General features: G+C 71.1%; 459 protein-coding genes, 8 tRNA genes, 1 other RNA gene, 4 pseudogenes and 3 riboswitches (2 of these 475 running past the window's edge). Of the genes and pseudogenes, 237 read left to right on the top strand and 235 right to left on the bottom strand.

Features of this window, described 5'->3' with window-relative positions:
• The 3 genes and pseudogenes from ACWDXC_RS27450 to ACWDXC_RS27440 form a co-directional block, all read left to right on the top strand.
• Positions 1-861 carry the 3' portion of a sensor histidine kinase gene (locus tag ACWDXC_RS27450; protein WP_449986463.1) on the top strand. It extends 342 nt beyond the left edge of the window, so the window shows 861 of its 1203 coding nt (coding positions 343-1203); the start codon falls outside the window, past its left edge; it ends in the stop codon at positions 859-861.
• A 34-nt stretch (positions 862-895) separates the two neighbouring features.
• Positions 896-1093: pseudogene (locus ACWDXC_RS27445) on the top strand (response regulator); the annotation flags it as partial.
• A gap of 15 nt (positions 1094-1108) precedes the next feature.
• Positions 1109-1363 (top strand): response regulator transcription factor, encoded by a 255-nt coding sequence (locus ACWDXC_RS27440; protein WP_449986609.1) that lies wholly within the window; start codon positions 1109-1111, stop codon positions 1361-1363.
• A 3-nt stretch (positions 1364-1366) separates the two neighbouring features.
• On the opposite strand, the gene ACWDXC_RS27435 is transcribed toward ACWDXC_RS27440, so the two are convergent.
• The 6 genes from ACWDXC_RS27435 to ACWDXC_RS27410 all read right to left on the bottom strand — a co-directional run bounded on the left by ACWDXC_RS27435 (position 1367) and on the right by ACWDXC_RS27410 (position 6783).
• Positions 1367-2245 (bottom strand): CU044_5270 family protein, encoded by an 879-nt coding sequence (locus ACWDXC_RS27435; protein ID WP_449986607.1) that lies wholly within the window; start codon positions 2243-2245, stop codon positions 1367-1369.
• A gap of 1 nt (position 2246) precedes the next feature.
• Positions 2247-2858, bottom strand: coding sequence for an RNA polymerase sigma factor (locus ACWDXC_RS27430; protein ID WP_219504320.1), 612 nt, complete (start codon positions 2856-2858; stop codon positions 2247-2249).
• A 71-nt stretch (positions 2859-2929) separates the two neighbouring features.
• Positions 2930-3745: a sugar phosphate isomerase/epimerase family protein gene (locus tag ACWDXC_RS27425; protein ID WP_449986461.1), complete on the bottom strand. Its 816-nt coding sequence runs from the start codon at positions 3743-3745 to the stop codon at positions 2930-2932.
• A 1-nt stretch (position 3746) separates the two neighbouring features.
• The gene (locus tag ACWDXC_RS27420) at positions 3747-4580 is read right to left on the bottom strand and encodes a carbohydrate ABC transporter permease (protein WP_308125720.1); all 834 of its coding nucleotides are present in this window, start codon (positions 4578-4580) and stop codon (positions 3747-3749) included.
• Complete coding sequence (locus ACWDXC_RS27415; protein ID WP_357582883.1) at positions 4577-5452, bottom strand: carbohydrate ABC transporter permease; 876 nt, start codon at positions 5450-5452, stop codon at positions 4577-4579. Before ACWDXC_RS27415 ends, ACWDXC_RS27420 begins: the two co-directional genes overlap by 4 nt.
• Positions 5453-5460: 8 nt before the next feature.
• Positions 5461-6783 carry an ABC transporter substrate-binding protein gene (locus tag ACWDXC_RS27410; RefSeq protein ID WP_219504324.1) on the bottom strand — a complete coding sequence of 441 codons (1323 nt, stop codon included), beginning with the start codon at positions 6781-6783 and terminating at the stop codon, positions 5461-5463.
• A 169-nt stretch (positions 6784-6952) separates the two neighbouring features.
• On the opposite strand from ACWDXC_RS27410, the gene ACWDXC_RS27405 reads away from it, so the two are divergent.
• From ACWDXC_RS27405 to ACWDXC_RS27365, 9 genes are all read left to right on the top strand, one after another.
• Positions 6953-7954 carry an SIS domain-containing protein gene (locus ACWDXC_RS27405; RefSeq protein ID WP_219504325.1) on the top strand — a complete coding sequence of 334 codons (1002 nt, stop codon included), beginning with the start codon at positions 6953-6955 and terminating at the stop codon, positions 7952-7954.
• Positions 7954-8802: a PfkB family carbohydrate kinase gene (locus ACWDXC_RS27400; protein ID WP_449986458.1), complete on the top strand. Its 849-nt coding sequence runs from the start codon at positions 7954-7956 to the stop codon at positions 8800-8802. The genes ACWDXC_RS27405 and ACWDXC_RS27400 overlap by 1 nt, the downstream gene beginning before the upstream one ends.
• A gap of 12 nt (positions 8803-8814) precedes the next feature.
• The gene (locus tag ACWDXC_RS27395) at positions 8815-9891 is read left to right on the top strand and encodes a LacI family DNA-binding transcriptional regulator (RefSeq protein WP_357582875.1); all 1077 of its coding nucleotides are present in this window, start codon (positions 8815-8817) and stop codon (positions 9889-9891) included.
• Positions 9892-9931: 40 nt separating this feature from the next.
• Positions 9932-10480: a CGNR zinc finger domain-containing protein gene (locus ACWDXC_RS27390; RefSeq protein ID WP_449986456.1), complete on the top strand. Its 549-nt coding sequence runs from the start codon at positions 9932-9934 to the stop codon at positions 10478-10480.
• On the top strand, positions 10477-10911 hold the full coding sequence (locus tag ACWDXC_RS27385; protein ID WP_449986454.1) for a protein-tyrosine phosphatase family protein: 435 nt from the start codon (positions 10477-10479) through the stop codon (positions 10909-10911). The genes ACWDXC_RS27390 and ACWDXC_RS27385 overlap by 4 nt, the downstream gene beginning before the upstream one ends.
• 62 nt (positions 10912-10973) lie before the next feature.
• Positions 10974-11366 (top strand): hypothetical protein, encoded by a 393-nt coding sequence (locus ACWDXC_RS27380; protein ID WP_219504333.1) that lies wholly within the window; start codon positions 10974-10976, stop codon positions 11364-11366.
• Between the two features lie 168 nt (positions 11367-11534).
• A complete protein-coding gene (locus ACWDXC_RS27375; protein ID WP_449986453.1) occupies positions 11535-11762 on the top strand; it encodes a hypothetical protein in 228 nt (75 codons plus the stop codon).
• On the top strand, positions 11759-12196 hold the full coding sequence (locus tag ACWDXC_RS27370) for a GNAT family N-acetyltransferase (protein ID WP_449986452.1): 438 nt from the start codon (positions 11759-11761) through the stop codon (positions 12194-12196). Before ACWDXC_RS27375 ends, ACWDXC_RS27370 begins: the two co-directional genes overlap by 4 nt.
• A 105-nt stretch (positions 12197-12301) precedes the next feature.
• Entirely contained in the window at positions 12302-13864 is a 1563-nt protein-coding gene (locus ACWDXC_RS27365; protein ID WP_449986450.1) for an oleate hydratase, read from the top strand.
• A gap of 72 nt (positions 13865-13936) precedes the next feature.
• On the opposite strand, the gene ACWDXC_RS27360 is transcribed toward ACWDXC_RS27365, so the two are convergent.
• From ACWDXC_RS27360 to dnaA, 9 genes are all read right to left on the bottom strand, one after another.
• Positions 13937-14010 (bottom strand) — tRNA-Ile (locus ACWDXC_RS27360).
• A gap of 124 nt (positions 14011-14134) precedes the next feature.
• Positions 14135-14905 carry a DUF3566 domain-containing protein gene (locus ACWDXC_RS27355; RefSeq protein WP_449986448.1) on the bottom strand — a complete coding sequence of 257 codons (771 nt, stop codon included), beginning with the start codon at positions 14903-14905 and terminating at the stop codon, positions 14135-14137.
• A gap of 3 nt (positions 14906-14908) precedes the next feature.
• A complete protein-coding gene (gene gyrA / locus ACWDXC_RS27350) occupies positions 14909-17422 on the bottom strand; it encodes a DNA gyrase subunit A (protein WP_449986446.1) in 2514 nt (837 codons plus the stop codon).
• Positions 17423-17443: 21 nt separating this feature from the next.
• Positions 17444-19366: a DNA topoisomerase (ATP-hydrolyzing) subunit B gene (gyrB, locus tag ACWDXC_RS27345; RefSeq protein WP_372455353.1), complete on the bottom strand. Its 1923-nt coding sequence runs from the start codon at positions 19364-19366 to the stop codon at positions 17444-17446.
• A gap of 320 nt (positions 19367-19686) precedes the next feature.
• Entirely contained in the window at positions 19687-20187 is a 501-nt protein-coding gene (locus ACWDXC_RS27340; RefSeq protein ID WP_231618619.1) for a DUF721 domain-containing protein, read from the bottom strand.
• Positions 20177-21409 (bottom strand): DNA replication/repair protein RecF, encoded by a 1233-nt coding sequence (recF, locus tag ACWDXC_RS27335; protein ID WP_449986445.1) that lies wholly within the window; start codon positions 21407-21409, stop codon positions 20177-20179. The genes ACWDXC_RS27340 and recF overlap by 11 nt, the downstream gene beginning before the upstream one ends.
• 78 nt (positions 21410-21487) lie before the next feature.
• Complete coding sequence (gene gnd, locus ACWDXC_RS27330; protein ID WP_219504353.1) at positions 21488-22429, bottom strand: phosphogluconate dehydrogenase (NAD(+)-dependent, decarboxylating); 942 nt, start codon at positions 22427-22429, stop codon at positions 21488-21490.
• 49 nt (positions 22430-22478) lie between these two features.
• On the bottom strand, positions 22479-23618 hold the full coding sequence (gene dnaN / locus ACWDXC_RS27325; protein WP_449986443.1) for a DNA polymerase III subunit beta: 1140 nt from the start codon (positions 23616-23618) through the stop codon (positions 22479-22481).
• Positions 23619-24142: 524 nt separating this feature from the next.
• A complete protein-coding gene (gene dnaA / locus ACWDXC_RS27320; protein ID WP_219504358.1) occupies positions 24143-25714 on the bottom strand; it encodes a chromosomal replication initiator protein DnaA in 1572 nt (523 codons plus the stop codon).
• A 476-nt stretch (positions 25715-26190) separates the two neighbouring features.
• Here dnaA and rpmH point away from each other — a divergent pair, with 476 nt between their 5' ends.
• From rpmH to ACWDXC_RS27280, 8 genes are all read left to right on the top strand, one after another.
• Positions 26191-26328 (top strand): 50S ribosomal protein L34, encoded by a 138-nt coding sequence (gene rpmH, locus ACWDXC_RS27315; protein WP_043614899.1) that lies wholly within the window; start codon positions 26191-26193, stop codon positions 26326-26328.
• A 62-nt stretch (positions 26329-26390) separates the two neighbouring features.
• On the top strand, positions 26391-26753 hold the full coding sequence (rnpA, locus tag ACWDXC_RS27310) for a ribonuclease P protein component (protein WP_219504361.1): 363 nt from the start codon (positions 26391-26393) through the stop codon (positions 26751-26753).
• Entirely contained in the window at positions 26750-27028 is a 279-nt protein-coding gene (gene yidD / locus ACWDXC_RS27305; protein ID WP_219504364.1) for a membrane protein insertion efficiency factor YidD, read from the top strand. Before rnpA ends, yidD begins: the two co-directional genes overlap by 4 nt.
• Before the next feature lie 4 nt (positions 27029-27032).
• Entirely contained in the window at positions 27033-27980 is a 948-nt protein-coding gene (gene yidC / locus ACWDXC_RS27300; protein WP_449986440.1) for a membrane protein insertase YidC, read from the top strand.
• A gap of 20 nt (positions 27981-28000) precedes the next feature.
• Positions 28001-28489, top strand: a complete 489-nt coding sequence (locus tag ACWDXC_RS27295) for a Jag family protein (protein ID WP_219504368.1) — start codon at positions 28001-28003, stop codon at positions 28487-28489.
• A gap of 195 nt (positions 28490-28684) precedes the next feature.
• Positions 28685-29356, top strand: a complete 672-nt coding sequence (gene rsmG, locus ACWDXC_RS27290; protein WP_219504370.1) for a 16S rRNA (guanine(527)-N(7))-methyltransferase RsmG — start codon at positions 28685-28687, stop codon at positions 29354-29356.
• Between the two features lie 137 nt (positions 29357-29493).
• Positions 29494-30414, top strand: coding sequence for a ParA family protein (locus ACWDXC_RS27285; RefSeq protein ID WP_219504372.1), 921 nt, complete (start codon positions 29494-29496; stop codon positions 30412-30414).
• A 412-nt stretch (positions 30415-30826) separates the two neighbouring features.
• Positions 30827-31789 (top strand): ParB/RepB/Spo0J family partition protein, encoded by a 963-nt coding sequence (locus ACWDXC_RS27280; protein WP_219504374.1) that lies wholly within the window; start codon positions 30827-30829, stop codon positions 31787-31789.
• Between the two features lie 500 nt (positions 31790-32289).
• On the opposite strand, the gene ACWDXC_RS27275 is transcribed toward ACWDXC_RS27280, so the two are convergent.
• From ACWDXC_RS27275 to ACWDXC_RS27265, 3 genes are all read right to left on the bottom strand, one after another.
• The gene (locus ACWDXC_RS27275; RefSeq protein WP_449986437.1) at positions 32290-33330 is read right to left on the bottom strand and encodes a threonine aldolase family protein; all 1041 of its coding nucleotides are present in this window, start codon (positions 33328-33330) and stop codon (positions 32290-32292) included.
• A gap of 800 nt (positions 33331-34130) precedes the next feature.
• Positions 34131-35087 (bottom strand): D-alanine--D-alanine ligase family protein, encoded by a 957-nt coding sequence (locus tag ACWDXC_RS27270; protein ID WP_219504378.1) that lies wholly within the window; start codon positions 35085-35087, stop codon positions 34131-34133.
• A 208-nt stretch (positions 35088-35295) separates the two neighbouring features.
• Positions 35296-36528 (bottom strand): aminotransferase-like domain-containing protein, encoded by a 1233-nt coding sequence (locus ACWDXC_RS27265; protein ID WP_246644667.1) that lies wholly within the window; start codon positions 36526-36528, stop codon positions 35296-35298.
• 356 nt (positions 36529-36884) lie between these two features.
• Here ACWDXC_RS27265 and ACWDXC_RS27260 point away from each other — a divergent pair, with 356 nt between their 5' ends.
• Positions 36885-37412 (top strand): GNAT family N-acetyltransferase, encoded by a 528-nt coding sequence (locus ACWDXC_RS27260; protein ID WP_449986435.1) that lies wholly within the window; start codon positions 36885-36887, stop codon positions 37410-37412.
• An 87-nt stretch (positions 37413-37499) separates the two neighbouring features.
• On the opposite strand, the gene trxA is transcribed toward ACWDXC_RS27260, so the two are convergent.
• From trxA to ACWDXC_RS27215, 9 genes and pseudogenes are all read right to left on the bottom strand, one after another.
• Complete coding sequence (gene trxA, locus ACWDXC_RS27255; RefSeq protein WP_219504385.1) at positions 37500-37814, bottom strand: thioredoxin; 315 nt, start codon at positions 37812-37814, stop codon at positions 37500-37502.
• Between the two features lie 12 nt (positions 37815-37826).
• Positions 37827-38759, bottom strand: coding sequence for a thioredoxin-disulfide reductase (gene trxB, locus ACWDXC_RS27250; RefSeq protein ID WP_219504387.1), 933 nt, complete (start codon positions 38757-38759; stop codon positions 37827-37829).
• 128 nt (positions 38760-38887) lie between these two features.
• On the bottom strand, positions 38888-39601 hold the full coding sequence (locus ACWDXC_RS27245; RefSeq protein WP_449986617.1) for a hypothetical protein: 714 nt from the start codon (positions 39599-39601) through the stop codon (positions 38888-38890).
• An 81-nt stretch (positions 39602-39682) separates the two neighbouring features.
• Positions 39683-39784 (bottom strand): annotated as a pseudogene (locus ACWDXC_RS27240) (hypothetical protein); the annotation flags it as partial.
• Entirely contained in the window at positions 39774-40409 is a 636-nt protein-coding gene (gene sigM, locus ACWDXC_RS27235; RefSeq protein ID WP_219504391.1) for an RNA polymerase sigma factor SigM, read from the bottom strand. The gene sigM and the pseudogene ACWDXC_RS27240, both read right to left, overlap by 11 nt.
• Before the next feature lie 15 nt (positions 40410-40424).
• Positions 40425-41942, bottom strand: a complete 1518-nt coding sequence (locus ACWDXC_RS27230) for a protein kinase family protein (protein ID WP_449986432.1) — start codon at positions 41940-41942, stop codon at positions 40425-40427.
• A gap of 164 nt (positions 41943-42106) precedes the next feature.
• Positions 42107-43711 (bottom strand): murein biosynthesis integral membrane protein MurJ, encoded by a 1605-nt coding sequence (gene murJ / locus ACWDXC_RS27225; protein WP_449986430.1) that lies wholly within the window; start codon positions 43709-43711, stop codon positions 42107-42109.
• Entirely contained in the window at positions 43708-45810 is a 2103-nt protein-coding gene (locus tag ACWDXC_RS27220; protein WP_449986429.1) for a hypothetical protein, read from the bottom strand. Before ACWDXC_RS27220 ends, murJ begins: the two co-directional genes overlap by 4 nt.
• 47 nt (positions 45811-45857) lie before the next feature.
• Positions 45858-46373: an aminoacyl-tRNA deacylase gene (locus ACWDXC_RS27215; protein ID WP_449986427.1), complete on the bottom strand. Its 516-nt coding sequence runs from the start codon at positions 46371-46373 to the stop codon at positions 45858-45860.
• A 147-nt stretch (positions 46374-46520) separates the two neighbouring features.
• Here ACWDXC_RS27215 and ACWDXC_RS27210 point away from each other — a divergent pair, with 147 nt between their 5' ends.
• Positions 46521-47918 (top strand): CCA tRNA nucleotidyltransferase, encoded by a 1398-nt coding sequence (locus ACWDXC_RS27210; RefSeq protein WP_449986425.1) that lies wholly within the window; start codon positions 46521-46523, stop codon positions 47916-47918.
• Here ACWDXC_RS27210 and ACWDXC_RS27205 read toward each other — a convergent pair.
• A complete protein-coding gene (locus ACWDXC_RS27205; protein WP_449986424.1) occupies positions 47908-49194 on the bottom strand; it encodes an MFS transporter in 1287 nt (428 codons plus the stop codon). The two genes, ACWDXC_RS27210 and ACWDXC_RS27205, sit on opposite strands and share 11 nt — an antisense overlap.
• Positions 49195-49280: 86 nt before the next feature.
• Here ACWDXC_RS27205 and idi point away from each other — a divergent pair, with 86 nt between their 5' ends.
• The gene (idi, locus tag ACWDXC_RS27200) at positions 49281-49874 is read left to right on the top strand and encodes an isopentenyl-diphosphate Delta-isomerase (RefSeq protein ID WP_219504402.1); all 594 of its coding nucleotides are present in this window, start codon (positions 49281-49283) and stop codon (positions 49872-49874) included.
• Between the two features lie 22 nt (positions 49875-49896).
• Here the strand turns inward: idi and ACWDXC_RS27195 are convergent, their stop codons facing one another.
• Both ACWDXC_RS27195 and ACWDXC_RS27190 read right to left on the bottom strand, forming a co-directional pair.
• Positions 49897-50976: an inositol-3-phosphate synthase gene (locus ACWDXC_RS27195; protein ID WP_449986422.1), complete on the bottom strand. Its 1080-nt coding sequence runs from the start codon at positions 50974-50976 to the stop codon at positions 49897-49899.
• A 13-nt stretch (positions 50977-50989) separates the two neighbouring features.
• On the bottom strand, positions 50990-51574 hold the full coding sequence (locus ACWDXC_RS27190) for a PadR family transcriptional regulator (protein ID WP_219504419.1): 585 nt from the start codon (positions 51572-51574) through the stop codon (positions 50990-50992).
• A 79-nt stretch (positions 51575-51653) separates the two neighbouring features.
• Here ACWDXC_RS27190 and ACWDXC_RS27185 point away from each other — a divergent pair, with 79 nt between their 5' ends.
• The 4 genes from ACWDXC_RS27185 (at position 51654) to ACWDXC_RS27170 (ending at position 57295) form a co-directional block, all read left to right on the top strand.
• Entirely contained in the window at positions 51654-52100 is a 447-nt protein-coding gene (locus tag ACWDXC_RS27185; protein ID WP_364168494.1) for a DUF5318 family protein, read from the top strand.
• Positions 52101-52241: 141 nt separating this feature from the next.
• A complete protein-coding gene (locus ACWDXC_RS27180) occupies positions 52242-54908 on the top strand; it encodes a transglycosylase domain-containing protein (RefSeq protein WP_449986420.1) in 2667 nt (888 codons plus the stop codon).
• A complete protein-coding gene (locus ACWDXC_RS27175) occupies positions 54902-56227 on the top strand; it encodes a glycosyltransferase family 87 protein (protein ID WP_449986418.1) in 1326 nt (441 codons plus the stop codon). Before ACWDXC_RS27180 ends, ACWDXC_RS27175 begins: the two co-directional genes overlap by 7 nt.
• Positions 56228-56230: 3 nt before the next feature.
• Positions 56231-57295 (top strand): mannosyltransferase family protein, encoded by a 1065-nt coding sequence (locus ACWDXC_RS27170; protein WP_449986416.1) that lies wholly within the window; start codon positions 56231-56233, stop codon positions 57293-57295.
• 63 nt (positions 57296-57358) lie between these two features.
• Here ACWDXC_RS27170 and ACWDXC_RS27165 read toward each other — a convergent pair whose 3' ends face one another.
• Positions 57359-58102 carry a deoxyribonuclease IV gene (locus tag ACWDXC_RS27165; RefSeq protein ID WP_449986414.1) on the bottom strand — a complete coding sequence of 248 codons (744 nt, stop codon included), beginning with the start codon at positions 58100-58102 and terminating at the stop codon, positions 57359-57361.
• Positions 58103-58148: 46 nt separating this feature from the next.
• Here ACWDXC_RS27165 and ACWDXC_RS27160 point away from each other — a divergent pair, with 46 nt between their 5' ends.
• On the top strand, positions 58149-58358 hold the full coding sequence (locus tag ACWDXC_RS27160; RefSeq protein ID WP_449986412.1) for a hypothetical protein: 210 nt from the start codon (positions 58149-58151) through the stop codon (positions 58356-58358).
• 27 nt (positions 58359-58385) lie between these two features.
• Here ACWDXC_RS27160 and ACWDXC_RS27155 read toward each other — a convergent pair whose 3' ends face one another.
• Positions 58386-58697 carry a hypothetical protein gene (locus ACWDXC_RS27155; RefSeq protein WP_449986411.1) on the bottom strand — a complete coding sequence of 104 codons (312 nt, stop codon included), beginning with the start codon at positions 58695-58697 and terminating at the stop codon, positions 58386-58388.
• Between the two features lie 187 nt (positions 58698-58884).
• Here ACWDXC_RS27155 and rpsF point away from each other — a divergent pair, with 187 nt between their 5' ends.
• The 7 genes from rpsF (at position 58885) to ACWDXC_RS27120 (ending at position 63177) form a co-directional block, all read left to right on the top strand.
• Positions 58885-59175 carry a 30S ribosomal protein S6 gene (gene rpsF / locus ACWDXC_RS27150; RefSeq protein WP_026214314.1) on the top strand — a complete coding sequence of 97 codons (291 nt, stop codon included), beginning with the start codon at positions 58885-58887 and terminating at the stop codon, positions 59173-59175.
• Between the two features lie 78 nt (positions 59176-59253).
• Positions 59254-59817 carry a single-stranded DNA-binding protein gene (locus ACWDXC_RS27145; RefSeq protein WP_449986409.1) on the top strand — a complete coding sequence of 188 codons (564 nt, stop codon included), beginning with the start codon at positions 59254-59256 and terminating at the stop codon, positions 59815-59817.
• 62 nt (positions 59818-59879) lie between these two features.
• Complete coding sequence (gene rpsR / locus ACWDXC_RS27140; protein WP_020543048.1) at positions 59880-60116, top strand: 30S ribosomal protein S18; 237 nt, start codon at positions 59880-59882, stop codon at positions 60114-60116.
• Positions 60117-60130: 14 nt separating this feature from the next.
• Positions 60131-60577 (top strand): 50S ribosomal protein L9, encoded by a 447-nt coding sequence (rplI, locus tag ACWDXC_RS27135; protein ID WP_219519971.1) that lies wholly within the window; start codon positions 60131-60133, stop codon positions 60575-60577.
• Between the two features lie 148 nt (positions 60578-60725).
• Entirely contained in the window at positions 60726-61592 is an 867-nt protein-coding gene (locus ACWDXC_RS27130; RefSeq protein ID WP_449986407.1) for an ABC transporter substrate-binding protein, read from the top strand.
• On the top strand, positions 61553-62437 hold the full coding sequence (locus ACWDXC_RS27125; RefSeq protein WP_449986405.1) for an amino acid ABC transporter permease: 885 nt from the start codon (positions 61553-61555) through the stop codon (positions 62435-62437). The genes ACWDXC_RS27130 and ACWDXC_RS27125 overlap by 40 nt, the downstream gene beginning before the upstream one ends.
• Positions 62434-63177 carry an amino acid ABC transporter ATP-binding protein gene (locus tag ACWDXC_RS27120; protein ID WP_449986403.1) on the top strand — a complete coding sequence of 248 codons (744 nt, stop codon included), beginning with the start codon at positions 62434-62436 and terminating at the stop codon, positions 63175-63177. The genes ACWDXC_RS27125 and ACWDXC_RS27120 overlap by 4 nt, the downstream gene beginning before the upstream one ends.
• Here ACWDXC_RS27120 and ACWDXC_RS27115 read toward each other — a convergent pair.
• Both ACWDXC_RS27115 and ACWDXC_RS27110 read right to left on the bottom strand, forming a co-directional pair.
• A complete protein-coding gene (locus ACWDXC_RS27115) occupies positions 63174-64655 on the bottom strand; it encodes an APC family permease (protein ID WP_246645505.1) in 1482 nt (493 codons plus the stop codon). The genes ACWDXC_RS27120 and ACWDXC_RS27115 overlap by 4 nt on opposite strands.
• Before the next feature lie 67 nt (positions 64656-64722).
• Positions 64723-66024, bottom strand: coding sequence for an MATE family efflux transporter (locus ACWDXC_RS27110; protein WP_449986400.1), 1302 nt, complete (start codon positions 66022-66024; stop codon positions 64723-64725).
• 281 nt (positions 66025-66305) lie between these two features.
• On the opposite strand from ACWDXC_RS27110, the gene dnaB reads away from it, so the two are divergent.
• A complete protein-coding gene (dnaB, locus tag ACWDXC_RS27105) occupies positions 66306-68510 on the top strand; it encodes a replicative DNA helicase (RefSeq protein ID WP_449986399.1) in 2205 nt (734 codons plus the stop codon).
• A 59-nt stretch (positions 68511-68569) separates the two neighbouring features.
• Here dnaB and soxR read toward each other — a convergent pair whose 3' ends face one another.
• Genes soxR through ACWDXC_RS27090 form a run of 3 tightly spaced genes read right to left on the bottom strand, consistent with a single transcriptional unit; the run spans position 68570 to position 70226 of the window.
• The gene (gene soxR / locus ACWDXC_RS27100) at positions 68570-69049 is read right to left on the bottom strand and encodes a redox-sensitive transcriptional activator SoxR (protein ID WP_219508161.1); all 480 of its coding nucleotides are present in this window, start codon (positions 69047-69049) and stop codon (positions 68570-68572) included.
• 10 nt (positions 69050-69059) lie between these two features.
• Positions 69060-69779, bottom strand: a complete 720-nt coding sequence (locus ACWDXC_RS27095) for a metallophosphoesterase (RefSeq protein ID WP_449986397.1) — start codon at positions 69777-69779, stop codon at positions 69060-69062.
• A gap of 9 nt (positions 69780-69788) precedes the next feature.
• Entirely contained in the window at positions 69789-70226 is a 438-nt protein-coding gene (locus ACWDXC_RS27090; protein WP_219508163.1) for an Lrp/AsnC family transcriptional regulator, read from the bottom strand.
• 49 nt (positions 70227-70275) lie between these two features.
• Here ACWDXC_RS27090 and ACWDXC_RS27085 point away from each other — a divergent pair, with 49 nt between their 5' ends.
• Positions 70276-71169 (top strand): SMP-30/gluconolactonase/LRE family protein, encoded by an 894-nt coding sequence (locus ACWDXC_RS27085; protein WP_449986395.1) that lies wholly within the window; start codon positions 70276-70278, stop codon positions 71167-71169.
• Positions 71170-71171: 2 nt separating this feature from the next.
• Here the strand turns inward: ACWDXC_RS27085 and ACWDXC_RS27080 are convergent, their stop codons facing one another.
• Both ACWDXC_RS27080 and ACWDXC_RS27075 read right to left on the bottom strand, forming a co-directional pair.
• A complete protein-coding gene (locus ACWDXC_RS27080; protein WP_449986393.1) occupies positions 71172-71906 on the bottom strand; it encodes an ABC transporter permease in 735 nt (244 codons plus the stop codon).
• The gene (locus ACWDXC_RS27075; RefSeq protein ID WP_219508166.1) at positions 71903-72808 is read right to left on the bottom strand and encodes an ABC transporter ATP-binding protein; all 906 of its coding nucleotides are present in this window, start codon (positions 72806-72808) and stop codon (positions 71903-71905) included. The genes ACWDXC_RS27080 and ACWDXC_RS27075 overlap by 4 nt, the downstream gene beginning before the upstream one ends.
• Before the next feature lie 109 nt (positions 72809-72917).
• Here ACWDXC_RS27075 and ACWDXC_RS27070 point away from each other — a divergent pair, with 109 nt between their 5' ends.
• The 3 genes from ACWDXC_RS27070 to dnaN (ACWDXC_RS27060) all read left to right on the top strand — a co-directional run bounded on the left by ACWDXC_RS27070 (position 72918) and on the right by dnaN (ACWDXC_RS27060) (position 76163).
• The gene (locus ACWDXC_RS27070) at positions 72918-74345 is read left to right on the top strand and encodes a sensor histidine kinase (RefSeq protein ID WP_449986391.1); all 1428 of its coding nucleotides are present in this window, start codon (positions 72918-72920) and stop codon (positions 74343-74345) included.
• Positions 74346-74348: 3 nt separating this feature from the next.
• Entirely contained in the window at positions 74349-74999 is a 651-nt protein-coding gene (locus ACWDXC_RS27065; protein WP_449986390.1) for a response regulator transcription factor, read from the top strand.
• Between the two features lie 66 nt (positions 75000-75065).
• Complete coding sequence (gene dnaN, locus ACWDXC_RS27060) at positions 75066-76163, top strand: DNA polymerase III subunit beta (protein ID WP_219508169.1); 1098 nt, start codon at positions 75066-75068, stop codon at positions 76161-76163.
• Here the strand turns inward: dnaN (ACWDXC_RS27060) and ACWDXC_RS27055 are convergent.
• Positions 76149-76589, bottom strand: a complete 441-nt coding sequence (locus tag ACWDXC_RS27055) for a MarR family winged helix-turn-helix transcriptional regulator (protein WP_357592587.1) — start codon at positions 76587-76589, stop codon at positions 76149-76151. The genes dnaN (ACWDXC_RS27060) and ACWDXC_RS27055 overlap by 15 nt on opposite strands.
• Before the next feature lie 106 nt (positions 76590-76695).
• Here ACWDXC_RS27055 and ACWDXC_RS27050 point away from each other — a divergent pair, with 106 nt between their 5' ends.
• On the top strand, positions 76696-77532 hold the full coding sequence (locus ACWDXC_RS27050) for an SDR family oxidoreductase (protein WP_364168460.1): 837 nt from the start codon (positions 76696-76698) through the stop codon (positions 77530-77532).
• A gap of 4 nt (positions 77533-77536) precedes the next feature.
• On the opposite strand, the gene ACWDXC_RS27045 is transcribed toward ACWDXC_RS27050, so the two are convergent.
• The 5 genes from ACWDXC_RS27045 to upp all read right to left on the bottom strand — a co-directional run bounded on the left by ACWDXC_RS27045 (position 77537) and on the right by upp (position 81529).
• On the bottom strand, positions 77537-78217 hold the full coding sequence (locus tag ACWDXC_RS27045; RefSeq protein WP_219508172.1) for a FadR/GntR family transcriptional regulator: 681 nt from the start codon (positions 78215-78217) through the stop codon (positions 77537-77539).
• Between the two features lie 101 nt (positions 78218-78318).
• Complete coding sequence (locus ACWDXC_RS27040) at positions 78319-79662, bottom strand: helix-turn-helix domain-containing protein (RefSeq protein WP_449986387.1); 1344 nt, start codon at positions 79660-79662, stop codon at positions 78319-78321.
• Positions 79663-79758: 96 nt separating this feature from the next.
• Positions 79759-80292 (bottom strand): PH domain-containing protein, encoded by a 534-nt coding sequence (locus tag ACWDXC_RS27035; protein ID WP_219508174.1) that lies wholly within the window; start codon positions 80290-80292, stop codon positions 79759-79761.
• A 253-nt stretch (positions 80293-80545) separates the two neighbouring features.
• Complete coding sequence (locus ACWDXC_RS27030; RefSeq protein ID WP_219508175.1) at positions 80546-80764, bottom strand: hypothetical protein; 219 nt, start codon at positions 80762-80764, stop codon at positions 80546-80548.
• Between the two features lie 126 nt (positions 80765-80890).
• The gene (upp, locus tag ACWDXC_RS27025; RefSeq protein WP_449986385.1) at positions 80891-81529 is read right to left on the bottom strand and encodes a uracil phosphoribosyltransferase; all 639 of its coding nucleotides are present in this window, start codon (positions 81527-81529) and stop codon (positions 80891-80893) included.
• A 158-nt stretch (positions 81530-81687) separates the two neighbouring features.
• On the opposite strand from upp, the gene ACWDXC_RS27020 reads away from it, so the two are divergent.
• The 4 genes from ACWDXC_RS27020 to ACWDXC_RS27005 all read left to right on the top strand — a co-directional run bounded on the left by ACWDXC_RS27020 (position 81688) and on the right by ACWDXC_RS27005 (position 83244).
• Complete coding sequence (locus tag ACWDXC_RS27020) at positions 81688-82203, top strand: tRNA adenosine deaminase-associated protein (protein WP_219508177.1); 516 nt, start codon at positions 81688-81690, stop codon at positions 82201-82203.
• Between the two features lie 15 nt (positions 82204-82218).
• Complete coding sequence (locus tag ACWDXC_RS27015) at positions 82219-82695, top strand: tRNA adenosine deaminase-associated protein (RefSeq protein ID WP_219508178.1); 477 nt, start codon at positions 82219-82221, stop codon at positions 82693-82695.
• Positions 82692-83147 (top strand): tRNA adenosine(34) deaminase TadA, encoded by a 456-nt coding sequence (gene tadA / locus ACWDXC_RS27010; protein WP_449986382.1) that lies wholly within the window; start codon positions 82692-82694, stop codon positions 83145-83147. Before ACWDXC_RS27015 ends, tadA begins: the two co-directional genes overlap by 4 nt.
• Positions 83148-83157: 10 nt before the next feature.
• A tRNA-Ser gene (locus ACWDXC_RS27005) sits at positions 83158-83244 on the top strand.
• Positions 83245-83323: 79 nt separating this feature from the next.
• On the opposite strand, the gene ACWDXC_RS27000 is transcribed toward ACWDXC_RS27005, so the two are convergent.
• Together ACWDXC_RS27000 and ypfJ are read right to left on the bottom strand one after the other, a co-directional pair.
• Positions 83324-83620, bottom strand: coding sequence for a type II toxin-antitoxin system VapB family antitoxin (locus ACWDXC_RS27000; RefSeq protein ID WP_219508180.1), 297 nt, complete (start codon positions 83618-83620; stop codon positions 83324-83326).
• 48 nt (positions 83621-83668) lie between these two features.
• The gene (ypfJ, locus tag ACWDXC_RS26995; RefSeq protein ID WP_449986380.1) at positions 83669-84505 is read right to left on the bottom strand and encodes a KPN_02809 family neutral zinc metallopeptidase; all 837 of its coding nucleotides are present in this window, start codon (positions 84503-84505) and stop codon (positions 83669-83671) included.
• A gap of 61 nt (positions 84506-84566) precedes the next feature.
• Here ypfJ and ACWDXC_RS26990 point away from each other — a divergent pair, with 61 nt between their 5' ends.
• Positions 84567-85208 (top strand): LysE family translocator, encoded by a 642-nt coding sequence (locus tag ACWDXC_RS26990; protein WP_375074783.1) that lies wholly within the window; start codon positions 84567-84569, stop codon positions 85206-85208.
• 69 nt (positions 85209-85277) lie between these two features.
• Positions 85278-85976 (top strand): DUF4097 family beta strand repeat-containing protein, encoded by a 699-nt coding sequence (locus ACWDXC_RS26985; protein ID WP_449986378.1) that lies wholly within the window; start codon positions 85278-85280, stop codon positions 85974-85976.
• A gap of 4 nt (positions 85977-85980) precedes the next feature.
• Here ACWDXC_RS26985 and ACWDXC_RS26980 read toward each other — a convergent pair whose 3' ends face one another.
• The 3 genes from ACWDXC_RS26980 to ACWDXC_RS26970 all read right to left on the bottom strand — a co-directional run bounded on the left by ACWDXC_RS26980 (position 85981) and on the right by ACWDXC_RS26970 (position 87058).
• Positions 85981-86262: a hypothetical protein gene (locus tag ACWDXC_RS26980; RefSeq protein ID WP_449986376.1), complete on the bottom strand. Its 282-nt coding sequence runs from the start codon at positions 86260-86262 to the stop codon at positions 85981-85983.
• Positions 86259-86396 (bottom strand): hypothetical protein, encoded by a 138-nt coding sequence (locus tag ACWDXC_RS26975; protein ID WP_449986374.1) that lies wholly within the window; start codon positions 86394-86396, stop codon positions 86259-86261. The genes ACWDXC_RS26980 and ACWDXC_RS26975 overlap by 4 nt, the downstream gene beginning before the upstream one ends.
• Before the next feature lie 125 nt (positions 86397-86521).
• Positions 86522-87058 (bottom strand): helix-turn-helix transcriptional regulator, encoded by a 537-nt coding sequence (locus tag ACWDXC_RS26970; protein WP_449986372.1) that lies wholly within the window; start codon positions 87056-87058, stop codon positions 86522-86524.
• A gap of 88 nt (positions 87059-87146) precedes the next feature.
• On the opposite strand from ACWDXC_RS26970, the gene ACWDXC_RS26965 reads away from it, so the two are divergent.
• Positions 87147-88193: a serine hydrolase domain-containing protein gene (locus tag ACWDXC_RS26965; RefSeq protein ID WP_449986371.1), complete on the top strand. Its 1047-nt coding sequence runs from the start codon at positions 87147-87149 to the stop codon at positions 88191-88193.
• 72 nt (positions 88194-88265) lie between these two features.
• Here the strand turns inward: ACWDXC_RS26965 and ACWDXC_RS26960 are convergent, their stop codons facing one another.
• Together ACWDXC_RS26960 and ACWDXC_RS26955 are read right to left on the bottom strand one after the other, a co-directional pair.
• The gene (locus tag ACWDXC_RS26960; protein ID WP_449986370.1) at positions 88266-88649 is read right to left on the bottom strand and encodes a DoxX family protein; all 384 of its coding nucleotides are present in this window, start codon (positions 88647-88649) and stop codon (positions 88266-88268) included.
• A gap of 44 nt (positions 88650-88693) precedes the next feature.
• A complete protein-coding gene (locus tag ACWDXC_RS26955; protein ID WP_449986369.1) occupies positions 88694-88903 on the bottom strand; it encodes a carboxymuconolactone decarboxylase family protein in 210 nt (69 codons plus the stop codon).
• Positions 88904-89106: 203 nt separating this feature from the next.
• Between ACWDXC_RS26955 and sigJ the strand changes: the two genes are divergently transcribed.
• Complete coding sequence (gene sigJ / locus ACWDXC_RS26950; protein ID WP_449986368.1) at positions 89107-90030, top strand: RNA polymerase sigma factor SigJ; 924 nt, start codon at positions 89107-89109, stop codon at positions 90028-90030.
• 211 nt (positions 90031-90241) lie between these two features.
• Here sigJ and ACWDXC_RS26945 read toward each other — a convergent pair.
• Positions 90242-90329 (bottom strand) — tRNA-Ser (locus tag ACWDXC_RS26945).
• 94 nt (positions 90330-90423) lie between these two features.
• On the opposite strand from ACWDXC_RS26945, the gene ffs reads away from it, so the two are divergent.
• Together ffs and ACWDXC_RS26935 are read left to right on the top strand one after the other, a co-directional pair.
• Positions 90424-90519, top strand: an RNA gene (gene ffs / locus ACWDXC_RS26940) — signal recognition particle sRNA small type.
• Positions 90520-90550: 31 nt separating this feature from the next.
• Positions 90551-93220, top strand: coding sequence for a DNA polymerase III subunit gamma and tau (locus ACWDXC_RS26935; protein ID WP_449986367.1), 2670 nt, complete (start codon positions 90551-90553; stop codon positions 93218-93220).
• Positions 93221-93296: 76 nt separating this feature from the next.
• Here ACWDXC_RS26935 and ACWDXC_RS26930 read toward each other — a convergent pair whose 3' ends face one another.
• A complete protein-coding gene (locus ACWDXC_RS26930; protein ID WP_449986365.1) occupies positions 93297-94727 on the bottom strand; it encodes a GAF domain-containing protein in 1431 nt (476 codons plus the stop codon).
• 326 nt (positions 94728-95053) lie between these two features.
• On the opposite strand from ACWDXC_RS26930, the gene ACWDXC_RS26925 reads away from it, so the two are divergent.
• From ACWDXC_RS26925 to ACWDXC_RS26905, 5 genes are all read left to right on the top strand, one after another.
• Positions 95054-95404, top strand: a complete 351-nt coding sequence (locus ACWDXC_RS26925; protein ID WP_219508191.1) for a YbaB/EbfC family nucleoid-associated protein — start codon at positions 95054-95056, stop codon at positions 95402-95404.
• Between the two features lie 3 nt (positions 95405-95407).
• Positions 95408-96007, top strand: coding sequence for a recombination mediator RecR (gene recR, locus ACWDXC_RS26920; protein WP_219508192.1), 600 nt, complete (start codon positions 95408-95410; stop codon positions 96005-96007).
• Complete coding sequence (locus ACWDXC_RS26915) at positions 96000-96530, top strand: DUF5063 domain-containing protein (protein WP_219508193.1); 531 nt, start codon at positions 96000-96002, stop codon at positions 96528-96530. The genes recR and ACWDXC_RS26915 overlap by 8 nt, the downstream gene beginning before the upstream one ends.
• Positions 96531-96616: 86 nt before the next feature.
• Complete coding sequence (locus ACWDXC_RS26910) at positions 96617-97891, top strand: aspartate kinase (RefSeq protein ID WP_219508194.1); 1275 nt, start codon at positions 96617-96619, stop codon at positions 97889-97891.
• On the top strand, positions 97888-98946 hold the full coding sequence (locus ACWDXC_RS26905; RefSeq protein WP_219508195.1) for an aspartate-semialdehyde dehydrogenase: 1059 nt from the start codon (positions 97888-97890) through the stop codon (positions 98944-98946). The genes ACWDXC_RS26910 and ACWDXC_RS26905 overlap by 4 nt, the downstream gene beginning before the upstream one ends.
• A gap of 54 nt (positions 98947-99000) precedes the next feature.
• Here the strand turns inward: ACWDXC_RS26905 and ACWDXC_RS26900 are convergent, their stop codons facing one another.
• Positions 99001-100062, bottom strand: a complete 1062-nt coding sequence (locus ACWDXC_RS26900; RefSeq protein ID WP_449986362.1) for a hypothetical protein — start codon at positions 100060-100062, stop codon at positions 99001-99003.
• Positions 100063-100286: 224 nt separating this feature from the next.
• On the opposite strand from ACWDXC_RS26900, the gene ACWDXC_RS26895 reads away from it, so the two are divergent.
• Genes ACWDXC_RS26895 through ACWDXC_RS26880 form a run of 4 tightly spaced genes read left to right on the top strand, consistent with a single transcriptional unit; the run spans position 100287 to position 103811 of the window.
• Positions 100287-100955 carry a TetR family transcriptional regulator gene (locus ACWDXC_RS26895; RefSeq protein ID WP_449986360.1) on the top strand — a complete coding sequence of 223 codons (669 nt, stop codon included), beginning with the start codon at positions 100287-100289 and terminating at the stop codon, positions 100953-100955.
• A 57-nt stretch (positions 100956-101012) separates the two neighbouring features.
• Entirely contained in the window at positions 101013-101972 is a 960-nt protein-coding gene (locus tag ACWDXC_RS26890) for an LLM class F420-dependent oxidoreductase (protein ID WP_449986358.1), read from the top strand.
• A 5-nt stretch (positions 101973-101977) separates the two neighbouring features.
• Complete coding sequence (locus ACWDXC_RS26885; protein WP_449986357.1) at positions 101978-103393, top strand: amidase; 1416 nt, start codon at positions 101978-101980, stop codon at positions 103391-103393.
• 58 nt (positions 103394-103451) lie between these two features.
• Complete coding sequence (locus ACWDXC_RS26880; RefSeq protein WP_246645511.1) at positions 103452-103811, top strand: YkvA family protein; 360 nt, start codon at positions 103452-103454, stop codon at positions 103809-103811.
• Here ACWDXC_RS26880 and ACWDXC_RS26875 read toward each other — a convergent pair.
• The 4 genes from ACWDXC_RS26875 to ACWDXC_RS26860 all read right to left on the bottom strand — a co-directional run bounded on the left by ACWDXC_RS26875 (position 103808) and on the right by ACWDXC_RS26860 (position 107166).
• Positions 103808-105004: an amidohydrolase family protein gene (locus ACWDXC_RS26875; RefSeq protein WP_219508199.1), complete on the bottom strand. Its 1197-nt coding sequence runs from the start codon at positions 105002-105004 to the stop codon at positions 103808-103810. The two genes, ACWDXC_RS26880 and ACWDXC_RS26875, sit on opposite strands and share 4 nt — an antisense overlap.
• 134 nt (positions 105005-105138) lie before the next feature.
• The gene (locus ACWDXC_RS26870) at positions 105139-105882 is read right to left on the bottom strand and encodes a tyrosine-protein phosphatase (protein ID WP_449986354.1); all 744 of its coding nucleotides are present in this window, start codon (positions 105880-105882) and stop codon (positions 105139-105141) included.
• A 10-nt stretch (positions 105883-105892) separates the two neighbouring features.
• The gene (locus ACWDXC_RS26865; RefSeq protein ID WP_449986352.1) at positions 105893-106690 is read right to left on the bottom strand and encodes an SURF1 family cytochrome oxidase biogenesis protein; all 798 of its coding nucleotides are present in this window, start codon (positions 106688-106690) and stop codon (positions 105893-105895) included.
• A 29-nt stretch (positions 106691-106719) separates the two neighbouring features.
• Positions 106720-107166, bottom strand: coding sequence for a winged helix-turn-helix transcriptional regulator (locus ACWDXC_RS26860; protein ID WP_449986350.1), 447 nt, complete (start codon positions 107164-107166; stop codon positions 106720-106722).
• Between the two features lie 60 nt (positions 107167-107226).
• On the opposite strand from ACWDXC_RS26860, the gene ACWDXC_RS26855 reads away from it, so the two are divergent.
• A complete protein-coding gene (locus tag ACWDXC_RS26855) occupies positions 107227-107748 on the top strand; it encodes an N-acetyltransferase family protein (protein WP_449986349.1) in 522 nt (173 codons plus the stop codon).
• A complete protein-coding gene (locus ACWDXC_RS26850) occupies positions 107745-108335 on the top strand; it encodes a TetR/AcrR family transcriptional regulator (protein ID WP_219508204.1) in 591 nt (196 codons plus the stop codon). The genes ACWDXC_RS26855 and ACWDXC_RS26850 overlap by 4 nt, the downstream gene beginning before the upstream one ends.
• On the opposite strand, the gene ACWDXC_RS26845 is transcribed toward ACWDXC_RS26850, so the two are convergent.
• Positions 108289-108633, bottom strand: a complete 345-nt coding sequence (locus ACWDXC_RS26845) for a hypothetical protein (protein ID WP_308125894.1) — start codon at positions 108631-108633, stop codon at positions 108289-108291. The genes ACWDXC_RS26850 and ACWDXC_RS26845 overlap by 47 nt on opposite strands.
• 152 nt (positions 108634-108785) lie before the next feature.
• Here ACWDXC_RS26845 and ACWDXC_RS26840 point away from each other — a divergent pair, with 152 nt between their 5' ends.
• Positions 108786-110183: a DUF7059 domain-containing protein gene (locus ACWDXC_RS26840; protein WP_449986346.1), complete on the top strand. Its 1398-nt coding sequence runs from the start codon at positions 108786-108788 to the stop codon at positions 110181-110183.
• A gap of 351 nt (positions 110184-110534) precedes the next feature.
• On the opposite strand, the gene ACWDXC_RS26835 is transcribed toward ACWDXC_RS26840, so the two are convergent.
• From ACWDXC_RS26835 to ACWDXC_RS26825, 3 genes are all read right to left on the bottom strand, one after another.
• Positions 110535-113504 carry an AfsR/SARP family transcriptional regulator gene (locus ACWDXC_RS26835; protein ID WP_449986345.1) on the bottom strand — a complete coding sequence of 990 codons (2970 nt, stop codon included), beginning with the start codon at positions 113502-113504 and terminating at the stop codon, positions 110535-110537.
• 172 nt (positions 113505-113676) lie between these two features.
• Positions 113677-114333, bottom strand: coding sequence for a GNAT family N-acetyltransferase (locus tag ACWDXC_RS26830; protein WP_449986343.1), 657 nt, complete (start codon positions 114331-114333; stop codon positions 113677-113679).
• A gap of 131 nt (positions 114334-114464) precedes the next feature.
• Positions 114465-115739: a pyridoxal phosphate-dependent aminotransferase gene (locus ACWDXC_RS26825; RefSeq protein ID WP_449986341.1), complete on the bottom strand. Its 1275-nt coding sequence runs from the start codon at positions 115737-115739 to the stop codon at positions 114465-114467.
• 79 nt (positions 115740-115818) lie between these two features.
• Here ACWDXC_RS26825 and ACWDXC_RS26820 point away from each other — a divergent pair, with 79 nt between their 5' ends.
• Genes ACWDXC_RS26820 through ACWDXC_RS26810 form a run of 3 tightly spaced genes read left to right on the top strand, consistent with a single transcriptional unit; the run spans position 115819 to position 118511 of the window.
• On the top strand, positions 115819-116754 hold the full coding sequence (locus ACWDXC_RS26820; protein WP_219508209.1) for a LysR family transcriptional regulator: 936 nt from the start codon (positions 115819-115821) through the stop codon (positions 116752-116754).
• Positions 116755-116765: 11 nt separating this feature from the next.
• Positions 116766-117437 carry a ribonuclease HII gene (locus ACWDXC_RS26815; RefSeq protein ID WP_449986339.1) on the top strand — a complete coding sequence of 224 codons (672 nt, stop codon included), beginning with the start codon at positions 116766-116768 and terminating at the stop codon, positions 117435-117437.
• A gap of 33 nt (positions 117438-117470) precedes the next feature.
• Positions 117471-118511 carry an LLM class flavin-dependent oxidoreductase gene (locus ACWDXC_RS26810; RefSeq protein WP_449986338.1) on the top strand — a complete coding sequence of 347 codons (1041 nt, stop codon included), beginning with the start codon at positions 117471-117473 and terminating at the stop codon, positions 118509-118511.
• A gap of 5 nt (positions 118512-118516) precedes the next feature.
• On the opposite strand, the gene ACWDXC_RS26805 is transcribed toward ACWDXC_RS26810, so the two are convergent.
• Both ACWDXC_RS26805 and ACWDXC_RS26800 read right to left on the bottom strand, forming a co-directional pair.
• Positions 118517-118903 carry an SCO5389 family protein gene (locus ACWDXC_RS26805; protein WP_219508212.1) on the bottom strand — a complete coding sequence of 129 codons (387 nt, stop codon included), beginning with the start codon at positions 118901-118903 and terminating at the stop codon, positions 118517-118519.
• 86 nt (positions 118904-118989) lie between these two features.
• Positions 118990-119928: an ATP-binding protein gene (locus ACWDXC_RS26800; RefSeq protein WP_219508213.1), complete on the bottom strand. Its 939-nt coding sequence runs from the start codon at positions 119926-119928 to the stop codon at positions 118990-118992.
• A gap of 71 nt (positions 119929-119999) precedes the next feature.
• Here ACWDXC_RS26800 and ACWDXC_RS26795 point away from each other — a divergent pair, with 71 nt between their 5' ends.
• The 4 genes from ACWDXC_RS26795 to ACWDXC_RS26780 all read left to right on the top strand — a co-directional run bounded on the left by ACWDXC_RS26795 (position 120000) and on the right by ACWDXC_RS26780 (position 123205).
• Entirely contained in the window at positions 120000-120479 is a 480-nt protein-coding gene (locus ACWDXC_RS26795) for a tetratricopeptide repeat protein (protein ID WP_449986335.1), read from the top strand.
• 112 nt (positions 120480-120591) lie between these two features.
• The gene (locus tag ACWDXC_RS26790; protein ID WP_449986333.1) at positions 120592-121266 is read left to right on the top strand and encodes a VC0807 family protein; all 675 of its coding nucleotides are present in this window, start codon (positions 120592-120594) and stop codon (positions 121264-121266) included.
• A 10-nt stretch (positions 121267-121276) separates the two neighbouring features.
• Positions 121277-122395, top strand: coding sequence for an aromatic ring-hydroxylating oxygenase subunit alpha (locus tag ACWDXC_RS26785; protein ID WP_449986331.1), 1119 nt, complete (start codon positions 121277-121279; stop codon positions 122393-122395).
• 87 nt (positions 122396-122482) lie between these two features.
• Positions 122483-123205, top strand: coding sequence for an SAM-dependent methyltransferase (locus ACWDXC_RS26780; protein WP_449986329.1), 723 nt, complete (start codon positions 122483-122485; stop codon positions 123203-123205).
• On the opposite strand, the gene ACWDXC_RS26775 is transcribed toward ACWDXC_RS26780, so the two are convergent.
• Positions 123202-124527: an LCP family protein gene (locus tag ACWDXC_RS26775; protein WP_449986327.1), complete on the bottom strand. Its 1326-nt coding sequence runs from the start codon at positions 124525-124527 to the stop codon at positions 123202-123204. The genes ACWDXC_RS26780 and ACWDXC_RS26775 overlap by 4 nt on opposite strands.
• Positions 124528-124733: 206 nt before the next feature.
• Between ACWDXC_RS26775 and ACWDXC_RS26770 the strand changes: the two genes are divergently transcribed.
• Together ACWDXC_RS26770 and ACWDXC_RS26765 are read left to right on the top strand one after the other, a co-directional pair.
• A complete protein-coding gene (locus ACWDXC_RS26770; RefSeq protein ID WP_449986325.1) occupies positions 124734-125411 on the top strand; it encodes a class I SAM-dependent methyltransferase in 678 nt (225 codons plus the stop codon).
• 43 nt (positions 125412-125454) lie between these two features.
• Positions 125455-126894, top strand: coding sequence for an MFS transporter (locus ACWDXC_RS26765; RefSeq protein WP_219508219.1), 1440 nt, complete (start codon positions 125455-125457; stop codon positions 126892-126894).
• Here the strand turns inward: ACWDXC_RS26765 and ACWDXC_RS26760 are convergent.
• Together ACWDXC_RS26760 and ACWDXC_RS26755 are read right to left on the bottom strand one after the other, a co-directional pair.
• Positions 126821-127429 (bottom strand): thymidylate synthase family protein, encoded by a 609-nt coding sequence (locus tag ACWDXC_RS26760; RefSeq protein ID WP_219508220.1) that lies wholly within the window; start codon positions 127427-127429, stop codon positions 126821-126823. The two genes, ACWDXC_RS26765 and ACWDXC_RS26760, sit on opposite strands and share 74 nt — an antisense overlap.
• 51 nt (positions 127430-127480) lie before the next feature.
• Complete coding sequence (locus ACWDXC_RS26755; RefSeq protein WP_219508221.1) at positions 127481-128140, bottom strand: hypothetical protein; 660 nt, start codon at positions 128138-128140, stop codon at positions 127481-127483.
• Between the two features lie 373 nt (positions 128141-128513).
• Here ACWDXC_RS26755 and ACWDXC_RS26750 point away from each other — a divergent pair, with 373 nt between their 5' ends.
• On the top strand, positions 128514-128678 hold the full coding sequence (locus tag ACWDXC_RS26750; RefSeq protein WP_449986323.1) for a hypothetical protein: 165 nt from the start codon (positions 128514-128516) through the stop codon (positions 128676-128678).
• Between the two features lie 81 nt (positions 128679-128759).
• Positions 128760-129716: a serine hydrolase domain-containing protein gene (locus ACWDXC_RS26745; protein WP_449986321.1), complete on the top strand. Its 957-nt coding sequence runs from the start codon at positions 128760-128762 to the stop codon at positions 129714-129716.
• A gap of 127 nt (positions 129717-129843) precedes the next feature.
• Here ACWDXC_RS26745 and ACWDXC_RS26740 read toward each other — a convergent pair whose 3' ends face one another.
• Complete coding sequence (locus ACWDXC_RS26740) at positions 129844-131283, bottom strand: ATP-binding protein (RefSeq protein ID WP_449986319.1); 1440 nt, start codon at positions 131281-131283, stop codon at positions 129844-129846.
• 43 nt (positions 131284-131326) lie between these two features.
• Entirely contained in the window at positions 131327-132208 is an 882-nt protein-coding gene (locus tag ACWDXC_RS26735; RefSeq protein ID WP_449986317.1) for a LysR substrate-binding domain-containing protein, read from the bottom strand.
• A 70-nt stretch (positions 132209-132278) separates the two neighbouring features.
• On the opposite strand from ACWDXC_RS26735, the gene dapA reads away from it, so the two are divergent.
• Positions 132279-133157 (top strand): 4-hydroxy-tetrahydrodipicolinate synthase, encoded by an 879-nt coding sequence (gene dapA / locus ACWDXC_RS26730; protein WP_449986315.1) that lies wholly within the window; start codon positions 132279-132281, stop codon positions 133155-133157.
• Here the strand turns inward: dapA and ACWDXC_RS26725 are convergent.
• On the bottom strand, positions 133119-134264 hold the full coding sequence (locus tag ACWDXC_RS26725) for an FAD-dependent oxidoreductase (RefSeq protein WP_449986313.1): 1146 nt from the start codon (positions 134262-134264) through the stop codon (positions 133119-133121). The genes dapA and ACWDXC_RS26725 overlap by 39 nt on opposite strands.
• Before the next feature lie 84 nt (positions 134265-134348).
• Here ACWDXC_RS26725 and ACWDXC_RS26720 point away from each other — a divergent pair, with 84 nt between their 5' ends.
• Positions 134349-134798, top strand: coding sequence for a MarR family winged helix-turn-helix transcriptional regulator (locus ACWDXC_RS26720; protein ID WP_449986311.1), 450 nt, complete (start codon positions 134349-134351; stop codon positions 134796-134798).
• A 117-nt stretch (positions 134799-134915) separates the two neighbouring features.
• A complete protein-coding gene (locus tag ACWDXC_RS26715; protein ID WP_449986309.1) occupies positions 134916-137150 on the top strand; it encodes an ATP-binding cassette domain-containing protein in 2235 nt (744 codons plus the stop codon).
• Here ACWDXC_RS26715 and ACWDXC_RS26710 read toward each other — a convergent pair.
• The 3 genes from ACWDXC_RS26710 to ACWDXC_RS26700 are packed head-to-tail and all read right to left on the bottom strand — an operon-like array spanning position 137137 to position 144584.
• Positions 137137-141939, bottom strand: a complete 4803-nt coding sequence (locus tag ACWDXC_RS26710; protein ID WP_449986307.1) for a DNA repair ATPase — start codon at positions 141937-141939, stop codon at positions 137137-137139. The two genes, ACWDXC_RS26715 and ACWDXC_RS26710, sit on opposite strands and share 14 nt — an antisense overlap.
• A 3-nt stretch (positions 141940-141942) precedes the next feature.
• Positions 141943-144039, bottom strand: coding sequence for a flotillin family protein (locus ACWDXC_RS26705; protein WP_449986306.1), 2097 nt, complete (start codon positions 144037-144039; stop codon positions 141943-141945).
• On the bottom strand, positions 144039-144584 hold the full coding sequence (locus ACWDXC_RS26700; RefSeq protein WP_449986304.1) for a hypothetical protein: 546 nt from the start codon (positions 144582-144584) through the stop codon (positions 144039-144041). The genes ACWDXC_RS26705 and ACWDXC_RS26700 overlap by 1 nt, the downstream gene beginning before the upstream one ends.
• Before the next feature lie 147 nt (positions 144585-144731).
• Here ACWDXC_RS26700 and ACWDXC_RS26695 point away from each other — a divergent pair, with 147 nt between their 5' ends.
• Positions 144732-145652, top strand: a complete 921-nt coding sequence (locus tag ACWDXC_RS26695) for an NADP-dependent oxidoreductase (RefSeq protein ID WP_449986605.1) — start codon at positions 144732-144734, stop codon at positions 145650-145652.
• Here the strand turns inward: ACWDXC_RS26695 and ACWDXC_RS26690 are convergent.
• Positions 145630-146145 (bottom strand): CGNR zinc finger domain-containing protein, encoded by a 516-nt coding sequence (locus ACWDXC_RS26690; protein ID WP_449986303.1) that lies wholly within the window; start codon positions 146143-146145, stop codon positions 145630-145632. The two genes, ACWDXC_RS26695 and ACWDXC_RS26690, sit on opposite strands and share 23 nt — an antisense overlap.
• An 88-nt stretch (positions 146146-146233) precedes the next feature.
• Between ACWDXC_RS26690 and ACWDXC_RS26685 the strand changes: the two genes are divergently transcribed.
• Entirely contained in the window at positions 146234-147097 is an 864-nt protein-coding gene (locus ACWDXC_RS26685) for an alpha/beta fold hydrolase (RefSeq protein ID WP_449986302.1), read from the top strand.
• A 6-nt stretch (positions 147098-147103) separates the two neighbouring features.
• Here ACWDXC_RS26685 and ACWDXC_RS26680 read toward each other — a convergent pair whose 3' ends face one another.
• A complete protein-coding gene (locus ACWDXC_RS26680) occupies positions 147104-147298 on the bottom strand; it encodes a dihydrofolate reductase family protein (protein ID WP_449986301.1) in 195 nt (64 codons plus the stop codon).
• 283 nt (positions 147299-147581) lie between these two features.
• Here ACWDXC_RS26680 and ACWDXC_RS26675 point away from each other — a divergent pair, with 283 nt between their 5' ends.
• The gene (locus ACWDXC_RS26675) at positions 147582-148367 is read left to right on the top strand and encodes an aminotransferase class IV family protein (RefSeq protein ID WP_449986300.1); all 786 of its coding nucleotides are present in this window, start codon (positions 147582-147584) and stop codon (positions 148365-148367) included.
• Here ACWDXC_RS26675 and ACWDXC_RS26670 read toward each other — a convergent pair.
• From ACWDXC_RS26670 to ACWDXC_RS26660, 3 genes are read right to left on the bottom strand one after another with little or no spacing between them, the layout of a single operon-like run.
• Positions 148354-149274 carry an aminoglycoside phosphotransferase family protein gene (locus ACWDXC_RS26670; protein ID WP_449986603.1) on the bottom strand — a complete coding sequence of 307 codons (921 nt, stop codon included), beginning with the start codon at positions 149272-149274 and terminating at the stop codon, positions 148354-148356. The two genes, ACWDXC_RS26675 and ACWDXC_RS26670, sit on opposite strands and share 14 nt — an antisense overlap.
• Positions 149271-150149 (bottom strand): 1,4-dihydroxy-2-naphthoyl-CoA synthase, encoded by an 879-nt coding sequence (locus tag ACWDXC_RS26665; protein WP_357591183.1) that lies wholly within the window; start codon positions 150147-150149, stop codon positions 149271-149273. The genes ACWDXC_RS26670 and ACWDXC_RS26665 overlap by 4 nt, the downstream gene beginning before the upstream one ends.
• Positions 150150-150171: 22 nt before the next feature.
• The gene (locus tag ACWDXC_RS26660; RefSeq protein WP_049574618.1) at positions 150172-150504 is read right to left on the bottom strand and encodes an ArsR/SmtB family transcription factor; all 333 of its coding nucleotides are present in this window, start codon (positions 150502-150504) and stop codon (positions 150172-150174) included.
• 86 nt (positions 150505-150590) lie between these two features.
• Here ACWDXC_RS26660 and ACWDXC_RS26655 point away from each other — a divergent pair, with 86 nt between their 5' ends.
• Positions 150591-150761: a DUF3073 family protein gene (locus ACWDXC_RS26655; protein WP_219519304.1), complete on the top strand. Its 171-nt coding sequence runs from the start codon at positions 150591-150593 to the stop codon at positions 150759-150761.
• On the opposite strand, the gene ACWDXC_RS26650 is transcribed toward ACWDXC_RS26655, so the two are convergent.
• Entirely contained in the window at positions 150724-152010 is a 1287-nt protein-coding gene (locus tag ACWDXC_RS26650) for a cytochrome P450 (protein WP_449986298.1), read from the bottom strand. The two genes, ACWDXC_RS26655 and ACWDXC_RS26650, sit on opposite strands and share 38 nt — an antisense overlap.
• 61 nt (positions 152011-152071) lie before the next feature.
• Between ACWDXC_RS26650 and ACWDXC_RS26645 the strand changes: the two genes are divergently transcribed.
• The gene (locus tag ACWDXC_RS26645; protein ID WP_364168358.1) at positions 152072-152674 is read left to right on the top strand and encodes a TetR/AcrR family transcriptional regulator; all 603 of its coding nucleotides are present in this window, start codon (positions 152072-152074) and stop codon (positions 152672-152674) included.
• Here the strand turns inward: ACWDXC_RS26645 and ACWDXC_RS26640 are convergent.
• The 3 genes from ACWDXC_RS26640 to ACWDXC_RS26630 all read right to left on the bottom strand — a co-directional run bounded on the left by ACWDXC_RS26640 (position 152655) and on the right by ACWDXC_RS26630 (position 157142).
• Positions 152655-153554, bottom strand: coding sequence for an alpha/beta fold hydrolase (locus ACWDXC_RS26640; protein WP_449986297.1), 900 nt, complete (start codon positions 153552-153554; stop codon positions 152655-152657). The genes ACWDXC_RS26645 and ACWDXC_RS26640 overlap by 20 nt on opposite strands.
• 55 nt (positions 153555-153609) lie before the next feature.
• On the bottom strand, positions 153610-156567 hold the full coding sequence (locus ACWDXC_RS26635) for a LuxR C-terminal-related transcriptional regulator (protein ID WP_449986295.1): 2958 nt from the start codon (positions 156565-156567) through the stop codon (positions 153610-153612).
• Between the two features lie 74 nt (positions 156568-156641).
• Entirely contained in the window at positions 156642-157142 is a 501-nt protein-coding gene (locus ACWDXC_RS26630) for a hypothetical protein (RefSeq protein ID WP_449986293.1), read from the bottom strand.
• 158 nt (positions 157143-157300) lie between these two features.
• Here ACWDXC_RS26630 and ACWDXC_RS26625 point away from each other — a divergent pair, with 158 nt between their 5' ends.
• Together ACWDXC_RS26625 and ACWDXC_RS26620 are read left to right on the top strand one after the other, a co-directional pair.
• A complete protein-coding gene (locus ACWDXC_RS26625; protein WP_449986291.1) occupies positions 157301-157840 on the top strand; it encodes a peptidylprolyl isomerase in 540 nt (179 codons plus the stop codon).
• 74 nt (positions 157841-157914) lie between these two features.
• Positions 157915-158775, top strand: a complete 861-nt coding sequence (locus tag ACWDXC_RS26620; RefSeq protein ID WP_449986289.1) for a rhomboid family intramembrane serine protease — start codon at positions 157915-157917, stop codon at positions 158773-158775.
• A 37-nt stretch (positions 158776-158812) separates the two neighbouring features.
• Here the strand turns inward: ACWDXC_RS26620 and ACWDXC_RS26615 are convergent, their stop codons facing one another.
• Complete coding sequence (locus ACWDXC_RS26615; RefSeq protein WP_219498459.1) at positions 158813-159058, bottom strand: cell division protein CrgA; 246 nt, start codon at positions 159056-159058, stop codon at positions 158813-158815.
• Between the two features lie 139 nt (positions 159059-159197).
• Here ACWDXC_RS26615 and ACWDXC_RS26610 point away from each other — a divergent pair, with 139 nt between their 5' ends.
• Genes ACWDXC_RS26610 through ACWDXC_RS26600 form a run of 3 tightly spaced genes read left to right on the top strand, consistent with a single transcriptional unit; the run spans position 159198 to position 160538 of the window.
• Positions 159198-159809, top strand: coding sequence for a class E sortase (locus ACWDXC_RS26610; RefSeq protein WP_449986288.1), 612 nt, complete (start codon positions 159198-159200; stop codon positions 159807-159809).
• Position 159810: 1 nt separating this feature from the next.
• Positions 159811-159969: a hypothetical protein gene (locus ACWDXC_RS26605; RefSeq protein WP_449986286.1), complete on the top strand. Its 159-nt coding sequence runs from the start codon at positions 159811-159813 to the stop codon at positions 159967-159969.
• Positions 159966-160538: an anthranilate synthase component II gene (locus ACWDXC_RS26600; protein ID WP_449986284.1), complete on the top strand. Its 573-nt coding sequence runs from the start codon at positions 159966-159968 to the stop codon at positions 160536-160538. The genes ACWDXC_RS26605 and ACWDXC_RS26600 overlap by 4 nt, the downstream gene beginning before the upstream one ends.
• Positions 160539-160664: 126 nt before the next feature.
• Here ACWDXC_RS26600 and pknB read toward each other — a convergent pair whose 3' ends face one another.
• The 7 genes from pknB to ACWDXC_RS26565 form a co-directional block, all read right to left on the bottom strand.
• Positions 160665-162536, bottom strand: a complete 1872-nt coding sequence (gene pknB / locus ACWDXC_RS26595) for a Stk1 family PASTA domain-containing Ser/Thr kinase (RefSeq protein WP_449986282.1) — start codon at positions 162534-162536, stop codon at positions 160665-160667.
• An 85-nt stretch (positions 162537-162621) separates the two neighbouring features.
• Positions 162622-163980, bottom strand: coding sequence for a serine/threonine-protein kinase (locus tag ACWDXC_RS26590; RefSeq protein ID WP_449986280.1), 1359 nt, complete (start codon positions 163978-163980; stop codon positions 162622-162624).
• A 24-nt stretch (positions 163981-164004) separates the two neighbouring features.
• A complete protein-coding gene (locus ACWDXC_RS26585; protein WP_449986278.1) occupies positions 164005-165465 on the bottom strand; it encodes a peptidoglycan D,D-transpeptidase FtsI family protein in 1461 nt (486 codons plus the stop codon).
• A complete protein-coding gene (locus ACWDXC_RS26580; RefSeq protein ID WP_219498476.1) occupies positions 165462-166856 on the bottom strand; it encodes an FtsW/RodA/SpoVE family cell cycle protein in 1395 nt (464 codons plus the stop codon). The genes ACWDXC_RS26585 and ACWDXC_RS26580 overlap by 4 nt, the downstream gene beginning before the upstream one ends.
• Complete coding sequence (locus tag ACWDXC_RS26575) at positions 166857-168131, bottom strand: Stp1/IreP family PP2C-type Ser/Thr phosphatase (protein WP_449986277.1); 1275 nt, start codon at positions 168129-168131, stop codon at positions 166857-166859. It lies immediately after the preceding gene.
• Positions 168128-168598 carry an FHA domain-containing protein FhaB/FipA gene (locus ACWDXC_RS26570; protein ID WP_219498481.1) on the bottom strand — a complete coding sequence of 157 codons (471 nt, stop codon included), beginning with the start codon at positions 168596-168598 and terminating at the stop codon, positions 168128-168130. The genes ACWDXC_RS26575 and ACWDXC_RS26570 overlap by 4 nt, the downstream gene beginning before the upstream one ends.
• 17 nt (positions 168599-168615) lie before the next feature.
• Positions 168616-169356: an FhaA domain-containing protein gene (locus tag ACWDXC_RS26565; protein ID WP_219498484.1), complete on the bottom strand. Its 741-nt coding sequence runs from the start codon at positions 169354-169356 to the stop codon at positions 168616-168618.
• 199 nt (positions 169357-169555) lie between these two features.
• Here ACWDXC_RS26565 and ACWDXC_RS26560 point away from each other — a divergent pair.
• Positions 169556-169638, top strand: a tRNA-Leu gene (locus ACWDXC_RS26560).
• 231 nt (positions 169639-169869) lie between these two features.
• Here ACWDXC_RS26560 and ACWDXC_RS26555 read toward each other — a convergent pair.
• The gene (locus ACWDXC_RS26555; protein WP_449986276.1) at positions 169870-170886 is read right to left on the bottom strand and encodes a hemolysin family protein; all 1017 of its coding nucleotides are present in this window, start codon (positions 170884-170886) and stop codon (positions 169870-169872) included.
• Entirely contained in the window at positions 170883-172217 is a 1335-nt protein-coding gene (locus tag ACWDXC_RS26550; protein WP_449986274.1) for a hemolysin family protein, read from the bottom strand. The genes ACWDXC_RS26555 and ACWDXC_RS26550 overlap by 4 nt, the downstream gene beginning before the upstream one ends.
• A gap of 258 nt (positions 172218-172475) precedes the next feature.
• Between ACWDXC_RS26550 and ACWDXC_RS26545 the strand changes: the two genes are divergently transcribed.
• Positions 172476-173747, top strand: coding sequence for an LCP family protein (locus ACWDXC_RS26545; RefSeq protein WP_449986272.1), 1272 nt, complete (start codon positions 172476-172478; stop codon positions 173745-173747).
• A gap of 29 nt (positions 173748-173776) precedes the next feature.
• Positions 173777-174079, top strand: coding sequence for a hypothetical protein (locus tag ACWDXC_RS26540; protein WP_449986271.1), 303 nt, complete (start codon positions 173777-173779; stop codon positions 174077-174079).
• Positions 174080-174083: 4 nt separating this feature from the next.
• Here ACWDXC_RS26540 and ACWDXC_RS26535 read toward each other — a convergent pair whose 3' ends face one another.
• Entirely contained in the window at positions 174084-174725 is a 642-nt protein-coding gene (locus ACWDXC_RS26535; protein ID WP_449986269.1) for a GOLPH3/VPS74 family protein, read from the bottom strand.
• A gap of 23 nt (positions 174726-174748) precedes the next feature.
• On the opposite strand from ACWDXC_RS26535, the gene ACWDXC_RS26530 reads away from it, so the two are divergent.
• Positions 174749-175354: a TenA family protein gene (locus ACWDXC_RS26530; RefSeq protein WP_219498498.1), complete on the top strand. Its 606-nt coding sequence runs from the start codon at positions 174749-174751 to the stop codon at positions 175352-175354.
• Between the two features lie 39 nt (positions 175355-175393).
• Positions 175394-176272 (top strand): Fpg/Nei family DNA glycosylase, encoded by an 879-nt coding sequence (locus ACWDXC_RS26525; protein ID WP_364168334.1) that lies wholly within the window; start codon positions 175394-175396, stop codon positions 176270-176272.
• Between the two features lies 1 nt (position 176273).
• Here ACWDXC_RS26525 and ACWDXC_RS26520 read toward each other — a convergent pair whose 3' ends face one another.
• On the bottom strand, positions 176274-177671 hold the full coding sequence (locus ACWDXC_RS26520; RefSeq protein ID WP_449986266.1) for an MFS transporter: 1398 nt from the start codon (positions 177669-177671) through the stop codon (positions 176274-176276).
• An 82-nt stretch (positions 177672-177753) separates the two neighbouring features.
• On the opposite strand from ACWDXC_RS26520, the gene ACWDXC_RS26515 reads away from it, so the two are divergent.
• The 3 genes from ACWDXC_RS26515 to ACWDXC_RS26505 all read left to right on the top strand — a co-directional run bounded on the left by ACWDXC_RS26515 (position 177754) and on the right by ACWDXC_RS26505 (position 179985).
• Positions 177754-178191, top strand: coding sequence for a winged helix-turn-helix transcriptional regulator (locus tag ACWDXC_RS26515; protein ID WP_449986265.1), 438 nt, complete (start codon positions 177754-177756; stop codon positions 178189-178191).
• Positions 178188-178511: a rhodanese-like domain-containing protein gene (locus ACWDXC_RS26510; protein ID WP_219498509.1), complete on the top strand. Its 324-nt coding sequence runs from the start codon at positions 178188-178190 to the stop codon at positions 178509-178511. Before ACWDXC_RS26515 ends, ACWDXC_RS26510 begins: the two co-directional genes overlap by 4 nt.
• A gap of 25 nt (positions 178512-178536) precedes the next feature.
• Positions 178537-178650: riboswitch (TPP riboswitch) on the top strand.
• A complete protein-coding gene (locus ACWDXC_RS26505; protein WP_449986263.1) occupies positions 178642-179985 on the top strand; it encodes a purine-cytosine permease family protein in 1344 nt (447 codons plus the stop codon). Its footprint overlaps the riboswitch before it by 9 nt.
• Here the strand turns inward: ACWDXC_RS26505 and ACWDXC_RS26500 are convergent.
• Entirely contained in the window at positions 179960-180520 is a 561-nt protein-coding gene (locus tag ACWDXC_RS26500; protein WP_219498599.1) for a methylated-DNA--[protein]-cysteine S-methyltransferase, read from the bottom strand. The two genes, ACWDXC_RS26505 and ACWDXC_RS26500, sit on opposite strands and share 26 nt — an antisense overlap.
• A gap of 133 nt (positions 180521-180653) precedes the next feature.
• On the opposite strand from ACWDXC_RS26500, the gene ACWDXC_RS26495 reads away from it, so the two are divergent.
• Together ACWDXC_RS26495 and ACWDXC_RS26490 are read left to right on the top strand one after the other, a co-directional pair.
• Positions 180654-182477 (top strand): ATP-binding protein, encoded by a 1824-nt coding sequence (locus tag ACWDXC_RS26495; protein WP_449986261.1) that lies wholly within the window; start codon positions 180654-180656, stop codon positions 182475-182477.
• Between the two features lie 142 nt (positions 182478-182619).
• Positions 182620-183054 carry an ATP-binding protein gene (locus ACWDXC_RS26490; RefSeq protein WP_308125557.1) on the top strand — a complete coding sequence of 145 codons (435 nt, stop codon included), beginning with the start codon at positions 182620-182622 and terminating at the stop codon, positions 183052-183054.
• On the opposite strand, the gene ACWDXC_RS26485 is transcribed toward ACWDXC_RS26490, so the two are convergent.
• From ACWDXC_RS26485 to ACWDXC_RS26475, 3 genes are read right to left on the bottom strand one after another with little or no spacing between them, the layout of a single operon-like run.
• Entirely contained in the window at positions 183038-183685 is a 648-nt protein-coding gene (locus ACWDXC_RS26485) for a YidC/Oxa1 family membrane protein insertase (protein WP_357591205.1), read from the bottom strand. The genes ACWDXC_RS26490 and ACWDXC_RS26485 overlap by 17 nt on opposite strands.
• A gap of 47 nt (positions 183686-183732) precedes the next feature.
• Positions 183733-183954: a DUF6412 domain-containing protein gene (locus ACWDXC_RS26480; protein WP_219498612.1), complete on the bottom strand. Its 222-nt coding sequence runs from the start codon at positions 183952-183954 to the stop codon at positions 183733-183735.
• The gene (locus ACWDXC_RS26475) at positions 183951-184109 is read right to left on the bottom strand and encodes a hypothetical protein (protein WP_219498614.1); all 159 of its coding nucleotides are present in this window, start codon (positions 184107-184109) and stop codon (positions 183951-183953) included. The genes ACWDXC_RS26480 and ACWDXC_RS26475 overlap by 4 nt, the downstream gene beginning before the upstream one ends.
• 109 nt (positions 184110-184218) lie before the next feature.
• On the opposite strand from ACWDXC_RS26475, the gene ACWDXC_RS26470 reads away from it, so the two are divergent.
• Positions 184219-184908 carry a response regulator transcription factor gene (locus ACWDXC_RS26470; protein WP_219498615.1) on the top strand — a complete coding sequence of 230 codons (690 nt, stop codon included), beginning with the start codon at positions 184219-184221 and terminating at the stop codon, positions 184906-184908.
• A complete protein-coding gene (locus ACWDXC_RS26465; protein WP_449986258.1) occupies positions 184905-186077 on the top strand; it encodes a sensor histidine kinase in 1173 nt (390 codons plus the stop codon). The genes ACWDXC_RS26470 and ACWDXC_RS26465 overlap by 4 nt, the downstream gene beginning before the upstream one ends.
• A 19-nt stretch (positions 186078-186096) precedes the next feature.
• Here the strand turns inward: ACWDXC_RS26465 and ACWDXC_RS26460 are convergent, their stop codons facing one another.
• The gene (locus ACWDXC_RS26460) at positions 186097-186498 is read right to left on the bottom strand and encodes a hypothetical protein (RefSeq protein ID WP_219498620.1); all 402 of its coding nucleotides are present in this window, start codon (positions 186496-186498) and stop codon (positions 186097-186099) included.
• Between the two features lie 273 nt (positions 186499-186771).
• On the opposite strand from ACWDXC_RS26460, the gene ACWDXC_RS26455 reads away from it, so the two are divergent.
• From ACWDXC_RS26455 to ACWDXC_RS26445, 3 genes are all read left to right on the top strand, one after another.
• Positions 186772-187119 (top strand): STAS domain-containing protein, encoded by a 348-nt coding sequence (locus ACWDXC_RS26455; protein ID WP_082309855.1) that lies wholly within the window; start codon positions 186772-186774, stop codon positions 187117-187119.
• Positions 187116-187835 (top strand): glycosyltransferase family 2 protein, encoded by a 720-nt coding sequence (locus ACWDXC_RS26450; protein ID WP_449986256.1) that lies wholly within the window; start codon positions 187116-187118, stop codon positions 187833-187835. Before ACWDXC_RS26455 ends, ACWDXC_RS26450 begins: the two co-directional genes overlap by 4 nt.
• Before the next feature lie 74 nt (positions 187836-187909).
• The gene (locus ACWDXC_RS26445; RefSeq protein WP_449986254.1) at positions 187910-189409 is read left to right on the top strand and encodes a polyprenol phosphomannose-dependent alpha 1,6 mannosyltransferase MptB; all 1500 of its coding nucleotides are present in this window, start codon (positions 187910-187912) and stop codon (positions 189407-189409) included.
• On the opposite strand, the gene ACWDXC_RS26440 is transcribed toward ACWDXC_RS26445, so the two are convergent.
• Positions 189297-192107: a hypothetical protein gene (locus ACWDXC_RS26440; RefSeq protein ID WP_449986252.1), complete on the bottom strand. Its 2811-nt coding sequence runs from the start codon at positions 192105-192107 to the stop codon at positions 189297-189299. The genes ACWDXC_RS26445 and ACWDXC_RS26440 overlap by 113 nt on opposite strands.
• A gap of 60 nt (positions 192108-192167) precedes the next feature.
• Between ACWDXC_RS26440 and ACWDXC_RS26435 the strand changes: the two genes are divergently transcribed.
• The 3 genes from ACWDXC_RS26435 to serS are packed head-to-tail and all read left to right on the top strand — an operon-like array spanning position 192168 to position 195618.
• Positions 192168-193391, top strand: coding sequence for a glycosyltransferase 87 family protein (locus ACWDXC_RS26435; RefSeq protein WP_364168316.1), 1224 nt, complete (start codon positions 192168-192170; stop codon positions 193389-193391).
• A 2-nt stretch (positions 193392-193393) separates the two neighbouring features.
• Complete coding sequence (gene pheA / locus ACWDXC_RS26430) at positions 193394-194314, top strand: prephenate dehydratase (protein ID WP_219498644.1); 921 nt, start codon at positions 193394-193396, stop codon at positions 194312-194314.
• 41 nt (positions 194315-194355) lie between these two features.
• Positions 194356-195618: a serine--tRNA ligase gene (gene serS / locus ACWDXC_RS26425; RefSeq protein ID WP_449986250.1), complete on the top strand. Its 1263-nt coding sequence runs from the start codon at positions 194356-194358 to the stop codon at positions 195616-195618.
• 33 nt (positions 195619-195651) lie between these two features.
• On the opposite strand, the gene ACWDXC_RS26420 is transcribed toward serS, so the two are convergent.
• Both ACWDXC_RS26420 and ACWDXC_RS26415 read right to left on the bottom strand, forming a co-directional pair.
• Positions 195652-197130 (bottom strand): hypothetical protein, encoded by a 1479-nt coding sequence (locus ACWDXC_RS26420; protein WP_449986249.1) that lies wholly within the window; start codon positions 197128-197130, stop codon positions 195652-195654.
• A 186-nt stretch (positions 197131-197316) separates the two neighbouring features.
• Positions 197317-197520 (bottom strand): cold-shock protein, encoded by a 204-nt coding sequence (locus ACWDXC_RS26415; protein WP_043619750.1) that lies wholly within the window; start codon positions 197518-197520, stop codon positions 197317-197319.
• Positions 197521-197743: 223 nt separating this feature from the next.
• Here ACWDXC_RS26415 and ACWDXC_RS26410 point away from each other — a divergent pair, with 223 nt between their 5' ends.
• The gene (locus ACWDXC_RS26410; protein WP_219498652.1) at positions 197744-198550 is read left to right on the top strand and encodes an HAD family hydrolase; all 807 of its coding nucleotides are present in this window, start codon (positions 197744-197746) and stop codon (positions 198548-198550) included.
• Here the strand turns inward: ACWDXC_RS26410 and ACWDXC_RS26405 are convergent.
• A complete protein-coding gene (locus ACWDXC_RS26405) occupies positions 198541-199053 on the bottom strand; it encodes a bacterial proteasome activator family protein (protein ID WP_364168312.1) in 513 nt (170 codons plus the stop codon). The genes ACWDXC_RS26410 and ACWDXC_RS26405 overlap by 10 nt on opposite strands.
• A gap of 5 nt (positions 199054-199058) precedes the next feature.
• Positions 199059-200015, bottom strand: coding sequence for an NAD(P)H-quinone oxidoreductase (locus ACWDXC_RS26400; protein ID WP_219498657.1), 957 nt, complete (start codon positions 200013-200015; stop codon positions 199059-199061).
• A 111-nt stretch (positions 200016-200126) separates the two neighbouring features.
• Between ACWDXC_RS26400 and ACWDXC_RS26395 the strand changes: the two genes are divergently transcribed.
• On the top strand, positions 200127-202232 hold the full coding sequence (locus tag ACWDXC_RS26395; protein WP_449986248.1) for a nucleotide-binding protein: 2106 nt from the start codon (positions 200127-200129) through the stop codon (positions 202230-202232).
• Position 202233: 1 nt separating this feature from the next.
• Here the strand turns inward: ACWDXC_RS26395 and ACWDXC_RS26390 are convergent.
• Positions 202234-202320 (bottom strand) — tRNA-Ser (locus tag ACWDXC_RS26390).
• Between the two features lie 51 nt (positions 202321-202371).
• Here ACWDXC_RS26390 and ACWDXC_RS26385 point away from each other — a divergent pair.
• Positions 202372-202698 (top strand): STAS domain-containing protein, encoded by a 327-nt coding sequence (locus ACWDXC_RS26385; protein WP_449986247.1) that lies wholly within the window; start codon positions 202372-202374, stop codon positions 202696-202698.
• Here ACWDXC_RS26385 and ACWDXC_RS26380 read toward each other — a convergent pair.
• The 5 genes from ACWDXC_RS26380 to ACWDXC_RS26360 form a co-directional block, all read right to left on the bottom strand.
• The gene (locus ACWDXC_RS26380; protein WP_449986246.1) at positions 202681-203526 is read right to left on the bottom strand and encodes an NUDIX hydrolase; all 846 of its coding nucleotides are present in this window, start codon (positions 203524-203526) and stop codon (positions 202681-202683) included. The genes ACWDXC_RS26385 and ACWDXC_RS26380 overlap by 18 nt on opposite strands.
• Before the next feature lie 112 nt (positions 203527-203638).
• Positions 203639-204352: a M15 family metallopeptidase gene (locus ACWDXC_RS26375; protein ID WP_449986245.1), complete on the bottom strand. Its 714-nt coding sequence runs from the start codon at positions 204350-204352 to the stop codon at positions 203639-203641.
• A gap of 29 nt (positions 204353-204381) precedes the next feature.
• Positions 204382-204636: a hypothetical protein gene (locus ACWDXC_RS26370; protein ID WP_357591222.1), complete on the bottom strand. Its 255-nt coding sequence runs from the start codon at positions 204634-204636 to the stop codon at positions 204382-204384.
• Entirely contained in the window at positions 204633-205049 is a 417-nt protein-coding gene (locus tag ACWDXC_RS26365) for a hypothetical protein (RefSeq protein ID WP_449986243.1), read from the bottom strand. Before ACWDXC_RS26365 ends, ACWDXC_RS26370 begins: the two co-directional genes overlap by 4 nt.
• Entirely contained in the window at positions 205046-206782 is a 1737-nt protein-coding gene (locus tag ACWDXC_RS26360; RefSeq protein WP_449986241.1) for an MDR family MFS transporter, read from the bottom strand. The genes ACWDXC_RS26365 and ACWDXC_RS26360 overlap by 4 nt, the downstream gene beginning before the upstream one ends.
• A gap of 268 nt (positions 206783-207050) precedes the next feature.
• Here ACWDXC_RS26360 and ACWDXC_RS26355 point away from each other — a divergent pair, with 268 nt between their 5' ends.
• From ACWDXC_RS26355 to ACWDXC_RS26330, 6 genes are all read left to right on the top strand, one after another.
• Positions 207051-208181 carry a S1 family peptidase gene (locus ACWDXC_RS26355; protein WP_449986239.1) on the top strand — a complete coding sequence of 377 codons (1131 nt, stop codon included), beginning with the start codon at positions 207051-207053 and terminating at the stop codon, positions 208179-208181.
• Between the two features lie 102 nt (positions 208182-208283).
• Positions 208284-208661, top strand: a complete 378-nt coding sequence (locus tag ACWDXC_RS26350) for a VOC family protein (protein WP_449986237.1) — start codon at positions 208284-208286, stop codon at positions 208659-208661.
• The gene (locus tag ACWDXC_RS26345; RefSeq protein ID WP_449986235.1) at positions 208661-209029 is read left to right on the top strand and encodes a VOC family protein; all 369 of its coding nucleotides are present in this window, start codon (positions 208661-208663) and stop codon (positions 209027-209029) included. The genes ACWDXC_RS26350 and ACWDXC_RS26345 overlap by 1 nt, the downstream gene beginning before the upstream one ends.
• A 33-nt stretch (positions 209030-209062) precedes the next feature.
• The gene (locus ACWDXC_RS26340) at positions 209063-209500 is read left to right on the top strand and encodes a GNAT family N-acetyltransferase (protein ID WP_449986234.1); all 438 of its coding nucleotides are present in this window, start codon (positions 209063-209065) and stop codon (positions 209498-209500) included.
• A 20-nt stretch (positions 209501-209520) separates the two neighbouring features.
• Positions 209521-210624: a MacS family sensor histidine kinase gene (gene macS / locus ACWDXC_RS26335; protein ID WP_449986233.1), complete on the top strand. Its 1104-nt coding sequence runs from the start codon at positions 209521-209523 to the stop codon at positions 210622-210624.
• Positions 210621-211271 (top strand): response regulator transcription factor, encoded by a 651-nt coding sequence (locus tag ACWDXC_RS26330; RefSeq protein WP_357591229.1) that lies wholly within the window; start codon positions 210621-210623, stop codon positions 211269-211271. Before macS ends, ACWDXC_RS26330 begins: the two co-directional genes overlap by 4 nt.
• A 3-nt stretch (positions 211272-211274) precedes the next feature.
• Here the strand turns inward: ACWDXC_RS26330 and ACWDXC_RS26325 are convergent, their stop codons facing one another.
• From ACWDXC_RS26325 to ACWDXC_RS26315, 3 genes are all read right to left on the bottom strand, one after another.
• On the bottom strand, positions 211275-211565 hold the full coding sequence (locus tag ACWDXC_RS26325) for a YiaA/YiaB family inner membrane protein (RefSeq protein WP_219498689.1): 291 nt from the start codon (positions 211563-211565) through the stop codon (positions 211275-211277).
• A 67-nt stretch (positions 211566-211632) separates the two neighbouring features.
• Entirely contained in the window at positions 211633-212043 is a 411-nt protein-coding gene (locus ACWDXC_RS26320) for a TIGR03668 family PPOX class F420-dependent oxidoreductase (protein WP_449986232.1), read from the bottom strand.
• Between the two features lie 13 nt (positions 212044-212056).
• Positions 212057-212284, bottom strand: a complete 228-nt coding sequence (locus ACWDXC_RS26315) for a hypothetical protein (protein WP_219498691.1) — start codon at positions 212282-212284, stop codon at positions 212057-212059.
• A gap of 367 nt (positions 212285-212651) precedes the next feature.
• Here ACWDXC_RS26315 and ACWDXC_RS26310 point away from each other — a divergent pair, with 367 nt between their 5' ends.
• From ACWDXC_RS26310 to ACWDXC_RS26290, 5 genes are all read left to right on the top strand, one after another.
• Positions 212652-213233 carry a YdeI/OmpD-associated family protein gene (locus tag ACWDXC_RS26310; protein ID WP_219498699.1) on the top strand — a complete coding sequence of 194 codons (582 nt, stop codon included), beginning with the start codon at positions 212652-212654 and terminating at the stop codon, positions 213231-213233.
• A 117-nt stretch (positions 213234-213350) separates the two neighbouring features.
• Positions 213351-213839, top strand: coding sequence for a hypothetical protein (locus tag ACWDXC_RS26305; protein WP_364168290.1), 489 nt, complete (start codon positions 213351-213353; stop codon positions 213837-213839).
• 13 nt (positions 213840-213852) lie between these two features.
• Complete coding sequence (locus ACWDXC_RS26300) at positions 213853-214743, top strand: hypothetical protein (protein ID WP_449986231.1); 891 nt, start codon at positions 213853-213855, stop codon at positions 214741-214743.
• Positions 214744-214748: 5 nt separating this feature from the next.
• The gene (locus ACWDXC_RS26295; protein WP_449986230.1) at positions 214749-215126 is read left to right on the top strand and encodes a YbaB/EbfC family nucleoid-associated protein; all 378 of its coding nucleotides are present in this window, start codon (positions 214749-214751) and stop codon (positions 215124-215126) included.
• Positions 215127-215130: 4 nt separating this feature from the next.
• Entirely contained in the window at positions 215131-215436 is a 306-nt protein-coding gene (locus ACWDXC_RS26290; protein WP_449986229.1) for a YbaB/EbfC family nucleoid-associated protein, read from the top strand.
• Between the two features lie 31 nt (positions 215437-215467).
• On the opposite strand, the gene ACWDXC_RS26285 is transcribed toward ACWDXC_RS26290, so the two are convergent.
• Both ACWDXC_RS26285 and ACWDXC_RS26280 read right to left on the bottom strand, forming a co-directional pair.
• On the bottom strand, positions 215468-216607 hold the full coding sequence (locus tag ACWDXC_RS26285) for a glycosyltransferase family 4 protein (RefSeq protein WP_449986228.1): 1140 nt from the start codon (positions 216605-216607) through the stop codon (positions 215468-215470).
• A 30-nt stretch (positions 216608-216637) separates the two neighbouring features.
• Positions 216638-217240 (bottom strand): hypothetical protein, encoded by a 603-nt coding sequence (locus ACWDXC_RS26280; RefSeq protein ID WP_449986227.1) that lies wholly within the window; start codon positions 217238-217240, stop codon positions 216638-216640.
• An 87-nt stretch (positions 217241-217327) separates the two neighbouring features.
• Between ACWDXC_RS26280 and ACWDXC_RS26275 the strand changes: the two genes are divergently transcribed.
• The 3 genes from ACWDXC_RS26275 (at position 217328) to ACWDXC_RS26265 (ending at position 219652) form a co-directional block, all read left to right on the top strand.
• Positions 217328-217930, top strand: coding sequence for a hypothetical protein (locus tag ACWDXC_RS26275; RefSeq protein ID WP_449986226.1), 603 nt, complete (start codon positions 217328-217330; stop codon positions 217928-217930).
• A 39-nt stretch (positions 217931-217969) separates the two neighbouring features.
• Positions 217970-218515 (top strand): SMI1/KNR4 family protein, encoded by a 546-nt coding sequence (locus ACWDXC_RS26270; RefSeq protein ID WP_449986225.1) that lies wholly within the window; start codon positions 217970-217972, stop codon positions 218513-218515.
• 114 nt (positions 218516-218629) lie between these two features.
• Positions 218630-219652 carry a DUF418 domain-containing protein gene (locus ACWDXC_RS26265; RefSeq protein WP_449986224.1) on the top strand — a complete coding sequence of 341 codons (1023 nt, stop codon included), beginning with the start codon at positions 218630-218632 and terminating at the stop codon, positions 219650-219652.
• Between the two features lie 42 nt (positions 219653-219694).
• Here ACWDXC_RS26265 and ACWDXC_RS26260 read toward each other — a convergent pair.
• Together ACWDXC_RS26260 and ACWDXC_RS26255 are read right to left on the bottom strand one after the other, a co-directional pair.
• Positions 219695-219783, bottom strand: a tRNA-Ser gene (locus ACWDXC_RS26260).
• A gap of 208 nt (positions 219784-219991) precedes the next feature.
• Entirely contained in the window at positions 219992-220561 is a 570-nt protein-coding gene (locus tag ACWDXC_RS26255) for a YceI family protein (RefSeq protein WP_449986223.1), read from the bottom strand.
• A 95-nt stretch (positions 220562-220656) separates the two neighbouring features.
• Between ACWDXC_RS26255 and ACWDXC_RS26250 the strand changes: the two genes are divergently transcribed.
• Positions 220657-221139 (top strand): MarR family winged helix-turn-helix transcriptional regulator, encoded by a 483-nt coding sequence (locus ACWDXC_RS26250; protein ID WP_449986222.1) that lies wholly within the window; start codon positions 220657-220659, stop codon positions 221137-221139.
• Here ACWDXC_RS26250 and ACWDXC_RS26245 read toward each other — a convergent pair.
• The gene (locus ACWDXC_RS26245) at positions 221108-221596 is read right to left on the bottom strand and encodes a SigE family RNA polymerase sigma factor (RefSeq protein ID WP_449986221.1); all 489 of its coding nucleotides are present in this window, start codon (positions 221594-221596) and stop codon (positions 221108-221110) included. The two genes, ACWDXC_RS26250 and ACWDXC_RS26245, sit on opposite strands and share 32 nt — an antisense overlap.
• Positions 221597-221814: 218 nt before the next feature.
• Here ACWDXC_RS26245 and ACWDXC_RS26240 point away from each other — a divergent pair, with 218 nt between their 5' ends.
• Together ACWDXC_RS26240 and ACWDXC_RS26235 are read left to right on the top strand one after the other, a co-directional pair.
• Positions 221815-222762, top strand: coding sequence for a hypothetical protein (locus ACWDXC_RS26240; RefSeq protein ID WP_449986220.1), 948 nt, complete (start codon positions 221815-221817; stop codon positions 222760-222762).
• Positions 222763-222767: 5 nt separating this feature from the next.
• Positions 222768-223553, top strand: a complete 786-nt coding sequence (locus tag ACWDXC_RS26235; RefSeq protein WP_449986219.1) for a MauE/DoxX family redox-associated membrane protein — start codon at positions 222768-222770, stop codon at positions 223551-223553.
• A 91-nt stretch (positions 223554-223644) separates the two neighbouring features.
• Here the strand turns inward: ACWDXC_RS26235 and ACWDXC_RS26230 are convergent, their stop codons facing one another.
• Entirely contained in the window at positions 223645-224826 is a 1182-nt protein-coding gene (locus ACWDXC_RS26230; protein WP_219498763.1) for an ATP-binding protein, read from the bottom strand.
• A gap of 235 nt (positions 224827-225061) precedes the next feature.
• Here ACWDXC_RS26230 and ACWDXC_RS26225 point away from each other — a divergent pair, with 235 nt between their 5' ends.
• The 6 genes from ACWDXC_RS26225 to ACWDXC_RS26200 all read left to right on the top strand — a co-directional run bounded on the left by ACWDXC_RS26225 (position 225062) and on the right by ACWDXC_RS26200 (position 230010).
• On the top strand, positions 225062-225532 hold the full coding sequence (locus tag ACWDXC_RS26225; RefSeq protein WP_449986217.1) for a SigE family RNA polymerase sigma factor: 471 nt from the start codon (positions 225062-225064) through the stop codon (positions 225530-225532).
• Complete coding sequence (locus ACWDXC_RS26220; RefSeq protein WP_449986215.1) at positions 225529-226743, top strand: hypothetical protein; 1215 nt, start codon at positions 225529-225531, stop codon at positions 226741-226743. The genes ACWDXC_RS26225 and ACWDXC_RS26220 overlap by 4 nt, the downstream gene beginning before the upstream one ends.
• Before the next feature lie 11 nt (positions 226744-226754).
• Positions 226755-227213 carry a MaoC family dehydratase gene (locus ACWDXC_RS26215; protein WP_364168259.1) on the top strand — a complete coding sequence of 153 codons (459 nt, stop codon included), beginning with the start codon at positions 226755-226757 and terminating at the stop codon, positions 227211-227213.
• A 149-nt stretch (positions 227214-227362) separates the two neighbouring features.
• Positions 227363-227504: riboswitch (cyclic di-AMP (ydaO/yuaA leader) on the top strand.
• 10 nt (positions 227505-227514) lie between these two features.
• The gene (locus ACWDXC_RS26210) at positions 227515-228186 is read left to right on the top strand and encodes a CHAP domain-containing protein (protein ID WP_449986214.1); all 672 of its coding nucleotides are present in this window, start codon (positions 227515-227517) and stop codon (positions 228184-228186) included.
• A gap of 94 nt (positions 228187-228280) precedes the next feature.
• A complete protein-coding gene (locus ACWDXC_RS26205) occupies positions 228281-228757 on the top strand; it encodes a SigE family RNA polymerase sigma factor (protein ID WP_219498776.1) in 477 nt (158 codons plus the stop codon).
• Positions 228754-230010 carry a hypothetical protein gene (locus ACWDXC_RS26200; RefSeq protein WP_449986212.1) on the top strand — a complete coding sequence of 419 codons (1257 nt, stop codon included), beginning with the start codon at positions 228754-228756 and terminating at the stop codon, positions 230008-230010. The genes ACWDXC_RS26205 and ACWDXC_RS26200 overlap by 4 nt, the downstream gene beginning before the upstream one ends.
• On the opposite strand, the gene ACWDXC_RS26195 is transcribed toward ACWDXC_RS26200, so the two are convergent.
• The 6 genes from ACWDXC_RS26195 to ACWDXC_RS26170 all read right to left on the bottom strand — a co-directional run bounded on the left by ACWDXC_RS26195 (position 229997) and on the right by ACWDXC_RS26170 (position 234953).
• Positions 229997-230236 (bottom strand): hypothetical protein, encoded by a 240-nt coding sequence (locus ACWDXC_RS26195; RefSeq protein ID WP_219498780.1) that lies wholly within the window; start codon positions 230234-230236, stop codon positions 229997-229999. The two genes, ACWDXC_RS26200 and ACWDXC_RS26195, sit on opposite strands and share 14 nt — an antisense overlap.
• The gene (locus ACWDXC_RS26190; protein ID WP_449986210.1) at positions 230233-231786 is read right to left on the bottom strand and encodes a radical SAM protein; all 1554 of its coding nucleotides are present in this window, start codon (positions 231784-231786) and stop codon (positions 230233-230235) included. Before ACWDXC_RS26190 ends, ACWDXC_RS26195 begins: the two co-directional genes overlap by 4 nt.
• Positions 231783-232514, bottom strand: coding sequence for a prolipoprotein diacylglyceryl transferase (locus tag ACWDXC_RS26185; RefSeq protein ID WP_364168252.1), 732 nt, complete (start codon positions 232512-232514; stop codon positions 231783-231785). The genes ACWDXC_RS26190 and ACWDXC_RS26185 overlap by 4 nt, the downstream gene beginning before the upstream one ends.
• Position 232515: 1 nt before the next feature.
• Positions 232516-233034, bottom strand: coding sequence for a hypothetical protein (locus ACWDXC_RS26180; RefSeq protein WP_449986209.1), 519 nt, complete (start codon positions 233032-233034; stop codon positions 232516-232518).
• Between the two features lie 132 nt (positions 233035-233166).
• Positions 233167-233799, bottom strand: coding sequence for a response regulator (locus ACWDXC_RS26175; RefSeq protein ID WP_449986207.1), 633 nt, complete (start codon positions 233797-233799; stop codon positions 233167-233169).
• Complete coding sequence (locus tag ACWDXC_RS26170; RefSeq protein ID WP_246643591.1) at positions 233796-234953, bottom strand: sensor histidine kinase; 1158 nt, start codon at positions 234951-234953, stop codon at positions 233796-233798. Before ACWDXC_RS26170 ends, ACWDXC_RS26175 begins: the two co-directional genes overlap by 4 nt.
• 134 nt (positions 234954-235087) lie before the next feature.
• Between ACWDXC_RS26170 and ACWDXC_RS26165 the strand changes: the two genes are divergently transcribed.
• Positions 235088-235642 (top strand): hypothetical protein, encoded by a 555-nt coding sequence (locus ACWDXC_RS26165; RefSeq protein WP_449986206.1) that lies wholly within the window; start codon positions 235088-235090, stop codon positions 235640-235642.
• Positions 235643-235690: 48 nt separating this feature from the next.
• A tRNA-Arg gene (locus ACWDXC_RS26160) sits at positions 235691-235763 on the top strand.
• A gap of 900 nt (positions 235764-236663) precedes the next feature.
• Here the strand turns inward: ACWDXC_RS26160 and ACWDXC_RS26155 are convergent.
• Positions 236664-237359, bottom strand: coding sequence for a poly-gamma-glutamate hydrolase family protein (locus tag ACWDXC_RS26155; RefSeq protein WP_449986204.1), 696 nt, complete (start codon positions 237357-237359; stop codon positions 236664-236666).
• A gap of 160 nt (positions 237360-237519) precedes the next feature.
• Between ACWDXC_RS26155 and ACWDXC_RS26150 the strand changes: the two genes are divergently transcribed.
• Positions 237520-237930, top strand: a complete 411-nt coding sequence (locus ACWDXC_RS26150) for a hypothetical protein (RefSeq protein WP_449986203.1) — start codon at positions 237520-237522, stop codon at positions 237928-237930.
• Positions 237931-238011: 81 nt separating this feature from the next.
• Here ACWDXC_RS26150 and ACWDXC_RS26145 read toward each other — a convergent pair whose 3' ends face one another.
• The 4 genes from ACWDXC_RS26145 to ACWDXC_RS26130 all read right to left on the bottom strand — a co-directional run bounded on the left by ACWDXC_RS26145 (position 238012) and on the right by ACWDXC_RS26130 (position 239974).
• Positions 238012-238659, bottom strand: a complete 648-nt coding sequence (locus ACWDXC_RS26145) for a DNA alkylation repair protein (protein WP_449986602.1) — start codon at positions 238657-238659, stop codon at positions 238012-238014.
• 82 nt (positions 238660-238741) lie between these two features.
• Positions 238742-238960 carry a hypothetical protein gene (locus ACWDXC_RS26140; RefSeq protein ID WP_449986201.1) on the bottom strand — a complete coding sequence of 73 codons (219 nt, stop codon included), beginning with the start codon at positions 238958-238960 and terminating at the stop codon, positions 238742-238744.
• Positions 238957-239097 carry a hypothetical protein gene (locus ACWDXC_RS26135; RefSeq protein WP_449986200.1) on the bottom strand — a complete coding sequence of 47 codons (141 nt, stop codon included), beginning with the start codon at positions 239095-239097 and terminating at the stop codon, positions 238957-238959. Before ACWDXC_RS26135 ends, ACWDXC_RS26140 begins: the two co-directional genes overlap by 4 nt.
• Positions 239098-239119: 22 nt before the next feature.
• Positions 239120-239974, bottom strand: coding sequence for a hypothetical protein (locus ACWDXC_RS26130; RefSeq protein ID WP_449986199.1), 855 nt, complete (start codon positions 239972-239974; stop codon positions 239120-239122).
• A gap of 218 nt (positions 239975-240192) precedes the next feature.
• Here ACWDXC_RS26130 and ACWDXC_RS26125 point away from each other — a divergent pair, with 218 nt between their 5' ends.
• Genes ACWDXC_RS26125 through katG form a run of 3 tightly spaced genes read left to right on the top strand, consistent with a single transcriptional unit; the run spans position 240193 to position 244269 of the window.
• Positions 240193-241542: an FAD-dependent oxidoreductase gene (locus ACWDXC_RS26125; protein WP_449986197.1), complete on the top strand. Its 1350-nt coding sequence runs from the start codon at positions 240193-240195 to the stop codon at positions 241540-241542.
• A gap of 51 nt (positions 241543-241593) precedes the next feature.
• Positions 241594-242013 carry a Fur family transcriptional regulator gene (locus ACWDXC_RS26120; RefSeq protein WP_357591772.1) on the top strand — a complete coding sequence of 140 codons (420 nt, stop codon included), beginning with the start codon at positions 241594-241596 and terminating at the stop codon, positions 242011-242013.
• 24 nt (positions 242014-242037) lie between these two features.
• Positions 242038-244269, top strand: a complete 2232-nt coding sequence (katG, locus tag ACWDXC_RS26115) for a catalase/peroxidase HPI (protein WP_449986194.1) — start codon at positions 242038-242040, stop codon at positions 244267-244269.
• A 43-nt stretch (positions 244270-244312) separates the two neighbouring features.
• Here the strand turns inward: katG and ACWDXC_RS26110 are convergent, their stop codons facing one another.
• The gene (locus tag ACWDXC_RS26110) at positions 244313-245569 is read right to left on the bottom strand and encodes a vanadium-dependent haloperoxidase (protein WP_449986192.1); all 1257 of its coding nucleotides are present in this window, start codon (positions 245567-245569) and stop codon (positions 244313-244315) included.
• Positions 245570-245712: 143 nt separating this feature from the next.
• Here ACWDXC_RS26110 and ACWDXC_RS26105 point away from each other — a divergent pair, with 143 nt between their 5' ends.
• From ACWDXC_RS26105 to ACWDXC_RS26095, 3 genes are all read left to right on the top strand, one after another.
• Entirely contained in the window at positions 245713-247119 is a 1407-nt protein-coding gene (locus tag ACWDXC_RS26105; protein WP_449986190.1) for an MFS transporter, read from the top strand.
• A 10-nt stretch (positions 247120-247129) separates the two neighbouring features.
• Entirely contained in the window at positions 247130-247981 is an 852-nt protein-coding gene (locus ACWDXC_RS26100) for a DUF72 domain-containing protein (RefSeq protein ID WP_364168229.1), read from the top strand.
• 67 nt (positions 247982-248048) lie between these two features.
• A complete protein-coding gene (locus tag ACWDXC_RS26095) occupies positions 248049-249080 on the top strand; it encodes an NAD(P)-dependent alcohol dehydrogenase (protein ID WP_219498822.1) in 1032 nt (343 codons plus the stop codon).
• On the opposite strand, the gene thiC is transcribed toward ACWDXC_RS26095, so the two are convergent.
• Together thiC and ACWDXC_RS26085 are read right to left on the bottom strand one after the other, a co-directional pair.
• Positions 249067-250557: a phosphomethylpyrimidine synthase ThiC gene (thiC, locus tag ACWDXC_RS26090; protein ID WP_449986189.1), complete on the bottom strand. Its 1491-nt coding sequence runs from the start codon at positions 250555-250557 to the stop codon at positions 249067-249069. The two genes, ACWDXC_RS26095 and thiC, sit on opposite strands and share 14 nt — an antisense overlap.
• Positions 250549-250661: riboswitch (TPP riboswitch) on the bottom strand. Its footprint overlaps the gene before it by 9 nt.
• A 64-nt stretch (positions 250662-250725) precedes the next feature.
• Positions 250726-251688, bottom strand: a complete 963-nt coding sequence (locus tag ACWDXC_RS26085; RefSeq protein ID WP_449986187.1) for a hypothetical protein — start codon at positions 251686-251688, stop codon at positions 250726-250728.
• Positions 251689-252088: 400 nt separating this feature from the next.
• Between ACWDXC_RS26085 and ACWDXC_RS26080 the strand changes: the two genes are divergently transcribed.
• From ACWDXC_RS26080 to ACWDXC_RS26065, 4 genes are all read left to right on the top strand, one after another.
• Positions 252089-252262 carry a hypothetical protein gene (locus ACWDXC_RS26080; RefSeq protein ID WP_364168224.1) on the top strand — a complete coding sequence of 58 codons (174 nt, stop codon included), beginning with the start codon at positions 252089-252091 and terminating at the stop codon, positions 252260-252262.
• Between the two features lie 51 nt (positions 252263-252313).
• On the top strand, positions 252314-253282 hold the full coding sequence (locus ACWDXC_RS26075; RefSeq protein WP_449986185.1) for an AraC family transcriptional regulator: 969 nt from the start codon (positions 252314-252316) through the stop codon (positions 253280-253282).
• A 73-nt stretch (positions 253283-253355) separates the two neighbouring features.
• Complete coding sequence (locus ACWDXC_RS26070) at positions 253356-254576, top strand: styrene monooxygenase/indole monooxygenase family protein (protein ID WP_449986183.1); 1221 nt, start codon at positions 253356-253358, stop codon at positions 254574-254576.
• Complete coding sequence (locus tag ACWDXC_RS26065) at positions 254573-255064, top strand: flavin reductase family protein (protein ID WP_357591750.1); 492 nt, start codon at positions 254573-254575, stop codon at positions 255062-255064. The genes ACWDXC_RS26070 and ACWDXC_RS26065 overlap by 4 nt, the downstream gene beginning before the upstream one ends.
• A gap of 4 nt (positions 255065-255068) precedes the next feature.
• Here ACWDXC_RS26065 and ACWDXC_RS26060 read toward each other — a convergent pair whose 3' ends face one another.
• Together ACWDXC_RS26060 and ACWDXC_RS26055 are read right to left on the bottom strand one after the other, a co-directional pair.
• Positions 255069-255251 carry a hypothetical protein gene (locus ACWDXC_RS26060; protein WP_219498838.1) on the bottom strand — a complete coding sequence of 61 codons (183 nt, stop codon included), beginning with the start codon at positions 255249-255251 and terminating at the stop codon, positions 255069-255071.
• Between the two features lie 31 nt (positions 255252-255282).
• Positions 255283-255747 (bottom strand): MarR family winged helix-turn-helix transcriptional regulator, encoded by a 465-nt coding sequence (locus tag ACWDXC_RS26055; RefSeq protein ID WP_364168220.1) that lies wholly within the window; start codon positions 255745-255747, stop codon positions 255283-255285.
• 54 nt (positions 255748-255801) lie between these two features.
• On the opposite strand from ACWDXC_RS26055, the gene pip reads away from it, so the two are divergent.
• Positions 255802-256749: a prolyl aminopeptidase gene (gene pip / locus ACWDXC_RS26050; RefSeq protein WP_449986182.1), complete on the top strand. Its 948-nt coding sequence runs from the start codon at positions 255802-255804 to the stop codon at positions 256747-256749.
• Here the strand turns inward: pip and ACWDXC_RS26045 are convergent.
• Both ACWDXC_RS26045 and ACWDXC_RS26040 read right to left on the bottom strand, forming a co-directional pair.
• Positions 256746-256985, bottom strand: coding sequence for a hypothetical protein (locus tag ACWDXC_RS26045; RefSeq protein WP_219498861.1), 240 nt, complete (start codon positions 256983-256985; stop codon positions 256746-256748). The genes pip and ACWDXC_RS26045 overlap by 4 nt on opposite strands.
• 44 nt (positions 256986-257029) lie before the next feature.
• Entirely contained in the window at positions 257030-257539 is a 510-nt protein-coding gene (locus ACWDXC_RS26040; RefSeq protein WP_375074762.1) for a VOC family protein, read from the bottom strand.
• A 126-nt stretch (positions 257540-257665) separates the two neighbouring features.
• Here ACWDXC_RS26040 and ACWDXC_RS26035 point away from each other — a divergent pair, with 126 nt between their 5' ends.
• Positions 257666-257854, top strand: coding sequence for a hypothetical protein (locus ACWDXC_RS26035; protein WP_219498867.1), 189 nt, complete (start codon positions 257666-257668; stop codon positions 257852-257854).
• Here the strand turns inward: ACWDXC_RS26035 and ACWDXC_RS26030 are convergent.
• Positions 257843-259072 carry a saccharopine dehydrogenase family protein gene (locus ACWDXC_RS26030; protein WP_449986181.1) on the bottom strand — a complete coding sequence of 410 codons (1230 nt, stop codon included), beginning with the start codon at positions 259070-259072 and terminating at the stop codon, positions 257843-257845. The two genes, ACWDXC_RS26035 and ACWDXC_RS26030, sit on opposite strands and share 12 nt — an antisense overlap.
• Positions 259073-259153: 81 nt before the next feature.
• Between ACWDXC_RS26030 and ACWDXC_RS26025 the strand changes: the two genes are divergently transcribed.
• The 4 genes from ACWDXC_RS26025 (at position 259154) to ACWDXC_RS26010 (ending at position 263212) form a co-directional block, all read left to right on the top strand.
• A complete protein-coding gene (locus ACWDXC_RS26025; RefSeq protein ID WP_219498887.1) occupies positions 259154-259855 on the top strand; it encodes a TetR/AcrR family transcriptional regulator in 702 nt (233 codons plus the stop codon).
• Positions 259856-259926: 71 nt separating this feature from the next.
• The gene (locus tag ACWDXC_RS26020) at positions 259927-260592 is read left to right on the top strand and encodes a DUF998 domain-containing protein (protein WP_449986179.1); all 666 of its coding nucleotides are present in this window, start codon (positions 259927-259929) and stop codon (positions 260590-260592) included.
• A 56-nt stretch (positions 260593-260648) separates the two neighbouring features.
• Complete coding sequence (locus tag ACWDXC_RS26015) at positions 260649-262838, top strand: sensor histidine kinase (RefSeq protein WP_449986178.1); 2190 nt, start codon at positions 260649-260651, stop codon at positions 262836-262838.
• A 2-nt stretch (positions 262839-262840) separates the two neighbouring features.
• Positions 262841-263212: a DUF742 domain-containing protein gene (locus ACWDXC_RS26010; protein WP_449986176.1), complete on the top strand. Its 372-nt coding sequence runs from the start codon at positions 262841-262843 to the stop codon at positions 263210-263212.
• Here the strand turns inward: ACWDXC_RS26010 and ACWDXC_RS26005 are convergent.
• The 5 genes from ACWDXC_RS26005 to ACWDXC_RS25985 all read right to left on the bottom strand — a co-directional run bounded on the left by ACWDXC_RS26005 (position 263209) and on the right by ACWDXC_RS25985 (position 268466).
• A complete protein-coding gene (locus tag ACWDXC_RS26005) occupies positions 263209-263781 on the bottom strand; it encodes a GTP-binding protein (protein ID WP_219498900.1) in 573 nt (190 codons plus the stop codon). The two genes, ACWDXC_RS26010 and ACWDXC_RS26005, sit on opposite strands and share 4 nt — an antisense overlap.
• Positions 263762-264124 (bottom strand): DUF742 domain-containing protein, encoded by a 363-nt coding sequence (locus ACWDXC_RS26000; RefSeq protein ID WP_219498903.1) that lies wholly within the window; start codon positions 264122-264124, stop codon positions 263762-263764. The genes ACWDXC_RS26005 and ACWDXC_RS26000 overlap by 20 nt, the downstream gene beginning before the upstream one ends.
• Positions 264121-264525 carry a roadblock/LC7 domain-containing protein gene (locus ACWDXC_RS25995; protein ID WP_049557807.1) on the bottom strand — a complete coding sequence of 135 codons (405 nt, stop codon included), beginning with the start codon at positions 264523-264525 and terminating at the stop codon, positions 264121-264123. Before ACWDXC_RS25995 ends, ACWDXC_RS26000 begins: the two co-directional genes overlap by 4 nt.
• Positions 264522-266591: a sensor histidine kinase gene (locus ACWDXC_RS25990; protein ID WP_449986175.1), complete on the bottom strand. Its 2070-nt coding sequence runs from the start codon at positions 266589-266591 to the stop codon at positions 264522-264524. Before ACWDXC_RS25990 ends, ACWDXC_RS25995 begins: the two co-directional genes overlap by 4 nt.
• Before the next feature lie 189 nt (positions 266592-266780).
• Positions 266781-268466, bottom strand: coding sequence for an FAD-dependent oxidoreductase (locus ACWDXC_RS25985; protein WP_449986173.1), 1686 nt, complete (start codon positions 268464-268466; stop codon positions 266781-266783).
• Positions 268467-268721: 255 nt separating this feature from the next.
• Between ACWDXC_RS25985 and ACWDXC_RS25980 the strand changes: the two genes are divergently transcribed.
• Entirely contained in the window at positions 268722-269378 is a 657-nt protein-coding gene (locus ACWDXC_RS25980) for a hypothetical protein (protein WP_449986171.1), read from the top strand.
• Between the two features lie 48 nt (positions 269379-269426).
• On the opposite strand, the gene ACWDXC_RS25975 is transcribed toward ACWDXC_RS25980, so the two are convergent.
• Complete coding sequence (locus tag ACWDXC_RS25975; RefSeq protein WP_364168206.1) at positions 269427-270032, bottom strand: TetR/AcrR family transcriptional regulator; 606 nt, start codon at positions 270030-270032, stop codon at positions 269427-269429.
• A gap of 62 nt (positions 270033-270094) precedes the next feature.
• On the opposite strand from ACWDXC_RS25975, the gene ACWDXC_RS25970 reads away from it, so the two are divergent.
• Entirely contained in the window at positions 270095-270502 is a 408-nt protein-coding gene (locus ACWDXC_RS25970) for a RidA family protein (protein WP_219498917.1), read from the top strand.
• A gap of 25 nt (positions 270503-270527) precedes the next feature.
• Here the strand turns inward: ACWDXC_RS25970 and ACWDXC_RS25965 are convergent, their stop codons facing one another.
• The 3 genes from ACWDXC_RS25965 to wecB all read right to left on the bottom strand — a co-directional run bounded on the left by ACWDXC_RS25965 (position 270528) and on the right by wecB (position 274374).
• Positions 270528-271097 carry a TOPRIM nucleotidyl transferase/hydrolase domain-containing protein gene (locus tag ACWDXC_RS25965; protein ID WP_449986169.1) on the bottom strand — a complete coding sequence of 190 codons (570 nt, stop codon included), beginning with the start codon at positions 271095-271097 and terminating at the stop codon, positions 270528-270530.
• Between the two features lie 43 nt (positions 271098-271140).
• A complete protein-coding gene (locus ACWDXC_RS25960) occupies positions 271141-273177 on the bottom strand; it encodes a glycosyltransferase family protein (RefSeq protein WP_449986168.1) in 2037 nt (678 codons plus the stop codon).
• A 66-nt stretch (positions 273178-273243) separates the two neighbouring features.
• Complete coding sequence (wecB, locus tag ACWDXC_RS25955) at positions 273244-274374, bottom strand: non-hydrolyzing UDP-N-acetylglucosamine 2-epimerase (RefSeq protein WP_449986166.1); 1131 nt, start codon at positions 274372-274374, stop codon at positions 273244-273246.
• Between the two features lie 173 nt (positions 274375-274547).
• Here wecB and ACWDXC_RS25950 point away from each other — a divergent pair, with 173 nt between their 5' ends.
• The 6 genes from ACWDXC_RS25950 (at position 274548) to hisC (ending at position 282232) form a co-directional block, all read left to right on the top strand.
• Complete coding sequence (locus ACWDXC_RS25950) at positions 274548-276113, top strand: glycosyltransferase (protein ID WP_449986164.1); 1566 nt, start codon at positions 274548-274550, stop codon at positions 276111-276113.
• 118 nt (positions 276114-276231) lie between these two features.
• On the top strand, positions 276232-277494 hold the full coding sequence (locus tag ACWDXC_RS25945) for a nucleotide sugar dehydrogenase (protein WP_219498932.1): 1263 nt from the start codon (positions 276232-276234) through the stop codon (positions 277492-277494).
• A gap of 19 nt (positions 277495-277513) precedes the next feature.
• Positions 277514-278602 (top strand): glycosyltransferase, encoded by a 1089-nt coding sequence (locus tag ACWDXC_RS25940; RefSeq protein ID WP_449986162.1) that lies wholly within the window; start codon positions 277514-277516, stop codon positions 278600-278602.
• Between the two features lie 43 nt (positions 278603-278645).
• Complete coding sequence (locus tag ACWDXC_RS25935) at positions 278646-280436, top strand: DUF4434 domain-containing protein (RefSeq protein ID WP_449986160.1); 1791 nt, start codon at positions 278646-278648, stop codon at positions 280434-280436.
• 30 nt (positions 280437-280466) lie between these two features.
• Positions 280467-281132, top strand: coding sequence for an NUDIX hydrolase (locus ACWDXC_RS25930; protein ID WP_449986158.1), 666 nt, complete (start codon positions 280467-280469; stop codon positions 281130-281132).
• Positions 281133-281170: 38 nt separating this feature from the next.
• The gene (hisC, locus tag ACWDXC_RS25925; protein ID WP_449986156.1) at positions 281171-282232 is read left to right on the top strand and encodes a histidinol-phosphate transaminase; all 1062 of its coding nucleotides are present in this window, start codon (positions 281171-281173) and stop codon (positions 282230-282232) included.
• Between the two features lie 16 nt (positions 282233-282248).
• Here hisC and ACWDXC_RS25920 read toward each other — a convergent pair whose 3' ends face one another.
• Positions 282249-283187 (bottom strand): EamA family transporter, encoded by a 939-nt coding sequence (locus tag ACWDXC_RS25920; protein WP_449986154.1) that lies wholly within the window; start codon positions 283185-283187, stop codon positions 282249-282251.
• A 162-nt stretch (positions 283188-283349) separates the two neighbouring features.
• On the opposite strand from ACWDXC_RS25920, the gene ACWDXC_RS25915 reads away from it, so the two are divergent.
• Positions 283350-283796, top strand: a complete 447-nt coding sequence (locus ACWDXC_RS25915) for a rhodanese-like domain-containing protein (protein ID WP_449986152.1) — start codon at positions 283350-283352, stop codon at positions 283794-283796.
• Positions 283797-284063: 267 nt separating this feature from the next.
• Here the strand turns inward: ACWDXC_RS25915 and ACWDXC_RS25910 are convergent, their stop codons facing one another.
• From ACWDXC_RS25910 to purD, 4 genes are all read right to left on the bottom strand, one after another.
• A complete protein-coding gene (locus tag ACWDXC_RS25910; RefSeq protein WP_219498955.1) occupies positions 284064-285353 on the bottom strand; it encodes a GTP cyclohydrolase IIa in 1290 nt (429 codons plus the stop codon).
• Positions 285354-285554: 201 nt separating this feature from the next.
• Positions 285555-286820 (bottom strand): UDP-N-acetylglucosamine 1-carboxyvinyltransferase, encoded by a 1266-nt coding sequence (gene murA, locus ACWDXC_RS25905; protein ID WP_219498957.1) that lies wholly within the window; start codon positions 286818-286820, stop codon positions 285555-285557.
• A 78-nt stretch (positions 286821-286898) separates the two neighbouring features.
• A complete protein-coding gene (locus ACWDXC_RS25900; protein ID WP_449986149.1) occupies positions 286899-287735 on the bottom strand; it encodes a phosphoribosylaminoimidazolesuccinocarboxamide synthase in 837 nt (278 codons plus the stop codon).
• A complete protein-coding gene (purD, locus tag ACWDXC_RS25895; protein WP_449986147.1) occupies positions 287732-288949 on the bottom strand; it encodes a phosphoribosylamine--glycine ligase in 1218 nt (405 codons plus the stop codon). The genes ACWDXC_RS25900 and purD overlap by 4 nt, the downstream gene beginning before the upstream one ends.
• 325 nt (positions 288950-289274) lie before the next feature.
• Here purD and corA point away from each other — a divergent pair, with 325 nt between their 5' ends.
• Positions 289275-290387, top strand: a complete 1113-nt coding sequence (gene corA, locus ACWDXC_RS25890) for a magnesium/cobalt transporter CorA (RefSeq protein WP_449986146.1) — start codon at positions 289275-289277, stop codon at positions 290385-290387.
• On the opposite strand, the gene ACWDXC_RS25885 is transcribed toward corA, so the two are convergent.
• Together ACWDXC_RS25885 and ACWDXC_RS25880 are read right to left on the bottom strand one after the other, a co-directional pair.
• The gene (locus ACWDXC_RS25885; protein ID WP_449986144.1) at positions 290388-291293 is read right to left on the bottom strand and encodes a glycerophosphodiester phosphodiesterase family protein; all 906 of its coding nucleotides are present in this window, start codon (positions 291291-291293) and stop codon (positions 290388-290390) included.
• Between the two features lie 64 nt (positions 291294-291357).
• Complete coding sequence (locus tag ACWDXC_RS25880) at positions 291358-291777, bottom strand: GNAT family N-acetyltransferase (RefSeq protein ID WP_219498966.1); 420 nt, start codon at positions 291775-291777, stop codon at positions 291358-291360.
• Between the two features lie 173 nt (positions 291778-291950).
• Here ACWDXC_RS25880 and ACWDXC_RS25875 point away from each other — a divergent pair, with 173 nt between their 5' ends.
• Entirely contained in the window at positions 291951-292520 is a 570-nt protein-coding gene (locus tag ACWDXC_RS25875) for a GNAT family N-acetyltransferase (RefSeq protein ID WP_449986142.1), read from the top strand.
• Here ACWDXC_RS25875 and ACWDXC_RS25870 read toward each other — a convergent pair.
• The 3 genes from ACWDXC_RS25870 to fbaA form a co-directional block, all read right to left on the bottom strand.
• Positions 292501-293784, bottom strand: a complete 1284-nt coding sequence (locus tag ACWDXC_RS25870; RefSeq protein WP_219498968.1) for an adenylosuccinate synthase — start codon at positions 293782-293784, stop codon at positions 292501-292503. The genes ACWDXC_RS25875 and ACWDXC_RS25870 overlap by 20 nt on opposite strands.
• 98 nt (positions 293785-293882) lie before the next feature.
• Positions 293883-294293 carry a DUF3151 domain-containing protein gene (locus ACWDXC_RS25865; protein WP_219498970.1) on the bottom strand — a complete coding sequence of 137 codons (411 nt, stop codon included), beginning with the start codon at positions 294291-294293 and terminating at the stop codon, positions 293883-293885.
• Between the two features lie 34 nt (positions 294294-294327).
• Entirely contained in the window at positions 294328-295350 is a 1023-nt protein-coding gene (gene fbaA, locus ACWDXC_RS25860; RefSeq protein ID WP_219498972.1) for a class II fructose-bisphosphate aldolase, read from the bottom strand.
• 135 nt (positions 295351-295485) lie between these two features.
• Here fbaA and ACWDXC_RS25855 point away from each other — a divergent pair, with 135 nt between their 5' ends.
• Complete coding sequence (locus ACWDXC_RS25855) at positions 295486-295908, top strand: hypothetical protein (protein WP_219498974.1); 423 nt, start codon at positions 295486-295488, stop codon at positions 295906-295908.
• A gap of 1 nt (position 295909) precedes the next feature.
• Here the strand turns inward: ACWDXC_RS25855 and pyrE are convergent, their stop codons facing one another.
• On the bottom strand, positions 295910-296443 hold the full coding sequence (gene pyrE, locus ACWDXC_RS25850; RefSeq protein WP_219498976.1) for an orotate phosphoribosyltransferase: 534 nt from the start codon (positions 296441-296443) through the stop codon (positions 295910-295912).
• Between the two features lie 121 nt (positions 296444-296564).
• Here pyrE and ACWDXC_RS25845 point away from each other — a divergent pair, with 121 nt between their 5' ends.
• Positions 296565-298892, top strand: a complete 2328-nt coding sequence (locus ACWDXC_RS25845) for a sigma factor (protein ID WP_449986139.1) — start codon at positions 296565-296567, stop codon at positions 298890-298892.
• Positions 298893-299076: 184 nt separating this feature from the next.
• Entirely contained in the window at positions 299077-300339 is a 1263-nt protein-coding gene (locus tag ACWDXC_RS25840) for an NYN domain-containing protein (protein WP_449986600.1), read from the top strand.
• A 204-nt stretch (positions 300340-300543) separates the two neighbouring features.
• On the opposite strand, the gene ACWDXC_RS25835 is transcribed toward ACWDXC_RS25840, so the two are convergent.
• Together ACWDXC_RS25835 and ACWDXC_RS25830 are read right to left on the bottom strand one after the other, a co-directional pair.
• Positions 300544-301170, bottom strand: coding sequence for a response regulator (locus ACWDXC_RS25835; protein ID WP_219498983.1), 627 nt, complete (start codon positions 301168-301170; stop codon positions 300544-300546).
• A 3-nt stretch (positions 301171-301173) separates the two neighbouring features.
• Positions 301174-305349 (bottom strand): HAMP domain-containing protein, encoded by a 4176-nt coding sequence (locus tag ACWDXC_RS25830; protein ID WP_219498985.1) that lies wholly within the window; start codon positions 305347-305349, stop codon positions 301174-301176.
• Between the two features lie 120 nt (positions 305350-305469).
• Here ACWDXC_RS25830 and ACWDXC_RS25825 point away from each other — a divergent pair, with 120 nt between their 5' ends.
• Positions 305470-307014, top strand: a complete 1545-nt coding sequence (locus ACWDXC_RS25825) for a PP2C family protein-serine/threonine phosphatase (protein WP_246643607.1) — start codon at positions 305470-305472, stop codon at positions 307012-307014.
• A 259-nt stretch (positions 307015-307273) separates the two neighbouring features.
• Here the strand turns inward: ACWDXC_RS25825 and ACWDXC_RS25820 are convergent, their stop codons facing one another.
• From ACWDXC_RS25820 to rho, 3 genes are all read right to left on the bottom strand, one after another.
• A complete protein-coding gene (locus tag ACWDXC_RS25820) occupies positions 307274-309040 on the bottom strand; it encodes a S9 family peptidase (RefSeq protein WP_449986136.1) in 1767 nt (588 codons plus the stop codon).
• 144 nt (positions 309041-309184) lie between these two features.
• Positions 309185-310150: a putative RNA methyltransferase gene (locus ACWDXC_RS25815; RefSeq protein ID WP_219498989.1), complete on the bottom strand. Its 966-nt coding sequence runs from the start codon at positions 310148-310150 to the stop codon at positions 309185-309187.
• Positions 310150-311214, bottom strand: coding sequence for a transcription termination factor Rho (rho, locus tag ACWDXC_RS25810; RefSeq protein WP_449986134.1), 1065 nt, complete (start codon positions 311212-311214; stop codon positions 310150-310152). The genes ACWDXC_RS25815 and rho overlap by 1 nt, the downstream gene beginning before the upstream one ends.
• Before the next feature lie 316 nt (positions 311215-311530).
• Between rho and ACWDXC_RS25805 the strand changes: the two genes are divergently transcribed.
• A complete protein-coding gene (locus ACWDXC_RS25805; protein ID WP_219498993.1) occupies positions 311531-311671 on the top strand; it encodes a hypothetical protein in 141 nt (46 codons plus the stop codon).
• A gap of 9 nt (positions 311672-311680) precedes the next feature.
• Complete coding sequence (locus ACWDXC_RS25800; RefSeq protein WP_449986133.1) at positions 311681-312424, top strand: MBL fold metallo-hydrolase; 744 nt, start codon at positions 311681-311683, stop codon at positions 312422-312424.
• Positions 312425-312491: 67 nt separating this feature from the next.
• On the opposite strand, the gene ACWDXC_RS25795 is transcribed toward ACWDXC_RS25800, so the two are convergent.
• Positions 312492-314393, bottom strand: coding sequence for a sensor histidine kinase (locus ACWDXC_RS25795; protein WP_449986131.1), 1902 nt, complete (start codon positions 314391-314393; stop codon positions 312492-312494).
• Between the two features lie 108 nt (positions 314394-314501).
• Positions 314502-314930: a hypothetical protein gene (locus tag ACWDXC_RS25790; RefSeq protein WP_449986129.1), complete on the bottom strand. Its 429-nt coding sequence runs from the start codon at positions 314928-314930 to the stop codon at positions 314502-314504.
• Between the two features lie 96 nt (positions 314931-315026).
• On the opposite strand from ACWDXC_RS25790, the gene ACWDXC_RS25785 reads away from it, so the two are divergent.
• Positions 315027-315554 carry a DUF6886 family protein gene (locus ACWDXC_RS25785; protein WP_449986128.1) on the top strand — a complete coding sequence of 176 codons (528 nt, stop codon included), beginning with the start codon at positions 315027-315029 and terminating at the stop codon, positions 315552-315554.
• Here the strand turns inward: ACWDXC_RS25785 and ACWDXC_RS25780 are convergent.
• From ACWDXC_RS25780 to ACWDXC_RS25740, 9 genes are all read right to left on the bottom strand, one after another.
• Complete coding sequence (locus tag ACWDXC_RS25780; protein WP_449986126.1) at positions 315520-316491, bottom strand: ketopantoate reductase family protein; 972 nt, start codon at positions 316489-316491, stop codon at positions 315520-315522. The two genes, ACWDXC_RS25785 and ACWDXC_RS25780, sit on opposite strands and share 35 nt — an antisense overlap.
• A gap of 60 nt (positions 316492-316551) precedes the next feature.
• Positions 316552-317073, bottom strand: a complete 522-nt coding sequence (locus tag ACWDXC_RS25775; protein ID WP_449986124.1) for an AAA family ATPase — start codon at positions 317071-317073, stop codon at positions 316552-316554.
• Positions 317070-318680, bottom strand: coding sequence for a lysine--tRNA ligase (lysS, locus tag ACWDXC_RS25770; RefSeq protein WP_449986122.1), 1611 nt, complete (start codon positions 318678-318680; stop codon positions 317070-317072). Before lysS ends, ACWDXC_RS25775 begins: the two co-directional genes overlap by 4 nt.
• Positions 318681-318730: 50 nt before the next feature.
• Entirely contained in the window at positions 318731-319357 is a 627-nt protein-coding gene (locus tag ACWDXC_RS25765; RefSeq protein WP_449986120.1) for a VOC family protein, read from the bottom strand.
• Between the two features lie 70 nt (positions 319358-319427).
• Positions 319428-319934 (bottom strand): DinB family protein, encoded by a 507-nt coding sequence (locus ACWDXC_RS25760; RefSeq protein WP_219499007.1) that lies wholly within the window; start codon positions 319932-319934, stop codon positions 319428-319430.
• Positions 319935-319945: 11 nt separating this feature from the next.
• Positions 319946-321958: a protein kinase domain-containing protein gene (locus ACWDXC_RS25755; RefSeq protein WP_449986598.1), complete on the bottom strand. Its 2013-nt coding sequence runs from the start codon at positions 321956-321958 to the stop codon at positions 319946-319948.
• A 134-nt stretch (positions 321959-322092) separates the two neighbouring features.
• Positions 322093-322569 carry an iron chaperone gene (locus ACWDXC_RS25750; protein ID WP_449986118.1) on the bottom strand — a complete coding sequence of 159 codons (477 nt, stop codon included), beginning with the start codon at positions 322567-322569 and terminating at the stop codon, positions 322093-322095.
• A gap of 113 nt (positions 322570-322682) precedes the next feature.
• Positions 322683-322916: a lipopolysaccharide assembly protein LapA domain-containing protein gene (locus ACWDXC_RS25745; RefSeq protein WP_219499012.1), complete on the bottom strand. Its 234-nt coding sequence runs from the start codon at positions 322914-322916 to the stop codon at positions 322683-322685.
• A gap of 78 nt (positions 322917-322994) precedes the next feature.
• On the bottom strand, positions 322995-323444 hold the full coding sequence (locus tag ACWDXC_RS25740; protein ID WP_219499016.1) for a GbsR/MarR family transcriptional regulator: 450 nt from the start codon (positions 323442-323444) through the stop codon (positions 322995-322997).
• Positions 323445-323495: 51 nt separating this feature from the next.
• On the opposite strand from ACWDXC_RS25740, the gene ACWDXC_RS25735 reads away from it, so the two are divergent.
• Entirely contained in the window at positions 323496-324437 is a 942-nt protein-coding gene (locus tag ACWDXC_RS25735) for an SDR family NAD(P)-dependent oxidoreductase (RefSeq protein WP_449986116.1), read from the top strand.
• A gap of 45 nt (positions 324438-324482) precedes the next feature.
• Here the strand turns inward: ACWDXC_RS25735 and ACWDXC_RS25730 are convergent, their stop codons facing one another.
• The 7 genes from ACWDXC_RS25730 to ACWDXC_RS25700 form a co-directional block, all read right to left on the bottom strand.
• Positions 324483-326009, bottom strand: coding sequence for a family 20 glycosylhydrolase (locus ACWDXC_RS25730; RefSeq protein ID WP_449986114.1), 1527 nt, complete (start codon positions 326007-326009; stop codon positions 324483-324485).
• Positions 326006-327142, bottom strand: a complete 1137-nt coding sequence (locus tag ACWDXC_RS25725) for an SGNH/GDSL hydrolase family protein (RefSeq protein WP_449986112.1) — start codon at positions 327140-327142, stop codon at positions 326006-326008. The genes ACWDXC_RS25730 and ACWDXC_RS25725 overlap by 4 nt, the downstream gene beginning before the upstream one ends.
• A complete protein-coding gene (locus tag ACWDXC_RS25720) occupies positions 327139-328344 on the bottom strand; it encodes a glycoside hydrolase family 1 protein (protein ID WP_449986111.1) in 1206 nt (401 codons plus the stop codon). Before ACWDXC_RS25720 ends, ACWDXC_RS25725 begins: the two co-directional genes overlap by 4 nt.
• Before the next feature lie 23 nt (positions 328345-328367).
• Positions 328368-329192 (bottom strand): carbohydrate ABC transporter permease, encoded by an 825-nt coding sequence (locus tag ACWDXC_RS25715; RefSeq protein WP_219499031.1) that lies wholly within the window; start codon positions 329190-329192, stop codon positions 328368-328370.
• A complete protein-coding gene (locus ACWDXC_RS25710) occupies positions 329189-330115 on the bottom strand; it encodes a carbohydrate ABC transporter permease (protein WP_449986109.1) in 927 nt (308 codons plus the stop codon). Before ACWDXC_RS25710 ends, ACWDXC_RS25715 begins: the two co-directional genes overlap by 4 nt.
• Before the next feature lie 39 nt (positions 330116-330154).
• Positions 330155-331420 (bottom strand): extracellular solute-binding protein, encoded by a 1266-nt coding sequence (locus tag ACWDXC_RS25705; protein ID WP_375072660.1) that lies wholly within the window; start codon positions 331418-331420, stop codon positions 330155-330157.
• Positions 331421-331526: 106 nt separating this feature from the next.
• On the bottom strand, positions 331527-332600 hold the full coding sequence (locus tag ACWDXC_RS25700) for a LacI family DNA-binding transcriptional regulator (RefSeq protein ID WP_375072659.1): 1074 nt from the start codon (positions 332598-332600) through the stop codon (positions 331527-331529).
• 150 nt (positions 332601-332750) lie between these two features.
• Here ACWDXC_RS25700 and ACWDXC_RS25695 point away from each other — a divergent pair, with 150 nt between their 5' ends.
• Entirely contained in the window at positions 332751-333647 is an 897-nt protein-coding gene (locus ACWDXC_RS25695) for an SGNH/GDSL hydrolase family protein (RefSeq protein WP_449986107.1), read from the top strand.
• A gap of 4 nt (positions 333648-333651) precedes the next feature.
• Here ACWDXC_RS25695 and ACWDXC_RS25690 read toward each other — a convergent pair whose 3' ends face one another.
• On the bottom strand, positions 333652-334866 hold the full coding sequence (locus ACWDXC_RS25690; protein WP_449986105.1) for a CynX/NimT family MFS transporter: 1215 nt from the start codon (positions 334864-334866) through the stop codon (positions 333652-333654).
• 76 nt (positions 334867-334942) lie between these two features.
• Between ACWDXC_RS25690 and ACWDXC_RS25685 the strand changes: the two genes are divergently transcribed.
• Both ACWDXC_RS25685 and ACWDXC_RS25680 read left to right on the top strand, forming a co-directional pair.
• The gene (locus ACWDXC_RS25685) at positions 334943-335500 is read left to right on the top strand and encodes a TetR/AcrR family transcriptional regulator (RefSeq protein WP_449986104.1); all 558 of its coding nucleotides are present in this window, start codon (positions 334943-334945) and stop codon (positions 335498-335500) included.
• Positions 335501-335564: 64 nt separating this feature from the next.
• Positions 335565-336719, top strand: coding sequence for an agmatinase family protein (locus ACWDXC_RS25680; RefSeq protein WP_219499054.1), 1155 nt, complete (start codon positions 335565-335567; stop codon positions 336717-336719).
• 7 nt (positions 336720-336726) lie between these two features.
• Here ACWDXC_RS25680 and ACWDXC_RS25675 read toward each other — a convergent pair whose 3' ends face one another.
• The 4 genes from ACWDXC_RS25675 to ACWDXC_RS25660 are packed head-to-tail and all read right to left on the bottom strand — an operon-like array spanning position 336727 to position 340448.
• On the bottom strand, positions 336727-338517 hold the full coding sequence (locus ACWDXC_RS25675) for an FtsX-like permease family protein (protein WP_449986102.1): 1791 nt from the start codon (positions 338515-338517) through the stop codon (positions 336727-336729).
• 4 nt (positions 338518-338521) lie between these two features.
• On the bottom strand, positions 338522-339262 hold the full coding sequence (locus ACWDXC_RS25670; RefSeq protein ID WP_449986100.1) for an ABC transporter ATP-binding protein: 741 nt from the start codon (positions 339260-339262) through the stop codon (positions 338522-338524).
• On the bottom strand, positions 339259-339792 hold the full coding sequence (locus ACWDXC_RS25665; protein WP_449986596.1) for a PadR family transcriptional regulator: 534 nt from the start codon (positions 339790-339792) through the stop codon (positions 339259-339261). The genes ACWDXC_RS25670 and ACWDXC_RS25665 overlap by 4 nt, the downstream gene beginning before the upstream one ends.
• Before the next feature lie 50 nt (positions 339793-339842).
• Positions 339843-340448, bottom strand: coding sequence for a TetR/AcrR family transcriptional regulator (locus ACWDXC_RS25660; RefSeq protein ID WP_449986099.1), 606 nt, complete (start codon positions 340446-340448; stop codon positions 339843-339845).
• A gap of 88 nt (positions 340449-340536) precedes the next feature.
• On the opposite strand from ACWDXC_RS25660, the gene ACWDXC_RS25655 reads away from it, so the two are divergent.
• The 4 genes from ACWDXC_RS25655 to ACWDXC_RS25640 are packed head-to-tail and all read left to right on the top strand — an operon-like array spanning position 340537 to position 342739.
• Positions 340537-341184: an FMN-dependent NADH-azoreductase gene (locus ACWDXC_RS25655; RefSeq protein WP_449986097.1), complete on the top strand. Its 648-nt coding sequence runs from the start codon at positions 340537-340539 to the stop codon at positions 341182-341184.
• A 3-nt stretch (positions 341185-341187) separates the two neighbouring features.
• A complete protein-coding gene (locus ACWDXC_RS25650) occupies positions 341188-341508 on the top strand; it encodes a DMT family transporter (RefSeq protein WP_449986096.1) in 321 nt (106 codons plus the stop codon).
• A 14-nt stretch (positions 341509-341522) separates the two neighbouring features.
• The gene (locus ACWDXC_RS25645; protein WP_449986095.1) at positions 341523-342095 is read left to right on the top strand and encodes a helix-turn-helix domain-containing protein; all 573 of its coding nucleotides are present in this window, start codon (positions 341523-341525) and stop codon (positions 342093-342095) included.
• On the top strand, positions 342092-342739 hold the full coding sequence (locus ACWDXC_RS25640; RefSeq protein WP_449986093.1) for a class I SAM-dependent DNA methyltransferase: 648 nt from the start codon (positions 342092-342094) through the stop codon (positions 342737-342739). The genes ACWDXC_RS25645 and ACWDXC_RS25640 overlap by 4 nt, the downstream gene beginning before the upstream one ends.
• Here the strand turns inward: ACWDXC_RS25640 and ACWDXC_RS25635 are convergent.
• Positions 342730-343614 carry an alpha/beta fold hydrolase gene (locus ACWDXC_RS25635; RefSeq protein ID WP_449986092.1) on the bottom strand — a complete coding sequence of 295 codons (885 nt, stop codon included), beginning with the start codon at positions 343612-343614 and terminating at the stop codon, positions 342730-342732. The genes ACWDXC_RS25640 and ACWDXC_RS25635 overlap by 10 nt on opposite strands.
• A 178-nt stretch (positions 343615-343792) precedes the next feature.
• On the opposite strand from ACWDXC_RS25635, the gene ACWDXC_RS25630 reads away from it, so the two are divergent.
• From ACWDXC_RS25630 to ACWDXC_RS25620, 3 genes are all read left to right on the top strand, one after another.
• Positions 343793-344944, top strand: a complete 1152-nt coding sequence (locus tag ACWDXC_RS25630; protein ID WP_449986090.1) for a sensor histidine kinase — start codon at positions 343793-343795, stop codon at positions 344942-344944.
• Positions 344941-345600, top strand: a complete 660-nt coding sequence (locus tag ACWDXC_RS25625) for a response regulator (protein ID WP_219499082.1) — start codon at positions 344941-344943, stop codon at positions 345598-345600. Before ACWDXC_RS25630 ends, ACWDXC_RS25625 begins: the two co-directional genes overlap by 4 nt.
• Before the next feature lie 80 nt (positions 345601-345680).
• Positions 345681-346607 carry a quinone oxidoreductase family protein gene (locus ACWDXC_RS25620; protein ID WP_449986088.1) on the top strand — a complete coding sequence of 309 codons (927 nt, stop codon included), beginning with the start codon at positions 345681-345683 and terminating at the stop codon, positions 346605-346607.
• A 9-nt stretch (positions 346608-346616) separates the two neighbouring features.
• Here the strand turns inward: ACWDXC_RS25620 and ACWDXC_RS25615 are convergent, their stop codons facing one another.
• The 4 genes from ACWDXC_RS25615 to ACWDXC_RS25600 all read right to left on the bottom strand — a co-directional run bounded on the left by ACWDXC_RS25615 (position 346617) and on the right by ACWDXC_RS25600 (position 350892).
• Positions 346617-348386, bottom strand: a complete 1770-nt coding sequence (locus ACWDXC_RS25615; RefSeq protein WP_449986086.1) for a hypothetical protein — start codon at positions 348384-348386, stop codon at positions 346617-346619.
• A gap of 24 nt (positions 348387-348410) precedes the next feature.
• Positions 348411-349013, bottom strand: a complete 603-nt coding sequence (locus tag ACWDXC_RS25610; protein WP_357584910.1) for an isochorismatase family protein — start codon at positions 349011-349013, stop codon at positions 348411-348413.
• Between the two features lie 67 nt (positions 349014-349080).
• Positions 349081-350067, bottom strand: coding sequence for a GlxA family transcriptional regulator (locus ACWDXC_RS25605; protein WP_364168108.1), 987 nt, complete (start codon positions 350065-350067; stop codon positions 349081-349083).
• Between the two features lie 72 nt (positions 350068-350139).
• Entirely contained in the window at positions 350140-350892 is a 753-nt protein-coding gene (locus ACWDXC_RS25600) for a TetR/AcrR family transcriptional regulator (protein ID WP_449986084.1), read from the bottom strand.
• Between the two features lie 73 nt (positions 350893-350965).
• Between ACWDXC_RS25600 and ACWDXC_RS25595 the strand changes: the two genes are divergently transcribed.
• Positions 350966-351823, top strand: a complete 858-nt coding sequence (locus ACWDXC_RS25595; protein ID WP_449986082.1) for an SDR family oxidoreductase — start codon at positions 350966-350968, stop codon at positions 351821-351823.
• Positions 351824-351881: 58 nt separating this feature from the next.
• On the opposite strand, the gene ACWDXC_RS25590 is transcribed toward ACWDXC_RS25595, so the two are convergent.
• Positions 351882-353105, bottom strand: coding sequence for a cytochrome P450 (locus ACWDXC_RS25590; RefSeq protein ID WP_449986080.1), 1224 nt, complete (start codon positions 353103-353105; stop codon positions 351882-351884).
• A 217-nt stretch (positions 353106-353322) separates the two neighbouring features.
• Here ACWDXC_RS25590 and ACWDXC_RS25585 point away from each other — a divergent pair, with 217 nt between their 5' ends.
• Entirely contained in the window at positions 353323-354513 is a 1191-nt protein-coding gene (locus tag ACWDXC_RS25585) for an NAD(P)/FAD-dependent oxidoreductase (protein WP_449986078.1), read from the top strand.
• A gap of 71 nt (positions 354514-354584) precedes the next feature.
• Here the strand turns inward: ACWDXC_RS25585 and ACWDXC_RS25580 are convergent, their stop codons facing one another.
• Positions 354585-354866 carry an ArsR/SmtB family transcription factor gene (locus ACWDXC_RS25580; RefSeq protein ID WP_308125567.1) on the bottom strand — a complete coding sequence of 94 codons (282 nt, stop codon included), beginning with the start codon at positions 354864-354866 and terminating at the stop codon, positions 354585-354587.
• A 208-nt stretch (positions 354867-355074) separates the two neighbouring features.
• Between ACWDXC_RS25580 and ACWDXC_RS25575 the strand changes: the two genes are divergently transcribed.
• On the top strand, positions 355075-356043 hold the full coding sequence (locus ACWDXC_RS25575; RefSeq protein WP_449986076.1) for a cation diffusion facilitator family transporter: 969 nt from the start codon (positions 355075-355077) through the stop codon (positions 356041-356043).
• A gap of 7 nt (positions 356044-356050) precedes the next feature.
• Here the strand turns inward: ACWDXC_RS25575 and ACWDXC_RS25570 are convergent, their stop codons facing one another.
• The gene (locus ACWDXC_RS25570; RefSeq protein ID WP_449986075.1) at positions 356051-356641 is read right to left on the bottom strand and encodes a TetR/AcrR family transcriptional regulator; all 591 of its coding nucleotides are present in this window, start codon (positions 356639-356641) and stop codon (positions 356051-356053) included.
• Between the two features lie 90 nt (positions 356642-356731).
• Between ACWDXC_RS25570 and ACWDXC_RS25565 the strand changes: the two genes are divergently transcribed.
• The gene (locus ACWDXC_RS25565; protein WP_449986073.1) at positions 356732-357319 is read left to right on the top strand and encodes a hypothetical protein; all 588 of its coding nucleotides are present in this window, start codon (positions 356732-356734) and stop codon (positions 357317-357319) included.
• Here the strand turns inward: ACWDXC_RS25565 and ACWDXC_RS25560 are convergent.
• Complete coding sequence (locus ACWDXC_RS25560) at positions 357316-357969, bottom strand: TetR/AcrR family transcriptional regulator (RefSeq protein WP_449986072.1); 654 nt, start codon at positions 357967-357969, stop codon at positions 357316-357318. The two genes, ACWDXC_RS25565 and ACWDXC_RS25560, sit on opposite strands and share 4 nt — an antisense overlap.
• Before the next feature lie 74 nt (positions 357970-358043).
• Here ACWDXC_RS25560 and ACWDXC_RS25555 point away from each other — a divergent pair, with 74 nt between their 5' ends.
• A complete protein-coding gene (locus ACWDXC_RS25555; protein WP_449986070.1) occupies positions 358044-358742 on the top strand; it encodes a hypothetical protein in 699 nt (232 codons plus the stop codon).
• Between the two features lie 67 nt (positions 358743-358809).
• Here ACWDXC_RS25555 and ACWDXC_RS25550 read toward each other — a convergent pair whose 3' ends face one another.
• From ACWDXC_RS25550 to ACWDXC_RS25540, 3 genes are all read right to left on the bottom strand, one after another.
• Positions 358810-360576 (bottom strand): ABC transporter ATP-binding protein, encoded by a 1767-nt coding sequence (locus tag ACWDXC_RS25550; protein ID WP_449986069.1) that lies wholly within the window; start codon positions 360574-360576, stop codon positions 358810-358812.
• Complete coding sequence (locus ACWDXC_RS25545; RefSeq protein WP_449986067.1) at positions 360573-362294, bottom strand: ABC transporter ATP-binding protein; 1722 nt, start codon at positions 362292-362294, stop codon at positions 360573-360575. The genes ACWDXC_RS25550 and ACWDXC_RS25545 overlap by 4 nt, the downstream gene beginning before the upstream one ends.
• Before the next feature lie 96 nt (positions 362295-362390).
• Positions 362391-362930, bottom strand: coding sequence for a hypothetical protein (locus ACWDXC_RS25540; protein ID WP_449986066.1), 540 nt, complete (start codon positions 362928-362930; stop codon positions 362391-362393).
• Between the two features lie 118 nt (positions 362931-363048).
• Here ACWDXC_RS25540 and ACWDXC_RS25535 point away from each other — a divergent pair, with 118 nt between their 5' ends.
• Genes ACWDXC_RS25535 through ACWDXC_RS25525 form a run of 3 tightly spaced genes read left to right on the top strand, consistent with a single transcriptional unit; the run spans position 363049 to position 365187 of the window.
• A complete protein-coding gene (locus ACWDXC_RS25535) occupies positions 363049-364185 on the top strand; it encodes a sensor histidine kinase (protein ID WP_449986064.1) in 1137 nt (378 codons plus the stop codon).
• On the top strand, positions 364182-364862 hold the full coding sequence (locus tag ACWDXC_RS25530; protein WP_449986063.1) for a response regulator: 681 nt from the start codon (positions 364182-364184) through the stop codon (positions 364860-364862). The genes ACWDXC_RS25535 and ACWDXC_RS25530 overlap by 4 nt, the downstream gene beginning before the upstream one ends.
• On the top strand, positions 364852-365187 hold the full coding sequence (locus ACWDXC_RS25525; protein ID WP_449986061.1) for an MmcQ/YjbR family DNA-binding protein: 336 nt from the start codon (positions 364852-364854) through the stop codon (positions 365185-365187). Before ACWDXC_RS25530 ends, ACWDXC_RS25525 begins: the two co-directional genes overlap by 11 nt.
• A gap of 5 nt (positions 365188-365192) precedes the next feature.
• Here ACWDXC_RS25525 and ACWDXC_RS25520 read toward each other — a convergent pair whose 3' ends face one another.
• The gene (locus ACWDXC_RS25520; protein WP_449986059.1) at positions 365193-365825 is read right to left on the bottom strand and encodes a TetR/AcrR family transcriptional regulator; all 633 of its coding nucleotides are present in this window, start codon (positions 365823-365825) and stop codon (positions 365193-365195) included.
• A gap of 89 nt (positions 365826-365914) precedes the next feature.
• Here ACWDXC_RS25520 and ACWDXC_RS25515 point away from each other — a divergent pair, with 89 nt between their 5' ends.
• Both ACWDXC_RS25515 and ACWDXC_RS25510 read left to right on the top strand, forming a co-directional pair.
• Positions 365915-366109, top strand: a complete 195-nt coding sequence (locus tag ACWDXC_RS25515) for a hypothetical protein (RefSeq protein ID WP_449986057.1) — start codon at positions 365915-365917, stop codon at positions 366107-366109.
• Entirely contained in the window at positions 366106-367665 is a 1560-nt protein-coding gene (locus ACWDXC_RS25510) for a carboxylesterase/lipase family protein (RefSeq protein ID WP_449986055.1), read from the top strand. Before ACWDXC_RS25515 ends, ACWDXC_RS25510 begins: the two co-directional genes overlap by 4 nt.
• 9 nt (positions 367666-367674) lie before the next feature.
• On the opposite strand, the gene ACWDXC_RS25505 is transcribed toward ACWDXC_RS25510, so the two are convergent.
• Both ACWDXC_RS25505 and ACWDXC_RS25500 read right to left on the bottom strand, forming a co-directional pair.
• Positions 367675-368340, bottom strand: coding sequence for a phosphonatase-like hydrolase (locus ACWDXC_RS25505; RefSeq protein ID WP_449986053.1), 666 nt, complete (start codon positions 368338-368340; stop codon positions 367675-367677).
• A complete protein-coding gene (locus tag ACWDXC_RS25500) occupies positions 368337-369089 on the bottom strand; it encodes a GntR family transcriptional regulator (protein WP_219499170.1) in 753 nt (250 codons plus the stop codon). The genes ACWDXC_RS25505 and ACWDXC_RS25500 overlap by 4 nt, the downstream gene beginning before the upstream one ends.
• Positions 369090-369234: 145 nt before the next feature.
• Between ACWDXC_RS25500 and ACWDXC_RS25495 the strand changes: the two genes are divergently transcribed.
• From ACWDXC_RS25495 to phnE, 4 genes are read left to right on the top strand one after another with little or no spacing between them, the layout of a single operon-like run.
• Positions 369235-370350: a TIGR03364 family FAD-dependent oxidoreductase gene (locus ACWDXC_RS25495; RefSeq protein WP_449986051.1), complete on the top strand. Its 1116-nt coding sequence runs from the start codon at positions 369235-369237 to the stop codon at positions 370348-370350.
• 44 nt (positions 370351-370394) lie between these two features.
• Positions 370395-371303 (top strand): phosphate/phosphite/phosphonate ABC transporter substrate-binding protein, encoded by a 909-nt coding sequence (locus ACWDXC_RS25490; protein WP_449986049.1) that lies wholly within the window; start codon positions 370395-370397, stop codon positions 371301-371303.
• Between the two features lie 2 nt (positions 371304-371305).
• Positions 371306-372136, top strand: a complete 831-nt coding sequence (locus ACWDXC_RS25485) for a phosphonate ABC transporter ATP-binding protein (RefSeq protein ID WP_449986047.1) — start codon at positions 371306-371308, stop codon at positions 372134-372136.
• Positions 372133-372942, top strand: coding sequence for a phosphonate ABC transporter, permease protein PhnE (gene phnE, locus ACWDXC_RS25480; RefSeq protein WP_449986045.1), 810 nt, complete (start codon positions 372133-372135; stop codon positions 372940-372942). The genes ACWDXC_RS25485 and phnE overlap by 4 nt, the downstream gene beginning before the upstream one ends.
• Positions 372943-372959: 17 nt before the next feature.
• On the opposite strand, the gene ACWDXC_RS25475 is transcribed toward phnE, so the two are convergent.
• The 4 genes from ACWDXC_RS25475 to ACWDXC_RS25460 all read right to left on the bottom strand — a co-directional run bounded on the left by ACWDXC_RS25475 (position 372960) and on the right by ACWDXC_RS25460 (position 376301).
• On the bottom strand, positions 372960-373508 hold the full coding sequence (locus ACWDXC_RS25475; protein ID WP_449986044.1) for a hypothetical protein: 549 nt from the start codon (positions 373506-373508) through the stop codon (positions 372960-372962).
• A 24-nt stretch (positions 373509-373532) separates the two neighbouring features.
• Positions 373533-374519 carry an ArsR/SmtB family transcription factor gene (locus tag ACWDXC_RS25470; RefSeq protein WP_449986043.1) on the bottom strand — a complete coding sequence of 329 codons (987 nt, stop codon included), beginning with the start codon at positions 374517-374519 and terminating at the stop codon, positions 373533-373535.
• A 75-nt stretch (positions 374520-374594) separates the two neighbouring features.
• Positions 374595-375431, bottom strand: a complete 837-nt coding sequence (locus ACWDXC_RS25465; RefSeq protein WP_449986042.1) for an EamA family transporter — start codon at positions 375429-375431, stop codon at positions 374595-374597.
• Positions 375432-375443: 12 nt separating this feature from the next.
• Positions 375444-376301: an alpha/beta fold hydrolase gene (locus ACWDXC_RS25460; protein ID WP_449986041.1), complete on the bottom strand. Its 858-nt coding sequence runs from the start codon at positions 376299-376301 to the stop codon at positions 375444-375446.
• 90 nt (positions 376302-376391) lie between these two features.
• Between ACWDXC_RS25460 and ACWDXC_RS25455 the strand changes: the two genes are divergently transcribed.
• From ACWDXC_RS25455 to ACWDXC_RS25445, 3 genes are all read left to right on the top strand, one after another.
• On the top strand, positions 376392-376847 hold the full coding sequence (locus ACWDXC_RS25455; RefSeq protein WP_449986039.1) for a MarR family winged helix-turn-helix transcriptional regulator: 456 nt from the start codon (positions 376392-376394) through the stop codon (positions 376845-376847).
• Positions 376848-376987: 140 nt separating this feature from the next.
• The gene (locus tag ACWDXC_RS25450; protein WP_449986038.1) at positions 376988-378823 is read left to right on the top strand and encodes a BTAD domain-containing putative transcriptional regulator; all 1836 of its coding nucleotides are present in this window, start codon (positions 376988-376990) and stop codon (positions 378821-378823) included.
• Between the two features lie 78 nt (positions 378824-378901).
• The gene (locus ACWDXC_RS25445; RefSeq protein ID WP_449986036.1) at positions 378902-379204 is read left to right on the top strand and encodes a hypothetical protein; all 303 of its coding nucleotides are present in this window, start codon (positions 378902-378904) and stop codon (positions 379202-379204) included.
• Positions 379205-379306: 102 nt separating this feature from the next.
• Here the strand turns inward: ACWDXC_RS25445 and ACWDXC_RS25440 are convergent, their stop codons facing one another.
• Both ACWDXC_RS25440 and ACWDXC_RS25435 read right to left on the bottom strand, forming a co-directional pair.
• Positions 379307-379732, bottom strand: coding sequence for a hypothetical protein (locus ACWDXC_RS25440; RefSeq protein ID WP_449986035.1), 426 nt, complete (start codon positions 379730-379732; stop codon positions 379307-379309).
• Positions 379733-379838: 106 nt separating this feature from the next.
• A complete protein-coding gene (locus ACWDXC_RS25435) occupies positions 379839-380327 on the bottom strand; it encodes a hypothetical protein (RefSeq protein ID WP_449986033.1) in 489 nt (162 codons plus the stop codon).
• 182 nt (positions 380328-380509) lie between these two features.
• Here ACWDXC_RS25435 and ACWDXC_RS25430 point away from each other — a divergent pair, with 182 nt between their 5' ends.
• The 4 genes from ACWDXC_RS25430 (at position 380510) to ACWDXC_RS25415 (ending at position 382136) form a co-directional block, all read left to right on the top strand.
• Positions 380510-380821, top strand: a complete 312-nt coding sequence (locus ACWDXC_RS25430; RefSeq protein ID WP_449986031.1) for a hypothetical protein — start codon at positions 380510-380512, stop codon at positions 380819-380821.
• 178 nt (positions 380822-380999) lie between these two features.
• Positions 381000-381227 carry a hypothetical protein gene (locus ACWDXC_RS25425; RefSeq protein ID WP_449986030.1) on the top strand — a complete coding sequence of 76 codons (228 nt, stop codon included), beginning with the start codon at positions 381000-381002 and terminating at the stop codon, positions 381225-381227.
• A gap of 70 nt (positions 381228-381297) precedes the next feature.
• Positions 381298-381693 carry a DUF1330 domain-containing protein gene (locus ACWDXC_RS25420; protein WP_449986028.1) on the top strand — a complete coding sequence of 132 codons (396 nt, stop codon included), beginning with the start codon at positions 381298-381300 and terminating at the stop codon, positions 381691-381693.
• Positions 381694-381725: 32 nt separating this feature from the next.
• The gene (locus ACWDXC_RS25415; protein ID WP_449986026.1) at positions 381726-382136 is read left to right on the top strand and encodes a VOC family protein; all 411 of its coding nucleotides are present in this window, start codon (positions 381726-381728) and stop codon (positions 382134-382136) included.
• 34 nt (positions 382137-382170) lie between these two features.
• Here ACWDXC_RS25415 and ACWDXC_RS25410 read toward each other — a convergent pair whose 3' ends face one another.
• Both ACWDXC_RS25410 and ACWDXC_RS25405 read right to left on the bottom strand, forming a co-directional pair.
• A complete protein-coding gene (locus ACWDXC_RS25410) occupies positions 382171-383193 on the bottom strand; it encodes a hemolysin family protein (protein WP_449986025.1) in 1023 nt (340 codons plus the stop codon).
• Entirely contained in the window at positions 383190-384542 is a 1353-nt protein-coding gene (locus tag ACWDXC_RS25405) for a hemolysin family protein (RefSeq protein WP_449986023.1), read from the bottom strand. The genes ACWDXC_RS25410 and ACWDXC_RS25405 overlap by 4 nt, the downstream gene beginning before the upstream one ends.
• Before the next feature lie 298 nt (positions 384543-384840).
• On the opposite strand from ACWDXC_RS25405, the gene ACWDXC_RS25400 reads away from it, so the two are divergent.
• Complete coding sequence (locus ACWDXC_RS25400) at positions 384841-385617, top strand: ion transporter (RefSeq protein WP_449986022.1); 777 nt, start codon at positions 384841-384843, stop codon at positions 385615-385617.
• Positions 385618-385643: 26 nt separating this feature from the next.
• Here ACWDXC_RS25400 and ACWDXC_RS25395 read toward each other — a convergent pair whose 3' ends face one another.
• Positions 385644-386552: an NmrA family NAD(P)-binding protein gene (locus ACWDXC_RS25395; protein WP_449986021.1), complete on the bottom strand. Its 909-nt coding sequence runs from the start codon at positions 386550-386552 to the stop codon at positions 385644-385646.
• A gap of 95 nt (positions 386553-386647) precedes the next feature.
• Here ACWDXC_RS25395 and ACWDXC_RS25390 point away from each other — a divergent pair, with 95 nt between their 5' ends.
• Entirely contained in the window at positions 386648-387220 is a 573-nt protein-coding gene (locus tag ACWDXC_RS25390; protein ID WP_449986020.1) for a TetR/AcrR family transcriptional regulator, read from the top strand.
• A 72-nt stretch (positions 387221-387292) separates the two neighbouring features.
• Here the strand turns inward: ACWDXC_RS25390 and ACWDXC_RS25385 are convergent, their stop codons facing one another.
• On the bottom strand, positions 387293-387925 hold the full coding sequence (locus ACWDXC_RS25385; RefSeq protein WP_449986018.1) for a TetR/AcrR family transcriptional regulator: 633 nt from the start codon (positions 387923-387925) through the stop codon (positions 387293-387295).
• Positions 387926-388126: 201 nt separating this feature from the next.
• Between ACWDXC_RS25385 and ACWDXC_RS25380 the strand changes: the two genes are divergently transcribed.
• Both ACWDXC_RS25380 and ACWDXC_RS25375 read left to right on the top strand, forming a co-directional pair.
• Complete coding sequence (locus tag ACWDXC_RS25380) at positions 388127-389254, top strand: flavin-containing monooxygenase (RefSeq protein WP_449986017.1); 1128 nt, start codon at positions 388127-388129, stop codon at positions 389252-389254.
• Between the two features lie 39 nt (positions 389255-389293).
• A complete protein-coding gene (locus tag ACWDXC_RS25375) occupies positions 389294-390280 on the top strand; it encodes a carboxymuconolactone decarboxylase family protein (RefSeq protein ID WP_449986015.1) in 987 nt (328 codons plus the stop codon).
• Positions 390281-390324: 44 nt separating this feature from the next.
• On the opposite strand, the gene ACWDXC_RS25370 is transcribed toward ACWDXC_RS25375, so the two are convergent.
• The gene (locus tag ACWDXC_RS25370) at positions 390325-390816 is read right to left on the bottom strand and encodes a GNAT family N-acetyltransferase (protein WP_449986594.1); all 492 of its coding nucleotides are present in this window, start codon (positions 390814-390816) and stop codon (positions 390325-390327) included.
• Between the two features lie 324 nt (positions 390817-391140).
• On the opposite strand from ACWDXC_RS25370, the gene ACWDXC_RS25365 reads away from it, so the two are divergent.
• Positions 391141-391272: a hypothetical protein gene (locus ACWDXC_RS25365; protein ID WP_449986615.1), complete on the top strand. Its 132-nt coding sequence runs from the start codon at positions 391141-391143 to the stop codon at positions 391270-391272.
• A 26-nt stretch (positions 391273-391298) separates the two neighbouring features.
• Positions 391299-391748, top strand: a pseudogene (locus ACWDXC_RS25360) (IS5 family transposase); the annotation flags it as partial.
• Between the two features lie 208 nt (positions 391749-391956).
• Here ACWDXC_RS25360 and ACWDXC_RS25355 read toward each other — a convergent pair.
• Positions 391957-392271 (bottom strand): hypothetical protein, encoded by a 315-nt coding sequence (locus ACWDXC_RS25355; RefSeq protein WP_449986013.1) that lies wholly within the window; start codon positions 392269-392271, stop codon positions 391957-391959.
• Between the two features lie 600 nt (positions 392272-392871).
• Between ACWDXC_RS25355 and ACWDXC_RS25350 the strand changes: the two genes are divergently transcribed.
• Together ACWDXC_RS25350 and ACWDXC_RS25345 are read left to right on the top strand one after the other, a co-directional pair.
• Positions 392872-393846 (top strand): ArsR/SmtB family transcription factor, encoded by a 975-nt coding sequence (locus tag ACWDXC_RS25350; RefSeq protein WP_449986012.1) that lies wholly within the window; start codon positions 392872-392874, stop codon positions 393844-393846.
• A gap of 156 nt (positions 393847-394002) precedes the next feature.
• Positions 394003-394784 (top strand): annotated as a pseudogene (locus ACWDXC_RS25345) (transposase).
• Here ACWDXC_RS25345 and ACWDXC_RS25340 read toward each other — a convergent pair.
• The 4 genes from ACWDXC_RS25340 to ACWDXC_RS25325 all read right to left on the bottom strand — a co-directional run bounded on the left by ACWDXC_RS25340 (position 394688) and on the right by ACWDXC_RS25325 (position 398763).
• A complete protein-coding gene (locus ACWDXC_RS25340; protein ID WP_449986592.1) occupies positions 394688-395224 on the bottom strand; it encodes a transposase in 537 nt (178 codons plus the stop codon). The pseudogene ACWDXC_RS25345 and the gene ACWDXC_RS25340 overlap by 97 nt on opposite strands.
• Positions 395225-395561: 337 nt before the next feature.
• Positions 395562-396074 (bottom strand): hypothetical protein, encoded by a 513-nt coding sequence (locus tag ACWDXC_RS25335; RefSeq protein ID WP_449986010.1) that lies wholly within the window; start codon positions 396072-396074, stop codon positions 395562-395564.
• 46 nt (positions 396075-396120) lie between these two features.
• A complete protein-coding gene (locus ACWDXC_RS25330) occupies positions 396121-397047 on the bottom strand; it encodes a hypothetical protein (RefSeq protein ID WP_449986009.1) in 927 nt (308 codons plus the stop codon).
• A 492-nt stretch (positions 397048-397539) separates the two neighbouring features.
• On the bottom strand, positions 397540-398763 hold the full coding sequence (locus tag ACWDXC_RS25325) for an XRE family transcriptional regulator (protein ID WP_449986008.1): 1224 nt from the start codon (positions 398761-398763) through the stop codon (positions 397540-397542).
• A gap of 105 nt (positions 398764-398868) precedes the next feature.
• Here ACWDXC_RS25325 and ACWDXC_RS25320 point away from each other — a divergent pair, with 105 nt between their 5' ends.
• Together ACWDXC_RS25320 and ACWDXC_RS25315 are read left to right on the top strand one after the other, a co-directional pair.
• Positions 398869-399129 carry a hypothetical protein gene (locus ACWDXC_RS25320; protein ID WP_449986005.1) on the top strand — a complete coding sequence of 87 codons (261 nt, stop codon included), beginning with the start codon at positions 398869-398871 and terminating at the stop codon, positions 399127-399129.
• 6 nt (positions 399130-399135) lie between these two features.
• Positions 399136-399354 carry a hypothetical protein gene (locus ACWDXC_RS25315; RefSeq protein ID WP_449986003.1) on the top strand — a complete coding sequence of 73 codons (219 nt, stop codon included), beginning with the start codon at positions 399136-399138 and terminating at the stop codon, positions 399352-399354.
• Here ACWDXC_RS25315 and ACWDXC_RS25310 read toward each other — a convergent pair.
• The 3 genes from ACWDXC_RS25310 to ACWDXC_RS25300 form a co-directional block, all read right to left on the bottom strand.
• Entirely contained in the window at positions 399351-400130 is a 780-nt protein-coding gene (locus ACWDXC_RS25310; protein WP_449986000.1) for a hypothetical protein, read from the bottom strand. The genes ACWDXC_RS25315 and ACWDXC_RS25310 overlap by 4 nt on opposite strands.
• 108 nt (positions 400131-400238) lie before the next feature.
• Positions 400239-400312: transfer RNA gene (locus tag ACWDXC_RS25305), tRNA-Pro, on the bottom strand.
• Between the two features lie 61 nt (positions 400313-400373).
• The gene (locus ACWDXC_RS25300) at positions 400374-401267 is read right to left on the bottom strand and encodes a metallophosphoesterase (protein WP_219499360.1); all 894 of its coding nucleotides are present in this window, start codon (positions 401265-401267) and stop codon (positions 400374-400376) included.
• Positions 401268-401326: 59 nt separating this feature from the next.
• Between ACWDXC_RS25300 and ACWDXC_RS25295 the strand changes: the two genes are divergently transcribed.
• The gene (locus ACWDXC_RS25295; RefSeq protein WP_449985997.1) at positions 401327-401782 is read left to right on the top strand and encodes a GatB/YqeY domain-containing protein; all 456 of its coding nucleotides are present in this window, start codon (positions 401327-401329) and stop codon (positions 401780-401782) included.
• A gap of 40 nt (positions 401783-401822) precedes the next feature.
• Here ACWDXC_RS25295 and ACWDXC_RS25290 read toward each other — a convergent pair whose 3' ends face one another.
• Positions 401823-404090: a transglycosylase domain-containing protein gene (locus ACWDXC_RS25290; protein ID WP_449985994.1), complete on the bottom strand. Its 2268-nt coding sequence runs from the start codon at positions 404088-404090 to the stop codon at positions 401823-401825.
• Between the two features lie 241 nt (positions 404091-404331).
• On the opposite strand from ACWDXC_RS25290, the gene ACWDXC_RS25285 reads away from it, so the two are divergent.
• Positions 404332-404628 carry a WhiB family transcriptional regulator gene (locus ACWDXC_RS25285; protein WP_020542548.1) on the top strand — a complete coding sequence of 99 codons (297 nt, stop codon included), beginning with the start codon at positions 404332-404334 and terminating at the stop codon, positions 404626-404628.
• Positions 404629-404664: 36 nt separating this feature from the next.
• Here ACWDXC_RS25285 and ACWDXC_RS25280 read toward each other — a convergent pair whose 3' ends face one another.
• Entirely contained in the window at positions 404665-405792 is a 1128-nt protein-coding gene (locus tag ACWDXC_RS25280) for an ArsA family ATPase (protein ID WP_357584767.1), read from the bottom strand.
• A complete protein-coding gene (locus ACWDXC_RS25275; protein ID WP_364167983.1) occupies positions 405789-406790 on the bottom strand; it encodes an ArsA-related P-loop ATPase in 1002 nt (333 codons plus the stop codon). Before ACWDXC_RS25275 ends, ACWDXC_RS25280 begins: the two co-directional genes overlap by 4 nt.
• Before the next feature lie 78 nt (positions 406791-406868).
• Between ACWDXC_RS25275 and ACWDXC_RS25270 the strand changes: the two genes are divergently transcribed.
• Genes ACWDXC_RS25270 through ACWDXC_RS25255 form a run of 4 tightly spaced genes read left to right on the top strand, consistent with a single transcriptional unit; the run spans position 406869 to position 409131 of the window.
• On the top strand, positions 406869-407024 hold the full coding sequence (locus tag ACWDXC_RS25270) for a DUF4177 domain-containing protein (RefSeq protein ID WP_156325316.1): 156 nt from the start codon (positions 406869-406871) through the stop codon (positions 407022-407024).
• A complete protein-coding gene (locus ACWDXC_RS25265; protein ID WP_219499383.1) occupies positions 407021-407479 on the top strand; it encodes a RidA family protein in 459 nt (152 codons plus the stop codon). The genes ACWDXC_RS25270 and ACWDXC_RS25265 overlap by 4 nt, the downstream gene beginning before the upstream one ends.
• A gap of 48 nt (positions 407480-407527) precedes the next feature.
• On the top strand, positions 407528-408343 hold the full coding sequence (locus tag ACWDXC_RS25260) for an NUDIX hydrolase (RefSeq protein ID WP_449985988.1): 816 nt from the start codon (positions 407528-407530) through the stop codon (positions 408341-408343).
• Positions 408340-409131, top strand: coding sequence for an MBL fold metallo-hydrolase (locus ACWDXC_RS25255; protein ID WP_357584761.1), 792 nt, complete (start codon positions 408340-408342; stop codon positions 409129-409131). Before ACWDXC_RS25260 ends, ACWDXC_RS25255 begins: the two co-directional genes overlap by 4 nt.
• Here the strand turns inward: ACWDXC_RS25255 and ACWDXC_RS25250 are convergent.
• Complete coding sequence (locus ACWDXC_RS25250) at positions 409113-409844, bottom strand: Crp/Fnr family transcriptional regulator (RefSeq protein ID WP_219499392.1); 732 nt, start codon at positions 409842-409844, stop codon at positions 409113-409115. The genes ACWDXC_RS25255 and ACWDXC_RS25250 overlap by 19 nt on opposite strands.
• A 161-nt stretch (positions 409845-410005) precedes the next feature.
• Between ACWDXC_RS25250 and nth the strand changes: the two genes are divergently transcribed.
• Together nth and ACWDXC_RS25240 are read left to right on the top strand one after the other, a co-directional pair.
• Positions 410006-410761, top strand: a complete 756-nt coding sequence (gene nth / locus ACWDXC_RS25245) for an endonuclease III (RefSeq protein ID WP_375072602.1) — start codon at positions 410006-410008, stop codon at positions 410759-410761.
• Between the two features lie 38 nt (positions 410762-410799).
• Positions 410800-411447, top strand: coding sequence for an NUDIX hydrolase (locus ACWDXC_RS25240; protein WP_449985984.1), 648 nt, complete (start codon positions 410800-410802; stop codon positions 411445-411447).
• Here the strand turns inward: ACWDXC_RS25240 and ACWDXC_RS25235 are convergent.
• Entirely contained in the window at positions 411424-411930 is a 507-nt protein-coding gene (locus tag ACWDXC_RS25235; RefSeq protein WP_219499397.1) for a HEAT repeat domain-containing protein, read from the bottom strand. The genes ACWDXC_RS25240 and ACWDXC_RS25235 overlap by 24 nt on opposite strands.
• 82 nt (positions 411931-412012) lie before the next feature.
• Between ACWDXC_RS25235 and ACWDXC_RS25230 the strand changes: the two genes are divergently transcribed.
• Entirely contained in the window at positions 412013-413203 is a 1191-nt protein-coding gene (locus ACWDXC_RS25230) for a MarP family serine protease (RefSeq protein WP_219499400.1), read from the top strand.
• A 57-nt stretch (positions 413204-413260) separates the two neighbouring features.
• Here ACWDXC_RS25230 and ACWDXC_RS25225 read toward each other — a convergent pair whose 3' ends face one another.
• The 5 genes from ACWDXC_RS25225 to acs form a co-directional block, all read right to left on the bottom strand.
• Complete coding sequence (locus ACWDXC_RS25225) at positions 413261-413707, bottom strand: DUF309 domain-containing protein (protein WP_219499406.1); 447 nt, start codon at positions 413705-413707, stop codon at positions 413261-413263.
• Complete coding sequence (locus tag ACWDXC_RS25220; protein ID WP_219499407.1) at positions 413704-414621, bottom strand: alpha/beta fold hydrolase; 918 nt, start codon at positions 414619-414621, stop codon at positions 413704-413706. The genes ACWDXC_RS25225 and ACWDXC_RS25220 overlap by 4 nt, the downstream gene beginning before the upstream one ends.
• Complete coding sequence (locus ACWDXC_RS25215) at positions 414611-415024, bottom strand: phage holin family protein (protein ID WP_219499409.1); 414 nt, start codon at positions 415022-415024, stop codon at positions 414611-414613. The genes ACWDXC_RS25220 and ACWDXC_RS25215 overlap by 11 nt, the downstream gene beginning before the upstream one ends.
• Positions 415025-415055: 31 nt before the next feature.
• Positions 415056-416246: a Na+/H+ antiporter NhaA gene (nhaA, locus tag ACWDXC_RS25210; RefSeq protein WP_449985979.1), complete on the bottom strand. Its 1191-nt coding sequence runs from the start codon at positions 416244-416246 to the stop codon at positions 415056-415058.
• Between the two features lie 151 nt (positions 416247-416397).
• Positions 416398-418371: an acetate--CoA ligase gene (gene acs, locus ACWDXC_RS25205; protein ID WP_449985976.1), complete on the bottom strand. Its 1974-nt coding sequence runs from the start codon at positions 418369-418371 to the stop codon at positions 416398-416400.
• Positions 418372-418613: 242 nt separating this feature from the next.
• Here acs and ACWDXC_RS25200 point away from each other — a divergent pair, with 242 nt between their 5' ends.
• A complete protein-coding gene (locus ACWDXC_RS25200; protein ID WP_449985974.1) occupies positions 418614-419390 on the top strand; it encodes an oxidoreductase in 777 nt (258 codons plus the stop codon).
• A 1452-nt stretch (positions 419391-420842) separates the two neighbouring features.
• Here ACWDXC_RS25200 and ACWDXC_RS25195 read toward each other — a convergent pair.
• Entirely contained in the window at positions 420843-421073 is a 231-nt protein-coding gene (locus ACWDXC_RS25195) for a DUF397 domain-containing protein (RefSeq protein ID WP_449985971.1), read from the bottom strand.
• Positions 421055-421891: a helix-turn-helix domain-containing protein gene (locus tag ACWDXC_RS25190; RefSeq protein ID WP_449985968.1), complete on the bottom strand. Its 837-nt coding sequence runs from the start codon at positions 421889-421891 to the stop codon at positions 421055-421057. The genes ACWDXC_RS25195 and ACWDXC_RS25190 overlap by 19 nt, the downstream gene beginning before the upstream one ends.
• Positions 421892-422104: 213 nt before the next feature.
• On the opposite strand from ACWDXC_RS25190, the gene ACWDXC_RS25185 reads away from it, so the two are divergent.
• The 11 genes from ACWDXC_RS25185 to ACWDXC_RS25135 all read left to right on the top strand — a co-directional run bounded on the left by ACWDXC_RS25185 (position 422105) and on the right by ACWDXC_RS25135 (position 432241).
• Positions 422105-422665, top strand: coding sequence for an ATP-binding protein (locus ACWDXC_RS25185; RefSeq protein WP_449985966.1), 561 nt, complete (start codon positions 422105-422107; stop codon positions 422663-422665).
• On the top strand, positions 422662-423015 hold the full coding sequence (locus tag ACWDXC_RS25180; RefSeq protein ID WP_449985963.1) for a hypothetical protein: 354 nt from the start codon (positions 422662-422664) through the stop codon (positions 423013-423015). The genes ACWDXC_RS25185 and ACWDXC_RS25180 overlap by 4 nt, the downstream gene beginning before the upstream one ends.
• Complete coding sequence (locus tag ACWDXC_RS25175; RefSeq protein ID WP_449985960.1) at positions 423012-423314, top strand: hypothetical protein; 303 nt, start codon at positions 423012-423014, stop codon at positions 423312-423314. Before ACWDXC_RS25180 ends, ACWDXC_RS25175 begins: the two co-directional genes overlap by 4 nt.
• Entirely contained in the window at positions 423307-423564 is a 258-nt protein-coding gene (locus ACWDXC_RS25170) for a hypothetical protein (protein ID WP_449985957.1), read from the top strand. The genes ACWDXC_RS25175 and ACWDXC_RS25170 overlap by 8 nt, the downstream gene beginning before the upstream one ends.
• 769 nt (positions 423565-424333) lie before the next feature.
• Positions 424334-425938 carry a replication initiator gene (locus ACWDXC_RS25165; RefSeq protein ID WP_449985954.1) on the top strand — a complete coding sequence of 535 codons (1605 nt, stop codon included), beginning with the start codon at positions 424334-424336 and terminating at the stop codon, positions 425936-425938.
• 395 nt (positions 425939-426333) lie between these two features.
• Complete coding sequence (locus ACWDXC_RS25160; RefSeq protein ID WP_449985952.1) at positions 426334-426528, top strand: helix-turn-helix transcriptional regulator; 195 nt, start codon at positions 426334-426336, stop codon at positions 426526-426528.
• A gap of 1 nt (position 426529) precedes the next feature.
• The gene (locus ACWDXC_RS25155) at positions 426530-428002 is read left to right on the top strand and encodes a site-specific integrase (protein ID WP_449985949.1); all 1473 of its coding nucleotides are present in this window, start codon (positions 426530-426532) and stop codon (positions 428000-428002) included.
• Between the two features lie 128 nt (positions 428003-428130).
• Entirely contained in the window at positions 428131-429192 is a 1062-nt protein-coding gene (gene ssd, locus ACWDXC_RS25150) for a septum site-determining protein Ssd (RefSeq protein WP_449985947.1), read from the top strand.
• Entirely contained in the window at positions 429189-430409 is a 1221-nt protein-coding gene (locus tag ACWDXC_RS25145; RefSeq protein ID WP_449985944.1) for a TadA family conjugal transfer-associated ATPase, read from the top strand. The genes ssd and ACWDXC_RS25145 overlap by 4 nt, the downstream gene beginning before the upstream one ends.
• 316 nt (positions 430410-430725) lie before the next feature.
• Positions 430726-431436: a type II secretion system F family protein gene (locus tag ACWDXC_RS25140; RefSeq protein ID WP_449985941.1), complete on the top strand. Its 711-nt coding sequence runs from the start codon at positions 430726-430728 to the stop codon at positions 431434-431436.
• A 22-nt stretch (positions 431437-431458) separates the two neighbouring features.
• Positions 431459-432241, top strand: a complete 783-nt coding sequence (locus tag ACWDXC_RS25135; protein WP_449985938.1) for a type II secretion system F family protein — start codon at positions 431459-431461, stop codon at positions 432239-432241.
• Positions 432242-432423: 182 nt separating this feature from the next.
• Here the strand turns inward: ACWDXC_RS25135 and ACWDXC_RS25130 are convergent, their stop codons facing one another.
• Entirely contained in the window at positions 432424-433038 is a 615-nt protein-coding gene (locus ACWDXC_RS25130; RefSeq protein WP_449985936.1) for a DUF1707 SHOCT-like domain-containing protein, read from the bottom strand.
• 414 nt (positions 433039-433452) lie between these two features.
• Between ACWDXC_RS25130 and ACWDXC_RS25125 the strand changes: the two genes are divergently transcribed.
• From ACWDXC_RS25125 to ACWDXC_RS25115, 3 genes are read left to right on the top strand one after another with little or no spacing between them, the layout of a single operon-like run.
• On the top strand, positions 433453-433590 hold the full coding sequence (locus tag ACWDXC_RS25125; RefSeq protein WP_219499474.1) for a DUF4244 domain-containing protein: 138 nt from the start codon (positions 433453-433455) through the stop codon (positions 433588-433590).
• Entirely contained in the window at positions 433587-433958 is a 372-nt protein-coding gene (locus ACWDXC_RS25120; protein ID WP_449985933.1) for a TadE family type IV pilus minor pilin, read from the top strand. Before ACWDXC_RS25125 ends, ACWDXC_RS25120 begins: the two co-directional genes overlap by 4 nt.
• A 36-nt stretch (positions 433959-433994) precedes the next feature.
• Positions 433995-434348: an Rv3654c family TadE-like protein gene (locus ACWDXC_RS25115; RefSeq protein WP_219499429.1), complete on the top strand. Its 354-nt coding sequence runs from the start codon at positions 433995-433997 to the stop codon at positions 434346-434348.
• A 319-nt stretch (positions 434349-434667) separates the two neighbouring features.
• Here the strand turns inward: ACWDXC_RS25115 and ACWDXC_RS25110 are convergent, their stop codons facing one another.
• Positions 434668-437217, bottom strand: a complete 2550-nt coding sequence (locus tag ACWDXC_RS25110) for a DEAD/DEAH box helicase (RefSeq protein WP_449985930.1) — start codon at positions 437215-437217, stop codon at positions 434668-434670.
• Positions 437218-437625: 408 nt separating this feature from the next.
• On the opposite strand from ACWDXC_RS25110, the gene ACWDXC_RS25105 reads away from it, so the two are divergent.
• The 3 genes from ACWDXC_RS25105 to ACWDXC_RS25095 form a co-directional block, all read left to right on the top strand.
• The gene (locus ACWDXC_RS25105; protein WP_020542579.1) at positions 437626-437976 is read left to right on the top strand and encodes an STAS domain-containing protein; all 351 of its coding nucleotides are present in this window, start codon (positions 437626-437628) and stop codon (positions 437974-437976) included.
• A complete protein-coding gene (locus ACWDXC_RS25100; RefSeq protein WP_219509553.1) occupies positions 437977-438405 on the top strand; it encodes an ATP-binding protein in 429 nt (142 codons plus the stop codon). It abuts the gene before it with no gap.
• A 1454-nt stretch (positions 438406-439859) separates the two neighbouring features.
• Positions 439860-440262, top strand: partial view of a sodium-translocating pyrophosphatase gene (locus ACWDXC_RS25095; RefSeq protein ID WP_449985925.1) — the start only. Its footprint extends 1883 nt past the window's final position; the window shows 403 of its 2286 coding nt (coding positions 1-403); the start codon lies at positions 439860-439862; its stop codon lies beyond the right edge, outside the window.

Genomic DNA, 440262 nt, shown 5'->3' with positions numbered 1-440262 from the left:
CGGGTGCTGGCGCCGCTGCACCGGGTGACCGCGACCGCCCGGCAGATCGCCGCCGCCCCGATCGCCGACCGGGGCCTGGCCGCGCGGATCGCCCTGGACGGGCCCCGGGACGAGGTCAAGGAGCTGGCCGACACCTTCGACACGATGGTGGAGCGGCTGGCCCACTCCTTCGACGGGCAGCGCCGGTTCGTCGCCAACGCCTCGCACGAGCTGCGCACCCCGCTCACGCTGAACCGGGCGCTGGTGGAGCTGGCCATGCACCGGCGTACGGCCTCCGCGGACGTCAAGCAGCTCGGCGAGAGCCTGCTGGAGATCAACGCCAGGCACGAGCGGCTCATCTCGGGCCTGCTGCTGCTGGCCCGCGCCGAGCACGAGATCGCCGACCGCTCGCCGGTCGACCTGGCCGACGTGGTGTCGCACGTGGTGGGGCAGACGGCGCCGGAGGCCGCGCAGGAGAAGGTGACGGTGCACGAGGAGGCGTTCCCCGCGCCCACCAGCGGTGACGCGCTGCTCCTCGAACGCCTGGTGACGAACCTGGTGGAGAACGGCATCCGGCACAACACACACGACGGCACCGGCTGGGTCAGGGTGTCGAGCCGGAGCGCGTCGGGCGGGCAGGTCACGGTGACCGTGGTCAACACCGGGCCGGTCGTGCCGCCGTACGACATCCCGGAGCTGTTCAAGCCGTTCCGCAAGCTGGGCGGGGACCGGCTGGTGACGGGGCGGAGCGCGGGGCTGGGCCTGTCGATCGTCCGGTCGGTGGCGCGCGCGCACGGCGGCGACGTGACGGCGCGCCCGCGCGAGGGCGGCGGGCTGATCATCACGGCGACGCTGCCCAGAGCGGCGACCTGGGTGGCGTGACGCGGGCCGGACGCGGCCCCTAGCCGCGGCCGGCCGGCTGCGCCCCGACGTGGTGCTGCTCGACATCCAAATGCCCGGCAGGGACGGCCTGACCATGGTCGCCGGGCTGACGGAGCTCGGCTGCCGGGTGATCATGCTGACGACGTTCGGCAGGCCGGGCTACCTGAGCAGGGCGATGGCGTCGGGCGCGGCCGGGTTCGTGGTCAAGGACGTCTCCCCCGAGGCGCTCGTCGAGACGATCAGGAAGGTGCACGCCGGGCTGCGCGTGGTGGACCCGGTGCTGGCCGCCGAGTCGCTGGCCGGCGGTCCCTGCCCGCTGACCTGGCGGGAGCGGGAGATCCTGCTGGCCGCCGCCGACGGCGGGACCGTCGCCGACCTGGCCCGCCGGTTCAGCCTGTCGGAGGGCACGGTGCGCAACCATCTGTCGGCCGCGATCGGCAAGACGGGGGCGCGCACCCGGGCCGAGGCGGTCCGGATCGCCGACGAGCGCGGCTGGCTGTGAGCCTCAGGGCACCTGACCGGCCTCGTCCACCAGGGCCGTGGCCAGCACCGGCATCGCGAAATCCGTGCCGTCGCGCACGACCTTCCAGCCCAGGTAGTCGTAGTCGACGGGGTCCAGGATCGTGTAGCCCTTCCCCGCCTCCCCCAGGTCGAGCACGACGCCGAGGCCCTTGCGGCCGAAGCCGGCGTCGACGTTCTCCTCGATCCGGACGTTCGGGATCCTGCCCAGGGCCCGGAACATGGCCCCGGCCTTCTCCCGCGGGATGATCGGCCCGAACTTCAGGTACCACTGGATCGTGCCGAAGGCGTTCACGTCGTCCTCGGTGCCGGGCGGGCAGTTCGGCTGGCAGATGGAGCCGGCCCGGGGGGAGAGCGTGCGGATGTGCGCCAGCAGCCGGTCGGGGTCATTGGGCAGGCCCTCCAGCTCGGCCTGTGTCTTGCCGGGGTTCGCCGGGCCCTTCTCGGCCTTGCTGATCTTGATCTTGCCGCCGGGCTTGCGGATGGCCGCCAGCTTGCCGTCCATCCGGGTCCAGGACTCGTACACGGGCAGCTCGGGGATCGGCTGGCCCTCCTTCATGTAGATCCACTGGTCAGGCCGGATGTCCGGCATGTCGGACTTCTCGGCGACGAGTGCGGCGTCCTCCAGCACGGCGGCGGCGGTGAGCGGCGGCGGCTTCGCCGCGGGCTCGTCGTCACGCAGCACCGCGAACCCCGCCGCCGCCAGCCCGAACGCCCCCACCAGGGCCACCCCCAGCCGCCAGCGGGGAAGCCGGCGCGCGCCGCCGCCGGCCGCGGCCGTCATGGCCGACCGCAGCCGGGCCTCCTCGGCGCGTACGTCCAGGTCGCGCGGAACCTCGTCCCGCAGCCGGGTGAGCAGCTCCATCTCATCCACGTCCGTACTCCTCGCTCGTAGCGGTGGGATCGACCTCGCCCAGTGCCCGGCGCAGCTTCTTCCTGGCCCGGAAGACCCGCGAGCGCACCGTCCCCACGGCCACGCCGAGCGACCTGGCCGCGTCCTCGTAGCTGAACTCGCCCCACGCCACCAGCAGCAGCGCGTCCCGGTGCCCGGCGGGCAGGCCCGCGAGCGCGGCGGCCAGCCGGCCGCGCACCTCGGCGGCGGCCACCCGGCCCTCGACGCGATCGGTGAACGGCTCCACGACCGGGTCCGCCCCCGTACGACTCAGGGCCCGGTAGAGGGAGATCTCGCTGCGGCGGTGCCTGCCGATGAGGTTGGTGGCGATCCCGTACAGCCAGGGCCGCGCGTCGGCACGGGTCAGGTCGTACGTGCCGCGCTGCCGGAAGGCGGCGGTGAACGTCTCCGCCACGACGTCCTCGGCCGCCTCGACGCCCAGCCGGCGGACCACGTACCGCTTGAGCGCGGGCGCGTGCCGGGTGAACAGGGCGGCGAACGCCTCGGGATCGTGCCGGGAGCGCGCGATCACCTCGGCGTCACCGGCCGTCCCGGGCTCGGCGAGCGGCGAGCGCTGTTGTCGCATCTCAAGGACCTTTCGGGGTGGGCACTGACATGAGTGATTGCCACCCCGTGCGGTCACGGTTCCCGCTTTTTTCACGAAAAAGTACGGACGGCCTCCAGGCAGCGCTCCACCACCGGACGCGGATCGAAGGCGTAGGACCCGTCGCCGAACAGCTCGAACGTCATCGCCCCGCCGTACCCCCGGCGGCCCAGCGCCTCCAGGTAGTCGCCCAGCGGCAGCTCCCCGTCACCCCAGGCCAGGTGCCCGGCGGGGCTTCCGTCGATCAGGTGCACATGACGGACCCGGTCGCCGAGCGCGTCGAAGTAGTCGTCCACGTTCTCCCCCGCCGTCGCCATGCCGACGGTGTCGAGCACCGCCCCCAGGTTCGGCGCGCCGATCTCGTCCAGCATCCTGGCCAGCGTGCGGGAGTCGTTGACCAGGTTGGACTCCACCCGCTGGAGCGGTTCGAGCACGCACGTGACGCCCAGCGCGCCCGCGTAGGCGGCGATCTCGCCGACGGCGTCGACCGAGCGCCGCCAGGCGGCCTCGACCGGCTCGTCCTCGAACCCGCGCCCCGGCGTGAGCAGCAGCAGCTCGGCCCCGAGCTCCACGCACAGCTCGGCGGCGCGGCGGAACATCGCGACACTCTCGGCCCGCAGCCAGGTCACCGGCGAGGCCACGTTGACCGGGTACATCACCTGCTCGGGAGTCAGGCAGCGCACCCGCAGCCCGCGCGATCCGGCCTGCCGCCGGATCGCCCGCGCCTCGGCGTCGCTCGCCCGGGGCACGTGCAGGTGCGGCGCGATCCCCCACAGCTCCAGCTCGGTCCGGCCGAGGTCGGCCGCGTCGTCGAGGAACCGCTCGAACGGCAGGTGCTGGTAGGAGAAGTTCGATCCGGTGATGTTCACGCTATTTCCCAATCCCGTCCGCCAGTCCTTTGACGATGTAACGCTGGCCGAAAAGGAACAAGAGCACCACCGGCACCGCCGCGATGACCATCCCGGCGAACACGACGGGGAACTCCGTCCCGTGCTTGCTCATCAGGCTGGTCAGCCCGACGGGCAGCGTCTGCACGCCGCTGCCGCTGGTGAACACCATCGCGAACAGGTACTCGTTCCAGGTGAACAGGATCTGCAGCAGCACGACCGAGGTGATGATCGGCTTGCACATCGGCAGGATGATCCGCCAGAACGCGGTCCACCTCCCGGCCCCGTCCATCTCCGCCGCCTCGTCCACCTCGCGCGGCAGGTCGATCATGTACGCGCGGATGAGGAACGTCGTGAACGGGATCCGGAACGCCGTGTAGAGGATCAGCAGCGCCCAGAAGCTGTTGTAGAGCCCCATCGACTGGAACATCTTGACCAGCGGCACCAGCGCCACGGTCGGGGCCAGCATCAGCCCGCCCAGGATCAGCCCGGTGAACACCTTGTTGAGCGGGATGTCCACCCGCGTCAGCCCGTAGGCGGCCCACGCGCTGACGAACACGGTGGCGACCGTCGAGGTCACGGTCACCAGCACGCTCGTGGTGAGGTAGCCGCTCACCCCCCGGTTCCACGCCTTGGCGTAGTTGGCGAAGCTCCAGTCCACCGGCAGCGCGAACGGGTCGCCGAACAGCTCGGCGTTGGTCTTGAACCCGTTGAGCACCATCCACAGCAGGGGATAGACCACGACCACCACGAGCGCGAGCAGGAACGCCCACATGAAGACGCGCGCGAGCGCGCCCGCGAAGCTCAGCCGGCTCACCACTCCACCCTTCTCCTGCTGGTCACCCAGAGCTGCGCCAGCGCCACCGCGAGCGTGATCACGAACAGCACGGTCGCGATCGCCGCCGCGTAGCCGAAGTCGTTGCGCACGAACCCGCTGCGGTACAGCCACGTCCCCAGCACCTGGGTGGAGTTGTCCGGCCCGCCGCCGGTCATCACCATGACCTCGTTGAACACCTGGAACGCGCCCGAGATCGTGACCATGGTCATCAGCCCGGTCATCTCCCGCACCAGCGGCAGCGTCACGCTGAAGAAGCGGCGCACCGGCCCGGTCCCGTCGATGGCGGCGGCCCCGTAGATCTCCGACGGGATGCGCTGGATCGCCACCGCGAACAGCAGCGTCGAGTAGCCGAACCCCTGCCACTGGCTCATCGCGATGACGGCGAGCATGGCGGTGTCCTCCTGGCCGAGCCACGCCTGGGCCAGGTGGCCGAGCCCGGCGGCCTCCAGCGCGTGGTTGAGCACGCCGAGGTTGGGCTCGTACAGGAAGTAGAACAGCAGGCCCGCGACCGTCAGGGAGATCGCCGACGGGATGAAGTAGACCACCCGCAGGCCGCGCCGCCACCGCTCGGAGCGGACGCTCTCGATGAGCGCGGCCAGCACGAGCGCGCCGAACACCTGGACGGCGACGGAGATCGCCGCGTAGAGCAGGTTGTTGCCGAAGGAGGACCAGAAGACCGGGTCGCCGACGAGCTTGCGGTAGTTGTCCAGGCCGACGTATTCGCGGCTGCCGCTGTAGATGTCCCATTCCAGCGTGCTGAAGCCGAAGTTCTGCACCAGCGGCAGGTAGACGAACACGCCGACGAGGACGAGCGCGGGGACGACCCAGGTCAGGCGGATGATGGCGCGCACCGGCTCGCCTACCTGGCGGACGCCGAGGCCTGGCGCACGCTGTCGAGCACCTGCTCGGGCGTCTTGCCGCCGCTGATGAGCGCCTCGCCGCCGGACAGCCACGCGTCGGCGACCTCGGGCACGGTGACGGTGTCGAGCCAGATGGCCAGGCCGGACGCCTTGTTGACCAGGTCGATGCCCTCGTACACGGCCTTGCTGGAGGTCTCGGGGGTGACGGCTCCGACGACCGTGCTCGGCTGTCCGTACGGGGGCGCGGACAGGGTCTTGGCGTTGTCCGGGTTCGTCACGAACTTCATGAAGTCGACGGCCAGCGCGGCGCGCGGCGAGGCGGCGTTGATCAGGTAGCCCTCGGGCGCGCCCTCGATCACCTTCGGGTCGCCGGCCGCGCCCTGGGGGACCGGCAGCGGGAAGATGCCGAAGTCGTCCGGCTTGACGACCTTGCCGGAGGTGGCGTTGTCGAACTCCAGGATCTCCTGGTAGTACATGGCCGCCTTGCCGTTGGAGAACGCCTCCTGCGCCGAGCTGTAGAGCACGCCGTTGGTGCCCTCGCGGGTGTCGGTGCACTGGTCGACCAGCGTCTTGAACTGCTTGAGCGAGGCCACGTAGCCGGGGTGGTCGAGCTTGGCCGTCGCCGGGGCGAAGTCGGCGCGCAGCGTGTCGGGCGGCACGTTGTAGGCGAAGAGCTGCTGGAGGTAGTGCAGCGCGGGCCAGCCGTCCTTGTTGCCGAACGTGATCGGCTCGTAGCCGGCCTTCCGCAGCGTGGCGCAGCTCCCGATCAGTTCCTCGAACGTCTTCGGCACCTCGATGCCGGCCTTGGCGAAGGCGTCCTTGTTGTAGCCCATGAACTTGCCGTTGTTGTAGAGCGGGATGCCGTAGAACTTGCCGTCGTAGGCGAAGGCCGACAGTGACGCCTGGCTGAACGTCCTGCCCCAGGGGGTGTCGGGGCCGATCACCTTGGTGAGGTCGGCGGCCCGGCCGCCGCGCACGTAGTTCTCCGCCCAGTTGCCGGTCCAGGTGAAGAAGACGTCCGGCAGCGCGTTCGAGGCGGTGAGGGTCTTGAGCTTGTCCTTGATGCTCTGGTCGGTCTCCTGGATGAGCTCGACCTTCACCTCGGGGTGCGCGCGCTGATACTCGGCGGCGAGCTTCTCGAAGTAGGGGCTGAGCGGCTCCCCGGCGAACTTGGTGAGGACGCTCAGGGTGCCGGAGAACTCGGGCGTGGCGGCGACGTCGGCTGCCGGGGGAGCCTGGGCCGGCTCTCCTGCGCAGCCTGCGAGGGTGAGCACCGAGGTCCCGACGAGTGCCGCGAGCGTCGTCAGAGCGCGAGAGCGCATGGGCTTCCTTTCTCTCGGAGCTGGTGCCGAGCGACATTACAGCGATTCTGATACCGGTACCAGACCTGATTTCAAGATCTTCTGTTTGCCGACGTGTTGACGGGTTCCGCCGAGATATGCCACCGTGACCACCGCGTGATACCGGTATCAGGCTGAAAGGACGCGCAACATGCTCAAGTTCGATGAGCCGGAATTCGTCAAGCAGGCCGCCAGCGCCGTGGCCCTGCGCCCCAAGATCGAGGAGCTTGTCGATCGGCTGGTGGACGAGGGGTTCGACAACCTGCTGCTGGTCGGCGCCGGCGGCACCTACGCCCAGATGTGGCCGTACGAGCACCTGGCCCGGCGCACCTCGACGCTGGACGTGCGCTCGGCCATCGCGGCCGAGCTCGTCGTGACCGGCGACGCCAGACTCGGCGAGCGCACCGTGGCCGTCTTCACCTCGGTCACCGGCACCACCGACGACGTGGTGCGGGCCATCGAGTTCTGCCGCGCCCAGGGCGCCCGCACGATCGGCTTCACCGGCTACGCCGACTCCCCCGTCGCCCAGCAGGTCGACGAGGCGCTGATCAGCGAGCCGAAGACGTGGCCGTTCGACTTCCAGATGCTGCTGTTCATGGGCCGCCTGCTGGAGCGCCGCGGCGAGTTCGACGGCTACGCCAAGCTCGCCGGCGAGCTGGCCGACATCCCGCGCGTCCTCGTCGAGGTGGCCAAGCAGGCCGAGCCCGTGGCCGCCGCCTTCGCCGAGGCGCACCGCGACACCGACTACCACTTCCTCATCGGCGGCGGGAACCTGTGGGGGTTCACGTACCTGTACTCGATGTGCATCCTGGAGGAGATGCAGTGGCTGCGCACCACCCGCGTGCACAGCGCCGAGTTCTTCCACGGCTCGCTGGAGCTGCTCGAAGCCGGCACCAGCGTGCTGATCTTCCAGGGCGAGGACGAGTCGCGCCCGCTCACCGACCGGGCCATCGCCTTCGCCCGCCGCGTGTCGCAGGACGTCACCGTCTTCGACACCCGCGACTACCCGCTCGACGGCATCAGCCCCGAGTTCCGCGGCCTGCTCGGGCCGCTCGTCCTCGACACCGTGCTGAGCCGCGTCAGCAAGCACCTGGAGCGGGTCCGTGACCATTCGCTCGACCTGCGCCGCTATTACCGGGTGATGGACTACTGATGAAGGTGCTCGGCTTCGGCGACAACATCGTCGACCGGTTCCTCGACCGCGGCATCGACTATCCGGGCGGCAACAGCGTGAACGTGGCGGTGTTCGCCCGCCGCCGCCTCGGCGTCGAAGCCGCGTACCTGGGAGTGTTCGGCGATGACGAGCTCGGGCCGTTCCTGCGCGAGTCGATCGCCGCCCAGGGCGTCGCCGTCGACCGGTGCGTGGTGCGGCCCGGCGAGACCGGCGTGTCACACCTGCGGGTCGACGACGGCGACCGCGTCTTCCTGGGCTGGAACGGCGGGGGAGTCACCGTGCGCGAACCGCTCGTCCTCGACGCCGGGCTCGTCGCGTACGCCTCCTCCTTCGACCTGGTCCACTCCAGCGTCTACTCGCGCAGCGAGAGCGAGCTGCCCAAGCTGCGCACCCGGGTCAGCTACGACCTGTCCAGCGAGGACGAGTTCCGCACCCCCGCCTACCTGGACCGGGTCTGCCCGCACGCCGACCTGGTGCTGCTGTCCTGCTCCCACCTGGACGTGCCCGCCACCGAGGCGCTGCTGGCGGAGGTCGTACGGCGCGGCGCCGGGATCGCGCTGGCCACCCGCGGCGTCGAGGGCGCGATCGCGCACGACGGCGAGGTGACCGTGTCGGCCGGGGCGCTGCCCGTGGCCGAGCCGGTCGACACGATGGGCTGCGGCGACGCGTTCCTGGCCGGGTTCGCGGTCTCGCTGCTGCGCGCCGGCTGGCAGCGGGCGGCGCTGGAGCGGGCGCTGCGCGACGGCGCGACGGCCGCCTACGAGCAGTGCCTGGTCGAGGGCGCGTTCGGCGGCGGGCGGCCGATCTTGTCTAGAATCGAGAAATGAGGGACGGCATCCATGCCTGCTGATCGGGGGCAGGCGGCGGGCCAGCCGACGATCTCCGAGGTGGCCGCCGAGGCCGGCGTCGGCCGCGCCACGGCGGCGCGCACGCTCGGCGGTTATGGATATGTCAGCCCCGAGCTGCGCGAGCGGGTGCTCGCCGCCGCCGAGAAGCTGGGCTACCGCGCCAACAAGCTCGCGCGCAGCATGTCGACCGGGGTCAGCCACACGCTCGGCGTGATCGTCGCCGACATCGGCAACCCGTTCTTCGCCGGCGTGGTGCGCGGCATCTGCGACACCTCGCGGGCCCGGGGCTTCGACACGATCGTGCTGAGCACGTACGAGAAGCTCGAAGAGGAGGTCGCGGCCGTCAACGTGCTGCTCGACAAGCGGGTCGACGGCGTCATCCTGTCGTCGGCGGCGGTCGGCAAGGACGAGGTCGCGCACATCAGGGCGGCGACGCAGCGGGTGCCGGTCGTGCTGGTCGACCGCGCGGTGGCCGCGCTCGACCTCGACACCGTCGTCATCGACAACCGCGACGCCGCCCGGGAGGCCGTCGAGACCATCATCGCGGCGGGGCACCGGCGGATCGGGTTCGTGTGGGGGCCGCCGATGGCCCGGCCGCCCGCCACCCGGCGCGAGCTGCTGGCCGAGGCCGCGCGCAACCTGTGGACGGACGGCGAGCGGCTGCGCGGCTATCTCGACGCGCTCGACGACGCGCGCATCCCGTTCGATCCGGAGCTGGTGATGGTCGGGCGCAAGACCGAGGAGCAGGCGACCGAGGAGGTCGGCCGGATGCTCGCGATGCCCGACCGGCCCACCGCGCTGTTCTGCACGGAGACCGACGCGGTGACCGGCGCGCTGCGGGCGCTGCGCGCGGCCGGGCTGGCCTATCCGCGTGACGTGGCGCTGGTCGGGTTCGACGACAGCGCGTGGGCGGCGGTGATGGAGCCACCGCTGACGATGATCGAGCAGCCGGTGCACGAGCTGGGGGCCAAGGCCGCCCAGGTGCTGCTCGACGCGCTGGAGGGCGCCGAACCGGCCCGCGAGACCCATACGTTGCGCTCTCGGCTGATCGCCCGCGCGTCCGTGTAAGGGTTATAGTCTCCCTATAACAGTTACAGGGAGGCGTTTCTTGCTGATACCCATCGCCGACTACGCCCACGGCGCAGCGGTGGCCAACGACCTCGTGTCGACCTCGCCCACCGTACGGGGCTCCGAGGGCCTGCCCACCACGGAGGCGCTGGCCGAGTTCCTGGCCCGCCACGAGCTGCCGCTGTCCGGTGACGACCTGTTCGCGATCCACCTCTTCCGCCGGGAGGCGCGCGGCGTCCTGGAGACCGAGACCGAGGAGCACGCGGTCATGGGCGCCACCGTGCTGGCCCGCCGCGCCGGCCTCACCCCCGTGCTCGACCGCGACCCCGCCGGCCGCTGGCAGTGGTACGTGCCCACCGCCCCCGACGCCTCGCTCGCCGACACGCTGGCCACGGTGGTCGGCGTCGCGCTGCTCGGCGTCGTGCGGGCCCTGGGCCACGAGCGCTTCCGCGCCTGCCTCGCACCGGGCTGCCGGGGCGTGTTCGCCGACGTCAGCCGGGCCGGGCGACGCCGCTACTGCACGCCCGAGCTGTGCGGCAACCGGCTCAACGTCGCCAACCACCGCGAGCGTCAGCGAGTCGGCTCGTGACCCGGCTGGAAGGGGCGTTCCAACTGCCCGACGGCTCCTGGGTCCGGGGCCGCGGCCTGCGCAACCCGCTGCCGCCAGGCCCCGTGCCCGCCTACGGCCTCTACCTGGGCTCGCCCCGGATGCGCCGCGAGCACGACGCCGGCCTGACGTGGGCGCACGACTGGCTGGAATGGCCCGACTTCCTGCTGCCGCGCGACCGTGACGCGGCCGTCGAGCACATCCGCGCCCTGCACGGCCGGGCCCGCGCGGGCGAGGCCGTCGAGGTCGCCTGCGGAGGCGGCGTCGGCCGCACCGGCACCGTCCTGGCCTGCCTCGCGGTGCTGTCCGGCCTCACCCCGCCCGAGGCCGTGCGCTGGACCCGCGAGCACCATCACCGGCGGGCGGTCGAGACGCCGTGGCAACGCCGCTGGATAGCCCGCTTCCCGCGCTGACGTTGACAATCAACGAGGTAAGCCTAACCTAATCTCCTGCCCCTTCTGCTGTAGGAGACCACGTGAGCAACCTCGTAGACCTGACCGCCTGGCCCCTCGTCAACGCCGGCCAGAACGGCAGGCTCACCGTCCAGGACGCCACCGAACTGGCCGACGCCCTGCGCACCACCCTCGACCGCGCCAAAGCCGAGAACCGGCAGTTCGCCATCGTGATGGACCAGCGCGAGCGCAGCGCCCCCGAGAAGGGCGCCACGGAGATCCTGCACGGCTTCTGGGCCCAGCACGCCGAGGAGATCGCCGCCTGGTGCGCGGGCATGGCCAGCATCGTCGCCACCCCCTCGCTGGCCGACCTCGTCCAGAACCCCGGCCCGGGCGGCCTGGCCGTCCTCGGCACCGTCGACCCCGACGCCGCGGCCGCCTGGGCCCGGGACCGGCTCGCCCTCGCCGAAGCCTGAGCCCCGTCCCGTGGGCGGCATGGGCGGTATGTACGGCATGGACGCATTCCAAGATCGCCCTCTACACTGACGCTTGATCTGCAGCCACCGGCGTCCTCACCTTTCCCATGCAGGTCTCGGAGGCTTTCCGCGCCTCCGACGCCACGTCCTCGCAGGAAGGTGCCCCGCGTGCCCAGCGATGTCTCCCCGGGGCTCAGCCCGTGCGCGCACACGCCGCAGTGTCCTCCCCCGGCCTGCCTGCCGGCGAGCCTGTGGGCCCAGCCCGTGTCGGCCGACCCCGAGGCCCGAGGCGGCACGGGCGAGCTGAACACCGCCACCGGCGAGCGCCTCGGCGCCCTCCTGGACGACGCCCGCCGCGCCTTCCACGACCGGGCCGGCCCCCGGCCGCCCGCATGAGGATCTGCCCCCGCACCCCCGCCGACCTCGATGCCTGCGTCGAGGCGCTCGCCCAGGTCCAGGCCGCCGACCGCTACCCCGTCGACTGGCCCGACGACCCCGGCGCCTGGCTCACCCCGGCCGGCCTGACGTCCGCCTGGATCGCCGTCGACCCCGGCGGCGCGGTGCACGGGCACGTCGGCCTGGGCGCGGACGCCGAGATCACCCGCCTGTTCGTCACCCCGGCGGCACGCGGCCAGGGCCTGGCCGCCCGGCTCCTCGACACCGTGCGCGCCGCCGTACGGACGCCGCTGAAGCTGGAGGTCTCGGCCGAAGGGCAGGCCGCGATCGCCTTCTACGAGCGCACCGGCTGGCGCCGCGTCGCCACCACCCGCGCCGACTGGCTCGACAGCACCGGCGAGCCCGCCGTCCTCCACCACTACGTCACCCCGTAGCTGTTTGCCGGGGTTTGGCCGCCGACGGGACCTGACTCGACCGCCCACCGGGAAGATCCTCCCCGAAGCGGGGGCGGCCCCGCCTGATCCGGGGACGGTCAGCCAATGGCGCAGGTGTACATCGTGGGCGGCGGCATCGCCGGGCTGGCCGCCGCCGCCTTCCTCGTCCGGGACGCCGGCGTGCCCGGCGACTCCATCCGCATCCTCGAACAGCTCCCCATCACCGGCGGCTCCATGGACGGCGCCAAGGCCCCCACCGCCGAAGGCGGCTACGTCACGCGCGGCGGCCGCATGTTCGAAGAAGAGCACTACGTCTGCCTGTGGAACCTGCTGGAAACCATCCCCACCCTCGACGACCCGGCCATCTCCGTCCGCCAGGAGATGAAGGCGTTCAACATCGAACACCCCACCAACGCCAAGGCCCGCATCATCCTGCGCGACCGCTCCATCCCCGACGCCTCCCGCCTCGGCCTCGACAACCGCGCCCGCCTGGACCTGACCCGCCTGCTCGCCCTGCCCGAACACGTCATCGGCGGCCGCCGCATCGACGACTTCTTCCAGCCGGAGTTCTTCGACAGCAACTTCTGGTGCATGTGGCGTACGACGTTCGCCTTCCAGAACTGGCACTCGGCGATCGAGCTCAAACGCTACTTCCTGGCCTTCGTCCAGGAATTCGACCGCATCCACACCCTCTCCGGCGTACGACGAAGCCGCTACAACCAGTACGACTCGGTCATCCTGCCGATCCAACGCCGGCTGGAGACCCACGGCGTGACGACCGAGTTCGGCGTCACCGTCGACGACGCGCACTTCACCGACCCCGCCTGCCGCACCCTCGCCTCCCTCGACACCAGCGCCGGGCCGATCGACGTCGGCCCCGGCGACCGCGTGTTCATCACCCTGGGCTCCATGACCGCCGACACCACGTACGGCGACCGCGACACCGTCCCCGAGCTGATCCGCGACAAACGCGACGGCTCCTGGCGGCTGTGGCAGTCGATCGCCCGAAAAGCCCCCGACTTCGGCCGCCCCGCCGTCTTCTGCGGCTCCATCCCCGAGACCAAATGGGAGTCCTTCACCCTCACCATGCACAGCCCCGCCCTGCTGGACCGCATCACCCAGTACACCGGCAACGTCCCCGGCGAAGGCGCCCTCATGACCTGGAAGGACTCCCGCTGGCTGCTGTCGATCGTCGTCCCGGCCCAGCCGCACTTCCGCCACCAGGACCCCGACACCTTCACCCTCTGGGGCTACGCGCTGTTCGGCGACGTGCCGGGCGACTACGTGGACAAGCCCATGGACGACTGCACCGGCGCCGAGATCCTCGACGAGCTCCTCGGCCACCTCGGCTTCGACGACATCGCCGACCACGTCCGTGAGACCACGCAGATCACGACCGTGCAGATGCCCTACATCGACGCCCAGTTCCAGCGCCGCGCCCCCGGCGACCGCCCCCGCGTCATTCCCAAGGGCGCCACGAACTACGCCTTCCTCGGCCAGTTCGTCGAGATCCCCGAGGACGTCGTCTTCACCGTGGAATACTCGGTGCGCTCCGCCATGATCGCCGTCTACCGGCACTACGGCGTCGAGAAGAAGATCCCGCCGATGTACCACGGCATGAACGACCCCCGCATCGCCGCCTCCGCCCTCCGCACCGCCCTGGGCTGACCCGTGGCGCCCGACCTGCTCCGACAACGACAAAGGCCCGTCCGGATGATTCCGACGGGCCTTCTAGCTGGGTGGGGCTACCAGGACTTGAACCTGGGACCTCTTCCTTATCAGGGAAGCGCTCTAACCGTCTGAGCTATAGCCCCGCGCACTCGAACCGTACCGCATCCTCGTGAGAGAGGCGAACCGGTTTGTTCGGACGGGAAAAGCTTACCGCCTCCCGGAAGCTGCTCGCGCCGCACCCGCGGTGCGAGCAGCGACCGGAGAGGACTACTCGGCCTCGCTGAAGGTGACCTCGACGCCGCCCACGAGGTCGGAGGCGACGTTGTAGATGACCGCGCCCAGCGTCGCCAGGGCGGTGATCAGAACGACGTTCACGGCGCCGATGAGGGCCGTGTAGCCGAGGATGCGCACCGGCTCGAACCAGGACGCGATGTCGATCGGGATCGCGCTCTGCCCCTGCTCCCCCTGGCCGAGCTGGTTGACCAGGTCGACGAGCGAGTCGAAGACGCCCAGGGCCGACAGCACCCCGTAGAGCACGGCCACCGCGACGAACAGCACCACGAAGCAGACCAGGGAGACCACGAAGCTGAACTTCATGGCCGACCACGGCTCGATCCGGCGCAGCACCAGGTGGGCCTTGCGCGGCATGCGGGCCGAGGAGCCCGACGACTTCTTCTTCTTGCCGGGCAGCTCGACCGACGGCGGCGCCTCGGTGGTCAGCGCCGACGGGCGTACCCGCAGCGTGTCGTTGGCGCCGTCGCCGGTCTGCGGCGGCCCGGTCGGCGGGCGACCGGCGGGCGGCGGGCCGTCAGGACGGCCCGGCGGGCCACCCGGCGGCCCGGACGGCCCCGAAGGCCCGGGCGGTCCGGACGGCTGCTGCTGCGGCCCCGGCTTGGGGCCGGGCTGGGTCGCTGGTCTGGTGGAGCCTTCCTCCTCGTCAACCTGCTGGAAGATCTCGGGCTCCGAGGACTTCTTGGGCTGTTGCCGGCCGTTCTCCCCGGACGCTTTGGTCCTGGCGGGGCCACCTTGGGCGCTCATGACTTACTCTCCTCCCCCGTCAGCCTCGGTATCCGCCGAAGTGTCCATGGAGTTGACCACGGACTCGGCGTTACGGGCGAGGGCCACCACGCTGTCGCCTTCGGCGAGGTTCATCAATCGCACTCCCATGGTCTGACGGCCGGACTGCTTGATCTCTCCGGCGCTCGTCCGGATCACCCCGCCGGCGGATGTGATCGCGAAGACCTCATCCTCGGGGTTCACCATGACGGCTCCGACCAGCTTGCCACGGGCACTTACGATCTTCGCAGTCAGCACGCCCTTGCCGCCACGTCCTTGCACCGGATAATGGTCGATTGGTGTCCGCTTTGCGTACCCAGCCTTGGTGGCGATAAGCACATCTTGACCGTCGCCGATCCGATTCATGGCGAGAAGTTCGTCGCCTTCCAGGAACCGCATCCCGATGACGCCGCTGGTCGCGCGGCCCATGGGGCGCAGTGCCTCGTCCGAGGCGGTGAAGCGGACCGACTGGGCGCCCTTGGAGACGAGCAGCAGGTCGTCCTCCTCGGAGACGAGCCGGGCCCCGATCACCTCGTCGTCCTCGCGCAGGTTGATCGCGATGAGGCCGCCGGTCCTGGGGGAGTCGTACTCGGACAGGCGGGTCTTCTTGACCAGGCCGCTGCGCGTGGCGAGCACCAGGTAGGGGGCCACGTCGTAGTCACGCAGGTAGAGGACCTCCATGACCGTCTCGTCGGGCTGCATGGCCAGCAGGTTGGCCAGGTGCATGCCGCGCGCGTCACGCCCGGCGTCGGGCAGCTCGTACGCCTTGACCCGGTAGACGCGGCCCTTGTTGGTGAAGAACAGGAGCCAGTGGTGGGTCGTGGTGACGAAGAAGTGGTCGACGATGTCGTCCTGGCGCAGTTGCGCGCCGCGCACGCCCTTGCCGCCGCGCTTCTGCGCCCGGTAGAGGTCGGTCTTGGTGCGCTTGGCGTAGCCGCCGCGGGTGATGGTGACGACGATCTCTTCCTCGGCGATGAGGTCCTCGATCGACATGTCGCCGTCGTGCGCGATGATCTCGGTACGCCGGTCGTCGCCGTACTTGGCGGCGATCTCGCCCAGCTCCTCGTTGACGATCTCCCGCTGGCGGGCCTCGCTGGCCAGGATCGCGTTGTACTCGGCGATCTGCGCCATGAGGTTCTCGTACTCGTCCTGGATCGCCTGGCGCTCCAGGGCGGCGAGCTTGCGCAGCTGCATGTCGAGGATGGCCTGCGCCTGGATCTCGTCGATCTCCAGCAGGCCCATCAGGCCCTGCTGCGCGTGCGAGGCGGACTCGGAGGCCCGGATCAGCGCGATGACCTCGTCGAGCCGGTCGAGGGCCTTGAGCAGCGCGCGCAGGATGTGGGCGCGCTCCTCGGCCTTGCGCAGCAGGTAGCGCGTCCGGCGGACGATGACCTCGATCTGGTGGGCCACGTAGTGCCGGATGAACTGGTCGAGCCGGAGCGTACGCGGCACGCCGTCGACCAGCGCCAGCATGTTGGCCCCGAAGGTGTCCTGCAGCTGGGTGTGCTTGTAGAGGTTGTTGAGCACGACCTTGGCCACGGCGTCGCGCTTGAGCACGATCACCAGGCGCTGGCCGACCCGGGAGGAGCTCTCGTCACGCACGTCGGCGATGCCGGTGAGCTTGCCCTCGCGGACCAGCTCGGCGATCTTGAGTGCCAGGTTGTCCGGGTTGACCTGGTAGGGCAGTTCGGTGACGACGAGCGCCTGGCGGCCCTTGCCGTCCTCCTCGACCTCGACCACGGCCCGCATGGTGATCGAGCCCCGGCCGGTGCGGTAGGCGTCCTCGATGCCCCGGCGGCCGACGATCAGCGCCCTGGTGGGGAAGTCCGGGCCCTTGACGAGCCGGATCGACGCCTCCAGCAGCTCCTCGTCGCTCGCCTCCGGGTTCTCCAGGCACCACTTGACGGCGGCGGCGACCTCGCGCAGGTTGTGCGGCGGGATGTTGGTGGCCATGCCGACCGCGATGCCGCCCGACCCGTTGACGAGCAGTTGCGGGAAGCGGGCCGGCAGCACGTCCGGCTCCTGCGACTTGCCGTCGTAGTTGGGCCGGAAGTCGACGGTGTCCTTGTCGATGTCGCGCAGCATCTCCATGGCGATGGGCGCGAGCTTGCACTCGGTGTAGCGCATCGCCGCCGCCGGGTCGTTGCCCGGCGAGCCGAAGTTGCCCTGCCCGTCGACCAGCGGGTAGCGCAGCGACCAGTGCTGCGCCAGGCGCACCAGCGCGTCGTAGATCGAGGTGTCGCCGTGCGGGTGGTAGGTGCCCATGACGTCGCCGACGACGCGGGCGCACTTGAAGTAGCCCCGGTCCGGCCGGTAGCCGCCGTCGTACATCGCGTACAGGACGCGGCGGTGCACCGGCTTGAGCCCGTCGCGCACGTCCGGCAGCGCCCTGGACACGATGACGGACATCGCGTAGTCCATGTAGCTGCGCTGCATCTCGGACTGGATGTCCACGGGCTCGATGCGGTCAGCCGGGGGAGTGGTGTTCACTTCCGTCACTGGTGAAGGTCCTTAGTGTGGCTAGACGTCGAGGAAGCGGACGTCGCGGGCGTTGCGGATGATGAAGTCGCGCCGGGCCTCCACGTCTTCGCCCATGAGCACGCTGAACAGGTCGTCGGCCTGCGCCGCGTCGTCGAGCGTGACCAGGCGCAGCAGCCGCGTCGCCGGGTTCATGGTGGTCTCCCAGAGCTGGCCGGCGTTCATCTCGCCCAGACCCTTGAAGCGCTGGACGTTGTCGCGCGGCCGCGGGTCGGGCTTGCCGGCGGCGATGCCCGCCTGGATGACGGCGTCGCGCTCGGCGTCGGAGTAGGCGTAGGAGGCGTCCTCGCCCTTGCGGTCCCACTTGATCTTGTAGAGCGGCGGGCAGGACAGGTAGACGTGCCCGGCCTCGATCAGCGGCCGCATGAACCGGAACAGCAGCGTCAGCAGCAGCGTGTTGATGTGCTGGCCGTCGACGTCGGCGTCGGCCATGAGGATGACCTTGTGGTAGCGCAGCTTGGCGATGTCGAACTCGTCGTGCACGCCGGTGCCGAGCGCCGTGATCAGCGCCTGGACCTCGTTGTTCTTCAGGACCTTGTCGATCCGCGCCTTCTCGACGTTGAGGATCTTGCCGCGGATGGGCAGGATCGCCTGGAAGCGCGAGTCGCGGCCGCCCTTGGCCGAGCCGCCCGCCGAGTCGCCCTCGACGATGAACAGCTCGCACTTCTCCGGGTCGTTCCACTGGCAGTCGGCCAGCTTGCCGGGCAGGCCGCTGCCCGACTCCAGCAGCGACTTGCGCCGCGTCAGGTCACGGGCCTGACGCGCCGCCATGCGGGCGCGGGAGGCCTGCAGCGACTTGTTGATGATGTCCTTGGCCTCGCCGGGGTTGCGCTCGAACCAGTCGCGCAGGTGGTCGTTGCACGCCTTCTGCACGAACGACTTGGCCTCGGTGTTGCCCAGCTTGGTCTTCGTCTGGCCCTCGAACTGCGGGTCGGACAGCTTGACCGAGATGATCGCGGTCAGGCCCTCGCGGACGTCCTCGCCGCTGAGGTTGTCGTCCTTGCCCTCCTTGAGGAACTTCTGCTCGCGCGCGTAGCGGTTGACGATGGACGTCAGCGCGGCGCGGAAGCCTTCCTCGTGGGTGCCGCCCTCGACCGTGTTGATCGTGTTGGCGAAGGTGTAGACGGACTCCGAGTAGGAGTTGTTCCACTGCAGCGCGATCTCCACCGCGATGCCGTCGCCCTCCTCCTCGAAGGCGACGATCGACGCGTGCGCCGGCTCCTTCTTGGCGTTGAGGTGCTGGACGAAGTCGGCCAGGCCGCCCTCGTAGTGGTATTCGTCGCGGTGGACCTCGCCGTTGATGTGGTCGGGCCGCTCGTCCGTGATCGTGATGGTCAGGCCCTTGTTGAGGAAGGCCATCTCCTGGAAGCGGCGCGAGAGCGTCTCGTAGTTCCACGTCGTGGTCTCGAAGACCTCGGGGTCGGGCCAGAACGTGATGGTGGTGCCGGTCTCGTCGGTCTCCTCACCCCGCTCCAGCGGCGCCCTCGGCTTGGAGTGGTCGAGGAACAGCCGCCAGTAGTAGCCGTTCTGCTTGACCTCGACCTCCATGGCCGTCGACAGCGCGTTGACGACGGCCGAGCCGACGCCGTGCAGGCCGCCGGAGACGGCGTAGGCCTGGCTGTCGAACTTGCCGCCCGCGTGCAGCGTGGTGAGCACGACCTCGACGGCCGAGCGCTTCTCGACGGGGTGGATGCCGGTCGGGATGCCCCGGCCGTTGTCGACCACCCGGACGCCGTTGTCTGCCAGGAGCGTGACGTCGATGCGGTCGGCGTAGCCGGCGAGGGCCTCGTCCACGGCGTTGTCGACGATCTCCTGGACGAGGTGGTGCAGGCCGCGTTCACCGGTCGACCCGATATACATACCCGGGCGCTTGCGGACGGCCTCAAGCCCCTCGAGTACGGTGATTGAGCTAGCGTCGTAGGACAACTGCGAAATCCTCCTGCCGCGGACACGCGGCGGGGGAGGCGTTTGCTCAAAGCTGCCCCTGCCGTGCCCGTCACCGTCGTGAGTGCCCCGTGCGCGGTCACCCAGGGGAGTCGGCATGCTGCCGGGGTGACACGCAACCGGACGTGTCCGGAATCCGCTTTCATTCTACCGGTTCCGAGGGCCGAAGGTGGCAACGAACGCGCCTGTGATGCTCTCTAGCTCGTTTTGCCCCCGCTCAAGCATCCCCCCTCCGGGTTGGGGGGTCAACGCCTCTGCGGCTCTCTGATCGCCTGCCGCGCCTAACCGTAGGTGTCGCCGGGGCCCTTGCTTCCGGTCACCCGCAATCCCCCCGCCGGTCGCGGCGCGTTCTGCGGGCCCCTGACCTTGACCTTCGTCACCGTGCCGTCGCCGAGCTCCTCGTTGAGCCTGCGTACGAGGGTGCGCGCGAGCAGCCTGACCTGCGTCGCCCACGCCGTGGAATCGGCCACCACGAGCACCTCGCCGTCGTCGAACGACTCGGGCTTGGTGTGCGCGGCCAGGTCGGGGCCGACGATGTCGATCCACCGCCCGAACACCGCGCCGACCGCCGCCGAGCGCTCCCAGCCCCGGTCGGACAGCAGGTCGCGGATCGCCCGCCCGAACAGCTGCGGGTCGCCGCCCTCACGGCGCGGGCCGGCCGCCTTGCGCCTCGGCTCGCGCCGGGGGAGCTGGCCTCGCCTGGCGGCGTCGGCCTTGGCCTGGGCCAGCTTCTCCCGCGCCATCGCGGCGCCCCTGGCCGTCGGATTGTCGTCATCGGACACGTCGTACGCTCCCCTCGGCGACGTCGAATCGGGCACCGGCCAGCTCGGCCGGCACGTCGTCGTCCACAGCCGCGGTGATGAGCACCTGCTCGGCCGGGGCGACGATCTCGGCAAGGCGGCGGCGGCGCTGCGAGTCGAGCTCGGCGAAGACGTCGTCGAGGATCAGCACCGGATCGCCGCCGTCGGCGCGCAGCAGGTCGTAGGCGGCCAGCCGCAGCGCCAGCGCGAACGACCAGGACTCGCCGTGGCTGGCGTAGCCGCGCGCGGGCAGCTCGCCGAGGCCGAGGATCAGGTCGTCGCGGTGCGGGCCGATGAGCGTGACGCCGCGTTCGAGCTCGGCCTGGCGGACCTCCAGCAGCCGCTCGCGAAGCCGCTCTTCAAGGGTTATCCCCAGGTCTGTGGATAACGTCTGCGCATCGGAAGATCCGCGCTCACCGGGGACTTCGTCCTCACCGCCGTCCCCACCTGTGGACAACGTGCTGCGATAGGCGAGGGTCGCGGGGGCGCTCGTCGGGGCCAGCGCGGCGTAGGCTCCGGCGACCAGCGGGCGCAGCGCGTCGATCAGATCGAGCCGGGCGCGCAACAGCTCGGCGCCGTGCCGGGCGAGGTGGGCGTCCCACACCTCCAGCGTGCTCAGGACGTCGCCTGCGCCCGCCGCGGCGAACCCAGTGTCACTCTCGGCCCGCCTGCCGCTCCTGGCCCCTCTGCGGGCCTGTGAGGCCGTGCGGAGCAACGCGCCGCGCTGCTTGAGCACCCGGTCGTAGTCGGCCCGCACGGCGGCGAACCGCGGCGCCCGCGACACCAGCAGGTCGTCGAGGAAGCGGCGCCGCTCCGACGGGTCGCCCTTGACCAGCGCCAGGTCCTCGGGCGCGAACAGCACCGTGCGCAGCAGCCCGATGACGTCGCGCGGCCTGGACACGGGGGAGCGGTTGAGCCTGGCGCGGTTGGCCCGGCCCGGGTTGATCTCCAGCTCGACCAGCGCGCGCCGGTCGTCCCTGTGGACGGCGCAGCGCACGATCGCCCGGCTCGCCCCCTGACGCACCAGCGGGCCGTCACTGGCGACCCGGTGGCTGGAGTGCGTCGCGACATAGCCGAGGGCCTCGACCAGGTTGGTCTTGCCCTGGCCGTTGGGCCCCACGAAGGCCGTGACGCCCGGCTCCAGGCCGAGCTCCACGGACGCGTAGGACCGGAAGTCGGTCAGCGAGAGGTGGGCGACGTGCACCCCATGAAGGTTAGTGCGCCCCACAGGCCACTGGGGTCACCGGCGCACACCCTGTGGAAAACTCCGGGAACCTTCGGGTCACTCCGCTTCGCGCGGCGGCGTGACGTCGGCGCCGGGCGAGTCGGCGCCCTTCTCGGTCGAGCCCTCGACCGCCGTGGTCGCGTGGCCGCCGAACTGGTTGCGCAGCGCCGCCACCACCTTCATCGCCGGCGAGTCGTCCTGGCGGGAGGCGAACCTGGCGTAGAGCGCGGCGGTGATCACGGGCAGCGGGACCGCGTGGTCCACGGCCGCCTGGACCGTCCAGCGGCCCTCGCCGGAGTCCTGGGCGTAGCCGCGCAGCTGCTCCAGCTTCTCGTCGTCGTCCAGCGCCCGCACCAGCAGGTCGAGCAGCCACGAGCGGATCACCGTGCCGGTGCGCCAGCTGCTGAAGGAGCCACGGACGTCCTTGACGACGTCGGACGCCTCCAGGAGCTCCCAGCCCTCGGCGAACGCCTGCATCATGCCGTACTCGATGCCGTTGTGGACCATCTTCGCGAAGTGCCCCGCGCCGACGTCGCCGGCGTGGACGAAGCCGTCCTCGCCCTCGGGCTTGAGCGTCTCGAAGATCGGCATCAGCCGCTCGACGTGGGCCTTGTCGCCGCCGCACATCAGCGCGTAGCCGTTCTCCAGGCCCCACACGCCGCCGCTCACGCCGCAGTCGACGAAGCCGATGCCGCGGGTGGCCAGCTCGGCGGCGTGCTTCTGGTCGTCGACGTAGTGGGAGTTGCCGCCGTCGATGACGATGTCGCCCTCGGACAGCAGATCGCCGAGCTCGTCCACGGTCTGCTGGGTGGGCTTGCCGGCCGGCACCATGACCCAGACGACCCGGGGGGCGCTGAGCCGCTCGGTCAGCTCCTTGAGGCTGCCGACGTCGCTGATCGCGGGATCGCGGTCGTAGCCGACGACGTCGTGACCGCCGCGGCGCAGCCGCTCGGCCATGTTGCCGCCCATCTTGCCCAGTCCAACCAAGCCGATCTGCATGGTGCCCTACTACCCCCTTGTGAGGCTTCCATCATCCCCGACGCGGATTTCAGCCTGACAGGCGGATGGGCATGATCAGGTAACGGTAGTCGGGGGCCCCGTCACCTTCCACAGGCTTGCCCCCGGTGAGGATAGCGGGCTTGGTGGACGTGGTCATCTGGAGCCTGGCGATGTCGGAGTCGATCGCGCCGAGACCCTCCAGCAGGAACTGGTGGTTGAAGGCGATGTTCATCTCGTCGCCGTCGTAGTCGACCGGCAGCGCCTCGACGGCCTGCGCCTCGTCGCCGCTGCCCGCCTCCAGGACGACCTCGCCGCTCCTGAACGCCAGCCGCACCGGGGTGTTGCGCTCGGCCACCAGGGCAACGCGCTTGACCGCCTCGACGAACGGGCCTGTGGACAGGTCGGCGCGGGCGGAGAACTCGGTCGGCAGCAGCGAGCGGTACTTGGGGAACTCGGGGTCGAGCAGGCGCGTGGTGGTGCGGCGGCCGGCGCTGGAGAAGCCGATCATGCCTTCGCCGGTGCCTCCGGCGGAGCTGAGCGCGACCTCGACCTCGGCGCCGGTGCCGCCGAGCGCCTTGGCGATGTCGGCGAGCGTCTTGCCGGGGATCATCGCGATGGCCGAGAAGTCGGGCTGGCCCGGCTGCCACTTGAGCTCGCGCACGGCCAGCCTGTAGCGGTCGGTGGCGGCCAGGGTGACCGTGTCGCCCTCGATCTCCATCCGCACTCCGGTGAGCATGGGCAGCGTGTCGTCACGACCGGCGGCGACGGCGACCTGGCTGACGGCGGAGGCGAACACGTCGCTGCCGACACGGCCGGCGGCGGGCGGCATGGCCGGAAGCGACGGGTAGTCCTCCACAGGCATGGTGAGCAGGGTGAAGCGGGCGCTGCCGCACGTGACGACCGCCTTGGCGCCGTCGACGACGAAATCCACAGGCTGTGCGGGAAGCGCGCGGGTGATCTCGGCGAGCAGCTTGCCGGAGACCAGGACCACGCCGGGCTCACCGGTGTGGAGCTCCAGCGTGACCTCGGCGGAGACCTCGTAGTCGAAGCCGGACAGTTTGAGCTTCTGTTCCTCGGTGACCTCGAGGCGCATGCCGGCGAGGACGGGGACCGACGGCCGTGCGGGAAGGCTGCGTGCCGTCCATGCCACCGCCTCAGCGAGGACGTCTCGCTCGATTCGGAACATCACGGTGATCAGCCTCCTGGGTCGTCGATGAATCTTGAGTGTCTCGTCTCCCGCACCTGAGATCCGGGAGAACCCCTCTATGGGTCTTGAGTTTCTTCTTAAGAGATAAGTGAAGTCATCACACTAGGGGCGGTGGATAGTGTGGATAACCCGCGTCTTCCCTGCTCAGCGCCCCTGTTTTCATCCACCGGGGCTGTGGGTGACGCCTGGGGGTAACTTTCGCGGCTGTGGACGGGGATTCTTCGCCCACAGGCCGTCCCCAGATCTTGGTGCCTTCATCCACCGGTTATCCACGAGGTTTCCACAGGTTATCCACGGGGTAGAGACCCCTCTTTTGGAGCCCCAGATCGACTGTGCACAGGGCGTCCACAGGTCATCCACATGTTGTCCCCAAGTTGTCCTCAGGATGTCCCCAGGGTTATCCCCAGCCGTTGTGCGGAATTTTTCTGGGCAATATGGGGCGTACGACGGGCCTCTTCCGACGTTTTCCCAGATCCACAGTGTTTTCCACAGGCTGTGCATAACAACTAGGCCCCGGGCGATGTCTGCTTGATACGCATTGTCAGCTCGTTGACCTGGTTGTACATCGACCTTCGCTCCGCGATGAGCGACCGGATCTTGCGCTCGGCGTGCATCACGGTGGTGTGGTCACGGCCGCCGAACTGCTGGCCGATCTTGGGCAGCGACAGCTCCGTCAGCTCCCGGATCAGGTACATGGCGATCTGCCGGGCGTTCACCAGCGCCCTGCTGCGCGAGCTGCCGCACAGGTCGTCGATGCTGATGCCGAAGTACTCGGCGGTCTTCGCCATGATCGTGGCGACCGTGATCTCCGGCCCGGAGTCGGAGGTGATCAGGTCCTTCAGCACGACCTCGGCGAGCTGGAGGTCGACGCCCTGCCTGTTGAGGCTGGCGAACGCGGTGACCCTGATCAGCGCGCCCTCCAGCTCACGGATGTTGGTGGAGATCCGGCTGGCGATGTACTCGAGCACCTCGGGCGGCGCGGCCAGGCCCTCCTGTATGGCCTTCTTCCTCAGGATGGCGATCCGCGTCTCCAGCTCGGGCGGCTGGACGTCGGTGATCAGGCCCCACTCGAACCGGTTGCGCAGCCGGTCCTCCAGCGTGATGAGCTGCTTGGGCGCCCGGTCGCTGGAGATGACGATCTGCTTGTTGGCGTTGTGCAGCGTGTTGAAGGTGTGGAAGAACTCCTCCTGCGTCTGCTCCTTGCCCTCCAGGAACTGGATGTCGTCCACCAACAGGATGTCGATCGCCCGGTAGCGTCCGCGGAAGCCGTCGGCCTTGTGGTCGCGGATGCTGTTGATGAAGTCGTTGGTGAACTCCTCGGAGCTCACGTATCTCACCCGCGCGCCGTCGTACAGGCTCTGCGCGTAATGCCCGATCGCGTGCAGCAGGTGGGTCTTCCCCAGCCCCGAGTCGCCGTAAATGAAGAGCGGGTTGTACGCCTTCGCGGGGGATTCGGCGACGGCCACGGCCGCGGCGTGGGCGAAACGGTTGCTGGCGCCGATGACGAATGTCTCGAATGTGTACTTTTGGTTGAGTCTGGCCGGTTCGCTGGGCTTGTTGCTCTTGGCCTCCCATCTGTTCTGGGTGGGCTCCGGCGCCTTTTGCACAGCGGGCTGTGCCTGTTCAAAAGTGAAGGCAGGCTGTGGATATTCGGTGGACGACTGCGCCGGCTCGGGCTGTGGAGAATAGAACTGCGGAGGCTCGGAAGCCTGGTAGTGCTGGGACGACGGCCCCTGGGGATAGCGCGGCTGGGGGTCCGGGCTCTGGGGATAATTCTGAACCACAGGCTGTGGATGAAGGTCCTGCATCGGCTGCTCGGGAGCCGTCGTGTCGATCATCACGGCCAGCCGCATCGCCCGGCCGAGCTCCTGGGAGAGCGCGTGCGCCACGAGCGGCCGCAGCTTGCCCTCGATGAGGTCCTTCAGGAAGTCGTTGGGGACGCCCAGCACGATCGTGTCGTCCGCCAGGGCGATCGGGCGGACCATGGAGAGCCACGTGCGCTGCTGGACCGGCACGTTCTCATTGAGAAAGTTGCCCAGCGCCCTCTTCCATACCGTGTCGAGGTCGACACCGTTCATGGTGCGGCTCCCCCTCCTCCCTGTCGCGGCCCCCCGCGATCGTTCATCCACCCGCGTGGCCGTCCACACGCGTGTTTATCCACATCGGGGACTCGCCGCGGCGGCGGCCGGCCCCTGTCGTCCACAGCGCCGCGCCCGGGCTGGATGCCCAGGATCTCCACAGGTGATCCACAGGTTGTGCACAGCCTGAAGTGGCTCCGAAAGGCCCGACAGTATCTTCGTGCACAGCTGTGTTCAAGACGTTGTCCACAGCCTAGCGGTGCCTGGGTGCACATACTGTGGACGTCCCGGGGGCGGTGGAAAAGTCGCCTGTGGATACGTGGATAACCAGTTCCGGTTTGACCTGGGCCGCTCCGCCCCGTACCGTACGGAGGTCGGTCTGTCGCGCGACGGCTATTTCGCGTGCCTCGCTAACTCGGCAGGCCAGCCATGTGTGTTCAGCGCCTCGTGCGCACCTTCAAGCCTGGAGCCCACTCGTGAGCAAGCGTACTTTCCAGCCGAACAACCGTCGCCGCGCGAAGACCCACGGCTTCCGGCTGCGGATGCGCACCCGGGCCGGTCGCGCCATCCTCGCCGCTCGCCGCCGCAAGGGTCGCGAGAAGCTGTCGGCCTGACCGTCCTGCGCGTGATCGTCCGCCCGCCGGTGCACTCCGCCGGCGGGCGATAGGCGTATACGGTGCTTTCCCGACAGTCCCGCATGCGGCGCGGGGAGGAGTTCAAGGCGGCCATCAAGCGCGGTAAACGCGCGGGTCGCCCCACCCTGGTGGTGCATCTCACCATTTCAGGGGAAGGGACACCTCTGGTGGGTTTTGTAGTGAGCCGGGCCGTCGGAGGCGCGGTCGTCCGCAACAAGGTCAAGCGTCGGCTTCGACACCTGATGCGAGACCGTCTCCACCGGCTTCCGAGAGGTAGCCTGCTTGTGGTACGCGCCAACCCCCCGGCCGCGTCAGCGCGATCCGAGCACCTAGCCGCCGAGCTCGACCTCGCGCTCGACCGTTTGCTCAGGCGGCGCGAGTCCTCGACGGATGGACGGAGATGACGGAGCAACCGCTAGGGACAGCGAGCCTCCCCGCTCGGGTGCTGCTCGTGCCCATTCGGTTCTACCGGGCGTTCATCAGCCCGATGCTCGGTCCACGCTGCCGTTTCTACCCGTCCTGCAGCGCGTACGGGCTCGAGGCGATAGCCGTTCACGGAGCATTGCGCGGCACATGGTTGACTGTCCGGCGCATCGGGCGGTGCCACCCATTCCATCCCGGAGGTATAGACCCGGTGCCCCCACGCCCGGTTCGGTCCCACGAAACGCAAGGGAGATAGCTCGGTGGAGCTGTCCTGGCTGAGCTGGCTCTATGAAGCCGTAGCCTTCGTCATCACCTGGATCCATACGGGTTACAGCACCTTCCTGAACCCGGATAGCGGCCTGACGTGGTTGCTGACCATCGTCACGCTCACCGTGCTCATGCGGATCCTCATCTTCCCGCTCTTCCTCAAGCAGATGCGGTCCTCCAAGAAGATGCAGGAGCTCGCCCCCAAGGTGGCGGAGCTGCGCAAGCGCTACAAGAACGACAAGCAGCGCATGAACCAGGAGGTCATGGCGCTCTACCAGGGCGCCGGGGCCAACCCGCTCGGCGGCTGTCTGCCCATCCTGGCCCAGTTCCCCATCTTCATCTCGATGTTCACCGTGCTGCAGGCCATGGCCAACGGCCGCGCGGTGTACGGGATGTCGCCGGAGCTCGTCGCCAGCGCCCGGGCCGCGCACGTGTTCGGCGCGCCGGTGCCGGCCACCTTCTTCATGTCCGACCAGGACATCATCGCGCTCGACGCCGTGCCGCTCCAGACGAAGATCGTCCTGGGCATCTTCGTGGCCGTCAGCTCGCTGACCACGTTCCTCACCGTCCGGCAGAGCGTCACCCGGTCCATGGCGCAGATGCCCGACAACCCCATGGCGCAGCAGCAGAAGCTGCTCATGTACATCTCGCCGCTGTTCGCCTTCTTCAGCCTGAACTTCCCGCTCGGTCTGATCATGTACTGGGTGACCACCAACGTGTGGACGCTCGGTCAGCAGCACTGGTTCTACAGCCGCAACCCGATGCCCCAGTTCGACGCCAAGGGCAACGTGATCCCGGTCAAGACGAAGCCCGGCCTCATGGCCAAGCTTCGCAAGACTCCCGAAGAGGAGCCCCCACCTCCGCCTCCTGCGCCTAAGATCGTCAGGAACCAGCCCAGCCGCCAGTCCCGTAGCAAGCGCACCGGCAGCAAGAAGTCGTGATTACGAAGGAGAGGCCGGCCATGACCGAGGCCGAGCAGGAGAAGGCTCCTGACATCAGCGCGCTCGAGCAGGAGGGCGAGATCGCGGCTGACTACGTCGAAGGCCTCCTCGACATCGCCGACATCGACGGTGACATCGACATGGACGTCGAGGGCGACCGCGCGATGGTCTCCGTCGTCGGGCTCAAGGGCACCGAGTTGATCGGCCCCTCCGGCGAGGTGCTGGAAGCGCTCCAGGAGCTGACGCGGCTGGCCGTCCACCGCCAGACGGGGGAGCGGTCCCGCCTGATGCTCGACGTCGGCGGCTACCGCGAGCGGCGCCGGGCCGAGCTCACCAAGCTCGGCACCGAGATGGCCAACCAGGTCAAGGACCGGGGCGAGCCCAAGCCGCTGCAGCCGATGACGCCGTTCGAGCGCAAGATCGTCCACGACGCGGTGGCCGCCGCCGGGCTCCGCAGCGAGTCCGAGGGTGAGGAGCCCAACCGTTACGTGGTGGTCCTGCCCGCCTGACCGGCCCACGACCCGCTCGGCCGCCAGCCGCCTCGTGCGCCTGGCGGCCGTTCGCGTTTAGAACACCTTTTCGATGCCCGTGAGGCGGCGCGCTCCAAGGCTCCGTTCAGGGCATCCCGCTAGTCTTCGACAGTGCGATCTCCCGCCTAGCCTGGGGGGAGCATCCCGAATCCTTACGAAAGGGCCATCACAGCAGTGAGCGACGAGCTGCCGCCCCCGCCGGACATCGCGCGGGACGTCTTCACCGGCGACGCCTGGGACCGGGCGGAGGCGTTCGCGGAGCTGCTGGCCGGCCCCGGCGTCGTACGCGGGCTGCTCGGTCCCCGCGAGATCCCGCGCATCTGGGACCGCCACCTGCTCAACTGCGCCGTCGTCGCCGAGGCCATCCCGCCGGACGTGCGCCTGGTCGACATCGGCTCGGGCGCCGGACTGCCGGGGCTCGTGCTGGCGATCGTCCGGCAGGACATCACGGTCACCCTTCTCGAACCGCTGCTGCGCCGCACCGTCTTTCTCCAGGAGTGCGTCGAGACCCTCAAGCTGGACAACGTCGAGGTGCTGCGCGGCCGGGCCGAAGAGCTGGCGGGCAAGCGCGTTTTCGACGTGGCCAGCGCCCGCGCCGTGGCGCCGCTCGACCGGCTCCTGAAGTGGGCCATGCCCCTGCTGCGCGAGGGCGGCGAGCTCATCGCCATGAAGGGGGAGCGCGCCGCCGAAGAACTCGCCGAGGCGGAGCCGCAATTGCGCGCCAGCGGGGCGACAACGGCCGAGCTTGTGACCGTCGGGCACGGTAAGGTCGAGCCGCCTGCAACATTGGTTCGGGTGATAGCGGGTCGCCAGCCGGAGCACAGCAGGCGGCGACGAAGGAGGTGACGGTCGTGCCGGTCGCTCAGAGCGGTCTTGGCTGGCCGGACAGCCGTCTGTCCGAGAGCCCCCGAGGGGTCGGCTGGCCCGGATCGGGCGTTTCGCGACAGCAGATTCCCGGCTCCGATAAGCCACGGGTTGAAAGGATGGCGACCGTGACCAAGACCCCCCTGAACCCAGGTGATTCTCCGTTGGTACGAGAGGCGCTCAACTCAGTGGTTTCACGTGAAACACCTACCGCTCAGCTGCCCACCCAGACGGACACCGGCCAGGACTCGTGGCCCAAACCCGCCAAGTGCCGCGTGATCGCCGTTGCCAACCAGAAGGGTGGTGTCGGCAAGACCACGACGTCCGTCAACATCGCCGCCGCCCTGTCGATGAACGGCGAACGCGTCCTGGTCGTCGACCTCGACCCCCAGGGCAACGCCTCCACCGCCCTGGCCACCGAACATCGTGGCGACATCCCCGACGTCTACCAGGTGCTCGTGGACGACCTGCCCATGGCGGACATCGTCAAGCAGGTCCCCGACATGCCCAACCTCTACTGCGCCCCGGCGACCATCGACCTGGCCGGCGCCGAGATCGAGCTCGTCTCCCTGGTCGCCCGCGAAGCCCGCCTCCGGCGTGCCCTCACCGCCTACGACGCGCTCGACCTCGACTACATCATCATCGACTGCCCGCCGTCGCTCGGCCTCCTCACGGTGAACGCGCTCGTGGCCGCGGACGAGGTCATGATCCCCATCCAGTGCGAGTACTACGCGCTGGAGGGCCTCGGGCAGCTCCTGCGCAACGTCGACCTCATCAAGGCGCACCTCAACCCCACGCTGCGGCTGTCCACGATCGTCCTGACCATGTACGACGGCCGCACCCGGCTGGCCTCCCAGGTGGCGGACGAGGTTCGGGCACACTTCGGGGACACGGTGCTCAACACGGTCATCCCGCGCAGCGTCCGCCTGTCCGAGGCGCCCAGCTATGGGCAGTCGGTCATGACGTACGACCCGGGCTCCAGCGGTGCGATGGCCTACATGGACGCCGCCCGCGAGATCGCCCACCGCGCCCTGGTCTAACCCCGACCGGGGCTTCCCTTGAGAACCCCAGCCCCTGTCTTCGGTCTCCGGTCTCGGCGTTCCGTTCCGGCCTCCTCGCCTTCGTCGTCCGCCGTTCTCCGCCTGCTGCCTGTCGCGTCCGACGCGTCTGTTCCCGTCCTCCGCGTACCGTCCCGGCACCCGCCCTCCCGCACGCGTATCCCCATGGGGGAGCGAGCCCCGCGTGAGGGCCGAGTGCCGCCCTTCGCCGGGACGGGCGGCCGGGACGCCACGTACGGCCGGTGGAGGGGCGCCGGTGCGGTGCTTTGTCTCATTGACGGCATGACGGTGCAAATCCGGTGGGACTGCGTGTGGCGAGGAGACACCCGGTCGGGTGGTCAACGGTAACCTCTCCTGGAGTGAACGGGTTCGGCCGGGTGAATGAGGAGACGCAGTGAGCCAGCAGCGGCGGGGATTGGGCAAGGGGCTCGGAGCGCTCATTCCGACGGGCCCCATCGTCGACGGCACGGGAACGGTGGCCCCCACGAACGGTGCGGCAACCGACGCGGGCCCGAAGCCGGTGGCGGGCGCGTACTTCCACGAGGTGCCCCTGGACGCCATCGTCCCCAACCCGCGCCAGCCCCGTGAGGTCTTCGACGAGGAGCGGCTCAAGGAACTGCAGGCGTCGATCAGCGAGGTCGGCCTCCTGCAGCCGATCGTCGTACGTCCGGTGGGCGGCGGGCAGTACGAGCTGATCATGGGGGAGCGGCGACTCCGGGCCTGCAAGCTGGCCGGCCTGGAGCAGATCCCCGCCATCGTCCGCAACACGCAGGACGACGACCTCCTGCGTGATGCCCTCATCGAGAACCTTCAGCGCGAACAGCTCAACCCCCTGGAGGAAGCCGCCGCCTACCAGCAGTTGCTGGACGACTTCCAGGCCACCCACGACCAGCTCGCCACGAAGGTCGGCCGCTCCCGTTCACACATCACCAACACGCTGCGCCTGCTCAAGCTCCCACCGGAAGTCCAGCTGAAGGTGGCCGCCAACACGATCTCCGCCGGCCACGCGCGGGCGCTGCTCGGCCTGGAGAACCCCGAGGACCAGATCCGGCTCGCCACCCGCATCGTCGCCGAACTGCTCTCCGTACGAGCGGTCGAGGAGATCGTCGCGCTCGGCAGCGCGCAGGCCGCCCCCGAGAAGCCCACCCGGGAGCGCAAGACCGCCAAGCCCACCGCCCCCGGCCTCACCCACCTCGCCGACCGCCTCTCGGACCACTTCGAGACCAAGGTCAAGGTAGACCTGGGGCGCCGTAAGGGCCGCATCGTTGTGGAGTTCGCCACGATCGACGACCTTGAGCGCATCATCGGCACCATGGCCCCCGAAGCTGCCCGCGCCATGCGCGAAGCCGAGAGCTGACCCTGTTAGCCGGTGTTTCACGTGAAACACCGGCAGCCGGCTTCTCGCCAGGGGCGCCGTCACGGTTTCATGTGAAACACGGCCGCCGTCACGCTACCCGCCTCAAGGGGCTCGGTTTCACGTGAAACATCGCGGCGCTCGGACTGTGGTTGCCCCGCTGAGTGCCCGCCACGATCCACGCCCTGCGATCAGGATCCACGCCTTGCCTCCACGGTCCTTGCCGTGCGGCCACGCTCCGCGCCTTGTCGTCACGGTCCTCGCCGCCACCGTCGCGACTCGCGCCCTGGCGTCACGTCTGCCTTAGCGGCGAACTTCCGTCAGCCGTGTTGTGCGACCTAGCTCCGCTTGCGCGTGGGGGCATCGTATTTCTTCGCAGAGTTGGCCCTTGCATGTAGGTGGCGGGGACCTGAACGCGCCTACCCCCTCCGCCTGAGTTGGGCAGCGGCTGGTTTCACGTGAAACGCGGGGGACGTGGTTTCACGTGAAACCGTGGAGGCGTGTCAGGAGGCGGCCTTGCGGAGGGCGTCCAGGAAGGCGTCCACATCGGCGGGGGTGGTGTCGTAGGAAGTCATCCAGCGGGCGATGCCGGTGGACTCGTCCGGTGGGAGGAGCAGGAAGTGCTCCTGGAGGGCGGCGGCGACGGCAGGGGGGACGGTGGCGAAGACGGCGTTGGACTCGACCGGGTACGCCAGCGTGATCTGCGGGATGGAGGCGAGGCCGTCGGCGAGGCGGGCGGCCATGGCGTTGGCGTGGGAGGCGTTCCGGTGCCACAGGTCGTCGGTGAGGAGAGCGGAGAGCTGGGCGGAGACGAAGCGCATCTTCGACGCCAGCTGGAGGGACTGCCGACGGAGGTAGGGGACGGCTTCCGTGAGCGTGGGGTCGAGGATGATGGCCGCTTCCGCCGCCAGGGCGCCGTTCTTGGTCCCGCCGAAGCTGAAGACGTCGACGCCTACGTCCGTGGTGATCGCGGACAGGGAGCAGTCGAGGTAGGCGGCGGCGTTGGCCAGGCGGGCGCCGTCGACGTGGAGGCGCATGCCTGCCGCGTGGGCGGCGTCGGCCAGGGCGGCTAGTTCGGCGGGGGAGTAGCAGGTGCCGAGTTCGGTGACTTGGGAGATGGAGACTACGCGTGGCTGCGGGTCGTGGTGGTTGCCGAGCGTGGAACGGGGGCCGGCCAGGTCGTCGGGGCGGAGTTTGCCGTCCGGGGTGGGGATGGTGATGAGCTTCGTGCCGAGGAGGCGTTCTGCGGCGCCGGTCTCGTGGCTGGCGATGTGGGCGGTGGCCGGGCAGACGACCGCGTCGTAGCGGCCGAGCATGAGGGCGAGGCCGACCATATTGGCGCCCGCGCCGTTGAGGACCGGGAAGCCTTCCGCGCGGGGGCCGAACACGTCCTTGATGTGACGGCCGAAGGCGGCGGTCAAGGCGTCGTCGCCGTACGCGGGGGCGTCGCCGTGGTTGACGGCGGTGATGGCGTCGAGGATGGCGGGGTGCACGCCGGCGTGGTTGTCGCTGGCGAAGCTCTTGGGGTAGGTGGGCTCGATCACCCCGCCAGGTTACGCACCGCCGCGTGAGCCACCACGCCGCCGCCCCGGTGCCGAGGGCCCCGTAGGGCTGCGGGTTGCGGAGGGCCCTTATGAAGCTTTGGGTCTCCGGTGCCTGCGAGCCCGCCGCTGTCCACGGCGCCGGACTTCCCGCGCTGGGCCTACCTCGCGCTGGGTCTACCCCGCGCTGGGCGCCCCATGACCCGTGAGGCACGGGCCGGACGGGCTCTGAGGCCGCGATAAGCCCGCGCGCCCCGCTACCCCCAGGCCGGGCTGTCGCCGCGCCCACCGTCCCGGGTTGCGCTATCCCCGGCGCCGTGTGGCCCGGCCCGTGAGGTGCCCGGACCGCGCGGCGACTGGCCGTGAGGTGCCCGGACCGCGCGGCGACTGGCCGTGAGGTGCCCGGACCGCGCGGCGACTGGCGGTGAGGTGGCGGGCCCGTGAGGTGGCTGGCCCGTGAGGTGGCTGGGCCGCACGACGCTTGCCTGCGATGCGGCTGGCCTGTGAGGCGGGTGGGTCGCGCCATCCCTGGACCCTGAGGCAGCCGGGCCGCGCTGTCCCCGGGCCGCGTGGTCCCTGGTCCGTGTGGCGGCTGGGTCGTGCGGCGCTTGGGCTTCCACGGCCCCTGCGTGTCGGTCGTCGGGTGCTGCGGTTCTGGGTTCGGGGCAGCTCTGCGGAGGTGTCGGCTGGGACAGTGGGGCGGAGGGAAGGGCTGTAGGAGCGGCTGGGGGATGGTGGGGCGGCCAGAGTATGGGGCTGCCCGGACGTGGGGCAGCCCGGGCGTTAGGCGGTGGGCGGTTCGGTTAGCGGGGGGTGCGGGTGGCGGCGTTTTGGAGGAGGATGCGGCAGAGTTCGCCGAGGTCCTGGCCCGCGGCTTCGGCTGCCATCGGCAGGAGCGAGGTCTCCGTCATGCCGGGGGCCACGTTGACTTCCAGGAAGTGCGGGCGGCCGGCGGCGTCCACGATGAGGTCGGTGCGGGAGATGTCACGCAGGCCGAGCGCCGTGTGGGCGGTCACGGCGGTCTCGGCGCAGGCCGACGCCGCTTCGGAGGAGAGCCGGGCAGGGGCGAAGAACTCGGTGTGCCCGGCGGTGTAGCGGGCTGCGTAGTCGTACACGCCCTCGTCGGGCACGATCTCCACGGCGGGGAGCGCGACGGGGCCGTCACCGAAGTCGACGACCGAGACCGCGACCTCGATGCCCTCGATGTAGCACTCGATGAGCGCCGTGTCGCCGTAGGCGAAGCAGCCGACCATGGCGGCGGGCAGTTCCTCGGCGGTGCGGACGATGGACGCGCCGAGCGCGGAGCCGCCGCGGGCGGGCTTGACGAACAGGGGGAGGCCCAGGTGCTCGACGATGCGGCCCAGGACGGCCGTGGCGCCGAGGTCGTGGAAGGTCTCCTTCGGCAGCGTGACCGAGTCGGGGGTGCGCAGGCCGACGGAGCGTACGACGGCCTTGGCGGTGGGCTTGTCGAAGGCGACGCGGCAGGCGTCGGGGTCGGCGCCGACGTACGGGACGTTGAGGAGCTCCAGGACGGAGCGGATGGCGCCGTCCTCGCCCGCGCCGCCGTGGAGGGTGACGAAGACGGCCTCGGGCGGGTCGGCGAGGATGGACGGGACGAGCGACGCGTCGGTGTCGCGGGCCTCGACGTCGATGCCGGCCGCCCGGAGCACCTCGCTCACGCGGCGGCCCGAGCGCAGGGAGACCTCCCGCTCGTAGGAGAGACCTCCTGCCAGCACCAGCACGTGGCCCAGTTCGCTCATCACTTCTCCTCCGCTGACGGCACGCTGTCCAACCGTACCGGGGTGGGACGTGAGGGCGGCACGCAGTCCAACCGTACAGAGGGGGTGAGGGCGGCACGCCGTTCGACCGTACACAGGAGGTAAGAGGGCGGCGCGCCGTTCGACCGTGCCGGGGACGTGGTGCTTCCAGAAGGAAGGAGGGGAGCCGGGTCGGGCTCCCCTCCAGAGGTCAGGCGAGGTCGGGGCCCGGGGTGTCGACGCCGGCGTGGCCGCGGGCGGAGCCGGTGCCGAACGTGTCGCGGAGCTGCATCTCCTGCTCGATCACCCCGGCGAGGCGGCGGACGCCTTCGCGGATGCGGTCGGGCTCCGGGTAGCAGAACGACAGCCGCATGTGGCGCGCCCCGCTCCCGTCGGAGAAGAACCCGGTGCCGGGCACGAACGCCACCCGCTCGGCGACGGCGCGCGGCAGGATGGCCTTGGAGTCGAGGCCCTCCGGCAGCGTCGCCCAGACGAAGAAGCCGCCGGCCGGCCGGGTCCAGGTGACCTCGGGCGGCATGAGCGATTCGAGCGCGCCGAGCATGGCGTCGCGGCGTTCGCGGTAGAGCTCCTTGAACGTCTTGATCTGCTCCTGCCACGGCTGCGTGGCCAGGTACTGGCCGACGGCGAGCTGGGTGAACGAGGAGTGTGACAGCACGGCCGACTCCATCGCCAGCACGAGCTTGTCGCGGATGGCGTGGGGCGCGAGCGCCCAGCCGACGCGGAACCCGGGGGCGAGGGTCTTGGAGAACGAGCCGAGGTAGACGACCCCGTCGGCGTTGTCGGCGCGCAGCGCGCGCATGGGCTCGGCGTCGAAGCCGAGGAGTCCGTACGGGTTGTCCTCGACGATGAGCACGCCGGCCCGCTGGCAGATGTCGAGCACCTGCTGCCGCCGGGCCATGTTGAGCGTGACGCCGCCGGGGTTGTGGAAGGTCGGGATCGTGTAGAGGAACTTGATCGGCGCCCCGGCGGTCTCCAGCGCGTAGATGGTCTGCGCCAGCGATTCGGGCACGATGCCCTGATCGTCCATGGCGATGTGCACGACCTTGGCCTGATAGGCGGCGAACGTACCCAGGGCGCCCACGTACGAGGGGCCTTCGGCCAGCACGACGTCACCCGGGTCGATGAAGATGCGGGTGATCAGGTCGAGGGCCTGCTGGGAGCCCACGGTGACGACGACGTCGTTCGCCCCGGCGTGGATCCCCTCGAGGCGCATGACGTCGCAGATCTGCTCGCGCAGATGCGGGTCGCCCTGGCCGGAGCCGTACTGCAGCGCGACCGGGCCGCGCCGCGTGACGAGCTCGGAGACGAGCTCGCCGACCATGTCGAGGGGAAGGGCCGTGACGTACGGCATGCCGCCCGCGAGCGAGACCACCTCGGGCCTCGACGCGACGGCGAAAAGAGCTCGGATCTCGGAGGCGACCATCCCGGTAGCTCGCGCGGCGTACCGATCGACATAGGCGTCGATGCGCGACCCTTGGGTCGCGGGCGTCTGACCGTGATCCTGCTCTGCTGTCACGGCCCACCTCCTAGGTGAGTGCTATCCGAGATACCAGATTACGCCAGCCGGACATGTCGCCCGTGACCGGGCTGACCGTCGTGGTACCCGCTGGCGTGACCGTCACTGGGCTACGATGCCAGCTGGGGACGCGGTTTTCGCGCGCTTTTCCGGGTCAACGATTGGGGCCGTAGTTGTCGCGTCGGCTGGTCAACATCACCCTGGACAATGTGGAAGATCTCCCTCGCCGCTGCCGCCGGTGCGTTTTCTGGGAGCTGGATCCCATGAGCGGGGAGCGGGCGGTGGAGTCGGGGGACCCTGGCCTGGAGAAGGAGGCCTGGATCTCCGGCACGCTGCTGGAGTGGGGGAGCTGCGGCAAGATCGTCTATGTGGACGGCGTGCCGGCGGGGTTCGTGCTCTACAGCCCGCCGCTCTACACGCCGCGTTCGGTCGCCTTTCCCACGTCGCCGGTGAGCGCCGACGCGGTGCTGCTGATGACGGCGCACATCATCCCGGAGTTCTCGGGCGGCGGGCTGGGCCGGATGCTCATCCAGGGCGTGGCCAAGGATCTGACGAGGCGCGGTGTGAAGGCCATCGAGGCGTTCGGCGACCTGAAGTGGGAAGAGCCTAGTTGCGTGGTTCCGGCGGAATACTTGCTCTCTGTGGGTTTTAAGACGGTTCGTCCGCATTTGCGGTTTCCGCGGCTGCGGCTGGAGCTGAAGTCCGCCGTCTCCTGGCGGGAGGACGTCGAGGTGGCCCTGGAACGCCTCCTGGGCTCCATGAGCCCCGAGCGTGCCCTCCGACCCGTCTGACCCGCCACGAGCCCCGCAGAAGGCCGTACAAACGCATGCGAAAGCCCCCTGCGACCGCAGGGGGCTTTCGCATGGAGCGAGAAGGACCTAGATGATGCCCTCGAGCTCGCGCAGCAGCATGGCCTTCGGCTTGGCGCCGATGATCTGCTTGACGAGCTCGCCGCCCTTGTAGACGTTCATCGTCGGGATCTGGAGCACCCCGGCCTCGCGCGGCACGTTGGGGTTCTCGTCGATGTTGAGCTTGACGATCTCGAGCTTGTCACCGTGCTCGTTGGCGATCTCCTGGAGGATGGGCGCCACCTGACGGCACGGGCCGCACCATTCGGCCCAGAAGTCCACCAGCACGGGCTTGTCGCTCTTGAGGACGTCCGCCTCGAACGAGGCGTCGGTTACTGCCTTCACGGATGGGCTCCCTTACTTCTCGTTGTTGGCCAGCCAGCGCTCGGAGTCGAGAGACGCCGAGCAGCCGGTGCCGGCCGCGGTGATCGCCTGGCGATAGATGTGGTCGACGACGTCGCCCGCGGCGAACACGCCGTCGATGTTGGTGGCGGTCGTGGGGGAGGCGACCTTCACGTAGCCGTCCTCGTCGAGGTCGATCTGCCCCTTGACCAGGTCGGTGCGCGGGTCGTGGCCGATGGCCAGGAACAGCGCGTCGGTGGCCAGCTCGGACTCCTCGCCGGTCTTGACGTTGCGCAGCTTGACGGCCTCGACCCGGTTCTCGCCCAGGACGTCGATGACCTCGGTGTCCCAGATGAAGCGGATCTTGTCGTTCGCGAACGCCCGATCCTGCATGATCTTGCTGGCGCGCAGCTCGTCACGGCGGTGCACGACGGTCACCATGCGGCCGAACCGGGTCAGGAACGTGGCCTCCTCCATCGCGGTGTCGCCACCGCCCACGACCACGATGTCCTTGTTGCGGAAGAAGAAGCCGTCGCAGGTGGCACACCAGGAGACGCCCCGGCCGGACAGGCGCTTCTCGTTCTCCAGGCCGAGCTCGCGGTAGCCGGAGCCCATCGCCAGGATGACCGACTTGGCGTAGTAGGTCTTGTCGTACGTCTTGATGACCTTGGGGTTGGCCTCCAGGTCGACCTCGACCACGTCGTCGGCCACGAGCTCGGCGCCGAACCGCTCGGCCTGCTTGCGCAGGTTGTCCATCAGGTCGGGGCCCATGATGCCGTCGGGGAACCCGGGGAAGTTCTCCACGTCGGTGGTGTTCATGAGGGCGCCGCCCGCGGTCACCGAGCCCTCGAAGACCAGCGGGTTCAGCTCGGCGCGTGCGGAGTAGACGGCCGCGGTGTAGCCCGCCGGGCCCGATCCAATGATGATCACGTTACGAACGTCGCTCAACGCTCCCACGCCTTCCTCTTCTGCTGTTGCCAGTCGCGTCAACAGATCCTAGGCCGCGGTGATTCCCGCCCCCCACCCGCAACACGAAAGAGCCCGCCGAAGCGGGCTCTGACGTGGGAAGAAGGCTGCTACCAGCGGCCCATGGCGGGCTTGCGCAGGTTCTTGCAACTGAACGGGTCGACGACGTCGATGCGGATCCGCTTGGCGGCCTTCGACTTCCTCGACGCCATGACGATGGCTTCCTGGCCGTTGTACTGGCCCTGGTCCACGGCGAAGACGCTGAACTTGGTGCGGCTGGTCAGCTTGCCGACGCACTTGTCGGCCTGCTCGGCCTCGGACGGCCCCTGGATGATCGGGGCCGGCGCGAGGAACTTGCCCAGTGGCAGCGCCAGGTTCTCGTCACTGTAGTTGTGCTGGCTGTCGGTCAGCGCGTATGCCCTGGCCCGCACCGGCACCTCGGTCGGCGTCGTCACCGCGGGGGCGGCCGAGCTGGCGGCGATCACCGGTGGAGCGACCGTGCCTCCTCCCGAGGCGAGCAGCCCGGTCGAGACGACCGCCGTGCCCACGACCGCCGCCGCCGCGGCAGCCGCCACGGCCGGCATCGCCCACCGTGGGCGTCGCGCGCTGCGCCGCCTGGCCGGGACGATCGTGCCGTCGTCGGCGACCACCCCCAGCCGCACCGGCTCGGGGGCCGGCTCGTCGGAGGCCGCGACCGCGGTCTTCTCCCAGGGGGAGTCGCGCATGAGCTCGTCCCAGTCGGGCGCCTGCGTGAGGCCGACGCCTCCGCGGGACGACCCGGCCTCGGCGGCCAGCGCCTTGTCGATGCGCAGTGCGACACCCATCGGCATGGCCGGTGTTGGGGTCGCCGCGAGCACCTCTCGAACCGCCGCGAGGTCTGCCAGTAGCTCCCCACAGGGGTCGCAGACCGCGAGATGCTCGCGGACCTGGCGGGCCTGGCCGGCGTCTAGGAGACCCTCGGCCAAATCGGCCAGGGTATCCAGATCGTAGTGCGTATCACCCGTCACGAAGTTCTGCTCCCTTCGCGGATGAGACGCGACTGAGGTCCGATCGGTTCCGCAGATGCGAAAGAATCGGGGCAAGTTTCGCGCGTCCTCTCGCACACCTGCTTTTCACCGTACCGCTGGGCACTTCGAGCACCTGAGCCGCGTCTTCGACGGAGTAGCCCATCATGTCCACCAGGACGAGGGCGGCTCGCTGGTCGGCGGGCAGCAGCTTGAGCGCGGCCGAGACCTCCATGGAGACCTCGCGCTCAAGGGTCTGATCGGGCCCCGGCGTCTCGCGTTCGGCGGCCTCGATGAGCTCGTCGTCGGCCACCGGGCGCACCGACTTGCGGCGCATCCGGTCGAGGCAGGCGTTGACGACGATGCGGTGCAGCCAGGTGGTGACGGCGGCCTCGCCGCGGAACGTGGCGGCCTTGCGGTAGGCGGAGACGAAGGCGTCCTGGACGGCGTCGGCGGCCTCGTCGGGGTCGCCGAGCGTGCGCAGGGCGACCGCCCACATGCGATCACGGTGCCGCTTGACGATCTCGCTGAAGGCGTGTGGATCCCCGTTGATGTGCGCGGTCAGCAGCTCGGCGTCGCTGACCGCGGGCCGATCCGCTGCTGAAGGTGTCTCGGGTGGGGAGTTCACAAGAGGGATTCCTGATTATGCCGATCCTGGAGAATGCACCACTACTTCATAGATGGTGCCATGAAACTTGCCTGCATCCGCCGGAAGACGCGTAAACCAGATCAAAACGTACCGACCGCTTGCGGCCTGATCAGGCTTGAACGTCACCTTTCCGGAGGCGTTCTCCTCGCGGGCGACGGTCTTGAGCGACGACAGGTCGGGACTGTCGCCGACCTTGAGCTCGACCTCGGCCCCCGAGGCGTCGGCCAGCGTAGCGACCACGTCGCTGATCTGCCGGGACTTGCCCAGGTCGAGAAGAAGCCCGACACCGTCCTTGAGATTGCCCAGCTCGGCGCTGTTGTAGTTGTCGGTCTTCCAGAACGTGCTCGGCTTGCCGTCGATGGTCAGCGCGGCGAGCTCGGCCTTCTCCTCCTTGTCGCCCAGCGGGTCGAAACCGGTCGCCTTCTCCGGCTTGACCGCCTGGACCCGCGCCGGCGCGGACGCCTTGGAACTGGGCGAGGGGTCGGCCTCACGGGTGCCGGGACTGCCCAGGCTCCGGCCAATCGTCCAGGCGCCGACGCCCACGGCCACGATCACCAGCAGCACCACGACCGTCATGAGCACCCGGCCGAGCACGCTGGGGCCCCCTCGCGGGGGCATGGTGCTGTGGACGACCTGCGGGCGCTGCATGGTGGCGGGCCCCTGCTGCCCGGTGTCGGGGCCCTCCGAGCGGGAGGCCGTCGTCACCACCGACGGCGGCGACGAGTCGTACGGGATCGGGATCGGCATGGGCCTGGCCACGCCCGACAGCGACTCGGCGAGCTCCGCCGGGCTGGCGAGCGCGCCCTGGCCCCGGCGCGACTCGGGCAGGCAGGCCCGGACCGTCACCGTGTCGAGATAGCTGGGCACCCCGGCGGTGACCTGGCGCGGGGTGCAGAAGTGCCCGTCGTTCATCGGGGCGGCGGGCAGGCCGCCCTCCTCCTCGTCGCCGGGCCAGTGGCCGGTCAGCCCGGCGTAGAGCAGCCGGCCCAGCCCTTCCGCGTCGTCGAGCGCCGGCTGGTCGGTGGTCAGGCCGGACAGCGCGGCGTCCACCGCCACGCCCAGCACCTTGACCGTGTTGCCGGTGGTCCACACCAGGTGCTCGGGCCGCAGGCACAGGTGGTAGAGGCCGGCCTCGTGGGCATGGGTCAGCGCCTCGGCCGCCTCGGCGACCAGCCCGGCGGCCCGCTCGGGGTCCAGCGGCCCTCCGGACAGCAGGTCGGCCAGCGTGTCACCGGTGACCCACTCGCTGACCACGTAGGAGCGCCCGTCGTCCTCGGCGGCGTCGAACACCTGGGTGAGACGCGGGTCGGTGAGCCGGCTCGCGGCGCGGGCGGCGGTGACCACCTCGTGCACACGCGGGAACTCGGGGGCGAAGGTGAGAACCCCGACAGGACGGGCAAGGATCTCGTCGATGGCCTTCCAGAATGTGGCGCCTTCGGACTCGCTGACCCGGTCCTCAAGCCGGAAGCGCGAGGCAAGGCGCGTGCCCGGCTCGACGGCAGATGTGCTCACTGGCTCTCTCCGCTCGGCCGTACAGGCGTGCGCATGACTCGGCTCGCCTGCGTGCTGTCCCACGTAGGCACGCTATGCCGGGTGGATCCGCCCACGCCCCTCCTGCTTCCATTCGCGCGTGTCGGTCACCATGCTAGTGCCAGCGCCTCCGCCGCCCGCGTCCTTTATCGGCGTACCCTCCCCGCGACCATCCCAACGATGGAGCTGACCTCCGGAATCCGCATCCGGTGCGCCACGGCCAGATAGAGCAGCATCCCCAGGCCACCGCCCACGGCGAGAGTGATCACCGAGTTGAGGAAGTCGGGCCTGCCGAAGATCTCCTGCATGCTCCAGACGGCGGCCAGGGCGAGCACGGCGGTGGGCAGCGAGGCCAGGTACATCCTGGTCATCGCCATGCCGACCTGCCAGCCGCCCAGCCCTCTGACCCGGCGGCTGGCCAGGACCCACGCCACGACCGTGCCCAGCGCGTAGGCGACGGCGTAGGCGAAGGCGAGCCCCATGACGGAGTAGGCGGGCGGCAGCAGCGCGTGGAAGAGCAGCATCAGCACCGCGTTGAGCGCCGTCGCGCCGGCTCCGACGAAGACAGGAGTACGGGTGTCGCCGAAGCTGTAGAAGACCCGCAGCAGGAGCTGGAAGAGCGAGAACGGCACCAGCGCCAGCCCGTAGACCTGCAGCACGTTGCCGATGTAGACGGCGTTGGCCACCGTGTTGGAGCCGTGGCCGAACAGCGGCACCGTGATCGCCGGCCCGAGCACCATGAGCAGCAGCGACACCGGCACCATGATCGAGCAGACCAGCCGCACGCTCGACCCGAACTCCGAGCGCACCTCGTCGAACCGCCCGTCGGCGACGGCCCGGCTCATCCTGGGCAGCATCGCGGTGATCACCGAGACGCCGATGATCCCGTACGGGAGCTGGAAGAGCTGGAACGCCACCGTGTAGGCCGAGATGCCGTGGCTGGGGAAGGCCGCGGCGGCGGAGCTGGCGAGGTTCAGCGTGAGCACGAGCCCGAGCTGGGTGACGATCACGTAGCCGATCGTCCAGATGCCGGCCTTGGCCATCTCGCCGAGCCTGGCGTTGCGCACGTCGAAGCGGGCCACGAAGCGGAAGCCGGCCCGCTTGAGCGCCAGGACCAGCACGGTGGCCTGGGCCACGATGCCGGCGGTGGTGCCGAGGCCGAGCAGGGCCAGCTCGCCGTTGGTGACGTTGCCGACGCCCTTGTCGCCCACGATCACCAGGTAGGCGACCAGCACGCCGATGACGACCAGGTTGTTGACGACCGGCGCCCACATCGGCGCGGCGAACCGGTCGCGAGTGTTGAGGATGGCCCCGGCCACCGCGCCGATGCCGAAGAAGGCGAGCTGCGGCAGGATGAACTGGGCCAGCCGGACCGCGACCTTGTACTCGTCGGAGCGGTGGTCCCAGACGGTGTAGAGGTCGATGAGCAGCGGCGCGGCGAGCACGGCGGCCGCCGCGACGACGATGAGCGCGACCGTCGACAGCGTCAGCAGCCGCTGCTCGTAGGCGCGTCCGCCGTCGGGGTCGCTCTGCTGGGCGCGGACGATCATCGGCACCACGACGCTGCTCAGCACGCCGAGCAGCAGCAGGTCGAGGATGCTGTAGGGGATCGCGTAGGCGGTGTTGTAGGCGTCGCCCAGGAGCGAGGTGCCGATCGCGGTGGTCAGCACGACGGTCCGGATGAATCCGGTGGCCCTCGACACCATCGTGCCCGCGGCCATGATGGCGCTGGCACGGAGCATGCGGCTCATCGGCTCTCACTTTCGCGTGACTTGGCGGCCCGCGCCGTGCGCCGCTCGGACCGGCGCCTGAGCACCCGGGTCGCCACCGCGGCCAGCATGACCGTCAGCGCGGCCCCCACGATGACCAGCGCGATCCCGGTGTAGCCGGTGGTGCGCACGATCAGCTTGACCGGCTCCCCGTAGGGAGTGCCGTCGGCGGTCAGCAGCCGGACGGTCACCGTGGCGTCGCCGCCGCCCCCGGAGGTGTTGACGGTCATCGGCACCTGCACAGTGCCGCTCTGGTCCGCGCCGATCGTCAGCGGCTCGCGGTGCTCGACCTGCAGCAGCTTGCGGTCGTTGGAGGTGACCTCGACGAACAGGGAGATCTGGGCGGTCAGCGAGTTCTTCACGCTGATGGGCACCTCGCCGTCGCGCCCGGCCAGCGTGCGCGGCCGGTCGGGGCCGACGCCGGTGATCTCGACCTTGTCGATGCGCTTCTCGACCTCGGCGCTCACGTCCTTGACGACGGCGCGGCCGGTCTTCTGGCGGCCCCGCCAGGCCGAGGAGGCGAGCCGGAGCACGGCGGCGTCGAAGTCGGAGCCGGCGCTCGCGGTGACGAGCCCGGTGACCCTCGCCTGGTCGGCGACCTCCTTGACGGCGGCCAGGTATTTGGCGCCGAGCTCCTGCTTGCGGTCCTGATGGGTGTAGGTGAGGCCGGCGCGGGGCACCTGGGTGCGGGTCGCCTTGATCGAGTCGAGCGGGGCGAGCGACAGCCAGGGCAGCTTGCCCGCGGTCCTGAGCAGGGTGGTGACGAGCGTCGGGCTGGGGTTCCAGCGCCGGGACGGGGCCACGACCAGCGACCTGGGCTGCGTCTGGCCGGGCTCGGCGGAGATCGTCGCGGTCTCGGCGACCAGGCGCTGCTTGCTCAGCACCGTCGAGCCGCCGGCGTCCGGCTCGAAGACGCGGCTCAGCTCGGCGTCGGCGGTCAGCGCGGTGACCGGCCCCATGACGCTGTAGAGGGTGCTCGCCGCGTCGGGCGTGACCGGCACGGCGGCCTGGGGCGGCAGGTTGGCGGCGTCGAGCAGGACCCGGTCGATCCGGGCCACGTTCGGCTCGCCGACGGCCAGCAGGTCGAGCGCGTCGGCGTCGAGCCGGCCGTTGGCCGGCCAGTAGGTGGACGTCTTCACGTCGCGCTTGACGAGCCGGGCGGCCTCCTTGGCGCCCAGCGCCAGCGCCCGTCCGGTGAGGTCGTCGAGGCCCTGATGGGCCAGCGCCGTCACGTCGGGATCCGCGTACGGGGTCGCGACGACGGGGTTGTCGGCCAGCGCGGCGCGCATGGAGGTCAGCCAGGCGGCGGCGGCCGGGTCGGCGGCCCGCTCCTGGGACTCGCCCTTGACCCGGAACTTCCTGGTCATCGCGTCGGCGTCGGCGAACAGCGCGGGGTCGACGACCCAGGTGACGGACGCGGGCGCGGCCTCGGCGATGCGCGCCAGGTCGGACAGCCGGCCCTTTTCGGTCATCGCGGCGGTCAGCTTGTCGTCGACGAACGTGCCGTCGTCGGCCCGGTGCGGCTGGTCGACGACCGGCAGGACCACGGACAGCCGGTTGCGCACGGGCTTGGCCGGGGTCGGCGGCGCGTAGGTGAGGAACGTGCGCTGCGAGGAGAGCTGCACGGTGTCCCACTGCACGACCTCGACGGCCAGCGGGTAGGCGCCGAACTGCGTGAGCTGGAACTGGGCGGGCGTCATCGTCAGCTCGAACGTCTGCGAGGCGTTGGCGGCCAGCTCCGGGATGACCATGCTGGACTGCGAGGAGACGTTGGGCGGCTGGGTCAGCGTCGTCTGGTCGGCCTGGTAGGCGCTCATGCTCGCGCGGTCGGTGAAGCGCTGGCTGGAGTAGCGGACGCGCACCCGCAGCCCGGGCAGCGCGGTGCCGCCGGCGTTGTGCACCCGCCCGGTGACCTTGATCTCGGTCGCCCGCTCGGTGGCGTAGTCGGGCGTGATGGAGGTCAGGGTCAGCTCGACCCCCTGCCTGCTCGAAATCGCGGCAGCCGCGCCGGGCGCCACCGCCACCGAGGGGGCGAGCAGCGCGGCGGAGAGCACGGCGAGCAGCGCGGCCTTACGGATCACGCGTCTGCCCGAGCTGGATTACGACGCACGCCCGCAATGGTACGGGCTCAGTGCCGCGGCGCGACCGCCTCCAGGGCTCCGCGGCCCCGTAGATCCACGGTCTTGCCCGCCACGAGCGCGAGCAGGTCCAGCGCGCGCAGGGTGAGCGCGGTGTGGCGGTCCCCGGTCGCCGTGTGGACGGGTTCGGTGTCGGCGTCCAGCCGGTCGTCGACGAGCACCGGCAGGTCCTCGGGCAGCAGCAGCGGGCTGACCAGCCCGGCCGCGTAGTCGGTCGCCGCGTTGACGAGGTGCGCCGGGGCGGGACGCACGTTGCGGACGCCGAGCAGGTCCCCCACCGCGCCGGAGGGCGGCGGCGTGGCGACCGTGGAGACGACCGCCACGACGAACTCGCGCCCAACCCTCGGGGCGACCTCGAACACCGTGACCGCCACGCACCGTTCAGGCGCGGCCGGGATCGCGCCGGGTAGTTCCTCCGCGCGAGTCATGGGGCGCGGAAGGCGTACGATCTCATGGTGGACCTGGTGTGTGAGGAGCCAGCGGTGGATCGCGAGGGCGTCCTTCATAAGACCTCCTTGCCTCGTTCCATGGCGCCGTCGGTCCCCTGACCGAAGGTAACCCGGACCCGATGTGGCTCGGGGGATATGTTCCGGAATCCGAAGGACCTACTGAGTTTGTCCGAGTCAACTCTGACCGAAAGCCAGCAGCGCGCCATGGGCGATCTGTTCCGCAAGATCGCGCCCGTGGCCGACGAGCTCGGCCGCCTGTTCGCGGCCAAGGGCCACGAGCTCGCCCTCGTCGGCGGGCCCGTGCGCGACCTGCTGCTGGGCCGCATCGGCAACGACCTCGACCTGACCACCGACGCCCATCCCGAGCGCGTGCTGGAGATCGTGCGCGACTGGGCCGACTCGGTGTGGACGATCGGCATCGACTTCGGCACCGTCGGGGTCCGCAAGGGCGACAAGCTCCTGGAGATCACCACTTACCGGAGCGAGTCGTACGACCCCAAGTCCCGTAAGCCGGACGTCATGTACGGCGAGACGCTGGAAGCCGACCTGGAGCGCCGCGACTTCGCCGTCAACGCGATGGCGGTGCGGCTGCCTGGGCACGAGTTCGCCGACCCCTACGGCGGCCTGGCCGACCTGCGCGCCAAGGTGCTGCGCACGCCGGGCACGCCCGAGCAGTCGTTCGGCGACGACCCGCTGCGGATGCTGCGCGCCGCCAGGTTCGCCTCGCAGCTCGGGTTCCAGGTCGACGAGGCCGCGGTCGCGGCGATGACCGCGATGGCCGAGCGGATCGAGATCGTCTCGGCCGAGCGCATCCGCGACGAGCTCGACAAGCTGATCTGCGGCCGCCACCCGCGCGAGGGCCTGCGCCTGCTCGTCGAGACCGGGCTGGCCGCCCACGTGCTGCCCGAGCTGCCCAAGCTGCGCCTGGAGATCGACGAGCACCACCGGCACAAGGACGTCTACGAGCACACGCTGACCGTGCTCGACCAGGCCATCGCCCAGGAGGAGGACGGCAAGCCCGACCGCATCCTGCGCTGGGCCGCGCTCATGCACGACGTGGGCAAGCCCAAGACCCGCCGCCACGAGCCCGGCGGCCGCGTCTCCTTCCACCACCACGAGGTGGTCGGCGCGCAGATGACGAAGAAGCGGATGGCGGAGCTGCGCTTCCCCAAGGACGTGGTGTCCGACGTGTCGCGGCTGGTCGAGCTGCACCTGCGCTTCCACGGCTACGGCACCGGCGAGTGGACCGACAGCGCGGTGCGCCGCTACGTGCGCGACGGCGGTCACCTGCTCTCCAGGCTGCACAAGCTGACCAGGGCCGACTGCACCACGCGCAACAAGCGCAAGGCCGCCGCCCTGTCGCGCACCTACGACCAGCTCGAGGAGCGCATCGAGCGGCTGGCCGAGGAGGAGGAGCTGGCCAAGATCCGCCCCGAGCTCGACGGCAACGAGATCCAGCGGGTGCTCGGCGTCGGGCCGGGCCCGGTGGTGGGCCGGGCCTACAAGTTCCTGCTGGAGCTGCGCCTGGACAAGGGCGTGATCGGCGCCGAGGCGGCCACCGAGGCGCTGCTGGAGTGGGCGCGCGACAACGTCACGGGGTGACCGGCTGGCGCGGCTGGGTGATCGCCCGGTAGGCCAGCGCGCTCAGCAGGTAGCCGGCCACGATGATGGCCACGGCGAGATAGGACTTGCCGTTGGCCGGCAGGATGGCCGCCGACAGCGCCGCCGCCAGCACGTACATGCCGTTGAAGAGCATGTCGTAGACGGAGAAGGCGCGGCCGAGATAGACGTCCTCGACGTCGCGCTGCACGGTCGTGTCGGCGCAGATCTTGACGCTCTGCCCGGCGATGCCGAGCACGAACCCGGCCACCGGCAGCCCCCATTCCTGGAACGGGACGACCAGCACGCCTGCCAGCACCCCGGCCGTGACGAGCGCGATCGGCACCCAGCGGGTGATCGTGAACCGCTCGGTGGCGTACGGGGTGATGATCACGGCGAGGAAGTAGCCGACGCCGGAGGTGGCCACGACCAGGCTGGCGCCGCTCAGCGCCGCGTCGGGGTCGCCGTCGGTGAAGTAGTAGCGGTAGAGGATGATGCCGAGCGCGGTCGCGATGCCGTAGAAGAACCGGTGCGCGGCCATCGCGCCCATCGTGGCGGCGGCCGTGCGGTGGCTGAGCAGGTGCCTGGCGCCGTCGGCGAGCCCGGCGACCACGTTGCGCAGCGCCTCGCGCGTCTGCGGGCGGCCGGGGTCGTGGGCGGGGCCGAGCAGCGAGCGCTCCATCGTGCGCGCGACCAGCGCGCTGAGCACGGACACCACGCCGGACGTGGTCAGCAGCAGCGCCACCCCGACGTCGCCGCCGCCGAACAGCCCGCGCAGCAGGAACCCGGCGCCCACGCCGACGAACGTCAGCACGGTGCCGGAGGTCGGCGTGACCGCGTTGGCCGCCATCAGCCGGTCCTGCGGCACCACGTGCGGCAGGGAGGCGCCCAGCGCCGCCAGGAAGAACCGGTTGACGCCCAGCACGGCCAGCGCCGCCGCGTAGAACACCGGATCGGGCACGTCGGCCGCCACCAGCGCGGCGGCGCCGCCCAGCAGCACACCGCGCACGATCGGCGCGATCATCAGGATCTGCCGCCGCGACCAGCGGTCGATGAACACCCCGACGAACGGCCCCAGCACGCTGTAGGGCAGCAGGAGCACCGCCAGGCCCGCCGCGACGCCCAGGGCGGTGGTCTGGTTTTCGGGGCTGAAGAAGGCGAATCCGAGAACGCCGAACTGGAAGATCCCGTCGGAGAACTGGGAGACCAGCCGCGTGCCGAACAGCCGTCTGTAATCCCGCCCCTGGAGAACGACGCGGAGATCGGCGACGAAAGACACGGCCTCAGCCTAGCCCGCGAAGAGGTTGGCGCAGCAGGTTCGCATTCCGGTCCTGCACCTGCTCATGATCACGTACGCTTCATAGCGTGACGACTGTGGAACACGTGGTACTCGTTGACGGCTCCGGCCACGCGCTCGGCACCGCCCCCAAGCTCTCGGTGCACACCGAGCACACTCCGCTGCACCTGGCCTTCTCCAGCTACGTCTTCGACCGGGAGGGCCGGGTGATGCTCAGCCGGCGGGCCTCGCACAAGCTGACCTGGCCCGGCGTGTGGACCAACAGCTGCTGCGGTCACCCGATGCCCGGCGAGCCGCTCGACCACGCCGTGCTCCGCAGGCTGTCGTTCGAGCTCGGCCTCAAGGTCGAGCGCGCCGACCTGGTGCTGCCCCGCTTCTCCTACCGGGCCGTCATGGACAACGGGGTCGTCGAGCACGAGCTGTGCCCGGTCTACCGGGTGGTGGCCGACAACGCCGAGTCGCCCAATCCGGACGAGGTGGACGAGACGCGGTGGATGCCGTGGCCGGTGTTCGCCGACGGCGTGCTCAACGGCCTGCTCGCGATCTCGCCGTGGTGCCGCGAGCAGGTGCCGCTGCTGGCCGCGCTCGGCCCCGACCCGCTGGCCTGGCCGGCCGCGCCGGACGACGAGCTGCCACCGGCAGCCCGCGTCCGGCTCGACTGAGCTTCGGCCGTGACGCGGAGGATCAGCGCTCGACCTCGCCGCGGATGAACTTCTCCACGTAGTCGCGGGCCTGGTCGTCGGAGTACTGCTCCGGCGGCGACTTCATGAAGTACGAGGACGCGCTGAGGATCGGGCCGCCGATGCCGCGGTCGAGCGCGATCTTGGCGGCGCGGACGGCGTCGATGATGATGCCGGCGGAGTTGGGGGAGTCCCACACCTCCAGCTTGTACTCCAGGTTGAGCGGGGTGTCGCCGAACGAGCGGCCCTCGAGGCGCACGTAGGCGAGCTTGCGGTCGTCGAGCCACGGCACGTGGTCCGACGGGCCGATGTGCACGTCGGCCTTGGCCATCTCGTGCGGGATCTGCGAGGTGACCGCCTGCGTCTTGGAGATCTTCTTCGACTGGAGGCGCTTGCGCTCCAGCATGTTCATGAAGTCCATGTTGCCGCCGACGTTGAGCTGGTAGGTGCGCAGCAGCTCGACACCGCGGTCCTCGAACAGCTTGGCCATCACCCGGTGCGTGATGGTGGCGCCGACCTGCGACTTGATGTCGTCGCCGACGATCGGCACGCCTGCCTCGGTGAACTTCTCGGCCCACTCGGGGTCGGAGGCGATGAAGACCGGCAGCGCGTTGACGAAGGCGACCTTGGCGTCGATCGCGCACTGCGCGTAGAAGCGGTCGGCCTCCTCCGAGCCCACGGGCAGGTAGGACACCAGCACGTCGACCTGGGCGTCACGCAGCGCCTGGACGACGTCGACCGGGGCCTCGTCGGACTCCTCGATGATCTCGCGGTAGTACTCGCCCAGGCCGTCGAAGGTGTGGCCGCGCTGGACGGTCACCCCGGACGGCGGCACGTCCGTGATCTTGATGGTGTTGTTCTCGCTGGCGACGATCGCCTCGGACAGGTCGCGGCCGACCTTCTTGGCGTCCACGTCGAACGCGGCGACGAACTCGACGTCGCCCACGTGGTAGTCGCCGAACTTCACGTGCATCAGGCCCGGCACCCGTGTGGCCGGGTCCGCGTCCTTGTAATAGTGAACGCCCTGGACCAGCGACGCCGCGCAGTTGCCGACACCGACAATGGCAACGCGAACCGAACCCATCGCAATCGCTCCCTTACTCATCACTTGACGTGGTATCCCTCTCAGGCCTCTCGGAGGCCCGTCTCTCCGTTGCGATCAGCTCGTTGAGCCAGCGCACCTCCCGCTCGACCGACTCCAGCCCGTGCCGTTGCAGCTCGAGCGTGTAGCTGTCGAGCCGTTCGCGGGTGCGTGCCAGAGCGGTGCGGACGCTGTCGAGTCGCTCTTCGAGCCGGCTACGGCGGCCTTCGAGAATGCGCAGGCGCACTTCGGCCTCGGTGTGCCGGAAGAACGCGAAATGGACGCCGAAGCTCTCGTCCTCCCAGGCCGAGGGGCCGGCCTGGGTGAGCATGTCCTGCAGGCGTTCCTTGCCCTCCGCGGTCAGCTTGTAGACGATCTTCGACCGGCCGCCCACGATCGTCGAGGGAGCGGGCTGCTCCTCGGCGATGAGTCCTTGCGCCAGCAGGGAACGCAGGCAGGGGTAGAGCGAGCCGTAGGAGAACGCGCGGAACATGCCGAGCAGAGCGTTGAGCCGTTTGCGCAGCTCATAGCCGTGTAGCGGCGTCTCGTGCAGCGACCCGAGCACGGCGAGTTCCAGCACCCTGCCTTGTCCGGCGGCCACGGGAATCGCCCCCTCTCGCGTCGATGTATCGAGCCGATACATCCCGAGGATACGTCGCTCCGCTATATGCCCGCAATCAATGAGTTCACCAAGGCGTTGGGATGAATCAGTAAAAAGCCGTAGTCTGGCGCTCATGTGGTCACAGAGAAGGGTGGTGGATTGCGGCCTTGCCAGACGGGCGGTCGTCCACTCCCCGCGTTCCGGGCGTGCCGCGTCCGGCGATCTCTGTGACGCACAGCCCAACCTCCTCCGGGCACGGGCAATTCGCCGCTTCGGCGAGCCGACCGAACGCCTCTGCCCGGTGTGCGAGAGGGAGAACGTCACCAACGTGACCTATGTCTACGGGGACTCCCGGAGCCGCCATGCCGGTCGGGCAAAGGTCACGTCAGAGCTCGCCGCAATGGCCCATGATTACGACGAGTTCCGGGTGTACGTGGTCGAGGTCTGCCAAGGTTGTTCCTGGAATCACCTGACGGTCTCGTTCGTCCTCGGGAACGGGCCGCCAGACGTGGCCGCACGACAGTAGAAGATCTAGACCGAGGACGGCGAGGAGCCACGCCCTGAAACGCCGTGCTATCCGACGACGATGCGAGGACGTGTGAGTTACAGCAGCAACGAGGGGACGGCCCGCCCTGGTAGGCGCCGTCGTTCCGGCTCGTCCCGTTCCGTGCCCCAGGATCCCGCGCCGCAAACCGGCGATTCCGGCTGGGGCTCCACGCCGCCCGCGCGTCGTCCCGAGGCGGCCTACGAGCAGACCGGGGCGATGGCCGCGCAGCCGTACAACGAGCCGCCGGGACGCGAGAACCCGCGCCCGCAGCAGCCTCGGCCGGACCTGCGGCCCCCCTCACAGCCTGTGACGCCTCCCCACCCCGGCGCGCCCGCGCACCCCGGGACGCCCTCGCCGTCCGAGGCCCCGGAGCCGCGCCGTCGCGCGGCCGGGTCCCGCAGGCGCTCCGAGCAGGCGCCGGCCCGCTCCCACGCCGACCAGGAGACCATGATCAGCGAGTCGCCCCCGAGGCGCTCGCGCAGGAGCGGCGGCGGCCCCGGCGGGCCGACCGAGCCGCCCGGCCCGCCCAAGGGCGGCGACAGGCCCGGCTGGCGGCGCTTCATCCCGAGCTGGAAGCTCGTCGTGGCCAGCTTCGTGGTGCTCTCCGCAGGCGTCTTCGGCATGATCGCGGTCGCGTACGCCAACACCCCGGTGCCCCGCGAGGACCAGGTGCAGGACGGCGTCTTCGACCAGGAAAGCATCATCTACGACGTCCACAAGAAGGAGCTGGCCCGCCTCGGCACCAAGCGCCTCCCGCTCGAGTTCGAGCAGATCCCGCGGCACGTACAGGACGCGGTGATCGCCGCCGAGAACAGCTCGTTCCGTGAGGACTCCGGCATCTCGTTCTCCGGCATGGTCCGCTCGCTGTGGAGCACCGTCTCCGGCCAGCAGGTGCAGGGCGCGTCCACCATCACCCAGCAGATGGCGCGCGGCTACTACGACGGCCTCTCCAAGGAGGTCACGATCCAGCGCAAGGTCAAGGAGATCTTCGTCGCGGTCAAGCTGAACAAGGTGCTGTCCAAGGACACCATCCTCAAGCAGTACCTCAACACCATCTACTTCGGCCGTGGCGCCTACGGCATCGGCGCCGCAGCCGACGCGTTCTTCAACAAGAAGGTCGGCCAGCTCACCCCCGAGGAAGCCGCCTACCTCGCGGGCCGCATCCAGAACCCGAGCGCCTTCGACTCCGCCGAGAAGTCCGGCAACCTCGCCCCCACCGAGGAGCGCTACGTCTACGCGCTCGGACAGATGGCCAAGCTCGACCCCAAGGCGTACGGTCACCTGCCTGCCAAGTCGCCCAAGTCGCCCAAGCGCATCAAGGACAAGCCCCAGCAGATCTTCGCCGGCCTCAAGGGCTACATGGTGCAGACGGTGCTCAACGAGCTGGAGAGCACCCTCAAGATCGACCGCGAGGAGGTGGAGAAGGGCGGCTACCGCATCTACACCTCGCTCGACCCCAAGCTCATGCGCGCCGCCCGCGACGCCGTCAGGCAGCACACCAAGGGCCTCTCGGACGAGATCGGCACCACGATGGCCGCCGTCGACCCGCGCAACGGCCGGATCATCGCCTTCTACGGCGGAGAGGACTACACCAAGGACGCCTGGAACGACGCCTTCCTCTCGCAGAAGCAGGCGGCCTCGGCGTTCAAGCCGTACGTGCTCGCGGCCTGGCTCGACGCCGGCTACAGCCTGCGCAGCTACGTGCCGACCAAGGGCCCGGTCAAGCTGCCCGGCACCACCCCGATCGACAACGACCACGGCTTCAGGACCTCGGCCGTCGACGTCGTCACCGCCACGGCCAGCTCCGTCAACACCGCCTACGCGAAGATGGGGGAAAAGGTCGGGCTCGACAAGGTCATCGAGATCGCCGCGAAGGCGGGGCACAGCCGCACCCGGCTGGAGGACGCCGAGTCCCGCCACCACTACCTGCTCACGATCGGCAGTAACCAGGTCACCGCCGTCGAGCAGGCCGGCGGCTACTCGATCTTCGCCAACGCCGGCAAGCACTACGACAACCACGTGATCATCCAGGTCAAGGACCGCAACAAGCAGGTCATCTGGAACGAGAAGAAGAGCTTCACCCAGGTCATCACGCCGGAGGCCGCCGCCGACGCCACCGCCGCGCTGCAGGCCGTCGTCAAGTCCGGCACCGGCACCAGCGCCGCGCTCTACGACCGGCCGGTGGCCGGCAAGACCGGCACCAACAACGAGAACAAGGACGTCTGGTTCGTCGGCTTCACCCCGCAGGTGTCGACCGCGGTCGGGCTGTTCAGGCAGGAGTGCCGCACCAAGAGCGGCAAGGTCGTGCGGCCGGTGAACGACAACTGCCCGTGGTATCGGGGCAAGAATCCCGACCGCGAGAAGAAGTACACCATGCAGAACCCGTACAGCACCGCTGCCGAGGTGCCGCTGCCGAGCAACTTCCAGGGAGCGACCTACCCGGCGGCGATCTGGAAGACCTTCATGACCGAGGCCATGAAGGGCAAGGAGGTCATCCAGTTCCCGGCCCGGGTCGACGCCGGCATCTCCGAGGACCTGGTGCCCAAGCCGGAGCCCACCCCGACGCCCAGCGACACGCCCGACCCGGACGCCGAGTTCCCCGGCGAGGACTGCGGCTTCGACAGCCCGTGCGACGAGGACTCCGACGTCTCCAACGAGACGACCGAGAACCCGTTCCCCGAGGATGAGGAGGACGGCGGCTTCCTTGGCGACAGCGGCGGCGACGGCGGCGGTGGCGGCGCGGCCGTGCCGGGGCCGACGCCCGGCAACCGCCAGTTCCCATGGTGAAGTCCGACACGCCGGTGCGCCGGCCGTTCGTCGCGCGCGCCGTCCCGTACCTGCCCCTGGGGCTGTTCGCGGCCCTGGGGGCGACGCTGGCCTACCTGGTGCGGCTGCCCTGCCGCTCCGGGGGCTGGAACGACCAGGTCACCGTCTACACCAACTTCTGCTACACCGACATCTACCCGCTCTACTTCGACCGGCAGCTCGCCACCGAGAACCCGTACTTCGCCGACGTCATCGCCGAGAAGCACGTCGAGTACCCGGTGGTGCTCGGCGAGGTGATGCAGGTCATCGCCTGGCTCGTGCGCCGCTTCGAGCAGGACGTGACCGGCCAGGCGGTGTTGTTCTACGACCTCACCGTCATCCTCATGGGGATCTCGCTGGTGGTCGGCGTCCTGCTGATGGCCGCCGTCGCCGGCCCCACCCGCCGCTGGGACGCCCTCTGGTACGCGCTCGCGCCCGCCGTGGTGCTGGCCGCCTACATCAACTGGGACCTGGTCGCCGGGGCGCTGTCGATGGGCATGCTGCTGGCCTGGGCGCGCAAGCGGCAGGTGCTGGCCGGGGTGCTGCTCGGGCTGGCGATCGCCACCAAGTTCTACCCGCTGATGTTCCTCGGCGCGCTGTTCCTGCTCACGCTGCGCACCGCCCGGTGGCGGCCGTTCCTGGTCACGCTGGCCTCGACGGCGGTGGCGTGGCTGGTGGTCAACCTGCCGTTCATGGTGCTCGCCTGGGACGGCTGGCAGCGCTTCTACGTCTTCTCGCAGGAGCGCGGCGTCGACTGGGGATCGCCGTGGCTGTTCTTCCAGCGCAAGGGCTGGCCGGTGCTCGGCACCCTGGACGTGAGCGTGCTCGGCATGGCGTCGCTGGCGCTGTGCTGCCTGGCCATCGCGGTGCTGACGCTGACCGCGCCGCAGCGGCCGAGGCTGGCGCAGATCTGCTTCCTGGCGCTGGCCGCGTTCATGATGACGAACAAGGTGTGGTCGCCGCAGTTCGTCCTCTGGCTGGTGCCGCTGGCCGTGCTCGCCAGGCCCAACTACCGGCCGCTGGTGCTGTGGCAGCTGGCCGAGGTCTGGTACTTCTTCGCCATCTGGCTCTACCTGCTCAACCAGGCGCCGCTCAGCCGGACCGATCTCGGCATCGGGGACGACACGTACTTCACCGCCGTGTGGGGACGGGTCATCACGATCGGGATCATGATGGCGTTCGTGGTGCGTGACATCCTGCGGCCGGCCAAGGACGTGGTCCGGCAGGCGGGGGTGGACGACCAGGTGGGCGGGGTGTTCGACGGAGCTCCCGACCGGTTCACGCTGCGAGCTGCCGGCTAGTTCATGATCACCCGCTCCACCGGCAGGGACGCGCTGCTGATCTGGTTCGCCACGCGTGCCGGGCTGCTGGTGACGACGCTGCTCGGCGTCACACTGCACGAGTACGTGGACCGGTGGCGGCAGTGGGACGCCGGGCTGTTCGTCACCATCGCCGAGCACGGCTACGACGGCGACCCCGGGCAGCCGCGCGACGAGGGGCTGCCGGCCTTCTTCCCGGGGATGCCGCTGGCGCTGCGCGCGGTCCATCTGGTGGTGCCCGACTGGTCGGCCGCCGGGCTGATCGTGTCGCTGGCGGCCGGCGCGGTGGCGATGGTGGCGCTGGCCCGGCTGGCCGAGTTCGAGGGGGCCAGCGGGTGGGTGGCGGTGCTGGCGCTGGTGCTGTTCCCGCCCGCGGTGTTCCTGGCCGCCGGCTACAGCGAGTCGCTGTTCCTGGCGTTCGCGATCCCTGCCTGGCTGGCGGCGCGGCAGGGGCGCTGGCCGGCCGCCGTGCTGCTGGCGGCGGGGGCGTCGTGCGTGCGCATCACCGGGCTGTTCCTGGCCGCCGCGCTCGTCGTGGAGTTCGCGGCGAGCCGGGAGCCGGTGCGGAGGGCGGGCTGGCTGCTGGTGCCGTTCCTGCCGCCGGCCGCGTACTCCGCCTTCCACTACGCCCGCTCGGGCGACTGGCTGGCCTGGAAGCACGCGCAGGAGGCCGGCTGGGGGCGCGAGCTGGTGTGGCCGTGGGAGTCGTGGGCGGTGACCTGGGACTCCGCGATGGGCGACGGCGACATGGCGGCGGCCTTCCGGATGGAGATCGCCGGGGCCGTGGCGGCCGTGGCCGTGCTGGCATGGCTGCTGGCGCTGCGCCGCTGGAGCGAGGCGGTCTACGTGGGGTTGCAGGCCGGGGCGCTGATGACCTCGGCCTACTACCTGTCGCTGCCGCGCTCGCTGCTGCTGTGGTTTCCGCTCTGGGTGGCGATCGCCCGGGTCGCCACCAGGAGGCAGTGGGTGATCGTGGCCTACGCGCTGGTGTCGGGGCCGCTCATGGTGCTCAACACCGCCCGGTTCCTCACGGGCGCCTGGGCGGGCTGAACTCCTTACCCACTTTGCCGCGTCGGCAATCCAGGGAAGTTATCCACAGGCTGTGTGTTTCCGCTAGAGATTCTTCCTCAGGAAGGCGATGTCCTCGGCTTGACCTTCGGCTGGGGTCTCCACCACGATCGGCGCGCCGGCCGCCCGGCACACCTCCAGGATCAGCTCCGGGTCGATCTTGCCCTTGCCGAGGTTGGTGTGACGGTCGGCGCCCGAGCCGAAGTCGTCACGCGAGTCGTTGCAGTGCACCAGGTCGATCCGGCCGGTGATCGCCTTGACCCGGTCGACCAGGCCGGCCAGCTCCTCGCCGCCCGCGTGCGCGTGGCAGGTGTCGAGGCAGAAGCCCACGTCGAAGCCGTCGAGCGCGTCCCACAGCCGGGCCAGCCGGTCCAGGCTGCGCGCCATCGCGTTGTCGCCGCCCGCCGTGTTCTCGATCAGCACCGGGATCGGGCACTCCAGGCGCTCGAACACCTTGCGCCAGTTGTCGAAGCCCGCCTGCGGGTCGTCGTCCTTGTTGAGGTGGCCGCCGTGCACGATCAGGCCCTTGGCGCCGATGCTCGCCGCCGCCTCCAGGTGCTGCGACAGCAGCTTGCGGCTCGGGATCCTGATGCGGTTGTTGGTCGAGGCCACGTTCACCAGGTAGGGGGCGTGGATGAAGATGTCGACGCCCTCGACCGGCCGGTCCGGCAGCTCCGGCTTCTTGTAGCCCTGCGGGTTGCCGAGGAAGAACTGCACCACGTCGGCGCCGATGGCCGCGGCGTGGGCGGCTGGGTCGTCCTGGCCGACGTGAGCTCCGATGCGCACCATGTCAGCGAGCCTATCCGTTTGGACGGCGTGCCCAGGGGAAGTCGCCATGCACCCCCTGACCCCCGAGGAGCACGGCATGAGCCGCTGGCGCTGGCGATCCCTGATATTCCTGATCTACGTCGTGATCGGCATCTACGTGGCGTGGGTCTACGACTACATCACCCCCGCCGTACTCAGGGACGTCGCCGAGGCGCTGCTGGCGATCTTCCTGTGGTTCCTGATCCTGCTCGGCGTCGACCTGCACATCGGCGGCTGAGGGCGCCGCGCGGACTTACGGGCGGACTTACGGCAGGAAACCGCCTCTGGCGATGCCCAGCGCGGCGCCGACGAACGAGGCCACCAGGCCCACGATGTTCAGCGAGCGCTGCGGCGTGGTCGCCGAGACGTACTGCGAGTAGAGGCCGATGCCGAAGCCGAGCGTCCCGGCCCAGGAGGCGATGACGTGGCCGCCCGGGAAGAACGTGGCGATGAAGGCCACGAGGCCGCACACGAGCGTGGCGACCGCGAAGGCGTTCTCGACCGGATGGGCGCGGCCGTCGGTGTTGAGCGTGAGCCGGACGCGTTCGCGCTGCGTGGGCTGGAGGACGTGTGGCATTGCGAACCACCCCCTTGTTTATCTGTGCCTTCCCATCCGCGGGCTGCTGGTAACCTGAACGACGCTGCGTTGTGATGGGTGACCCGTCACCCCCGGGCGCCGAAAGGGGCGGCCAGGGCCCGCGCAGCGTCCTCCTGTCACGGCAGAGTGTCGTGACCGCAGAGTCCAGAGGAGGTTGGAGTCCCGCATGCGTCGTTACGAAGTAATGGTCATTCTGGACCCTTCGCTCGATGAGCGCACCGTGGCGCCGTCCCTCGACCAGTTCCTCACCGTGGTCCGCAACGACGGCGGCACCGTGGAGAAGGTCGACGTCTGGGGCCGTCGCCGTCTTGCCTACGACATCGACAAGAAGTCCGAAGGCATCTACGCCGTCATCGACCTGTCCGCGGAGCCCGCGACGGTCAAGGAGCTCGACCGGCAGATGAACCTCAACGAGGGCATCCTGCGCACCAAGGTCCTGCGTCCCGACGTGCACTAAGCACCGGCTTTTGTCGGAGCAGCCCCCTACTCTGGGCCGTAACCAAAGCGAAGGCGTGCAGGAAGGCGAGCGCTGGCCATGGCAGCAGGCGACACCGTAATCACCATCGTCGGCAACCTTGTCGACGACCCGGAGCTGCGCTTCACCCCGACGGGGCAAGCGGTGGCTCGATTCCGCATCGCGTCCACTCCGCGGTTCATGGATCGTCAGACCAACGAGTGGAAAGATGGCGAAAGCCTCTTCCTGACCTGCAACGTGTGGCGGCAGGCGGCGGAGAACGCCGCCGAAAGCCTCCAGCGCGGCATGCGGGTCATCGTTCAGGGGCGGCTCAAGCAGCGGTCTTACGAGACCAAGGAAGGCGAGAAGCGCACCGTCTACGAGGTCGAGGTCGACGAGGTCGGCCCGTCCCTGCGCAACGCCACCGCCAAGGTCAACCGCACCTCCCGTCAGGGTGGCGGCGGTGGCGGCTTCGGCGGCGGTCCGGCCGATGACCCCTGGGCCTCTGCCTCGCCCGCTCCGCCTCAGGGCGGCGGCGGTTTCGGTGGCGGCGGCGGTTACCAGGGCGGCGGCCAGCAGCAGGGCGGCGGCAACTCCGGCGGCTTCGGCGGCGGCGGCGATTTCAGCGACGAACCGCCTTTCTAGACCCAGTCCACCAGCCCGAGTCCATTCCCGCCTGACGGCGGGGCTCTGAAAGGAGCACCACGATGGCAAAGCCGGCACTGCGCAAGCCCAAGAAGAAGGTTTGCCTGTTCTGCCACGACAAGATCTCCTACGTCGACTACAAGGACACGGCCCTGCTGCGGAAGTTCATTTCCGACCGCGGCAAGATCCGTGCGCGCCGGGTGACGGGCAACTGCACCCAGCACCAGCGCGACGTGGCGACGGCGATCAAGAACGCCCGTGAGGTGGCCCTGCTGCCTTACACGAGCACCGCGCGCTAAGGAGGCCTGTCGAAATGAAGCTCATCCTCACGAACGAGGTCTCCGGCCTCGGCGCCCCCGGCGACGTTGTCGAGGTCAAGGACGGCTACGGCCGTAACTACCTCATCCCCCGCGGCTACGCCATGCGCTGGACGCGTGGCGCCGAGCGGCAGATCGAGTCCATCAAGAAGGCTCGTGACGCCCGCGAGATCCGCGACCTGGGCACGGCCAAGGAGGTCGCCGGTCAGATCGGCGCCCTGCGTGTCCGGCTCACCACCCGCGCGGGCGACTCCGGCCGCCTGTTCGGCTCGATCACCACGGGCGACATCGCCGACGCCGTCAAGGCTGCCGGTGGCCCGGTGCTCGACCGCCGCCGCATCGAGATCGTCAACCCGATCAAGAGCGTCGGCTCCCACAAGGTGACCGTCAAGCTGCACCCCGAGGTCTCGGCGTCCGTCGACGTCGAGGTCGTCGCAGGCTGACGCTCTCCCGCTTCGCCGGCGGCCCCCTCCCGTTCCCGGGAGGGGGCCGTCGCCGTCTCGCCAGCCGGACCGCAGGTGGGGGCGGCTGGCGCGCAGCGTAGAATCCCTTTTCGTTCTTTTCTTCGCGTTTCCCCCTGGAGGCTCCGCCATGGCCCGTCCCTCGATGCTGCTCGCGCTCGGCGCGCTCGCGGCGGCGGCCGTAGCCTGTGCGCCCGTCGACAACACCGCCGACACGGCCGCCCCGGCCCCGACGGTGTCCACCGCGTGCACCAAGGACCAGCTCAAGCTCGTCAACGCCGGCAAGCTGACGATCGGGACCGACAAGCCCGCCTTCGAGCCGTGGTTCAAGGACGACGACCCGAGCAACGGCCAGGGCTTCGAGAGCGCGGTCGCGTTCGCGGTGGCCGGCGAGCTCGGCTTCGACCGGGACGAGGTGCAGTGGACCACGGTCAAGTTCGACTCGGCGTTCGCCCCGGGGGCCAAGCAGTTCGACTTCGACATCAACCAGGTGTCGATCAGCCCGGAGCGCGCCCAGGCGGTCGACTTCAGCAAGGGCTACTACACGGTCAAGCAGGCGGTCGTCACCGCGGGCGACGGCAAGTACGCCGGGGCCAAGACGCTGGCCGAGCTCAAGGACGCCAAGTTCGGCGTCCAGGTCGGCACCACCTCGCTGTCGGCGGTGCAGGACGTCATCAAGCCGTCCAAGGAGCCCAGCGTCTACAACGACCAGGGCGACGCCGTCAGCGCGCTCAAGAACGAGCAGGTCGACGCCATCGTGGTGGACCTGCCCACGGCTTTCTACGTGACGGCCGCGCAGGTCGAGGGCTCCAAGATCGTGGGCCAGTTCAGCTCGACGGGCGGCGCGCCCGAGGAGTTCGGCCTGGTCATGGAGAAGGGCAGCGCGATCAAGTCGTGCGTCGACAAGGCCGTCGAGACGCTCAAGTCCAAGGGTGAGCTGGCCAAGATCGAGCAGGAGTGGCTGAGCTCGGCGGCGGGCGCGCCGGAGCTGAAGTGACCGCCGGCCCCGCCTGGGTCAAGAGCGAACGGCAGCAGGAGCGCGAGCGGATCCGCCGGTCACAGGGCCGGCGGAACGCCTCGATCGCCACCGCCTCGGTGCTCGTGTTCGTCGTGCTGCTGGCAACGATCGTCACCAACGCGCCCGGCTGGACGAGGGTGCAGGCGGCGTTCTTCAACGCCGACAGGTTCCGCGAGTCGCTCCCGGACGTGGCCGAGGGGTTCCTGCTCAACATCAAGATGTTCCTGATCACCGAGCCGCTGGTCCTGGTGGTGGGCCTGCTGGTGGCGCTGGCCAGGAACGTCAAGTCGCCGGCGTTCCTCCCGATCCGCGCGCTGGCCACGCTCTACGTGGACGTGTTCAGGGGCGTGCCGACGCTGCTGGTCATCTACCTGGTCGGGTTCGGGCTGCCCGCGCTCCGGTTGCAGGGCATCCCGAACGACCCCGCGACGCTGGGCATCATCGCCCTGACGCTGTCCTACGGCGCGTACGTGGCGGAGGTGTTCCGGGCCGGCATCGACTCGGTCCACCCCAGCCAGATGGCCGCGGCCAGGTCGCTGGGCCTGAGCCAGGCCAAGGCGATGCGGTTCGTCGTGCTGCCGCAGGCGACCCGCACGGTCGTGCCGCCGCTGCTGAACGACTTCATCTCGCTGCAGAAGGACACCGCGCTGGTGGCGACGGTCGGCGCGCTGGAGGCGCTGCGGCAGGCGCAGATCCACACGTTGGACAACTTCAACTACACCCCCTACCTGGTGGCGGCGCTGCTGTTCATCCTGCTGACGATCCCGATGGCGCGGTTCACCGACCATCTGGCCGAGCGGACACGAAGGAGGCGGGGCGCGTGAGCCTGCTCAGCATCGAAGGGGTGTGGAAGCACTTCGGCGACCACAGCGTGCTGCGCGGCGTCGATCTGGAGGTGCACGCGCACGAGGTGGTGACGCTGATCGGGGCGTCCGGGTCGGGCAAGTCGACGCTGTTGCGCTGCGCGAACCTGCTGGAGACGGTCGACGACGGCGTGATCCGGCTGGACGGTACGGAGATCACCGATCCGCGCGTGGACGTCGACGGGGTGCGCAAGCAGCTCGGCATCGTGTTCCAGGCGTACAACCTGTTCCCGCACATGACGGTGCTGGCGAACATCACGCTGGCGCCGCGTCAGGTGCACGGGGTGCCGAAGGAGCGGGCCGAGGAGGAGGCGCGTGACCTGCTGTCCAGGTTCGGCCTGGCGGACAAGGCGGGCGCGTACCCTGACCAGCTCTCGGGAGGGCAGCAGCAGCGGGTGGCGGTGGTGCGGGCGTTGGCGACGCGGCCGAAGCTGATCCTGCTGGACGAGGTGACGTCGGCGCTGGACCCGGAGCTGGTGCGGGAGGTGCTCGGCATCATCCGTGAGCTGAAGGAGTCGGGCATGACGATGCTGCTGACGACGCACGAGATGTCGTTCTGCCGGGAGATCTCCGACACGGTGTGCTTCCTGGACGGCGGCGTGCTGCTGGAGAAGGGGCCGCCGGAGCAGTTGTTCGACGATCCGCACCACGAGCGCACCCGGGCCTTCCTCCAGGGTGTGCGGGAGTCGGGGCGGCTCTAGCGCCGGTGCCGGCCGCGCCCGTGGGGCAGGGGCGGGGGTGGCCGCTCGCCGCCTGCCAGCAGGCTGTGGCGGCGGCCGTACGCGAGGTAGACGAGCAGCCCGAAGGCCATCCACAGGGCGAACCACGCCCAGGTCTGCACTCTGAGGTTCACCATGAGCCAGAGGGTGGCCAGCAGCGACAGGACGGGCAGCAGCGGGGAGAGCGGCACCCGGAAGCCGCGTTCGAGCTCCGGCATGCCGCGCCGCATGGTGATCACCCCGGCCGCGACGAACAGGAACGCGAACAGCGTCCCCATCACGACCAGCTCCTGCATGGTGAGCACGGGCACGAACTCGGCCAGCAGGATCGCGGTGGCGCCGATGACGAGGGTGACGCGGGAGGGCGTGTGGTAGGCGCGGCTGATGACGGCGAGCCGGCGGGGGATGAGCCCGTCGCGGGCCATGGAGAACAGCACCCGCGTCTGCCCGACGATCAGCACGAGGATCACCGTGGTCAGCCCGAGCACGGCTCCGGCGTCGATGACGTGGACCATCCAGTCGATCCCGGCGGCCTGGAAGGCGCTGGTGAGGGGCGCGGCGACGGCGATGCCGGTGTGCGGCACCATGCCGACCATGACGGCGGCCACGGCGATGTAGATGACGGTGGCGACGACGAGGCCGCGGATCATGCCCTTGGGCACGACGGTGCGCGGGTTGACGGTCTCCTCGGCGGCGGTGGCGACGATGTCGAAGCCGATGTAGGCGAAGGCGATGGCGGGCGCCGCGGCGAACACCCCGAACCAGCCGAACACCTGCCCCTGCCCGGTGAACAGCTCCAGCACGGTCGCCGACGGCGTGGCGGCGGGCTGCGGCTCGGCGTAGAAGCCGGCGTAGTTGGCGGGGTCGACGTGGAGGACGCCCACGACGACGACGGCGCCGATGGCCAGCAGCTTGGCCGACACCATGATCCACAGGGCGCGCAGCCCGATCCGGGCGCCCATCGCGACGACGGCGGTGAGCAGCACCAGGATGAGCAGCACGAGCCCGTCCTCGACCAGCTCCGGGTACGGGACGCGTACCCCGGTGTTGGCGATGGCGCCGACGGCGATCCGGCCCCACGCGCGGGCCACCACGGCGGCGGCGAGCTGCAGCTCCAGGATCAGCGCGCAGCCGATGACCCACGCCCACACCTCGCCGAAGATGACGTACGTGAACGTGTAGGCGCTGCCGGAGGCCGGCATGGTGGACGACAGTTCGGCGTAGCAGAGGCAGGCCAGCAGGCAGGCGATGCCCGCGATCATGAAGGAGAGGATGACGCCGGGCCCGGCCACGGTGGCGGCCTGCTGGCCGGCGATGCTGAAGATGCCGGCGCCGATCATCACGCCGAGGCCGAGCACGACGAGGTCGCCGGTCCGGTAGACCTGGGCCAGCCGGTGCCGGGCGCCGGTGCGTAACCCGGTGGCCTCGGCCGGTGGCAGACGTCGTGTGATTGTGGACAAGACACACCCCGCTCGTGTGACTCGCCCACAGTGCATCACCACTCAGGCAACAGCAAGCACGGTACGGTCACGCCCCGGTCACCAGCCAGGCGGTGCCGGAGGCCCGGAGGGTCAGCGTGATCAAACGTGCAATCATCCACAGCCCGAGCGCGCACCAAAGTGCAACGATGCCGAATCCGGCGGCGAGGAAGGCGGCGGGCAGGTACGCCAGCGTCGTCCACACGCCCGCCCAGGCGAGGTAGCGCTGGTCGCCCGCGCCGATGAGGACGCCGTCGAGGACGAACACCACGCCGCAGATCGGCTGGAACAGCGCGACCGGCCAGAGCACGGCCAGCAGTTCGGCGGTGACCTGTGGATCGGCGTCGAACAGGCCGGGCAGCAGCGGCCGTGCCGCGACGACGACCAGGGCGAGGGCCGCGCCGGACCAGACGCCCCACACCACCATGCGCCGGGTGGCGGCCCTGGTGGCGGCCACGTCGCCGGCGCCGAGCGCCCGTCCGGTGATGGCCTGCCCGGCGATGGCGATGGCGTCGAGCGCGAAGGCCAGCATCGTCCACACCTGTGTGGCGATGGCGTACGCGGCGAGCTCGGCCTGGCCCATCCGGGTGGCGATGACGGTGGCGACCAGGAGCACGATGCGCAGGCAGACGGTCCTGATGAGCAGGGCGAATCCGGCGGTGCCCGCCTGCCCGATCCCGGCCGGGTCGGGGCGCAGCGGCGTGCCCAGCCGCCGCGCGCCCTTGACGACGACGGTCACGTACACGACGGCGCCGAGCGTCTGCGCGAGCACGGTGCCCCAGGCGGAGCCGGCGATGCCCCAGTCGAGGCCGAGCACGAACCAGGCGTTCAGGATCGCGTTGAGCGCGAACGAGCCGATGGCCACCACGAGCGGCGTGACGGTGTCCTGGAGGCCGCGCAGCACGCCGGTGCCCGCGAGCACGACGAGCATGCCGGGGGCGCCCAGGAGGCTGATGCGCAGGTACGTGACGGCTTCCTGGGACTGGTCGGGGCTTGCGCCGAACAGGTCGACGATGGCCGGGGCGAGCGGCCAGCAGGTGACGATGAGCGCCGCGCCGATGGCCAGCGCGAGCCAGATGCCGTCGACGCCGCTGCGCATGGCCCGGTCGTGGTTGCCGGCGCCGGTCTGCCGCGCGACGGACGCGGTGGTGCCGTAGGCGAGGAAGACGCACAGGTTGACGAGTGTCGTCAGGACGGCGCCGGCGACGCCCAGCGCGCCGACCGCCTGGGTGCCCAGCCCGTGGCCCACGATGGCGTAGTCGGCGAGCAGGAAGAGCGGCTCGGCGACCAGCGCGCCGAACGCGGGCACGGCAAGCCGGAGGATTTCCCGGTCCTGACGGGTAATGGGCATCTGAACAGTATGCCCCTTACTCCGCGTGTCGGGCCAACTTTCTTTCCTCCACAGCCAGTGGATACTGTCTTTGCAGGTCGGAACAGGTGTGAAGGATCTTTTCCACAGTTATCCCCAGCTCCGTCCACAGGCATTTCACACCCTGGGGCGGTTCGTACACAGCTTGACCACAGGGTTTTCCACAGGCCGCGTTGCCGTCAGCGCGCAGAGCCGCGAAACTGTCACCCCGGTCGACTACAAGTGGGGGTGGTGCGACCGCCTGCAAGTCTCGAGGGGGCGCGGTGAGCATTGACGAAGAGGTCGGCGCAGGGCCGGGCTTCGAGCGCACCCCGCCGAGCAACATCGAGGCGGAGCAGTCCGTCCTCGGCGGCATGCTGCTGTCGAAGGACGCGATCGCCGACGTGGTCGAGATCATCCGTTCCGACGACTTCTACCGGCCCGCCCACCAGATGATCTACGAGGTCATCACCGACCTCTACGGCCGGGGCGAGCCCGCCGACGCCGTCACGGTCTTCGACGAGCTGCAGAAGCGCGGAGAGATGGCCCGCGTCGGCGGCGCCGCCTACCTCCACACGCTGACGGCCGTCGTCCCCACCGCCGCCAACGCCGGCTACTACGCGAAGATCGTCCGTGAGCAGGCGATCCTGCGGCGGCTCATCGAGGCCGGCACCCGCATCGTCTCCTTCGGCTACGGCGGCCAGAACGAAGAGGTCGACGACCTGGTCGACCGCGCCCAGGCGGAGATCTACAAGGTCACCGAGCGGCGCACCTCCGAGGACTACGCGGCGCTGGCCGACATCATGCCCGGCGCCCTCGACGAGCTGGAGGCCATCGGCAGCCGCGGCGGCCAGATGGTCGGCGTGCCCACCGGGTTCCAGGACCTCGACCAGCTCACCAACGGCCTGCACCCCGGTCAGATGATCGTCGTCGCGGCCCGCCCGGCCATCGGCAAGGCGCTCGCCCTCGACACCCCGCTGCCCACCCCGACCGGCTGGACCACGATGGGCCAGGTGGAGGTCGGCGACCTGCTCATCGGCGCCGACGGCAGGCCGACCCGGGTCGTCGCCGCGACCGAGGTGCTGCACGACCGGCCCTGTCACGAGGTGGAGTTCGCCGACGGCACGGTCATCGTCGCCGACGCCCTGCACCAGTGGCGCACCGCCGACGGCGTCCTGCGCACCACCGAGGAGCTCGCCCCCGGCCACGACGTGGCGCTGCCCGCCGCCTTCCGGCTCGACGAGCAGGAGCTCCCGCTCGACCCCTACCTGCTGGGCCTCTGGCTCGGCGACCGGGCCGGCGCCGGTGTGAGCGACCCGGCGCTCGCCGAGGTGCTGCGCTCCGACGAGCTGCACAAGGGCCTGGCCGCGCTCGGCCTGCTCGCCGCCGACCGCGTTCCCGCCGCCTACCTGCGCGGCTCCGAGCGGCAGCGGCGCGACCTGCTGGCGGGCCTGCTCGACGCCGACGGCCACGTCAACAGCGCCGGGTGGGTCCAGTTCGCCGCCACCGACCGGCGCCTCGCCCACGACGTGCGCGAGCTCGCGCTGACCCTCGGCTACCACGCCACGATCACCACCGAGCCCATCCGGGGCCGCGCTGGCGTGCCCTCCGCCCGCTACACGATCGGGTTCGCCACCGCAGACCGCGTCTTCCGACTGCCCGGCCGCCAGCCCGGCGCCGCGGGCCGGCCCTCCCACGAGATCGTCGCCGTCCGCCCGGTCGAGACCCGCCCCGTACGCTGCGTCGAGGTCGACAACGCCGACCACCTCTACCTGGCGAGCCGTGCCTGCGTGCCCACCCACAACAGCACGCTCGGCCTCGACTTCGCCCGCTCGGCCGCCATCAAGCACGGCATGACCACGGTCATCTTCTCCCTGGAGATGTCCCGCAACGAGATCACCATGCGGCTGCTGTCGGCCGAGGCCCGCGTCGCCCTCCACGCCATGCGCTCGGGCATGATGGGCGACGACGACTGGACCCGCCTGGCCCGCCGCATGAGCGAGGTCGCCGAGGCGCCGCTGTTCATCGACGACTCGCCCAACATGTCGATGATGGAGATCCGGGCCAAGTGCCGCCGCCTCAAACAGCGCAACGACCTGCGCTTCGTCGTCATCGACTACCTGCAGCTGATGAGCTCGCCGAAGAAGACCGAGAGCCGCCAGAACGAGGTCTCGGAGATCTCCCGTGCGATCAAGCTGCTGGCCAAGGAGCTGGAGGTTCCGGTCATCGCGATCTCCCAGCTCAACCGTGGCCCCGAGCAGCGCACCGACAAGCGCCCCCAGGTGAGCGACCTGCGCGAAAGTGGATCGATCGAGCAGGACGCCGACATGGTCATCCTGCTGCACCGCGAGGACGCCTACGAGCGCGAGTCCCCGCGGGCCGGTGAGGCCGACCTGATCGTGGCCAAGCACCGTAACGGCCCCACGGCGACGGTGACGGTCGCCTTCCAGGGCCACTACAGCCGCTTCGTCGACATGGCCCAGCACTGACTGTTCTGTCCTGCGAGGTCGGGCACGCGGGTCGAGGCCCGGAGCCTGGGGGCGGGGGGTCAGCGGCAGGAGGCCGGAGGGCAGATGCGGGTGTCGATGCGGCGGGCGCCGGGGCCCTCCTCGCCGAGGCGGTCGTGGGCGTTGGCGAGCGCGCACCGGTCGAGCGACAGGCAGCCGCAGCCGATGCAGTCGGTGAGGTCGTCACGCAGCCGCTGGAGCTGGACGATGCGGTCGTCGAGCTCCCTGCGCCAGGCGGCCGACAGCCGCGCCCAGTCGTCACGGGTGGGGGTGCGCTCCTCGGGCAGCTCGGCGAGGGCGTCGGCGATGGTCTTGAGCGGGATGCCGAGCCGCTGCGACAACCGTACGAACGCGACCCGGCGCAGGGTGTCGCGGGTGTAGCGGCGCTGGTTGCCGGCGGTGCGGCGGCTGGAGATCAGGCCCTTGGTCTCGTAGAAGTGCAGGGCCGACACGGCGACGCCGCTGCGCTCGGCGAGCTGGCCGACGGTCAGCTCCTTGGAGTTCCATGCCACGTTGGTCACAACCTCAAAGCTACTTGAGGATGACCGGGCGGAAGTGGGTCACCAGCCGTTCGCCGTCGAAGAAGTGCAGGGCGAAGCCGGGCGGCAGGTCGTAGGTGACGGGGAAGTCGGCGTCCGTCTCGGCCTGGGTGAGGCAGGTGGAGACCACGCCGGGGGCGACGGCCACGGGCAGCCCGGCGAACCTGGCCGTCGCGCCGGTGTGGGCGTGGCCGGCGAGCACCGCGACGACGTTCGGATGGGCGCGCAGCAGCTCTTCGAGCCGCTCCGGCTCCCGCAGCCGGATCTCGTCCACGTACGGGATGCCGAGCTCGACGGGCGGGTGGTGCATGCCGACCATGGCGGGGACCTCGGGCCGTTCCGACAGGACGGCGTCGAGCCGGGCCAGCGTCTCGTCGGCGAGGAACCCGTACGGGCGGCCGGGGACGCTGGAGTCGGCGAGCGCGATCGTCAGCCCGTCGAGCCGGATCGCCTGGTCGGCGGGCCCGATCCGCTTCTCGAACTCGGGGACGGAGTCGTGGTTGCCGGGACACACGGCCAGCGGCACGTCGGCCCGCAGGATCCCGGCGGCCACCTCGTACTCCTCGGCGAGCGCGTGGTCGGCGACGTCCCCGGTGACCACGACGGCGTCTATCTCGAGCGTGGCGAGGTGGCGCATGACGGCCTCGGCCCGCGTCACGCTCGCGTCGGAGCCGCCGATGTGGATGTCGCTGATGTGCGCGAAGACCGTCATCCGTGCACCTTACGCGATGGGGATCGGGCGCTCGAAGAAGGTCTCCAGCACCACGATCGACTGCGTGCTGGTGACGCCGTCCACCTCGAACACCCGGCGCAGCGCGTCCTGGAGGTCCTTGGTGGTCGCCGTGCGGAGCTTGAGGAGCACCGAGGCGGGACCGGCGATCACGTGGGCCTCCTCGACGGCGGCGATCGCGGCCAGCCGGTCGGCGCTGCCGCCCATCCACGTGGCGCCGTCGACCAGCACGTACGCGACCACGCCGAGGCCGACGGCCTCGGGGTCGACCTCGATGGTGGTGCGCCGGATCACGCCGCGCTCGCGCAGCTTGCGCACGCGCTCGTGCGCGGCCCCGGCCGACAGCCCGACCGCTTTGCCCAGGATCGCGTACGACTGGGTGGCGTCATCCTGGAGCAGACGGATCAGCGTCTTGTCGATGTCATCCATAGCCATATGCTATTAGGAAATTTCACGCTTTGACCGAAGGACGTTCAGTATGATCCCCACCGAATTCGAGGTGCTCGACGAGCGGTTCGCCACCGTGGGCGGCGACTCCTGGCTCGAACGGCTGCACACCGGCTCCCGCTGGGCCGAGGGCCCGGTGTACGTCCCGGCGGGCCGCTACCTGGCGTGGAGCGACATCCCCAACGACCGGATGCTGCGCTGGGACGAGATGAGCGGCGCGGTCGGCCCGTTCCGGCAGCCCGCCGGCTACACCAACGGCAACACGCTGGACCGCGAGGGCCGGCTGATCTCGTGCCGTCAGGGCGAGCGCCGGGTGGTCCGCACCGAGCACGACGGCTCGATCACGGTGCTGGCCGAGCGGTGGCAGGGCAGGCGGCTCAACAGCCCCAACGACGCGGTGGTGCGCTCCGACGGCTCGCTCTGGTTCACCGACCCCAACTACGGCATCACCAGCGACTACGAGGGGGTCAGGGCCGAGCAGGAGATCGACGGCTGCCACGTCTACCGGGTGGACCCGGTCACGGGCGAGGTGCGGATCGTGGCCGGCGACTTCGAACGGCCCAACGGCCTGGCCTTCTCGCTGGACGAGACGCGGCTGTACGTGGCAGACACCCGCAGGGGCCACCTGCGGGTGTTCGACGTGCGTGAGGACGGCACGCTCACCGGCGGCGAGGTGTTCGCCGAGGGCGGCGGCCGTTACGACGGGATGCGCCTGGACGACCAGGGCCGGGTGTGGGCCGCCGCCGGCAAGGCCGTGCACTGCTACGCGCCCGACGGCACCGCGCTCGGCCGGCTGCACGTGCCGGAGGACGTGGCCAACCTGGTGTTCGGCGGCCTCAAGCGCAACCGGCTGTTCATCGCCGCCACCTCTTCGCTCTACTCGCTCTACCTCAACGTCACCGGCGCCCGCCCGGTGTGGGCCTGAGCTCACTCCCACTTGAACAGCTTCACGGCCAGCCCGCCGAACAGCGCCAGCCCGACCAGCATCACGGCCAGGTGGGGGAGCTGCGGCCAGTCGCCCGCCCAGGTGTCGCGCATCGCGTTGACGAACGGGCCGACCACCGAGTAGTCGCTGACCGTGCGCAGCGCGTCGGGCATGATCTCGCGCGGGAGCCACATCCCGGCCAGGAACAGCAGCGGGAACATGACGACCGAGCCGATGCCCGGGGCGGCCTTGCTGCTGGGCGCGACGGAGGCGATCACCAGCCCGAGGGCCAGCATCGCCGCCGCTCCGAGCAGGAAGACCAGCACGAACCCGATCAGGTTCGCCGGCACGTGGGAGCCGAGCACCAGCGCGCCGAGCACGATCACCAGGACGGCGGCGATCGCGGCGACGACCAGGTTGATCACCAGTTGCGCGCCGAGCAGCCGCCCGGGGTGCACCGGCGTCGTCGACATCCTGCGCAGCACGCCCTGCTCACGGTAGGCGGTCAGCACGCCGGGAAGGGCGGTGAAGGACATCGTCATCAGGGCGAGCAGGATCATCTGCGCGGGCAGTTGCGCGTCGACGAACCGGGCCCCGCCGAGGTTCGGGTCGGGCTTGCCGAGGTCCGGGATCTGCCCCAGGCCCAGCAGCAGCCCGATGGGCAGCACGAGGCCGAACGCCAGGATCGGCCAGTCGCGCAGGTGGAGCTTGGTCTCCATCAGGAGGATCTTCTTCATGCCAGCTTCCTTCCGGTGAGAGCGAGGAACGCGTCGTCCAGCGTGGCCTGCTCGATTCGCAGGTCGCCGGGGATGACCTGCTGGTCGGCCAGGGCCATCGTGACCGCGTGCGCGAGGTTGCCCTTGCCGGTCACGACCATCTGCTGGCCGCTCCTGCTGACGTCGGTGACCTCGGGCAGGGCCAGCAGCACGGCGTCCGAGACGGGGGCCGACGGCCGGAACCGCAGCCGCTGCTCGCCGCCCACCCGCTCGATCAGCCCGGCGGGGGAGTCGACGGCCACCACGCGACCGGCGTCGATGAGCGCGATGCGGTCGCAGAGCCGCTCGGCCTCCTCCATGAAGTGCGTGACCAGCACGATCGTCACGCCGGAGTCGCGCACCTGCTCGACCAGCTCCCAGGTGTCGCGGCGGGCCTGCGGGTCGAGCCCGGTGGTGAGCTCGTCCAGCACCGCGATGCGCGGCTTGCCGACCAGCGCGAGGGCGACCGACAGGCGCTGGCGCTGGCCGCCGGAGAGCTTGCCGAACATGGCGTCCTTCTTGGCGCCGAGCCCGACGCGTTCCAGCAGCTCCCGCCAGTCGGCCGGGTCGGGGTAGAAGGACGCGTACAGGTCCAGGGCCTCCCAGACCTTGATCTTCTCCGGCAGTGCGGAGCTCTGGAGCTGCGCGCCGAGCACCCGGCGCAGGTGGTCGCGCTCGCGGTGCGGGTCGATGCCGGCGACGCGGATGGCGCCGCCGTCGGGGACGCGCAGCCCGGAGACGCACTCGACGGTGGTGGTCTTGCCGGCGCCGTTCGGGCCGAGGATGCCGAAGATCTCGCCCTCCGACACCTCGAACGACACGTCGTGCACCGCCACGTGGTTGGGGTAGCGCTTGTGGAGGTTCTCGACCTCGATGACGTTCATGGCTTCGACGCTAGAGTTCGCGCAGGTCACCGGGAATGCGGTTGGTTGCCGGGCAAGGGTGTACCTAGGTGCAATGTGAGAGTGCGCCTGGATCACGCACACTGGTGACATGCTCCGGAAGTACGGGATCGTCCTGGCGTTGCTGACGCTGGCCGCTTACGAGCTGGTCGTGATCGTGGCCGCGTTCCTCACCGTCATGGCGACGTTCGGCCTGGGCATGGTGTTCCTGTTCCCGCCGGCGGTCCGGATGATCAGAGGGGTGACCGGGCTCACCAGGAAGCTGGTGCGCACCTCGTCCGGCATCGAGATCGAGGCGCCCTACCTGCCCCCGCCGCCGCCTCCGCAGCCGCAGCCCGACGGCATGTACCGCCACGGCCGGACCCTGTACAAGTCGCCCCGGGTGCCCGCCTGGAACGACCGGTGGAAGTGGATGCTCACCGACCGGGCGACCTTCCGCGACGCGCTGTGGCTGCTGCTCGACCCGCTGGTCAAGGTGGCCCTGGTCCCGTTGCTGCTGCTGATGCCCGAGCGCGGGCTCCGGCTGTACGGGCTCTGGTGCGAGCTGCTGCTGGGCCCGACCGCGGCCAGCAGGCTGGCCAGCCAGGTCAGCCACCTGAGCCGGGTGCGCAACCTGGCCGTCGACACGCAGGCCGCCGAGATGCGCCGCATCGAACGCGACCTGCACGACGGCACCCAGGCCAGGCTGGTGGCGATCGGCATGACGCTGGGCGCGGTCGAGAACCTGGTCGACACCGACCCGGCCGCCGCCAAGGCGCTGCTGGCCAAGGCCCGCGACGCCTCCGCCGAGACGCTGACCGAGCTGCGCCGGGTCATCCGCGGCATCCACCCGCCGGTGCTGGCCGAGCGCGGCCTCGGCGACGCCGTCCGGGCGCTGGCGATGGACAGCGCGCTCAAGGTGACGGTGGAGGTGGACCTGCCGCACCGGCCGGAGGCCCCCGTGGAGGCCGCCGCCTACTTCGCCGTGAGCGAGCTGCTGTCCAACGCCGCCCGCCACGGCGGCGCGACCCGGGCCACGGTCGACATCAGCACCAACGGCCCGAGCCTGCGCATCACGGTGAGCGACGACGGCTGGGGCGGCGCCGATCCCGCCAAGGGCAGCGGCCTGACCGGCATCGAGCGGCGACTCGCGGCCTTCGACGGCGTCATGGCGCTGCACAGCCCGCCCGGCGGGCCGACCACGGTGACGATGGAGCTGCCCCGGGTGCTGCCCGAATACTGGGCGGGCGACCTGCCCAAGCTGCCGCGCTGGAAGATGATCACCGTGGTCAGCCTGTGGGCGACGGCCTGGTGCCCGCTGTTCCCGCAGGGGATCGTGGCGGCCATCTTCAAGATCTTCGGGGTCGAGGAGAAGACCTGGTTCCTGGCGCTGCACCTGCCGGAGCCCTACCAGTGGCCGGTCATCGCGTTCATGGTCGTGCTCGGCACCATGATGTACGTGGCCGCGGTCGCCATCCCCGCCAACCACAACCGCGACCTGTGGATGTGCAACGCGACGCCGACCAGCCTATGGTTCTGAGTGATGAACCGCGTACTCGTCGCCGAAGACCTCTATCTCCTCAGGGACGGCCTGGTCCACCTGCTCCAGGCGCACGGCTTCGAGGTGGTGGCCGCCGTGGAGACCGGGCCGGAGCTGCTCAGGGGGCTGCTGGACCTGCGCCCTGACGTGTCCATCGTCGACGTGCGGCTGCCGCCGACCAACACCGACGAGGGCCTGCAGGCCGCGCTGGCCGCCCGCAAGCAGGTGCCCGGGCTGCCGATCCTGGTGCTCTCCCAGCACGTCGAGCAGCTCTACGCCCGCGAGCTGCTGGCCGACGGCTCCGGCGCGATCGGCTACCTGCTGAAGGACCGGGTGTTCAACGCCGAGCAGTTCGTCGACGCGGTGCGCCGGGTGGCCGGGGGCGGCACGGCCATGGACCCCGAGGTGATCGCCAAGCTGCTGGCCAGCAACGCCACCCACGAGCCGCTGGCCACGCTCACCCCGCGCGAGCGCGACGTGCTCGAAGCCATGGCCGAGGGGCGCTCCAACGCGGCCATCTCACAGCGGCTGTTCCTCAGCGAGAGCGCGGTGGCCAAGCACACCGCGGGCATCTTCGCCAAGCTCGGCCTGGCCCCCTCCGACGACGACAACCGCCGGGTCCTGGCCGTTCTCGCCTACCTCAACAGCCGCTAGCGGGATTCTTTGTCGGTAGGCTCGGCTATTTTCTAGAGGGCAGGCCGCGAAGAAAGGGTGGATCAGGTGAAAATCCGGGTTAACCGTGACGTGCTGGCCGACGCGGTCGCGTGGGCGGCCAGGGTCCTGCCCAGCCGGCCCGTGACGCCCGTGCTCTCCGGGCTCCTGCTGGAGGCGGGCGAGGAGCTGAGCCTGTCCGCGTTCGACTACGACGTGTCGGCGCGCGCCCTGGTCGACGCCGACGTGGCCGAGTCCGGCAGCGTGCTGATCCCCGGCCGGCTGCTCGCCGAGATCAGCAGGAGCCTGCCCGCCGACGACGTCGAGCTGGTCACCGAGGGCCAGGAGGCGGTGCTCACCTGCGGCAGCGCCGAGTTCGGGCTGATCACCATGCCCGTCGAGGACTTCCCGAGCCTGCCCGCGATGCCGCCCGCCATCGGCGCGATCGGCGGCGGCGTCTTCGCCTCGGCCGTCGGCCAGGTGGCCCCGGCCTCCAGCCGCGACGACACGCTGCCGATGCTGACCGGCATCAGGGTCGACGTCGACGGCGACCTCGTCACGATGGCGGCCACCGACCGCTATCGCATCGCGGCCCGCGAGTTCGCCTGGCGTCCGGCCAGCCCCACCGCCTCGGTCTCGGCCATGGTGCCGGCCCGCGTGCTGGTCGAGGTGGCCAAGTCGCTGCGCGGCGGCGAGGTGTCGGTCGCGTTCGGCGACGGCGTGGCGGGCTTCGAGAGCGTCGGGCGCAGCACCACGGTGCGGCTGCTCGACGAGCAGTTCATCGACTACCGCACCCGGCTGACCGCCGACTGGTCGATCCGGGCCGACGTGCCGGTGGCGCCGTTCGTGGCGGCCATCAAGCGGGTGGCGCTGGTGGCCGAGCGCAACACGGCGATCCGCCTGTCGTTCAGCCAGGGCCAGGTGCGCATCCAGGCGGGGGGCGGCGACATCGGCCGGGGCTCGGAGGTGGTCGAGTGCGAGCTGCGCGGCGACGACATCCAGATCGCCTTCCAGTCGCAGTTCATCCTCGACGGGCTCGTCGGCATCGAGACCGACCTGGCGCGCATCAACATGGAGTCGCCGACCAGGCCCGCCCTGATCCAGGACGTGCCCGGTGACGCCGAGCCCGCCTTCCGCTACCTGGTGATGTCGCTACGGCTGAGCTGAGATCAGCCTGAAGACCCTCTTGAACTCGGCGTAGGTCTCCTCGCCGACGGCCTTGGCGTAGCGGTCCTCGATGGCGGCCACGATCGCGTCGGAGCGGGCCATCTCGTCGAGCCCCTTGCGGGTGGGCACGATGAGCTTGGCCCGGCGGTCGGCCGGGTCGGGTTGCCGCTCCACGTAGCCGAGCTCGACGAGCTCGTCCACGAGCGTGCCGACGACCTGCTTGTGCTGCCCCGACAGGGCGGCCAGGTCGGTGGCCCGGCTGCCTTCCTCGTTCAGGTAGGCCAGCACGGCCCCGTGGCGCGGCCTGAGCCGCGGATGCCCCTGCTCGGCAAGGGTGGAGAAGAGCTCTCGCTGCAGCCGGAAGAGCATGCGGCTGCTCAGGACCCCGATGTCGGGGTCGGCTTGCTTGTTGTCACTGCGGCGCACGGCCACATCCTCCTATTAGTCACCAAACTTGACCGTCATTATTTCTTACTATACGTTGGCTGCATGAGCGGGACGCACCGGTTCCGCCTGATGAGAGAGAGCCGACATGACGATTTTGATCACTGGCGCGACCGGCACCGTCTCCAGTGCCCTGCTGCGCGCCCTGCCCAGCACCGACGACGTCCGCGTGCTCGTCCGCGACCTGGCCAAAGCGCCTGACGGCGTCGAGGCGGTGGCCGGCGACCTGGACCGGCCCGACACCCTGGAGCCCGCGTTCAAGGGCGTCGACACGCTCTGGCTGCTCACCGCGATGGGCCCGCAGGCGCCCCACGCCAGCATGAACGCCGTCTGGGCCGCCCGTCAGGCGGGCGTGCGCCACGTGGTCCGCATGTCGGCCATCGGCGCCTCCCATGACGCCCCCACCCGCAACGGCCGCCTGCACGCCCTGTCCGACGTGGAGCTGACCGCCTCCGGGCTCGACTGGACGATCATCCGCCCGGCGTTCTTCATGCAGAACCTCTTCGGCTCGATCAACGGCACGACCCTGTACGGGTCCACCGGCGAGGGCAGGATCGGCCTGATCGACGTGCGCGACATCGCCGAGTTCGGCGCCCGCGTGCTGGCGGACCCGTCGGCGCACCGGGGCAGGACCTACACGCTCACCGGGCCGGAGAGCATCTCGCTGCGCGAGGCCGCCTCCCGGCTGACCCCCGTCTACGGCACGCCCATCGGCTACGAGCCGGTCTCCCCGGAAGGCGCCTACGAGGCGATGCTGGGCGCCGGGCTGCGCGAATGGGACGCGGCGGTCAACACCGAATACGCTCGCGCCTACGCGAGCGGCTGGGGCGACTACACCACCGAGGACTTCGCCGGCGTCGTCGGCCGTCCGGCGCGCTCCTTCGAGGAGTTCGCCGCCGACCACGCCGACAGGCTCAGGCCCTGAGCTCCTACGGCTCCGACTCCGTCAGGGCGATGAGGATGTGCTCCATGCAGGCGTGCCCGGCCCGCTCGGCGGCGCTGACGTCGCCGGCGGCGATGGCGCGGGCGATCGCGTCATGCGGGATGTAGCTCTTGTTGAGCGAGGTGCCCGCCGCGGTGATGCTGGCCCGCAGCGCCGCGGAGAAGTCCTCGTAGAGGTCGATGAGCACCAGGTTGTGGGTGGCGTGCGCGACCGCCATGTGGAAGGCCAGGTCGGCCTCGACGAACCGGTCGGGGTCGTCCAGCTCCCAGGCCCGGTCACGCTCGGCCAGCGCGGCCTCGATGAGCCGGATGTCCTCGTCGGTGCGGCGGGTGGCGGCCAGCCGGGCCGACTCGACCTCCAGCGCGCGGCGCACCTCGAAGATCTCCAGCTGCTCGGCCTGCCGCAGGCGCCTGAGCATGGCCCCCGAGAGCTCGCTGGTCGCCCGTACGTAGGTGCCGTCGCCCTGCCGGCACTCCAGGAGACCGGCGTGGGTGAGCGCGCGTACGGCCTCCCGAACGGTGTTGCGCCCGACTCCGAGTTGCTCGGCGAGCACGGTCTCGGTCGGGATCTTGCCGTTCATCGGCCACGACCCTGAGGTGATCTGTTCCTTGAGCTGGTCGATCACCTGGTCGACGAGCGAAGCCCGCTGCGCCGTACGCAGACTCACAGTCCGCCTCCTCCGGGGGAAACCAATCATCCTATGAGTCAATGACTGGGAAACCCTAGTGTATTCCAGCCGCTAAATGCTGGAGCCCCCGGAGGGTAGGTTCAGCGGGAAACTGTGGAATCGGCGGTCAGCCCGGCCAGCATGGAACGGACCCCGGCGGCTTCCAGCGCCTTACGATAAGCGGCGGTCTGCTGTGCTCGGTCCGCCACCTGGCCGTAAAGGTCGCCCAGCTCACGCCAGCAGCGCGCGGCCGGCCGGTCGGAGCCGAACGGCTGCCGGTTGCGCCCGGCGAGCAGCGTGTGGGCCGCCCCCAGATGCGCCGACGGGTCGCCGCCCAGACCGATCGCGACCGTGGCGTGCAGCAGGTGCGCCTCCGCCGTGGCCGTGCCCGGGACGTCACGCAGCAGGTCGAGCGCCTGCGACGCGAGCTCGCCGGCCCGCACCAGGTCGTTGGCCCGCAGCCGGACCCGCGCGTGCGCGATCAGGCTCTCGCCGTGCTCGCGCTCGTTGCCCGGGTGGGCGCCGAACGTCCGCGCCGCCTGCTCGACCAGGCGCTCGGCCTCGTCGATCGGCGCCGTGGCCAGCCGCGCCCAGTGCATCGCCGTACGGGCGAGCTGCAGCGCGAGCCGTCGCTGACGGCCGGCGTTGATGGCGTCGTCGGCGAGCCGGACGGCCAGCGCGGAGTCCTCGCCCGCGGCCGCCGCGTTGCTCGCCTGCCAGAGCGAGTGCACCTCTCCGGAACGGTCCACATCATCCGGCGCCTCGCTGAGATCGAGCACCTTCTTGACGTAATCCAGCTCGGCGGAGTGGCCCTCGCGGTCGCCGCGCGCCTCGACCAGCACGGCGGCCAGGTCGACGGCGATCTCGCCCTGCGTGATGGACATGCGCTCGGCCTGCTCCAGCGCGCGGACGGCCAGGTCGCGGGCGCGCAGCCGGTCGCCGGCCCGCTGGTAGCAGCGGCTCAGCGCGATGGTCAGCGGCAGGTCGGCCAGGCGCTCGGGATGCGCGGCGGCCTCCCGGCGCAGCCGCTCGAAGGCCTCGACGGCCTGCCCGAGCCGGCCCTGCGCCTCCAGCGCGCGCGCCCTGCCGAAGCGGGCCTGCGCCGTGAGCATGGCGTTTTCCTCGTCGGCCGCCTTGACGATCTCCGTGTAGCGCTCGGCGGCCACCACCGGGTCACCGTGCTGCAGCTCCAGCTCGGCATGGCGGAGCCCGAGCTCGGTGTCGATCCGTTGCCGAGGCTCGATCCCATGCAGGAGGAACTCGGTGGTGCATCCCAGCCTCTCGGCCAGGAGACGGGCGACGACGGGAGTCGGCGTGCGCTTGCCCGACTCGATCAGCGAGACGTAACTGTCCGACAGGTCGGGTCCGGCCAGCTGGGCCTGCGACATCCGCCTGTTCAGCCGCAATCCTCGGACGCGGTCACCGATGGTTCCCTGACTCGGCATCTCATCTCTCAAGGCGGGGAAGGGTCAACAACACGCAATGATTGCACGAAGTAGCCGAATCTGGTATCCCCGGGTGAAGAATTCCCCACCTGGAGATTAATCGTCTCCGTCATCCTTGCCGGGAAATAGCATCTGGCAGACCTCCAGGTACAAGGTCTCCGGATACGGAATGTACTCCACGTTGGACAGTGCCTGGTCCTGGCCGGCGGACTCCAGGATGAACTCTCCGTAGCCGAGCATGCGCCCAAGCAGAGATCGCTGGAAGCTCATGTCGGTGACTTTCGCCAACGGCATCATCGCCACTTTGCGCGTGATCAGGCCGGTGGTCAAGAGCATCCGTTTCGAGGTCACCACAAAGTAATCGACCGACCACTCCGCGACTTTCCATACGAAACGGATCAGCAGCAGCAGCCAGAGCCACCACACGACGACGAGGGCCGTGCCGCCCCCCTCGCCGCCGCCGAAGAATCGGCTGAGCAGTCCGGCGATGATCAGGCCGCCGAAGACCTCGGCGACCGGACGGAGCAGCACGGCTGGGTGACGCCGCACCATGATGACCTGTTGTTCGTGGGGGAGTAGATAACGGTTGACCGACGACGGAGCAGAGTCCCCGTGGGTCACAAGTCTCATGCGAGGTTGTTCACGAATTGAGCCAGCGAGTCGGCCGCGTTGAACACGGTGTCGAACGCCCCTCTGACCGCGTCAGCGGCGTCCGCTGGTCGCGCGAACAGGTAGTACGCGACAAACGCGATACCACCGTATGTGAGGACTTTTTTGACCTGCACTGTCGCCTCCGTACCACTTACCCACTACACCCGCCGTATACATTACCCACCCTGTTGCCGGGGTAAAGGTGCTCTTGGCGAGCTAGTTATGATCTTGCCTAGCCTCGGTCACTGGCCACCAGAGCGAGGACGTGGAGGTGTTTGCGGGCGATCCGCTCGACGAGGCTGGGGTGGGCATAGCCGGTGACCTCCAGCGCCCCGTAATGAGCGGCCTCGACGCAGCGCGTCACCGTCGCGGAGGAGTGGACGCCCGCGAACTCCTCGCACAGGGCCGTCTCCACCTCCGAGTACGGGCTCGGATCCGCCTCGGTGCTCACGACGCCACCCCGGCGGACTGAATAACGCTCATCGTGCTCCCCCACGCCCTGCGGAAGTTGCCTTCCTCACTCTACGTACCCACACAAGTACAGTATGTAACGAAGAGGTCGCAGCGCGTGGGTCGTTCAGACGACTCCGTAGAGGCGGTCGCCCGCGTCACCCAGGCCCGGGACGATGTAGCCGTTCTCGTTCAGCCGCTCGTCGAGCGCCGCCGTCACGACCCGGACGGGCTTGCCGGAGCTGGCGAACACCTTGTCCATGTACGCCAGGCCCTCGGGGGCGGCCAGCAGGCACAGCGCCGTGACGTCCACGGCCCCCCGGTCGAACAGGAACTGCACCGCGGCGGCCAGCGTGCCGCCCGTGGCCAGCATCGGGTCGACCACGTAGCACTGCCGCCCGGACAGGTCGTCGGGCAGTCGCGTCGCGTACGTCTCGGCCTGCAGCGTCGACTCGTTGCGGATCATGCCGAGGAAGCCGACCTCGGCCGTCGGCAGCAGCCGCGTCATGCCCTCCAGCATGCCGAGCCCGGCGCGCAGGATCGGGACCACGAGCGGCGCCGGCTTGGCCAGCCGCACGCCCTTGGCCGTGGCGACCGGGGTCTCGACGGTCACGTCGGTGACGCGGACGTCGCGGGTGGCCTCGTACGCGAGCAGCGTCACCAGCTCGTCCGCGAGCCTGCGGAAGGTGGGAGAGTCGGTGCGGACATCGCGCAGCGTGGTGAGCTTGTGCGCCACGAGCGGATGGTCGACGACGAGGGTTTCCATAAGGGACAACGCTATCTTGTGTGACACGTACCGGCACGTTGTGGTCTTGGTTTTGATCACAATTTGGTCGGAGCGGCACACGACGGCAGGCCGGTTCTGGAACGATTGGAAACCGGCTAGAGGCTATGGTCCGACAGGGCCGGCTGTGGGGGATGGCGATGGCGATGACAGACGAAGACGCGCTCGATTTCGCCATCGTGGTCTACCGCGAGGACGAGTGCTGGGACGCCGAGCTGCTGCCGGTCGCGCTCACGTCCGACCTCCAGGGCCTGATCAAGGCCCTGCGCCAGCAGCCGAGCGAGAGCGGCACGATTGGCCTGGTCGCCGTGGGGGATGAGTTCTTCGTGGCGCTGCGCGTGCTCGGCGATCGGGTCGATGTCTTCCTCTCCGACATCGCCGCGTCGTGGGACTTCCCGCTGGCCAGGCAGGTTCTCGACTACCTCGACGTGCCCGTGCCCGACGAGGAGGAGCTCGACGAGATCCTGCAGGACGAGGACACCGCGCTGCCCGCCGGTGACCTGTCGATCTTCGCCGACCTCGGGCTCGACGAGATGGAGCTGGGCATCCTGTCCGGCGACGTCGACCTGCTGCCCGACGAGGTGCTGTCGAGCGTCGCCGCACGGCTGGGCTTCTCCGAGCCGTTCGAGCGTGCCATCGAATCGGTCTTCGACTGACCCCCTGGAGCGCACATGGCGGCCAACACCTTCTCTGCGGCCTTCGTCAAGACCGCCGGCGGCTGGAGTGGCGCCGAGGTCGACCTGCGTGACGCCGAGATCGTCGACGACCTGGGCGACGCCGTGACCGAGGCGCTCGGCCTGGCCGGCGACGAGCTGGCGCTGCTCTGCGTCGAGGTGGAGGACGAGTGGTTCGCCATCGTCCGCTACCGCGACGACGACGAGCCCCGGGTCTTTCTCTCCGACGCCCACGCGGTGCCCGCCGACCATCTGGGCGAGCTGTTCGCCGAGTTCGCCGGCGTCGTGCCCGACAAAGAGGGCAACGAGCTCGGCGTCCGCCCCGCCGGGGACTTCGAGCTCCTGTCCGACCTCGGCGTCAGCTCCGAGGAGCTGCTGGAGCTGAGCATGGAGGAGGGCATGCTGCCCGCCGACATCCTCTCCGTGCTCGCCGAGAAGTTGTCGTTCGCCGACGAGCTCGACCGGCTGAGATGAGCCACGAGGCCGCGATGCGCCTGGCCCTCGCCCAGGCCGCCGCGGCCGGCGCCCGCGGCGAGGTCCCCGTCGGCGCCGTCGTGCTCGGCCCGCGGGGCGAGGTCCTCGCCGAGGCCGGCAACGACCGCGAGGCGAGCGCCGACCCCACCGCGCACGCCGAGGTGCTCGCGCTGCGCGCCGCCGCCCGCCTGCTCGGGAGCTGGCGCCTGACCGGCTGCACGCTCGTCGTCACGCTCGAACCCTGCACGATGTGCGCCGGCGCCGCCGTCCTGTCCCGCGTCGACAGGATCGTGTACGGGGCCGTCGACGAGAAGGGCGGGGCCGCCGGGTCCCTCTGGGACGTGGTCCGCGACCGCCGGCTCAACCATCGGCCCGAGGTCGTCATGGGCGTCCTGGCCGAGGAGAGCTCCGAGATCCTTAAGAAGTTCTTCGGCACTCGGCGGATCCGGTAAGCTCGTCGGCGGTGGTGTCGCCTAGTGGCCGAGGGCGCACGCCTCGAAAGCGTGTGATGGGGCAACTCATCCGTGGGTTCAAATCCCACCACCACCGCTCACGACGAAGAGCCTCCCCGCGGGGAGGCTCTTCGCGTTTCCGGACACGAAAAAGGGCCGCGGATTCGCGGCCCTTTTCAGCTCGGCAGTTCGAGCACCCTGGCGTGCAGGATCGATCGCTGGTGCAGCGCCGCGCGCAGCGCCCGGTGCAGGCCGTCCTCCAGATAGAGATCGCCCTGCCACTGCACCACGTGCGGGAACAGGTCGCCGTAGAAGGTGGAGTCGGCGGCCAGCAGCGAATGCAGGTCCAGCATGGCCTTCGTGGTGATCAAAGAGTCGAGCCGGACCTGCCGCGGCGGTATCTGCGCCCACTCGCGGTTGGACAAACCATGTTCGGGATAAGGCCGTCCATCGCCGACCAGCTTGAAGATCACCCCCCTCATTTTAGGAGAGATTTCGAATACATGCGCTCTCGACGACCGTCACAGCAGGTCGGAGGGGGTGCATCGGCCGGGCTGGCCGGTCTTGTAGCCGACCTGGAAAGCCGCCACGCGCTGCTGCGAACTGCCGTGGGTGAACGACTCCGGGTCGACCCGCCCGCCGCTGCGCCGCTGGATCCGGTCGTCGCCCACGGCCGCCGCCGCGTCGAGCGCCTGGGCGATGTCGGCGTCGGTGAACCGCTGCTCGTAGAAGCCGCCCTCGTAGGCGTTCCTGGCCCACACGCCGGCGTAGCAGTCGGCCTGGAGCTCGGTGGCCACCGAACCGCCGCCTTCCAGCGCGCCGAGCAGGTTCTGCACGTGGTGGCCGTATTCGTGGGCGATCACGTACGCCTGCGCGAACGGGCCGCCCTGCGCGCCGAACTGGGTGCGCAGCTGGTCGAAGAAGCTCAGGTCCAAATAGACGCGCTGGTCGCCGGGGCAGTAGAACGGCCCGACGGAGGAGTCGGCCGCCCCGCAGGCCGTGCGGACGCCGCCCGTGTAGAGGACGGTCTTGGCCGTCGTGTATTCGGGCAGCTCCTTCTTCCAGTAGTCCTGGATGCTGTTGACCACGCCGACGACCTGGCACTTCTCGCTCTGGTCGGCGTCCCTGCCGGTGCGGCACTGCTCGGCGAGGTTGGCGGGCGGCTGCCGCTGGGCGGGCTCGGGCTCGCCGCCCACGTTGCCGAGCAGGGCGAACACGACGAACGCGATCAGCGTGACGATGCCGCCGCCGCCGATGACCATGCCGCCGGGGCCGCCGGGGAACCGGCCGCCGCCGCCTTGGCCGCCGGCGTCCTGCACCTGCGAGGCGTCGAGGTTGACGTCGTCCCTGAAATCCATGCGCGCCCCTTTCCTGGGGCTGGTCCGCTTCCCAGAAAGCCGTCCTGGGTAACATGTGACTATGTCGACCGGAATCGTAGGAATCGCGCTGATTTCTCTGGGAATGGTGCTGACCCCGGGACCGAACATGATCTATCTGGTCTCCCGGTCGATCTCCCAAGGCCGCCGCGCCGGCCTCATCTCCCTCGGGGGCGTCTTCGTCGGGTTCTCCACCTACCTGGCCGCCACCTGCCTCGGCCTGACCGCCGTCTTCGCGTACGTGCCCGCCGCCTACACCGCGCTGAAGCTCGCCGGCGCCGCCTACCTGCTCTGGCTGGCCTGGAACGCGGTCAAGCCCGGCGGCACCTCCGCCTTCGAGGCCCGCGAGCTGCCCGTCGAGGCGCCGCGGCGGCTGTTCGCGATGGGGCTGTTCACCTGCCTGCTCAACCCCAAGATCGCTATCCTCTACCTGTCGCTGCTCCCGCAGTTCATCGACCCGGCCCAGGGCCACATCCTGCTCCAGAGCCTCGTGCTCGGCTCGGCCCAGATCGCCGTCGGCACCCTGGTCAACGCGCTGATCGTGCTCACCGCCGGCAGCCTCGCCGTGTTCCTGGGCCGCCGCCCGCTGTGGGTCCGCGTGCAGAGGTACGTGACCGGCACCGTGCTGGGCATCATCGCCATCCGCATGGCCACCGACCGGTCCAAGGCCCTGACCGCCGCCTAGGCGTACTCAGGGGAAGTCTCAGGGACTCACCGGAGGTTCGCCCCGGCGCGATCGAGAACAATCGACGTCATGAACCTGAAGAGAACGGGCGCGATCGCGGCCCTGCTGGGGCTGGCCGCGATGACGGTGGGCTGCGGGGTCGTGGGCGGCCCGCAGCACGAGGACACGGTGTCCTACGACGTCACCGGCACGGTGACCGCGCTTCAGGTCGAGGCCGACTCGGGCGAGATCGAGGTGGTCGAGTCCGATCGGCAGGGCGTGCACGTCACCGAGCACCTCACCTGGAACAAGAGCAAGCCCAAGCCCACCCACGAGGTCCACGACGGCACGCTCGTGCTCAAGTTCACCTGTCCGAGCGGCTGGGTGGGCAACCTGAACTGCGAGGTCGGCTACAAGGTCGAGATCCCGCGCGGGCTGCGCGTCAAGGCCGGCAGCGACTCGGGCGAGGTGACGCTGCGCGGCCTGTCCGGGCAGGTGGAGGTGACCAGCGACTCCGGCGCCATCGAGGCCACCGGGCTCACCGGCAAGCAGGTCGCGGCAAGGACCGACTCCGGCGGCATCGACCTGGCCTTCGCCGGCGCCCCGGACAGCGTGGAGACGAAGTCCGACTCCGGCAACGCGCTGATCCGCGTGCCGGACGGGTCGTACAACATCACCGCCAAGTCCGACTCCGGCAACAAGGACGTCGGCGCCACGCACGACCCGTCGGCGGCCAGGACGATCCGCATGGTCACCGACTCCGGCGACGTCGAGGTCCGGGCCGCGTAAACGGTCAGGGCCCGTTCACCGGGGAATCGCCCGTCAGCCCGGCGGCCAGGCCGCCGGGAGCCTTGTGGCCCCAGTACGTGAACACCGCCGCCTCGCCCAGCTCGCCCTTCGGCACCGGCGTGCAGAGGACGAACCCGGCCGTGCTGCCGAGCAGCGCCGTCGACCCCTCGCCGTCGGTGAAGCGCGCCAGCACCCGGAAGTCCTCGACGCCGCCCAGCTCGGGCAGCCGGCGGCCGGGATCCATGCCGTGCACCGGGCCGCCCTCGGGCATGCAGTCGCGGATCATCCGCGCCTGCTCGGGGTGTTGGCCGGCAGCCTGATCAGCTCGGCGGCGGCGTCGCGCCCTCCGATGCCAGGAAGGCCCGTCAGGGGGTAGGCGATGACCGCGCCCACCAGGCACGCGCCCACCAGCCCCGCCACCGACCAGGACGTCCGCCGCCGCCGTGCCGAACGGGCGAGCGCCCGGTCTACGTACGCGCGCGGGTGGACCAGCCGGGCAGGACTCCTCTGGTCTCACCCGCATAGATGCGGCGGAGGCGGTGGATCTATGGCGTGTCGCGGCTCAGTCGTTCGGCGTGGTCGCGGAACCAGTCGAGCATGAACCGGCCCGAGGCGATGCCGTAGGAGAGCGCGGCGCGCTGATGGGTGGCCAGGTCGCGGTGCTCATCGGGGACGCTGACGGCGTCGAGGCGCTCGTCGAGGTCCGTGAGGGTGGCGAGGTCCGCCTCGATGCGCGCCGTGATGCGGCGCATCACCGGCAGGCGTTCGGGCTGCTCGACCAGGCCGAGGAAGTAGAGCCTGGCCAGCGCCGCGGTCTCCAGGTCCGGCCCTGCCGGGTCCGCCGTCATCCAGGTGCGGAACTCCTCGCGGCCGGCGTCGGTCACGCGGTAGACCTTGCGCCCGCGGCCGCCCTCGACGCTGGCCACCTCGATGAGCCCCCGGGCGAGCAGGCCGTCGAGGGCGCGTTTGATGCTGCCTGAGCTGGCGCTGTAGAAGAGCGCGACTCCGCTCTCGAACGCCTTGATGAGGTCGTAGAAGCTCATCGGGGTGATCAGGAGCAGACCGAGGATCACGTGGGCCACCGGCCGAGTCTAGCCCTGTTGACTCTCATAGACATGTCTAATAGATATGTCTATGAGAGATGTCTAAGAGAGATAAGGGGTCGCGCTCATGGTTCCCGCCGACATCGACGCCCGCATGAACCGCCTGCTGGACAAGCTCGCCGCCCGGCGCGGCCTCCACCACGTCAACCTCGCCGTCGCCCGAGGGGACTGGGGCTGGTCCGGCGCCGCCGGGTTACCAGGTCCCGACACGCCGTTCTTCGTCGCCAGCGTGACCAAGCGGTTCATCATCACGCTGGTCCTCCAGGCCCACGAACGCGGCGAGCTCGCCCTGGACGCGCCCATCACCGCCTACCTGCCCACGGAGATCACCGACCGGCTCCACGTCCTCGACGGCATCGACCGCACCCCCGAGATCACCGTGCGCCACCTGGCCAGCCACACCTCCGGGCTGCCCGACTTCTTCGAGTACCGAGGCGACGGCCCCAGCCTCTTCAAGCACCTGGCCGCCGGCGAGGACGTCTCCTGGACGTTCGAGGAGGCCATCGAGATGGCCCGGCGGCAGGGCCCGCACTTCGCGCCCCAGGACCTCACCGCCCCCCGGCAGAAGGCCCGCTACTCCGACACCGGCTTCCAGCTGCTCATCCGCATCGTGGAGACGGTCACCGGCCGGTCGTTCGCCGACCTGCTCGCCGACCGCGTCACCGGGCCGCTGGGCCTGACGAGCACCGGGCTCCCGGACCGTCCCGTGCCCCTCTACGCCCGGCGCCGCCGCGTGGACCTGCCCGGCCTGGTGAGATCGTCCAACGACCTGATCAGCACCACCGGCGACCTCCTCACCTTCCAGCAGGCGCTGCTCAAGGGCGAGCTCTTCAAGGACCCGCGCACGGTGGACCTCCTCACCGAGCGGCGCAACCGCCTGCGCAACGTCCCCGTGCTCACGTACGGGCTGGGCACCATGTTCTTCACCGTGGGCCGCCTGGCCGCGCCGAGCCGCCACCCCGCCACGCTCGTGGGCCATTCGGGGGTCACCGGCACCTGGCTCTTCCACTGCCCCGAGCTCGACCTCCACCTGGCCGGCACCGTCGACCAGCTGGAAGGCAGGGCCGTCCCGTTCCGGATCATGGCCCGCTGCCTGAGCATCTGGCGAACCTGACCGTCAGCTCCCGTCGTGGTGGCGCCACGGGAACTCGCCCTCCGGCCGGGCCGGCGCCGTCCCGCTGCCCGGTCAGCCGATGAAGGGTTCGAGGCCGAAACGGCCCCATGCGACGAAGGCGGCCAGGGCGAGGTAGACCAGGTTCCCCGCGGCCGACATGACCTCACCACGGCGCAGGTGCGTGACCATCGCGCCGACCATCAGCACCACCACGCCGACCGCCGCCACCGGCACCAGAACTGGCACGATGCCGGTCACGGCGGGCAGGACGAGTCCCACCGCTCCCAGGACCTCGACGGTCCCGAGGATCTTCAGGAACCCGACGCTGAAGTCGGCGGTCCAACCCGCGCCGCGCATGGCGGCCATCTTCTCCCGGGGCACGATCAGCTTGCCGACGCCACCGATGAGGAGGACGACGGCCAGCAACCCGGCGCAGATCCACAGAGCGAGATTCATGAGATTTCTCCTGACAAGGGCTGTAGGCGTATCGGTCCTGCTCGTCACCCGTGCCGACCGGGCCGGTAGTCGCCGGCGGGCTGCCGGGTGATGACGTTCACGCGGTTGACGGCGTTGATGAGGGCGATGAGGGACACCAAGGCGGCGAGCTGGTCCTCGTCGTAGTGCTTGGCGGCATTCGCCCAGACCTCGTCGCTGACGCCACCGGCCGCGTCAGCGATGCGGGTGCCCTGCTCGGCGTCCTTGCTGTGCATGTCCACGCAGAGTTGCCGAAGAGGTTCAAGCGAGCATCCATCGTGCTCTCCTTGTCGTCGTTCCGTTGTCGCCCCTCTAGGACAGGGCAGCCCGCCCGCCTGTGACGGCGGCGAATGTGACGTGCGTCTCCCCTTCCGTGCGGACGCTGCGCGGCTACCCTGCGGTACGTCATCGCGGCCGTACGCGAGTCGGGGAGGATTCCGTGCTTGGATCAACAGCGCAGAAAGAGGCTGCCGGTTACCGGCCGCTGCTGTTCTCCATCGCCTACGGGATGACCGGGTCCGTGGGCGATGCCGAGGACATCGTGCAGGACGCGTTCCTCGGCCTGACCCGGGCGTACCAGGCGGGGACCGTGATCGACAACCTGAAGGCGTACCTGACCACGGCCGTGACGCGACTGAGCCTCAACCACCTGAGTTCGGCGCGGGTGCTCCGGGAGACCTATGTCGGCGAGTGGCTGCCGGAGCCGGTCGTCGTGCTCGCCGACCTGCCCGGACCGGCCGAGCGCGCTGAGCTGTCCGACTCGCTGTCGATGGCCTTCCTGGTGCTGCTGGAGTCGCTCACGCCGATGGAGCGGGCCGTGTTCGTGCTGCGCGAGGTGTTCGGGTACGGCTATCCGGAGGTGGCTGGGATCACCGGCAAGACCGAGGCGAACTGCCGGCAGATCTTCGCCCGCGCCCGGCAGCACATCGCCGCCGGAGGGCAGGTCGAGGGCAGTGCGCTGTCCCGCGAGCGCCGGGCGGAAGGCGAGGAACTCGCGCGCAGGTTCTTCGTGGCCGCCGAGGGCGGCGATATGGACGCCCTGCTCGGCCTGCTCGCACCTGACGTGGTGCTCCACGGGGACGGGGGCGGCAAGGCGCGGGCCTTCGGGAGTCGTCTGGCCGGGCGGCCGGCTGTCATACGGCTGCTCCTCGGCGTGTTCCGCCGGGGCGGGATCCTGGGCGTCTCCCTCCGGCCGGCCTCGATCAACGGCCGTCCGGGCGCTGTCAAGTACGACGCCGAAGGCCGCGTGATCGGGGTGGTCGAGCTCGACATCGCTGATGGCGTGGTCCGCGCGATCCACGCGGTGGCCAACCCCGACAAGCTCGCGCACATCGGGCCGGTATCCGATCTAGGACGGCTCTAGGAGTGATGGCGCAGCTCACGATCATCTGCAGGCTGTCTCAAAGGCGCAGAGCGACGGCACTCCACGAATGGGGGTTGGTCGTCGGCCGTTCCGAACGTGCAGGTGTGACCGTTGAGGTGCCCGTGGGGAGGGGTCGTTACGGCCTGCGGGCTCACCTGAGGCCCGAACGCCAGAAGGGGTGTGCCGTGATCACGGCACACCCCTTCTGGGCTGGCGGAGGATGGGGGATTTGAACCCCCGAAAGGTTGCCCTTTACACGCTTTCCAAGCGTGCGCCCTCGGCCACTAGGCGAATCCTCCGCCGACGAGCTTACCGGACTTCCGGACGTGTGAAGACCACCATTTCCCGGGAGCGAGCGTGGAGCGAGCACTGCCGCATCCCGCTAGACTGTCGGTGGACCCCTCGCGCGGCGTCATCCTGTGAACCTCCCCAGGGCCGGAAGGCAGCAAGGATAAGCGGGCTCTGGCGGGTGTGCGAGGGGTTCTCTTCGTTAGGAGCCCCTCGCAGGCGGGATGGTCGCATGAGCCTTGCGCTTTACCGCAAGTACCGGCCCGGGACCTTCGCCGAGGTCAAGGGTCAGGAACACGTCACAGACCCGCTGCGGCAGGCGCTGCGCACCGGCCGAGTCAACCACGCCTACCTCTTCAGCGGCCCGCGCGGCTGCGGCAAGACCTCCAGCGCCCGCATCCTGGCCCGCTCGCTCAACTGCGAGAAGGGCCCGACGCCCGACCCGTGCGGCACCTGCGAGTCCTGTGTCGCGCTGGCTCCGACGGGGCCCGGTCACCTCGACGTGATCGAGATCGACGCGGCCTCCCACGGTGGCGTCGACGACGCCCGCGACCTGCGCGAGCGAGCCTTCTTCGCGCCGGTCTCCGCGCGCTACAAGATCTACATCATCGACGAGGCGCACATGGTGACCCGCGAGGGTTTCAACGCGCTGCTCAAGCTCGTCGAGGAGCCGCCGCCGCACTTGAAGTTCATCTTCGCGACGACCGAGCCGGAAAAGGTCATCGGCACCATCAAGTCGCGTACCCACCACTACCCGTTCCGGCTGATGCCGCCCGCGACGCTGCGCGCGCTGATGGAGGAGATCCTCACCTCCGAGAGCGTCCCGTACGAGCCGGCCGCGCTGCCGCTCGTCGTCCGCGCCGGCGCCGGGTCGGCGCGTGACTCGCTGTCGATCCTCGACCAGCTCCTCGCCGGGGCCGAGGACGACGGCATCACCTACGCCAAGGCCGTGTCGCTGCTCGGCTACACCGATGGCGACCTGCTCGACGACGTCGTGGCCGCGTTCGCCGAGCGTGACGGCGGCCGGGTGTTCCAGACGGTCAGCCGGGTCATCGAGGGCGGCCACGACCCGCGCCGCTTCGCCTCCGACCTGCTGGAGCGCTTCCGTGACCTGGTCATCCTGGCCAACGTCCCCGAGGCCGCCACCAGCGGGCTGCTCGACCGGCCCGCCGACGAGCTGGAGCGTCTCGTCCAGCAGGCCGCGTCCATGGGGCCCGCCGAGCTCACCCGGGCCGCCGAGATCTTCAACGCCGGGCTCACGGAGATGCGCGGCGCGACCTCGCCGCGGCTCCTGCTGGAGCTGATGTGCGCCCGCGTCCTGCTCCCGGCCGTCTCGCAGGACGAGACCGCCCTGCTCGCCCGCCTCGAACGCCTCGAACGCGGCGGCGCCGTCGCCCAGATGGCCGCCCGCGCGTCCGCCCCTCCGCTCCCGCAGTCCGACAGTACGGGGCACGGCGCGGCGGGGCACGGCGGGCCGGTGCGTGAGGCCGTGCAGGGTGGGGTGGCGGTTCCCGCCCAGGGCGCGGCGTCCTACACGGCAGGCGGCCCGGGCGGTGGCGCTCCTGCCGGTGGCGCGGCGCAGGGGAGTGGCCCGGGCGAGGCGGCGGCGCAGAAGGCCGGTCCGGGGGAGGGGCGCGTGGCGCGGCCCTCCGGCGACGACTGGCCCGAGACCGTACGCCCCGGCGCCGCGCCGCCGGCCGCTGCCGCACCGGCGGCTCCCGCGCAGAGCGGCGCCGGGCCCGTGTCCGGCGGCGCTTCCGGTGGGCCCGTCGCCGGCGGGGCGGGGGCGATCCAGCAGCAGTGGCCCGCGGTCCTGGCAGCGCTCAAGCAGCGCAGCATCGTCGTGTGGGCGAACGTGAGCACCAACGCCCAGGTGGTGGGCGTCGAGGGCAACCTGGTCACCCTCGGCTTCACCCAGGTCGGTGCGATGAAGAACTTCACCGGCGGCGGCAAGGACGCCGTGGTGGCCGGCGCGCTGGGCGACGTGCTGGGCGGCACCTGGCGCGTGGAGGCCGTGGTGGGCGGCGGCCCGCAGGCGGCCCCGCGCGGTCCTCAGCCGGGCGGCTCCCACCCGGGCGGCTCGCATTCCGGCGGGCCTCAGGGGCATGCGCCGGGGTCGCACCCGGGCGGCGCTTCCGGGTCCCATCCTGGCGGGGCGTCGGGGGCGCATCCCGGGGGCGGATCGGGTTCTCATCCCGGCGGTCCGTCCGGGGCGCAGGGCGCATCCGGCGGCGACGCGGCGGACGGGCAGCAGGGCGGCTCCCACGTTGGCGGCGCCGACGGGCGCACGGGCGGGCCTTCCGGGCCGCCGTCCGGGCCCGCGGGCGCGCGTCCCGAGGGAGGCGCGGGATCACGCCCCGGCGGCCCCGCGGGGTCGCACGCGGGCGCTGCGGGGCCGCACGGGGCCGCCACGAGCTCGTACGGGGACGCGGACGGCAGGGGAGGCGCCGCAGGCGGTCCGCACGACGCGGCGGGCGCCCACGCGGCACAGGACGGCGCGCAGGGGCCCGGCGGGGCGGCGGGCGGCCCTCAGACGACGGACGAGTCGTGGCCGACGGCGCCCGACGACCCGGGGCTCGGCTCGCCTCCCACGCCCGACCCCACCCAGACGGCTCCTGGACGGTCCGGGGGCGGCGCGGTGGGCGCCGGGCTGGCGGCGGCCCGTTCGGCGGCCAGGGCGGCCGCTCAGGCGGGTCCCCGGACCGGGGCTCGTGCCGGCGGCGGCCGGGCGGGAGCGGCGTCCGGGTGGCCGGACGCGGTGCCCCGGCGGGACAAGAGCCTGGAGACGGACGACGTCGACCCGCTGAACGACGCGGACGCCGACGTGGACGCCGTCTCGGGCATGGCGCTCCTCCAGCGCGAGCTCGGCGCCCAGGTGATCGGCGAGATCGACCACACCTGACCCCGGGCGCGAACCCGGTGGCAGGCGCGGATTCTGACGGTGTCGCGGTTACCTGTCAGTAGCGGGCGGCGCAGGATCATGGGGCGCGGAGGCGGGCGTGGGCTGCGGCGGCGCGGGGATCGCAGGCAGGGAGGCTGCGGGTGATGCGTTCGAGGACCTGGTGGTCGTCGCGGCCGCCCTCCGTCTGGGCGTAGGCCCACAGGTCCTGGGGGGTGCCGTGGCGCAGCAGCGTGGTGCGGACCTGGACCTCCAGCTCGTCACGGGCGCGGCGGATCTCGGGTGACTCCGAGCGCGGCAGCAGCGGCCCGGCGTAGGCGCGGGCCAGGGCCGCCGGGTCGCCGGCCGACAGCAGGCGGCGCAGCTCCAGGAAGTCGGCGTCGACGGGCGAGGTCAGCCGGTACGGCTTCGCCTCGACGATGGCGCCGAGCTGGGCGCGCAGCCGGTGCACCTCGGCCCTGATGGTGACGGGGTTGCCCGCGTCCCCGTACAGATGGAAGGAGAGCTGGTCGGCAGAGAGGCCGCGCGGGTGGAGGGCGAGGAGGGCGAGGATCTCGGCGTGCCGCAGGGAGAGCGGCAGCTTGCGGCCGTTGACGACGGCGGTCGGCGGGCCGTCGCCGAGCAGGGTGAGGCCGAGCGGGGAGGCGGTGACGGTCGGGGTGGCGCGCAGGAGGTAGCCGCCCGAGAAGGGCTCCAGGACGGCGACGCGGCCGTCGCGCAGGATCATGCGGTCTCCGGTGGTGGGGAGCGGGACGCGGGAGCCGAGGCGGCCGGAGGGGTCGCCGGCGATGACGCGGCCGGTGGGGGAGAGCAGGATGGTGGAACGGGCGCGCAGGCCCTCGTAGCGGCGGCGCAGCGCGTCGTCGCGTTCGTGCATGCGCAGCGCGAGCTGGGTCTCGGCGAGCTTGGCCGCGGCGCCGACGAGGGCGACCGTGGCGGGGTGGAGGCTGGGCGCGGTGCCGCTGACGTCGACGCAGCCGAGGACCTGGCCGGAGTCGGGGTCGATGATCGGGGCGGCGCTGCACGACCAGACGTGCAGCACGCGCATGAGGTGTTCCTCCGAGTAGACGTGCACGGGGCGGCGCAGGGCCAGGGCGGTGCCGATGCCGTTGGTGCCGACGATGCCCTCGCCCCAGTGGTGGCCGGTGGCGAGGCCGACCTGGTCGGCGCGGCGCAGGGTGGCGGCGTGGCCCTCGCGCCACAGCACCCGGCCGTCGGAGTCGGTGACGAGGACGATGTTCTCGCTCTCGTCGGCGGAGCGGCCCAGGGTCTGGGCGAGGAGCGAGAGCAGCGGCTGGAGCGGGTGCGAGGCGCGCACGTCCTTGATGGTGGCGCTGTCGAAGGCCAGCGGGGCGGCGGTGGCGTCGAGGTCGATGCCGGCGTCGAGGGAGCGCCTCCAGGAGGCGCCGATCATGCCGCGGGGCTCGGCGGGGGTCACCTCGTCGGCGCTGAGGCTGTCGTGTGCCGCGCGCAGGCGGCGGGAGTATGCGTTCAAGTGAGCGTAACTCATCGGCCACTCCATGTAATCGGCCCCCAAGGCGAGCATCCGTTGTACAGGGCTTCCGGCGCAACCCGTTCGAGGGATTGCTTAGGGTGATTGAATGATCGCAACCTGTGTGCAACGTGGTGACGTCTACCGTTCCTCTCGACGCACCGGCATGGTGCGGCCGCTCCGGCCGGTGTGATGGCCGGGTCCCGGACACTGGAGGGGGGCCGGGATCCGGCCAGAATGAGGCCGGAGCGCGAAACACCTGCATGCCTGCCAGTACATGACCGCGCCCAAACACCGTAGGCTCGTGGCAGTCAAGAACGCGGAGCCACGAGGAGCGCACGACGGTGAACCCAGGGGATGTCAACCTGCAGCAGCTGCTGGAGCAGGCCCAGCTCATGCAGCAGCAGCTTGTGAGCGCCCAGCAGGAGCTCAACGATGCGCAGATCGAGGGCTCGGCCGGTGGCGGGATGGTCACGGCCGTCGTCAACGGCTCGGGCGAGCTGCTCGAGCTCAAGATCAACCCGAGCGTGATCGACGCCGCGGACCCGCAGGACACGGCCGACACGATCGCCGATCTGGTGATCGCCGCCGTGCGCGACGCCATCAGGGCGGCCTCCGACCTGCAGCAGGAGAAGCTGGGCCCGCTGGCCCAGGGGCTCGGTGGCGGCGGCCTCGGCCAGTTGCCGGGGTTCTAGACGATGTACGAAGGGGTCGTCCAGAACCTGATCGACGAGCTGGGTCTGCTTCCTGGCGTCGGTCCCAAGAGCGCGCAGCGGATCGCCTTCCACCTGCTGGCGGCCGATCCGGCCGACGTCAAGCGGCTGGCGCACGCGCTCCTGGAGGTCAAGGAGAAGGTCCGGTTCTGCCGGGTGTGCGGCAACGTGGCCTCCGAGGAGGAGTGCCGCATCTGCCGTGACGCGCGCCGCGACACGCACGTGATCTGCGTGGTCGAGGAGTCGAAGGACGTCGTCGCGATCGAGAAGACGCGCGAGTTCCGCGGCACCTATCACGTGCTCGGCGGCGCGATCAGCCCGATCGACGGCGTCGGCCCCGACGACCTGCGCATCCGTGAGCTCATGACCCGGCTGGCCGACGGCCGGGTGACCGAGCTCATCCTCGCCACCGATCCCAATCTCGAGGGTGAGGCGACGGCGACCTATCTCGCCCGTCTGGTGAAGCCGATGGGTGTGAAAGTGACACGACTGGCCAGCGGTCTGCCTGTGGGCGGTGACCTCGAGTACGCCGACGAGGTGACCTTGGGCCGCGCGTTCGAAGGACGGAGGCTGCTGGATGTCTGACGAGTGGAGCATCCTGGCGGAGGAGATCGCCGGACACGCGAGCAACTATGTGGACGGCCTGGCGAGAGTGGCGGGCGGCGAGGGCGGCGACGCCATCTGGTCGCTGCTGCTGGTCGAGGTCGCGCAGGTGAGCCTGGCCGGGGCCAAGCTCGGCGCGAACCGCGACGTGATCCTGTCGGGCAACTACGAGCCGCCGCTGAGCGAGGACCCCGACATCGACGGGGTGCGCACGGCGCTGGCCGAGAGGCTCGGCCCGGTCGACGACTACGCCGAGGTGTTCGACCCGTACAAGGACACGGGGGTCACGCCGTACAGGCTCTCCGACGACCTGACGGCGGTGGCGGCCGACCTCATCCACGGGCTGCGTCACTATCAGGCCGGGCGGCCGGCCGAGGCGCTGTGGTGGTGGCAGTACTCCTACTTCAACACCTGGGGCAACCACGCGGGCGCGGCCATGCGGGCGCTGCAGGCTCTGGCCGCGCATTCGCGGCTTGACGTGGCGGAGGAGGCCACCACCGTCTGACGGGTGTCCACATAGTGGTTGAGCCATCAGTGGCATGAGAGCCCCCAAGTAGACTGGCACCTCACAGTCCAGACCGGGAGACTCTCGTGGCGCTCGTTGTGCAAAAGTACGGTGGTTCGTCCGTCGCCGACGCGTCCTGCATCAAGCGGGTCGCGCAGCGGATCGTCGCGACGAAAAAAGCCGGCAACAACGTGGTCGTCATCGTCTCCGCCATGGGTGACACGACGGACGAGCTGCTCGACCTGGCTCAGCAGGTGTCGCCGCTGCCTCCGGGCCGCGAGCTCGACATGCTGCTGACCTCCGGCGAGCGCATCTCCATGGCGCTGCTGGCGATGGCGATCGCCAACCTGGGGCACGAGGCCCGTTCGTTCACGGGCTCGCAGGCGGGTGTGATCACCGACTCGACGCACGGCAAGGCGCGCATCATAGACGTGACGCCGAGCCGCATACAGGAGGCTCTCGACCAGGGCCACATCGCGATCGTGGCCGGTTTCCAGGGTGTCTCGCAGGAGTCGAAGGACATCACGACGCTGGGCCGCGGCGGCTCCGACACGACGGCGGTCGCGCTGGCGGCGGCCCTGGAGGCCGACGTCTGCGAGATCTACACCGACGTCGACGGGATCTTCACCGCCGACCCGCGCATCGTGCCGGCCGCGCGGCAGATCCCCAGGATCTCCTACGACGAGATGATGGAGATGGCGGCCTGCGGCGCGAAAATCCTGCACCTGCGCTGCGTCGAGTATGCTCGCCGCTTCAACCTGCCGATTCACGTACGCAGCTCGTTCAGTAACAGGGAAGGCACGTGGGTCGTCTCCGACCCTTACCACGAAGGAACCGAGATGGAGCAGCCGATCATCTCCGGCGTCGCGCACGACCGGAGCGAGGCCAAGATCACTGTTGTCGGGGTGCCCGACAAGGTCGGTGAGGCTGCCACGATCTTCAAAACTCTGGCCAACGCCGAGATCAACATCGACATGATCGTGCAGAACGTCTCGGCCGCTGCGACCGGTCGCACCGACATCTCCTTCACGCTGCCCACGGCCGACAGCCAGACGGCGCTGACGGCGCTGAAGAAGATCCAGAGTGAGATCGGCTACGAGTCGCTGCTCTTCGACGACCAGATCGGGAAGGTGTCGCTGATCGGCGCGGGCATGCGCTCGCACCCCGGCGTCACGGCGACGTTCTTCGCGGCTCTCGCCGACGCGGGGGTCAACATCGAGATGATCTCCACGTCGGAGATCCGCATCTCCGTGATCGTCGAGCAGGACGGTGTCGACGCGGCCGTGGCGGCCGCCCACCGTGCCTTCGATCTCGACTCCGACCAGGTCGAAGCCGTTGTGTATGGAGGTTCAGGACGATGAGCAGGCCCAATCTCGCCCTGATCGGGGCCACCGGAGCCGTCGGCACCGTCATGCGGGACATCGTCTCCTCGCGTGACGACATCTGGGGCGAGGTGCGCCTGGTGGCGTCGCCGCGCTCGGCCGGCAAGGTGCTCCAGGTGCGCGGCGAGGACGTCGTCGTGCAGGCGCTGGCACCCGAGGTGTTCGACGGCATCGACATCGCCATCTTCGACGTGCCCGACGAGGTGTCGGCCGTGTGGGTGCCGATCGCGGCCGAGCGCGGCGCGATCGCGATCGACAAGTCGGGCACGTTCCGCATGGAGCCGGACGTCCCGCTGGTGGTGCCCGAGGTCAACCCGCTCGACGCGCGTGAGCGGCCGCGCAACATCATCTCGACGCCCAACTGCACGACGCTGTCGATGATGGCGGCCATGGGCGCGCTGCACGCCGAATACACGCTGACCGAGCTGGTCGTCGCCTCCTACCAGGCGGTCTCCGGCGCGGGCGTGGCGGGCTCGGCCCGGCTCTACGACGAGGTCGAGGCGCTGGCCGGCGACCGGTCGATCGGCCAGACGGCCGGTGACGTGCGCAAGGCGCTGGCCAACAAGCTGCCCGACGACTCGCCGTTCCCGGCGCCGATCGCGTTCAACGTGGTGCCGTGGGCGGGCTCGTACAAGGACGGCGGGTGGGCCTCCGAGGAGCTCAAGCTGCGCAACGAGTCGCGCAAGATCCTCGGCATCCCCGACCTCAAGGTCTCGGCGACCTGCGTCAGGGTGCCGGTGATCACCACGCACTCGCTGGCCGTGCACGCGCGGTTCGCGCGCGAGATCACGGTCGCCGACGCGCACCGGGTGCTGGGCGCCGCGCCGACGGTGGTTCTCATGGACGACCCGGCCAACGGGGTCTACCCGACCCCCGCCGACGTGGTGGGCACCGACCCGACCTATGTGGGCCGGGTGCGTCAGGCGGTCGACTTCCCCAACACGCTGGATCTGTTCGTGTGCGGTGACAACCTGCGCAAGGGCGCCGCGCTGAACGCGGCGGAAATCGCCGAGCTGGTCGCGTCCGAGTTCTGACGGGTTTCTGAAGTCCGGGCTCCGTCCACCGGCTGGTGGACGGAGCCGGCCCTGTCACCGGAACAGGATGTCCCAGTGGTCGCCTTCGTCGGCGAAGATGTCGCCCGACGGGGAGCGGTAGAGGGTGGCGCCGTCACTACGCACACCGGTCCGGTGATGATTTTTCGTGATGTACCGGTCGATGCACTGGTTGTGTGAGATGTCGAGCTTGTAGCCGTTCCCGTGGCTGAACCGGCCTGAGGCGTGGCCCGCCTCGGTGCCGCCTGTCACCGTGATCGGGCACCGGCTGCGCCGCTTCAGCTCCACGGCCTTGGCGACGGTCCGGGTGCGCACCGAGTCGAGCGACGTGCAGTGCCGCAGGTGCTTGCTGGTGCAGTTGCCCGTCGACTTCCAGCGCAGGCCGGCGTCCTTGAGCCAGTCCGAGGCGTGCGCGTGCGACAGGTGCACGGTGGCGTGCCTGGGCCGGGCCCGGTGCAGGTCGACCGCGGGACGGCGGTGCCGTCTGGCCTCCGCCTTGCCGCCCTTGCTCTCGCGTGCCCGTGATTCGGGCCGCTCGGCCTGGCCGGCGTCGAAGCGCCTCAGGTAGAGCTCGCGGAACTCGCGCTCGTCGCCCGGCTCCCGGAAGTCGCCGGGGTGGCCGCTGGGCTCCTGGAAGTCGCCGGGCCGGCTGCCGGGCCGCCGGAGCTCGCGGGGTTCCCGCAGCTCTCCGTGCTCTCCCGGCTCTGCGGGGTCCCGCAGCTCTCCGTGCGCTCGCGATTCCCCGTGCGCTCGCGATTCCCCGTGCGCTCGCGATTCCCCGTGCTCCCGCAGCTCTTCGTGCTCACGCAGGTGGGAGAGCTCGCCCGGGTCGGTGGGTTCGCGCATATGGGTGAGCGCGCCCGGATCGGCGTGTTCGCGGGTCTCCGGGTGGTGTGCGCGGAGCCCGGCCAGCCCGTGGACGGGGCCGAGTTGGGCGTGGTAAGCCCGTTCCAGGCTCGTCGCGGTCTTCTCGAGCATGGCGTACCAGCGAGGGGCGTTGTACATGTCACCGGCTTCGTACACCCGGATGACCGGGTCCGGAGCCTGGCGTGGCTCGTCCGCCGGCGTCCTGGGGGCGGCCGAGGCCGCAGACGCCATCGCGATGATGGTGATCTCGATACCAAAGAGCGCGACCACGAGGAGCCGCACTGTCCTACGTATCCACATGTCGATGCCTTTTCGCGGAATAGCCCTTCCGCTGGAATCATCAATCCCACCCTTCACACCGGATAACCCCTGTCCCACCGGGATCTTTGCCTTGTGGCGGCGATCACCGTGCGGCTTCATGACCTAACCCGGAAATAAGCCGTAAAGTGACGAACGTGTCCGAAGCCCGAAACCGAGGATCGGAGAGCACTCGAGAGGTCATCGTCGAGACGGCCTTGCGACTGTTCCGGGAGCGCGGCTTCGAAGCGACGACGATGCGCGCCATCGCCGCCGAGGCCGGAGTGTCCGTGGGCAACGCCTACTACTACTTCGCCAGCAAGGAGGCGTTGATCCAGGCGTACTACGACCGCGCCCAGGCCGAGCACGAGCAGGCCTGCCGTGAGCTGCTGGCCACCGAGTTCACGCTGGCCGGGCGGCTGAGCGGGGTGCTGCGCGAGTGGGTGCGCGTCTCGGAGCCGTACCACGAGTTCGCGGTGAAGTTCTACAAGCACGCGGCCGAGCCGACGAACCCGCTGAGCCCGTTCAGCGAGCAGTCCTCGCCGGCCAGGGAGGCCTCCATCGGGATCTACCGGCAGGTGGTCGAGGGGGCGCGGGACCGGATGAACGCCGAGCTGCGCGAGGAGCTGCCCGAGCTGCTGTGGCTGCTGTCGATGGGCATGGTGCTGTTCTGGGTGCACGACACCTCGCCGGGGTGTGCGCGCACGTTTCGGCTGATCGAGGTGACGGTGCCGCTGGTGGACCGGCTGGTCGGGCTGTCGCACCTGCCGGGGCTGCGCGGGATCACCAAGGACTTCATCGCCGCGGTGCACGAGCTCAGGGCGTAGTCGAGGCTACAGACCGGTTGGTATGGTCAGGGCACACCCGGATCCCGGAGGCGCGCGATGACCCAGAACTGGGGCATGACCATCCCCTTCTACGACCGTTCGCTGGCCCGTTCGCGAGAGCTGATCGAGGAGCTGCCCGCGCTCGGCTACACCGACCTGTGGTCGGCCGAGGTCAACGGCACGGACGGGTTCACGCCGCTGGCCCTGGCCTCGCAGTGGGCGCCCGGGGTGCGGCTGGGCAGCGCCATCGTGCCCGTCTCCACCCGCGGCCCGGCGCTGCTGGCCATGTCGGCGGCCACGCTGGCGGACCTGGCGCCGGAGCGGTTCGTGCTCGGCATCGGCTCGTCGTCCCCGGCGATCGTGGAGCGCTGGAACGCCGTCGAGTTCGCCAAGCCCTACGCGCGCACCCGCGACACGCTGCGCTTCCTGAAGCAGGCGCTGACCGGCGAGAAGGTGTCGGAGGCGTACGAGACGTTCCAGGTCAAGGGGTTCAAGCTGGAGCGGGCGCCCAAAGCGCCGCCGAAGATCGTGCTGGCCGCGCTGCGGCCGCGGATGCTGAAGCTGGCGGCCGAGGAGGCCGACGGCGCGATCACCAACTGGCTCTCGCCCGACGACGTGCGCAAGGTGCGCGCCGAGATCGGGCCGGAGACCGAGCTGATCGCCCGGCTGTTCGTCTGCGTGAGCGAGGACACCGACCGCGTACGCGAGCAGGCCCGGTGGATGCTGGCCTCCTACCTCACGGTGCCCGCGTACGCGGCCTTTCACGACTGGCTGGGACGCGGCGAGGTGCTGCGGCCGCTGCACGAGGCGTGGGCGGCGGGCGACCGCAAGTCCGCGCTCCAGGCCATCCCCGACGAGGTCGTCGACGCGCTGATCGTGCACGGCGACGCGGCGACCTGCCGGGCGCGGATCGAGGAGTACGTCGCGAACGGCCTCAACACGCCCGTGCTCGCCCCGATCCCGGGCGGCGAGGTCTCCATCACCCAGGCCGTCCGCGACCTGGCTCCGAAGGGCTGAGGCGCATGGACGACATCCTGCGGCTGGACGCGGTCGGCCAGGCCCGGGCGGTGCGCGAGCGGCTGGTGTCGCCGCGCGAGCTCGCCGAGGCCGCCATCGCCCGCATCGAGGCCCGCGACGGCGAGCTCAACGCGGTCGTGCACCCCCGCTTCGAGCGGGCCCTGGCCGAGGCCGACGACCTGCCGGAGCACGCGCCCTTCCGCGGCGTGCCGATCCTGCTCAAGGATCTGGGCTGGCAGCAGGCCGGCGAGCCGTACAGCGCGGGCTCGCGGGTCTGCGACGGACTGAGGATCGACCGGGACGGGCACGGCGTGATCCGGTTACGCGAGGCCGGCTTCCTGATCCTGGGCCGGACGAACACGCCCGAGTTCGGCAGCACGATCAGCACCGAGCCCGTCGCGTTCGGCCCCACCCGCAACCCGCACGACCCCGCGTACTCGGCGGGCGGGTCGAGCGGCGGCTCGGCGGCGGCCGTGGCGGCCGGGATGGTCGCGCTCGCGACGGCCAGCGACGGCGGCGGGTCGATCCGCATCCCCGCCTCGTTCTGCGGCCTGGTGGGTCTCAAGCCCACGCGCGGGCGCGTCAGCCTCGGGCCCGCGCAGGGCGAGGGCTGGAACGGCTTCTCCTGCCCGGGGTTCGTGACCAGGACCGTGCGCGACACCGCCGCCGCGCTCGACCTGGTCTCCGGGTACGTGCCCGGCGACCCGTACGCCGCCCCGCCGCTGCCGCGCCCGCTCGCCGAGGAGGCCGGAGCCGACCCGGGACGGCTGCGGATCGGGTACGTCACCGCGCACCCGAGAGGCGACGTGCCGGAGGTCCCCGAGCTGGTCGAGGCCGTGACGGGGGCGGCGGCGCTGCTGTCGGCGCTCGGGCACGACGTGGCGCCCGGCTGCCCCGAGGCGCTGGGCGAGCCCGACTTCCCCCTGCACTTCGGCGCCATCGTGGCCGACAACCTGGCCGCGCTCGTCGAGAGCCTGGGCCCGGCCAGGGGCAGGGCCGTCGAGCTGGACGAGCTGGAGCCGCGCAACGCCGCCATGGTGGCCACGGCCCGGGGACGCAGCGCGGCGGCCCACCTGCTGGCCGCGCAGTGGATCGACGGCTTCCGCAGGCGGATGGCCGCCTGGTGGGCCGCCGGGCACGACCTGCTGCTCATGCCGTCGGTGGGCGTGGCGCCGTTCCCGCTCGGCTGGATCCCGCCGGAGGACCTGAGCACCGCGTTCGGCAGGACCGCGCACGTCGTGGCCTTCACCTCGCCCGTCAACGCCACCGGCCAGCCGGCCGTCTCGCTGCCGCTGCACCGCACCCGCGACGGGCTGCCCGTGGGCGTCCAGCTCGTGGCCGCGGCCGGGCGGGAGGACCTGCTCATCAGGGTCGCGGCGCAGATCGAGGCCGCCAGGCCGTTCGAGCATCCCGCGCTGTGAGGAACTCCTTGCCCCCGGTAACACGTTATGTCGTGAGAGACGGGGTAAGGGGAAGCACATGATGGCGAAAGCAGCGAAGGCCGCGGCGGCCTATCGGGCGTACCGGGACGTCACCAAGCCCGGCACGCCCGGCCTCATGCCGCGGCTGCGGGCGATCCCCCGCATGCTCGGCGCCGCGCTCCGGGGCCGGTACGACGGGCTGGGCAAGGGCAGGCTCACCATGATGGCGCTCGGCGTCGTCTACCTGGTCTCGCCGATCGACGTCGTGCCCGACTTCCTCATGCTGATCGGCGTGGCCGACGACTTCGGCGTGTTCCTGTGGCTGATGGCGTCACTGCTCGGCGAGAGCGGACGCTACGTCGACTGGGAGCGCCGGATCATCACCGGCCGGGTGGAGCCGGCCCCGCAGGAAGGCTAGATCTCCTCCATCCTCAGCCACGCGCGTGACGGCAGCGGGTGCCCGAACAGCCGGGCCGCGTTGCCGTACGCGACCCTGGCGATGTCGGCGGGCGGCAGCGCGCCCAGGTTGCGCGCGACCGACTTCTGCGTGTCGGGCCAGGTGGAGTCGGAGTGCGGATAGCCGCTCTCCTGCAGCACGTGGTCGAGGCCGACCGCGAGCCGCACCCCCGACAGCGCGTGGTCGTCGAGCGTGCCGAAGAAGAAGTTGCGGCGCAGCACCTCGCTGGGCTTGAGCCCGCCGTCCCACTGCGCTTCGCCGGCCACCGGGTGGTCGAGCGCGTAGTCGGCCCGCTCGGCGAGCACCGGCAGCCAGCCCACCCCGCCCTCGGCGATGAGGATGCGCAGGTTGGGGAAGCGCAGCGGCAGCCCCGACCACAGCCAGTCGGCACAGGCGAACATGGCGCTGGTCGGCAGCAGCGTGGTGATCGCCTCGATGGGGGTGTCGGGCGACGGCACCGGCGACCAGCTCGACTCGCCTATGTGGAGGCAGACGACCGTGCCGGTCTCCTCGCAGGCGGCGAAGAACGGGTCCCAGTGGCCGGTGTGGATCGACGGCAGCCGCAGCCGGGTCGGGAACTCGGGGAACACCACCGCCTTGAAGCCCCGGGCGGCGTTGGCGCGGATCTCCTTGGCGGCCACGTCGGGGTCGGGCAGCCAGGGGAGCTGCAGGCCGATGATCCGCTCCGGGTAGGTGCCCGCCCAGACGTCGATGTGCCAGTCGTTGTAGGCCTTGACCAGCGCGAGGCCGAGCTCCTGGTCGCGCGTCCTGGCGAACGGCATGCCCGACTGGCCGGCCAGCATGCCGGGGAAGCACAGCGCGGCCCAGACGCCGGCCACGTCCATGTCCTGGACGCGGGCCTCGATGTCGTGGCAGCCGGGGCGCATGGTCTCGAACCTGACCGGGTCCAGGGTCCACTGCTCGCGGGGCAGCCCGGCGCCCACGTCGAGGCCGGCGCACGGGTAGGTGGCGCCGCCGTAGCGCCAGACCTGGTGACCGGCCTCGGTCTCCACGACCTTGGGCGCGACGTCGGCGTATTTCTCCGGCAGCCTGTCCTCGAAAAGGTCAGGGGGCTCGATCAGATGATCGTCGGCGGAGATGATCACGTAGTCGCGCCGCCTCGGCTCTGGATCGGGAAGCAGCGGCGTAGTCACGCAGGTAACCGTACGACGGCGGGATAACGTCGAACAAGCTGCGACGTATCCGTTGGGTATCCGGGCATATCCGAGGGCCGTTCGGCCCCGGGATCGCCGGGAGGGGGACGGCTGGCGATCCCGGGGCCCCGCCGCTACCCGCGCGGGCCGGGTTCAGTCAGGAGATGGGCGCGCAGTTCGGCGACGGCGTCGGGGGAGAGGCCGACCACGCCGGTCACGTACGACTCCACCGAGCCGTGCCTGTCCGCCAGGTCGGCGAGGAACAGCCGCATGGCCTCGGCGGGGGCCAGGCCGAAGCCGGGCCACAGCTCCTCGTCCGGGTGGCGGGCCCGCCAGTCGGCGATGAACCGCTCGGTGGCCAGGCCGGTCAGCTCGTAGTCGGCCACGATGTCGTCGTCGGCCACGCCCGCCACGGCCAGGATCATCGCCGTGAGCAGGCCGGTGCGGTCCTTGCCGGCGGCGCAGTGGATCACGGCGGGGGCGCTGTCGGCGCGGCAGATCGCCTCCAGGGCGGTGCGCAGGTTGTCCACGCCGTCCTCGGTGACCTCCAGGTAGCGATCGGCCAGGAAGCGGGGCACGCCCTCCGCTTCGTCGAAGGTGGCGAACTGCCAGCGCCGGCCCTCGATCGGCAGGTTGTGGTAGGCCAGGCCGTGCTCGTCGGGGACGCGGCCGTGCCTGTCGACCTCGAAGGGGTGGCGCAGGTCGATGACGGTGCGCACGCCCAGTGCGCGGAACGTCTCCAGGTCGGGTCCGGCCAGCCAGCCGAGGGAGTCCGCCCGGTAGAGCCGCTGCCAGCGGACGGTCCGGCCGTCCTTGGTGGCATATCCACCTATGTCACGGAAGTTGTGGATATTTGCGAACTTGATGTGGCGGCTCACGCTCACCACCTTAGTTCGCGGACATTTCCGCCTGCTGGTCATCGGCGGCGCGGGCTTCCTGCGCCTTCCGGTCGGTCAGCTCCCGGCGGATCAGCAGCACCCAGCCGCCGATCGCGATGCCGATGAACAGCCACCACTGCACGCCGTAGGCCAGGTTGAGGCCGCCTCCGGCGCCCACGTCGGGGGCGGGCACCGGCTCGGGCGCCGCAGCGGGCGCGGGCTTCTGCTCGATCAGCTCCACGAAACCGCCCACGAGCCGGTACGGCAGCGTACTGCCGATCTTGGCCGGGTCGATGAGCAGGACCTGGCCGGGCGGCAGCCCGGAGCGCTCGCGGATCCCGCTGTTGGCCTCGGTCTCCCCGGTACGTAGCCGGCCGGTGACACTTACCTCACCCGGCGGCGGCGGGGGCACGTCCGGCGGGGTGTCGGCGGTCGCCCCGGCCTTCACCCAGCCCCGGTTGACGAGCACCGCCTGGCCCTGGCCGATCACCAGCGGGGTCAGGACGTAGTAGCCGTTGCGCCCGTCCTGCGGCCTGCGGCGCACCACCAGGCCGTGCCCGGCGTCGTACGTGCCGCTGACCACGACCTTCCTGAACCGGTCGGACTCCTTGACCGGCTCACCCGGCCGGGCCAGGGTGCCGAGCGGCACCGGGGCTGCCTCGATGTTGGCGGTGACCAGGTCGCTGTTGGCCGAGCGCTCCTCGAAGCGCCCGAACTGCCACCGGCCCAGGAACACGAAGGCGGGGATCACGAGCAGCACGACGACGTGGAGCGCGATCCAACGGGGCGTGAGCAGGAACCGGTACACGCTACAAGGGTAGGCACCGATGCCGGTGGTCAGGCGCCCGGCACCGCCGTGACCTCGCGCGGGCCGCCCACCTCGTGGCCGTCGGCGCAGCGCAGGTGCTGCTCGACGGGGGCGCCGCAGTCGCGGTGGGTCAGCAGGACGGGCGGGCCCTCCTCGCCCGCCAGATACTTGTCGCCCCAGTGCATGAGCGCGACCAGCAGCGGATAGAGGTCGCGCCCCTTGTCGGTGAGCCGGTACTCGTCGCGCTGGCGCTGGCCGGGCTCGCGGTAGGGCTCCTTGCGCAGCAGGCCCTCGTCCACCAGCCGGGTCAGCCGGGCGCTGAGCACCTGGCGGGGGGCGCCGGTGAACGCCTGCATGTCGGCGAAGCGGCGTACGCCCCGGAACGCCTCGCGCAGCACCAGGAAGGTCCACTTCTCCCCGACGATCTCCAGGGTCCGCTCGATGGAGCAGTTGGCCACCCGGAAAGGCACGTTCATGGTGCACATCATACCTGAGTTCAGTTGACAGACTCAGATGGTTGGGGGCAGGCTGGGTCTGTGATCCGAACTCAGGAGCCGCTGATCCGCCCGGCGCGGGCCGACGACGACGAGCGCGTCCGGCGCTTCCTGGCCGGGCTGTCGCTGCAGACGCAGACGCTGCGCTTCTTCACCGGCGTCACCCGGCCCTCCGCGAGCCTCGTGCGCACGATGGTCGAGGTGGACGAGCGCCGTGACGCCCTGGTCGCGCTGCACGGCGACGAGATCGTCGGCCACGCCATGAGCTACCGGGGCGGCATGGCCGACGTGGAGATCGCTGTGGTCGTCACCGACCAGTGGCAGGGCTTCGGGCTCGGTCCCAGACTCCTCGGCACGCTGCTGATCAGAGCCGCCGTGCGGGGCGCCACCACCGTGGGCATGGACGTGCTGGGGGAGAACAGGCGGGCGCTGCGGATGATCCGCCGGATCTGGCCGGAGGCCGGCATGAGGGTCGCGTCCGGCGCGGTCGAAGTGACCGCTATGATCCAACAGGCGGGAGTATTTGCGGAACAACGTTCTGGTGGCTCACCATTGACAGCGTGAAGAGTGTCAAGAACGGACGCGACGGACGGACCCGGATCATCGAGGGCGCGCTCCGCCGTTTCAGCCAGGACGGCGTCTCCGCCACGACCCTGGCCAGCCTCCGCGAGGAGAGCGGCGTGAGCGTCGGAAGCTTCTACCACCACTTCGCCAGCAAAGAGCACGTCTTCGGCGTGCTCTACGGCGAGATCCTGGCCTCCTACCAGAGCGAGTTCCTCGCCGAGCTGGTCGGGCACGACGACGCCCGTGCCGGGATCGAGGCGATCGTCGCGTTCCACATGCGCTGGGCCGGAGAGCACCCCGAGCGGGCCCGCATCCTGGTCAGCGAGCGCCCGCCGCGCAAGCACGAGCCGGGCGGCGCCGAGGTCGCCGAAGCCAGACGCGGCTTCTTCCGTCAGGTCTCCGACTGGTGGCGGCCGCACATGAAGAACGGCCTGCTCCAGCCCGTCCACCCGACCATGTGCTACGTGCTGTGGCTCGGGCCCGCGCAGGAGATGTGCCGGCTGTGGTTCGCGGGCGCCCACACCCCCACCGACGAGGAGATCAGGGGGCTCGGCGAGGCCGCCTGGCAGAGCCTGCGCCAGCCCTGACCGGCGGCCCCAGCCGGGCGGGCACCCGCCAGCTCGACCGGTCGAGCGAGATGTCCAGCCGCAGCTCACCGCGCTGCCTGCGCAGGCCGGGCACCCGTACGCGATCGTGCACCGCGAACCGGCCCCGGTGCCGGTAGCCGAAGCCGAGCTCGCCGGGCAGCACCCGCATGTCGTCGTGGTTGCCGCAGCGCGGGCACGTCCACGACACCAGGTCCAGCCACCGGTTGTAGCCCGAGCAGGCCGCGAAGTATTCGTCCGGCGCGAACCGGGACTGGCAGGTCAGGCAGGGGATCAGCACGAATCCGCTCCTCGTCGAACGGCACAGCGGCTCCCCAGAAGTATCGCGCCCCACTTGTTCCCAGCTTGCGGAAAACTTGGATGTCTCGGTAACAGTATGATCACTGACGGTATCGGAGGTTCCGTTGTGATCTGCGGTGAAAGGATGGTCTCGTGGAACGACTGCGTGAGCACCTCCTGGAGACCGGCTACACGATCGACGGCGTCCGCGACCGGCTGGGCGACATGGCGGCCACGGCGCTGGCCCGCGAGGAGCTCGTGCCGGCCCTGCGCGCCACCGCCGCCGGCGACCCGCTGGGCACGCTGATCCGCCTGTGGTGGCTGGGCGCCCCGGTGGAGACGAGCGCGCTGCACCCGTCCGTGCTGGAGTCCGGCCTGGTCGCCGTCTCCGGCTCGCAGGCCCGCGCGACCGTCCACCTCCAGCCCTGGGAGACCGGCGGCTACGTCGTCTCCGACCGCAAGGTGCGGCCCGGCGACCCGGCGCTGCGCCCCGACCACGTGGTCGGCGCGGGCGGCGCCTCCGCCAACCTCGCCCAGCTCGTCACCCGCCGCCCCGTCGGCCGCGCCCTCGACCTCGGCACCGGCTGCGGCGTCCAGGTGCTCTCGCTGGCCGGGCGGGCCGGCCACGTCACCGCCACCGACGTCAACCCGCGCGCCGTCGAGCTCGCCCGGCTGAGCTGGCAGCTCTCCGGCCTGACCGGCGTCGAGGCCCGCACCGGCTCCCTGTACGAGCCCGTGGCGGGCGAGCGGTTCGACCTGATCGTCTCCAACCCGCCGTTCGTCATCTCGCCAGGCGGCCGGCTGACCTACCGCGAGACCGGCGGCGACGGCGACGGCTTCTGCCGCGATCTCGTACGGGACACGCCCCGCCACCTCAACCCCGGCGGCCAGGCCCACTACCTGGCCAGCTGGCTGCACGTCGAAGGCGAGGACTGGCGCGACCGCGTCGGCGGCTGGCTCGGCGAGACCGGGTGCGACGCCTGGGTGGTGCAGCGCGACGCGCAGGACCCCGCCGAGTACGTGGAGCTGTGGCTCAAGGACGCCGCCGAGCAGGGCACCCCCGGCTACACCGAGCACTACGACCGGTGGCTCGCCTGGTTCGAGGAGCACAAGGTCGAGGGGATCGGGTTCGGCTGGATCAGCATGCGCAGCTCCGGCACCCTCGACCCGGTCGTCCGCCTGGAGGAGCTCACCCACCAGGTCACGCTGCCCGTCGGCGGCTACGTCGACGACGTGCTCGACGCGATCGGCGCCGCCCACCGGGTCCGCGACCTCGGGTCCGCGCTGCTGCGCACCGCCGACGGGCTGCTCGACGAGCGGGTGGGGCTGCCGGGGGCCGAGGACCCGATGCGCATCGTGCTCCGCCAGACGACCGGGCTGCGCCGCAGCAGGGAGGTCGGCACCGTCGAGGCGGCGCTCGCCGGGGTCTGCGACGGGGAGCTGGCGCTGGGGCCGCTGCTCAACGTCATCGCCGAGCTGGTCGGCGACGGCGAGATCCCGGACGCCGACGCCATCCGCCCCCTCATCGCGGAGGGATATTTCCTGCTCTAGGCGTTCCGGCTGACGCGGCGCGCCGCCTTTGCCCCCTAGGCTTTCCTTTGCGCGCCCACCCCCAGGTTTTCGCCTTTGATTCGCCGTTGATCGGTTGTTGACGCCGCCGGTGGAAGCTTCTGACTACGACACGGACCTGGGGGGTTCGAGGACCGTGTCGGGTCCGGCCGGTCGTCGATGTGAGGCGGCTAGCCGCTACGCGGAGCATCCGGATAACCGGGCCCCCTAGCGACGCGTGGCGGTCAGATGGCCGGCCGGGCCGCGTATCTCATCGGCCACGGGGGTCGTGACTCCAAAGGGACAGCCTTGTTTAACCATGTGTGGATGACACGTCTGGACGACGAGCTGTACTCAGGACTCGACGACCTGAGCGCTGTCGAGGAGGACCTTGATGTCCCCGGCCTCGGGCGCGCCCAGCCTGGTGAAGATGGCGAAGGCCTGGCGTAGGCAGTCGACGCTCCTGGAGACGCTGCCGAGCCCGCGCAGCGCCTTGCCCAGCACCGCCAGCGACAGCGCCTCCCCGAACGGGTGGCCGATCTCGCGTGACACGACCAGCGCCTGTTCGGCGTGGCGTACGGCGTCGGGGTAGCGCTCGGCGGCGATGAACGTCTCGGCCAGCCGGGAGCAGACCCGCTGCTCCCACACCCGCTGCTTGCTGGCGCGGAAGAAGGCCAGGCACTCGGCGTGGTGGTGCACGGCCTCGGTGAGCCTGCCGACGCGCGACAGCACGATGCCGAGGTGGTAGCGGGCCCTGGCGGTGCCGGCACCGCTGCCGATCTCGGTGAAGATGGCCAGGCCCTTCTCGGCCGCGGCGATCGCGTCGTCGGGGCGGCCCAGGCCCAGGTGGTCGCGGGCGGAGTAGCTGAGCACCAGCCCCTCGCCGGCGGGCACGCCGTTCTCCCGGTAGAAGCGCATGGCGGCGTCGAACCAGGCGAGCGCCTCGGTGTGGCGGCGCTGCCGGCCGACGACGACGGCGAGCGCGTTCAGCACCTCGCCGGTGACGACCTTCTCCTTGCGCTCGACCGACAGCGTGTGGACGATCTCGAACTGCTCCTCGGCCTCCGGCAGCCGGTTGCCGGCGAACAGCACGCGGCCGAGCACGTAGCGGGCGCGCAGCTCGCCGGCCTGGTCGCCGAGCCGCAGCGCGGTGGCGAGCACGGCGCGGGTGCCGAGGTCGAACTCGCGGGTGTGGGTGCCCGACTCCAGCAGCGGCTCCATCGCCACGAGCAGGTCGCCGGCGGGCAGGAGCTGCTCGCCGGTGCGCGAGGACGCGGCGGCCTGGTTGATCGCGGCGAACAGCGAGTCGCCCTCGGCGATCAGCCAGGCGACGGCCTCGTCGGCGGTGCCGAACGTGCGCCCGCTGCCGACCACCACCAGGTTGTCGGAGATCATGCTGCCCTCGTAGGCCAGCCGGTGGGCCGACTGGGCGGAGGCCAGGTAGAAGCCGAGCAGCCGCCGCAGCGCCATCGTGCGGGCCTGGGGGCGTTCGCTCTTCTCCAGCGCCCGCCTGGCGAACAGCTTGAGCAGGTCGTGGAAGCGGTAGCGGCCGGGCGCCGGGGCCTCCAGCAGGCTGGCGTCGACCAGCGACTCCAGCACGTCCTCTGCCTCGATCACGGTCGTCGAGAGCACGGCGGCCGCGGCGCCCGCCGAGATGTCGGGCCCGTTGGGCAGCGACAGCAGCCGGAAGGCGCGGGCCTGGGCGGCTTCGAGCTGGCCGTAGCCGAGCGCGAAGGTGGCCTCGACGGCCAGGTCGCCGACGCGCAGCTCGTCGAGCCTGCGCTGCTCGTCTGCCAGCCTGGGCACCAGGGAGGCGACGGTCCAGGAGGGCCGGGCGGCGAGCCTGGCGGCCACGATCCGCACGGCGAGCGGCAGGAAGCCGCAGGCGGCGACCACGTCCATGGCGGCGGCGTGCTCGGCGGCGACCCGTTCCGGCCCGGCGACCGAGGCGAACAGCGACAGCGCCTCGTCCGGCTCCATCACGTCGAGGTCGATGAGCTTGGCCGACGGCAGGTCGGCCAGCTTGACCCGGCTGGTGACGATGGCCGCGCAGCCGGGCGAGCCGGGCAGCAGCGGGCTGACCTGCCGGGCGTCGCGGGCGTTGTCGAGCAGGACGAGGATGCGCCGGTCGGCGAGGATGGACCGGTACAGCGCCGAGCGCTCGGCCAGTCCTTCGGGGATGACGTCGGTCGGGATGCCGAGCGCGCGCAGGAACGCGCCGAGCGCCGATTCGGGCGCGGTCGCCTCGTCGGTGTAGCCGCGCAGGTCGGCGTAGAGCTGGCCGTCGGGGAACAGGTCGCCGGTCGCGTGCGCCACGTGCACCGCCAGCGTGGTCTTGCCGACGCCGCCGATGCCGCAGATCGCGGCGACGGGCACGCCCTCGGCGGGCGACTGGGCCGACAGCAGCGTGCGCAGCCGCCGGGCGAGCTCCTTGCGGCCGGTGAAGTCGTTCACGGCGGCCGGGAGCTGCGCCGGGCGGGGCAGCTCGGGCGTGTGCTCCTCCTCGGCGGGCGGCTCGTCGGGAGCCACCTCGGCGGCGGCGAGCGTGGGGTCGGCGGCCAGGATGCGCTGGTGCAGCGAGGTCAGCTCGTGGCCGGGCTCGATGCCGAGCTCCTCGACGAGCGCGTCACGCGTCTCGGTGAACACGGCCAGCGCGTCGCCCTGCCGCCCGCACCGGTAGTAGGCCAGCATGAGCTGGGCGCGCAGGCGCTCGCGCAGCGGGTGGTCGGCGGTCAGCGCGATCAGCTCCGACACGACCGCGGCGTGGTTGCCCAGCTCCAGGTCCATGTCCATGAGCGTCTCGATGGCGCTGATGCGGCGCTCGATCAGCCGGTCGCGCTGGTGCTCGGCGTACGGGCCGACGGCCCCGGCGAGCGGTTCGCCCTCGAACAGGGCGAGCGCGGCCCGCAGCCCGGTGGCGGCGGCGGACAGCCGGCCGGACCTGCGCGCGCTCTCGGCCTCGGCCATGCCGCGCTCGAACCGGGTCAGGTCGAGCGCGTCGCCGGGCAGCCGCAGCGCGTAGCCCCTGCCGACGGAGGTGAGCAGCTCGGGACGTGAGCGGGCGGGCCTGTCGGGCTCCAGCACCGTGCGCAGCCGCGACACGTACGTGCGCAGCGCGCCGAGCGCCCTGGGCGGCGCGTCCTCGCCCCACACGGCGTCGATCATCTCGGCCGGGGTGACCGCGCGGCCTTCCCGCAGGAGCAGCATGCCGAGAATGGACCGCTGCAGCGGCGTGCCGAGGTCGAGCTCCTGACCATCGCGCCACGCGCGGACGGGACCCAGTACGGCGAACCGCAGCCCGCCTTCGATGTCCTGACCAGCCATGCCGCCTGTCCCCACATCAATGGAACGATTTGTTACCAAATGATAGATCCAATGACGCGCAGCACCTAGGAATGCGGGCATTCGTTAACCGAAGCGTTGGCCGCCTTTTGACGACACGGCCTTTGACGACACAGGCCCCGCCCATTCCGGGCGGGGCCTTCAACGGATTTTCCTATGCTGCTTCGACTGCCGCCTCGACCAGACCGAGCCTGTGGAGCAGCCGTTCTCGCACGGCCGGCCATTCGGAGATCAGGATCGAGTAGAACGCCGTATCTCGGACCGTGTCGTCGGCGCCTCGGCTTTCCGCTCGCCGCACCCCGTCGAAGTGTGCGCCGAGGGCCTCGATGGCGGCCCGGGATCGGACGTTCCTCACGTCGGCCTTGAGCGTGATGCGGTGGACCTGCCAGGTCTCGAAGGCGTGCGAGAGCATCAGGAACTTGCTCTCCCGGTTGGCACCCGTGCCCTGGGCGGAGGCGCCCAGCCAGGTGTAACCGATGTCGGCCACGGACGGGACCTCGCCCACCGCACCACGCGTGCCCGGAGGCCAGGGCATGGGACCCTGCCAGTACTCCAGGTTCATGAGACGGGTGGCACCGACCACGCGGTCGGTGTGCAGCCACCGGATGGCGAAGGGCACCGTGCGGCCCTCCGCCTGCTCAGCCAGCGCGGCCTCCACGTAGGAGGCCATCTCGTCCCGGTTGCCCGGGACCCGAGTGAAGCCGTAAGTGGACCGGTCTTCACTCGCCGCGGCGATCAGGTCATCGACCACCGCGAGGCTGAGAGGTTCCAGGCGCACGAGGCGCCCGGACAAGGTGACAAGAGCGGACATGTGCACATGATGGGGGTTGCTCGGAGTCCGCGGAACCACGCTATCGGGGCCGTCGTCCCCGCACCTCGGAAAGCACGGTGTTTCCGCAGGTCAGAGGGGTAATTCGGAAGGATCTCCGGGGAAGATTTCGCCTAACCGTGACATCCGGTCGGCACCAGCGCCGGACGCCGTTCACGCGACGCCAGCGAGAGCTCCTTCAGGCCCATCGAAAGATGGTCGAGCGAGGCCGCGATCCACGGCAACTGGAGCGGATCGGGGCTGGTCAGCGCGGTCAGCCGGTCCTCGGTCGTGTCCCCGTACAGCAGGCTGACCGCGACCCGCACGCGCGCGGCGGCCGGGTCGTCGCCGAAGGCGTGACCGGGCAGCACCCCGAGGCCGTGCTGGTCGAGCAGGAGCCGGGTGACGTCGGCCGAGCCGCCGAGCCGCAGATGGCTCAGGTCCGGGTAGAGGTAGAAGCCGCCCTGCGGGGCCGGCACGGAGGCGCCGATCTCCACGAACCTGTCGCGTACGGCGCGGGCCAGCGTGCCGTGCAGCAGGCGGCTCTGCCTGACGCGCTCGGTGAGCTCGCCGGGGTCGGTGAAGGCGTACGCCGCGGCCTCCTGGACCGGGGCGGCCGGGGCCGACCAGATCTCGCTGGCCACCGCGAGCAGCCGGGCGCGCAGGTCGTGCGCGTCGTCGGGCAGCCGCGCGACGCCGATCCGCCAGCCGCCCAGGGCCAGGCTCTTGCTCAGCCCGGTGGTGACGATCGTGCGCTCGGGCGCCAGATCGGCCGGGGAGGTGAACGGCGTGGAGGGGTCGTGCAGCAGGTCGCGGTAGATCTCGTCCGAGATGACGTACAGGTCCAGTTCGCGGGCGAGCGCGACCAGGCGGTGGATCGCCGAGCGCGGCGCGAGCCGGCCGGTGGGGTTGTCCGGCAGCGTCACGAGCAGGGAGCGTACGGTCCGGCCCTGGGCGCGGGCGTCCAGCACGGCCGCCTTCACCAGGTCGGGGTCCGGCACGCCGCCCTGGCCCGAGGGCGCCGGGACCAGGATCGGGCGTGACCCGACGAGGTCGGCCTGCGCGGCGTAGCTGACCCAGCTGGGCATGGGCAGGACGACGTCGCCGCCGATCGCCAGGAGCAGGCCGTACAGCAGGGATTTGCTGCCTGGCCCGCAGACGACCAGCTCGGGGTCGGTGATGAGCCCCCGTCGTGTCCAGTAACCCGCCGCCGCCGTCCTGAGCTCGGACGCCCCCGCGACCGGCCCGTAGCCGTTGCGTTCCGATGCGGCGGCCAGCTTGTCGCGCAGCGCCGGGTGGACGGGCAGTCCTGCCTCACCGAAGGCGAGGTTCAGCACGCGTTCCCCGGCGCGTCGTCTTCGTTCGATGTCCTCGTTCGCCGCCAGGGTGGCGGAGAGAGTCACGGTCATGTTTGTCACGTTCCCAGGGTGGTTGTAGGAAGGCATCAGGACAAGCGAGGCTTTTTGTGGGTAGGCGTAAGGAAGTCCGATGCTCGATTTGCGGCGTTTGACGTTGATCTGCGAGTTCGCTCGGCGCGGCAGCATCGCCGCGACCGCGGAATCGCTGGGCTACAGCCCCTCCGCGGTCTCGCAGCAGCTCGCCGCGCTCGAACGCGAGACCGGCACCGCGCTCATCGACCGGACCGCGCGCAGTGCCGAGCTGACCGACGCCGGCCGCAGGCTGGTGGCGCACGCGGAACGCATCCTTTCCATGGTCGAGGAGGCTGAGTCGGACCTTTCGGCTCACGCGGGCAGCCCCGCCGGACGTGTCGTGGTTACCGCCTTCCCCACAGCGGCCGTCGCATTCGCCCCGGCCCTCGCCAGGTCCCTCCGCCGCCACACCGAACTCACGCTCAGGCTGGGGCAGAGCAGGTCGGGAAAGGGCATGCGGGAGGTGCAGTCCGGCGAGGTCGACATCGCGCTCGTCGACGACTGGTACGGCATGGCGCGCGACAGCGAGAACCTGCGCGTCTTCCCGCTCCTGCACGACCCCCTGGTGCTCGTCGTGCCGCGCAAGCACCGGCTGGCCGACCCCGACGTGCCGCTCGACCTCAGGGAGCTGCGCGACGAGCCGTGGATGGCCACCCCCGACGGCGAGCCGTCCCGCCTGGCGGTGGACCGGCTGTTCGTGGACGTGGGCGGCACCAAGCCGACGCCGTGGGAGTTCGAAGGGCTCGGCACCATCCTGTCGCTGGTCGCCAAGGGCATCGGCATCGCCGCCGTGCCCGCGCTCGCGCTGGCCGCCGGCGTGCGCGGGCTGTCGGTCCGCCACTTCCCCGGCAACCCCGTCGGCCGCGACGTCCACGCGGTGGCGCGCGTCTCCAGCGTCAACCGGCCCTCGGTCTCGGTGACCCTGCGGGCCATCCACGTGGCCGCCCGCTACATCGCCGCCGATCTGGATCCGGTACGGTTCGCCGACCGGTAGCGTTCTGCGCCATGGCGCCGACGTACGACATCGAGACCCTCCTGCTCGCCCAGCCGAGCGTGCGCACGGTCGCGGGCGTGGACGAGGTGGGCCGCGGGGCCTGGGCCGGGCCGGTCACCGTGTGCGCCGTGGTCACCGACCTGTCCGCGCCGCCCACCGGGCTCACCGACTCCAAGCAGCTCTCCGCCGCCAAACGCGACAAGGTCGCCGCCGAGCTGGAGACCTGGGCCGCCGGCATCGGCTTCGGGGAGGCGGGCCACGACGAGATCGACCGGCTCGGCATGACCGAGGCGCTGCGCCGGGCCGCCCGGCGTGCCCTGGAGGCGCTGCCCGCCAGGCCCGACGCCGTCATCCTCGACGGCAAGCACGACTACATCGGCGCGCCCTGGCCGGTGCGCCTGGAGATCAAGGGCGACGCGGCCAGCATCTCGGTGGCCGCCGCCTCGGTGCTGGCCAAGGTCAGGCGCGACGCGTACATGGCGGAGATCGGATGTGAGGCGTACGGGTTCGCGGAGAACGCCGGATATCCGTCGCCGCAGCACCAGCAGGCGCTCGCCGAGCTGGGGCCGACGGCGCACCACCGGCTCTCCTGGTCCTACCTGGACGACCTGCCGGCCTGGCGGCACCTCAAGCGGCACCGCGACCCGGCCGCCGTCGAGGGGCAGGTCAGCCTCTTCGGCTGACACCGGGCCGGGGCGTCGGCCATCATCGGTGGGATGCGCATCGGCATCTTCCTGGTCGCCGCCCAGTTCCCCGGCGGGGAGCCGGGCCGGATCCTGGCCGACACCGTCGAGCTGATCGTCGCCGCCGAGCGGGCCGGGTTCGACGACGCGTGGATCGCCGAGCACCACTTCATGACCTACGGCGTGTGCCCGTCGCCGATCACGCTGGCCGCCGTCGCCGCCGGGCGCACCACCAGGATCGGGCTCGGCACCGCCGTCAGCGTGCTGTCCACGCAGCATCCGATCGCCCTGGCCGAGCAGGCCGCCATGCTGCACCACCTGTCGGGCGGGCGCTTCACGCTCGGCGTCGGGCGCGGCGGGCCGTGGGTGGACCTGGAGGTGTTCGGCACCGGGCTGGACCGGTTCGAGCGGGGCTTCCCGGAATCGCTCGACCTGCTGACGGCCGCCCTGTCAGGCGAGACGGTGTCGGCCTCCGGTGAGTTCTTCGCCTTTCGCGACGTGCGGATGGTGCCGTCGGCGCGGCTGCGGCCGGTGGTCGCGTGCACGTCGGGGTCCACGATCGCGCTGGCGGCCGCGCGCGGGCTCCCGATGCTGCTCGGCGTGCACGTGGGCGACGAGGAGAAGGCGGCGGCGGTGCGGGCTCATGGCGCGTCCGGCGTTCCGGGCTCTTCCGGCGTTCCCGGCTTTTCCGGCGTTCCCGGCTCTTCCGGGGGGCACGTCGCCGCGGCGGTCGCGCACGTCGCCGACACGACGCCGCAGGCCGTACGGGAGCTGAAGGAGTCGATGCCCGCCTGGCTGAAGCCCGGCCTGGCGAGCTACACGCCGGTGGACGGGCGGCCACGACCCGAGCGGGACGTGGACGCGTACGTGGACTTCCTGGCCCGGATCCACCCCGTGGGCTCGCCCGAGCACTGCGCCCGCACGCTGCTGCGCACCGCCGAGACGACCGGGATCGACCACTTCATCCTGATGGTGGAGGCGGCCGGGAACGCCCTGGAGGACGTGCGGCGGCTCGGCGCCGAGGTGCTGCCGTTGCTGAGAGGCCGCCCGCCCGGAGCGGCGGGCGGCCCCTGAACGGATCAGCAGTCAACCAGCTCCGGCTTCTGGTTGAGGATCTGCGCCCGCGGCGTGACGAACTCGCTCAGCGCCTCGCGCGCCGCCGGGTCGAACACGGCCACGCGGTGGCAGTTCTGGAAGGCCAGCTTCATGCCGAAGTGGCGCTCCAGGGCGCCCCGCATCGCGTCGCTCGCCAGGCAGCGCAGGAGCTGCCCTCGGGCCTCCTCGTCCGGTGGCGGCACCTGGTTGTCGGCGAACTCGGCGCCGGTCCTGTCACGCTGCTCGACCAGCTCGGTGATCACCGACCAGGCGTAGGGCAGGGAGTCGCGGACGCAGGCGACGAACGCCGCGTCGTCGACGTCCCCGGCTCTGGCCTGGTCGAGGAGATCGTTCGGAACGGTCAGCGACATGCTGTCTCCTTTCGAAAGACATCAACTTGACGCTAGGTGAGCCTCCGGAAACGCTCCAGATGGCCGTAGGGCGACAGTCGTGTGGGTCAGGCGGCCGGAGGGCCGTAGACGAAGTCGGGGTCGACCTGACCGGCCAGGTCGAGGCCGGTCCTGGCATTGGCCCAGGCGCGGGCGTTGCGCAGGTGGAACTCGGCGGCCTGGCGGCCGAACCGCACCCAGTCCTTCTCCTGCTCGTCGACGTGCTTGAGCAGCACGGCGAGCGCGTCGGAGTTAGCCGGCTCCAGGTCGTCGAGGCTGAAGGCGCGGCCCTGCTCCATGGCGCGCACGGCGGAGGAGTGCTCCATCCAGGTGAGCAGGTCGTCACCCACGTGCTCGCGCAGGAAGTCGACGTCGGAGGGGCCGTGCACCTTGTTGCCGACCACGGCCAGCGGCACGTCGTAGTCGGCCGCGTAGTCGCGATACTGCCGGTAGACGCCGACTCCCTGGCGGGTCGGCTCGGCGACGAGGAACGTCAGGTCGAAGCGGGTGAACAGGCCGGAGGCGAAGGAGTCGGAGCCCGCCGTCATGTCGACCACCACGTACTCGCCGTGGCCGTCGACCAGGTGGTTGAGCAGCAGCTCGACGGCGCCGACCTTGGAGTGGTAGCAGGCCACGCCGAGGTCGTCGTCGTTGAACGGGCCGGTGGCCATCAGGCGGAAGCCCTCCGGCGTCGGGGCCGCGTAGCGGTGCTCGGCCAGGTCCTTGACGGACACCAGCCGGGAACCGCGGCCCGGCGGGGTCGTCTTGACCATCGCGTCGGCCGAGGGGATGCGCGGGTTGTCGCCGCGCAGGAAGTCCTTGATCTCCGTGAGGTGCGCGCCGAGCGGCTCCGGCGGGCTGTCGAGCCCGAGCACCAGCGACAGGTGCTGGTTGATGTCGGCGTCGACCGCCACCACCGGCGCGCCCCTGCCCGCGACGTATCTGGCGAACAGCGCCGAGATCGTGGTCTTGCCGCTGCCGCCCTTGCCGACGAACGCCACCCTCACGGGAACCTCCTGGCGATGATTATGAAAACCGTTTCCGCTCGTACGGGTGACCATCATGCCACACTCGGTGCATGCGAAACGATGATTTGGCGATGGCCGTGCGGTTGCGTGAAGAAGGCAGGAAGGAGGAGGCGAGGACGGTGCTGCTCGCCCTGTCGGAGCGGCACCCGGACGACGCCGAGGTCGCCTACCAGACGGCCTGGGTGCACGACTCGCTCGGGCTGGAGGCCGAGGCGGTGCCCCATTACGAGCGTGCGCTGGCGGGTGACGGGCTGACGCCCGGCGACCGGCTGGGAGCCTTCACCGGGCTGGGCAGCACGCTGCGGGTGCTGGGGCGGGTGGCCGAGTCGCGGGCGCTGTTCCGGCGGGCGCTGGAGGAGTTCCCGGGCGATCCGGGGCTGCGGGTGTTCGAGGCGATGGCGCTCTACAGCGCGGGGGAGTCGCGCGAGGCGGTCTCCGCGCTGCTCAAGCTGCTCGTGGAGGCCGGGCACGTGGGCCGCTACGAGCGGGCCGTCACCTACTACGCGGACAATCTGGACGAGACGGTCTAGCGCGTCAACCTAAGGATGTAGCCGGGATCAGACCCTGGGCCGATGTGACGGCAGGTGATCGCATCGTAGCGTTGAGCTGACCAATCGGGGGATCGACTCGGGGGTGACCGCGATGACCCTGACAGCCCGGCCTGCGGCGCGCACCACGTCCTGGCAGGTGTTGCTGGCCATCATGCTGGTGGTCTTCGTGGTGGTGCCCGTCGCGGCCTTCTACGGGCTGCGCGCCCTGGGAGTGAGCCCCTGGCTCGCTCTCATGGCCGGGGCCGTGGTGCCCGCGGCGGTGCTGGCGCACAAGGTGATCGCCGGCGGGCGGATCGACGGGCTCGACCGGTTCACGATCGCCACGCTGGCCCTGACCGGCGTCAGCTCGCTGTTCAGCGGCGATCCGCGGCTGCTGCTGCTCAGGGACGCGCTCACCGGCGCCGTCGCGGGCGGCTGGGCGCTGATCACCGCGATCTCGTCCCGGCCGCTCGCCCTGGAGCTCACGCTCCAGCTCGGCGCGCCGGAGCGGGAGGCCGCCTGGCGGACCTCCCCGGCCTACCGCGGCGCCATCCGCACGATCACCGCGCTGTGGGGCGCGGGGCTGCTGCTCGACGCGGCCGTCTCGGCGGTGGTGACCTTCACGGTCCCGCCGGACCTGGTGCCGCTCGTCCGGCTGTCGGGGCTGGCCTTCGTGGCCGCCGCCGTCACCGCGGGCGTCATCCACGCGCGCCGCTACCACCGGCGCCATGGCCACCGCCTGGTGATCCCCGACAGCGGCCGCATCGTGCTCGACTACCCGACCTGAGGGGGCACCCATGACGACCACCCAGCTCACCGCCGAGGTGCGACGGATCGCCGGCCTGCCGTTCGACGAGAGCGAGACGCTGCCGCCCGAGGTCTACACCTCGCCCGAGTTCCATGCCCTGGAGCTGGAGCGGATCTTCCGCAGCGACTGGCTCTGCGTCGCCCGCGCCGACCAGCTCGCCGACCCCGGCGCCTACCTGCGGCTCGACCTGCCCGGGCGGCCCCTGGTGCTCACCCGCGACGAGGACGGCACGCTGCACGCGCTCTCGCGGGTCTGCCGCCACCGGTTCATGGACATCCTGCCGCCCGAGACCACCCCGGAGCAGGGCCGGCTCAAACGCCTGACCTGCCCGTACCACACCTGGACCTACCGGCTCAACGGCGACTTCGCCGGACGGCTCGCCGGGGCGCCGCTCATGCGCGCCCCCGGCTTCGACCGCGCCGCCTGCCGCCTGGCCGCCTACCGGCTGGAGGAATGGCACGGCTTCGTCATGCTCAACCTCGACCCCGGCGCGCCGCCGCTCGCCCCCGACCTGGCCGGCCTCGACGCCGTGCTGGCCGGGTTCGACCTGGCGTCCTGGACGCACGCCGCGACCGTCCGCTGGGACGACGTGCCCGCCAACTGGAAGGTCGCCCTGGAGAACGGGTCGGAGAACTACCACCACATGGGCACCCACGCCGACACGCTCGAACCCGTCGCGCCCGCCCGCGCCACCCGCGTCGACGAGTGCGACGGCCGCTGGTTCACCATGCACACCCCCGACCCGGCCGACCCCGGCACCGGGCTGACCATCGCCGGGATCTTCCCCAACACCGTCCTGGCCCTGCAATCGGGCCTCGCGGTGTGGGCCACCTGGTGGCCGACCGGGCCGGTGACGCACGACGCGGTCTTCCATGTCCTCGTCCCGCCGGGCGCCGCCGGGCAGCCAAGCTTCCCGGCCTACCTGGACTCGCTGGTCGCCGGGCTGCGGCTGATCCAGGACGAGGACCTGGTGGCCATCCACGGCGTCCAGCGCGGGCTGTCGGCCGCCCCCGACCCGCCCGCGGGCCGCTTCTCCCACCTCGAACGCCCCCTGTGGCAGTTCCAGCGCTACCTGGCTTCCCGTCTCGCCGCCGAGGCGTCGGGGTGACGGTCGGGCCGGTCGTCCTGCGGGAAGGGGCGGGCGGCCTGCCGTCAGGGCCGCCCGGGTGAGTGGGCGCGTCTAGGGTGGGCGGTCATGGACAGGGCTCTCATCAGTCATCTGGCGCATGCCGACCATCCCGTGGCCGCGCCCATCAGCGAGGCGAACGTCGTGCGGTTGCTGCGGCGGGCGCGGGTGCCGGCCGGGGGGCGGGTGCTCGACCTGGGGTGCGGGGCGGCCTACTGGGGGCTGCGGGCGCTGGAGCTGTACGACTCGGCGACGGTGGACGGGGTGGACGTCTCCGACCACGGGTTCGAGGCGGCGCGGCGGGAGGCGGCGTCGCTGGGTGGCCGGTTGACGCTGCATCACGGGTCGGCGACCGAGTTCAGCGCGGCGGAGCCGTACGATCTCGTGCTCTGCGTGGGGGCGACGCACGCGTTCGGGGGGTTGAGCGAGACGCTGGACGTGGCGGCGGGGTTTCTGGCGCCGGGCGGGGCGGTGCTCGTGGGGGAGGGGTTCTGGGAGCAGGCGCCGAGCCCGGAGCTGGAGGCGGAAGTGGGCAGATATCCGGACCTGGCGGGCACTGTCGCGCAGGCCGAGTCCGCCGGCTATCGCACCGTGTACGCGCACGTCAGCGAGCGCACCGAGTGGTACGACTACGAGTGGTCGTGGACCGGATCGCTCCTGGAGTGGGCGCTGCGCCACCCGGGCGACGACGGCGACGCCGCCGAGGCGGCAGCGCTGGCGCACCGGAAGATGTGGCTCGACGGCTACCGTGACCGGCTGGGGTTCGTGACGATGCTGCTGCGGCGGGTCTAGCCGCAGGCGCTGTCCAGGGTCAGCGGGCGTTCGGGGCTCGGGGTGGCGTCGGACGACCGGTCGGGTGTGGCCCCGCGCGCGGTGGTCCCGTCAGGGGCGGTGTGGCCGGTGGCGATCGTGGGGCGCTCGGAGAGCACCTGCGAGACCTTGCGCCTGATCAGGTGCCAGTCCGGGTCGCCGGTGCTGATCAGGGGCGGGACGAAGCTGAGGCTCCTGATGTGGGTGTCCTTGACCTTCTGCGACAGCTCGACGAGCGCCGGGAGCACGTCCTGCGGCAGGTCGGTGGAGATGGCGCGCTTGGTGGCGGAGGCGAGGCTCTCGAAGCTGTTGAGCACGGTCACCGGGTCGGCCTGCTTGACCACGGCGTTGAGCAGGCACTTCTGGCGGCCCATGCGCACGTAGTCGTCGCTGTCGGTGCGGGAGCGGCCGTACCAGAGGGCTTCCTCGCCGCTCAGCTTGCGGGTGCCGGCGGGCAGCAGCCCTTCGCGGTGCCTGCCGTACACGATGGGCTCCTCGACGGTGACGCGGACGCCGCCCATCGCGTCGACGATCTCGGCGAAGCCCTTCATGTCGATCATGGCGTAGTAGCTGACCGGGATGCCGAGGATGCCGCTGACGGTCTCCTTCAGCAGCGCCGGGCCGCGCTTGCCGTCAGGCTGGCCGGGGACCATCTCGGGGTGGTCCTCGGCGTACTGGAAGACCTCGTTGAGCAGGCCGGGCGTGGCCGCGCCCGCGCCGGTGAAGCCGTAGGGGAACAGGTCGCGCGGCGGGCCGGCCGGCATCGGGACGTTCTGGAGGTTGCGCGGAAGGCCGAACAGGGTGGTGGCGCCGGTCGCGGTGTCGACGCTGGCCACGGTCATGCTGTCGGTGCGGACGCCGGGCCGGTTGGGCGCGGAGTCGGCGCCGATGAGCAGGAAGTTGACGCGCTGGGCGCCGTTCCACGGGTCCTGGGCGACGACGGGCGAGGAGTTGCCGGCGAACAGGGTGTGGACGACGTCGCGCGACAGGTAGGCCAGGCGGGCGGCGTACGCGGTGGGGGCCAGGACGAGCGCGCACAGGGCGATGGTCAGGCCGGCGGTGAGGCCGCGGGCGACCGCGTGCGAGGAGGTGGGCCGGACCAGCATGTACGACCAGATGATCACGGTGGTCCAGGCGACGGCGAGGACGGCGAGGGCGAGCGCGAGCACGGTGATCCAGCGCGGCTGCACGGCGAGCGACAGCAGGCGGGCGCTGAACGCGGTCAGCACCGTGAGGATGAAGCCCAGCATCAGGACATATATAGACATGAGCAGGATGCCGGTCTTGTGGCGGTGTGTTGCCATGTGTGCCACGCCCCACAGCAGGGCCGAGCCCAACGTGAGCACGATGCTCGCTCCGGGCCCGAAACCGCGTTCCTTACCTGTCATGCCTGGTCAAACCCCCGCTTCTGGCCAATCCCTCCCACGTTAGTGACGCTTTGCCGTTGTATGACCTGCCTTCAGGGAAGGGGCGTGCCAATATCCGGTCAAGAGATTCTTTGAGTTATAACGTGATTGTGCGTGGAAACTACGGGTTCGACGCGGCTTGGGCTCTGGCAGGGCTCGTCGCGGGAGGCGCGCTGCTGGCCGCCCTCGCGGCGCTCGCGTACGCCAACGACGTCCCCGAGGCGGGCGTCGCCTTCGTGTTCGGCGCCTGCTACACGCTGGCCAGCGCGGGCAGCTACTTCTACACCGCGCGGCGCGGCAGGTTCGCCGTGTGGGAGCGCGAGCTGGCGCGGCTCAAGGGCGACGAGGAGCTGCTCGACCTCGGGACGGGCCGCGGCGCCGTGCTCATGACCGCGGCCAGGCTGCTGGAGGGCGGACGGGCCACCGGCGTCGTCTGGCACGCGCGGGGCGAGGCCGCCGTACGCGCGAACGCCGAAGCCGAAGGCGTCGCCGACCGGGTCGAGGTGGTCACCGGCGACCCCGGCGAACTGCCGTGCCCCGACGAGTCGTACGACGTGGTGGTGTCGAGCCGGCCGACGCGCGAGCTGACGATCCAGGAGGCGTACCGGGTGCTGCGGCCCGGCGGGCTGCTGCTCGTCGCCGACGACAAGCACACGCAGGCGTACGAGACCACGCTGCGCGAGCTCGGCGTCACCGATGTGCGCAGGCGCGACCTGGGCGCGCGCTTCTGGTACGGCGGGCCGTGGGCCGCGACGTGGCTGCTGGAGGCGCGTAAGCCGTAACCGCCGGGTTTGCCGTTCGCCACGCGGGTATCGACGTGACCTTATGAGCGACGTGGAGATCGGCACGATCAGCACGAAAGTGCCCGCCCGGCTGGATCGGCTCCCCTGGTCGCGCTGGCACTGGATGATCGTGATCGGTCTCGGCACCGTCTGGATCCTCGACGGCCTAGAGGTCACGATCGTCGGCAACCTGTCCGCCCAGCTCGCCAAGCCGGGCAGCGGCCTGGACATCACCCAGCAGCAGGTGGCCGGCCTCGCTGCCGCGCTCTACGTGGCCGGGGCCTGCTCGGGGGCGCTGTTCTTCGGCTGGCTGACGGACAGGTTCGGCAGGAAGAAGCTGTTCATCATCACGCTGATCGTCTACCTCGTGGCGACGCTGATGACGGCGTTCTCGTTCAGCGCGTGGTGGTTCTTCCTGTTCAGGTTCCTCACCGGGTTCGGCATCGGCGGGGAGTACGCGGCCATCAACTCGGCCATCGACGAGCTCATCCCCAGCAGGCACCGGGGGCGCATCGACATCCTCATCAACGGCAGCTACTGGCTCGGCGCGGCCGGCGGCGCGCTGCTGACCGTGCCGCTGCTGAACGACCTGCCCGTCAACATCGGCTGGCGGGTGGCGTTCGGGCTCGGCGTGGTGCTGGGCCTGGCGATCCTGCTCGTACGCAGGCACGTGCCGGAGAGCCCGCGTTGGATGTTCATCCACGGGCGTGAACAGGAGGCCGAGGCGATCGTCGACGACATCGAGCGGCAGGTCGGCGGGCACCTGCCGGAGCCCGCGCAGTCGATGACGATCCACCAGCGCAAGTCGATCGGGTTCGTCCGGATCGCGCACACGATGGTGGCCCTCTACCCGAAGCGCACCGTGCTGGGGCTTTCGCTCTTCATCGGGCAGGCGTTCCTCTACAACGCGATCACCTTCGGGTACGCGCAGATCCTGTCGACGTTCTACGGCATCGACACCCATACGGGCTACTACTTCGCGGTCATCGCGGTTGGCAACTTCCTCGGGCCGCTGCTGCTCGGGCCGCTGTTCGACACCGTGGGACGGGTGCCGATGATCTCGGCCACCTACGTCGGCTCAGGGCTGCTGCTGCTCGGCACCGCGTGGCTGTTCAACGAGGGAGTGCTCACCGCCGTCACGCTGACGGCGTGCTGGTCCGTAGTGCTGTTCGTGGCCTCGGCCGGAGCCAGCTCCGCCTACCTGACGGTCAGCGAGATCTTCCCGATGGAGACCAGGGCCATGGCCATCGCGTTCTTCTTCGCCATCGGCACCGCCGCCGGAGGCATCGCCGGTCCGCTGATCTTCGCCGAGCTGGTCTCCAGCGGCGTCCCCGGCGATACGGCGCTCGCCTTCGCCATCGGCGCGACGTTGATGATCCTGGCCGGCGTGGTCGAGCTGATCTTCGGCATCAAGGCCGAACGTCGCGGCCTGGAGGACATCGCGGCCCCGCTCTCAGCGGCCTCGACAGGCAAGGACGCATGACGCGCAGCACCTGCGTGCTGTCGGCCAGATAGAGGTGCGGCACGTCCACGAACACCCGCATCGGGCCCAGCGTCAACCCCAGCTCGTGCGCCATCCCCGCCTGCACCTCGGCGAGCGGCAGGTAGTTGAGGTAGCTGGTGAAGGCGTTCTGCGAGCGGAACGTCGCCGTCATCACCAGCGCGCCCTCCCTGATCCGGAACGCCAGCCCGATCAGGCACGGCACGCAGTCGTACGGCTCGCCCGGCACCGTGAGCGAGATCCACGCGCTCTTGCTGTACGGCTTGACGCGCAGCAGATCGGCGGCCCAGCGCAACTGCCCCTTGATCCGCGCGCCATAGCTGTACTTGAACGGCGCCACCACCGTGTCCTGGCTGAACTTTCTGCCGTACAGCGCCAGCCGCTCGGCGTCACCGTAGCGCTCCACGATCGGGTCGTCCCGGCGCACCTCGGCGATCTCGAACAGCACCGACGGCCCCTCCATCACCGGGCCCCGGTCGTCGTCGGCCAGCGCGCCCTCCGTCCACACATGGCGCATCAACCAGATCCACGCCTCCCCACATGACGCCCACTCCGCAGGACCGGGCATTCAGGTCTCCAGATTCGGGAACTCGTACGGGTTACGGGGGAGCCGGCGTCGCCGCGACACGTTGCACCGCACGTAATAGACCGAGTAGTGCACCAGCGCCACCATCAGGACGCCGAACAGCAGCAGGAGCGCGTTCGGCTCCTGCCTGGCCAGGCCGGTCACGCCGACCGTCAGGTAGGCGGAGTTCACCAGCGACAGCACCATGACGTTCACGCCCGGCCACGCCAGCGGCGCGTACGTCTCGGGGAAGCGCGGGTCGACCGGCAGGTTCGGCGACCAGCCGAGGTCCGCCGCCAGGCGGGTCGCGTACAGGAGCCGGAAGTTGTTGATCGCGCGGGCTGTCCTGGCGTGCGCGTTGACCGCCTCGATCAGCCGCAGGAACGGCAGCACCGCCAGCACCCCGAACGCCACCACCAGCGCGAACAGGTACCAGGGCACGCTCTGCCAGGCGGTCAGGCTCTCCGGGTCGACGACCTTGGCGCTGGTGAGCGCGATCGCCGCCAGGAACGGTCCAGACAGCAGGCTCATCGCGAGCCTGGTCATCTTCAGGCGCTCTTCCTTGGCGGCGAGGTGGACCGCGTAGATCCCGGTGAAATCGGCCGTGGCCAACTGGAGGAACTGGGCCGGGCCGAGCCCGTCGGCCGGGGGTGGTTTCCGCATGAGCGTGCTCCCGCATTCTCCCTTAACCCCAGTATGAGCACACTCTTTGGGAAATGACGGGGATTCTTACCATTGGTACCAACAAATCGTCAGGAAGTCGCCTTTGGAGCGGTGGCCAGACCCGGCAGTGCCCCACCATGTCGCTCGTCCGCGTTGGCAAAGGGCTCGCCCGTCAGGCGCTTCGCGCCCTCACCCGCTCGGCGCGCTTCCCGGGGCCTTCGGCCCCTCGATGAGGCGAGGGCAAGCCCTCGCGCTCCGCCGCCCGTCACGCGGTCGGGTGGTGGGGGTGGTTGGGTCGATACGGGAGCGGCAGGACGACCACGCGGGGTGCGGCAGATCGCCCACAGGTACAGCGGCAGAACGACCACACACCATGCGGCAGATCGCCCACGCACGCACTCTCACCAGCGATAACCCGCCGGAAGCCAAGGAACTTGACCCTCGACGATCCGGCGGCCTCGGACGCGTCCACGCCGCCTTCCGCAGAGGCGCGCATGCCGACGCCAAGATGGCCGCGCTCTGGCGGCTCGAAGCGTGACTCCTGGGACGCCGGGCCCGCGAAATTGACTCTCACACCGTGTGATGCCCTATGCCAGGATGTGCCGAATCCTGGGAGGTCATGATGGCAATCGAAGAACGCGTCGAGGCCGTGCTGCGGGCGGGTGAGGCGCCGAACCTGCACGGGCTGGTCGTCCGGCGGCACGGTGAGGTGCTGGTGGAGCACTACGGGGCGGGGGAGGACTACCGGCTCGGCGACGCGCTCGGGCATGTGACGTTCGATGCCGCGACGCTGCACGACGTCCGGTCCGTGAGCAAGAGCGTGGTCGCCATGCTGTACGGGATCGCGTTGAAGGACGGGCTGGTGCCGGAGCCGGGGGCCGGGCTGGTGGCGCAGTTCCCGGAATATCCGGACCTGGTGGCCGATGAGTCCCGGGCGCATCTCACGATCGAGCATGCCCTGACCATGACGCTCGGCCTCGACTGGGACGAGAGCGTCCCGTACACGAGCACCGCCAACAGCGAGCTCGCCATGGAGGAGGCGCCCGACCGCTACCGCTACGTCCTGGAACGTCCCGTCGTCGAGGAGGCCGGGAAGCGGTGGTCGTACTGCGGGGGCGGCACGACACTGGTCGGCGGGATCATCGCGCGGGGCGCCGGGCGGTCGCTGGCCGAGTACGCGCGTGAGGTGCTGTTCGAGCCGCTCGGGATCGGCGCGTTCGAGTGGACGACCGGCGACGACGGGGTGCCGCTGGCCCCGGCGGGGCTGCGGCTCAGGCCGCGTGACCTGGCGACGATCGGGGAGATGGTGCTGGACGGCGGCCGCGGCATCGTGCCGGCCGAATGGCTCGACGAGATGTTGCGACCCCGCGTGGAGATCGGGGCGAACTTCGCGTACGGCTATCACTGGTACATCGACACCGGCGAACCGCGCAAGATCGGCGCGCACGGCAACGGCGGGCAGCGGCTGTTCCTGGACCCGTCGCAGGGGCTGGTGGTGGCCGTGACGGCGGGCGACTACAACGACTTCGGGCAGCCCAGCACCACAGCCGTCATGAAGGCGATCGAGCAGGACTAGGAACGGGTTCTCCGGCCGGCTCGATCGCACGGCCGAGGCCGCGGGCGTGCCGGTGCCCGCGACCTCGGCGGCCGACCAGCGGCAACGCGCACTGGGCGGGTGTCCCGGCGATCCGGCAGCGTCCCCGCTAGTGAGCCTGCCAGGCGGCCAGCAGATCGTCCGGGCCCCACTGCTCGACCGGGAGGCCGGGCTCGAAGCCGGACCTGGAAACGGCCACCCAGGCGGTCCGGCCGGTGACCCCCGGCACGGACGCGGCGCCTCGCGTCAGCTCGTCGTAGTCGTGCCGGTCGAACCGCCGTTGTTCGAGCCACTTGATGGAACCGACGAAGTGGATGTTCTTCGCCACAGGCGCCCGGTCCGCGCCGACCAGGTCGATCTCCGGATTGTTCTGGCGGTTCCACCAGCCGCCGACTTCTTCGGTGTCCGGCCACCGGTCGTTCGGCAGGGCCCTGGCCAGGGACTCGCGGATGATCGGCTCCACCGCGCGCCCCCGCCAGGCCGTCCAGGATCGCTCGATGCGGCGTAGCGCCACGTCGGGGCGTCCTCGCTCGCTGTCGACGACCGCCTTCTGCAGGAAGGACAGCCAGAACCGCAGGTAGTGGTCGGCCACCCGGTAACGCTTGTTCTTGTCCTCGGGTTTGGTGGAGAGCGGGACCTCCGCCGCCACCACCCGCTTCTCGACCAGGGTCTTGAGGATCGGAGCGAGCGTCCCGGAGGGAAGCGCGGCGTTGTTGCCGGCCTTCTCGGCGATCTTGCCGAACGTGCGCTCGCCGGCGCCGATGACCTCCAGCACCGCGCGGACGTGCGTGCCGGCGGGAAACTCGCCGAGGAGGGACAGCTGCCCTGCGGCGAGAAGAGGCGACAGCGGCGAATCGAGACTTCGGCGGAGGAAGTCGAGGCGGGACAGCCCCGGCTCCCAGGACTGGACGATCTCGGGGAACCCGCCGGTGATGAGGAGCGCGTCCACGGCGTCGGCCGCAGGCAACCCGGTCATCTCGGCGACGTCGGCAAGAGACAGCGGCCGGATCGTCATGCCGGCCGCCCGCCCGAAGAACGGGCGCCCGTACTCCTGGAGGGCTTCCATCATGGTGAGATCGCTGCCTACGAGGATCAGCAAGATCGGCTTGTCGGACAGGAAGCGGTCCCAGATCGTCTGAAGAGCGCCTTCGAACTCGTGATCCTGCTCGATCAGCCAGGGGACCTCGTCCAGGACCACGATGCAGGGTGAGTCCGCGGCCGCCGTGGCCAGCGCCCTGAGCGCGCCGTTCCAGTCCGCCGGCTCGACCCCCTGGACGAGCGCGGCTCCGGGAAGACCGGCACAAACGGCGGCCTCGACGAAATCGCGCCGCTCCGCCGCCGGGGCGCGGCCGCGGGTGGCCTGGAAGATGACGTACGGGAGCTTCGACCGGTCGCAGAACTCCTGCACGAGGCGTGACTTGCCGACCCTGCGCCGACCGCTCATGATCAGCGCGCGCCCTCGGGTCGGATGCCTGCCCTCGGCTACGCCCCGGAGCTGGTCGTCGAGGATGCGGAGATCGTGGGCACGGCCGGTGAAAGTGGTCGCCATGTCCGCCTCCGGAAAGTCGATTTCATCTTAGTAAGAAGCAATCTTACTTAGATGGATCCGACTGAACCTCGCCGATCGCCGTATGGAAGGCCGTGAGGGCGGCTCGGATGGCCGGGTGGTCGCCGTGTCCGCGTCTGAAGGCGGCCAGGGTGCGGCGGCTGAGGGGGAGCGGGGTGAGGGTGACGCCGGGCGGCGGCGACAGGGCGGCCAGGCGGGGGACCAGCGCGACGCCCGCGCCGGCGGCGGCGAAGGCGAGGACGGTGTCGAAGTCGTCGATGCAGTGCCGGACGAGGGGTTCGAAGCCGGCGGCCTGGCAGGCCCGGATGGTCATGGTGTGGCAGAGGGTGCCGGGTTTGCCGACGATCCACGGGTCGCCGGAGGCGTCGGCGATCGCGGTCCGGTTCGTCAGGTACATCGGCTCGCTGAACAGGGGCTCGGTCTCCAGCGACGTGTCGGTGACGGGCGGGACGAAGTCGTACTCGTGGACCAGCGCCACGTCCAGCTCGCCGGCGCGCAGGGCGGCGGAGACGTCGGCGGGGTCGATCTCGGAGATCATCGGGATGACGGCGGGGTGCGCGCCGGTGAGCGCGGCGAGCGCGGGCGGGAGCAGGACGCGGGCGGCGGTGGGGAAGGCGCCGATGCGCAGCGGGCCGGCGGGGCCGCCCCGGACGGCGGCGAGCGCGGCGGAGGCGCGTTCGAGCTGTTCGAGCACGGCTTGGGCGTGCTCGACGAGGAGGTGTCCGGCGGGGGTCAGCGTGACGGTGCGGCCGGTGCGGCGCAGCAGCGGCACGCCCGCCTCCCGTTCCAGGGCGCTGAGCTGCTGGGAGACGGCCGACGGGGTGAACGCGACGGCCTCGGCGACGGCGGCGATGGTGCCGCGCCGGGACAGTTCGCGTAGAAGGTGCAGCTTGCGAGGGTCGAGCATAAGTCAAGCTTACGGTGGACGTCACGAATCGTCGCTGGACCTACCGAATGCCAGGGGCCAAGCTCGAAGCATGCTGAGTGGAATCCATGTGCCGCTGATCACGCCGTTCGACGAGACGGGGGCGGTGGCGTACGACGCGGTCGAGAAGCTGGCCGGGCACGTGCTCGACCAGGGGGCGGCCGGGCTGGTGGCGCTGGGGACGACCGCCGAGGTGGCGGCGCTCGACGCCGACGAGCGGGCCGGGGTGATCGAGGTGTGCGCGCGGATCTGCGGCGAGCGCGGGGCGCCCCTGACCGTGGGCGTCACGGGCAACGACACGCGATCCGTCGTGCGGGCGCTGAGCGAGCTGCCCGAGGGGGTCGCCGCGGCGCTGGTCACGGTGCCGTACTTCCTGCGGCCGTCGGAGCGCGGGGTGATCGCGCACTTCGAGGCGCTGGCCGAAGGGACGCCGGTGCCGCTGGTGATCTACCACATTCCCTACCGGACCGGGCAGGCGGTGAGCGCGGCCACGCTGCGGCACCTGGGCGCGCACCCGATGGTCGCCGGCGTGAAGTACGCGGCCGGGGGGATCGACCAGGACGCCGTCGACCTGCTCGGCGACCTGCCCGACGGGTTCGCGGTGCTGGGCGGCGACGACGCGTTCATCTCGCCGCTGCTGGCGCTGGGCGCGGCGGGCGGCATCCTGGCCTCCGCGCACCTGGCGACCGACCGGTTCGCGGAGCTGGTCGCCGCCTGGCATGCCGGGGACGTGGCCCGGGCCAGGGCGCTCGGGCACCGGCTGGCCACGATCTCGGCCGCGCTGTTCGCCGAGCCGAACCCCACGGTCATCAAGGGCGTCCTGCACGCCCGGGGCCTCATCCCGACCCCGGACGTGCGGCTGCCGCTGCTGCCCGCGAGCGCCGCGGCCGTCTCACAGGCTGACCTGGTGGCGGTACATCCAGGCCAGTGACTCCTGGCTGGCGCTCTTCTTCAGGAAGAACGGCATCAGCGCGTCACGGAACACCCGCGCCACCGGCCCGGCCGCCTTGCTGTTGCTGATCGTCTTCGCGTACGCCACCACGCGCTCGACCCGGCCGCGCCGTTCGGCCTCGAACCGGCGGAACGCGGCCTCGTGGCCGGCCTCGTCGCGCAGGCATCGGGCCAGCACGACGGCGTCCTCGACGGCCAGCGAGGCGCCCTGGCCGGAGCTGGGCGAGGTGGCGTGCGCGGCGTCGCCGGTCAGCACGACCCTGCCCCGGTGCCAGACCGGCACGGGCGGCAGGTCGTGGATCGGCAGCATCGGCCCGATCTCCGCGCGCCGGACCAGCTCGGCCGAGAAGTTCGCGTCGTCCTTGAACGCCTCGACCAGGACCGGCCGCCAGTCGTCCGGCACGTCGCCGAGCGCGCGCGGCAGGTTCGCGAACCACCACGTCTCACCCGATTCGGCCACCGAGTAGCCGAAGAACGCCCGCTTCCCGAACACCATGTGGTAGACGCCCGGCTCGCCGGTGAAGTCCTGGTCGTGGATGATCCCGCCGCCGCTGTAGAGCCCGGCGTAGCGCGGGGCGGGCGCCTGCGGATCGAGCAGGTGCCGGGTGCGCGACCGTACGCCGTCGGCGGCGATCAGCAGATCGCCCGTCGCCCGCGTCCCGTCCTCGAACGTGGCCGTCACCTGGTCGCCGGTGTCGTCGAAGGACACCATGCGCTTGCCGTACGAGACCCGCACGCCACGGCGGGCGGCCCCGTCGCGCATGATCCGGTAGAGGTCGGAGCGCAGGATCGTGTGGCTGACCGTGCCGTCGTCCAGGGCGAGCCCGTTGGCGACCGTGCCCAGGCGCTTGCCGGTGCCGCTCCACATGACCATGGCCGGCGTGGGGATGCCGGCCGCCATGACCTCGCGGTGCACCCCCAGCGAGCGCAGCGCGTCGAGGCCGTTGGACGCCAGGTTGAGGAACGAGCCGACGCCCTGCGCGGTGTCGCCGTACGCCTCGTAGATCTCCGCCTCGATGCCCACCTCGTGCAGTGCCATCGCCAGCGCGGGGCCGCCGATGCCGCAGCCTATGACCAGAGCCTTCATCGTGATAACTTTTCGTTCGGCTGAACGAAATATATGCCGATGGAGACGCCGATGTCCAGAGATATTTCGGAACACCGAAAGAAATTGCTCGACGCCCTGTACTACGCCGGACGGGCCAACAGCAACGCCGCCGTGATGTACCACACCGCCATGGGCGAGCGGATGGGCCTGGGGATGAGCGAGGAGAAGACGCTCGACCTGCTGCAACGCCTCGGGCCGCTGACCGCGGGGGAGATCGCGCAGCACACCGGGCTGGCCCCCGCCTCGGTCAGCGGGCTCATCGACCGGCTGGAGGCCAAGTGGCTCGTCCGGCGCGTCCGCCACCCCAAGGACCGCCGGCGCGTCATCGTCGAGGTCAACTACGAGCGGATCGCCGGGTTGGGGGAGCTGTTCGAGCCGCTGGTGACCGGGCTGACCGAGCTCTACGCGGGCTACTCCGACGAGGAGCTGGAGGTGATCGTCGACTTCCTCCAGCGCGCCACCGCCATCCAGGTCGCGGCCACGGCGAAGCTGACGGAGGGGAAAGGGTCTTGACTTATCCCGATTTATCGCCTTAGATCATCGCCCTATGGGTTACTGCTTCCTGTGATGTTCGCGCCGGGCGCCCCCGCGTAGAGCCGTACCGCTCCGCCACGCGCCCGCTCTGCCGTCATGTTCGCGCGAAAAACAGGAGGTGGTGCTTCCTTGCGTACCCAACTTTCCCTCTCCCAGGTCACCAAGCGTTACGACGACCGCGTCGTGCTCGACCGCGTGTCGTTCACCGTCAAGCCCGGCGAGAAGACCGGCGTCATCGGCGAGAACGGCTCCGGCAAGTCCACGCTGCTCAAACTCCTCGCCGGAGCCGAGCGGCCCGACAACGGCGAACTCACCGTCGCCGCGCCCGGCGGCGTCGGCTACCTGCCCCAGGCGCTCGAACTGCCGCCCGGCGCCACCGTCGGTGACGCCGTCGACCACGCCCTCGCCGACCTGCGCGACCTCGAAACCCGCATGCGCGCCGCCGAGCAGACGCTCACCGAGGACACCCTGGACGCGTACGCCGCCCTCGTCGAACGCTTCGAAGCGCGCGGCGGCTACGAGGCCGACGCCCGGGTCGACGCCGCCCTGCACGGCCTCGGCCTGCCCGGGCTCCCCCGCGACCGGCCCGTCGCCACCCTCTCCGGCGGCGAACGCTCCCGGCTCGCCCTCGCCGCCACGCTCGCCTCCGCGCCCGAACTGCTGCTGCTCGACGAACCCACCAACGACCTCGACGACCAGGCCGTCGCCTGGCTCGAACAGCACCTGCGCGCGCACCGGGGCACCGTCGTGGCCATCACCCACGACCGGGTCTTCCTCGACCGGGTCACCACCAGCATCCTGGAGGTCGACCACGGCGCCGTCCGCCGCTACGGCAACGGCTACGGCGGCTACCTCGCCGCCAAGGCCGCCGAACGGGCCGCCCAGGCGCTGGCGCACGAGGAGTGGAAGGCCGAGCTCGCCCGGCACGCCGGCCTCGTCACCGCCAACGCCGGCCGGCTCGCCGCCATCCCGCGCAAGGTCGCCAAGGCCGGCATGGGCACCGGAGCCTGGCGCGCCCGCTCCCGCACCCACGGCGCCGCCGGGCGCATCCGCCAGTCCCACCAACGCGCCGCCTGGCTCCGAGCCCACCCCGTCCCCCCACCCCCGCCCCGCCTCCACTTCACCACCCCACCCCTCCTGACCACCCCCCATCCTTCGGGCCCGACAACGCCCCCCACGGCCTGGCCCCCACCCCAGGAGCCGCCTCCCTCGGACGGCACACCTTCCACGGAACCCACGCCCCCTACGGGCTGGGCGCCGCCCGTAGGGGAGGGACCCCTTCTGGAACGGACACCTCCCTCGGACGGCACGCTTCCCCTGGAGGACGCCTCCCAGGAGTGGACCCCACCCCTGGACCAGGCCCCACTCCCAGAAGGGGCGCGTTCCCGGGAAGGGGCGACGTCCTCGAAGGTGGCGCTCTCTGCGGAGGGTGCGGCCTCTGCGGGGGCTGGGGACCCTCAGGAGACGGCGGCGTCGGGGGAGGAGCTACTTCCCTCCGAGCCGGCAACGCCCCCCACGGGATGGCTCCCGGAGGGTGCCCCCCTTACGGAGGGAGCGCGTTCCCGGGAAGGGGCGACGTCCTCGAACGTGGCGCTCTCTGCGGAGGGTGCGGCCTCTTCAGGGGCTGGGGACCCTCAGGAGACGGCGGCGTCGGGGGAGGGGCTGGCCTCCTCGGAGAAGGCGCGCCTCTCGGAGGGGGTGCGCCTGGCGCAACGGCCCGCCTCGCCGGAGGCCGCAGGTGGGCCTGGGGAACGCTCCGGGCGGTCGGAGGTCGCGGTGGAGGTGAGTGACCTCGTGGTGCGGAGTCGGCTGCGGTTGGCGGGGCTGCGCGTACGCCAAAGGGAGCGGCTGCTGGTCACGGGCCCGAACGGGGCGGGCAAGAGCACGCTGATGCAGGTGCTGGCCGGAGTGCTGGCGCACGACGGGGGCACGGTGCGGCGGCCGGCCAGGGTCGGGTACCTGCGGCAGGACCAGGCCCCGGCTGCCAAGGACCTGACGCTGCTGCGGGCGTTCGCCGAAGGCCGGGCGGGTGACCTGGAGGAGCACGCGGAGACGCTGCTGGCGCTGGGCCTGTTCCGGCCGCGGGACCTGCTGCTGCGGATGGGCGAGCTGTCGTACGGGCAGCGGCGCCGGGTGGAGCTGGCCCGGCTGGTGACGAGCCCGGCGGACCTGCTGCTGCTGGACGAGCCGACGAACCACCTGTCGCCGCTGCTGGTGGAGGAGCTGGAGGAGGCGCTGGCCGGGTATGGCGGCGCGCTGGTGGTCGTGACGCATGACCGGCGGATGCGCGCCGCCTTCACGGGTTCGCGGCTGGAGCTCAGGTCTCCCTGATCGCCGAGCCGACCTCGCGGACGCGGTCGGCGAGGAGGCCGAGGGCGCCGACGGCCCGGGTCATCGGGTCGTCGCCGCTGCCGCCGAGCGCCTTGGCGCGCACGTACGCGGCTTTGATCTCGGCCCAGCGGGCGGCCTGGGCGGGGGTGAGGCGGCCGCGGAGTTCGGCGAGTTTGAGCAGGTTGGCCTCGGCGTCGGAGGTGAGGGTCTGGGCCTCGCCGAGGTAGTGGTCGTCGAGCACGGCTTCGAGCTCGTCGTCGTTCATGGCGGGGACGATGCGTTCGGCGAGCTTGTTCATGTTGCGGTAGGAGCCCTGGAGCCGGTAGGGCGGTTCGGTGCGGGCGGCGTCGGACTGGGCGGCGGAGGCAATGTAGGCGCGGTTGTTGGCCAGCACCACCTCCTGGACGCGCAGGAGCTTGCGCAGCACGCTGAGCACCTGGTCGAGCTCGGGCTTGGTGTAGGGGTGCTTGAGCTGGTCGGGGCGCACGCCCTGGTCGCCACGGGCGAGCCGGACGAGGAGTTCGACGTCGGAGCGGTCGCGGGCGGACAGGGGGGCGAGGACGGCGTTGGAGGTGAGCGCGTTGTCGATGAAGCTGAGCGCGAACAGCTCCTCGCGTCCGGAGAGCACGTCGCCGAGGTTCCACACGTCGGCCCGGTTGGCGAGCATGTCGGGGATGCGGAAGCGCTGCCCGGACTCGGTGTACGGGTTGCCGGCCATGCACACGGCGAACCGCTTGCCGCGCAGGTCGTAGGTGCGGGTGCGCCCGTTCCAGACGCCTTCGATGCGGCGTTGGGCGTCGCAGAGCGAGATGAACTTCTGGAGCAGTTCGGGCGAGGTGTGCTGGATGTCGTCCAGGTAGAGCAGGGTGTTGTTGCCCGTCTCCAGCGCGAACGAGATCTTCTCCACTTCCTGCCTGGCGGTGGCGTCGGGCGCTTCGGCGGGGTCGAGCGAGGTGACGCGGTGGCCCAGGGCGGGCCCGTTCACCTTGACGAACACGAGGCCGAGCCGGCTGGCGACGTACTCCATGAGCGTCGTCTTGCCGTAGCCGGGCGGTGAGATGAGCAGCAGGAGCCCCATCTGGTCGGTCCGTTTGCCCGCGCCCGCCGCGCCGAGCTGCTTGGCCAGGTTGTCGCCGATGAGCGGCAGGTAGACCTCGTCGAGCAGCCGGTTGCGCACGAAGGCGCTCATCACCTTGGGCTTGTACTCCTCCAGCCGGAGCCGGCGGCGTTCGGCGTCGACGAGCTCGCCGCGCCGCTTCTGGTAGGCGCGGAAGGCGGGGACGCGTTCGGTGGCGAACCGCCGGGTCCTGGCCAGCGTCTCGTCGAGGCGGATCTCCAGTGTGCGGCCGGTGATGCGGGTGTGGGCGCCGAGGAGCCCGTCGGCGGTGGCGGTGACGGCGGCGCCGGAGTCGTGCCGGGGCAGGTCGCAGAGCTGCACGGCGACGGCTTCGGTCAGCTCGGGCCCCTGGTCGAAGGCGCCGAGCCAGGCGCGGGCGAGCTGCACCCGTTCGGGCAGCGGGACGGCCTTCAGGTCCTGCTCGAACTCGCGGGTGCGGCCGGGCCCGAGCGCCTGGTGGAACCCGGCGACGAGGTCGCGCGCCGCCTTGCTGGTCACGAACCCGGCGGGCTGCCCGGCCAGCTCCTCGACCAGGTATTCGCCGGCCAGGTCGCCCGCGTCCCAGGCCCCGGCGGTCGCCAGGAAGGCGGAGATGAGCGCGCCCAGCTCGGCGGCCAGTGCCGACAGCGCCGGGGTGGGGCCGAAGACGTCGCGGGCGCGCACCAGCGACACGGCCCGGGTGGTCAATGTTTTACGTGAAACCTCGTCGATCCCGTGCGCCCAGAAGAGCTGCGCCCCGGCCCGCGCCTCGGGCGGGTAGCGCAGCAGCCCGGCGCCGTCGCGGAGCCGGACGAGCACGTCGAGGATGGCCGCGGCGTCGTGGTCGTGGACGCCGCGCTCGTACCCCTCGTCGTAGCGGTCCTGGGCGGCCTGCCGTACGAGGGCCTGGAGGTCGGCGCCCGGCACGGCGGCGTCGAGGAGTGAGGCGGCGAGGTGTTCGGCGCGGTAGACCTCCGGGGTCTCGGAGACCAGGAGCTGGTCCCAGAACGGCCGGGTGTCGGCGAACGAGGCGGGGACGGGGGCGCGGTAGTCGGTGCCGGTGATGGCGAAGTGCATCTCGGAGCCGTGCGGCACCAGCGTGAGGTCGATGGGCTGGGTGTTGACGGCGAAGCGGTGGTGGCCGAGCCGGATGGTGTCGCCGCCGTCGGCGAACAGGTCGAGCCGGTCCCGCAGTGCCCGCCCGGCCTCCTGCTGTGCCGCCTTGACCCGGCCGTCCAGCTCCTCGGCGCGTACGGCGTCGCCCAGCTCGCGCAGTTCGGCGGCGACCGAGCGGAGCTTGGTGATCATGGGGTCGGTGGCGAAGTAGGTGTTGACCTCGTCGAGCGTGCCGAGGCCGCCGAGCCGCCGGGTGACGCCGGTCAGGATGCGCTCGGCGGAGGCGAACAGCCGGTCGGCGCGCCGGGCCAGCGCGTCGAGCTGTGACTGTTTGCGGGAGGAGAACGCCTCGTAGACGTCGTCGCGCTTGGCGGCGAGCTGGGCGGCGAAGTCGTCGAACTCGCCGAAGCGCGACTCCAGGTTCTCCACCTGGATCATCAGCCGGCCGAGCTGTTCGTCGCAGCTCTCGGGGCTGTCGGCGACGGCGAGCGCGCCGGTGATGGCCTGCCCGAGCAGCGCGAACTCGGCGGCGAACGCGGCGCGGCCCTCGCTGCCGAGCAGTTCGCGCCGCCGTCCGTCGAGGACGGCCCGCGCCCGGTTGACGCCGCCGAGCACCTCGGCGATGCGGCCCAGGATGGCGGTGCGGACGGTGGCGTCGGCGATGTCGAGCGAGCCGACGACCTCGGTGACGACCTCCAGCCCTTCGGCCTGCGTCGACAGCCGGTCGGCGACGGGCTCGGCCTCGGCGGCGGTGGTGATCGCGGCGGCCTGGGCGGCCAGCTCCTCGACGGCGGCGTGGTAGCCGGTGAACGCGTCGGCGCCCTCCAGGAAAGCCACAGCGCGCCGGCCCGCCGCGTCCAGCTCGGCGCGCACCTCGGCGGCCAGCTCGTCCAGCCGGGCCAGGTCGACGTAACGCACCTCGCGCAGCGTCACCAGGTGGCCCTGGGCGCGGCGGAGGGTGGCCAGCAGCGTCACCCAGGCGTCGGCGGTCGCGGGCGTGTCACCGCGCGAGCGCCGGACGAGCTGGGTGACCTCGTCCTCGGCCTCTTCGAGGGTCCGCGCGGCCTGCCGGGTGAGCTGCTCGACGTTCTCGTACTCGTCGAGGACCTGTTCGGCGGTGGCGCGGACGTCGCCGAGCGGGCCGTCCAGGCCCTGCTCGCCGAGCCAGTGGTAGCTGTCGAAGGCACGCGTGCAGGCGGCGATCAGCGCCTCGAACGTGGCCGCCGACGGCGCCATCTCCTCGATCATCCGGGCGACCGACAGGCAGTCGGAGATGCCGCGCACCAGCTCGGCGTTGCCGATCCGCTCCAGCGGTCCGGTGCCGGCGGGCTGCGCCGCCGCGTAGGTGTCGGAGACGTACGGCGTCTGCCACACCTGCATGGGGTGGACCCGCGTCGGCTCCTCGGAGGTGGCGCGGAAGACCACCATCGTGCCGTCGTCGAACAGTGAATAGCCGTGGCACACGATGGGGTTGGCCACCTCCTTCCTGATCACGTTGTACGGCAGCAGCAGCGAGCGGCCGTCGCCCCTGGCGTGGAAGACGTAGAGCACGTCCTCGCCGTTGGGGGAGCGCACCACCCGCTCGAACTCCAGGTCGGTCACGTCGGTGTCGAACGTCTTGCTGACGCCGGTGGCCAGGTAGTAGCCGCCGGGGAAGATCAGGCCCTGGTCCTCGGGCAGCCGCTGGCATGCCTGGCCGATGCCGTCGAGCCTGGTCACGGCCTTGGTGCGGGTGTTGAAGACGAGGTGGCGCCAGGCGGTCTCCTTGTACGGCCTGATCCGCATGAGGATGAGCGGGCCGACGCGGGCGTGCTCGACGTCGGCGTCGGCCAGGCTCTGCAACTGCTCGGTGACGGGTTCGGCGTAGATGCCCTCGCCGGACTCCGTGTTGTTCTCGATCTTGATGGTGAGGTCGCCGCCGACGGTCTCGACGAACACCTCGCCCTGCACGGAGATGTGCGGGTGGCGGCCGAGGACGTGGTCGTCGCGGGTGGTGGGCGTCCACTCGAAGTCGTGGGAGGGCGGGAAGACGTGGTCCCGCTCCCCGCGGTTGTCCTGATATTTCGGGACCCCGGTGGGCGTGACCGTCCAGCGCAGCACCCGGATGTCCGCCGGCCCCGTCCTGAACACGGCCAGCAGCTTGCCCTCAACCCGCCTGAGCTGCGCCAGCCGGGTCTCCTTGTAGTAGCGGTAGAGCTCGGCGAAGTCCTTCCTGAACGCCTCGTCGTCCAGCGTCTCCAGCTTGTCCTGGTCGAAGCGGAACGCGTCCCCGTCACGGGTGAACCGGTGCACCGCGAACACGTCCGACACCGCGGTCTCCGGCTTGAGCCCGATGAACACGTTGTAGCCGAACAGCATCACCCCGCCCAGGGAGACGATGTCCCTGGGCACGCAGTTGTTCTCGGTGCGGATCCGCTCGGTGCCCAGCAGCCGCAGCTCGGCCCCACCGAACACCTCCAGCCGCTGGGCGTTGACCGACTCGGCCGCCTTCGTCAGCGCCTTGGCCTGGGCCCCGAGCCGGTTTCTGAGCACCTCGTAGGTGCCGGCCTCCAGGTCGGGCCGGACGTCCTCGGCCACGCGTCAGACCTTCGCCGGGGTCAGCGCCGCCACGGGGGAGTCGGCCACGCCCAGCCGGCGCGCCGTCTCCAGCAGCTCGCCGAGCGGCCCGGAGTCCGGCCCGCCCCGCTGGATGAGCTGCATGAGCAGCGCCGACACGGTCAGGTTCTTCAGGTCCTCGCTGCCGATCCCGCCGACCAGCCGCCCGATGTCCTCGACCAGGCTGGCGCTCCCGTTCAGGTACGGGGTCGCCATCGACCGGACGACACCGGAGTGCTCGACGAAGCCGTCGACCACCTTGCCCGCGGTGATGGAGCCGACGACCTTGTCGAAGAACATCGTGTCGCCGCCGACGATGTCGATGTTGGCCTTGGCCAGCCCGGCGGCCAGCACACCGGCCTGCGACTCGGCCACCTGGCGGGAGACGTCGATCTGCTTGAGCCGCACTTCCTTGTCGGCCTCCAGTCGCAGGCGGTACTCCTCGTGCGCCCGGCTGGCCTCGTCCAGCGCGGCCAGCGCGGCGGCCTTCTCCGTCAGACCCTCGGCCTCGGCCTTGAGCTTCTCGCCCACCGCCGCGGCGGTGGCCATCGCCATCGCCTGCTCGCCCTCGGCCTTGGCCTTGAGCCGGTCGCCCTCGACCAGCGCCATCGCCTTGGCGCCGTCGGCCTCGGCCCGCAGCTTCTCGCTCAGCACCAGCGCCTCGGCGCGGCCGACCTTCTCGATCGCCTCCGCGTCGCGCTCCCTGACCTGGACGTCGGCCAGCCCGGCCGCGGCCGACTCGGCCTGGATGCCCTCCGCCAGCCGGATCTTGGCCCGCGCCTCCAGCTCGGCGGCCTGCTGCTTGGCCTCGGCGAGCACGAGCTCCTCGCGGGCCCGGAACTTCGACGCCGCCTCCGCGGCCTCGGCCGCCTTGATGCCCTTGACCAGGTTCTCCTGCGCCTCGGCCTCGGCGGCGATGATCACCGACTGGCGGGTGCGCTCGGCCTCCTCGACCACGCGCAGCCGCTTGATGGCCTCCTCCTGCTCGGCCACGGTCTTGTCGACGGCGATGCGCTCGCGGATGACCTCGGCGATCGACCGCTTCTCGGTCTCGACCTCCTTGTCCTTGGCGATGCGCGACAGCTCGGTCTCCCGCTCGCGGGCGATGACCTCCAGCAGGCGGTCCTTCTCGATGCGCTCGGACTCGATGGCGATCACGCGCTCGCGGTTCTTCTCCGCGACGGCGACCTCGCGAGCCCGGTTCTCGTGCTGGACGCCGAGCTGCTCGTCGGTCTTGATGTTGGCGGCCTGCGCCTTGAGCCGCTCCTCGGCCTGGACGCGGGCGATCTCGGCCTCCTCGCGCGCCTTCATGGTCTCGATCTCGCGCTTCTGCTTGATCTCGGCGTCGGCCTGGCGGCGCTGCAGCTCCAGGATGGCCTCGCGGGCGTCCACGTTCTGGCGGGTGATCTCCTTCTCCTCGGTGCGCTGGAACTCGTTGGTGCGCACGTGCTCCAGCGCCGTCAGCTCGGTGATCTTCCGGATGCCCTGGGCGTCGAGGATGTTGCTCTTGTCGAGCTGGTTGAGCGAGGTCTGCTCCAGGTAGTCGATCGCCGCGTCCTCCAGGCTGTAGCCGTTGAGGTCGGTGCCGATCAGCCTGACGATCTGGTCGCGGAACTCGTCGCGCTTGGTGTAGAGGTCGACGAAGTCGAGCTGCTTGCCGGCGGTCTTGAGCGCCTCGGAGAACTTGGCGCTGAACAGCTCCTGGAGCGTCGACTCGTCGCTGGCCCGGACGGTGCCGATGGCCTGGGCGACCTTGATGACGTCCTCGGCGGTCTTGTTCACCCGGACGAAGAAGGTGATCTTGATGTCGGCCCGGATGTTGTCGCGGCAGATCAGCCCTTCCCGGCCGGTCCGCCCGATCTCGATGGTCTTCACCGAGATGTCCATGACCTCGGCCCGGTGGACGACAGGCAGCACGATGGCCCCGGTGAACGTCACGTCGACCTTGTTGACCTTCGAGATGATCAGTGCCTTGCCCTGCTCGACCTTCCGGAAAAGGCGGCCGACGAGGATGAGCAGTCCTATGACGATGACCAGGACGACGGCGAGGAATATACCGAATCCGGTGGAGATGACATCCATCAGTGCTCACTTTCGTAAGGCATGACCCAGAAGAATTCGCCGTCTGCGTCGTATTCGAAGATCAATGCGCTGTCGCCGCGGGACAGCCTGTCCTGACCGGTCGTGCGGACCTGGATCACGGCCGAGGAGCCGTCGGTGGCGGTGACTTCGGCCTGGCCGAAGTCGGCTGTCGCCGAGCCTGTGCGGATCACGCACATCTGGCCGACGAAGTCGCCGCGCGAGGGCTGCCGCTCGCGGGGCGCCAGCCGCCGCAGCGGCGCGAGCAGGGCGCGCGTGCCCAGCCAGCCGCCGGCCAGGGCCAGCAGTGGCACGACAGGAAGGGTGGTGATCTGGCTGCCGATCAGCGTCAGCAGCCAGGAGAACGCGATCAGCAGCGAGAGCGTGACGCCGGCCGGCACACCGCCGAGACCGAGCCACGGCGCGTCATGGTCGCCGGTGTCGAACAGACCGGTCACGACCACGATCCAGTAGCCGACGACCACGATCAGCGGGTAGGTGAAAACGGCCATCGGATAGCTGAACGCGACATGCAGAAACTCGCCCAATGCTGGTTGCCCCGTCCCCCGGTGCGTATCCGTTGTCGGACTATATCGAGATAAAGAGCGAGTAAAGGAAAAAGTTCCCGAAAGGTTAGCTCGCTTGACCTCAAGTGCGGTTGAGGGACCAGGCTGGCCGGCATGAGCCAAGAGATGATGCGGGCCGCGGCGTTCTCCGCCTTCGGCGGCCCCGAGGTGTTGCGTGTGATGGAGCTGCCCGCCCCGCAGGCGGGTCCCGGCCAGGTGCGGGTGCGGATCAGGGCGGCCGGGGTGCAGCCGTTCGACACGGCGGTGCGCGCCGGCTGGACCCCGCCGAACGTCACCGGCGACCTGCCGCGCATCCCCGGCAACGAGTTCGCCGGTGTGGTGGACCAGGTGGGCGAGGGCGTGACGGAGGTGGCGGTGGGCGCGGAGGTGCTCGGCTTCTCGCTGCTCAACTGCTATGCCGAGTACGTGGTTGTGCCTGCCGGTGACGTGACGCCCAAGCCGCCGGAGCTGCCGTGGGAGGTGGCGGGCGGGCTGACCTCCGGGGTCCAGTCTGCCGAGCTGGCCATCGACGGGCTCGGCGTGGGCGAGGGCGACACGCTGCTCGTGCACGCCGCCGCCGGCTCGGTCGGCACCGCGGCCGTCCAGATCGCCCGGCGCCGCGGCGCCACCGTGATCGGCACCGCCCGCGAGGAGAACCACCCTTACCTGCGCGAGCTCGGCGCGATCCCGGTCACGTACGGGGACGGGCTGGCCGACCGGGTGCGCGCGCTCGCGCCCGGCGGGATCGACGCCGCGCTCGACGGCGCCGGCGGCCACGCGCTGGAGGTCTCGCTGGAGCTGGTCAAGGACCGCTCCCGCATTCTCACGCTGGTCGAGCATGGCAAGGCCGCCGAGCTGGGCGTCAAGGTCACCCAGGGCGTCCGCTCCGCCGAGCGCCTCGGCCGCTACGCCGCCCTGGTCGCCTCCGGGGAGTTCGTCTTCCCGGTACGCAGGACGTACCGGCTGGAGGAGGCCGCGGACGCGCACCGGGAGAGCGAGACCGGCCACGGCCGCGGCAAGATCGTGATCACGGTCGGCGCCGCTGGTTGAACCGGCCCACCTTGGACCGGTTGCCGCAGACCTCCATCGAGCACCAGCGTCGGCTGCCGTTCTTGCTGACGTCGAGGAACCACAGCACGCACTGAGGGTTGGCGCACTTGCGCACCCGCTCCGGCCGCTCGCCCAGCACCCGGGCGAGGTCGGCCGCCGCGGCCCAGGCCGCGTGCCAGTCCGCCGCGTCGACCACCACCAGTTCGTACGGCCCCGTCTCCCCGAGGCGGGGCCGTCGGCCGCCGTGGTCGAGCACGGCGTTGAGCCGGTCGGGAGGGCCGCCGCCGAGCAGGGTGCGCATCGCGTCGCGGGTGGCCACCAGCCGGTCGCGGACCCGCTCGGCGTCGTCCGCGCCGGGCAGGTCGTGGTCGGCGAGCCAGGCGCGGACCCCGTCGAGATCGTCGAACTGGTCGAGGAGCCCGCCCTGCTCCACCCACACGGTGTCGACCAGGTCGAGCCCCAAGGGCTCACCGCGCAGCGGCCGGATTCTCACTACTAACCCCTGAAACGAGTTTGACCGGTTATCGACTGCCATGCTATCACTTAACCGTCTAAATCGCTTTGACCGGTTAGGGGTTGCTGTGACCATTCGCTATCGCACCGCCGTCGTCGACGGGCTCGACGTGTTCTACCGCGAGGCCGGAGACCCGTCCGCGCCCACGCTCGTGCTGCTGCACGGCTTCCCGACCTCGTCCGTCGCCTACCACGAGCTGATCGCCGAGCTGGCCGACGAGTTCCACCTCATCGCGCCCGACTACCCGGGGTTCGGGCACAGCTCCGCGCCCGCCGTCGACGAGTTCACGTACACCTTCGACCACCTCACCGACGTGGTGGACGCGCTGCTCGACTCGCTCGGGCTGCGCTCGTACGCCCTCTACGTGCACGACTACGGCGCGCCGGTCGGGTTCCGGCTGGCCCTGCGGCACCCGGAGCGCATCGCCGGCATCGTCACGCAGAACGGCAACGCCTACGAGGAGGGGCTGACGCCGTTCTGGGAGCCGTTCAAGAAGGTCTGGGCCGACCCGTCCGCCGACGTCGCGCCGCTGCTCGGCCTGCTCACCCCGGAGGCCACCCGCTGGCAGTACGCCCACGGCGTGTCCGACCTGTCGCTGGTCAACCCGGACAAGGCGGCGCTCGACCAGGCCAGGCTCGACCGGCCGGGCAACCACGAGATCCAGCTCGCGCTCTTCCGCGACTACGGGACCAACCCGGGGCTCTACCCCCTCTGGCAGGAGTACCTGCGCGAGCACCGGCCCCCGCTGCTGGCCGTCTGGGGGCGCAACGACGAGATCTTCGGCCCGGACGGGGCGCGCGCCTTCGCCCGTGACCTCCCGGACGCCCGCATCCACCTCCTGGACGCCGGCCACTTCCCCCTGGAGACCCGCGGCCGCCAGATCGCCGGCCTGGTGCGCGACTTCCTGCGCACGCTGTCGGACCGGCCGTAGGGCGGGCTACCGCTCCCGGGGCAGCACCCGGAAGCGCAGCTGCGTGGTCTGCAGGATCTCCAGGCGCACGTGCCGCTCCACCTGCTCGAACAGCCTGGTCCCGGCGCCGAACAGCACCGGGACCAGGTGGATGGACAGCTCGTCCACCAGGCCCGCCCTGATGCCCTGGCAGATCGTCTCGGCGCCGCCCATGATCGCCACGTCCTGGCCGGGCAGCGTCGGCGACGGCGCGCTCGCCGAGGTCGAAGAACCACTCGTGCAGCCGCTCCCCGCCCACGCCCATCGGCTCTTCCGGGGTGTGTCCGTCGGCCTCGACGAAGCCGTCGAGGGACATGCTGATGTCGGCGATGACCTTGCTCATGGTGGCGCTCTTCCGGATCGGCTGTCACTGAAGCGTCGCCCCCGATCGACACTTTGCCGCAACCCGTGATATGTATGCATATGCAACATTTGCAGACGCTCAGTACATCGGGGAGCAAGCATCATGGACACCCGTAACGGCAAGCCCGTCACCGTCGAGGACCTCGCGCCGCTGGCCTTCGCCGGATTCGCCCACTTCACCGCCATGCAGGTGCGCGACGGCCGCGTACGAGGGCTGGACCTGCACCTGGAGCGGCTGCGCAACGCCTCCAAGGAGCTGTTCGGCCGGGCGGTTCCGGACGAGCGGGTGCTGGCGTACATCAGGTCGGCCGTGGAGGCGGGCCCCGCCGACCTCTCGCTCAGGGCCACCGTCTACTCGCCCGCGGGCGAGTTCACCGCCGCCGACGCCGAGCCCGAGGTGCTGGTCAGCACCGGCCCCGCCTCCGACGGCCCGCGCGGCCCGCTGGCGCTGGCCGTCGTGGAGCACGAACGCTTCCTGCCCGCCATCAAGCACGTCGGCGAGTCCGCGAAGACGTACGTGCTCCGCCAGGCCGTCGAGCAGGGCTTCGACGACGCGGCGTTCGTGGACCGGCGGGGCCGCCTGAGCGAGGCGTCGATCTGGAACCTGGCCTTCTGGGACGGCGAGGCCGTCGTGTGGCCCGAGGCCGCGATGCTCACCGGCACCACGATGGGCATCCTGCGCAGGCGGCTCGACGACCTCGGCGTGCCCCAGCGGGTCAGGGAGATCACGGTCGCCGACCTGCCGTCGCTGGCCGGGGCCGTGGTGATGAACTCGTGGACGCCCGGCGTGCCGGTGCACCGGATCGGCGGCGAGGCGCTGCCCGAGGCGCCGGAGTTCGTCGGGCTGCTGCACCGCGCCTTCGAGGCGGAGCCGCTCACCACACCGTGACGACGGCCTCCGCGACCGCCAGCTGCACGTCGTCCAGCCGGGTCTCGCCGTCCTCGACGCTCCACAGCGAGTTCTGCAGGACCCGGCCGAGCGTCCAGCCCGCGGCCCGCTGCCGGTCCAGGCCCAGCAGATCGGTCATCAGGTCGAAGCGCCGCAGCACCGCCCGCCGCACGTCACCGGTGGCGACCACGTCGTCCCAGCGGTTGTGCAGCGCGGGCATCAGGTCGAACCCCGGGTCGCCGGCCAGCGGCTTGGGGTCGATCGCCAGCCACGGCTCACGCTCGGCGGCCAGCACGTTGTCGTAGTGCAGATCCCAGTGCAGCAGCCGGTCGCCGGCCTCGCCCGCCAGCTCGCCGACGGCCCCGGCGCACACCCGCAGCCAGCGCCGGTCGTCCTCGCCGGGCAGCGCGTCCAGCGCGGCGGGCACGTCGTCCAGCATGCCGCTGGCGATGTCGGCCAGCCGCCGCGTCCCGGCCGGCGCGGGCACCGCCACCAGCCGCCGCAGCAGCCCGGTCAGGATCTCCAGCGCCGCCAGGTCGTCCGGCACCGACGACAGCGTCGTGCCCCCGTCGAGCCGCTCCAGCAGCAGCGTGCCCGTCGCCGGGTCGGACTCCAGCAGCAGCACACTGGCCCGGCCCGCCCAGGCGAGCAGCCCGGGCCCCTCGCTCGCGTTCTCGTCGTTGACCGGCTGCAGCTTCAGCGCCGCCGGGGCGCCGTCGGCCCGCACCACGGGCAGCACCAGCGACACCACGCCGTGCATCGGCTCCCCGTCGAGCCGCAGCTCCCACTCCTCCAGGTAGCGCTCGGCCAGCGCGGGCAGCCCCGCCGACCACGCCCGGCCCGCCTCGCCGTCCCACTTCACGTGACTCTCGGTCAGCGCGGGCGGCACCACGATCCGCACGGTCAGTAGTGCCAGGGGAACGGCGACCAGTCGGGCTCGCGCTTCTCCAAGAAGGAGTCGCGCCCCTCGGCCGCCTCGTCGGTCATGTACGCCAGCCGCGTCGCCTCACCGGCGAACACCTGCTGGCCCACCAGCCCGTCGTCGATCGCGTTGAAGGCGAACTTGAGCATCCGCTGCGCGGTCGGCGACTTGCCGTTGACCTTGCGCGCCCACTCCAGCGCCGTCGACTCCAGCTCGGCGTGCGGCACCACCGCGTTGACCATGCCCATCCGGTGCGCGTCGGCGGCGCTGTAGGTGTCGCCCAGGAAGAAGATCTCCCGGGCGAACTTCTGCCCCACCTGCCGGGCCAGATAGGCGGAGCCGAAGCCGCCGTCGAAGCTCGCCACGTCGGCGTCGGTCTGCTTGAACCGGGCGTGCTCGGCGCTGGCCAGTGTGAGATCGGCCACCACGTGCAGGCTGTGGCCGCCGCCCGCCGCCCAGCCGGGCACCACGCAGATGACCACCTTGGGCATGAACCTGATCAGCCGCTGCACCTCGAGGATGTGCAGCCGGCCGGTCGAGGGCGTGCCGTCGGCGTACTGGTAGCCGTCCTTGCCCCGGATGCGCTGGTCGCCCCCGGAGCAGAACGCCCAGCCGCCGTCCTTCGGCGACGGGCCGTTGCCGGTCAGCAGCACGCAGCCCACGTCGGTGCTCTGGCGGGCATGGTCGAGCGCACGGTAGAGCTCGTCGACCGTCTGCGGCCGGAAGGCGTTGCGCACTTCCGGCCGGTTGAAGGCGATGCGGACCGTGCCCTGGTCGACCGCGCGGTGATAGGTGATGTCGGTGAAGTCGAACCCGTCGACAGCCTGCCACGCCCGGGGATCGAACAGCTCGGAGACCATGGGGCAGAGCCTAACGCGTGGGTCAGGGGACCTCCGCGCGGAGCTCGGCCAGAAGCTGTCCCTGGTCTGCGAGCATGTCGGTGAGGATGCGACGGGCGGTGCCGAGCAGGTCGGCGAGCTCCGGCGTGGCCAGTGTGTAGACCACGGTGCTGCCTTCGCGGATCGCGCTGACGATGCCCGCCCTGCGCAGGACCGCGAGCTGCTGGGAGAGGCTGGACGCCTCGATGTCGATCTGGGCCAGCAGATCCCTCACGGGTAGTGGCCCTTCCTGGAGTAGCTCCAACACTCGGATGCGAGCGGGGTGGCCGAGCGTCCGGAAGAAGTCGGCCTTGGCCTGGTTGACCTCCACGTGCATAGTGCCAGACTAATCCAGCGCAGTTGCATAATTCTTCAAGTCGTAACGTTGTTGGATAGCATGACAGCGGGGACTAGGGAGTAGCCATGGGCCGAGGAAGAGCCAAGGCGAAGCAGACGAAGGTCGCTCGCCAGCTGAAGTACACCAACCATCACATCGACTATGACCGGCTCCGCGAGGAGTTGGGCGCCGATGCCGGGCGCGACGAGATGCGGCCGGCTACGGCGTCCGAGCAGGAGTCCGAGCGCGCGCAATGACGCGTGTCAGCTCCGCCGGGGCAAGGGTGACGTTCGCGAGCCGCCTGGCCTCGGGCGCCTGATCAGGCGCCACGAGTTCCAGGCGGTGCAGCACCTCACGGATGATCACGCGCATCTCCAGCAGGGCGAGCTGCGCGCCGACGCAGAAGCGCCGGCCGCCGCCGAAGGGCATCCACGCCCGGCTCTGCTGCCCCTCCAGGAAGCGTTCCGGGCGGAACTCCGCCGGTGACGGAAACGCGGCGGGGTCCTGGTGCACGAGCGGGATGAACGGTCCCGCGTACCATCCCGCGGGGATGTCATAGCCGCCCAGCCGGAGCGGGGCGTCCAGCAGCCGGGGCGCCTCATAGACCACGGGCCTGGCGCGCAGGGCCTCCTTGACGACCGCGTCGAGGTAGGGCTCGTCGTCGGGCAGCCGCCGCAGCACGTCGGGCAGGCGCAGCAGCCGTTCGAAGGTCCAGGCCAGCCCGGTGGCCGTGGTCTCGTGACCGGCGATGAGCAGCGTGATCAGCTCGTCGCGGACCTCCTCGTCGCCGAGCCCGGCGTTCAGCAGCCGGCTCAGCACGTCCGTGCCGTCCGGGTCCGCGCGCCTGCGGCGGATCTCGTCGTACAGGATGGCGTCGACGGCCGCCCGCAGCCTCAGGAACCGCGCGTACGGCAGGAACGGCAGCGCCGCCGCCGGGCCGCGCAGCCGTGCCGGGAGCATCGCGACGGAGGTCGAGCCGCCCGACTCGATCAGGCGGGGGAGCAGCGCGCGCAGGCGGCCCATGCGCTCGGCGTCGCGGATGCCGAAGATCAATCGGATGATGATCTCCAGCGTGATCTCCTGCATGCGGTCGCGCAGCGCGAACGGCCTGCCGAGCGGCCAGGCGGCGATCTTCTCTGCGGCGATGGCCGCGATCTCGTCCGCGTAGCCGGCGACCTGCCTGGCGCGCAGCGGCGGCGTCAGCGACTTGCGGTGCCCGGCCCAGGCGTCGCCGTCGAGCGTCAGCACCGAGTGCGCCCCCACCAGCGGTTCGAGGAAGTCGCGCCGGGCGGCGCCGGCCAGCCCGCCGCCCTGGTCGGTCCTGAAGACCTGCTCGGCCAGCTCGGCCGTCGCGACGTACACCTCCGGCGGGAAGCCGAACCAGCGGATCGTGAAGACGTCCCCGTATCTGGCGTGACAGCGCTCGATCAGCCCTGCGGGATCACGCATGAACCAGGCCGTCTGGAGAGCGGCGGGCAGCCGGGGCCCGGGTGGCAGCACGTGCATCAGCTCCAATTGATATGTACGTACGTCATATACGCTCGTATACATCTGTAGCATGGATCACGTGGCACGAAAAGAGGCGGGATACCGCGAAAAACTCCTTGCCGGCGCGGTGAGCTGCCTTCAGGAGAAGGGCTACGCCCGCACCACGGCCCGCGACCTGGTCGCCGCCTCGGGGACCAACCTGGCCTCCATCGGCTACCACTTCGGCGGCAAGGACGCCCTGCTCAACGAGGCCATCGCCGGCTGCTACGAGGCGTGGACCGCGCGGGTGGAGGAGGCGATGTTCGGCGACGCCGTCGGCTCGCCGCGTGACCTGCTGGAGCGGGCGATGGTCGCGCTCATCGACGTGTTCGACGAGATGCGGCCCCAGCTCGTCGTCTGCATCGAGGGCTACCCCGCGGCGCTGCGCGAGAGCGTGCTGCGCGAGCGCCTGGCCGCCGCCTACGGAAGGGGCCGCGAGGCGGGCGTCGCCATGCTCCACCGGGGCGCCGCCGAGCTCGGCATCGAGCTGCCGGTCCCGCCCGAGGCGCTGGTGTCGGTGCTGATCGCGATCTCCGACGGGCTGATGATCCAGTGGCTGCTCGACCCGGCGAGCACGCCCGACGCCCGCCAGGTCGTCGACGTGCTCGCCGCGCTGGGGGCGTTCACCGGGCCGTGTGAGTGACGATGGCCGCCGCCAGCTCGTCCGCGAACCGGGGTGCGACCATGTGCCCCATGTCCTGAACCACCAGCAGCTCGGCGTCCGGGATCTCCTCGGCGATGAGCGCCCCGTGGCCCGGCTTGGCGGGCTCGTGCGTGCCCTCGACGACCAGCGTCGGCGCCTTGATCCGGGGCAGCGCGCCCACCGGCTCGAAGTCCGGAGCCGTCTGGCCGGCCCGCCGATGGTTCATCGCCGCCCCCAGGTCACGCGCCCGCTCGTGCACGCGCTCGGCCAGCCGCCGCTCCGCGTCCTCGTCGAACGGCAGCGCGGTGCCGTTCATCACCCGCGCCTCGGCGATCAGCGCGTCGATCTCCTCACCCCGGCTCGCGGGCGGCGGGCTCGCGATCACCGCGCGGAAGTGCGCCACGAACTCCGGCGTCGGCGGCGGCAGGCTGCCCTCCGGCTGCGGCTCGCCCATCAGCGCCCGCATGATCACCTGGCCCTCGCCCCCGCCCAGCGGCGACGCGCCGACGACCGTGAGCGTCCGCACCCGTTCCGGCTGCTCCACCGCGACGAGCTGGCCGATCAGCCCGCCCGCCGAATGGCCTACGAGATGCACGCTCTCCAGCCCGTACGCGTCCATCACGCGCAGCATGTCGTCCTTGATGTCGAGCCAGCTGTAAGGACGCGCGTCGAAGTCGACGGTGCCCGACCTGCCGGTGTCGCGGTGGTCGTAGCGGATCACCCGGCGACCGCCCGCCACCAGCCTGCCGACGAGCTCGTCCGGCCACGTGACACCCTGCGCGCCCGAGCCCGCCACCAGCAGGACCGGCGGGTGCGCCGCGTCCCCGAACTCCTCGGTCCAGATCTCGACGCCGTCACTATCAATCAGGTTCGTTTGCATGCCTGTCAGCCTGCCGGACCAGGCCCGTGCCGCCTTCCGTAGGACTACTGGCCTCCTACAGTAGGCGGGCCAGTTCAGTACGGCTGGTGATGCCCAGCTTGGGATAGATCTTGTACAGGTGATACTCGACGGTCCGCGGGCTGAGGAACAGCCGCGCCGCCACCTCCTTGCTCGACGCCCCCTCCGCCACCAGCCGCGCGATCCGCAGCTCCTGCGGCGTCAGCGCCGCCAGCGCGTCGCCCGCCGGCCGCTCCACGGCCTCGCCAGCCGCCCGCAGCTCCGCGTGCGCGCGCCGCGCCCACGGCTCCGCGCCCAGCCGCTGGAACGTCTCCAGCGCCGCCCGCAGCGGCCCGCGCGCCTGCCCCGGCTGATGCCCCCGGCGCAGCCGCTCCCCGTACAGCAACGCCGTACGCGCCTCCTCGAACGGCTCCCCGTGCAGCCGCAACGCCTCCTCGAACGGCTCGATCGCGCCCTCCACCAGCCCCACGCAGCGCAGCCGCAGCGCCCGCGCCTCGTCGGTCCTGGCCTGTGCCGCCCACCGGTCAAGCCCCTCCAGCGCCTCCCGCGCCGCCGCCGAGTCCCCGGCGGCCATCGCCGCCTCCACCCGGTCAGGGGTCGAACGCCACACCACGGTCGGATGCCCCGCCCCCGGCCCCGCCGCCCGGATCGCCTCGAACCGGTCGTGCGCCGCCGCGAACCGCCCCATCCCCAGATCCAGCATCGCCAGCGCGTACGCCGCCACCGCCGCCCGCAACCCCACCCGGTGCGGCACCGCGATGGCCAGCGCCTCACCCGCGTACGCGCGGCACCGCTCCTCCTCGCCCCGCAGCGCCGCCACCACCGCCAGGTTCGCCAGGTGGGCCGCCTCCGAGTTCGTGTAGCCCGCCTCCCTAGCCAGCGCCAGGCCCTCCTCGGCCACCGCCGCGCTCTCCGCCAGCCTGCCCCCGACCCGCTCGGCCGTCGACACGAACTCCAGCACCACCGGGAGCTGCCCCACCATCCCCGACACCCGCGCCACCCGGCCCGCCCGCCGGATCAGCTCCGCCGACACGTCCGCTTCCCCCAGGTAGGACGCCGCCGCCGCGGCCCACAGGAACTCCGCCGCCCCGCTCAGCTCACCGGTCCGTGCCAGCGCCCCGCGCAGCAGCCCGCCGCCGCTCCCGTCACGCAGCATCGCCCCGACGCCCACCAGGATGTCGCGCAGGAAGCCCGGCGCGAACCCCTCCGCCCGCCGGCCGACGTCCACCATGGCCGCCACGTCCCCGACCACGCTGGCCGCCTCCCACGCGTCGGCCAGCATCTCCAGGCTGTCGCCGGCCGCGAACACCCGCATCGCCTCGGCGGCGTCCCCGGAGTTCAGCTCGAACCGCCCCCGCAGCCGAGCCACCTCCCCCGCCACCTCCCCCCGCTCGCCCTTTCCCCGGCCACACCCCTCCCCGGGCCCACACCCCTCCCCGGGCCCACACCCCTCCCCGGGCCCACACCCCTCCACGAAGGCGCGCGCTTTCTCTGGGGCGCCCGCCTCCGCGAGGGCATGCGCCTCCGCCGTGGCGCCCGCCTCCGTGCGGGCGGGCGCCTCCATCCGCCCGGATGGGGCCTCTTCCAAGGGGCGCGCTTCCGCCGGGGCGCGCGTCTCCCCGAGGCCGCCCGCCTCCCCGAGGCCGCCCGCCTTCCCGAGGGCGCCCGCCTCCCCGGGGGTGGGCGCCTCCCGGGGCACGGGCGTCTCCGCCCCGGGCGGGGCCTCTACCAGGAGGCGGGCTTCTGCCAGGTAGGTCTGGGCCTGGCCCGGGCGACCGCCGAGCCAGGCGGCCTCGGCGGCGTCCTTGAGCCGGCGCGCCCGGGTGAGGGGGTCGGGGGTGAGCTCGGCCGCCCGAGCCAGCGCCGTGGCCGCGTCACCGTAGCCGCCCCGGGCCTGCGCCCGCCCGGCTGCGGCCGCGAGGGCGCCGGCCACGGACTCGTCCCGGCCCACGGCGGCGGCGGCCAGGTGCCAGGCCCGCCGGTCCCCGTCGACCAGCTCCGCCATCACCTCATGGGCCCGCCGCAGCTCACCGGCCCCGGCGGCGGCGTGCACGGCGGATCGCACCAGCGGGTGCCGGAACCGCACCACGGCCCCGGACACCACCACCAGCCCGGCCCGTTCGGCCTCCTGCAGCCCGGCCTCGTGCGTTCCGCGCTCAGGGACCCCGGCGAGCGCGTCCGCCGCCCCCAGCACGGGCCCCAGGTCGCTCTCCAGGGAGGCCGCCAGCAGGACCCGCCGCGCCCCCTCCGAGAGCAGCGCCACCTGGTCGCCGAACAGCTGCTCGCCTCCGGGCAGCGGGTCCGGCAGCGGCGTCCGCCCGGCGAGCTGGTCGGCGGTCAGCACCGCGACCGCCTCGCCGAGCACGAGCGGGTTCCCGCCGGTGAGCGACACGAGCCGCGACCGCACCCCCGGCGCCACCTCGGCCAGCGTGTCCAGCAGGGCGTCGGCGCTCTCGGCGTCGAGCCCGTCCACCCGCAGCTCGGGCACCCCTTTGACGGGCGCGTCCCCGCGTACGGCCAGCACCATCCCGACCCGTTCGGTACGCAGCCGCCTGGCCGCGAACAGCAGCGCGTCGGCCGAGGCCCGGTCCACCCACTGGAAGTCGTCCACCACGCAGATCAGCCCGCTGTCGGCCGCCGCCTCGACGAGCAGCGAGAGCACCCCCGCCGACACCAGGAACCGGTCCTGGCTGGGCGCCGCCATCCCGAACGCCCCGGCGACGGCGTCACGCTGGGGCCCCGGGAGCGCGTCGAGCAGCCCGATCACCGGCCACACGAGCTGGTGCAGCGCCGCGAACGCCAGGTCCGCCTCCCCTTCGACGCCTCCGGCGCGCAGCACGGTCGCGCCTCCGGCCCGGGAGGCCGCCAGGTCGAGCAGGGCCGACTTGCCGACCCCCGCCGCCCCGCGCATCACCAGCGCCCGCCCGTCTCCGGCCAGCGTCGATCCGATGAGCTCGTCGATCGCGGCAGTCTCCGCGGTTCTGCCGTACAGCATGCAGGTGACGATATAGGCCCCTGAACATGCGAAAAGCGCGCCCCCGGTTGTCGGGGGCGCGCTTCAGTCGCCGATCACGGCAGCTTGCGCGAGACCTCGTCCGCCTTGTCGGACGCCTTGGCGCCCGTGTGGCGCACGGTGTCCGCAGCCCTGTCGGACTTCTCGCCGACCCAGCGCGAGGCGTCGGAGGCGGAGTCCTTCATGTGCTCGGTCCACTGCTGGGCGTTGCGGCGGTAGACCATGTAGCCCACCGTCCCCACAGCCAGACCGGTGATCAGGACGAGCATCGGCCAGCGCCGCGACTTCGGCCTCGCGGGATTCACCTTGTACGCGGCCGAGTTGAGCATCGAACTCACGGCCGGGGCGAGTTGGTCCTCGACCCGGTGCGCGGCGTTCTCTAGCCTTGGAGCAGCCCAGTAGCGGGCGTCTTCCACTCGCCGGTTGGCGACCAGTTTTGCCTGGTCGGCCATCGGCGCCATACTGCGGCCGGTCTTGACGGCCTGGGCCTTCATCCGGCCCAACCACGTGGTGGGCACTTCTATGGCCACGTGGCGTTTCCTCAGTGTCAGGGACACGACTACCTCCCCTGTCGTTGGGGCCCCGCGCCTGACCTTCCCGGTACAAGGCGGCTCAATCATGACGGGGCGTGGGAGGATGGGCCCGAAGGCCGTACGGCCATAGTCGTCAAATCACCACAAAACCAACCCGGTGCATAGAGGAAGGCCGCTGTCTCGTGGCTGAGAAGCTGATCGCAAACCTGCAGACCAATCACGGCAATATCAAGGTAGAGCTCTTCCCCAACAAGGCTCCCAAAACGGTCCGTAACTTCGTCGAGCTGGCCGAGGGCAAGCGCGAGTGGACCCACCCGGGCACCGGCGAGAAGAGCACCAACCGCTACTACGACGGCACGATCTTCCACCGTGTCATCCCCGACTTCATGATCCAGGGCGGCGACCCGCTGGGCCAGGGCACCGGCGGCCCCGGCTACGAGTTCGACGACGAGATCCACCCGGACCTGTTCGCCTTCAACCGCCCCTACCTGCTGGCCATGGCCAACGCGGGCGTCCGCTTCGGCAAGGGGACCAACGGGTCGCAGTTCTTCATCACCACGGTCAACACCGCGCACCTCAACGGCAAGCACACCATCTTCGGCGAGGTGCTGGAGGGCCAGGACGTGGTCGACGCGATCTCCAAGGTCCGCACCGGCCGCAACAACAAGCCGGTCGAGGACGTCGTCCTGGAGAGCGTCACCATCGAGCGCGTCCAGGAGTAGAAGCGCCGACGCACGACCGGGCCGGGCATGGCAGGGGGGACGCGGCATGCCCGGCCAAGTCATAGGCTGCGGTCATGACCGCCCAGCCGCCCAGCACGCCTCCGCAGCCCGAGCAGCCCGCCGAGGCGGTGCCGACGTGTTTCCGCCATCCCGATCGTGAGACGTGGGTGCGCTGCCAGCGCTGCGAGCGGCCCATCTGCCCTGACTGCATGCGGGATGCCGCGGTCGGGTTCCAGTGCCCGGAGTGCGTCGCCGAGGGCAACCGGGGGATCCGGCAGGCGAGGTCGACGTTCGGCGGGGCGGTGGTGCGCACGCCGTTCGTGACGTGGACGCTGCTGGCGGTCAACGTGCTGGTGTTCGGGGCGCAATACCTGACCGGAGACGTCGTCAGCGGCATGCTGGCGATGAACCCCTACTGGGTGCTCGTCGACGGCGAGTATTACCGGCTGCTCAGCGCCGCGTTCGGGCACTTCGGCGTCTTCCACATCCTGTTCAACTGCTGGGCGCTCTACGTGACCGGGCCCTACCTGGAGCGGGCGTTCGGGCATGTCAGGTTCGTGGCGCTCTACCTGATCAGCGCGCTCGGCGGATCGGTGCTGGGGCTGTGGTTCGATTCGGCCAACACGTTCAGCATGGGCGCGTCCGGGGCGATCTTCGGCCTGTTCGGCGCCGTGTTCGTGGTCGGGCGCAGGCTGAACATGGACGTGCGCGGCATCATCGTGCTGCTCGTGATCAACCTGGCCATCACGTTCCTCGTGCCCGGCATCAGCTGGACAGGACACATCGGCGGGCTGATCACGGGGGCGGCGCTGGCCGCCGGGATGGCCTACGCCCCCGGGAACAACCGGACCCTGTGGCACGTGGCGGCGATCGCGGGAGCGGTGGTGCTGCTCGCGGCGCTCGTCGTGGTGCGGGCGGTCACCCTCACCCTCTGAGCTCTGTCCCCAGGTGTGGAAAAGACTGTGGAAAGAACTAACGCCAGCGAGTGGAAAGCACCACACCGAAGATGATGAAAACAAACCCGATCAGCAGATTCCAGTTCTGCAGATCGCCGATGAAGGGCGCCTGAGGGGCCACGTAGTAGGTGGCGATCCACAGAATGCCGATGAGCCAGGCGGCGACCATCGTCGGCGCGAGCCAGCGCGGGCTGACCTTCACCTGCTGGGACTTCTGCGGCGGCGTGTAAACCGCCTTCTTGCGGGCCTTCGACTTGGGCACTGGGTTAACTCCTGCTGAGGGCCTGGGCTTCCGGATCGTCCGCAGGCTCTTCGTTAAGGGTAGCGGCCCCAGGATAGTCGCCACGCGCACGACATGGCGATCCCCAGGGTCACGGTTCGGACCTGCTTACTCTGGGCGGGTGCGGGCCTTGCTGCGGACCGTGGGGGAGCTGAGCGTCACCGCGGGCCTGATCCTGATGCTGTTCTGCGCCTACCTGCTCTGGGGTACGGGCGCGTACACGCAGAGCCAGCAGCTCCTGCTGCAGCGCGAGCTGGAGGAGCGCAACGCCGGCCGCCTGGCGAAAATCGAGCTGGGCGAGGCCGTGGCGTTGCTGCGCATCCCGAAGCTGGGCCGGGGCTACCGCTACGCGGTGGTGGAGGGGGTGGACGCCGAGCACCTGAAGAAGGGGCCGGGGCACGACCCGGCCAGCGCCCCGCCCGGCAAGGTGGGAAATTTCGTGGTCTCGGGGCATCGGACCACGTACGCGGCCCCGTTCAACCGCCTGGACGAGCTCGAACGCGACGACGAGATCATCGTCGAGGCCCGCGAGGCCCGCTACACCTACCGGGTGACCTCACAGGACATCGTGGAGCCCGACGAGGTCGAGGTGCTCGCCCCGGTGCCCGGCAAGCCCGACATCCGGCCCATCCGCGCCTTCATCACCCTGTCGACCTGCCACCCCGAATACTCCGCCGCCCAGCGGCTCATCGTGTACGGGGTGCTCAAGAAGACCGAGCTCAGGAAGGAGTGACGTGTACGGCTGGATCTGGCGCAAGCTGCCGGGCAGCACCGGCGCCAAGGCGGCCTGGGCCGTGGTGCTGAGCGCGGTCGCGGTCGCCGTACTCTGGTATGCCGTGTTTCCGCTCCTGGAGCCGGCGGTGACGCTCGACGAGGTGACCGTACGCCGATGACCCGTGTCCTCGTGGTGGACAACCACGACAGCTTCGTCCACAACATCGTCCAGTACCTCAAGGAACTGGGCGCCGAGTGCGACGTGCGCCCGCGCGACGAGGTGCGGGTGGCCGACGCCGACGGCTTCGACGGCGTCCTGATCAGCCCGGGGCCCGGCACGCCCGAGGCCGCCGGGGTGAGCGTCCCGCTCGTCCACCGGGCCCACCGCGACGCGCGGCCGCTGCTCGGCGTCTGCCTCGGCCACCAGGCCATCGCCCGCGCGTTCGGCGCCTCGGTCGGGCGGGCGCCCGAGCCGGTACACGGCCGGACCAGCGCCGTCGAGCACGACGGGCGCGGCGTGTTCGACGGGCTGCCCACGCCCGTGCGGATGACCCGCTACCACTCGCTGGCCGTGCTGCCGGGCACGGTCCCGGACGTGCTGGAGGTGACCGCCCGCACCGCCGACGGCGTCATCATGGGCCTGCGCCACCGCGAGGCACCCATCGAGGGCGTCCAGTTCCACCCCGAATCCGTGCTTTCCGAGCACGGCCACCGGCTCCTTTTGAACTGGTTGCGTGGATTGGTGTAACGAACGGCGAACGCGGGGCGACATCCAGATGAGCGTCCCCGCCGTTGCCCCCGAGCGGCGGGGGCGCTTCTTTCATGCGGAAGGCCGCCACCCCGCGAACGGGATGGCGGCCTTCGGCACGCCTGGTCAGCCGTTGAGGCCGCCGTCGAGCGGACCGTCGTCACCCGGAGGCTCGTCCTCCGACGGGAAGTCGTCCGTCGGCGTGTCGGTCGGCAGGCCGTCGGTCGGGAAGTCGTCCGTCGGCTCCTGCGTGGGCGTCGACACGTCCGGCCCCTCCGAGACCACGATCGTGACCGTCATCCTCGGCGCGAGCTTGGCGCCCTCGCCCGGGTTCTGCTGGATGACGGTGCCGGCCGCCTGCTCGCTCGGCTGCGGGACGCTCTTGACCTTGAAGCCCTCCGACTCCAGCAGCGCCTTGGCCTCCTGCTCGGTCATGCCGAGCACGCTGGGCACCGTGGCCAGCTCCTTGGGGATGAAGAGCTTGACCGTGCCGCCCTTCTCCACCTCCGCGCCGGCCTTCGGGTCGGTCTGGAAGACCTTGCCCTGCGCCTTGGTGGACGCCCTGGGCTCGACCACGCCCTTGAGCCCGAGCTCGCTGAGCAACTGGTTGGCCTCGTCGACGCTCATGCCCACGAGCCCGTCGGGCACCGCGACCTTCTCCGTGCCCTTCGACACGTACAGCGTGACGGTGGCGCCCTCGTCGACCTTGGTACCGGCGGCCGGGTCGGTCTTGATGACCGTGCCCTTGTCGAACTCGGCGCTGAACTCCTCGACCACCTTGGGCGTGAGCTTGGCGCTCTTCACCTGGGCCTCGGCGTACTCCTGCTCGGTCGAGACCAGCTCGGGCACCGCGATCTGGGAGTCGGTCGGGGTGTCACTGCCGCCGCCGCTCAGGACCACGTAGCCGATGGTGATGAACGCGCCGATGATCAGCAGCGGGATGATGATCCACAGAGCCGTCTTGACCGCGCTGCCGCCGCCACCGCTGTTGGCCCGGCGCCGGCCGCGACCGCCGCCGCCACCGCCCTCGTCGTACTCGTAGGGCGGGACCGTGCCGGTGCGCTGCGTCGCGGGACCCTGCGCGGCCTGGGTGGCCGTCATCATGCGGGTGCCCTGGCCGTAGTTGCCCGTCATCGCCATCGTCTGCGCGTCGACCGGCATGCCGGACATCGCGCGCTGGATGTCGGCCCGCATCTCGCCCGCGCTCTGATAGCGGTGGGCGGGGTCCTTGGCCATGGCCTTGAGCACGATCGCGTCGGCCCACGCGGGGATCTCCGGGTCGATCTGCGACGGCGGGATCGGCTCCTCGCGCACGTGCTGGTAGGCGATCGCGACAGGGGAGTCGCCGGTGAACGGCGGCTGGCCGGTCAGCAGCTCGTAGAGCACGCACCCGGTGGAGTAGATGTCGCTGCGCGCGTCGACCCGCTCGCCGCGGGCCTGCTCCGGCGACAGGTACTGGGCGGTCCCTATCACCTGCGCGGTCTGCGTCATCGTCGCGGCCGAGTCGGCCATCGCGCGGGCGATGCCGAAGTCCATCACCTTGACGTCGCCGGCCCGGGTGATCATCACGTTGGCCGGCTTGATGTCGCGGTGCACGATGCCGCCGCGGTGGCTGTAGTCGAGGGCGCGCAGGATGCCGTCGACCAGCTCGACCGCGCGCTCGGGAAGCAGCCGGTGGTCGGCGCGCAGCAGGTCGCGCAGCGTCCGCCCGTCGACGTACTCCATGACGATGTAGGGCACGGGAGTGCCGTCCGTGACGTCCTCGCCCGTGTCGTAGACGGCCACGACCGCCGGGTGGTTCAGCGACGCCGCCGACTGCGCCTCACGGCGGAAACGGGCCTGGAAGGTGTGGTCACGAGCCAGATCCGACCGGAGGGTCTTGATCGCGACCACCCGGTCGAGCCGGATGTCCCGGGCGCGATACACCTCGGCCATGCCGCCGCGCCCGACGACACCGTCGAGCTCGTAACGACCTCCGAGTTGCCGAGGCTGAGTCATTTCCTGCACTGTCCCTTACCGTTCATCTTGGTGCCGGCCTGCGCGGGGGGCGGCCGCCGGTGTCCATCGTCGACCCGTTGGCACGTCACGTCTGCTCCTTCGTCGGGTTTGTCTCACCCGGGTCCGGTGTGGCCGACGTCGTCGGTGTCGGCGTGGGCGTCGGCGTCGGGGTCGGTGTGGGGGTCGGGGTTCGGGTGGTGGTCGGGGTCGGTTTCGGCGTCGGCGTCTTCGTCGGTGTTGCTGACTTGCTTACCGTAGCCGACCGCGAGGGTACCGGCTTCGTCGACTTCACCGTAACAACCGGGGGCCGCCGGGTCTCCTTCTTACCGGGCGACGGTTTCGGTTTCACCGGTGAGGCCGTCCGCGAGGCGGGCTCGGTGACCGGGGGCGGCGCCTGGACCGGGGCCCTGGCCGGGGTGAGCGCGAACGCGCCGATCCCCACCGCCGCCGCGCATCCTGCCCCCGCGACCAGCGCCAGCGCACGGCTGCGCCGCCGCTTGGGGGCGCGCTCGTGCAGCACCGTCGACGGGCTCTCGCCCAGGCTGTCGGTGGTCCGCTCGTCCTCGGGGTCGGGCGGGCGCACCTTGAAGCCGGACGGGTCGGTGAGCATGCTCAGCTCCGCGCCGCCGTCGCCGCCGCCCGCCAGCGACTCCCGCAGCACGAACGCGCGGTCCGCGATCTCCAGCGCCGACCCGGGCCGCCGCGCCGGGTCCTTGGCCAGCAGCGCCATGACGAGCTCGCGCACCGGCGCGGGCACGTCGACGCCGAGCGGCGGCGGCGTCTCGTTCAGGTGCAGCAGCGCGATCGCCACCGCGCTGTCGGCCTGGAACGGGGTCCGGCCCGACAGGCACTCGTAGGCCACCACGCCCAGCGAGTAGAGGTCGGTCGCCGGCGTCAGGGGCAGGCCCTGCGCCTGCTCCGGGCTGACGTACTGGGCGGTGCCGAGCACGGTGCCGGTCTGCGTGACCGGCGCGGCCTCCAGCGCGCGGGCGATGCCGAAGTCGGTCACCTTGATGGCGCCCTCGGGCGTCACGAGCAGGTTGCCCGGCTTGACGTCGCGGTGGATGATCCCGGAGGCGTGCGCCGCGTGCAGCGCCCTGGCCGTCTGGTGCAGCACGTCGAGCGTCACCTCGGGGCCCAGCGAGCCGTTGCGCGCCAGGATGGCCGACAACGGCTCGCCGTGCACCAGCTCCATCACCAGATAGGCGAGGTCGCTGTGCTCGCCGTAGTCGAAGATCTGCGCGATGCCGCTGTCGGCCAGGCCCGCGGTGATGCGCGCCTCGTTGCGGAAGCGCTCGCGGAAGGTGTGGTCGGCGTAGACGTGGCTGCGCAGCACCTTGACGGCGACCTCGCGGCCCAGCAGCTCGTCGCGGGCACGCCAGACCTCCCCCATGCCTCCGGTGGCGATGCGGGAGATCAGCAGGTAGCGGTTACCGAGCCGCATGGTCCTGCACGTTACAGTCCCTCACTACTTCAGCACCGCCTCCATCACGGTCCGCGCGATCGGGGCGGCCGTGCCGCCGCCCGTCGCCTCGGCGCCGACCCTGGCGGCGCCGGACTCCACCAGCACCGCCATCGCGATCTGCGGGTCGTCGGCCGGCGCGAAGGAGATGAACCACGCGTGCGGCGCCTGTCCCTCAGCGGTCTCGGCCGTGCCGGTCTTGCCCGCTACTTGGACGCCTGAGACCTGAGCTTGGTTCGCGGTGCCGTTCTGCACGACGCTGACCATCATGTCGCGCAGCTTGCCCGCCGTCTCTGGGCTGACCGCCTCGGTCAGCTCGTCGGGCTCGGCCTCGTCGATCGTGTCACCCTTGGCGTCGGTGATCTTGTTCACGAGGTACGGCTTCATCACGGTGCCGTCGTTGGCGATGCCGGCCGCGATCATGGCCATCTGCAGCGGCGTCATCTGGTTGCTGCGCTGGCCGATCGAGGCCATGGCGACCGCCGACTGGTCCTCGCGGGGGCCGAAGTCGCTCTTGGCCACCGGCATCGGGACGCTGACGGGCACCCCCATGCCGAACCGCTCGGTCTGCTCGCGCATCTTGTCGTAGCCCAGGTCCATGCCCATCGAGCCGAACGGCGTGTTGCACGACCTCTCCAGCGCGTACACGAGCGTGACCTGGCCGGAGCCGCACGCCGCGCCGCCGTAGTTGGGCAGGCCGACCGTGGTGTTGGGCAGCTTGAGCACCTGCGGCGCGTCGACCACCGTCTGCCCGTCGCGGCTGGGGTCGTCCTCCAGGTACGCCGCCGCCGTCACGACCTTGAACGTCGAGCCGGGCGGGTAGGTGCGGTCGATGTTGCGGTTGAGCAGCGGCTGGTTCTTGTCCTTGGCGAGCTCGTCGTAGCGGGAGAACACCTGGCTCTTGTTGGTGCCGGACAGCTCGGCCGGGTCGTAGGTGGGCAGCGAGACCATCGCCAGGATCGCGCCGGTCTTCGGGTTGAGCGCGACCACGGCGCCGCGCTTGCCGCTCTGCCGCAGCGCGTCGTAGGCGGCCTGCTGGGCCTTCGGGTTGATCGTCAGGTCGACGTTCGCGCCGCGCGTCGGCTCGCCGGTGAACAGGTCGATGCCGCGCTGGAGCAGCAGGTCGGCGCTGGAGCCGTCGAGCAGGTCGTTGCGGTAGTGCTCGATGCCCGACTCGCTCTCGGGCGAGAAGAAACCGGTCACGTGCGCGTACAGCTTGGCCTCGGGATACTGCCTGACGAACTTGAACTCGTTGCTGTCGGTCTCCTTCGACTGGGCGAGGATGACCTTGCCGCCCGTCGTGATGCGACCGCGCTGCACCGCGTAACGCTCGTAGAAGTTGCGGGTGTTGCGGGCGTCGTCGCTCAGGTCCTTGGCGCTGACCGCCTGCAGCACGTTCACGTTGATCATCAGCAGCGCGAACATGGCCAGGCAAGCTACGGCCGCTCGCTTGATCGTTCCGTTCATCGCTGGAACACCTGCGTCATTCCCTCGTTCTGGATCGCCTGGGGCGGGGGGCGCCGAGCGGCATCAGACATGCGTACCAGGAGCGCGATAAGGATCCAGTTAGCCAGCAACGCCGAGCCACCCTGCGACATGAACGGGGTGACGAGGCCGGTCAGCGGGATGAGGTTGGTCACGCCGCCGACGATGATGAAGACCTGCCAGGCCAGCAGGAACGACAGGCCGCCGGCGAGCAGCTTGGAGAACGGGTCGCGGGCCGCGAGCGAGGTGCGCAGGCCGCGCTCGACCAGCAGCGCGTAGAGCATCAGCAGCGCCATCAGGCCGGTCAGGCCCAGCTCCTCGCCGGTGGCGGCGAAGATGAAGTCGGAGAAGGCCAGCGGGATCAGCTCCGGGTGGCCCTGGCCGAGGCCGGTGCCGAGGATGCCGCCCGAGCCCATGGCGAACAGGCCCTGCATGAGCTGCTCGCTGCCGCCGATCTTCTTGAAGAGCTCCGGGTCCTCGGGGTTGAGATAGACCTCGAACCGGGCCTGTACGTGGTCGAAGAGCATGCCGGCCAGCAGCGCGCCGCCGACGAAGAGCAGGATGCCGATGATGACCCAGGAGCTGCGCTGCGTGGCGATGTAGAGCATCACGATGAACGTGCCGAACAGCAGCAGCGACGAGCCCAGGTCCTTCTGCATGACCAGGATGCCCAGGCTGACGCCCCAGGTGATGAGCACCGGGCCGAGGTCGCGGGCACGCGGCAGGTCGATGAACAGCAGCCGCCGCCCGGCCAGGGCGAGCACGTCGCGCTTGGCCACCAGGTAGCCGGCGAAGAACACGACCAGCGCGAGCTTGGCGAACTCGGCGGGCTGGAGCTGGCCGAGGCCGGGGATGCCGATCCAGATCCGGGCGCCGTTGAGCTCCTGGCCGAGGCCCGGGGTGAGCGGCGAGACGAGCAGCAGCAGCCCGAGCGCGCCCGCGGTGTAGGTGAGCCGCTGGAGCGCGCGGTGGTCGCGCATGAAGATCAGGGTGACGCTGAACAGCACGACGCCGACGAGAGTCCACAGGATCTGCGAGTTGGGCGAGGCCAGCGTGGCCGACGGCAGCTTCGACGGCGACTCGGACAGCCGGAAGATCATCACGAGCCCGAGCCCGTTGATGACCGTGACCAGCGGCAGGATCAGCGGATCGGCCCACGGGGCGAACTTGGCGAGCACGAGATAGGCGGCCAGCATCAGCCCGCCCAGGCTCAGGCCGTAGGTCAGCATCCCCGACGGGATCTCCCCGTTCATCGCCAGGCCGACGTTCGCGTAGGCGCCCATGGTGATGGCGACCGCGAACGCGAGCATGACCAGCTGGGCCAGGCGACGCTTGGCGGGCATGGGGACGGGGGAAGCGGCCACTTCGCTCATTTATTGGGGTTTCGTCTTCGTCGGCGTGGTGGATGGCGACGCGGTCGCCTCGGGCGTGCTGGTGGCCTTCTGGTCGGAGAAGTCAAGGCTGTTGATCTTGGTGAGGCCCTCGGCGACGTTGGTGACCTCGATGCCGTCCCTTATGAGGGCTTGATCCGGGGGGGACAGCTCCGACAGCGAACGGCCGGTGCGCTCGGCGACCTTGAAGAACTGCAGCGGCCCGACCTCCTGCTGGATGCCCTGGAACACGACCACCTCGTCGTCCCAGGCGCCGACGAAGAAGTGGTCCTGCGTGTACTGCCAGCCGAAGTAGCCGCCGACGCCCACGATCGCGGCCACGGAGACCACCGAGGCCAGCACGGGCCACACGCGGCGGCGGCGCGGCCGGCCGGCCGCCCGGGCGACCGGCTCGTCGAAGTCCTCGTCGTCACCGATCACCGGCTGGGGCGCCGTGGCCGCGCCCGCTCCTCCAGGCGATGTCTCCTCCGCCATCAGGCGGTTCATGCCCGCCGCGCCGACCACCGCGGCCTCGGTCACCGGCTGCGGCTCGTCGCCGATCTCCAGCACGTCGGCGAGCACGCAGGTGATGTTGTCCGGTCCGCCGCCCCGGTTGGCCAGGTCGATGAGCTGGCGCACCACCTCTTCGGGATCGTCGAGGTTGGTCAGCGTGGCGTGCAGCGTCTCCGCGCTGACCACGCCGGACAGGCCGTCGGAGCAGAGCAGGTAGCGGTCGCCGACCTGGGCCTCGCGCAGCGTCAGGTCGGGGTCGACCTCGCCGCTGCCGTCGAGCGCGCGCAGCAGGATCGAGCGCTGCGGGTGCGTCGCCGCCTCCTCGGGCGTGATGCGGCCGTCGTCGACGAGCTGCTGCACCAGCGTGTGATCGTGGGTGATCTGGTAGAGCTCCCCGCGTCTGAGCAGGTAGGCGCGCGAGTCGCCGACGTGCACCAGCGCGACCTGGGTGCCGTTCCACAGCATGGCCGTGAGCGTGGTGCCCATGCCTTTGAGGCTGGGATCGCGACCCACCATCTCGTGCAGCTTGCGATTGGCGTCGCGGACGGCCGCCTCGATGGCGTTGAGCAGGTCACCCCCCTGCTGGGCCTCTTCGAGAGAGGCCATGGCGGCGATGGCGACGGAGCTCGCCACCTCGCCGTGTGCGTGCCCGCCCATGCCGTCGGCGACGGCGAGCAGGCGGCCGCTGGCGTACGCCGAGTCCTCGTTCCCTTCGCGGAGGAGGCCGACGTCCGAGCGGGCGGCGTAGCGGAGTGCGATGGTCATTTGCGCAATTCAATGACTGTCTTGCCGACGCGGATCGGAACACCGAGCGGCACCGGGGTCGGACGGGTGACTTTCGAGCGGTCGAGATACGTGCCGTTGGTTGAGCCGAGATCTTCCACGATCCACTGACCGTCCTGAGGGAAGAGCCGGGCATGGCGGCTGGATGCGTAGTCATCGCTGACGACCAGCGTCGCGTCGTTGGCCCGGCCAATGGTGATGGGCGTCTCCGTGAGGTTAATGGTGGTGCCTTGCAGTGGGCCACCTGTCACGATGAGCTGGCGTGGCTCGCCCTTCTTGCTCTTGGGCTTTGCCATGGGTTTGGCGGGTTTGACCCCCTTGCGCGGGCCGGCGGGAGCAGTGCGTGATCCGAACAAGTCCGTCCGGATCACGCCGACTGCGGCAATGACGAAGAACCACAGCACCGCCAGGAAAGCGAGCCGGATCAGCAGCAGCGTGAGCTCGGACATGGACCGTTTGTCTACCCCTAATCGCGCCGGAACACCAGAGTCGTACGCCCCAACGTCACTCGCGTGCCGTTCTGGAGCTCGATTCTGCGTACCGGCTGGCCATTGACGAAAGTGCCGTTCGTCGATCCGAGATCGACGAGGACGACCTGCTGACCCTCGACGCGCAACTCCGCGTGGTGACGCGAGACGCCGGGGTCGACGAGACGAAGGTCGCAGTCGGTGCCGCGGCCCAGCAAGGTCACCGGAGTGGTGAGCTCGTAGGAGCGGTCGCCCTGCGGGTCGTCCTGGGTGGAGACGAGCAGCCGGGGCCGCCCGCCGAAAGCGTTGGGCCGCGACGGGGGCAGGTCGCTCGCCGGCTGGCGGATCTCGTCCTGCTCGACGGTCGCGCCACGGATGACGCCGGACCTGATGCGGAACAGTCCCACCGCCAGATCGCCGGCGGTCTCGAATCGGACCCGGACCGGTCCCACGAAGGAGTAGCCCTGCTCCTTGGCGTACTCCCTGGCGAGGTTGGCCAGCTCGTGGCTGATGCTGTCGGCGTACACCTCAAGCCGCTCGCTGTCGGTCGTCGACAGCTCAACCACGAAGTCGTTGGGCACGAGAGTGCGACCCTGGGCGACGATCGCCGCCCGCTCGTCCATCTCCCGCTGCACCGCGCTGGCGACCTCGACCGGCTGAAGGTCAGATTTGAACGCCCGCGCAAAGGCCCCCTCAACCAAGCCTTCGAGCCGTCGCTCGAAGCGCTGAAGGACTCCCACCGGGTACCTCCCTTCCTCCGTGCATATGATCGCGGCCCCCAGACGCTCGTGGCGCCCGGTCTCCGCTCGTCCCACGGTCACGGCGATCCTGGCGCTCGTCGGCTGTCGCGCCCTGCTCATCCGCTCCCGTGTCTTATGCGATCGTATCCGGGTTCAGTACCAGTGGCTGTTCCGTGCTACTGTTTCTCCGCACCCACAAGGGCGGGTGGCGGAACGGCAGACGCGCACGGTTCAGGTCCGTGTGTCCGAAAGGACGTGAGGGTTCAAATCCCTCCTCGCCCACTTCGGTCTCACCGATGAAATCGGCAGACCCACACTGACGAAAGACAGCCCCGGTTGGCAAGAGCCGGGGCTATTTCTTTCTCACAGGCTGCCTGGCGCGGCCGCCTCCCGCAGGGATGACGCTAGATCTCCCCACTTTCAGATCACTTTCGGATGACTTGCGTGATTTAACGCACATTTCCGTACGCGCGCGATGCCCGGCCCGGGAAATCCGGGGCCGGGCATCGCCGGTCAGGCCGCCAGGGCCCTCGTGTCGAGAAGCTGGCCGAGCAGGTCCGTGAGACTCACCATGCCGATGACGGCGCCACCGGCCCCGGTGACCAGCGCCAGGTGCGCGCGGGCCTCCTGGAGCGCCGTGACGGCCTCGGGGACCTGTGTGACGCACTCCAGGCGCGGCACCGGCCTGGCGAGCTCGCCCGCCGTGCGTCCGGGCTCCAGAAGCGCGTCACGGGCGTGCAGGACCCCCTCCACGCCGGCCGGCCCGGTCACGAGCAGCCTGAGGTGACCGCTGCGGGCGGCCGCCTCACGGATCTCGGCGGTGCCGGCGGCCGGGGCCACCCCGACGACCTGGCCGATCGGCACCATCAGGCGCTCGATGCCCTCGGCCTCGAACCGCAGCGCCCGCGTCAGCAGGTCGTGCTCCTCGCGGTCGAGCAGGCCCATCCGGCCCGACTCGCCGACCAGCATGGCGAGCTGGCGCGGCGTCCTGGTGGTGGCCAGCTCGTCCCGGGTCTGGACGCCGAACAGGCGCAGCATGACGTTCGTCACGCCGTTGAGCGTCGACAGCAGTGGCCGCATCACCCAGGTGAACGCCCGGAACGGCAGCGTCAGCAGCAGCGCCGCCCGCTCGGGATGGGTCAGCGCCCACGACTTGGGCGCCATCTCGCCCACCACCATGTGCAGGAACGTGACCAGCGCCAGCGACAGCGTCAGCGCGATCGGCATCCGCAGCGCCTCCGGGATGCCGATGGTGGCGAAGACCGGCTCCAGGTAGTGCTCGATGGCGGGCTCGGTGACCTGGCCGAGCCCCAGCGTGCACAGCGTGATGCCGAGCTGGGCGCCGGCCAGCATGAGCGAGAGCTGGCGGCTGCCGCCCACGGCGGACCTGGCGGCGATCCTGACCAGGCGGTTGCCGCCGCCCGCCATCTCCTCCAGCCGGTGCCGGCGCGAGGAGACGAAGGCGAACTCGGCGGCCACGAACAGCGCGTTGAAGGCCAGCAGCGCGAGGCTGACGAGGATCATCGTCATCGGGCCGCCTCCGCGTGCCGGACCGGGGCCAGACGCACCCATTCGGGCACCCGGCGGTTGATCGACATCACGGTCAGCTCGGCCAGGGGCGGCTCGGCGTCCTCGGCGAACGGGTCGGGCTCGGGGACGATCTCGACCGTCACCGTGTCGCCCGCCTCCGGCATCCGGCCGAGCTTGGCCAGGATGAGCCCGCCGAGCGTGTCGTAGTCGTCGCTCTCGGGCAGCGCGACGCCGGTGGCGCGCTCGACCTCGTCCAGCCGGAGCCGTCCGGGCACGTCCCAGACGCCCTCGGCCTGCGCGACCGCGCCGACCGGGTCGGGGTCGTTCTCGTCGACGAGCTCGCCGACCAGCTCCTCGGCCAGGTCCTCGACGGTGACGACGCCCGCGAGGCCGCCGTACTCGTCGATCACGCAGGCGATGTCGTCCTTGGCCACCCGCATGCGGTCGAGCACGGCGGGCAGCGGCAGCGAGTCGGGGACCAGCAGCGGCGGGCGCGTGATTGCCGCGACGCGCCCCTCGTCGAGCCCGGAGGCGAGCAGCTCGCGCACGCCCGTCACGCCGAGCACGTCGCCGTCGGCGCCGAGCACCGGGTAGCGGGAGTGCCCGCACTCGCGCATGGTCTCCACGAGGTCGGAGATCGGCTGGGAGGAGCGCAACACGACCACCCTCGGGCGCGGCACCATGATCTCCTCAGCCGTGTGGTCGCCGAACTCCAGCGCCCGTTCGAGCAGCTCCGACAGGCGCGGCGGCAGTTCGCCGGCCTCGGTCGACTCCTCGATGATGCGCGAGAGCTCCTCGGGCGTGGCGCCCTGCTCCACTTCTTCGACCGGCTCGATGCCGACCTTCCTGAGCAGGCCGGTGGCCGCCGAGTCGAACAGCCGGATGACCGGGCCGACGACGGCCAGGTAGGCGAGGGTGGAGCCGGCCAGGAACTTGGCGACCGGCTCCGGCCTGGCGATGCCGAGGTTCTTGGGGGCGAGCTCGCCGAGCACCATCTGCACGATGGTCGCCACGAACACGCCGATGGCCACCGACAGGCCGGTGATCAGGCCGTCGGACAGCCCGGCCTCGGTGAGCCAGGGACGTACGAGGACCGCGATGGCGGGCTCGGCCAGGAAGCCGACCAGCAGCGCGGTGACGGTGATGCCGAGCTGCGCGCCCGACAGCATGAAGGACAGGCGGGAGGTGACCCGGAGCGCCTTTTCGGCGGCCGGGTCGCCGGCGGCGGCCTGCTCGCGCAGGACGCCCCGGTCGGCGGCGACGAAGGCGAACTCCTGGGCGACGAAGTAGCCGGTCGCGGCTGTGAGCAGGAAGAGGGCCAGAAGGCCCATATAGGCGCTCACCGTTGCGAGCTCTCAGGGGTACCCGTGCTCGTGCACGGGCCAATACTCCATGAGTCCGGAGCGGACACGATCTTCCCTTCGATAGAGGTCGTCCACAAACCTAACGACCGTGATGGCCGCTGTGTTTCCGGAGGGTCCGGGGAGCGCGTTCCGCGTACTTTTCCGTAGGAATTCCTTGGCGAGAAGTCTGCACTGGTAAGGCGATCGACGTAGCGTCTATGTCAAGCGAAGGGAAGAAGAAACCACGTGTCTGAGGACGACCGGACGCGGGCCATGCGCTCGCCGGGTGACGGCCGCCCGCTGCCTCCCCGCCATGACGACGGGCTGCGCGCGGCGGGGGCGCCGGCGCATCCGCAGCCGCAGGGGCGGCCGATCCCGGGCGCCGCCGAGGCGACCAGGATCAACCCCCCGCCGCAGGGCGAGCCCCGCAAGGGCGCCTCGCGGGTCTACGGCAAGCAGCGCTCGGGCAACAGCCCGATCAGGCCGCTCCGCGGCGGCGGTGGCGGTGACGGCGGCGGTGGGGCCGCCGGGCAGAGCCCGGCGGGGCCGAGGCGGCCGAGGAGGCCGCGCGGGCGTCTGATCGCCGGGATCATCGGGGCGTTCCTGGTGGTGCTGCTCGTCGGGGCCGCCGGGATGCTGTTCTGGATCGACGGCCGGCTGGCGGGCATCGACGGCGTGCTCGACGACTACGAGGGCCGCCCGGCCGACACGCCGGGCACCAACTGGCTGCTGGTCGGCTCCGACAGCCGCAAGGGCCTGACCGCCGCCCAGCGCCGCAAGCTCGCCACCGGCCGCAGCGCGGGCCAGCGCACCGACTCGATGATGCTGCTGCACCTGCCCGAGGGCAGCGACCGGCCCACGCTGGTCAGCCTGCCCCGCGACTCGGCCGTCACCATCCCCGGCCAGGGCCGCAACAAGCTCAACGCCGCCTACGCGATCGGCGGGCCCAGGCTGCTCGTGCGGACCGTCGAGACCGTCACCGGCCTGCGCGTCGACAACTACATGGAGATCGGGTTCGCCGGCTTCGTGGACATCGTCGACGCCGTCGGCGGCGTGGAGATCAACGTACGCGCCGCCGTCAACGACCCCAAGGCGGGGCTGAAGCTCAAGAAGGGCACCCAGACGCTCACCGGCGGCCAGGCGCTCGGCTACGTCCGCACCCGCAAGGGCGGCGCGCTGCCCGACTTCGAGCGGACCAAGCGGCAGCGCCAGTTCCTCAGCGCGGTGGTCAAGAAGGCCGCCAGCCCCGGGGTGCTGATCAACCCGTTCACCTCGATCCCGCTGGCGGTCAGCGCCACCGACGCGGTCGAGGTCGACTCCGGCACCGGCGTGTTCGACATGCTGTCGCTGGGGCTGGCGATGGGCGACAGCCCCGTGACGACGGTGGTGCCGTTCGGCGGCAGCGAGATCGCGGGCGGCGGCACCGCCGTCAAGTGGGACCGGACCAAGGCGCTGGCGCTGTTCGACGCGCTCAAGGCGGACAAGCCGGTCCCTCAGGACGTCATCGACGCGAACTGACGGGTCAGCTCGCCGCCACGACGGCGCTCGTGGCGGCGGTGACCGCGATGGCCGCCAGCCCCGGGGTGCTGATCAACCCGTTCACCTCGATCCCGCTGGCGATCAGCGCCACCGACGCGGTCGAGGTCGACTCCGGCACCGGCGTGTTCGACATGCTGTCGCTGGGGCTGGCGATGGGCGACAGCCCCGTGACGACGGTGGTGCCGTTCGGCGGCAGCGAGATCGCGGGCGGCGGCACCGCCGTCAAGTGGGACCGGACCAAGGCGCTGGCGCTGTTCGACGCGCTCAAGGCGGACAAGCCGGTCCCTCAGGACGTCATCGACGCGAACTGAAGGGTCAGCTCGCCGCCACGACGGCGCTCGTGGCGGCGGTGACCGCGATGGCCGCGTGGATCGCGGTGATCGTCTGGGCCACGGCCTCGGCCGCCCAGGCGCCCTCGGCGATCTCCTTGACCCGCGCTTTGTCGGCTCCGGGGAACGCCTTGCGGTCGAGCTTGGCGGCGTGCATGACGGCGATGAGCACGGCGGTGCGCGCCGTCGGGTCGGCGCCGCCGAGCGCGGCGGCGACGCGCTCGCGGACCTCCGCCTCGGTCCGGCCGTCGACCTCGGGCCAGCGGGTCGTGGGGAACAGCCCGAGCACCTTGGCGCGCTCCTCGGCCAGCACGCCGGCCCGGGCGAGGCGGGTGAGCAGGCGGGCGCGCAGCTTGACCGACTGGAGCTTCTGCACCCACCAGGCGGCCTTGCGCTCCTTGCCTTCGGCGATCGCGGCGAGCACGGCGTCGAGCTCCTCGTCGCCGAGCGGCGTGGGGTCGACGAGCTGGACCTTCTTGCCGTCCAGCGTCACCCGCTCGTTGACGGCCAGCTCGGCGAGCAGGGCGCCGGCGAGCACGGGGTCGAGCTGGGTGGAGGGGATGAGGGGCTTGCCGTCATCTTCCTTGTGGGCGAGAAGGAGGATTTCCTCCGCAATCGTCACTTTCATGCTTCGACACTAACGTTTCGGCCATGACTATCTCCGAGAAGTTGCACGCGATCGGCCGGCCGCTGCTGGACGCCCAGCTCGCCCACCCCACGGTGGTGGGCATCGGGCGCGGCGACCTGCCGGAGCCGGTGTTCAGGTCGTGGCTGGAGCAGGACTACCTGTTCCTGATGGACTACACGCGGGTGTTCGCCCGGCTGGCCTGGCAGGCGCCCGACGGGCACCTGGGCGATCTGGTCGACCTGGCGCACGCGACCTTCCACGAGGAGCTCGACCTGCACCGGTCGCTGTCGGCCGGGTTCGGGGCAGACCTGGAAGGGGCGCGCAAGGGTCCGGCGTGCGCGGCCTACACGGCGTTCCTGCTGGAGTCGGCGGGCTCGTACGCCGAAGGGCTGGCCGCCCTCTATCCGTGCATGTGGGGGTATTCGACGCTGGGGCAGATCCTGGCCGAGAACCCGCCCGCCGAGCCGCGCTACCGCGCGTGGGTCGACACGTACGCCGATCCGGGGTTCGCGGCGCTGGCGGCCAGGATCGCGCAGATGATCGACGAGGCCGATCCCGACCCGGCTCGGGCGGAGGCGATGTTCACCGAGGGCATGGCCCACGAGCTGGCGTTCTGGGACGTGCCGTAGCCGTCCACAGCCTGTGGACGGGGATCGTACCCTGGTGGCATGCCGGAACTTCCCGAAGTCGAATCGCTCGCCGCGTTCCTGCGGGAGCGGGCGGTGGGCCGCGCCGTGCTGGGCGTCGACGTGGTGGCCATCCAGGCGCTCAAGACGTTCGACCCGCCGGTCACCGCGCTCGGCGGGCTGACGATCACGGGCGTGTCGAGGCACGGCAAGTTCCTCGACTTCGACTGTGACGGGCTGCACCTGGTCATCCATCTGGCCCGGGCGGGCTGGCTGCGCTGGCGTGACGACCTGTCGGGCGCCAAGCCGGTGCGTCCGGGCAAGGGCCCGCTGGCCGTACGGGTGCGGCTGGCGCCCGACGAGCTGGGCCTGGCGCCCGGGTTCGAGCTGACCGAGGCGGGGACGCAGAAGCGCCTGGCCGTCTATGTGGTGAAAAATCCGGACGAGGTGCCCGGCGTCGCCGCCCTCGGCCCCGACCCGCTCGCCGACACCTTCACCGTCGACGCGCTCAAGGCCATCGTGGGCGGCAACCGCACCCAGATCAAGGGCCTGCTCCGCGACCAGAAGGTCATCGCCGGCATCGGCAACGCCTACTCCGACGAGGTGCTGCACGCCGCCCGGATGTCGCCGTTCAAGATCGCCTCGTCGCTGACCGACGCCCAGATCGCCGACCTGCACGAGGCCATCGTCACGACGCTGCACGAGGCCGTCGAGCGGGCGCGCGGGCTGGCCGCCAAGGACCTCAAGGCCGAGAAGAAGTCCGGGCTGCGCGTGCACAACCGCACCGGCCAGCCGTGCGACGTGTGCGGCGACACGATCCGCGAGGTGTCGTTCGCCGACTCCTCGCTGCAGTACTGCCCGACCTGCCAGACAGGCGGCAAGCCGCTGGCCGACCGCCGCCTGTCCAAGCTGCTGAAGTAGCTCACGCCTCCACGGGCACCGGGGTCCGGCGGCGCAGCCCGGAGGCCACCACGACGACCGACACCAGCGTGGCCAGCACCGGCACCACCAGCGCCGCGCGCACGGCGTCGATGCCGCTCGCGCCGCCGTCGAGCGCCGCCACGTTCACCACGGTCACCATCGAGATCCCGAGCGCCGCGCCGAACTGGAACGACGAGGTGATCAGCCCGCCGGCCAGCCCCTGCTCGTGCTCGGCGATGCCCTCCGTCGCCACGATGGTCACGGGCCCGTACACGAAGGCGAACATCAGCCCGATCAGCAGCATCGACGGCACCATCGCGGCGTAGGTCCAGTCCATCCCGACGCCGAGGAACATCGCGAAGGCGACCACCCCCGACACCAGCCCGCCGAGGATCACCCGCGCGTTGCCGTAGCGGTTGACCAGCACCGGCGTGAGCGTCGGCGCGAGCAGCACGTCGGCGGCGGCGATGAGCAGCGCGAGCCCGGTCTGGATGGGCGTCCAGCCGCGCAGCTCCTGGAGGTAGAGGGTGACGAGGAACTGGAAGCCCATGAACGAGGCGGTGAGCAGGGTGGCGACCACGTTCGCGCGCACGAGCGAGGCCGACCTGAACACGCCGAGGCGGACCAGCGGGTCGGCCGAGCGGCGTTCGATCGCGGTGAACGCCGCCAGCAGTGCGAACGCGCCGGCGAACGCGGCGACGGTCCAGCCCCAGCCCTCGCCCGGGTGCTCCAGCCGTACGACGCCGTAGACCAGCAGCATCATGCCGCCGGTCATCGTGACCGCGCCCGGCACGTCGAAGCGGCCACCGGCGGGACGCGGGACGGCCGGCTCCTTGATCAGCACGACGGCGGCGAGCAGGATGACGGCGGCCAGGATCACCGGCGCGAAGAACACCCAGCGCCAGCCCACCGCCGTGAGCAGGCCGCCGATGACCAGGCCGAGCGCGAACCCGGCGGCGCCCGTACCGGCGTAGACGAGCAGCGCCTTGTTGCGCTGCCTGCCCTCGGCGAACGACGTGGTGATCAACGAGAGCCCGGCCGGGGTCATGAACCCGGCGGCCACCCCGGTCACGAACCTGGCGACCAGCAGCACCCAGCCCTCGTTCGCGAACCCGCCGAGCCCGGAGAACACCAGGAACACCGTCAGCCAGAACAGGAACATGCGCCGCCTGCCCAGCAGGTCGGCCGCCCGGCCGCCGAGCAGCGTGAAACCGCCGTAGCCGAGCACGTACGCGGTGACCACGCCGCTCAGCACGCTCGTGGAGACGCCGAGGTCGGCGCGGATGGCGGGCAGGGCGACGTTCAGCATGGCAACGTCGACGCCCTCAAGGAAGATCGTTCCGCACAGCACCAGCAGCACGCCCAGCGGGCGGCCTGTCAGCCGTTCGGATGCACGCATGATCAAACTCCAGTAGTGGTTACGTTCTCGCATGTCGGTTATCTCTTGTAACCGTCAGAATCATGCGGCAGCATGGATCGACATGGAAGACGGCACTTTGAAGTCACCTGGTTACGTCGACAGCACCACCACCGACGCCGACTTCGACGTCCGCCACTGGGACGCCCGCGAGGGCTGCGAGGTCAGGCAGATCCTCGACCGCGTCGCCGACAAGTGGTCACTGCTGGTCATCGCCATGCTCGACTGCGAAAGCCTGCGCTTCTCCCAGCTCCGCCGCGAGATCGACGGCGTCAGCCAGCGCATGCTCAGCGTGACCCTGCGCAAGCTCGAACGCGACGGCCTGGTCAGCCGGACCGTCCACCCGGTGGTGCCGCCCCGGGTCGACTACGCGCTCACACCGCTCGGCCGCACCCTGCACGAGACCATCAAGGCCCTGGTGACCTGGACCGAGAACCACCAGCAGGAGATCGCCGAAGCGCGTGCGGCCTACGACGCGAGGCACGGGATGATGGAGGCATGACGGTTCCAGAAGTCGAGGCACGTGACGTCCCCGAAGGCGCCTACCTGCTCGACGTGCGCGAGCAGAACGAATGGGACGCGGGCCACGCCCCCGAGGCGGTCCACATCCCGATGACGCAGATCCAGGCCCGCGTCGAGGAGGTCCCCGCCGACCGCCAGGTCTACGTCGTCTGCCGGGTGGGCGGCCGGTCGTTCCAGGTCGCCGCCTGGCTCAACCAGATCGGCCGCGACGCGGTCAACGTCGACGGCGGCATGCAGGCATGGGCTCACGACAAGCGCCCCATGGTCAGCGAAACAGGACAGACTCCCTTCGTAGCCTGAAAACTGGCATAATGCGCGGCGGAAAATTACACAACGCGGGAGCTCGGGGCGTACCGGGCTGAGAGGGTGACCGAGGCCGTCGCCGACCGCATGAACCTGTCCGGGTAATGCCGGCGTAGGGAGCAGTGCGATGGCGCATGACGTCCGCGACGACGAAGTCCCTCTCACTCTTGAAGGGGCCGCCCCCAAAACCCTCGGAGTCCTCGACCAGGGAGCCCTCTGGGCCAACCTGGCCGTCAGCCTCCTGGGGTTCTCGGGCGCCCTGTTCCTGCTCGACCCGCTGGGCAACGCACCGCTCAGCCTGACCGCCGCGCTGGCCGCCGCCGTCGTCGGCAGCCTGATCGGCACCGCGATGGTCGGCCTGTCGGCCATCCCCGGGACCCAGACCGGCCAGCCCGCGATGGTGCTGCTGCGCGGGCTGTTCGGGGCCCGGCTCTCGTACGTGCCGACCGTGCTCAACATCATCCAGATGATCGGCTGGGGGGCGTTCGAGCTCTGGGTCATCTCCCAGGGCGCGATGGCCGTCTTCGGCGACACCGTTCCGTACGCGGTGTGGGTGATCGTCGCCGGGGTGCTGACCACGGCGCTGACGATCTGGCCGCTCGGCGCCATCAGGCTGCTGCGGCGCTACATCACGGCCCTGGTGATCGTGGCGCTGATCTGGTTCACGTTCCAGTTCCTGGGTGACGCGCCTCCGCAGAGCGGCGGGTCCTGGACCGCGTTCGCGCCGGCCGTCGACTACGTGATCGCGCTGTCGGTGTCGTGGGTGCCGCTGGCCGCCGACTTCGCCAGGCACTCGCGCTCCAGCCGGGCCGCCTTCACCGGCGTCGTCGGCGGCTACACGCTCGCCCAGGTCGCCTGCCTGGGGCTGGGCGTCTACGCGGTGGCGATCGCCGGGGCCGCCGCCGTGCAGAACGACAGCACGGCCGTGTTCGGGCCGTTCGTGGCCGTGCCGCTGGGCGCGGTGTTCTTCGGCATCCTGGTGCTGCGCGAGGCCGACCAGTCGTTCGCGAACGTCTACTCGACCACGGTCTCGCTGCAGAACCTCATGCCCCGGGTGGACCGGCGGATCCTCAGCGTCGCCATCGGCGTGCTGACCGTCGCGATCGCGCTGGTGGTCGACGTGACCTCCTACGGCGCGTTCCTGGGCGTGATCGGCGCGGTGTTCGTGCCGATGTTCGCGGTGCTGGCCGTGGACTACTTCCTGCTCGGCGGCGCCACCCGGTGGAACACCGCCGAGGACGCCCCGGCCCGCTGGTCCATGCTGGCGCCGTGGGCGCTCGGCTTCGCCGCCTACTGGCTGACGACCTCCACGCCCACGGTGGAGCAGTGGGACGGCCTCTGGGCCGCCGTGCGAGAGGCGATCGGCTTCGAGCGGCAGCCGTGGATGAACGGCGCGCTCGGTGCCGCCCTCGTGGCGGCCCTGGTGACGCTGGCGCTCGGCGCGATCAGGCGGCGCGGCGCTCGACGTTGAGCAGGTGGCGCTTGGCGGCTTCGCCCCCGGCGTAGTCGCCGAGCCCGCCGTCGTCACGCACCACTCGGTGGCACGGCACCACCACGCACACCGGGTTGGCGCTGAGCGCGTTGCCGACCGCGCGCAGCGCGCGCGGCCTGCCGATCAGCTCGCCGATGCTCTCCAGCGTCGTGGTCGTCCCGTACGGCACCGCCATCGTCTTCTGCAGCACCGTGCGTGCGAAGGGGGTGGCGAGGGCCAGGTCGACCGGCGTGGCGAAGGCCCGCAGCCGCCCCGAGAAGTAGGCGTCGAGCTCGCGGCGCACCGGGTCGAGCCGTCTCGGGTTGGGGGCGATGTGCCGGCCCACGTGGTTGGTGACGCGCTCGTACACGTCCTGCTCGTCCTCGAAGCTGCACGAGATGATGCCGCGGCCCGTCACCGCGATGATCATCCGCCCGACCGCGCCGTCGTACGTGCCGAACGCGACATCGGGCGGCCCGTCGCCTCGATAGGTGGCGGAGGTCACCCGCAACAGGGCGTCGATGTCGTCCGACATGCCTTCACCCCCTGTTGGAAACGCCGTGACCGCAGCGTATCGGACGGATCGCCCGACAAGGCCGCCACGCCGGGGGCACTATGGAGTCGTGGGGGACGAATGGGCTGGGAGTGACGATGACATAGCCCGTGCCGTGCTCGACAGCTCGCCCAACGCCGTCGTGGTCCTCGACCGGGACCAGACCGTCCTGGTCTGGAACGCCGCGGCCGAGCGGCTCTTCGGCCTGACGGCGGCCGCGATGCTCGGCCGCCGGGCGCCGATCGTGCCGGACGAGCTGACCGCCGAGCACCACGCGGTGCTGGAGCGGGTGCGCACCGGCGGGCAGGTCTCGCTGCGCACCAAGCGCGTGCGCGGCGACGGCGAGGTGCTGGATGTCCGGGTCGACATCAGCGCGCTGCGCATCGGCAGCGCCGTCGCCGGTTACGTGTGCGTCCACCACCTGGTGCAGGCCGACGACGCCGCCAAGAACCGGATGGCCCGCCGCGCCCGGCTGGTGCGGCGGCTGACCGACGTGGTCGGCGACATCAACGCCGAGCTGGAGCTGCCCGCCGTGCTCGACCGGATCTCGGCCAGCCTGACCGAGCTCACCGGGGCCGACGCGGGCGGATTCGTGCTCATCGAGGGCGACCGGCTGCGGCTGGTCAGCACCTACCAGCTTCCCGACGTGCCCAAGGGCACCACCACCGACCTGCACAACAGCCTCGTCGGCAAGCTGCTGCGCACCGGCAAGACCGTGCTGCTGGAGTCGGAGGGGCTCGACAGCCTGGTCTGGTCCAGCCTCAAGGGCCTGCACACGGTCGCGCTCGGCCTGGCGGCCGTCGGCGGGCGGCCGTACGGGGCGCTGTACGCGCTGTTCGCCCGGCGCAAGCCCGGCCACCTGGAGCTGGAGCTGCTGGAGCTGCTGGCCGGGCACGCCGGCATCGCCGTCGGCAACGCGGTCGCCTACCAGGAGGCGGTGCGGCAGCGGGCCCACGAGCGGGCGGTGTTCGACGCCAGCGCCGACGGCATCGCCGTGCTCGACCGCGAGGGGCGGGTGCTGCGCTGGAACCCGGCCGCCGCCCGGCTGACCGCCGTCCCGGCCGAGGAGGCCGTGGGGCAGCCGCCGCCGTTCCCGCAGCCCGCCCCGGGCGAGAAGCTGACGGTCCAGCTCGCCGACGGGCGCTGGCTGGACGTGGTGGGCGCGCGCATCCAGGAGACCGGCGAGCTGGTCGTCGACTTCCGCGACGTGACCGCGGCCAAGGAGCTGGAGGAGGCCAAGGACCTGTTCCTGGCCACGACCAGCCACGAGCTGCGCACCCCGATCACGATCGTGCGCGGCTTCGCCAGCACGCTCGACTCCCGCTGGGACAAGCTGAGCGACGCCGAGCGCCGCTCCGCCGTGCACACGATCGCCGAGCGGTCCAGGTCGCTCGGGCAGCTCATGGACCACCTGCTGCTGGGCGCGCGGGCCGGCGCGGAGGAGCAGGTGGTCAGGGACGAGCCGTTCGACCTGGCCGAGCGGGTGCGCGCGGCCACGCTTGGCTTACCCGTGCTGTCCGACAGCCACCGGGTCGAGGTGAGCGTCGCCGACGGGCTGCCGCTCGCGATGGGCGACGCGCTGGCCACCGACATCGTGCTCGCGCAACTGCTGGAGAACGCGTTCAAGTACTCGCCGAAGGGCGGCCTGATCAGCGTCTCCGCCCGGCCCGAGAACGGCGCGCTGGTCGTGGTCGTCGACGACGAGGGCGTGGGCATCGCGCCGGCCGACCGGGAGCGGATCTTCGAACGGTTCGTGCAGGTCGACAGCGGTGACCGAAGACGCTTCGGCGGGGTCGGCTTAGGCCTCTACATCGTGCGGAGCCTGGCCAGGGCCCAGGGCGGCGAGGTGAGCGCCCATCCGGGGCCCGGCGGCGGCACCCGTATGAGACTCGTGCTCAAGCGTGCATCCCCTATCGGATCCGACACACCGATGCGGTAACGAGGTGGTCACGGTTGAGCTGATCTATCGTCCGATGTGTACAAGCTGTGATCGAGATGCGGTTTCTGGGATTGAGTAACGGGGCATTTCGGTCGTACCGGGGAGTGTTCCCGCGGGGGGCACTGGGAGCGGGGAGGTGGGTGTGTCAAGCGTGGTGCTGCTGCCGTACGCGCCGTCCAGCGTCGCCGTTGCCCGCCAGCGTCTGAGCACCGACCTGCAGGATTGCGGGGTGTTCACCGCCGCGATCGACGACGCCGTCCTCGTGGTGAGCGAGCTGCTGAGCAACGCGCTGAGGCATGCGCATCCGCTGCCGTCGGGCATGGTGAAAGTGACCTGGCTGCGCAGCGACGATCACATCGAGGTCGCCGTGAGCGACGGGGGAGCGGCGACCGAGCCGCGGGCGGGCCGGCCGGCGCTGTCGTCACTGGGCGGCCGTGGGCTGGGCATCGTCGAGTACGTCGCGGAGAGCTGGGGGGTTCGCCACGACGGCGACACGACCACGGTGTGGGCGATCCTGCCCGCGCCCACGGGGACCGTGAACAACGGGCAGGTGCACGCGCTCAGAGAGGCCGGGTAGCCAGCACCGCGCGCTCTCCGGCCGTCCAGGCCGTCGACACGAGCAGGTAGAGCCCGGCGGCCAGGGGAAGCACCGCCGCGGCCAGCAGCGAGCCGAACGGCAGCAGCGGCATGATCCGGCGCATGAGCTCCGGCTGCTCCTCGGTCATCATGGCCTTGGTCTTGTGTGACATCCACCACGCCACCAGCGCCATCAGAGTGATGACGAGTGTAAAGACCAAAACCGGCACGCTGAACAGACCGTAATTCACCGTTATCGCGGCCACGTGCTGCCCGAGCGGCGCGCCGAACAGGTCGTGCCCCGCCAGCGCGGTCGGATGCGTCGCCACCCGGTACATCAGCCACATGAACGGCAACTGCGCCAGCCCCGGCAGAATCCCGGCGAACGGCGACGTGCCCTCCTTGGCGTAGAGCGCGCGCGTCTCGCCGGCCAGCTTCGCCGGATCGCGCCCGTAGCGCTTCTGGAGCGCCCGCAGCCTGGGCGCCAGCCGTTCCCTGACCCGGGCGCTGCGCGCCTGCTTGACGGCCAGAGGCAGCAACAGCAGCCGCACCGCCAGCGTGAACAGCACGATCCCGAGCGCGGCGTGGCCCCCGGACATGCCGATGACGAACGTGACAAGAGAGTCGATCATGAGCCCTTCTCATGGGAGAGAACCTCAGGGCTCAGATGAGCCCCGCTTTACCGGAAAGCGGGGCGCGCCGATGGCGCTCGCGGCCGGGGCCGCCCGGCCGCGTCGGGATCGCGCTGGCGCTGGAAAGCCGTGCGCCGCGCGTAGACCAGCGGAAACCCGGACGGCTCACCGCCGAGGACAGGCAGCAGCCTGGCGGCCCAGGAGGCCAGCAACAGGACCGCGACCATGGTCACGGCGATGAGCCACGGATCGAACAGGAAGAGCGTCACCGTGCCGACGAGGACTTACCGACCATCGTGACCACGATGAACACCAGCACGGCGACGACGCCGATGATGAGAGCGACCTTCAGAAGCCCCAGAACCATCGGGACGATGAAGTTGAACAACACGAAGAGCGCAAGCAGTGCGCCCAGCACGAGCATGATTACTCGACCCATGAGGCCACCGTACGTCCTGCCGGGACGATCTGCGACCCTTACGAACCGATGACGCGGGTGCCGCCCGATCAGGTCCGCGCCGTACCGTGCAGGGGTGAGCACCCGAATCCTGGTGGTCGAGGATGATCCGACCGTGTCCGAGGTGGTCGCCCGCTACCTGGAGCGCGACGGGCACGAGGTCGAGTGCGTCGGCGACGGCGCCGAGGCGCTGCGCCGCGCGCTGGCCAGCCCGCCCGACCTGATGGTGCTCGACCTGATGCTGCCCAAGCTCGACGGCCTCCAGGTGTGCAGGAAGCTCAGGGAGCGCTGGCCCGTGCCCGTGATCATGCTGACCGCGCTCGGCGAGGAGATCGACCGCGTGGCCGGGCTGGAGACCGGCGCCGACGACTACGTGACCAAGCCGTTCAGCCCCCGCGAGCTGGCGCTGCGCGTCCAGTCGGTGCTGCGCCGCGCCCGCGGCGCCGCCGTCACGGCCGGCACCGGCGTGCTCCGCGACGGCGACCTGGTCGTGGACGTGGGCGCGCACGAGGTCCGGCTCGGCGGCGCGCCGGTGATGCTGACCGCCCGCGAGTTCGACCTGCTCGCCTACCTGATGCGCAACCCCCGCCAGGCGTTCAGCCGCTCGGCGCTGCTCGACCAGGTGTGGGGCTGGTCGTTCGGCGACTCCTCCACCGTGACCGTGCACGTCAGGCGGCTGCGCGAGAAGATCGAGCCGGATCCGACCGAACCACGAAGGATCGTCACGGTCTGGGGGGTCGGCTACCGCTACGAGCCGCTGGCATGACCGGCGACCTCGGCATGATCGTCGCTGTCACCGCCGGGCTCGGGCTCCTGGTGGCCGGGCTCGGCCTGGCCGTGATGGGCCGCCTGCGCACCCGCTCGATCGGCGTGATGCTGGCCGTCGTCGTGGTGGTCGCGGTCGTGGCGACCCTGGCCGGCGTGGTGGCGATCACCATGCGCATGATCCTCGAAGGCCCGGCGCGCGACATCGTGCTCAGCGTCGTCGCGGTGGGCGGCCTGGTGGGGCTCGGAGTCGCGTTCGTGCTGGCCAGGCGGGTGGTGGGGGAGAGCAGGCGGCTCGTCGCCGCCGTCCGCGAGGTCCCGTTCAGCGCGCCGCGCGGGCTCCCCGCCGAGCTCCAGACGATCGCCACCACCCTGGAGGAGGCGTACGCGCGCGAACGCGCCCTGGAGGGAGCCAGGCGCGAGCTCGTCGCCTGGGTCAGCCACGACCTGCGCACCCCGCTGGCCGGGATGCGCGCCATGGCCGAGGCGCTGGAGGACGGCGTGGTGTCCGATCCCGCGACCGTCGGCCGCTATCACGCCCAGATCCGGCTGGAGGTGGACCGGCTGTCGGCCATGGTCGACGACCTGTTCGAGCTGTCCAGGATCCACGCCGGGGCGCTGCGGCTCTCGCGCAGCGGGATCGGGCTGGCGGACCTGGTCGCCGACACGCTCGCCGGGGCCGAGCCGCTGGCCCGCGCCAAAGGCGTGCGGCTGACGGCCGAGGCGGGCGCGGCGCCGCCGGTCACCGCCGACGCCGGAGCCCTCGGCCGGGCACTGCTCAACCTGGTGGCGAACGCGATCAGGCACACGCCGCCGGGCCGCGACGTCGTGCTGCGCGCCGGGCTCGACGGCGGGCTGGCCTGCCTGTCGGTCTCCGACTGCTGCGGCGGAATCCCCGCAGAGGACCTGCCGCGGGTGTTCGACGTGGCGTTCAGGGGCGAGGCGGCGCGGACGCCGACCGCCGACGGCGGGGCGGGGCTCGGGCTGGCGATCGCCCGGGGGCTCGTCGAAGCGCACGACGGGACGATCGGCGTGGTCAACGAGGGGCCCGGGTGCCGGTTCGAGATCCGGCTCCCAGCGGGTTCGGCTTCGGCTGCGGGTTCGGCTTCGGGTTCGGCTTCGGTGGAGGGGGGAGGGCCCGCTCAGGGCGCCGTCGGGCGGGCTCCGTGAGGGGCCGGGGTGGGCGCCGTCAGGCCGACTCCGGGAGGGCGGACTCCGGAGGCGCGTTGAACGAGTCGGAAATAGCGCGGAATGTCGGGCAGGGCCAGCGCCACATGCAGCTCCGGCACCGCAGGATCGGATGCGCGGCGTCGCTGGTGATGCCCCCGGCGTCGCGCGGCTGGTGCAGGTCGAGCAGCCGGAGCCCCAGCTCGGAGAACCTCAGCAGGTCCTCCCGGGCGCCCGCCAGGAAGTCGAGGTCCACGCCCGCCAACCGGGTGCGGACCGGCACGTACCCCTCATGGTTGACCAGGCCGCGCAGGCGAGCGGCCTCGTCGTGCCACGAGGTGGCCTTCTCGGAGCGGATGAGGATGGCCTCCAGGTGTTCGCGGAGCCTCTGACGCTGCGGATCTTCGAGTCGGTCTGTGTTCATGGACGATCGGGCCCGCGGGTTCCAGCCCAGCCCCTCCTCCTGTGTGAAGTGGGGCCGTCGCCGGACCCCAAGGTTTCGCACCGTCAAGTTTCGCGTACTCTCCGTCGCCGTGGAGCCCAAACGGCGACTCTCGTACGACCTCGCGGCCGGCGGTCAAAGTCTCTCGCGAGCCTCGGCCAAGAACCCGTCGTTTCCCGGCGTCGCTCCATACCGGTCGTCGCCCTATCGGCGTGACAACGTGACCCGGGGCGCTCGCGCCGCTAGCCTGCCCATGTGGAGCTCAAGGTCTCGACTCGATCACATGCCGGCCACGCACTCGTCGTGATCGCCGGTGAAATCGACCTCTATACGGCACCCCACCTGCAGTCGGAGTTCACGCGACTGCTGCAGGAGGGGCCCAGCCGCGTGGTCATCGACATGTCCGCCGTGGATTTCTGCGACTCCACGGGGATGAACGTGCTGCTTTCGGCGCTCAAACGGATGAAGGAGCAGGGAGGCGCGCTCGACGTCGCCGCCCCGCGCCCCGCCGTGCGCAAGATCCTGCAGGTCACCGGGCTCGACTCGGTGTTCACCGTGCATGACGAGGTGCCGCAGGAGTTCCTCATCGCCGAGGGCTCATGACGGCCGACACGGCGGTGGTCGTCCCGGCCAAGAACGAGGCCGACCGCATCGGTCTCACCGTCGAGGCGGCGCTCGGCCTGCCCGGCGTCGACCTCGTCGTGGTCGTCGACGACGGCTCGACCGACCCGACGGGCCGGGTGGCGCGCGCGGCGGGGGCCAGGGTGGTCCGCCACAGCCGCAACCGCGGCAAGGCCGCCGCGATGGAGACGGGCGCCGAAGCCGTCCGCCTCCTCGACGGCGAGATCCCGCGCCACCTGCTGTTCCTCGACGCCGACCTGGCCGGCACCGCGCAGGCCGCGGCCCCGTTAATCGAGCCCGTGCGCACCGGCGAGGCCGACATGACCATCGCGGTCTTCGCCACCAGGGTCAAGCTCGCCGGCCACGGCATCGTCGTCCGCGTCTCCCGCGACGGCATCCGCCGCGCGACCGGCTTCGAGGCCGCCCAGCCGCTCAACGGGCAGCGCTGCCTCACCCGCGACGCCTTCGAGGCGGCCCGGCCGCTGGCGCACGGCTTCGGCGTGGAGACCGCGCTGACCATCGACCTGCTGCGCAAGGGCTTCCGCGTCCGCGAGGTGGAGGTGGAGATGGCCCACCGGGCGACCGGTTCCGACTGGCGGGCGCAGCTTCACCGGGCCCGGCAACTGCGTGACGTGGCGCTGGCCCTGGCCAGCCGCGAGCCGGTGGTCGCCGACAACCTCGCCAAGCTGCGGCGCTGACCGTCCCCGTCACGTTTTCCACAGGCTGGAGATCGGCGTCCGGGCGGGCGTGGCGAGTGTGCTGGAATTTGCGGGTGACTTCCGAGACCCGGAGTGCCGGGGCCGCCGCCGCGCCGGCCGCCACGCCGGTGGCCGTGCTGGCCACGGCGGCGATCGTCGCGTCGATCCTGCTGACGATCACCATCGGTCTTCTCGGCCCGTCCGCCCTGGTGCCCGCGCTGACCGGCGCGGCCTGGCATCCGCCGTTCTCGCTGTCCGCCGCGCCCGATCCGCACCTGGTCGTCGCGATGGCCGCCGCCGCGCTCGTCCTGGGCGCCGCGGGACTGCTCGCCGGGCTGAGCGTCCTGCCCTCGCGCGCGGGCGTCGCCCGCCCTCTCGTCGCCCGCCGTCTCGTCGCGCTCGGCTGCGTGGCCGCCGGGGTGCTGGCGTTCCTGCCGCCGTCCGGCTCCGGTGACCATCTCAACTACGCCGCCTACGGGCGCATGCTCACGCTCGGCCTGAGCCCCTACTCCTACGGCGCGACCGACCTGCCCGGCGACCCGATCGCCGACGCGGTCGAGGAGCCGTGGCGCGAGGAGCCCAGCGTCTACGGGCCCGTCGCCACGTTCGTGCAGGCCCTGGCGAGCTGGGTGGGCGGCGACTCCCTGCGCCTCACGATCTTCGTTCTCGCGCTGGTCAACGCCGCCGCCTTCGTCGCGACCGGGCTCCTGATCGACCGCTTCACCCGGCACGACCCGGCCAGGCGCGTGCGCGCCGCGCTGCTGTGGACGGCCAACCCGCTGCTGCTCTACCAGCTCGTCGCGGGCATGCACGTCGACACGCTGGCCATCGCCTGCGTGGTGGCCGCCCTGCTGGCGAACGGCCTGCCGTCCAGGGGCGGCGCCCTGGCCACCGGCGCGCTGCTGGGGCTGGGGGTCGCCGCCAAGGTCAACGTTGGCCTCGTGGCGCTCGGGCCCGCGTGGGAGATGCGGCGGCGGCCCGGCCGGCTGGCCCTCGTGGCCGGGGTCGCGCTCGCGGTGGTGGTCGCCGGTTACGTGCTCGTAGGAGCCGAGGCCGTCGGGCCCGTGACCCGCACCAGCAAGTCGATCTCCCACGCCTCGCCGTGGAAGCTCGTCCAGGGCTGGCTGCAGGAGATCGTCGGCACCGGCAGCGCCTACCGGGGCGAGATCCAGGTCGGCTCGCTGCTGCTGCTCGCGCTCATCGCCTGGTCGCTGTTCCGGGTGACCCGGGCGGCGCGCGGGCCCGCCGGCGAGAGCGCGGCGGTGGTGGCGCTGGTGCTGGTCGTCGCCTACCTGTTCGCCTCGCCCTACGTGCTTCCCTGGTACGACGGGCTGGCGTTCGGGGTGCTGGCCCTGGTCGCCTCGTCCACGCTCGACCGGTTCCTCGTCGCCCACCTGCTCGTGCTGTCCCTGGCCTACCTGCCGGCCCGGGTCGACGTGCTGCCCGACGACCTCGAATGGCTCAGGAGCGTCGTGCGCGGCCAGGTGACGCCGTGGGCGCTGCTGGCCCTGACGGCGGCTCTGCTGTGGTGGGCGCGGCGAGCTGCAAGGCCCTTACACACGCCGCGAGCGTGAGCGGCACCGCCACGGTCAGCGCCATGGCCGGGATGGCGATGCCCGAGTCGTTCATGAGAAAACCGATGAGCGCGCACGTCAGCGCCCCGAACAGCCCGGCACGCAGCGTGGGCGCCAGCGCGTACGCCTGGCCGAGCGCCGAGGCGCCCCACCGCGACGGCCGGTTCAGCACCAGGAAGAGGAAGGCCAGCGCGACCAGCGACAGGAGGGTCAGCGACCAGTTCCCCACCGTGACGCCCACCATCGCCCCGAACTTGCGGGCCACCACGGTCAACGCCTGACCGTCGATGATCTGCTGGACGAACGTGCCCAGATGCGTCCGCTGGCTGTCCGGGCGCAGCCAGTCGAACACCGCGATCGCGCCGATCAGCACCGCCCCGGCCAGGCCCACCAGCAGCAGCTTCACGACCGACACCCGGCGTCCCGACAGGAGGATGAGAAACACCGCCAGCCCCACCACGAACGCCGGCACCCCGCCGAAGTCGGCGCCCCACGACGGCCACCCGTCGGCGAACACCGCCAGCCCGCCGTACGCCGCGCACACCGCCATCACCACGACCCGCGGCGTCCCCCGGCCGTTCAGCCACTGCGCCACCCCGGCCAGGGCCAGGATCGTGCCCGTGGCGTAGATGGCGAACGCGATGTTGCTGAAGCCGTAGAAGCGTCCGCCGGTGACAGGCTCGTAGCCGGACACCGCGTTCACCTGGAGGGTGGAGCCGGTCATCACGTCCACCAGCATCGCCACCGACGTCACGGCCGCCACCACGGTCAGCGGGCCCAGCACGTGCGCCCGCCACGGGCCCGCGAACGCCAGGCCGGTGATCAGGGCGGCGGTGGCCAGGATGGTGCCGATCAGCGCCGTCATCGGCGCCCCCAGGCTCCACCACGGGACCAGCTGGGCCAGGAACGTCGACACGGCGATGGCGCCACTCACGACGGACACCACCTGCACGGCCACCAGCAACCGTGAGGCACTGGCCACATCGATCCCCCCGGCCGCCCGGAGCCCACTGCCGGTGGCGTGGGGCGGCCGTCCGCCCTGGGTAGCTCCCGGAGACGCCGGACGGCCTGCGGCCCCGGCCTCGTCGCCCTGGGCCGGGTGGTCTGCGGTCCCGGCCTCTTCGGCCTGGGCTGGGTGGTCTGCGGTTCCGGCCTCGTCGCCCTGGGCCAGGGGGGCTGCGGTCCCGGTCTCTCTGACGTGGGCTCGGTGGTCTGCGGTGCCGAGTTCTTCGGTCCGGGCATGGTCGGTCTGTGGGGTGGGGTGTCCGGCTTGTGTGGGGTGGCCCTCGGGGGCGGGGGCTCCGGCGGTGGGGATGCGGCGGCGGCGTAGGGCCAGGGCGGCGAAGGCGTAGAAGAGGAGCTGCACGGCGACGAAGACGGCGAAGAAGGGGCCGCGGACCTCGCGGAGGACCTGGCTGGCCAGGTCGGCGTCCGCCAGGCCGGTGACCGTTTCGGCCGGGGTGGCCGCGGCGCCGCTCGGCTGCCAGGGACGGCCGACGACCTGGCGCGGGTGTTCGGCGCCGGTGAGCTGGATGGCCGTGGCCGTCAGGTCGGAGATGGTGACGAGGGCGTCCTGGCGGGTGGAGGTGGCGGTGAGGTGGCCGGGCCCGTACGGCCGGCCGGTGGGCGAGGGGCCGGCGGCGATGGCGACGTGCAGGTGGGCGCTGGGGGTGACGTCCGAGATGCCCGCGACGAGGGTGGTGAAGCCGGGCGGGAGGGTGGCGAGGAACGCGCCGATCCGGGCGTCGGCCTTGGCCACGGCGGCGTGGCGGGTGGCGGTGGGCATGGCGGTGGGGACGCCGTACTGGTCGAGGGGGCGGTGGGACCAGGCGTCGGCGAGTTCGGGGGCGTCGAGGACGATCAGGGTGTAGGCGGACGGGTCCGGGAGGGCCTCGGGGGTGTCGGCGTATCGGGTGATATTTCCCGCCTTGTCGGCGGCGGCGAGGGCGGCTCCCGGCCCGATCGCGGCCGTCCTGCCCCCGGCGTCGGCTACGGACTGGCCGAGGGTGCCGAGCTGGGCGGCGTACCCGGTGTCGGCCTGGTGGGCGGACAGCTCGGCCCAGCCGGGGACCGCCGCGCCGCCGTCGGCGGTGGGCCGGGGGGCGGGGGTGGGCGGGCAGCCCTTGCCCGGGGTGCCCGCGCGCTGGCCCGCGGAGACGGTGAGCCAGCCGGCGACCGGGCAGGTGATGCCGCGGTCCGGGGGCGGGACGGCGCGGGTGGACATGGAGGCGGAGGCGCCCTGGGTGACGAGTTTCCACAGGTTGGGGGTGCGGGACTCGTCGAGGTCGCTCCACTCCAGGCCGGGGACGCCGATGAGCGCCACCCTGCCTAGTGCGGTGGTGGCCGGCGCGGTGGTGGCGGAGGCGGGTGCTGCCAGGACGGTGGCGAGCATGAGGGTGAGCAGCAGGGCGGCCAGTGCGCCGAGGGCCGGACGCCGTGCGACTTGTGCGCCGCTTCGCCGTACACGTTGCGCCGACCTCCGCCGTACCGCGTACTCGCCGCACCGGCGCAGGGGGAGACCGCGCCCGTGCCCGGGGAGGTCGTGCCCGTGCCCAGGGAAGTCGCGCCCGTGCCCGCGGAGGTCGCTCCCGGGCTCGGGGAGGTCGCTCAGGCGCACGGGGAGGTTGTGCTGGCCTTCCGGGAGGTCGCGCCCGTGCTTGGGGAGGGGGGAGGGCGCGCGGAAGGTGGCTTGCGGCATGTGCGGAACCCCCGGTGTTGGCGCGCTCGGTGAACAACAGCCACGGTAACGTGCCACACCGTGACGAGTGTCGAGGCGCCGTGGCGGCGGCAGTGGTGGGCGTGGGCCGTGGCGGTGCTGGTCGTCGCGGCGGCTGTGACGCCGCTGGTGCAGCACTGGCTGACGAACCCGGACGACCAGCGCCTGGTGGACCTCGACGTCTACCGTACCGGCGGGCGGATGCTGCTCGACGGGCGTCCGGTCTACGACTATTTCACCCCGGCGCCGCAGTTGCTGCCGTTCACGTACCCGCCGGTGGCGGCGATGATGGCGGCGGGCCTTGCGGCGATGTCATGGGAGACGGCGCAGTGGGCGTGGACGGCGGGGATCTTCGTCGCGCTGGCCGTGGCGGTGGGGTTCGCGTTCCGGCGGGTGCTGGGCGGCAGGTACGCGCCGTGGGTGTTCGCGTTCCTGATGGTGGCGTGCACGTACCTGATGCCGATCCGCGACCAGGTGCGGTTCGGGCAGGTGGACATCCTGCTGGTGGCGCTGTGCCTGGCCGACTGCGTGGCGCGGCGGCCGTGGTGGCCGCGCGGGTTCCTGATCGGGGTGGCGACGGCGGTCAAGCTGACGCCGGGCGTCTTCCTGATCTATCTGCTGGTGACGCGGCAGTGGCGGACGCTGTTCATGGCGTCGTTCGTGACGGCGTTGCTGACGTTGCTGCCGTTCGCGGTGGTGCCGCAGGACGCGGTGGACTTCTGGTTCGGGGCGCTGCTCGACTCCGAGCGGCTGGGCGCGAACGCCGCGACGACGAACCAGTCGATGCGCGGCATGCTGATCCGCCTGTACATGCCGGACGCGTTGACGACGGTGATCTGGCTGGCGTTGGTGGCGGTGGTCGGGTGGTACGGGTTCCGCGCCGCGCGTGAGGCGTACCGGGCGGGTGACGGGGTGCGCGCGGTGGCGCTCGTGGGGCTGATGGCGGTGCTGCTGTCGCCGGTCGCCTGGATCCACCATCTGGCCTGGGTGGTCGTGGTGCTGGGGGCGATCGTGGGCGACGGGCGCGATCCGGTGCGGCTGCGGGTGGCCGCGGGGGTGTGGCTGTACTACGTGGTGCCGGTCCCGTGGTGGGGGGTGTCGCTGAAGGCGGCGGAGATACCGGTGGTCAGCCCGGTGCTCGGCAAGATCGTGCAGAACGGTTTCGGGCTGGGGGCGCTGGCCCTGGTGTGGCTGCTGGGCTGGTGGCTGCCGAAACGGCGTTCCGAAATACCCGACGCGGCTCGTCAACCTGCGGATACCCTGTGAGTATGCCCAGACTCGCGTATCTCGGACCGGAGGGGACCTTCACCGAGGAGGCCCTGCGGCTGCTGGAGCCAGGGGCCGAGCGCCTGCCGTGCGCCACCGTGCCGGCCGCGCTCAACGCGGTGCGGAGCGGCGAGGCCGACGGGGCCGTGGTGCCGCTGGAGAACTCCCTTGAGGGCGGCATCACGACGACGCTCGACGAGTTCGCCTGGGGCGAGCCGTTGCTGATCACCGCCGAGCTGCTGCTGCCGGTGCGGTTCTCACTGCTGGCCAGGCCCGACACCGAGCTGGTGCACATCAAGCGCGTCTACACGCATCCGGCGGCGATCACGCAGTGCCGGGCGTTCGTGTCGCGCGAGCTGCCCGACGCGGTCGTGGTGTCCGCGCCGTCGACCGCCGCGGCGGCCCAGGAGGTGTCGCTGCCGGGCTCGCCGTACGACGCGGCCATCGCGGCGCGCATCGCGGGCGAGCACTACGGATTGGTCGAGCTGGTGGGTGACATCGGCGACCGGTCCGACACCGTGACCAGGTTCGTCAGGGTGAGCAGGCCGGGCCCGCTGCCCGAGCCGACCGGCTCCGACCGCACCACGCTGGTGGCTTTCCTGGCCGACGACCATCCGGGCGCGCTGCTGGAGATGCTGACCGAGTTCTCGGTGCGCGGCGTCAACCTGAGCCGGATCGAGTCGCGGCCCACCGGCAACGGCATCGGCCGCTACTTCTTCCACTTCGACTTCGAGGGTCACGTGGCCGACGCGCGGGTGGGGGAGGCGATCTCCGGGCTGCACCGCATCTGCGGCGAGGTGCGCTTCCTGGGCAGTTATCCGCGCGCGGACGGGGTGGCGCCGCAGATCAAGCGGGGCACCGCCGACGCGGAGTTCGCCGAGGCGGCGGGCTGGCTGGCCCGCGTCCGCGCCGGCGAGGTCTAATCCGGGAGCGGGTGAGGGGCCCGCGCCGGTAGCCTTTCCTTGTGATTGACCTGCGTACCCTTCGTGAGGATCCCGACCGGCTACGGGCGTCGCAGCGTGCCCGCGGTGAGGACGACTCCGTCGTCGACACGCTGCTCGCGCTCGATGAGCGCCGCCGATCCGCGCTGACCTCGTTCGAGGCCATGCGCGCCGAGCAGAAGAGCATGGGCAAGTCGGTCTCCAAGGCGCAGGGCGAGGAGAAGGCCGCGCTGCTCCAGCGGGCCAAGGAGCTCGCCTCGCAGGTCAAGTCCGCCGAGGCCGAGGCCGAAAAGCTGGCCGGCGAGCTCGACGAGGTCCTGCAGACGGTGCCCAACATCGTCGAGGAGGCCGCCCCGCCCGGCGGCGAGGACGACTACGTCGTGCTGGAGACGCACGGCGAGCCCCGGGTGTTCGACTTCGAGCCGAAGGACCATCTGGAGCTGGGCGAGCGGCTCGACGCCATCGACATGGAGCGCGGCGCCAAGGTGTCCGGCTCGCGGTTCTTCTTCCTCAAGGGCGTGGGCGCCAGGCTGCAGCTCGGCCTGCTCAACATGGCGATGCAGCACGCGATCGAGCGCGGGTTCACGCCGATGATCACGCCGGTGCTGGTCAAGCCGGAGACGATGCAGGGCACCGGGTTCCACGTGGCCCACGACAAGGAGATCTACCGTCTGCCCGACGACGACCTCTACCTGGTCGGCACGTCGGAGGTGTCGCTGGCGGGCTACCACGCGCACGAGATCATCGGCGGTGACGAGCTGCCGCTGCGCTACGCGGGCTGGTCGTCGTGCTTCCGCCGCGAGGCGGGCTCCTACGGCAAGGACACCCGGGGCATCATCCGCGTCCACCAGTTCGACAAGGTCGAGATGTTCTCCTACGTGCGTCCCGAGGACGCCGCCGCCGAGCACCAGCGGCTGCTCGCGTACGAGAAGGAGATGCTCGCCAAGATCGAGGTCCCGTATCGGATCATCGACACGGCGGCCGGCGACCTCGGCATGTCGGCGGCGCGCAAGTTCGACTGCGAGGCGTGGATCCCCACGCAGGGCCGCTACCGCGAGCTGACCTCGACCTCCAACTGCACCGAGTTCCAGGCGCGCCGGCTCGCCGTCCGCTACCGGGACAAGGACGGCAAGCCGCAGCACCTGGCCACGCTCAACGGCACGCTGGCCACGACCCGCTGGATCGTCGCCATCCTGGAGAACCACCAGCAGGCCGACGGCTCGGTCGTGGTGCCCGCCGCGCTGCGCCCGTACGTGGGCCTCGACGTGCTGGAGCCCGCCAAGTAGCCAACCCGACCGGCTGACGGCCCGCGCGGGCCGTCAGCCGCGTCCTGGGAGCGTGTACGCGTCCGGCCGCGGCTCGCGCGCCTCCAGCAGGGCGCGTCTGCGCAGCGTGACGAGCCCGGCGGCGGCGGCGCCGACGCCGAGCAGGGCGGCGGTCGCCAGGGCGAGGCCGTAGTCGTCCACCAGGCCCACGCTCCACGCCCTGAACGGCGCCGCCACGCCCAGCCCGACCAGCAGCCCGACGCCCACGGCACGCCAGACGCCGCGGGCGCCGAGCCACGCGTCGGAGACGAGCGAGGCGGCCACGATCATGGCGGAGATCAGCAGGACGCCTCCGACGAACATGGCCGCCATCCACAGCGGGGTCACGGGCAAGAGCCAGTACTCGTACGGCCACGGCGCCATGACCAGGGCGCCTCCGGTGGCCAGCGCCACGACCGCCCAGGGGCGGGTGCGGCGGGTGGGCCGCGCGGCCTGCGCGCTCAGCCCGGCCAGGGCCGCCAGGACGGCGGCCAGCGCGGCGACCCGCATCTCGCCGGAGGCGTCGGCGGGCCGGCTCAGCGGGATCGCCGCGGCGTCCGACAGCTCGCCCTGGGGCGTGAGGCCGAGCCGCCGCCAGGCCCCGTCTGCGTCCTTCACGGCCACGCCGTCGCGGCCGTTGGCCACGACGACCACGTGCCCGTCGCCGTGTTCCTGGACGGCAAGCGATCTGGACACGATGGGAGCGCCGTCGGAGAGGGCGCGTTCCAGCATCTTGACGCGCCCCGGCGACACCTCCCAGCCGGGGTCCCACGTCGCGCCGCCGTCGTCGGAGCGCATGACCTTCATCGCGCCCTCGACGATCTGGTAGCAGTGCTCGCGCAGGCAGGCGGCACGCTGGCCGGGGCCGAGCTCCTGCCCGTCCCACGCGGGGCCGATCGGCGGCTCGTCGCCTTCCAGGGCGGCCGACGCCCTCTCGCTCTCCCAGTCCGTCCACGTACGCCCGCCGTCGGAGGACGCCAGCGGGCCCATGGACTCGCCCGCGACCACGATGGAGTCGTCGCGCACCACCACGACGTGGGCGGCCGGGGGACCGGGCGTCGCCGCGGTGGCGGTGACGGCGAGCACGGCCAGCGGCATGGTGGTGATCACGACCCAGCGCCGCGGGACGGACGTGAGGCTGCGCTGCCGGATCCACCACGCCAGGCCGAGCGCCGGCAGGGCCAGAAGATCCGTGGGATCGGCCAGGACGCGCGACGGGCCCGCCACGGCTGTCCAGACATGGGAGGCGGCCTCAGCGCCCGTCTCCGTCGTTTTCACGAGCGTGAAGAGCACACCGGTCAGGACCGTGGCCGCCAGATCGGCGCGGCGGCACAGCAGGAGGGCCACCAGAGGCGGCGCGACCACCAGCCCGGCCACGTCGCTGAGCTTGCCCGTGACAGGGCTTGACCAGGCGTGTTTGAGCAGGTGGTCGTTGAGAAGCAGAACGAGTGCCGCGACGAGCGTCGCGGGGTGCGATAACCACGCATGCCTCATATATGGCTTGATGTCGCGAAAGGCCGCGTGGTTCGGCGGGGATGTGAATCGAGTCACATCCGTGATCAGCCCGGGATCGGCAGGGGATCAGCCCAGGATCGGCACGGGATCGGCGGGGGTTCAGCCCGGAATGCGAAAGGCCGAGGCCCGCTGGAAGCGAACCCCGGCCTGTCTCGCTGCTACAGGTCAGATGGCACGGACCTGGGAGGCCTGCGGCCCCTTCTGTCCCTGCGTGATCTCGAACTCGACCCGCTGGCCGTCTTCAAGGCTGCGGTAGCCGTTGCCGACGATCTCGGAGAAGTGCACGAACACGTCCGGCGCACCGCCGTCCGGGGCGATGAAGCCGAAGCCCTTCTCAGCGTTGAACCACTTGACGGTTCCCTGAGCCATAAAAGCTCTCCCTCAGGATGTGAATCTATGGGACCCACACCTCGTGGGTCCCGGTGTGTCGTACAGCAAGCACCCGGGGTGGCTCAGACAATGTCATGCTGGTTTTCACTACGGGATCAGCTAATACAACGCCTCCACATCTAACACCATTCTGGCGCGTTGGTGTTCCCGTCGGTAGGAAGATTTCTGGCCGGTCGCATCACCGGGCAAACTGGAACCTGTTATGTACAGCCTTCCCGCGCCGCGTCTAGTGGCCACCGACCTGGACGGCACTGCCCTGCGCACCGACGGAACCGTGTCTCCCCGCACGGCTGCCGCGTTCGCCAAGGTGGAGGATGCCGGAGCCATGCTCGTGTTCGTGACCGGGCGGCCGCCCCGCTGGATGGGCGGCGTGGCGGGCGCGTTGCGCCACCGTGGCCTGGCCATCTGCGCCAACGGCGCGCTGATCTACGATCTGCATACCGAACGGATAGTTGAATCTCACCTCATCGACGCGGAGGTGCTGGAGGAAGTCGTCGCTCAGCTTCGAGCGAACGTGCCCGAACTCGCCTTTTCGGTCGAGTATGAAGGCGGTTTTGCGCACGAGTCAGATTTCCCGCTCGGGAGCTGGGACCGCAAGGCCGTCCAGGGGCTCGACGCCGGCTGCGAGACGCTCACGGGGCGCCCCTGCGCCAAGCTCCTGGCTCTGCACCCCGAGATGGACCCCGACACCCTCCACGCGACCGTCCAGGGCCTCGTGGGCCATCTGGTGACCGCCACCCACTCCAGCGGCCGGAGCCTCATCGAGATGAGCGCCCACGGCGTCACCAAGGCCACGGCGCTGGCCACGCTCGCCGAGCGGCACGAGATCAAGGCGTCGGAGGTCGTGGCGTTCGGTGACATGCCGAACGACCTGCCCATGCTGAGCTGGGCAGGCACGTCCTACGCGGTCGCCAACGCGCACCCCGGCGTGCTGGCGGCGGTCGACCATGTGACCGAGGCCAACGACGACGACGGCGTCGCGCGGGTGCTGGAGGAGCTTTACAGGTAGGGGCCGGAGCCGTGCGGCCGCGGCTGGTCCTCACCCTGCGGCACGCCGGGCAGCGCCCTGCGCATCTGCTCCAGCTGGGCCCTGGCGGCCATCTGCTGCGCGAACAGCGTCGTCTGGATGCCGTGGAAGAGCCCTTCGAGCCACCCCACGAGCTGGGCGTGGGCGATGCGCAGCTCGGCGTCGCTGGGAACCGCGCCGTTGTCGTCGGTGAAGGGCAGCGACAGCCGCTCCAGCTCCTCGACCAGCTCCGGCGCCAGGCCGTCCTCGAGCTCCTTGATGGAGGACTCGTGGATCTCCTTCAGCCGCTTGCGGCTGGCCTCGTCGAGAGGAGCCGCGCGCACCTCCTCCAGGAGCTGCCTGATCATGCTGCCGATGCGCATCACCTTGGCGGGCTGCTCGACCAGGTTGGTGACCGACCGCTCTTCCTCGCCGTTATCGCCCTGACCTTGGAAGTCGGGGCCCACCACCACGATGTGGGGGGTGTTGTTGTCCTCAGCATTCATACGTCTCACCGTACTAGCAGGATCTTCCCGACGTGCTCCCCGGAATCGACCATTCGATGCGCCTCGGCGGCGTCGGACATCGGCAGCTCGGCGTACACGACGGGACGCACGGCCCCGGCGCTGACCAGCGGCCACACGTTGTCGACGACGCTGCGGACGATGGCGCCCTTCTCGTCGACGGGCCGGGAACGCAGCGTGGTGCCGTGGACCGAGGCGCGCTTCGCCAGCAGCGCGCCCAGGTCGAGCTCGGCCTTGCGGCCGCCCTGGAGGCCGATGACGACGAGCCGCCCGCCCGTACGCAGCGCCCGGATATTTCCGGACAGGTACTTGGCGCCCATGATGTCGAGAATCACATCCGCCTCGACCTTGTCCGCGAAGTCCTCCTCGCGGTAGTTGACCACCTCGTCGGCGCCCAGCTCCCTGACCCGCTCGGCCTTGGCCGCCGAACCCACCGTCGCCGCCACCCGCGCGCCCAGCGCCTTGGCGAGCTGCACCGCGAACGTGCCGATCCCGCTCGCCCCGCCGTGCACCAGCAGCGTCTCGCCGCGCCGCAGCCGCGCCGTCATGAACACGTTCGACCACACCGTGCACGCCACCTCGGGCAGCCCGGCGGCCTCCACCAGCCGCACGCCCTGCGGCACCGGCATGACCTGCTGCCACGGCACGCTCACGCGCTCGGCGTAGCCGCCCCCGGCCAGCAGCGCGCACACCTCGTCGCCGGCCTTGAACTGCTCCACGTCCGCGCCGACCTCGGCCACCACGCCGGACACCTCGAGCCCCGGGTAGGCCGGCGCGCCGGGCGGCGGATCGTAACGGCCCATGCGCTGGTGCACGTCCGCCCGGTTGACCGCGGATGCCGTCACCTCGACGAGCACGTCGCCGCGCCCCGGCCGCGGATCCGGCACCTCACGCCATTCCAGCACCTCTGGCCCGCCGCTGCGGGTGATCTCGATGGCTCGCATGCGATCCACGGTAACGGGGCAGAGAAGTTGTGGGTTGGCGGCGTTACCCTCCACTCTTGACGTTAACCTGCGAAGTATTTGCTGCCCCTTTAGACCCACAGGGGGAACACGGTGGCAAGGCACGATCGGGAAGAATCCCTCGAGGAACAGCTGGCCTGGCTCGACGCCATCAAGGAGACGGAAGACGCTCCGGTCAAGGTCAGCGCGTCGTCGGCGTCCGCCGACGACACCGCCGTCGTGTCGCCGTACCCGCAGGACCCGTGGCTCTCGGTGCCGCAGCACGACACGCCGACGCCGCCGCTGTTCCGGGCCGCGGTCGACTCGGTGTACGGGGCCGCCGCGGCTGAGGAGCCGCCGCCTGCGCCCTCGGCCGGGAGTGAGGCGGGGGAGTGGCCGGACCAGGCCGAGCCCGCCGCCGCCCGTACGGTGTCCGCCGACGAGGCGTTCATGGCGCCGCTGCGGCCGCTGCCCCGGCCCGAGGAGCCGGCGCCGGAGCGGGCCGAGGAGCAGACGGAGGAGAACCTGCCCTGGCCGGCGCCCCCGGCCTGGCGGCCCGCGTCCCGGGAGGACACCGCGCCCCAGCCGGCCGTCGCCGACACCCCGCCGTCCGACGACGCTGGCGAGCCGGACCCCGAGACCCGCGACCGCCCGGTCTGGACCCCCGACCGGACCGGACCCGACCGCCCGGACCCGGCCGACAGTCCTGGCTGGAGCTCCGGCGAGCATGAGCGGCCCGAGCGGCTCGGTTGGGGCTCCGGCGAGCACGACCGGCCCGAACGGGGCGGCTGGGCGTCCGAGGAGCGGGATCAGCCCGAGAGGCCCGGCTGGGGTTCGGGGGAGCATGAGCGGCCGGAGAGGCCCGGCTGGGGTTCTGGGGAGCACGAGCGGCCCGAGAGGACCGGCTGGGGCTCCGGCGAGCACCAGCAGCCCGAGGGGCCCGAGCGGGGCGGTTCGGGTGCTGGGGAGCGTGAGCTGCCCGATCGCGTCGGCTGGGGGGCCGCGGAGCAGGAGCGGGCGTCGGAGCCGATCCGGCTGCGGTGGGGCTCGGGCGAGCACGCGCGGCCCGAGTGGCCCTCCGAGGCCGCCGACCGCCCGTTCGGCGGCCAGGAGCGCCCAGAGCGCCAGGAACGCCCCGAGCGCCCCGAGCGCCCGGAGCGTGCGCAGGAGGCTGTGGAGCCGCGGCACCGGCAGGCCGCCCCCGAGTTCCAGCGCCCCGAGCCGCGCCGCCGCCCGGCCCCCGCGCCGGTCTTCAACGCGCCGCCGAAGCCGCCCGTCACCGGCAGGCCCACGGCCGACAGCCTCGACCCCGAGACCCTGCTGCGCGGCCGCCGCAACGCCCCGTCCAAGGGCTGGCGCCGCCTGATCTACAAGGCGTCAGGCGGCTGGATCAAGCCGGGCGAGCCCCCGGAGGTCAGGCGCCGCCGCGCGCTGATGGCCCGGGCCCGCACCCCCGTGGCCGCCGGTCACCACCGGGTGGCGGTGCTGAGCCTGAAGGGCGGCGTGGGCAAGACCACGACCACGGTCGGCCTGGGCGCGACGCTGGCGCAGATGCGCGGCGACCGGGTGATTGCCATCGACGCCAACCCCGACCGCGGCACCCTGTCGGACAAGCTGGAGCTGGAGACGTCCGCGACCGTGCGCGACCTGCTCAACGAGCGCGAGCAGGTCAAGCGTTACGTCGACATCAGGGCGTTCACGTCGCAGGCGCCGTCGCGGCTGGAGGTGCTGGCGTCCGACCGTGACCCGTCGGTGTCGGAGGCGTTCAGCGGCGCCGACTACCAGGCCGTCTCGCAGGTGCTGGAGAACTTCTACTCGATCTGCATCACCGACTGCGGCACCGGCCTGCTGCACTCGGCCATGGGCGGCGTGCTGGGCCTGGCCGACCAGATCGTGCTGGTCAGCTCGCCCTCGGTGGACGGCGCGCGGGCGGCCTCGGCGACGCTCGACTGGCTGGAGGCCCACCACTACGGCGGTCTGGTGCGCGAGGCGACGGTGGTGCTGTGCAGTGTGAGGCCGCGTTCGAAGTCGGCGGTCGACATCAAGAAGCTGGAGGCCCACTTCGCCGCCCGCTGCCGTGCCGTGATCCAGGTGCCCTACGACCCGCATCTGGAGGAGGGCGCCGAGATCGACCTGGACCGGCTGCAGGAGGACACGCGGGAGGCGTTTCTGCAGGTCGCGGCCAGCGTGGGCGACGGCTTCGCGGGCAGCCACGAGTAAGCGGAGGGTGTGGGATTCGAACCCACGAGGCCATCGCTGACCTGGCCGCTTTCAAGGCGGCTGCACTCGTCCACTATGCGAACCCTCCAGTGCGCACACCACGATAGCGGCTGCGGTGGCGCCGGTGTACGTTCAGGAGGTGGCGGATCTCAGCGTCGAGGTGGAGCGCGGCGAGGGCGTCACTGTCGTGCGCCTGGCCGGCGACCTCGACAAGCTGACGGCCCCCCGGTTCAAGGAGCGGCTGGCCGACCTGCCCGCCGAGGGCCGGCTCGATCTGGTGGTGGACGCGCTCGGGCTGGAGTTCTGCGATTCGAGCGGCCTGTGGGTGCTGGTGGAGCTGCAGCGCACCGTGGGCGCGCACGGCGGCGGGCTGCGCCTGACGGGCGTGCACGGGGTGCTGCGCCGGGTGCTCGACGTGACCGGGCTCAAGGCGGTCTTCGACGGGGTCCTACCTGCCCAGCTGTGAGAGCAGCCAGCGCGGTCCGGTGGTCTCGGCGCCGAGCTCGGTGACGCGGTCCTTCAGGGTCCGGTCGGCGGTGACGACGAGCATCCGCTCCCACCGTTTGGCCCGGGCCACCACGTCCACGATCGCGTCGTCGCCGTTGCCGGTGGCGGCGACCACCTGGATGCCGGGCATGTCGGGCACGCCCCTGGCGGCGCCCTCGACGACCGCCACCATGCGCGGGAACCACTGCGCCAGCACCGGATGGTCCAGCCGCAGCCCCGCCACGTCGTGCAGCAGCCGGGTGGCGGCGCCGAGCCGGTCGTTCCACCAGCCGTGCTCGTGGCGGGCGCCGACGATGTTGGCCACGTCGAGCACGACGGTCTCGGGGCTGATCGCGCCCTGGATGTCGTCCCACGTCTCGGCGAACCCGGGATGCAGCTTGCGCCCCGGCACCTCGGGCAGCGGCACCCAGCGCAGCTCGTCGCTCTCGCCGTTGGCGCACACGGCGGCCAGCCGCTCGGCCGACTCGGCGATCACGGTCTCGAACTGCCAGCCGCCGTGGTCGTCGAGGTAGACGCCCTGGACGCGCAGCCCGTCAGCGGCGAGCGCGGCTTCCTCGTGGGCCTCGCGCAGCGCGGACGCCACGGCGTCCTCGTGGCTGTCGCGGGCTCCGCCGGGCAGGCCCCAGGTGCCGCCGTGGTGGCTCCACCAGGACCGTTTCTGCATCAGCACATGCGGGGTGCCGAGGTCGTCATGGTGCACGGCCAGCAGCCCGGAGGCGCCGTGGAGCCCCCAGTGCCGGTGGCCTCGTCCGCATTCGGTCCAGCCGTCGCCGTCCTTGTCCGCCATGTCGAAATTGTCGCAGCCTTCGCTTGAGATGACGTGGTGGTCATCATCCTACGTACCTTCTGACCTGGGGTAACCCTGGGCGCACCCTGAGTGACGGGCGCCGGGCTCGGACTCAGCCGCCGCCCTTGCTGAAGTGCTGGTAGTCCTTGGTGCCGGACCAGTCGCCGCCCCACTCCCAGCCGACGGCCGCGAAGGCCCGTACGACCTTGTCGCCGGGGTTGATGACGCCCTTGCCCTTCATCGGGCGTTCGGTGTACTTCTCGGCGTTCGGGTGGGCGGTGTCGCCGCCGGCGGTGACGTACGGGTTCTCGCGCGGGTTGAGGTCGATGGCCTCGCCGTAGGCGTGGTTGGACCAGCTCCCGGACCCGGTGGCGCGGCGGCAGTTGAAGGCCGAGGTGTTGTCGGCGTCGATGGAGTCGTAGTCGTCGCCCCGGTAGACGTCGACGAGCTCCATCCGCCGGATCGGCCACCGCCAGTCGTACAGCTTGCGGAAGACGGTGACGACGTCGTCGGTGACGGTCTTCCTCACGACGAGCTCGCCGGTGTGCGGTTTGTCGTCGAAGCCCCAGTAGGACATCGTGATCAGCCGCAGGTCTCGGTAGTGGACCGGGCAGCCGGGGCGCCACGAGTGCCGCAGGCGGTCACGGCTGATGGTGCTGACCTCGGCCTTGAACTCGGGCGGCTCGGTGGCGGTCGGCGTCGGGGTGGCGGGCGTCCGCGTCGTGGGTGCGGCCGGCGGGCTGGGCGCGGAGGACGCGACCGGCGCCTGCCCGCCGCACGCGACGGACGCGAGCATCACGAACGTCATGGCGGCAGCACGCTTCATCTGGCCACCATATGCGACGTCGTGCCAGGTCAGGGTGTACGGTCGCCGGTCGGCGAGCCGACGTGCCGCCCCCGGGTGAGCTCGCGCAGGGCGTCGGCCGCGTACACGACCAGGGCGAGGAACGAGACGCCGGCGAGCCCGCCGCCGATCCACAGGTCGTTGACGGTGGCGTCGGTGTAGGCGGCGCCGGCGGGCTGGTAGCCGATCGCGAACGGCGCGGCCACCAGCCAGAGGCCGGTCAGGAACAGCAGGACGAGGGCGGAGACGCCCAGTTTGGCCTTCATCGGTTCTCCTCGGCGGCGACCAGGGTGACCGAGCCGTTCTGGCGGTTCGGGCGGGCGGTGTGGTTCAGGTCCTCGCGCAGCGCCTCGACGAGCGGCGCGAGCAGGGCGGCGAGCTCCGCGGATGAGGTCTGCGGCGCCGCCGGGGCGGGCTCGGGCTCCGGCTCGGCCTTGCGCTCGCGTACGGTCACGAGGCCGCGTGCGACGAGGTCCTCGTGGATGGCGGCGGCGAAGGCGGCGGCGCCGGCGAGCCCGATGACGGCCACGCCGAGGCCGGTGAAGAACTCGGCGGTGGTCGGATCGGTCCAGTCGGCGTTCGCCGGCTGGGTGCCCAGGGCGAACGGGGCGAGCATCAGCCAGAGGCCGGCCAGGGCCGCCAGGACGGCCGTGACGGCGCCGATGAACTTGCGAATCATTGCGGGATCCCTCCAGTGACGAGGTCTTTGCGCGGCGGCGCGGCCTGCGCGATCAGCGCGCGCGAGGTGGGGCGCAGCACGTTCTGCGCCACCGACCTGGCGCGTTCCGGCTCGGACCGGTCGTCGGGCGGGGCCATCCGGGCGACCGCGGTGAGCAGGGCGGACGGCCGCCCGTTGGTACGCTCCACCCGCTGGGCGACGAGCTCCAGCAGCAGCCCGGCCAGGACCAGGTCGTCCTTGCCGAGCGGCGGGGCGGCGGGCTCGGGCGGAGCCGCGGAGCCGCGCAGCGGCAGCTCCTTGAGCAGGAGCGTGGCGACGAAGCCGAGCAGCGCGATGGGCACGCCGACGATGAACACGGTCTCCAGGCCGCGCGTGAACGCCTCCAGGATGATGTGCTTGATCGGCTCGGGCAGATGCTGGATCTGGTCGGGGCTGCCGAGCGAGGCGGTGTCGGCGCTGGGCTTCATGCCCGCGGCGCGCAGCATGTCGGCCATCTCGCTGTTGAGGCGGTTGGTGAGGATGGCGCCGAACGCGGCCACGCCGACGGCGCCGCCGAGAGAGCGGAAGAACGACACGCCGGACGTGGTCGCGGCCATGTCGCGCAGCTCGGAGCCGTTCTGCGCGGCCAGGATCAGCATCTGCATGGACAGCCCGAGCCCGAGGCCCAGCACGGCCACGTCGAAGCCGATGAGCCATTCGCCGGAGTCGACGTGCAGCCGCGACAGCAGGAACAGCCCGACGGCCACGATGAGCAGGCCGGCGACGGGGAAGACCTTCCACCTGCCGGTCCGGGTGACGATCTTGCCGGAGACCACGCCGGACACGAACAGCGCGAACACCATCGGCAGCGTCATGAGCCCGGACGCGGTCGGCGACATGCCCTTGACGATCTGCAGGTACTGCGGCAGGTAGATCATCGCGCCGAACATCGCCATGCCGACGAACAGCGAGGCGAGGCTGGTCAGCACGAACGTGCGGTTGCGGAAGAGGCGGGGCGGCAGGATCGGGTTGCCGTGGGTGCGCTCGGCGACCACGGCCAGGGCCAGCATGAGCAGGCTGAGCGCGCCGAGGAAGTAGGTCCAGGGCGAGTTCCACGCGAACTGGTTGCCGCCGAAGGTCAGCAGCAGCATCAGCGCGCTCGCGCTGGCCGTGATGGTGGTGGCGCCCCAGATGTCGATCGTGGTGTCACGCTTGACCGACGGCAGCTTGAGCACCTTCTGGATCACGAAGAAGGACACCAGCGCGAACGGCACGACCACGTAGAAGCACCAGCGCCAGCCGAGCCAGTCGGCGTCGACGATGAACCCGCCGAGCAGCGGCCCGGCGACGGTGGAGATGCCGAAGACGGCGCCCATGTAGCCGGAGTAGCGGCCGCGCTCGCGCGGCGAGACGATGTCGCCCAGGATGACCTGTGACAGGGCGGACAGGCCGCCGACGCCCAGTCCCTGCACGGCGCGGGCGGCGATGAGCTGGCCCATGTCCTGTGACAGGCCGGCGACGAGCGACGCCGCGACGAACAGCCCGAGGGCGGTCTGGAAGAGCAGCTTGCGGCCGAACAGGTCCGACAGCTTGCCCCACAACGGCGTCGACACCGTCATCGTCAGCATGGTCGCCGACGCCACCCACGAGTACTGGTCCTGTCCGCCGAGTTCCCCCACGATCGTCGGCAGCGCGGTGCCCACCACGGAGGTCGAGATCATCGAGGTGAGCATGGCGAGCATGAGCCCCGACATGACCTCGAGAATCTCGCGGTGGGTGTAGTGCCGTCCCGCGGGGGTCGCGGTCTGTGTCCGGGCTACCAAGACACCACTTCCCCTCTTAAGTCCGCATTGGAGTATACGCCCGTTTACTAGCCGCTCGGCAAGTGGATATATTCCCGAGCATGGAAGATTCCGGTCTGTGACCGCAAGGGGCCCCATAACTCCGTAATACGGGTCGTTTGGTACGTGGCGGCCGACATACGCAGCGGTAACTTGACAGCACCCCCATCAAGGAGTGCACATGTTCGGTAAACGCTGTGCGCTGGCAGGAACCGCCCTCCTGGCTGCCTGCCTGGCCACCCCATTCACCCCCGCGCTGGCCGCCGAACCGGTCCCCCAAGCGGCACCAGCGGACACCCCGCCGGCCGTCATCGACGCACTCGAGCGTGACCTCGGCCTCACCGAGCAGCAGGTCGTCACCCGTCTCGCCAACGAACAGCGAGCCGCCGCGGTCGAAGCCACGCTGACCGCCTCGTTAGGCGACTCGTACGGCGGCGCCTGGCTGAACGCCGACGCCTCCAAGCTCATGGTCGCCACCACCGACGCGGCCGAGAAGCCGGCCATCGAGGCCAAGGGCGCCGAACCCGTCGTGGTGACCCGCACGCTGGCCCAGCTCGACGGCGTCAAGGCGAAGATCGACCAGGCCCCCCGCAAGGCCCGATCCGGCGCCTCCCTCTGGTACGTCGACGTGACGACCAACAGCGTCGTCATCGTCGCCGGGCAGCAGCAGGCCGCCGAGGCCCTGGCCGCCGCCGCGGGCGTCGACCGCAGCGCGGTCCAGCTCACCGTCAGCACCGAGAGCCCGCAGCTCTACCAGGACATCGTCGGCGGCGACCCCTACTACATCGGCGGCAGCCGGTGCAGCATCGGCTTCTCCGTCACCCGCGGCTCCACCCCCGGCTTCGTCACCGCGGGCCACTGCGGCCGCACCGGCGCCCGGACCACCAGCCCGTCGGGCACCTTCCAGGGCTCCTCCTTCCCGGGCAACGACTACGCCTGGGTCGCCACGCCCGGCCACAACGCCACTCCGTACGTCCGCGGCGCCGGCGGCTCGCTCGTCGCCGTCCGCGGCTCCACGCAGGCGCCCGTGGGCTCGTCCATCTGCCGCTCCGGCTCCACCACCGGCTGGCGCTGCGGCACCATCCAGCAGCACAACGCCAGCGTCACCTACCCGCAGGGCACGGTCAGCGGCCTGACCCGCACCAGCGCGTGCGCCCAGCCGGGTGACTCCGGCGGTCCGTTCATCTCGAACGGCCAGGCCCAGGGCGTCACCTCGGGCGGCTCCGGCAACTGCAGCACCGGCGGGACCACGTACCACCAGCCGGTCAACGAGATCCTCAGCAGGTACGGGCTGACGCTCAGGACGATCTGACCCGGTCGGAGCCCGGCGGCGAGCCGCCGGGCTCCGATGAGTTTCGGCGGGCAGCCTGGTCTTCATGGGTGACAGCGACATCGACCCGCAAGGAGAGAGACCATGAAGCGGCCCGCACTTGACGGCATGCTCCTGGCCAGCGCCGATCCGCGCAGGCTCGCCACCTGGTACGAGACGGTCCTCGACGCCACCGAGACCGCCGACGTCAACGGCTACCGGGTGCTCACGTACGGGAGTTTCCACCTCCTCATCGACCACCGGACGGACATCTCGGACAAGAACCCCGAGCCCGGCAGGATGATCCTCAACTTCGACGTCGACGACGCCCGCGCCGTGGCGAAGCGGATGGAGAGCACCGGCGCCGCCTGGCTGGCCGAGCTGGAGGACCGCGACGGCAGCCTGTTCGCCACGGCCATCGACCCGGACGGCAACTACGTCCAGATCATCCAGCTCAGCGACGAGCACAGGGCGGCGATGTGATGTTCGGCACGACCAAGGCTTTCAGCGGCTTCTCCGTCGACGACATCGCCAGGGCCAAGGAGTTCTACGGCCGGACGCTCGGCATCAGGGTGTCGGAGGAGCACGGCATGCTCACCCTGCACATCGCGGGCGACCGCGACATCCTGGTCTACCCGAAGGAGGATCACGTGCCGGCCACGTACACGATCCTCAACTTCCCGGTCGACGACATCGAGCAGGCGGTGGACGAGCTGGTCCGCCGAGGGGTGCGGTTCGAGCGCTACCCGCACATGAAGACCGACGAGCGCGGGATCTTCCGGGGCGGCGGCCCGCTCATCGCCTGGTTCACCGACCCGGCGGGCAACGTGCTGTCCGTGCTGCAGGAGTAGTTCTGTCGGTGACCGCTGGCACACTCGGGCGGCATGGACGTGCGTTTGCGAGATGTCATCGAGGCCGACCTCGGCACCTTCCACCAGCAGGAGTGCGACCCGGAGGCGGCCTCCCGGGCCCGCTGGCGGCCCCGGGAGCGCGCGGCCTTCATGGCCCACTGGAAGGCCGACGTCCTCGGCGACCCCGGCTGCCTCGTCCAGGCGGTGACCGTCGACGGCGCGCTCGCGGGCAACGTGGTGGCCTGGTGGCACGGCGAGCGGCGGTTCATCGGCTACTGGCTCGGCCGCGAGTTCTGGGGCAGGGGCGTCGGCACGCTGGCCCTGACCCGCTTCCTGGAGCTGGAGCGGGAGCGGCCGCTGCACGCCGACCCGCACGAGGGCAACGCCGGGTCCGTCCGGCTGCTGGAGCGGTGCGGCTTCCGGCGGACCGGCACCGACCCCGACGGCCACGTCATGCTGGTGCTGAGCTGACCCGCCTATAGTCGGGCCACATGGGGATCGAGGGGTCGTTCTGGCGGGCCATCGCGGTCTATCGCTTCGCCTCCCTGGGCTACGCCGCGCTGCTGCTGGCCAGTGCCGGCGGCTACGCGCGGCCCGTCGCCGGGTGGCTCGTCCTCGGCGTGATGGCCGGGTGGACCGTGGCCACCACCATCGCCTACGCGACCTCGCGCAGCCGTGCCCTCCTGGTGATCGACGTCCTCGTCACGCTCGGCTGCATGGCCGCCTCGCCGTACGTCCAGGGGGCCGACGCCGGGCCTGGGGTGATGCCCGTCACGGCGACCTGGGTCGGCGGCCCGGTGCTCGCCTGGGCGGTCCACGGCGGGCGGCGCGCGGGCGCCGTCGCGGCGATCGTGCTGTCGCTCGCCGACCTGTGGCTGCGCGGCCCGCACGGCTTCGACCTCTCCGTCCCGGTCAACGGCGCGGTGCTGCTTATCCTGGCCGGCACCGTCGTCGGCCACGTGGCCAGGCTCACCAAGCAGGCGGAGGAGCGGCTGCAACGGGCCGTCGAGCGGGAGGCCGCCGTGCGCGAGCGCGAGCGGATCGCGCGCGGCATCCACGACTCGGTGCTGCAGGTGCTGGCGCTGGTGCAGCGGCGCGGCCTGGAGATCGGCGGGGAGGCCGCCGAGCTCGGCCGGCTCGCCGGTGAGCAGGAGGCGGCCGTGCGCGAGCTGATCCGCAGCGGCCCCGCCACCGCCGAGGGCGACGCCGGCCTGGTCGACGTGGGCGCCCGCTTACGCCGCTTCACCACGCCCACCGTCACCGTCTCGGCCCCGGCCACCCCGCTGCCACTGCCCGCCGCCCGCGCCCGCGAGGTCGAGGCGGCCGTCGGCGCGGCGCTCGACAACGTGCGCTGGCACTGCGGAGAGGACGCCCGCGCCTGGGTCTTCGCCGAGGACGACGCCGGATCGATCACCATCACCGTGCGCGACGAGGGCCCCGGCATCCCCGCAGGCCGCCTCGCCGAAGCCGAGGCCGAGGGCAGGCTCGGCATCGCACAGTCGATCCGCGGCCGGATCGCCGGCCTCGGCGGCACCGTCACCATCGCCTCCGTGCCCGGCCAGGGCACCGAGGTCGAGATTACAGTGACCAGATGACCAGTGCCCTGCGCGTGATGGTGGTGGACGACCACCCGATGTGGCGCGACGCCGTCGCCCGCGACCTGGAGAACGCCGCCTACGAGGTCGTGGCGACCGTCGGCGAGGGCCGCCAGGCGCTGCGCGTCGCCGGCGCCATCCGGCCCGACGTGGTCATCCTCGACCTGCAACTGCCCGACCTGCCCGGCGTCGAGGTCGCCCGCGGGCTGGCCGCCACCGAACAGCCGCCCCGCGTCCTGGTCCTGTCGGCCAGCGGCGAGCACGAGGACGTGCTGGAGGCGGTCAAGGCCGGAGCCTCCGGCTACCTGGTCAAGTCGGCGAGCCGGGAGGAGTTCCTCGACGCCGTCCGCCGCACCGCCGAAGGCGAACCCGTCTTCACCCCCGGCCTGGCCGGGCTCGTGCTCGGCGAATACCGCCGCCTCGCCACCCAGCGCCCCGCCACCGACGGGCCCAGCCTCACCGACCGCGAGACCGAGGTGCTGCGCCTGGTCGCCAAGGGCCTGTCCTACAAGCAGATCGCCGAACGCCTCGTGCTCAGCCACCGCACCGTGCAGAACCACGTACAGAACACCCTGAACAAGCTGCAACTCCACAACCGCGTCGAGCTCGTCCGCTACGCCATCGAACGCGGGCTCGACCAGGCCTGACGGTCAAAGACTGTCGACCTTGTACGGGTCGTGCTCGGTGAGTAGCTTGTCCAGGCGCGCCTGGTCGACCCGGCTGGACATGTGGGCGACCTCCTGCCGGTCACGGATGACCTTGGCCAGGCCGAACGCGGACGTCACCGTATACAGCACCGCGATCGCCAGGAACGCCCGCACCCAGGGGTCGATCGGCAGGAAGACGATGCCGAGCGCCGTGCTGCCGAGCGCCACGGCGAACGAGATGACACTCTGCGCGTAGTAGGCGGCGGTCATGGTGGGCTGGACTGGTTTGGTCATGCCCCCAGAATCCGCCACCGGGCAGGCGAGCACATGAGTACGCGTACCTGAGTACGTGCCGCCGTTCTCAGTGGCGCCAGCCGGACCAGCGGGTCACGGCCACGACGATCACCGGACCCTCCGGGCGGCGGCCCGCGTACTGGTCGTACTTGGCCACCAGCGCGTCGAGCGCCTCGGCGCGCTCGGTCTCGTCGGCGATCCGCGCGCTGCCGTCGGCACGCGCCCACCACAGGCGCGTCCAGTCGTCCTCGTAATGGTCGACGAGCAGCGAAACGTATGGATTCGCGCGGATGTCGCGCAGCCGCCTCAGGTCAGCGGTGCGCTTCGGCTTGTGGTCGACAGCCGTCACGACCCGGTCGCCGAGCACGGCGAACGTCACGGGCACCACACGCGGCATCCCGTCGGAACCGGCGGTGCCCAGCCGGGCGACCCGCGCGGCCCCGAACAGCCGGCGCGCCGTCCCGGCATCCAGTCGCACCGCCTGAGCGGTCCTACAGCTTGTACAGCTTGTGGAAAGGTGTCGTGATCCGCTCCTGCCGTGACCCGAAGTCGACGACGACGGCGATCTCGTCTTCCACTCCGATGACGACACCCAGGCCGAAACGGTCATGGGTGACCCGGTCGTTCAGGCTGAGCTGCTCGACCGGTGGAGCGGGAGGCGGGGGTTTGAAGGGACTGGTAGGCAGGTGGCGGCGGGGCGCGCCGCTAGCTGGCTTCACCCCTCCAGTATGTGCCGCCCAGGCCACTACCCGCGACCGGGGGTAGGTTACTTGTCCGTGGTGAACACTGTTCGCACCAGGCTGGAGAAGGCATGTGGGGCCGAATCCCCCTATGTCGCAGGCGTGAGAGCCCGCTCCGGCCGGTCCGGCCAGATCCGCTGAACACCGGGCGCCACCGTCATCCCGAACCGGTCCTGGCCCGGCACGCATGAAGAATCGCCCCCAGTTCCGGATATTTCGGGAATCGCGGACTACCGTATGGAGAGCGGCTTTCTAGCAGGAAGTACGCACGTCAAGGTGCCTTACGTACGCCCGGGTGCGACGATCGAGCCGGGACCGACCCCGTTCGAAGGAGCGCGTCAAAGCAGTGACGGACAAGCAAGATCTCCCCATCCTCGCCTTCGCCTCCCAGGCCGAGTTCGAGAAGTGGCTCGATGCCGAGCACGCCGTCTCGCCCGGCCTCTGGCTGAAGATCGCCAAGAAGGACTCCGGCATCCCGTCCGTCACGTACGCCGAGGCGCTGGACGTGGCGCTCTGCTTTGGCTGGATCGACGGGCAGAAGGTGAAGTTCGACGCCGAGCACTGGCTGCAGCGGTTCACCCCGCGCAAGCCGAGGAGCCGGTGGTCGAAGGTCAACTGCGGCAAGGTCGAACGGCTCATCGCCGCCGGGGCGATGCGCCCGGCCGGCCTCGCGCAGGTCGAGAAGGCGAAGGCCGACGGCCGGTGGGAGGCGGCCTACGAATCGTCGAGCACGGCGACCGTGCCCGATGACCTTCAGGCGGCGCTCGACGCCGACCCCGTGGCGGCGGAGTTCTTCGCCACGCTCGACAGGGCCAACCGTTACGCGATCCTCTACCGCGTCGGCGACGCCAAGCGGCCCGCGACGCGGGCGGCGCGGATCGAGAAGTTCGTCGCGATGCTGAGGGAGCACCAGAAGATCTACCCGTGAGCCTCCGGGCGTGCCGAGGGACGGGTAAATGTCGCAATGGTGACGAACGGCTGAACATTGGCTTCAGCGGCCCCGAATCACCCCACGGCCTTGATCCAAATTGGTAAAAACGAGGCCGTGTCGACCGATGACCCGTCCTCCCAGGCCGGCACGGTGCCGCCGCCGCTGGTGAGCCCGTGCCCGCACACTCCCGCGTGCCCGCCACCGGTCTGCCTCCCGCCCACCGTGCGCGCGCAGTCGGCGCAGACCGTCCAGGCGTCGTCCGCGCCGCCGCCGTCCGTCGCCGACCCCGGAGGCGGCACCCCCTCGGGCGGCTACGAGGTCGACGCCTGGTACGTGCGCAAGTTCGCCGGAACGATGGGCGACTCGGCCATCGGCGTCGACAGCGTCAAGCAGTGGACGCCCCGCTTCGAAGGCTGGCACCTGGCCCCGATGGCCGGCATCCCGATCGTCGGGCTGATGTTCGTCAACCGGCTCAACACCATCGCCGACACCTGGCGGGACAGCGCCGGCATCCTCACCGACGTGCTGCGCACCGACAGCGGCAAGATCTCCACCGCCGCCGCGAACTACGTCGCCGCCCAGAAGGCCAGCACCATCAAGTAGGAGGAACCCCGCGATGACCACCCCATCCGGCGAACCGCCGAAACTGATCGTGCCGGGTCAGACCACGCCTCCTGCCGGCGGCCAGCAACTGCACGTCGCCAACGCCCGGGGCGCCGTGCAGCGCACCATCACCGTCTCGCCGCCGCAGCCGCGCACCGACCCCGGCTTCTACCGGCGGCTGATCTCGCAGCTCAACCCCCTGCGCCAAACCACCCGGAGCGCCATGGTCATCTCCGGCCTCGGCGTCGCGGCACTCGCGCTGGACGTGGCGGCCACCCTCAACATGGGCAACCCGTTCCTGTTCTACGACCGGCGCGAACAGTGGAAGGACATGGCCGGGCAGCTCGAAGGCAGCCGCTCCGACCTGTGGCGGTCGTTCTTCGACGACATCGCGCCCAACTGGAAGGGCCGCGCGGTCGAAACCCTGCAGCAGTACGTGCGATTCAACGTCAACGGCCTCTACAGCCAGCTCGGCAAGATCTCCGGCGAGATGAGCAGCACCATGCACAGCCAGTTCAAGGAGGTGCTGGAGTACGACCTGTCGGTGTTCAGCCTGTACGCCTCCTCCGCGCCCGTGCTGCGCACCATCGCCTCGCTCAGCGCCCACCCGGTCGGCAAGGTCGCGCTGTGGACCCAGGTGGGCGTGTTCATGAGCATGGCGGGGAACATGGTCAAGCAGTTCGCCGACGTGTACAACTCGTACGAAGGTGATCTCAACAAGCTCGAACTCAAGCTCAACGAGCTGCGAGGCGCCTTCTACAAGAGCGGCAACCCCGACATGGGGGCGCGCGACCTCAACCTCACGCCCGCGATCGCCGACCCCTTCCGGCTGAAGGAATACTGGGTCCCGGCCTCCCAGCCGCAACAGCCCCAGCCGCCCAAGCAGCCGCAGGCCACGACATGAGGCACGTGGAATCGTTCGCAGAAGGGCGGCCCGACAACCTCTCCGGGCTGCTGCGCGAGGCCGAGAGCTGGGCCGGCGCGCTGTCCGGGGCGATGAGCGACCTGCAGCAGGAACGCCTGGAAGGCACGGACCCGAGCGGGGCCGTACGCGCCGTGGTGTCCGGCGGCGGACGCCTGCGCGCCCTGACCATCGACCCGCGCCTCTCCCGCGACCTGGACCACCTGCAGCTCGCCCAGGCCGTACTGGACGCGATCGCCGCCGCCCACGCCACGATGGGGGAGCGGCTGGAGGAGGTCATCGAGGGCCTGAGCGTCCCGGGCGCCGCCGGCAGCGCGGCCGACCCGCTGGAGGGCTACATCCGCAACGTGCTGAAGGGGGAGTGAACGCATGCAGGACGCGAACGCGCGCCTGGAGGAGCTGATCGCCGCCGCCGCACGGGCGGAGGCGCGGGTGGACGAGTGGAGCGCCGCCGAGTTCACCGGCCGGGCCGACGACGGCGGCATCGTCGCCGTCACCGACGCCCTCGGCGCCCTCACCCGCCTGGACATCTCCCCACGCACCAGACGACGCCTGGACGCCACCAACCTCGCCGCCGCCATCCTGCAGGCCATCACCACGGCGGAGGAAGCAGCCACCGCCTCCAGGGACGCCCTGCTCACCGACCTGCACCCAGGACCCCGCAAGAAGCCCTGAGGCTCATTCCGCCTCGACCACGAGCTGGGGCCTATGGGCGCGTTGTGCCCCTGTGTTCCCGTGCAGTTGCGGAATCACTTGCAGCGCGGAGGCGAGGGTGAAGGGTGAGCGCCAGGACCAGCAGCGCGAACACTACTGCGACCAGGAGAACGACCAGCGGAACACCACCCAGGGCGAGGGCCACCACGCCGAACGTGAAGATGCCGGCCCAGGCGTAGAGAATGAGCACCGTCCGGGTGTGGGAGTGTCCGCTGTCCAGGATGACGTGGTGAAGGTGCCCCCGATCCGGGGCGAACGGGGATTTCCCATGGGACGTCCTGCGTACGACGGCGCTCAAAAGGTCTATGAGCGGCACGGCGATCAGCGCGACGGGCAGGATGAGCGGAATGGCCATCGGAAAGCGGTTCACCTCGGCAACCGCGTCCGGCGCGATATCCGATGTCACCAGCACCATGGAGGTCGCGAGCACCAGCCCCAGAAGCATGGAGCCTGTGTCGCCCATGAAAATTCGCGCGGGGTGAAAGTTGTGCGGCAGGAACCCTAGGCAGACGCCGATCAGAATGGCGGACATGATGGCGGTCACCTGAATGCGGTCGCCGCTCAGATGCTGGGAAAGCATGATCGAATAAAGCCATACCCCTGCCGCGGCTATGGTTGTTATGCCTGCGGCCAGGCCGTCGAGCCCGTCGACGAAGTTCAGCGAATTGATGATGGCCACCACGATGCCGATGGTGACTATCGTGCTCAGCGTGCTGTCGAGTATGTACGTCGCCCCGTTGGGAAGCGGTATCCACGGTAGCCTGATCCCGAAGAAGGACAGCACTCCACCTGCGGCGATCTGCCCGCAGAGCTTCGTGAGCGAGCCGAGACCCAGCCAGTCGTCAAGAAAGCCGAGAGCCACGATGACGACGCAGGAAATGATCAGCCCGTAAAGGAAATCGCTGTCCGCGAGCTTGGCGCCCGACTTGTCGAGCTGCGCGGCGATCAGAAGGGTCGTCACCAAACCCGCGCACATGGCCAGCCCGCCCAGCCGGGGCGTCGGGGTGGCATGCACGTCGCGCTCTCTGACCTCGGGCATCGCGCCTATGGAGACGGCGAATCTGCGAACGAGCGGCACGAGGATGTACGTCGCCACCGCTGCCGTGAGAACGAGGTACAGATATTCGCGCACGCCGTGCAGTGTTTCACGCCGGTCGCCTCCTCAGTCGAGCTGCGGGCGTTGGCCGGAGGGGTCCCATTCGATGGTGACGAGTTCGCCATATTGCTTGGCCATCCGGCGGCGTAAGCCCTGATCGAAGGCGTTGGTCTGGAGGATGATCCGGTTGAGCTCCGGCCTGATTCCCATGCCCCACACTTCAGGCTCGTCGATCGGTCCGCGTTCCGACTCCATCAACGCGGTGAGTTCCGCCTGGCTGTTCTCCGCCGGCCGGACCTGGGGCACGATCACGTACGGGACGGGTTTCCCGTCCGACCGGCTCACCCCGGAGATCGGCGGCGAGGCCAGCGCGCGTCCTCGCGTGGTGACGTAGGGGGCGACCAGCCGGTACGGCTCGTACAGGATGTACGGCGGAGCCAGATCGTGCGGGTGGAGCTCGGCCCGTCGCAGGGCGGCTTGCTGGGCGTCCTGGAAGGGCTCGATGCCCTCATGCGACCGGAGCAGCACGGGTGAAACCGGTTGGTAGTAGACCTCGGCTGCGTCGCTCGTCGCGGGCTGCACGATCACCCGCCACTCGCCGGGCAGGAACTCGGGCGCCGCCGTGACGGCGTACACAGCGAACAGCGCCAAGATCGCCTTCAGTCGCATGCGCGCCGAGTGTAGGCCCGCCCTCACTCGGAAATGGCTCTCCGGTGCCCTGACATAGTGGATCCTCAGGCTCTTACGCTGCGCCTCATGGACAACGGCGAAACACATCTCCGGCTGGCGGACATCACTGCGGCGCTGGACACGGTGCTCACCACCATGCGCGCTGCAGGCGCCGACATCACCTACCGCCTCGGGGGCACGAGCGCGGCACTCCTTCAGGGGGTTCGTCTTCCTGTCGGTGACATCGACCTTCTGGTGGCGCGGCGGGAGGACGTCGACACGTTCGGCGCCGCGCTCGCCTCGTTTCCCTGCCTTTACGCTGCCTCGTGGATCGCGGAATCCTCGCAATACTTCGCCAGGTACGAGGTGCACGGGGTCAAGGTGGAGATGAGCACCGTTGAGAAACCGTTCGACTCCGACGGGATGGAATGCATAGGGCGCGGCCCGTGGCAGCACTACGTATGGGTCGCATGCGGCTCGCACCGGGTTCCCGCGGTTCGGCTGGAGCTACGGCTGGCGACGGAGCTCGTACGGGACAGAGCCGACCGGTACGAGCCCCTTCTCCGCCACCTGAGCGCGCACGGGTGTGATGTGGACCTGCTGGATCGGGCCATGAGGGACCAGGGGCTGTCAGCGGAACGCCGGCGCTTCGCCTGGGATCGTTTCCACCGCTCTGCTCCCTCCGCCTGACAGCCGAAAATGTCGGGGCCGGATGGCAGCATCATCGCCGTGACGAACCTGGACGATCTTCTTCAGCGGGTGCGGGCGAAGGCGTACGCGACCGCGGAGCAGCAGCTACCTTCCCCTGCCACGGCCGAGGAGGTGGCGCAGGCGGAGAGCGTTCTGGGGTTCAGCCTTCCTCCTCTGCTCGTCCGGCTCTACCGCGAGGTGGCCAACGGCGGCTTCGGCCCCGACTACCAGCTCCTTCCGCTCGTGGGCGAAGGCCGTACCGCAGTCAGTGTCTACCGCGAGGAACGCGCCGACTCTGAGGACGGGACCCCGCACTGGCCTGCGGACGTCCTGCCGGTCCTCGACTGGGGGTGCGGCATGTTCGCCGCCGTGGACTGCCGCAGCGCCGAGGGCGCCGTGCTGCTCTTCGAGCCGAACGGCGTCGACGACGAGTGGTCCCAGGCGTGGTACGTCGACGCCGAAGGGCTGGCCGGCTGGCTGGAGACGTGGCTTTCGGGGACGGGCTGGTACGAGGAGGACGCCGGCGAAGACGGCGGGATGCGGCCGTGGGAGGCGGCCCGGCAACGCCTTTCAGCGAGCGGCTGACCTGGCCGGCGCTGCCTCGTCCTCATCGAACCGGCCGAAAGGAGGATCCCGGGCCCACCGGACCCTGCTTTGGACCGGTGCCGTCCCCCGGGAGGCCGTACAGGATGAGGCCCCATGCCACGCGAAGACCTCCCCGAGGCCCCGTCCAGCCACCGCCTCCCGTCCCTGGGGCGGCCCCGGATCATCGCGCTCGACGTGCTGCGCGGGTTCGCGCTGTGCGAGATCCTGCTCGCCAACATCCAACTCATAGCCACCGGCGCCTCCGCCGTCGTGGTGCAGCCCATGGGCGACTGGGACCCCTGGCTGGGGTTGCCGATCTTCTCGCTGCTGTTCGGCATCGGGTTCGCGCTGCTGCTGAACTCCGCCGCGAACCGCGCCCTCCGCCCCCGCCTGGTCCTGCTGCGCCGGCTGCTGGCGTTGCTCGCGATCGGTCTCGTACACATGCTGCTCTGGCCGGGCGAGATCCTCACCATCTACGCCATCGTCGGCATGCTGGTGCTGCTGCCCTCGACCTGGCTGCCGCGGTGGGTCCTGGCCGGCCTCGCCGCCGCGCTAATCCCGGCAGCGATGATCTTCGGCATGGGCGGGCCCCTGCTGATCGCCGGGCTGTTCGTGCTGGGCTCGGCCCTGGTCCGTTACGGGGTGATCGAGCGAATCGAGCAGTCCACCCGAGGGCCGCTCCTGCTGGGCCTCCTCTTCGCTGCGGCACTGGCTGCCGCCCTGTGGGCGAAGGCCGACCTGCGGGCCGTGGGCGCCACGACGCACCTGCCCTCCGTGACGAGCCTCGCCGACCTGCTGCTCGTCGGCGTGTACGTGTGCGGCCTGCTGCTCCTGCTCCGAACGCCGCTGCGACCGGTGCTGCAGTTCGTCTTCGCGCCACTGGGCCGGATGGCGCTGACCAACTACCTGACCGCCACACTCCTCGTACTGGCGGCCAGTCGTGTCCTCGGCCTGCCGATCGGCCGGTCCTTGGAGACGGCGTACTGGACCGCCGGGGCCATCCTCCTGACCCAGTGGCTGTTCAGCGCCCTCTGGCTACGCCACTACCGCCAGGGGCCCCTGGAGTGGCTCTGGCGCTGGGCCACCTGGCTGCACCGCCCGGAGCCAACCGCAACCCGGACTGCAGCCCACAAATGAAAAAGGCCCTTCCCCCACGATCGGGGAAGGGCCTTCAACCTGCGGAGGATCGGGGATTTGAACCCCGGATGGTGTTGCCACCAAACCGCATTAGCAGTGCGGCGCCATAGACCTGACTAGGCGAATCCTCCTGGTAGCCACGTTGGCTCAGGACAGCGTACCGGCCTTCTGGCAGTGCGGCAAAGCGGTTCCCGTCACGCGTCCCGACGCGGCCGCCTCGCCGCTGTCCAATCAGTGTCCAACGAGTTGTCCACACCCTGTGGGTAACCGGCTGTGGACAAAGCCCGCTCCTGGTCAGGAGCGGGCTCTGGGCTGTGGATAACCCCCGCTGTGGACAACCTAGGCGGCAGCCGCCGGGTTGGCCTCGCCCTCGATCTCGACCTTGATCTTCTTGCCGACCAGGACGCCGCCCGTCTCCAGGGCCTGGTTCCAGGTGAGGCCGAAGTCCTCGCGGTCGAACTCGGTGTTGATGGAGAAGCCCCAGACGGCCTGGCCCCACGGGTTGGTGCCGGCGCCGCCGTACTCGACCGTGAGCTCGACCTCCTTGGTGACCTCGCGGATCGTGAGGTCGCCGACGACGGTGAACTCGTCGCCCGAGTGGTCGGTGACGCGGGTGCTCTTGAAGGTGATCTCCGGGAACTTGTCCACGGCGAGGAAGTCGTCGCTGCGCAGGTGGCCGTCGCGGTCGGCCACGCCGGTGGAGATGCTCTCGGTCTTGATCGTGAGCTCGGCGGACGAGTCCAGCGGGTTCTCGGCGACCGTGACGGAGCCGGAGAAGTTGGAGAAGCTGCCGCGTACCTTGCTGACCATCATGTGCTTGACGACGAAGCCGATGGTGGTGTGGGCGACGTCGAGCGTGTAGGTGCCGGCGGCGGGGACGGTCAGGCCGTTCCAGGTGCGGGTGCTCATGGGGTTCCCTCCGATGGAGCTTGTTGTGCGGACGTTTGCGCCAACAAATTTCTACACGAGGAATATTCCGCGCGTCAACCAACGTCCGTTAGGGTATGAGCGTGACGAACATTGACGACCCCAGGCTGACGGCCATGGGCCTGCTGGCGGAGGTGCATGCCGGGCTGACGGCCAGGATGCAGCCGGTGTTCAGCGCGGCCGGGCTGTCGGACGTCGACTTCGAGACCCTGGTCAGGCTGGGGCGTTCGCCGCGTCAGCAGCTCCGGATGACCGATCTGGCCGCGCAGACCGGCCTGTCCACGAGTGGCGTGACCCGCGTGATCGACCGTTTGGAACGTGACGGCCTGGTCTCCCGCGAGGCGTGCGCCACCGATCGGCGCGCCTCCTACGCCACGCTCACCGGGCCCGGCCGCGACAAACTGGAAGAGGTGCTGCCCCGCCACCTGGAGGACATCGACGAGTGCCTGACCGGCCTGCTGAGCTCCGCCGAGCTGGAGACGTTCCTGGCCACGCTGCGCAAGATCCGGCAGGTCGTACGGCCCTGCGCTACGGCCGGGGCAGACCCAGTTCACTCCTGAGCTTGGCCATGCCCCGCGACACCGTGCTCTTCACCGTGCCGACGCTGATCCCCAGCGCGCTGGCGATCTCCGGCTCGGTCATGTCCTCGTAGTAGCGCAGCACGATGGCCGCCCGCATCCGCTCGGGCAGCTTCTGCAGGGCCAGTTCGAGCCGCTCGTGCACGTCGCCGCAGGCTTCTACCGGCGTAACCACCTCGGGCAACTCGTCGGACGGGTACTCTTCCAGCTTGCGCCGTCGCCACTGGGAGATGTTGATGTTGACCATCGCCCGACGCACGTACCCGTCGAGCGCCCCCCGGTCCTGGATGCGGTCCCATGCGAGGTATGTCTTGGTCAGTGCGCTCTGCAGGAGATCCTCCGCATCCAGAGGGTGTCCGGTCAGCTGCTTGGCGGCACGCAGCAGCGCAGGGCCGCGCGTCATCACGTACTCGCGGAACTCCTCGTCGAATCTCTGCATCCCGGCCAGAATCCCAGCCCGAGGCCGCATTCAGGCAGAACCGCAATTCAGGATTCGGCCCGCCGTGGATAAAGGTCAGTCAAGGTCGGTGGCAGTTTGTATGACGCCGGATGTCATCTCCTTCCCCGGGGGATGCGTATTTTGCTCCCGTGTGCGGTGGAAGGCCCTGGCCCAGCCGCATGCGTGTGACTCTGGTACCCGGGACGAGGGAGGGGCGGATGGGCTTTCCTGATGTTGAGCGTCGCCGGGTGCTGGCAGCGGCGGCGCTGGGGCGCGAGGCGACGACGCCGGGCCCGGGGCCGGAGGGCGGCGAGCCCCTGCGCGCGGTCACCGGCGAGATCCTCGACGTGAGCCCGCACATGATCGCCGTCGAGACCCCGGACGGGAGGCAGGAGCGCCTGGTCATCGCGCCGTGGGCGACCGCGTGGCACGGCGGCGACGTCGCCCCGGCCGACCTTCCGGTACGGGCCACCGTGCTGATGAGGGCGTTGCGCGAAGGCAAGGTCGTCGAGCGGATCTGGGCCGACACCGTACGCCTGACCGGCACCATCGTGTCGATCGAAGGCCGCAAGGACATCACTGTGGAGCTCGACTGCGGCCCGCACCGGGGCCGCCGCACGATCGTGATCCCCTACCGCGCCACGGGCCGGCTGCGGGTGCGCCACCCCCAGTTCGAGCCCGGTTACCTGTTCGACGCGATCGGGGTCAGGAAGGACGGCGCCACGCTGGCGCTGCTGCCCGCCACGTCGCAGCCCGCCTACCCGGCGCGGGCCGTGCCGCCGCCACCGCCGTCCTACGCCGGCGCCCAGGCGCGCATCGCGGGCACCATCACCTGGTCCGACGTGTTCGACGGCGAGGAGCGCGGCGCCGCGTACCCGATGGTGGAACGCTCGGACGCGGGCTGCCCCGACGCGGGCGTGTCGTGCGCGGCGCTGCCGTACCTGGCGATCGGCTCGCTGCTGCAGATCCAGAACGTGTGCGCGAACCGGTCGGCGGTCGTGCCGATCGTCGCGTGCGGGTGCGTGGCCGGGCGCTTCTGCGACCGGTGTGTCGAGTGCGGCACCTCGCCACGCGGCCGGATCACCGAGCTCTCCCCGGCCAGCTACGTGGAGCTGGGCGGGGACCTGGTGAACGGGTGTTTCAACGCGCAGATCGGATTGGGGTGACACACGTGCTGGCTTCACAGGTGCCTGTCCTGATCGTCCTGCTCGTCCTGGGGACGGTGGCCAAGTTCTCCGTCGTCCGGTCGGGCCGGGAGCCGGGGGAGCTGGCCCGGCTGGGCCCGGCGGTCCTGATGCCGGGCCGGTTCCAGCAACCGGCCCTGCTGCTGTGCGGCGTCGTCGAGCTGGTGCTCGCCGCCGGGCTGCTGGTCTCGGCGCACCCGCTGTTCCGGTGGGGGACGGTCACGTTCTTCGCGCTGTCCACGTATGTGCTGCTGGAGCTGCGCAGGCGCCGGCCGGATGCCGGCTGCGGCTGCTTCGGCGAGGTGAGCTCGGCGCCGGTCGGGCTGCGGTCGATCGGCCGGACCGTGGTGCTGACCGGGATGGCGCTCATGGCGGTGTGGGCCGGGACGCCGGGCTGGACGGCGTTCGCCGAGCCGTCCTGGGGGTTCACGCTGGCCGGGGCGGCGGTGCTGGCGGTGCTGTCGCCGGAGATCGACGAGCTGGTCGACCGGGCCCGGCACCGGGCCCCGTGCGAGCAGCGGCGCGGCCCGCAGGAGGGGGTGTCGCTGGCGCGGCTCAAGTCGAGCGGCACGTGGCGGGCCCACGCGGCGCAACTGGCGACCACCGAGCCCTATGACAGCTGGCGGGAGCTGTGCTGGCGCTTCTTCGCCTTCCAGAACCACGAGCGGGACGACGTGGTCTTCGCCGTGCACCTGGCGGGGCGGCGGCCCGCGGTGCGGGTCGCGGTGGTGAGTGCGGAGTCTCTGCCGGAATATACGACCGTATCGGCCTGACGGTAGACAGCCTTATAGAGCGCTCGATTGAACTCTATTGGGCTGTCTAGCTTCCCCACTAGACAGCCCAATAGAGGGCTAGGGGCGGTGCTCACACCGGTTGGGCACGCAGGAACCTCCCGAAATGCGGCACCGTGAACGCGATCAGGCCGCGCTCGGCACTGTAAATCAGGCCCTTCTTGATGAGGCTGTCGCGGGCAGGGGAGAGGCTGGAGGGCTTGCGGCCCAGCGCCTCGGCGACCTCGGCGGTGGGCACCGGCTCGTCGCCGATCTCCGCCATGGCGTGCATGTAGTCGCGCTCGGCGGGGGTGGCGCGCTCGTAGCGGCTGCCGAAGAAGCCCACGGCCAGCTCCTCCTCCGCCTCCGGGGCCGACACCTTGACGTCGTCGAGCGTGATCGGGCTGCGCAGCGCCAGGTCCCAGGCCACCTTGCCGTAGGCCTGGACGAAGTAGGGGTAGCCGTCGGCCGCCTCGTAGAGGGCGTCGAGCGCCTCCTGGGTGAACTCGACCTGCTCCTCGCGCGCGGGCAGGATGAGCGCCAGGTCGGCGGCCTCCCGGTCGAGCTTGTCGATGCGCGCGTAGCGGAACAGCCGCTCGCTGTAGCTCTTGCTGGCCGACAGGACGCTCGGCAGGTGCGGCAGCCCGGCCCCGACCACGATGAGCGGGCCGCCGGACTGCGACAGCTCGTGGCAGGCGGCGCAGAGCGCCGAGACGTCGGCGGCCTGCACGTCCTGCATCTCGTCGATGAACAGGGCGATGCCGACGCCCAGGTCGGTGGCCACGCCGGCGGCGTCGACGAACAGCTCGGTCAGGTCGATCTCCAGGTCGCCGGAGTCGGCCCGGCCCCGGCTGGCCGGCACCTCGATGCCGGGCGACCAGTGCGAGGTGCCCTTGGCGGCGGCCGGGTCGCGCATCGCGAACGCCTTGAGCACGCCCAGGAACTCCTCGATGCGCTCGGGCGCGCGGTGGCGCGGGGCCAGCTCGCGGATCGCCATGTGCAGGGCGGCGGCGACGGGACGGCGGATCGACTGGTCGGGGCGGGCCTCGATCTTGCCCGTGCCCCACAGCCGCTGCATCGCCATGGACTTGAAGGTGTTGAGGAGCACGGTCTTGCCGACGCCGCGCAGGCCGGTGACGACCATGCTGCGCTCGGGACGGCCGCGGGCCACCCGCTCCAGCACGACCTCGAACTGCTGCAGCTCACGGTCGCGCCCGGCGAGCTCCGGCGGACGCTGTCCGGCTCCGGGGGCGTAGGGGTTGCGCACAGGGTCCACGCTCTCGGACTCTATTGCCGGATATAGCGGCCGTCTTAGATTTGGGAAGAAAGCGCTACGGCGTGTCCGGGCAGGGGCGAGCGCGAGCACCGTCACCGGACACACCCCCTCTCACCAGGCCGAACCCTTGTTCGATTCGAGTACCTAAGACTGTAGCGCGGACTCGAACAGGTGCGCGATGATTTCGGGTAAAGAAGTTTGCAACAGCCGAGCCCACCCCGGGCGTCATGGTGGTGTGGAGTTCGAGGATTTCGTCCGGGCCCGCGGGCCGGCCCTCCTGCGCTACGGCTACGTGCTCACCGGCAACGCCGATGACGCCGCCGATCTGGTGCAGGAGGCGCTGCTGCGGCTGAGCGACACCTGGCGGCGTGTGCGCAACAAGGACAATCCGGAGTCGTACGTCCGTACGATCATGGCCCGCCAGCACGTGAGCTGGTGGCGCAAGGTGCGGCGCGAGCGCCTGACGGGCGAGCTGCCCGAGGGCTCCTACACCGACGTCCACTCCACCGGCGAGCTCTGGAGAGAGCTCGCCACGCTGCCGCGGCGGCAACGCGCCGTGCTGGTGCTGCGCTACTACGAGGACCTGTCCGACCAGGAGATCGCCGACATCCTCGGCATCTCCCGAGGAACGGTGCGAAGCCAGGCGTTCCGCGGGCTCAACACGCTCCGGGTCAGGCCGGCGATGCTCGAAAGGGGACGGGCGTGAGGACAGAGGACGAGCTGGTCACGGCGCTGCGGCAGGGCGCCGCGGACGCGCCGGAGCCGGACCTGCTGGCGGGCGTCGCCCGGCTGCGCAGGCGGCGGCGCGCCAGGAGAAGGGCGCAACTGCTGGCCGCGGCGGCCGTGGTGGCGGTCGCGGGCACGGGCACGGCGGTCTTCAGGGGCACCGCCGTCCAGGAGAGCCCGCAGCCGCTGGCGACGGCCACGGCGTCGATCGCCCCGGTGCCCGTCGAGCCGGTGGAAGCGGTGGCGGCGGAGCTGTGGCCGGAGGCGGTGTTCACCATGCCGGCCAGGAACTCCGACGGCTGGCGCTACCGCCCCATCACCGCCATCAGCCCCACGGAGGTCCTGCTCAGCGCCGAGTCGTCGTTCGAGAAGGCCGGCAAGTTCGAGGTGTACGACGCGCGTACCGGAAAGGCCAGGCTCGTCGCCGAGGTGCCGAAGGACGACCGGCTGAAGAAGTACATCGTGCAGGGCGTGACCGTGGACGGCGCGAACGTCGCCTGGTTCGCGTACGGCGAGCAGGGCGACGGCGCGCAGATCCGCGACATCTGGACGGTCCCGCTGGCCGGCGGCGAGGCCAGGCTGGTGGCCAGCCGCGTGGGCCAGGACGCCGACCTCGACGCGATCGGCCTGGACGGCGACCACGTCGTCTGGTCGGAGGTCGACGGCGGCGTGTGGCGGCACCCGCTCGGCGGGATCGAGCCCGAGCGCGTCCCCGGCAGCGACGGCCTGCACCTCATTCAGTGGCCCTGGGCCACCGACGTGGCCGGCCTGCCGGGTGACCTGGACCGCAACCAGCTCCGGCTGGTGAACCTGGAGGACGGCTCCAGCCTCACCGTGCAGGCGCCGCCGGGCGTGCAGGGCATGCGCTGCGGGCCGGTCTGGTGTTACGGCCGGGCGGAGCGCGGCACGGTCATCAGCCGCGTCGACGGCTCGCAGCCGCCCCGGGAGGTCGCGCGCGGCATCGGCATGGGCGTGGCGCGCTACCCGATCCTGGACCGGTTCCTGGCGGCGGGCAATGCGGTGTACGACCTGGCGACGGGCACGATGGTGAGCTTCGGCAACCCGGGCAACTGGTACGGGGCGGGCGTCTCGTCGGAACCGAGCACCATCTTCTACTGGGGCGCCACCAAGGGGGACAAGCCGGACAAGTTCCGGGTCCTGAACTTGGCAGCGGTCCCACCGGCGCAATAGCGTTCCGCCTCATGCGGACCTTCGCGAACGTACAGGAACTCAAGGCTGCCGTCGGCGAGAAGTTCGGCCCCACCGAGTGGCGCACCGTCACCCAGGAACAGGTCAACCTCTTCGCCGACGCCACCGACGACCACCAGTGGATCCACGTCGACGTGGAGCGGGCCAAGGAGGGCCCGTTCGGCGGCACGATCGCGCACGGCTACCTGAGCCTGTCGCTGCTGCCGGCGTTCATGTTCGAGCTGGTGCGGGTCGAGGGCATCGCGATGGGCGTCAACTACGGCCTGAACAAGGTGCGCTTCCCCCGCCCGGTGCCGGTCGGGGCCAGGGTGCGGGCCACGGCCGAGCTGACCGACGTCAAGGGGACGCCGGCGGGCTACCTGTCCAACCTCAAGATGACCATCGAGGTCGAGGGCGAGAAGCGCCCGGCGTGCATCGCCGAGACGCTCAGCCTTTACGTTCCCGCGGAGTAGCCGGGCCGCGGGCCCCCGCCCGCGGCCGGTTTCGTGGAAATTTCGTTACGAGGGAATTACCCAGGTCAGGGGTGTGTTGGACATTTCTGTACGCGGGTAAGACGCGACCGACTCTCGGGCGTCACGACCCACCGTCCATCACAGGGACCGACCTGTGACCGCTGAATCCGCTCACACGCGGAACCGGGGACCCATGTGTTCCACCGGGGTGAATCGGCACCGACATCGCCGTAGGGCAGCTTCCACGCCCGAACCCGTCAGCTAACCCGGTAAGCGGTATGGAAGCGAGGAGTTACCCTTAATGCGCCCCATCCGCACCCCCAAGATCAACGTGTCCAAGGCCGTCCTCGGCGCCGCGCTCGTCGCGACCGCTTTCGGCGCCCACGTGTCGGCGGACGCCAGCACCGCGACCACCGCCAACACCCAGCCGCAGGCCGCCCAGGCCCAGCAGGCCGCCACGAACCAGAACACCAGGGTCAACGTCTCCGCCTCGCAGGTCCTGGCCGTCGCCAAGGCCCAGGTCGGCACCTCCGAGAACGCCGCCGGCGGTGGCACCAAGTTCCAGCAGTGGTACGCCAACTCCCAGCGCGCCGCCGAGACCGTCCAGCGTGACGGCGGCAGCCGCCAGGACTACCTGAACGCCGCCTGGTGCTCGATGTTCGTCTCCTGGGTCGGCGAGCAGACCGGCGCCCGCACGCAGGTCGGCTGGGACGCCTACACCGTGACCCACGCCAAGTGGTTCGCCGCCAACGACCGCTGGGGCCAGGAGGCCAAGCCCGGCGCCGTGGTCTTCTTCTCCTGGAGCGGCAGCAAGGACATCAGCTCCATCGACCACGTCGGCTTCGTCGTCAAGGACAACGGCGACGGCACGATCTCCACGATCGAGGGCAACACCGGCAACGGCAAGGTCGAGGAGCGGGTCCGTCCCACCTCGCAGGTCGCCGGCTACGGCTACCCGTCGTACGCCGCCTGATCAGACCGCCTCGAAAGCGCGCGTCCCCTTCCGGGGGGCGCGCGCTTTTCGCGTTTCGTGCAACGGTACGGCGTGCTGGAGGATCCCTGGATACGTGGACCACACAACCGAGTTCGACGAGTTCGTCCGGAGCCGGGGCGACGCGCTCCTCCGGTACGGCTACGTGCTGTCCGGCAACGCGGACGACGCGGCGGACCTCGTCCAGGAGGCTCTGGCCAGGCTGGGTGACGCCTGGTCACGGGTGCGCAAGAAGGACGACCCCGAGGGGTACGTGCGCACGACCATGGTCAGGCTGCACATCACCTCGTGGCGGCGCAGGCACCGGGAGGAACTGGTGTCCGTCGTGCCGGAGAAGGGGCGCTTCGACCGCTACGAGGACGCGGACCTGTGGGCGGACCTGCAACGGCTGCCGCCCAGGATGCGAGTGGTCCTCGTGCTGCGCTACTACGAGGACCTGCCCGACGCGGAGATCGCCGCGATCCTCGGCGTCTCGCGCGGCACCGTGCGCAGCCAGGCGGCGCGTGCCCTGGACAAGCTCCGGATCAAGCGAATGCTGCAGGAGGCACGATGAGAAGCGAAGAGGACCTGGTCCGGACCCTGCGTGCCGGGGCCGGGCACGTCACGCCGACCGGCGGGCTGGCGGCGGCCGTCGCGGCCCGGCGGCGGGCGCGGCGACGCCGGCAGCGGGTGAGCATGGCCCTGGCGGCCGCCTCGGTGGTGCTGGTGGCCGGGGGGACGATGGCGGTGTGGCGGGGGGAGCCCCGGGTCTCGGTGGAGCCGGCGGTCGCGGTGACCACGGTGTCGCCTGGGGAGGTGGCCAGTGCCGTCCCCAGGGTGGCGGAGGTGAAGCCGGTGGCCGAGGTGTGGCCGGAGGCGGTGTTCACGATGCCGGCGGCGGCCCCCGATGGTTGGAAATATCGCCCGGTGACCGGAATTTCCCCCACCGAGGTGCTGCTGACCGCCGAGTCCTCCTTCGAGAAGGCCGGCCGCCTGGAGATCTACGACACCACTGCCCGCACGACCAGGGTGGTGGGCGACATGCCCGCCCCCGAAGGCGTCAAGGGCTACTTCGTCCAGGACGTCGAGGTGGGAGAGCGGCACTTCGCCTGGTACGGCACCACGCCCAACGACAGTGACAAGTGGGCCGACTTCTGGATCATCCCCCGCGAGGGCGGCACCGCCCAGCGGGTCGGCGAGGTCACCGGCGACCTGGCGAACGTGGAGCGGATCGGCCTCACCGAGGACGCCCTGGTCTGGTCCGTACGCGACGGGGGTGTCCACCGGCTGCCGCTGTCCGGCGGCGAGCCCGAGAAGGTCGCCGGCTCCGACGGCCTCCACCTGGACTCCTGGCCGTACGCCGTCGGCTACGCGCCGGGCGAGCGCGGGCAGAAGAACCAGGACCGCAGGGTCAACCTGGTGACCGGCGAGAAGACCCCGCTCCCGGCCTCCGGCTCCGTCACGAAGCTCACCTGCGCCGCCGAGTGGTGCTACGGCGACGCCAAGGGCGGCGGGCTCCTGGTGCAGGGCCTCGACGGCTCCGACGCCACGCTGCTCCCGTCGCTCGGCTTCCACGGGGAGGTCCTGGGCGACCGGTTCGCCTCGGTCATGCCGGTCAGAGGGGACGCCGATCCGGCCAAGGAGTACGTCGCGCCCGTCGCGGTCTACGACCCGGCGACCGGCAAGATCGCCGGCGTTAACCGGGTGTCGCCCGACGGGTCCGCCAGCTACGGCAGCGGAACGTCGTCCTCGCCCACCACGATCATGTACTGGGGCAAGGGCCCCGAGGTCACCGTGATGAACCTGGCGGCCGTCACCAGAAGATGATCGCCGCCACCGCGAGCGCCGCCAGCAGACCCAGGTAGGCCAGCACCAGCCGGGTGTCCCGGAGCAGGCACTTGCTCCGGGTCAGCCCGGCCCGCCGCGCCTTCCAGTAGCCCGCGAACCCCAGCCCGGCGAACGCCAGCAACGCCCACGGCCCGAACAGCCACGCCAGCAGCGCGACCGTGGCATAGACGCACAACCTCAGCGGATCGTACGGCTCGGCCTTCACGTGATCACCTCCAGCGGGAGCCGTACCCTCGGCTCGGCGGCCACCGCCGACAGCCGCTGGGCCGAGAGCTGCGGCCACGCCTGCACGGCGCAGAACGGCGCGCACTGGTCACGGTCGGACCGCGTGCCCACGTGCACGCAGCACTGCGTCAGCCGCTCCTCGATCATGGTCGACAGGTCCATGAACGGCTTGACCGTCACCCGCACCACCCGCTCGCTCAGCATCCGGCGCAGCTTCGCCCGCCTGCCGGGGAGCGCGGACGAGGCCAGCGCCAGCAGGGTGGAGACGCCGAGGTCGCAGTTCTCGCAGATGTTGCGCCACAGGTCGCCGATCCGGGGGTGCGACAGCGACGACTGCTCCGACAGCAGGCCGAGCAGCGACTCCTGGACGGCCAGCCGCAGCTCGCGCGGGATCTCGGAGTCGGCGATGCGGTTGGCGACCAGGCCCAGGTTCTCCTTGAGCCGGTCGTGGCCGATCAGCGCCACCAGCGAGCGCCACTGCCGGGAGTCGTCGCGGATCAGGTAGCCGACCGAGCAGCAGTGCGGGTGCGAGCACGGCAGCGCGGTCAGGTCGCGCCAGGTCACCAGGCCGCCGGTCTGCGGGCCGAGCCGCTTGAGCACGCCGGTGTGGGTCAGGCGGTCCATCGGGTCGATGGCCCCCGACCGGCCCGAGCCGAACTGCGGCTGCAACGACACGCCGCCCACGTACGGGGTGTCGAGGGCCAGCCTGATCACGTCGCCGATCTCGCCGTCGTTGACGCCCAGGGCGGCGGTCATCACCAGCGTGGTGAAGATCTCCCGCTCCGACAGCCTCCGTACGGCGTCGGCCTTCAGCCTGCGCAGGTCACCGCCTCGGTGATGGCGGGAGGACTCGGCCGAGGAGCCGTCGTACTGGAGGTAGACCTCGACCCGCTCGCGATGCTCGGTGAGCAGGTCCAGCAGCGAGTCGTCGCGGGCGATCAGGACGCCGTTGGTGTTGATCAGGATGCGGGTGACGGGCCGGGCGGTCAGCTCGGCCAGGAGCGTCTTCAGCTCGGGGTGCAGCGTGGGCTCGCCGCCGCTCAGCATGAGGACGTCCAGCCTGCCGTTCTCCCTGGCCAGCCGCTGGTCCACGTTGGCCAGCACCTCGGCGACGGGCACGATGCCGGACAGGTCGGGGGAGCTGCCGGCGAAGCAGGTGGGGCAGCGCAGGTTGCACGCCTCGGCGATGTCCTCCAGCAGGATGCAGGTGTGCTGCGTCTGCATCTCCGGAAGCCCTTGCAGGTACGCGCCCGGCACGGGGGCGAAGTTGCCCGACACATCCGGGATGTGCTGCTTGGTGGGAGCGGTCCATTCCTCCAGATAGGCAAGAATATCCGGGTCCTCGTCGTACAGCGTCCTGACCAGGCCGTGCTTGCGGCACCCGCGTTCGAGCCACACCTGGCCGTCCCGCTCCGCCAGGTAGCCGCTCAGCCGCTCCACCCGGGTGAGATCGGGCTCCTGACAGTGCGGGCAGAACGCGTTGACGTAGCGGAGGATGCGGTCGCCCCGCAGCTCCATGCCTGTGCTCACTGGTGCACCTTCCGGTCGAAGAGGGCATCGTAGTAGCCGCGCCGCCAGCCGTAGCCGACCCGGAGCCCCAGCAGCAGCAGGCCGGGCAGCAGGAAGCACTGCGGACCGGTCAGGCCGGACCACAGGATGTCGTTCACCCGGGTGAACTCCACCAGGAAACGGAACACCGCGTAGCCCGCCAGATAGAGCGTGAACAGCTCGCCCGGCCTGGTCAGCCGCTTGCGCGCCCACACCAGGGCGGCGAACGCGGCGAGCTGGAAGACGATCTCGTAGACGAACGACGGGTGCATCGCCTGCCCCGCCAGGCAGCCGGGGCAGTCCGGGGTCGTCGCCGGCGCGTGGATGCCCCACGGCAGCGAGGTCGGCCGCCCCGGGGCCTCGGTCAGATGGCAGCCGATCCGCCCGACCGCCATGCCCAGCGCCACCGCCGGCGCGAACAGGTCACCGGTGCGCTCCCGATAGCCGATCACCCGCTTGGCGACGAGCACGCCCACGTACGCGCCGGTCAATCCGCCCAGGACGCTGCGCGACCCGTACAGCCAGAGGCTCTGCAGGTCCAGCGTCTCCAGCCAGCCCGCCAGGCGCATGCCGATGGCGCCGCCGACCAGCGCCCCGGTGACCGCCACCAGCGACTGCTCGTTCAGCGCCCCCCGGCTGCGGGCCTCGCGGACGAACACCACCGAGGCCACCAGCACGCCGAGACCGACGAAGATCTCGTGCAGCGGCACGTCAGCCGCCGTAGAGGCTCGGGTTGAGACCCGTGCACAGCCCCGCCGTGACGATCGACCACAGCGCCCAGCCGATCATCAGCCCGAGCCCGGTGCCGATCGACCACGGCTTGCGCATCAGCAGCAGGCCGACGCCCACGCCGAGCCCCACCAGGGCGAGGAACGCGGCCGCCGCCCCGATCACGACCCCCGCCTTGTCGCCGCCCATGGCCGAGCCGGCGACCATGAGGACCCCGAACACGACCATGACGTTGATGACGCTGTAGATCGCCACCCCGGCGAGCGCGAGCCCGACCACGATCCCCGCCGAGCTGCCCTGCGGCTGCGGCGGAGGCGGCCACGGCCCATGCTGTTGCCCGTACGGCGGCCACTGCTGTTGCCCATGCTGCGGCCCTTGTTGCGGCCCGTGCGGCGGCGGCCCGTGCGGAGGTCCTTGTGGCGGCCCTTGTTGTGGCCCCTGGGGTGGCTGGCGCCACGCCGGGTCGTCCGGGCCCTGCGGCGGCGGCGGTGGTGTGGTCATCGGCTCTCCCCCCTGGTCCGGCAAAGGTTAGGGGGCGACACTTTCACTTGGCTATACATACCGGCCGATATTGCTGCCCCGCGCCCGGCCCCACCCCTCAGCCCTGCCCAGCATGAACCGCCTCAGACCGCCCTATAGCCCCTCCGAGTAATAGATGGCCGCCTGAACCCGGCTCTTCAGCCCCAGCTTGTTCAGCACCCTGCTGACGTGGGTCTTGGTCGTCGCCTCCGCCATGTCGAGCTCCCGGGCGATCTCCGCGTTGGACAGCCCGCGCCCGATGCAGGCCAGCACCTCCCGCTCGCGCGGCGTCAGCCCGGCCGGATCGACCGCCTCCTTGCGCACCGGCGGCGCCTGCTCGCCGAACGCCGTGATCAGCCGCCTCGTGACAGCCGGCGAGATCAGCCCGTCCCCCCTGGCCACCAGCCGCACGGCCTCCACCAGCGAATCGGCGTCGGTGTTCTTCAACAGGAACCCGGCCGCCCCCGCCCGCAACGCCCCGAACACGTACTCGTCCACGTCGAACGTCGTCAAGATCAGCACATCGGCCACCCCGACCAGCTCCCTGGTGGCCGAGATGCCGTCCATCCGCGGCATCCGCACGTCCATCAGCACCACGTCCGGCCGCTTCTCCTTGGCCAGCGCCACGGCCTCCACCCCGTCGGCCGCCTCGCCCACGACCTCGATGTCGTCGGTGCCGTCGAGGATCAGCACGATCCCGGCCCGGACCGCCGCATGGTCGTCGGCCACCAGAACCCTGATGCTCATCCCGCGCTCCCGTCATCCTGTCCAGAGGTCGGCAACCGTGCCGTGACCCGCCACCCGTCGCCCTGCGGCCCGGCCTCGAACGTGCCGCCGACCAGCGCGGCCCGCTCCCGCATGCCCACCAGCCCGGCGCCGGCGCCCGGCAGCCGCGCGTCACGCCCGTTGACCGCGTTGTCCACGGTCACCGAGACCTGCCGCGCCTCGTAGCGGATGTGCACGCTCGCCGGCTGCTCGCCGTGTTTGAGCGCATTGGTCAACGCCTCCTGAAGAATCCGGAACGCGGCCAGATCGACCGGCGGAGGCAGCTCCCGGGGCTCGCCCTCGACGCGCAACGACGTCTCCATCCCCGACCCGCGGGCCCGTTCGACCAGGCCCTCCGCGTCGGCCAGCCGTGGCCGCACCGCCTCGGCCTCCTCACCCGCCTGCCGCAGCAACCCGATCATGGACCGCATCTCGGACAACCCCTTCACGCTGTTCTCACGTACGGACTCCATGATCTTTCGCACGGTGCCCTGGTCCAGGTCCTTGCGGGACAGCACGGCCGTGGACTGGATGGCGATGGCGCTGAAATGGTTGGCGATCATGTCGTGCAGCTCGCGGGCCATCCGCGTGCGCTCGGCCGTGATCGCCGCCTGCCGGTCGAGCTCGGCCAGCCGCGCCACCTGCTCGGCCCGCGTCCGCTCGGCCACCGCCCGGTCGCGCTGCTGCCGCAGCACCTGGGCCGTCGTCACCGGCGACACCAGCACCAGCCCCAGCTGCACGCTGATCAGCGCCAGCACCCGCCAGTCGCTCGCCAGGAACCCGCCCACCGCCCCGGACACCACCGCGATCATCGTCGTGCCGATCAACAGCCACCGCGACGCCCTGGCCGGCCCGTAGAGCGCGGCCGCGTACAGATTGTCCGTGTAGACCAGCACCGTGCCCAGCGACGGCCCCACCACGGTGTCGAGCAGGATCCCGGTCGTGCCCAGCCCCAGCGAGGCCATCGGCGCCCGCGTGCGCCCCAGCGTGGCGAGGCACACCATCGCCAGCGGCACCGCCATCATCCACCGGGACGGCTGCCACGCGGGCGGGTCGCGGGGGATGTAGGCTCCAGCCGCGATCAGGAGCAGACCCACCGCGAAGGCCAGCCCCGCCAGCAGCGGCACGCGTTTCATGCCTCCTATCCCACCACCCCGGACCACCGGTTCCCTCCTTCGCGGGGCCGCCTGTGGATACACCCTTCGATGTATCCACAGGTTCCTTTTCCTGGCGGAGGAAACCGCCCAAAGCGCCCGCAAGACTGGACAGCGTGATTGTCGCCATCCTGATCGCGTGCGAGATCGGCTTCTGGGTCCTCCTCGGACTCGGCCTCGCCTGCCGCTATCTCTGGAAGCGCCGCCGCCTCAGCACGGCCCTGCTGGTCAGCGTCCCCCTCCTGGACGTCGTCCTCCTCACCGCCGCCGTGATCGACATGCGCGGCGGCGCCGTGGCCGACTTCAAGCACGGCCTCGCGGCCGCCTACCTCGCGTACTCCGTCGTCTTCGGCCACCGCACCCTGCGCTGGGCCGACGCCAAGTTCCACCACCGCTTCGCCGGCGGCCCCCCGCCCCCGAAACCCCCACCCGGCGGCAGGGCCCGCACCCTCTACGAATGGCGCTACTGGCTGCTCATCCTGCTGGCGTACGGGATCGCCTGGGCTGTCGTCCTGCTCATGACCTGGCTCGTGGGCGACCCGGCGCGTACGGAGGAGCTTCGGATGTTCGTCCTGCAACTCGTCAGAGTGCCGGCGATCGCCCTGATCTGGCCGGTGAGCCACACGCTCTGGCCCAAGAAGGTGGAGACCGAAGACGCGCGATCGGCGTAACTGGTTCGAGGCATCGCTCGGGACCCGCTATGCTTGCTTACGCAGCGAGCGGCCGTAGCTCAATGGATAGAGCATCTGACTACGGATCAGAAGGTTAGGGGTTCGAGTCCTCTCGGCCGCGCAGCAGGTGAAAGGCCCTCCGGGATCATCCCGGAGGGCCTTTTACATGGCCGCACAGCTGTCTTCGCTGGCCCTGACGGTGCGCCGGAGATGGTTCCTGGAAGCCCACGGATCAGCTGACCTCCGCGCGGAGGTACGTGGCTCGCGCACACCGAAGCAAAAAGGCGCTCGCCCTTGACTAAGCGCTGCGTCCGGCTTCTTTCTAATAAGAAGCTTTCCTAAGAGTGCACCACCTTCGGGGACCGTCCGCGCACCAGCCAACCCTGCTGGAGGTCAGCAGATGCACCTCAGAAAAGCACGCCGCGGCCCTGTCCGCCACAGCTCTCCTCACCGCCTCCGCCCTCTTCGGCATGGCCTCTCCGGCGAACGCCGACCCCAACTGCACGACCGGCGTGGATAGTCCCAAGACCGCCTGGGCGATCTGCGCCGGCTACGCCCGGTACGCCGTCCTCATCTATGTCAGTCACCCCAACCCCAACGCTGGCGTCGGTTCCTGGCACGAGGTCGGCACCTGCGTGTCCACCGGACAGCGCTCCGAGCACACGCCGTACCACAGCATCCCCTTCACTGTGGGAGTCGCCCTCATCTGCTGACGCCGGCTCCGCACCCCGAAACGAAGGCCCGTGCTACCAGGGAAATCTGGGACGGGCCTTTCGGCTTGTTTGGGCAATCCCTGGATCTTGCTGACATGGACTCGGTCCTGAGGAGGCCGAGGAGCGTTTCGCCTGGCTGGAGGCCGTCGATGGGGCCGGTGGTGTGGTCGTGCTGGGCGTCGACTCGCACGGTGCGGCGGACGGCTGGGCTGCTCTGGCCGACGGCGGGAAGGTCCGAGGTGGGTTCGTGCCCGCGGCCCGGCGGGACGGCTGACGGGGAGGGAACCCGCGCTCCCCAAAGGCGCTGGTCAGGAGGCTAGGGCGCTGTTGACGGCGTTGATGTAGCGGTAGAAGGCGCTGGTGCGGTTGGCCGGGTTCTCCACCCAGGCCCTGGACAGTTTGCCGCCCTTGAAGAAGCGCGTGCGCTGGCCCTTGCTGATCTCCAGTTGTACGCCCATGCGGCGCTTGTTCTTGTTGACGATGTTGCGGGGGCTGGTGCCGTTGATCCGGTCGGGGACCGTGGCCGCCACCGGGAAGCCGGCCTTCCTGAGAGCGGCGGTGACCTTGGCGACCAGGCGGGCGTCGCGGCCGCCGACGTAGGTGGTCGCGTGGGTGGCCGCGGCGGCGTGCCAGGAGACGGTGCGGTCGACGGCGGCGACGAGCTTGAGCGCGCGAGGTTCGTCGAAGCGGGTCGAGGTGATGTGGAGTTTGCTGTTGCTGTCGGGCTTGATGCCGACGAACGAGTAGAAGGCGTGCTTGGTGCCTGCCGCGTGGTCGGCGAGCTGGGTGGTGGGTGACTCGATCGCGCCGCCGTGGATGGCGATGTGCGCCACCTTGGCGCCTCGGGGGAGGCGGCGCAGGCGCAGGTAGTCGCGGCCTTCGACTTCCTTGGCGGCGAGGGTCGCGTAGTCGGGGTACGTGTCGGCGGCCACGGCTTGGGCGGGGTGTGGGGCGGCTGCTGGGATGAGCAGGGCCACGAGCCCGGCGGTGATGATCTTTCGCATGGCGCCCATCGTGTCATCTCGTCCCGGTATCAGGGGCCGTGTCAGGGCGGCGACGATCTGGTGTCAGGGCGGTCGGCGAAAGTTGGGGACATGAACGGTTCGCCACTGCGAACCGCACCACCCGGCCGACAGGCACCGTACAGCTCAGAAGGAGCGTCTCATGACCATCGCCATCTCCCTCACCGACCAGGACAAGCTCACCCTCCGCGTCGCCGCCTGGGGCGCCGTCTCGCTGATGTCCGCCGCCGGCGCCGCCGGTTCGGCGCACCGGGTCGCCACCGAGGGGTCCATCGCGCTGACCTCGGCGACCGGGCTGGTCGGGCACGTGCTGGCCAAGGCGCCCAAGGGCGTGAAGTACGGCAGGACCGTGGCCACGCTGGCCGACCAGGTGCTGCCCGCGCTGACGGAGTCGATGCGCCTGCTCGACCAGCAGGACCCGGCCGAGGCGGCCAACTTCCGGGGCACCGTCCTCGTCGCCGTGGACGCGGCGGCGCAGATCCACAAGGGCGAGCCCAGCCCCGCCCTGGCGGACATGGCCCGCAAGATCACCGCGGCTCTCGACGCCGCCTGATCCATGCGGGTCCGGGCGAGAATCGTACGCACGGTCACGGGGTCCACGACGGGCCCCGTGACCCTGTGGCCCGGGAATCTGTTACGACGCCGCCTGCTGCCGGCGCACCATCTCGCCGATCCAGATCGGCGCGTACGGCGACGTGCACCCCGGCGAGGTCGGGTAGTCCTTGAGCACCTCCAGCCGCTCCCCGATGGCCAGGGCGCGGGCGCGGTGTTCGGGGTGTTCGATCCCGATCTGGGCGAGGCAGGTGTTCATCGCCCACTGGAGCCGTTCTGGGGCGTCCTTCATCTCTTTCTCGACGAGGTCGAGCAGCCCGGCGAGGTCGATCCCCTCGGGCTTCTTCGTCACCCGTTCGGAGGTCAGCGCCCAGCCGGCGCTCGCGACCACCGGGTCAAGGTCGGCGAACCAGGCCACGCGCAGCTCCTCGGCGTGCGGGCTCTTCTTCACCACATAACTGACGAGCCAGTCGTGCACCTTGGGCGTGCCCGCCTCGCGCATCATGGCGTCGAGTTCGTCCCGCTCGTACGCCTTCGGGCGGCAGATCAGCATCGCCAGCAGCCTGGCGGCGGTGTCGCCCGTCTCCCAGAGCCGGCGCGCGAGGTCCTGCTGCGTCTTCAGCCGCTTGGCGAGGGCGCGCAGCTTGCCGAGGTTCACCCCGTGGTCGTCGCCGTGCTTCTCGTTCACCTCGCGGATCCTGGGGTCCTCGAGCTCGGCCAGCTCGGCCATCACCTCGGCCACCGTCGTCTCGGCCACGTCAGCCTCCCGTCCGTCACCTGCGGGTTCAGCGTACGCCCGACTCGGCGGACGTTCACCGCGTCGGCGTGAAGGACGAGAGGGCCGCCCAGACGACGACGACGGCGAGCACGACCCCCACGCCGAGCCGCCCCAGGCCTGAGGCCCGCACCGTCGGCCGCCTCAGGACCCAGTCGCGTCCCCGGCGGATGAACCCGGCCGCCGGCACCAGCAGCCACCAGTGGGAGTGCGCGGTGGCCGCCAGCGCGACGAGGACGACCGGCAGCCCGATCACCCCGGCAGGACGGTCGTGGCGCAGAACCAGCCGGTGCCCGGTCTGCCGATCCCGAACGTCGTGAGGATCACCGGCCCGGACGCGGCCAGGACCGCGCCGGCGCGTAACGCTCCCGCCGCCGGCTCGCGCACGGACATCACCCTCCCTGAGGCGACCGGATCAGGTGTTGCCCGAGTCCTCGGGGATGGGGGTGTTCTCGTCGCGGGTGTACTTCAGCAGGGCGGCCTCGGTGATGACCTCGTCGGCGGGCGGGGCGGTGACGGCGAGGCGGAACCCCCAGCCGGTGTAGCGCGTGTCGCTCCGCTTGACCAGGGGGCTCTTGCCCGTCCCGGCGGTGTCGTTGGTGATCAGGCGCTTGAGCAGCCCGTCACGGCCCGTCCAGAGCTGCCAGGAGACCTTGCCCTTGCTCCGGGCGGTGATGGCCTTGCCGGACGACCAGTTGACCAGTGTGCCCTTGGCGGTCTTACGCAGCTCCGCGTAGCTCATCGTGCCCCGGTAGAGGCGCCCGCCGGGGACGGCCTTGCTCGTCGAGCACTTCAGCAGGGCCTTCACCAGGGCCGGGTCGTACACGTCGATGGGCTGGAGGCTGGCGTCCCCGGCCAGGTCGCGGCCGAAGCGGCCCCGGTGGCGGTCGGGGTAGATGATCCAGTTCTTGCCGGACGGGACCGGGCCGGACACGTGGCTGCGGCTGACGTACACGTCCTTGCGGACGCGGATCACCCGGTGGGACCTGGACTCGCCGAGGTCGCGCCAGGACAGGTCGGCGGCCACCGGGCCCGACGGGGATAGCTGGACGCGGCCGGTGATCCGGGTCCCGGCGGGCTTGGCCTTCGTGCCGAAGGAGTAGCGGGTGGTCTCGGTGACGCGGACGCCGTGCTCGTGCCGGAGCTGCCGCTTGAGCGCGCTCGCCGGATCGGGGGCGGCGTCGGCGGCCTGGGCGGGGGCGGCTTGGGCATGGCCGACGGGGACGAAGGCGATCAGGAGGGCGGCGGCGAGGGTGACCCGTCGTCTCATGGAATCGGTCCTTGCTCGGGGGCGCTGTGAAGGCGGTCCCCAAGGGTATCGCGCGGCTTTCCGCCTGTCCCGTCCGGAAAAGCGCGTCCGGGAAAGCGCGTCCGGTGACAGCGGGTCCGGAAACGAGTGGGGTCCGAAAAGGGCGTGTCCGGTGATAGCGGGTTCGTCCCGTGGTTTAGGGGTGGGGTGGCGGACGGGCCGCGGTCATCGTGGGTGTCATGAGGCATGCCGTCGTCATCGGAGCCAGCGTCTCCGGCCTGCTGGCCGCCGCCGCGCTGAGCAGGATCGCCGAGCGGGTCACCGTGCTCGACAGGGACCGGCTGCCCGGGGAGGACGTGCACCGGCGCGGCACGGCGCAGAGCCGGCACGCGCACGGCCTGCTGGCGCGCGGGCTGGAGGTGATGGAGCTGCTGCTTCCCGGCCTGACGGTGGAGCTGATGGAGCGGGGGGCGTTCGGCGGGGATCTGCAGGCGGACTGCCGGTGGATCAACGAGGGGCGGCGGCTGGCTCCGGCGCCGGGCCGCATGCCGGGGCTGCTGGTGAGCCGGCTGCTGCTGGAGGGGCAGATCCGGCGGCGGGTGAGCGCGCTGCCGGGGGTGGAGGTGGCCGGGGAGAGCCAGGTGGCCGACCTGACGCATAGCGGCGACTGGGTGACGGGGGTGCGGCTCGTCTCGGGGGAGACGGTCAGCGCGGACCTGGTGGTGGACGCGTCGGGGCGGGGCTCGCGGATGCCGGCGTGGCTGGGGCAGCTCGGGTTCCCGGCGCCCGCCGAGGAGCGGGTGGAGATCGACCTGACGTACACGACGCGGGTGTTCCGCCGCAGGCCCGACGACCTGGCCGGGGACCCGGTGGTGATCATGGCGGCGACCAGGGCGGTGCCGCGCGCCGGGGTGGCGCTGGCGATGGAGGGCGACCGGTGGATCGTCACCATCGGCGGCTACGGCGACGCGCCGCCCGCCGACCTCGACAGCTTCGTCGCGTACGCGAGGTCGCTGCCCGCGCCCGACATCCACGAGCTGGTCTCCCGGGCGGAGCCGCTGGACGAGGGGGCCCACCACCGGACCCCGGCCAGCGTGCGGCGGCGGTACGAGCGGCTGCCCCGCTTCCCGCGCGGGCTGGCGGTCGTGGGTGACGCGGTGTGCGCGTTCAACCCGATCTACGGCCAGGGCATGAGCGTGGCCGCCGTGGAGGCGCTGCGGCTGGGCGAGTGGGCCAGGCGCGACCGGCCCGCCCGCGAGCTGTTCCGGTCGATCGCCCGGGTCGTCGACGCGCCGTGGGACATCGTGGCCGCCAACGATCTGCGCCTGCCCGGGGTGCGCGGCCGGCGCACCGCGAAGATCAAGATGGTGAACGCCTATCTGGAGCGCTTCCATCGCGCCGCCGAGCACGACACCGAGCTCGGCCGTCGCTTCCTGCGGGTGGCCAACCTCCTCGATCCGCCGTCGGCGCTCCTGCGTCCGGCGTGCCTTTTCCGCGTGTTACGCGGGGGCTCGGACGTGGTGCGCGGCGATACTGGAGGCGCGGTGCCGGCGGGGGAGCCGAGCTATCCGGCGCGGCACCAAAATTAAACGATTCGTTATCTTGTACCGTTCGCCTTTGCGTAGGTAAGTTTGGCGGCCATGACCGCACCGACCATCGCCGAGGAGCTGCGCGGGGCCGGCCTGCGGGTGACCGCCGCCCGCGTCGCCATGCTCCAGACCGTCCGGGACGGTGACCACCTCGGCGTCGAGGCGATCGCGTCCGGGGTGCGTGACCGTGTGGGACACATCTCCCTGCAGGCCGTGTACGAGGCGCTGCACGCCCTCACCGCGGCCGGGCTCGTACGCCGGATCGAGCCCGCCGGCAGCGCCGCCCGCTACGAGGGCCGCGTGGGCGACAACCACCACCACATCGTCTGCCGGTCGTGCGGCGCTGTCGCCGACGTCGACTGCGCGGTCGGCCACGCGCCGTGCCTGAGCGCGGCCGACGACCACGGCTTCGCGATCGACGAGGCCGAGGTCATCTACTGGGGCCTGTGCCCCCGATGTTCCAGCTCCTGAGCAAGAAAATCCCGGAAGGATTCCATGTCCGAGAACCATGATGCAATCGTCACCGACCCGAAGACGGAGGCAACGGGAGGCTGTCCGGTCGCGCACGATCGCGCCCCGCACCCCACCCAGGGCGGCGGCAACCGCCAGTGGTGGCCGGAGCGGCTCAACCTGAGGATTCTCGCCAAGAACCCGGTCGTGGCCAACCCGTTCGGCGGGGACTTCGACTACGCCGAGGAGTTCAAGAGCCTCGACCTGGCGGCCGTGAAGCGGGACATCGCCGAGGTGCTGACGACCTCGCAGGACTGGTGGCCCGCCGACTTCGGCCACTACGGCCCGTTCATCATCCGGATGGCCTGGCACAGCGCGGGCACGTACCGGATCAGCGACGGCCGCGGCGGCGCCGGGGCCGGCCAGCAGCGCTTCGCGCCCCTCAACAGCTGGCCCGACAACGCCAACCTCGACAAGGCCCGCCGCCTGCTGTGGCCGGTCAAGAAGAAGTACGGCCGCAAGCTCTCCTGGGCCGACCTGCTGATCCTGTCCGGCAACGTGGCGCTGGAGTCGATGGGCTTCCAGACGTTCGGCTTCGCCGGCGGCCGCGAGGACGTGTGGGAGGCCGACGAGGACGTCTACTGGGGCCCCGAGTCCACCTGGCTCGGCGACCAGCGCTACAGCGGCGACCGCGAGCTGGAGAACCCGCTGGCCGCCGTCCAGATGGGCCTCATCTACGTCAACCCCGAAGGCCCGAACGGCAACCCCGACCCGCTCGCCGCGGCCCGCGACATCCGCGAGACGTTCCGCCGGATGGCGATGAACGACGAGGAGACGGCCGCCCTGATCGTCGGCGGTCACACGTTCGGCAAGACGCACGGCGCCGGCCCGTCCGACCACGTCGGCCCCGACCCCGAGGCCGCCTCCATCGAGGAGCAGGGCCTCGGCTGGCGCAACAGCTTCGGCACCGGCAAGGGCGGCGACACGATCACCAGCGGCCTTGAGGGCATCTGGACCAACACGCCGACGACCTGGGACAACAGCTTCCTGGAGATCCTGTACGGGTACGAGTGGGAGCTGTTCAAGAGCCCGGCGGGGGCCCACCAGTGGCGGCCGAAGGACGGCGCCGGCGAGGGCACCGTGCCCGACGCGCACGACCCGTCGAAGAGCCACGCCCCGACGATGCTGACCACCGACCTGTCGCTGCGCTACGACCCGATCTACGAGCAGATCACCCGGCGCTGGCTGGAGCACCCCGACGAGCTGGCCGACGCCTTCGCCCGCGCGTGGTTCAAGCTGACCCACCGCGACATGGGCCCGGTCGCCCGCTACCTCGGCCCGGAGGTCCCGTCCGAGGTGCTGCTGTGGCAGGACCCGCTGCCCGCGGTGACGCACGAGCTCGTCGACGCCGCCGACGTGGCCGCGCTCAAGGAGCAGGTGCTGGCCTCGGGCCTGTCGGTGTCGGAGCTGGTGTCCACCGCGTGGGCGTCGGCCTCGTCGTTCCGCGGCAGCGACAAGCGCGGCGGCGCCAACGGCGCGCGCATCCGCCTCCAGCCGCAGATCGGGTGGGAGGTCAACGACCCCGACCGGCTCGCGACCACGCTCGGCACGCTGGAGGGCATCCAGAAGGCGTTCAACGGCGCCCAGACCGGCGGCAAGCAGATCTCGCTCGCCGACCTGATCGTGCTCGCCGGCTGTGCGGGCGTCGAGAAGGCCGCCAAGGACGCCGGTTTCGCCGTCCAGGTCCCGTTCACGCCGGGCCGGGTGGACGCCTCCCAGGAGGAGACCGACACCGAGTCGTTCGCCGCCCTGGAGCCGACCGCCGACGGGTTCCGCAACTACCTGGGCAAGGGCAACCGCCTCCCGGCCGAATACCTGCTCATCGACCGGGCCAACCTGCTCACGCTGAGCGCCCCCGAGATGACGGTCCTGGTCGGCGGCCTGCGCGTGCTGGGCGCCAACTACCAGCGCTCGCAGCTCGGCGTCTTCACCGCGACGCCCGGCGTGCTGACCAACGACTTCTTCGTCAACCTGCTCGACCTGGGCACGACCTGGAAGGCGACGTCCGGCGACGCGACCACGTTCGAGGGGCGCGACGCCGCCACGGGCGAGGTCAAGTGGACCGGCAGCCGCGCTGACCTGGTGTTCGGCTCCGACTCCGAGCTGCGTGCCGTCGCCGAGGTCTACGCCAGCGACGACGCCAAGGAGAAGTTCGTGACGGACTTCGTCGCGGCCTGGAACAAGGTCATGAACCTGGACCGGTTCGACCTGGCCTAGTCACGGCGTCAGGGCCGGTCCGCGCCGGACCGGCCCTGATCCGTCAGCGCCTCGGCCTGAAGTGGTGCTTCACCATGTAGGCGGTCACCTGCCTGCCGATCTTCGCGCCGGCCACGTCGGCCGCGCGGGTGTGGATGCCGCCCCAGATCCGCGCCTCGGTGACCTCGGCCAGCGCATGTGAGAAGCCGCGGAAGTGCCTGGTCGTCCCGGCGTCGTGGCTGAACCCGCTGAACGGGATGTCGTCACGGCCGAAGAAGTGCGTCAGCGCCGACATGCCCGCCCCGCTGAAACACGTGTGCCCGGACGTGTAGTCCGGATGCGGCGGCGTGACCAGCAGCGGCGTCCAGCCGGGATCGGCCGCCGTCTCGGGGTTGCCGTCGCCGTCGGCCTCCCGGATCGCGGTGACCGGCCGCCAGAACGCCCACCGCGCCTTCTCGTTGTAGCAGGCGATCGTCGCGTCGGCCTCGGCCATGCCGACCATCGCGAACATCCGCGCCGTCCGCAGCGTGCTCAGCCGCTGCGTCGTGGCGAGCTGCCGCTTGATCTCCCACTCGGCCAGGTGCCGGTCGTGCCACCAGATCGCGGCCTGCGTCTGGTCGGCCGTGCGCAGCGTGCTGTCCTTGCCGCCGACGGCCTTGACCTCGTTGAAGTCGCGCGCGTACTGCTCGCTGGTCAGCGCCGGCGGGCCCGAGGTGCGGAACATCGACGGCCGCGGGAGCATGAACGGTTTCAGCTCGCCCACCCAGGCGCCGTCCGACCCGAAGCCGGGCGGCGTCGGCCGCCACCGGCCCGGCTCCGTCCCCGTCGGCCACGTCTGATCCCCGAACGCCCCGTCGTCCCGGCGCGCCGCGACCATCGCCGCGGCCGCCCGCGCCCCGACCGCGATCCCGCGCCGCTTGGCCGCCCCGTCGGGGACCGCCGCCAGCGACTCGCCGTACTGCGCCTCCAGCCTCTCCCGCTGCTCCGGGAACAGCGCCCGCAGCACGCCGAACGCCGCCGACGCCACGGCCGCCTCCGCCGACGCGCTCCCGCCGGCCTTCGGCGCCACCAGATACGGCTCGTACGGGCTGCCGGCGATCGCGTTCACCGCGTCGTAGACGGCGCCGTGCACCATGGCGAAGCTGCGCGCCTGCACCTGCGGCTGCTGCCTGGCCACCTCCCAGATCGCCGTCTCGGCGTTCCTGTCCCACACGATGACGGCGTTCTCCGGCGCTCGCGCCTCGGCCGTGCTCGCGCCGGGCGTCCCGGCCACGACGACGAGTGCCACCACTGCTCCGACGGCCTTGCGTAATGCGGACATGCAAGCAACGTACCTCCCGGAAGATCGCCCAGATAGAGGCGCCTTCGACCGAGGGTGGAGGGTTCGCCCACCGGGCTTGCTGGTGGGCGGGGGCGCTGGGCGCGGGAAGTCTCCGGGGCCGGTGCAACGACACGCTTGAAGCCATGACTTCAACGGACGACGCGGTCGAGGCCGCGTCCTGGCGGGAACTGCTGGGCCCGCGCCATCTGGGTTCGGCGGTGGTGCTGGCGGGTGGTGTGCTCGTCGGCGCGATCAACATCTACCTGGCCTCCAGCCTGCTGCCCACGGCGGTGGCCGACATCGGGGGCGCCGGCTTCTACGCCTGGAACATGACGTTCTACCTCGTCGCCATGGTGATCGCGACGATGCTGGTCAGCCGGGTGCTGGCCCGGTGGGGGAACGTGGGCGCGTACCTGATGGGGTTCGGCGTGTTCGTGGCGGGGTCGCTGGCGTGCGCGGTGAGCCCGGCGATGCCGGTGCTGCTGGTCGGGCGGGGCGTGCAGGGGCTCGGGGCGGGGCTGCTGTCCGGCCTGGGGTTCGCGGTGATCCACTCGGCGCTGCCGCGCCGGTTGTGGACGCGCGGAAACGCGCTGATGTCGGCGATGTACGGGGTCGGCAACTTCGCGGGTCCGGCGCTCGGGGGGCTGTTCGCGCAGTTCGGGTCCTGGCGGCTGGCGTTCGTGGCGATGGCGGGGATCGGGGCGGTGTGCGCTGCGATCGTGCCCCGGGTGGTGCCGCGCGGTGAGCGCGGGGGAGGGCGGACGCCGGTGCCGGTGGTGTCGCTGGTGCTGGTGACGGCCGCCACGGTGGCCGTGAGCCTGGCCGGGGTGCTGCCCGGGACGGCGGCGATGGCGGCCGGGGTCGCGGTGGCGCTGCTGCTGGTCGGCGGGTTCGTGGCGCATGAGCGGCGCAGCGGGAGGCGGGTGTTCCCCCGGACGACCTACACGGCGGGGTCGGCGCTGAAGTGGGTGTATCTGACGATCGGGCTGCTGACGTTCGGCGTGGCGGTCGAGACGTTCGTCCCGCTGTTCGCGCAGCGGCTGGGCGGGCTGCCTCCGGTGACGGCGGGGCTGCTGGGTGCGGCGGTCTCGCTCGGCTGGTCGCTGACGCAGCTCGGCAGCGCCTCAGCGGCAGGCGGTCGCGTGGTGCGGCGGCTGTGCGTGCTGGGGCCGCTGGTCCTGGCGCTGGGCTTGCTCGCGCAGGGCCTGCTGCTGAGGGACGCGGCGCCGGGCCGGCTGATGCTGGTGTGGGCTCCGGTGCTGGTCGTGGCGGGTTCGGGGATCGGGCTGGCGTATCCGCATCTGTCGGTGGCGGCGATGTCGAGCACGTCGGATCCGGCGGAGGGCCGTCAGGCGGCTGCCGCGATCGCCACGGTGACGAGCCTGTCGATCGCGTTCGGCACGGCGGTGGCCGGGGTGTTGCTCAACGCCGGGGGCGCGTCGATGCTGACCTCGGCCCGGTACGTGCTGTTCGGGTTCGCGCTCGTCTGCGCGGTGGGCGCCGTCACGGCCCGCGCCGCGAACCGGCGGGCCGGTGCGGAGACCCGATAGCGTCGGGTGCATGCGGCTTCATGTGGGTTGTGCGATGTGGACGCACGCGCCGTGGCAGGGTCGATTCCTCCCCCATCCGCTCGCGCAGGGCGAGCGGCTGCGGGCGTACGCGACGTGGTGCAACGCGGTCGAGGGCAACACGACGTTCTACGCGACGCCGTCGCGGAGCACGGTGGAGACGTGGGCGGCCCAGACCGATCCGGGGTTCCGGTTCGTGGTGAAGCTGCCGAAGGCGATCACGCACGAGCGGCGCCTGACGGGGGCGCAGGAGGAGCTGGGGGCGTTCCTGCACGCGATGGAGCCGCTGGGGCCCCGGGTGCACGCGCTGTGGGTGCAGGTGCCGGGGTCGTTCGGGCCGGGTGACCTGGGCGCGCTGGCCGCGTTCCTCCGCAGGCTGCCCGCGGGGCTGCGCTCGGCGGTGGAGGTGCGGCATCGGGCGTTCTTCGAGGACGAGCGGGCCGTGGGGCAGTTGGAGCGGGTGCTGGCGGGGGCGGGCGCGGAGTGGGTGCCGTTCGACACCACGACGCTGTTCGGCAGCCCGCCGACCAGCGACGCCGAGCGTGACGCGTGGACGAAGAAGCCGCGCGTCCCGCGCCGGGCGCGGGCGCTGACGGACCGGCCGATCGTCCGCTACCTGGGCAGGGACGACGTGGACCGGACGGTGGCGGGCTGGCAGGGCTGGGTCGGCACGGTGGCCGGGTGGCTGCGCGAGGGCCGTTCGCCGACGGTGTTCGTGCACACGCCGGACAACGCCGAAGCCCTGCCGCTCGCCCGGCGCTTCCACGACGAGGTACGGGCCCGCGTTCCCGGGCTGGAGCCGTTGCCCGAGCCGATGCCCGCCGAGCCGCCGACGCTGTTCTGAGCTCGGGATTTCGGCCGCCCGGAACGTGGCATGTACCGGGGGAGGGGCTCGGGAAGCGAGGAGAGGCATGAAAGCTGTCCAGTTGGCCGGCCAGGGGAGCATGCCCGAGGTCGTGACGGTGCCCGACCCCGAGCCGGCTCCCGGTGAGGTGCTGCTCCGGGTCAGGGCGTCCGGGATGTGCCATTCGGACATCGCGGTGATCGAGAACCCGCTGCTCGTCGGGGGCAGCCTGCCGCTGATCCTCGGCCACGAGGGCGCGGGCACGGTGGCGGCGCTCGGCGACGGGGTGACGGGCGTCGAGGTGGGCCAGGACGTGGTGGTGTACGGGCCGTGGGGGTGCGGCACCTGCCGCAACTGCTCAAGGGGCGCGGAGAACTACTGCACCCGGGCCCAGGACCTCGCCATCAAGCCGCCCGGCCTGGGCGCTCCCGGCGCCATGGCCGAGTACATGATCGTCGACGACGTCCGCCACCTGGTCCCGGTGGAGGGGCTGGACCTGGCGCAGGCGGCGCCGCTGACCGACGCGGGGCTCACGCCCTACCACGCGATCAAGCGGAGCCTGGCCAAGCTGGTGCCGGGCAGCACGGCGGTGGTCATCGGGACGGGCGGGCTGGGCCACATGGCGGTCCAGATCCTGCGGGCGATGAGCGCGACGCGGGTGATCGCGCTCGACATCAGCGAGGAGAAGCTGGAGCTGGCCAGGGAGATCGGCGCGCACGAGACCGTGATCTCCGACGAGGCCGCCGCCGGCCGGGTGCGGGAGCTGACCGGCGGGCTGGGCGCCGACCTGGTGCTGGACTTCGTCGGCATCCAGCCCACCGTGACGCTGGCGGGCGCGTGCGCGGGGGTGTGCTCGGACGTGACGATCGTCGGGGTGGCCGACGGCCGCCTGCCCGTCGGGTTCGGCAGCGGCCCGTACGAGATGGCGGTGTCGGTCCCCTACTGGGGCGGCCGGGACGAGCTCATCGAGGTGCTGGCGCTGGCCCGGTCGGGCGCCATCGGCGTGCGCGTGGAGCCGCACTCGCTCGACGAGGCGCCGCGCACGTACCAGCGCCTGCACGACAACGAGATCGTCGGCCGGGCCGTCATCGTCCCGTGAGGTCGCGCAGCTCGTGGCTGATCCGCATCGAGCAGAACCTGGGCCCGCACATCGAGCAGAAGTGCGCGTTCTTGGCGGGTTCGGCGGGCAGCGTCTCGTCGTGGAAGGCCCGCGCGGTGGCCGGGTCGAGCGACAGGTCGAACTGGTCCTCCCAGCGGAACTCGAACCGGGCGTCCGACAGCGCGTCGTCCCACGCCTGGGCCTGCGGGTGGCCCTTGGCGAGGTCGGCGGCGTGCGCGGCGATCTTGTACGTGATCACGCCGGTCTTGACGTCGTCCCTGTTGGGCAGGCCGAGGTGCTCCTTGGGGGTGACGTAGCAGAGCATCGCGGTGCCGTACCAGCCGATCATGGCGGCGCCGATGCCCGAGGTGATGTGGTCGTAGCCGGGCGCGATGTCGGTGACCAGCGGGCCGAGCGTGTAGAAGGGGGCGTCGTCGCAGATCTCGCGCTGGAGGTCGACGTTCTCCTTGATCTTGTGCATGGGCACGTGGCCGGGGCCCTCGATCATCACCTGGACGTCGTGGTCGCGGGCGATCCTGGTCAGCTCTCCCAGCGTGCGCAGCTCGGCGAACTGGGCCTCGTCGTTGGCGTCGGCGATCGAGCCGGGGCGCAGGCCGTCGCCCAGCGAGAACGACACGTCGTAGGCGGCGAAGATCTCGCACATGTCGGCGAAGCGCTCGTACAGGAAGCTCTCGCGCCCGTGGGCCACGCACCAGGCGGCCATGATGGAGCCGCCCCGGGAGACGATGCCGGTCTTGCGCCCGGCGGTCAGCGGGACGAACGCGTGGCGCACGCCGGCGTGCACGGTCATGTAGTCGACGCCCTGTTCGCACTGCTCGATCAGCGTCTCGCGGAACACCTCCCACGACAGCTCGGCCGCCTGCCCGCCGACCTTCTCCAGCGCCTGGTAGAGCGGCACGGTGCCGACCGGGACGGGGGAGTTGCGGATGATCCGCTCGCGGGTGGCGTGGATGTCGCGGCCGGTCGACAGGTCCATGATCGTGTCGGCGCCCCACCGGGTGGCCCAGGTCATCTTCTCGACCTCCTCGGCGATCGAGGAGGTGACCGCCGAGTTGCCGATGTTGGCGTTGATCTTCACGAGGAAGTTGCGGCCGATGATCATCGGTTCGGACTCGGGGTGGTTGACGTTGGCGGGGATGATGGCCCGGCCCGCGGCGACCTCCTGCCGGACGAACTCCGGCTCGACGCCCTCCCGGACCGCCACGAACTCCATCTCGGGCGTGATCGTCCCGGCCCGCGCGCAGCCCACCTGCGTGACGGGCCCGCCTGCGCGGGCCCGGATCCACTCCGCGCGCCTCGGCGCCAGCCCCCGGGCCAGGTCGACGGTGACCTCCGGGTCGGTGTACGGGCCCGAGGTGTCGTAGAGGCGGACGCGCTCGCCGTTGGACAGTCTGATCTCGCGCATCGGCACGCGGAGATCCCCGGTGTAGACCTTGGAAAAACGCGCGTCGCTCATCGCGCAACTCCCTTCGCCGGCATTACCCGGAGCAGGTTCTGGCGGTCGGCGGCTGGGCAGCCGTCCTCTCAGCCCGGTCGCACCGGGCTCCCGCGTTGGACCCGGTCAACGTAACCCGGCGAAGAAAGTCATGCAAGATCGGCTGAATTAGTGGCGGCCGTTTATGGCTCAGTCGAGGCCGAGTTCGCGGCGGGCGCGAGCGTAGCGGCGGCCGGGGGTGAGCGAGCCGGCCGACCAGGGCAGGATCTCCGGGACGCGGCGGCCGGCGTTCATGAGCAGGCTCTGGGCGCGCGCGTGGTGGCCGCCGTAGTAGAAGGCGGCGCCGAACAGGTGCATCGCCTCCACGGACCGGGGGTGCGGCCGGGGCCTGGCGTGCCAGGTGTCGACGGCGTCGATCAGCTCCTCGGCCACGTACGGGTCGCGGAAGTGCGATTCGAGCACCTCCTGGGCGTCGCGGCCCGAGGCGGCGATCTCGCTCCAGGCGACCTCGAAGTGGGCCAGCGGCAGCATCGCGGTGACGAGGTCGCCGGGGCGTGCGGTGGCCGCGGCGGTGCGGGCGAAGGCCAGCACCTCCTCGTCGGAGCCGTGCCACTTGCCGCACAGCGCCTGGGCGCGGGTGTAGTGCCCGGCGAACAGGCGCGGCGCGCGGCTGGTCAGCTCCTCCCACAGGCGGTCCAGCTCGTCCCGGTCGCCCAGTCCCATGGCCTGCCACTGCAGGACGTCCCACGGCACCGGGTCGGCAGGGTCCGCCTCGGCGGCCCGGCGCAGCGGCTCGGCGGCGGTGGCGAGCTGCTCGTGGAAACGGCCGGTGAGGTCGTCGCGCAGCTCCCAGGCGTGCTGCACCCGGGCCGCGCCCAGCCACAGCAGCGCGTCGGGGTCGTCGCCGGCCAGCTGCTCAAGCGCGTCGAGGTGCGCCTCGGCGGCCGTGGCGAGCTCGGTGACGCGCAGGGCGCGCAGCTCGTGGTCGTCGCGGGCCTGCCTGATCAGGTCCAGGCCACGCTCCAGCCGCCCGGCGCGGACGCGGCGCAGGGCGAGGTCCAGCGCGGGGTCGTGCCACGCCCTGCCCACCTGCATGCGGGAGGTCTTCTCCAGGACGAACGCGGCGGCGCGAAACACCTTGACCGGGATCACGGCTGATGAATATCGCGAAGTGTCGTGCCGGCGCAATGAGAAATACGCCATGTCGGATCATTGAGCTTATTAAGCTGCGGTTATATGGCACGACAATTGCTCTGGCCATTTTCAGCTTATCTCGGGGACGCCCGGAGGTATCCCGATGTGCGGTGAACCGCTGATGCCGGCCCCGGTGGCCGCCGCACTCGCCGAGTACCGGAGGCTGCGCGACAGTCACGGGCCGTGCTGGGGCGAGGAGCCGCTGGCGTACGTGACCCAGGCCTGGGGAGGATCCGGCGCACCGGCTCGGCGAGGTGGACGTGGACCGCGTCGTGCGTGACGCGCTCGGCGCCGACGTGCCCGACAACCTGCCCGCGCTCCGGCTGACGCCCGCCACACCAGCCCGGTCTACCTGGACGTGGCCGGCGGGCACGTGGCCAGGCAGGCGGACGTGCGCTGGTGCCTGGCCTGGCTGGACCGGCTGGCCGAGGTGGTGCGCGAGTTCGGCCGCTTCGACACCGAGGAGCAGTACGGCGACCACCTCGACCTGTACGAACGCGCCAGGAAGGTGTATCGGAGCCGGCTCCCCTGATCTGTGCTTTTTTGCCTGGAACGCTGCCGCAGATCATGTCGATGATCGGGCATGGACGGTGTTCTGCTCGGCAACAGCCCGCTGTTCGCCAGCTCGGATCTCGACGAGGTGCGGGAGCAGGTCGGACGGGTGTTCTGCCCGCACCGGCTGGACGTGACCGGCGACGCCGGGCTGCTGGCCGCCCGCTTCAACTCCGCACAGCTCGGCTCCGTGCGCGTCAGCTACCTCGACTACGGCGCCGAGGTGCGCATCGAGCCGGGCGAGCTGGAGTCGTTCTACCTGGTGCAGATCCCGATCGCCGGGCGCAGCCTGATCCGGTGCGGCGGCCAGGAGATCGTCTCGACGCCGGGGCTGGCCTCGCTGCCGTCGCCGACCGAGCGCCTGGACATGCGCTGGGGCGCGGGCTGCCCGCAGCTCATCGTCAAGTTCGACCGGCAGGCCGTGGAAGGCGCGGTCGAGCAGTTGCTCGGCGAGCCGGTCACCGAGCCGGTGGTGTTCGACCTGGGCGTGGACCTGACCGGCGCGTGGGGGCAGGGCTGGCGGGCGATGGCCGGGCTGCTCGTCGGCGCGGCCGAGACCGGAGGCGCGCAGCCGCTGGCCGCCGCCCATCTGGAGAACGCCCTGCTGTTCAGCCTCGTCACCACGCAGCCGTCCAACTACCTGGGCCGGCTGATCGCGCCCCGGCCCGCGGCGGTGCCCAAGGTGGTGCGCCGGGCGATGGCGTTCATCGACGAGCACGCCCACCTGCCGATCACCACCGGCGACGTGGCGCGGGCCGTGGCCGTGAGCGTCCGCTCGCTCCAGGAGGGCTTCCGCGCCCACCTCGGGATCACCCCGATGGCGCACCTGCGCGACGTGCGGCTGGCCCGGGTGCACGCCGAGCTGCTGGCGGGCGACCCGGCCCGGTGCACGGTGACCACGGTCGCCGCCCGCTGGGGCTTCCTCCACCAGGGCCGCTTCGCCGCCGCCTATCGCGACAGGTACGGCCGCGCGCCCTCGGCCACGCTGCGGCTGAGCTGACTCCGCGTCCAGCGGACGGGATCCGCGCTCAGCGGATGGCTCGGCCGGGGGGCCGGAAAATACCGTTCCCGGTATGCGAAAGATTCTGATCGTCGGCGCCGGGCAGTCTGGACTGCACCTGGCGCTCGGGCTGCTGAAGAACGGTTACGACGTCACCGTGGTCTCCAACCGGACCCCGGACGACATCCGCGACGGCCGGGTCATGTCGAGCCAGGCCATGTTCGGCACCACGCTGGGTCACGAGCGCGCGCTCGGCCTGGACCACTGGCCGCACTGCCCGCCCATCGACGGCATCCGGTTCGCCGTCGCGGGGCCCGACGGCGGCCAGGCGATCGGCTGGGCGGCCCGGCTGCGCGAGCCCGCCCGCAGCGTCGACCAGCGGGTCAAGATGCCCGCCTGGCTGGCGGAGGTCGAGGCGCTGGGCGGCCGGGTCGAGATCCGCGACGTGACGCCCGCCGACCTGGAGACCTACGCCGCCACGCACGACCTGGTCCTGGTGGCCGCCGGCAAGGGCAAGATCGCTTCGCTGTTCGAGCGGGACGCCGCCAGGTCCCCCTACGACGCGCCGCAGCGGGCGCTCGCGCTCACCTACGTCACCGGCCTGGCGCCCAGGCCGGAGCACTCGGCGGTGTGCTTCAACGTGATCCCGGGCGTGGGCGAGTATTTCGTCTTCCCCGCGCTGACCGTGACCGGCCCGTGCGAGATCATGGTGTTCGAGGGCGTCCCCGGCGGCCCGATGGACTGCTGGGGCGAGGTGCGCACCCCCGCCGAGCACCTGGCCACGAGCCGGTCGATCCTGGAGACGTTCCTGCCGTGGGAGGCCGCCCGGTGCGACGGGATCGAGCTGACCGACGCGATGGGCACGCTGACCGGCCGGTTCGCGCCGACCGTGCGGCGGCCGGTCGCGGTGCTGCCCACCGGCGCCCCGGTGCTGGGCGTCGCCGACGTGGTGGTGCTGAACGACCCCATCACCGGCCAGGGCGCGGGCAACGCGGCCCGGTGCGCCGCCGCCTACCTCCAGGCGATCCTGGAGCACGGCGACCGGCCGTTCGACCAGGCGTGGATGGAGCGCACGTTCGAGCGGTTCTGGGAGCAGGCGCGGCACGTCACCGACTGGACCAACGCGCTGCTGGCCCCGCCTCCGCCGCACGTGCTGGAGATCCTGGGCGCGGCCGGGTCGCTGCCCGAGGTGGCCTCGCGCTTCGTCAACGGCTTCGACGACCCGACGGACTTCGCCGAGTGGTTCATGGACCCGGACAGCGCCCGGCGCTATCTGGCCGAGGTGTCGTCATGAGGGCGCTGCGTGACGCGCTCGGCCGTTACGCCACCGGGGTGGCCGTGGTGACCACCGCCCTGCCCGGCGAGCGCGCCGGGCTCACGGTGAACTCCTTCGCCTCGGTGTCGCTGGACCCGGCCCTGGTGCTGTGGTGCCTGTCGAGCCGGGCGCCGAGCGCGCCCGCGTTCCTGCGGGCCGGCCGGTTCGGGGTGAACGTGCTGGCCGCCGGGCAGGAGGAGCTGTCGCGGCGGTTCAGCAGGCCGGCTCCGGACAAGTTCGACGGGGTGGCGACGCGGCTGACGCCCACGGGGCTGCCGGCGCTGGCGGGCGCGCTGGCGTTCTTCGCCTGTCGTACGGTGAGCGCGCAGGAGGCGGGCGACCATCTGGTGATGGTGGGAGAGGTCGAGCACTTCGAGTGGCAGGAGGGCGACCCGCTGGTCTTCCACGCGGGCCGCTATCGGGAGCTGTGCGCCAGGGACGGCGCGCTGGCGCGGATCGGCGCCTGACCGGTCAGACGGCGCACAGCTCCGGCTCGACGGGGGAGGGGTCGTCGAGCCCGTGAAGCAGGATCGCGGCCAGCTCGCGGCGCTGGACGCTGGTGAGCGTCATGGGGAGCACGATCGGCATCAGCTCGATCGCCCCGGCGGGCAGCTCCCGGACATGGCAGGGCAGGAGGGAGAAGGTGTGAACCACCCGCTCACTATCGCAGGCCCCACCGACAAGATCAGCCCGTTTTACCGGCCTCTGACGACAGGCGTTCGTGGAAGGGGCGGCGCCTGAGCGCGTCGGCGGCGGCCTGGAGGACGTCGGTGAGCGGCATGGGGAGCTCGGCGTCCAGGGTGCGCACGGCGCGCTCGGTGGCGGCCCACTCGGCCTCGATGGCGGGCAGCGCCCGGCGGGTCTGGTCGGTCAGGTGGACGATGCGGCGGCGGGCGTCGCTCCCCTTGGCGAGGGTGACCCAGCCGGCGCGGCGCATCTGCTCGACGGTCTGGCTGGCGGCGGAGTGGGTGACGCCGGTGGCCTCGGCGAGGTCGCGGATCGCCATCGGCCCGGCGGATGCCAGGGCGCGGACGGCGGGGGAGAAGCGCGGCCGGTAGCCCTCCAGGCCCTGCTCGGCGTAGGTGGCGGCGATGGCTGAGTCCATCAGGTCGTGAAGGTGGCGCAGCAGCGTGCCGAGGCTCGCGGTCATGGGGCTAATATAACAGCGCTGTTAGATCTGAGCCCCATCGGGAGGAGCGCGACCATGTATCCGCGAATTGACCCGTACGACCAGGGAATGCTCGACGTGGGCGACGGCAACCTCGTCCACTGGGAGGTGAGCGGCAACCCCGACGGCAAGCCCGCCGTCATCGTGCACGGCGGGCCGGGGTCCGGGGCCGGGCCGCGCTGGCGTGAATACTTCGACCCGGAGCGCTATCGGCTGGTCCTGTTCGACCAGCGCGGGTGCGGGCGCAGCACGCCCGACGCCGCCGACCCCGGCACCGACCTGTCCGTCAACACGACCGACCACCTGCTGGCCGACATGGAGCTGCTGCGCGAGCACCTGGGCATCGACCGCTGGCAGCTCTTCGGCGGCTCCTGGGGCACCACGCTGGGCCTGGCCTACGCCGTGCGCCACCCGGACCGGGTCACCGAGGTGATCATGTCGGGGGTCGCCACGACGCGCAGGCACGAGGTCGACTGGATCACCAGGGGCGTCGGGCGCTACTTCCCCGAGGAGTGGGAACGCTTCCGCGACGGCGTGCCGGAGAAGGACCGCGACGGCGACCTCGCCGACGCCTACGCGCGCCTGCTCGCCGACCCCGACCCGGCCGTGCGCGACCGGGCGGCCCGCGAGTGGTGCCGCTGGGAGGACTCCCACGTACGGGTGAACGCCGACCACCAGCCCGATCCGACGTTCGAGGACCCGGTGTTCCGGATGCGGTTCGTCCGGCTGGTGACCCACTACTGGCGCAACGCCGCCTGGCTGCCCGACGACGAGATCATCACGGGCGTCGAGCGCCTGGGGCACGTGCCCGGGGTCCTGGTGCACGGCCGGCTCGACATCAGCACGCCCCTCCAGACGGCCTGGGACCTGTCGCGGGCGTGGCCGGGCTGCGAGCTGATCGTGGTCGAGGGCGCGGGGCACTCCAACGCCTACGCGGGCGTCAGGGAGGCCCTGCTGGCCGCCACCGACCGGTTCGCCCGTTAACGGTCGTCGTCCTCGTCGACCAGGGTGTCGAGGGCGCGGGTGACGGCGTCGCCCAGCGGCCGGAACGCCTCGGTAAGGGCCTCGGCCAGCGGCGCGAAGATCTCGGTGACCTCGCGCAGGAGGTCGTCGCCCTTGTTCTCGGGAGGCGCCCAGCGCATCGCGTCGGCGCTCAGCGTCTCCCACTCGTCGACGACGCCGTCGATGGCGTCGAGCACGTGGTCGGGATCTCTCGGCATGACGTTCTCCAAGAGAAGGAAACTGGTCCTCCCACGGTAACCCGCTAGCCGGGGATCGACACCCCGACCCCGCCCCGGGTCTGCCCGCCGTATCGGGCCCGGTCGGCGGCCAGGTCCAGCGGCCGGATGCGGGACCGGGCCGCGAGCAGGGCCTCGTCGACGAACGCGGCGGGCACCAGCCAGGAGACCTCGAACTCCAGGCCGTCGGGGTCGCGCGCGTACAGGGCCTTGGTGGTGGCGTGGTCGGAGGCGCCGACGAGCGCGCCGAGCTCGCTCAGCCTGGCGGAGATGCGCTCCAGCTCGTCGAGCGTGTCGACCTCCCATGCCAGGTGGTAGAGGCCGACGGCGGTGCGCCCGGCGGGTGACGGGCCGGCGTCCTGGCCGATCTGGAACAGGCCGAGGTCGTGGTCGTTGGTCGAGCCGGGCGCCTGGAGGAAGGCGGCGCCCGGCATGCCCATGACGACCTCGAAGCCGAGCGCCTCGCGGTAGAAGGCGACGCTGCGCTCGACGTCCCGGACGTACAGGACGGCGTGGTTGAGTCGCTGGACAGGCATGACGGGCCCCTTTCGTTTCGTTCAAATTTATATGAGGCGTCAACTAAGCCGACGCGAGAGCCGGAGCGCGAAAACTGTCGCCGGCACCCCGTAAGGTCTACGGCGGTAGCCGAGTGAGGAGACGGGATGCGTGAGACGGAAGAGGCGCTGTTCAGGGTGGTCCACTCGATCGCGGGGCGGCTGGCCGGCCAGCCCGTGCCCGTGGTGATGGACGCGCTGGCCCGGCAGCTCCCTCCGGCCCCCGGCATCAACCTGGCGGAGATCCGGCGCATCGCCGAGGAGATCAGCGTCGGCCGCGACCCGTCAGGCCTCTGACGGCACCTGCTCCCGCATCCGCCACGGCGACCCGTACTCCTCCAGCAGGTCCAGGAACGGGCGGGCCGGAAACGCCTCGGGACCGAGCACGCCGGTGCCCTTCCACACGCCGGTGGCCAGCAGCTCCAGCGCGACGACCGGGTTGACGGCGGTCTGCCACACGACGGCCTGGGAGCCGTACTCGCTCATCGACCACTGGTTGTCGACCACGTGATAGAGGTAGACCTCGCGCGGTGACCCGCCGCTCACGCCCTTCACCCAGGTGCCGGCGCAGGTCTTGCCGCGCATCCTGGCGCCCAGCCCGGCGGGGTCGGGCAGCACGGCGGCCAGCAGGTCGCGCGGCGAGACGCGGGCCGGGCCCTCCTCGGTCGGCACGGTCACCGGGTCGGTGCGGTCGAGGCCGAGCGCGCGCAGGGTCTTGAGCTTGGCGATGAAGTCCTCGCCGAGCCCGTACTTGAAGGTGACCCGGCCGGCGTCGACCCAGCGGGGCACCAGCAGCACCTCCTCGTGCTCGACGTTCACGCACTCCACCGGGCCGATGCCCTCGGGGAAGTCGAAGACCTCCGGCTCGCTGAACGGCTCGGTGGTGTACCAGCCGCGGTCCTGCTCGTAGATGAGCGGCGGGTTGAGGCACTCCTCGATCGTCGTCCAGATGGAGAACGACGGCGCGAACTCGTAGCCGTCCACGGTCAGGTTGGCGCCGTCGCGGATGCCGATCTCCTCGATCTCGTCGAAGAGCTCGTCGGCGGCGTAGCGGGCGAAGACGTCGGCGAGGCCCGGCTCGACGCCCATCCCGACGAGCGCGAGCCGCCCGGCCTCCGTCCACGCGCCGGCGCGGGCGAACTGCTCGTCGCCGAGCTTGACCCCGGCCTTCTCGTACGGCCGCTCGGGGTGCGGCCTGGACATGGACATGGCCATGTCCAGATAGTCGGCCCCGGCCGCGAGCGCCGCCTCGAACAGCGGCATCACGAAGCGCGGGTCGGTGGCGTTGAGCAGCACGTCGCAACGGTGCTCGCGGAGCAGGTCGGTGACCGCGGCCTGGTCGGATGCGTCGGCGCGCACGGCGGTGAAGCGGCGCGGGTCCAGCGGCGCCACGGCCGCCTCGGCACGGGACAGGTCGTAGTCAGCGACCACCATATGGTCGAAGAACGAGCGGCGGGTGGCGATGCGGGTGACGGCGGTGCCCACACCGCCGGCGCCCATGAGCAGAACACGCATGACAACTCTCCCCAAATCGGTGTTCTCCCAGGAAAGGCCAGTAGGCTCGTCAACGTCAATGGTGTTGGCATAAGGGGCGACATGGCCAAGCGAGTGGTTCCCGACGCGGCACGCCAGCGGCGCCGCCGCACCAAGGAAGGCCAGGTGCTCACCCACGACCTCATCGTGGAGACCGCCCTGCGCATGCTGCGCGAGCACGGCGCCGCCGGGCTCACCGCCCGCCGGCTCGGCCTGGCCCTGGGCGCCGACGCGAGCACGATCTACCGCTACTTCCGCGGCATGGACGACCTCACGCTGGCCATCGCCGACGAGCTGTTCGCGCACGCCCTGACCGGCTGGCGGGCCACCGGCGAGTGGCGTGCCGACCTGCGCAGTCTCGGCCTCAGCATCTACGACGCCTACCTGGCCCACCCGCAGGCGGCGGTGCTGACGGCCAGCCGGGTGGCGGGCCGGCCGCACGAGGTGGCGGTGGACGAGACGATCCTGGCGATCCTGCGCACGGCGGGCTTCCCCGACCCCGACGCGGTCCGGATCTACCACGCCTTCATCGACCAGGCGCTCGGCTTCGCCGTCCTGGACGCGGCCACGCTCGCCCTGCCCCCGGCCACGCGGGCGGCCGACGAGCAGGTCTGGCAGGCCACCTACGCCCGGCTGCCCGCCGCCACCCACCCGCACATCGCCGCCACGGCCCACCTGCTGGTGGCCAACATGAACGACAGCGCCTACCCGGCCGCCCTGGACCTGCTCCTGGCCAGTGCCACGGCGCAACTGGCCGCCCTCTAGGGGGCGCCTCAGGGACGGGTAGGGGGGAGGCCCGGATGCGCCGGGGGCCCCGCCGGGCGAAGGATGGCCCCATGTCCGCAGTCAAGAAGGCCTATCCGCTCATCGCGTGCGCCGCGATCGTGTTCGCGGTGTCCGGGGTGGTCATGGGGCAGTTCGGCCCTGACCCGTACCTGGACCCGCTGAACGTGACCGTCAGCGAGTACGCCGTGGCCGACCGCGGGGGCGTCACGGAGGTCGCGATGGCGGTCATGGCCCTGGGGTCGCTGGCGCTGCTGGCGGGGCTGCGGGCGGCGGGGGCGCCGGTCAGGGGGATGCCGGAGCGGCTGATGCTGGTGTGGTCGGGGGCGCTGTTCGTCGCGGCCGTCATCCCGACCACGCCGCTCGGCGCGGACCTGGACGTGGCCGCGCAGGTTCACCGGTACGTGTCGGTGGCGGCGTTCGTGGCGCTGCCCGCGGCGGGGGCGCTGCTGGTGCCGAGGCTGGCCGCCGACCCGGTGTGGAAGCCGGTGGCCAGGACGGTGGAGTGGCTGGCGCTGGCGGGCGGGCTGGGGCTGCTGGCGATCACGTACGTGGCCCTGCCGGGGGAGCGGGTGATGATCGGGCTGGTGGAGCGGGTGCTGCTGGGGGCGGAGGTGGCGCTGCTTGCGGTGCTGGCCGCCTGGCTGGTACGAGTGGTGTGGGTGGGGAAGACGGTGAATTTCCCGACATATCACAGATTTATCGCTAGTCGATCTTAAAACCGTGTCTTTCGGTGATATTGTCTCCCGCGATCTTCTATCCGGGAGCGGGTGTCATGGCATCGGGCAGATCCATCAGATTCAAGATCTCGACGCTGCTCGTCATCCCGTTGATCTCCCTGGTGGCACTCTGGGGCTTCGCCGCGAGCACCACGTCGAGAGAGGCGCTCAACCTCCTCAAGGTCGAGACCTTCTGGAACGGGATCATCAACCACGCCGACACCCTGATCGTCCAGCTGCAGGCCGAACGCCTGGCCTCCGCCGAGCTGATGTCCGGCGTCACCACCGACACCCGCAAGCTGGCCGACATCCGGGCCACGTCCGACGAGGTCAGGAAGCGGCTCAAGGACAGCGCGCTGGCCGAGGACACCCAGGAGTCGCTGACCGAGGACATGAAGGTCCAGCTCCAGGCCGCCCTCAAGGCCGTCGACGGGCTGTCGGAGATCCGCCGCCAGGTCGACGAGCGGGCGCTGTCCCCGCACGACCTGGTCAACCGGTACGCCGCCATCCCCGACGCCATCGACCGCCTCTACGCGGCCTTCACCGTCAGCACCGACGTCGAGCTGTCACGCCAGTCGCAGGGCCTCATCGCCGTCCAGCAGGTGCGCGAACTGCTCAGCCGTGAGCACGCGCTCATCGTCGCGGGCAACGGCGGCGACGACGAGCCGACCAAGTGGACGATGGCCGAGGTGCACATGCTGGCCGGCCTCGACGGGGCCAGGACCTACCTGTTCCCCAAGGCCCTGGCCAACCTCGACGCCGAGATGCGCGCCCCGCTGGAGCGGGTCGCCGCCTCCCCCCGCCACGCCACGATGGAACGGGCGCTGCAGACCTACGTCGCCGGCGACAAGGTCGACCTCCAGCTCTGGCGCGGCACCGTCGACCCCGTGCTGAAGGACTACACCGAGGCCGTCAACGCCGCCGGCGGCATCCTGCTGAGCCGGATGGAGCCCGCCGGCATGGTCGTCATCGTGCGGGCCGCCGTGGCCGGCGCGCTCGGCCTCATCGCCGTCGTCTTCTCCGTGTTCGTCTCGATCCGCGTCGGCCGGCGCGTCTCCCGCGAGCTGGCCGAGCTCCGCCACACCGCGCTCGACCTCGCCGAGATCCGGCTGCCCGAGGTCGTCGCCAAGCTGCGCTCCGGCGAGCAGGTGGACATCGCCGCCGAGGCGCCGCCCCTCACCGTGGCCGAGGGCGCGACCAGCGAGGTCGCCGACCTGGCCACCGCCTTCGACAGCGTCCAGCACACCGCCGTGGACGCCGCAGTCGAGCAGGCCAGGCTCCGCGAGGGCGTCGCCGAGGCGCTGCGCAACCTGGCCCGGCGCAGCCAGTCGCTGGTGCAGCGGCAGCTCAAGCTGCTCGACGAGATGCAGCGCCAGACCGAGGAGCCCGAGGCGCTGGAGCGGCTGTTCAAGCTCGACCACCTGACCACCCGCATGCGCCGCCACGCCGAGGGCCTGGTGCTGCTCTCCGGCGGCAGCGCCGGGCGCAGGTGGCGCGGCGTCATCCCGGTCGAGGACGTGCTCAGCGGCGCCGCCGGCCAGGTCGAGGACTACACCCGGGTCCGCGTCTACCCGATGCCCGAGTGCGGCATCGCCGGCGCGGCCGTGGCCGACCTCATGCACCTGTTCGCCGAGCTGATCGAGAACGCCGCCACGTTCTCCTCCCCGGGCAACGAGGTGTCCGTCCGCGGCGAGCTGGTCGGCAAGGGGTTCGCCGTCGAGGTGGAGGACCGCGGGCTCGGCATGTCGGACGCCGACCGCGCCGCCGTCAACTGCCGCCTGTCCAGCCCGCCCGACTTCGACCCGGCGCAGACCGAACGACTCGGCTTCGCCGTCGTCGGCATGCTCGCGGCCCGCCACGGCATCAGCGTGACGCTCAAGCCCTCCCCGTACGGGGGCACCACGGCCATCGTGCTCGTGCCGGGCTCCCTGGTGCAGCCGATGCCGTCGCCCCAGCCGATGCAGCAGCTCGAATCCGTCTCGGTCTCGGTCGTGAGCAACGACACCGGGCCGGGAGAGCTGCCCCGTCGCGTCCGTACCAACAGGCGGAGCATCGAGCCCCGGCAGGAGACGGGGCTGCCCAGGCGCGTCCGGCAGGCCAACCTGCCGCAGCAGCTCAGGCAACCGCAGGAACCCGCCGAGCCCGTCGAGGAGCGCTCACCAGAGGAGGCCAGGGCCCTGCTCTCCTCGCTCCAGTCGGGCTGGCAGCGCGGGCGTCAGGATACCGACCAGGATGGGGGAGCGTGATCGTGAGCCGCGAGCACGAGTGGGTTGACGACGAGGCCGGGCCCGTGGTCCGGCCGTACGCGGTGGCGCGGGGGCGCACCAAGGCCACCGCATCGCTCGACCTGCTGGCGACCGTGGCCCCGACGGGGCAGCAGGCGCCCGCGCACGCCGACCTCGGCACGCAGCACCGGCGGCTGCTCGCCTGCGTGGCCGCCCAGGCGCGGCCGGTCGCGGAGGTGGCCTCCGAGCTCAACCTGCCGGTGCAGGTCGCCCGGGTGCTCCTCGGCGACCTGCTCGGCTACGGCCTGGTGACGGTGCGCGCGCCGATCTCCAAGGGGTCCTCCCCGACGGAGAGCCTCCTCAGAGAGGTGATCAACGGCCTGCGGGCGCTCTAGCCGGCGGCGGTCAGCGTCCGCAGCGAGTGCTCGACCAGGGTGATCATGACTTCCTTGGCCGAGGCGCGCCGCCGCACGTCGCACAGCATCACGGGCACCCCGTCGTCGAGGTCGAGCGCGATCCGCACGTCGTCGACGCTGTGCTGGTCGGCGCCGTCGAAGCAGTTGACCGCCACCACGAACGGGGTGCCGCGCTGCTCGAAGTAGTCGACCGACGGGAAGCAGTCGGTCAGCCGCCGGGTGTCGGCGATGACGACGGCGCCCAGCGCCCCGTAGGACAGCTCGTCCCACATGAACCAGAACCGCTCCTGGCCGGGCGTGCCGAACAGGTAGACGACCAGCCCCTCGCGGATCGTGATGCGGCCGAAGTCCATCGCGACGGTCGTGGTGGTCTTGGCCTCCACGCCGTCGAGATCGTCCACGCCGATCCCGCGGTCGGAGAGCACCTCCTCCGTGCGCAGCGGTTTGATCTCGCTGATCGAGCCGACCAGCGTGGTCTTGCCCACGCCGAACCCCCCGGCGATGAGGATCTTCAACGCGACGGGGTCCTCAGAGAGCACGGAGTCCATTGATCACTTCCTTGAGAATGCCCTCATTCGGGCGCGACCCAGCCGCTGCGGGGGCCGACACAGAGATGAGGCCGTGGTCACGCAGGTCGCCGAGCATCACCCGGACGACGCCGACAGGCAGGTCGAGCTCGACGGCCACGTCGGCCACCGAGATCGGATGACGTGCGACACGCAGGATGAGCGCCTGTTCGGGGCCGAGGTCTGCGGGAGGTTCCCCGACGGCGCTCACGGTGGCGATGAGATCGAGATTGTCCCCCGAGGACCTCGTGCGGCCGCGGATGAGGGCGTAGGGCCGGACGACCGGCCCCGCGTCCTCGTCCAGCCACCGCGGGGTCTCGCTCACGGTGTTGCTCGCGGATTGGTGGTGATGTGCTGGCCCACCCGCTTGACCAGCATCGCCATCTCGTAGGCGATGTGCCCGACGTCCACGTTGGCGTCGGCCAGCACCGCCAGGCAGGTGCCCTGCCCGGCCGCCGTCACGAACAGGAACGCCGACTCCATCTCCACGATGGTCTGGCGCACGTCGCCGCCGCCGAAATGCCGCCCGGTGCCGCGCGCCAGGCTCTGGAAACCGGCCGCCACGGCTGACAGGTGTTCGGCGTCCTCCCGGCTCAGGCCCTTGGAATGGCCGACGGCGAGGCCGTCGGTCGACAGGATGACGGCCTGCCTGACCGCGCCCACCCTGGTCGTCAGGTCGTCAAGCAGCCAGTTCAGCTCACCGGTGTTGGTCGTCGGCACACTCATGCCTCCCCCTCCTCGTTCACATCTTCTCGGGCACGTTGGGTTCCCCGCTGGAACGCGGAGAACAGGTCGCGTACCTCGTCGGGAGAGCGTTCGTTCTTCCGCTCAGGTCCCGGCTCGGACCGCTGGAGCCGGGATGAAAGGTTGGCCTGCCTGACCCGCCTTGGCAACCCCGCGTGCGTGCCGCCGCTCACGACGGCGAGGGCCTTCTTCCGGGTACGGCTGGGCAGGGCGGGCAGTTCGTCACCGGAGGCGGTCAGCTCCTCCTGGCCGGTGACGAGCGGGCGCGGCACCAGCAGGATGGCGGTGGTGCCGCCGAAGGGGGAGCGGCGCAGCACAACCTTGATGCCGTGCCGCTCCGCGAGCCTGGCGACCACGAACAGGCCGAGCCTGTCGCTGTCGGCCAGGTCGAACTCGGGTGGGTCGACCAGCAACGCGTTGTACGCGGCGTACTCGTCGGCCGACAGTCCCAGCCCGCGGTCCTCGACCTCGATCGAGTAGCCGTTGCTCACCCGGTCGCCGCGGACCTCGACGGCGGTGTCGGGCGGGGAGTAGATGGTGGCGTTCTCGACCAGCTCGGCGACCAGGTGGGTGAGGTCGGCGGCGGCCGCGCCGTCGATCGCGCCCGGGGGCATGGTGGCGACCGTGACGCGGGTGTAGTCCTCGACCTCGGCGACGGCGGCGCGCACGATGTCGACCACCGGCACCGGCTTGCGCCAGGCCCGGCCGGGCGCGGCCCCGGACAGGATGATCAGGCTCTCGGCGTGCCGGCGCATGCGGGTCGTCAGGTGGTCCAGGCGGAAGAGCTCCTCCAGCCGGTCGGGGTCGTGGGTGCGGCGCTGCATGCTGTCGAGCAGCGAGAGCTGGCGGTGCAGCAGCCCCTGCTTGCGCCTGGCGAGGTTGAGGAAGACCTGGCCGACGCCGCGCCGCAGCGCCGCCTGGCCGACGGCGGCGTGCACGGCCGTGCGCTGCACGGAGCCGAACGCCCTGGCCACGTCGGTGATCTCGGCCGAGCCGCTGACCTTGATCGGCTTGGCCTCCTTCTTGACGTTGACCTCCTCGCCGGTGCGCAACCGCTCGACCAGGCCGGGCAGGCGCCGCTCCGACAGCTCGACGGCCGCCGAGCGCAGCCCGGCCAGCTCGGCGCCGAGCCGCCGGCCGAAGCGCACGGAGATGATGATGGAGGCGAGCACCGCGATCAGCCCGACGCCGCCGGCCACGCCGATCTCGATTTTGGTGGTGGTCGCCCCGGAGGCCGCCCGCGAGGCCAGCGTGAGCGCCGACTCCGAGCCGATCCGGTCCAGCTCGGCCATCAGCCTGTCGGCCGCCGCCGCCCAGGACGGCGCGTCGGGGGGCGGCGCGCCGGTGCGGATGATCCGCGCCTCCATCGTGGCGAACGACTGGAACGTCTGGCTCTTGAACAGCTCCTCGTACGGGGCGCGGAACTGGACGTCGAGCCCGGCCTGGCCGCGGGCGTGCAGGAACTTGCGCGAGGACACGTACTCGGTGAAGGCCGCCGCCTCCGGCTCGGTGAGCTGCCGGTCGAGGAGGGCCGCCTTGATCAGCGCCCGCTCCCTGGAGAGGAACTCGCGGGCGTTGCCCATCGTCTGCAGGGCGGAGGCCTGCTGGTAGATCGTCAGGTCGGGGACCGGGGTCAGGTGGTCGTAGAACCGGAACACCGCGTCGAGCACCCGGTTGTACTCGGTGAGCCCGGTCAGCCGCGAGCTGTAGCCGTCGTCGATGCCGTCGCGGATGGGGCCCAGCCGGCGCAGCTCGGCGTCGAGGGCGTCGATCTGGCCGCGCAGCTCGGCGCTGACCGCGCCGCCGGCCTCGGTGACGGCCTGGCGGAACTCGCCGAGCGCCTGGTCGGTCTGGGCGCGCTGGGCGCCGAGGTCCTCGGTGAGCTTACGGGTGGTGACCGCGACCATGGACCGCTCCCGTTCGGCCTGAAGCTGAAGCCCCAGGTCGGTGGAGGCGATGCCGATCGTCTGGTAGAGGGTGTCGCCGCGGAGGAGGGCCTGGCCGTCGCTCACGGTGAGGTTGAGCACGAAACCCCAGAGCGCGCTCAAGGACAGGAGGGGTAGCAGTAACAATAAAAAGATCTTGAACCGAATTGACCGGTTTTGCGAGCCCATGTCCCAACCTCGGAGTCGAGGGCATTTCACACCTTCGTGTAAATACACCTCCGGAAGATCGCACAGGAGACTAGCACCGATTATGCGTCTGGCGCAGGGGGAGCAAGGGGATGTTCAACGCGATTACCCGGCGAGGAGTTCCGTCACGGCGCGGTGTGCCGCGCTGATGGCCGCGTCGGCCCGCGCGCCCGGCACGGCGTCGGATCCGGCGATCGCGATCCGGCCGAACCGCCGCCGCGCGGTCTCCGCCGGCGACGGCCCGTCCGGATGGAACGGGTGCCACGGCCGGCAGTACTCCGGCGCGAACCCGTGCCCCCACCGGTAGACGGTGATCGCCTCGACGTCCCCCGCCGGGTCGAACCCGCTCCCGAGCAGCCGTCCGAGCTGGTCGCGCACGCCCTGCTCCAGCGCCGCGTAGGACGTCCTGAAGAGCTCCCGCCGCCCCGCCGCGGCCCCCTCCGCCGGGCCGAGCTCCGAGCGGCACGGCGCCGCCACCAGGTGCGCCCGCGTGCCGTCCACTTCCGTCGCCGTCCAGTACGCCCCCGTCCAGCGGGCCCGGCCCCGCCACTCCTGCGGGCGGCGCAGCCGTACCACGGCCTCCACCAGCGGCATCTTGACCGCCTGCCGCAACGCCGCGCGCTGCTCGTCCGGCAGGTCCGGCACCAGGTACGGGATGACCATGTGCCAGCAGGCCAGGATCGCCGCCCCCGCGCGCACGGTCCTGACGGCGTGCCCGTCGAAGTAGCCCACGACCACCCCGGCCCCGTCGTCGCGCACCGACACCACCGGGCTCGACAGCCGGAACCGCGCCCCCGGCATGCGCCCGGCCATCCGCGCCACCAGCGACCGCACACCCCCGGTCAGCCGGTACGCGGGCCGCTCCCACTCCTGCTTGACCGTCGGCGAGTTGAACCGCGACGGCTTGCCCCGGTCCAGCCCGAGCCCGCCGAACCCCGGGTACGCGCTCGCCCAGGCGTCGATCGCGCCGAAGGCCCGCGTCCCGTAGCCCCAGGCCGCGCTGGACATCGTCCGGCAGAACCGCTCCACGTCCGGATGCGCCCGGCACACCTCCAGCAGGAACGCCGAGTACGTCAGGCCCGCCAGCCGCTCCTCCTTCTCCTCCTGCGACAGCCCGGGGAACCAGTCCGGCGGGTCCCGGTGCAGCCGCACCAGGTCCCGCCTGGCCTGCCCGGCGATCGGCAGCCGCCCGGCCCACGCCTCGACGTCGCCGTCCTGCCCGGCCAGCACGTCGGACCCGAAGCTCTCCCGGTCGCACATGACGCTGTCGTACGCCCGCGTCCTGACCGTCGTCCCAGTGGCCTCGGCGGGGACGCCGAGCTCCTCGACGAGCGCCCTGGCCTCGGGCGTGCGGATCACGGCCCCGGGCCAGCCGCCCGGCCGCAGCTCCTCGCCGCGCGTGTGGCCGCCGAGCTCGTCGTGGTTGTCCAGCACGAGCACCCGCGCCCCGGGCTCGTGGCGCAGCCACGCGTAGGCGGCGCTGACGCCGCTGACGCCGCCGCCGACGACCACCAGGTCGTACTCCTCGCCGGTGGGGGAGCCGGGGTCCGCGTACTGCCAGAACCGGCCGTCACGCAGCGCGTGCGGCACGCTGAGCGCCTGCGCGGTGTCGCCCCGCAGCCCGCCGGCCGGCCCGGTGAGCCCGCTCAGCCCGGCCGGTCCGGTCAGGTCCGCAGGGCCGCCGGCGGCGAGGGCCGCGTCCGGTGACGCCAGCACCGCGGCGCCCGCCGTCACGGCGACGCCGTCGAAGAAGTCGCGGCGCGAAATGGACGGTCCGGTGAAGTCACTCATCCCGCGATCATCGAAACTCCGGTACGAATGCCGCGTCATGCCGCGCAGAAGGCCGGGCAACATTTTGCAGGACCTGGTACCGGAAATTCCCCTTTGCCGCGCCGCAAAGGGCTCACTGACCAGGGCTTACGCGACAAAGCCTCACAATTTCGCGTTGCCCGGCTCCGGCACTCGGACTTCCCTTAGCGTTTATCCAATGCCGTGCCGACGAATGGAGCGACCATGCTCAGGGCCCTTTCCGCAATATGTCTCACCATGACCGCCGCGACCGCCATGACCGGCTGTTCCGCCGACGAACCCCCCGCCCAGAGCAAGCCCGAGGCCGCCCCGCCCGCCGCCTCCACCGCGCCCCAGGCAGGCAAGCTCCGCACCGCCCTGCTCCCCGCCCCCAAGGGCATGCGCGTCGCGTACGGGCCCGAGATCGGCACCTTCGGCAGCCTGAAGTCCGTCAAGGAGGGCCTGGCCGCCGTCCGCCAGACCAAGCTCGACCGCCCCGAATGCGCCGGCGCCACCCAGCTCGACCCGGCCAAGCCCGAGATCGCCGGCGCCCCGGCCGCCGTCATCGCCTTCGCCTCGCCGCGCGGCTCCATCACCCAGGCCGTCGTCGAGCTCCCGCGCGGCGCCTTCCCGGTCGCCCTCCCCAAGCAGTGCACCGCCTACCACGCCGACGTGCAGGGCACCAAGGTCACCTACCGCACCCAGCACCTCGCCATGCCGCGCCAGGGCGACGAGTCGCGCGCCTACCTGACCACCGCCACCGGCGGCGACCGCAACGCCCAGATCGGCTCGGTCGTCATCCGCCGGGGCAACGTCGTGATGAGCCTCATGGTCGTCGGCCAGAAGGTCAAGCGCGCCGGCCTCATGGAACTCGGCCGCCTCGCCGACCACAACCTCTCCCGCGCCACCGCCTGACCAGACCCCGAACGGGGTGAGGGGCGAACGGGGTGAGGGCCGGGCGGGTCAGGGGTGCCAGCCCTGTTCGACCGATCGGCGGCAGCGGTCGGGGGTGTCGCCGGCGCTGACGAAGAGGGCGGTCAGCAGGGGGACGCCGTGCGCAAGGGTCTGCGGCGGCAGGGGGCCGGTGGCGACCAGTGACGCCAGGCCGTGCCCGATCATCCAGCTCTGCGTGGCCAGCTCCAGCGGGTCGACGCCGGCGCGGAAGCGGCCGGCCGCCTTGGCGCGGTCGACGCCGGTGACGAGGCAGTGCAGGGTGTCGTCCGCGGCGGCGGCGTCCGCCAGGTCGAAGCGGGCGTCGAACATCACGCGATACAGGTCGGGGCAGGCCAGGGCGTTCGAGAGGTAGGCCGCGCCGAGTGCGGCGAGGTCGCGTACGGGGTCGTCCGTGGGGGTGACGGCGGCGAGGCGGGCGGCGAGCCGGGTGAAGCCTTCCTGGCGCATCGCGGTCCACAGGCCGTCCATGCCGTCGAAGTAGGTGTAGACGGCCATGGTCGACACGCCGGTGCCGGCGACCAGCGAGCGGAGCGTGACGGGCTCCCGGGCGGCGAGCATCTGGGCCGCCCGGTCGATGAGCAGGGAGCGGATCGCCGGGTCCTTCGTTCGCGCCATGTTCCCACAATACATAGCGCTGCTATGTTATGAGCCGATGCCCGACGAGCGAAGGAGCAGGGATGAGCGTGACGCTGGTCAACCCGGACGGGTTGCCGAAGCCGGAGGTCTACCGCCAGTTGTCGATCGCCAGCGGGTCGAGGCTGGTGTTCCTGGCCGGGCAGGTGGCGCGTGACGCCGACGGGACGCCGGTGGGCGCGGGGGACCTGGCGGCCCAGGTCGAGCAGGCGTACCTCAACATCGGCACGGCGATGGCCGCGATCGGCGGGTCCTTCGACGACGTGGCCAAGCTGACCGTCTACGTCGTCGACTGGACTCCCGACAAGATGCCGCTGCTGGGTGAGGGCGTCGCCAGGGCGGCGGCCAGGCTGGGCGTCGACCCGGTCAAGCCGATCACGCTGCTGGGCGTGGCGGCGCTGGGCGAGCCCGACCTGCTGGTGGAGGTGGAGGCCACCGCCGTCCTCGACTAGCCCGTAACAGGCGTGCCAGGACGTGCTAGGACTGCCGGATGTGGGCCAGGAGCAGGGCCAGGGGGCGCGGCACGCGGTCGAGGTCGAGGGCGTCGACGAGCAGGCTGGAGTAGCGGATCTTGCGTCCGCTGCCCGACCCCATGAACCGGCGGAGCTGGTCGTGCGTGTTGCCCGCGCGCCAGGCGGGCTGCCGCTGGAGCGTGCGGAACGAGCCGAGGTCGCCCTCGGCGTCGATGACCCGCTCCACGGCGTCGGTGCCGAGGGCGCGGATGAGCTCGTCCTCCAGGTCCGCGACGCAGACGAAGAACCCGAGCGCCTCCAGGCCGTCGCGGCCGAGGTCGGCGCCGAGCCCGGCGCGCTCCAGGGCCTTGCGGAAGTCGCCTTCCTCCCTGGCGTCGCACAGGCCGGCCAGGCGGAGGCCGAGCCCGGCGGGGCCGTACTTGCCGACGTAGGCGCCGATGTTCGTGGCGCCGCCCATCGCCACCGGGGAGACGCCCTCGGCGGCCAGGTCGAGGCCGTGGCGCCGGGCCAGCGCCTCGACCGCCGCCCTGTCGCTCTCGCCCTCAAGAAGGATCACGGTACGCGTGTTGCTCACGGGCCCAGCCTCGCACCGGACCCGGAGGGATTCATCCCCTTTATCAGATGAGCACGTGGTCGTCCGGCCGCCCGACGAAGGAGAACTGGGCGTTGCGGGTCAGCTTGATGTGGTCCGCCTGCCAGGTGTGCATGGAGGCGTCGGCGCTGCGCCAGTAGACGAAGTTGAACCGGTCGGCCGAGTAGATCTTGACCCCGTCCTCCTTGAGGCGGCGGACCAGGTGGGTGTCCTCGCCCCGGGTCAGGTCGGGGAACTGGTAGGAGCGGAACATGTCGGCCTTGCCGAGGAACGAGCCGCCCTGCACCAGGAACGAGTAGCGGTGCTCCAGGCCGGGCAGGCGGAGCATCGTGGTGTTGGTGCCCTCGAAGTAGGAGTAGTGGGCGCCCTTGCCGGTCAGCTCGGCGTCGGTGTAGTCGAAGGAGCGGGCCAGGTCCGACAGGTAGTGCTCGCCGTACAGGTTGTCGTCGTCCATCTTGGCGATCAGCTCGCCCTCGGCGGCGTCGATGCCCAGGTTCATGCAGGCGCCGAGCGACAGCTCGGGGGCGGCGGGCAGGACGACGACGTCGGTGATGCCGGCCATGCGGGCCTTGTCGGCCACCACGACGGGGTCGATGTCGAGGCCGTGCAGCACCATGACGAGCTGGAGCGGCCGGTGGATCTGCTTGGCCACCGAGGAGATCGCGTGCTCGATCTGCGAGGCGCGGTTGGTGGGCAGCACGACGGAGATCGACCGGGTGCGCGGGGTGACGGGGCGGCCGAGAAGCTGGAGGATCTGGTCCACCCGGTGCGAGAACAGGTGCTTGTCGAACACCTCGCGCATCGCCAGGTGCCCCATCCGGGCGCGCAGCTCGGGGCTGTTGATCAGGTGCAGGACCTGGTTGTACGACTCGATCGGCTCGCGGGCGATGGGGACGAGGTCGCCGAACGTCTCCTCGATGGCCCGGGACCAGCCGGAGACGACCGGGGTGGCGCAGGCCGACAGCTCGAAGACGCGCCGCGCGCACATGGTGGGCGAGTCCAGCACCGAGTTGACGTTGAGGAAGACCTTGTACATGCGGTAGGCGGCGAGCATCTGGTCGTAGGGGAGCTCGCCGACGATGTGCGGGCGGTACTTCTCCGGCCAGGCGTACTTCTCGTCCACCTCGCCGTTGCGGGCGAAGATGTGCAGGCCGAGCTCGCGTACGGGGTCGAGGACGATCTCCATCTGCTCGCGGCGCTCGGGGTGCTTGTCGCGGAAGTACATGCCGCCGAAGACGACGTCGTGCAGGCGGCCCTGCTTCTGCTGGATCGGGTTGTGCACGCGCGGCTGCGCCGCGAACTGCAACACATCAACCCGATCATGTCCCAATATTTCGCGATATTTCGGCACCATGTCGCCGTCGCACGTGAACACGTAGTCGAACAGCTTGGCCGTGTCGATGAAGAAGTCGAAGTTCGGCGGATCTTCCTTGTTCCAGAAGACCGTGGGAATGCCCTCCGCCTTGCACCAGGCGACCAGCTCCCGCAGCGGCTCCTTGGGCGCGTTGGTCCCGGTCATCTGGTAACGCCAGCGGCCCTGGTTGCCGTGCCAGGCCGACTCGCAGAACAGCAGATCGGGCCGCCGCTCGGCGAAGATCTCCGGCCAGTCCTTGAGCCCGAACTCGATCTGGTCCCATTCGTAGCGGAACGCCATCCTGGAGAAGTCGTCCAGGATGACGGCCACCTTCAGGTCCGGCCGGTTGACCGGGCCGAGCGGCCACTTGACCGGCGGGATCTCGACCCGGGGCGGCCGCTTCCCGGCGGCCTCGACGACCTCAGTGACCGGGACGGGCGGCTTGGGGGCGCGCTCGCGGGAGCGGACGGCGTCGAGCACCTTACCGGGGCTCTTGGACCCGATCGCCTCGCCGAGCTTGAACGTCCGCTTGGCCTGGGTGGCCTCCAGCTTCCAGGTGGCGTAGGCGGCCTTGGCCTCGGCGATCTCCAGCCGCCTGCGCAGCTCCACGACCTCCGCCTCGTAGCGCTCGACGACCTTGCGCTCCTCAGGCAGCCAGTTGACGGGACCGAGCCGCTGGAACGCGGGCTCTTCTGGGGTTTCGGCCATGAGGTATCGCCTATCGCTCTGCGGAGGATTGTCATAGTACGGCGGACACCGTACGAAATGGGGGTTCTACTCGGAACGGGTCCCCTGGGCGGCGGGCGAGAGGTTGTCCCCCTTCAGCCAGGCCGAGATCACCCGGGCGATGCGCGGCCCGGCGGCGCCGTCCCACAGCGGCGGCAGCTCGCCGGAGGGCGTGACCGCCCCGTCGGACAGCGCCTTCTCGGCGGCGGCCGGCAGCAGGGCCGGGGTGACCAGCCGGTTGGTGCCGTGCGTGATCGTGATCGGGCGCTCGGTGTTGGGCCGCACGGTCAGGCAGGGCACGCCCAGCATGGTCGTCTCCTCCTGCACGCCGCCGGAGTCGGTGACGACCAGCGCGGCGCCCCGTACGAGTGAGAGAAAGTCCACATAGCCCAGCGGGTCGACCACCTTGATCGACGGGCCGTCCACGAGCCCCGCCTCGGCCAGCCGGGTGCGGCCGCGCGGGTGGATCGGTACCACGATCTGGATCTGCCGCGACACCTCCAGCACGGCCGAGACCAGCTCACGGGCAGCCTCGGGGGTGTCGACGTTGGCCGGGCGGTGCAGCGTCGCCACGGCGTAGCGGCCGGTCAGGCCCAGCCGCTCGACGACCGGAGCCGGGTCCAGCGACGGCAGCGCCGAGAACAGGCTGTCGATCATCGGGTTGCCGACCAGGTGCACCTTGGAGGCGGGCACGCCCTCGGCCGCCAGGTGCGACAGCGCGTCAGGGGAGGTGGCGAACAGCAGGTCGGACAGGGAGTCGGTGACGATCCTGTTGACCTCTTCCGGCATGCCGCGGTCGAACGAGCGCAGCCCCGCCTCGACGTGCGCGGTGCGGATGCCGAGCTTGGCGCAGACGAGGATGGCGGCCAGCGTCGAGTTCACGTCGCCGTAGACGACCACCAGGTCGGGCTGCTGCTGCTCGAAGGTCTCCTCCAGGCCGACGAGCAGCGCGGCGGTCTGCTTGGCGTGGCTGCCGGAGCCGACGCCCAGGTTGGCCACCGGCTCGGGCAGGCCCAGGTCGGCGAAGAACACGTCCGACATCAGGGCGTCGTAGTGCTGACCGGTGTGGATGATGCCCTGCCGCACGCCGAGCTCGCCGAGTGCTCGCACCACCGGGGCCGCTTTCACGAAATTGGGACGAGCGCCCAGAACGTGCAGGACCAGGGGGTTCTCCCTCATTGACCTCGCCTTTCATAGCGGAAGGGAAAAAACGCTGCCTATGGTACGGTCACCGCGTGGCATCCGACGCCAGTCGTCAAGACTCCTCAAAAGTTTCCGCTGGGGTTTCCGCGAAGTCTGCCCGTGCCGGCGTCGGTGGACTTCTGAAGGGCTTCATCCAGCATCCAATCATCGTGACCCGCGTCGTCGTGACGAAGGTGCGGGCCGATCCGGTCAGGGCCGCCCAGGCGGCGGCAGACGCCATGCCGCCGCGCCTGCGCCCGGTCGTGGGCAGCGTCGCCTGGCCCGCCGCGCGCAAGGCCCGGCACATCGCCCGCAAGCTCGGCATGCGCATGGTCCGCGCGCCCTGGGACGAGGCCAAGGAGCACTGGAACACCGGCCGCGTCAGCCAGGCCGGTGACGTGCTGGAGCCGTTCATCAAGTACCCGTTCGTCAAGCGCCGCTACCAGTACTACCGGGGCGAGCTGGCGGCGATCAGCCCCGACCCGATCCCGCCGGGCCCCAAGGTGGCGATCCTGGAGCGGGTGGCCGGTCGGGTGGTCCACCTGGTCACCAACGCGCTGCCCTATACGCAGGCCGGCTACACGGTCCGCACCCACCGCATCGTCACCGCGCAGAAGGCCGCCGGCCTCGACCCGCACGTGGTCACGAGCTGGGGCTGGCCCATGCTCCAGGGCCACGCCGACGCCGCCCCGTACGAGGAGATCGACGGCATCCCCTACTACCGCCACATGCCCGACGGGCACGGCGAGGTGCCGTTCGAGATGCACGGCCGCATGGTGAAGGGCGCCGACGCCGTCACCACGCTGGTCGCCCAGCTCCGGCCGCAGGTGCTGCACGCCGCCACCGACCACCGCAACGGCTCGGTGGCCCACGCGGTGCGCGAGCGCACGGGCACGCCGTTCGTGTACGAGGTGCGCGGGTTCCTGGAGGAGACCTGGGCCTCGCGTGACCCGGCCCGCATCGGCAGCCAGCGCCACGTGCTCCAGCGCGAGCGCGAGGCGTTCCTGATGAACGAGGCCGACGCGGTCGTCACGCTGGCCGAGACGATGGCGGCGGAGATCGTCGAGCGGGGCGTGCCCCGCGAGCGCATCCATCTGGCCCCCAACGCGGTCGACGACGCGCTGCTGACCGCCCACTACGACGGGGCGTCGTTCCGCCGCGAGATGGGCATCGGCGACAAGGAGATCGTCGTCGGCTCGGTGTCCAGCATCGTCGCCTACGAGGGATTCGCCACACTGCTGCGCGCGGCGGCGCTGCTGCGCGACGAGGGCGCCCCGGTGCGGGTGCTGCTCGTCGGCGACGGCACCGAGCGGGCCAACCTGCTGGAGCTCGTCGAGGAGCTGGACCTGACCACGGCGATCCTGCCCGGCCGGGTCGGCCCCGACGAGGCGCTGCAGGCCCAGGACGCCATCGACATCTTCGTCTGCCCCCGCGAGGACCTGCGGGTCACCCGGCTCGTCACGCCGCTCAAGCCGGTCGAGGCGATGGCGCTGGGCAAGCCCGTGGTGCTCAGCGACCTGCCGGCGCTGTCCGAGCTCGTCGGCTCCGAGGGGGCGGGCATGCTGGTGCCGCCCGGCGACCCGGAGGCGCTGGCCAAGGCGCTGGCGGGGCTCGCCCAGGACCCGGCCAAGCGCGCCGAGATGGGCGAGGCGGGGCGGGCGGAAGTCGCGGCGAAGCGCACGTGGAGCCGCGTTGCCGAGACATATCAGGCTCTCTACCGATCGCTTGCCGAATGATGACCTACGGATTGGCTGTCTGTTGTGACGGGTTCGGTCGCATTAGGCGTGAGCTAGGTGGACTTGAGATAACCTTTGCGACCATGAAGTGTTGTTTCCGGCTCTCCAAGGCACTGCTGTGACAGAAATCGACTTGGCTGTCATCGGTCTGGGCTACGTCGGCATGCCTCTCGCCAAAGAGGCTGTGGCCGCCGGGCTGCGGGTCGTCGGCGTGGACGTCGACCCCCGGAAGATCGACGCGCTCAACGCCGGGCAGTCCTACATCGATGACCTGACCGACGCCGACCTCGAGCACATGCTGGCCAACGGCTTCCGCGCCACGCTCGACGAGTCCGTACTGGCCCGGAGCAACACGATCGTCATCTGCGTGCCGACGCCGCTGGATGAGGACCACCGCCCCGACCTGTCCGCGGTCGAGGGCGCCACCCAGACCGTCGCGCGCAACCTCACCAAGGACACGCTCGTCGTCCTGGAGTCCACCACCTGGCCCGGCACCACCGACGAGGTGGCCCGCCCGCTGCTCGAAGCCTCCGGCCTCGTCGCCGGCGAGGACTTCCACCTGGCCTTCTCGCCCGAGCGCATCGACCCGGGCAACCCCAAGTACGGCCTGCGCAACACCCCCAAGGTCGTCGGCGGCTACACGTTGACCTGCCGCGACCGGGCCACGGCCTTCTACGGCCAGTTCATCGAGCAGGTCGTCCCGGTCAGCGGCACCCGCGAGGCCGAGATGGCCAAGCTGCTGGAGAACACCTACCGGCACGTCAACATCGCGCTCGTCAACGAGATGGCGATCTTCTGCGACGAGCTCGGCGTCGACCTGTGGGAAGCGATCGAGGCGGCGGCGACCAAGCCGTTCGGGTTCCACAAGTTCCTGCCGGGGCCGGGCGTCGGCGGGCACTGCATCCCCGTCGACCCGTCCTACCTGTCCTACACGGTCCGCAAGCTCGGCTACCCGTTCCGGTTCGTCGAGCTGGCCCAGGAGATCAACGAGCGGATGCCGTCGTACGTGGTGGCCCGCGTGCAGCGCCTGCTCAACAGGCACAAGAAGGCAGTCAACGGCGCCAGGGTGGTTCTGCTCGGCGTAACCTACAAGCCGGACATCGCCGACGAGCGTGAAACCCCGGCCCTGCCCGTGGCGCGTGCGCTGCTGGAGCTGGGGGCCGAGCTCACGTTCGCGGACCCGTACGTCAAGGAGTGGTCGGTAGACGGCACGCCCGTCGGGCGTGAGGAAGATCTGGCCCAGGCCGTGGCCGACGCCGACGTGACGCTGCTGTTGCAGCAGCACGCCGCGTTCGACCTCGGCATGGTCGAGGCTAAGGCCCGGCTCGTGCTCGACACCCGCGGTGTTCTCACCGAGGGTGAACGCGTCGAGCGGCTGTAGCGACGGAAGGCTGCGCGCAGTGCACGTGCTCGTCATGACGGTGGTGCATAACCCCGAGGACGCGAGAATTCTGCATAGGCAGATCCGCGCACTCGTGGATGCCGGTCATGAGGTCACGTACGCCGCCCCCTTCACCGCCCACGGCGTGGTGCCGAGGCCGTGGGTGAACGGCGCCGACCTCCCGAGGGCCGTCCAGCGCAAGAGGCTGTCGGCCACCTGGCAGGCCCGCAGGCTGTTCAAGCGGATGCGCGGCAAGGTCGACCTGGTGCTGATCCACGACCCTGAGCTGCTGTTCGCCGTCTGGGGCGTGCGCAACAGGCCGCCGGTCGTGTGGGACGTGCACGAGGACACCCCGGCGACGCTGTCGCTCAAGCCGTGGCTGCCCGCGCCGCTGCGCCCGCCGGCGCGCTTCCTGGCCCGCATGCTGGAGGGCGCCGCCGAGAGCAACCTGCACCTGCTGCTGGCCGAGACGGCCTACGCGGGCCGGTTCAAGCACGCCCACCTGATCGTGCCGAACGAGACGTGGGTGCCCGACTCGGTGACGCCGCCGGGCGACGACCGGGTGGTCTACCTCGGCTGGCTGTCCAGGGCGCGCGGGGTGATGGAGTCGATCGAGGTCGCCAGGCTGCTCCAGCCGTACCGGGTGACGGTCGAGCTGATCGGCTACGCCGACCCGCAGAGCCGGCCGCTGCTCAACCAGGCGGTCGCCGACGGGCTGCTGGAGTGGCGCGACTTCATGCCGAACGACGAGGCGCTCAAGCGGCTCGACGGCGCGCTGGCCGGCCTGTCGCTGCTGCACGACGAGCCGAACTACCGCCACTCGATGCCCACGAAGATCGTGGAGTACATGGCGCACGGCATCCCGGTGATCACCACGCCGTCCCCGCGCGCGGTCGAGCTCGTGGAGCGCTACGAGAGCGGCGTCGTGGTGCCCTGGGAGGACCCGAAGGCCGTGGCCCAGGCGGTGCTGACCTTGAGGGACGACGTGCGCGAGCGCCGGGCGCAGGGGGCGCGCGGCTACGCGGCGGCACGCGCGAACCACCACTGGCCCAACTCCGCCAAGCGGTTCGTCTCGCAGCTCGAAGCCTGGGCCGGCGTCAAGCGATAAGCGTTTATCCCGGGCAGATCATGAGGGCGGTAGGTTCCTGAACGTGCGCTGGCTCTTCGTACTCCTGGGGGCAGCGATCCTGGCCGCGGTGGGGGCCGTGATCGTGGTGCTGCCCGACGACGAACCCGTCAGGACCGCCACCCGCACCGCGCGCCCGACGCCGAGCGAGACCGAGCGGACCCCGTCGGTCCCCGGCTTCACCGACCCGTGCGGCACGTTCGACACCGGCGAGAAGGCCCCGTACGCCGTCACCGGCTACTGGGTGACCCCCCGGTCCAACCCGTGCACCTGGCGCCGCCAGTTCCAGGAGATCCACCAGGTCGGCGGCGACACCGTCATCAGGATCGGCTACGGCCTGCAGTACCGCACGGTCGACGACGACGGCTTCGTCCAGGCCAAGGACGGCACCGTCGACGCCCGCTACGAGGACTGCGTCGAGGACGGCCTGTCCTGCCACGCCGCCGCCGTGCGCGACCTGAAGGCGGCCAACCCGGACAACCGCATCGGGCGCACGTACGTCTACCGCACCGACGAGTCGTTCGGCCCCGGCCTGTTCAGGTGCGCGCCGATGGAGCGCACGATCCGGGGCGGCAAGCACCTCTACTTCCGCGTCCTGGCCCCGATGGACGGCTCCGACGACCCGACCTGCGACTTCACCCGGGCCAGGACGTACGACCTGATCCTGATCGCGGGCGCGCCCGAGGACAGTCTGACCGAGCTGCTCGACCTGGGTGACCGGTTCGGCGTGCGGGTGTTTCCGGCGCTGCCGCTGGCGCCGCGCGACCCGAAGGTGCAGATCAAGGCCAACCCGGAGCATCTGGGCACGCTGACCACGCTCACCCGGCGCATCCTCCAGGACTACGGCGCGCGCTTCGCCGACCGCGGGTCGCTCGGCGGCGTCTACCAGCCGTTCGAGGTGCAGATGAGCGAGTCGCTGACCGACGAGCACCCGACCCTCCAGGTGTACGCCGACCAGCACAAGATCGTCCAACAGGAGCTGCCGGAGAAGCCCATCCTGATCAGCCCCTACCTCGACGCGCGCAAGCGGGTCGCCTTCGGCCAGACGCCCGCCCAGGTCGCCGCCGCGTTCAAGGCGCTGACCAGGACCGGGGTCGGCATCATCGCCCCGCAGGACAGCCGCGGCACCGGCAAGGTGGGCCTGTTCTGGCCCGACCAGCGCGACGAGGAGGTGGACGAGCGGCTGCGCTCCATCGTCGGCGAGATCACGTACGGCATCGCCTACCACGGCTCCACCCGCGACTACTACCGCGAGATGGCGGCCGCCCGCGAGGAGATGCTGGAGGCCGGCTTCAACGTGCAGCTCTGGGCGAACGTGGAGGCGTTCGAGCCGTCCGGCGACAAGCCGTGCGCCCCCCAGGGCACCCGGGGCAAGACCGACAAGAAGCGCCTCGACCAGGCCGTCACCATGGCCGGCCGCTACGTGCAGAAGATCGTCTCCTACATGTGGAGCGACTACATGACCTGCGGCACGCCGTCGCTGGAGAGCGAGCTCAAGAAGGACTGGCAGCGGCCCATCGCCGTCGACGCCATCAGGCGCGCCCGCGCCCCCCAGGACGGCGTCGAGGTGCGCGGCTACAACCTCAAGGACGGCACCGTCAGCATCGAATGGTCCGGCGGCTCCAAGGAGATCGTCGTCGCCGAGGCCGGCTGGCTGGACCTCGACCCGCTGGAGGAGCTGCCCGAGCACATGGTCACGGCCTGGGTGCCGTTCGACTGGACGCTGGTCCCGGCAGGGGAATGGGTCAGGATCCGCGTCAGGACCGCGGCGGGCCAGGAGACCACCGAGCCGCTGCACGTCCGCATCGCGGCCTGACCGGCGCCGGAGCCGTGTAACGTGCCTGGCATGGTTCCGAGCATCCCGGTCAGCGTCGACCTGGTCGTGCTCACCGTGCGACACCAGGCGTTGAGCGCGCTCGTGTGGCGGCGCGACAACCCGCCGTTCCTGCGCCGCTGGTCGCTTTCGGGCGGGTTCATCCAGCTCGACGAGGACCTGCCGGCCGCGGCCCACCGCATCCTCGCCGAGCGCGCCGGCCTCCCGGGCGCCCCCGTCCACCTGGAGCAGCTCCAGACCTACGGCTACCCCGACCGCGACCCACGCCAGCGCGTCCTCAGCGTCGCCTACCTCGGCCTGGCCCCCGACCTGCCCGCCTCGGAGAAGGCCCACATGAGCTGGCAGCCGGTCGACACGCTGACCGTCATGGCCTTCGACCACCGCCGCATCATGCTCGACGGCGTCGAGCGGGCCCGCAGCAAGCTCGAATACACCGCGCTGGGCGCCGCCTTCTGCCCGCCGGAGTTCACGGTCGCCGACCTGCGCCGCGTGTACGAGATCGTCTGGGGCCGGACGCTCGACCCGCGCAACTTCCACCGCAAGGTCACCAAGGCCGAGGGCTTCCTCGTCGAGACCGGCGCCACCACCACCCGCGACGGCGGCCGCCCGGCCAAGCTCTACCGCCGCGGCCCCGCCGAGCTGCTGCATCCCCCGATGCTGCGCTCCCAGAAGGAGTGACCGGGAAGGCCCCCGACCGGCTGCCATAAGGTAAGGCCATGCCTCGTTTCCGCACGATTCTGGACACGATGCCCGCCTACAAGCCGGGCAAGGCCGTCACCACCCCCGACGGCCGGTCGTACAAGCTGTCCTCCAACGAGTCGCCCTACGACCCGCTGCCTTCGGTGGTGGAGGCGATCGCCGAGGGGGCACGGCAGGTCAACCGCTATCCCGACCCCGGCGCGATCAAGCTGACCGAGGCGATCGCGGAGCGGTTCGGGGTGCCGTTCGAGCACATCGCGCTGGGCGCCGGGTCCGTGACGGTGGCGCAGCAGCTGTTCGAGACCGTGGGCGAGCCGGGCGCGGAGGTCGTCTACGCGTGGCGGTCGTTCGAGGCGTACCCGCTGCTGGCCGACCTGTCCGGCACCACGTCCGTACGGGTGCCGCTGGCCGACGAGCGGCACGACCTCGACGCCATGGCGGAGGCGATCACGCCCGAGACCCGCATGGTGTTCGTGTGCAACCCGAACAACCCGACCGGCACGGCGGTCCGCGAGCGCGAGCTGGTGGCGTTCCTCGACCGGGTGCCGCAGGACGTGCTGGTGGTGCTGGACGAGGCCTATCGGGAGTACGTGCGTGACGAGTCGGTGCCCGACGGCCTGACCCTCTACCGTGACCGGCCCAACGTGTGCGTGCTGCGCACGTTCTCCAAGGCGTACGGGCTGGCGGGGCTGCGGGTCGGCTACCTGGTCGGGCACGAGCCGGTGGCGACGGCGGTGCGCAAGACGATCATTCCGTTCGCGGTCAACCACCTGGCGCAGATCGCCGCGATCGCCTCGCTGAAGGCCGAGGACGAGCTGCTCGAACGGGTCGACGCGGTGGTCAAGGAGCGCACCCGGGTGCGCGAGACGCTCATCGCCCAGGGCTGGACGGTGCCTCCCACGGAGGCGAACTTCGTCTGGCTGCGCACCGGCGAGCGCACGATGGACTTCGCCGCCGCCTGCGCGGTGGAGGGCGTGGCGGTGCGGCCGTTCGAGGGCGAGGGCGCCCGGGTGTCGATCGGCGACCCGGAGGCCAACGACGCCTTCCTGACGGCCGCGGGCGCGTTCCTGAAGGACTAGGGCCTGTCCCGAGGGGTCAGACCTTCACCGCCTCCCCTTCGGCCTTCCTGGACGCTCTGGAGCGTCGCTCGGTGGACACCACGAGGGCGACGCCCACCAGGATGACCAGACCGCCCAGCACGACCTGACCGGTCACCTGCTCGTCGAGCACCAGCATGCCGAGGAGCACCGCCACGACCGGGTTGACGTAGGCGTACGTCGACACGAGCGAGATGGGCGCGTTGCCGAGCAGCCAGCTGTAGGCGGTGAAGCCGATCAGCGAGCCCACGAGCACCAGGTAGGCCAGCGCCGCCCACGAACGGCCGGAGACCGCGGCGAGGTCGAGCCGCTCGCCGGCCGTCAGGCCCACGGCGATCATGCCGGCGCCGCCGACCACCATCTCGATCGTGCTGGCGGCGAACGGGTTGGCGGGCATCTGGATGCGGCCCGACAGGAACGAGCCGATCGACCAGGACGCGGACGCCACCAGGATCACCACGACGCCGGCCGTGTCGCCGGTCGCGCCGCCGCTCAGTGACACCGCGGCGACCCCGGCGAAGCCGACGAGCACCCCGGCGAGGGTGAGCACGCCGGGCCGGTCCCTGGCCGCGATGCGGAAGACCACCAGCCACAGCGGCACCGAGGCGACGAGCAGGGCGGCCAGGCCGCTGGAGATGTGCTGCTCGGCCACCGCGACCATGCCGTTGCCGCCGGTCAGCAGCAGCAGGCCGACGAGCGCGGCGCCGCCGAACTGCCGGCGCGTCATCCGGAACGCCGCCGTGCCCTTGCGCACCAGCAGGATCCCGCCGAGCAGCACCGAGGCGGTGATGAAGCGCAGTGCCCCGCTGAGCATGGGCGGCATCGTCTCGATGACGATGGCGATGCCGAGGTAGGTGGAGCCCCAGACCACGTAGACGATGGCCAGCGCTCCCCACACGAGGAGCGAGGATCGCCGGTCAGTGGTGTCACGTGTCATGACTCATGACAATAGACCCCGGCTCCGACAGCTTCCCGGCGGGTACCGGACGAGGAAATCTGGCGAGATCTTATCGATAGTCGGCATTCGTGCCACTTTTCCGCCGGCGAGCGGGCTGACAGCATCGAACCCGTCCCCGACCTGCGAGGAAACGAGAGAACCATGCCCGTTGCGTCCGTCGTGACCGCCGTGCCCGCCGCCGACACCCCGGCCGCGCTCGCCCACTTCGCCGCCCGCCTGGCCTTCGAGACCGACGTCGCCGACGTGGCCGCCGACCTGGCCGCCGGGGTCACGGGCCTGGTCGTCGTCGACTCGCGCGACGTGAGGAGCTGGGACCAGGGCCACATCCCCGGCGCGCTCCACCTGCCCACCGCCGAGATCGCCGCCCGCGCCCCCGGCCTAGTGCCGCCGGACGCCACCGTCGTGACCTACTGCTGGGGGCCCGGCTGCAACGGCTCCACCCGGGCCGCGCTGGAGTTCGCCAAGCTGGGCTACAAGGTCAAGGAGATGATCGGCGGCTTCGAATACTGGGCCCGGGAGGGGCTGGCCGTCGACTCGATCGACGGGCCCGCCGGTCGCCCGGTGGACCCGCTCACGTGCGCCTGCTGACGGAGAGCGGCGGAGGCTTTTGGTGCCCCCGTCCGAATCCCGTCGATCGGGGGCGTCGCCATTCATACCCGTGTTCCGGCGCGGCCAACCCCTGAAATCTCACCCAGAGTGAAGACGACCCACCCCGCACCCGGTGAAAAGGCCCGCCGCCGTACACCCCGCACCCGGCGAAGAGGCCCGCCGCCGTACACCCCGCACCCGGTGAAGAGGCCCGCCGCCGTCAGAGGGGGAAGGGATGACGGCGGGCCCGTACCTGGAGGAGGAGCGTCAGCGCGGGCCGAGCTTCTCCACGATGAGCCGGTAGAGCTGGCGCGGGCGCCCCGGCTGCGGCGTGCGGTTCGGCGGCAGCGGCCACGCGAGTCCCTCGTCAACCAGCGTGCGCAGCAACCGCCGAGCCGTACGCGGCGTCACCCCCAGCATCTTCCCGGCGCCCTCGGCGTCCACCACGGTGTCGCCGCCCTCCAGCTTGGCGGCCAGCCGGGCCAGCACCTCGACCCCCTTCGGCTTGAGCGCCGTGGACCCCGTCGGCGGCATCCGGGGCGCGGGGATGAGCGCCCGCCCCTCCCGGTCCACCGCGAACCCCTGGGCCTGCTTGCCCGCCTGCGTGCGCGCCAGCGCGGCCCGTGCGTGCGACTCGGCGTCGTGCGTCGTGCGGCCCATGCCCACGCCCACCTCGACCGCCAGCCCCAGCTCGTCGCGGATCCTGGCCGCGAACGGCAGCACCCGGAACCCGTCGGTGGCCGAGGCGATCGACCCCCGGGTCGCGGTGACCAGGTAGCTGTGGTCGTCGATCGGCCACACCGTGGCGTTGATCCGATTGGCCTCCTGGACGAGCAGCCGGTGCAGCGACAGCCGCAGCTCGTCCCGCCAGTAGCGGGGAGCCGCGCGCCGTACCGGCTCGCGCAGCGTCGGCACCTCCACCAGCACGACCGTGAGCTGTGACTCCTCAAGCCGGTGATGCGCGCCCAGCAGCGCGGCCGTGTGCAGCGCGGTGCGCACCGCCGCCGACGTCGGCCGCACCCGGATGACCGGCACGCCCGCCGCCTGCAACCGCTCCGCCACCGCCGGCAGGCACGTCAGCGCTCCCGTCGTGGCGCCCTGGCGCGACAGCCGCTCGTGGAAGGCGGCGATCGTCCCGGTCGCGCCGGGCTCGTCACGGCTGTGCACGTCCGCCGCCGGAATCCCGAGATCGGTGTACGCCTCCTCGACGTCGGCCCGGCTGACCACGTCCACGCTGACCCGTTGCGGGTCGACGCGCGGATCCAGCGCCGCCTTGGCCAGTGCCGCCACCAGTGCCGCCCCGCCCAGCTGGACGTACGTGGCGGGCATCGTCAGCACGCCGGAACGCCTCGCCAGGTCGTACGGGACCGGGCTGGCGAACAGGCACGCGTCGACGCCCGGGCCGAGCCGGGTCACCTTGTCGGGCGCCTCCTGCTCGTCACGGTAGGCGGCCGCCACAAGACGGCACGGCAGCGGCGCCGCCGCGTGCCCCATGAGCATGACCCGCTCGACCAGATCATGGGGCCCGACCACGCCAATAGTGAGGTCCGGTGTCATGGCGCCCGGGCGTGACACTCGGGGTGTTTCTTCGGCCCTCTCGACCAATGTTCGTCCCATCCTGCGATCCGATGCAGTGCTCTCTTTTGGAACGATCGCTCGCGGGGGCCGTAATGTCACGCCCGACTTTTCCGGAAAGACGTTCTGGTTGACCGTCCGTCAAGGTGTTTTAGCAGCTCAACGGGGTTTTCCAGGCTCTTTTCAGTCTTCGGAAATCTCTCGTGTAATGTCCGCGCCGAGTGCCCGCATTCGCACGGCGAGATCTGCGTGGCCGCGATCGATCAGGTAACCCGAGTCGATGACGGTCTCGCCTTTGGCCGCCAGTCCGGCGAGAACCAGGGCAATACCGGAGCGCAGATCATGGGCGGTTACTCGGGCGCCGGCGAGAGGCGTGGCGCCGCGCACGATCGCCCGGCTGCCGTCGACCTCCACGTTGGCGCCCATCTTGTTCAGCTCGCCGGCCAGGGCGAAACGCCCGTCGAAGATCCGCTCGTGGATGTAGCTGGTGCCGTCGGCCAGCGCGGCCACCGTCATCATCGGCGACTGCAGGTCGGTGGCGAAGCCCGGGTAGGTGTCGGTGATGATGTTGATCGGCCGCAGCGGCCGGTCGCAGCGCACGTGCAGCACCGCGCCCTGGCGGGCGAAGTCGACGCCCATCTGCTCCAGCTTGTAGCGGACGACGCCCAGGTCGAGGCCGGTGCCGACGAGGCTGAGCTCGCCCTGCGTGATGGCCGCCGCCATCGCGAACACCCCGGCGTCGAGCCGGTCGGGCATCACCGTGTGCTCGACGGCGTGCAGCTCCTCGACGCCCTCGACGGTGATGAAGCCGGTGCCGCCGCCGCTGATCCGGGCGCCCATCTTGGTGAGCATGTCGATGACGTCGAGCACTTCGGGCTCCAGCGCCGCGTTCTCGATCACGGTGGTGCCCTTGGCCAGGGCGGCGGCCATGATCAGGTTCTCGGTGCCGGTGTGGGACGGGGTGTCGAGGTAGAGCGTGGCGCCGGTCAGGCCGGACGCCTTGACGTGGATGACGGTCTCGCCCTCGTCCACCACTGCGCCCAGCCGCTTGTAGCCCAGGTAGTGGAAGTCCAGGTTGCGGCTGCCGAGGTTGCAGCCGCCGACGCCCTCGACGATGGCCTCGCCCAGCCGGTGCAGCAGGGCGGGCGTGAACAGCACGGAGCCGCGGAAGCGCCGGGCGATCTCGGCGGGCAGCACCGGCCTGTTCAGGCGGGAGGCGTCGATCACCAGCGTGCGCTCGGACTCGTGCAGCTCGACGTAGGCGCCGACGCACTCGGCCAGCTCGACGGCGCGGCGCACGTCCTCGATGATCGGCACGTTGCGCAGGACGGTGCGGCCCTTGGCGGCCAGCAGGGCCGCGCCGATCATCGGCAGCACGGCGTTCTTCGCGCCCTGGATGAAGGCGGTTCCACGCAGTGCGTTGCCACCGCGCACGCGGTAACGGACCATTCCTGCGGCTCCTTGCAAATTATCGGTGGGGCTAGATCCGGCCAACAGTAGCCGCTATCACCACGTGACCCGGCCGAATCATCCGGTAAAGGAAGTGCCCGTAAGGCGCTCGTAGGCGTCGAGATAGCGCTGCCGGGTGCGCTCGACCACGTGGTCAGGAAGGCGCGGTGGGGGGTTTCCGGAGTTTTTGTCCCATCCGGATTCGGGCGACGTTAGCCAATCCCGGACATACTGCTTGTCGAATGACGGCTGAGAACGTCCCGGCTGCCACTCGTCGGCCGGCCAGAAGCGCGAGGAGTCAGGCGTGAGCACCTCGTCCCCCAGCGTCAGCACCCCGTCGGAGTCCCAGCCGAGCTCGATCTTCGTGTCGGCCACGATGATGCCGCGCTCGCGGGCGATCTCGGCGCCCCGCGCGTAGACGGCCAGCGTGATCCGGCGCAGCTCCTCGGCCGTCTCCGCGCCGACCTCGGCCACCACCCGCTCGAAGGCGATCGGCTCGTCGTGCTGCCCCATCGGCGCCTTCGTCGACGGCGTGAAGATCGGCTCGGGCAGCCGCGAGCCGTCCTCCAGCCCGGCCGGCAGCGCCACTCCCGACACCGTGCCGGTCTCCCGGTATTCGGCCAGCCCGCCGCCCGTCAGATAGCCCCGGGCCACGCACTCGACCTGGACCATCTCCAGCGGGCGCACCAGCACGCCACGCGGCTCGGCGCCCCCCGCCACCACGTGGTTGGGCACCACGTCACGCAACTGCTCGAACCACCACAGCGACATCTGCGTGAGGATCGCCCCCTTGTCGGGGATGTCGGGCTCCAGCACGTAGTCGAACGCCGAGATCCGGTCGGATGCCACCATCAGCAGCAGCCCGTCGTCCGTCTGGTAGAGATCGCGAACCTTGCCGGAATGCAGGTGCTTCATCGGGCGATGTCCGTCCGGTAGTGGGAGCCGCGCAGCTCGACGCGCGAGACCAGCTCGTAGGCGTTGCGCCGGGCGCTGTCCTGGTCGGGACCGGTGCCCACGACGGTCAGCACCCGCCCGCCGGCCGACACGATCCCGCCGTCGCCGTCGCTCGCCGTGCCCGCGTGGAGCACGTACGCGCCGGGCGTCGGCTCCAGCCCGGCGATCACGTCGCCCTTGACCGGCGCCTCCGGGTAGCCCTCCGACGCGATCACCACCGCCACCGCCGCGCCGTCGCGGAACACCGGGTCAGGCCCCAGCTCGCCGGTCGCGCACGCCATCAGCAGCCCGCCCAGCGGCGTCTCCAGCCGGTCGAGCACCACCTGCGTCTCCGGGTCGCCGAACCGCGCGTTGAACTCGATCACCTTCGGGCCCTTCGACGTCAGGGCCAGCCCCACGAACAGCACGCCCTGGAAAGGCAGCCCGCGCCGGCCCAGCTCCCCGATCGTCGGGTGCACGACCTCGCGCATCACCTGGTCGGTCAGGCCCTCGGGCGCCCACGGCAGCGGCGTGTAGGCGCCCATCCCGCCGGTGTTGGGCCCGGCGTCGCCGTCGTGGGCCCGCTTGAAGTCCTGCGCCGGCTGCAGGGCCACCGCCGTGCTGCCGTCGCACAGCGCGAACAGCGACACCTCGGGCCCGTCGAGGAACTCCTCGATCACCACCCGGCCGCACGCCCGCGCGTGCTCCAGCGCCGCGTCGCGGTCGCCGGTCACCACGACGCCCTTGCCCGCCGCCAGCCCGTCGTCCTTGACCACGTACGGGGCGCCGAACTCGTCGAGCGCCGCCGCGGCCTCCTCCGGCGTCACGCACACCCGGGACCGCGCCGTCGGCACGTCGGCCGCGCGCATGATCTCCTTGGCGAACGCCTTGGAGCCCTCGATCATCGCCGCCTCCCGGGACGGCCCGAAGCACGCGATGCCCGCCTCGCGGACCGCGTCGGCCACGCCGGCCACCAGCGGCGCCTCCGGCCCGACGACGACCAGATCCACCCCCAGCCGCCCGGCCAGCCCCGCGACCTCCTGCGGGTCGAGCGGATCGACGCGGTGCAGGGTCGCGACCTCCCCGATCCCCGGGTTGCCGGGGGCACAATGAAGCTCGCCGACCTGCGGGTCGAGGCGGAGCGAACGGCACAGGGCGTGCTCACGCCCACCGGATCCAATGACTAGAACGCGCACCCGCCCATTCTCGCAGCCCACCGCCCCGAACCGGCCCCGCCCCCGGGGAAGCCGCCGGAACCGGTGCGGAGTTCGTCGGCGTGTACGCGGCGCTTGACTGGCGCTCCTGTGGTAAGTTAGGGCGGCTTTCTGGCGTCCCCACGCGATTGGAGGTGGTCCGGGATGAATCCTGGTGATCCCAGCAGTACGTGCTCACCCACGTACTCCCCGAATACCCCCGACCACTCCAATCCGGCAGCCTGATCGTGCCTCCACGCATGCGTGTTGATTGAGGTGACTTTTCGTCGCGCGTGGAGCGTGCCAGGTCGGGCGGAAAGGGACTGCCATGCGCTCGTCCACGCTTTTCCGTCGCATCAACCGTCACCCTGTGCAGCCGCACGCCCCGCGTCAGCGCCCGCAGCCGGTGCGTGAAGCCTGCGTGCCCCCTGTTGACTCCATCGTCGAGTACGGCGCGTACATCGACGGCAAGAAAGCTCCCGCCACCGGCATAGCCGAGTCCGTCGAGCTGGTCCGCGCCCACAACCGCGTGGCCTCGGCCGGGCCCCGGGCGTTCGTCTGGGTCGGGCTGCACGAGCCCGCCGCGCCCGAGGTCGAGTGGCTGGCCGAGGTGTTCGGCCTGCACCCGCTGGCCGTGGAGGACGCGGTCAAGGCCCACCAGCGCCCCAAGGTCGAGCGCTACGGCGATTCGCTGTTCATGGTCCTCAAGACGATCGCGTACCTGGACCACGACGAGCTGACCGCCACGAGCGAGATCATCGGCGCGGGCGAGATCATGGTGTTCCTCGGCGTCGACTTCGTGGTGACGGTGCGTCACGGCGAGCACTGCCCGCTGGCGGAGGTGCGCGAGCGGATCGAGACCAAGCCGGAGCTGCTGGAGCGCGGCCCGGCGGGCGTGCTGCACGCGATCTCCGACCACGTGGTCGACCGCTACCTCCAGGTGGCCGACCTGATGCAGCTGGAGCTGGAGGAGGTCGAGGCGACGGTGTTCGCCGACGTGAGCTCCCGCGACATCAACCGGATCTACCAGCTCAAGCGGGAGATGCTGGAGCTCAAGCGGGCGGTGACGCCGCTCCAGGCGCCGCTGGCGGCGCTGCCCCAGCGGCGGGTGATCCCGTCGGAGATGCGCGAATACTTCCGTGACGTGGGCGACCACCTGTCGAGGGTGTGCGAGCAGGTCGAGTCGTCGAACGAGCTGTGCAGCTCGATCCTCCAGGCGGCGCTGGCCCGCTCGAACGCGCTGGCCAACGAGGACATGCGCAAGATCTCGTCGTGGGTGGCGATCCTGGCGGTGCCGACGATGATCGCCGGCATCTACGGCATGAACTTCGACTTCATGCCGGAGACCAAGCAGGTGTGGGGCTATCCGGCGGTCCTCGCGGTGATGATCTCCGCCTGTGTGCTGCTGCACCGCGGTTTCCGCCGCAACGGCTGGCTCTGACTAGACGCCGACGGGCTTGAGCGGCTCGACGGGGTCGGGCAGCTCCAGGCCCCGTTCGGCCCACACGGCGCGCATGCGGTCGGGATAGTCGGTGACGATCCCGACCGCGCCGAGGTCGAGCATCCGGGCGGCGAGCGCGGCGTCGTTGACGGTCCACACGGCCACGTCGAGCCCGGCGCGTGACGCCTGCGCCATCAGCTTCTCGTCGACCATCACGTGCTCGGGGGAGAGCGTGGTCGCCCCGGCGTCGCGGGCGGCGGCGGGGACGTCGTCGCCGAGCGGGCCGTTCCAGCCGAGCGTGGCGCGTTCGACGAGCGCGAAGCGGCGCGTGTCGGGCGCGAGCTTGGCGGCGTAGCCGATGATGCGCCAGTCGAAGCTGAGGATGGCGGCGTTGCGCAGCCTGTTGTGCCGGTCGAGCTCGTCGACCACCATCTCGGTGTAGAGCTCGGGGTCGGGCGTGAGCGCGGGCCTGGTGGGGTCGGACTTGAGCTCGACGTGCACCCGTACGCTCTCGGCCGCGTAGGCGTTGACCAGCCCGAGCACGGCGCCGAGCGTGGGCATCCGGGTCTCGGGCATCGCGACCTGGGTGAGCGCGAACGGGTCGTCGGGATGGCGCGGCAGCCGCACGCCCACGTCGAGCGTGCGCAGTTGCGCGAGCGTCAGCGCGTTGATCGGCTTGCCGACGTACGGGAACGCGGGGTCGCCGGGCGTGACCGGGCGGGTGTCGGTGCTGGTCACGGCCGAGACCGTGAGGTCATGCGTCAGCACGAGGCGCCGGTCGGCGGTGAGCGCCACGTCGAGCTCCAGCGCGTGGACGCCGAGCTCCATCGTGCGGCTCATGCCGGGCAGCGTGTTTTCGGGCCAGAGGCCTCTCGCACCCCGATGACCATGTATCTCAACGCGCACACCGGGGACCCTACCTGGCCCGGCGTGCCTTCACGCGCCGCCACGCCGTGCCCATTTTGTACGGTTACGGGCTTTGTTCGTAGGTCCATGAGTAGACGACCTGGTCCCATTCCGGCGAACCGCCCGCGCTTTCGTACGTGGCCTGGGCCGGTTCGTTGTCCTCGCCGGTGGCCGTCCACAGCCCGTAGCAGCCCCGCTCGCGCGCCAGCCTGCCGAGCGCCAGCACCAGCGCCCTGGCGATGCCCTGGCCGCGGTACGCCTCGTCGACGCCGAGCTCGTACAGGAACATCTCGGTGCCCTTGTCGGGGTGGGTCATCTCGACCCCGGTGACCATGCCCGCGGGGACGTCGTCCACGTAGGCGACGAGCAGGTGGTGCCTGTCGTCGGCGAGGAACCTCTCGGTGGCCTCGCGCTCGGGCGCCGCGTCGAAGAGCCGGCCGGCCGCCTCGACGGCCTCGGAGCGGGTGACGCGTCGGATGTCCATGAGGGGGAGAGTAGGCAGCTCATCCCGATGATCGCACCCGAATTTAACGCGATAAATGCAACAGTCTTGCAATAAGATGCACAACCATGACGGGGGCTCTCAAAACTACCCAAATAGACACGGTCAGGGCATGGGTCGACGGGTGGGTGATCTCCCGCGACACCCCGCCCCCCGTGCCCGAACCCTGGGGCTACCGCGTGGACGTCGGCCTGCCCGGCCACCTCGTCCGCCACATCCTGCCCGCCCCGACGCCGGCCCTCATCCAGCACCTGACCGGGACGATCACCGCCCCCGGCACCTGGCTCAAGCTCTGCGCCCCGGCCGACCTGATCGCGCCCTGGCTGCCCGCCGGCTGGGACATCGAGCCGCCCGAGTTCATGATGACCGCCGCGCTGCGCCCCGAGCCCGTCAAGGCGCCCGCCGGCTACACGGCGGCCGTCACCACCCGCTCCGGCGTCACCGTCGCCCGCCTCCTCACGACGGCGGGCGAGATGGCCGCACGCGGTCAACTGGCCGTCGCCGGCCGCACCGCCGTCGTCGACCGGGTCGAGACCGCCCCCGGCCACCGGCGGCGCGGCCTCGGCAGCGTCGTCATGCGCACACTGACAGCCGCCGCCCACGCGGCGGGCGCCACCGGCGGCGTGCTGGTGGCCACCCCCGAGGGCCGGGCGCTCTACGAACGCCTCGGCTGGCGGCTGCACTCGCCGATGACGGCGGCCGTGCTCAGATCAGCGAGCGGATGACCAGCGTCTGGTCACGGCCCGGGCCGACGCCGATCGCCGAGATCGGCGCGCCGCTCATCTCCTCCAGCGTGCGCACGTACGCCTGGGCGTTCGGCGGCAGGTCCTCGAACGTCTTGGCGCCCGTGATGTCCTCCTGCCAGCCGGGGAACTCCTCGTAGATCGGCTTGGCGTGGTGGAAGTCCGTCTGCGTCATCGGGATCTCGTCATGCCGCGTGCCGTCCACGTCGTACGCGACGCACACCGGGATGCGCTCCAGGCCCGACAGCACGTCGAGCTTGGTGAGGAAGAAGTCCGTGACGCCGTTGATACGGGTCGCGTACCGGGCGATGACCGCGTCGAACCAGCCGCAGCGGCGGTTGCGGCCGGTCGTGACGCCGTACTCGCCGCCCGTCTGGCGCAGCCACTCGCCCATCTCGTCCTCCAGCTCCGTGGGGAACGGGCCGGAGCCGACGCGGGTCGTGTAAGCCTTGAGGATGCCGATCACCCGCGTCAGCCGCGTCGGCGGGATGCCCGAGCCGGCGCAGGCGCCGCCCGAGGTGGGCGAGGACGACGTGACGAACGGGTAGGTGCCGTGGTCGATGTCGAGCAGCGTGCCCTGCCCGCCCTCCAGCAGCACGAACTTGCCCTCGTCCAGCGCCTTGCTCAGCACCAGCGAGGTGTCGGCGATGTGCGGCTTGAGCCGCTCGGCGTAGCCGAGGTACTCCTCCAGGACGGCCTCCGGCTCCAGGCCCCGCCGGTTGTAGAGCTTGGTCAGCACCTGGTTCTTCTCGCCCAGCGCGACCTCGATCTTCTTGGCCAGGATGCCCGGGTCGAGCAGGTCCTGGACCCGGATGCCCACGCGGTAGATCTTGTCGCCGTAGGCCGGGCCGATGCCCCGGCCGGTGGTGCCGATCTTGGCCTTGCCCAGATAGCGCTCCGTGACCTTGTCCAGCGCCTTGTGGTGCGGCATGATCAGGTGCGCGTTGGCGGAGATGAGCAGCCGCTCCGCGGAGATGCCCCGCTCGGCCAGGCCGTCGATCTCCCCCAGCAGCACGCCGGGGTCGATGACGACGCCGTTGCCGATCACCGGGACCACCTCCGGCGACAGGATGCCCGTAGGCAGCAGGTGAAGCGCGTATTTCTGGTCACCGATGACCACGGTGTGACCCGCGTTGTTGCCACCCTGGTAACGGACGACGTAGTCGACGTCGCCACCGAGCAGATCGGTGGCCTTGCCCTTGCCCTCATCGCCCCACTGGGCGCCCACGAGAACGGCAGCCGGCATTGTTCAGTCTCCCGAGCACAAAACGAAACCCCTGGCGCAAGCGCGACAGGGGCTCTTGCGTAGAGAGACTACCCGAACGTGCGCATTCGTCCCAAGGGCTAGCCCTTGGTCAGCGCGTCGTAACCCGTCTGGGTGCTGTCCCTGAGGAACTGCGCGCACCGCTCGGCCTCGTCCTTCTCGCCGATCGCCTGAGCCGCCCGCGACAGCGCGTACAGGCAGCGCAGGAACCCCCGGTTCGGCTCGTGCTCCCACGGGATCGGCCCGTGTCCCTTCCAGCCGCTGCGGCGCAACTGGTCGAGGCCCCGGTGATAGCCGGTGCGGGCGAACGCGTAAGAGGTGACGGCGTGACCCTGCGCGAAGTATTCCTCTGCGAGCGCGGCCCAGGCCGCCGGGAAAGCGGGGAAGCGGGCGGCCACGTCCGAGGCCTTGGCGCCGGATTCCAGGGCCTCCCGAGCCTCGGGCAGGTCCGGCAGGTGAGTCGGGGGTGGCCCGGCGAGAAGGTTATCCATAGGACAAGTCATACCCGCCGGGCCGCGTACGTGGCTAGGAGATCTTCGTCCCACTGGACTTCAGGTGCTCGCACGCCTCGGCCACCCGGGCCGCCATGCCCGCCTCGGCCGCCTTGCCGTAGGAGCGCGGGTCGTACGCCTTCTTGTTGCCCACGTCGCCGTCGACCTTGAGCACGCCGTCGTAGTTGCGGAACATGTGGTCGGCCACCGGCCGGGTGAACGCGTACTGCGTGTCGGTGTCGACGTTCATCTTGACGACGCCGTACGAGATCGCCTCGTGGATCTCCTCCAGCAGCGAGCCGGAGCCGCCGTGGAAGACCAGGTCGAACGGCTTGTCCTTGCCGTACTTGGCGCCCACCGCGTCCTGGATCTCCTTCAGCACGCTCGGCCGCAGCTTGACGTGACCCGGCTTGTAGACGCCGTGCACGTTGCCGAACGTGGCCGCCAGCATGTAGCGGCCCTTCTCGCCCAGGCCGACGGCCTCGGCCGTGGCCAGCGCGTCACCGGCGGTCGTGTAGAGCTTCTCGTTCATCTCGCCGACGACGCCGTCCTCCTCGCCGCCGACGACGCCGATCTCCATCTCCATGATGATGTTGGCGCGGGCGCACTTGTCGAGGAGCTCCTTGGCGATCTCCAGGTTCTCCTCCAGCTCCACGGCCGAGCCGTCCCACATGTGGGACTGGAACAGCGGGTCGAGGCCCTTCGACACCCGCTCCAGCGAGATGTCGATCAGCGGCCGCATGAAGCCGTCGAGCTTGTCCTTGGGGCAGTGGTCGGTGTGCAGCGCCACCGTGACCGGATACTTGGCGGCCACCACCCTGGCGTACTCGGCCAGCGCGGTCGCGCCCGTCACCATGTCCTTGACCGTGGCCCCGGACAGGAACTCGGCGCCACCGGTGGACACCTGGACGATGCCGTCGCTCTCCGCCTCCGCGAAGCCGCGCAGCGCCGCGTTAAGGGTCTGGGACGAGGTCACGTTGATCGCCGGATAGGCGAACCCGCCGGCCTTGGCACGGTCGAGCATCTCGGCGTAGACCTCTGGAGTCGCGATAGGCATGAGTCATCTCCCTGAGAAGTAACGGCTTCGCGCAGCCAGTATCCCGGTCTGTTACCCGCCGTGGTAGAGACAACGCCCGCGCGATCTTTCGCGACCATCCGGAACGGAGCGTTACCACCGGGTACTCTCCCCACTGTGGGACGCCACAGGTCGGATCCGATGGGCCTCGCCCGCATGGCACTCGCCGTGCTGGCGGTCATCGCCGTGGTGGCGCTGCTGGTCATCGGCGTGCGGGCACTGCTCAGCTCGCTCGACACCACGGCGCCGCCCGGCCGCGCCCACACCTCGGGCACGCCGTCGAGCGGCGGCCGGGTGCCCACCGTGCGCATCGAATGCCTGGCCGACACCTGCCCGATGGTCACCGTCCGGGTTCCCGGCGGCGACGTGCTCCAGCACCGCGACATGACCCGCGGCGAGGAGGTCAGCTACTACGAGCCGGAGCTCGACGTGGTGCTGACCGACGCCGGCACCGTACGGGTCACCGAGAACGGCAGCACCAGGCCCCGCGGCGACGCGGGCGAGCAGGAGGAGTTCACCGTCACCGGCCCCGGCGAGTGAGTCAGAGCCCCAGGTCGGCGAGCGTGAAGGCGGTGCGGTAGTCGAGGCCCTCCTCGGCCATCCGCGCGGCGGCGCCCCGGTCGACGATCGTCGCCACGGCCACCACCTCGGCGCCCGCCTCGCGCAGCGCCTCCACGGCGGTCAGCGGCGACGAGCCCGTCGTCGAGGTGTCCTCCACCGCCAGCACCCGGCGGCCCTTGACCTCCGGGCCCTCGATCCGGCGCTGCATGCCGTGCGCCTTCTGCGCCTTGCGCACCACGAACGCGTCGAGCGAGCGCCCCTGCGCCGCCGCCGCGTGCAGCATGGCGGTCGCCACCGGGTCGGCGCCCAGCGTCAGCCCGCCCACGGCGTCGAACTCCAGGTCGGCCGTCAGCTCCAGCATCACCCTGCCGACCAGCGGCGCGGCGACCCCGTCGAGCGTGATGCGGCGCAGGTCGAGGTAGAAGTCGGCCTCCCGCCCGGAGGAGAGCACCACCCGGCCGTGCACGACGGCCTTCTTCTTGATCTCGGCCAGCAGGCTGTCGCGGTCACTCATGCCCCCAGCTTAGGACCACCGCTCCGGGGGCCTGACGCAGGCAAAGACACGCGATCGGTTTAACCACGGGGGTGGGTGCGGAATGACTCCCAGGGCAACGGTTCGTAACCGTGAGGTCACTATGAGTGCCGAAACATCCCAGAGCGACGCAGAACTCATCCAAGCCGTCCGAGGAGGCGACGCCACCGCATACGGCCGGCTCTACGAACGCCACGTCGCCGCCGCCCGCGTCCTGGCCCGCCGGCTGGTGCCCGACGACGAGGCCGAGGACGTGGTGGCCGAGGCGTTCACCCGGGTCCTCGACGTGATGGGCCGAGGCGACGGCCCCGAGGCCGCCTTCCGCACCCACCTCCTCACCGTCGTCCGGCGCACCGCCGACCACCGCACCCGCCTGTCCACCGGCCCCGAGACGGCGGACGACGAGCCCGTGCGCGCCCCGGCCGCCGTCGCCTACCAGTCGCTGCCCGAGCGCTGGCGGGCCGTCCTGTGGCACGTCGAGGTCGAGGGCGCCCGGCCCGCCGAGGTCGCGCCGCTGCTTGGGCTGTCGGCCAACGGCGCGGCCGCGCTCGCCTACCGCGCCCGCGAGGGACTGCGCCAGGCCTACCTGCAGACCCGGCTCACCGCCTCGCCGCCCCTGGAGTGCCGCCCGGTGCTCGGAAAGCTCGGCGCGTACGTCAAGGGCGGGCTGACCAGGCGCGAGTCCAAGCCCGTCGACGAGCACGTACGCGGCTGCGACGCCTGCCGTACCGTCCTGGCCGAGCTGACCGACGTGCGCCGCGCCCTGCGCACCGTCGTCGCGCCGCTCCTGCTCGGCCCCGCCGCCGGCGGCTACGTCGCCGCCATGTCCTCGCCCGTCAGGCTCCGCGTCCGCCGCACCCTCGCCTGGGTCCGCGCCCTGCCCGGCCGCCAGCACGTCGTGGTCGCCACCGGGGCGCTCACCGTCATGGCCGTCGCCGCCGCCTTCGCCCTCGTCTCCGCCGACCGGCCCGGGACCGCGCCGGTCTCCCAGCCGCTGCCCATCGAGCCGTCGCACGCCGAGCCGCCGTCGTCCCGGCCGCGCCCCGCCCCGCCGTCGCGCGTCCCCGCCCGCGAATCCGCCGGTCCGCCTGCCGGATCCCCCGCCAAGGCCCGTCTGACGGCCACGATCAGCGCCATGGGCGCCCTGGTCCGCGACCGCCCCGGCATCGTCGCCATGCGCCTGCGCAACACCGGCAAGAAGGCGACCGCCCCGGTCTACGCCGCCATCGACCTCCCGCCGGGTGTCACCCCCGTGCCTCCCGGCGCCCGGCCCTCCGGCGTCACCTCCTCGACGCGCACGTCCCCCGCCACGCACGGCCGGGCCGCCCCCGTCGGCGCGGTCGACGGCTGGTCCTGCCGGCTGGCCGGGCGCGGCGTCAGGTGCGCCAGGCGGCCGCTCGGGGCGGGCGAGGCCACGGCGGTGTTCCTGCGCGTCCAGGTCGCCCCCGCCGCCCCCGGCGGCGAGGGGCCCACGCTCAGGGTCGAGGCGGGCCCGCTCCGAGCGCGCGCCGAGTCGGCTGCGGGCGTACGCGCCTCTGGGGCCCCCGCCAGGTTCGCCGCGGACGGCAAGGTCGCCGTACGGGCCACGGGCAACTCGTTCGTCGACTGCCCGGACGGTCACGACGACTGCGCGATGGCCCGGCGACGCCACGGCGACCAGCGCGACAACGACCTGTGGCCGATGCGCCCGCAGGACCAGGACGACGAGCCTGACACGTCCGTCTCCAGCGCGGCCCGGCTCGCCCTGCCCAAGGGCGCCCGCGCCGTCTGGGCGGGCCTCTACTGGTCCGCGGGCGCCCCGGAGGCCGACGAACCCCAGGAGGTCGCGCCCGTCAGGCTCAGGGCCCCGGGCCGCAAGCGTTACGTGGAGATCCGGCCGACCCACGTCGACTGGGCGGAGCTGCCGTCAGGCCCCGCCTACCAGGCGTTCGCCGAGGTCACCAGCCTGGTCAACGCCGTCAACAGGTCCGGCACGTGGTGGGCCGCCGCCCCGCCCGCGGACCTGCCCGGACATGCCGGCTGGAGCCTGGTGGTCGTCGTCTCCGCCCCGGACGTCCCGTACAGCAGGGCCGTCGTCCTCGACGGCGCCGCCGTGGTCGGCGGCGAGCACGATCTCGTACGGATGCCGCTCGGCGGGCTGGGACGCGGGGCGGCCGACGCCAGGGCGCAGGTCGTCGTCTGGGAGGGCGACGCCGATCTGAAGGGGGACAAGGTGTCGCTCGGCACGGGTCCGCTCACGCCGTCGGGCGGCGACCGCGACCGGGACAACGTCTTCGACGGCTCGTCCGGCGGGGCCGGCGGGATGACGTTCGGGGTCGACGTGGACACGATCACCGGGCGGCTCGGGCCGCGGCCGTGGGTGTCGATCGCCTCCGAGCGGGACGCGGTGATGTTCGGGGTCGCGGCCGTGAGCGTGCGCGCAGAGCCGTGACCAATAACGGGACAAAATGGTACCGTGCGGCTTGTTGGTCAGGCATAACGTCGGCGGCGGGGCGAATCGTCGGGATTAACCCTCGCGCGATCACTTGCTTTCATTACCCTGGGACAGGGCCGCCGAGTCCGGCTCTCACGGTGCGGAGCCAGCAAGTCGGACCACCAGGAAAGGGGCCGTGTCAGTGGATCGCTGCGCGCTGTTCGTGGACGCCGGCTATCTGCTGGCTGACGGGGCGATGGCCGTGCATGGGACTCGCCATCGCGAAGCCGTCTCCTGGGACTATCCGGGGCTGTTGCAGCTCATGTCGAGCCTGTCGCGCGAACGCACCGGCCTGCCGCTGCTGCGCTGCTACTGGTACGAGGCGACGGTCGAGGGCCGGCACACCCCCGAGCACGACGCGCTCGCCGACATCCCCGGCCTCAAGCTCAGGCTGTCGCGCATCCGGCCGGGCCGCCGCGAGGGCGTCGACGCCCAGGTGCACCGCGACCTGATGACGCTGGCCCGCAACAACGCCATCTGCGACGCGGTCGTGGTCAGCGGCGACGAGGACCTGACCCAGGTCGTGTGCGACGCCCAGGACCTCGGCATCCGCGTCACGGTCGTCAACATCGCCGCCGAGGCCAGCTCCGCGAGCTGGGCCGTCTCGCGCACGCTCCGGCAGGAGAGCGACGACCTCATCGAGCTCGGCGGCGCCCACCTGCGCCCGTACGTCACGCTCGTCACCGGCGCGACCGAGGCGTCCAACGGCCACCACCACCAGCCGCTCGCCAACGGCCAGGGCGCCCACTCGCTCCCGGCCGCCGCGCTGCCGCCGTCGCTGCCGTCGGCCCCCACCAGCACCGGCAGCCACGCCGTCCCGCAGCCCGGCCCGAGCACCCCGCCGCCCGCCCAGCCGTCGCCCCAGCCGGGGTCGGGGTCGTCGCCGGGCCGCGCCCAGCCGCCGCCCGCGCTGCCCACCTACACCTTCCAGGCCGACCCGGCCCCGGCCCCTGCGTCTTCGCCCCCGCCGTCGCCGTCACCCGCCCCGGCCACCGGCCCCGTCCCCCAGCAGCAACAGCAACCGCAGCAGCAGTCGCCGACGACCGGCCAGTTCTCCTCGCCGTCCAGCGCGGGCGCCTACCCGTCGCAGCTCGGCACCTCCTACACCGGCCCCCAGGCCGCCCCGGTGTCACCCCCGTCGGCCGCCACGGCCGGAGCCACGACGCTCGCCGACGCGGTCAAGTCCGCCCACCGCGAGGGCCACGACTTCGGCGAGTCGGTCGCCCGCGACGCCCCGGCCCTCTGGCTCGAAGCCGTCCTCGCCCGCAAACCGCGCATGCCCTCCGACCTGGAGGCCCGGCTGCTGCAGGGCTCGTCGCTGCCCATCGACTTCCTCCTGCACGACGAGGTCCGCCACGCTTTGCGCCGCGGCTTCTGGGACGCCCTCGAACGCGCCCGCCACTAACCCGCAGGCGCGAGGCCGGGATTCACTCCTCCCACCGATGTGCTCACACGTAGACCACCGGGATGAGCAGGCTGGTGCTCCCCGGCGGCCTCGTGGCACACGGCAGGACCGCCGCGGCATGCGCATCGGCCTGACCTGACCGCCTCCGCGAGAAGCGCTTCCTGGGAGAGCGCGTCCTAGGAGCGCGTCTCAGGACAGGGCTTCTCAGGACAGGGCGTCGAAGCCGGCGCGCAGGTGGAGGACGCGCTCGGCGAGGTCGCTCAGCGGCCCGGCCAGCGTGGGGTCCTGGGCCTTGCGGGCCAGCTCCCGCACCCGGGCCAGCTCGTCCTCGACGGCCGTCAGGCGGCGGGAGAGCTCCGGCAGCACGCTCCCGTCCGGGGTGTCCGGCGGCAGCTCGCCGGCCAGCCGCTCACGCAGCATCGACGCCTGCTCGGCCAGCCGCTTGTGCATGTTGTACAGCTCGGCGAACACCGACACCTTGGCCCGCAGCACCCACGGGTCGAACGGCTTGGTCAGATAGTCGACCGCGCCCGCCGCATAGCTGCGGAAGGCGTAATCGGGCGCGCTGTCGACCACCGTCAGGAAGATGATCGGGATGTTACGGGTGCGCTCCCGCCGCTTGATGTGCGCGGCGGTCTCGAACCCGTCCATGCCGGGCATCCGCACGTCGAGCAGGATGAGCGCGAACTCGGTGTTGAGCAGCGCCTTGAGCGCCTCCTCACCCGACCTGGCGCGTACCGGCACCAGGTCGAGCGAGCTGAGGATGGCCTCGAGCGCGATGAGGTTCTCCTCGCGGTCGTCGACCAGCAGGATCTTGGCCCGATCCGCCATGGATCACGACCCTTCCGGGGAGGAGGATTCGGGTGCGGCGGCGCGGCCGCGGCTCAGCCAGCCGCGCAGCCGTTCGAGCAGGCGGTCGACGTCGACCGGCTTGGGCACGTAGTCGGAGGCGCCGGAGGCGATGCTCTTCTCCCGGTCGCCGCGCATGACCTTGGCCGTGAGCGCGATGATCGGCAGGTCGGCGAACTGCGGCATGCGCCGGATGGCCGAGGTGGTGGCCCACCCGTCCATTTCCGGCATCATGATGTCCATCAGCACGAGTGCGACGTCCTCGTTCCGTTCGAGCTGCTCGATCCCCTCACGACCGTTTTCAGCGTAGACGACCGTGGAGCCGTGCCGTTCGAGCACGCTGGTCAGCGCGAACACGTTGCGGATGTCGTCGTCGACGATGAGGATCTTGGCGCCGTTCAGCGGGTCCTCGCCCTGCCACTGGCTGGTCTCGACCGGGGCCTCCACCAGCTCGGGCAGCGGCAGGTCGAGCGGCAGCGGCGGCTCCGGCGAGGTCGACTCGGGCTCCTCGATCGAGGCGGTCATGAGCTGCCTGCGCGGCGCGCCGCCGTCGGTCGCGGCCAGCGGGCCCGTGTAGGAGGCCGGCAGGTAGAGGGTGAACGTGCTGCCCTTGCCCAGCTCGCTGTCGACGTGGATCTCGCCGCCCAGCAGGCGGGCGATGTCGCGGCAGATGGCCAGGCCCAGGCCGGTGCCGCCGTACTTGCGGCTGGTCGTGCCGTCGGCCTGCCGGAACGCCTCGAAGATGACCTCGCGCTTGTCGGGCGCGATGCCGATGCCGGTGTCGATCACCTGGAAGGCGAGCAGGTCGGGCGCGGCGTGCAGGGTCTCGTCGTCGAAGTCGACGTCGGTCGGCGCGGGCGCCACCCGCAGCTTGACCTCGCCCTTCGGGGTGAACTTGACCGCGTTGGACAGCAGGTTGCGCAGCACCTGCTGCAGGCGCTGCTCGTCGGCGCGCAGCTCCTGCGGCACGTCCGGGTCGACGTCGACGGCGAACGCCAGCCCCTTGTCGGCCGCCAGCGGCGCGAACGCGGCCTCCAGCAGGTCGACCATCTTCGGCAGCGACACCTGTATCGGGTGGATGTCCATCCGGCCCGCCTCGACCTTGGACAGGTCGAGCATGTCGTTGATGAGCTGGAGCAGCGCCGACCCGGCGCCGTGGATCGTCCGGGCGAACTCGACCTGCTGCGACGTCAGGTTGCCCTCGGCGTTCTCCGTCAGCAGCTTGGCCAGCACGAGCAGGCTGTTGAGCGGCGTGCGCAGCTCGTGCGACATGTTGGCGAGGAACTCGTTCTTGTAGCGCGAGGACACCGCGAGCTGCTCGGCGCGCTCCTCCAGGGTGCGGCGGGCCTGCTCGATCTGGAAGTTCTGGATCTCGATGGCGCGGTTCTGCTTGGCCAGCAGCGCCGCCTTGTCCTCCAGCTCGGCGTTGGACCGGCGCAGCTCCTCCTGCTGGCGCTGCAGCTCGTCGGAGCGTTCCTGCAGCTCGCGCGTCAGCCGCTGGGACTCGGTCAGCAGGTCCTCGGTGCGCGAGTTGGCGATGATCGTGTTCATCGTGACGCCGATCGTCTCCACGAGCTGCGTCAGGAAGTCGAGGTGCACCTCGCCGAACGGCGTGAACGAGGCCAGCTCCAGCACACCGAGCACGCGGCTCTCGAACAGGACCGGCAGCACCACGATCTGCGCCGGCGTCGACTGGCTGAGCCCGCTGTCGATCGTGATGAACTTCGGCGGCACGTCGTCGAGGATGATGTGGCGCCCCTCGGCGGCGGCCTGCCCGACGATGCCCTCGCCGAACGCGAACCGCTGGCGCGGCCCCCGATCCGGCCGCACCCCGTAGCCGCCGATCAGCAGCAGCTCGTGCTCGCCCTCGGGGTCGACGCCGTAGAAGGCGCCGTAGCGGGCCGACACGAGCGGCGTCAGCTCGCTCATCGTCAGCTTGGCCACCTCGAACAGGTCACGGTGGCCCTGCATGAGCCGGGAGATGCGGGCCAGGTTGGACTTGAGCCAGTCCTGCTCCTGGTTGGCCTGGGTGGTCTCGCGGAGGTTGGCCACCATCGAGTTGATGTTGTCCTTCAGCTCCGCCAGCTCGCCCTGCGCCTCGACGGCGATCGACCGGGTCAGGTCGCCGCGCGCCACCGCGCTGGTCACGGTGGCGATGGCGCGCACCTGCGTGGTGAGGTTGCCCGCCAGCTCGTTGACGCTCTCGGTGAGCCGCTTCCAGGTGCCCTCGACGCCCTCGACCCGGGCCTGGCCGCCGAGCTGCCCCTCCGAGCCCACCTCGCGGGCCACTCGGGTGACCTCGGAGGCGAACGACGAGAGCTGGTCGACCATCCGGTTGATGGTGGTCTTCAGGGCCAGGATCTCGCCCTGGGCGTCGACGTCGATCTTGCGGGTGAGGTCGCCGTTGGCGACTGCGGTGGTGACCTCGGCGATGTTACGCACCTGCGAGGTCAGGTTGTTGGCCATGAAGTTGACGTTGTCGGTGAGGTCCTTCCAGACGCCCGACACGCCGCCCACCCGCGCCTGGCCGCCGAGCTGGCCCTGGGTGCCGACCTCGCGGGCCACCCGGGTCACCTCGTCGGCGAACGACGAGAGCTGGTCGACCATCGTGTTGAGGGTGTCCTTGAGCTGCAGGATCTCGCCCTGCGCATCGACGGTGATCTTCTTCGACAGGTTGCCCTGCGCCACCGCCGACGACACCGCCGCGATCTGCCGCACCTGAGAGGTCAGGTTGTTGGCCATCGAGTTGACGTTGTCGGTGAGGTCCTTCCAGACGCCCGACACGCCGCGCACCTGCGCCTGGCCGCCGAGCTGGCCCTCCGTGCCGACCTCGCGCGCCACTCGGGTCACCTCGGAGGCGAACGAGGACAGCTGGTCGACCATCGTGTTCATGGTCGACTTGAGCTCCAGGATCTCGCCCTGGGCGTCGACGTCGATCTTGCGGGTGAGGTCGCCGTTGGCCACGGCCGTCGTCACCTGGGCGATGTTACGCACCTGGTAGGTGAGGTTGTTGGCCATCGAGTTGACGTTGTCGGTGAGGTCCTTCCAGACGCCCGACACGCCCTTCACCTCGGCGCGCCCGCCCAGCTTGCCCTCGGTGCCCACCTCGCGGGCCACCCGGGTCACCTCGTCGGCGAACGACGAGAGCTGGTCGACCATCGTGTTGAGGGTGTCCTTGAGCTGCAGGATCTCACCCTGCGCGTCAACGGTGATCTTCTTCGACAGGTTGCCCTGCGCCACCGCCGTCGCCACGGTCGCGATGCTGCGCACCTGGTAGGTGAGGTTGTTGGCCATCGAGTTGACGTTCTCCGTCAGGTCCTTCCAGACCCCGGACACGCCCGTCACCTGCGCCTGACCGCCGAGCTGCCCCTCGGTGCCCACCTCGCGGGCCACCCGGGTCACCTCCTCGGCGAAGCCCGAGAGCTGGTCGACCATCGTGTTGACGGTGTTCTTCAACTCGAACATCTCGCCCACGGCGTCGACCGTGACCTTGCGGCTCAGGTCGCCCTTGGCCACCGCCGTCGTCACCACCGCGATGTCACGCACCTGCGCGGCCACGCGGGACGACATCGTGTTGACCGCCTCGGTGAGGTCACGCCAGCTCCCGGACATGCCGCGCAGATTGGCGCTGCCGCCCAGCCGGCCCTCGGTGCCGGCCTCCCTCGCGACCCTCGTCACCTCGGAGTTGAACAACGCGAGCTGGTCGACCATGCCGTTGATCGCCTTGCCCAGGCGGCGCACCTCGCCCCGGGCCGACCGGTCGAGATCGATCCGGCGCGACAGGTCACCCTTGGCCACCGCGTCGATGACGTCGGCCGCCCCGCTCACCGGGCTCACCAGCGCGTCGATCAGCATGTTGACCGACTCCACGCTCTCCGCCCAGGCCCCCACGCCCGGCCCGGGCGTCAGCCGCTCGCCGAACCGGCCCTCCTTGACAACTTCCTTGCGCACCCGGACCAGCTCGTTGGCGAGGTGCTCGCGACGGTCCGCGACCTCGTTGAGCAGCAACCGCACCTCGCTGAGGATCCCCGGGGGCGCGTACGGGACCCGCCGCCGGAAGTCGCCGTCACGCCAGGAGAACAACGTCTCCAGGATCGGCACGAGATCCGACTCGGTATAGGTCCTCTCCTCAGGACTTGGCGCGGCCTTGGCCGTTGTCATGGGGCCTCCTTCACCCACCGGTGACTCCGGCGAGTGATTCAAGTCTGTCACGATGAGTAGCTCGTAGTCCTGTCCTTGGATTTACCCCAAGTCAGCGGGAAGTGTGGTAGGCACGTACGGATGACTGCTTCTCCCCATGCGGTGCTCGCCGCGACCTTCGCACCAGGCGAGACGGCCGTGACGGACGCGATGAGGTTCACGCGCGAGGTGATGACCGCGTGGGCCACCGGAGGCATGCTCCACATCGCCGAGCAGGTCGCGGGCGATCTCGCCGAGCAGGTGGTCGACGAACCGTTCGAGGTCATCTGGAAGCACCTGGGCGGCGCTGTCCAGGTCGAGTTGAAGCAGCGAAGCACATCATCGGGCGATCCGAAAGCTCCCTCCGTCACCGTCGAAGAGTGGGGGATCACCTTCGCGGGCGATTCCCGTGTCCATTGGGCTAGGCTCACGCTACCCGGCGCAAAGGGCGCAGAGTCCTCCGAATGGCTGGAGCAGACCTCCCGCGGCCCCCACTGGCTCGGCTTCCTCGCCGACGCGAGCGACCTGCTGGCCGGCACCCTCGACCCCGACATGGTGCCCGCCATCATCGCCCAGATCGTGGTGCCGCGCCTGAGCAGCTGGTGCGGCGTCTACACCGCCGAGAGCGAGGCCGGGCCGCAGCGCCTGGTCTACCTGTGGCACGCCGACGAGGCACGCATCGACGCCCTGCGCGAACAGCTCGACGAGATGGACGTCACCGCCGTCGGCTCCCGCGCCACCTCCACCTTCCACCTGCCCGACGCCAACGTGCTCGCCGTCCCGCTGACCGCCCGCGGGCGCAGCCTCGGCGTCATGTGCCTCGGCCGCGCCGACCGCTTCCCCGACGAGGTCATCCAGCTCGCCGAGGACATCGGCAGGCGGGCCGCGCTCGCCATGGACAACGCGCGCGTCTACGCCCAGCAGGCCGCCGCCAACCGCGCCCTGCAGCGCAGCCTCCTCCCGCCCAACGAGCCTGAGGTGCCCGGCCTCGACTACGGCGTCGTGTACGAGCCCGCCGGCGAGGTCAACGAGGTCGGCGGCGACTTCTACGACCTGTTCAAGGCCGGCGACGACTCCTGGCGGTTCGCGATCGGCGACGTCTGCGGCACCGGGCCCGAGGCCGCCGCCGTCACCGGCCTGGCCCGCCACACCCTCCGGCTGCTGGCCCGCGAAGGCTACGGCGTCGCCGCCGTGCTCGGGCGGCTCAACCAGGCCATCCTCGAAGAGGGCGAACGGGCCCGGTTCCTGACGCTGCTGCACGGCGACATCTCGCCCGCCGACAAGGGGCTGGAGGTGCGGCTGGTCTCCGCCGGGCACCCCGAGGCGCTGCGCCTCAAGCCCAACGGCGTCGTCGAGGGCGTGACCACGCCGCAGTCGCTGCTCGGCGTCTTCCCCGAGGTCGTCTTCGAGGCCGACACCATCCACCTCGACCCGGGCGACGTCCTGCTCGCCGTCACCGACGGCGTCACCGAACGACGCTCCGGCGGGCGGCTCCTCGACGACGACGGCGGCCTGGCCAAGATGCTCGCCGAATGCGCCGGCCTGTCGGCCCGCGCCGTCGCCGAACGCATCCGTCGCGGCGCCGCCGACTTCGCCGCCGGGCCCAGCGCGGACGACCTCGCCATCCTCGTCCTCCGCGCCCGCTGACGCACCTTCCGAGGCGACCCACTCCGGAGCGCCCCACCCTTAAGGGGAGGGCCGCTCCCACCGTGTCGGCTTCCCACCCACCCGTGGGGACGCTCCCGGGAAGCGCCACGCCTTCCAGGCAGACGGGACGTCCCGCCTCAGGGGCAGTCGGCCTGGGGGCGTTCTGTCCCGAGGCGCCCGCCTCCTCCAGGGCCTGGGGTGCTCAGCCCGAGGGGGGCGCTACCCAGGGAGCTCCCTCCCGAGAGGGCGCGGGCTTACGTCAGGGGATGTGGAGGTGTTTGCGGGCGAAGTCGAGTTGCAGGGCCATCTGGGTGATGCGCTCGGCGACGACGAGGGTGCCGCGGACGGAGCTGTACGTGTACAGCTCGTGCTCGCAGCCGCGTTCGGCGAGCTGGTCGACGTACATGCGCACCTGCCGCAGCGGGCTGCGCATGTCGTCCTCGCAGGCGAGGATGAGCACCGGGCTCTTGACCTGGTCGACGTACGTGATGGGCGAGCTGGCGGCGTAGCGCTCCGGCTGTTCGTCGGGGGAGCCGCCGAGCAGCGCGCGGTGGTAGGCGCGCAGGCTCTCGCCCTCGTCCTCGTAGGCCGTCTGGTGGCAGGCGATGGGCAGGGCGGCGATGCCGGCGGCCCAGAGGCCGGGCTGGGTGCCGAGGCCGAGGAGCGTGAGGTAGCCGCCCCAGCCGGTGCCCGACAGGAGGATGCGGTCGGGGTCGGCGATGCCGCGGGCGGCGACGTACTGGCGGACGGCGGCGACGTCGGCGAGTTCGATGTGGCCGACGTCGAGGCGGAGTGCGTCGCGCCAGGCGGAGCCGTAGCCGGTGGAGCCGCGGTAGTTGACGCGGATGACGGCGAAGCCGGCGTCGACCCAGGCGGCGACCTCGGGGGAGAAGGAGTCCTGGTCGTGTTCGGCGGGCCCGCCGTGGAGCATGAAGACGGCGGGGAACGGCGCGGAGCCGGTCTCGGGCCGGTTGACGAGGGCGTGGATGCGCCCGCCGGGGCCGTCGACGTCGAGGTCTTCGACGGGGACGCTGGGCGGGGCGGCGGGGCCGCCGGCGTTCATCACGACCTGGCCGGTGCTGGAGCGGATGACGGGCGGCCGGGAGGCGCTGGACCAGGAGTATTCGACGTGCCCGCCGGGGCGGGGGATGGCGTCGTCGATGACGCCGTGGGGTGTGTCGATGAGGGTGAGGCCGCCGCCGGCGAGGTCGTAGCGGTGCAGGTGGCTGCGGGCGCGGTCGCCGCGCAGGATGAGCAGGCCGCGGCCGTCGTGGTACCAGTCGGCGGTGAGGTCGCCGGAGTCCTTCAGCCAGATCTCGCGCTGTTCGCCGGTGACGGGGTCCCAGACGAGGGGTTCGTGGCGGTTGCGGCGTTCGTGCAGGGCGAGCAGGCGGCGGTCACCGGGCACGGGGGCGAAGGTGAGGCCGTGGATGCCTTTGCCGGGGCCGTCGTAGAGCTCGCTCACGGTGGCGCCGTTCTGGCGGATGACGCGGAGCGCGGGGTGGCGGAAGCCGCCGTATTCGCCGTGGTTGATGGCGATGAGCTCGCCGTCGAGCGACATGTCGGTCACCCAGGCAGCGTCGGGGTGCTCGTACAGCAGGCGGCTGGGCTCGCCGGCGCGGGCCAGGTGGATGCGGAAGGCGCCTTCGCTGGCGAGGGTGAGCGCGACGAGGCCGGTGGTGGACAGCGCGATGCCGCCGGGCTGGCCGGGCGGCAGGTCGGGGGCGACGGGCTCGGCGGGGCCGCCGGAGAACGGCTGGCGGAACCATCGGCCGAATTCGTCGCCGTCGGTGTCGGCGAACCAGTAGACCCACTGGCCGTTGGGGTCGATGGCGGCGTAGGAGGTGCCGCCGGGGCGTTCGGTGACCTGGCGGGTGGCGCCGGTCGCCCGGTCCCAGGCGTAGACCTCCCAGGTGCCGGTGACGTTGGAGCGGTAGATGGAGCGGCTCGGCGCTCGTCGGGCCCAGGTGGGCAGCGACATGCGCGACGCGCGGAACCTGGCCTGCCAGCGTTCCTCCGCCTTCATCCGGCGAGCCCCCTCCCTCTGTGGCCCGTGCCGTCCCGGCGCGGGTTGCCGTCCAGTATTACGCCTGTGTCGCGGAAATACTCCGGGAATGTGGGGGAATTTCGGACTAAATGCCCCATCAGTAACACCTGTCCCACTCATCCGTCAAGGAACGGGTCTTGCGTAAGGTGTCACTTCGAAGGTAGATAGAGAAAACGCCGCCTTCACGACTACTTTTCCCCGCTTTTTCGTGACTCTGGGGGAGAAATAGCTTGAAATTCTCTCCTCCAGCTCCGCCGTCCCCGTGTGCCACGCGCTCGGCCCCATCCCCACGACCTGGAGCACGTCGGCCGGCCCCAGCTCCATCTCGAACGCGACCTCCTGCCGCGCGGTCTCGGTGAACCCCTCCAGGCTCCGGGCCACCCGCCGCTCCTTGTCGGCGTCGACGGAGAGCAGCCCCAGCTCCTCGACCAGCGGGCTCAGGTGGTCGCCCGTCGGCGTCACGACCACGACCGCCCCGCCCGGCCGCAGGATCCGGCGGAACTCCGGCCCGTTGCGCGGCGCGAACACGTTGATCACCACATCGGCGGCTCCGTCGCGGATGGGCAGCGTGCGCCAAACGTCCGCCACGAACGCCCCCGCCCGGGGATGCGCCCGCGCGGCTCGCCGTACAGCATGTTTGGACACATCGAAGGCCATCCCAACGCCACGCCCCGCAGCCGTGAGCACCGCCGAAAGGTAATAGCCGGTCCCCGCACCGGCGTCAACGATCACCGGCCGGTCCGCAAGCGCTTGCGGTGCCGGCCCGGAACCCATTTCGGCACTACCGTACGCCTTCGCGGCCTCTCCGTCAGGCAAGTGTGAGAACGATTCGGTATGACTGAGAACGCTCCCACCGAGCGCCCTGGCGAGCGGCGCGTAATGCCCGGCTTCGAGAAAGCTCGAACGCGCCGCGACCATCTCCGCGCTGTCGGCGGTCCCCGGCGGGCGGGAGCCGACCAGCAGGCTCACGTAGCCCTGCTTGGCCACGTCGAAGGAGTGCCCCCGTGCGCACCGCAGCGCGTCGGCGTCGAGCCGCACCGGCTCCCGGCAGACCGGGCAGGCCAGGTGTCCGACGATGTCAGCCAGCATCAGGCCATTGTGGCCGAGGTCAGGAACGCCGCGTTGGAGGGGGTGTCGCGCAGCTTGCCGACGAGCATCTCCATCGCCTGCTGCCGGTCCAGGCCGCTCAGGCTGCGGCGCAGCCGCCACACGATCTGCCGCTCGCGGTCGGGCAGCAGGATCTCCTCGCGGCGGGTGCCGGAGGCGTCCAGGTTGACGGCCGGGTAGAGGCGCCTCTCGGCCAGGTCGCGGGCCAGGTGCAGCTCCATGTTGCCGGTGCCCTTGAACTCCTCGTACAGGCTGTCGTCCATCCGCGAGCCGGTCTCGACGAGCGTGGTGGCGAGGATGGTCAGCGAGCCGCCGCCCTCGACGTTGCGCGCGGCGCCGAAGAAGCGCTTGGGCGGGTAGAGCGCGGCGGCGTCGAGGCCGCCGGTGAGGGTCTTGCCGCCGCCGGGCGCCAGGTTGTTGTAGGCGCGGGCCAGCCGGGTCAGCGAGTCGAGCAGCAGCACGACGTCCTGACCGGCCTCGACCAGGCGCTTGGCCCGTTCGATGGCGAGCTCGGCGATCGCGGTGTGGTCGCGGTCGGGGTGGTCGAAGGTGGAGGAGAAGATCTCGCCGCGCACCGAAGTACGCATGTCGGTGACCTCCTCGGGCCGCTCGCCGACGAGCAGCGTCATGAGGTGGACCTCGGGGTGATTGCGAGTGACCGCGTCGGCGAGCGCCTGGAGGACCATGGTCTTGCCGGCCTTGGGCGGGGCGACGATGAGCCCGCGCTGGCCCTTGCCGATGGGCGCGAACAGGTCGATGACCCGGGTGCTGAGCGATTCGGTCTCCAGGTGGAGACGCTCCTGCGGGTGTACGGGGGTCAGCTCGGCGAAACGCGGCCGGTTCCGCCAGTCGGCGTAGCCGTTGACGGTCTCGACGCTGACGAGCTTGCCGCCCGACGCCTCGGCGACGACGTGGTCGCCGGGACGCAGGCCGTACTGCTGGATCTGGGCCGGGCTCAGGCGCAGGTCGCCGGGGCCGGGCAGGTGGTCGATGCGGATGTAGGCGGCCTTTTCCCGTACGTCGAGAAGGCCCTTGTGAACAGACATGGTGAACCCCTTGAGGGTGCGCCGAACGAAGGAGAACGCCGGCGGGAAATGAGAAGACCGGCCCCGCGAAGAGGGGGCGGTGAGATCAGCGGAGCTTGAAGCTCAACGCTGGGGGCAACGTATCACACGTCGCTGTCCATGCAACGCCTAGTCCTGTTGGGCTATTCCCGGGGGATTCCTCGTGTCCCGGCGCGCGTTCGGGGCAGCGGAACGTAACAATGTTCTTCTCCGCTCCCTCTGCGTCAGAGCAAGCGAGCTGCAGGACCTTTGCAATGCGCCGAAGGTTCCATGGAGAAGAGAACCCTAGGGGGATGAGATGAACAGCACCCGCTGCCCGCGCTGCCACAGCGAGCTCGACGAGGGCCCGATCATGTACCGGTGCGCGACCTGCTGCCGCGCCGTCTACGCGGCCGACCTGGAGAACGAGTACGTGCCGCGCGAGCCCGTGGCCGCCTAAGCTGGGCGCGTGCCGCACGAATCGAAGATTGTCTCAGGCGTCGAGGTCACGCCGCTCTGCGACGCCGTGGGCGCGATGGGCGAGGCGATCCGCCGCCCGCTGCCGGAGATGTTCCCGGGCTCGGCGCTACCCGACGAGCCGTGGGTGCTGCACTTCCACTGCTACCTGCTCCGCGACCGGGCCGGGCGTCTGACGCTGGTCGACACCGGCATCGGCGGCCCCGGCTCGCTCGCGTCGAGCTGGGCGCCCGTTCCCGGCACGCTGCCCGGTGAGCTGGCCGCCGCCGGCGTCGCGCCCGCCGACGTCGACACGGTGATCCTCACCCACCTGCACAGCGACCACGCGAGCGGCGCCGTCTCCGACGACGGCCGGCCGCTCTTCGAGAACGCCCGGTACGTGCTCCAGCAGGCCGAGCTCGACGCCGCCGAGAGCGCGACGCTCGACCGGGTCGTCACCCCGCTCAAGGCCCAGTTGCACGTCGTCGACGGCGACGCCGAGGCCGCGCCCGGCGTGCGCGTCCACCTGACGCCTGGCCACACGCCGGGCCACCAGATCGCCCGCGTAGGCGACCTGGCCGTGACCGGCGACCTGGTCCTGCATCCCGCGCAGCTCGCCGACCCGGCCGTGCGCTACGTCTACGACGACGACCAGGAGCGGGCCGCCGCCACCCGCGCCGCCGTGCTCGCCGAGCTGCGCGCCGCCCGCGCGCTGCTCGCCACGGCGCACTTCGCCGACCCGTTCGTGCGGCTCTGACCGGCGCCGGACAGGCTCTGACCGGCTCTGGCCCGGCTCTGACCGGCGCTGGCCCGGCTTTGACGCGCTAGGCGCCCGTGAGTGCGGGCTGGTCGGCCAGCAGCGACGCCGGCAGCGACACCCTGGCCGTCAGGCCGCCGTACGGCGACGCCGTCAGGGCGACCTTGATGCCGTGCCTGGCCGCCAGCCGGCCGACCACGAACAGCCCGAGCCGGTCGCTCTGCGCCAGGTCGAACTCGGGCTTCTCGGCCAGGCGGGTGTTGAGCTCGTCGAGCTCGGCCCGCGACAGGCCCAGCCCGCGGTCCTCCACCTCCACGATCAGCCCGTACGGGGTCGCCGTGGTGCGCAGGTCGACCCGGGTGCGCGGCGGCGAGAACAGCGTGGCGTTCTCGATCAGCTCGGCCATCAGGTGGGCCACGTCGGTGACCGCCGAGCCGGTCAGCGCGACGGGCGGCGCCTGCAGCACCTCGACCCGCTGATACTCCTCCACCTCGGCCACGGCGGCGCGCAGCACGTCCAGGATCGGCACCGGGTTGCGCCAGCCGCGGCCCGGCGTCTGGTCGGACAGGATGATCAGGCTCTCCGCGTGGCGGCGCATGCGCGTCGTCAGGTGGTCGAGCTTGAACAGGTCCTCCAGCTCCTCGGGGTCCTCGGTGCCGCGTTCCATGCCGTCGAGCTGCAGGAGCTGGCGGTGCAGCAGCGACTGGTTGCGCCTGGCCAGGTTGACGAACACCTGGTTGACGCCGTGCCGGAGGCGGGCCTGGGTGACCGCGGCCTCGACGGCCGTGGACTGCACGCGGTTGAACGCCTGCACGATGTCGCGCACCTCGGACGTCTCCGCCTTGATCTCCAGCGGGGGGAGCTCGGCCGCGGAGGGCGGCTGGGTGCTCGTGCGCAGCCGCTTGACCAGGTCGCGCAGGTGCACGTCGGCCAGTTCGGTGGCGGCGTCGCGGAGGCCGGCGAGCTCGCGTACCAACCGCTTGCGGAAACGCAGCGACAGCAGGATGGAGGCGATCACGGCGAGCAGCCCGATGCCGCCCGCGACGCCGATCTTGGTGAGGATGCCGGTGGCCGCGGGCGTGACCCGCTCGGTGATGGCCTTGGCGGTGACGCGCTGGGCGCGCTCGGCGGCCTTCCACAGGTTGGTGGCGTCCACCGGCCAGGTGGCGGCGTCGGCGGGCAGGCCGTTGATGATGGCCTGCCCCCGGATCGCGTCCTCGGCCTCGGTGAACTCCGTGTACATCGAGGAGGCCATGAGCTGCTGGTACGGCTTGCGCAGCCCGTCGTCGAGGTGGGACATGGCCTGGGCGTGGAGCAGCCGCCGGGTGGCCGTCCAGTCGGCGAACGCCTCGCGCTCGGCGGGGGTCACCCGGCCCCGGCTCAGCACCACGGCGATCATCGCCCGCTCGCGCGACAGCAGCTCCTTGGCCTCGCCCAGCATGGTCAGCGCGCGGGCGTTGCGGTAGAGCGTCATGTCGGGGACCAGCACCATCGCGTCGTACATGCGGAAGGAGGCGTCCACGATCTGGCTGTAGCCGTTGATCAGGTCGAGAGGGGCGGCGCCGGTGGCGTCGACGTCGCGCCGGACCTGCGCGAGCTGGTCGAGCCGCCGGTTCAGGGTGGTGAGCTGGGCGGTCATCTCCGGGCTGAGGCCGCGCTGGCTCGCCGCCAGCGCACGGAACCGCTTGGCCGCCGCGTCGGTCTGCGAGCGCTGGATCTTCAGGGTCTCGGCATTGCGCCTGGCGGCCACGTACTGGATCGAGGACAGCCGCTCGTTCTGCAGGTGGGTGGTGAGTTCCTCGGAGGGTTCGGCCAGGTTCGTCGCCAGCTCGTCGATCTCCAGCATGCGCAGCCCGTCGCCCGCCGTCAGAGCGGCGGCGAACGCCCACAGGCCGACCAGGGAGGTCAGCGGGACGAGCAGGAGGATGAGGAGTTTGATCGCGATGGGACGGCCACGTGTGGGGGGCATGCGACCTCCGGGTGCATGATGAGCGCGCAACGCAGATTACACCCGTCATGCGAAGTATCGCCGCGAATCACCGGTGCGGGGCCACCCCGACACCCCGCACCGGTGAGGTCACCGCGCGCGCTCCTCACGGCCGGCGACCAGCCGGTCATCGGCGTGCCCGTCGGTGCGCCCGTCGGCACGGCCGTCGGCGCGGCCGTCGGCGCGGCCCGCGATCGGCTTGCTTGCGGCGGCGTGCTCGCGTTCGAGCTTCCGCTCCAGCTCGCGCTTCTCGTCCTCCAGGCGCGCCACCTTGTCGGAGGCGTCGGCGCGTACGTGGGCCAGCCGGCGGCGACGCCGGGCGGACCGGCGCGAACCGGCGGCGATCAGCCAGAAGCCGAGCATCATCACCGCGGCCGCGGCCGCGCCCGCGAGGAACATCTCCACGTGGTCGGGCTGGAACGTGTAACCGAACAGGATGTAGCGGGCGCTCTCCTCCGTGATGGCCACGACGGCCGCCGCGCCGGCGAGCAGGACCAGTAACAGACCCAGAAAGATCATTTCGTCTCACTCCTCGTCGTCAGAGCGAGATCCCCCTGCCCATCATCCGGCGCGGTATGCCCTGCCCACACGGGCTCGCAGGTCATGATGGCGGTCATGAGACCCGAACCAGGACAGGTGCTGCACTTCTCCGAGGACCCCACCATCGAGCGGTTCGTCCCGCACGTCGCACCCACCTCACGGCAGAGCGAGCCGTACGTCTGGGCGGTCGACGCCGAACGCTGTCCCTCCTACTGGTTCCCCCGCGCCTGCCCCCGCGCGATGGCGTGGCCAGGACCGCGCACCACGCGGGAGGACGTCGACCGGATCATCGGCGCGGGCTGCGGCGAGCGGGTGCACGCGATCGAGTACGGGTGGCTGAAGGCGATGATGGACGTGCGCCTGTTCGCCTACAGGTTGCCTGCCGACGTCTTCAAGCCGCTCGGCGACCCGCCCGCCGCGGTCGTGGCGACCGTGCCGGTGCTGCCGCTCGGCCCGCCCGAGCCGGTCCGCGACCTGTTCGAGCTGCACGAGGAGGCCGGGATCCAGCTTCGGGTGCTGGACAACCTGTGGCGGTTCTGGAACGAGGTGACGGCCAGCACGCTGGAGTTCAGCGGGATCCGGCTCCGGAACGCTCGGCGATGAGCGCCATCAGCGTCTCCAGCGGCATCGAGCCAGGCTCGCGGCGCTCCCTGGCGAACCGGTTGGCCTCCCGCTGGAGCACCTCGTTGGCCGGGGTGGCGATGCCGAGCTCGCGGGCCAGCAGGACGATCTCGCCGTTGAGGTAGTCGGCCTCGATCGACCCGGTCGCCCTGGCCAGGCTCTGCCACGACGAGCCGCCGCCGCGCATGCTGCCGCCGATCGGCAGCAGGTCGACCTGGTCGCGGCGCAGCTCGCGCTCCTCACGCGGCGTCGAGTAGCAGATGCCTGCCTCCTCCAGCACGTGGGTGCCCTCGCACCTGGCCAGCTCCAGCACCTCCTCCACGCCGGGCCCGTGGCCGACGAGCGCCTCGACGGCGTTGGCCAGGTTGGCGAGCAGCTTGCCGTACTTCCAGCGCATCACCTCGGCCGACGGCAGCGCGACGAACCTGCTGCGGTCGAGGTCGATGGCGATCTGCTTGGCCAGCTCGTCGGAGCCGTGCGGGTAGCAGCCGACGTGCAGCAGCCCCGAGCGCGGCGAGCCGTAGGCGGCCACGGTGCCGGGCTCGGTGTGCAGCGCGGGCAGCCACACGCACATCCCGTAGACCCGCTCGAACCTGCGCAGCGCGGTGCGCTCGTTCTCGACGCCGTTCTGCGCGCACACCACCGGCAGGTGGGTCGGCCACGGGGCGAGCGCGGTCACGGTGTCCTGCGACTTGGTGGCGACGATCAGCACGTCGTCGTCGCGGCACGCCACCGGGCCGTCGGCCGCCGGGATGTCGAGGAGGTCGTCGGAGTAGGGCGTGAGGAGGCGCAGGCCGCGGTTCTTCAGCGTCTCGTAGTGGGCGCCCCGGGCGATCAGGAGCACGTCGTGCCCGCCCTGGAACAGCCGGGCGCCGATCGTGCCGCCCACGGCCCCCGCTCCGATCACGATGTAACGCATGCTTCCGAGCATGTCATCCGCTCGCTCACGAGCGCCACCGAGGTGCCCCGAGTCGGCTCCCTAGACGCGCGCCTCGGCGGCTCTGGCCAGGATCTCGTCCACCGTCTGAGCCGGCGTCTGCGCGGAGGTGTCGAGCCACAGCCCCAGGCGGGGCGTGTCGCGGCGCAGCGCCGCGTCGAGCTCGGCGACCGTCCACGCCCCGTAGCCGGTCTTGGCCCGCTCGCGCTCGCGCCGCTCGACGACGGCCGCGCTCGGGGCCAGCACCACCACGTGCAGCGGGCGGGTGCGGATCAGTCCGGCGAACAGCTTCAGGTCCGCGCCCAGCACCACGTCCTGGACGACCGCGGTGAACCCCTCGCCGGCATACAGGTCGGCTGCCGCCGCCGCGATCCGGTAGCGCAGGCGGAGCTGGCGTACGGCCTCCTCCGGCTGGTCGGGTGTCATGCCGACGCCGCCGCTGACCACCATCCGCCGGAAGGCGTCGCCGCGTACGTGCGCCGCCTTCGGCAGCCGCTCGGCCAGCGCCTGCGCCACCGTGGACTTGCCCGACGCGGAGATCCCGGTGATCAGGTACGCGGTCACGCCCCGACCAGCTTCCGCACCCGGTCGGCCCCCACCGCCATCAGCAGCGTGGGCAGCCTGGGCCCGGTGTCGCGGCCCACCAGCAGCCGGTAGAGCAGCGCGAAGAAGGCCCGCTGGGCCGCCTTCACCTCGGGCGTCGGCTTGGCGTCGGGGTCCAGGCCCGCCTGGCGCTTCGGCACCCCGTACACCAGCGTGGTCAGCCCGTCGAGCGACCAGTGCGCGTCGAGGCCGTCGACCAGCATGGCCAGGGCCTCGCGTTCGGCCTCGCCGAGCGAGTCCAGCAGCTCGGCGTCGGGGGCCTCGCGCACGCGGGTGCGCTGCTCGGCGGGCACCTGCGTGTCGATCCACCGCTGCGCCCGGTCGAGCCGGGGCCGCGCCTCCTCCAGCGAGCCGATCGCGTCGACGTCGCCGAGGATGCGCAGGATCTGCGCGGCGTCGCCGGTCGTGACGTCGGCGATGGAGGCCAGCGTGCGGTAGGCCACCGGGCGCGGCGTCACCGGCAGCGGCCCGGCCGCCGTGCGCACCGCCCGGCCGTGCGCCGCCAGCTCGGCGGGCTGCGCCTCGCCGCCGGCGACCTTGCGGCCGAGCGCGTCCCACTCGTCGTAGAGCCGCTGGATCTCCTGGTCGAAGGCGATCTTGAAGGACTGCGACGGCTTGCGGCGCGCGTATAGCCAGCGCAGCACCGGCGCCTCCATGATCTCCAGCGCGTCGGCCGGAGTCGGCACGTCACCCTTGGAGCTGCTCATCTTCGCCATGCCGGTGATGCCGACGAACGCGTACATCGGCCCGATCGGCTGCTCGCCGCCGAACACCTCGCCGACGATCTGCCCGCCGACGATCCACGCCGACCCGGGCGAGTGGTGGTCGACGCCGGACGGCTCGAACACCACCCCCTCGTACGCCCACCGCATCGGCCAGTCGACCTTCCACACCAGCTTGCCCCGGTCGTGCTCGGCCAGCCGCACCGTCTCGCCGAACCCGCACTCGCACGTGTAGGCCAGCTCCGTGCTGTCGTCGTCGTAGGCGGTCACCGTGGTCAGGTCGCGCTCGCACAGCTCGCAGTAGGGCTTGTACGGGAAATAGCCCTCGCGCTGCTGCGACCGGTAGCGGGCCAGGACGGCGTCGATCCGCTCCCGCTCGCGCATCGCCAGCAGGATCTGCTCCCGGTAGGCGCCCGAGGTGTACTGCTCGGTCTGGCTGATGCCCCGGTATTCGACGCCCAGCTCGGCCAGCGCGGCCTCCATCGGCGCCTTGAAGTGCTCGGCCCAGGACCCGTACGGGCTGCCGGGAGGCGCGGGCACCGAGCTCAGCGGCTTGCCGATGTGCTCGGCCCACGACGGGTCGACCCCCGCGGGGACGCGGCGGAAGCGGTCGTAGTCGTCCCACGACAGCAGGTGGACGCACTCGTGGCCGCGCCGCCTGATCTCGTCGGCCACCAGGTGCGGGGTCATCACCTCGCGCAGGTTGCCCAGGTGGATGGGCCCCGACGGGCTCAGCCCCGAGGCGCACACGATCGGTTTGCCCGGCGCGCGACGCTCCGCCTCGGAGATGACCTCGTCCGCGAATCGGGAGACCCAGTCGGCCTCCGTGCTGTCAGCAGCGCTCATCGCGCCATTCTTGCGGCTCGGCGGCCCGGCCGCCAACGCGTTCGCCCCCGTCAGGTCAGTTCCACGCGCCCGAGCGGGCTCTCCAGGACCGCGTGGAGCGCCACCGGCGTCCCCGCCTCGACGTCCAGCTCCACGTCGAGGGCGCGCAGCCGGGCCAGCAGCAGCGGCGGCTCCGGCACGGTCGCCCTGAAGGCCGTCAGCTTCACCTGCGGAAGCCCCGACGCGGCCGGATGCGGCGTGGCGCCCCAGTCGATGAGGAACGGCACCGGATCCACCCGCCCCGGCTCGTCCCAGCGGGTCAGCCGCCACTCCAGCAGCCGCCCGTCGGGGGTCCGGCGCGACATCGGCTCCACGTCGCCCGGGTCGTACCCCCGCGCCCGCGCCTGCCGTACGGCCGCCCCGATGTCGTCGGGGTGCACCGCCCACCCCGCCAGCCGGGGCACGTCGAGCAGCTCCAGCTCGGCCGCCCGCCGCCGCGTCGCCGGGTCGGCCGCCGGGTCCGGCCCGATGATCTCCAGGTACGCGGACGGTCCCAGACCGACCAGGTAGTTCGCGGTGCCGCCCGGATGGCTGCCGCCCGCCACCGGGGTCACGCCGGTCCTGTCACCGAACTCGGCCACGGCCGCGGTCAGATCGGGCACCGCGTACAGCAGATGGTCCAGTCGACGATCGATCAAGGTCGCCCCCTCCCATGTCGGCGTAGAGCCATCCAAGTCCGGCATGGGCGGCGCGGCAATCACCGCCGCGCTACTCGCCGGTCACGCCGTCGATGCGCTCGCGCAGCAGGTCGGCATGGCCGTTGTGGCGCGCGTACTCCTGGATCAGGTGAACCAGGATGCGCCGGTGCGACACCTCGTTGCCGTCGCGCCGCCGCTTGGCGATCGCGTCCAGCGGCAGCGCCGCCGACACCTGACGGGCCCGCTCGATCTCCGCCCGCCAGGTGGCGAACGCCTCCTCGGCCGAGGCGTCGTCCACGTCCTCGAAGTCGGCGTCCTGGCGCTCCTGCTTGCCGTAGAGCAGCGGCACGTCTTCGTCGTCGATCATCCGCCGGAACCAGGCCCGCTCCACGTGCGCCATGTGCCGCACCAGCCCCAGCAGCGACATCCCCGACGGCGGCACCGCGCGCCGCCTGAGCTGCTCCTCCGACAGGCCCGCGCACTTGGCGGCCAGCGTCTCACGATGCCAGTCGAGCCAGCTGTAGAGGATCGCGCGCTCGTCGCCGTCGAAGATCGGAGGAGTCCTGGTCTCTGCCATGGACGCCCACCCTACCGAGTGGTGATCACCAGGTACGGGACGGTCCCCGAGCCCAGGCCGCCGATCGCCGTGCCCACCCCGCCCGACTCCGCCAGCCCCACGCTCGCCGGGCCGCCGACCTTCGGCCGGAAGTAGCCGGTGAGGTTCAGCTTCACCCAGGAGCCGTTCACGCCCACCGCCGGGAACTCGCCGAGCTGCGCCCCGAGCTGCGGGCGCGTGTCGAAGGTGACCCCGGCGTTCCAGCCGTTGCCCATCGCGTACGCCATCGCCGCGCCCTGGGTGTCGACCGAGTCGTCGACCCGCATGTGCGCGTGCAGCACGACGGAGGCGATCCGGTCCGGCTTGACCTTGACCCGGCTGAGGTCGAAGCGGAAGTACGTCTCGCGGTAGAAGCCCGGGTTGCCGTTCTTGACCTTGCAGACCTGGCAGGCGGGGAACGACTTGGCGGAGTAGCCGCCGCCCCGGACCATGTTCGTCAGCGTGGCGGGCACCCGCAGCGTCCGGGGGCCGCTCTCCGGCTCGGACTCCGGCTCCGGGGTCGCCTTGGACCCGACCGTCAGGGGGAGCGCGGCGACCTTGGCCGAGCCGTTCATCGTCACCTTGACCGTGATGCGGACCCGGCCCTCCTTCAGCACCGTCACCTGGCCGTCGGGGCTGACGGTGGCCACGCGCGGGTCGGCGCTGTGGAAGTCCAGGTCCGCGCGGGCCAGGCGGGCCGGGCGGCCGTTCGACAGGCGGCCGGTCACCTTGAGGCGGAACGTCTGGCCCGGCGCGTGGACCCTCGCGTCCGCCGAGAGGGAGACCTTGGCGAGGGTGGGCTTGCCGGCCTTCGCCGACGGCTCGGGCGAGGCCGAGCTCGACGCGGGCACGGCGGGCTCGGTCGCGGTGGCGACGGGGAGGGCGCCGGGCGTGACGGTGGCGGTGGGCACCGCCGTCGCGGGGGCGAACCCGCCGGTCAGATGGACGGCGGCCACGGCGGCGGCCGACGCGGTGACCACGGCGGCCCCCGCGACCACCCAGCGGCGCGACGACCTGCGGCTCGGCCTGGTGGGGTGCGGTTGGTCCTGATGGGCGTACGACGGCGGACCGGCCACCCGCCCGCTCCCGGGAACCTGCGGCGCGCTGACCGGCGTCTGCGGGCCGACCCGGGTCTGCGGGCCGACCGGGTGTGGCGGGACGGCGGTCGCCGGCTCGGTCACCGGGAGCGCGAGCGCCCGCTGCACCTGCTGCAACTCCCGGACGAAGGCCCAGGCGTCCTGCGGCCGCCCGCCCGGGTCCTTGGACATCGCCCGCTCGACCAGGGCGCGCAGCGGCGCGGGAACGGCGTGCTCCGGCAGCGGCGGCAACGGCTGCCTGAGCACCCTGAGCAGCAACGGCGCCACCCCGGCATCGGCCGGATCATGGTAGGCGGGCCGCCCGGCCAGCAACTGGTAGAGCGTCGACCCGAGCGCGTACACGTCCGAGCGCACGTTCTGCGGCGAGCCGTTGAGCACCTCCGGCGCCGCGTGGTGCGGGGTGAACGTGAGCGTGTTGGACGAGAGCTGCCCCACGTCCAGCATGCGGGCCACGCCGAAGTCGGCCAGCGCGGGCTCGCCGTACTTGGAGACGAGGATGTTCTGCGGCTTGATGTCGCCGTGGAAGACCCCGGCGTCGTGCACGGCCGCGAGCGCGCCCGCCACCTTGACGCCGATCCGCAGCACCTCGTGCGGCGGGAGCGCTCCCGCCCGGCTGTGGAGGCTGCCGCCCTCGTGGAAGTCCATGACGATGTACGGCCGGCCGGCGGCGGTCGTGCCGGTGTCGAGCGCGGCCACGATGTTCGGGTGGTCGCTCAGCCGCCCCATGACCTCCAGCTCCCGCCGGAAGTTGCGCAGCGCCCGCTCGTCCACGTCGGCCACCGACAGGATCTTCACGGCGACCACCCGGCCGACCCGCTCGTGCAGGGCGCGGTAGACCACGGCGAAACCGCCCTGGCCCACGGGCTCGATGAGCTGGTAGCCGGGAATCTGCTCCCGAGGATCCCCCATTGTCACCCGACAGATAGTGGCATATCGGACAATCTTTGTCAGGGATCCCGCACCCTCAGGCGCGTCAATGAATTTTGTCGGCAGCCCGGCAAGGGTGGAATAAAGAAAAAAGCAAGCTTGCGTTTTACGGGTGGTCAGTCCTCGGCCACTGCCTGCTTGACGATCCGGGCGATCCGGGCCTCGTCGTCCGGGGTCAGGTCGGTCAGGGCGAAGGCGGTGGCCCACATGTTGCCGTCGTCCAGCCGCGCGTCGTCGTTGAAGCCGAGCGTCGCGTACCTCGACTTGAACTTCTGCGCGCTCTGGAAGAAGCAGACAATCTTGCCGTTCCTGGCGTACGCCGGCATCCCGTACCAGAGCTTGGGGGTGAGGGCGGGGGCGTTGGCCTTGACGATGTCGTGGATGCGCTCGGCCAGGAAGCGGTCGGAGTCCTGCATTTCGGCGATCTTGGCGAGGACGTCGCTCTCGCCGTCGGCCTTGGTGGCGCGCGAGCCGCGGCGGGCGGCCTTCTTGAGCTCCTGGGCGTGCTCCTTCATCGCGGCCCGTTCCTCGTCCGAGAACCCCTCGAACCCGGAACCGGCGGTCTTGTCCTTGGTGTCGCTGATGTTCGTCATTGCGAGGTTCCTCCCGTACATGTCCTTCTGGGTGACTCTCATGTTAGGGAGACCGGGAGACGGGCCGCTTCTCGAAAACTGATCGATGACCGCCTCGCCTCAGGCCGCCTGCGTCAGCGCCGGCGCCCGCCCCTGCGGCTCATCAGCGCGCCGATCAGCATCCCGATGCCCACGCACACCACCAGCGTGATCCACAACGGCGCGGTCACCACGATCATGAACAGCTGGATCGCCGCATCCTGCCGGTTCTGCAGGATGAACACGATCGCCAGCACCAGGAGCGCCAGCGCCACCCACACCCGAGGCGGCACCGACCCCAACGGGCTCGTCGGCCTCTGCTCTGTCATGATGTCCCCCGAACTGTGAAGCCCCTCCACGCAGGCCATACCCGCATTGCCCCGGCCTCGACCACGAGCCTCGTGGGGTCAGGGGCGTTCGCGCTCCCACTGGTCGAGGAGCTTGGGGAACTCGCGGCCCATGAAGCCGTACAGGTCGCGCATCCGCTCCAGCCTGGCCCGGCTCGCGGGGTTGTCCCCGGCCACGGCCAGACCCTGCTCGGCGAGCTGGGCGAACGCGGAGAACTCCGCCATCTTCGCCCGGAACGCGCGCCCGAACACGTCCTCCGTCAGCCGGTAGTGGTCGCGGCGGCCCCGGGGCGGCCGGAAGCGCTCGACGAGCCCGCCGCGTTCGAGCTGGCCGAGGGCCACGCTCATGCTGCTCTTGGCCACGCCGAGCCGGTCGCACAGCCCCGGGGCGTCGGCGGAGTCGTCCGGATCGACCAGCAGCACGCCGATGACCCGCCCCGCCGTGCGGCTGAGCCCCAGCCGCTCGAAGTAAAGCCCCGCACTCTCCACGAACTCCTCAGCACCGGCCACCCTTTGATTCTATTCTGTTCGGATCGTTCCGAACAGAATAGAATCACTGGCATGCTGTCCATCGCCATCACCGGCGCCAACTCCGGGATCGGCCTGCGCGCCGCCCGCACCCTCGCCGCCGCCGGCCACCACGTGCTGGCGCTCTGCCGCGACCTCGACCGAGGCCGCGCCGCGCTGGCCGAGATCAACGCCCACGCCGCGCATCCGGCCACGCTCGTCCAGGCGGACCTGTCGTCCCCGGACTCCATCGAGGCCGCCGCCGACCAGCTCACCCGGACCACCGGCCACCTCGACGTGCTCGTCAACAACGCCGCCGTCTTCGACCAGACGCTGCGCGAGCCCCGCTTCACCGCCGACGGCCACGAGCTGTTCTGGGCCACCAACCACCTGGGCCCCTTCCTGCTCACCGCCCGCCTCGGCCCGCTGCTCGCCGCCGCCGCCCGGCCGCGCGTGATCAACGTGGCCAGCAAGGGGCTGCTCTCGATGCCGCGCATCCGCATCCGGTTCGACCAGCTCGACGACCCGAGCTGGTTCACCCCGACCCGCGCGTACTACCACGCCAAACTCGCCCAGATCATGACAACCATGACCCTGGCGGAGAGGGCGCAAAAGGCGGAGAAGGAGGAGAGGGGCGAGAGGGCGCAAAAGGCGGAGAGGGCGGAGATGGCGGAGAGGGCGGAGAAGGCCGCGGGTCGCCTGGAGGTCACCTGCGTGCGCGTTCCCGCCGTCCGGCTCGACGCCGGCCGGGTGGCCGCCATGCCGTGGCTGCTGCGCACCCTGTACGCGCCGAAGAACCGCATGGCTGTCCCCGCCGAGCGCCTCGGCGACACCTACGCCCGCCTGGCCACCGGCGACGGACCCCTGCCCGGCCCGTACGTGGACGAGGACCTGCGCCCGGTCCGCGCGCCGGCCTTCGCCTACGACGGGCCGGCCCGCGAGCGGCTGTGGGCGGCCTCCCAGGCCGCCACCGGCAACCCCGCCTGGGCCTGGTGACCCTGCCTGGGCCTGGTGACCCCGCCTGGGCGTGGTGACCCCCCGTTACCAGTGGGCGGGCCGGTAGGCCGCGCCCCAGCCGGTCGCCTGCCAGGTGCCGGCGTGCGGGCGCAGGCGTGAGCTGTGGTCCTCCCAGGTCGTCGGCTCGCGCGTCCAGGCCCGTTCCGCGGCGGCCGGGAGGCGGGGGAGCAGCAGGAACGCCAGGTCGTCGAAGCCGTCGACGGTCTCCGACCAGATCGCCGCCTCGACACCGGCGATGCGCACGTCCAGCCCCGCCACCAGCGATTCGGGGGTCCAGTCGAACATCTGCCGGAGGGTCTTGGCCGGGTAGTCGCGGAACCCGAGCCGGGCCCGGCGCGCCTCCCCGTCGGCGTCGGCGGCGGGCTCCGCGTAGGGGCGGTCGAGGTAGAGCACGTCGCTGGACGAGAGGAGCACCGGCAGCCCGGCGGCCGAGGCGGCGGGGCCGTCGCCGGGCGCGAGCGCGAACAGCTCCACCAGCTGGTCGACGAACCGGTGCGCCGACTCCGGCAGCGCGGCCTTCTTCGCGTCGGCGTCGATGCTGGTCTCCGCGCCGATCCACAGCTGCACGAGGTCGCCGGGGCCGAGCGCGCCGGCGCGTACCGCCTCCTGCCAGGCGACCACCCGGCTGCCGGCCGCGTGCGCCGCGCGGACGGCCAGGCCGACCGCCCGCGTGTACGCCTCGAACGGCATGCCGAACGGCTCGTCGCCGCCGACGTGGACGAACCGGGCGCGGGACGCCTGGACGAACTCGGTGACGGTGTCGGCGATGAACGACTCGGCCCCCGGCGCCGCGGGGTCCACGTAGCCCAGCCGGGCGGCCATCCCGCCGTCGGTGAGCTCCAGGTAGGCGCGGGTGGCGGCGAGCGAGTGGCCGGGCAGGTCGACCTCGGGCAGGATCGTCACCCCGCGCGTCTCGGCGAACGCCGTCAGCTCGTCCAGGTCGCGCCGGGTGATCAGCTCGCCGGGCGAGGTCGCGTCCAGCGCCGGGCGGGCCGCGGACTGCAGCCGCCAGCCGTCGGAGTCGGTGAGGTGCAGGTGCAGCACGTTCAGCTTGTAGCGGGTCAGCAGGTCGACGACGCGGCGGATCTCGTCCACGCCGAACGGGTGCCGTACGACGTCGACCATCAGCCCGCGCCACGCCAGGCGGGGCCCGTCGGCGATCCGGCCCACGGGCAGTCGGCCGGCCGAGCCCTCCGCGAGCTGGACGAGCGTCGCGGCGCCGCGCAGGACCGCCTGGGGGGTCGGTCCGGTCACCGTGACCTCGCCGGGGGCGATCGTGATCGTGTGCCGCTCGTCGGGCGCGGCGTCGTCCGGTGCGATGCCGTCGGCGGGCGGCACGTCGGCGGGGGCCGCCCCGAGCTGGAGCGTGATGCGCAGCGGCGGCGCGTCGCCGGTCCCGGCGGTGCGGGCGAGCTCGGCCCGGAGCCAGTCGCGGGCCGCCGCCAGCGGGGCCTCCGCCTCGATGACGACGCGGGCGGGGTCGAGGACCGTCGTCGTGGTGTCGTCGAGCGTGACCGCGTGCGGCCACGGCACCAGAGCGAGCGGGGTCATCGGCGGCCTCCCAGCAGCCCGGCCAGCGCCGGAATGCCGGCCACGGTGTCCTGGAAGCGCCGGGCGATGAGGCCCAGCCCCTCCTCGGTCGGGTGCAGGCCGTCGCCCAGCAGCCCGGCGTCGTCCTCGCCCAGCAGCGTACGGCCGTCCACCAGGTGCAGGTGGGGGTCGTCGCGGTCGGCGTGCGCCCGTTCGAGGATGCGCCGGGTCCCGGCCAGCGTGAGTGCGCCGTCGTCGCTCTCCAGGGCTCGGTCCGCGCCCGCGGCCCGGCCGTCGCGGTCGACCGTCGGCCCCGGCGTGTGCTCGTGCGCCGGGCAGGCGATCGCGGTGACGAGGACGATCGGCGTGTCCGGATGGCCGTCACGGATCAGGTCGAGGAAGCCGTGCACGGCGGGCAGCATCGCCCGGGCGCGCATCGAGTCGACGTTCACGAGGTTGATCCCCACTTTGAGGGTGATCAGGTCGGCGGGGGCGTCCCTGATCATGCGGGCGACGAACGGGTCCAGTTGCGCGTTGCCGCCGAAGGACAGGTTGCGCAGCCGCCAGCCGGTGCCGAGGGCGACCCGCGCCGGCCAGGTGCGGTCGGGGGCGGACGCCTCCAGCCCGTGGCTGATGGAACTGCCGTAGTGGATCCAGCGCGGCGCGCCGTCGGGCGGCGCGGGCGTGACCGGCGCGTCGGCGTCCAGGCTGACGACCTCGACCGCGCAGTCGTGCGGCAGCAGGATCTCGACGTGCTTCTCCCGGCCGTCGGGGACCAGGGCCATCGACACGTCGGACGGGCCCCGGCGCTCGGCTCCGGCGATCCGGTGGCCGGCGTCCATGATGACGACGTCGCCTTCGGGGATCGCCACGTGCTCGGTCACCACGCCGTCGACGACCAGGGCGAGCAGGTGCGGCCGGGCGGACTCGACGCCGGCCGGCCGGACCGACCGGGTGTGCAGGCGCAGGGTCAGCAGGGTCGCGCTGGTCGTGAACCGGAGCGAGACGCCGGTGGGCGCCTGCTCCATGAGCTCGAACCAGGTGTCGTCGTGCTGGGCGCGCGCCCACGGCGGCAGCCGGCGCGGACGCAGCCCGCCATGGTGCCCCGGGTCGAGCGCCGCCGCGCCCTCGATGAGCCGGGCGAGCTCGGTCACGACGCGGCCCCCTGGCGGAGGGTCGCCTCCGGGTCGCGGACGAGCCGCGCGTACCAGCGGGCGCTGGGCTTGACCGTACGCCGGAACGTGGTCCGGTCGACCGAGACGAGGCCGAACGTCGGCTCCCACGAGCCCCACTCGTAGTTGTCCAGGAGCGACCAGTGCAGGTAGCCGCGCACGTCGATGCCGTCGGCCAGCGCGTGGGCCAGGCCCAGCACGGCCTCGCCCGTGTACGCGATCCGCTCGTCGTCGTCGCCGGTCGCGATGCCGTTCTCGGTGACGAGCAGCGGCGTCGAGCCGCCGAGCCGGGCGGCGGTGTGGCGGACGGTGTCCTCCAGGGCGCGGGGGTAGTACTCCCAGCCCATCATCGTGCGCCGGTCGTCCGGGCCGGGGACGATCAGGCCCTGCTCGCCCGCGCGCATGCGGCTGTAGGCCTGCACGCCGAGGAAGTCGTCGCCCTTGGCCACGTCGATGTACTGGTCGTCGATCAGGTAGGACATCTCGGCGGTGCGGTCGGGGCCGGCGCCGTGGTCCTGGACGTTCTGGTTCGCCACCGTCCATCCGGATCTGAGCCCGGGGACGGACGCGAGCAGTTCGCGGGCCGCCTCGTGCGCGCGGGTCAGCGCGGCGGTCACGCCGGAGTCGGGCACGACGAACGCGGGCACCTCCCCGTCGGCGGCGTGCCTGCGGCGGGCGACCATCATGGCGACCATGTTGGGCTCGTTGATCGTGCAGACCCAGCGGACGCCGTCGAGGATCGGCAGCACGGCCCGGACGTACTCGGTGAAGTGCGTGAGCGCGTCGCCGGAGGTCCAGCCGCCCTCGGCGCGCAGCCACGCGGGGTTGGTGAAGTGGTGGAGCGTCACGACGGGAGTCAGGCCGCGCTCGGCGCATCCTTCGATGATGCGGCGGTAGTGGTCCAGCATCGCCGCCGAGGGGTGGCCGGGCGCGGGGACCACGCGGGCCCACTCGACGCTGAACCGGTAGGCGTTGAGGCCGAGGTCGCGGGCGATGTCGAGGTCTTCCGGCCAGCGGTGGAAGCTGTCGCAGGCGTCTCCGGACCGGTCGCGCAGGGCTCCCGATCCGTCGTTCTCCGCGTGCCAGAGGTCGCTGCCGACGTTGTTGCCCTCCACCTGGTGCGCAGCCGTCGAGGCCCCCCAGAGGAAGCCGTCCGGGAAGGCCACCGGGTGCGGGGTCGCCATGTTCACTCCTGTCGGGGATGTCGTCATTTGAGGCCCATCGTGGCGATGCCCTGCACGAAGTAGCGCTGCAGGGACACGAACAGGGCCAGGATCGGGGTGATGATCAGTACGGCGCCGGCGAGCAGCGTGCCGTAGTCGGTCGCGTACTGACCGGTCGAATAGAGCGAGAGCGCGACCGGCAGCGTGTACATCTCCTCGGTCTGGCTGGCCACGAGCGGCCAGAGGAAGTTGTTCCACGAGCCGAGGAAGGTGAGGATGCCGAGCGTCGCCAGCGCGGGCCCGCACAGCGGGAGCACGATGCGGGTGAAGATGCGCAGCTCGGACGCGCCGTCGATGCGTGCCGCCTCCAGCAGCGAGTCCGGGATGTCCAGCATGAACTGGCGCATCAAGAAGACGCCCACCGGCTGGGTGAGGAACGGCAGGACCAGGGCCGCGTACGAGTCGAGGATGCCCATCTTGGCGACGATCACGAACAGCGGGACGAAGGTCACCACGCCCGGCACCATGATCGTCACCAGCACGACGCCGAGCAGGATCCGCTTGCCGGCGAAGTCCATCTTGGCCAGCGCGTAGCCGACCATCGAGCAGAACAGCAGGTTGCCGAGCACGGTGATCACCGCGACGACCAGGCTGTTGGTGAAGAACGTGCCGAAGTTCAGCTCGGTCAGCCAGCGGGTGAAGTTGCCCCCGGTGGGGGACTGCGGCCACCACGTCGGCGGGTCGGCGAAGATCTCGTCCTGCGTCTTGAACGAGCCCAGCACCATCCAGGCGAAGGGCGCGAGCCACGCCACCAGGCCGGCGGTCAGCACGACGTACGTGAGGGCCCGGGCTGACAGGAGTTTGGTCATGTCGATCTCCTGAGCAGGCGGAACTGCAGGATGCTGACCGCCGCGATGACGACGAACATGATGTAGCTCGCCGCGGACGCCTTGGCGAAGTCGCCGAAGCCGAAGGTGTTGAACGTGTAGTACGTCATGGAGAGCGTGGAGCTGAGCGGGCCGCCCTGCGTCATCACGAAGGCTTCCTCGAAGAACTGCAGGTAGCCGACCGAGATGAGCACGCTGCCCAGCAGCATCGTGGGCCGCAGCAGCGGCAGCGTGACGCTGCGTAGGCGGCGCCAGCGCCCGGCGCCGTCCATCTCCGCGGCCTCCCTGACGTCGGTCGGGATGGCCTGCAGCCCCGCCAGGAAGATGATCATCAGGGTGCCGGTGTTGCGCCAGACGGCCATCAGGATCAGCGACGGCAGCGCCCAGGTGGTGCTGTTCAGCCAGTCGGGACCCTCGATGCCGACCAGGGCGAGGACCATGTTCAGCAGGCCGTCGCGGGCCAGGATGTAGCGCCAGATGACCGAGACGGCGACGACGCTCGTGACCACCGGCGCGTAGAAGGCGACACGGTAGATCGGCCGCAGCCGCCGGATGCCGGAGTTGAGCGCCAGCGCCAGCCCCAGCCCGAGCGCCACGGTCACGGGGATGCCGACGATCACGAACAGCGCGGTCACCCAGGCGGCGTTCTGGAACTCGGGGTCGGAGAGCACGTTCGCGTACTGCTCGAACCCCACGAAGTCGACGTTGAACGGCGACTGGATGTCCTGCGCCGTCATGTCGGTGAACGAGAAGCCGATCGAGCTGGCGATCGGCAGGATCATGAACACCGCGAAGATGACCACGAAGGGCGCGGTGAACAGCCAGGCGATCAGCGTCTGCCGGCGGCGGCGCTCGGAGTTCGCCCCGCCGGCCCGGCGGGCGCGCACGTCATGGGACGCGCGCACCCGTCCGGGCGCTGTCGAAGGTGTGGATCGCGACACTGCTCAGGACACCCCGATGCCGTCGGCCTGCTTCTGGAGCTGCCGCAGCGCGTCGGACACGGGCTTGCCGCCCTTGACGATCTGCTCGATCGCGGCGTCGCCCGCCGCGCCGACCTTGTCGAAGCTGACGACCTGCGGCGGCGCCTTGGCGGTCTTGAGCTGCTCGGCGAACGCGGCGAGCGTCGGGTCGGAGACGAGGGCCGGGTCCTTCCAGGCGCTCTCGATCGACGGCAGGTCGCCGCTGACCTTGTACCAGGCGGCCTGGGTGTCGGCCTGGCTGAGCCACTGCACCAGCTTCCAGGCGGAGTCCGGGTTCTTGGCGCCCTTGAAGACCACCAGGTTCGCGCCGCCGACGAACGAGGTCGAGCTCTTGCCCGCAGGCAGGGGCACGGTCGTGTACATGCTCGCGAACTTCTCCCCGCCGGCCTGCGCGATGGCGCCGCGCAGGAACGGGCCGGCGACGAGCATGGGCGTCGCGCCCGTCATGAAGTCCTTCACCGCGGCAGCGGGAGCCGTGTCGGCGTTGGGGTCGGCGATGCCCTTCTCGAAGTACGAGGCCAGGTACTCGAAGGCGGAGGCGAACTCCGGGGTGTCGAGCGTCCAGGCGCTGCGGTCGGCGTTCATGAGCTCGGCGCCGTTGGACCACGCCATCCAGAGCGCCGACTGGAACGACCCGGTCGTGCCCGCGGGCAGCCGGATGCCCCACTTGGCCCCGGCCTTCTTCTGCAGGTCGGCGGCCATCTGCTGGAGCTCTTCCCAGGTGGCCGGCGGCTTGTCCCAGCCTGCCTTCTCGGCCAGGTCCGTCCGGTAGTAGAGCGCACGCACGTCGACGTACCAGGGCACTTCGAGGAGCTTCCCGTCGATCGTGCCCGTCGAGACGGACCCCGGGTACATGCCGGAGGTGTCGATGGCGTCGGGCACGGGCGCGAAGGCGTCCTTGAAGACCGGCAGGCCGGGCATCATCGCCAGGTCTGGAACGTTCCCGGCGGCGATGGCGGTCTGGAACTTCTGGTAGGCCGAGTCCCACGGCATGGCCGTCACGTCCACGGTGACGCCCGGGTTGTCGGCCTCGAACTTCTTGACGAACTCGGGCAGGAGCTCGCCCTCGTTGCCCATCGCCCACATGGTGATCTTGCCGGTCGCCTTGGCCGCGACGGTGGACGACGGCTGGGCCTGCCCGCCGCCGGCCTCTTCGGCGCGGCCACAACCGGTGAGTGCCGTCGCCGCGACGATCGCGGCCAGGGCGGCCACTGTCGATCTGTATCGCACGGCCAGTTCCTTCCTGTTGACCTGCATGCCTCCCCCGAGTGGATGCGAATTTATGCGCTTAACAAGCCGAGAAGCCAGCCTCATTGCGCAATCGAGATAAAACTCTTCAGCGACACCCGCAGCTACGGCCGATCACCGTGCGCGTCGGAAGCACGTACGACGTGGGGTGGGAGAGCCCGGCGGCCGTGTCGGTCAGGATGCGCACGGCCAGCCGCCCCATCGACGCGAACGGCTGCCTGACCGTGGTCAGCGTCGGGTCGGAGAGCCGGCCGGCGATGATCCCGTCGAAGCCCGTGACCGCGACGTCGTCGGGCACCCGGATGCCGTGGCGGGCCAGCAGGTCGATCACCGTGAGCGCGAGCTGGTCGGTGGCGCACACCAGCGCGTCGGGCAGGTCGCCGGCCGTGATGGCCGCGCGCAGCGAGCGCAGGCTGTCGCGGGTGAGCGCCGTCGTGTCGAACGGCTCGTCCGGGACCGGCAGCCCGTGCGCGGCCAGCGCCGCCTGGAACCCGGCGAACCGGGCGCCGATGTCGGGGGCGGCCAGCTCGCCCAGGAACACCAGCGTCCGATGGCCGTGCTGCCCGATCAGGTGGTCGACGAGCTCGCGCACGGCGTCCTCGTTGGAGACCGTGATGTGGTGCAGCGGGTCGTGCATGGGCGGGCTGCTGAAGATCACCACGGGGACGCCGCGCCCCACATGTTCCAGCAGGTCACGCGCCGCGCCGCCGGGGAAGATCGCCAGCCCGTCCACGCTGCCCGCCAGGTCGATGCTGCCCAGCGAGTCACGGCTGGCCCCCGACCCGAGCATCACCGAACGGCCCAGCCGCCGCGCCTCCAGCTCGAAGCCGCGCTGGATCTCGTCCACGTAGAGCGGGAAGCGCCGCACGTCGCCGAGGCCGTCGAGCTCCTTGGCCACCAGGGTGTCGAGATCCAGGGCCGGGGCGCTGAGGTCGGACGGCAGGAACATGTCGAAGGCGTACAGGCCGAGCGCCTGCGAACGGCCCTTCGCCAGCCCGCGCGCGCTGCCGCTCGGCACATAGCCGAGGACCCGCGCGGCCTGGAGGACCAGCTCCCGCGTCTCCGGGCGGACCCGCTCCGGCTGCCGGAACGTGTGCGAGACCGTCGCGATGGAGACGCCCGCGCGCTCGGCGACGTCGTAGACGGTCGTCCTCTGCGCCATCGGAGCATCACCCGCCTCTCGCTTGCGATCCGATCGTATCCGCTCGGGCAGATCTTGACGCTGCGGGCTCTGTGTGGCAAAACTTACCGCCTGGTAGGAAACTGCGGTCCGCCGCCTCCTGCCCTCACCCCCCGTCCAGTGAAGGTGGCCATGCTCGCAACCAGCCGACGGCTCAGGAACACCTCCCTCGTGATCGCCCCAGCACTCGCGGCAGCACTCGCCTCGGCGGTCGTCGCGGCACCGCCCGCGCACGCCGGCACCGGCCACTACGTGGCCCTCGGCGACTCCTACACCGCGGGCCCCGGAATCCCGAACCAGACGGACGCGAACTGCGGCCGGTCCGACCGGAACTACCCCACGCTGACGGCGGCCGGGTTGCCCGCGGCCGCGTTCACCGACGCGAGCTGCGCCGGGGCCACCACGGCGCACATGACCGCCTCGCAGGGCACCGCGCCGCCCCAGCTCGACGCGCTCCGGCCGGACACCGGCCTGGTCACGCTGGGGATCGGCGGCAACGACATCGACGTCAGCGGCATCATCGCCCGCTGCGTCATCCTCGGGAAGCTCAACCCGTGGGGCTCGCCGTGCAAGACCAGCTACACCCTGGCCGGCATCGACCCGATCGGCGGGCGGATCTCCGCCACGGGCGACAAGGTCGACGCCGTGCTCCAGGAGATCAAGCGCCGCTCCCCGGCCGCCGACGTTCTCGTCGTCGGCTACCCGGTGATCATGCCGGACGACGGGAGCAACTGCTACTCGACCGTCCCCATCGCCAAGGGTGACGCGCCCTGGCTGCGGGACGTGGAGAAGCGCCTGAACGCCATGCTCGCCGCCCGCGCCGCCGCCAACGGCGCCACGTACGTCGACACCTACGCCGGCTCGGTGGGCCACGACCTGTGCAAGCCGCTCGGCGTGCGGTGGATGGAGCCGATGGAGGGCGTCGACTCGGTCGGCCTCCACCCCAACGCCGCAGGCCACGAGGCCATGGCCGCCGCCGTCCAGGCCACGGCCGCGCAGACCGCGGCCGTGCGGGACGCCGCCCAGTAGGGCGTCAGCGGGGCTCGCCCGCGCCGAGCGGGTCCCGGTCCGCGCCGGCCGCCGGCACCGTGCCGCGGCCGGCCGCGATCGAGACGATCACCTGGCCGGTCGCGGCGACGCACATCAGCGCGAGCGGCGCCTCCCACCCGGAGCTGACGGTGTGCAGCAGCCCGAAGACCACCGGGCCCGCCGCCGCCACCAGGTAGCCGATCGACTGCGCCATCGCCGACAGCTCGCCCGCGCCGGTCGCGTCGTGGGCGCGCAGGCTGAGGAAGGCCAGCGCGAGCACCAGGCACGCGCCACCGGCCAGCCCCAGCACGACCGTCCACGCCAGCACCCAGCCGGGCGCCACCAGCAGCCCGGCATAGCCGGTCAGCAACGCCGCCGAGCTCACGGCGGCCACCGCGCGCTGGTCGCGCGCCCACCGCAGCGCGATCGGCACCGCCAGGCTGGTCACCAGTGCGACCGCCTGGTAGAGGAACAGCAGCCACCCGGCCGCCGCCGCGCCGACCCCGCTGTCCTGGAACACCTGGGGCAGCCACGTCACGGCGACGTAGAAGCCCAGCGACTGCAGGCCCATGAACGCCGTGACCGCCCAGGCGAGCGGCGAGCGCCACGGCAGCCGCCGACGGCGGACCGTCCCGGCGGCCGGCCGCGCGGCGCGCACCTGCGGGGACCACAGCGCCACGGCCACCAGCGCGGGCACGATCCAGCAGCCCAGCGCGGTGTACCAGCCGCCCGGGGCGGCCTCGGCGATCGGCACCGCGACGCCGGAGGCCACCGCGGCGACACCGCCCATCACCGTGGCGTACGCGCTGGTCAGCAGCCCCACCCTGTCCGGGAAGTCGCGCTTGATCAGGCTCGGCAGGATCACGTTGCCCACCGCGATCCCCGCGCCGATCAGCACGGTCCCGGCGAACAGGGCGCCGGCCGACGGGATCCACCGCACCGCGATCCCGAACGTCATCACCAGGAGCGCGCCCCAGAGCAGCCGCTCGGGCCCCCACCGCGCCGCCATGCGCGGGACCACCGGCGACACCGCCGCGAACGCCAGCAGCGGCAGCGTCGTCAGCAGCCCCGCCACGGCCGGAGCCAGCCCCAGATCGGCCTGGACGCGATCCAGCAGCGGCCCGACGCCGGTCAGGCTCGGCCGCAGGTTCGCGGCCACCACCAGCAGTCCCCACACCAGGAGCGCCTGGCCGGACCGTCCCGCCGCCCGTTTCGACATGATGCCGACCTTTCCTGCATAATCGGAATAAGGATTCCGGATTCCGTACGGAAGTCTAGTCAGGGGATCGTTCGAGATGTCAACACCGCAGGCCCGCCGCAAGCCGCGCACCGACGCCGAGCGCAACCGTGACCGCGTCCTGGAGGCGGCCCGTGCGCTGTTCGCCGAGAGCGGCCACGACGTGCAGATGTCGGAGGTCGCGCGGGCGGCGGGCGTCGGCGTCGGGACCCTCTACCGCAAGTTCCCCACCCGGGAGGCCCTGATCGAGGCCGTCGCCGACCACCGGGCCGCCGAGCTCGCCGAGGCCGCGCGCCGGTTCACCGGCGACCCGGACCACGGGCTGGCCCGCTACCTGCGCCACGTGGGCGAGGTGCTGGCCGGCGACCGCGGCATGTCCGAGGTGATCGAGCGGGCGATGGGCTCGGCCGAGCCGCGCGGAGAGACCCGCGAGGAGCTGCTCGCCGCCATCGCGGAGCTGATCGGCCTGGCCCGCGAGCGCGGCACGGTAGGGCCCGAGGTGACCGCCGCGGACGTCAACATGGTCATCTGCGGACTGGCGGCGGTGATCCGCAACGCCGCGGGCGACTGGCGGCGCTACGTCGAGGTCTCCCTCGGCGGGCTGCGCCCCCGCTGAGGCTTTTCGCAATCCATGCCCTTCTTCGCGTTGTGCTTGTCGGGCCCGGGCGCAGGGACACCTCATGGGCATCGATCCTGACGACCTCCTCGGCGAGAAGGCCAAACGCCTCGAACGCGAGCTGACCGACCGCAAGTACCAGGAGGAGCTGCGGCGCATCCACCGCCTCGGCCTGCCTCCGGCCGACTCCATCCAGGACCGGGAGCTGGCCTCGACGTTCCAGCGCGGTGAGGTGCCGCACTTCTCCGGCATCAAGACCTTCCTCAAGACGCCGTACCTGGAGGACGTCACGCTCGTCGGGCAGCACGAGGTCGCCGTCGTCGGCGTGCCCCTCGACACCGGCACCACCTACCGCCCCGGCCCGCGCTTCGGCCCCGAGGGCATGCGCAGCATCTCGTCGCTGTACTCGCCCTATTACTACGAACAGGGCGTCGACCTGCGCGAACAGCTCGACATCGTGGACGTGGGCGACATCTTCGTCACCCCCGCCAACCTGGAGAAGGCCTTCGACCAGATCACCAAGGGCATCGAGCACATCGTGTCCAACGGCGTCTTCCCGGTCATCCTCGGCGGCGACCACTCGATCGGGTTCCCCACCGCCAGAGGCGTGATGAACGCGTTCGGCAAGAAGATCGGCGTCATCCACTTCGACCGCCACCTCGACACCCAGAAGCGCGACCTCGACGAGCGCATGCACACGACCCCCTGGTACTGGGCGGCGCACGAGCTCCACTTCGACATGGGCAACCTGGTGCAGATCGGCATCGGCGGCTGGCAGGTGCCCAGGCCCGGCGTCGAGGAGGCGCGCAAGGGCGGCTCGGTGGTGATCACGGTCGAGGACGTCGAGGAGCACGGCCTGGACGCCGTCGCCGACCTGGCGCTGGAGGTGGCCTGGAGCAACGGAGCGGAGGGCGTGTTCCTGTCGTTCGACATCGACGCCGTCGACCCCGGGTTCGCGCCCGGCACCGGCTGGCCCGAGCCCGGCGGGCTCTACCCGCGCGAGGTGCTCAAGCTGGTGCGCCGCTTCGCCGCCGAGGGGCTGCTCGGCATGGAGGTGGTGGAGGTCTCGCCGCCGTACGACAGCTCGGACGTGACGTCGCTGCTCGGCGTCCGGCTGATCTGCGACGTGCTGGCGGCCTCGGTCAAGGCGGGCAAGCTGGGCCGCACCAGGAGCGGCGAGCCGCAGACCGAGCGGGCCCGCGAGATCGACGGCGCGTAGCGGCTCCTCAGCCGGCTTCGGCGCTGAGGGCCTGGGCGACGGGGCGGCGGGCTGCCAGGCGGGCGGGCAGGGCGGTGAGCGCCGCCGTCGCCAGGAGGGTCGCGAGCACGATGCCGAGCAGCCACGAGGCGGGCGGGTCGGCCGCGTTCCTGGCGGCGAACAGGGAGAGCAGGCCCGCGCCCAGCGGCACGCCGGCGAGGGCGCCGGCCAGGCTGGGCAGGAGCTGGGCGGTGGACAGCCCGGCGGCGACCTGCCCGGGAGTGGCGCCGAGCGTGCGGGCGACGGCCATGGTGGCGCGGGCCTCCATCGCCGTGGTCCAGGTGATCGTGAGGGTGTTCACGATGGCGAGGGCGATCAGCAGGACGGTGACGGCGAGCAGGAGCTGCCTGCCGTGCTCGCCGCGCAGGTTGGGCAGCACGGAGGAGCCGTTCAGGCCGTAGCCCCTCTCCTGCTGGACGTGGACGGTCAGCAGGGCGACCATCGCGATCACCGTGGTGGCGGTGGAGCACGCCTGGAGGACGGCCCGGCCGGGCCGGCGGGCGGTGAGCCGGAGCCCGAGCAGCAGCGGCGTGGGCAGCAGCGCGGTCAGGGCGGTCAGCCGGGGACGGTGCCGGGGCTCGTGGAGCGTGCTGGTCAGCGCCGTCACGGTCGCCGTGCGCAGGGCGTGCAGCGTGGGCCGCAGGGTGGTCAGCACGGCCACGACCAGCGCGAGGACGGTCGCGGCGAGCACGGTGGCGCCGGTGAGCCCGGCGGCGTCGCCGATCCGCCCGGCGGTGGGGCTGGCGACGGCGGGCGCGGCCAGGCGGGCGAGCAGCAGCCCCAGCGCGTCACCGGCCAGCGCCAGCGCCAGGTATTCGGTCAGCAGCACGCCGGCGATCAGGCCGGGGGCGGCGCCGACGGCCTTGAGCAGCCCGGCCCGGCGCGTCTGCTCGGCGGCGCGCCCGGCGGCCAGCGCGGCGACGCCGGTGACGGCCAGCAGGCCGATCAGCCAGCTCCCGACGATCAGGATCGGCTGGCTGTTCCTGAGGATGCCCATGTCCTGCTCGGCCGTGAACTGCCAGGAGCGGAAGGTGATGGCGGTGGTGGAGTCGCGGTGGGCCTCGCGGAAGCTCTCGGTGGCGGCCGGGTCGCGCAGCTTGAGGTCGACGGCCGTGGTCACCGGCAGTTTCCGGGACGCGGCCAGCTTCCTGGCGTCCGAGCGGGTCATCCAGGCCAGGCCGCTGTAGTCGCTCCCGCCGCCGTACGGGCCGATCAGGGCCGCGCCCGGGTAGACGGGCGTGGCGGCGGTCACGGCGATGCCGACGACCGGGTAGTCCCGGCCCGAGATGGTGACGCGGTCGCCCACGCCGACGCCGAGCGCGGTGGCGAAGGCGCGTTCGAGGACCGTGCCGCCAGGCCGTACCCACCGGCCCGAGGTCACGAGCGGGCGGTTGACCGCGCCCGGCTTCTCGGCGAAGCCGTGCACCACCACCGCGGACGACGTGGCGTCGGGCGTGAAGAGGTCGGCGTAGACGATGCGATAGGGGCCGTGGTGGGCGACCACGTCGGGCGCGTCCGCCAGCGCGGCCAGGGCCGAGGTCACCTCGGGGCCCGTCGTGCCGGAGAGCGCCACCACGTCCGGCCCGGCGGTGGCCGCGCGGGTCTGCTCGTACAGCGACCGGGTCACCCCGCTCAGGGACAGGCCCAGCGCGAAGGTGGCGGTGGCGGCCGTCACCGCGAGCACGAGCATCGCGGCCTGGGCCTTGTGGCGGCGCACGTCGGCCAGCACGAGACGGACGACGAGCACGAGGGAGCCCACGGGGTCAGCCCTCCAGCCCGATCAGGCCGCCGAGGCCGCGCGGGCTGGAGCCGGCCAGCCGGGTGTCGTCGACGAACATCCCGTCGCGCATCGACACCAGCCGGTCGGCCGTGGCGGCGACCCGTTCGTCGTGCGTGACGATCACGAGGGTCTGCCCGGCGGCGCGCAGCTCCGCGAAGATCCGCAGCACGTCGCGGGTCGCCGCGCTGTCGAGGTTGCCGGTCGGCTCGTCGGCCAGGACGACCAGCGGTTCGTTGGCCAGCGCGCGGGCGATGGCGACCCGCTGGCGCTGCCCGCCCGACATCTGCGACGGCAGGTGGCGGGCGCGGCCGGCGAGCCCGACGCGCTCCAGCAGCAGGGCGGCGCGCCGCCTGGCCTGGCGGCGCGAGAGCCCGGCCAGCAGCGCGGGCAGCTCCACGTTCTCGGCCGCGGACAGCTCCTCCACCAGGTGGAACGCCTGGAAGACGAACCCCACCGACCGGCGCCGCATGCGCGCCAGGGCCCGCTCGCTCAGCGTGTCGATGCGCCGCCCGGCCAGCCACACCTCCCCGCCGGTCGGCCGTTCCAGCCCGCCCAGCAGGTGCAGCAGGGTGGACTTGCCGCAGCCGCTCGGGCCCATCACCGCCAGCGTCTGCCCCTGCGGCACCTCCAGGTCGACCTCGTCGACCGCGCGTACCCGGCTCTGGCCCTGGCCGTGTGTCCTCACCAGGCGGTGGGCCCGGAGCGCGGCGGTTGACCCGTTCATGCGTCCTCGGCTTCGTCGTGGTCCCCGGACCAGGCCCGTTCGCAGGCGTCCAGCCAGCGCAGGTCCGCCTGCAACCGCAGCAGGACGCCTTCCAGCAGCAGGCCGGCGCCCGAGCCCGCCGGTTCGGCCAGCGCCGCCTGCTGCACCTCGCGCAGGCGGCGCAGCAGCTCGCGGCGCTGCGCGGCCACCAGCTCGACCGGGTCGGCGAGCCGGGCGGCCGCGGCGGCGGCGAGCTTGAGATGGAACTCCGCCAGGTCGGGCTTCGGCCAGCCCACCTCGGCCAGCCAGGCGGCCACGCGCTGCTGCCCGGCCGGGGTGAGGGCGTAGACCTTGCGCTCGGGGCGTTCCGGCAGGCCGTCGACCTGCTCGCAGACGACGAGCCCGGCCTTCTCCAGCCGGGCCAGCGTCACGTAGATCTGGCCCCGGTTCATGGACTCGCCGAGCGGGCCGAGGCTGCGCCGGAGCCGGGCGTGCAGGTGGTAGCCGTGGGCCGGCTCCTTGGCGAGCATCGCCAGCACCGCGTCCTGCATCCGCACCCCCTAACGGTTGCCTAATAGATAGCGGTTGCCTATGGCGGCTGTCAACGCGTCACCCCGTGGGCCAGGCGGGCCAGCGCGGTGGTGATCTGCTCGGGGGTGAGGCCGCGCCGCCGCTGCTCGGCGAACACGTCCGGGCCCAGTGGGGCGAGCAGTGCGTCGACGAGCGCCTCGGGCTCGGGGACCGCCGCCTGGATGAGCAGCGTCCGCACGTGCGCCCGCCAGAACCCGTACGCGCCGGTGGTGAAGCGCAGCTCGCCCTGTTCGGCGCCGAGCACCAGAGAGATGTGGGCTTCGAGCAGGTCGACCATCGCGGCGTAGAAGGCGGCGAGCCGGTCGCCGGGAGGCGCGCCCGGCCCGAGCGGCGGGTCGCCGCGCAGCAGCCGCTCCTGCAGCGCGAACTCGTGCTCGTCCAGCAGCGCCTGGGCGATCGAGACGGTGTCGGGGTAGCGGCGGTAGAGCGTGCCGCGCCCCACGCCCGCGGCCTTGGCGATGTCCTCCATCGTGACGCCGCGCGGGTCGCGGGAGGCGAACAGCTCGGCGGCGGCGGCGAGCACCTTGGCCCGGTTGCGGGCGGCGTCGGCGCGCTCGCGCGGGCGGGCGCCGTCGCCTGCGGGGCGTCCGGTGAGCAGGTCGATGCGGGGCTTCATGCTGCGACTCTACCGCGAAGTGGACATGTCGTCCGCTTCGCTGCTACGGTCAAACCGGACAGAGCGTCCACTTGTAGAGGAGCCCCCGATGACCACGTTGCTGCACCTGGACGCGAGCGCCCGCCGCCGGTCGATCAGCCGCGAGCTGGGCGACGCCTTCGCCGAGTCCTGGCGCGCCGCCCACCCGGACGGCGTCCACGTCAGGCGCGACCTCGCCGCCGACCCCGTGCCGCACATCGGCGAAGCCTGGACCGAGCTGTGCGATCACGTCATGGCCCACGGCATCACCGACCTCGACCGCTACAAGGAGGCCGTGCGGACCCCGGAGCAGGCCGCCGCCTGGGCCGTGGTCGAGCCGCTGCTGGCCGAGCTCGTGGCCGCCGACGTGGTGCTGATCGCCACCCCGATGTACAACTACTCGGTCCCGTCGTCGCTGAAGGCCTGGCTCGACCAGGTGACCTTCCCCCGGATGTCGCTGGCCGGCCGCCGCTTCGTGGTCGCCACCGCCCGAGGCGGGGCCTACGCGCCGGGCGCCCCCAAGGCCCGCTACGACTACCAGGCGCGCTACCTGCGCGACTTCTTCGCCGGCCACTTCGCCGTCGAGGACACCGCCTTCGTCACCGCCGACCTGGCCAACTCCCGGGTCGACCCCCTTCTCGCCGACCGCCGGGCCGAGCACGACGAGCTGTACGCCGCCGCGCTGCGGACCGCGTACGAGCTCGGAAAGGAGTACTGACCGATGAGCTGGCTCATTCTCGGGCTGGCCGGACTGGTCGAGATCGCCTGGGCGCAGAGCATCAAGCCCACCCAGGGCTTCACCAGGCCGCTGCCCACCCTGATCTGCTTCGTCCTCATGGCCGCCGCCGTCTGGCTGCTGTCGTACGCGATGCAGACCCTGCCCGTCGGCACCGCGTACGCCGTCTTCACCGGCATCGGCGCGGTCGGCGCGATCGCCCTCGGGATCGTCGTGCACAAGGATCCGGTGTCGATCGGCCGCATGGCCGCGCTGGCGCTCATCGTCGGCGGCATCGTGCTCGCCCGCGTCACCAGCCCGGAATAGGCACCCACGCGCTGATGAGGACCCTGGCCGAACGGGGGCTCGCCCGCACCACGCTGGTCGACGTCGCGGCGGCGGCCGAGGTGTCGGTGGGCCTGGTGCAGCGCTACTTCCGCTCGAAGGACGAGCTGCTGCTCTTCGGCATCGAGCACGTCTACCGGCGCGTAGGCGAGCGCGTCCGGCAGGTCCAGGTCACCACTCCGGTGCGCGGGTTCGTGATGCTGCTCACGCTCGGCGCCGACGCCGCCCTGCTCGCGGTCCGCGCGCTCGGCGCCGACGTCCCGGCGACGACGCTGAAGCTCGGCCAGCTCGCCCTCGGCGTCGCCGTCATCGCGGCGAGTTACTGGCTGGAGGCCAGGGCCCGGCGGCAGGAAGGCGAACCGGGCAAGGTCCAGCGCTGGCGGGTCAAGGCGATGACCGGCAGTGGCAGCACCGGCGCCCTGATGAGCCTGGCCCTGCCGGCGGCGCTGCTGGAGGTCGCCACCATGCTGCCCTATCTGGCCGCCGTGGGCCTGATCGCCGACGCGGACCTCGGATGGCAGCTCCTGGAGCCTGACGCGCCGGGCATCAACTACAGTCGTCCGCCATGACCGGATCCTCCTCCTACCTGAGCGCGACGGCGGACGCCTACGACGCCGTGGCCGACATCTACGCCGACTTCGTCCGTGACTCGCTCGACCGCCAGCCGCTGGACCGCGCGATCATCGCCGCGTTCGCCGAGCTCGTCCGGGCCGCCGGGCCCCGGCCGGTCGTCGAGGCCGGGTGCGGTCCCGGCTACGTGACGGCGCACCTGCGCGACCTCGGGCTGGACGCGTCCGGCCTCGATCTGTCTCCCGCGCTGATCCGGATCGCCCGCAGGGACAACCCCGGCCTGCGGTTCGAGGTCGCCTCGATGGGGGCCATCGACGTGGCCGACGGCGAGCTGGGCGGCCTGCTCTCCTGGTACTCCCTCATCCACACGCCGCCTGCGGAGCTGCCGCCGTATCTGGCCGAGTTCCGCCGGGTGGTGGCCCCGGGCGGTTACCTGCTGCTCGGCTTCTTCGAGTCCGACGGCGGGCCGGTGTCGCAGTTCGACCACAAGGTCACGCCTGCCTACCGGTGGCCGATCGACGAGCTGGCGGGCCTGGCCCGCAAGGAGGGGTTCGTCGAGGTGGCGCGGATGTCGCGCGAGCCGGTGGAGGGCGAGCGGTTCCGCCACGGCCGCCTGCTGATGGTCAGGCCCGATCACGCCTGACGCGCGGCCTGCTCGGTGACGCGCTCGACGGCCTGGACGACGACGCCGGGCTGGTCGACGTAGATGTGGTGGCCGCTGTCCTCGGCGGTGCTCAGCCTGGCGTCGCCGGACAGCGCGAGCCAGGCGCGCTGCCCGGCGGTCCACGCCCGCTCCAGGCGCGGCCCGTACTCGGGAAGCGCGGCGAGATACGGCTTGCCGTGCTGGATCACCTCCACCGGGATGTCGCCCGCGGACCTGACCGGGCCGTCGGCCATGACGAGCTTCTCCGGGTTCTCGCCCCGGAACATCGCCAGGTTCTGCGCGCGCAGCTCGGCGGCCGGGCCGGTGGCCGACTCGGGGATGGCCTTGGCGATGTCGGCCGCCATGGTGGGCGGGGTGGCGTCCATCAGGACCAGCCCCTTGACCCTGTCGCGGTGGTCGGGGGCGTACCTGGCGGCGATCAGCCCGCCCAGCGAGTGCCCGGCGAGGACGACCGGGGCGTCACCGGCGACGCGGTCGAGCACGCCGGTGAGGACCTTCCCCGTGCCGGCGAAGCTCTGCGGGCCGTCCGGCGGGTCGCTCGCCCCCGCGCCGAGCCGGTCGTAGGAGCAGACCCGGTTCCGCTCGCTCAGCGTCTTCTGGAGGGCGGCCAGCTTGTCGAGCCCGTCGCCGCCGCCGTGCATCAGGACGACGACCGGGCCGCCCTTGTCCGGGTCGCCCGAGCACGACACGTTCACCGACCGGCCCGCGACCTGGATCTTCTCGACCCCGGAGGGCGGGGCGGCCGCGAGGGGGTCCCAGTTCTCCAGCGCGTCGCCGCCGCAGCCGGCCGCGCCCGCGCCGAGCACGGCGCAGCACAGCGCGGCCACGACGGATGACTTGATCTTGCCGGGCATGTGGTCCTCCAGTGGGGGGATTCGGATCGCGTCGCAACGCTACGGAGCGGGCGCCTGGAGATCGTCCCCGTGCGGTGGACATTCGCCGGTAGCTCGCAGGAGCTACCCCCGGATGTCCACCCTGTGGTGACGAACCGAGGCCGCCGGGTCCCTAGGGTTTGCGCATGAGGGAGTCGTCATGACAGGTCCACGGCGCATCACGGACCTGTGGCGGCGGTGCGACGTCGTGGTCCGGGACTTACCGTTCGCGCTGCTGATGGCCGTCGCCTCGCTCCTGCCGGGACTCCACGGCAAGGGGACGCAGGTCGGCGAGCTGCCGGCCCGGCCCGTCGACGAGGCGGCGTTCGTGGTGCTCGCCCTGGAGTGCCTGCCGCTCGCCGTGCGGCGCCGCCTGCCGGCGGTGAGCGTGGCACTGGTGGCGCTCGGCTTCGCCCTCGACCAGCTCCACGCCTATCACTTGTTCGCGAGCAACACGATGCCCATAGCCCTCATCAGCGCGGGCGCCCACCTGGAGCGCCACCGCCGCGTCACCGTGATCCTCCTCTCCCTGGCGTACGTGCCGCTCGCGATCACGCTCGCCCGGCTGGGCGCGACCGAGAGTGTGGAGGGGTACGTGGTCTTCTACCTGTCCCTGGTCCTCACCTGGTGCATCGGGGCCTGGCTGCGCTCAACCCGCGCCGCCGAGGCCGAGCACCGCCGCCACGTCGCCGAGGCCACCCGCGCCGCCGAACGCACCCGCATCGCCCGCGAGCTCCACGACGTCGTGACGCACCACGTGACGGCGATGGTCGTGCAGGCCGAGGCGGCCCGCTACCTGACGGCCGCGCCCGATCGGCTCGACGCGACGCTGAGCGCCGTCACCGACACCGGCCGGCGGGCCATCGCCGACCTGCGGCACATGCTCGACCTGCTCAAGGCCGATCACGACACCCACGTCGGCCTGCCGCCGGCCGGTGAGCTCCGCGCGCTCGTGGAACAGACCCGCCGGGCCGGGCAGCCGGTGGAGCTCGCAGAGGAGGGCAGCCCGGCGGAATCGGCGGGCAGCGCCGAGCTGGTCGCCTATAGGGTCGTCCAGGAGGCTCTGACGAACGCTCTCAAACACGCCCACGGCACCCCCACCACGGTCCGGGTGCGCCACGGCGAGAAGGAGATCAGCGTGGAGGTCACCACCGGCGGCCCCGGCTCCGGCGGCGTCTCTCCCGGCGGGAGCGGGCGGGGCCTGGCGGGGCTCCGCGAGCGGGTGGAGGCACTGGGCGGCGAGTTCGACGCCCGCCGGCAGGCGGGCGGTTTCGTGGTACGGGCCCGCGTCCCCGCAGGCGGGCGGTCGTGAGCGCGCCGATCCGGGTCCTGGTCTGCGACGACCAGGCGCTGATCCGCACCGGCTTCGCGACGATCATCGGCGCGCAGCCGGACATGGAGGTGGTGGGCGAGTGCGGCGACGGCCGCGTCGCGGTCGACCTCGCCCGCCGGCTGAGTCCCGGCGTCGTGGTGATGGACGTGCGGATGCCGGTGCTCGACGGCATCGAGGCGACCCGCCTGCTGGCCGGCGCCGGGGTCGCCGATCCGGTCAAGGTGCTGGTGGTGACGACGTTCAACCTGGACGAGTACGTCTACGAGGCGCTGCGCGCGGGGGCGAGCGGGTTCCTGCTCAAGGACGCGCCGCCGGCTCAGCTCCTGCACGGCATCCGCACGGTCGCCTCGGGTGCAGCGCTGCTGGCGCCCGAGGTGACGCGGCGGCTCGTCGGCAGGTACGCGTCCCGGATCCGCCCCGCCGAAGGGGGCCCCGACGACAGCGCGCTGACCCCGCGCGAGCTGGAGGTGCTGCGTCTCATCGCAGACGGGCGGTCCAACAGCGAGATCGCCGCCACGCTGGTGATCAGCCAGGAGACGGTCAAGACGTACGTGTCGCGCATCCTGACCAAGCTCGGCCTGCGTGACCGCGTGCAGGCGGTGGTCTACGCCTACCGCAGGGGACTGGTGACCTGAGACCCTCGCGCGAAAGTTTGGATTACCAACTACTATGACGAGTGGTTGGTAAAGCAAACCATTTACCGGAGGTAACGCCCATGCACGCAGCCGTCATCCAGGCAGCCGATGCCCCGCCGGTCTACCGCGACCACCCCGCCCCCGAGCCGCGCCACGGCGACGAGCTGGCCGTCGAGGTCCTCGCCGCCGGGCTGCACCACCTGACCAGGGCCAAGGCGAACGGCTCCCACTACTCCGGCGACGCCGCGTACCCGCTCGTCCCCGGCGTCGACGGCGTGGTGCGCGACCAGGAGGGCAACGTCCGCTACGCGGTGCTGGACGACACCCCGCTCGGCACGTTCGCCGACCGCACCCTCATCGACCCCCGCCGCAGCGTGATCCTGCCCGACGGCATCGACCCCGTACGCATCGCCGCCGCGATGAACCCGGCCATGTCGTCCTGGGTGGCGCTGCGCCGGCGCGTCGACTTCCACGCCGGGCAGCGCGTCCTCGTCCTCGGCGCCACCGGCAACGCCGGGCGGATGGCGGTCCAGATCGCCAAGCTGTTCGGCGCCGCCCACGTCATCGCCGCCGGCCGTGACGCCGCCCGGCTGAGCGCGCTGACCGTGCTCGGCGCCGACGAGACGATCACCTTCGACGAGGTCGGCCGCGCCGCCGACGTCGACGTGGTCATCGACTACGTGTGGGGCGAGCCCGCCGCAGGGGCCATGATCCCGATGCTCGTCGCCCGCGCCGACCGCACCGTCCCGCTGACCTGGATCCAGATCGGCTCCGTCGCCGGCCCCACCGCGCCGATCCCCGCCGCGGCGCTGCGCTCGGCCCGCCTGCGGATCGTCGGCAGCGGCATCGGCTCGGTCCCCGCCCGCGACATCCTCGCCGAACTGCCCGAACTCGCCTCGGCGGTGACCGAGGGAGCCATCGACGTACGGGCCCGCGCCGTCCCCCTCGCCCGGATCGGCGAGGTCTGGACGGAGGAGACCGGCGACCGCATCGTTCTCGTCCCCTGACCGCCGAGCTCACGACTTCAGCTTGAGCCGCTTCTTCGACGTGCCCGGGAACACCACGACCAGGTGGTGCTCCTCCCCGGCGCGGTCGACCCGGACGTGGACGCGGAGCCGGTAGCGGCCCTTGCCGGCGATCGCCAGGTTCGGCATCGGGGCGCCCGCGCCCACCTCGCCGCCGTCCTTCTCCGGCACGGTGAGCCGGCCGCTGCGGCTGACGAGCGGCACCTCGGTGACCTGGTCCCACTTGGCCGTCCGCCGTGGTGGCGCGCTGCGGAAGGCCTTCACCGTGAGACACAGGTCCGAGACGTCCGCGACGTGGCCGACGAGCGCGGCGGTGTCGGCCACCCCGATGCCGCCGCTGTCGTCGTACACCCGGTCCATCGCCAGCTCCGCCGCCTCCTCGAAGGCTTCGTCCCCGGGGTCGTGGACCAGGTAGCCGGCATCGCCGTCGACGAACAGGAAGTATTTGGCCGTGGCCTGGACGACGCCCTTCTTCCGGGGCCACGGGTCGCGGCACTTCGCGTTCTCCTCGGCGACATAGGCGTCGTACGCCGCCTCCGTCTCCTCGGCCGACCGCAGCAGCTCGGGATGGGTGGTGCCGACGATCTCCGGGCAGACGTAGACGAGTTCCCGCGGGTCCGCGCCCCAGCCGGCCCGCGCGCTCCCCGCCTCCGTGAGGATCGCCACCCGCTCCTCCGGGCTCGTCGCCCGGCACAGCGCCCGCCCGTACGCGAGAACTGCCTGGTCCGACAGGCTGTCCGGGAACATGGGCGGGACTCCGCCCAGCGTGTTCCGCGCCTGGCAGAGGAACGCGGCCTCACGCTCCGCGGGTTTCAGATCGCCGAAGTCGCGGTGGTCGTAGCAGTCCGGCGTCCAGCCGGTATAGGTGAGATGCGCGTTCTGCTCCGGCTGGATCGTCGCCATGACCGGCAGGACGACCACGGCCGCCACGGCGACGCGGATCGCCCGGTGCACGCCGGGCCGGTGGTCCGCCAGGCGTTCCCCGGTGGGCAGCTCGCGGGCGGTCGCCGCGTGCCACACGACGCTGACGAGCCCCAGCGCGTCCATGACGATCGAGGTCACCAGAGTGCCACCGAAGGAGTCCGCGACGTACAGGTAGAGCGGGATCGCCAGCACAGGGACGCCCATCGACGACCACCCGGCGACCAGCGTGCCGCGGCTCCACCGGCCGTCGCGCCACTGCCCGACGACGGTGAGCAGGGTCGCCGCCACCGCGCACAGCGTCAGCAGGGGGAAGCCGTCCGGCACGACCTCCGGCAGGCCGAACTCGTCGAGCACCCGGTCGGCCATGCCGGCCAGCACGACCGCGAACATCACCCCGGTCGCCACGCGCAGCACGCGGGACCGCCAGCGGATGACGAGCAGGTAGAGGACGTGGATCGCGGTCCACAGCACGAGCTGGAACACCGCGTCCACCTCGTCGGGGAGCAGCGCGATGGGCCACCACAGCACGATCGCGTCGGCCACCCCCACATACAGCAGCCGGCGCAGCGCCTTCGCCCGGCGGTCCAGCGGTCCCGGCACGGGGGCGCGCAGGATCAGCCACAGGAACGCTGCCTTCACCACGGCGGCGACGAGCAGCGCCACCGTGGTCGCGGTGTCGAACCCCGCGTCCCCGTAGAAGTCCCCGTAGTACGGCGGCTTCCATTCCGCGGCCACCCAGAGCCACGCGTCGCCGAGCACCAGTCCCGCGGCCGCCGCCACGAGAACCAGGCTGACGATCCCGATCCTGGCGATCCGCCATAAGCCATCCGGAAGCATGGCACGCGATCTTAACGGCGGGCGTCAGTCCGGGAGGTCGTCGGCGGTGGCGACCACGACGCCGAACAGGTCGGCGATGGTGGTCAGGCTGCCGGCCTGGAGCGTCTCGGCAGGCACGACCTCGCCCGAGGGCGCCGTCAGAGGCCGCGTGGCGGTGGTGTCGGCGACGACGGCAGGCCGGAAGCCCAGGTTGAACGCGCCCTGGGCGGTGAAGGTGACGCACATGTGGGTCATGAACCCGGCCAGGATCAGATCCGGCCCCGCCTGCGCCTGGCGGAGCACGTCCTCCAGCCGGGTCTGGTGGAAGGCGTTGGGGAAGCCCTTCACCACGACCTCCTCGCCGTCGATCGGGGCCACCTCGTCGCAGATCGCCCCGATCCAGGCGCGGATGTCGTACGGGGTGCCCTCGCCGCCGTCGTTGACCACGTGGATCACCCGGGTGCCGGCGGCGCGGGCCCGCTCCAGCAGCCGGGCCCCGGCGGCCAGCGCCCGATCGGCGCCGGGCAGCGCCATGACGCCGGAGCGGTACGTGTTCTGGTAGTCGATCAGGATCAGCGTGGACTCGGCGAGCCTCGGCGGCCGGTTGTCCAGGCCGATGACCTCGCGCAGGGTGGTAGAAGCATGCATTACTGATTTCCTTTCCATGAAATATGGGAACCCCGCCCGGCCGTACGGGCTCAGGAGGGTGATGGGGTCAGGCGGCGGCGCGGAAGCGCCGGCGGTAGGCCGCCGGGGTGGTGCCGAGCTGCCGGCGCAGGGCGCGGTGCAGAGTCTGCGCCGAGCGGAGCCCGCAGGCCGCCGCGACCTGGTCGAGGGACTGGTCGGTGGTCTCCAGCAGGCGGCGGGCCTCCTCCACCCGCGCCGCCTCGACATAGGCCGCCGCGGTGGTGCCGGTCTCCTGCCGGAACACGCGGGCGAAGTGCCGTTCGCTCAGCCGCATCCGCTCCGCGAGCGCGCCCGCCGACAGGTCCTCGGCCAGGTGTTCGGCGATCCACAGCCGCAGCTCGTCGATGTCCCGTCGCGCGGTGGGGGCCTGCCGCATCGGCACGCTGAACTGGCTCTGCCCGCCCTGCCGCTTGCGGTACACCACCAGTTGCCGGGCGACCTCCAGCGCCAGAGCCTCGCCGTGGTCCTCGGCCACCAGCGCCAGCGCCAGGTCCATGCACGCGCTGATCCCGGCGCCCGTCCACACGGAGTCGCTGGACCTGACGAAGATCGGATCGGGGTCCACCGTCACGGCCGGGTGATCGGCCGCCAGCCGGGCCGCCGTGGACCAGTGCGTGGTGGCGGTCAGGCCGTCCAGCAGCCCGGCCGCCGCCAGGATGTGCGCGCCGACGCACACCGACGCCACCCGCCGGGCGTGCGGGGCGGTGCTCCGCACCCAGGCCACCACTTCGGGGTCGATCCGGGGGATCGGCCCCTCGCCGGACAGCTCGACCGCGCCGGGCACCACGAGCGTGTCCACCTCCCCGCCGACCTCGGCGAACGTGAGGTCGGTGTCCAGCCGCACCCCGGCGGAGGTCGTCACCGTGCCGCCCTGGGGGCCGGCCAGCCGCACCCGGTACGCCGCCCGGCCCGGCGCCTGGCGGTTGGCCAGCGCGAAGACCTCGGCGGGACCCGTGACGTCCAGCAGGTCCACGTCGGGGAACACGGCGATGACCACACGGTGCAGATCGGACATACGTCTCATTGTTGCCGTGGCTTCCGGTGGCGGCAATGACGAGTCACTGTCAGATCCGGCCATGCGTCTCGCTCAGCCGTCCCGCCGGGCCATCGCGGTGATCCCGTCGAGCAGGGCGCGCAGGCCGAGGTCGAACGCGTTCGCCGCCGCCCTGGCCGCGTTGCGGTCGAAGCCGCCGTCCCGCCAGGCCTGGGTGATCGCCGGATAGCGCGCCTGGTCGAAGAGGGTCTCCCAGAACACCTGGCGGGCGGCCCACCAGTCTTCGGCGGACTGGCCGCTGACCCGTTCGGCATGGGTGTGCTCGGCCAGCGTGGCGGCCGCGGCGTCGACGAAGGTGACGATGGAGTCGGTGGCCGCGGCGCTCTCGGCGGCGGTCAGCCCGGTCCCGGCCAGGGCGGCCAGCAGGAACTCGCTCCTGGCGAGCAGCCCGGGGCCGAGCGGCGGCCGTACGGTCGAGACCATGCGCAGCCACGGGTGGCGTTCGTGCAGGGCGACGGTCTGGGCGGCGTAGTGCTCGATCCGGTCACGCCATGAGCCCGATCGGGTGAGGTCGAGCTCCTGCCAGGCGGCGTCCACCATCAGGTCGACCAGCTCGGCCTTGCCGGGCACGTGGGTGTAGAGCGTCATCGTGCCGACGCCGAGCGACGCGGCGAGCCGGTCCATGGTCATGGCGGCGAGCCCGTCGCGGTCCGCCAGCTCCAGGCCCGCGGCGACGATCTTGTCCAGGGAGACCTTGGGCGGCCGGCCGCGGCCCGATCGCGCCTGCGGGGCACGCCAGAGCAGGCGCAGGGACTCCCGGGGATCTCCGCCGCCGCTGCGTTCCATCAAGCCTCCCTATTTTCCGTAGATGGTACGTTATTGTTTAATCGTAGGTCGTACGGAAAATAGAGGAGTGCATGTGCGCGTGCTGGTGACCGGGGCGACCGGGAACGTGGGGCGGCAAGTGACAGCGGGCCTGATCCAGGCCGGGATCGAGGTACGGGCCCTGACCAGGGACCCGGCGCGGGCCGAGCTGCCCGGAGCCGAGGTGGTGCAGGGGGATCTCACCAAGCCGGAGACCGTGCCGTTCGACGGCGTGGACCGGATGTTCCTCTTCCCCGAGCCGTCGACGGCGAAGGAGATCGTCGAACGAGCCGAGCGGGCGGGCGTACGGCGGATCGTCGTGCTCTCGTCGGGCGCGGTCACCGGCGGCTTCGACACGACCTTCCATCCGCTGGTCGAACAGGCCGTCGAGGACTCCGGCCTGGAATGGACCCACCTGCGGCCGGGGGAGTTCGCGGCCAACAAGCTCGCGCTGTGGGGGCCGTCGATCCGGGCCGAGCGGCTCGTGCGGGACGCCAACCCGGACGCCGCCTGGTTCCCCGTGCACGAGCGGGACGTCGCCGACGTGGCGCTGAAAGCCCTGCTGGAGGACGGGCACCACGGCAAGGCGTACGACATCAACGGCCCCGAGCTGATCAGCCTGCGCGACCAGGTCAGGGCCATCGCCGACGCGCTCGGCGATGAGGTCGGGTTCGAGGAGGTCAGTCCGGAGGAGGCGCGCGAGATCTACCTGCGGATGGGCGGGTTCGCCGCCGAGGCCGCGGACTTCCTGCTGGGGTTCACCGACTACGACGGCAACCCGGCCGACCCGGCGGACAGCCAGGACTTCGACCCGAGCTCCCTGGGCCCGCTGCCCACCGCGCAGGCCGTGACGGGCAAGCCGCCGCGGACGTTCGCGCAGTGGGCGCGGGACCGGGTCGAGGACTTCCGCTAGGAGGACTCCGGAGCTCGGGGCGGGGTGACGGCGCGGTCTGCGCGCATCATGGCCGGGCTCACCAGGTGACCGGGAGCTCGTGAAGGCCGTACACGACGGCGTCGGACTTGAACGGCAGATCCTCGGCCCGGACGGCGAGCCGCAGGGCGGGGATACGGCGGAACAGCGTGTCGAAGACGATCTCCAGCTCCAGCCGGGCCAGGTTCTGGCCGAGGCACTGGTGGGGCCCGAAGCCGAAGGCGAGGTGGTGGCGCGCCCCGCGCTCGATGTCCAGCCTGTCCGGGTCCTCGAACACCGCCGGGTCCCAGTTCGCCGACAGCGTCGAGACCACGACGCCCTCGCCGGCCCTGATCGTCACCCCGCCGATCTCCACGTCCTCGGTGCTCACCCGGGAGGTGACCCCGTCGGCGATGGTGAAGTAACGCAGCAGCTCCTCCACGGCCAGGGGCGTCCGGCCCGGGTCGGCCTGGATCAGGGCCAGTTGGTCCGGATGGCCGAGCAGCCCGAACACCCCGAGCGAGATCATGTTCGCCGTGGTCTCGTGCCCTGCGGTCAGCAGCAGGAAGGCGAGGCTCACCAGGCCCGGGTGGTCGACCTCGCCGTCCTGGCGCTGCCGGGCGATCTGCCGGCTGAACAGGTCGTCGCCGGGCTCCGACTCCTTGCGGGTGATCAGGTCGTCGATGTAGGCGCGCAGCTCGCCGAAGGCCCGCGCGCGGTCTTCGAGCGAGGTGCGGCTCACCATCATGCCGGTGCGGCTCTGGAAGAAGTCATGATCGGTGTACGGGACGCCGAGCAGTTCGCAGATCACCAGGGAGGGCACCGGCAGCGACAGTGCCTGGACGAGGTCGACCGGCCGCCGGCCGGCGGCGAGCATGGCGTCGACGAAGTGGTCGACGATGGCCTGGATCCTCGGGCGCAGCGCGGTCAGCCGCCTCAGGGTGAACTCGCCGATCACCGGGCGGCGGACCGCCGAGTGTTCGGCGCCGTCCAGGCCGAGCATCAACGGCGGCTGGCTGCGGAGCTGCCGCAGGGTCGTCTCGTCCAGCGTGAAGAGCGGGAAGCCCGGCTTGCGCTTGTCAGAGGAGAAACGGGGGTCGGCGAGGACGGCACGGCCGGCCTCGTACCCGGCCACCCACCACGCCTCGCCGCCACTGGCCAACTCGATCCTGCTGATCGGCGCCTGCTCGCGCAGCCGTTCGTAGGCGGGGGGCGGGGCGAACGGGCAGCCGCGTTCGACCGGCAGCCTGAGGCCGGCGAGTTCGCCGGCAGCGCTCTTCGTCATGAAGGACCTCCAGGGTTCGGTGTTCACCGCAGGGTGAGCGCGATCCCGGTCCTGCGCCAGGTCGACCGCAACTCCCCGCTTCACGCACAAGGCGCCGGCGCCCGCCGTCGTGTGACACCCGGGGCCGGTGGCGCAGGTCACAGGAGCGCGCTGTCACAAAGTCCCGGACGGCGGCGCCGCATGGTCGTCAGGACGCCGCATTTACAGGAGCACCCACATGAAGCACCGCATCGTCGTCCTCGGCGCCGGCTACGCCGGGGCCTACGTGGCCGGGAACCTGGCCCGCCGGCTGTCCCCGAAGGACACCCGGATCACCGTGGTCAACGCCGTGCCGGAGTTCGTCCAGCGCATGCGGCTGCACCAGCTCGCGGCCGGCCGGGCCGTCGAAGCCCCGAAGCTGGCCGACGTCTTCTCCGGCACCGCGATACGCCTGCGCCTGGCCCAGGTCACCGCCGTCGACGCCGAGCGCCGCGTCGTCGCCCTCGCCGGCGGCGACGAACTCGGCTACGACACCCTGGTGTACGCGCTCGGCAGCCAGGGGAACGTCGAAGCCGTTCCCGGCGTGGCCGAGCACGCCTACGACGTCGCCGCCCGGCCCTCGGCGCTGCGCCTGCGCGAACGCCTGGACGGCCTGGATCGCCCCGGCGGGGGCGGGCGCGTGGTGGTCATCGGCGACGGGCTGACCGGCATCGAGACCGTCACCGAGCTCGCCGAAGCGCGGCCCGGCCTGTCGGTGACGCTCGTCGCCCGCGGCGAGCTGGGCGCCCGGCTCTCCGGCGGGGCCCGCCGCCACCTGCGCCAGGCGTGCGCCCGGCTGGACATCGCCGTCCTGGAGCACACCGCCGTCGAAGCCGTCGAGGCGACGCGGGTGCGGTGCGCCGACGGCACCGCTCTGGCGTCCGACGTGACCGTGTGGACGGCCGGGTTCGCCGTCAGCCCTCTCGCTGCCGCCGCCGGGCTGGAGGTCGCCGGAAACGGTCAGATCATCGTCGATCGGACCATGCGCTCGGTCTCTCACCCGGACGTCTACGCCGTCGGCGACAGCGCCCACGCCATCGCCGACAACGGCCGGCCGCTGCCCATGTCCTGCGCCTCGGCCGGCTTCACCGGCCGGCAGGCCATCGAGGCGATCGTGGCCCGCCTGACCGGCCGCCCGGTCGCGCGCACCAAACTGGTCTACTCCTACAACCACATCAGCCTCGGGCGGCGGGACGGCATCCTGCAGCTGGTCGACGACGAGGGCCGCGCGAAGCCGGCGTACACGGGCGGTCGGAAGGCCCTGCGCGTCAAGGCGGGCATCCTCAGGATGTCGCTCTGGGCCACCTCCCACCCCACCTACGGCATCCCCAAGCGCAAACACCGCCTGGCCGCCGTACCCGGCACGATCCCGGCGAAGGCGCTCGCCTGACCGCCCCACCAGCACGATCACGGCGAAGGCGCTCGCCCGACCGCCGCACCGGCCGTCGCCCGTGGTGGGCGTCAGTCGTGGCGGGGGATGCCGGAGACCTCGTGGTCGGCGTGGAAGAGCGCCTCGCCGATCAGGGCGCGGACGTGCGCGTCGCGGGCCCGGTACAGCACCCGGCGGCCGTCGCGCCGGGTCTGCACGAGCCCGGCGAGGCGGAGCTTGGCCAGGTGCTGGGAGACCGAGGGCCGGGCCACGCCGATCGAGGCGGCCAGCGAGCCGACGTCGAACTCGCCGGTCGACAGCAGCCACATCAGCCGGAGCCGGGTGGCGTCGCTGAGCATGCGGAACGCCTCCACCGCGGCCTCCACTTGCGCGCCCGTGGGTTGTTCCTGCGCAGGGGTCGCACCTGATTCGTTGTCGCGTGCGTACATGACTACATATAATCCGCCGAAACGGGTCGCAGGCAAGTGAGGCACGCGAATGGCGCATCCAACGTCCCCCCAGCACGGGCACGGTCATGGGCACGGGCACGGTCATGGTCATCAGCGCGGGTTCAGGAGGCTGGTGGCGAGGGCCCGTCACCTGGTCACCCCGCACAGCCACGACAGTGCGGACAAGACGGACACCGCGCTGGAGTCCAGCAACCGGGGCATGCGCGTCCTGGGCATCTCGTTCGCCGCGTTGATCGCCACCGCGCTCGTCCAGGCGGTGATCGTGTCGCTGTCCGGGTCGGTGGCGCTGCTGGGCGACACGCTGCACAACTTCGCCGACGCGCTGACCGCGGTGCCGCTGGCGATCGCCTTCTCCCTGGGGCGCCGGGCGGCCACCCGCCGCTTCACCTACGGCTACGGCAGGGCGGAGGACCTGGCCGGGGTTGTCATCGTGCTGCTGATCGGAGCCTCGGCTGCGCTGGCCGGATACGAGGCCGTCAAGCGGCTGATCGACCCGGCGGACATGCGGGCGCTGGGCCTGGTGGCCGCCGCCGGCGTGGTCGGGTTCCTGGGCAACGAGTGGGTCGCCCGCTACCGGATCAGGGTGGGCCGGGAGATCGGCTCGGCGGCGCTGGTGGCCGACGGCCTGCACGCCCGCACCGACGGCTTCACCTCGCTGGCCGTGCTGCTGGGGGCGGGCGGGGCGGCGCTCGGGTTTCCGCTGGCCGACCCGATCGTGGGCCTGCTGATCACCGTGGCGATCTGCTTCGTGCTGCGCGACGCCGCCCGCGAGATCTACCACCGGCTGATGGACGCGGTCGACCCGGAGCTGATCAGCCGGGCGGAGGACATCCTGGCGGCGGTCCCCGGCGTGGAGCGCGTCGGGGCGGTACGGCTGCGCTGGGTCGGTCACGCGCTGCGGGCCGAGGTCGAGATCGGGGTACGTCATGACGCCTCGCTCATCGAGGCGCACGGCGTCGCCGTGGAGGCCGAGCACCGCCTGATCCACGAACTGCCGAGGCTGCGCGCGGCGACGGTCCACGCCGATCCGGACGGCCCGGCCGGGACCGATCACCACGCCGTCCTCCTCGCGCACCGGTAGGAACCCCTCACGGAGGTTCGGCGTCGCGGAGCGCCTGGGCGACGGTGGCGGCGACCGTCTCGGCGAGGGCCGGGAGCGTGTCCCGGTTCTCCATCAGGAGGAACAGCCAGGCGAAGACGGGGCCGAGGAGCAGTGCGTGGGCCACGGCGGGGTCGGGGCGGCGGGGGAGTTCGCCGCGAGCGACCGCCCGGTCCAGGATCTCGATGATGCAGGTGCGTTCGGCGGTGACGAAGCCGGCGGCGAACCTGGCGGCCAGGGCCCCGTCGGCGTGCACGTCGGCGAGCAAGCCGGGGATCACTCCTGGCGGGGGTGTGGCGAGGTTGGCGACGATGTCGCGGGTGACCGCCGCCAGGTCGCCGGCCAGGGAGCCGGTGTCCGGGGGAGCGGTCAGCTCCAGGTCGTGCATGACCGCCGCGAAGATCATTTCCTGCTTGGTGGCGTACCGGCGGTAGATCGCGGCCTTGCCCACCCCGGCGCGGGTGGCCACCGCGTCCACCGTGAGCTGGGCATAGCCCTGTTCGGCCAGGAGGGCGCGCGTCGCGGCGGCGAGGGCCTGGTCGACCCGGCCCTCCCGAGGGCGGCCCAATGGTTGGCTCATGAGCCTCAGCCTATTACGGAACCGATGTACCCGTAATGTGGCGCAGCCGACATTGCGCCTGGGTGGAGGCGGGTTCCATGATAAGGAACTATGAGTTCCGATACTTCGCGTTCCGTAAAGAGCGGCACGCCCACGCTCGCCCGCCGCCTCATGCCCGCCCCCGACGCCGCCGAACGCCATTCGATCGTGATCGACGCGCCCCCGTCCCGGGTCTGGGAGGCCATCGGCAACGTGAAGGCCACGGACCTGCGCCTCGCCAAGCCGCTGTTCGCCGCCCGCAACCTGCTCTCTCGCGTACGGAACGGGCACGCCCAACGCGACATACCCGACTTCATCCCCCTCGCCGAGGACCCCGGCCGCGAGGTGGTCCAGGGCGTGATCGGCCAGTGGTGGCGGCTGGGCCGGGCGCAGAACGTCGGCTCCGTCGACGGGCTCGACGCCTTCCGCGCCTTTGACCGGCCCGGCTACGCGAAGGCCACGTTCAGTTTCCTGCTGGAGGACGCCGGCGACGGCCGGACCCGGCTCGTCACCGAGACCCGCATCCAGGCGACCAGCCCGGACGCGCGCCGGGCGTTCCTGCGGTACTGGGTGGTGATCCGGCTGGGGAGCGGATTCGTCCGCCGCGTCATGCTCGCCGCCGTCCGCGCCCGCGCGCTCAAGCAGGACGGGCAGTCCTAACGCGTGGCGTACGCGCGGATGAAGGCATGGGCGCCTGAGGTCATGATCCTGTGGATGCGCTCGGGGTCGGCGGTGGCCGGGTCGGGCTGGTCGTTGTACGCCAGCAGGATCGTCAGGGCGGAGAGATGGCCGGCGGCCGCCCGCGGATCGTCGGTGTCGAGGAGCCCCGCCTTCGCGAAGTGGGCGAGGCGGTCGGCCAGGGCGTCTTCGGCGGACCCGGTCACGACGTCGTCCTGGCTGCCCGGCTCCCGCCAGCGTCGCTGGGCGACGAGCGCGAACGCGGCGGCGTAGTCGGGGGAGCCGACCAGCGTCCGGCCGAGCTCGACGACGAGCGCGGTGATCGCCTCCTGCAGCGCGGGGACCGTGGTGATGGTCCCGTCCCCGGGGAGGTGCTGGTCCAGGGCGCGCTGGACCGAGGCGTTCAGCGTGTCGGAGGTCTCGGCCAGGATGGCCAGGAACAAGCGGTTCTTGTCGCCGAAGTAGTCGTAGACCGTGCGCTTGGAAACCCCGGCGCGCGCCGCCACGGCGTCCATGCTCACGCTGTCCACCCCCTGACGGGCGAACAGCTCGCGCGCGGCCGAAATGATCGCCGCCCGCTTCTCCTGGTCGCCTTCGCGTACCTGCTTGCCCGGCCTCATGGCGTTTCCCACAGCCCCACACTACACCGTACAGTGTGGAGCTACACTGCACGGTGTAGTGTGCTGCCGTCCTGAGGAGGACACCCATGCCGCAGGCGCCGACGTTCATCGGCAGGCTCGCCCATACAGTCATGGGCCGCCGCGCCCGCGCTCTCGGCCTGGCCGAACCCGCCCCGGGATTCGTCGAGGTGGACCTGCGCGCCGAAGCGCCGCCCGGCGGCTGGCAGCCCGGCCACGAGATCCAGGTCCGCGCCACCCCCACCCAGGGCCGCCGCTACACCGTGCGGACGGTACGCGCCCACGACCCCGAACACGTCACCGTCCTGGCCGCCACCAGCGCCGACGGCCCCGGCACCCGCTGGATCCTCGGCCTGCGCGCCGGCGCCGAGTTCACCGTGCTGACCGGACGACACCGGCCCCTGTACTTGCACGGAACCCCACGCCTCTTCCTCGGCGACGGCTGCACCCTCGGCACCATCGACGCCTACGCCGGCACGGAGGACCTCGTCGTCGTCGAAGTGCCCCCCGACGCCGTGCGCCCCCTCGCCGGCCCCCGTCCCCGCTACCGCTTCCTGCCCGCCGGGCCGGCCCCGGGTGACGCGCTCCAGGACTGGCTCGAACACGCCGCCGAGGACGGCGAACTCGCCCGCGTCCACGGCGCAGTGCTCCTCGGCCACGCCCAATCCCTCCAGCGCCAGCGCCGCACGCTCGTCGACCACGGGATCCTGCCCCGCCGCGCCATCACCACCAAGCCGTACTGGGCCACCGGCAAACGAGGTCTATGAGCTCAGGCGATTCCCACGCGGGCCAGAAGTGCGGTCAGCGGGCAGGGCACGAGACGGCTGACCGATTTCAGCGTGCGAGCAGGCGGCGGTATTCGGGGGATCGGGTCAGCAGGTCGTCGTGGTGTCCGATGTCCACCACGCGGCCGGCGTTCATCAGCACCACCGTGTCCGCCGTGCGCAGGGTGGAGGGGCGGTGGGCGACGACGAGGGTCGTGTGCCGGCCTCCGGCCGCGCGCAGCGCCTCGTCGATGGCGGCCTCGCTGTCGGCGTCCAGGTTCGAGACGGCCTCGTCCAGCACCAGGACGGGCGCCCTGGTGAGCAGGGCGCGGGCGATGGCGAGCCGCTGGCGCTGCCCGCCCGACAGGCGGGCGCCGCGCTCCCCGACGAGGGTGTCGTACCCGTCGGGCAGGGCCGTGACGAAGTCGTGCGCGCAGGCGGTGCGCGCGGCCTGCTCGACCTCGGCGTCCGTGGCGTCGGGGCGGGCCAGCCGGAGGTTGTCCCGGACGCTCATGGCGAACAAGTACGTGTCCTGCGGCACCGCGACCACGGTCGAGCGGAGCTGGTCGAAGGGCAGGTCGCGGAGGTCGTGGCCGCCGATCCGCACCGAGCCGGCCGAGGCGTCCCAGTGGCGCAGCAGCAGCGAGGCGCAGGTGCTCTTGCCCGCGCCGGAGTGTCCGGCCAGGGCGACCGTCCGCCCGGCCGGGATGGTGAAGGAGACCTCGCTCACGGCCTCGGGGAGACCGGGGCCGTAGCGGAAGGTGACCTGGTCGAACGTCACCTCGGGCTCGATCCGGGCCACCGGCCGGGCGGCCTGCTCGACGACGTCCGGCGGCGCGTCGAGGATGCGCAGCAGCCGGGCGGCGGCGGCGCGGATCGTGGACAGCTCCCGCCAGGTGTCGACCAGCGACATCAGCGGCAGGAAGGCGAAGCCGCCGAGCACGGCGACGATCACGACCTGGTCGGCGGCCAAGGAGCCGGCGTTCACCAGGGACAGCGCCACCAGCAGGACGGCGATCAGGCCGACGGCGGCGATGGCGTCCCCGGCGGCCTTCTCCACCCCGCCGCGCGAACGATGCGCTCTCGACGCGCGGTTGAGGCGTACGGTCGCGGCGTTCAACCGGGCGGCCTGGTGCTCCTGGCGGCCGAAGACGAGCGTCTCGGACAGCCCTTGCACGGCGTCCACGGCCTCGGAGGCGGCTTCGCCTGCCGCCTCCCGCATCCGCTCGGCCTGCGCCGCCGAGCGCCGCCGCAGCCAGAACGGCACCGTGGCCATCGCCACCACGGCCGGCAGCAGCGCCGCGCCGACCAGCGGATGCAGCCAGAAGGCCGCCACCAGGCAGGCCGGTGGCACGGACGCGGCCACGACGAGCGGGGTGAGGCTGTGGGCGAAGAACAGTTCGAGGATCTCCACGTCGGCCATCGCGGTCGCGCCGATGTCGCCGGAGCGGCGGCGCAGCAGGTAGCCGGGGGTCAGCGCGGCCAGCTTGCGGTAGCAGCGGTCGCGCAGCTCCGCCAGCACCCGGAAGGCCAGGTCGTGGGCGAGGTAGGACTCGGCCCACGCGGCCAGCACCTTGGGCAGGACGAGCGCCGCGAGCAGGATCAGCCCGGGTACGAGGGCGCCGGCGCTCTCGCCGTTCAGGGCCCGGCCGACGAGGGCGGCGCCGAGCAGGGCCGCCGCGAGCGCGAAGCCCTGGTCGAGCAGCCCGCAGCCGATCGCGGCGGCCAGACGGCCCCGCTGGGGACGCAGCAGGGAGAGCAGCGCGCCGCGCCGGACGGAGGCGGGCTCCGCGGGCGTGCGGGACTCGGGCTGTACGGGGGTGACGGCGGTGGTCATGCCGCTCCTTCCTGCTGGCGGGCGACCAGGCGGGCGTAGGCGCCGCCGGCGGTGAGCAGTTCGCCAGGAGCGGCCGACTCGGCCACCTGGCCCTCGCTGAGGACGACGACGTGGTCGGCGTCGGCGACGGTGGACAGCCGGTGGGCGATCACCAGCACGGTGCGGTCGGCGCGGACGCGCTCCAGGGCCTCGACCACCGCGCGCTCGGCGGCGACGTCCACGCTGGAGGTGGCCTCGTCGAGGATGAGCAGCGGCGCGTCGGCCAGCAGGGCGCGGGCGATGGCCAGGCGCTGGCGCTGGCCGCCGGACAGCCGGACTCCCCGCTCGCCGATCATGGTGTCGTAGCCGTCGGGCAGTTCGGCGACGAACGCGTGCGCGTGCGCGGCCCGCGCCGCCCGTTCGATCTCGGCGCGGCTCACGCCCGCCCGCCCGTAGGCGATGTTGTCGGCGACCGTGCCGTGGAACAGGTAGACCTCCTGCGAGACCAGCGCCACGTTCGACCGCAGCTCGGACAGCGCGACGTCCTGCAGGTCCACCCCGTCGAACAGCACCCTGCCGCCGGTCGGATCGGCGTGTCGCAGCAGCAGCCGGATCAGCGTGCTCTTGCCCGCTCCCGAGGGCCCGACCACGGCGGTGGTGCGGCCGGCGGCCAGCCGCAGGGAGACTCCGTCCAGGGCGGGGCGGTCGCGGCCGGGATAGGTGAAGGTGACGTTCTCGAAGGTGACCTCAGGCGGCGTGCCGGGCAGGCTCGCGGCGCCGGTGTCGGCGACCGCAGGGCGGGCGGCGAGCAGCCCGGCGATGCCGTGCGCGGCGGGCAGCGCGCCCTGACCGGCGTGGAAGGCCGTCATCAGGTCGGTGACCGGCCGGAACGCCTCCCGCGACAGCAGCAGCACGGCGAACACCGACGTCAGCGACAGCGCGCCCGAGGCGTACTGCCAGGCGCCGAGCCCGACGGCGGCGGCCGTGCCGAGGGCGGCGAAAAAGCCGACGAAGCCCGCCGAGACGGTGGAGACGACCGTGAACCGCAGCGAGTCCCGGTAGAACGCCCACGCCTTGGCCGACAGCCCCGCGCCGAACCGCTCGTCGGCGCCGACCGCCTTGAGCGTGGGCAGCCCCTGCACCGCGTCGAGGTAGTCGGCGCTCAGCCCCTTCCACCCCGTGAAGAACGCGGTGAGCCCGTCCCGCATCCGGCGGCGCATCAGCCTCGGCGCGGCGGCGGCCAGCACCGCCGTGACGGCGACGAGCACGGCCACGGCGGGGTCGATCCAGGCGAGCACGGCGACGATGCCCAGGCCGCCGAGCACTGAGATGAGCACCTGCGGCAGGAACACCCCGACGTAGCGGTCGATCGCCTCGACACTGTCCACCAGGGTGGTGAGCACGCCGCCCGTGCGCGCCTCGGAGACGTATCCGGGGCCGAGCGTGAGCAGGTGGCGGTAGAGCCGGTCGCGCAGCGCCGCCTTCACGTCCTCCGCGCCCCGTGCGGAGGCGACCTCACGGGCCCACACCAGCAGGGCCCGGACCGCGACCAGCGCCAGGGCGCCGCAGCCGGCCAGGACCGCCGCCGTGAGGTCGCCGCCGATGCCCTGGGCCACGGCGGCGGTCAGGAGCAGGCTCTGCCCGGCGTAGGTGGCCGACACCAGCACGCCGGCCAGCACGGCCAGGGCCAGCCAGCGGCGGCCCGGACGGATCAGGCCGAGCAGCGTCCGGTTCACCATGGCGACTCCTCCGCATTCCTTATTGCAAGTAGTTTGCAATAGCGTAATGCTGGCAATCATGGCGGTTCGTCGGCATGGTGACAAGAGTCCGAGGTCTCAGGCGTGGCTGCGGCGCCGGTGGTAGGCGTAGGCCAGGGCGAGCACCGTCGGGCCCCAGAGCGCGACCGGCGAGATGCACACGACGGCCAGCGCGCGCCACCAGCCGTTCTCGTACGCCATGCCGCTGGAGGCGCCGGCCCAGGTGAGGACCATCAACACCGAGACCGCGGTCATCACCAGCCCGCCGGCCACAGCGGGGACGAGCGCCGCCATCGGCGGCACGCGCCGGCCGCCGATGACCGGGATCCAGCTCGGCGCCACCTCGCCCCACCGGCGCACCAGGCCGATGCTGAGCAGCGCCGCCGCTTCGGTGAGCACGCTGAGCCCGAAGACGTACGGGATCGTGACCCACAACGGCGACACGGGCGCGTTGTCGACCTGGCCCATCTCGAAGTGGAAGGCGAACGGCAGTCTCCACAGGCACGAGGGCAGCAGCAGCCAGGGAAGCGCGTAGGCGGCACGCAGCGCCCAGCGCGGGACGGGCCGTTCGGTGTCGCTGGTGGCGGGAGCCTTGTGCAGCAGGCTGGGCGTTCGCATCCTGGGTCTCTTCCGTTTCGTCGCCGCTCGATCAGGACCCAGACTGCGCTCACCCGAGGAGGAAGACATCTGCCGATCGGCCGATTCGCCGGCGCGATCCCTGCCCTAGGGTGCCGCCATGAGACTCCTCGCAGGCGGGCTGGTGGTGGCCGGCTCGCTCGCGCTCACACTCGCCATCCGGCCGCTGCCGAGCCCGCTCGTCGTCGGGCCCGCGATGCTCGCGGCCGTGGCCATGTCGCTGGTCTGGTGGCCGAGGGCACGCCCCTTCCTCGCGGCGGTCACGGCGGCCGTCGGCGTGATCGGCGCGACGTGCACGCTCGCCTGGCTGGCCGCCCCCGGCATCACCCCCGGGATCGCCGGCGGCCCGTCGACGTACGTCCACACGGTCGCCGTGCTCACGCTCGTCACGCTGACCGTGCGCTGGAGCCCCGTGCGGCAGGCGGCGCCGGCGGTGGGGGCGGCGGCGATCTCCGAAGCGCTGCTGGCGTTGCAGATCATGTCCCCGCCGCCCTCGGGCCTGGAGGCGGTCGCCGTCACCCTCTTCTGGTCCGTCGGCACGGCGGGCGCGACAGGGCTCGGCGCCTATCTCCGCGCCCTCGACCGGCGCCGGGTCGAGGCGGTCAGGCAGGCCCGCCGCACCCAGCGCCTGCAACTGGCCCGCGACCTGCACGACTTCGTCGCCCACGACGTCAGCGCCATGGTCATCCAGGCCCAGGCCGCCCAGATCCTGCTCGGCCGCGATCCGGCCGAGGCCGCGGCGGCGCTGCGGGCGATCGAGGAGGACGGCGCGCGGGCGCTCGCGTCGATGGACCGGACCGTCCGCATGCTGCGCGAGCTGGAGGGCGAGGGAGCTTCAGCCGAGCCGCTGCCCGGCCTCGACGGCCTGCCCGACCTGGTACGGCGTTTCGCCGACGCGGGCTTCCCCGACACCGACCTGCGCATCGAGCCGTCAGGCCCGGTGCCGCGCGAGGTCGCGACCACGATCTACCGCATCGTCGTCGAGGCGCTCACCAACGTCAGGAAGCACGCGCCGGCCGGGTCGAGCGTCGCCATCCGGGTGAGCGACGAGACCGGGGCGGTCGTCGTGACCGTGGCCGACCACGCGCGCGACCAGGCCCTGCCGCGTCTGCAGTCCGCCGAACGCGCCGGTGTCGGCCTCGCCGGGCTGGCCGAGCGGGTGGGGGCGCTGGGCGGCGAGTTCACCTCGGGCCGCGCCGCCGGCGGCGGCTGGGTCGTGAAGGCGGTGTTCCCATGACGATCAGAGTCCTGATCGCCGACGACCAGCCGGCCGTCCGGCGCGGATTCCGCACGATCCTCGGCGCCCAGCCGGATCTGGAGGTGGTGGGCGAGGCGCCGGACGGCGTGACCGCGCTCGACCTCGCCGCCGAGCTCCGGCCGGACGTGGTCGTCGCCGACATCCGCATGCCGCGCATGGACGGCCTCGAACTCACCCGCCGCCTGGCCGGTCCCGAGACGGCGGCCCCGATGCGGGTGATCGTCGTGACCACCTACGACCTCGACGAGTACGTGCACGCCGCGCTCCGCGCCGGAGCCTGCGGGTTCCTGCTCAAGCACGCGGGACCGGCGCTCCTCGTCGAGGGCGTCAGAGCGGCGGCGGCAGGCGATGCCCTGATCAGCCCTTCGGTGACCGTGCGCCTGCTGCGCCACCTCACGCCGTCGCCCGCGCGCACCGGCGTGCCGGGCGAACAGCCGCTGAGCGACCGCGAGCTGGAGATCGTCAAGCTGGTCGCCGCGGGCAGGTCCAACCCGGAGATCGGCGCCGAGCTGTTCATCTCGGCCGGCACGGCCAAGACCCACGTGGCCAACGTCCAGCGTAAGCTCGGGGTGCGCAACCGCGTGGGCATCGCCGCCTGGGCCTGGGAGCACGGCCACGGGACCACCGCCGCGACTGGAGGCGACGTTGAGCACTGAGGACGACGTCCGCCGGCTGGCCACCGCGCTGCCGGAGGTGACCGAACGGATTTCCTACGGCACGCCGGCGTTCTACGTCGCCGGGAAGATCTTCGCGCGCGTCCACGAGGAGCCTGGCGTGCTGGTCTGCTGGCGCGCGAGCCTCGACGAACGCGAAGCGCTCGTCCAGGCCGATCCGGACACGTTCTTCACCACCGACCATTACGCCGGGCATGCCAGCGTCCTGGTCCGGCTCGACCGGGTCGATGCCGAGGAGCTCTCCGAGCTGCTTGCCGAGGCGTGGGAGGCCCGCGCGCCCAGGCGGCTGCGTAAGCCCGCCGGGTAGCCGGCTCAGGGCGTGGTGGCGAAGAGCCGGTCGAGGTGCTCGTCCAGGACGGCGAGGGCCGTCTCCGGGGTGCCGTGCCCGATGAGCACATGCGTGCCGAGGCCGTCGGCCAGCGCGAACAGCGCCGCCGCCGCCCGTCCGGGATCCAGGTCGGCGGGCGCCTCGCCGGCGTCCTGGGCGTGGCGGATCAGCAGGGCCAGCACGTCGTGCAGGGAGTCGTAGCCTGCGCGCAGGTGGTCGGCGAGCTCGGGGCTCACCAGTGAGCGGGCGGTGAAGGCGGTCGCGATGCGCAGTTCGGCACGGCGCTGGTCGTCGGCGGGCACGAGTTCGGCCAGGATGCGGCGCAGCGCCGCGCGTGGTGGCTGCCCTTCCTGGCCGAGGCTCTGCCGTACGCGCTCGGTCCCGCGCTCGCTGATGTAGTTCAGGGCGAACAGCAGCATCTCGTCCTTGCTGCGGAAGTAGTGCTGGACGGCGCCCAGCGAGACCTCTGCCCTGGCCGCCACGTCACGCAGGCTCACCGCGTCGAGCCCGTGGTGGTTGATCATCGCGAGCAGCGCCTCCGCGATCTGCCGCCGCCGCTCCTCGTGCCGCGCGCCCAACCCCCGCGTACGACTGCCCTTGCCCACGACCGTCTCCACTATTTCAGTACGGGTGACTTGTTTTTACAGTCCTCGCGGCCCACAATACCGTACAGACGTATTGATTTGATGGTGGAGGGTGAGGCGTCATGATGATCGCGGGAGTGGTGCTGATGATCCAGGGCTTCGGCAACGCCCTGACCCGGTGGCTGTGGGGCAGCGACTGGGGGCTGCTGGCCGTCGCCGAGCGCACGATCGACCTGCCCACATGGACCGGCGCGGCCGTGGGCCTGCTCGGCCTCGCCCTGGTCGTGGCGGCCCGGCTGACGGGCCGCCGGGCGTGAAGGGGCGATGCTGGGCGGCGCTGACCGCCTGCGTGGCGCACCTGTTCGCGGCCCCGGCCGCCGCGGCCGCCCCTCGGGAGGACGCCCTGGTCCGCACGGATCTCGGCTGGGTGAAAGGCGTACAAGCCACCGACCACCGGGTGTTTCACGGCATTCCCTACGCCGCCGCTCCCACGGGCGACCGGCGCTGGCGCTCTCCCGCGCCCGCCCGGCCGTGGCCCGGGGTCCGGGACGCCACCCGGCCGGGCCCGCGCTGTGCCCAGCCCGCACCGGCCCCGGGGCAGCCGGCCGGCACGTCGGAGGACTGCCTCCACCTCAATGTCACCGTCCCCGACGCACCCGGCGGGCGCAAGCCGGTGATGGTATGGCTGCACGGCGGCGGATTCGTCGAGGGCGCCGGCAGTGACTTCGACGCCCGCCGCCTGGCCACGACCGGGAACGTCATCGTCGTCACCGTCAACTACCGGCTGGGCGTCTTCGGGCTGTTCGTCCACCCGGGCCTGGCCGGTTCGGGCGGCTTCGCCCTGGAGGACCAGCAGGCAGCGCTGCGCTGGGTGCGCCGCAACGCCACCGCGTTCGGCGGCGATCCGGGCAACGTCACGCTGTTCGGCGAGTCGGCCGGGGGCAAGAGCGTCTGCGCGCACCTCGCGTCACCGCGGGCGGCCGGGCTCTTCCACCGTGCGATCATGCAGAGCGCTCCCTGCACCGGCTCGGTGCCGGCCGGGGCCATGTTCCCCGGCGTGCCCGCGTTCCGCCAGTGGCCGTCCGTCGCCGACCGGCAGGCCGACGGCGCCCGCCTCGCCGCCCGGCTCGGCTGCGCCGACGCGGCGACCGCCCTCGCCTGCCTGCGCCAGGTGCCCGCCGAGCGCCTGCTGCCCCTGCACGACCAGTTCATCACCCCCGCCGTCGGCAGCCCGGTGCTCCCGCGGGACCCCGAGCGCGCCCTGGCCACCGGCGCGTTCCACCGCGTCCCGGTCATCTCGGGCACGACCCGCGACGAGATGCGCTACATGGTCGCCCTCTTCTACGAGCTGCCCGGCACGCCCATCACCGCCCGGACGTACGCCGAGCTGCTGCGGCAGGCGTTCGGCGAGCGCGCAGAACGCGTCGCCCGCCGCTACCCCCTCACGCGGTACGCCTCCCCGGGGCTCGCCTGGGCGGCGCTCACCACCGACGTGGTGTTCGCCTGCCCGACGTACGAGCGGAACCGGAGCCTCGCCCAGCGGGTCCGCACGTACGCGTACGAGTTCGCCGGGGACGACGTCGTGACCGAGATCCCGGGCTCGGACTTCCCGCTCGGAGCGGCCCACGGCGCTGAACTGGCCTACCTCTTCCCCGGCCCCGGCCTCGACGCCCGCCGGCGACAGCTGTCCACCACCATGATCCGCTACTGGACGGCGTTCGCCCGCACCGGCGACCCCAACGCCCCCGGCCTGCCCCGCTGGCGGACCTTCGCCCCTGCCCGCCCCGGCACGCAGTCGCTGGCGCTCGCGCCCGAACCGACAGGGCCGATCGACCTCGCCGCCGCCCACCGGTGCGCGTTCTGGGCCGGGTAGCGGGACAGCTCAGGCGGAGGTCAGGGAGAGCAGTCGCGGGATGGCCGCCACGCCGGGCAGCAGGTGAGTGTGGCGGACGGCGCCGAGCGTGGCGGCGTCCTGGCCGCCGGTCAGGACGCCGGCCACGATCGCGGCGCCCGCGTTGGCGCCCGCCTGAAGGTCACGGGTGGTGTCGCCGGCCGTGAGGACCCGGCCGACGTCGTGGACGCCGGTCGCCTCCATCGCCCGGAAGATCATGTACGGTGCCGGGCGCCCGGCAGGGACGTCGTCGACGCACACCACCGCGTCGAGGAACCCGGTGTCCCAGCCGATCGCGGACAGCAGGGCGCCGGTCACCTCACGGTCGAACCCGGTGGTGAGCGCCACCTTGACGCCGGAGGCGCGCAGCGTCGTGATCGCCTCGGGAACGCCGGGCAGGGGCGTCGGCGGCCGGTCGGCGTAGGCGGCGCGCAGCCGTTCGCGGAAGTCGGCGAAGGCGGCCTCCGTGACCTCGGCCGGGGGCTCTCCCAGCAGGGCGCTGATCGCCTCGCGCTTGCCGGCGCCCATCCAGCGCCGGATGTCGTCGGCGGCCGGGTCGCCGCCCGCCGCGCGCACGGCCTGTTCGAGGGCGACGTAGACGGCGCCGTGCTCCTCGACGGTGGTGCCGGCGATGTCCAGGACCGCCAGTTCGATCACGGTAGCTCTCCAAGGGGGCTGCGCAGCAGTGCCGGGCGGGCCTGCTGGGAGTTGTCGATGGTGAAGGAGACGAGGTCGGGACGGTAGCGGTCGTCGGAGTACTCGACGGGCCGGCCGTCGGCCGAGGAGGTGCGGCGGCGTTCGCGGAGCAGGGCCGCGCCGGGGGAGACGGTCAGCAGCTCGGCGTCGGTCTCGTCCGCCACGATCGCGTCGATCATGTGGCGGGCCCTGCTCAGGTCCACCCCGCGTCCGGTCAGGTACGCCAGGACCGAGCCGCTGTCGCAGTCGAAGTCGAAGAGCCACCGGCCCGCGTCCCACACGAACGTGGTCCGTTCGATCATCGTGGGCACGCCGTCCAGCAGCCGCAGGCGCAGCAGCTGGACGACCGGTTCGCCCTCGTCCACGGCCAGCGCGTCGGCCGCCTCGGCGGAGGCCGGGCGCCGGCTGATCTCCAGCGTCCGCTGGCCGGGCTGGTGGCCCATCTGCTCGGCCCACCGCGAGAACGACAGGAACGTCTCGAACGGCTGGGGCATCGTCCGGGTGCGCACCACGGGCGGTTTGCCCCGGCCGCCGCCGATCAGCCCTTCGGACCGGAGCGTGGCCAGCGCCTGCCGGATCGGCCCCCGCGAGGCTCCCCACTGCTCGCACAGCTGGGACTCGGAGGGAACGGCGGCGCCCACCGGCAGGTCGCCCGACCGGATGCGACGCCGCAGATCCGCTGCGACACGTTCGTGAAGAGGCCCGTCCATGCGACTTGACCATACAGGAGGGCGGCGGTCGCGCAAACCCCTCAATGACGGCCTCACCTGCAGAGATGGCTTTCAGGTGAACAGGCGGCGACATGTGTTCGGCACCTGTTGACACCTGTTGGGCAGGCTCGGCACCTTGCTTGTCATGACAAGTTTGCTCGACTCGGCCGATGTCGTCGTCGTCGGCGCGGGCATCGTCGGACTGGCCCACGCCGTGGACGCCGTACGCCGGGGACTGTCCGTCGTCGTCGTCGAACGCGACGGGCGGGCCGTCGGCGCGTCCGTCCGCAACTTCGGGCACGGCTGCTTCACCGCCCAGGACGGCGACGCCCTCCGCTACGGGACCACGGCCAGGGCCGCCTGGCTGCGGCTGGCCAAGGAGACGGGGCTCTGGCTGCGCGACGCCGGCACCGTCGTCGTGGCCAGGGCCGACGACGAGTACGCGGTGCTGGAGGAGTTCGCCACCGCCCGCGACGGCCACGCCGTCCTGCTCGACGCGGGGCAGGTGGCCGAACGGGTGCCGGTGGGCCCCGGCGTGGTCGGCGGCGCCTGGCTGCCGCTGGACATCCGCGTCGACCCCCGCCAGGCCGTCCACGCGATCGCGGACTGGCTGGCCGGACAGGGCGTGCGCTTCCACTGGGCCACCTCCGTCCACCTCGTGGAGCCGGGCGCGGTCGTCACCAGCCGGGGCCGCGTCGGAGCCGGCCGGGTGGTCTTCGCCGTGGGCCACCACGTCGACCGGCACTTCCCCGGCCTCGCCGCGGAGTCCGGGCTGCGCCGCTGCGCGCTGCACATGCTGCGGGTGGCCGACCCGTACGGCCGGACGGTGGACCCGGCGGTGCTGTCGGGCTTCTCGCTCCTGCGCTACGGCGGCTTCACCGCCTGCCCCGGCGTGGCCGCCGTACGCGCCCGGCTGGAGGCCGAGCACCCGGACCTGGTCGGCATCGGCCTGAACCTGATGTTCACCCAGCGCCCGGACGGTGACCTGATCGTCGGCGACACCCACGCCTACGGCGACACGTTCGACCCGTTCCAGGCCGACGAGCTCGACCGGCACGTCCTGGCCGAGACCGGGCGGCTGCTGGGCGCCGACCGGCTGACGGTGCGCGAGCGCTGGCGCGGCGTCTACTCCTCCGCCCCCGAGCCGTTCCTGATCGCCGCCCCCATGCCCGGCGTGCGCGTGGTCGCGGTCACGTCCGGCATCGGCATGACCACCGCCCTGGGCCTGGCCCCCGAGGTCCTCGACGACCTGCTCGACTGACCACCCCTCCGAGACACCACCACCACTTCCGAGGAGAGATCCCCATGCGCGCACGACGCCTCCTGGCCGCCGTGGCGGCGGCCCCGCTCCTGCTGCTGGCCGGCTGCGGCGGCGCCGGGACCGGCGCCGAAGCCGGCGGCGCCACCTGCCCCGGCGGCAGGATCCGTTTCGGCATCGAGCCCTACGAGGACCCCGCCAAGCTCAAGCCCGCCTACCAGGTCCTCGCCGACGCCCTCCAGCGCAAGCTGAACTGCCCCGTCGAGCTGAAGATCGTCGACGACTACTCCGCCGAGGTGCTGGCGATGCGCAACGGGCAGCTCGAACTGGCCCAGTTCGGGCCGCTCGGGTACGTCTTCGCCAGCACGATGGCGGACGCGCGGCCCGTCGCCTCGTTCGCCGACGCGAAGGGCGCCCTGACCACCTACACCGCCGGCATCTGGGTGCGCGCCGACTCGCCCATCACCTCCGTCAAGGACCTGGCCGGCAAGTCCATCGCGCTGTCCAGCCCGGGATCGACCTCGGGTGACGCGCTGCCCCGGTACGCGCTCAAGACCGACGGCGTGGCCGAGTCGTCCGTGAAGATCGACTACGCCGGAGGCCACCCCGAGGCGCTGCTCGCGCTCGTCAACGGCAAGGTCGACGCCGCCGAGATCAACAGCCAGCAGCTCGCCTCCGCGCAGGCCGCCGGCACGTTCAAGCCCGACGGCTTCCGGCAGATCTGGACCTCCGCCCCCATCCCGAACGACCCCATCACCGTCTCCGGCAAGGCCGACCCGGCCTTCCGCGAAGCGGTCACCAAGGCGCTGCTGGAGCTCGGCCCCGCCGACGTCGCCCAGGTCGGCGCGTTCCTCGACGTCGACCCGCCCGGGCCGCTCGTCGCCGTGACGAAGGACACGTACCAGCCGCTGTTCGACCTGGCCGCCGAGCTGAACCTGACCGAGGAGGACGTCTGACCATGACGCCCGCCGACGCCCCGCCGCCTCCCCTCCGGACGGCGGTGACCGGCCCCCCGGCTGCGCTCGTGGTACGGGGGCTGACCAAGTCCTTCGACGGCAGGACCGTACTGGACGACCTGGACCTGCGGGTCGAATCCGGACAGTTCCTCGCGCTGCTCGGCGCCAACGGATGCGGCAAGTCCACCGCGCTGCGCTGCCTCGTCGGCCTGGAGACCCCCGACGCGGGCGCCATCGCCGTCCACGGCCGGACCCTCGGCTCCGGCCACGACGCCGAGAGCAACCGGCTGCGGCAGCAGACGGCCATGGTCTTCCAGCAGATCCACCTCGTACGCCGCCGCAGCGCCCTGGACAACGTCTGCGCCGGCGCGCTCGGCCGGCTGCCGTTGCGCCGATCGCTCGCGCCGATCCTGTTCCCGCGCGAGCTGCGCGAGGAGGCCATGGCCTGCCTGGACCGGGTCGGGATGGCCGACCGCGCCGCCGAACCGGCCGGCCGGCTCTCCGGCGGCCAGCAGCAACGGGTCGCGATCGCCCGCGCCCTCTGCCAGCGCGCCCGGATCATCCTCGCGGACGAGCCCGTCTCCGCCCTCGACCCGGCCGCCGCCGAGCAGGTCGTCTCCCTGCTGGCCGACCTCGCGCACGAGGAGGGCCTGGCCGTCGCCGCCGTGCTGCACCAGCCCGCGCTGGCCCGCCGCCACGCCGACCGGGTGGTCGGGCTGCTGCACGGCCGGGCCGTCATCGACGCGCCCGCCTCCGGGATCACCGAGGCCGACCTCGACACCCTGTACGCCGCCCGCCCCGCCTCGCCCGTCGTTCACCAGGAGCACCGATGAAGTCCCCGGCCACCCCGCTCGCCCCGCCCCGGAGGCGGCCGATCACCACGGCGACCGCGGCCGTCACCGTGGTCGTGGTGGCCGCCCACGTGCTGGCCTGGCAGGGCACCGAGTTCTCCCCGGCGGCGCTCGTCCAGGGCTGGCGCGGCATGGCCGACTTCCTCGGCCAGGCGCTGCCGCCCGACCTGTCCTGGACCGAGGTGCTGCTGCCCAGCCTCCAGGGCGCGCTCGTCACGCTCGCCATCGGCCTGCTCGGCACCACACTCTCGGTGCCGGCGGCGCTCGTCCTCGCCCTGCTCGCGGCCCGGACCACCACCCGCAACCGCTGGGTCTACCAGGCCGCGCGATCGATCCTGTCGTTCCTGCGCGCGGTGCCCGACGTGGTGTTCGCCCTGATCTTCGTCACCGCCGTGGGGCTCGGCCCGTTCGCCGGCGTGCTCGCGCTGATCTTCCACAACACGGGGGTTATGGGCAAGCTCTGGGCCGAGGCGATGGAGGAGATCGACCTCGGCCCCCGCGACGCCCTGCGCGTCGGCGGCGCCTCCGGCGTCCAGGTCGCCGCCCACGCCGTGCTGCCCGCCGTGATCCCGCAGTTCGTCGGGCTGCTGCTGTACCGCTTCGACGTCAACGTCCGCTCGTCCCTGGTGCTCGGCCTCGTCGGGGCGGGCGGCATCGGGTTCCTCGTCAACCAGTCGATCAAGCTGTTCCGGTTCGACGAGATGGTCACCCACCTGCTGGTGGTGATGGTGCTCGTCGTCGCCGTCGACCAGCTCTCGGCCCAGATCCGCCGCCGCCTCGGCGTCTGACGAGCCGGAGCCGCCCGCTATCCGATGAGCACTCCGATCAACAGCAGCGCCGCGCTTCCGCCAAGAATGCCCAGCCACGCAAAGAGAGAGGATGCCGCGGTTCGGCGCTGGTAGGACACTGCCGCGAGTCCGAACAAGACGGCCGGGACTCCGAAGACGACCCAGGCGGCGGCGAAGTTGAACCAGCCCGTCGCGGACATGTTGCTGATGCCCTTGTCGAGCGCGATGGGGACGCCCGCCAGGATGAGCAGCTTGACCACGAGTTCCAGCGCCGGATAGACAAACTGGGCGGCGGCCGAGCCCCACAGCCCGCCCAGCACGAGCCGGCTGGGCAGCCGCCTGCCCCACGGGCGGACGCTGGCCAGCGCGAGCGCGACCGTGAGGATCCGCAACCCCACGGAGCCCAGCGCGATCCAGCCGTCTCCTTCGGGCCAGGCGCCTTCGACGACCGCGTTGACGGCGGCCAGGACGAGCACGACCACGCAGAAGAGGCCGACGAACCCGGCGGCGGCGTACGCGGGCCACAGCGGAGCCCATGACCGGTCCTTCTGATGAACAGACGGCAACGCGAGATCCTTTCGGCACGGCGGTCAGGTCAGGACGGCGAGGAGCTCGTCTCCCCTGGCCGTGATCTTGATGTGGACGTGGCGGCCGCGGCGCTCGCGGCTGAGCAGGTCGGCGGCCTGGAGCTGGTCGCAGTGGTAGCTGGCAGTGGAGGGCGAGCAGTCCAGCAGGGCGGCGAGCTTCCCGATGGGGATGGAGGTCGCGGCCAGCCGCAGGATGGCGGCGCGGGTGCGACCGAGAGTGAGAGCGAGCTTGTCGGCGTCGTCGCGGGCGGCGGGGCTGGAGCGGCCGGACCACAGGAGGCCGACGGCGGGCAGGGGGTAGCCGATCCACGCCGGGCCGGGCTGGTCGAAGGAGAACAGGCAGGCGCCGTGACCGGAGATGACGGGCACGAAGGTGAGGCGACGGCCGGCGAGGTCGAAGGATCTGCCCTGCTGGTCCGGAAGCCGGATGGAGGCGCTGTCGCAGGTCAGCCGCCCGCTCAGCCCAGGGAGGAGAGCGTGCAGGCTGCGCGTCACGACGGCCAGGCCGATGCGCTCCTGTTCCTTGTGCAGGAGGGCGTCGGCGTTCTTCCAGACGGTGCGGAACTCCTTCCACAGCCGGTCCATGAGGCCGGCGTAGGCGCGTATCCAGGTTCCGGGGCGGTCCGCGACCGCGCGCCAGTGCCGGGGGAGGACGGGGCCGAACTCGGCCTCCAGCTCCCGGACGAGAACGAAGTCGTCCAGTTCGGCGAGGGCGGCCAGATATGCGCTCATGTCCGCCTCCGCGATCGTCGAGGTGGCGGTCAGGCAGTCGGGGATGACCGAGTAGTGCGGGTCGAACAGCGGGCGCAGGACGACGGCGTCGTCGCCGATGACCGCTGCGACGGCCCGCTGCCAGTGGCGGGGCACGCCATGCGGCCGGCCGCCGACCGTGCCCGCGATCAGCGACAGGAGCGTCGCGCCGGCATGCAGGGACACGGTGGCGTTGACGTCGTCGAGCGCTCCGACGTGTAACTGTGAGTAGCCGGGCATGCGTCTTCTCCTCTCGCGCGTGGGGGAGACATCGGGAGCGTAGAACCTGACGTGACGTGAGACGCAAGCTCGTGACTAGGTGAGCGAGAGGGCCAGGACGCCGGTGAGGACCACGCCCATGCCGATCGTCTGCGGACGGGTGAGCCGCTCCTTCAGGACGATCCGGGCGAGGGCGATGGTCACGACGGTGTGCAGGGAGCCCAGTACGGCCGCGACGCTGACGGGGCCGAGGATCGAGGCGAAGGCGTACTGAGCGTCGGCCGCGACGATGAGCACGCCGATCGAGGCCAGCACCGGCAGGTCGCTCCTCCGTACGGTGACGTGGTGACGCGTGAGGACGACGACAGAGGCGATCACGATCACGGTGGTCAGGCGAGCGGTCAGCAGCGCCCAGCCGGTGTCGGCCTGGCCGGCGTTGTGCATGGACAGGAAGAAGGTGCCGAATCCGAGCGCCGCGAGCAGGCCGTACAGAATGCTCGTCAACGGCCGGCCGCCCGTCCCGGTGGCCGGGCGGCGGGAGGCGATGACCAGTCCGAGCGCGGTGAGCACCAGCCCGGCGAACTGGAGCGGACCCGGCACCTGCCCCGCCGCGAGCCCGGCGAGCAGGGGGATGAGGGGTGCGGCCGCCGCGACGGGGGCGACGATGCTCATCGTGCCGACGGCGAGGCCGCGGTAGAGGGCGGCGATGCCCACCGTCTCGCCCAGCCCGGCGACGGCGGCTTGAACGAGGAAGGCAGGGTCCGGCGGGCCCACGCCGCGTACGGCGGTCGTGATCGTGAGCAGGACGAGAGCGGTGGCCTGGGAGACGAGCAGGACGGACGGCACGGGGCGGGAACGGCTCTTCAGCCCTCCCAGGAAGTCGGAGGCCCCCCAGCCGAGCCCGGCGCCCAGGGCCAGGGCGATGGCGAGCACGGGTGCGTCCGATCAGCGATGGGCGGTGTGGCCGAGGATCGCGGGAACGACCGTGTCCCAGTGGCGGCGGGGGAAGGTCTCGTGTCCGGTCCCGTCCATGACCATGAGGCGAGCGTCGGGGATCTCCGCGGCCAGGGCCTGCCCATGAGCCGGTGGCAGGAAGGGGTCTTCGGCGCCGTGCAGCACGAGTGTCGGGGCCTTGATCCGGCCGAGCCGGTGCCGCCACGGCTCGCCGGCGTCCAGGAGGAACGGGTTGGTCAGCTGTGCGGCGAGGTCGATCGTGCGATCGGCGACCCGGCCGGCGAGCTCGCGTACGGCCGGCTCGTCGAAGTGGCCCGGTGCGGCGAAGGGCCGCTCGGCCTCGACGAGGTGGGCGATGACGGCCTCTCGGTCCTGCCAGTCCGGTTCGGCCGGTTCGGTCGCGTACAGGGACCGCAGCTCGGGCGTCATGTCCGGCAGGTCGTCGTGGCGGTGGCCGGGGCCGCCGGGCGTCGAGGACGCGAGCGTGAGCGTGGCTACCCGATCGGGGTGGTCGAGCGCCACGAGCTGGGCGATGGCCGCGCCCTGGGACATGCCGACCAGGTGCGCGCGGTCCAGCCCGAGCGCCCCGATCAGGGCGGCGGTGTCGGCGACCAGGTCGCGCAGGTCGTGTGACGGGGCTCCGGCGGGGGAGCCGGTCGACCGGCCGGCGTCCCGGCTGTCGAAGCGGACGACGTGGCGCCCGCCGGCCACCAGGCGGCGGACGAACTCCTCCTCCCAGTTCAGCAGGCTGTGACCGCCGCCGTGGATCAGCAGGATCGCGGGATCGGCGGGGTCGCCGAAGGTCTCGGCGGCCAGCTCGATCCCGTTGACGTTGAGCATCCGCTCCATGGGGGCCGTCCTCTCGGTTTCGTTACATGTAACGGAGAAGCTAGCACGCGAACTCGTTACATGTAACCGGCTTTCGCTAAAATGGGTCCCATGACGCGCTCCAGCCAGACCGCCCAGTCCGTGCACGATGCCTGGGCGGCCTACCGCAGGCTCCAGCTCCTGGTGGACCCGGCGATCGCCCGCGACCTGGAGAAGAACGCGGGCCTGTCGATGCCCGACTACGAGGTGCTGTCCGCGGTGACGGAGCTGGCGAGCACGGAGACGTGCGTGCGCGTGGGCCGCCTCGCCGCCCAGTTGCAGTGGGCCCACGGCCGTCTGTCCCGCCAGCTCGGTCGCATGGAACAGCGCGGCCTGATCGCGCGCGAGGCATGCGAGCTGGACGGCCGCGGCGACGACGTGCTGCTCACCGAGGCCGGACAGCGGATCTACGAGGAGGCCACCCCGGCCCACCTGGCATCGATCGACCGGCACTTCGGCCGGGCGCTGTCCGCCGGTCAGCTGGCGGCTCTCGTCGACATCGAACGCACGCTCTCCGCCGACCGCTGACCAACGCGCGCAGCCGTACGGACGCGTGCGCCACCGCCGCTCTGACGTTTCGAGAGCCTTCGAAAGAGTTGCTGCCGCACCCGGCCCGGTCCAAGGCTGGTGCCGTCGGGACGGCATGCGGCTTCGGGGGTGGCTGTTTCATGGCAGTGGGAGAGGTCGTCGAGACCTCGGGCTCGGTACGGGGGCGGACGCTTGCGTCGCGCTTCTCCGTTCTGGGACCGCTCACCGTCAGCCTCGGCGACGGCGTATGGCGGCCGGTGCCGGGAGCCAAGAACCGCACCCTGCTGGCCAGTCTTCTCCTGCACGCCAACCAGGTCGTCTCCATCGACGGCCTGTCACGACGGCTGTGGGGGGACCAGCCGCCCCAGGACGAACGGCGTGTCGTGCAGACGTACGTCGCCCGGCTGCGGCAGTGGATCGGGGACGAAACGGTCGTCCGGACGTGGCCGGGAGGCTACGAGATCCGGCTCGGCCCTGACCGGCTGGACTTGCTGGAGTTCCGCCACCTGCTGGGCCGGGCCGGTCGGGCCGACTCGCCTGAGCAGGAGGCGGCGCTGTTGCACAAGGCGGTCGCCCTGTGGCGTGGAGCCGCCTGCTCGGACGTCGCCTCCGAGATCCTGCACCAGGACGTCGCCGTCCTGGAAGAGGAACGCAGACGCGCCGTCGAACGACGCATCGACCTGGACCTGTCCTCGCGGGGCGCCGGCGGTGATCTCATTCCCGAACTGCGCAGGCTGACTCAGGAGCATCCGTTGCGCGAGCGGCACTGGGCCCAGTTGATGCGTGCCCTGCACCGGGCCGGACGGCGGGCGGAGTCCCTGGCGGCCTACCGTGAGGCGTTCGGTCACCTGCGAGAGGAACTGGGTGTCGAGCCCGGCGCCGAACTGCGTGACCTCCACCAGGAGATCCTCGCCGGGACGCCGGAGCCTACGGCGGGAGCCGCGTCCCCCGTGACGCCGGCGGACGTCGCCGAGCCGGATCCGCCGCGGGAGGTGCCCGCCGACATCAGCGGCTTCGTGGGACGCGCCGGCGAGCTCGAAGCCCTGGACCAGGTCGCGAGGCGCTCCGGCGCCACCGTGATCGTGGGCAGGGCCGGCGTCGGCAAGTCCACGCTGGCCATCCACTGGGCCGCTGCCGCCGCCGGCGACTTCCCCGACGGCCAGCTCTACCTCGACCTGCGGGGGTTCGACGCGCTGCCGCCCCTCCCCGCCGACCAGGCCCTGCGCATTCTGCTGCGCGCTCTGGGCGTGCGCCCGGCCGACATTCCCGCGGAGCGGGACGCGGCCGCCGCGATGTTCCGTTCCCGTACCGCCGGCCGCAGGATGCTGATCGTCCTGGACAACGTCCGCAGCACCTGCCATGTACGTTCCCTGCTTCCCGGCAACGGCCCGGCGGTCCTCATCACCAGCCGCAACCAGCTACGCGGCCTCGTCACGAGTGGCGCCGCGGCGCGGATCGCCCTCGGCCCGCTGCCCCCGGAGGAATCCCTGCAGCTGCTGGCCGGTCAGGCGGGCCACGACCGGTTGCGCCGCGAATGCGAGGCGGTGAGGATTCTGGCCGAACGGTGCGAGCACCTGCCCCTCGCTCTGCGCATCGTCGGGGAGAGGCTCGCCCGCGTGCCGGGGCTGTCCGCCGAGATGCTCGCGCGCGAGGTCGAGCGGGACGCCCTGGCCGCCCTCCGAGCGGGCGACGGTGACCAGGACGTCCGGCGTGCGCTGTCATGGTCCTGCGAGCGGCTCGACCCGGCCGCCAGACGCACTCTGCACCTGGCGGCCGTTCTCCACCCCGAGAACGTGCTGGAGCCGGAGCCGCTCGCCGCGCTCGTCCAGGAGCCGCCCGAGCGGATCCGGCGGCACCTGGACAGGCTGAACGCCGATCACCTCGTCGAGCAGACCGCGCCGGAACGGTATCTGCTGTCGCCACTCGTCCGCGCTCTTGCGGTATCCGAGCCGACGCAGGAGCTCTCGCCGGATTGAATGCCGGAGGAAGGCCGGCCGATGGCGCGCGTCATTAGCATTCCGTTGCCCACGAACGATCAAGAACAGGGGATATAGGTGCGTAACACCATCATCGGCGTAGTAATGGCGGCGGGTCTCGCGTTCTCGGCGGGGGCGCAGGGCGCTGCCGCTGCTGCGGAAACGACGGTCGCGAACTGCAATTGGAACAAGGCGCGGCTGACCGTCAACAAGACGCTCTATCGTACGGCGACCGGCTGGACCCCGAAGGGCTCGATCCCCAAGGGCACGGTGATCATCTTCTACTATACGAAGTATTCGCGGCTGTCTGTTCCGTCGCGCAATGGATACATCGCCCCGGGCGGAATGACGGTTCTCGACGGCGGGACGTGCGCGTCCTGATGCCTCTCCGGTAAAGGGGAAGTGCGGAGAAGCGATCACCGTTCCCGGGGCTGGCGCCGAGAACGGTGATCGCTTCAGACCGTCAGCGCCAGGGCGCCGCGGTCATACACTTTTGATCGTGATGCAGGCCGGGTTCGACCACTCGTTGTCGAAGAAGGTGCGGGCGCAGAGTGTGGAGTTGACCCTGAACATGGTGAAGGGCGCCCAGTCGACGTACGCATCACCGATCTTGGAGCATTGCGCGGTCCCGGTCTCGTTGAAGGCGGCTCCGCTCTTGTAGGCGCCCCACACGTGCACCTTGACGCCGCAGAGCGTGACAGGTTTCCACGGGAACTTGATGGACCGCATCGATCCGCGGATCTTCTGCACCAACGTGCCCGTTCCCGTCACCTGAATGCAGGTCTCGTTGACGTGACCCGGCCCGTTGCGGGCGGTGCAGCCGCTCGCGCTGAGCGGGCCGAGCTCATCCGGTCCGGAGGGCGCGGTGGCCGTCGTCGCCGTGGCGCCGGCGGGCGCCGCGATCACCATCGCGCCGGCGATCGCGGCGGCAACGGCTAAATCTCTCATCCTCAACTGTTTTCGACCTTTCCTCGTTCGTCGTCGCTCGCTCCGGGCTGTCGCACGTGGCGGCCCATTACTTTCTGATCTGGATACAGGCCGGGTTCGACCACTGATCCTTGAACTGGGTCCGGACGCACACGCTGGTCCGGTCCTTGAAATGCGCGTTGGGATACCAGTTGACGTATGCGCTGCCGCCATAGCTGCATTGCGCCTGACCGGTGCGGTCGAACCTGGCCCCGTTCGCGTACGTCCCCCACACATGGACCTTCACGCCGCAGAGCGTGAGCGGGACCGGCGGGAGATTCCAGGACACCATCGCGCCCCGGACGCGCTCGACGTGCGTGCCCTGGCCGTAGACGTAGACACAGGTGTCGTTGAAGTCGCCGGGGCCGTTTCGGGCGGTGCACCCTGTGGCCGTCAGCGGCCCGAACTCGTCCGCGCCGGGGGTCGCCGTGGCCGCCGCGGGTCCCGCGACGCCCATCGAGCCGGCGACCGCCAGGGCGGCGATGAACGCACGACTGCCACGAATCCCTCGTGGACGAAGATTGAGGCGTAGCGCCATTCACACTCCTTGAATCGGTGTGACCCCAACGCTAGGCCGCACTCTCTTCATATCGCCTTCAACCAGCCGTCGCTTTTCGAATGCGAGGCGTAGGCCAGGTGAGGCTCTGTTGAAGGCGTTCGGAGGGCGGCAGGTGCTGTGCTTTCCCTGACAACAGCCTCCGGACAAGAAAGAGGATGGGCATGCGAAACATGCTCCGGCTCACCGCCGCCACCGCGGTCGCTGCCGCAGCGGCCGCACTTGGTGCGTCCGCCCCGGCCAACGCCACCACCGCGCAGTACACGGTGTGCACCTACACGATCACCGCCACCCACTATTTCAAGAATCCCAACGGCGACAACTGGTTCCTGGTGCGCAAGGGCGAACGCCGACCGGGATATCGCGACGCGACCATGTACTTGAATGGCGTCCTGCACCGTCAGATGACGCCCGCGCCGTATGCGTGGGGTGAGGTCGGCAAGATGGTGGTCGTGCCCAGCTCCTGCCGCATCTGACCGCAGGAGATCTCAGATAGCGAGCCGCCACGGTGCATGTGCGGACCGCCCCGGCGACGAACCTGATCCGCTCGATGGAGCCGGGCCGTCGTCGCCGGGACATCCGCCGCCCTGCGCCGCGTAATCACCCGAAGCATCTTCATCGAAGGAGGAAATGATGCGTATTTCATCAAGGAAAATGGCGGCCACGCTGGTCGGCGTGGCATTGGCCTGCGGCATCCAGGCCGGCGTGACCGCGCCCGCGCGTGCCGATGCCGTACCGATGGGCTGGGAGCTCTACCACATCTACAACGACCTGTCGGAGACCGCGCGCAAGCAGTGCCACGCCGACGGCCGCCGCCTGTTCGGTAACCAGTACAAATGCTCGCCGGGATGGTACGGCTGGACGCTGTATTTCTGGTCCTGACCTGGCCAAGCCGTTACGGCATTCTGCACCGCCCGGGCCGACCGACGCCATTCACCCCAAGGGAGAACTCATGCCCGCTTTCGCGCTGGCACACCTGAAGAATCCGCATTCCCATCCCGACGTGCTGGAGTACATGGAACGGGTGGACGCCACGCTCACCCCCTTCGAGGGCCGGTTCCTGGTGCACGGCGCTGAGCCCGAGGTCCGGGAAGGGGATTGGCCCGGCACGCTCGTCATCATCGGATTCCCTGATCTGCAGGCCGCGCGAGACTGGTACGACTCGCCCGCCTATCAAGCGATTCTGCCCCTGCGGACCGATCACCTCGAAAGCGTGGCGATCCTGGTCGAAGGCGTCGCACCGAACCACAAGGCGGTGGACCTGGCGGCGGCCATGCGGGGCGGCTTGACAGGCGTGTCCCAGCCGATCGCGGGACAGGGGGCCGGCTCCGACACGACGCAGCCCTGACCCCCGAAGACATGCGAATGGGAGATGCGCCGATGCTCACCAGCTTTTACCCAGTCATCTGTACGTCAAAGATCAAGGAGTCGCGGGACTTCTACGTCAGCCTGTGGGGGTTCGAGACGACCTTCGAAGCCGACTGGTACTTCAGCCTGCGCCGGCCAGGACCGCACCCATACGAACTCGCCCTTCTCGACTTCCTCCACCCCACCCTGCCTGCCGGCTACCGAGCACCGGTCCGGGGGTTGCTGCTCAACTTCGAAGTCGACGACGTCGACGCGGAATGGGAGCGGCTGGTTGTCCGGGGCGGTCTGCCGGCCGAGCTGGAGATTTGCAGCGAAGGCTTCGGGCAGCGCCACTTCATCGTGGCAGACCCGAACGGGGTGCTGATCGACGTCATCACGCCGATCGCACCATCGGAGGACTACGCCGGCCATTTCGTGGTGTAGCGAGGTCACAGGGTGCCGGGCTCCGCCCCCAGGCTCACGGGACGAGCAGGGTGGTGAGCAGGTCGTCCAGGCTCACGATGCCCACGACACCGGCACCGGCACCGTCGCCCTCGGAGCGGATGAGCGCGAGCTGGCTGTGGGCGGCTCGCAGCGCCGCGACCGCCTCCGACACCGAGGCGTCCGAGGGCAGGGCGGGCAGGCGGTAGGCGAGGTGCGCGGCGGTGACGGTGCGGGCGCGGCGGGCGGCCAGGTAGGCGTCGCGGATGTGGACGACGCCGAGCGGCGCCGCCGGGTCGCCGACGACGAGGCGGGAGCGTCTGGCGTTCAGGCAGGCGTCGATCACGTCCTGGGCCGAGGCGGTGGCGGGGACGGTGACGACCCGGTCGAGCGGAGTGATGAGCGCGGCGATGGCGGCGTCGGGGGCGTGCAGGGCCTGGCTGAGCACGGCGTGGTCGTCGGCCTCGATGAGGCCGAGCCTGCGTGACTCCTCCACCAGGTGCCGCAACTGTTCAGGCGTGCGCGGGTTGGCGCCCTCCTCGCGCGGGTGCACCTTGAACAGGCGCAGCAGGGCGTTGCTGATGGCGTTGAGCAGGCTGATCACCGGCCGTACCGCCAGGGTGAAGGCGCGGAAGGGCAGCGCCAGGACGGTGGCGGAGCGTTCGGGGTGCGCGATCGCCCACGACTTGGGCGCCATCTCGCCGAGCACCATGTGCAGGAAGGTCACGACGGCCAGCGCGATGACGAAGGCGACCGCGTGCGCGGCTGCCTCGGGCAGGCCGAGGGTGTGGAACAGCGGGGTGAGCGTGCCGGCGATGAGCGGTTCGGAGACGACGCCGAGGCCGAGCGAGCACAGCGTGATGCCGAGCTGGGCGCCAGCCAGCATGAGCGACAGTTCCTTGATGCCCGACAGGGCGGCCGAGGCGGCCTTGCTGCCTTGCGCGGCTGCCTTCTCCAGGCGGTGGCGCTTGGCCGCGACGAGGGCGAACTCGGCGGCGACGAAGAAGCCGTTGCCGACGAGCAGGAACAGGGTGAGAGCCAGGCCCAGGGGCAGGTTCACGGCCGCTCCTCCGCTTCGTCGAGGTGCCGGTACGGGGTGAGCCGGACGCGTTCGGGGACGTGCCGGTCCAGCGTCAGGACCTCGATGCGGGCGTGGGTGGGCGCGGCGGGGTCGAGGGTGGCGGGCAGGGCGGCGGTGATGACGTCGCCGGGTGCGGCGAAGCGGCCCAGGCGGTGCAGGATCAGCCCCGCGAGGGTGTCGTAGTCGTCCTCGTCGGGCAGGTTCAGGTCGGTGGCCAGGGCGATCTCGTCGATGCGCAGCCCGGCGTCCAGCTCCCAGCCGTCGCCGTGCCGTACCGCTGAGGGGGTGTCGGCGTCGTCCTCGTCGGCGATCTCGCCGACGAGCTCTTCGGCGACGTCCTCCCAGGTGACGAGGCCGGCCAGGCCGCCGTGCTCGTCGACCACGCAGGCCACCTCCTCGCCCCGGGCGTGGAGCTGGGCGGCCAGGTCGGGCAGCGGCAGCGAGAACGGCACGACGAGGACGTCCCGGGCGAGCTCGCCGACCCGGGTGGCGGCGGTGGCCCTGGCGGGCACCGCGGCCACGTCGCGCAGGCTGACCAGCCCGGTCACGTCGTCGAGCGTGGCGCCGAGCACCGGGTAGTGGGTGTGGCCGTGGACGGCGATGAGCTCGTCCAGCTCCGCGACGCTCGCCGAGGCGGCCACGGCGACCACGTCGGCGCGCGGCACCATCACCTCCTCGGCGGTGTGGTCGGAGAACGCCAGCGCCCGTTCCAGCACGTCGGCCTGGCTTCCGGGCAGGTGGCCGTGCGCCTCGGACTCGCCGATGATGTGGCCGAGCTCCTCCAGCGTGGCGCCGTGGTGCAGCTCCTCGACGGGCTCGATCCCGACGGCGCGCAGCAGCCGGTTGGCGGCGGTGTCGAACAGCTTGATGATCGGCCCCGCGACCGCCAGGTAGACCAGCGTGGAGGCGGCCAGCGCGCGGGCGAGCGGTTCCGGCCGGGCCAGCGCCAGGTTCTTGGGGGCGAGCTCGCCGAGCACCATCTGGATGATCGTGGCCAGCGCGAACCCGACGGCCAGGGCCACCGCCCCCACCATCCCGGCGGGCATGCCGAGCGCGGTCAGCGCGGGCGCGATCAGCTCCGCCAGGGCCGGGCGGGCGATGAACCCGACCACGAGCGCGGTGACGGTGATGCCGAGCTGCGCTCCCGACAGCATGAACGACAGCCGTTCCATCACCTTGACGGCCTGGGCCGCCTTCTTGTCGCCCGCGGCGGCCTGCTGGGACAGGATCAGCCGGTCGGCGCTGACGTAGGCGAACTCCTGGGCGACGAAGTAGCCGGTGGCCAGGGTGAGCACGAAGATGGCCAGTAGGCCCAGCGCCACACTCATCGCGCCCGCCCGGGCGAGGTGACGCCGGACGTGTCCGGGTCGGCCGACACCGATACCACCATCGCCTTCGATCTGGTCGAACCCGGCCGGAACCGGCATGGGCGGGCCCGCCCGTAAACGCCTCTTTCCCCGACAACCAGGAGAAACACCCGCCGCCGGGTGTGATCATCATCTCAAGCGTTCGCTGCTGAAGCCCGGCGGGGCCCGCCTCTACGATGATCGAAAACTTCGTTCCTGAGGAGCGGTCGCCGAGGTGCCCGGGCAAGAACGCGTACGCATCGTCTTGGAAAACCCTCTCGTGCAACGCGCGATCATCGCGGTGATCGTGATCAACTCGGTCACCATCGGCATGGAGACCAGCTCGCACCTCATGGATCGGGCCGGTGACCTGCTGCACGCCGTCGACCGGCTCGCTCTGGCGATCTTCACCGTGGAGATCGCGGCCCGCCTGTACGCCTACCGTCGCGACTTCTGGTCCGACCCCTGGAACTGGTTCGACGCGATCATCGTGGTCGTCGCCCTGGTGCCCGCCACCGGCCCCCTGTCGGTGCTGCGCGCCCTGCGGATCCTGCGCGCGCTCCGGCTGATCTCCGCGGTGCCCAGCATGCGCCGCGTGGTGAACGCCCTGCTGACCGCGGTCCCGGGGATGGCGTCCATCATCGGCCTCCTGGTGCTGATGATCTACATCGCGGCCGTGGTCGCGACGACGCTGTTCGGCGAGATCGTGCCTGAGCGGTTCGACGAGCTGCCCCGGTCGTTGTTCACGCTGTTCCAGATCATGACCGGGGACGACTGGGGGAGCGTGGCCCAGGAGGTGATGGAGCACAAGCCCTGGGCGTGGATGTTCTTCATCGCCTACATCCTGATGTCCACGTTCGTCGCGCTGAACCTGTTCATCGCGGTCGTGGTCAACGCCATGAACGACGCCGAACCCTCTCCGGCCGAAACTCAGGCCCAGGCCGAGCTCGAGACCGTCAAGCGCGAGCTGGCCGCCGTCAACGCCAAGCTCGACCAGCTCCTGATCCGCCAGGCGAGCCCGGCCAACGGGCGAGGATGCCGCCACCAGCAACTGTGATCACCGGACGTCGCCGCCGCCCGTGGTCATGCCGCGGGGCTCAGGTGCTGCCGGGCCCATTGCTCGAAGCTGGTCAGCGGGAGGCCGAGGTCCCTGGCGTACTCGGGGCGGGCAGGCTGGCCGGCCGTGTTCAGCCACTCGTGCGAGCCGCCCATCGGCGGCATGCCGGCGGCGAGCGCCTGCTCCTCGGTCATGTCCGGCGCCGACAGGGGCGTGCCCAGCGCGCGGGAGAGGGTCGCGGCGATCTCCGTCATCGGCAGGTAGTCGCTCGCCAGCTCCAGCTCGACCCCGTCGAAGCGCTCCGGCGCGGCGATGGCCGCGGCGGCCGCCGTGCCGATGTCGTCGGTCGCCACGAGGGACAGGCGGGTCCGCGGCTTGATCACGCTCACCAGGCCGCCCTCGACGCCCCGCGGGAACAGGAACGCCATGGACGGCAGGAAGTTGTCCATGAAGAAGGCCGGCTTGAGGATCGTCCAGTGGGGGAAGCCCGCCGTGCGGACGTGTCGCTCGATCGCGGCCTTGGCGTCCAGAGAGGCCGCCGCCGCCTCCTGCCCGGGGGTCCCGGTGTGGCGTCCGGCGCCGCTGGTGGACGTCTGCACGAACTGCGGCACTCCTGCGGCCTTCGCGCCTTCGATCAGGTTGACGGCCTGGGCCACCTCGTCGTCGAAGTCGAAGCCTCGGGAGGTCAGCGGGGCGATCTGCACGGAGAAGACGGCGCGGGCGTCCTTGGCGGCCCGGGTCACCGATGCGCGGTCGTGGAGGTCGCCGGTGACGAGCTCGGCGCCGAGCGCTTCGACGGCCCGGGCCCGGTCGGTGGCCGGGTCGCGTACCAGCGCGCGGACGGGGACGCCGGCCGCGAGCAGGGCGCGGGCGGTGGCCCCGCCCTGCCTGCCGGTGGCGCCGATGACCAGGACGGGCGCGGATGATGCGGGCATGATGCTCCCTCGGGACGATAAACGGCGGGGTCCGCCGTTTTCTCTGCGGTACGATACGGCGGGCCCCGCCAGTTAGCAACACCGGAGATGACGCCATGCCCGACCGCCAGCGCGCGGACGCCCGGCGCAACTACGCGCGCATCCTCGCCGTCGCCGAGGAGGAGGTCGCCACGCACGGCGCCGGCGCCTCCCTGGAGCAGATCGCCCGCGTGGCGGGGGTCGGCTCGGCCACGGTGCGCCGCCACTTCCCCACCCGCCGGTCGCTGCTGGAGGCGGTCTCCCACCGGCGGATCGAGTCCCTGTGCGCCCGCGCGAACGAGCTGGCGAGCGAGGACGACAGCCGCGTGGCCCTCCTCGGCTGGCTCGGCGACGTCCTCACCTACTGCGTCGCCGCGCGCGGGCTCACCGCCGCCCTGTCCTACGAGGAAGCCGAGCCCGGCTCGATGGACGAGAGCACCTGCGCGGCAATGATGGAACAGGCGGGCGATCCGCTGCTGCGCCGCGCCGTGCGAGACGGCGTGGTCGCGGAAGGCGCCACCGTCGCCGACCTGATCACGCTGATCGTCGGCATCGTCCTGGCGACCGAGCGCCACCCCGACCCCGCCGCCCGGGCCGAGCACCTGTTCCGGCTCGCGGTGGCAGGCCTGAGCCCGGAGCCCAGGACTTGACGGTGTCGTGGATCCGGCCCAGGCGGAGAGCGGTGACTCGGCCTTCCGCATTTCGATAGAGCATCACACTAGTCACTCGGGTGGCGCAAGTAGGGTGCTGATCAGAGTCCGGGCCGCCCAGTCGGCCCACGCGCGGCTGCTCCAGCCTCGGTGGCCGGTGAGCAGGTGGTAGGTCTCCGGTGCCAGGACGGCGAGGGCCATGTCCGCGGCGCGAAGTGCGTCGAGGTCGGCGCGCAGCGCGTTCTTGGCGGCCAGGGCGCCGGTGAACACGGCCAGCACGGTGTGCCGCTGCGTGATGTTGGTGCGCCACAGTTCGGCGATCTCCGGGTCGGTGGCGGCGGCCGAGCGGGTGACTTCCAGCAGCGGCGCCACCCGGGCATGGATGTCGACGGTGGCCTCGACGAGCCGGTGCAGCAGCTCGGGCGGCGGCGCGGCGAGCGCTTGGGCGGCCCACGGGCGGTCGAGCGTGGCGACCGGGGCGTCGTCGCCGGCCACCTCGACGTCGAGCAGCTCCTTGAGGATCGCTCGTTTGGTCTCGAAGGTGAAGTACAACGTCTGCACGGCCACCCCGCCTCGGGTCGCGATGGCCTGCATGCTCGTGGCGGTGTAGCCGCGTTCGACGAACAGCTCGCGGGCGGCGGCGAGCATGCGGGCACGGGTCTGCGCCGTCTTGGCCGCGCGCACTCCGGGCTTGGGTGGTGTCACCGGTGATCTCCCCAACTTGACTGGAGCGCCACTCTAGTGCAATTGTCGCTGGAGTATCGCTCTAGCGAAAGACGTATGACGTATGGGCAACCGCACCTTGACGCTGAGCCTGGCCCGCGGCGGTCCTGGCGTGGACACCCCTGGCGGCCGACATGACATCACCGCGCTGTCGCCCGGCGCGCCACGCTGCGGATGGGCGTCGTGACGCCCACCGTCATCATCATCGGAGCAGGTCCGGCCGGGCTGGCGGCCGCGGCGGCCCTGCGGCGGCGCCGGATCAACCCGATCATCCTCGAACGGGGCGAGGCGGTGGGCACCTCCTGGCGGCACCGCCACCAGGACCTGCGCCTGAACACCATCCGCTGGCTCTCCGACCTGCCCGGCCTGCCCATCCCCGGACGCGCCGGCCGGTGGGTCGCCCGGGACGACTACATCGACTACCTCGAACGCTTCACCCGGCACGCGCGACTCCACGTACGTTGCGGTGTTCGAGCCCGCCGGATCGACCCCGTGCCCGGCGGCTGGCAGATCACGACGAACGACGGCCACTACCGCAGTCGGCACGTCGTCGTCGCCACCGGCCACGACCGCGTCCCCAAGCTGCCCGACTGGCCCGGACGCGCGGGCTTCCAGCAGCCGATCCAGCACGTCGCCGCCTTGCGCCGCGCCGCCGACCTCGCCGGCGCCCGGGTCCTGCTCGTCGGCGCCGGCAACTCCGGCGTCGAGATCGCCGGCCACCTCGTCGACGCGGGCGTCCGGCACCTGTGGATGTCGGTGCGCACCTCACCGACCATCCTGCCCCGGCACCTGTACGGCCTCCCCCTGCACCCGCTCACCCTCGCGCTGCGCCTCCTGCCGGAGCCGGTCCGCGACCGCCTCGCCCGCGCCGCGGCGCACCACGCGTTCGGCGACCTGCGCGCCCACGGGCTGCCCGCCCCGCGGCAGGGCCCGTACGAGCGCATGCGCACCACCGGGGTCACCATCGCGATCGACCAGGGCTTCGTCGGGCATCTCACCGCCGGCCGGCTGCACGTCGTCGCCGACATTGACCGTCTCGACGGTCCCGAGGTCGTGCTGCGAGACGGCAGCCGGCTGCGACCCGACACGGTGCTGGCCGCCACCGGCTACGACCCCGGTCTCGCCGATCTGGTCGGACACCTCGACGTCCTCGACCACGACGGACGCCCCCACCATGATGCGGGCAAGCACCGGCCCGCGACGGGACTGTGGTTCATCGGCTACCGGCCGGCGATAGAAGGCAGCCTGCGCCGGTTTCCCGTCGAAGCGCGGCGGATCGCCCGCGCCATCGGCAACGCGCCCCAAGCCTGACCGTGTCCCTGAGACAGTCCAACCACGGAGGAGTTCAGCATGTCCATCCGCCACATCGCGCCCGTCCCCAGGAAATCCGCCACCGGCCGAGTCGCCGAGGTGTACGCCCAGTCGGCGGCCGACTTCGGGCAGGCCGCGTTCATGATGCTGTCCCCGGCGCCTGACCTGCACGCCGCGGCCTGGGCCGTGCTGCGCGAGTCGGAACTGGCAGGACTCGCACCCCGCACCGACAAGGAAGTCGTGGCCGTGGCCGTGTCACAGGCCAACCGGTGCCAGTTCTGCATCGACGCGCACACCATCCTGATCCACGCCCTCGGCGAACACCAGCTCGCCGAGGACCTGCTCGACGACCGAGTCCCGGCCAACCCTCACCACGCCGCCCTGACGACCTGGGCGAAAGCCACCCGAACCCTCGACCCGGCACACCTGCCGGCACCGCCCTTCCCTGCCGACCTCGCCGCCGAGTACATCGGCACGGCCCTGTCGACCCACTTCATCAACCGCATGTTCTCCACGCTCACCGACGAGCGACTGCTGCCCGGCAACCTGCAACGAGCACGGCCGGTACGCCGCGTCGGGGCCATGGCCTACACCCGCACCGTCCACCAGGAACTCACCCGAGGCGACAGCCTGCCGCTCCTGGCCGGCATCCCGATGGAGCCCCGGCCGGCCTGGGCGGGCGACACGCCGATCGGGGCCGCGTTCGCCGCCCTGCGCAGCGTGGCGACCGCCGGCGCCACGCTCCTGAGCGAGCCAAGCCGGAACCTTCTCCGAGCCGCGGTCGCCGAACCCACCCCCTTTTCACCTGGCACACGGCTGACACAACGGTTGACCCAGCTTCCCGAAGCCGACCGGCCCGCCGCCAAACTCGCGCTCCTGGCCGCTGCCAGCCCACACGACATCACCGAAGCGGACGTCACCGCATGGCGCACCACGACCTCCGCCACGGACACCGACCTGGTGCGCCTGCTCGGCTTCGGCGCCATCACCGCGATGGAGCGGATCGAGGAGGCCATCACCAGGTAGTCCCACTGGACGCTGGTTCGTTACCGCCCGCAGGAAAACAAGGCCTACGACGAACACGCCGCGTTCCCAGCATCAAGCTCAAAGTCGTCAACGCCAGACACCGCCGACGCCGCCTGGTCACCAACCGCTACCAGCCTGGTCAGCCGTACCTCCTCTTCCGCATATCCCAGTGCCTGGTAGAAGTTCCGGGCCCGGACGCTGGCCGCACCGGTCTCCAGCGTGATGCGCCGCAGACCGCGTTCACGCGCCCAGTCCTCGGCCGCGTTCACCAGAGCACGCCCGATGCCCGTGCGCTCCACCTCGGCGCAGACGACGAGTTCGCCGATGTAGGCGTCCGCTTGGCCGGTGAAGTGCCACCGGGTACTCAGTGTGACGAAGCCCGCGACGCAGCCATCGCCGACCGCCACGAGCACGCCGTGATCGTGGCTGCCGTCCCGGTCCAGGGAACCGGTGACCCAGCCACGCACGGCGACGGTGACGGCGACGGCATCCCGCCAGGCCGCGACGCCCTCGGCGAGGCGAGGGGCCAGCGCCATCACGGCATTACGGTCTTCATCTCGGTACGGCCCCGATCGAGCACGTCTGTACTGTTGAGCGACACGGAGCGTCAGTGGCTAACGACAATGGATGACAGTCGGCGCGACATTGATGCCAGCAAGATCCCTCACTCTTCGTAGCTTTGGTCCAGGGCGGGACCTTGAGCGTTGACTGGTTCAGGTTCAGGACAACCGTGTGAGGAGTAGCCCGAGTTCGGCTTCGATCTGATCGCATGTCCCGAATCCGGTACCAGTTGCCGCGCATCTCGGGGAGCCGTTCATCTCGCCGAACGAGGGTGGCCACCAGATGCACGTGGTCGCGGCATGCCGGCGCGCGATCCACCGGCAGGCTTCGACTGCGGGGAGCACCAGCACGCCGTCGGCGCGCCCCGCACACTGCCGGCGACCACGCTGGCCGCCCGGCTGGCGGAGGTGGTCAGGCTGGGGAGTGCTTAGGCCGTTCCCGTGGCGGGTTCACCACCAAGATCCATCTATCGGCGGACGGTCGCTGCCGGGCGCTGTCGCTGGTCCTGACGCCGGGCCAGTACGGCGACAGCCCGCAGTTCCGGCAAGTGCTGGCCACCATCCGCATACCCCGGCTGGGATTGGGACGCCCACGCACCCGGCCTGACAGCATGGCTGCGGACAAGGCGTACTCTTCCCGCGCCAACCGCGCCTATCTGCGCCGCCGCAAGATCCGGCACACCATCCCCGAGCCACGCGATCAACGTGCCCATCGCCGCCGACGAGGCTCAGCCGGAGGACGGCCCACCGGTTTCAACGCCGAACGCTACAAAGCGCGCAACGTCGTCGAACGGGCGATCAACCGGCTGAAGAACTTCCGGGCCGTCGCCACGCGCTACGACAAACGCGCCTACATCTTCCTCGGCACCGTCACCCTGGCCGCCCTGGTCATCTGGCCCCGAATCTGATCCAAGAAACAGCTCTTAGCCCAACGAGTGATCAGTGAGTTCGGGGACTGTTCCGGTAGGCGGAAGCACACACGAGAGTACCGGCTCCCTTTGCCAAAGGTGCCTGGTGGCCGCCCGCCATGGCGGGCGGCCACCAGGCCACCGCTGTGGATCTCACCGTCGCGCCGGATGAACCTCAGACGAACGGCCGCCTGCCGGCCATCGGGTCCTACCGAAAGACCCGGAAGCCGCTCGCCGGCTCCTCGCTGGTCAGGCACTTGGCCACGGACCTCACGGTGTTGACCCTGGTCCAGGCGCCGTACCTTGTGGTGTAGTAGCTGGAGCCGATCCTGTAGCACCGGACCACCGCCCGGAACTCGCTCCAGCCGTCCGCCCTGTAGCAGAACACCTCATAGGTGAAGGTGGTGTAGGTGGAGGAGCAGTTGACGGTGGCGTGCGCGGCCGTGGCCGGCAGGACCGTCACGCCCGCTGCCAGCACCCCGCCGACCGCCGCCATCTGTAGCGCTCTTTTGATGTTCTTCATCTCACTCCTCGTAGGAATGGCGCCTGCCTTGCCGGGGCCGTATCTCATCACGGATACAAGGTGTCCGCTTTTGCCGCTCTATTTGCCATTGGCGGCATTTGCTGCACCTTGGGGGCAAGTCCAGCTGCCTGCTCTTATTCGATAGCTTGTGATCTGCTGTTACATGCGACCGGGGTGGTGGCCCCGGCGCAGGTGGCAGAGGCGATATATGGGGGGGCTGAGCCCACCACCGCGAGGTTCCAGATACACGTGGCGGTGTCCAGATTGCGTCGGGCACTGCGAGATCAGGGTTTGAACGAGGTTATTCTGCAGCTGACATCGTCGCCTGCTGTCAATACATCGACTATGACGTCTTAGAGTGAGAGCATCGCTCAAACCGGTGATGTAGACGGCTTCTCCCACCGCCATCCATGGCTGCATGTAAACGGTTCCCGAACAGTGATGTGGACGCCTCCGTGCAAGGTGCCGTTAACCGGAATTGATGGGCCCGAGGCAGTAAGGCTGCCTCAGCCGAATTCCGACCGCAACGCCTTTTAGTCCTGACTAAAAGGGTGGGCCGGCCTTGGCTGAACAGGGTCGGCGACGCGAGAATCCATTGGCATGATGCGTATGCACTTTTCCGACGCCGACCTTCGCCAGATCACGTTCGCCCCGGCTCCGAACACCCTGTGGGAGACGGTGCTGAGTGTGCGCCTGCTTCGTGGCGCGCCGATCGGCAGGAGTTGGTCGCGGCTCGGGGTGCAGCGAATGCACCAGCAGGTGAAGGGAAGCCTGGCGGAGCGGGTCGGGGTGCTCGCGCCCCTGGCTCCCCCGAAGGGTTTCTTGCCCTCGTTCCTGCTCCAGCCGGACGCCGGAGACTTCGCCACCGGTGTCGAGCTGGCCTGTCAGACGCCCAGTTCGAATTTAGCGGCCGATCTGGGCTTGTTGTCGCCCGCCCAGCGGGCCGGGCGGTGGGCACAGGAACTGGCTGACGGCACCTCCGGGGCGCGCCAGACCCTTGCCAGTGACCTGCATCGCTACTTCACCTCATCCGTGGAGCCGCTGTGGCCGCAGATCCAGACCGAAGCCGCCGCCGACCGCACCCTGCGCGCCGAGACCCTGCTGCGCGGCGGGGTCGACGCCCTGCTAGCCACGCTCCATCCCGACTGCCGCTGGCACCCGCCGACCCTGCACATCCCGATCGACGGCGACTACGACATCTCCCTGTGCGGACATGGGCTGCTGCTGATCCCGTCCTACTTCGCGCCCCGCCCGATGGTGATGTACCGGCCCCACGCGGCCACCGTGCTGGTCTATCCGATCTCCGTCACGGACCGGTCCACCGACCCGGGTGACGTGCTCGGACCCCTGCTCGGCCGTACCCGCGCAGCCGTGCTGGCCACGCTGCGCGACCCAGCCACCACCACGTCGGTGGCCGAACGGGTCGGCATCTCCCTCGGCTCTGCTAGTCAGCACACCACGGTACTGCGCAACGCCGGACTCATCTCGACCACCCGGACGGGCGGCGCCGTCCTCCACACCCTGTCCCCTCTCGGGCAGACCCTCCTGCATAGCGGCCCGAACGTCAGCTCATAACCCCATGGCGCGCGACCGCGACGACGGCGGATTTCGGCAACCGTCGATCGGCCGTGGCTACCAGGTTGCGGCGGCATTAGGACTCGGCAGACCTCTCGGGCGATGTAGCGCTTCAAAAATTGTTGCAGAAAGTAGCTGAGTAGGCATTCTTCGTGTGTGGGCGGGGTGTTACGGGCTGATCCGTTGTGGGTGGAGACGTTCACCGGGCTGCGATGAGCCGGTCCCAGCGGCTGCTGCGCGTGGTGAGGGAGCGAGGCGGCGAGGGGCCCGGTGAAGGCCGCGGTAGAGGGCGTCCGCGGTGCCTTGCACTGCCGGAGCGGGTGTTGCTGGTGGCCGTCTACTACCGCACCAACCTGACGACGCGACAGCTCGCGCCGTTGTTCGGGATCTGCCCGGCCACCGTGTGCCGGGTCATCCAGAGTCTGGGCCCGCTGCTCGCCCTGGAGCCGGCAGCACACCGCGCCGAAGCCGCGCAACGGCTGTGGATCGTGGACGGAACCCTGATCCCGGTACGGGACCGCACCCTCGCCGCTTGCGGCAAGAACTACCGCTTCTCCGCGAACGTGCAGGTCATCATCGACGCCGACACCAGGCTGGTGGTGGCCACCGACCGACCGGCACCGGGCAACAAGGCCGACGCTCACGCCTGGCGCGATTCCGGCCTGCCGGCCCAGTGCGAGGACGTCACCGTCTTGGCCGACGGCGCCTATGTCAACACCGGCCTGGTCGTCCCGCATCGAAGACGGGCGGGACGGCCCCTGCTACGGGGGCAAGAGGAAGACAACGCTGAACACCGGCGCATCCGCGACCGCATCGAGCACACCTTCGCCCGGATGAAGAACTACAAGATCCTGCGTGATTGCCGGCAGAAAGGGGCCGGACTCCACCATGCGGTCCAAGCCGTCGCACACATGCACAACCTCGCCCTCACGGCATGAGCCCAGCTGCCGCCGAACGCACTGACCTGCTCATACACGCACTTCTGCAACAACTTTAGACGCCGGATGATGTCTCTCTCGGACCGGTCATCCTTGGCACGACGGGCAACGTGGTCTCGGGTGCGTGTATCCCCGCGCATCCGGCACAGCACGATCCGGTGCAATGCGCAGTTGGCCTGGTGGTCGCCCCCGCAGTTGGGGCGACGGCGGTCGGTGCGGCCGGAGGAGGCCGGCCGCGGCGCCGCCCCACAATGCATGGCGAAGGCGGCCGACTGGCTGCCCTCCCCGTCCTCGTCACGCTGATCGCCAACGGCCCCATTGCCCGCGACGCGCCCATCGGGGAGGCACTCCGCGCCGGAGACAGAAGAGGCCGCTTCCGATCTTCGGAAGCGGCCTTCTACCTGCGGCAATACTGTCGGGGTGGCGGGATTTGAACCCACGACCTCTTCGTCCCGAAGCAATTCGAACACTCAATCCAACGGTTGATCCTCATCCTGTGACCTGCGTTGACGGTGCGGTGCTGTCCGCCAACGTTCGTGAACAGCCACGGTGATTGTCACGCAGTATGTCACGCGGGCTGAGATGGACCTACAGCTAGAGCCAGCATGGTTCAGCGTTCCTACCGGTATATAGGTCAGCAGTCCCAGGCATCTCGTGCCAGGGCCCGCGCTCGGTTGTGCATTGCGCATGATTTGAGGCGCTCTCACGCACGCCACGTTCACAATGTCGCTTGGGACGAAGCGGAGCTGCAGACGCCTTGCGTTCCACGGCGAGCAACTAAGGCGCCATGATCTTGTAAGCTGTCCGGACCCGCTTGATGACCATAAGTAGTGTGAGAACGAGATGCGAGAATAGCGCTGAGATGGATGCTGAAATATACGATGGCGCGCCCGCATCGCCTCCTAGCTCGAAGGCGGCAGTTATCATCAACAGTGTTGACAAGAGAAGGCCGACGCCACAGGCGTACGAGATATTTGATCGCATCTCATCTAGAAGTACGGCAACCCGCTCGTTGGTTGCTTTGAGGCCTAGCGTGAATACTTGCACCAGTAAACCGAAGAGAAGGGCGGTCAGGATGGAAACCCCGGCTAGAAGTTCCTCGGTGCCCTTGAACTTCCAGCTACACAAGAGTGCTACTAAGAAAATGGTTCCAGGAATTCCGAAGAATACTAGATAGTCTGACTTGCTTTTTTTGTGAGCGCCATTGTGATCAATCTCATACAGGGTGTCAAGATGATCAGCTACTATGTCTCTCAGGCCGAGCCGGCCAAGATCGGGTATGAATCGCATTGCGCCACCCCTGCGTCTCACCAGGTCGTACGAAACGACCGACGGCTTAGGGGTTCATCCTAACGCCCTGGTCCGACAAAATCTGTTTGGCGTGCTCGGTCCAGGCGTCGCGAAGGGTGGTGTCAGGTACGTGGCCGTTCAGCGGGTGAATGAACTGCGGAAGCTGTCCTTGCTCGATGGTGATGGTGCGTTCCGCTCCTGCGCTCTCGACTAACAGTTCCGACCGTTCCTTTTCGTATTCGCCGGGATTTCTTGGCTGCAAATCGGGATACTCGTCAATATTGAATGCCACCGGCCCTCCTCTCTGGGTAAGGGACTGTAGTGAGGACTGGATAGCCCGGCCTATTCGACTAGCCACGATTCCTCCGGCCGCTATCTTAAGATCCTTTGCTCTGCCTCGCACCGGACCGAGATCTTCTATGCGTGTGGACCTGTATATAGACGTAATCTGGTTGACATGGCCTTCTCTGAGGAATTTTGCCCACGCCCTTGTGTCGACATGCGCGGACACCTTGAATGTAATTCCTATATCCGTACCAATTGCCTTCAATATATGCCTCTCTATGGCATTGCGAAAACTCCTTCTTCCGACTCGTTCGCACATAATCACTGCGTCATAGGAATCTCGTGGAAGGAAAATCATCGAGCGCATAGATGTCATCATGGCTGTGCGCTCGTCTATTTCTTGCTCTGCGCCCGTGTCTAGGTGTACCGCGTTCCCGAGCAAGCCATAAGGCCCAGAAGTGCCAGCGATCATGAATGAGCGGCCGAACTCTCGACGGCGGTCGACGCGATGTGCTAGTTCGTAGCGGCTGTCGGTCAAGAGCTGCCCGGTATTTTTTTTGAGGAAGTTTTTTAGCAAGTCGAACGTGTCGGTGTCGTGGCCGTCTAGGTTGCTGAGGTACCGATTAACGGCAGGACGGTTGCGTGGGTGTGCTCGCAGTTGGAACGCCACGTAGCCATAGGTTGCCACGGCTCTACCTCCGCATATCTGATTGCTGGTATCCGTTCGTCTGTATAGCCTCGTGCAGACCGGATTGCTGAGAGCTACACTGATTGAACCGCATATTTGGCGCATCTTCTAGCGTGACAAAGCGCCATAAAAGGTGATGTGTGTGGATGCTTGCGGCAGATTTCTCGTCTCCTTCGAACATGAGATCGATGATCGTCGTAGCTGATGGAATGTTGTGTACCGGATAACCGAAACGCCATCCGAACCTTTGTTCGCAGTCCGGCGAAGGTATGCAGGACACGTGGGCCAGCTGTCGCGAAACGGGAGGCCCTAGTGAGACGAGCCGTAGGGTTCACCGTCGCGCGAGTGCTGAAACACCCGGGGGCCGGTCCAGCGTTTCCACTGGTACCGGGGACAGCTCGCACAGTACTGTCCCCGGTCTGTCCCCGATGGATCTGTGGATATCCGAACTTCGAGAGGGATGAGTGACAGCGGGGACAGTAGGGACACTGACTACGGCTTCGAGCCCGCCAAGGACTCTTGGATCGCCTCAGCGCCGGGTGCGCCTGCCATGGCCAGGTCATGGGCGATGCGGTGGAGTTCCGTCACGGCGTAGGCGTTGAGCGCAGCGGCGCCCGGAGCGACATCCAGAGCTGTGGCCACTGCGGCTTCGGCGTCGCCTTGAACGGCCTGGGCGCGTGCGAGGCAGGCTCCGAACCAGGCTCTGTCGCGGCGGTAATGATCGGGCAGGGCGGATAGGCCGCGTTCGAGATAGTCAGCCGCGCGGCGGCCGTCGTCAAGCTCCAGCTCGGCCATGCCGCGTTGCATGAGGAACCAGCCCTCGTCGTAGAAGTACATCCAGGCTGGTTCATCTTCAGGGTGCTCGGCCGCCGTGCGGATGAGGTGCTCGGCTTCGGCCAGTCGGGTACGGGCTTGGTTGGCTTCGCCCAGTTGGGCGTGGCCTCGGCCGGCCATCTGGGCGGCCATTCCCTGCACGCCATAAGTCGTTCGGCCATCGTGCCAGCGGGAAGCCTCGGCCAGACGCACGCATCGAGGTGCGTCACCCAGGCTCCATGCCTGGTGGGCGCGCATGTTCAGGGTGGTGGAGGCGAGGCAGGCGTCTCCGGCTTCGACGGCCCAGGCGTGGGAGCGGTCGTACCAGGCCAGGGCGGCGGCGTGCTGGCGGGAGTCCTGGCACATCCAGGCGATGAACTGGGCGTACTGGGCCAGCACCGCAACCGTGCGGTCGGCGAGTGGGCCTCGGGCGCCTCGGGCCAGGTCGGCGACGGTGGCCAACTGGGCATGGACGAGAGGCAGCAAGGGGCGGCTGCCGATAGTGTCCTCGACGCGGCGGTGCTCGGCCAGGCAGTGTTCCAGCCATTGCACTGTCGGCAGATCGACGCGGCTGGGCTGCTCAATGGCACGCGTGATGCGCTCATACAGATCCGCATCGGGTGCCAGCGAGGGCAGCGCCAGAGCAGGAACCGGCGCGGTGGTTGTACCGAAGAGCTGGTCCTCCGTGGCGTCGAAGGCAGCGCAGTACAGGTGGGTGTAGAAGGCGTCCGGCCGATGCGCGCCGGTCTCATGGCCCCTGATGCGTCGGATCAGGCTGTCCACCTCGGGCAACGTCTTATCCGACACGCGGACCAGCTCGTGCGCCAGGTCACGCTGTGACCAACCGCGCATCTTGCGGGCCGCGAGCAGGCGGGCGGCCCAGACAGGAGAAGGCTCGTTCATCCGTCACACCTCCGAGGGGAGAGGAGCGGACACGGGGGCGGACATCTCAGGTCGCCTCCCGGTGTCCTCTGTTGAGCTGTTACCGCCTGTAGCTGGGATGTATGCATGTTCGGCAACAGCGACGGCTTCTACGCATGGACGGCCAGCGACGAGTCCGGCCGGGGCGCTTGTGGCATCACGGGCAAGCCAGAGCGGGCGGCAGCTTTGCTGAGCCGGACGCTTGGCTTGCTGGCTCCGGGAGCTATGGGCACGGTCCGCCTGGTGCGCTTGGACCGGCTGGCGCAGCATCCCTCCTACATCTACGGCCCGACCGTGCTGCGCCTGCGGCGTACGGCTCACGCCCCGACGCCCGTCACGGGCGAGTGAACCGGCATGCAGAAGTGGGAGCCGTACGTGCAGCACGGCGGCACACTGCGGGTGCAGGAGACTTTGTGCTGCGGCGAGTACGAGTGGTGCTGTGAAGGCGGCCAGTACCTCATCCTGCGCCACAACGGCGAGATCTACGAGGCCACAGCCCGAGGCCGGTACGCGAACGCCCGCACGGTCTGGGAAGCCCTCACACGCGATCATCGGCACACCTCTCGGCGCTAGAGCGACGGCAGGTCCACCAGCTCAGGCTGCGACAGAACACGCCGTTCTGCGGGAAAGAGCCGGTAGACCTCATCGCGAATCGCCTCGTCTCGTACGCGGGAGACGAACTCCTCCGGAGTGCCTCCGCACAGACGGCGCAGCTCCGGAGAGTCGTCCAGAAGGCCCTGAATCAGCGTGGGCTGATCGACCAGGCGTCGGGCCTGCCCGTTCCCGTCCGTCAGGCAGCCGTGCCGACCGACGTAGACGAAGCACGGGGGCAGCCGTACACCCGACTCCAGAACGACGGGGTGACGCTCGGCAGGCATACGGCGACGCCAGTAGTTGGGCTCGGTGACATCCAGCGTCGCCAGCTCCCGCTCATCGAGCCAGAGCACGAACAGCCGCGAGATCTCCCCCCGCACCTCCACCGGCACAGCCGGCACGTACCCCCACCGGTTCACATGCGCTGAAGCACCAGGCGCGATGCCCGCCACATCGGCCAGCGTCATGGGGATCACCGGCCGGATCGCGTGGCTGACGAACTTGCGCCGCATCTGGCTGGGCGAGGCGTTCGACCCCACCGCCACCACCGGATGGCGATCGGCCATGGGCGAGCACTCCAGCCGCGCCAGGAGCTTCCCCAGCGTCTCGTCCCCGGCCTGCCAGTCCTCGGCTGGAGCCCCGTCGACGGCCTGGAGGGGCAGGTATGCGTCGTCCACCAGCACGCCGGAGGTGGCGGGAAGGCGGCCCGGATAGGTCAGCGGGCGCGCCATGGGGTCGTCATGGAAGAGGAGCACTTCCTGGAACCTGTGGTTAGTGCTCACAAGTCACGCAGTTGGTCACTCAGGAGACAGAAGAGGCCGCTTCCGAGCTTCGGAAGCGGCCTTCTACCTGCGGAAATACTGTCGGGGTGGCGGGATTTGAACCCACGACCTCTTCGTCCCGAACGAAGCGCGCTGCCAAGCTGCGCTACACCCCGGTGCACGCCGTCTTGCTCGTGCCTGGGAAAGTCTAGCCGACTTCGGGCGTGCTTGTGACCGTCACCGTCGGGGAACCAGCGTGAGCAGCGACGCCTCCGGGAAGCACGCGAACCGGACGGGGGCGTACGGGCTGGTCCCGAGGCCGGCGGAGACGTGGAGCCAGGCGGAGTCGTGGCGGCTGAGGCCCTTGACGCGGGCGCGGTCGATGCCGCAGTTGGTGACGAGGGCGCCGTAGAAGGGGACGCAGAGCTGGCCGCCGTGGGTGTGGCCGGCGAGCAGGAGCTGGTAGCCGTCGGCGGCGAAGGCGGTCATGTTGCGCGGCTCGGGGGAGTGCATGACGCCGAGGCGCAGGTCGGCGTCCGCGGGGGCGGGGCCGGCGACGAGGTCGTAGCGGTCGCGGGAGATGTGGGAGTCGTGGATGCCGGCCACGGCGACGTCGAGGTCGCCGACCTTGAGGCGGGCGGTGGTGTTGTTCATGTCGAGCCAGCCTTCGGCGGCCATGCCGGCGCCGAGCTCTTCCCAGGGGAGGTTGGGGATGTGCTGGCGGCGCTCGTTGCGGGAGGTGCGCCACAGGTAGCGGGCCGGGTTCTTCGGCTGGGGGGCGTAGAGGTCGTTGGAGCCGTACACGAACAGGCCGGGCCGGGCGAGCAGCGGCTCCAGGGCGTGCAGGAGCGACGGGACGGCGTCGGGGTGGGCGATGGAGTCGCCGGTGTTGACGACGAGGTCGGGCTCCAGCGAGCCGAGGGAGCGCACCCAGTTGATCAGCATGGTGCGGCGGGGCGTCAGGTGGAGGTCGGACAGGTGCAGGATGCGCACCGGCCGCTGGCCGGGGGCGAGCACCGGCACGTCGAAGCGCCGCAGCCGGAACGAGTTGCGCTCCACGACCGAGGCGTATCCGAGCCCGGCCAGGCCGAGGCCGAGCACTGACAGGGGCACCGCGACTGCTTTCCTCACCTCTTCATGATGCCCGACATCCGGCACGGGGCGTTCGCGCACGCGGCAAGATGGACCGCATGAGCGCATTGAAGGACAAGCTGAAGGCCGATCTGACGGCCTCGATGAAGGCCCGGGACGAGGTTCGGCTCCGGACCATTCGGATGGCACTGGCCGCGGTGAACGTGGAGGAGGTCGCCGGCCACGAGGCCAGGGAGCTCTCCGACGCGGAGATCGTCAAGGTGCTGACCCGTGAGGCGAAGAAGCGGCGGGAGGCGGCGGAGGCTTTCGGCAACGCCGGGCGCGCCGAGCAGGCGCAGGCGGAGCTGGACGAGCAGGCGGTGCTGGAGGAGTATCTGCCGGCGCAGCTCTCCGACGAGGAGCTGGCCAGGCTGGTCGACGAGGCGGTGGCCGAGACCGGCGCGTCGGGGCCGCAGGCCATGGGCCAGGTCATGAAGGTCGTCAACCCGAAGGTGGCCGGGCGGGCCGAGGGCGGCCGGGTGGCCGCGGCCGTGCGGACGCGGCTGGCGTCCTGAGGGCTGTGGCGGGCCTCTGGCGGGGCCGGAGGCCCGCGGGCTAGTCGCGGGCGGGCAGGAGCGGGTTGTCGCTCCAGTCGCCGTTCTGGCCCCGGTCGTCGCCGTTGCCGTCGCCGCGCCGGTCGTCGAACCAGTCGGCCAGGTCGGACGGGTCGCCGACGTCGGGACCGCCTTCGTCGCCGTCGTCGCCCTTGTCCTTCTTCTTCTTGGGCTTGGGCGCGCACTCGTCGGTGCAGCCGCCGAAGCGTGACTGGTCGACGGGATGGAACTTGGCCGCTTCGACGCCCTTGAGCGCGGCCATCATCGAGTCCTTCCAGATCGGCCCGGAGATCGACGCGCCGTAGACGTACCCGTAGTACTGACCGCCGATGGTGACGCCGACGAGGTCGTGGGCGAAGGCGCCGCGCGGGTCGCCGAGGCTGACGGCGGAGGCGAGGTTCGGGGTGTAGCCGGCGAACCAGGCGGCGGTGTAGCCGTCGGTGGTGCCGGTCTTGCCGGCGGCGTCACGGCCGATGCCGCCGACGCCGGTCATGGTGCCCTTGGTGAAGACGCCTTCCAGCACGGCGCTGACGGCGTCGGCCACCTCCTCGTCCATGACCTGCGAGCACTTGGGCTTGAACCGCATGACCTTGCCGTAGCGGTCCTTGACCTCGGTGACGGCGAGCGGCTGGCAGTACTTGCCGCGCGCGCCGAAGACGGCGTAGGAGTTGGCCACGGTGACCGGGTCGACCTCGTTGATGCCGAGCGTGAAGGTCTCGAACTCGCGCAGGTCGTCGCCGTCGGCCCGCTTGAGCCCGAGGCGCTTGGACAGCTTGACCACCTTGCAGAGGCCGACTTCCTGCTCCAGCCGCATGAAGAACGTGTTGACCGAGCCCCAGGTGCCGGTCTGCAGGGTCTTGAAGCCGCCGCCGCCCTCGCTGGAGTTGCGCACCTCGTGGCTGGGGTCGCCGACGTTCTTGCCCTTGCAGTTCTTGAACGCGCTGTAGCCGGAGGCGGTGTAGCCGGCGGGGGAGGGGAAGCCGTCGTTGAACTTCAGCCCCTCTTCGAGCGCCGTGGCCAGCGTGTAGGCCTTGGCGGTGGAGCCCTGCTGGAAGCCGGGGCCGCCGCCGTGTGCCATGTCGGCGACGAGGTTGTAGCTGATCTCGTTCTTCTTCTTGTTGTTGCCGTACTTGCGGGAGGCGGCCATGGCCTTGATCTCGCCGGTGCCCGGGACGATCATCGCCTGGGCGGCGACGGGCTTGTCCTTGGGGCTCACGTACTTCTTGATCGCCTTTTCGGACGCCTTCTGCATCTTCGGGTCGATCGTGGTCTTGATGGTCAGGCCGCCGCGCTGGAGGAGCTTGAGCCGGTCCTTGGCGGTCTTGCCGAAGTCGGCGTTGAGCAGGATCTCGTTCTGCACGTAGAGGCAGAAGTACGGGTATTCGCTCTCCTCGCACCCGCCGGGGAACGGGATGTCCTTCCAGCCGAGTTTCTTGGCCTTGGCGTCGGCGGCCTCGGCCTTGGTGATGGTGCCGATCTCGGCCATCCGGTCGAGCACCACGTTGCGCCGCTCCAGCAGCAGCGCCCGTGACTTGGGGCCGACGTTGGGGTCGGTCCTGGCGGGGTTCTGGACGGCGCCGGCGAGCGTGGCGGCCTGGGCCAGGGTGAGCTTGGAGGCGGGCTTGTCGAAGAAGCGCTTGGCGGCTGCCTGGATGCCGTGGGCTCCGGCGCCGAAGTAGGCGATGTTCAGGTAGCGCTCGAGGATCTGGTCCTTGGTGTACTTCTTCTCGATCGCCATCGCGTAGCGCAGTTCGGCCAGTTTGCGGGAGATCGTCGGGGCGATGGCCGCCGCCTGCTCCTCGGGCGTCTCGGCCGAGTTGACCAGCACCTGCTTCACGTACTGCTGTGTGATCGAAGAACCGCCCTGCGTCACGCCGCCGGTGGTAAGGTTCTTGATCAGCGCCCGGGTGGTGCCCTCGATGTCGATCGGTCCGTGCTGGTAGAAGCGGAAGTCCTCGATCGCGATCAGGGCCTTCTGCATGATGGGCGCGACCTTGTCGAGGGTCACCGACTGGCGGTTCTCGAAGTAGAACTGCGCGATCTGGTCGCCGTTGGCGTCGAGCAGCACCGTGCGCTCGGACAGCGGCGGTTCGGCCAGGTCCTCGGGCTTGAGGTCGAGCATCTCCATGCCGCTCTTGGCGGAGACGCCCGCGCCGCCGACCGCGGGCAGCGCCACGGCTGCCGCCAGCACGCCTGCGGCCGACCCAGCTGCGATCAGCTTGATGACGTTCAGGATCGGCGAGGAACGATCTTTGCCCTGAGCTTGCACAGTACCAAGGGTACGTCGAAAGGGTGACCTTATCGGTAACACGCCTGCATTTCGCCTTGACTGACGGGGGTGACTAGTCATTCCCGGTCAAGACTCCAGCGAGAATTTGGTCCTCTGGGGTCTGTCGGCCCGAAGGTCTTCTTGCGTACGTTCTCCCTGCGGCAACTGAATACGGAGGCTCGGCGCCCGCGCCCGTCGGCCCCAACTGACGACTGACCACCTAAGGGGAGTGGGGTCGAAAATGTGGATCACGGATTGGACCTCCCGTGCCGCCTGTAAAGGTGCGGATCCTGACGCTCTGTTCGTCCAGGGAGCCGCCCAGAACAGGGCGAAGCTCATCTGCCGAGGATGCCCTGTCCGTACCGAATGCCTCGCCGATGCGCTCGACAACCGCATCGAGTTCGGGGTGTGGGGCGGTATGACCGAGCGGGAGCGGCGAGCGCTGCTTCGGCGGCGACCGGACGTCGACTCGTGGCGCGAGCTGCTCGAGTCGGCCAAAGAAGAGTACGAGCGGACCAACGAGCTGATCGCCGGCTGAGCCGGCCCGAGAGCGCGGCCGACCCCGGCCGTGCTCTCAGCCGTTCGCCAGGAGCTCTCCGACGCGTCGCAGGCCATCCAGGTCGTGCACGTCCTCGGTCATGGCCGCCACCTTGGCGATGGGCACCGTGGGATGGGCGCTGACGAAGTGGTCCTGCTCCCGGTGCTCGCGAGCGGCGAGCTGCATCCGGCCCGTGTGTAGCCGCAACACGGCCGCGGTCAGCTCGTGCTCGCCCCGCGATTCCAGGTCTTCGGCCGCGGCGGCGCTTCTCACCCCCGAGAGCGTCGCCGCCGGCGATTCGTGGACCCGGTTGACGACCAGGCCGGCGAGCGGCATCCGCTCCTCGGCCAGCCGCTCGACGAAGTAGGAAGCCTCGCGCATCGCGTCGCGCTCCGGCGCGGCGACCACGATGAAGGCGGTGCCGGGAGCCTGGAGCAGCTTGTACGTCTGGTCGGCGCGCTGCCTGAAGCCGCCGAACACCGCGTCCAGGGCCGACACGAACGTCTGCAGGTCCTTGATCACCTGCGCGCCCAGCAGCTTGGTCATGGCTCCGGCGACGATCCCGAACCCGGCGTTGAGCAGCTTGAACGCGCTGCGCCCGCCGGCCTTGGCGGGTGCGGTGAGCAGCTTGATGAACCTGCCGTCGAGGAAGCGGCCGAGCCGTTCCGGCGCGTCGAGGAAGTCGAGCGCCGAGCGTGACGGCGGCGTGTCGACGATGATCAGGTCCCACTCGTCGGAGCGGCGGAGCTGGCCCAGCTTCTCCATCGCCATGTACTCCTGGGTGCCGGAGAAGCTGGACGACAGCGACTGGTAGAAGGGGTTCGACAGGATCTGGCGGGCCCGTTCGGGATCGGCGTGCGCCTCGATGATCTCGTCGAACGTGCGCTTCATGTCGAGCATCATCGCGTAGAGCTGGCCGCCGTCCTCGCTCTCGGTGACCAGGCGCGGGGTGTTGTCGAGCTCGGTGAGGCCCATCGACTGGGCCAGGCGGCGGGCCGGGTCGACGGTGAGCACGACGGCGCACCTGCCGCGTTCGGCGGCGCGCAGGCCCAGCGCGGCGGCCGTGGTGGTCTTGCCGACGCCGCCCGAGCCGCAGCAGACGATGATCCGGGTGCCCCGGTCGTCGAGGATGGCGTCGATGTCGAGGGTGGCGGGCTTCTTCACGCTGCTCCCTGCTTGCGGATGCTCTCGGCCAGCTCGTACAGCCCTGCCAGGTCCACCCCGTCGGTGAGCAGCGGCAGCTCGTAGCGCGGCAGCGTGGAGGCGGCCAGCGATTCGCGTTCGGCGCGTTCGAGGTCGGTGCGGCGGGCGTGCTCGACGACCTCTTCGGCGAGCGCCTCGGCCAGGGCGCCGGCGTCGGCCCCGTCGGCGAGCCCGGCGGCCTTGAGGCCGAGCGTGAGCTCTCCGGCGTCGAATCCGCCCTTGACAGCCCTGTCAAGGGCGGCCTGCGGGAGGAGGGATTCGCGCACCATGTTGATGAAGATGCCACCGGTGGGCAGTCCCGCGCCGGCGAGTTCGGCGATTCCGTCGAGTGTTTCCTGGACGGGCATCTCTTCCAGCAGCGTCACGAAATGCACTGCCGTTTCCGGACTTTTCACGACGCCGTGGACGAGGTCGGAGTGGCTCTTGATCGGGCCCACCTTGGCCAGCCCGGCGACCTCCTGGGTGACGTTCAGGAACCGCGTGATGCGGCCCGTGGGCGGCGCGTCGAGCACCACGGCGTCGTAGACCCGCTTGCCGTCGCGCCCGCGCCGGCGCACGGCCTCGGTGGTCTTGCCGGTGACCAGCACGTCCCGGAAGCCGGGGGCCACGGTGGTGGCGAAGTCGACGAGACCCATCTTGGTCAGCGCGCGACCCGCCCGGCGCATCCCGTAGAACATCTCCATGTATTCGAGCATGGCGTCTTCGGGGTCGATGGCCAGCGCGAACACGTCACCGCCCGAGGGCGCCACGGCGATCCGGCGCTCCTCGTACGGCAGCGGCGGCAGGTCGAAGATCTGCGCGATGCCCTGGCGGCCCTCCACCTCCACGAGCAGCACCTTGCGGCCGCCTGCGGCGAGGGCGAGGGCGAGGGCCGCGGCGACCGTCGTCTTGCCCGTGCCGCCCTTGCCGGTGACGACGTGCAGTCGCACGCCGTCCCAGTCCGTGTCCGGAGAGTCCACGACTTCGAGGCTACCGAACGGTCACTTGTCGAAAGCCCGCGACCACCGTTTGAGATTGCTCACACTACGCTGAGCCCCATGAAGAAATGGGAGTACCTCACCGCCCCGGTGCTGATACACAACACCAAGATGATCCTCGACAACTTCGGCGCCGACGGCTGGGAGCTGGTCCAGATCGTGCAGGGCGCGACGCCCGAGCAGCTGGTCGCGTACTTCAAGAGGGAGAAGGCATGAGTCCCGAGCAGAAGATCGAGGAGCTGGGCCTGACGCTCCCCGAGGTCGTGGCCCCGCTGGCGGCCTACGTGCCGACCGTGCGCACCGGTCAGCTCGTCTACACCTCGGGCCAGGTCCCGATGGTCGAGGGCAAGCTGCACCAGACCGGCAAGCTGGGCGCCGACCTGGGCGTCGACGAGGGCCGCGAGCAGGCCCGCATCTGCGCGCTCAACGCCGTCGCCGCGCTCAAGGCCGAGGTCGGCGAGCTGTCGCGGGTGAAGCGGATCGTCAAGGCCGTGGTCTTCGTGGCCAGCGCGCCCGACTTCACCCAGCAGCCGCAGGTGGCCAACGGCGCGAGCGAGCTGCTGGCCGAGATCTTCGGCGAGGCCGGCAAGCACGCGCGCAGCGCCGTCGGCGTGGCCGCGCTGCCCCTCGACGCTCCGGTGGAAGTGGAGCTGATCGCGGAGGTGTCCTGAAGGTCCGATATGTCACCATGACCGAGTGATGTTCTAGAAGGAGGTCATGTGGCTGGACTTCGGCTCCCCGACGAGCTCGCCGAGCGGGCACGGGGCATCATCGCCGGGCAGGTCGACCCGGCCCCGGCGCGGGACGCCGCCACGGTGGCGATCCTGCGCCCGGGCCGGCCCGACGGCGTCCAGGCCTACCTGCTGCGCCGCAAGGCCACGATGGCCTTCGCCGCCGGGGCGTACGTCTTCCCCGGCGGCTCCGTCGATCCGCGCGACACCGACCAGGCCGTGGCCTGGGCCGGGCCGTCGCCCGCCGAGTGGGGGCGGATCTTCGGAGCCGGCGAGGCGGTGGCCAGGGGGCTGGTGTGCGCCGCCGTGCGGGAGACGTTCGAGGAGTCGGGCGTGCTGCTCGCGGGCGCCGGGCCCGATGCGGTGGTCGCCGACACGACCGGCGACGGGTGGGAGGCCGACCGGCTGGCGCTCATCGACCGCAGCCTGTCCTTCGCCGACTTCCTCGACCGGCGCGGTCTGGTGCTCCGCTCCGACCTGCTCAAGCCGTGGGCGCACTGGATCACGCCGGAGGTCGAGACCCGGCGCTTCGACACGCGCTTCTTCGTCGCCGTGCTCCCGGAGGGCCAGCGCACCCGCGACGTAGGCGGCGAGGCGGACCAGGTGGTCTGGCAGCGCCCCGCCGACGCGGTCGCGCTGGCCGACCGGGGAGAGATCTTCCTGATGCCGCCCACCCGCCAGACGCTCGCCGAGCTGGCCGGGCACGACGGCGTGGAGTCGGTGCTGGCCGAGAAGCGGGAGATCGTCACGATCATGCCGAAGGTCGTGGAGGTCGACGGCGAGTGGCGGCTGGTGACCGGATGAGCGGCCTGCACATCCCGATCGGCGGCCCCGACGGATCCCGTACGGACCACGCCGAGAACCTGCTCGCGCCCAACCCGTCGGCGATGACGCTCGACGGCACCAACACGTGGGTCATCGGCGGCCAGGACGAGGTCGTGGTCGTCGACCCGGGCCCCGGCGACGAGGGCCACCTGCTGCGCGTCCGCGACCACCTGGGCGGGCGCCGGGTACGGGAGATCCTGCTCACCCACGGCCATTTCGACCACAGCGGCGGCGCCCGGCGCTTCGCCGAGCTCGTCAGGGCTCCCGTACGCGCCCTCGACCCCCGCCACAGGCTGGGCGAGGAGGGCCTGGCCGACGGCGACGTGGTGACCGTGGCCGGGCTGGAGATCCACGTGTACGGGACGCCGGGGCACTCGTTCGACTCGCTGTGCTTCTGGCTGCCGGCCGACCGGGCGATGCTGACCGGCGACACCGTGCTGGGCCGGGGCACCACGATCATCGCGGGCGACGGCGGGCTGGCCGACTACCTGCGCAGCCTCGACCGGCTCAGGGCGGTGGCGGAGAGCCTGGAGGCGCGGGCGCTGCTGCCGGGCCACGGGCCGGTGCTGCCCGACCCGATCGGCGCGCTCGACGGCTACATCGCGCACCGGCGCGAGCGCCTGGACCAGATCAGGCAGGCGCGGGAGCAGGGCGCGCGCACGCCGAGGGAGATCGTGAAGATCGTGTACGCGAACGTCGACCGGTCGCTGTGGCCCGCCGCCGAGCTGTCGGTGCGGGCCCAGCTCGACTATCTGGAGCGGTTGTAGAGCCGGTCCATGTCGAGGATCACCACGGCCTTGGCCTCGATGCGCAGCCAGCCGCGCTGCGCGAAGTCGGCCAGCGCCTTGTTGACCGTCTCACGTGAGGCGCCGACGAGCTGGGCCAGCTCCTCCTGCGTGAGGTCGTGGTGGACGCGCAGGCCGTCGTCGGTCTTGGTGCCGAACCGCTCGGCCAGGTCGAGGAGCTGCTTGGCCACCCGGCCGGGCACGTCGGTGAAGACCAGGTCGGCCAGCACGTCGTTGGTGCGCCGCAGCCGCTGGGCGAGCGCGCGCAGCAGGTGGAGCGCCACCTCGGGGCGGCCGGTCAGCCAGGGCCGCAGGTCGTCGTGGCCGAGCCCGGCCAGCCGGACGTCGGTCAGCGCGGTCGCGGTGGCGGTGCGCGGGCGCGGGTCGAACAGCGACAGCTCGCCGAACATCTCGCTCGGGCCGAGCACGCTCAGCAGGTTCTCGCGCCCGTCGGGGGAGGTGCGGGACAGCTTGATCTTGCCGTCGAGGACGACATAGAGCCGGTCGCCCGTCTCGTTCTCGTGGAAGAGCGTCTGCCCCTTGGACAGCTGCACCTCGGTGATGCTCGTCCGCAACGCCGCTGCGCTCTCGCGGTCGAGCGCGGCGAACAGAGGGGCTTTGCCCAGCACTTCTTCCGTGTTCACGCGTCCTCCTCTGCTGCCATTGTGACTCACCCCACTGCATGCGGCACACATAGGTTACTCGTACCCTTTCGTGCGCCTGACCTTCGGCTGCATTCAGGCACAGACGCGGGCTTATCCCCAAAAGAGGGGATCTATCACCATCGTCAGCTCTCCCGAGCCCGTCCTGGGCGTACCGGCACGCGGCGGTGCCGCGGAGACATACCCTTTCCGGCATGGCGACGAATGTGGCGGGTGCCCGCAGACGCAGGCCCGAGACACGACTGGGCCTGGTGCGCAGGGCCCGCCGGATGAACCGGATCCTCGCCGAGACCTACCCCGACGCCCACTGCGAGCTCGACTTCGACAACCCCTTCCAGCTCCTGGTCGCCACCGTGCTGTCGGCGCAGACCACCGACGTGCGGGTCAACCTGACGACGCCCGCGCTGTTCGCCAAGTACCCGACGGCCGACGACCTGGCGGCGGCCGACCCGGAGGACCTGGAGGCGATCATCAAGCCGACCGGCTTCTACCGGGCGAAGGCGCGTTCGCTGCTCGGGCTCTCGGCCGGGCTGCGCGACAGGTTCGGCGGCAAGGTGCCGAAGAAGCTCGACGACCTCGTCACGCTGCCCGGTGTGGGCCGCAAGACGGCCAACGTGGTGCTCGGCAACGCCGTCGACCCCGAGACCGGCGAGCCGTTCGGGGTGCCGGGGCTCACCGTCGACACCCACTTCCAGCGGCTGGTCAGGCGGTTCGGCTGGACCGAGGAGACCGACCCGGTCAAGATCGAGCACGTCGTGGGCGAGCTGATCCCCAAGCGGGAGTGGACGGTCTTCTCCCACCGGATCATCTGGCACGGCCGCCGCATCTGCATCGCCCGCCGCCCGGCCTGCGGCGTCTGCCCGCTCGCCGCGCTCTGCCCCTCCTACGGCACCGGCCCCACCAGCGCCGAGGAGGCCCAGAAGCTCGTCCGGCCCGGCCCGTTCTCCTGACCGGGAAGTCCCCGGAGGCTCGGTGTGTTGGAGGTTGCGTGACCCACGTCCCCGAATGGCTGGACCGCCTCGCGGCCAAGGCCGCACGCACCCCTGTGCCCGAGCGGATGCGCCCGCCGGGCGCGGGCGGGCGTGAGGCGGCGGTGCTGATGCTGTTCGGCGAGGGCCCGCTCGGCCCCGACGTGCTGCTCATCCAGCGCAGCATGCGCGGGCGCAGGCACGCGGGCCAGCCGGCCTTCCCCGGCGGCGGCGTCGACCCCGGCGACGGCGGCCCGGTCGGCGCGGCCCTGCGCGAGGCCGAGGAGGAGACCGGGCTCGACCCGCGCGGCGTGCGCGTGCTGTGCACGATGCCCGAGCTCTACCTGTCCCACAGCGACAACCGGGTGACCCCGGTGCTCGGCTGGTGGCACACCCCGTCGGCGGTGCACGCCGCCTCGCCCGACGAGGTCGACTCCGTCGAGCGGGTGCCCGTCGCCGAGTTGGTCGACCCGGGCAACCGGCTCACGATGCGGCTCTCGCAGGGGATCGCCGGCCCGGCGTTCCGGGTGCGCGGGATGCTCGTGTGGGGGTTCACCGCGGTGGTGCTCGACTCGGTGCTGCGCGTGGGCGGCCTGGAGCGGCCGTGGGACGCGACGCGCGTGGAGGACATCCCGCCGGAGGTGCTAAACCTCACGGCCCGTGGTTAGGGCGAAGCCGAGCGCGGCCCAGCCCGCCACGTCGGCGTCGCTGTCGGCGGTCAGCCGGCGCAGCGTGTCGAGCCCGGTCCGGTCCGGCGGGTCGCCCAGCACGTGCTGGAGCGCGTAGGCCGCGCCGTACCTGACGCGCGGGTCGTGGTGCCCGGCCAGGTCGATCACCGACGGCAGCGAGCGCGGGTCCGCCAGGTGGCCGAACGCGATCAGCACCGAGTAGAGCACCATGACGTCGTCCTCGCCCGCCGCCAGGAAGCGCAGCACGGGCAGCGTGCGGTCCACGTACGCGGCGAGCATGCCGAGGATGTCGACGCCCAGCAGCCGCTCGGTGACGGAGTCGGCCGCGCACAGCCGCCGCGCCTCGATGAAGCACTCCAGGTCGCCCCGCTCCCGCAGGGCGGAGATCACCTGCCAGCGCACCTGCCCGTCGGGGTCGGGGTCGTCGAGAGCTGCGTCGATGAGATCTCTGACCGGCGGCATAGGGATCAAGGTAACCCGCAGGGTGACGCCGTCCTGGCGGAAGACGTGCACACTTGACCGTATCCCTGGTTAGCTTTGAAGGGTGCGCGGCGATCTGCTTGACCTCATATTGATTGGCCTCGTGATCGCCTTCGGCGTCTCGGGCTACCGGCAGGGCTTCATCATAGGCGTCACCAGCTTCGTCGGGTTCGTGGGCGGGGCGCTGCTCGGGGTGTTCATCGCGCCGCCGATCTCCAAGGCGATCGTCGACGGCGACACCCCGCAGGCGCTGCTCGCCATCGTGATCGTCTTCCTCGCCGCGACGATCGGGCAGTTCGCCTCCTCGACCATCGGGGCCGTGGTGCGCAGCCACGTCACCTGGGAGCCCGCCAGGGTCGCCGACGCGGTCGGCGGCACGTTCGCCAGCGCGCTGTCGGTGCTGGTCATCGCCTGGCTGATCGGGTCGCTGGTCGTCTCCACCTCCTTCACGCCGCTGGTCGACCAGGTGAGGCAGTCGCTGCTGCTCACCACCATCGACGACGCCATCCCGCAGTCGGCGCGCAACTGGCAGCAGCCGTTCAAGAAGCTCATCGACCGTTCGGAGTTCCCGCCGGTCTTCGACGCCATCGGGGCGGGCTCGTTCGTGGACGTGCCGCCGCCCGCGCAGAGCGTGCTGCAGGGCGAGCGCCTGGCACGCGCCCAGCGGGCCATCGTCAAGGTGCAGGGCAACGCCGAGAGCTGCAACAAGCACATCGAGGGCACCGGCTTCGTCTACGCCCGCGACCGGATCATGACCAACGCGCACGTGGTCGCCGGCGTCACGCGCGACCTCCAGGTGATCGACCACCGGTCGCGGCGGCACAAGGCGACCGTGGTGCGCTACAACCCGAGCCGCGACATCGCGGTCCTGTACGTGCCGGGGCTCAACCTGCCGCAGCTCGCCTTCGACGGCACCGCCGAGAAGGGCGACAACGCCATCATCGCCGGCTATCCCAAGGGCAAGGGCTTCACCGCCGAGGCGGCCCGCATCCGCAACCAGCTCGACGCCGAGGGGCCCGACATCTACCGCTCCTCCAACGTCACCCGGTCGGTCTACGCGGTGCGGGGCAAGGTGCTGCCGGGCAACTCCGGCGGGCCGCTGCTCACGGCCGACGGCCGGGTCTTCGGCGTGATCTTCGCGGCCGCGATCAGCCAGGAGGAGACCGGCTACGCGCTGACCGCCGCCGAGGTCAAGCCCGACGCCGACCAGGGCCGCACCGACACCTCGCCGGCCAACACCCAGAGCTGCGACTGATCCCTGCTCCCCGCCGGCCCCTCGCCACGCTCGCCCTGCTGGCCGGGCGTGCGGCGCTCACCGGCCCGGCAACGACTCCAGGATCAGGCTGACGGCCGCCGCCGGGTCGCTGTCGTGGCCCAGGCCCGACGCCGCCCGGCCCACCGCGTCGTACGGCTCGCCGAAGCCCTGCACGCGCGCCGCGCCCCGGGCGAACAGCGTCAGCGCACCCCGGCCGTTGCCCCGCTGCAGATGGGTCAGGCCCACGCAGATCTGCGCCAGCCCCTGCCACAGCTCGCGCTCCTCCTCAGGCGCGCACTTCCAGCGCCCCTCGAACACCTCGTGCGCGTTGAACGGCAGCCCCTCGGCCAGGAACCGGCGGCCGTCGGCCAGCGCCTGCTCCGTGCTCGGCGCGTAGTCGTCGGGCACCCGGGCCACGCCGGGCGAGCCGTAGGGGAGCGGCCTGCCGTACTCGTCGCGCGGCCTGGCGTTGCGCGGCCGGCCCTCGGGGTCGCGGTCTCTCATCGGTCGGGCTCCGGATCGGCCAGCCAGCCGAGCAACTCCGTGTCGAACACGTCGGGAATCTCCTCGTGGGGGAAGTGGCCCGCCCCTTCGAGCAGCCGCCACCGGTACGGGGCCGCCACGTAACGGCTCGACCCCTGCGCCGTCCGCGGCAGGATGCACCGGTCGAGCGCGCCGTGCAACTGCAGGGTGGGGGCCTCGATCTCGGTCCGCATGGCACGCGCGTAACGCAGGCCGTCGGGCCGCAGCTGCGAGCGGCCGAACCAGCGGTGATACTCCAGCGCGCAGTGGGCCACGGCCGGGATCCGGAACGCCTCGCGGTAGGTCCGCGAGACGTCGGCGTCGGGCCAGTTCGGCCCCGACCAGCCGTCGAGGAGGCTGCCGACCAGCGCCGCCTTCTTGCGGGTCAGCCTGCGCTCGGGCAGCAGCGGAAGCTGGAAGCCGAGCACCCGGCTCGACCTGAGCTGGCCGAACGGGTCGGTGAGCAGCGAGTTGCGCAGCCGCAGCGGATGCGGCGCCGACACCGTGACGAGCCGGCGCACGCACTTCGGGTCGAGCACCGCCATCGTCCAGGCCAGCAGCCCGCCCCAGTCGTGGCCGACGACGATCGCGCCGGTCTCGCCCAGCGCCCGGATCAGCCCGGTCGCGTCGGCGGCCAGCGTCGGCAGGTCGTAGCCGCGCGGCGGCTTGTCGCTGCCGCCGTAGCCGCGCAGGTCGACCGCGACGGCGCGGTAACCCGCGGCGGGCAGCGACGCCAACTGGTGCCGCCACGTCCACCAGAACTGCGGGAACCCGTGCAGAAGCAGCACCAGCGGCCCGTCACCGGCCTCCACGACGTGGAACCTGGTGCCGCCCGCGTGGACCGCCCGGTGCTTCCACGGCCCCTCGATCCGGACGACCGCCTCGTCAGGTGCCATCTCGGCTCCCCGCCGGCAGCTCCTCCGGTGAGGCGATCTCCTTCAGTCCCTTGAGCGATCTGGCGGTCCGCTTCATGCCGGCCAGGCCCTTGAGCCTGCGCACCCCGATGAACACCAGCAGCCCCGCCACGAGCAGGTAGAACACGGTCACGATGAGGAACGCCGCCCACTTGGGCAGCCACTGCTCCAGCACGTAGGCGATCGTGAACGAGGCGAGGATCAGGCACAGGTGTGCCATGAACGCGGCGGCCGCGAACAGCCCGCCCGCCATGCCCACCCGCTTGGCGTCGAACCGGAACTCGGCCTTGGCCAGCTCGATCTCGGATCGGACCAGGGTCGAGATGTGGTTGCTCGCCTGGGCGACCAGCGAGCCCAGGGATTCTTCCTCGGGAGTCTGCGGCATGAACGTCTCCTATCGAGGCCTGGTGGCCGTGTCAATCATCATCCAGTGCGCTGCGGCGCTCGCGCACCCGGGTGTGCAGCAGCACCGCTGCCAGGACGGAGGCGATGACGCTGGCCGCGAGGATCCCGGTGGTCACGGCGGTTGCCCGTTCCTGATCGGCACCATAGGCCAGATCGCCGATCAGCAGCGACACCGTGAACCCGATCCCGGCAAGCAACGACACCGCCGCCATGTCCCGCCAGCGCAGCTCCTGCGACAGCCTCGCCAGCCCCAGCCGCACTGCCAGCCAGGCACCGCCGAACACCCCCAGGAACTTGCCCACCACGAGCCCCGCAATCACTCCCAGAACTACCCGATCGGAGAACATAGCGCCGAGGCTCTCGGCGTCGAGCTTCACCCCTGCCGACACGAACGCGAACACCGGCACGGCCAGGCCCGCCGAGATCGGCCGGATGTAGTGGTCGGCGGCCTCGGCGGGGGAGCGCTCCTCGCTGTCGCGGGCGTGCACCCGGGTCAGCAGGCCGAGCGCGACCCCGGCGACGGTCGCGTGCACGCCGCTCTGCTCGACGGCGTACCAGGCGGCCACGGCCAGCGGCAGGTGGATCCAGGGCGTGCGTACGCCGCGCCGCTGCAGGACGCCGTACACGCCGATCAGCGCCGCTCCGGCCAGCAGCATGGGCAGGTCGAGATGGTCGGTGTAGAAGGCCGCGATGATGGTGATCGCGCCGAGGTCGTCCACCACGGCGCAGGTCAGCAGGAACGCGCGCAGCGCGGCGGGCATGGCGCTGGCCGTGACGGCGAGCACGGCGAGCGCGAAGGCGATGTCGGTGGCTGTGGGGATGGCCCAGCCCCGCCCCGCACCGGGAGCACCCCAGCTCACCAGCAGGTAGATCACGGCGGGGACGACCATGCCGGCCACGGCGGCGAGCACGGGCAGCGCGGCCTTGCGCGGGCTGGCCAGCTCGCCGTGGACGAACTCCTCCTTGACCTCCAGCCCGGCGACGAAGAAGAAGATCGTCAGCAGGCCGTGCTGGGCCCACTTGTAGATCTCCATGCCGGCGATCTCGGTCTTGACCAGGCCGGTGTAGGAGTCGAGGGAGACGTTGGCCCACACCAGCGCGGCGACCGTGGCGGCCAGCATGACGATGCCGCCCAGCGTCTCGGTGCGGAGCGCCTCGGTCAGGGTGCGGGCATAGCGGATGGTGGGTGTGAAAGGCCACATATCGGTGGCACGGCGCACGTGAAAGCCCTCTCGAAGGTCAGGTCAGGGGGAACGGCTCCCCATGACGCCGACCCGACTTCCCGGCACACCAGACACCCACCCTACCCGGCCACATGTCCCGAAATTTCAGGACATGTGGCCGTACGGGTGATTAGTCCTCAGACTTTGCGGACGGGAGCTTCTCCGAGATGAGGTTCATCACCGTGCTGTCGGCGAGCGTCGTGACGTCGCCGATGCTCCGGTTCTCCGCCACGTCACGCAGCAGCCGGCGCATGATCTTGCCCGAGCGGGTCTTCGGCAGCTCGGGCACCACCAGGATCTGGCGCGGCTTGGCGATCGGGCCGAGCGTCCTGGCCACGTGGTTGCGCAGCTCGGCGGCGATGTCGTCGTTCTCCTCGACGCTGCCGCGCAGGATCACGAACGACACGATGGCCTGGCCCGTCACCGGGTCGGTCGCGCCCACCACCGCGGCCTCGGCCACCTTCGGGTGGCTGACCAGCGCGCTCTCCACCTCGGTGGTGGAGATGTTGTGGCCCGAGACGAGCATGACGTCGTCGACGCGGCCCAGCAGCCACAGGTCGCCGTCCTCGTCCTTCTTGGCGCCGTCGCCGGGGAAGTACATCCCGTCGAACCGGCTCCAGTAGGTGTCGATGTAGCGCTGGTCGTCGCCCCAGATCGTGCGGAGCATGGCCGGCCACGGCTCACGTACGACCAGGAAGCCGCCACCGCCGTCGGGCACGCTGTTGCCCTGGTCGTCCACCACGTCGGCGCTGATGCCCGGCAGCGGGCGCATCGCCGCGCCCGGCTTGGCCGCGGTGACGCCCGGCAGCGGGCTGATCATGATCGCGCCCGTCTCCGTCTGCCACCACGTGTCGACGACCGGACAGCGGTTGCCGCCGATGTGCTCGCGGTACCACACGTACGCCTCGGGGTTGATCGGCTCGCCCACCGAGCCCAGCACGCGCAGGCTGGACATGTCGAACTTGGCGGGGATCTCGTCGCCCCACTTCATGAACGTCCGGATCGCCGTCGGCGCGGTGTAGAGGATCGTGACCTTGTACTTCTGGATGATCTCCCAGAACCGGCCGCGGTGCGGGGTGTCGGGCGTGCCCTCGTAGATCACGCTCGTCGCGCCGTTGGCGAGCGGACCGTACACGATGTAGGAGTGCCCGGTCACCCAGCCGATGTCGGCCGTGCACCAGTAGATGTCGGTCTCGGGCTTGAGGTCGAAGCAGGCGTCGTGGGTCCACGCCGTCTGCGTCAGGTAGCCGCCCGTCGTGTGCAGGATGCCCTTCGGCCTGCCGGTCGTGCCGCTGGTGTAGAGGATGTACAGCGGGTCCTCGGCGTCGTGCGGGACCGGCGTGTGCTGGTCGCTCTGACGGTCGACGACGTCGTGCCACCACTTGTCGCGCTCGTTGAACGCGATCTCCTCGCCGGTGCGGCGCACCACCAGGACGTTCTCCACCTGCGGGCACTCGGCCACGGCCTCGTCCACCGTCGGCTTGAGCGCCGACGGCGCGCCCCGGCGGTAGCCGCCGTCGGCGGTGACCACCAGCTTGGCGTCGGCGTCGTGGATACGGCTCTTCAGCGCCGCCGAGGAGAAACCGCCGAACACCACCGAGTGGATCGCGCCGATGCGCGCGCACGCCAGCATCGTGATCGGCAGCTCGGGGATCATCGGCAGGTAGACGGCCACCCGGTCGCCCTTGCCCACGCCCAGCTCCTGCAGCGCGTTGGCCGCCTTGGAGACCTCCCGCTGCAGGTCGGCGTAGGTCAGCGTGCGGGAGTCGCCCTCGGGCTCGCCCTCCCAGTGGTAGGCGACCTTGTCGCCGCGCCCCGCCTCGACGTGACGGTCGACGCAGTTGTACGCGACGTTGAGCTCGCCGCCGACGAACCATTTGGCGAACGGGGGCTCCCACTCCAGCGTGGTGTCCCACCGCTTGGCCCAGGTCAGCCGCTCGGCAGCACGCTCCCAGAACCCGAGGCGGTCGGCCGCCGCCTCGGCATAGGCGGCGGCGGTCACGTTAGCGGCCGCTGCCAGGTCGGCCGGTGGTGCGAACCGGCGGTTCTCCTGCAGCAGGTTGGACAGCGCCTGGGGCTCGTTGCCAGGGGTTTCCGGGGCCACCTCGTGCTCCTTCTATGGCCAGATTGGTTAGGTCGTGTCCCACTTCACCAGCTCACGCCCACCTACCACAAGAGGTCTAGACAGGTCCGTACCGTCGGATGGATTTTTATCTTCGCGCGTGACAATAGCAACTGAAACGTTGTCATCTCGAAATCCGTAAATTATGGAACGGGACACGGCCCAGGGTTTATGGGTCCCCCTCTTAGAACGACGCCCGGCGGCCACGGGTAGTGTCGGGTTCCGTGAGTGACCCATTGGCCGTCATCGCGGGGTTCCCCGGCGTGCCCGAAGCCGTCGACGCCGCCCGCCAGGCCGTCGACCGGCTCTACCGCCACCGCGTCCTGCGGCGGGCCAGCCCGGCGGTCTCCGCCGAGTCGTCGCTGCGCGGCGCCCGCGCCTCCGCCGCACTCGAAGGCGTGGACGTGCCGCTCGACGCCCTGCGCAAGGACGAGGTGCACGACCCCGTCGTCCAGGGCGCGCTGCGCGCCTCCGCCGAGCTCGGCCGCCTCGGCTCCACCTGGCGCACCGCCCCCCGGCAGGTCCTGGCCCGGCTGCACACCGTCGCCGCCGCAGGCCTCACCTCCGACGACCTCGGCCGCCCGCGCGCCGGCGACGACGCCCCCGACCCCCTCGGCCTCGGCCCCGCCCCGAGCGCCGCCGCTGCCGTCGTCCGGATGGACAGCCTCTTCGACCTGCTCGCGGGCCCCACCAAGGCCCCCGCGCTGGTGCTCGCCGCCGTCGTGCACGCCGAGCTCGCGGTCCTGCGCCCGTTCGGGTCGGCCGACGGCGTCGTCGCCCGCGCCGCCGAACGACTCACGCTCGTGGAGTACGGGCTCGACCCGAAATCCCTGGTCGCCGTCGAGGTGGGACACTTGGACCAGCCGTACGCCGAGGCCCTGCGCGCCTACCTGACCGGGACGCAGGAGGGGGTGTCGCAGTGGATACGGCAGTGTGCCTCCGCGGTCACCCTGGGCGTACGCGAGACGACCGCCGTCTGCGAGGCCATGCAGCGAGGCTGACATAGCTGACGGCGTCCCAGTCATGAGACGCCGTCTGCCGTGCATCACGCCGGGTTACCAAGCGTGCACCTGAATTCGTCGGATCGGGTCAAGCCCGTCTCGACACGCCTCCCGCGGCTGGTCGCGCGTGGGTGCCCGGCTGATGCACCCGGACAAGTGGTCCGTGACACCTTTGTACGTCGGATCCGCCCTGATGGGAAGCCCTCGGTCCAAGACCTTTACCCGGACCTGAGGCGCCCGGGGCGCCCTCGCCGGTCATCCCGCCTCGACCGTCCGGTTACCAAGCCGTGACGATCACTCTGAGTGATCTCCTTTATGTGATCGTTATGTCGTGGCGAAAAAACTTGGCGAAAATGCGAGATTGCTCCTCGACGAAACTCGAGTCCATCGGGCAGCATACGGTGGTATCACCAGAAACGTGCTCGGCTGTGCACGGGATTGGTTTCCAATGCCTTGCCATGCTCTGGTCAAGTGATGAAAGCTTTCTTCTGAAACGGGCCCGGCTCTACCCCCCCGGAGCCGGACCGGTACGGCGACCCCCGCTCTCCCCCCCGGCGGGGGTCGCCTCTTTTCCTCCCCATCCCCGCCCGGCCGGCGCGCTCTCACGCCCGGCCCGCCCGGCCCGTCCGCCGCGCCCGGCTTGCCTGTCGCGCCCGGCCCACCGGTCGTTCTCGGCCAGCCAGCCAGCCAGCCCCCGGCCCCCGGCTACCCGGAGCCCCCGGCTACCCCCGGCTGCTGGTTATCCCCAGGCTGTGCACCATCGTCGCCCGTTATCCCCAGAAGAACACAGACTACCTGTGGATACTCCGGGGAGATCGTTGTGGCCCTGGTCAGGGGGTTGACGTGTGTCTGACCTGCGGAAAGGCGGGGGTGGTGAGGGTGTGGTGTCTCACTGAGTCTCACGGGTGCTCGCCGGTGCTGACTGTTCGCGGGCCATACACGGGCCAAGCTTTCGGGGTGGTGAGCTGGGGTTTCCCGACTCGGACGGGCCGCCTCCGTAGCCTTCCCGTCTGTCGTCGCCCACCTGTTTGTAAGCGTGTCCGGGGGCGGGGGTCAAGATGCAGCTCCCTATGGAAGAACGATCTTGACCCCCGCCCCCGGACACGCTCGGGTTGGTGCGGGTGACGACAGACGGGGAAGGCGGTCTCCAGCGCAACCCGTTCACGGCCCGCACTGGCATGATCATCGCCATCCCGGAGTCTGAGCCCCCGCCGGAGGCGGGGTCCTTCCTGCCCTTGTCTCTCCAGCGTCTACGACGAGCCCAGCGGGCCAACGGCACGCAGTGCGGCGTCCCGCCCGTGGGGGTTCCCAAAGTGCCCGTTGCCTTTGTCATGCACCCCCAAACATGCCGCGAGCGCCCTCCCATCGAAGTGGGTGGACGCTTGCAGTCAGGAGGGAGAAACGGTAATACCCCTGGCAGTGTTGACGCGCGTGGTGTGCTGCTGGAGTCAGTCAGGCCGTCCTGTCGAACTCGCCATCCTTGACTCCGCCGATAAAGGCACTCCACTCGCTCGGGGTGAAGGTCAGTACGGGACCGCTGCGGTCCTTGCTGTCGCGAACGGCGATCACTCCGGGGAGGTTGGTAGCGACCTCGACACAGTTCCCGCCGTTGTTGCCGCTGCGGGAACTCTTCTTCCACTCTGCCCCGGAAAGGTCAGTTGGGGTCAGGTCTCTGGCTTCCATCGCTCTGCTGCTTCCTCGATCCGCTCAAGCGACTCACCTGCGCGGTAAGCCTCTGTTCGTAGTTTGTCATACCGCTCCAAGATCAGTGCAACGACTTTATGGTCTGCGGAAACCTCGCCTTCGCCTGCTGAGTCCACTGACACCACCGTGGGGTCATCGGTCAGTTCTGCGATGACGAACGATGACGATAGGCCGTCGGTGCACGTGGTGTCGTAGGGAACGATCTGCACGGTGACTCGTCGGCGACGGGCAACGGCGGCGAGGTGCCGTAGCTGCTCGTGCATGGTCGCCTGGCCGCCGATGGGTCGGTTGAGTACCCACTCATCCATGAGTACGTGCAGTTCTGGGGGGTTGTCGCGGCTGAGGATCTGCTGGCGCTCTAGGCGGGCGGCGACCTGCTGGTCAACCTCGGCTTCCGGGGTCGAGAAGTGCCCCAGGAAGACAGCCCGGGCGTAAGCCGCTGTCTGGAGTAGGCCGGGAACGAGTAGCGGGTCCCACGTCCGGAGGGTCACCGCATTGGGCTCGATCTCCTCCAGCCATCGGAGGAACCATCCTGGGCCGTAGGGCGACTGGTGGATTCGGCGGCAGAGTCGAACGAAATACTCCGCGTCCGGGAGTGCGAAGAATCGGTCGCACGCTTCCGCGAAGTCGAGTTGAGGCGTGCGACTACCTTTTTCGATGTGGCCTACAAGCGACGGTGAGCAACCGAGGTGCCCGGCGAGTCGTCGCTGTGACAGTCCCGCGTCTTTCCGGCATCGCGCCAGTTCGCGGCCGTAGCGCTGGGGTAACGACATGTGCTGATCAAGGTCGGTGGCCATAGCTCCCTCCCGGGGGGATTGGGTGAGCTGGTGACTCGTGCTTACAGAATACCCACAGACGATTACTGCGACTGAGGCTTTCCGTCAAAAGACTGTCCTCCTCTCTCGGCTGCAAAACCTGCTGTTGAGCAGGCAATCTTGGGTCAACGAAGCAAGGGTAAGAGAAGCCCCGGGAGTCAATCCCGACATTTCGCCCACGTAACTGAGGGCGAAATGACAGACGAGATCTTGAATTGTCTGCGGTGGCCTATCCGGCGACGTGGCCGGGTGGGTGGCGGGACATCAGTGGAGGTAGCGGCAGTGCCAGCGACCACGAACAGAAGGAACGGGATCGAACCGCCTGCGGTTGTATCGGTGATCGCCGCCGCTCGGCTGTACCGGAGCGCGAAGGCTCCGCAGCGCGGGCGGCAACTCATTACCACGTGGCTGGGAGGTGACGACCACGTTCTCCCGGATGCGCTCCAGATCGTCAGTGAGCTGGTGGCAAACGGCGTGGTGCACCCGTCGCGGGGGAGCGGGCGCGAATGGCTGGTGGTGAGTGTCAGCCGTGGTGACGGGTTCGTCCTGCTTGAGGTGACGGACCCGGGCATTGCCGGTACCGACGACAGCTTCCCCGCGAAGATCGCAGCTCTGGGCGCGGAGTCAGCACTGTTGCGGGAGTCGGGGCGTGGGCTGGGGCTGGTGGCAGCGTTCTCGCAGTCGTGGGGCACCTACACGAACGAGTCAGGTCACCGCGTGGTGTGGGCCGCTCTGGCTGCTGGGGGGCGGTCGTGATGGGGCGTCCGGTGGTGGAGGAGATGAGCCCTGCGGGGCGGCTGGCGTGGGAGCTGGCCGGTCATCTGGCGCGGCGTGGGGTCGCGTCGCGGATCTCGGAGTGCGAGGGGATCGCGCTGGTGGGGATCGCGGCGGTGGGCCTGAACGTGTGGTGCGAGTGGAGCGGGCAGGGGTGGCGGTTTCGGTGGTCGCTGGATGCTCCCACGAAGCCGGGGTGGTGGCGCTACACCTCCTGCCCGGCTTCGTCGGTGGAGACGGCGGCGCGGCGGGTCTCGGACCTGTGCCGGGAGCGCCACCGGTCGATGTACCCGGACAGCGGCCGGGATCGGCAGGAAGGGAGGGCGTGGTGAGCAGGGCGGGCAAGAGCAGGCGGGAGGAGATCGCGGCGTGTCTGGCGAGCTTCCCGGACGGGGCGACGGTCGATGAGGTGGCGGCGGCCTTCCGCCACGTCAACACGCGGGAGCACTTCCGGCGGCAGTTGCGGTTGCTGGTCGCGGCGGGGGTGGCGGTCAAGGTCGTGACGACGCAGCGTAAGGCGTTCGCGGGCGACTATGCGCGGGGGCCGGTGCGGCGGGTGAAGTTCCGGCTTGCCGATCCGGCACAGGCGGGCGGTCAGGTAGAGGCGGGCACGGAGGACGGTCATGGATGACGGGCAGGTGCGGCGGCTTGCTGAACTGCGGGCCGCCTATCCCCAGTGGGAGATCACCACGGAGCTGGTGTGGGGTGCGGCTGCGTGGCGGCGTCGCTGGCTGGATATAGAGGGAGTAGGAAGCGGGCTGGTCAACGTGCTGTTGGCGTGGGATGTGGAGGCGTTGACCCTGTGGCTGGCCCGTCAGGCGGCTGTGGAGGCAGGCACCGCGCCGCCCAGAGGTGGCCATGAGGTGAGCTTCGGCGTGTAGTGACCGCCGTGTGAGTCGCCCCGGCCTAGCGTGCCTGCCGCCGCTGGGCCGGGTGCTGGCTGCCCCCGGCCAGAGGGGCGGGATCGATCCGGACCGACCCACCGTCCTCGGTCTGGCGGTCTCCCGCCTGGTGCGGCCTGCTGGGATGGGCGTGTCCCCCGTGACGCCTTGCCGGTGGGTTCTGGCCGGGGGCTTCGGGCGTGCCGGGGGCGGCGGGTCTGGTGCGGTTCGGGGGCCGGGGGCGTGGGGCGCGCCTGCGGGTGGCGAGGGCGAGCACGGCGCGTCAGCGCCGCGCGCAGTCCCGATGTCCGCCAGCCGGCGCGTCACGCTGCCCCCGGTCTCCTGGGCGGGTTCCTGGTGCGGGCCTGTCTCCCGGGGTGCTGCCACCCCTGCGCAAGATCGTTCCCGCGGGAGGGGCGCCCGGCGTGCCGGGCGTGCTTGATCTAGTAGGGAAACTCATCACACAGCGCGGGGCCAGGGGCGGGCCGGGGGTGACTGCCCGTCCCGGACCGTTGGCCGCTGGGCGTGGGCCGGGCAGTCTGGCGGGCTCCCCCCTCACAGCATGTGGCCCGCCGACGCCATTATCGACAGCGACGGATCAACTACGCAACGTCACTATCGCGGCCGGTCGCTCTCCCTATCACGGCATACGCGGCGATGCACGCGGTATGCCGCACCGGCATGCCTTTGAACTATTCGAATACGTGTTCGAGTACGGCTTGTCATGGTGGGTGTGAGGGGCATGCCCACGATGCGGGGAGGTGGCCGGATGTACGGCGGGCCGGTGCTGGCGCAGATGATCGAACGGGTTGCCGATGAGGACGGGTATCGGCGGTGGTCGGCGCAGGTGGAGCGGGCGGGGCATTGCGTTCGGCCGGTGCGGTTGTCGGGGGCGGCGATGACGGTCAACGCGGTCACGGGTGAGGTGGAGGGCGCGTTTTCGAGCCGGGATGAGCCGGGCGGGGTGCTGCTGGTGGCTTGTAAGGATCGGCGCGAGAGTGTGTGCCCGCCGTGCGCGGCGCGGTATCGCTCGGATGCCTGGCATGTGTTCGCCGCTGGCGTGGCCCGCGCTGTGCCTGCTGGCCCCCGCGATGACGGCGACGACCAGGAGGAAGGGCAGGAGGAAGGGCAGGAGGAAGGGCAGGAGGAAGGGCAGGAGGAAGGGCAGGAGGAAGGGCAGGAGGAAGGGCAGGAGGGGGACGGGGTCGGTGGCGGGGGCGGTGATGATCGGGCGGCGGGTAGTCCGCTGGTGCTGGCGACGTTCACCGCGCCGAGTTTCGGCCGGGTGCACGCGGCCCGTGATGGCGGGGTGTGCCGGGCGGACAGGGCGGCTCGTGCGGCCCGTGGTGGCAGGCGTGAGCGGGTGTGTGAGCATGGCAGGCCGCTGTCGTGCCCGGCCCGTCACGCGGCCGGTGATGGCGTGGTCGGGGCTCCGTTGTGTGAGGACTGCGCGGACCTGGCCGGGATGGTGTTGTGGAATGCGCATGTCGGGGAGTTGTGGCGGCGCACGGTGATCTATGTGTATCGGGCGCTGGCGGCGCTGGCTCCTGCGGTGGGCGGGCGGGTGCTGACGGTGCGGGCGGTGCGTGGGCTGCTGCGGGTGTCGTATGTGAAGGTGGCTGAGTTCCAGAAGCGGGGTGTGGTGCATTTGCATGTGCTGGCCCGCTTGGACGGGGTGAGTGCCGATGATCCTGAGGCGGTGGTGCCTGCTCCGGCGTGGGCGGGGGTGGAGCTGTTGACGGCGGCGCTGCGGCAGGCGGCCGGGCGGGTGAGTGTGCCGCTTCCGGTGGTGGATGGGCGCACGCTGGCGGTGGCGCGGTGGGGGGCGCAACTGGATGTGCGGCCGGTGCGGGCGAGCCGGGTGGACGGGGCGCGGGTGGCGGGCTATCTGGCCAAGTACGCGACTAAGACCGTGTCCGACAGCGTGAGTGGTCTTCCGGCGTCACGTCCTCGTGCTGACGACGGGGCGGAAGTGGGGCAGGGGGGATCGGTTCCGGCGCATGTGGCGGCGCTGACACAGACGGTGCGCCGGTTGGCGCGGCTGGCCACCTGCCGGACGCTGCGGCTGGGGCGGCACGTTCACACGCTCGGCTTTCGCGGGCATGTCACCTCCAAGAGCCGCCGCTACTCCACGACGTTCACGGCGTTGCGGCAGGCGCGGCGGGCGTGGCGGCTGGCCCAGGGCGGGCGTGATCGGGACCCGTGGGCGCGGCAGGCGGCGGCCGGTGATCAGGGCGCGGGGATGGTGCTGGTGGGTGAGTGGCGGATCGCGGGAATCGGCTATCGGACCCTGGGCGACCGGGTGTGGGCCGAAGTGCTGGGCCGCGAGCATCGTCAGGCCCGGCAGGCGCAACGGCTGGGGCTGACCACGTGAAGATCGCGGGCTGACCGCCGGCACTTTCGGCGAGGCTGCGACCTGGGAAAACGCGCCGAAGGCTCCATAAGAGGGGTTGGCTGTTGCGTGTGGGTTGAGCCCATGCCTCCTCGCCGGTGGGCAACCACGGCTGTGGGTGGGTGGGTGGGCCCGGCCCGAGCGCGCCGTGATGATCTTGGAGTCGGCAAGCGGGAAAGCGTTCCTATCAGATGGCAATGCGCATGACGTTGGAAATCGCGCTAAACAATTCCCGACATTAGAGTGAATGGGCGCGGTGAATTGACAGGAAAAGAATAGACGATTGCTGATCGGATAAACGCTCCTGCTGGGAGGGCGGGACAGGCTGGGTTGGCCCGTGGCTGGCCCGTAGGTGTACTGAGGAAAGGGTGAATTAGATGAGCCACGATGATTTCCTGACGCTGGCGGATGCCCGCCGTATCCTGCGGGTTCCTCGCTCGACGTTCTACCGGTGGCTGGCCACCGGGCGCGGCCCGGAAACATATCGAATCCCTAATGGAGAAAGACGGATAAAGCGCGACGACTGGATAAAATGGTTAGAGAGTCAAAAAACGGAAACAGGAGGCGGCTAGCATGTCGGCCATCGACATCCAATTCTGGAAGATTCGCAAGCGTGAGGGGCGGCGGAAGCCGTGGGAATTACGGTGGAGAATCAACACGGATACCTATTCTCTGTCCTTCCTCACCAAAGCGCTAGCCCAGACCTTTCAATCCGAACTCACCCAAGCGGCCAAGACGGTCGGTGAAGAGTGGGACCTGCGCACCGGGCAACCCCTGTCCTGGACCCGTCAGCAACGCACCTGGTTCGATCACTCCTGCGATGTGGCGGCGGCCGAATGGGACGGCGCGGCGGCCGGTAGCCGCAAACGGCTCTCCGAATCGCTGGCCGCGATCACCATGTGCATGCTGGACGACTCGATCAAAGCCCGGCGTACCCGCCCCTGCGACGCGACCTTACGCAAGGCGCTCAAGCAATGGGCCTACCGGCCCGGCCGGATCGCCTCCGAACCTGTGCCCGCCGACATCGCCGCCGCGCTGGGCTGGCTGGGCGAGCACACGCGGCCGGTGGCGGACCTGGCCGACGACGAGAACCTGCGCGCCCTGCTGGCCGCGATCAAGAAACTCCAGAACGGCAAGCAGGCGGCGGCCACCACCGCACGCACTCGCCGCGCGATCCTGTACAAGTGCCTGGACCGGGCCGTGACCTCCAAGCTGATCAGCATCAACCCGCTTCCCGCGATCAAGACCCGGCGGCGTCACCTCGATGACGCGGTCTCGCCCGTGACCGTGCCGACCCTGGAACAGGCGCGGCGGCTGCTGTGGGCGGTGCGGGAACTGCGCGGCTACGGCATGCACCGGGACCGGGGACCGCACCTGTTCGCGCTGTTCTGCCTGATGTTCTTCGCCGGGGTCCGGCCGTCGGAAGGGTTGGAGCTGAAGGCCGCACAGTGCAACCTGCCGATGGGCGGCGGCTGGGGCAGCATCACCCTGGAAGGGGCCTGTCCCGACGTCGGCGAACTGTGGACCGACGACGGCGAGCGCCACGACACGCGCGGGCTCAAGCACCGCAGTAGCAAGAGCGTCCGTGTCGTCCCGGTCCCCCCGGAACTGGTCACGATCCTGCGCCTGCACCTGCTGACCTTCCCCCCGGCCCCCGATGGGCGGCTGTTCTACGACGGCCCCGACCGGGGCAAGGTACGCGCTGAGGTATACCGGGCGGTCTGGCGGCGTGCCCGCAAAGCCGCTCTCAGCCCTGCTGAGCACGCCTCCACGATGGCCCGGCGGCCCTACGACCTACGCCACGCCAACGCCAGCATGCTGATTGCGGCGGGTGTGGACACGGCCGAGATCGCGCGGCGGCTGGGTCACTCGATCCGGACTCTGTTGACCACGTACGCGCATTGGATCAGGGGTGGGGAAGACGCGGCGAACGCCCGTATAGAAGCTGCCCTCTCCGCCGAAACGATCACCGGTGGTGTCCTGACCTGCGCAAACGGAAACGACGGGCCAGCCACGGGCCAACCGGCCGAACACGGGGCGGCGTAGCCGCAAAACCCCAGGTCAACCCCCTGATTGTGGGAAAGCCTCTGTTCTCCCCAGAACCGCGTTCGCCTCCGCGCGGCCACCCCCGCCGGGCGCAAGGTGGGTCCTCCCCGAACCGACAGGGAGGCCCGATGCCCCGCCCACTGGTCATCTCCGAAGACCGCGACCTGCTCGACGACCTGGTCCGCATAGCCGCCGCAGCCGGCGCCCAGCTCGACGTCGCCCACGTCCCGTCCCACGCCCGCCCGTTCTGGAGCCAGGCCCCGCTCGTGGTCATCGGCGCCGACCTCGCCGAAGCCGTGGCCGCGGCCTCACCCCCGGCCCGCGACCAGGTCCTCCTCGTCACCCGCGACCCGGACGACCCCGACACCTGGCGGCGCTGCGTAGCCGCCGGAGCCCAGGCCGTCGTCGCCCTCCCCGCCGACGAGCGCCACCTGGTCGACCGGTTCGCCGACGCGATGGAGCCCGAGCCTCGCGCCGGCGCCGTCGTGTCGCTGATCGGCGGCCGGGGCGGCGCGGGCACCAGCGTCCTGGCCGCCTGCCTGGCCCTGCGCGCCTCCCACGACCACCTGCGCACCCTGCTCGTCGATGCCGACCCGCTGGGCGGCGGCCTCGACGCCGTCCTCGGCCAGGAGGAGACCCCGGGAGCCCGCTGGGCCGACCTCGTCGCCCGGCAGGGCCGCATCAGCCCCCGCGCCCTGCGCGCCGCGCTGCCCGCCTTCGGGGACCTGGCCGTGCTCTCGTTCCACCGGGGCGAGATCCGCCCCATCCCGGCCGAAGCCATGCGCTCGGTCCTCGAAGCCGGCCGCCGCGGCTTCGACCTCGTGGTCGTCGACCTCCCGCGCCACCTCGACCCGTCCGCCGTGGAAGCCCTCGGCAGATCCGACCGCACCCTCCTGCTGACCCCCGCCGACGTACGCGGCGTCCTGGCCGCCGCCCAGGTGCTCGGCCAGACCCGCCGCCACACGGCCGACATCCGCGCCGTCATCCGCCCCGGCGTGGTCGACGACGCCACGGCCACCGCCTCCCTCGGCATCCCCTTGGCCGGCCGCCTGCCCGACCAGCCCCGCCTGACCACCACCCTCAACCGCGGCGAACTCCCCAAACTCGGCCCCCGCACCGCCCTGGGCACCCTCTGCACAGCCCTCCTCCACGACCTGCTCCCCACCCCCAGGAACGAGGACGCCGCATGACCCCCGAAAAGCCCCCCGCGCTGCCCCGCGATCTGCCCCGCGCGGTGACCAGCGACATACCCCGCGCCGTCTCTCCCGACCTCGTCGAGGCCGTACGGGTCCGCCTCGCCCGCGCCGGCGTGGAACCAACCGCCGCCCAGGTGGCCGTCGCCCTGCGCGCCGAGAAGTCCGTCTACGGCGACGCCGAAATCCTCGCCGTCGCCCGCGCCCTGTGCGCCGACCTCATCGGCGCAGGCCCACTGGAGCCCCTCCTGACCGAGCCCGACGTGACGGACGTCCTGGTCAACGGCCCCCGCGAGGTCTGGGTCGACGACGGCAAAGGCCTGCGCCTCACCCCGGTCACGTTCACCGACGACGGCGCCGTCCGCAGGCTCGCCCAGCGCCTCGCCGCCGCAGCAGGCCGACGCCTGGACGACGCCTCACCGTACGTCGACGCCCGCCTGACCGGCGGCGTACGCCTGCACGCCGTCCTCCCGCCGATCGCCTCCGGCGGCACCAGCATTTCCCTACGCCTGCCGCCCCGCCGCACCTTCACCCTCGACGACCTGGTGTCGGCCGGCACGATCACCCCCGAGGCCGTCCCCCTGTTCACCACCCTGGTGTCGACCAGACGCGCCTTCCTCGTCACGGGCGGCACCGGCACCGGCAAGACCACCCTCCTGTCCGCCCTCCTCTCCCTGGCCGACCCCGGCGAACGCCTCCTGCTCGTCGAGGACTCGGCCGAGCTCCGCCCCCTTCACCCGCACGTGCTGCGCCTCGAATCCAGACCGGCCAACCTCGAAGGCGCCGGCGGCGTCGGCCTGCGCGACCTCGTCCGCCAGGCCCTCCGCATGCGCCCCGACCGCTTGGTTGTAGGAGAGGTACGGGGTGCCGAAGTCGTCGACCTGCTGGCCGCCCTCAACACCGGCCACGAGGGCGGCTGCGGCACCCTCCATGCCAACAGAGCGGCCGACGTCCCACCCCGCCTCGAAGCGCTCGGCTGCGCAGCGGGCCTTACCAGAGAGGCCGTGCACAGCCAACTGGCGGCAGCCCTCGACGTCGTCATCCACCTCACCCGCGGCCGAGGCGACGGCAAACGCCGCGTCTCGGAAATCTGCCTGCTGTCCAGGTCCCCGAACGGCCTGGTCGAAGCCATCCCCGCAGTGACCTTCACCCCCGACGGCCGCCCCCACCCAGGCCCCGGCTACCCCGCCCTGACCACCCCACCACCCACATGACCCCCCACCCTCCAACCAGAACCAGAAACGGCCTCCCAACAGGCACCGGCCCCAGAACCGGCGCAGGGATGACCGGCATACCGCCCTCCAAGGCAACCCCCGCAAGCAGCGCGCCCATGATCGAAACGCCCACCGTCCCCTCCCCGTCTACCGCCGGTGCGCCCACGTCCGAGGACGGCACCCCTGGCTGCAACACCGCGCCGCTCATCGCCGCAAGCGAACCAGTCGCCGCAAGCGCACCCATGGCCGCCAGGGCATCCGTCCCCGCCTATGAACCCGCCCATGAACCCGCCAAAGCCCCGCTCGGGAGACCACAATGACGGCCACTCTGGTGGCGGCGTCCCTGATAGCCACGGCCGTCTGGCTGTGGACCGGCCCCGACGTCGCCACCCTCCGCCTGACCAGGCTCACCTCCCCACAAACGGACCCCGGGCGACCACCGCTCAGCCAACTCCTGCGCCGCACCAGCCAAACCCGCCGCGCCGACGCCTGGCGGCGCGCCTCCATAGAGCTCTGCCATGCCCTCTCCGCCGAACTGTCGGCCGGCCGTACCCCCGGTGAGGCCCTGACCCGAGCCATCACCGCAGTCGACCTCCCCGACCCCGAGCCCTTCCGCCCGGTCCTCGCCGCCGCGAGAGACGGCGGCGACGTATCGGCGGCCCTGTTGTCAGCAGCCCCCGCCCAGGGCGGCGAGGGCCTGCGCCGCCTGGCCGCCTGCTGGGACGTCAGCATCACCGTGGGCGCCGGCCTGACCGCCCTCGTCGAACGCGTCGCCGCCACCCTGCGCACCGCTCAAACCCACCGCCAGGACGTAGCGGCCCAACTCGCCGGCCCCCGCGCCACGGCCAGAATGCTGGCCGTCCTCCCCGCCCTGGGCCTCCTCATGGGCGTGGCCCTGGGCATGCATCCCCTCGATTTCCTGCTCGGCGGCATCCCCGGCCTCCTTTGCCTGGCAGCCGGCATCGCCCTGGACGCCTGCGGCCTGTGGTGGACCCACCGCATGGCCACCCGAGCAGCCGACTCCTGAGCCCGACACAGTGAGGACGTAGATGCTGGAGCTCCTCGCCGCCTGCTGCGCCGCCTCAGCCGCCTGGCTGTGGACCGCACCAATGACCACCACCCAACGCCTGGCCGCCCTCCTCCCCAAACCCGCCAACCCCTACCAAGCCCACCCACCCCCGGACGAGTCCCCAACCCCTTCCTGGCTGACCCCCACCCTCCCCAAACGCCCCCTCACCGGCCGCACCCTCACCTCCGCAGCCTGCCTGGGACTCCTCACAGCCCTGCTCGTCGGCGGCATCCCAGGCATCCTGACGGCAGCGCTCGTCACCCCGGTGGCCGCCGCCGTACTCCACCGAAAGGAACCCCCAGAACTCCAACGAGACCGCCACCGCATAGCCATCGACCTGCCGTTCGCGGCCGACCTCATGGCGTCGTGCCTGCTCGCGGGTCAGCCGGTCAGCGCCGCCACGGAGATCGCCGCCACCGCGATAGGCGGCCCACTGGGAGACCGCCTGACCTGGGTGAGCGTTCAACTGCGCCTCGGCGCCGACCCCGAACCCACCTGGGCCTTCCTCGCCCGCGACCCGGCCACTGCGCAACTCTCCAGGGCGATGAGCCGAGCCGCCCAGAGCGGCGCCCCGGTGGCCGACGTACTGACCCGCCTCGCCGACGACGCCCGCGAATCATCCCGAGCGGCCTCGGTGGCCGCGGCCCGCAGGGTCGGCGTCAAGGCAGTGGCGCCCCTGGGCCTCTGCTTCCTACCGGCCTTCGTCCTGCTGGGCATCATCCCCGTGGTGGCCGGCCTCGCGACCAGCATCGTCCTCCCCTGACCACCCAGCCCACGACAGCAACCGGCATCCCCACAGTCCGTCGCTCTTGCGCCACCCGGCGATGGGGCGGTCCGAAGCCGTGGCAGCGGGCATGAGCCAGGCGTGCAATGGGCAGCCCCGCCACGGTCGGCGTACATTTCCGACCTGTTGGCCGGAGGTTCCCGACCCCGGGATGGGTGGAATCACTTCTCCAGCGCCTTGGCGGCCTTTCTCAACCGCTTCAACGACGCCGCTTCCATCTCGGCCGGAACGCGCCAGATGTCCGTACCACCCATGAGGGCGTAGACGCGCACCCGTACGAGCGGCGCACCCGTGCGCGGCGGCTGGCGGCTGCCCCGCTGGTCGTGCCCGCCCATCAGCGAGAACCCGGTGACCTCCAGGTCGATGCTGTCGGGCACGTAGATGTCGAAGCCTCCCATGACGGCGATGGCGGTCAACGTGACCTCCCCGCCTTCGATCTCCGCGCCGCGCAGGTCGATGTCGCCGCTGCCCATCAGGGACAGTGCCGTGACGCGGCGCCCCGCTCGCCATCGGCCCACCTTGGCGAAGCTGCCCATCACGGATACGAGCCACCGCGTCGCCTTCCTGCGCGCCAGCGGCTGGTCGGTGCCGGTCGGCAGATCGCGGGTGAGCGTCTGGAGTTCGCCCATGGTCCTGGCGGAGTGGGCGTGCTCGATGCGTTCTTCCAGCTCCGCCAGCGTCAAACGACCCTGCGCGGCCTGCTCGCTCAACAGGTCGATAACCGAATCACGCTCGGCATCAGAAGCCCTGACCGAAAGGTGCGAGTCATCTGACATCGGGCGCTTCCTTCCGTCGCCAAGGCCGGGCCCCCTATTGAGCTTAACTTCCCGCGTATCTCCACGCCCTGGCCAACGAACTACGGACCGCCCAAATCGCCCTAACCGTCCCGCTGGAGCTCTCTGTCGGTCCCGTTACACGCCGGACGCGCGATATCCACAGCCCGGGACAGCCGAACCTCCCGCAATCCCCAGAACGCCATTCGGCCCGCAATCGCAGACCCCTCCTGAGCGACGCTTGCACCCGGCAACGCCGGTCCCACCTCACTCCGGCACCGAGCACCTGGAGGCAAAATGCGCGTCCCCACTCCCGACGAGACCTCAGAGACCGCCCCTATCACCACTGACCACAGCAACTCCGGATGGTGGGCGAGCCGCTGGTCCCGCTGCACCGGCCCTCTGCGAGACCGAGGCATGTCCACAGCCGAGTACGCCGTCGGCACGATCGCCGCCTGCGCGTTCGCCGCTCTGCTGTTCAAGGTGGTCAGCAGTCCCGAAGTGCAAGAAATGCTCTCCAAGCTCATAGACCAGGCGCTCAACACCAACGGATGACCAGGTCCGCCTCCAACCGTGGGAGCCGGTCGGCATCGCGCGGCTCGGTCACCGCCGAGACCGCCGCGATGCTGCCGGCCCTCATGATCGTCCTGGCCGCCGCGCTGTGGGCCATCCACGCGGTCACCGTCCACCTGGAGTGCGTCGACGCCGCCCGTACGGCAGCCAGGGCCGCCGCCCGAGGCGAGCCACTCGACCAGGTACGCGCCCTCGTCCACTCAGCCGTCCGCCCCTCAGCCCTCGTAGACATAACGCGCAACGCAGACCAGACCTCCGTGAAGATCTCGGTGGAAGTACGCCCCCCGTGGGGCCCCGCCCTCCCGGCGGTCCCCGTAACGGCATCAGCCACAGCCGCCACAGAACCCTGACCCTCGCCCCATCGTCCAGCAGAGAGGAAGGACGACATGCCCGCCCAACGCGCCGACCGAGGCTCGGCCACGCTCTGGGGCGTGGCCCTCATGGCCCTCCTGATGGCCGTGGCCACCGCCTTCGCCATAGTGGGCGCCGCGCGCGTCGCCCGCCACCGCGTCAACGCCGCCGCCGACCTGAGCGCCCTGGCGGCAGCCAAACTCGCCCTGATCGACCCCGAATCCGCCTGCACCCACGCAGAGACGGTGGCCTCCCAGAACGGCGTCCACCTGGCGAACTGCACGATCACCGGCCAGGTGGCGGACGTCTGGACCTCACTCCAGATCACGCTCCCCGCCCTCGGCCCCCGCACCCTAACCGGCAGAGCCAGAGCAGGCCCCGCCCCATGAATCCGTCGCCTATGTGCCCCCGCGTCCTTACAGCCTTATCCGGCGCTGCCAGAACCTGTGTGTTTCGGCCTAGCGATTTTGATATTTCTGCGCCCCAAAACCCCTCGAATTTATAGAAGATCGCAAAGTCGTCAGGTTCAGATGTTGTTATATCCAGCGCTTCATGCAACCTATTCACTGCTCCCCAGCACGGCCCGCTGGAGCGTGACCGAGCGGGCTCTTGGTAACTCATAGTCACACGATGACGGGAGGCCGCGGAGCTTATCGTTCAAGGGACGATTAAGCCGCTACGCGCCTCGCCCGCAATACGTGCTCCGAGTCAGGAACTGAGGAGGGTGCCGAGGAGGCGGAGGGCGCCGCGTTTGTCCAAGGGGTCGTTGCCGTTGCCGCACTTGGGGGATTGGATGCACGACGGGCAGCCGCGTTCGCATTCGCAGGAGGCGATGGCTTCACGGGTGGCGGTGAGCCAATCGGTGGCGCGGGCGAAACCGCGTTCGGCGAAACCGGCGCCGCCCTCGTGGCCGTCGTACACGAACACCGTGAGCAGGCCGGTGTCGGCGTGCAGTTCGGTGGAGACGCCGCCGATGTCCCAGCGGTCGCAGGTGGCGAAGAGGGGGAGGAGGCCGATGGCGGCGTGTTCGGCGGCGTGGGCGGCGCCCCCCAGGTCGAAGCCGTCCTGGGCCAGGGTGGTCACCACGGAGGCGGGAAGCGTCCACCAGACCGCGCGGGTGCGCAGGGTGCGCGGCGGCAGGTCGAGGGGCTCGTCGCCGAGCATCTCGCCGGATTGGAGGCGGCGCTTGAGATAGGAGACGACCTGCCGGGTCACCTCCACGTCGCCGAAGTGAAGGGTGCCGGGCCCGAGCGGCTGGGAGCGCAGCGTGGCGAGGATGGAGATGTCCGTAATGTCGCGGGCGAACGTGGAGTAGTCAGATTCGGAGCGCGAGACCAGCGCCACGCCGGCTTCCAGGTCGAGGAGCTCCACCAGGTACGTCTCGCCCTGGTGGAGATAGATGGCGCCGGTGTGGACGGTGGTGTGCGAGGACGGCTCGTCCACGCTGCCCAGCAGGCGACCGGTCGACGACTCCACCACGTGGATCGGCGCACCGCCGCCGCCCCGGATGTCGGCCAGGTCGGTGGCGCGCTCGCGCTTGGTCCAGAACCATCCGGCGGGCCGCCGGCGCAGCAGCCCGTCGGAGACCAGGGTGTCGAGGACGTCCGCCGTGGTGTCGCCGAACAGCGGCAGGTCGTCGTCCGTGAGCGGGATCTCGGCGGCGGCCGCGCACAGGTGAGGGCCGAGGACGTACGGGTTGCCGGGGTCCAGCACGATCGCCTCGACGGGCTGGCCGAACAGGGCTTGGGGGTGGTGGACGAGGTAGGTGTCGAGGGGGTCGTCGCGCGCGATGAGCACGGCGAGCGCGTCCCTGCCGTCGCGCCCGGCCCGGCCCGCCTGCTGCCACAGGGAAGCGCGGGTCCCCGGCCACCCGGCGATCAGCACGGCGTCCAGGCCGGACACGTCCACGCCCAGCTCCAGGGCGTTCGTGGTGGCCAGGCCCATGAGGGTCCCGGAGCGCAGGGCCTTCTCCAGGAGCCGGCGGTCCTCGGCCAGATAGCCCGCCCGGTACGCGGCGACCTTCTCGGGAAGAGCGGCCCAGTCAGTGGTCTCGGGAAGCGCCCAGGACAACGTGTCCGAAGGCGCCGCCACCCGGTCCGGATCCGGGTCCGGGGATCCGTCCTGGTGCCCGTCCCGGCCCTGGTTTCCGTCCTGGTCCCGGGCCTGATCCGTGCGCTGGTCCCGGTATCCGTCCGGAGCTTGGTCCGCGTGCTGGCCCTCGTGGGCGTCGGCGCCGGGCCCTGGCCGCTCGTCGGACCCGGCGTTGAACTCACGGCTGGTGTCGTGGCCCTGATCGGGGTCGGGGTCGGGAGTAGAGGTGGCGCTATGGCCGGGGGTTGCGCTGAAGCCAGGGGAGGGGGCGTGGCCCCGGTCGGGGGTGGGAGCGGGGGTGGCGTCGAGGGCGGGGGTGGGGTCGAGGTTGGGGGCAGGGTCGTTGGTGGGGGTGGGCTCAGGTCCGGCGTGGGCGGCGGTGTTAGGGGTGCCGGAGCTGGTGGCGAGGTGGGGGTGGGTGGCGGAGAGGGAGAAGGCTACGTCGGCGAGTTTGGCGCGGGCCGTGAGGGCGACCGTTTCGGCGCCGCGTCGCGAACGGACGAAGGCGAGGGTGCGGACGTCGGCGAGGACCAGGTCCGCCAGCAGGTCCGCGGCCTCGGCCGTGGCGGTGCGGCGGACGGGGGCGCCGCCCTCGCCGCGCAGCTCCGTCAGCGGCGGCTCCCACAGCGCGATGGTGGTCGCGCCCTTGGGCGAGCCGTCCTCGGTCACCTCGGCCATGTCGAGCCCCGTGAGCCGCTTGGCGAACGTTCCCGGCTCGCTGGCCGTGGCCGAGGCGAGCAGGAACGCCGGGCGGCTGCCGTAGCGGGCCGCGATGCGGCGCAGGCGGCGCAGGATCTGCGCGACGTGGGAGCCGAACACGCCCCTGTAGCCGTGGCACTCGTCGACGACCACGAGCCGCAGCCGCCGGAAGAACGACGACCACTGCGCATGCCGGGGCAGGATGCTCCGGTGCAGCATGTCGGGATTGGTCAGGACGTAGTTGGCGTGCTTGCGCACCCACGTACGTTCCTCGAACGGCGTGTCGCCGTCGAAGCAGGCCGCGCGCACCTGGGTGATGTGCAGGTCGCGGAGACTGCGGAGCTGGTCGGCGGCCAGCGCCTTGGTCGGCGTGAGATAGAGGACGGTGCCGCCGTCGAGACATGAGGCGACCGCCGGGGTGAGATACGCGAGCGACTTCCCGGACGCCGTTCCTGTGGAGATGATCACGTTTAGGCCACGGTGAGCCAGGTCGGCCGCTTCGTACTGATGTGACCAGAGCCCCGCCACGCCTCGGTTCGCCAAGCGCGTAACCAGGACTTCCGGCGCCCATTTCGGCCATCCCACTTGACCCGCTTGACGTGCTGGAACATGCTCCACATGGGTGACACGCTCATGACGTGCGGGAACTCCGAGCAGGTGTTGGAGGAGTGGACCCGTTCGGTGTGGGGAGGAAGCGGAGGAAGTCACTGTTTCCAGTCTGCGTCCGTGGGCAAAGTCGCCGGGAATCGTGATTTCGTATAGACACAAGCCAGACGCGTGGTTGAATGCCGCGCGTCAGGGTCCGACAGTCGGGAGCCCCGCTCCAGACTGCCAGGCCCGCAAGAGTACTTTCGCAGGCGAGGCGCTGGAGGATCTGTGGATCTGAAGTTGGATCACCACAACGAGGACCGACTCACCATCGTCGAGGTCGAGGGTGAGATCGATGTCTACACGGCGCCGAGATTGCGTGAGCTTCTCATCGACCTGGTGAACAAGGGCAACTTCCACCTTCTCGTCAACATGGAGAAGGTCGACTTCCTCGACTCGACCGGTCTTGGCGTCCTGGTCGGCGGGCTCAAGCGGGTCCGCGCCCACGACGGCTCCCTTGAGCTGGTGTGCACCCAGGAGCGCATCCTCAAGATCTTCCGGATCACCGGTCTGACCAAGGTCTTCGGGATCTACGCTTCGGTCGACGAGGCCAAGGAAGCTCACGGCAAAGACAAGTAGATGGCCACTGTCGAGCTGACGTTCAGCGCTCTTCCCGCGCATGTGCGGACCGCCCGGCTGGTCGCGACCGCGATAGCCCGGCGCACCGGCGTGGAGGAGTCCTTGCTGGACGAAGTCAGGCTCGCCGTGGGTGAGGCGTGTTCCCGGGCGGTCGAGGCGCATCGCGTCCACTGCCCGGGCGAGCCCATCCGCATCGAGCTCCGAGACGATTCCGGGCGTTTCGAGGTCACGGTCAGCGACCAGGCGCCCAGCGACGAGATCAAACAGGAACAACCCCTCGATCTGGGCATGCTCTCCGACTCGTTCATGTCCGGCTTCGGCATCGCGGTCATCGCGGGCCTGGCGGACGACGTCGAGGTCTTCCCCAGCCCCAAGGGCATGCGCATCCGCATGAGCTGGCCCGCCGTGGCCAACGGCCGAACCGGCTGACCCATCCCCTCCCGCGCACCCCCAACGCGAGGGAGGGGCAGGGCGTTCATCGATTCCAGCCTGGCCCCCATGTCTGCCTGGATCGCATCGCCGTGCTTGTCGGCCTCCCGTGGCACTTGAGGCCGTGCCTCGGCCCTCTTCCGTGTGGGGGATGGGCGGGGTGCTCTCCCACGTCATCTGCCCTCCGTCCGGCCTGAGCGGCGTACGGTCCCGCCCATGATGTACGGCGCGATGTATTGATGTACGGGGCGATGGAGCCAGGCATGCGGTGCGTGGGCGTCCGATGCCCCGGCCATCCTGCCCCGATGCCCTCGGCCCCCGGCTCCGGCCTCCGGCTCCGGCCTCCGGCCTCCGGCCCCGGCCTTCGGCCCCGGCCTTCGGCCCCGGCCTTCGGCCCCGGCCTTCGGCCCCCCGGCCCGCCGTAAGCGTGGGGCTGTGTGCAGGAGCGTCGCTACGGGTGCCATGCGGTCGGGGCCGCCGCGAACCGCAGGGGAGAGGCGAAGGCGGGGTCCGTGCCGATCCGGCGAAGGCGGTCAACGGGGACGGGCGCCGGACGCTGCCGCAGGGCGCGACAGCCGCAGAGGGAGTGCACGGGCGGTTGTGGCTAGCCCGCCGCCCGCGGACTGGGCAGCCGGTGGGGTGGCCACGCGAGGTGGCTGGCGGGGTCGGCCTGCGAGACGGCCGGGGGTGGCCATGCGAGGTGGCAGCGGGGTCGGCCTACGAGACGGCCGGTGGGGTGGCCACGCGAGGTGGCTGGTGGGGTCGGTGTGCGAAGTGGCCGGCGGGGTCATCAGCCGAGGGCTTGGGCGATCGGTGGGCGTGCTGGGGGGATGGTGCGGAGCCGTTGGGCCGATGTGGGAGGGTTTGGGGGCCCAGGGCCGCTGGGTGAAAGCTCGGTGCCTGGTCTTCGCCGACTCGACGGGGCGCCGGGGCGCTGTAGGGCCGTCAGAAGCGTCCGTGCGGCCAGTTGAGGGCAGTTGAGGGCAGTTGCGCGGTCCGGGGGCGGTGCGTGCACGTACGAGCTTCTGGGGGCCTTCGGGTGAACCTGGGGCTGCCACCGCCAGTGCACCCGCCTCTGACCGGTGGCCGATCAGCGGCGCGGGGCTGCGACGTGGCTCGGGCCCGGCAATGGGGAAGATCGGCGAAACGGCCGGGCGGCATTTTCGGTCAGCACTTTTCTCGCAGTAGTCACGCCCGTAAAGTGCCGGAAATATCATCTTCTACTTCGCGAATCGCCGTCCTGTCTGGGGCTTACTGGACAGGCGCGCAAATGCCCGCCCTCAGAGCCTTCATATCTGCGAATCCCCTGCGTAGACTCCCGGCACCGGCCAAGGTGATCCGGCGCACACTGCGGATTCAACCGGAAGCGGCACCCACAACCCGGATGGTGCCGCACCGCCCGCCGATATTGCAGCACCGCCCGGGCAGGACGACCGGTCTTGCCGAGGAGAACGATGTCAAGCCATCTGCTGGCACTGGAGCCAGCGTCCAATCTGGCCCTGAGTTCGAGCAATCTCACCATTGTGATCGTGGTCGCCGCGGTCGCGCTGATCGCGCTAGCCGTCGCCGGCGGTCTGGTGCGCGAGGTGCTGGCCGCTGACCAAGGCACGGAGCGCATGCAGAACATCGCCCGTGCCGTGCAGGAAGGGGCAGCCGCATACCTGGCGCGGCAGTTCCGTACGCTGGCGATCTTCGTCGTCGTGATCCCCTTCCTGTTGCTGCTGCTTCCGGGCGAGACCGACGTACGTGTCGGCCGCTCGATCTTCTTCGTGGTCGGGGCGGTGTTCTCCGCGCTGACCGGGTTCATGGGCATGTGGCTGGCCGTGCGCGGCAACGTGCGCGTCGCCGCGGCCGCCC

The sequence above is a fragment of the Nonomuraea sp. NPDC003214 genome (assembly GCF_053590035.1).
The sequence above is the reverse complement of the archived record's forward strand: the minus strand, read 5'-3'. Positions and strand labels throughout refer to the sequence as shown.

What these genes read in the sequence shown, in the direction of transcription:
- ACWDXC_RS27435 (WP_449986607.1), bottom strand. Translation starts at nt 2,245, where the DNA reads ATGGAGCTGCTCACCCGGCTGCGGGACGAGGTTCCGCGCGACCTGGAC.
- ACWDXC_RS27430 (WP_219504320.1), bottom strand. Translation starts at nt 2,858, where the DNA reads ATGCGACAACAGCGCTCGCCGCTCGCCGAGCCCGGGACGGCCGGTGAC.
- ACWDXC_RS27410 (WP_219504324.1), bottom strand. Translation starts at nt 6,783, where the DNA reads ATGCGCTCTCGCGCTCTGACGACGCTCGCGGCACTCGTCGGGACCTCG.
- ACWDXC_RS27405 (WP_219504325.1), top strand. Translation starts at nt 6,953, where the DNA reads ATGCTCAAGTTCGATGAGCCGGAATTCGTCAAGCAGGCCGCCAGCGCC.
- ACWDXC_RS27400 (WP_449986458.1), top strand. Translation starts at nt 7,954, where the DNA reads ATGAAGGTGCTCGGCTTCGGCGACAACATCGTCGACCGGTTCCTCGAC.
- ACWDXC_RS27395 (WP_357582875.1), top strand. Translation starts at nt 8,815, where the DNA reads ATGCCTGCTGATCGGGGGCAGGCGGCGGGCCAGCCGACGATCTCCGAG.
- ACWDXC_RS27370 (WP_449986452.1), top strand. Translation starts at nt 11,759, where the DNA reads ATGAGGATCTGCCCCCGCACCCCCGCCGACCTCGATGCCTGCGTCGAG.
- ACWDXC_RS27365 (WP_449986450.1), top strand. Translation starts at nt 12,302, where the DNA reads ATGGCGCAGGTGTACATCGTGGGCGGCGGCATCGCCGGGCTGGCCGCC.
- ACWDXC_RS27355 (WP_449986448.1), bottom strand. Translation starts at nt 14,905, where the DNA reads ATGAGCGCCCAAGGTGGCCCCGCCAGGACCAAAGCGTCCGGGGAGAAC.
- gnd (WP_219504353.1), bottom strand. Translation starts at nt 22,429, where the DNA reads ATGCAGATCGGCTTGGTTGGACTGGGCAAGATGGGCGGCAACATGGCC.
- dnaA (WP_219504358.1), bottom strand. Translation starts at nt 25,714, where the DNA reads ATGAACGGTGTCGACCTCGACACGGTATGGAAGAGGGCGCTGGGCAAC.
- yidD (WP_219504364.1), top strand. Translation starts at nt 26,750, where the DNA reads ATGACGGAGCAACCGCTAGGGACAGCGAGCCTCCCCGCTCGGGTGCTG.
- ACWDXC_RS27295 (WP_219504368.1), top strand. Translation starts at nt 28,001, where the DNA reads ATGACCGAGGCCGAGCAGGAGAAGGCTCCTGACATCAGCGCGCTCGAG.
- ACWDXC_RS27285 (WP_219504372.1), top strand. Translation starts at nt 29,494, where the DNA reads ATGGCGACCGTGACCAAGACCCCCCTGAACCCAGGTGATTCTCCGTTG.
- ACWDXC_RS27270 (WP_219504378.1), bottom strand. Translation starts at nt 35,087, where the DNA reads ATGAGCGAACTGGGCCACGTGCTGGTGCTGGCAGGAGGTCTCTCCTAC.
- ACWDXC_RS27265 (WP_246644667.1), bottom strand. Translation starts at nt 36,528, where the DNA reads ATGGTCGCCTCCGAGATCCGAGCTCTTTTCGCCGTCGCGTCGAGGCCC.
- ACWDXC_RS27260 (WP_449986435.1), top strand. Translation starts at nt 36,885, where the DNA reads ATGAGCGGGGAGCGGGCGGTGGAGTCGGGGGACCCTGGCCTGGAGAAG.
- ACWDXC_RS27245 (WP_449986617.1), bottom strand. Translation starts at nt 39,601, where the DNA reads ATGGGTGTCGCACTGCGCATCGACAAGGCGCTGGCCGCCGAGGCCGGG.
- murJ (WP_449986430.1), bottom strand. Translation starts at nt 43,711, where the DNA reads ATGAGCCGCATGCTCCGTGCCAGCGCCATCATGGCCGCGGGCACGATG.
- ACWDXC_RS27215 (WP_449986427.1), bottom strand. Translation starts at nt 46,373, where the DNA reads ATGAAGGACGCCCTCGCGATCCACCGCTGGCTCCTCACACACCAGGTC.
- ACWDXC_RS27210 (WP_449986425.1), top strand. Translation starts at nt 46,521, where the DNA reads ATGGGCGATCTGTTCCGCAAGATCGCGCCCGTGGCCGACGAGCTCGGC.
- ACWDXC_RS27195 (WP_449986422.1), bottom strand. Translation starts at nt 50,976, where the DNA reads ATGGGTTCGGTTCGCGTTGCCATTGTCGGTGTCGGCAACTGCGCGGCG.
- ACWDXC_RS27185 (WP_364168494.1), top strand. Translation starts at nt 51,654, where the DNA reads ATGAGTTCACCAAGGCGTTGGGATGAATCAGTAAAAAGCCGTAGTCTG.
- ACWDXC_RS27175 (WP_449986418.1), top strand. Translation starts at nt 54,902, where the DNA reads ATGGTGAAGTCCGACACGCCGGTGCGCCGGCCGTTCGTCGCGCGCGCC.
- ACWDXC_RS27170 (WP_449986416.1), top strand. Translation starts at nt 56,231, where the DNA reads ATGATCACCCGCTCCACCGGCAGGGACGCGCTGCTGATCTGGTTCGCC.
- ACWDXC_RS27165 (WP_449986414.1), bottom strand. Translation starts at nt 58,102, where the DNA reads ATGGTGCGCATCGGAGCTCACGTCGGCCAGGACGACCCAGCCGCCCAC.
- ACWDXC_RS27160 (WP_449986412.1), top strand. Translation starts at nt 58,149, where the DNA reads ATGCACCCCCTGACCCCCGAGGAGCACGGCATGAGCCGCTGGCGCTGG.
- ACWDXC_RS27155 (WP_449986411.1), bottom strand. Translation starts at nt 58,697, where the DNA reads ATGCCACACGTCCTCCAGCCCACGCAGCGCGAACGCGTCCGGCTCACG.
- rpsF (WP_026214314.1), top strand. Translation starts at nt 58,885, where the DNA reads ATGCGTCGTTACGAAGTAATGGTCATTCTGGACCCTTCGCTCGATGAG.
- ACWDXC_RS27145 (WP_449986409.1), top strand. Translation starts at nt 59,254, where the DNA reads ATGGCAGCAGGCGACACCGTAATCACCATCGTCGGCAACCTTGTCGAC.
- rpsR (WP_020543048.1), top strand. Translation starts at nt 59,880, where the DNA reads ATGGCAAAGCCGGCACTGCGCAAGCCCAAGAAGAAGGTTTGCCTGTTC.
- rplI (WP_219519971.1), top strand. Translation starts at nt 60,131, where the DNA reads ATGAAGCTCATCCTCACGAACGAGGTCTCCGGCCTCGGCGCCCCCGGC.
- ACWDXC_RS27130 (WP_449986407.1), top strand. Translation starts at nt 60,726, where the DNA reads ATGGCCCGTCCCTCGATGCTGCTCGCGCTCGGCGCGCTCGCGGCGGCG.
- ACWDXC_RS27110 (WP_449986400.1), bottom strand. Translation starts at nt 66,024, where the DNA reads ATGCCCATTACCCGTCAGGACCGGGAAATCCTCCGGCTTGCCGTGCCC.
- ACWDXC_RS27095 (WP_449986397.1), bottom strand. Translation starts at nt 69,779, where the DNA reads ATGACGGTCTTCGCGCACATCAGCGACATCCACATCGGCGGCTCCGAC.
- ACWDXC_RS27090 (WP_219508163.1), bottom strand. Translation starts at nt 70,226, where the DNA reads ATGGATGACATCGACAAGACGCTGATCCGTCTGCTCCAGGATGACGCC.
- ACWDXC_RS27085 (WP_449986395.1), top strand. Translation starts at nt 70,276, where the DNA reads ATGATCCCCACCGAATTCGAGGTGCTCGACGAGCGGTTCGCCACCGTG.
- ACWDXC_RS27080 (WP_449986393.1), bottom strand. Translation starts at nt 71,906, where the DNA reads ATGAAGAAGATCCTCCTGATGGAGACCAAGCTCCACCTGCGCGACTGG.
- ACWDXC_RS27075 (WP_219508166.1), bottom strand. Translation starts at nt 72,808, where the DNA reads ATGAACGTCATCGAGGTCGAGAACCTCCACAAGCGCTACCCCAACCAC.
- ACWDXC_RS27070 (WP_449986391.1), top strand. Translation starts at nt 72,918, where the DNA reads ATGCTCCGGAAGTACGGGATCGTCCTGGCGTTGCTGACGCTGGCCGCT.
- ACWDXC_RS27065 (WP_449986390.1), top strand. Translation starts at nt 74,349, where the DNA reads ATGAACCGCGTACTCGTCGCCGAAGACCTCTATCTCCTCAGGGACGGC.
- ACWDXC_RS27050 (WP_364168460.1), top strand. Translation starts at nt 76,696, where the DNA reads ATGACGATTTTGATCACTGGCGCGACCGGCACCGTCTCCAGTGCCCTG.
- ACWDXC_RS27040 (WP_449986387.1), bottom strand. Translation starts at nt 79,662, where the DNA reads ATGCCGAGTCAGGGAACCATCGGTGACCGCGTCCGAGGATTGCGGCTG.
- ACWDXC_RS27035 (WP_219508174.1), bottom strand. Translation starts at nt 80,292, where the DNA reads ATGAGACTTGTGACCCACGGGGACTCTGCTCCGTCGTCGGTCAACCGT.
- upp (WP_449986385.1), bottom strand. Translation starts at nt 81,529, where the DNA reads ATGGAAACCCTCGTCGTCGACCATCCGCTCGTGGCGCACAAGCTCACC.
- ACWDXC_RS27020 (WP_219508177.1), top strand. Translation starts at nt 81,688, where the DNA reads ATGGCGATGACAGACGAAGACGCGCTCGATTTCGCCATCGTGGTCTAC.
- ACWDXC_RS27015 (WP_219508178.1), top strand. Translation starts at nt 82,219, where the DNA reads ATGGCGGCCAACACCTTCTCTGCGGCCTTCGTCAAGACCGCCGGCGGC.
- tadA (WP_449986382.1), top strand. Translation starts at nt 82,692, where the DNA reads ATGAGCCACGAGGCCGCGATGCGCCTGGCCCTCGCCCAGGCCGCCGCG.
- ypfJ (WP_449986380.1), bottom strand. Translation starts at nt 84,505, where the DNA reads ATGGATTTCAGGGACGACGTCAACCTCGACGCCTCGCAGGTGCAGGAC.
- ACWDXC_RS26990 (WP_375074783.1), top strand. Translation starts at nt 84,567, where the DNA reads ATGTCGACCGGAATCGTAGGAATCGCGCTGATTTCTCTGGGAATGGTG.
- ACWDXC_RS26985 (WP_449986378.1), top strand. Translation starts at nt 85,278, where the DNA reads ATGAACCTGAAGAGAACGGGCGCGATCGCGGCCCTGCTGGGGCTGGCC.
- ACWDXC_RS26980 (WP_449986376.1), bottom strand. Translation starts at nt 86,262, where the DNA reads ATGATCCGCGACTGCATGCCCGAGGGCGGCCCGGTGCACGGCATGGAT.
- ACWDXC_RS26965 (WP_449986371.1), top strand. Translation starts at nt 87,147, where the DNA reads ATGGTTCCCGCCGACATCGACGCCCGCATGAACCGCCTGCTGGACAAG.
- ACWDXC_RS26960 (WP_449986370.1), bottom strand. Translation starts at nt 88,649, where the DNA reads ATGAATCTCGCTCTGTGGATCTGCGCCGGGTTGCTGGCCGTCGTCCTC.
- ACWDXC_RS26955 (WP_449986369.1), bottom strand. Translation starts at nt 88,903, where the DNA reads ATGCACAGCAAGGACGCCGAGCAGGGCACCCGCATCGCTGACGCGGCC.
- ACWDXC_RS26935 (WP_449986367.1), top strand. Translation starts at nt 90,551, where the DNA reads ATGAGCCTTGCGCTTTACCGCAAGTACCGGCCCGGGACCTTCGCCGAG.
- ACWDXC_RS26930 (WP_449986365.1), bottom strand. Translation starts at nt 94,727, where the DNA reads ATGAGTTACGCTCACTTGAACGCATACTCCCGCCGCCTGCGCGCGGCA.
- recR (WP_219508192.1), top strand. Translation starts at nt 95,408, where the DNA reads ATGTACGAAGGGGTCGTCCAGAACCTGATCGACGAGCTGGGTCTGCTT.
- ACWDXC_RS26915 (WP_219508193.1), top strand. Translation starts at nt 96,000, where the DNA reads ATGTCTGACGAGTGGAGCATCCTGGCGGAGGAGATCGCCGGACACGCG.
- ACWDXC_RS26905 (WP_219508195.1), top strand. Translation starts at nt 97,888, where the DNA reads ATGAGCAGGCCCAATCTCGCCCTGATCGGGGCCACCGGAGCCGTCGGC.
- ACWDXC_RS26900 (WP_449986362.1), bottom strand. Translation starts at nt 100,062, where the DNA reads ATGGCGTCTGCGGCCTCGGCCGCCCCCAGGACGCCGGCGGACGAGCCA.
- ACWDXC_RS26890 (WP_449986358.1), top strand. Translation starts at nt 101,013, where the DNA reads ATGACCCAGAACTGGGGCATGACCATCCCCTTCTACGACCGTTCGCTG.
- ACWDXC_RS26885 (WP_449986357.1), top strand. Translation starts at nt 101,978, where the DNA reads ATGGACGACATCCTGCGGCTGGACGCGGTCGGCCAGGCCCGGGCGGTG.
- ACWDXC_RS26880 (WP_246645511.1), top strand. Translation starts at nt 103,452, where the DNA reads ATGATGGCGAAAGCAGCGAAGGCCGCGGCGGCCTATCGGGCGTACCGG.
- ACWDXC_RS26860 (WP_449986350.1), bottom strand. Translation starts at nt 107,166, where the DNA reads ATGAACGTGCCTTTCCGGGTGGCCAACTGCTCCATCGAGCGGACCCTG.
- ACWDXC_RS26835 (WP_449986345.1), bottom strand. Translation starts at nt 113,504, where the DNA reads ATGGCTGGTCAGGACATCGAAGGCGGGCTGCGGTTCGCCGTACTGGGT.
- ACWDXC_RS26830 (WP_449986343.1), bottom strand. Translation starts at nt 114,333, where the DNA reads ATGTCCGCTCTTGTCACCTTGTCCGGGCGCCTCGTGCGCCTGGAACCT.
- ACWDXC_RS26825 (WP_449986341.1), bottom strand. Translation starts at nt 115,739, where the DNA reads ATGACCGTGACTCTCTCCGCCACCCTGGCGGCGAACGAGGACATCGAA.
- ACWDXC_RS26820 (WP_219508209.1), top strand. Translation starts at nt 115,819, where the DNA reads ATGCTCGATTTGCGGCGTTTGACGTTGATCTGCGAGTTCGCTCGGCGC.
- ACWDXC_RS26815 (WP_449986339.1), top strand. Translation starts at nt 116,766, where the DNA reads ATGGCGCCGACGTACGACATCGAGACCCTCCTGCTCGCCCAGCCGAGC.
- ACWDXC_RS26810 (WP_449986338.1), top strand. Translation starts at nt 117,471, where the DNA reads ATGCGCATCGGCATCTTCCTGGTCGCCGCCCAGTTCCCCGGCGGGGAG.
- ACWDXC_RS26805 (WP_219508212.1), bottom strand. Translation starts at nt 118,903, where the DNA reads ATGTCGCTGACCGTTCCGAACGATCTCCTCGACCAGGCCAGAGCCGGG.
- ACWDXC_RS26795 (WP_449986335.1), top strand. Translation starts at nt 120,000, where the DNA reads ATGCGAAACGATGATTTGGCGATGGCCGTGCGGTTGCGTGAAGAAGGC.
- ACWDXC_RS26790 (WP_449986333.1), top strand. Translation starts at nt 120,592, where the DNA reads ATGACCCTGACAGCCCGGCCTGCGGCGCGCACCACGTCCTGGCAGGTG.
- ACWDXC_RS26785 (WP_449986331.1), top strand. Translation starts at nt 121,277, where the DNA reads ATGACGACCACCCAGCTCACCGCCGAGGTGCGACGGATCGCCGGCCTG.
- ACWDXC_RS26780 (WP_449986329.1), top strand. Translation starts at nt 122,483, where the DNA reads ATGGACAGGGCTCTCATCAGTCATCTGGCGCATGCCGACCATCCCGTG.
- ACWDXC_RS26775 (WP_449986327.1), bottom strand. Translation starts at nt 124,527, where the DNA reads ATGGCAACACACCGCCACAAGACCGGCATCCTGCTCATGTCTATATAT.
- ACWDXC_RS26765 (WP_219508219.1), top strand. Translation starts at nt 125,455, where the DNA reads ATGAGCGACGTGGAGATCGGCACGATCAGCACGAAAGTGCCCGCCCGG.
- ACWDXC_RS26760 (WP_219508220.1), bottom strand. Translation starts at nt 127,429, where the DNA reads ATGCGCCATGTGTGGACGGAGGGCGCGCTGGCCGACGACGACCGGGGC.
- ACWDXC_RS26755 (WP_219508221.1), bottom strand. Translation starts at nt 128,140, where the DNA reads ATGCGGAAACCACCCCCGGCCGACGGGCTCGGCCCGGCCCAGTTCCTC.
- ACWDXC_RS26750 (WP_449986323.1), top strand. Translation starts at nt 128,514, where the DNA reads ATGCGGCAGATCGCCCACGCACGCACTCTCACCAGCGATAACCCGCCG.
- ACWDXC_RS26745 (WP_449986321.1), top strand. Translation starts at nt 128,760, where the DNA reads ATGATGGCAATCGAAGAACGCGTCGAGGCCGTGCTGCGGGCGGGTGAG.
- ACWDXC_RS26740 (WP_449986319.1), bottom strand. Translation starts at nt 131,283, where the DNA reads ATGGCGACCACTTTCACCGGCCGTGCCCACGATCTCCGCATCCTCGAC.
- ACWDXC_RS26735 (WP_449986317.1), bottom strand. Translation starts at nt 132,208, where the DNA reads ATGCTCGACCCTCGCAAGCTGCACCTTCTACGCGAACTGTCCCGGCGC.
- dapA (WP_449986315.1), top strand. Translation starts at nt 132,279, where the DNA reads ATGCTGAGTGGAATCCATGTGCCGCTGATCACGCCGTTCGACGAGACG.
- ACWDXC_RS26725 (WP_449986313.1), bottom strand. Translation starts at nt 134,264, where the DNA reads ATGAAGGCTCTGGTCATAGGCTGCGGCATCGGCGGCCCCGCGCTGGCG.
- ACWDXC_RS26715 (WP_449986309.1), top strand. Translation starts at nt 134,916, where the DNA reads ATGTTCGCGCGAAAAACAGGAGGTGGTGCTTCCTTGCGTACCCAACTT.
- ACWDXC_RS26705 (WP_449986306.1), bottom strand. Translation starts at nt 144,039, where the DNA reads ATGGATGTCATCTCCACCGGATTCGGTATATTCCTCGCCGTCGTCCTG.
- ACWDXC_RS26695 (WP_449986605.1), top strand. Translation starts at nt 144,732, where the DNA reads ATGCGGGCCGCGGCGTTCTCCGCCTTCGGCGGCCCCGAGGTGTTGCGT.
- ACWDXC_RS26675 (WP_449986300.1), top strand. Translation starts at nt 147,582, where the DNA reads ATGGACACCCGTAACGGCAAGCCCGTCACCGTCGAGGACCTCGCGCCG.
- ACWDXC_RS26665 (WP_357591183.1), bottom strand. Translation starts at nt 150,149, where the DNA reads ATGGTCTCCGAGCTGTTCGATCCCCGGGCGTGGCAGGCTGTCGACGGG.
- ACWDXC_RS26660 (WP_049574618.1), bottom strand. Translation starts at nt 150,504, where the DNA reads ATGCACGTGGAGGTCAACCAGGCCAAGGCCGACTTCTTCCGGACGCTC.
- ACWDXC_RS26655 (WP_219519304.1), top strand. Translation starts at nt 150,591, where the DNA reads ATGGGCCGAGGAAGAGCCAAGGCGAAGCAGACGAAGGTCGCTCGCCAG.
- ACWDXC_RS26650 (WP_449986298.1), bottom strand. Translation starts at nt 152,010, where the DNA reads ATGCACGTGCTGCCACCCGGGCCCCGGCTGCCCGCCGCTCTCCAGACG.
- ACWDXC_RS26640 (WP_449986297.1), bottom strand. Translation starts at nt 153,554, where the DNA reads ATGCAAACGAACCTGATTGATAGTGACGGCGTCGAGATCTGGACCGAG.
- ACWDXC_RS26635 (WP_449986295.1), bottom strand. Translation starts at nt 156,567, where the DNA reads ATGCTGTACGGCAGAACCGCGGAGACTGCCGCGATCGACGAGCTCATC.
- ACWDXC_RS26620 (WP_449986289.1), top strand. Translation starts at nt 157,915, where the DNA reads ATGACCGCCCAGCCGCCCAGCACGCCTCCGCAGCCCGAGCAGCCCGCC.
- ACWDXC_RS26600 (WP_449986284.1), top strand. Translation starts at nt 159,966, where the DNA reads ATGACCCGTGTCCTCGTGGTGGACAACCACGACAGCTTCGTCCACAAC.
- pknB (WP_449986282.1), bottom strand. Translation starts at nt 162,536, where the DNA reads ATGACTCAGCCTCGGCAACTCGGAGGTCGTTACGAGCTCGACGGTGTC.
- ACWDXC_RS26590 (WP_449986280.1), bottom strand. Translation starts at nt 163,980, where the DNA reads ATGCGGCTCGGTAACCGCTACCTGCTGATCTCCCGCATCGCCACCGGA.
- ACWDXC_RS26585 (WP_449986278.1), bottom strand. Translation starts at nt 165,465, where the DNA reads ATGAACGGAACGATCAAGCGAGCGGCCGTAGCTTGCCTGGCCATGTTC.
- ACWDXC_RS26580 (WP_219498476.1), bottom strand. Translation starts at nt 166,856, where the DNA reads ATGAGCGAAGTGGCCGCTTCCCCCGTCCCCATGCCCGCCAAGCGTCGC.
- ACWDXC_RS26575 (WP_449986277.1), bottom strand. Translation starts at nt 168,131, where the DNA reads ATGACCATCGCACTCCGCTACGCCGCCCGCTCGGACGTCGGCCTCCTC.
- ACWDXC_RS26570 (WP_219498481.1), bottom strand. Translation starts at nt 168,598, where the DNA reads ATGTCCGAGCTCACGCTGCTGCTGATCCGGCTCGCTTTCCTGGCGGTG.
- ACWDXC_RS26555 (WP_449986276.1), bottom strand. Translation starts at nt 170,886, where the DNA reads ATGACGATGATCCTCGTCAGCCTCGCGCTGCTGGCCTTCAACGCGCTG.
- ACWDXC_RS26550 (WP_449986274.1), bottom strand. Translation starts at nt 172,217, where the DNA reads ATGGGCCTTCTGGCCCTCTTCCTGCTCACAGCCGCGACCGGCTACTTC.
- ACWDXC_RS26535 (WP_449986269.1), bottom strand. Translation starts at nt 174,725, where the DNA reads ATGAAAGTGACGATTGCGGAGGAAATCCTCCTTCTCGCCCACAAGGAA.
- ACWDXC_RS26530 (WP_219498498.1), top strand. Translation starts at nt 174,749, where the DNA reads ATGACTATCTCCGAGAAGTTGCACGCGATCGGCCGGCCGCTGCTGGAC.
- ACWDXC_RS26525 (WP_364168334.1), top strand. Translation starts at nt 175,394, where the DNA reads ATGCCGGAACTTCCCGAAGTCGAATCGCTCGCCGCGTTCCTGCGGGAG.
- ACWDXC_RS26520 (WP_449986266.1), bottom strand. Translation starts at nt 177,671, where the DNA reads ATGCGTGCATCCGAACGGCTGACAGGCCGCCCGCTGGGCGTGCTGCTG.
- ACWDXC_RS26515 (WP_449986265.1), top strand. Translation starts at nt 177,754, where the DNA reads ATGGAAGACGGCACTTTGAAGTCACCTGGTTACGTCGACAGCACCACC.
- ACWDXC_RS26510 (WP_219498509.1), top strand. Translation starts at nt 178,188, where the DNA reads ATGACGGTTCCAGAAGTCGAGGCACGTGACGTCCCCGAAGGCGCCTAC.
- ACWDXC_RS26505 (WP_449986263.1), top strand. Translation starts at nt 178,642, where the DNA reads ATGGCGCATGACGTCCGCGACGACGAAGTCCCTCTCACTCTTGAAGGG.
- ACWDXC_RS26500 (WP_219498599.1), bottom strand. Translation starts at nt 180,520, where the DNA reads ATGTCGGACGACATCGACGCCCTGTTGCGGGTGACCTCCGCCACCTAT.
- ACWDXC_RS26485 (WP_357591205.1), bottom strand. Translation starts at nt 183,685, where the DNA reads ATGATCGACTCTCTTGTCACGTTCGTCATCGGCATGTCCGGGGGCCAC.
- ACWDXC_RS26475 (WP_219498614.1), bottom strand. Translation starts at nt 184,109, where the DNA reads ATGCTCGTGCTGGGCGCACTGCTTGCGCTCTTCGTGTTGTTCAACTTC.
- ACWDXC_RS26465 (WP_449986258.1), top strand. Translation starts at nt 184,905, where the DNA reads ATGACCGGCGACCTCGGCATGATCGTCGCTGTCACCGCCGGGCTCGGG.
- ACWDXC_RS26460 (WP_219498620.1), bottom strand. Translation starts at nt 186,498, where the DNA reads ATGAACACAGACCGACTCGAAGATCCGCAGCGTCAGAGGCTCCGCGAA.
- ACWDXC_RS26450 (WP_449986256.1), top strand. Translation starts at nt 187,116, where the DNA reads ATGACGGCCGACACGGCGGTGGTCGTCCCGGCCAAGAACGAGGCCGAC.
- ACWDXC_RS26440 (WP_449986252.1), bottom strand. Translation starts at nt 192,107, where the DNA reads ATGCCGCAAGCCACCTTCCGCGCGCCCTCCCCCCTCCCCAAGCACGGG.
- pheA (WP_219498644.1), top strand. Translation starts at nt 193,394, where the DNA reads ATGCCCAGACTCGCGTATCTCGGACCGGAGGGGACCTTCACCGAGGAG.
- ACWDXC_RS26420 (WP_449986249.1), bottom strand. Translation starts at nt 197,130, where the DNA reads ATGAGGCATGCGTGGTTATCGCACCCCGCGACGCTCGTCGCGGCACTC.
- ACWDXC_RS26415 (WP_043619750.1), bottom strand. Translation starts at nt 197,520, where the DNA reads ATGGCTCAGGGAACCGTCAAGTGGTTCAACGCTGAGAAGGGCTTCGGC.
- ACWDXC_RS26410 (WP_219498652.1), top strand. Translation starts at nt 197,744, where the DNA reads ATGTACAGCCTTCCCGCGCCGCGTCTAGTGGCCACCGACCTGGACGGC.
- ACWDXC_RS26405 (WP_364168312.1), bottom strand. Translation starts at nt 199,053, where the DNA reads ATGAATGCTGAGGACAACAACACCCCCCACATCGTGGTGGTGGGCCCC.
- ACWDXC_RS26400 (WP_219498657.1), bottom strand. Translation starts at nt 200,015, where the DNA reads ATGCGAGCCATCGAGATCACCCGCAGCGGCGGGCCAGAGGTGCTGGAA.
- ACWDXC_RS26380 (WP_449986246.1), bottom strand. Translation starts at nt 203,526, where the DNA reads ATGGCGGACAAGGACGGCGACGGCTGGACCGAATGCGGACGAGGCCAC.
- ACWDXC_RS26375 (WP_449986245.1), bottom strand. Translation starts at nt 204,352, where the DNA reads ATGAAGCGTGCTGCCGCCATGACGTTCGTGATGCTCGCGTCCGTCGCG.
- ACWDXC_RS26370 (WP_357591222.1), bottom strand. Translation starts at nt 204,636, where the DNA reads ATGAAGGCCAAACTGGGCGTCTCCGCCCTCGTCCTGCTGTTCCTGACC.
- ACWDXC_RS26365 (WP_449986243.1), bottom strand. Translation starts at nt 205,049, where the DNA reads ATGATTCGCAAGTTCATCGGCGCCGTCACGGCCGTCCTGGCGGCCCTG.
- ACWDXC_RS26360 (WP_449986241.1), bottom strand. Translation starts at nt 206,782, where the DNA reads ATGTCGGGGCTCATGCTCGCCATGCTCACCTCGATGATCTCGACCTCC.
- ACWDXC_RS26355 (WP_449986239.1), top strand. Translation starts at nt 207,051, where the DNA reads ATGTTCGGTAAACGCTGTGCGCTGGCAGGAACCGCCCTCCTGGCTGCC.
- ACWDXC_RS26350 (WP_449986237.1), top strand. Translation starts at nt 208,284, where the DNA reads ATGAAGCGGCCCGCACTTGACGGCATGCTCCTGGCCAGCGCCGATCCG.
- ACWDXC_RS26345 (WP_449986235.1), top strand. Translation starts at nt 208,661, where the DNA reads ATGTTCGGCACGACCAAGGCTTTCAGCGGCTTCTCCGTCGACGACATC.
- ACWDXC_RS26340 (WP_449986234.1), top strand. Translation starts at nt 209,063, where the DNA reads ATGGACGTGCGTTTGCGAGATGTCATCGAGGCCGACCTCGGCACCTTC.
- macS (WP_449986233.1), top strand. Translation starts at nt 209,521, where the DNA reads ATGGGGATCGAGGGGTCGTTCTGGCGGGCCATCGCGGTCTATCGCTTC.
- ACWDXC_RS26330 (WP_357591229.1), top strand. Translation starts at nt 210,621, where the DNA reads ATGACCAGTGCCCTGCGCGTGATGGTGGTGGACGACCACCCGATGTGG.
- ACWDXC_RS26325 (WP_219498689.1), bottom strand. Translation starts at nt 211,565, where the DNA reads ATGACCAAACCAGTCCAGCCCACCATGACCGCCGCCTACTACGCGCAG.
- ACWDXC_RS26300 (WP_449986231.1), top strand. Translation starts at nt 213,853, where the DNA reads ATGACCACCCCATCCGGCGAACCGCCGAAACTGATCGTGCCGGGTCAG.
- ACWDXC_RS26290 (WP_449986229.1), top strand. Translation starts at nt 215,131, where the DNA reads ATGCAGGACGCGAACGCGCGCCTGGAGGAGCTGATCGCCGCCGCCGCA.
- ACWDXC_RS26280 (WP_449986227.1), bottom strand. Translation starts at nt 217,240, where the DNA reads ATGCGACTGAAGGCGATCTTGGCGCTGTTCGCTGTGTACGCCGTCACG.
- ACWDXC_RS26275 (WP_449986226.1), top strand. Translation starts at nt 217,328, where the DNA reads ATGGACAACGGCGAAACACATCTCCGGCTGGCGGACATCACTGCGGCG.
- ACWDXC_RS26265 (WP_449986224.1), top strand. Translation starts at nt 218,630, where the DNA reads ATGCCACGCGAAGACCTCCCCGAGGCCCCGTCCAGCCACCGCCTCCCG.
- ACWDXC_RS26255 (WP_449986223.1), bottom strand. Translation starts at nt 220,561, where the DNA reads ATGAGCACCCGCACCTGGAACGGCCTGACCGTCCCCGCCGCCGGCACC.
- ACWDXC_RS26250 (WP_449986222.1), top strand. Translation starts at nt 220,657, where the DNA reads ATGAGCGTGACGAACATTGACGACCCCAGGCTGACGGCCATGGGCCTG.
- ACWDXC_RS26245 (WP_449986221.1), bottom strand. Translation starts at nt 221,596, where the DNA reads ATGCAGAGATTCGACGAGGAGTTCCGCGAGTACGTGATGACGCGCGGC.
- ACWDXC_RS26240 (WP_449986220.1), top strand. Translation starts at nt 221,815, where the DNA reads ATGGGCTTTCCTGATGTTGAGCGTCGCCGGGTGCTGGCAGCGGCGGCG.
- ACWDXC_RS26215 (WP_364168259.1), top strand. Translation starts at nt 226,755, where the DNA reads ATGCGGACCTTCGCGAACGTACAGGAACTCAAGGCTGCCGTCGGCGAG.
- ACWDXC_RS26210 (WP_449986214.1), top strand. Translation starts at nt 227,515, where the DNA reads ATGCGCCCCATCCGCACCCCCAAGATCAACGTGTCCAAGGCCGTCCTC.
- ACWDXC_RS26200 (WP_449986212.1), top strand. Translation starts at nt 228,754, where the DNA reads ATGAGAAGCGAAGAGGACCTGGTCCGGACCCTGCGTGCCGGGGCCGGG.
- ACWDXC_RS26180 (WP_449986209.1), bottom strand. Translation starts at nt 233,034, where the DNA reads ATGACCACACCACCGCCGCCGCCGCAGGGCCCGGACGACCCGGCGTGG.
- ACWDXC_RS26175 (WP_449986207.1), bottom strand. Translation starts at nt 233,799, where the DNA reads ATGAGCATCAGGGTTCTGGTGGCCGACGACCATGCGGCGGTCCGGGCC.
- ACWDXC_RS26170 (WP_246643591.1), bottom strand. Translation starts at nt 234,953, where the DNA reads ATGAAACGCGTGCCGCTGCTGGCGGGGCTGGCCTTCGCGGTGGGTCTG.
- ACWDXC_RS26155 (WP_449986204.1), bottom strand. Translation starts at nt 237,359, where the DNA reads ATGCGAAAGATCATCACCGCCGGGCTCGTGGCCCTGCTCATCCCAGCA.
- ACWDXC_RS26150 (WP_449986203.1), top strand. Translation starts at nt 237,520, where the DNA reads ATGACCATCGCCATCTCCCTCACCGACCAGGACAAGCTCACCCTCCGC.
- ACWDXC_RS26145 (WP_449986602.1), bottom strand. Translation starts at nt 238,659, where the DNA reads ATGGCCGAGCTGGCCGAGCTCGAGGACCCCAGGATCCGCGAGGTGAAC.
- ACWDXC_RS26135 (WP_449986200.1), bottom strand. Translation starts at nt 239,097, where the DNA reads ATGTCCGTGCGCGAGCCGGCGGCGGGAGCGTTACGCGCCGGCGCGGTC.
- ACWDXC_RS26130 (WP_449986199.1), bottom strand. Translation starts at nt 239,974, where the DNA reads ATGAGACGACGGGTCACCCTCGCCGCCGCCCTCCTGATCGCCTTCGTC.
- ACWDXC_RS26125 (WP_449986197.1), top strand. Translation starts at nt 240,193, where the DNA reads ATGAGGCATGCCGTCGTCATCGGAGCCAGCGTCTCCGGCCTGCTGGCC.
- ACWDXC_RS26120 (WP_357591772.1), top strand. Translation starts at nt 241,594, where the DNA reads ATGACCGCACCGACCATCGCCGAGGAGCTGCGCGGGGCCGGCCTGCGG.
- katG (WP_449986194.1), top strand. Translation starts at nt 242,038, where the DNA reads ATGTCCGAGAACCATGATGCAATCGTCACCGACCCGAAGACGGAGGCA.
- ACWDXC_RS26110 (WP_449986192.1), bottom strand. Translation starts at nt 245,569, where the DNA reads ATGTCCGCATTACGCAAGGCCGTCGGAGCAGTGGTGGCACTCGTCGTC.
- ACWDXC_RS26105 (WP_449986190.1), top strand. Translation starts at nt 245,713, where the DNA reads ATGACTTCAACGGACGACGCGGTCGAGGCCGCGTCCTGGCGGGAACTG.
- ACWDXC_RS26100 (WP_364168229.1), top strand. Translation starts at nt 247,130, where the DNA reads ATGCGGCTTCATGTGGGTTGTGCGATGTGGACGCACGCGCCGTGGCAG.
- ACWDXC_RS26095 (WP_219498822.1), top strand. Translation starts at nt 248,049, where the DNA reads ATGAAAGCTGTCCAGTTGGCCGGCCAGGGGAGCATGCCCGAGGTCGTG.
- thiC (WP_449986189.1), bottom strand. Translation starts at nt 250,557, where the DNA reads ATGAGCGACGCGCGTTTTTCCAAGGTCTACACCGGGGATCTCCGCGTG.
- ACWDXC_RS26075 (WP_449986185.1), top strand. Translation starts at nt 252,314, where the DNA reads ATGGACGGTGTTCTGCTCGGCAACAGCCCGCTGTTCGCCAGCTCGGAT.
- ACWDXC_RS26070 (WP_449986183.1), top strand. Translation starts at nt 253,356, where the DNA reads ATGCGAAAGATTCTGATCGTCGGCGCCGGGCAGTCTGGACTGCACCTG.
- ACWDXC_RS26065 (WP_357591750.1), top strand. Translation starts at nt 254,573, where the DNA reads ATGAGGGCGCTGCGTGACGCGCTCGGCCGTTACGCCACCGGGGTGGCC.
- ACWDXC_RS26055 (WP_364168220.1), bottom strand. Translation starts at nt 255,747, where the DNA reads ATGACCGCGAGCCTCGGCACGCTGCTGCGCCACCTTCACGACCTGATG.
- pip (WP_449986182.1), top strand. Translation starts at nt 255,802, where the DNA reads ATGTATCCGCGAATTGACCCGTACGACCAGGGAATGCTCGACGTGGGC.
- ACWDXC_RS26045 (WP_219498861.1), bottom strand. Translation starts at nt 256,985, where the DNA reads ATGCCGAGAGATCCCGACCACGTGCTCGACGCCATCGACGGCGTCGTC.
- ACWDXC_RS26040 (WP_375074762.1), bottom strand. Translation starts at nt 257,539, where the DNA reads ATGCCTGTCCAGCGACTCAACCACGCCGTCCTGTACGTCCGGGACGTC.
- ACWDXC_RS26035 (WP_219498867.1), top strand. Translation starts at nt 257,666, where the DNA reads ATGCGTGAGACGGAAGAGGCGCTGTTCAGGGTGGTCCACTCGATCGCG.
- ACWDXC_RS26030 (WP_449986181.1), bottom strand. Translation starts at nt 259,072, where the DNA reads ATGCGTGTTCTGCTCATGGGCGCCGGCGGTGTGGGCACCGCCGTCACC.
- ACWDXC_RS26025 (WP_219498887.1), top strand. Translation starts at nt 259,154, where the DNA reads ATGGCCAAGCGAGTGGTTCCCGACGCGGCACGCCAGCGGCGCCGCCGC.
- ACWDXC_RS26020 (WP_449986179.1), top strand. Translation starts at nt 259,927, where the DNA reads ATGTCCGCAGTCAAGAAGGCCTATCCGCTCATCGCGTGCGCCGCGATC.
- ACWDXC_RS26015 (WP_449986178.1), top strand. Translation starts at nt 260,649, where the DNA reads ATGGCATCGGGCAGATCCATCAGATTCAAGATCTCGACGCTGCTCGTC.
- ACWDXC_RS26005 (WP_219498900.1), bottom strand. Translation starts at nt 263,781, where the DNA reads ATGGACTCCGTGCTCTCTGAGGACCCCGTCGCGTTGAAGATCCTCATC.
- ACWDXC_RS25995 (WP_049557807.1), bottom strand. Translation starts at nt 264,525, where the DNA reads ATGAGTGTGCCGACGACCAACACCGGTGAGCTGAACTGGCTGCTTGAC.
- ACWDXC_RS25985 (WP_449986173.1), bottom strand. Translation starts at nt 268,466, where the DNA reads ATGAGTGACTTCACCGGACCGTCCATTTCGCGCCGCGACTTCTTCGAC.
- ACWDXC_RS25980 (WP_449986171.1), top strand. Translation starts at nt 268,722, where the DNA reads ATGACCGCCGCGACCGCCATGACCGGCTGTTCCGCCGACGAACCCCCC.
- ACWDXC_RS25975 (WP_364168206.1), bottom strand. Translation starts at nt 270,032, where the DNA reads ATGGCGCGAACGAAGGACCCGGCGATCCGCTCCCTGCTCATCGACCGG.
- ACWDXC_RS25970 (WP_219498917.1), top strand. Translation starts at nt 270,095, where the DNA reads ATGAGCGTGACGCTGGTCAACCCGGACGGGTTGCCGAAGCCGGAGGTC.
- ACWDXC_RS25960 (WP_449986168.1), bottom strand. Translation starts at nt 273,177, where the DNA reads ATGGCCGAAACCCCAGAAGAGCCCGCGTTCCAGCGGCTCGGTCCCGTC.
- wecB (WP_449986166.1), bottom strand. Translation starts at nt 274,374, where the DNA reads ATGAGGGAGAACCCCCTGGTCCTGCACGTTCTGGGCGCTCGTCCCAAT.
- ACWDXC_RS25930 (WP_449986158.1), top strand. Translation starts at nt 280,467, where the DNA reads ATGGTTCCGAGCATCCCGGTCAGCGTCGACCTGGTCGTGCTCACCGTG.
- hisC (WP_449986156.1), top strand. Translation starts at nt 281,171, where the DNA reads ATGCCTCGTTTCCGCACGATTCTGGACACGATGCCCGCCTACAAGCCG.
- ACWDXC_RS25920 (WP_449986154.1), bottom strand. Translation starts at nt 283,187, where the DNA reads ATGACACGTGACACCACTGACCGGCGATCCTCGCTCCTCGTGTGGGGA.
- ACWDXC_RS25915 (WP_449986152.1), top strand. Translation starts at nt 283,350, where the DNA reads ATGCCCGTTGCGTCCGTCGTGACCGCCGTGCCCGCCGCCGACACCCCG.
- ACWDXC_RS25910 (WP_219498955.1), bottom strand. Translation starts at nt 285,353, where the DNA reads ATGACACCGGACCTCACTATTGGCGTGGTCGGGCCCCATGATCTGGTC.
- murA (WP_219498957.1), bottom strand. Translation starts at nt 286,820, where the DNA reads ATGGTCCGTTACCGCGTGCGCGGTGGCAACGCACTGCGTGGAACCGCC.
- ACWDXC_RS25900 (WP_449986149.1), bottom strand. Translation starts at nt 287,735, where the DNA reads ATGAAGCACCTGCATTCCGGCAAGGTTCGCGATCTCTACCAGACGGAC.
- corA (WP_449986146.1), top strand. Translation starts at nt 289,275, where the DNA reads ATGCGCTCGTCCACGCTTTTCCGTCGCATCAACCGTCACCCTGTGCAG.
- ACWDXC_RS25880 (WP_219498966.1), bottom strand. Translation starts at nt 291,777, where the DNA reads ATGGACATCCGACGCGTCACCCGCTCCGAGGCCGTCGAGGCGGCCGGC.
- ACWDXC_RS25870 (WP_219498968.1), bottom strand. Translation starts at nt 293,784, where the DNA reads ATGCCGGCTGCCGTTCTCGTGGGCGCCCAGTGGGGCGATGAGGGCAAG.
- ACWDXC_RS25865 (WP_219498970.1), bottom strand. Translation starts at nt 294,293, where the DNA reads ATGGATAACCTTCTCGCCGGGCCACCCCCGACTCACCTGCCGGACCTG.
- fbaA (WP_219498972.1), bottom strand. Translation starts at nt 295,350, where the DNA reads ATGCCTATCGCGACTCCAGAGGTCTACGCCGAGATGCTCGACCGTGCC.
- pyrE (WP_219498976.1), bottom strand. Translation starts at nt 296,443, where the DNA reads ATGAGTGACCGCGACAGCCTGCTGGCCGAGATCAAGAAGAAGGCCGTC.
- ACWDXC_RS25845 (WP_449986139.1), top strand. Translation starts at nt 296,565, where the DNA reads ATGAGTGCCGAAACATCCCAGAGCGACGCAGAACTCATCCAAGCCGTC.
- ACWDXC_RS25835 (WP_219498983.1), bottom strand. Translation starts at nt 301,170, where the DNA reads ATGGCGGATCGGGCCAAGATCCTGCTGGTCGACGACCGCGAGGAGAAC.
- ACWDXC_RS25830 (WP_219498985.1), bottom strand. Translation starts at nt 305,349, where the DNA reads ATGACAACGGCCAAGGCCGCGCCAAGTCCTGAGGAGAGGACCTATACC.
- ACWDXC_RS25825 (WP_246643607.1), top strand. Translation starts at nt 305,470, where the DNA reads ATGACTGCTTCTCCCCATGCGGTGCTCGCCGCGACCTTCGCACCAGGC.
- ACWDXC_RS25820 (WP_449986136.1), bottom strand. Translation starts at nt 309,040, where the DNA reads ATGAAGGCGGAGGAACGCTGGCAGGCCAGGTTCCGCGCGTCGCGCATG.
- ACWDXC_RS25815 (WP_219498989.1), bottom strand. Translation starts at nt 310,150, where the DNA reads ATGCTGGCTGACATCGTCGGACACCTGGCCTGCCCGGTCTGCCGGGAG.
- rho (WP_449986134.1), bottom strand. Translation starts at nt 311,214, where the DNA reads ATGTCTGTTCACAAGGGCCTTCTCGACGTACGGGAAAAGGCCGCCTAC.
- ACWDXC_RS25805 (WP_219498993.1), top strand. Translation starts at nt 311,531, where the DNA reads ATGAACAGCACCCGCTGCCCGCGCTGCCACAGCGAGCTCGACGAGGGC.
- ACWDXC_RS25795 (WP_449986131.1), bottom strand. Translation starts at nt 314,393, where the DNA reads ATGCCCCCCACACGTGGCCGTCCCATCGCGATCAAACTCCTCATCCTC.
- ACWDXC_RS25790 (WP_449986129.1), bottom strand. Translation starts at nt 314,930, where the DNA reads ATGATCTTTCTGGGTCTGTTACTGGTCCTGCTCGCCGGCGCGGCGGCC.
- ACWDXC_RS25785 (WP_449986128.1), top strand. Translation starts at nt 315,027, where the DNA reads ATGAGACCCGAACCAGGACAGGTGCTGCACTTCTCCGAGGACCCCACC.
- ACWDXC_RS25780 (WP_449986126.1), bottom strand. Translation starts at nt 316,491, where the DNA reads ATGCGTTACATCGTGATCGGAGCGGGGGCCGTGGGCGGCACGATCGGC.
- lysS (WP_449986122.1), bottom strand. Translation starts at nt 318,680, where the DNA reads ATGAGCGCTGCTGACAGCACGGAGGCCGACTGGGTCTCCCGATTCGCG.
- ACWDXC_RS25760 (WP_219499007.1), bottom strand. Translation starts at nt 319,934, where the DNA reads ATGGCAGAGACCAGGACTCCTCCGATCTTCGACGGCGACGAGCGCGCG.
- ACWDXC_RS25755 (WP_449986598.1), bottom strand. Translation starts at nt 321,958, where the DNA reads ATGGGGGATCCTCGGGAGCAGATTCCCGGCTACCAGCTCATCGAGCCC.
- ACWDXC_RS25750 (WP_449986118.1), bottom strand. Translation starts at nt 322,569, where the DNA reads ATGACGAACATCAGCGACACCAAGGACAAGACCGCCGGTTCCGGGTTC.
- ACWDXC_RS25745 (WP_219499012.1), bottom strand. Translation starts at nt 322,916, where the DNA reads ATGACAGAGCAGAGGCCGACGAGCCCGTTGGGGTCGGTGCCGCCTCGG.
- ACWDXC_RS25735 (WP_449986116.1), top strand. Translation starts at nt 323,496, where the DNA reads ATGCTGTCCATCGCCATCACCGGCGCCAACTCCGGGATCGGCCTGCGC.
- ACWDXC_RS25730 (WP_449986114.1), bottom strand. Translation starts at nt 326,009, where the DNA reads ATGACCCCGCTCGCTCTGGTGCCGTGGCCGCACGCGGTCACGCTCGAC.
- ACWDXC_RS25720 (WP_449986111.1), bottom strand. Translation starts at nt 328,344, where the DNA reads ATGGCGACCCCGCACCCGGTGGCCTTCCCGGACGGCTTCCTCTGGGGG.
- ACWDXC_RS25715 (WP_219499031.1), bottom strand. Translation starts at nt 329,192, where the DNA reads ATGACCAAACTCCTGTCAGCCCGGGCCCTCACGTACGTCGTGCTGACC.
- ACWDXC_RS25700 (WP_375072659.1), bottom strand. Translation starts at nt 332,600, where the DNA reads ATGGCGCAGAGGACGACCGTCTACGACGTCGCCGAGCGCGCGGGCGTC.
- ACWDXC_RS25695 (WP_449986107.1), top strand. Translation starts at nt 332,751, where the DNA reads ATGCTCGCAACCAGCCGACGGCTCAGGAACACCTCCCTCGTGATCGCC.
- ACWDXC_RS25690 (WP_449986105.1), bottom strand. Translation starts at nt 334,866, where the DNA reads ATGTCGAAACGGGCGGCGGGACGGTCCGGCCAGGCGCTCCTGGTGTGG.
- ACWDXC_RS25685 (WP_449986104.1), top strand. Translation starts at nt 334,943, where the DNA reads ATGTCAACACCGCAGGCCCGCCGCAAGCCGCGCACCGACGCCGAGCGC.
- ACWDXC_RS25680 (WP_219499054.1), top strand. Translation starts at nt 335,565, where the DNA reads ATGGGCATCGATCCTGACGACCTCCTCGGCGAGAAGGCCAAACGCCTC.
- ACWDXC_RS25670 (WP_449986100.1), bottom strand. Translation starts at nt 339,262, where the DNA reads ATGAACGGGTCAACCGCCGCGCTCCGGGCCCACCGCCTGGTGAGGACA.
- ACWDXC_RS25665 (WP_449986596.1), bottom strand. Translation starts at nt 339,792, where the DNA reads ATGCAGGACGCGGTGCTGGCGATGCTCGCCAAGGAGCCGGCCCACGGC.
- ACWDXC_RS25660 (WP_449986099.1), bottom strand. Translation starts at nt 340,448, where the DNA reads ATGAAGCCCCGCATCGACCTGCTCACCGGACGCCCCGCAGGCGACGGC.
- ACWDXC_RS25655 (WP_449986097.1), top strand. Translation starts at nt 340,537, where the DNA reads ATGACCACGTTGCTGCACCTGGACGCGAGCGCCCGCCGCCGGTCGATC.
- ACWDXC_RS25650 (WP_449986096.1), top strand. Translation starts at nt 341,188, where the DNA reads ATGAGCTGGCTCATTCTCGGGCTGGCCGGACTGGTCGAGATCGCCTGG.
- ACWDXC_RS25645 (WP_449986095.1), top strand. Translation starts at nt 341,523, where the DNA reads ATGAGGACCCTGGCCGAACGGGGGCTCGCCCGCACCACGCTGGTCGAC.
- ACWDXC_RS25640 (WP_449986093.1), top strand. Translation starts at nt 342,092, where the DNA reads ATGACCGGATCCTCCTCCTACCTGAGCGCGACGGCGGACGCCTACGAC.
- ACWDXC_RS25635 (WP_449986092.1), bottom strand. Translation starts at nt 343,614, where the DNA reads ATGCCCGGCAAGATCAAGTCATCCGTCGTGGCCGCGCTGTGCTGCGCC.
- ACWDXC_RS25630 (WP_449986090.1), top strand. Translation starts at nt 343,793, where the DNA reads ATGACAGGTCCACGGCGCATCACGGACCTGTGGCGGCGGTGCGACGTC.
- ACWDXC_RS25620 (WP_449986088.1), top strand. Translation starts at nt 345,681, where the DNA reads ATGCACGCAGCCGTCATCCAGGCAGCCGATGCCCCGCCGGTCTACCGC.
- ACWDXC_RS25615 (WP_449986086.1), bottom strand. Translation starts at nt 348,386, where the DNA reads ATGCTTCCGGATGGCTTATGGCGGATCGCCAGGATCGGGATCGTCAGC.
- ACWDXC_RS25610 (WP_357584910.1), bottom strand. Translation starts at nt 349,013, where the DNA reads ATGCATGCTTCTACCACCCTGCGCGAGGTCATCGGCCTGGACAACCGG.
- ACWDXC_RS25605 (WP_364168108.1), bottom strand. Translation starts at nt 350,067, where the DNA reads ATGTCCGATCTGCACCGTGTGGTCATCGCCGTGTTCCCCGACGTGGAC.
- ACWDXC_RS25600 (WP_449986084.1), bottom strand. Translation starts at nt 350,892, where the DNA reads ATGGAACGCAGCGGCGGCGGAGATCCCCGGGAGTCCCTGCGCCTGCTC.
- ACWDXC_RS25590 (WP_449986080.1), bottom strand. Translation starts at nt 353,105, where the DNA reads ATGACGAAGAGCGCTGCCGGCGAACTCGCCGGCCTCAGGCTGCCGGTC.
- ACWDXC_RS25585 (WP_449986078.1), top strand. Translation starts at nt 353,323, where the DNA reads ATGAAGCACCGCATCGTCGTCCTCGGCGCCGGCTACGCCGGGGCCTAC.
- ACWDXC_RS25570 (WP_449986075.1), bottom strand. Translation starts at nt 356,641, where the DNA reads ATGAGCCAACCATTGGGCCGCCCTCGGGAGGGCCGGGTCGACCAGGCC.
- ACWDXC_RS25565 (WP_449986073.1), top strand. Translation starts at nt 356,732, where the DNA reads ATGAGTTCCGATACTTCGCGTTCCGTAAAGAGCGGCACGCCCACGCTC.
- ACWDXC_RS25555 (WP_449986070.1), top strand. Translation starts at nt 358,044, where the DNA reads ATGCCGCAGGCGCCGACGTTCATCGGCAGGCTCGCCCATACAGTCATG.
- ACWDXC_RS25550 (WP_449986069.1), bottom strand. Translation starts at nt 360,576, where the DNA reads ATGACCACCGCCGTCACCCCCGTACAGCCCGAGTCCCGCACGCCCGCG.
- ACWDXC_RS25545 (WP_449986067.1), bottom strand. Translation starts at nt 362,294, where the DNA reads ATGGTGAACCGGACGCTGCTCGGCCTGATCCGTCCGGGCCGCCGCTGG.
- ACWDXC_RS25540 (WP_449986066.1), bottom strand. Translation starts at nt 362,930, where the DNA reads ATGCGAACGCCCAGCCTGCTGCACAAGGCTCCCGCCACCAGCGACACC.
- ACWDXC_RS25535 (WP_449986064.1), top strand. Translation starts at nt 363,049, where the DNA reads ATGAGACTCCTCGCAGGCGGGCTGGTGGTGGCCGGCTCGCTCGCGCTC.
- ACWDXC_RS25530 (WP_449986063.1), top strand. Translation starts at nt 364,182, where the DNA reads ATGACGATCAGAGTCCTGATCGCCGACGACCAGCCGGCCGTCCGGCGC.
- ACWDXC_RS25515 (WP_449986057.1), top strand. Translation starts at nt 365,915, where the DNA reads ATGATGATCGCGGGAGTGGTGCTGATGATCCAGGGCTTCGGCAACGCC.
- ACWDXC_RS25500 (WP_219499170.1), bottom strand. Translation starts at nt 369,089, where the DNA reads ATGGACGGGCCTCTTCACGAACGTGTCGCAGCGGATCTGCGGCGTCGC.
- ACWDXC_RS25495 (WP_449986051.1), top strand. Translation starts at nt 369,235, where the DNA reads ATGACAAGTTTGCTCGACTCGGCCGATGTCGTCGTCGTCGGCGCGGGC.
- ACWDXC_RS25490 (WP_449986049.1), top strand. Translation starts at nt 370,395, where the DNA reads ATGCGCGCACGACGCCTCCTGGCCGCCGTGGCGGCGGCCCCGCTCCTG.
- ACWDXC_RS25485 (WP_449986047.1), top strand. Translation starts at nt 371,306, where the DNA reads ATGACGCCCGCCGACGCCCCGCCGCCTCCCCTCCGGACGGCGGTGACC.
- phnE (WP_449986045.1), top strand. Translation starts at nt 372,133, where the DNA reads ATGAAGTCCCCGGCCACCCCGCTCGCCCCGCCCCGGAGGCGGCCGATC.
- ACWDXC_RS25470 (WP_449986043.1), bottom strand. Translation starts at nt 374,519, where the DNA reads ATGCCCGGCTACTCACAGTTACACGTCGGAGCGCTCGACGACGTCAAC.
- ACWDXC_RS25460 (WP_449986041.1), bottom strand. Translation starts at nt 376,301, where the DNA reads ATGGAGCGGATGCTCAACGTCAACGGGATCGAGCTGGCCGCCGAGACC.
- ACWDXC_RS25455 (WP_449986039.1), top strand. Translation starts at nt 376,392, where the DNA reads ATGACGCGCTCCAGCCAGACCGCCCAGTCCGTGCACGATGCCTGGGCG.
- ACWDXC_RS25450 (WP_449986038.1), top strand. Translation starts at nt 376,988, where the DNA reads ATGGCAGTGGGAGAGGTCGTCGAGACCTCGGGCTCGGTACGGGGGCGG.
- ACWDXC_RS25440 (WP_449986035.1), bottom strand. Translation starts at nt 379,732, where the DNA reads ATGGTGATCGCGGCGCCCGCCGGCGCCACGGCGACGACGGCCACCGCG.
- ACWDXC_RS25435 (WP_449986033.1), bottom strand. Translation starts at nt 380,327, where the DNA reads ATGGCGCTACGCCTCAATCTTCGTCCACGAGGGATTCGTGGCAGTCGT.
- ACWDXC_RS25430 (WP_449986031.1), top strand. Translation starts at nt 380,510, where the DNA reads ATGCGAAACATGCTCCGGCTCACCGCCGCCACCGCGGTCGCTGCCGCA.
- ACWDXC_RS25425 (WP_449986030.1), top strand. Translation starts at nt 381,000, where the DNA reads ATGGCGGCCACGCTGGTCGGCGTGGCATTGGCCTGCGGCATCCAGGCC.
- ACWDXC_RS25420 (WP_449986028.1), top strand. Translation starts at nt 381,298, where the DNA reads ATGCCCGCTTTCGCGCTGGCACACCTGAAGAATCCGCATTCCCATCCC.
- ACWDXC_RS25415 (WP_449986026.1), top strand. Translation starts at nt 381,726, where the DNA reads ATGCTCACCAGCTTTTACCCAGTCATCTGTACGTCAAAGATCAAGGAG.
- ACWDXC_RS25405 (WP_449986023.1), bottom strand. Translation starts at nt 384,542, where the DNA reads ATGAGTGTGGCGCTGGGCCTACTGGCCATCTTCGTGCTCACCCTGGCC.
- ACWDXC_RS25395 (WP_449986021.1), bottom strand. Translation starts at nt 386,552, where the DNA reads ATGCCCGCATCATCCGCGCCCGTCCTGGTCATCGGCGCCACCGGCAGG.
- ACWDXC_RS25390 (WP_449986020.1), top strand. Translation starts at nt 386,648, where the DNA reads ATGCCCGACCGCCAGCGCGCGGACGCCCGGCGCAACTACGCGCGCATC.
- ACWDXC_RS25375 (WP_449986015.1), top strand. Translation starts at nt 389,294, where the DNA reads ATGTCCATCCGCCACATCGCGCCCGTCCCCAGGAAATCCGCCACCGGC.
- ACWDXC_RS25370 (WP_449986594.1), bottom strand. Translation starts at nt 390,816, where the DNA reads ATGGCGCTGGCCCCTCGCCTCGCCGAGGGCGTCGCGGCCTGGCGGGAT.
- ACWDXC_RS25365 (WP_449986615.1), top strand. Translation starts at nt 391,141, where the DNA reads ATGCCGGCGCGCGATCCACCGGCAGGCTTCGACTGCGGGGAGCACCAG.
- ACWDXC_RS25355 (WP_449986013.1), bottom strand. Translation starts at nt 392,271, where the DNA reads ATGAAGAACATCAAAAGAGCGCTACAGATGGCGGCGGTCGGCGGGGTG.
- ACWDXC_RS25350 (WP_449986012.1), top strand. Translation starts at nt 392,872, where the DNA reads ATGATGCGTATGCACTTTTCCGACGCCGACCTTCGCCAGATCACGTTC.
- ACWDXC_RS25335 (WP_449986010.1), bottom strand. Translation starts at nt 396,074, where the DNA reads ATGCGATTCATACCCGATCTTGGCCGGCTCGGCCTGAGAGACATAGTA.
- ACWDXC_RS25325 (WP_449986008.1), bottom strand. Translation starts at nt 398,763, where the DNA reads ATGAACGAGCCTTCTCCTGTCTGGGCCGCCCGCCTGCTCGCGGCCCGC.
- ACWDXC_RS25320 (WP_449986005.1), top strand. Translation starts at nt 398,869, where the DNA reads ATGTTCGGCAACAGCGACGGCTTCTACGCATGGACGGCCAGCGACGAG.
- ACWDXC_RS25315 (WP_449986003.1), top strand. Translation starts at nt 399,136, where the DNA reads ATGCAGAAGTGGGAGCCGTACGTGCAGCACGGCGGCACACTGCGGGTG.
- ACWDXC_RS25295 (WP_449985997.1), top strand. Translation starts at nt 401,327, where the DNA reads ATGAGCGCATTGAAGGACAAGCTGAAGGCCGATCTGACGGCCTCGATG.
- ACWDXC_RS25285 (WP_020542548.1), top strand. Translation starts at nt 404,332, where the DNA reads ATGTGGATCACGGATTGGACCTCCCGTGCCGCCTGTAAAGGTGCGGAT.
- ACWDXC_RS25270 (WP_156325316.1), top strand. Translation starts at nt 406,869, where the DNA reads ATGAAGAAATGGGAGTACCTCACCGCCCCGGTGCTGATACACAACACC.
- ACWDXC_RS25265 (WP_219499383.1), top strand. Translation starts at nt 407,021, where the DNA reads ATGAGTCCCGAGCAGAAGATCGAGGAGCTGGGCCTGACGCTCCCCGAG.
- ACWDXC_RS25255 (WP_357584761.1), top strand. Translation starts at nt 408,340, where the DNA reads ATGAGCGGCCTGCACATCCCGATCGGCGGCCCCGACGGATCCCGTACG.
- ACWDXC_RS25250 (WP_219499392.1), bottom strand. Translation starts at nt 409,844, where the DNA reads ATGTGTGCCGCATGCAGTGGGGTGAGTCACAATGGCAGCAGAGGAGGA.
- nth (WP_375072602.1), top strand. Translation starts at nt 410,006, where the DNA reads ATGGCGACGAATGTGGCGGGTGCCCGCAGACGCAGGCCCGAGACACGA.
- ACWDXC_RS25235 (WP_219499397.1), bottom strand. Translation starts at nt 411,930, where the DNA reads ATGCCGCCGGTCAGAGATCTCATCGACGCAGCTCTCGACGACCCCGAC.
- ACWDXC_RS25225 (WP_219499406.1), bottom strand. Translation starts at nt 413,707, where the DNA reads ATGAGAGACCGCGACCCCGAGGGCCGGCCGCGCAACGCCAGGCCGCGC.
- ACWDXC_RS25220 (WP_219499407.1), bottom strand. Translation starts at nt 414,621, where the DNA reads ATGGCACCTGACGAGGCGGTCGTCCGGATCGAGGGGCCGTGGAAGCAC.
- ACWDXC_RS25215 (WP_219499409.1), bottom strand. Translation starts at nt 415,024, where the DNA reads ATGCCGCAGACTCCCGAGGAAGAATCCCTGGGCTCGCTGGTCGCCCAG.
- nhaA (WP_449985979.1), bottom strand. Translation starts at nt 416,246, where the DNA reads ATGTGGCCTTTCACACCCACCATCCGCTATGCCCGCACCCTGACCGAG.
- ACWDXC_RS25195 (WP_449985971.1), bottom strand. Translation starts at nt 421,073, where the DNA reads ATGGAAGCCAGAGACCTGACCCCAACTGACCTTTCCGGGGCAGAGTGG.
- ACWDXC_RS25190 (WP_449985968.1), bottom strand. Translation starts at nt 421,891, where the DNA reads ATGGCCACCGACCTTGATCAGCACATGTCGTTACCCCAGCGCTACGGC.
- ACWDXC_RS25185 (WP_449985966.1), top strand. Translation starts at nt 422,105, where the DNA reads ATGACAGACGAGATCTTGAATTGTCTGCGGTGGCCTATCCGGCGACGT.
- ACWDXC_RS25170 (WP_449985957.1), top strand. Translation starts at nt 423,307, where the DNA reads ATGGATGACGGGCAGGTGCGGCGGCTTGCTGAACTGCGGGCCGCCTAT.
- ACWDXC_RS25165 (WP_449985954.1), top strand. Translation starts at nt 424,334, where the DNA reads ATGTACGGCGGGCCGGTGCTGGCGCAGATGATCGAACGGGTTGCCGAT.
- ACWDXC_RS25160 (WP_449985952.1), top strand. Translation starts at nt 426,334, where the DNA reads ATGAGCCACGATGATTTCCTGACGCTGGCGGATGCCCGCCGTATCCTG.
- ACWDXC_RS25155 (WP_449985949.1), top strand. Translation starts at nt 426,530, where the DNA reads ATGTCGGCCATCGACATCCAATTCTGGAAGATTCGCAAGCGTGAGGGG.
- ssd (WP_449985947.1), top strand. Translation starts at nt 428,131, where the DNA reads ATGCCCCGCCCACTGGTCATCTCCGAAGACCGCGACCTGCTCGACGAC.
- ACWDXC_RS25145 (WP_449985944.1), top strand. Translation starts at nt 429,189, where the DNA reads ATGACCCCCGAAAAGCCCCCCGCGCTGCCCCGCGATCTGCCCCGCGCG.
- ACWDXC_RS25140 (WP_449985941.1), top strand. Translation starts at nt 430,726, where the DNA reads ATGACGGCCACTCTGGTGGCGGCGTCCCTGATAGCCACGGCCGTCTGG.
- ACWDXC_RS25135 (WP_449985938.1), top strand. Translation starts at nt 431,459, where the DNA reads ATGCTGGAGCTCCTCGCCGCCTGCTGCGCCGCCTCAGCCGCCTGGCTG.
- ACWDXC_RS25130 (WP_449985936.1), bottom strand. Translation starts at nt 433,038, where the DNA reads ATGTCAGATGACTCGCACCTTTCGGTCAGGGCTTCTGATGCCGAGCGT.
- ACWDXC_RS25125 (WP_219499474.1), top strand. Translation starts at nt 433,453, where the DNA reads ATGTCCACAGCCGAGTACGCCGTCGGCACGATCGCCGCCTGCGCGTTC.
- ACWDXC_RS25120 (WP_449985933.1), top strand. Translation starts at nt 433,587, where the DNA reads ATGACCAGGTCCGCCTCCAACCGTGGGAGCCGGTCGGCATCGCGCGGC.
- ACWDXC_RS25115 (WP_219499429.1), top strand. Translation starts at nt 433,995, where the DNA reads ATGCCCGCCCAACGCGCCGACCGAGGCTCGGCCACGCTCTGGGGCGTG.
- ACWDXC_RS25100 (WP_219509553.1), top strand. Translation starts at nt 437,977, where the DNA reads ATGGCCACTGTCGAGCTGACGTTCAGCGCTCTTCCCGCGCATGTGCGG.